Source organism: Streptomyces sp. NBC_00212, from assembly GCF_045206365.1.
Taxonomy (GTDB): domain Bacteria; phylum Actinomycetota; class Actinomycetes; order Streptomycetales; family Streptomycetaceae; genus Streptomyces.
On the sequence record NZ_CP108115.1, the window covers coordinates 2212006 to 2673378 of the forward strand.

Below are 461373 nucleotides of genomic sequence, written 5' to 3' on the forward strand. Positions count from 1 at the left end.
ACCTCGGCCCGGAGGTCCCCGCCGAGGAGCTGCTGTGGCAGGACCCGCTGCCGGCGCGTTCGTACGAGCTCGTCGACGCGGCGGACATCGCCTCCCTCAAGGAGCAGATCCTCGCCTCGGGCCTCAGCGTGTCGCAGCTCGTGTCGACGGCGTGGGCGTCGGCCTCGTCGTTCCGCGGCAGTGACAAGCGCGGCGGCGCCAACGGCGCGCGCATCCGCCTGCAGCCGCAGAGCGGCTGGGAGGTCAATGAGCCCGACGAGCTGGCGACGGTTCTGCGCACCCTGGAAGGCGTCCGCACGTCCTTCAACTCCGCGCAGTCCGGCGGCAAGCAGATCTCGCTCGCCGACCTGATCGTCCTGGCCGGCGCGGCCGGTGTGGAGAAGGCCGCCAAGGACGGCGGGGCCGCCGTCGAGGTCCCGTTCGCGCCCGGCCGCGTGGACGCCTCGCAGGAGCAGACGGACGTGGAGTCGTTCTCCGCCCTTGAGCCGACGGCCGACGGGTTCCGCAACTACCTGGGCAAGGGCAACCGCCTCCCGGCCGAGTATCTGCTGCTCGACCGGGCGAACCTGCTGACCCTGAGCGCCCCCGAGCTCACCGTTCTGGTGGGTGGCCTGCGCGTCCTGGGCGCGAACCACAAGGAGTCGTCGCTCGGCGTCTTCACCGACCGGCCCGGGACGCTCACCAACGACTTCTTCGTCAACCTGCTCGACCTGGGTACGACGTGGAAGGCGACGTCCGCGGACGAGAACACCTTCGAGGGCCGCGACGGCGCCACCGCCCACGTCAAGTGGACCGGCACCCGCGCCGACCTGGTCTTCGGCTCGAACGCCGAGCTGCGCGCGGTCGCGGAGGTCTACGCGAGCGACGACGCGAAGGAGAAGTTCGTGAAGGACTTCGTCGCGGCGTGGACCAAGGTCATGAACCTGGACCGGTTCGACCTCGTCTGAGCCACCCCGCCCAGGCCGGCTCGTTCGGGCCGGCCTGGGCCGTGGGTCCGAAAGTGATCGCCACAGGCCGGGGGCCGACGCGGGCGCGTCGGCCCCCGGCCGACCGGCCTCAGCCCTTGGCTGCGACGGTGGTCTGGTAGGGCGCCGCCGCATGCTGGGCGGCGTACAGCAGGGCGGGCTTCATCTTGGGCCAGAAATAGCTGTCCTGGCAGGAGTAGGGCGGGGCGAATCCGTCGCAGCCGCGGCCGTCGCTGTCGCCGACCTCGATGGTGAAGCTGGCGAGGCCGAGCTTGTCGAAGGTCCAGTCGTCGGTGCCGCCGGACGCGTCGTACAGGAGCTCGCCGGCCTGCCCGGACTTGTAACCCGTGAGCGAGCCCATCTCACTGGCCAGGGCGCGCAGCGCGGAGTCGCTCCCGGTGTGCGCGGTGTGGTCGAACCCCCAGGGCAACAGCACCAGGTTCGCGTCGCCGTGGAGGGTGATCATCATGCCCCGGGCGTCGGCCGGCGCGGGGTCGCCGTTCTCGGTGCCGGTGCGCACGGCCGGGTACAGCTGCCGGAACAGGCCTTCCAGGGCGGTGGTCTCCGGCTCGGAGTCGGCGGCCGGGCCGAGGTACTCCTGGCCGCACGGCTGCCGCGAAGTGCCCAGACCGCCCCAGTGGGTACCCGAGTTGCGGTTGAGGTCGATGCCGATCTGGCCTCTTCGGCCGCAGGTCGCGCCGTGGGAGTCGTTGGCGTTCTTGCGGTGCAGTACGGGGTTGTCGCCGCCGGAGGCGACGATGTCGACGCCGTCCGGGTTGGCGATGGGCACGACCCACATCTCGGTGGTGTCCATCAGCTTGGTGATGTCGGCGTCCTTGCCGTACTGGGTCGTCAGCTCGTCGATCCACCGCAGGGCGACCTCGCCGGTGGTGATCTCGCGGGCGTGGATCTGCCCCATGAGGAAGAAGCGGGGCTTGCCGGCGTTCGGGACGAGCGCGCAGTCCCCCGGCCGCATCTTGGTGACGCAGACGGCCTTGAGGTCCCGCCCGCCGGCGCTGTCCTGCTTCTTCCGCCAGGACTGCCCGTACGTCACGACGGTGGCCAGGTCCGGGTGCTGGGAGGCCACTTGGTCGAGGTGGGCGTAGTTCCCGTCGACGGTGCGGTAGCCGCCGTGGTAGGTGTCGCCGACGGCGGGCCGGGCGGTGTTGGGGGTCGGCCGCGGCTGAGTCCTGACGGCGGTCGGGCTGAATCCGATGTGCCGCAAGGAGTCGGCGGTCGTCGGATCTCCCAGGACGAACAGGTCGTTGCCCTCCCGGCGCTCCAGGACGTCGTACCCGGCGGCGACGAGGGTCTGCGCGTCCTGGGCATGGCGGATCGGCACGCGGTAGGTGACGAGGATGTCGGCGTGCGGGGCGGGGGTGTCGGCCGTGGCCGCCGGGGGAAGCACGGCGGCAGCCAGGACGAGGCCTGCGGCGGCCATGAGCGCGAGTTGTCTGCGGGACATGAGCGGGCCTTCCGTGGGGAGTACGGGGGCGCGCGGGTCCGACGAAGAAGCCCGGCGGGCCTCGCGGGCACCCCGAGCCGTCGCCTTGTGCCTTGTGCCGTGAGGCTAAGGGCTGTCCGCGGGCTCGCGCCTGGGCTGCGGGGGATGTGGGTGACGTCGGGGGCATTCAGGTGAGAGCTTGCGTGGGGCTCGACAGCGGGCGCCCCTTGCGATCACGGCATACCGTGCTGCCCATGACGCAAAATGACGGCGATCTGGACAGCCTCGTACGCAAGCGGATTCGTGCCCTGCGGCTGGCGCAGGGCTGGTCGCTTGAGGAGTTGGCCGGGCGCGCCAAGCTCAGTCAGTCCACGCTCAGCCGTATGGAGAACGGGCAGCGCAGGCTCGCCCTTGACAGTCTCGTCACGCTCGCCCGCGCGCTGGACACGACGCTCGATCAGCTCGTCGAGAGCGCCGCCGACGACGTCGTCTCCAGCCCGGTGATCGATTCCGCCCGCGGCCAGATGCGGTGGCCCATCAAGGCGGACCCCGGCATGACCGTCATCCGCCAGCGCATGACCGGGCCGCCCCCGGACAGTCCCTCGCGCATGCGCGCCCACCCGGGCCGCGAGTGGCTCGTCGTCCTCTCCGGGACCGCGGTGCTCCTGCTGGGCAACCGCCGCTTGCGTATCGAGACCCATCAGGCGGCCGAGTTCCCCACGATGCTGCCGCACGCCATCGGCGCCGAGGGCGGGCCGTGCGAGGTCCTGGGCATCTTCGACCGCGACGCCCGCCGCAGCCACCAGCGACCCGACGGCGGCGGCGGCAAGGGCCGGTCCTGAGGCTCCCGGCGACCGGCCCTCGGTGTCCTTTGCGCGTTCGGCAACCCGGCCGGGCATCGTCTTGCGTATCTGGAAAGCTGTCGTGCCGTACGCGCATGAGCGGCCTAGCGTCGACGCCATGACCCACGCATCCCCGCACACAGCACATGACCACCAGCACGAGACCGACAGCGCCGGCCAGGCGGAGATTCTCGACCTGGACGCGGAGGTCCTCGCCGAGCACACCGCGTCCATCACCGCATCGCTGCCCCTGGAGTCCGGCCCGCGTCACATCGTGGACCTGGGCTGCGGCACCGGGGCCGGCACCTTCGCCCTCCTCGCCCGCTTTCCCGAAGCCGCCGTGACCGCCGTCGACTCCTCGGCCCACCACCTGCGGCGCCTGCGCGAGAAGGCCGAGGCGCATGGTGTGGGCGACAGAGTGCGTACGGTGCACGCGGATCTCGACGCCGCGTGGCCCGACCTCGGCGCGCCCGAACTCGTCTGGGCGTCGGCCTCGATGCACCACATGACCGACCCCGCCCGCGCCCTGCGCAAGGTCCACGAACTGCTCGCGCCCGGCGGTCTTTTCGCCGTCGTCGAGCTGGCCGGCTTTCCTCGCTTCCTGCCCGAAGGCGCGCCCGAGGAGCGGCCCGGCTTGGAGGAGCGCGTCCACGCCGCGAGCGACCGTCATCACGCCGAGCACGTGCCGCACCGCGGCGCGGACTGGGGCCCCATGCTGACCGGCGCCGGGTTCACCGTCGAAGAGGCACGCACGATCGACGTGAACCTCGACGGCTCCCGAAGCGAGGCGATCGGCCGCTACGCCCTCCACAGCCTTCGGCGCATGCGCGGCACCGTCGTGGGAACCCTGCCGGCCGAGGACCTCGCGGCGCTCGACCGGCTGCTCGACCCCGACGGCCCGCACAGCATCGCGCGCCGCGCCGACCTCGCGGTACGCACGGAACGGACCGTCTGGGCTGCGCGCCGCAGCTGATGCCGGTCCGAATGCGCGGCGCAATCACAGGAGTTGGGGGGTTCGTGTGCCGAATCGCTTCCGGCGGCCCCTCACGCGTTCATGGAACGCGCGGCGTCAACAGCCGTTCGTTCTGGCGGAGTTGGGGGCGCCGTGCGGCTTTTCCGATGCACTCTGCGGCCGCGAGTAACCGCGGGCCTGCCGTAACAAAGAATTCATCCTCGGCGGTGTGACTGGCATCTCAGGGCCGCCGCTCACCGCGATGACCTGCGGCCATGCAGAGGTTGCATCAGAGATGCAGGCGACCGGTTTGCGGGCAGGGTGCCCGCTGTATGTAATTCCCTCGTTTACAGATTGCGTGCGACCAACGGCGCATGCTGGTTACAGGGGGATGAAATGTACGAGCTTTTTCTGTCGGAAAAGATTGACAAGCTCAGAAACGATGGCCAGTACCGGTCGTTCGTGGAAATCAATCGTCACGCGAACGCGTACCCGAAAGCGACGCACCGCACGCCGGACGGGCGCGATCAGCAGGTGACCGTGTGGTGCAGCAACGACTATCTGGGGATGTCCCAGCACCCCAAGGTGGTCGCGGCCATGCACCGGGCGGTCGCCGAGTACGGGGCCGGCTCCGGCGGTTCGCGGAACATCGGCGGAACGCACGCCCACTACGCCGCGCTTGAGTCCTCGCTCGCCGAGTGGCACGGAAAGGAAGCCGCCCTGGTATTTCCCACGGGATACGGCTCCAACGATGCGACTCTGCAGTGCCTGTTGCGCCTGCTGCCCGACCCGATCGTGCTGTCGGACGAGCTGAACCACGCTTCGATCATCAATGGCATCTGCAGCACGAAGGCGGAGCGCCGGGTATTCCGCCACAACGACGTGGACCACCTGGAAGAGATACTCGCCGGCCAGCCTCTGGACCGCCCGAAGATCGTCGTCTTCGAGTCCGTCTACTCGATGGACGGCGACGTCGCCCCGATCGAACGGATCGTCAAGGTCGCGCACGAGTACAACGCGCTCACCTTCCTCGACGAAGTACACGCGATCGGAATGTACGGGCCGCGCGGCGCGGGCATCGCCGCGGAGCTGAATGTCGACCATTTCGTCGACATCATCCAGGGCACGATGGCCAAGGGCATCGGTGTCATCGGCGGATACATCGCCGGTTCGACCACCCTGGTCGACACGATTCGCAGCTTCGCCTCGGGCTTCATCTTCACCACCTCGCTGCCGCCCGCGATCGTGGCGGCCTGCCATGCCAGCGTGGAACACCTGAAGACCTCCTCCGCCGAACGGGATGCGCTGCAGCGCAAGACCGCCCAGCTGCGCACGGCCCTGGAGGCGGCCGGCATCGAGGTGATGCCGCAGAGCACGACGCACGTCCTGCCCGTCCTGATCGGCGACTCCGAGCTGTGCAAGCAGTCGGCCGCGCGGCTTCTTGAGGTACACGGCATCTACCTCCAGCCGATCAACTCTCCGACGGTACCGGTCGGCACCGAGCGGTTCCGCGTCAACGTCACGCCGAACCACTCCGACGACGACATCGCCCATCTGGTCCGCGCGCTGGACGAGGTCTTCACCCACTTCGGTCTGCACGGGAGGACCGCGTGACGACAGCGGCCACCCCGGTGATCCGTCAGGCAGAGCCGGCGGACATCGACGAACTCGTCCGCCTGCGCGCCTACTTGCTGGACGGCGAGGAGGACGACGACTCGGCGGCGCTCCCCTACACCGCGGCGACCCCCGAGGCTCGTGCGGCCTGGCGGGCCGGCTACCGGGCCTGGCTGGCCAGGGCGCTGTCCGACGACGCCGACGTGTGCGTCGCGGTGGCTCCCGGCCCCGGCCGGCTGAGTGCCTGCGCCATCGCCGTCATCGACCAGCGTCCCCCTTCGCCCGCGTACCCCAGCGGCCGGGTGGTCTGGATGCAGTCCCTCGTCACCGATCCGCGTGACCGGGGCAAGGGCCTGGGCACCGCGGTGATCGACGGGCTCTTCGACTGGGCGCTCGCGCGCGGCGCGGACGTCGCCGTGATGCAGAGCGCCGAGGGGGCCGTGGAGTACCACCGCCGGGCCGGCTGGCTGCCCACCGGCGAGGGCCTCTACCACCAACCTGTCACCACGCAGCGGAAGGGCTGATCCCCATGGACAACGTGAAAGTACTCATCGCCGGCATGGGCTACGCCGGTACGCGATTCCTGACCGCACTGCGCAGCCTCTCCGGCCCGCGGGAACTCGGTCTCGACATCGAGATCGCCTACCACGCCCGGCACCGCACCATCGAAGACGTCCCGTACTTCGCCACGATCGAGGGCGCCCTCGATGCGTTCTCGCCCGATCTCGTCATCGTCGCGGTGACCGACTCGGCGCACGCCGAGATCCTGACGCGCCTGGCGGGCTACCGCGGCTTCGTCCTGGCCGAGAAGCCCCTCACCTCCGTCCACGACGACCTGGATGCCGTGGCCTCGGCGCTGCGCGATGTCTCCGGGTTCGCCATGGACCTGGTGGGGCGGTACTCACAAGCCAGCATGGCCCTCCAGGAGTACGTGCACCGCAACGGGCTGAAACTGGTGCGGGCACACGCCACTTGGGGCAAGAACCGCATCAACGACCACCGGCCCACGGTCGGGGTCACGAGCGAAGTGATCCACTCCCTGGACCTGGTCCAGCGGCTCTCCCTCGACGGCTCGCAGCTCCGGCTCCGCGACGCCGTCGGCGTCTGCTCCGACTACTCGGTCTCCGGACCCGACGTCCTGGACAGCGTGGCCCTGACGGCGCAGTTGGGCGACGCCGTGGTGAGCGTCTACAGCAGCTTCGTCAACATCACCCGGCAGCGCACCATCGACTGCACCTTCCGGGACCCCGAGGGAGGCCTGGTCTACGCGGCCGCGGAGTACTCCAACCCCACCTGGGACGCGGACCAGTTGCGGATCTGGCGGGACGCCGGCGGCCGGGAGGAGACGCTCTGCGAGGTGGACACGCGCAACGACCCCGTTCCCGAAGGGTTCGACACCATCGTCGGGCTGCGCCGCATCGTCACGGACGCCGTACGTTTCGCGCACGACCGGCAGCGGCCCGTCGTGCCGTTCGCCGGGATCGAGGAGTCCGTACGGCTCCAGCGTCTGCTCAACGAGATCGAACAGAAAGCCCAGTTGACCGGGCCCGTCGGCTACTTCCCCGACGGCCGCGTGGTCAGCGCCGAAACGGACTTGGAGCGCCTCGGATGAGTGCCACACAGACAACAGCCCCGCCCAGGACGGCCGACGGCCGGGGCAGGTTCATCCCGCTCCTCGCGCTGGGCACGTTCGCGCTGGGCGTGGACGCCTACGTGATGGCCGGACTGCTGCCCCACGTGTCGGAGGACCTGAGCATCTCGGCGTCGTCGGCCGGACAGATGGTCACCGTCTTCACGCTCTGCTACGCGCTGGGCGGGCCGGTCTTCGCCACCCTCCTTGCGAAGCGGTCGGCGAAGGTGGTGCTCGGCGTGGCGCTGGTCGTCTTCACGATCGGCAACGCCTTGACCGCCCTCGCGCCCACGCTGCCGGTCCTCCTGATCGCGCGCGCGGTGGCGGGCATCGGTGCGGGCGTGTACTCGCCGATAGCCGCCGCCACGGCCGCGGGGCTCACCACCCCGGAACGGCGTGGCCGCGCTCTGGCCACCGTCATGGGCGGCTTGAGCATCGGCACCGTCATCGGCGTCCCGGTCGGCATGCTCCTCGCCTCGCACATCGGGTGGCGCGGCACGCTGTGGCTGATCACCGCGCTGGGCGTGGTCGCGCTCATCGGCATCGTGCGGCTGCCGAAGATCGAGGTGAGTCCTCCGCCGCCGCTGGGCCGGCGGGTGCGCGCCCTCGCCAGCGGCCGGGTGGCCGGCATCGTGTCCGTCTCGCTGCTCGGCGGCATCGCCAGCCTCGGCCTGTACACCTACCTCGCCGAGTTCCTGCTCGACGCCGCGCACACCCACGAGACGGTCTGGGCCATGTGGGCCTGGGGCGCGGGCGGCATCATCGGCAGCCTCCTCATCGGCCGCATCGTGGACCGGACCAAGCGTCCCTTCGCCGCGGTCACCTGGATCCTGGCCCTCATCGTGGCCTCCCAGTTCGCCCTGCCCGCCGCCGCTCACGCCGCCGCGGCCCTGGCGGTCGTCCCGCTCGTGATCTGGGGTGCGGCCGGCTGGGCCGTACAGGTTCCCCAGCAGCACCAGCTCATCGCGGCCCAGCCCGAACAGGCCACGGTCGCCGTCTCGCTGAACAGTTCCGCCGTCTATCTCGGCAGCGGCATCGGGTCCGCGCTCGGCGGCCTGGTGCTGGGCCTCGGCGCCGCCCCGGGCGCGCTGCCGTACTACACGGGCGCGCTCACCGTGGTCGCCCTCGTGCTGCACCTGACCGTGGTACGGGGCGCGACCCGGCGCGCCGAGAACGCCGTCGCAACACCCTGACCTGGGGAAATGGCCAGGGTTGGCTAGCATTGCGCCTATGGATATCGGGCTGCGCCACTTGCAATGCTTTCTGACCCTGGCCGAGGAACAGCACTTCACCTGGGCCGCCGACCGTCTCGGTATCTCCCAGCCCACCCTCAGCCGGCACATCCAGCGCCTGGAGGGGGTGCTGGGGCGGACTCTGGTGGACCGCAGCACCCGCCACCCCCGTCTCACCGCGGAGGGGCACCGTCTGCAGGCCGACCTCCAAGTCCTGCTGCCCCAGCTGGAAACGGCGCTCCAGCCGCCCGAGCCGCAGTCCTCGCTGCGGCTCGGCTATGCGTGGGGCTACCCCCTCCAGCGTGGCCGCCAAGCCCAGGCCACGCTGGAGGAGCGGCACCTCGTCCTCGTGCAGACCGTACGCCGCGACGACCGCACGGCCGGACTGCGCGAGGGCTCCGTGGACGCGGCCCTGCTGTGGGGCACCGTCCGCGATCCGCGCCTGGTCACCACCGAGATCCTGCGGGAGCCGCACATCGCGGCGGTCGCCCGGACCTCCACCCTGGCCGTGCGCGACCGGGTTACCTGGCGCGACCTCGGGCGCCGCTGCCTCATCGTCAACACCGTCAGCGGCACGCTCACCGCGCAGGACTGGCCGGCCGACGCCACCCCCGAGATCGGCGCGGAGACCTCCAACATCGAGGAGTACCTGCACGCCGTGGCCGCCCGGCGCGGGGTCGGTGTGCTCCCGGTGTCGGTGGCCGCGCAGTACCCGGACCCGGACATCCTGTACCTGCCCCTCACGGGCGCCCCGCCCGCGATCCTCACCTACGCCTACCCGCGCACCAACCCGCACCCCTACGCCGCGACCTTCGGCCGCGCCCTGCGGCAGGGTCAGACGGGCGAGCGGTCCTCCTTCGTACCGGATTCCCAGCCGAAGGCTTCGGCGGACACGTAGGACACGGCCCGGCGCGGCACGCTGAAGATCAGCGGTCAGTGCCGCCCACACGTCGGCAGGCGTCGAAGAGCGCGGCCAGGCGTCCTGGCAGGCTCGGACGACGGTGTCGTACAGGTGCGGGTTGTCCTGCCGTGCGGCGACCCTGGTGCGGGCCGTCGGGGGGGCCGGCCGGCAGCACCACGACGAGGCCGTCGCTCCACCGCGGCAGAAATTCAAGTCCTCCGGGGCTCCGGTCGGCACCACGGATCAACGCGGCGTCCCACTCGCCGTCGCGTACGCGTTGCAAGCGCTGAGCGGCGGGTGCGGCGTCCAACTCCACCGAGAGGTCCGGGGCTTGCTCGCTCAGGACGGCCAGCAGCGCGTCAGGCGGGAGCCGAGCCCGATGTTGATGCCCACCTGCAGCGTGGTCTCGCGTTCGCCGTGCAGCGCGCGCATCGCCTCAATGGCGGCGCGTTCGGCCCGTACCAGCGCCCGGGCACGAGGAAGGAACGCGCGCCCTGCCGCCGCCAGGGTGGCCGACGGCCAGGGTGATGTGTTCCTCGACACCGGCACGTGTATGGGCGATACGGATGGTGACAATGGCCGGTCTGTCGTGAGCACCGATCGCCACGATCCAGGTGGGCCTTGAGTTCTGCGACCTGTCCCGGGGCAGGGGCGTCAACGGGCGACCCTGCATCGCCCCGCCGTTCAAGCGATCCCGAGCAGAGGACGAGAGTGAACGGCAGTTGGTGCTATCACTGCGCACGACCCAGTGGCCGGGCATGCGGTCCAGGAGGGTCCGCAGCGGGAGGGTGAGCCGGGTGCCCGGCGGGGCGATGAGGTGGAGTTCGCGGCCGATTCCGTTGGTGAAGCGGATGACGTCTGTCAGCCAGGTGGTGGCGGCCGCGATGGGGCGGTCGTGGATGACGACTGCGGCTTTGTCGGTGAGTATGTCGATGCCCGTGGGCTTGGGCACTGCCCGACTTGCTGCCCTCGCACCGGTGCCAGCCGACGGGGGCTTGCCCAGTACGGGTAAGCAGCTCCGCTGCCGACTCTCCGTCCGCGCACCCGCCCGGTGTTGCGGGGCAGGTGCCGACCGCCTCCCGTTGTCGCCCTGCTGGTAGTCCCACAGGTACCGCGCGTCGGGTTGTTGGGACGGGCCGCCACCTCAGCAACCCAGAGGATCATGCGCCCAGGCCGCTCGGATGTACGCGACTTGCCCGCCGCATTCCCGACGAGATCCACTTGGGCAGCCCACTGGACAACCTCACACGGCTCCTCCCTCACCGCGACGTGACACCAGCAAGACCGCCTGCGCCTGGAACCTCGTCACATATGTCCCAGTCGAAGGCCTGCTCGCCCCAATCGCGCCGGCCGTCAAGGCAGTCGACGCATCTGCCAAGACCGGCATCGGCTTCACCGACGCCTGGAAGGGGCTCCGCTCCCTCGGCCTCACCGACGCGGCGATCGCTGGTATCGGGACCAAGGTACTCAGGGAAATCGGCGAGACCTGCGCCATAGGCTCCGCTCGAACGGCTGGCTTTATCACACGAGCCGCTGGTGCCGCGAAGAACTGTTGGGCCGTGAAGGGTGGACCTGGAGTTTGGGCGATCACCTTTGAGAAGGGCAAGAGCACGAGGGCTCTTTCTTACGAGCTCCAGATAACTGGGGTTCCCGAGGGATTCGGCTACAAGATCCTGAACACTCCGAACGCTGCGAAGGAGTTGAAATTTGACGGGTTCAACGGTGCGGAGCTACTGGAAGCCAAAGGACCGGGCTACTCGCAGCTCTTGAAGTTCAGGCCCGACATAGTAACGAAGGACTTCGTGGACCACGCGCTAAAGCAGGTCGCAGCAGCCCCCAACACGCCCATCACATGGCATATCGCCGAAGCCGATGTCTTCGAAGAAGCCAAGAGCCTGTTCGCCGCGAACGATAAGCTCTCAAGAATCAATGTCGTCTACACACCGCCCGCTTCGTAGGTGACAGGGGCTCAGAGAGACAACAACTACGTGTTGATCCCTGTGGACCCTCCAGCTCGGTCGTAGCAACACGTGAGAGATGTCAGGCATGGCGACACGAGAACGACACAAGTCATTCCTGCTGATCGCCTCTCTGGCGTCGCCAACAAGTCCCCAACGACCATGTGACGCCCGGCATCCCAGATCCACACGCACACAGTCGCTGAGGAACACCGCGGTAGGCACAGCCACCGACGGGACAGCCAAAGGATCACCTCCACTCGCCCCCGCCCTGGAGAGCCACGTGAGTTACGACATATTCGTGTGCCGTTTCGTAAACGCCGAACAAGTTCGGCTGGAAAAGAGTGCCGTCTACGAAATCCTCGACGCCTACGTGACGGAACGTGACCCCGAGCACCACTTCCTCCAGCTGAAGACAGGGGACGCCGACACGGCAGACATCTACCTCAGCTCTGAGGACAGCATCATGATCAGAAATTTCGGCGGGGATCGAATGATGAACGTCATCTCCAAATTGTTCCGACGCCTGGAGGCCGTTCTTATTCTCCCCGGCGGAACAGTGATCTTGAGCCGTGAGGCAGACCGGGACACCTGCCTCAGGAAATCAAGAGCGAGTGGGTCATCGTCGTAGCATCAACCGGCCCAGAGATCACGCAGGCAATCCAGGCGTCCTGACTCGGGCAGTCAGGTGCAGGGCCGTACGGTGAGTGCAAGCCGCTATCCGCCCGGGCTCGCGGTAGCCGTCTGAACGAGTCACGCGTGTGCCGGATTCCTACACATTTGGCGCCCCCGGAAGCCAAGGAGTGTGGTCGATATTTTTGATGGCCTGACGCCCGAGGAACTCGGGATCAAGCACGTCAGTGCGGAGGTGGTCGAGGCCCGGTCCAGGCTGGCTGACCAGGTGTGCGATGAGCTGCGCAAGGCTGGCCTGCGGGCCTGCCTGGGCACGATCGACGACCCGTCACCAGGAGCGAAGATCGAGGTCGAGTCTTTTGAGGACGGTCCGGCAGCCTCCGTCTACTGGAAGTGCGCCCCGTCCGTACATGGCGCGTTCGACACGAGCCGTCCGGACGGGGGGCCCGTCTTCCAGTACTTCGTGCAGGCGGCAGGTCATGTGCAGACAGCCGTGCTTGCGATTCTCCGCGCTGCTGGGTTCACCGTGGAACGAGACGACCAGGATCCGCTCGCCCTGTTGATCTTGGCGGGTCCTTCTACGTGACTCGAACGCACGGGGGCCCTGCCGAGGCTTTGGCTTCGGCAGGGCCGCGCGTCGAGCAGCGTCTCCACCCAGGACATCCGGAGCCTGAAGGACATGGGATACGCGATTTCCCTGCACCGGTTCGTGGACGGCGAGGCCGAAACGCTGAACGAGCGGGTGATCAGGGAGGTGTTGGCGCCTCATGCTGTGAACGCGGGCCAGGACGCCAATGAGTTGCTGGTCCGGGCAGCCGACGGCGGAGAGGCGGAGGTGGACGTGAGTGCCGACGGCATCAGTGTGCACCGCTTCCCGCCCGGTGGAATCCTGGACATCGTCGCTGAACTGGCCGACCGTATCGGCGCCGCCATCGCCCTTCCGGACAGCGTCCTGCTGGGTGCCGAAGAGCAGCGTGCGAACCTGCCTGACGGGCTGAGGGACATGGCCGTCGTCGTGGAGATGACGGGCCCGGGCCTGCAGAGGGTACTCAACGAGTGAAGGCTTTCTCCACGACTACTGAAGCGGGTTACGTGGCTGCCTCCACTTGTCCAGCACCTCCAACTGGCCGCCATGCCATTGAGGGGGACCGCGGGCCGGAGTCCGACCTGAGGACCACGTTCGATCCCCGGGAACCTAGCCCCGATCGTTTGGGGGCCGTCAGCCAGCTGACGGCCCTCTTCGTTGTGTTGCGCAAGCCATCCCCGGACCGTGTCGGCTACCCGTCGGCCACGCCACTTAGTACTCCAGTGAGAATTTGTGTCCTGGGCTGGTTCTTCTTTGGTAGTGGCAGCGGCGGGCGGTGGCTTGGTGGTGTCTGCGCCAGTGGGACCAGTTCAGTGCGTGAAGTCGTCTGTCCTGGTGGGGTCTTGGGTGGGGAAGCAGAGTGTCCAGAAGGCGCCGGATCTCCGCCACGGTGAGAGGGACGAGGCTGGCGGTGTCGTTTCTGCAGCCCCCTTTGCGGCCTCCTGGGCCTGGGCCGCGAGGGCGGTCAGGAGTGCGTGGGCGAGCATGGCCAGGGTGATGTGCCGGTACCAGCCCACGTAGCGGCGGACCTCGTATTCGTCCAGGCCGCACTCGTTCTTCGCAGCCTGGAAGCATTCTTCGACGGCCCAGCGCGAGCCGGCGATCCGGGCCAGGTCGCCCAGGTCCGCATCGACGGGTGCGTAAGCGAGGTAGTAGGCGAGTTCGCTGGGGTCGGAGAGGCTGCGGCGGGCCATCACCCAGCGGTGGTGGGTTGGTGGGTCCGGATCGAAGACGATGTTGACGGGGAGCTTCGCCGCCGCCCAGTCGAAGACGCGTGGTCCCTTGGCACCGTTGCCACAGGACAGGGTCTGCCAGGCGTCGGCCGGGGCGTCGTCGATGAGCTCATCAATGCGCCAGACGCCGGCCAGGGACTTGATCTGCTGGGACTTGGGGACGGCCACCACGTAGCCGAGGTTGTGTTGTTCGAGCAGGCGGCGGAAGGACCAGTCCTGTCCGTATGCCTCGTCTGCGGTCACCCAGGCTGCCGGAAGGCCGGCTGCCAGGCAGCGGCGGACCATGGCTTTGGCCAGCTCGCCTTTGGTGGCGAAACCCCGGGCGTCGGGGATTTTGGCCGCCCGGCACCGCTCACGGTCTGTCGTCCAGGACTTGGGAAGATAGAGTTCGCGGTCCACCAGGGCCCGGCCGCGTGCGGTGGCATAGGCGGCGAACACCCCGATCTGGCAGTTGTCGATCTTTCCGGAGGTTCCGGTGTACTGCCGCGACACACCTGCCGATGTGGTGCCCTTCTTGATGAATCCCGTGTCATCGACGATCAGCACGCCGTCCGGGCCGAGGTGTTCGGCGACGTATCCACGCACGTCGTCCCGCACCGCATCAGCATCCCACCGGGCACCGTTCAGCAGATGCTGCAGCCCCGCGGGATCACGATGGCCTGCGTACTCCGCCAGCCGTTCTTCCGGCTCACCGGCGCCAGCAGCCCCCGCACGTAATCCCGCATCCGCCACCGCAGATCAGCCCGCCCGAACCGGCCCGCCACCCGAGCGAACACCGACTCCAACTCCGCTGCCCAGCAATCGACTTCACCCATCCCCACCATGACTGGACAACGAGAAGAACCAGCTCAGGACACGAATTCTCACTGGAGTACTAAGTGACGCTTCCCTTGCGCAGTTGAGTAGACCCGCTTGCCTCAAGAAGGCCACAGCATCGTCCTAGCGGTGCCGCTGCAGTGGTCATCAGCGGCAAGCCCCAAACGGAAAGGGCCCTGGCCGGGCGAGGCGCGCCAGGGCAGGGTCCTTTCCGTTACTGAATTTCGCCACTGCTGTCGCCGACGACAGGGCACCTGAGCTGCGACGACCGCCAGCACCAGCGCGACACCAGAAGGGAGGGTTCGCTCGGTCTGCTGAACGGGAGCAGTCTGAACAAGGATTGACGGGGATTCAGGTTCGTTCGTTCGGCCGTTGCCTGGTCGGCATAGTGCTGCTCCTCGAACTCGATCGGGCTGAGCCAGCCGAGCCGCTCCCGGATGTGCCGCGAGTTATAGAAGCAACGATCGCACCCGGCCAGGAGAAGACAGACCTCGAAGCGTGACTCACGTTCGCGCAGGCGCACCTCCAACGCCTTACCGAGACCCGCTCGCCCCGAAACTCCCCACGCCGCCCAAGCCCAGACCCGCCGACCTGGAGCCGTTCCTCCACGGCTGGAGCCCACACGGGCCCCGCTCCTGCTGAGCCGCTTCCTCACCAAGAGGCGGTAAGGACGGGCTTCCCACAGGGAGTACCTGACCGCCCGCCACCTGCAAGAACAGTCACCTGACGCCCCATCAAAAAGAGCGACAGATGAGCGTCAAGACACCTCGGAGAGCGTCGTTTCAGCGTCAAGATATCGCCCGTAACGCCCACACCGCACACAACGCACACCACTCGAACCCGCAGGTCAGGCTTCCTTCGCGACCAGCTCCAGAATCGCCACACACTCCGCATGATGAGCCACAGGAAACATGTGAATCAAAAACACGCGAAAGGAAACCGCAGGTCAGCGGCGCGTCAGGAGCAAGTCGACCTCGTGGCCAATGTGCCTTGCGTGCGCTATGGGCACTATGTGCGATCTCTTGACACACGCTCCGGCCCAGGAAGTCACTATATGGCATTAGAAATGCTATACTCGCATCATGGCTGACGACGACACCGACTTCGTCCCCGGCGATGGCCCCAGCAGCGGGATCTCCGTCTCCCTCACCGCCGGCACCCTGCAGGCCATTCGCGACCGGGTCGGCAAACGCGGCGTATCCGCGTACCTGGAGAAGGCGGCACAACGCCAAATCGAGCGCGACAACCTGGACGAGTTGATCGCCGACTTCGACCAGGCCAATGGCCCGGCCGATCCGGAAGCCGTGGCCGCCAAGCGAGCCAAGCTAACCGGAACCACCCCCTCTTCCGGTGCCGAGGCTGCCGCGTGAGCGGCGCCCTCGTCCTCGACAGTGAGGGCCTGACCAAGGCCGTTCAACGAGACCGAGAGGTCCACGAGTGGCTCACCGCCGCCCGTGACGCCGACCTGCCGGTAGTCACCTCCGCCGCAGTACTGGTCGAGGTGATCCACCCCAGGATCAATGACGCGGCGCTCAGATGGACGCTGTCCCGACTGCGCGTAGAGCCGGTCACCCAGGCCATCGCCCAGTCCGCCGCCACCCTGCTGCGCACGGCTGGGCTGCACGGCCACAAGTACGCCATCGACGCCATGCTCTGCGCCACGGCACTCACCCACCACGGACGTGTCACGATCCTGACCTCGGACATCAAGGACATTGCCATGCTCACCGCCGGCCACGCCCGGGTGGCGACCGAGCAGGTCTGACAAGTCAGAGCCATCCGGGGACCTGGCAGGCGCGCTCGGCGGCCACTACGCACCCGACGCCCCGGCTGTCGGTATCGTCGCCTCCCCTGACGAACTGGTCGGGCCCGACTTCAAGCTGGCCCAAGTCGACCCCCTGGTAAGGGAGTTCCACGAGCGCACGGCACGCTTCACCCTCGACATCGAACCACGCTGGCGACTGCGGGTACGACCCGGCTATCTGCTCTACCGCACCATCGTGGCCCGCCCGCTCGGCCAATGTGCCGATGAACCAGCGCGAGGCACAGCGCGGCATACGCAGCCGTATCGACACGATCTCCCCCGGCCCTGACGGGCATCACGGTACGCGGCTGGATCTACTCCTTCGCCGACACCGACGAACCCACCTACGTGGGCGTCTATACCACCTACCGGCACGGTGACCGCGCCTACGTCAGCACCGACTCCCCATCCCCCAGGGCAGCTTCACCGCCACCCTGCTCCCGCGGCCCCACCCGGCGACGACCTCGTCCTCACCAGCTGCAGCCGCCTCGACCAGCCCGGCCACCACCTGACCCTGCACGGCTTCACCGAGCAGCTCGACGTGTACGTCGCCGACGACAAGCTCCGCGCCGAACACGCCTTCGCGGTCTTTGGCATCCCGTTCCCGATGCTGCACTACCAGGTAACACGCAAGAGCTCCGCCCAATGAGGGCTGAGCAGGTCCGAGGTATTCATGAGGGGTAGGCAGGCAAGTCTCGCCAGCGTGACCTTGACACAGAGCTCGCCGTTCAGGCATGGCCGAAGTATCCCCCGGTGGCTGGACACTTCGGTCACAGCTTCGGAACCCCGAGGTCGGCGAAGAGTTGCCTGGTGCCCGGGTCCACGGAGTACAGCACCGTGCCACGAATCGAGCGAGTCATCAGAACTCCGTAAGCATTGCGAATCCGCTCTAGCAAGTCCTTGTCAGAGGAGACCCGACGAGCCTTGCTGCGCACATGCTCACGATCCACCACCCATGCGTCCCCAGCCCAGGTGAAATCGGCCCCCATGATCACTCCGCCCCACTCGTACTCCAGGCCCTGTGCTGTGTGGACACAGCCGATCTGACCGAAGCCGCCGGGATCCGTAGCCCAGAATCGGCGCTTCGGTACTCCGGGAGTGCTGTGGCTATCGCCGGCATTCCACGGCCGGGCCCAACCCTTCTCCGGCGCAACGTCCGGCGCCGTGCCCGTGTGGTCGGTCCAGTCCCAGCACATTCCTGCGCTCATCCGGGCGCTCAATTCGGCATCCAGCTTGGACTGCAGGAACTTCTCCATGCGGGCGGGGCTGTCCGTGTAGTACAGCTCAAAGGGTTCCGGGTCTTGGTCGTCATCGGCATGCCACGGCAGAGGATCACCATTGAGGAAACGTTTCATCCATGCGTCATAGGTGGAACTTCCTACGGCTCGATAAGCCCTGTCGAGCCTGATCGGTACGATCTCTGCCCTCAACTCATAGATCGCATCAGTGAGTTCCTGCTCAGACCAGATCTCCTCGGCGAACAGACGTTGGTCACCGTCGACAAAGAAGACAGGCACCCTGGCCCGAGTCACGATCACCGAGACAGAGGACTCACCTCGCCGCATGGCGAAGGAACCGGTCTGCGGGCGCTCGGTAAGCCGGTGCGCTTCGTCACACAACAACAGATCGAGCTCGTTGGCTGCCACATCGTCGGCGACCTTGTTCAGCGTCGGAAACGCCTTTCCCTTTCCCCTGGCGCCACGCTTGAAGTTCTCGCGGGACGCGATACCTCCCGAAACAAACTTCGCGTCATACCTCTCCTTGAGCGCCTGCCCCAGCAGGGTCAGTGCAATAAGGGACTTCCCAGTGCCCGCTCGACCGCTGACCACGAACACCTTCTTCGCGCCAGGCGACGGCGAGCGAAGGGCATCCATCACGCTATTCACGGCTTCAAGCTGGTTCTCAACCAGGCTGAACTGCGTGTGGCCGTCGACGATCGCCCCAACTTCCGATGTCAGGAGGGCTACGGGGCGGCGCCGATCGAGCAACGCCTGGGCCGCCGACGCATCCGCGACCGGCATGAAGTGGGTCTGCAGGAATTCTCGGAGATCCGCGGGCTGGCGAGCTGTAAAAGTCGGGATGTCTGGCGTCGGCTTGATCCTGCTGATCCACTGCGACTTGGGGTCCTTCAGGTTGTGCAGATACGCGGCGCCGACGAGGTGTATGTAGCGGTCGTCGAACATGCTGTGGTGACGTCGCAGCGAGTTCAGGTTTTCCTTCACTTGCATCGCAGGATGCTTCTTGTGACGACCGTAGTCAGGCATATAGACACGATCGAGAGCGCACTCATCACAGAGAGTACCGGCGGCGCTCCGGCACGAGACGCAGAGGCCGTCCGTCGCCTTGGACGGATCGGGACGCAAGACCGTGCGCCACTGCTTCAGCTCGATCGCGGCGTAGCTGTGCCCACCTTGGGGGTGGGTACCGGCGAGGACTACGTCAATGGGGTTCATCTTCTCGTGGACTCGGTACTCCACGAAGACGTAGACCTGCCCAAGCCCACGGTTCGTCAGGGCCGTAGCAACCGCGTAGACGCTTTCCCGCCACGCTGCAACATCCCCAGCCGACGGTTGCTTCCCCTTGGGATGAGCAAGTTCGTAGCACTTGGTGATCTCAGGAACCACGCGATCCGGGTCCCGCACCATCTCCTCGGCCGGCCAAAACGCCTCCAAGTCCGACCACTTGCCCCCGCCAGCCATGATCGCCTAACCATCCCCGCTCTCGACTGCTCGATCCAGCAGTCACGGTACCTTGACATGCGCCTGACGGTATCGAAGAGGCGTGCGAGTATTTCGATAATCAGCAGCACCAAAAAGCGATGGCCGAGCGGCATGCTTCGGAAGCCGACGAAGAGCAACATGACGGAGCGCACGGCGAACCGGACCAGTAGCGGGCACCCACAGCACCGGGTCCGCTCGCACCTGCAGTCACCATGCACTCAGACTCGAAGCACATGGCGAATCCAGTGGCTCCGCACTGCTTCACTCCGCTAAAGTGCGGCTGCGCTGCGGGCCTTCCCGGAGGGCACGCACAGGTTCTTGCAACCACACATCAGCCATGAGCCGTGGTGGTCGCTGTCACCCATCGGGTGCGGCGAGCCAGCGGATGTCCGGTAGGACGTCCCTACCATTCCGACTCACAGCTGTGGAGTGGTTTCGCATGAACCCTGTCGAGTGCAAGTCCACGCGTCGCATCTGGTTCCGCAAGGTTCTGATCGACATCTCCGCCGGGGTCATCTCCAGTCTCGTGCTGGCGACGCTGGCGGCGGTAGCGCACCTGCTGTTCTGAAGCAGGCAGGTGGCGGGCCCGGAGAGCCCGCCACCTAATGCCACTTCGCCCCAGTTCGACGCCGGCACTGCCAACGCCCCCAAGCCCAGCCCCCGCCGACCTGGCGTGGTCTCTCCGCAGCCGGAGCTCGCACGGGCCACGCCCCTTCGGAGCCGACCCTGCTCCCTCGCAGCAAGAGGCCGGTAGCCCCCCCCCGGTACCAGGTCGCCGGCCGAACTCCGAGCGCCACTCATGCCCCCGGCTGCCGCACTGGCACCGGGGGTGGGGATGCCGGATCCCGGGTGTCGCCGAGGTCAAGATCGTTACCGATGATGACCTTGCCGAACAGCCAGATCAACCGCACCGCGCGCGCCACCCCCAGGGCCGCTGCGCCCTCGGCCAGCCAGTGGGCTCCGCCCGTATCGTGCTCCGTGGTGTCGAGGACTACAGCGAGCAGGCACAGCCCGGAGACCACCAGTGTCGCGCTGAGAATGCTCATCCAATTCCGCCGGAACTCCGGCCCCTGTTGAGGGTGGGTACGCAACATCCGCATGCGGGGCCCTGTGGCCGCGGCGTACAGGGTCACGGCCGCAGTGATAAAGCTGCCGATGACCGCGACGACGGTCGCCGTCGTCGTATAGACCGCGATCCTCTGCTCCCTGCCGGGCCACGCCAGCACATCGCCTGCGCCTGTGGTCCGTACGGCCACCATGTGCAGGCCGACCACTGCACCTGCGATCACCAGGTCCACCGCCGGTCGGCCCACCCAGCGCCGCCACAGCCAATCCAGCACGCTGCCCCCCAACCTCAACCCTGACCTGCTGCTCAGGCTATCGGCCGATACTGACATGCCTCCTGTAGCGCCTGCTCATGCGTACGGGCCGCCGCAAAGATCTCGTGGACGGCGTACTGCAGATCGACCGACCGACCGTCGGTGAAGGCGAGCGGGACGTCGCACTGGGCCGTGATGCGGTGAGCGAGGAAGTCGAGCGGCTCGTACTCAAGGGACTGACGGTGCGGGTCACGGACCGCAACCCTGCCGGTAACGGACCGGATCACTCCGGACTCGTCCATCCACTCGTCCAGATCCGGCATGAACTGGAGCACGTCAGTGCGCAGTTCGGTCGCAGCTCGATTCCTTCGCATCGCTGAGATCCTGCTGCCGCGCTGGGGAACCTTCAGCGAGAGGGTGATCGAGGTGTCGGGATGCCGTTGCCCGAAGCTCCGCAGTGAATCAGCCAGGCCACCATGAGCACTCAGGGCACTGACGGTGTCCGCCGGAGCCCCCTCCAACTGCACGGTGAACTCGGTGACCGCCTCAATGCGGTTGAGCTTCTCTCGAGCGCGCGCGTGGATGACCGGCTTGAGCACCACCTCACCCCACGGCAAGCCAACGCCGTTCAGCCACTTGGTGATGGCGCTCACTCGCGGGGCCGAAAAGCCTCCGGGTAGGACCCCGATGATGTTGGCGTAAGGAAGGAAGCAGACAGCCGTCACATGGACGACATCCTTGCCTGCCGCGACCTGGAGCGCCTCGATCGTTCCGTTGCTCCGGTCAAGCTGGTGCGGCACCTCTCCGGTGATCTTGGCGAGTTGCAGATGATCAACAGGAACAGCCGAATCGATCACCCCGACCAGTTGATCATCCGCACTGCGGACCACGCGCTCGTACGACTCCGAGGCCACAACCCGGTCCAGGAAGCTCCGCCAGTCCTGATGGTCCATGCGCGGCTGACCGCGCTTGGCTTCCACGACCTCAAAGAAGAAAACCGTTCGCTTACGCACCGTCCGGGCCACGCCCGCCTCCCCCGCTCTCAGGCTCCCGCGTTCCTACATGATCGTAAGTGGATTCGCTGTGGCATACGGCACAGCATCCATGGAATGGCTTGATAGCGACAACCGCATTCCCCTACTTCCCACACCCGTCGCCGGTTTTCTCCCGGCCTCCTGCAATACCGCCTCCCACCTGGCAAGATGTCCGGATCAGCGGTCTGACGATTTCAAAAAGCCGCGATTCGCCCCATACCATCACCACCGGCACGGACCACGTCGGCGACAGGCGAGTCCGGTAGCGGAAAGGTGCGGTGAACGGCGGTGGCGGCAGAAGGAGGTCAGGCGACCCCCAAGCCCGGCCAGCACCAGCCGAAGCGCTGGTACCAGACGCGGCCGTCTCCCTTCCCCTGGGAGCAGGCTGCCCTCGACTACATCAAGCAGCGGATGCCGGCCACGGCTCCGCACTATGCCTGGGCAACGTTCTCCTTCACCGCGATGAGCGGCCGCATCAACGAGTGCGACCTGTTCATCGCCACACCCCGTGGCCTCTATCTGGTCGAGCTGAAGGGGCACCCCGGCCGCGTCGTCAACAGCGGGGACACCTGGAGCTTCCATGCCCCCGACGGCCGGGTCCGTACGATCCGCAATCCTCTACACCTCACCGACCTGAAGTCGAAAGAGCTGAAATCGCGCCTCCAGGAAGCGGCCCGCGAGCTCTATCCGAGTGTGCGCATTCCCCGGATCGACCCCGTCGTGTTCCTGTCCGACCCTCTGCTCCAGAGCGAGTTGGACACGGTGCAGCGCACGCATGTGTACGGGCGTGACGGCGTCCGGAGCGGCCTTTCGGGTATATGGGACGACTTCCTCAGCCTGCCGCCGGAGCGAGAGAGCTGGCGGATCAAGGAAGACGACTTCGCACGGCATCTGCCCGAGCTGATGAAGAAGATCGGGGTGCGTGCATCCACCGCCCACCTCGACTTCGGCGACGGCTGGAGGCTCTCCTCGCGCCCCCTGGACGCCGGGCCCACCTGGGAGGACCGGCTCGCCACGCGCAAAGAGATGATCCACGAGGAGGGCCGGGTCCGGGTCTATCTCGTGGAGCAGCAGGCGAGCGAGGAGAGGCGGCGCTCCGCCACCCGCGCCGCCGAGCGCGAGTACCAGGTACTCCAGGGCATCGCGCACCGCGGTATCTCCCAGGCTGTTGCGTTCCGCCAGCACCAGGGCGGCCCGGCGATCCTCTTCCGCCACCGGGAGAGCGATCTACGGCTGGACAACTACCTTGCTGTTCACGGCCCGAAGCTGTCGGAAGCCGTACGCCGCGACATGGTGCGCCAGCTCGCCGAGGCCGTACGCTACGCCCACCGCCGCTCGCTCTACCACCGTGCGCTCGCAGCCCGTTCGGTCTACGTCAGCGCCCGGGAGAACGGCAGCGACCCCGTCCTTCGGATCATCGACTGGCAAGCGTCGGCCCGCGACTTCGACACCACCTCACTGCGCTCGCTGGGCGAAAGCTCCTTCACCGGGGAGCACATCGAGGACGCCGCCCAGTGCTACCTCGCGCCCGAGACCGACGCCGACTATCCGGACCCGGTAGATCTCGACGTCTTCGGTCTCGGAGCCGTGGCGCACCACATCCTGACCGGGATGCCGCCCGCCGAGACCCGTACTGCCCTCAAGGCGCGACTCGCAGCCGACGGCGGACTCCACCTGTACGCGGTCAGCGACGCCATGGATGCCGGTCTCGACGAGCTGGTGTACGCCGCGACCCGAGCGTCCGTGGACGATCGCCTCGACTCCGCCGACGCCTTCCTCAGGCAGCTCGACGATGCCGAACAGGCCAGCTCCGCACAGGCCGTCGCCGTAGAGGCAGACCCGCTCACCGCCACCCCCGGCCAGGCTGTCGACGGGGACTGGACCGTCGAGCGGGTACTCGGTTCGGGCGCGACAGCTCGGGCGCTGTACGTGACGCGCGTCACCGAGGACGAGCGCGGTCGCCGCGTGGAGGAGGAACGGGTCCTCAAGGTCGCGCTGGACGCGGAGAAGAACGAACGTCTGGCCTCGGAGGCGGTGGCTCTCCAGCAGATCAGCAGCGGCCGCATCGTCAAGCTTCACGAAGGCCCGCGAACGATCGGCGGCCGGACCGTCCTCGCCCTGGAGTACGCCGGTCCTGAGACTCTCGGTCAACGGCTGGCCAGCCTCGGTCAGCTGGGCTACGAGGAACTGGCGTCGTTCGGCGAGGACCTGTTCACCGCCCTGGACGACCTCGCGGCCAAGGGCCTGCGCCACCGCGACCTCAAGCCCGACAACCTCGGGATCAAGGTCCGGGACGACGACGAGCAGCAGTTGATGCTGTTCGACTTCTCCTTGGCCAATGTCTCCGACCGCGACATCAAGGCGGGCACGCGCGGCTATCTGGATCCCTTCCTCGGGGATGCCCGGCGCCCCATCTACGACGACTATGCGGAGCGGTACGCCGCCGCGGTCGTTCTCCACGAGATGGCCGCCGCCGAGCGCCCCATGTGGGGCAATGGCACGGACGACCCGCAGACGGCCCTCAAGGACGACCTCCCCGTCCTCGCGACGGACTCCTTCGTGACCGTCCTGCGGCCAGGACTCGAGAAGTTCTTCGAGCGGGCGCTGCACCGTGAAGCAAACCGCCGGTTCGAGTCACTGCGGCAGATGAGGGACGCCTGGCGATCCATCTTCACGGAGGCCGACCGCACCCAGCCGCCGCCCGTATCAGACCCGGTCTCGCTGCTGGGCGGCGCGGGCCGGCAGGAGGGCCTCTCCGACGATGACATTCGGGACCTGTACGCGGAGAAGGCGAAGCTCGGCACGACGCTGAGGGACGCGGGGCTGACCGAGCGGGCGGCCGCGGTGGCCGAGGAGCTCGGAGCGGTGACGGTCGGCGAGCTGCTGGACGTTCCCTCGGCTCGCTTCCGCGGTAAGCGCGGTATCGGCGCGGTGGTCAAGAAGGAACTCAACAGGCGGCACCGCCAGTGGACGGCTGCGCTCCGTCCCAAGAAGCCCAAGGCGGCAGCGGTTCCGGTACGCCTCGTGGTGCCTGTGCCGGCGGACGACAAGCTCGGGGCCGAGCTTGAAGCCCGTCAGGACGTAGAGCACTTGGCCGAGCTCCTCAACCCGGTGCCACCGGGGCGCAAGGACAACAAGCGCCCACAGGTCGTCGCGGCCTGGCTCGGGCTCGACGGCAAGGCGGAGTTGGGTTCCTGGCCCACCAACCGCCAGGTCGCGGAGACGGTGAAGGTCTCCGAGTTCACCGTCTCGAAGCACCTCAGCGCAGCGATCACGGAGTGGGCCGACGCGGGTTGGATGAACGTCCTGTGTGGCGAGCTGGTGGACGCCGTCCGGGACGCGGGCCGCGTGATGACCGCTCGCGAGCTGGCACGGGTACTGGCTGCGAGCCATGGCTCCGAGAGCGAGTCCACGGAGGGCACGGAGGGGGCCGCGCTCGCAGTTGTACGAGCCGCTGTCGCCGCCGAGACTCTCCTCACCGGGCGCGACGAGGACCATGAGCCCCGGCTCGCGCAGATGCGGCGACGGGGGCGGCTGATCGTGGCCCTGGAGTCGCTGGACGGCTCCGACGACCCGACGTCCGATGAGCTCGCCGCGTACGCCATAGAGCTGGGCGAAGCAGCGGAGAAGATCGCCACCGCAGACCCCCTGCCGGGCCGGGCCGGTGCGCTCCGCGACCTGCGGGCGGTGCGCACGCCGGAGGGCATGGACCCGCTGCCGGACGCCCGGCTCGTAACGCTAGCCGCAGCAACTTCCTTGGGCGCGGCTGCCTCGCCCCGGCTTGAGCTGTATCCGCGCACGTTGGAGTTGTGGCGGGCGCTGCAGATCTCACAGGCGGCGGCGGGAGTACGGCGCGAGGTAGGCATCAGTTTGGAAGGCCTCCTCTCCCGGCTGCGCTCCCGCTTCCCCGAGATGGTGATGGGCAGGCCCACGTACGTCGAGGTCGAGGACGCGCTGAAGAAGGCCGGGTTCCCGCTGACGTACGAGACAGCGGAGGCGCGCTTCAAGCCTCCGGTGCCGGTGTCAGCGGTGGGCGGCAGCAGCTGGCCCACCTCGACTGGCACGGTGACCAGAGCCTCTCGCGTACTTGTGGCGGGAGCTGCCGGGGGGCGCGAGCCCTCGGCGCTGCTCGCCGCGAAGCTCAACTCCGCGATACGGGAGGGCGGTTTCCTCGCGCTGAACGTGCACGTCAAGCGGCTGCGGGGCGAGGTCGGCTCAGTTGCGGACGCGGTCGCGGAGGCGTTCCCGGTGGTTCCGGTCAACCTGGCGCGGGTCTTCCTGGAGGAGTTCCGGGCGCTGGCGGGCGAGCACGGCACGGACTGGTCGAAGGTGCTGGGTGCGGACACTCGGTACACAAGGAACAGTGAACTTCCGGGCGGGCTACGGTCGTTCGTGGTCCGGGTGTGGCCGAGGGTCGCGGCACGGCTGGAGAAGGCAGCCTCTCTAGAGCCCGGGGCGGTGCTGTTCGTTCACACCGCAGGGCTGCTCGCCCACTACTACGAGGCGGGCGGGCACGAACTGCTGGTGGGACTGCAACATGAGGCCCGCAAGCCGGGTGGCCCACCACATGGGCTGTGGCTGCTCACGCCGTCGCACAACCCGCAGGGGGGACCGCAGTTGGACGGGCGCACGGTGGAGGTAACCGGTGGCGACGCGGAACGCGTGGTACTGACCGAGGACTTCCTCAAGAACTTGGCTGCACATCGAGAGGGTTTGGGACTGTGAGCGCGCGCAATGGTGGTCAGGACGGTCTGCTGAAGGACCTCCGCAAGCAGGTCACGCTCCTGGAGGAGGATCTGCGGGCGCGGAGCGAGTCGGTGGAGGAGTACCGGGACCGGCTCACGAACGAGTACACGCGGGCCTATGCGGCGGACCGTACGGCGGCGACGTACGAGTCGTGGCGCGATGAGCGGGTCACGCAGGTCGCGGCGGCGTGGGTGCTCGGTTGCGTGTTCGTGCGGTTCTGCGAGGACAACGGGCTGATTGAGCGCCCGTGGTTGGCGGGTGTTGGTGAGCGTCTGAAGGACGCGGAGGACCACGACGCGGCGTTCTTCGCGGCGAACCCGGAGAAGAACGACCGCGACTGGATCGTCGCGGCGTTCGACCACTTGGCAGGGACCAACCCGACGGTGGCGGGTCTTTTCGACCGCGCGCACAACCCCTTGTGGGAGATCACTCCTTCGTACGAGGCAGCGACGGCGCTGCTGAAGTTCTGGCGGCGGGTCGATTCCGACGGTGAGCTTGTCCATTCGTTCGTGGACGGGGACTTGGATACACGCTTCTTGGGTGACCTGTACCAGGATCTGAGCGAGCACGCCCGGAAGACGTATGCGCTGCTCCAGACTCCGGTGTTCGTGGAGGAGTTCATTCTCGACCTGACGCTGGAGCCGGCGGTGGAGGAGTTCGGCCTGGAGCCGGTCGTCAAGATTCGCGAGCACGGAATCTACCGGGAACTCCCAGCGGGATTGCGGACGATCGACCCGGCGTGTGGTTCGGGTCACTTCCTACTGGGGCTCTTCGAGCGGCTGTTGGCGAAGTGGCGGGATGAGGACAAGAACGCGGATGACTGGACGCTGATCCGGCGGGCGCTGGACGCGGTGCACGGCTGCGACAAGAATCCCTTCGCAGTGTCGATCGCCCGGTTCCGTCTGTTGATCGCTGCGCTCAAGGCTGCAGGTGCCAGACGGCTTGATACAGCTCCCGGGTTTCCGATCAACGTGGCAGTGGGTGATTCCCTGATCCACGGTCGCGGTGCACCCAAGCGGGAGTCGGAGACCATGTTCTCCCTGTCAGGGGAATCCCTGGAGACCTTCTTCTATCGGCCCGAGGACATCGACAAGTACGCGGAGCGTTGCGACCTGATGACGCGCGACACGTACCACGTGGTCGTGGGCAACCCGCCGTACATCACGGTCAAAGACAAGCAGGAGAACCTCAACTACCGGGTGTACGAGTCCTGCTCGGGCAAGTATGCACTGTCAGTGCCATTCGCTGAGCGGCTTTTCCAGCTGGCGGTGCGGACGTCTGGGTCTGCACGGGATGCGGGGTACGTCGGACAGATCACGGCGAACTCCTTCATGAAACGAGAGTTCGGCAAGAATCTGATCGAAGTCTTCTTCCGTCTGAAGGTCCACCTGACGCACATCATTGATACGTCGGGGGCTTATATCCCTGGACATGGAACACCGACGGTTATTTTGGTGGGTCGAAACTACGTACCGAGACCCGACGAGCCCATTCGGGCGGTGCTGGGAGTACGGGGTGAGCCAACGCAGCCTGAGGTTGCCGAAAATGGGCGCGTTTGGTCGGCGATTACCAAGCAAGTTAACAAACCTGGCAGTGAGTCCGAATGGATCAGCGCAGTAGACGCCGATCGCCGAAGTTTCGCCCCTTACCCGTGGAGCCTTTCAGGTGGCGGCGCGAGCAACCTCATGTCGGTTCTGGTTCTTGGCACCCAACCACTGGACTCCCAGGAGGGAATCTCAGTCAAAATTCACGCAATCCTTGGAAACAATGATGCGTTCATGGCGAATCGACCAACCCCTCAATGGGCAACGACATCCGCACCGTTCAAAATGATCGCCGCTGGAGACAACGTTCGCGACTGGTCGACTTCCACTCGATATGCATTGTGGCCGTACACCGATCACATCGAGGCAGACCACTTGCGCGCATCCCCAGCATACTGGCCGTGCAGAACTGAACTGCAGAACGGCCTGGTCTTCGGCAAAACGCGCGAGGAGCGGGACATGGCATGGAATGAGTACGCCATGTTGTCCAGCAGCGCCGAATTCAATGACTCGCTAATCACGTTCTCTTGCGTAGCAACGCACAATCATTTCTCCCTCAGCGATAAATCCCTGCTGCACAATCAACATGCGCCAGTAGTTCAGTTCCGCAAAGGGAAAGAATCTGGTAACCCGATCGCGCTCTTGGGAATCCTAAATTCATCATCCGCGTGTTTTTGGCTCAAGCAAGTCAGCCAGCCAAAGGGCGGAACCGATAATTCGAGTGGCGGCGGTAACCGCTGGAGCCCAGAGCCCTGGATTGAGCGCTACGAATTCACAGGGACCAAACTCAAAGAGTTCCCCCTCCCCGCCCAACTTCCCCTCCGACTCGGCCATAGCCTCGACACCCTCGCCCAGGAACTCGCCACCTACGAGCCCTCTGCCGTCTGCACCGCTGATGCGCCTCCCACCCACGCCCGTCTCGCTACAGCCCACGGCACCTGGACCCATACCCGCCAGCGCATGATCGCGCTACAAGAGGAGTTGGACTGGGAGGTCTACCACTCCTACGGACTGCTCACCGACGTCGAGAAAGCCCGCCTCACCGCCCCCTCCCCCGCACCCACCACCATCCCCCAAGTGAAGCTCGGGGAGCGGGCGTTCGAGATCGTTCTCGCGCGCAAGCAGGCCGCCGGCGAGATCGAGACCGCCTGGTTCGACCGCCACGGGTCCACCCCCGTCACCGAGATCCCCTCCCACTGGCCCGACTGGTACCAGGACATCGTCCAGGCCCGCATCGACACCATCGCCTCCCGCCGCGACCTCGCCCTCATCGAGCGTCCCGAGTGCAAGCGGCGCTGGGCCACCGACCCCTGGGAGAAGCGGGAGAAGGCCGCCCTTCGTACCTGGTTGCTCGACCGGTGCGAGGACAAGTCCCTCTGGTTCCACGTCCTCAACGACTTCGAGCAGCCCCGCACCCTCACCGTCGGCCAGCTCGCCGACGAGCTTGAGAAGCGGGCAGACGCCAAGGCGATCCTCAACACCGCCTCCCTCTACGCCGCCCACCTCGGCAAGCCCAACCTCACCCTCACCCAGGTCCTCCAGGACGTGGTCGACGCCGAGCACGTCCCGTACCTCGCCGCGTACCGCTACAAGGACACCGGCCTGCGCAAGCGCGCGCAGTGGGAAGACGTCTGGGCGCAGCAGCGCGAGGAGGACCGGACCGGCGAACGGCTCAACATCCCCGTACCGCCGAAATACACCTCCGCGGACTTCCTGAAGCAGTCCTTCTGGTCGAACCGCGGGAAGCTGGACGTGCCCAAGGAGCGGTTCGTCTCCTACCCGGACGCGAGTCCTGGCTCCGACCCGACCCTTCTCCTCGGCTGGGCCGGGTGGGATCAGCGCGATCAGGCCACCGCGCTGCTGAACATCGTCAGCGAGCGCCGCAAGCAGCAGGACTGGTCAGGCGAACAGCTCGTACCGCTGCTCGCCGGGATCAACGAGCTGATGCCGTGGCTGAAGCAGTGGTTTGGCGAGGTGGACGACGAGTGGGGCGAGGAGTCCGCCGCAGAGGAGTTCCAGAGCTTCCTGGACGGCGAGTTGGCGCGCGAACAGCTCACCCCGGCAGCCCTCACCGAATGGCGCCCGGCGAAGAAGACCCGTGCACGCAAGGCAATGACAACGGCAAAGACGGCCAAGCAGAAGGCGGCGGAAGACGATGAGTAGCGGCAACGGCGACCTCTACCTCCGGGACGTACTCGACCTGCCCGAGTCCGTGCTCGCCGGCTCCTTCAAGGTCGAACTGTCCGGCGGCTTCGACGCGACCGCCGACCGAGTACGCGAGTACGTGGTCACCCCGCAGCTGGAGCAGTCCCTCCGCAAGGCGCTCAAGATCGTTGAGGCGTCCGTACGAGCGGGGTCGTCCGACGCGGCGTACCTGCACGGATCGTTCGGCTCCGGTAAGAGCCATTTCATGACCGTGCTGCACGCGATCCTCTCCAACGACCCTGCCGCCCGCACCAAGCCAACGCTCCAGCCGATCATCGCGGACCATGACGCGTGGCTGCGGGACCGGAAGTTCCTGATGGTTCCGTTCCACTTGGTCGGTGCGACGGACCTCGACTCGGCGATCCTCGGTGGATACGTCCGCACGGTCCAGCGCTTGCACCCGGGCGAGCCCGTGCCGCCTGTCTACCGGGCAGATGCAATGTTCGAAGATGCACGCCGCCAGCGGGAGTTCTTCTCCGATGACACAGAGTTCGTCCGCTGGCTCGGCAACCCCTCGCTGCCGAAGGAGACGAACACCGCCTCGCAGGATGCCGCCGATGACGAGGGCGACCTGGTGGACCTCGACGTCAAGGAGGCTCCGGAGGTCTGGACCCCGGCGCTCCTCAACGACGCCTTCGACGCCACCCCCGGAGAGAAGGTCCGCAACTGGCTGGCATCCGCGCTGATTTCCGGCCCGTACTCCTCGTACTCCCTCAGTGCGATCGGTGCGAAGAACGCCTTCCTGCCGCTGGAAAACGGTCTCGACATCATCAGCCAGCACGCCAAATCCCTTGGCTACGACGGGCTGATCCTCTTCCTCGACGAGCTGATCCTCTGGCTCCAGGCGCATCTGCGGGAGCGGACCTTCGTCAATGACGAAGTGAACAAGCTCGTCAAGCTGATCGAGTCCGGTACGGGTGGCCGCTCCCTGCCGGTCATCTCGTTCATCTCCCGCCAGCGCGACCTATCCGAGCTGATCGGCTCGGATGCGGTCGGCGCTGATGCCAAGAACCTGGAGCAGCAGGTCAAGTACCTGGCTGGCCGTATCGACCCGATCAGCCTGGAGGACCGCAACCTCCCGGAGATCATCAAGGAGCGGGTCCTCAAGCCGAAGGACGACACCGCCAAGGCCGCGCTCGAAGCCGCCTTCGCCCGGGTCGAGACGTCCAACCAGTCCGTACGGGATGTGCTGCTCGACGCCAACGGCGCCACCCACGCGGACTGGGCCGACTTCAAGGCGCTGTACCCGGTCTCGCCCGTCCTCCTCAATGTTCTGGTCGCACTCTCCGGTGCGCTCCAGCGCGAGCGCACCGGTCTCAAGCTGCTCCAGCAGATGCTCTACAAGCGGCGCGAGGACATGAAGGTCGGCGAGCTGATCCCGCTGGGCGACCTGTGGGACGTACTGGCTGAGGGAATGGGCGAGGCGTTCACCGACCGGCTGCGCAGCGAGGCCGATGCGGCAACTCGCTTCCACGGCAAGGTCAAGGACCATCTCCTCCAGAAGTACGGTTCGGCGGATGATGCCAAGTACAAGGCCGACGACCGCTTCATCAAGACGATGCTGCTCGCCTACCTCGCCCCCGAGGTGCCCGCCCTCACCCGCCTCACCGGGCCGCGCCTCGCCGCGCTGAACCACGGTTCGATCCGCTCCCGCACTGGACAGGAGGACCGGATCGTGGTGAAGCGGATGCAGGAGCTCCAGGCGGAGTTCCCTGGTGAGCTGCGCAGCGACGGCAACGACGCGGACCCGGTCTTCACACTGCATCTGTCCGATCTGGACGTGGAGCCGATCCTGGACAGTGTCGGTGAGAAAGACACGCACGGCGCCCGCAAGCGGTGGGTGCAGGAGTGGCTGTGGCGCGAGCTGGGTGTCGTCGACAATGGTGGCTTCGTCGCCGATCGCGAGATCGTCTGGCACGGTACGCGGCGCATGGCCGAGTTCATCTTCGAAAACGTGAGCGATACCCAGATCCTCCCCGACGCGCAGTTCGAGCCATCCTCGCCGGACCGGATTCGGTTCGTCATCGACTACCCCTTCGATGAAAAAGAAAACGGCCGACCCAGCGCCGACGAGAACCGCGTCCTCCGCCTGCAACGAGAGAAGCCCGACACGGCGACCATTGTCTGGCTGCCGTCCTTCCTCTCCGGCCAGCGAGGCACCCAGCTCGGCCGGCTGCTGAAGATCAACTACCTGCTCGGCAGGGACCGGTTGAAGGACTTCGCGACCCACCTGTCGTCCGACGACCAAGTGCGGGTCAGGCATCAGTTGGAGGCGCAGCGCGAGACGCTCGTTTCGCAGCTGGGCCAGGTGCTGCACCAGGCATACGGAATCGCCAAGGCCAACGAGACCGACCTCGGCGCCCAGGTTACCGAGGGCAAGCACGTCCACTCGTTGTACGCCGGGCACACTCCGCAGCTCCAGGGCGGCGGCGTCTTCGAGTACAACCTGCTGAAGCTCGCCGATGGGTTGCTGGACACGCTGTATCCCAAGCACCCGAACTTCGATCGTCAGGAGAGCCGCAAGCCGGTCACTGCCGCGAAGTTCAAGAAGGCGTACGGCTGGATCGCCAAGGCCATGGATGATGGCTCGCGCCGGGTCGTGGTCGACAGCGGTGACATCACGGACGTGGCGCGGATCGTGCATGCGCTGGAGCTGGGTGAGGTGCACGACGGACCGCTGAACGTCTCCACGGACTGGCGCCGCCACATCGACCAGCAGGCGGGCAAGCGCGGGGCCAAGGGCGACTTCCCGGTCGAGGACATCCGTGTCTGGATCGCCGAGCTCGGCTGGACGGGCCTCGACAAGCTGGTCTCCAACCTGGTGATCGCCACTTACGCACTCCTCTCGGACCGCTCCTGGATCTACAACGGGCAGGCGGAAGAGGCCCCCTCGTTGGACCAGATCGGCCCCGGCTGGGCGCTGCGGGCCCAGGAGCGCCCCAGCGAGGACGAGTTCACGGCGGCACACACCCGGGCCGCGGCGCTGTTCGGCACGAGTGTCCCGCAGATGCTGTTCGCCCGGAACGTCAACGCACTCGCCGCTGACGTTCACGCGAAGGCGGCGGAGCGAGAGCCTGCTGTCAACGGATTGCGACGGGCGCTGACTCGGTTCAGAACCGCCCTCGGTATCAGTGGCGAGGCCCTCAGCACGCGCGAGCAGTCGGTGCGCGACGCGGCCGACCTGCTGGCCCGGATCAAGCAGAATCCGGAGCCGACTCCGCTTACCCGCGACCTTGCGGCGGCAACGTATGCGAGCACCGATGTCGTGCTGGCCAAGACCATGTCTTCGGCGCAGCGCGTGCTGGATGCTCTGGAGAGCACCGACTGGGACCTCATCGAGAGTCTTCGGCAGTACACCGAGCGCGGGGATGATCTCGCCGACCGGTCCAGGCTCTTGCTCGACGAAATCGCGGAGACAGCGGCAGCCGACGAGTTCGACACCGAGCTCGCCCCGGTGCTGCGCAGTGCGCGCGGTCAGGCCGTATCGATGATCAACGAGGCAGCGCGCCGCAGCGTCGTGGCGCCCGTCGCGCCCACGCCGCCTCCGCCTGCGGAGCCGGTGGTGGTATTTCCACCTTCCGAGACGGTCGCCGAGGACGTCGAGCTGTCCGATCAGCCGAAGCCGCCGCCCAGCACCCCGGTCCCTCCGGTTGCCCCTCGCCGTACGCGCCGGGTCTCGGCGGGGTCCACCAGTGCGCTGGAGGCCGCGCTCAGTCAGGCCCTCAATGCGATACAGGACGAGATCCGCGACTACGCGGCCTCGCACCCCGGCGCCGAGATCGAAATCCAGTGGCAGGTACCCCACGCCGACCAGGGCAATGACGTACAGGCGCACGGCGGCGAGGGCTGATGGGAGCCACGGTGCCCGAACTCGACCAGCGGGTCATCACCGGACTTCTGACCACACGGCTGGCCCACACCAAGGGCCGACGGCTGGTGCTGGTCCACGGTAAGTACGTGGTGGGCGGGCCGCAGGAGTTCACCGTGCCGGTCGGCGAAGGTGAGCGTCGCAAGGTCCGGGTCACGCACACCACCTCGGTGCTCGGCATCACCGATGCATGGCAGGCTCATCTGAATACCGAGGGTTCGGATCTGCTGGTGGTCACCACCGACGTGTCCGGTGATCGGATCAGTCTCGACCTGGTGGGCGAGATGGTGCGCTCGCAGATCATCGCCGTCGATGAGGCCGACATCGTCAAGCAGCTCTTCGGCGCCGCAGACCTCGACCCTCGTATGCGGCGCGACCCATGGCTCTGGCTGCCCGGTGCGCTGATCATCGCCGAGCCGGATGGCGGCTGGCCCCAGCGTGGGGCCGTGCTCACCCTGGACGCGGCGATGCGCGCCCTCGTCGGAGTGCGGCTCGGGCCCGAGGGCGTCTTCGAGGGCGAGGCGTCGGTGGATGTCGATGCGCTGCTGGCCTGGTCCCGCACGCCCGGCGGGCCGCAGCGTTTCGCGGCGTTGCCGGAAGCCGAACAGCAGGGCATCGCCGAGTGGCTGGCGCAGAACGCGGGCGAGGCTGCCCCCGTCCTCCTGCGACTCGCGCTCAGCGGCCGTGGCACCGAGGCCACCGCGCTGGGTGTGCTGGCCTCGGTCATGAACGGGGACGCAGCGTCGGCCGATGCGGCCGTGGCTCTGGGCTCCGTCTTCGGCATGGGTTCACGCCCGCCCGAACTGCGCGCCTACGCAAGGGCCGTGGAGGGCACGCTCACCCGATGGATCGGTGAGGCGACAGGGAGGGGGGCGCAGAGCGAGGAGACACGGCAGCGGGTTCTCGACGTACTCCTCCAGGCCGACCAACTGGCTGCGGAAGCCCATCTCTCCGCTGCGCTCGCCGACAATCCCTTTCTCCCCTCAGGATTCCAGGCACGGCTGCGCCGGCTGGCCGAGGCGCTGGCCGGGGAGCCTCAAGCAGCGCAGACGGCCTGGGAACACGTACAAGAGCATCACCTTGCCTCTGTGCTCTATACGAAGCGGATCGAACTGGCGCGCATGGCCGTACGGCTGAAGCACTGGCTGGACTCGCCGGAGCCGGTGGTGTCTTCGGTCGACCAGGCTGTGCACGCGCATGTCGCCGACTGGGGGTGGGTGGACCGGGCACTGGCGCAGTTGTGGGTGGGCGACGCCGACGCCGAGCCCGTTCTTGTTGATGCGTACCGCACTGTGCACGACGCGGCACGGCGGCGACGGGCGACACTCGACGAAGCATTCGCAGCCGAGCTCGGGCCGTGGGCGCAGCACGCCAGTGCAGCGCAGCCCGGTGGGACGCTGCTCATCGAAGATGTGCTGCAGAGAATCGCCGTGAAGCTGGCGGCGAAGCGACCACCGCTTGTGCTCGTACTGGACGGGATGAGCAGCGCGGTCGCAGCGCAGCTCGGCGAAGAGTTGACCGGTACAGGCCGGTGGAGCGAACTGTCCGGCGACGGGCGACGGGCGGCTGCGGTCGCCATGATCCCGTCGGTGACTGTTGTCAGCCGGGCCACCTTGCTGTGCGGACGCCCGGTATCGGGCGGGCAGAGTGTGGAGAAGGAGGGATTCGTCGATTTCTGGAAGCAGCGCCGGCGCGCGGCCGCTCTCTTCCACAAGAGCGAGATCGCCGGTCCTGCGGGGCAGTTGCTCGACCAGCGGCTGGTCGAGGCCGTCGCATCGGATGCCGTGGTCGGTGTCGTGCTGAACACCATCGATGAGAGCCTCGACCACGGACAGCAGAGCTCGCTGGCCGACTGGTCGGTGAACCGAGTGAAGTACCTCACCGAACTGCTCAACTCCGCGCGGGGGCAGGGGCGTCCAGTGGTACTGGTATCCGATCACGGACATGTACTGGACCGGACAAGGTCCGCCGAAGGGCCGGTGACCGCCGCGGGTGTGGAGTCAGCCCGCTGGCGTACGGGGACAGCTGCTGGTGAGGGAGAGATCGCGCTGGCAGGTCCTCGCGTGCTGGAAAACAGTGGTCGGGTCATTGCCCCCTGGTCGGAGGAGATCCACTACACCCCACGCAAGGCCGGCTACCACGGCGGCGCCGCACTCGCCGAAATGACAGTGCCGGTACTGGTCCTGACTCCGTCGATCGACCTCGCACCCGACGGGTGGGCTGAGCTGCCGCGTGAGTCCGTCCAGCCGCTGTGGTGGGAAGCGAAGGCCGCCCCGGGACCGCTGCAGACCCAAGCCGCCGCTAAGCCTGTGCGGAAGGCTCCGCCCTCCAAGCCGAAGGCGCGGCCACAGGAGGGTGAGCTCTTCGCCGACGACGCAGTCGAGGTTCCCCCGGCCAGGCCTGCACCCATCGAGCAGCCGACCCCGGTCACGCTCGGCCGTCAGGTCGTCGACACCAAGCTCTACGAACATCAGGGGAAGTTCGTGCGCAGGGTCCCCGACCGCAAGGTGGTGGCCGCTGTCATCGATGCACTCGACGCATCGGGCGGCACGCTCTCACTCGCAGCAGTCGCTGGGGCCGCCGTCGCTTCGGGGGGCCGCACCAACACCCGCCCGGAAGGCTTCGTCACCGTCCTGACCCGGCTGCTGAACATCGAGGGCTACGAAGTCATCAGCCTGATCGACTCCCGGACCCGGGTCCGGCTCAACCGCGACACACTGCGCGAGCAGTTCGAACTGCCCAGGGAGAACGCATGAGCGGCGCATCCGTCAGCGCGGCCCGCCGCCGCGAGGTCATCGACGCTCTGCGGCGCGGGACCGTGCCGAAGTCGGGTCTCGACCTCTTCGCTGTCGGGCTGGACCGTTTCGCGCCCGCGCTGGACGAGCGGATCGCCACGATCGCGACGGGCAGTGCGGCCTTCCATGCCATTCGCGGCGAGTACGGGTCCGGCAAGACCTTCTTCGCCCGCTGGCTCTCCGAACGGGCGAAGCGTGCGGGGCTCGCCACCGCCGAGATTCAGATCTCGGAGACGGAGACACCGCTACACAAGCTGGAAACCGTCTACCGACGGCTCACCGAACGGCTGACCACGGCAACCGAACCTGCCAGCGCCCTGCGCTCGGTGATCGACGGATGGTTCTACACCCTCGAAGAGGAAGTGACCGAGGCCCAACCCGAACTCGCTGAAGACAGCCAGGCGTTGGAGTCCGCGGTCGAGGCGCTGCTGGAGGAGAGGCTGCGTGGCGTCGCCCAGACCACTCCCGCCTTCTCCGCCGCACTGCGCGGCTACCGCAAAGCCACACTGGACGGCGACGCGGCTACCGCTGAAGCCGTCATCGCCTGGCTCGGCGGTCAGAAGTCGGTCGCTGCCTCCGCACGCCGTACTGCAGGGGTACGCGGAGATCTCGACCACTTCGCGGCGCTGGGCTTCCTGCAGGGACTGCTCACCGTCCTGAAGGACTGCGGGCATCCCGGACTCCTGCTGGTCCTCGATGAGATCGAGACCTTGCAACGGGTGCGGGGAGACGTGCGTGAGAAGGGGCTCAACGCCCTGCGGCAGCTCCTTGACGAAATCGACGCGGGCCGCTTTCCCGGGCTCTTCCTGGTCATCACCGGCACACCTGCCTTCTACGACGGACAGCAGGGGGTTCAACGCCTGCCTCCGCTCGCCCAGCGGCTGGCAACCGACTTCTCCACCGATCCGCGCTTCGACTCACCGCGGGCGGTGCAACTGCGACTTACCGGTTTCGATCTCCAGCGGCTGGGAGAACTCGGCCGTGCTGTACGCGACTTGTATGCAGGATCAGCCCGGAATCCCGAGCGCATCGCTGCCCTTGTCGACAATGCGTACGTGGCGGAATTGGCCACTGCCATGACGGGAAGGCTCGGCGGGCGGGCCGGCATCGCACCGAGGCTCTTCCTACGCAAGCTCGTCGCAGACGTGTTGGACCGGGTGGACGAGTTTGACGATTTCGACCCGCGCAAGCACTATGCACTGACCGTCAGCAGCGACGAGCTGAGCGAAGTCGAGCGCAACGCCGCGGCGGACAGCGCCGATGAGATCGAGCTGGAGCTGCCGTGACAGGCGCGCCCGAACCTCTGGACCGGCTCCACCCCGGAGTCGTACACCACATCGTCAACACCCTGGGGTGGCCTGGTCTTCGCCCGCTCCAAGAAGAGGCCATCGAACCGCTTCTGGACGGTGCGGATGCAGTGCTGCTCGCACCGACAGCGGGCGGCAAGACCGAAGCGGCGTCCTTCCCTCTGCTGTCGAGGATGGCTGCGGAGAACTGGACGGGAACCTCGGTCCTCTACGTGTGCCCCCTCAAGGCGCTGCTCAACAACCTCCTGCCCCGTCTGGAGACTTACGCCTCATGGCTGGGCCGGACCGCGGCGCTGTGGCACGGGGATGTCTCGCAGCCACGACGCAAGCGAATCCTGCGGGATCGGCCGGACATCCTGCTGACTACACCAGAATCACTGGAGGCAATGCTGGTCAGCGCTAATGTTGACCACCGGTCCTTCTTCTCCGGGCTTCGAACCATCGTCGTCGATGAGGTGCACGCCTTCGCCGGTGACGACCGCGGGTGGCATCTGCTGGCCGTGCTCGAGCGGCTCGAACGAGTCGTCGGTCGGTCAGTACAGCGGGTGGGGCTCTCCGCGACGGTGGGAAATCCTGAACAGCTGCTCACCTGGTTGCAGGGCTCGGGGCGTGACAAGCGCGCGGCTCAGGTTGTTGCCCCGCATCTGCGCGAGGGGAATCCGGTCCTGCCGCCCCCCGGCGACATTCAGCTCGACTACGTGGGGTCCCTGGAGAATGCAGCAACGGTGATCGCCGCCCTGCACCGCGGGGAGAAACGGCTCGTGTTCTGCGAATCGCGTCGGCAGGTCGAGATGCTCGGCGAGAGCCTGCGGGCCAAGGGTGTGACCACATTCCTCTCGCATGCGTCTCTCTCCATGGATGAGCGGAGGCGGGCGGAAGAGGCATTTGCCGATGCACGGGACTGTGTGATCGTCTCCACCAGCACACTGGAACTCGGCATCGACGTAGGCGACTTGGATCGCGTCATCCAGATTGACGCACCCAACACCGTGGCCTCCTTCCTCCAGCGGCTCGGCCGTACCGGCCGACGCTCGGGTTCCACTCGCAATTGCCTGTTCCTTGCCACGAACGAGGACGGGCTGCTGAGCGCAGCAGCCCTCCTTCTGCTGTGGTCACGTGGCTGGGTCGAGCCGGTGGTGGCTCCACCGGAACCCCGGCATATCGTCGCGCAGCAGGTGCTAGCTCTCTGCCTGCAGGAACACCGGGTCGGAGACCGGCTCTGGCAGGAGTGGTGGGGCGGGCTCGGCCCCTTCGGTCCCTCCGCCGAACCCATCGTGCGCCATCTGATCGACGAGGGATTCCTGGAGCGGGACGGCGGAATGCTGTTCATCGGCCCTGAGGCCGAACGCCGCTTCGGTTACCGGCACTTCATGGATCTCACCGCGGTCTTCACTGCCGCACCAGAGTTCACCGTGCTGGCGGGCCGCAACGAGATCGGCACCACCAACCCGGCACTGCTGACGGAGGAAGTTGCCGGACCCAGGCGGCTACTCCTTGCCGGGCGGAGCTGGCAGGTGACATACATCGACTGGTCCCGGCGGCGGTGCTTCGTCGAGCCGGTTGAGGGCGGTGGCAAGGCGCGGTGGGACGGAGTCGGTTCCGGCCGTTCCGCCTCGTACGAGCTGACCCGCTCCGCCCGGGAGGTCCTGCTCGGCACCGATCCACCGGTCGTATTGACCCGCCGGGCTGAAGCCGCCCTCGCCCAGGCTCGCGACCGCAGTGCGGAGTCGGTGCACCCTGCCGGGACAGTTGTTATCCGTGGTGGTCGGGACACGAACGTGCGGTGGTGGACCTGGGCCGGCTATCGAGCCAACGTCACCCTGGCTGCCACACTCTCTGGCATTGCCGATCCGCTCCAGCGCCCTACAGACATGTACATCCGGCTTCGCGAAGACTTGACTTTGGAAGAGTGGACTCGGGCAAAGGCCTCGGCAATCGGTCAGCTCTGTCTCCCCTCAGTGGACACTCGCGCTCTCCATGGGCTCAAGTTCAGCGCCGCGCTGCCGCAGCGGCTCGCAGAGGCCACGCTCGCCGCACGTCTCGCGGATCTCGATGGCGCATCGGCTGCGCTCAAAGAACCTTCACGGTTCGTGTCCACGGGCGATTGAGCGCCCCGAAACGCAGCGCTGGCGGTGAGGCCATTCGAGAACATCCGCAGTGGGGAAGATCTGGACGAGGTCGGCGCGGCGCTTGGCTCTCCACCGAGTTCGGCCACCACAAACTCGCCGGACAAGCTCTCGGCAGCACGACGCTGATGGAGGACGGGCCGCCGAACGTGTGCAGCCCGGTTAAGAGTTGAAAAGCGAATTCACGTGCCTCAACAGCTAAATGAACGTCAACTACTGGTCCTGCGTTGGGTTGGCCAGGGGTGCCGGAAGACGAATGGGTAGGGACCGCCCACAAGCTCAGCTGCCAAGTGCTGCAGAGCCGGAGACTGGTCCAAGTATCCAAGAGGAAAGGGCAATGGTCTGCGAGGCTCACGACCTCCAGCCAGCACTTCCTGACCACGGCAGCTATCCCCCCCAATAAACCTCGCGCCAGAGGCAGCGCTCCAGCCCAGAAAGCTGAACCGCCGCCTGCGACCGTCTCCAACGGGCAGAAGGCCAGCGAGTCAGTAGCCTCGCCAGCTCCCCCACCGATCCCCGACTCCGGCCCTCGCAAGAGGAGAAGACTGTCACGGAGCAGCTCTTGGAAGAACTTGCGGAGTCGGGCGGCCGGATCGTCAAACGGGAAGCCAGCGGCCGGGAGAGAGGGATGGCCGATCCGCGTCGCCACTGCCCGGCGGTCGGGGAAGATCCCGACGACCAAAGAACTGCACGGAGGCTGGTGCCGTGACGGCTATGAGATCCGGCTGGTCGACACGCCTGCCTGGCGCTTGGCTACGCTGTCACCCATCCCTGTGCCATCACGGTACAGCGAATGCAGTACCACTTCCGCATCGTCGGCGAAGCAGCCCACCCCACTTCACCAACACAGCACAGGGGCGGAAATGCGAATTCCCTCGTCCTGCAGGAACAGGACCGAGTTGAGCATGTTCCCACGAAAAAGAAACTCGCGGACACCGAGAAGTACTCCTGGCCCAAGCCCCCTCGCTACGACTATTCCCCCGCCGACCGCATGAGGATCTGTCTCAACGGCGGGCAGCCGCACCGAGTCGGCGAGTGGGCTGACACGGCCGCGCGCCCTCTTAAGGACCAGCTCGCCGAGATCGTGCAGGAGGTCGACCTCCGCGGACTGGCAGCCGAACGCAAGCGTCTGGCCGACGTGGAGGAAGCACAGCCGAAGCGCCTGCGATGGGAGGCCGCGAAGCCGCAGGCGACGATCGAATACGCGGAGGCATACCGCATCCGCCACCTCGAAGCACAACACTCGGCACGGAGGCACGCAGCGGGCCCGGTCGAGTACGTCGGCGCACTCCGATTTCACGCAGAGTATCTGCCGACCCGACCGGCCAGGGGCGATGCCGAGGCATGGATCGCGTGGGCCGAAGGACACGCGCAACGCCTGGATCCGCTCAACGGTTCACCGTTGCTACGGAAATCCCCGAGCCTCGCGCAGAGGACCTTAAGCCGTTCATGCGTGGCTTGAGGCCCTCCGGACCCATCTATTGAACGCCCGCTCCACCCGGCGGCCAGCGGGCCCGCCGCCGCGGACGGCGACGGCGAAACCAGCCCAATTCTCGTCAAGTTTCCACAAAGCCAGACCTCGAAAACTGCATGTACCGCCCAGCGTGACCTGCACGATCAGCCACCTGACGCCTCGCCAGAACGAGCGTCATTTGAGCGCCACGAGCGTCATTTCAGCGTCAAGGTATCGCCTGTAACGCCCACACCGCACATAACGCACACCACTCGAACCCGCAGGTCAGACGGCCTTTGCGGCGGGCTCAAGGATCGCGACGCATTCAACATGATGAGTCATAGGAAACAGATCGAACGCCCGCAGCGTCCGCGCCCTGTACCCCGCCTCCGCGAAGTACGCCAGGTCTCGGGCCAGGGCTGCCGGGTCGCAGGCCACGTAGGCGATGCGGCGGGCGCCCAGGGCTGCCAGGTGTTTGACCGTCTGCTTGCCGGCGCCCGCGCGGGGCGGGTCCAGGACGATCAGGTCGGCTTCGGTGATCTTCGTGCGGGGCAGGACCTGCTCGACCTTGCCCTGCTCGATGCGGACCCGGGGCAGGTCGGCCAGGTTGTGGCGGGCGTCCTCGACGGCTCGCTTGGAGGACTCGATGCCGAGGACGGCGCCGGTCTCGCCGACGCGCTCCGCGATCGCACCCGCGAACAGGCCGACGCCGCAGTACAGGTCGAGCGCCATCTCGCCCTTGCGCGGCATCAGGCCCTGCATCACGGCCTTCACCAGCGTGTCCGGCGCCTGCGGGTGGACCTGCCAGAAGCCGCCCATGCCGACGCGGTAGGTGCGGCCGTCCGCGCGCTCGCGGACGAAGGCCCGGCCGTGGACGCGGTGGACTCCGCCGTCCTTCTCCTCGACCCGGAGGACCGAGACCGGCTTGTCCAGTTCGACCAGGGGGAGGCGGCCGCCCGGCCGCGGGGTCAGGACGACCTGGCGGTCGTGCGAGCCCGACGCCGCGATCGCCTCGACCGACGCCAGCTGCGGCCACTCCCGCTTCTCGATGCCCAGTTCCGACACGCCCGTCGAGGCGATCATGCAGTGGTCGACCGGCTCGACGTCGTGCGAGCGGTGCTTGCGCAGGCCCGCGCGGCCCTCGTCGTCGATCGCGTACTGGACGCGGGTGCGCCACGCCGGGACCTGGCCCGCGGGCAGCTTGTCGCCCTCGGCGGGCATGACCGTGCCGTCCCAGCCGGCCTCCTCGGGGGTCAGGCCCGCGAGCCGCTGGAGCTGCTCGGCGATGACCTCGCCCTTGAGGCGGCGCTGGGCGCCGGGCTTGGCGTGCTGCCAGTCGCAGCCGCCGCACTTGCCGGGTCCGGCGAAGGGGCAGGGGGCCTCGACCCGGTCCTTGGACGCCTCGATGATCCGCACCGCGTCGGCACGCAGGAAACGCGAGTCCTCCTCGCCCTCGGTGACACGGGCGACGATCTTCTCGCCGGGCAGGGCGTGGCGTACGAACAGGACGCGGCCCTCGGCGGTGCGGGCGATGCAGTGGCCACCGTGCGCGACGGGGCCGACCTCGACCTCGTACTCCTCCCCGACCAGCGACGACAGCGACGGCTCGGGTGCGTTCTGCTGCATGGGTGGGTGACTCCAGAGTGAGGGGAAAGACGGCGGCGGCCGGGTGAACAGCCCACCAGTCTACGTGGGTGTCGCCCGGCCGCCCACCACAGGCACGGCTCGGCTCCCGCACGGGTGTCCCCCCGACACCCGCCACGGTCACCGCCGGTTCCACGCGGGCGTCTCCCCGACGCCCGCGACCGGCACCGGTCAGCTCTTGTTGCTCGGCTCCTTGGGCCGGGACACGGGACCGCGGCGCACCGAGCCCGGCGCGTTCCAGTCGGCCCGCCTGCGGGCCCGCATCTTGGCGGCCTCGGAGGACTCCAGCTGGTAGGGGACGGAGGTCACCATGACGCCGGGGGTGAAAAGGAGGCGGCCCTTGAGCCGCAGCGCGCTCTGGTTGTGCAGCAGGTGCTCGTACCAGTGGCCCACCACGTACTCGGGGATGTACACGCTGACCGCATCGCGCGGGCTGTCCCGGCGCAGGCCCTTGACGTACTCGATGACCGGCCGGGTCACCTCGCGGTACGGCGAGTCGATGATCTTCAACGGTACGTCGATGCCGCGCCGCTCCCACTCGTCCTTGAGCGCCTTCGTCTCGGCCGCATCCACACTGACGCTGAGCGCCTCCAGCTGATTGGAGTGCAGCAGCTTGGCGTAGGCGAGGGCGCGCAGCGTCGGCTTGTGGAGCTTGGAGACCAGGACGACGGAGTGCACGCGCGAGGGGCGTACGTACTCGTCGGGGCGCTCCTCGGCGGCGGCGATCTCCTCCGCGACCTTGTCGTAGTGCTTGCGGATCGCGGTCATCGTTCCGTAGAAGATCACCATGCCGAGCAGCGCGACCCAGGCGCCGTGGGTGAACTTCGTCGCGAGGACCACGACGAGCACCAGGCCGGTGAAGAACGCGCCGAACGCGTTGATCGCGCGCGAGCGGATCATGCGGCGGCGCTTGGCGGGGTCGTTCTCGGTGGCCAGGTGGCGGTTCCAGTGGCGGACCATGCCGGTCTGGCTGAGCGTGAAGGACACGAAGACGCCGACGATGTACAGCTGGATCAGCCGGGTCGAGTCCGCCCCGTAGATCACGACGAGCAGGACGGCCGCGCCGGCGAGCAGCACGATGCCGTTGGAGAACGCGAGGCGGTCGCCGCGGGTGTGCAGCTGGCGGGGCAGGTAGCGGTCCTGGGCGAGGATCGAGCCGAGCAGCGGGAAGCCGTTGTACGCGGTGTTCGCGGCGAGGAACAGAACCAGGGCGGTGGCCGCGGCGAGCACGATGAACAGGAAGCTGCCGTTGCCGAAGACGGCCTCGGCCACCTGGGAGATCACCGGGTTCTGGACGTATCCGGAGCCGAGCGGGGTGCCGTTGTGGAGCAGGTCCTCGCCGGGCTTCTCGGCCATCCGTACGTGGGTGCTCATGGCCAGCGCGATGATGCCGCAGAACATAGTGACGGCCAGGCCGCCCATCAGGGCCAGCGTGCTCGCGGCGTTCTTCGACTTGGGCTTGCGGAAGGCGGGGACGCCGTTGCTGATGGCCTCGACGCCGGTGAGCGCGGCGCAGCCGGAGGAGAAGGCGCGCAGCAGCAGGAAGACGAGGGCGAAGCCGGCCAGGCCCTGGTGCTCGGCGCGGACCGTGTAGTCGGCGGTGGGCGCCTTCATGGTGTCGCCCATGACCAGGCCCCGGTAGGCGCCCCAGGCGATCATGATGAAGACGCCGGCGACGAAGACGTACGTCGGGATCGCGAAGAGCTTGCCCGACTCCTTGACGCCGCGCAGGTTCATCAGCGTGAGCAGCACGATCACGGCGACGGCGCACAGCACCTTGTGCTCGACGACGAAGGGGATCGCGGAGCCGAGGTTCTCGATGCCGGAGGCGATCGAGACGGCCACGGTCAGCACGTAGTCGACGAGCAGGGCGGAGGCGACGGTGAGTCCGGCCTTGGGACCGAGGTTGGTGGTGGCGACCTCGTAGTCGCCGCCGCCGCTCGGGTAGGCGTGCACGTTCTGCCGGTAGGAGGCGACCACGGTGAACATCAGCACCACGACCGCGACCGCGATCCAGGGGCTGAAGTGGTACGCCGACACACCCGCCACGGAGAGCACCAGGAGCACTTCTCCGGGAGCGTACGCAACGGACGAGAGCGGGTCGGAGGCAAAGACGGGGAGTGCGATGCGCTTGGGGAGGAGCGTTTCTCCCAGCTTGTCGCTTCGCAGCGCCCGGCCGATCAGGATCCGTTTGGGCACGTCGGTCAGTTTGGACACGCAGAGGATCGTAAGCGCTCTGTCTCAATAAGGCCCACCCGGCTCCCGTCGACGGGTTTGCGTGCTGGGGGCACTGAGTGAGTGCATCCCCGGGCGGGCCGCATAAGCTCATCAGGCGGCAACGTGGATTTCTGTTGCCACGCTGTTGCCCGGCTAGCCGAGAAGGAAGTAGTGAGCAGGGTGTTTGCGCAGGTCATCGGGGCGACCAGGAGTGCGGGGTAAGGGGACGTGCACATCGTCATCATGGGCTGCGGGCGAGTGGGAGCCGCTCTCGCGCAGACCCTGGAACAGCAGGGGCACACGGTCGCGGTGATCGACCAGGACCCCACGGCCTTCCGTCGGCTGGGTTCGGGCTTCGGCGGGCGCCGGGTCACCGGCGTCGGCTTCGACCAGGACACCCTGCGCGAGGCGGGCATCGAGGAGGCCGGGGCGTTCGCCGCGGTCTCCAGCGGCGACAACTCCAACATCATCGCGGCCCGGGTGGCGCGCGAGATGTTCGGCATCGAGAACGTGGCGGCGCGGATCTACGACCCGCGCCGTGCCGAGGTCTACCAGCGGCTCGGCATCCCGACGGTGGCCACGGTCAGCTGGACCGCCGACCAGATGCTGCGGCGGCTGCTGCCGTCCGGCGCCGAGCCGCTGTGGCGCGACCCGAGCGGTGGCGTGCAGCTGGCCGAGGTGCACACCTCGACGGCCTGGATCGGCCACAAGATCAGCAAACTGCAGGAGGAGACCGGCGTCCGTGTCGCGTTCCTCACCCGGCTGGGCGAAGCGGTGCTTCCGACGTCCCGGACGGTGCTGCAGGAGGGCGACCTGGTGCACGTCATGATGCGTACCGACGAGGTCGAAAAGGTCGAGGCGGCGTTCGCCCAGGGTCCCGAGGAGGGCGGTCACTGATGCGGGTTGCGATTGCCGGGGCCGGCGCGGTGGGCCGTTCCATCGCGGGCGAGCTCCTGGAGAACGGGCACGAGGTGCTCCTCGTCGACAAGGCGCCCACCGCCATCTCGGTGGAGCGGGTGCCGCTCGCGGAGTGGCTGCTCGCGGACGCCTGCGAGATCACCTCGCTCGACGAGGCGGCGCTGCAGCGCTGCAACGTGGTCATCGCGGCCACCGGTGACGACAAGGTGAACCTGGTCGTCTCGCTGCTCGCGAAGACCGAGTACGGGGTGCCGCGGGTGGTGGCCCGGGTCAACAACCCGAAGAACGAGTGGCTGTTCAACGAGTCGTGGGGCGTGGACGTCGCCGTCTCGACGCCGCGTCTGATGTCGGCGCTGGTCGAGGAGGCGGTGAGCGTCGGCGACCTCGTACGGCTGCTGCGCTTCAGCCACGGCGACGCCAACCTGGTCGAGCTGACGCTGCCGCCGGAGTCGGCGCTGGCGGGCACGCAGGTCGGGGACGTGGCCTGGCCGGAGGACACCTCGCTGGTCACGATCATCCGGGGCACGCGGGTGCTCACGCCGAGCCAGGAGGAGACCCTGGAGGCGGGCGACGAGCTGCTTTTCGTGGCCGCCCAGGCCCGCGAGGAGCAGTTGGAGGACCTGCTCTCGGTCCGCCGGGAAGACTGATCCCTCCTCACGAAACAGCCGAAGGGCCCGCAACCGTGACGGTTGCGGGCCCTTCGTTCGCGCTGGGACCTACGCCTCGCCCGTGGCGGCCTTGCGGGCCTTCTCGGCCGCTTCCTCCGCCTCCATCTCGGCGAAGACGTCGATGGGCGCCGGGGCCTTCGCGAGGAAGACCCAGGTGAGCCAGACCGCGAGCAGGAACGGCGGGATCTTCAGGGCGATCAGTATCCAGCCGAGCTGCGAGGTGTTGGCCCACCAGTACAGCGGGAAGAGGATCGCGCACTTGGCGAGCAGGATGAGCCCCCAGGCCCAACTCGCCTTCGCGTACGCCTTCTTGCGGCCCGGGTTGCGGGTGCGCCAGGACAGGTTCTCCTTGAAGACCGGGCCGAGGATCAGCCCGATCAGCGGCACCCCGCACACGGTGGTGACGATGTACGCCAGCGCCAGGCCGAGCGTGTAGAGCATGCCCGGCAGGTAGAAGTCCTTGGCGTTGCCCGTCATCATCGCGAAGACCACGCCGAAGGCCACGCCGAAGACGCCGCTGAAGGCGTGCTTCATGGTGTCCTTGCGGACCAGGCGGACCACGACGAGCAGCAGCGACACCGCGAGCGCGGCGATCGCCGAGGTGTGCAGGTCCTTGTTGACCGTGAAGATCGTGACGAAGAGCAGTCCCGGCAGGACCGTCTCCACCATGCCGCGCACCCCGCCGAACGCCTCGAAGAGCGCGGCCTCGGTCACGGCTTTCGCGTCGTCGGCGGGCTTGGTGGGCGTGGGGGCGGTGGTCGGCTTGTCGACTGACGTCACCGGCTACTCCTGTCCGAGCGGTCGGAGTTCGTATTTGGGGTTGAACAGGACCCGTCGGCCGTGGCTCATGGAGATCCGGCCCGAAGCGATGAGCTTGCGGCCCGGCTCGATGCCCACGATCGAGCGCCGTCCCAGCCACACCACGTCCAGTGGGGCGGTGCCGTCGAAGAGCTCGGCCTCCAGCGCCGGCACACCCGCCCGCGGGCGCAGGGTGACGGTCCGCAAGGTACCAGTCACTTTGACTATCTGGCGGTCACTGCACTCGGAGATGCGGGTGCACCCCGTGGCCTGCGTGTCCTCCTGCAGTTCCGCGGAGTGCAGGTCCTCCTGCGAGGTGGACAGCCGGTCGAGCATCCGGCGGAAGCGCCCCGCGGGCTTCTCGGTACGAAGGTCAGCACTCATACAGAAAGCGTACCCGGGAGCCCCGCCACCGGATCAAAGCATGTGGTCAGCACGGATATGGCCGCGCTGCAGCACCGGGGCCACCGGGTTCGGCAGGGGCGCGCGGGGTCAGCGTTCGAAGCGGTAGCCCATGCCCGGCTCGGTGATGAAGTGGCGCGGGTGCGAGGGGTCGAGCTCCAGCTTGCGGCGCAGCTGGGCCATGTAGACCCGGAGGTAGTTCGTCTCGGTGCCGTACGAGGGCCCCCAGACCTCCTGGAGCAGCTGCTTCTGGCTGACCAGGCGGCCGGTGTTGCGCACCAGGACTTCGAGCAGGTGCCATTCGGTGGGCGTGAGGCGTACGTCGCGGCCGTCCCGGTTGACCTTCTTGGCGGCCAGGTCGACGGTGAAGCCCTCGGTCTCCACCATCACCACGTCGTCGGCGCCGTCCGCGCCGCCGACGGGCTCGGCGCGGCGGACGGCGGCGCGCAGCCGGGCGAGCAGCTCGTCCATGCCGAACGGCTTGGTGACGTAGTCGTCGGCGCCCGCGTCAAGGGCCTCGACCTTCTCGTCGGAGGTGTGGCGGGCGGAAAGCACCAGGATCGGGACCCGGGTCCAGCCGCGCAGGCCCCGGATGACCTCGACGCCGTCCATGTCGGGCAGGCCGAGGTCGAGCACGACCACGTCGGGGTGGCGGGCGGCGGCGAGCTGGAGGGCGGTCGCGCCGTCGGGGGCCGCGTCCACCTCGTACTTCCGTGCCTTGAGGTTGATCACGAGCGCGCGCACGATCTGCGGCTCGTCCTCGACCACGAGCACCCGGGTCATCTGGGATACCTGCCTTCTGCGTGTGCCGGCTGAGCGGTTCGTTTCATGAGGTGACCTGGGCGGAGAGGTCGGCGGGGGCGCGGTCCGGGCCGGGGGCGGCGCGGACGGTGAGCACCATGGTGAGGCCTCCGCCGGGGGTGTCCTCGGCGGCGAGGGTGCCGCCCATGGCTTCGGCGAAGCCCCGGGCGACGGCGAGGCCGAGGCCCACTCCGGCGCCGCGCGGGGCGTCGCCGTAGCGCTGGAAGGGCGCGAAGATGCGGTCCTTGGCGGCGTCGGGGACGCCGGGGCCGCGGTCGGTGACCCGTATCTCGACGCGCTCGGCCATGCCGCTGGCGGCGACGGTGACGGGGCTGTCGAGCGGGCTGTACTTGACGGCGTTCTCGACGATGTTCGCGACGGCCCGCTCCAGGAGGCCCGGGTCGACCTCGACCATGGGCAGGGTTTCGGGGATGTCGAGGACGACGCTGTCCTCGGGGACGCCGCCGAGCGCCATCGGCACGACCTCGTCGAGGTCTATCTCGCGGATGAGCGGGGTGACGGTGCCGGTCTGGAGCCGGGACATGTCGAGGAGGTTGCCGACGAGGTGGTCGAGCCGGTCGGCGCCGGCCTCGATGCCTTCTAGGAGCTCGGCGCGGTCCTCCTCGGACCATTCGACGTCGTCGGAGCGCAGGGACGTCACTGCTGCCTTGATGGAGGCGAGCGGGGTGCGCAGGTCGTGGCTGACGGCGGCGAGCAGCGCGGTGCGGATGCGGTTGCCCTCGGCGAGCTTGCGGGCCTCCTCGGCCTCACCCACCAGGCGCTGGCGGTCGAGGACCACGGCGGCCTGGGCGGCGAACGCGCCGAGCACGCGGCGGTCCTCGGCGGGCAGCACCCGTCCGGACAGGGCGAGCGCCATGTGGTCGCCGACCGGCATGTCGACGTCGGCGTCCTCGGGGCGGGCGACCGGGTGCGGCCCGACGCTGCCCGCGCGCGTCCAGGGCTCGACGTCGCTCTCGCGCTCCAGGAGGGCGACCGACTCCATGGCGAAGGTCTCGCGGACCCGCTCCAACAGGGCGTCCAGGCTGGTCTCGCCGCGCAGGACGCTGCCCGCGAGGAACGAGAGGATCTCGGACTCGGCGCGCAGCCGGGCGGCCTGGTGGGTGCGGCGGGCCGCGACGTCGACGACCGAGGCAACCGACACGGCCACCAGGACGAAGATGACGATGGCGACGATGTTCTTGGGATCGGCGATCGTGATCTTGTGGATGGGCGGGGTGAAGTAGTAGTTCAGGAGGAACGAGCCGAACGCGGCCGAGGCGAGCGCCGGGATCAGGCCGCCGAGCAGGGCCGCGGCCACCGTCAGCGTCAGGAACATCAGCATGTCGTTGGCGAGCCCGAGGTCCGCGTCGACATTGGTGAGAAGCACGGTCAGCAGGGCGGGGCCGATCACTCCGGCCGCCCAGCCCCACACGATGCGGGCCCGCCCGAGCCGGGCCCCGCGTGCCACGGGCAGACCCCGGCCCTTGGCGACCTCTTCGTGGGTGACGATGTGGACGTCGAGGTCGGGCCCGGAGTCGCGGGCCACGGTCTGCCCGACGCCGGGGCCGAGGATGTACTGCCAGGCCTTGCGGCGGCTGGAGCCGAGGACGATCTGGGTGGCGTTGACGCCGCGCGCGAAGGCGAGCAGCGAGGCCGGGATGTCGTCGCCTATGACGTGGTGGAAGCTGCCGCCGAGGTCCTCGACGAGGGTGCGCTGGACGGCGAGTTCCTTGGGCGAGGCGGAGGTGAGGCCGTCGCTCCTGGCCACGTACACCGCGAGGATCTCGCTGCCGGAGCCCTTGGCGGCCATCCGGGCGGCGCGGCGGATGAGGGTGCGGCCCTCGGGTCCGCCGGTGAGGCCGACGACGATGCGCTCGCGGGCCTGCCAGGTGGACTTGATGTCGTGCTCGCCGCGGTACTGCTGGAGGTATTCGTCGACCCGGTCGGCGACCCACAGCAGCGCGAGTTCGCGCAGTGCGGTGAGGTTGCCGGGCCGGAAGTAGTTGGACAGGGCCGCGTCGACCTTGTCGGACTTGTAGATGTTGCCGTGCGCCATGCGGCGGCGCAGCGCCTGGGGCGACATGTCGACGAGCTCGATCTGGTCGGCCCGGCGCACCACCTCGTCGGGCACGGTCTCGCGCTGGCGTACGCCGGTGATCGACTCGACCACGTCGCCGAGGGATTCCAGGTGCTGGATGTTGACGGTGGACACGACGTCGATCCCGGCCGCGAGCAGCTCTTCGACGTCCTGCCAGCGCTTGGTGTTGCGGGCGCCGGGCACATTGGTGTGCGCCAGTTCGTCCACCAGGGCGACGGCGGGGCTGCGCTCCAGGACGGCGTCGACGTCCATCTCGGTGAAGACGCTGCCGCGGTACTCGATCTCGCGCCGCTGGATCTGCTCCAGGCCGTGCAGCATCACCTCGGTGCGCGGCCGGCCGTGGTGCTCCACGAACGCGACGACGCAGTCCGTGCCGCGCTCCACCCGGCGGTGGGCCTCGGAGAGCATCGCGTACGTCTTGCCGACGCCCGGTGCCGCGCCGAGGTAGATCCGAAGCTTGCCGCGTGCCATGGCCCCATTGTCTTTCAGAATTCAGCTGCGTACGCTGCGTCGACCTTACGGCCAACAATTCCGGCAAATGGGGTGGGGGTGGGGCGGGGGCCGCGTATTGACGCGATTCTGATGCCCCGCCCGCGTGATCACGCGCTGTTCAGCCGAGGGCCGTGGTCGACGAGCTGCCCGTCGCCCAGTTCCAGGACGCGGTCGGCGAGGCCGAGGAGCTGGCTGTCGTGGGTGGCGACCAGGGCCGTGACACCCTCGCTGCGCACCACGGCGCGAATGAGCTCCATCACCGCGAGGCCGGTGTCGGCGTCGAGCTGGCCGGTGGGCTCGTCCGCGATCAGCAGGGCCGGCCGGTTGGCGAGCGCGCGGGCGATGGCGACGCGTTGCTGCTGGCCGCCGGAGAGCTCGCCGGGGCGCTGCTTCGCGTGGTCGCCGAGGCCGACGAGGGAGAGCAGTAGGGCGACGCGTTCCTCGCGCTCGCGCGGGTCGGCCTTCTTGAGCCGCATCGGGACGCCCACGTTCTCGGCGGCGCTGAGGATGGGGATGAGGCCGAAGGACTGGAAGATGAAGCCGATCCGGTCGCGGCGCAGCTCCAGGAGGCCCTGCTCCCCCAGGCCCACGACGTCGGTGCCGTCCACGGTGATGGCGCCTTCGTCGGGCTGGTCGAGCCCGCCGAGGAGGTTGAGCAGGGTGGTCTTGCCGGAGCCCGAGCGCCCCTTGAGGGCGACGAGCTCACCGCGCGGCACCTCGAAGGAGATCCCGCGCAGCGCGTGCACGGCGGCGGCGCCGCTCCCGTACGAGCGGTGCAGGTTGTCGACCCGGACCATCGGCCCGGTCGGCCTGTCCCCGGCGACGGCCGTCCCGCCGCCCTGCCCGCTGGTGCTCTGCGTCATGCCGGTCTCCCCCGTACGTGCGTGTGCGCGGCCGGGCGCCAGTATGTGCAGGTTGCACGCGGCCGGGCAACGGATCGCGGGGGATCTGCCCGGATTGCCCGCGCGAACGGGGGTCTCGCGGGCAACGGGGCGGCGGCCGGGGCCGGCCGGTCCCTCAAGTGCCGCCCGCGGACGCCGCGTTGGCGCTCGGGGTGCCGGTCCCGGACATGCCGATGGGCCGCGCCCCTGTCCGGGAGCGCGGCCCATCGGGCACGTGGCCGGTGGTGGTCAGCGGATCTCGGTGATCTCGGGGCCGCGCTGGAGCTGGCCCATGCCGCCGGAGAAGCGCGAGCCCTCCTGGTCCTCCTGCTGCACGCCCTCGGGCACCATCTGCGCGTCGTCGGGCAGCTTCAGGACGATCGGGTCGCGGGGCGCCATCGGGCCCTCGCCGCGCACCACCACGGTGTCGCGGAAGATCGTCTCCAGGAGCCCGGCGGCCTGCGGCTGCACCGCGCCCTGGCCGGAGATGACACCGCGCAGGAACCAGCGCGGGCCGTCCACGCCCACGAAGCGGACCAGCTGGACACCGTTGGTGCCGTCGGGCAGCTGCACGGGGACCTGCGCGCGCAGCTCCCAGCCCAGCGGGCCCTCGACCTCGTCGATGATGCCGCCCTGCTGGGTGATGCCGGAGGCGATCTCCTCGCGGACCTCGCCCCAGATGCCTTCCTTCTTCGGTGCCGCGAAGCCCTGCAGCTGGACCGCGCTGTCGTTCAGCACGACCGTGGCCGCCACGATCGCGTCGCCCGCGACCTCGACCCGCAGCTCCATGCCCTCGACCCCGGGGACGAAGAGTCCGCCGAGGTCCACCCGGCCCTCGCCGGGCTCGGTGACCTCGGACAGGTCCCAGGGCCCATCCGGACGGGGCGCCGGCGGCAGGTTCACCCTGCGCGCCCCGCTCGCGTCACCAGCTGCGTCGGCGTCGATTCCGTCGGACGCAGTGCCCTCGACAGCCTGCTCGGCCTCGCCCGCCGAGTCCTCGGCGGTACCGCTCTTCTTGCGACGTCCGAACACGTCACTGTCCTTCCCGGTCGGATACGACCGAAGCGTATCGATTCCCACCCGTAGTGCCGCCACCGGCGGCCGAACCGTCCACGGCGGCATGACCGCCGGTGGACCCGAAGCCCCCCTCGGCCCGCGCCGAGCCGGGAAGCTCCGCCACCTCGTGGAAGCGCACCTTCTCGACCTGCTGGACGACCAGTTGGGCAATGCGGTCGAAACGCTCGAACCGAACGCTCTCGCGAGGGTCGAGGTTGACCACGATCACCTTGATCTCCCCACGGTACCCGGCATCCACCGTCCCCGGGGCATTCACCAGGGCGACACCGCAGCGGGCGGCAAGACCCGAACGAGGGTGCACGAAGGCCGCGTACCCGTCGGGCAGCGCGATGGAGACGCCGGTCGCCAGGACCGCCCGCTCGCCGGGAGCGAGCTCGGCCGCCTCGGTGGTCACCAGATCGGCTCCGGCGTCGCCCGGATGCCCGTACGCCGGGATCGGCACCTCCGGGTCGACACGGCGGATGAGGACGTCTACGGGTTCACGGGTCACGGGTTCACCTCGAAGGCGCGGGCGCGCCTGACCTGGTCGGGGTCGGACATCGCGGCCTGGATCTCGGCCGGACGTCCGTTGTCGATGAAGTGGTCCACCTTCACCTCGATGAAGAGGGCCTGGGCACGGACCGCCACGGGTCCCTCGGGGCCGCCGATGCGGCCGGTGGCCCGGGAGTAGATCTTGCGGCCGGCCACCGCGGTGACCTCGGCCTGGAGGTGCAGGACCGTGCCGACCGGCACCGGGCGGGCGAAGTCCGTCTCCAGGCGGCCGGTCACCGCGATCACCCGCAGCAGCCAGTTCAGCGAGCCGAGCGTCTCGTCGAGCGCGGTGGCGAGCACCCCGCCGTGGGCGAGGCCCGGGGCGCCCTGGTGGGCCTCGCGCACGGTGAACTCGGCGGTGACGGTCACGCCCTGGCCGGCCCGCGCGGCCAGGTGCAGTCCGTGGGGCTGTCCGTCGCCGCAGCCGAAGCAGTGCCCGTAGTGCGCACCGAGCAGCTCGCCGGGTGCGGGCGCCTCGGGGTGCCGCACCGGCGCTATGGCGTCGGCCGGGGGTGTCAGGGACGCAGATGTAGCAGTCACAGCCGCAGACCTTACCCGCGGTCAAGGCGCAGGTCGCGCCGTGCCAAGCTAGCTTTCATGCAGCCCAATGCCCCGCAGTACGCAGAACGCCTCACCGCGCCCAGGTCGTGGTGGTTCATCTCCGTCCTCGTCGGCGTCGCGTGCGCGCTGATGCTGCTGCCGCTGGGCACCCTGCCGATGCTGGCCGGCCTGGTGGGCGGCACGGCGGTGTCGTGGGTGGTGGTGAGTTCGTACGGCTCGGTGCGGATCCGGGTGCTCCCGGACACCCTGGTGGCGGGCGAGGCCCGGATCCCGGTGAAGGCGCTGGGCGAGCCCGAGGTCCTGGACGCCGAGGAGGCGCGGGCCTGGCGGCTGCACAAGGCCGATCCGCGCGCGTTCATGCTGCTGCGGGCCTACATCCCGACGGCGGTGAAGGTGGAGATCACGGATCCGGCGGACCCGACTCCGTACGCCTACCTCTCGACCCGGGATCCCGAGGCGCTGAAGGCGGCGCTGAACGCGGTCCGCACCGGCTGAGCCCGGCCCTTCAGCGGTCGAGTTCCCTCGGGTTCTTCCCCTGCGGCAGCGGGTTGTCCGGCTGTTCCAGGGCGGGCAGCTCGGGCAGCGCGTCCCAGGGCACTTGGCGCTCACGCAGGTCCTTGCGGATGTGCCCGGCGAGCTTCTTGGTGTCCCGGCGGTTCATCACGGCGCCGACGGCCGCACCGACCATGAACGGCGTCAGGTTCGGCAGATTGCGGACCATGCGCTTCATGATCTGCTGGCGCAGCTCGCGCTTCATCTGGCCGCCGAGCGCGAAATTGAGCGACGTCGGCTTGGTGACGTCGATGCCGCGCTCCTCGGTCCACGACGTCAGATAGGCCATGGAGCGCTCTTTGAGCGTGCCGGGCGGCCGCATTCCGTAGACCTCGTGCAGCTCGGCGATGAGCTTCAGCTCGATGGCGGCGACGCCGGTGATCTCCGCGGCCAGCTCGGCGGGCATCGCGGGCGGTACGGGCAGCATCGCGGCCGCGCCGATTCCCGCGCCGACCGTGGAGGTGCCGTTGGCAGCGCCGGCGATCAGTTTGTCGGCGATCTCCTCCGGGCCGAGACCCGGGAAATGGGCGCGCAGGGTCGCCAGGTCCCGCACGGGAATGCGGGGGGCGACTTCGATGACGCGGTCGGCAAGGTGGCCGAGCGAGGCCTTTACGCCCTCGCCGCCCTTGCGTACGCCCTTCTTGAGCGCCGGAACGCTCTTCCTCAGGGCGGGAACGCCCTTGTCGAGAGCGCCCTTGCGCAGGGCGTCCAGGCGTCGGGCCCCGGCCGCGGGCCCCGCCTTGTGTTCCGATTCCGGTGCCGTGACGGCTGCTTCGAGCGAGGCCTGGTGGCCCCGCTCGGCGTCACGTGCACCGTCGACAGCGCTGACCGCAGGGAGGCGGTCCGGCTCGGCGGGGTCTTCCACGCCTTCTGCCGGGCCTGTGCCGCCCTGTGGTGCCTCGGTGGAACCCGGGGCACCCTTCCTCCGGAACGGTCGCTTCCGGGGCGGTTTCGCGCCTGCCACAGCCGGCCTGCTCAGTCGCAGTCGCGACAGATCGGCTGGCCGTTCTTCTCCCGGGCCAGCTGGCTGCGGTGGTGCACGAGGAAGCAGCTCATGCAGGTGAACTCGTCGGCCTGCTTGGGCAGGACGCGAACGGCGAGCTCTTCGTTGGACAGGTCCGCGCCGGGCAGTTCCATGCCTTCGGCGGCCTCGTACTCGTCGACGTCGACAGTCGAGGTGGACTTGTCGTTGCGCCGGGCCTTCAGCTCTTCAAGGCTGTCGGAATCGACGTCGTCGTCGGTCTTGCGTGGGGTGTCGTAGTCCGTTGCCATGTCGCTCTCCCCCTCTGGGTGGTTGCGGTGTCTCAGCGCACGTAACGCGTGAGAGGCCGGACTTGTGCCCGACCTGAGGCGGAGATTTTGCCTCACATCAAGGTCTGTTACTCAATCGACACCCAACCGCACTCCTCAAGAGTGATCGTCTTGGATGGCGATCGGGACCGTACACGGTCCTAATGTCGCACTTCACCAGCGCCACCCCGTGTACTTCCCGTGATCTCACCCCCTGGAAACCCGGACTTTTCCCGGGATTCCAGCGGATTCAGTGATCACGGAGAGTAGGTGGCCGGAAGTTTGCCTTTGTGACTGATCACACACGGAACTCACAGGAACAGGTCCCGAAAATTCCGCGCAAAGCGAACGGTCAAAACAGCTTCGAGCAGCGTCTCAGACCGGCAGGGTGACACGCATCACGAGGCCGCCGCCTTCGCGGGGCTCCGCGATGATACGGCCTCCGTGAGCCCTCGCGACCGACCGGGCGATGGACAGGCCGAGGCCGACGCCCTTGTCACTGCCGGTGCGCTCGGTGCGCAGCCGCCGGAACGGCTCGAAGATGTTGTCGATCTCGTACGCCGGAACCACCGGCCCGGTGTTGGTCACGAGCAGCGTCGCGTGGCCGTCCTTGAGCTCGGTGACCACCTCGACCCAGCCGCCTGCGGTGATGTTGTACCGGACGGCGTTCTGCACCAGGTTGAGCGCGATGCGCTCCAGGAGGACGCCGTTGCCCTGGACTACCGCGAGGCCGCGCTCGCCGCGGACCTCCACGCCCTTGGCGTCGGCCTCGCTCCGGGCCTGGTCGATGGCGCGGGACGCCACCTCGGCGAGGTCGACCGGCTTGCGGTCGATGATCTCGTTGTCGCTGCGGGCCAGCAGCAGCAGGCCCTCGACGAGCTGCTCGCTGCGCTCGTTGGTGGCGAGCAGCGTCTTGCCGAGCTGCTGGAGCTCCACCGGGGCGCCGGGGTCGGAGAGGTGCACTTCGAGCAGCGTGCGGTTGATCGCGAGCGGGGTGCGCAGCTCGTGCGAGGCGTTCGCGACGAACCGCTGCTGCGCGGTGAAGGCCCGCTCCAGGCGGTCCAGCATCTCGTCGAAGGTGTCGGAGAGCTCCTTGAGCTCGTCGTCGGGGCCGTCCAGCTCGATCCGCCGGGTCAGGTCCGTGCCGGCCACCCTGCGGGCGGTCCGGGTGATCCGTCCGAGCGGCGACAGGACGCGGCCGGCCATCGCGTACCCGAAGGCGAAGGCGATGACGCTGAGGCCGACGAGGGCGAGCAGGGAGCGGCTCAGGAGGTTGTCGAGGGCGTGCTGGCGCTGCGCGGCCATACAGGCGCTGATGGCGTCGTTGAAGGCCCCGGGGGTACCCCGCTCCGGGAGTTGGCAGCTGCCGCTGGAGACCACGATGTTCTGGCCGTCCACGATCTTGAACGGGGTGCTGCCCGCGTGCAGGGCCTGGGCGGCGAGCAAGTAGATGATCGAGAGGAGCAGTATCCCGGCGATCATGAACATGCCGCCGTAGAGCAGCGTGAGGCGTATGCGGATGGTGGGCCTGAGCCACGGGAAAGGGGGCTCGGCGGACTTCGGGGCCCAGGTGGGCTTCGGGGGCGCCGTCGGCGGCGCGGGGGTCGCGGCCATCGCCGTCAGATCCGGTAGCCCGAGCCCGGCACGGTGACGATCACCGGGGGCTCGCCGAGCTTGCGGCGCAGCGTCATGACGGTCACGCGCACGACGTTCGTGAACGGGTCGGTGTTCTCGTCCCAGGCCTTCTCCAGGAGCTGCTCGGCCGAGACCACGGCGCCCTCGCTGCGCATGAGCACCTCAAGGACCGCGAACTCCTTCGGCGCGAGCTGGATCTCCCGGCCCTCGCGGAAGACCTCGCGGCGATTGGGGTCGAGCTTGATGCCGGCCCGCTCCAGGATGGGCGGCAGCGGCACGGTGGTGCGCCGGCCGAGCGCGCGGACGCGGGCGGTCAGCTCGGTGAAGGCGAACGGCTTGGGCAGGTAGTCGTCCGCGCCGATCTCCAGGCCCTCCACGCGGTCGCTGACGTCACCAGCGGCCGTCAGCATCAGGACACGCGTGGGCATGCCCAGCTCGACGATCTTGCGGCAGACGTCGTCCCCGTGGACGAGCGGGAGGTCCCGGTCGAGCACGACCACGTCGTAGTCGTTCACTCCGATGCGCTCCAGGGCCGCGGCGCCGTCGTACACGACGTCGACGGCCATGGCCTCCCGGCGCAGTCCGGTGGCCACCGCATCGGCGAGCAGTTGCTCGTCCTCGACGACGAGTACGCGCACGGCGCATTTCCTTCCGTAGGGACCCGCGTCGTTCGCGGGCATGTCTGTGCACTGAACCAGTGACTGTGCGCTTCCATCCTGCCCTTTACGCCCATAAACCGGCGGTAAGACGGAGCCGGACCGGAGTCCGCCCGCTACCTGCGGCTTTCGGCCGGACGAGGTGGGCGCCGCGGGAATGAACAGGATTGGCGCGGCAGTTGAGGTTTCTTTGAGAGTGGGCTTGGGGAGGACGACTGCACACCCCGCGATCACGCCCTGTATGTGGCACGCCACACCCTCATGTCGTGGTCGCGACCCACCCGTCGGCACACCCCCGTGCCACCGACCCACGACGAGGGGGCGCACCATGGACGCTTTTACCGCAGGACTTCTGCAGCGCATCAGGACCACGGAAACCGACCTCACACGGGCGCGCGAAACCGGCGACGACTTCCTCGCCGACGTCGAGCAGGCAGAGCTGGACGACCTCCGTCGTCTGGCCGCCGAGCACGGCGTCGAGGTAGCCGCAGCGCTCTGACCCCACCCACCGGGAAACCCCGGCGCCACGGGACGGCGCCGGGGTTTCGTCATGCCTGCGGGCTTCAACCCGGGGCACTCAGTCGTGCCAGGCCCCGTACTCCTCCAGAAGGGACTGGAGCGGGCCGAAGAGTTCCGGCGATGCGGCGATCGTCAGCTCGCGGGACGGGGGCGTGCCGGGGCGGCCGCCGGTGAGCGCGCCCGCCTCGCGGGCGATCAGGTCGCCGGCCGCCAGGTCCCAGGGGTTGAGGCCGCGCTCGTAGTACGCGTCGAGCCGCCCGGCCGCCACGTCGCACAGGTCGATCGCCGCCGAGCCGCCGCGGCGGATGTCGCGGAACTGCGGGATCAGGCGCTGGGCCACCTCGGCCTGGTGGGCGCGGACGCTCTGGACGTAGGCGAAGCCCGTCCCCACCAGGGACTGGGACAGCGGGGCCGGCGGGCGGCAGCGCAGCGGGCGGTCGCCCTCGAAGGCGCCGCCGCCGAGGACGGCGTGGTAGGTCTCGCCGCGCATCGGGGCGGCGACCACGCCCGCGACCCGCTCGCCGTCCTGTTCGGCGGCGATGGAGACGGCCCAAGTGGGCAGCCCGTAAAGGTAGTTGACGGTTCCGTCGAGCGGGTCGATGACCCAGCGGATGCCGCTGGTGCCCTCGCTGGAGGCGCCCTCCTCGCCGAGGAAGCCGTCGTGCGGGCGGTGCTCGGAGAGGTAGCCGGTGATCAGCTTCTCGGCGGCGATGTCCATCTCGGTCACCACGTCGATGGGGCTGGACTTGGTGGCGGCGACGGCGAGGTCGGCCGGGCGGCCGTCGCGCAGCAGCTCGCCGGCCCGCCGGGCGGCCTCCAGGGCGAGGCCGAGCAGTTCGCGGTGCAGAGGGTCGGTCATCGGTGCTCCTTACGCGTACGGGCTGTCGGCGCCCGCGGCCGCGGGCTTGGCGCCACCGCGGGCGGCCGGGCAGCAGCCGACCGCGCAGAGGTCGTGCGAGGGGCCGAGCGCGCCGAGGGCGCAGCGCTCGGCGGGCAGCCCGCGCTCGGCGGCGGCCCGCTCGACGACGAGCTCGCGCACGGCCGCGGCGAAGCGCGGATCGGCGCCGACGGTCGCGGAGCGGGCCACCGGCAGGCCGAGCTCGGCGGCCTTGGCGGTGGCCTCCGTGTCGAGGTCGTACAGGACCTCCATGTGGTCGGAGACGAAGCCGATGGGGACCATGACGACGGCCGGGACGCCCTCGCCGTGCAGCGTCTCCAGGTGGTCGCAGATGTCGGGTTCGAGCCAGGGGATGTGCGGGGCGCCGGAGCGGGACTGGTAGACGAGCTGCCAGGGCCGCTCGACGCCGGTCTCGGCCTGGACCGCGTCGGCGACGATCCCCGCCACGTCGAGGTGTTCGCGGACGTAGGCGCCGCCGTCGCCGTGCTCCTCGACGGGGCCCGAGGTGTCGGCCGCGGCGGTGGGGATGGAGTGCGTCGTGAAGGCGAGGTGGGCGCCCGCGCGGACGTCCTCGGGCAGCTCGGCGAGCGACTCCAGGACGCCGTCGATCATGGGGCGGACGAAGCCGGGGTGGTTGAAGTAGTGCCGCAGCTTGTCGACCTTCGGCACCGCGAGCCCCTCGGCCTCCAGCGTCGCGAGCGCCTCCGCCAGGTTCTCGCGGTACTGCCGGCAGCCCGAGTACGAGGCGTACGCGCTGGTGGTCAGGACGGCGATCCGGCGGCGGCCGTCGGCCACCATCTCGCGCAGGGTGTCGGTGAGATAGGGCGCCCAGTTCCGGTTGCCCCAGTAGACCGGCAGGTCCAGGCTGTTCTCGGCGAAGTCCTTGCGCAGCGCGTCGAGCAGCGCGCGGTTCTGCTCGTTGATGGGGCTGACCCCGCCGAACAGGAAGTAGTGCTGCCCCACCTCCTTGAGCCGCTCCTTGGGGATGCCGCGGCCGCGCGTCACGTTCTCCAGGAACGGGACCACGTCGTCGGGGCCTTCGGGGCCGCCGAAGGAGAGCAGCAGCAGGGCGTCGTACGGGGCGGCGGCCGAGGCCGCTCCGGGAGCTGGATCGCGCAGTTCGGACATGACTCGATCCTGCCATCCGCCTCTGACAGGCGCGGAACCGAGCCGTAGGAACCCGGTCGGAAAAGGCGGTGCGCCGGTCGACTTCAGCATCGTAAGCTTTAGGAATTAATTACACGCGTCACGCCGGATCCCGGAGCCCCCGTTGCCCAGTCCCTACCGCGCGATATTCGCCGCCCCCGGCACCAAGGGGTTCTCCGCCGCCGGCCTCCTCGGGCGGATGCCGCTGTCGATGATGGGCATCGGCGTCGTGACCATGGTGTCCCAGCTGACCGGCCGCTACGGCCTGGCCGGCGCGCTCTCGGCGACGCTCGCCATGTCGGCCGCCGTGGTCGGCCCCCAGATATCCCGCCTTGTCGACCGGCACGGCCAGCGGCGGGTGCTGCGCCCGGCCACCGTGGTCGCGGTCGCCGCCGTCACCGGGCTCCTCCTGTGCGCCCAGCAGAGCGCCCCGGACTGGACCCTGTTCGTCTTCGCGGCGGGCGCCGGCTGCGTGCCGAGCGTCGGCTCCATGGTCCGGGCCCGCTGGGCCGAGATCTACCGCGGCGACGCCCAGAACCTGCACACGGCGTACTCGTGGGAGTCGATCGTCGACGAGCTGTGCTTCATCCTCGGGCCGATCCTGTCGATCGGGCTCTCCACCGCCTGGTTCGCCGAGGCGGGGCCGCTGATCGCCGCGTGCTTCCTGGCGGCCGGCGTCTTCCTGCTGACCGCCCAGCGCGCCACCGAACCCGTACCGCATCCGCACGAGCACCACAGCGGCCGCTCCGCGCTGAGCTCGCGCGGACTCCAGGTCCTGGTCGCCACCTTCGTCGCCACCGGCGCGGTCTTCGGCTCGGTCGACGTGGTCACTGTGGCCTTCGCCGACGAGCGCGGCCACAAGGCGATGGCGAGCCTGGTGCTCGCCGTGTACGCCCTCGGCTCGTGCCTCGCGGGAGCCGTGTTCGGGCTGCTGCGCCTCAAGGGTGCGGCGTCGAGCAGGTGGCTGGTGGGTGTCTGTGCGATGGCGGTGAGTATGATCCCGCTCCAACTGGCCGGGAACCTGCCGTTCCTAGCCGTGGCGCTCTTTGTCGCGGGTCTGTCCATCGCACCGACGATGGTGACGACGATGGCCCTCGTCGAACAGCACGTACCGCGCAGCAAGCTCACCGAGGGCATGACCTGGACGAGTACCGGGCTCGCGGTCGGTGTGGCCCTCGGCTCCTCCGCCGCAGGTTGGGTGGTGGACGCGGCGGGAGCGCAGGCGGGGTACCTGGTGTCCGGCGTGTCGGGAACGCTCGCGGCGGTGGTGGCGTTCCTGGGGTACCGCCGGCTTCGCAGGCCGGTGACGCATCGGGAGGGGCTCGAAGCAGATGAGCGGAGCGAACGGCAGCAGCACCTGGCGTAACTGGGCGGGGAACATCACCGCGCGGCCGGCGAGGGAAGTGTCCCCGGCCTCCGCGGCCGAGCTCGCCGAGGCCGTGCGCCGGGCCGCCGAGGACGGCCTCACGGTGAAGGCGGTCGGCACCGGCCACTCCTTCACCGCGGCCGCCGCCACCGACGGCGTGCTGATACGTCCCGACCTGCTGACCGGCATCCGCGAGATCGACCGCGCCGCGATGACCGTCACGGTGGAGGCCGGCACCCCCCTGAAGCGGCTGAACGCGGCGCTGGCCAGGGAGGGCCTGTCGCTCACGAACATGGGCGACATCATGGAGCAGACGGTGGCGGGTGCGACGAGCACCGGAACGCACGGCACCGGCCGCGACTCGGCCTCGATCGCCGCCCAGATCAAGGGACTTGAGCTGGTCACGGCAGACGGCTCGCTCCTGACCTGCTCCGAGAAGGAGAACCCCGAGGTCTTCGCGGCGGCCCGGATCGGGCTCGGCGCGCTCGGCGTCGTCACCGCGATCACCTTCGCCGTGGAGCCGGTCTTCCTGCTCACGGCCCGCGAGGAGCCGATGGCCTTCGACAAGGTCACCGCCGAGTTCGACGAACTCTTCGCGGAGAACGAGCACTTCGAGTTCTACTGGTTCCCGCACACCGGCAACTGCAACACCAAGCGCAACAACCGCAGCGCGGGCCCCGCCTCCCCGCCCGGAAGGCTCAGCGGCTGGATCGAGGACGAGCTCATGTCCAATGGGCTCTTCCAGGTGGTGTGTTCGCTCGGCCGGGCCGTGCCCGCCACGATCCCGTCGATCGCCAAGGTCTCCAGCCGGGCGCTGTCCGCCCGCACGTACACCGACATTCCGTACAAGGTCTTCACAAGCCCGCGCCGGGTGCGGTTCGTGGAGATGGAGTACGCCCTGCCGCGCGAGGCCGTGGTCGGGGCGCTGCGTGAAGTGAAAGCCCTGGTGGAGCGCTCGCCGCTGCGGGTCAGCTTCCCGGTGGAGGTCCGCACCGCGCCCGCCGACGACATCGCGCTCTCCACCGCCTCGGGGCGCGAGACCGCCTACATAGCCGTGCACATGTACAAGGGCACGCCGTACCAGGCGTACTTCACCGCGGTCGAGCGGATCATGGCCGCGCACGCGGGCCGGCCGCACTGGGGCAAGGTGCACACGCGCGACGCGGCCTACTTCGCCGAGGTCTACCCCCGCTTCGCCGAGTTCACCGCGCTGCGCGACCGGCTCGACCCGGAGCGCCGGTTCGCCAACGCCTATCTGCGGCGCGTGCTCGGCGAGTGAGGCCGCTAGGGGGTGGGGGTGCCGCCGGACTTGCTGTCCGGGGTGGCCGGGTCGCCGGCGTCGCTCCCGGATCCGGAGCCCTTCGAAGTGGACGGAGTGGGCGTCGGAGTCGGCGTCGTACCGCCCGAGCCGGAACCGGATCCGGACCCCGAACCCGAGCCCGAATCCGTGGACTTGGAGGGGGACGGCTTCGGCGACGGACTGTTCGTCGACGCGTCCCCTCCGGTCGTGCCGCCGCCACTGGTTCCCGGCGTCGACGAACCGCCGGTGCCGGGCGAGCGCTTGTGGTCGTCGCCGGTGTCCGAAGGCGCGGACGGCTTCTCCTGCTTCTTGGAGCCGCCGGTGAACACGGACCCCAGCGTGGTCCCGGTGCCGTTGCCGCCGACCTCGCCGCCGGAGAGCAGTTCGTACGTGGTGATGCCGCCCATCGACACGCCGAAGACGACGGCCGCCGCGAGCACCGGCCGCTTCCATCCGCGCAGCCGGGTGCCGTGGACGCTCGCCTCGTTGAACCCCTTCGCGGGGCGGGCCGCGGACGACAACAGCTGGGTCTCGTCCACCGACCTGAGCAGTTGGGTGCGGTCCGCGTCGGTCCGCGGCGCCATCGCCGTCTCGTCGATCGACTTCAGCAGTTGGGTGCGGTCCACGTCGGCCTGCGGCAGGACCGCGGTCTCGTCCCGCGCCCCCTTGTAAGGGGAGACCACCGGTACCTGGCGCGAGCCGACCTTGGCCTGGACGGTGACCTCGCGCAGTTGCTCGCCGGTCCGTTTGAAGAAGTGCTGGAAGACGGTGCCTCCGCAGGTGGCGACCACGCTCACGACACCGGCGCCGAGGAACGTGCCGTACACGCCCAGCTGGGAGGCGAGCACCGCGGCGGTGACCGCGGCGAGCGCGCTGCCCGCGACCTGAGGCACGCTCAAGTCGATGCGCTTCTTCTCTTCGGTCCCGGTGTCCTGCTTGTCACCCATTGCCAGCCTCTGTTCGCCCTTCTGGTCCGTCTTGCACAGAGAAAGGACATTTGAGCGAAAGGAATAGTTCCGTTTCCGTGAATTGTGTGAAGCAGGACACGTACGGATCACTCGCCAAGGCTTTACAACGGGTCCAACTCCCGTACCCCGCGAGAACTTCGGCGGCGCGCCGGTCCACCCCGGTGGCCCGAATGGAGTACTGTGGCGAGCCCTGGGCCCCGGGTCCCACACGGGTATCCGGGACTTACGGGAGGGGGCCGAACGCGGCACTCGAACCGGCGGCGCCGCGGCTCCGCACGGGCGCCTGCTGCACAGAGTGACCATCTCGGTCACTCTGCGTTGCGAAAAGGTAACCGTGCCATAACGGCGTTCCAGGGCCCATGCCCGACACGCCGGGCAACTCGGCAATGTTGTGGCAGGCTGCACCCGGGCAGGCCACACTCGACTAGCGGAAGCAGCGACGCACGTGACGTCGGCAGGCACCACCCGGGAGGTCCCCATGCCCGAACTGCGTGTCGTGGCCGTCTCCAACGACGGCACACGACTGGTGCTCAAGGCTGCGGACAGCACGGAGTACACGCTTCCGATCGACGAGCGGCTCCGGGCCGCTGTGCGCAACGACCGAGCCCGCCTCGGACAGATCGAGATCGAGGTGGAGAGCCACCTCCGCCCGCGCGACATCCAGGCGCGTATACGAGCCGGTGCCTCCGCCGAGGAGGTCGCCCAGCTCGCCGGCATTCCGGTCGACCGCGTACGCCGTTTCGAAGGCCCCGTCCTCGCCGAGCGCGCCTTCATGGCGGAGCGGGCGCGGAAGACTCCCGTGCGGCGTCCGGGCGAGAACACCGGCCCCCAGCTCGGCGAGGCCGTCCAGGAGCGGCTGCTGCTGCGCGGCGCCGACAAGGACAGCGTCCAGTGGGACTCCTGGCGCCGCGACGACGGCACGTGGGAAGTCCTGCTCGTGTACTTGGTCGCGGGTGAGCCGCACTCCGCGAGCTGGACCTACGACCCGCCGCGCCGGCTCGTGCAGGCCGTCGACGACGAGGCCCGCTCGCTCATCGGCGAGTCCGACGACACCATCACCACGGTTCCCGAGCCGAGCTTCCCGTTCGTGCCCCGGATCGCGCGGCTGCCCCGGGACCGGCCTCTGGACCGCGCCCTGGACCGGCAGTTGGAGCGTCCGACGCCGCCGCCCGAGCCGGTGGCAGACGAGAGCGACTCGCTGACCAGCCTGCTCGAAGCCGTGCCGAGCTTCCGCGGCGACATGGTCGTCCCGGAGCGTCCGACGGCGCCGCCCGAGCCGCCCGAGACCGAACCGGCCGCCGAGCCGGAGGTCGAAGAGCCGCCCGCGCCGGCCGCTTCGGCGGGTGCGGGTTCCGCGTACGCGGATGTCCTGATGCCGCGCACGGTGGCCGGTCACCGGGACCGGCTCACCGGGACCACCGATCGGCAGGCCGAGGCGGACGGGGTCCGGCCCGGGCGGCGGGCGGCTGTGCCGAGCTGGGACGAGATCGTGTTCGGGACGCGCAGGAAGAAGCAGGACTAGCTCAAGAAGCACCCTTAAGGAACGCGCGGGCCCGCACCATGTGTGCGGGCCCTTTCCTTACCCCCTACTGCGGGTCCGGCCCCGTGGCCACCGGCCTCGACTCGTCCGAGGACCACTCCGACCACGAACCGGCGTACAGCGCCGCCGGGATGCCCGCCACCGCCAGGGCCAGTACCTCGTGGGCGCCCGAGACTCCGGAGCCGCAGTACACGCCGACCTCGGTGCCCGAGGCGCCAAGGGACTTGAAGCGGGCGGCGAGTTCGTCGGCGGGCAGGAAGCGGCCGTCCGGGCCCACGTTCTCGGTGGTCGGCGCCGAGTGGGCGCCCGGGATGTGGCCGCCGACCCGGTCGATGGGCTCCACGTCTCCTCGGTACCGCTCCCCCGCACGGGCGTCGAGCAGCAGCCCGGAGCGGGCAAGCGCCGCCGCCGCGTCCGCGTCGAGGAGCTTGACGGCGCCCGGCTCGGGCCGGAAGTCGCCCTCGGCGGGGGCGGGGATCTCGGTGGAGAGCTCGCCCGTCCAGGCGGCCAGGCCGCCGTCCAGGACACGGACGCCCTGGTGGCCCGTCCAGCGAAGGAGCCACCAGGCGCGGGCGGCGGCCCAGCCCTGACCGCCGTCGTACACGACGACCGGCGTCCCGGCCGACACGCCCGCGCGGCGCATGACCCGACCGAATTCGGCCACGTCCGGCAGCGGGTGGCGGCCGCCGGATCCGGGCGGACCGGCCAGTTCCGCGTCGAGGTCGACGAACACGGCGCCGGGCAGGTGCCCGGCCTCGTACGCGGCCCGGCCGTCGAACGCGGGCTCGCCGGCCGCCTTCGCCATGCTCAGCTGCCAGCGGATGTCGAGCAGCACCGGCGGGCGCGGCCCGGCCGCCTCGGCCGCGAGTTCGGGTGCGGAGATGATGGCATTCATGGACTCATCCTTGCGCACAGTCCACCGGGAACGTAACGCCCAGGAAAAGGATGAGAATCCCCAAAACGGGCATCCTCCTGCGGGAACGCGCCAAAAGCGGCGCGGCCGGGGCGCGCTGCGGCGCTGGTGGTGGAAGCATCGGCCCGGGTGCGCGGGTTACCGAACCGCACCACCGAGCAGCAGTTTGGCGACGGTCGAGGAGAGAGTGACGATGACCCAGTCGGAGACCCGGCGCACACCTGGCACGCCCTGCTGGGTGAGTCTCATGGTGCACGGTCTGGCCGAGACCCAGGAGTTCTACGGAGCACTGTTCGGCTGGGAGTTCCGGCCAGGACCGAACCAGCTCGGCCCGTACGTCCGCGCGTTCCTCGACGGGAAGGAGGTGGCCGGAATCGGCCAGCTGCCGCCCGACCGGCATCTGCCGATCGCCTGGACCACCTATCTGGCGACCGACGACGCGGACGCGACGGCCGAGACGATCCGGCACTGCGGCGGCACCGTCGGCGTCGGCCCGCTGGATGCGGGCGAGGCGGGCCGGATGGCGATCGCCTCTGACCCGGCGGGCGCGGTGTTCGGCATCTGGCAGGCCGGTGACCACGTCGGCTCCGCCGTCGCGGGCGCGCCCGGCACCCCCGCCTGGAACGAACTGGTCACGCGCGAGACCTCGTCGGTCGGCAAGTTCTACCAGGCGCTGTTCGGCTACGACGTGGAGGCCGTCGTGTCGGCCGACTTCGACTATGTGACGCTCCATCTGGAGGGCCGCCCGGTCGCCTCGCTGCACGGCGTGGGCAACGCCCTGCCGCGCGACAAGGGCGCGCACTGGATGACGTACTTCGAGGCCGCCGACGTCGACGAGGCCTCCGTACGGGTCGCCGACCTGGGCGGGCACATCCTTCAGCAGCCGCACGAGGGCGCGAGTGGACGCCTCGCGACGGTCGCCGACCCCGAGGGGGCCGTGTTCACCCTCGTACGATCGCACGGATGAGCCCAACTCCCTTGTCCCGTACGTGAGTTGCCGCTGACTGAGCCGGGGCACGCGCGGTCCACCGTCGCGTACACAAGACGTACCCATCACCTCCTCGCGCCCGGTTCCGGTCTGCTCGGCCGGCGTGTGCCTGCGGGACACTGGCCGCCAGGGGGAGACGCATGGGGGATGCAGGACACTCGGGGGCCCGCAGCGTGCTGGAAGGCACCTTCGCGCTCCTCGCCGCGATGGAACGGCTCGGCCAGGCCGGTGTGACCCGCCTCGCCGAGGAGAGCGGACTGCCGAAGGCCACCGCCCACCGGCTGCTCCAGCAGCTGGCGGATCTCGGCGCGGTGGAGCGGCAGCAGCAGGGCCAGTACCGCATGGGCCCGCGGATGTTCCGGCTCGGTCAGGCCTGGCAGCCCTACCCCGGACTCGGCGCGGCGGCGCGTGCCCCGCTGCGGCGGCTCGCGTCGGCGACCGGGGCGACGGTGACGGTGGCGGTCCTCTCGGAGGGCAGAACCCTGATCGCGCACGCCTCGCCCGGCGAGCTCGACGAACGGATGCCGGTGCGGGCGGGCGCGGTCTTCCCGTGGGCCACGGCCGCGGGCAAGCTCCTGGTCGCCGAGGCCCGGCCGAACGGACTGTTCGGCCCGCTGCCGTCCGGCTGGCGGTGGGAGGCGGCCTCGATCCAGGAGCGGGGCGTCGCCTTCGACCGGCAGGAGCTCATGGAGGGCGTGAGCTGTGTGGCCGCCCCGGTCCACGGAACCGGCGGGCGTCCGGTGGCGGCGGCGTGCGCCCTGGTCGACCCCGATAGCCCGCTGGAGCGGTTCTCGGACGCGGTGCGGCAGGCGGGGTGCGCCATCAGCGCCGGATTGCGGGCGGCGCGTTCCGCTGAGCGGAACCGCGCGTGACAGCGGCAGGGCCCCGGGGCCAGGCTTCCAATCCGGCGGACCAGCCGCGAGACGAAGAGAGCCGAAGGGGGAAAGTGATGAGCGGGGGAAGCAGGTCACGGCGGTGGAACTTCCATGTTCTGGCGACCGTGGTGGTGTGGGTCGTGGCGCCCGAGGTGTGGGGCGGCCGCGACCGGTCGGGCAGGGGCGGCGCATGACCGGCGCGCCCCGGCCGGGCGGTCCGGCGACGGGCGAACTGGCCCGGCTGCTGCGCCGCAAACGGATCGAGACCGGGCAGTCGATGCGGGTCCTGGCCTGCCGGGTCGGCCTGTCCGCGCACAGCCCGATCTCCGACTACGAACAGGGCAGGCGGCTGCCGCCGCCGGATCTGGACCGGGCGCTCGAAGCGGCCCTCGAAATTCCCGGCGGCACGCTGGCCCGGCTGCGCCGCGAGGCGCTCGCCGAGCGGGCGGCGGCGATGCTCGCGAACGACTCGGCCGAGTCGCCGAAGCCCGGTGAGGCACGCGATTCGGCCGAGCCGGGTGGGGCATCTCCGCGGGCTCACCGGAGGCCACGGGCGCTCCTGCCGGCGGTGCCGGGTGCCGTGCTCGGCGGCGGCGCGGCACCGGGGCTCGGCTTCGCGCTGGGCGTCCCGGCCACGCTCGCCGTGGTCATCCTGTGGGGAGCGGCGCGCCGCGCGGCGCGCTGAGTGCCTCGTGCGCGGCTGCCGGGGCGAGGGACCGGTAGCCGCGCGCGTGGTACAGCAACGGGCCATCGATGGCATCGAGTTGCGCCTCGGGCAGCCTCAACGAGACGTCCACCAAAGGTAGTTGAGCCTCCAGTACTCGGCCGACGACCATGCTGTGGTCGCCCGCCGGAACGACCTGTTCGTACGCGCACGGCAGCCGGGCGAGTGAGCCCTGCACCGCGGGGAGGCCGCCGAAGGCGTCGAGCCCGGGGCCGGCGAACCGGTCCTCGCCCTTGGCGGCGAACCGGCGCGCCACGTCCTCCTGCCCGGCCGCGAGCACGCTCACGCACCACCGGCGGGCCGTGCGGAGCACCGGGTGGCAGGAGGCGGTGGCCGCCACGCAGAACAGCACGAGCGGCGGCCGCAGCGAGAGCGAACAGAGCGAGCTCACCGTCATTCCGTACGGGGCACCGTACGGGTCCCGCACGGTGACGACGGCGACCGGGCCCGCGATCCGTGCCATGGCCGCCCGGAAGGTCTCAGCGTCCATCGCGCCCGCCCCCCACGCCCGCCGCGGAAAGTTCCTCCAGCATCTCCAGCGCCTCGGCCGGTTCCGCGTCCCGCGGGAGCAGACCCTGGGCGTGCAGGTGGAGCAGGTCGTGCAGGTCATCGGCGGCCCGGCGGCTCTCGCCGAGCCCGGCCAGGCACTCCGCGCGGCGGCACAGCAGCGCCGCGAGGTCCGCGCCGGGCAGCGCGAGCGCCCTGGTGAAGTCGGCCAGGGCGGGCTCGGCGTCCCCCGCGGCCAGCAGGGCGAAGCCCCGGTTGTACAGCACGTCCGGGTGCTCGCCGCCCAGTGCGAGGGCCGCCGTCAGATCGGCCACCGCCCCCTGCGCGTCGCCCTGCTCGAAGGCGAGCACCGCGCGGTCGGTCAGCGCCGGGACGCCTCCCGGGTCTGCGGCAAGGGCTCGGTCGTAGGCATCGCGCGCCAACTCCGGCTCCCCCAGCGCCTGTTGGGCGAGTCCGGCCAGGCAGAGCAGCCGGGAGCCGTCGCCGTGCAGGCCGAGGCCCGCGCGCACGTCGGCGAGCGCCTCCCCCGGCCGGTCCGCCTCGATCAGCAGGGCGATGCGCGCGAGCCTGGTTCCCAGCTCGTCCGGCTCCAGTTCGAGGGCGCGGGCGAAATCGGCGAGCGCCCCTTCGGCGTCCCCCGCCTCGGCCCGCACGTCGCCCCGGTTGTGGAACAGCTCGGGCATCGGAGCCGAGACCCGCACGGCCCGGTCGTACCCGGCGAGCGCCCCCGCCAGGTCGCCTCGGCGGCGGCAGAGGTTGGCGCGGTCCACGTGGTACTCGACGTAGTACGGGTCCCAGGCGATCAGCTGCGTGAAGTCCGCGTAGGCCTCCTCAAGCCGGCCGAGCGCGTACCGCACCCGGGCGCGGTTGTGCAGGAGCTGGGAGCGGTGCACGACGTAACGGTCGGGCGGCAGTTCGCGCTCCAGGCGCTCGATGCCGCGCGCGGTGAGTTCGTGCGAGCGCTCCAGATCGCCCCGGTGCATCTCGACGAGGGCGAGGCCGTTGTCCTGGAAGACCTGGTAGTAGGCGCCGAGCACCGGGTCGGGCTCCAGGGCGGCCAACGCCCTCGCGTTGTTCATGTGTTCAAGGGCCAGGTCGTGGTCCCTCGGTTCCAGGAAGCGGGTGTGCAGCACGGCGAGCGCGTAGCTGGTCGACATCTGCACCCGGGGCGTGGCGTACCTGCGGCGCAGCTCCCGGTAGAGGTCGACGCACTCGTCGAGTCGGCCGAGCGGCACCAGGGCGCTCGCGGCCTTGGCGGTGAAGTGGCAGTAGTCCTGGGCGTCGGCGTCCGGGTCGCAGAGGGCGCGGCCCCGCATGCCGAGGTCGGCGGTCGCCTCCGAGTAGCCGATGGCCACGCAGAGTTCGAGGGCGGCGCGCAGGGCCCGGCGGCCCGCGCCGTGCGGATCGGCGCCCCGCTCGCGGTGGTTGGGGATCGCGCCGAGCAGCAGGCCGCGGTCGGGGCGGGCCTCCAGTTCGGCGGCGCGCTCGTCGTGCAGCGCGGCCCGCGTCGCCTCGGGGAGCGCGCGATAGGCCGCGTACGCCGCCGGGTCGTCGCTGGTGCAGTCCGTCCAGACGTAGCCGCGGGCGTCGAGCACAGGGCCGCCGGGGGCTTGCGTCACCGGAACGCTCTCGGCGAACTCCCGCAGGATTGCGGTCAGTTCAGTGGTCAGCGGCCCATCGGCTCCGGCGACCGCGACCCTCAGGAGGCGGGGGTCGGCGCGCCGCACGAGCAGCGCCAGGAACTCCTGCTCGGTGGTGGAAGCGGCGTGCACGTCGTCGAAGGCAAGGGTGAGCGGCGGGCCCTGGCGGTGGCGGGCGTGGGCGAGCAGGAAGTCGATGATCCCGTGGTTGGTGGCCCGGATCATGCGCTCGGCGAAGTACCGGGTGCGCTCCTCGTGCGGGGTGTCGTTCACCAGCGAGGGCGGCGGCGGGCCGATGCGGCCGGCCAGTTCGGGGACGAGGTAGAGGAGGGTGGCCCGGTGCTCCTCGACCAGTTCCGGCCAGGATGCCCAGGCCTCGGGCACGTAGCGGTGCAGCAGCGCGGTGAGCGCCGTGCACGGGCCGCGCAGCCACTGGTGACAGGTGGTGGTGAACTCGAAGGGGCCGGCGGCTTCGAGCGCGGCCCGGCGATCAGCGCTGCGGGCGCCGGTGATCCGGAGGTGGCGAGTGGTCATGACGGGACTCCACGGGAAGTACGGCGACGACGGAGGTGGACCCGCACGGTCAGCCAGGCCCAGAAGGCGATCTGCACGATGTTGAGCGCGGCGAACACCAGGCTGTCCCAGAACGGCAGTCCGCTGCCCGCCGAGGAGATCCCGTCCGCGAGCAGCCGTACGGTCTGCACGAAGAGCGGCACGAACACCAGCGGCGCCATGGCGAGCAGCACGGCCACCCCGACGGTGAAGAACGGGGCGTACCAGCGGGCGACGGCGAGGTCGCGCTCGGTCCACTGGGACAGGTCGACGCGCGCCGGGCGCCCGATGACGCGGCGCAGCCGGTTCAGGACGAGGGCGCGGGTCGCGGCGTGCAGGTCGTGGCAGCCCAGCGCGGTGGCGAAGACGTAGTAGACGTCCGTCTCCAGGAACAGGAAGAGCTGGTAGCCGCAGCGGATCAGAATCGGGAACGCCATCGCGAGCAGCAGCCGCCCCGCCACCGGCTCGGCGCCGTCGGACGCGCGCAGCGCGAAGGCGACGAGGCCGAGGGCGCTGACCACCACCAGGTCGACCAGCATGCCGGCGAGGAACGGCAGATACCGCTTGCGCCGCTCGACGGTGAGCAGGCCGTTCATCCGGGTTTCGAAGACGACGATGTAGAGGCGCGTCCCCATGCCGAGTTCGCTGGGCAGCCCGAGCCGGCGCCCGGCCAGCACGTGGAACGCCTCGTGCAGGCCGACGAACGGCAACTGCCCGAAGACCACGACGAGTTGGACCAGGAGCAGCGAGTCGGTGTAGAAGACCTGGCCGGGGTGGGGCGCGAGATCGGGCGTGGTGGCGATGACGGCGAGCCAGGCGGCGACGAGCAGCCCGTAGCAGCAGAGCGCGGGGCGCGAGAACAGGACCTGGGCCAGGCGCTGGAAGCGGACCTCGGGCGCGACCTCCTGAGCCTCGTCCGCGCCACGTACGAAGCCGAGTTCGCCGAGGGTGTCGAGGAAGTCGGCCATGTCCAGCTGTTCCCCGTAGTGCTCGGCGTACCAGGCGGCGGCCTGGGCGGGGGTGTGGCCCTCGGTCATCCGCCGCAGCGCGGCGGCCCCGTCGGGTGGCAGGACGGCGAAGTCGTCGGTGTCGGGCCGCCCCACCAGGACGTCCTCGCCGTCGGGAACGAAACTCAGCCGGTGGAAGGAGACAGGACTGTCGAGGAGCACGGGACGCCTCCCGGTAGGTGTACGGGATGGGCACGGGGCCCGCGCCCCTTGGTGAAGGCGCGGGCCCCGCTGCGCACACGTCGCTGGAGCGTGCCGGTCAGAAGGCGAAGATGTTGTAGTGCGTCTGGCACGGTGCGGTCAGGCGGATGGAACCGGTCTTGCGCACGACGATCTTCTTCATGGTGTCCTCCTTGAAGGGAGTCGGCCGCAGTGGCGGCGACAGCCCAAGGAGTACACGGGCTCGGGTGGTCGTGGTGTTCGGGCGAACCCCTGCGGAACAGGCCCGTACCGGTTGGGCGCCAGCTGCCGAACACACTTGATTTCAGGGCGAGTTGAGAGGGTTGGCTCGCGCTGGACTCAGACCAGATGCCGTCCGCCGTCGACCATCAGCACGGAGCCGGTGGTGTACTCGGCGTGCGCGAGACTGAAGACCGCCTCGGCGACGTCCTCGGGCGAACCGACCCTGCGCAGCGGGGTGTTGGCGGTGATCCAGTCCCGCGAGCCCTCCCACACCTCGGGGGCCTCGTCGTACCACGGCGTGTCCACGAGCCCCGGCGCGACCGCGTTCACCCGGATCTCGGGGCCGAACGTCGCCCCGCACAGCCGGGTGAGGTGGTCGACGGCCGCCTTGCTGACGGCGTACGGGATCGAGCTGCCCATGGCCCGGCTGCCCGACACGGACGAGATGTTGACGATCGAGCCGGATCCGGTGGCCTTGAGGTGCGGCTCGGCCGCCTTCATCATGTGCCAGGTTCCGATGACGTTGACGTCGAAGATCTCCCGCCAGACCGACTGGTCGACCGCCTCGATGTCGTCGAGCGGGATGAACCGGGTGAGCCCGGCGTTGTTCACCAGGACGTCGAGCCGGCCGAACTCCTCGACGGTCGCCTCGACCAGGCGCCGCGCGTCCGCCGGGTCGGAGACATCGCCCTGTACGTAGATGGCCCGGGGCAACTCGGCGGCCAGCTCCTGGCCGGCCTTGACGGACGCCGTCGAGTTGATGACCACGCACATTCCGGCATCGGCCATACGGCGGGCGACCGCGGCACCGATTCCCGATGACGAGCCGGTGATCAGTGCGACACGAGCGTCGTTCACGCATACCTCCACAGGTCACGAGCGGGGGCAAACGCGATGTCTTCAGGCCACCCGTTCGCATCCGGAATCGCCTGACGCCCCCGCGACATGATCCCGAGGATAGCATCCAGTGGAATTCGGTTTCCGCATTGTGGAATTGAAGAGGAATTCGCCCGCCCAGAGCCGGTCGATCAGGGCGCCGCGACGGGCAGCACGTCCGGCGACAGGGCCGCCGCCCGCGCCGAGGCGCTCGTCATCCGGCGGCGGTGGTGGCGCCGGCACAGGACCTCGTAGCCGATCTCGTCCTGCGACTGATTGACGTCGCCGACGACGACCTGGGCGCCCTCGACGACCATCTGACCGCCGATGGTGCGGGCGTTGTGGGTGGCGCGGGCTCCGCACCAGCACAGCGCCTCGACCTGGAGCACCTCGACCCGGTCGGCAAGTTCGACGAGCCGCTGCGAGCCGGGGAACAGCTTGGAGCGGAAGTCGGTGGTGATGCCGAAGGCGAAGACGTCGAGTTCGAGATCGTCCACGACCCGCGCGAGCTGGTCGATCTGTTCGGGCGCGAGGAACTGGGCCTCGTCCGCGATGACGTAGTCGCAGCGGCCGCCCTTGGAGAGGTGGGAGACGAGGTAGGCGTAGAAGTCGAAGCCGTCGGCGGCCTCCACCGCGTCGGTCACCAGGCCGAGCCGGGACGACAGCTTCCCCTCGCCGGCCCGGTCGTCACGGGTGAAGATCATGCCCTGCAGGCCGCGCGCGGAGCGGTTGTGCTCGATCTGAAGAGCGAGGGTGCTCTTTCCGCAGTCCATCGTTCCGGAGAAGAACACCAGCTCGGGCATGGGAAGGTGACGGCCTTTCAGATGTGGGAGGGGGTGGTTACGAGCGTACTTCGAGGAGCGGTACGAGCTGTTCCACCCGGGTCATCGAGCCGTGGTTGCCGACCATGAGGGACTCGTGGGGCTCGCGCCGCGAGGCGGTGATGACGACGTCGTCACGGGCCGCGGCGACCACGTCGCCGATCCGGCCGTAGACCCGCTCGTCGATGTGCGGGCCGAACCAGCCCGCCGCGATCGCCTCGTCGCGGCTGGCGACCCAGAACTGCTCGCCGAGCACCTCGCGCCAGCAGGTCAGCACGTCCGAGGCGGCGCCCGGCACGGCGTAGACATGGCGGGCCCGGCCCTCGCCGCCGAGCAGGGCGACGCCCGCGCGCAGCTCCCAGTCCTCGTCGAAGTCGATGCGGGACTGCTCGTCGAACGGGATGTCGATCATGCCGTGGTCGGCGGTGATGTACAGGGCCGCGCGCGGCGGGAGCTGTTCGGCCAGGCGCTGGGCGAGCCGGTCGACGTACATCAGCTGGCCCCGCCAGGCGTCCGAGTCGACGCCGAAGCGGTGGCCCTTGCCGTCGACCTCGGAGTAGTACGTGTAGACCAACGACCGGTCCCCGGCGGCGAGTTGGGCCGCCGCGAGGTCCATCCGCTCCTCGCCGGAAAGACGGCCGCGGAAGCTGCCGCCACTGAGCGCGATCTTGGTGAGCGGGGTGTGCTCGAAGTCCGGCGAGGACACCTGGGCGGTGTGCACGCCGTCCTGGTCGGCGAGCTGGAAGACGGTGGGGTACGGCTGCCAGGCGTGCGGGTCGGTCCACGGCTTCCAGCGGAGCTGGTTCATCAGCTCGCCACTGTCGGGGTTGCGCGCGGTGTAGCCGGGCAGGCCGTGCTCGCCGGGGGCCAGGCCCGTGCCGACCGAGGCGAGCGAGGTCGCAGTGGTGGCGGGGAACCCGGCGGTTATGGGCCGCCCGGTGCCGCCGCGCGAGGTGCCGAGCAGGGAGTGCAGATACGGGGCCTCGTCCGGGTGGGCCTTGATCTGCTCCCAGCCGAGGCCGTCGATCAGGAAGACGCAGTTGCGGTCGGCGGGGGCGAGCCCGGCGATGCGCTCCTCGAATCCGGGTACGCCCTGGCCCGCCACGAGGGTGGGCAGCAGATCGGCGAGCGATCCGGTGCCGTATTCGGGGACGGGTGCGGTGTCGAGGGCGAGGGGTTCGGGGTCCTGCCAGGCGGGCTGAGCCATCAGCGGCCGGTCGCCGCGGTCGCCTCGGACAGCGCCTGGGCGAAGGCCAGGGTCTGGCGCACCGTGTCCGGGCCGTCGCCGGCCTCGCTGACCCTCAGGCTCAGGTCGTCGGCGGTGGAGTTGCCGGTGTAGCCGTGGTCGGCGTCGCAGTTGGGGTCGCCGCAGGCGGCGGGCTCCAGGTCGATCCGGGCGACCGCGCCCCAGCCGATGGTCAGGACGACCTCGCGGGGCAGCGTGCCCGGGGTGTACGACTCGGGGTTGGCGACGACGCGGCTCACCACGACCGACGAGATCCGGCCGAGCTTCACGGACTCCGTGGAGGTGGTCGCGTACGGCGTCGGGGAGCTGGTGTCGGCGTTCTGCTCGTCGGTGTGGCTGACGATGAAACGGTTGTCCGTGAGCACGAGGACCGTCACATGGCGGCGTACCTCGTTGGCGTCGAACGTGGTCTCCTGGTGCACCAGGTACGACGCGATCGGCTCCCCGCCGACCGCGGCCTCCACCGCCTCGGCCACAAGGGCCGGGTAGTAGCCGCTGCGCTCGATCGCCGCGCGGAGCCCCTGGGTCGTCGTACCGGTCTTCGCCATGGGGTCCATCTTAAGCTGCCGCAGGGGGCGGACGGCCCTCAGTAGCTGGGCAGGCGTCTGGGGCCCAGGTCTGTGCGGGGCGGGGCGGGGGCGAGGCGGACCGTCGCGCCGAGCACCGAGAGGCCGTGCTGGGCGACGATGACGGGCTCCAGGCCCACCGCGACCACCTCGGGATGGTCGTCGACCAGCCGCGACACCCGCAGCAGCAGCTCTTCGAGCGCCGCGGTGTCGACCGGCGCGGAACCCCGCCAGCCGAACAGGAGCGGCGCCGTCCGGATGGATCGCAGCAGCTCGGCCGCGTCGCGGTCGGTTGCCGGAATCAGCCGGTGCGAGGTGTCGCCGAGCAGCTCGGAGGCGGCGCCCGCGAGTCCGAAGGACAGCACCGCGCCGACCGCCGAGTCGATCGAGGCGCGCACGACGGTGTCCACACCGCGCGGGACCATGGCCTGGACGACGGGCGCCAGCTCCTCGGGCTTGCCGAGGGTGGCCGTCAATTCGGCATATGCGCGGGCGAGTTGGTGCTCGTCCGCGAGATCCAGGCGTACGCCGCCGAGGTCGGGGCGGTGGCGCAGATGCGGGGCGGTGGTCTTCAGGGCGACGGGGTAGCCGAGGCGGCGGGCGGCCGCCACGGCGTGCGCCGCGTCCGGCGCGGGCAGCGTCGGGCGCACCGGGATGCCGTACCGGCCGAGCAGTTCCTGCGCGTCCGACGCGGTCAGGGTCGTGCCGCGGGGGGCGGGCGCGGGGCCGAGGAGGCGCTCGATGAGCGCGGCCGCGCCCGCCTCGTCGATGTCCTCGTACTCCCCCACCTTGCCGGGGTCGGCCGCCTCGCGGCGCCAGCGGGCGTAGCGGACCGCTTCGGCCAGCGCCCGGACCGCTCGCTCCGCGGCGGGGTAGGCGGGGATCCGGGTGGCTTCGCGGGGTGGCCCGCCGAGGGGAGTGCTGAGGCTCTGCCCCAGCCGCCGCTCCTCGGTCTCCCCCGAGGAACGCGTCCAGGAGGGACCCTCAGGGGCTGGATTCGGCGGGGTCTGGGGCGCCCCCTTGTTCACCGTGCGGGCCGCGGCCGACAGCGCCTCCGCCAGGCCGCCGATCTCCACGTGGACCACCGCCACCGGCTTCGCCGGGGCCGAGGCGGCCGCCTCGCGCAGGGCATCCGCGAGGACCTGGCCGTCGCCGGATTCCATCGCTCCGTTCTCGCCGACCCAGGGGATCGCCGTCACCACGACCGCGTCGCAGGCGTCGTCCGCGAGGGCCGCCGCCAGGGCCGCGCGGAAGTCGGCCGGGGTCGCCCCGGTCGTCAGGTCGAGGGGCCTGAGCGGGCGCAGGCCTTCGGTCAGGCAGGCGTCGTACGTCAGGAGGCCGAGCGATTCGGAGTTGCCGAGGATCGCCACGCGCGGGCCCGCGGGCAGCGGCTGGCCGGCGAGCAGCAGGCCCGCGTCGACGAGTTCGGTGACGGTGCCGACCAGGATGACGCCGGCCTGGCGCAGCAGCGCGGAGACCGTGGCGTCCGGCACCCGGGTCACCGGAACAGCGTGGCCGGGCGGCGTCGTGCCGCTGTGCCGGGCGCCCTTGACCACGACGACGGGCTTCGCGGCGGCGGTGCGCCGGGCGAGCCGGGTGAACTTCCGCGGGTTCCCGATGGATTCGAGGTAGAGCAGGACCACATCGGTGGCGGGGTCCTCGTACCAGTACTGGAGGAAGTCGTTGCCGGAGAGGTCCGCGCGGTTGCCGGAGGAGATGAACGTGGACAGGCCCGCGCCGCGCCGGTAGAGACCCGACAGGAGGGCTATGCCGATCGCGCCGGACTGGGTGAACAGGCCGATCCGCCCCGCGGCCGGCGGCTCGGGCGCCAGCGAGGCGTTCAACCGCACCCCGGCCGCGGTGTTGATGATCCCGAACGCGTTGGGGCCGATCAGCCGCATGCCGTACGAACGGGCCTGGCGGACCAGGGCGCGCTGGCGCTCCCTGCCGTCCGGGCCGCTCTCCGCGTAGTCGGCGGCGAGGACGACGAGGCTCTGCACGCCGTGCTCGCCGCAGTCGGCGACCGCTTCCGGCACTCGTGCGGCGGGCACCGCGACGATCGCCAGGTCGACCGGTTCGCCGATCGCGCCGACGGAGGGGAAGGCGGGGACGCCGTCGAGCTCGCGCCGCTCCGGGCCGAGCGCCTTGTTCACGGCGTAGGTGCGTCCGGTGAACCCGGCGTCCAGGAGGTTGCGCAGGACCGTGCGGCCGACGCCGCCGGGGGCGCGGCCGGCGCCGATGACCGCGACCGAGCCGGGCGCGAGGAGGCGCTGCACGGATCTCGCCTCGGCGCGGTGCTCGCGGGCGCGCTGCACGGCGAGCGACTCGGCGGTGGGCTCCAGGTCGAGGGTGAGGTGGACCGAGCCGTCCTCGAAGGACCGCTTCTGCTGGTAGCCGGCGTCCGTGAACACCTTGATCATCTTGCTGTTGGCGGGCAGCACCTCGGCCGCGAACCGTCGGATGCCCCGCTCACGGGCGACCGCCGCGATGTGTTCGAGCAGCGTGGAGGCGACGCCCCGGCCCTGGTGCGCGTCCTGGACGAGGAAGGCGACCTCGGCCTCGTCGGCGGGGGCGGAGGCCGGCCGGCCCAGGGCGTTGATGCGGTCGTAGCGGACGGTCGCGATGAACTCGCCGCCGACGGTGGCGGCCAGGCCGACCCGGTCGACGTAGTCGTGATGGGTGAAGCGGTGGACGTCCTTCGCGGAGAGCCGGGGGTAGGGCGCGAAGAAGCGGTAGTACTTCGACTCGTCCGAGACCAGCTCGTAGAAGGAGACGAGCCGCTCGGCGTCCTCGGTGGTGATGGGCCTGATGCGCGCGGTGCCGCCGTCGCGGAGCACCACGTCGGCCTCCCAGTGAGCCGGGTACGCGGGGTCGGACGCCGTCGTCATACCGAAAGCGTACGGGTCGCGGGGCCGTACGGGGCGGGGCAAGGTGGGCAGGGCCGATCGGCGGCGCACCGGGGCCTAAGGTCGGTACGAGCACCGCGCACCACATGAGAGACTGGTCTAGACAACCGTCAGAGATTTCGAAGGGCAACACCATGGCTGAGCGCCGCGTCAACGTCGGCTGGGCCGAGGGCCTGCACGCCCGCCCCGCGTCCATCTTCGTCCGTGCCGCCACGGCTGCCGGAGTCCCCATGACGATCGCCAAGGCCGACGGCAACCCGGTCAACGCCGCGTCCATGCTCGCGGTGCTCGGTCTGGGTGCGCAGGGCGGCGAGGAGATCGTGCTGGCCTCCGACGCCGAGGGCGCGGACGTCGCTCTCGACCGGCTGGCCAAGCTGGTCGCCGAGGGTCTTGAGGAACTCCCCGAGACCGTCTGATCCGGTCGACGGCACGTCCCGTCACATCGAAGGACCGCGGAACCCGAATTCGGGCTCGGCGGTCCTTTCGTTTCCCAGTAATGCGCGTGCGGGAAACGAATTGCGGGCAGCGCGATGCGGCGCCCCTTATCGCCTTTCTTTGTATACGGCCGTGCTGTTAAGTGCGGGCGCTCGCGGTGTTTACGGCATGTTGCGAAGTCCTCACGGCCGCGGGCCCGCGCAGCCGATGGGCGGAAAAGGATCGCTCCGCGTGCAGGGCGGTGAGCGAACGGGCGCGTTCGGCGTCGCCGCGGGCCACCGCGTCGGTGATCGCGCCGAGTTCGGCCCAGGCCTCGGCCGGGCGGGCCGGCGCCTCGACCGCGTACATCCAGGCGACCTTGTGCCTCAACTGCGTGAGCAGCGCGATGAGTCCGGGGCTCGCGGAGGCCTGGGCGAGCGTCTCGTGGAACCAGCCGCCCAGCGAGCGCAGGTCCTCGCCCTGACCGCGCCGGGCCCGGTCCTGACCCAGCCTCACCAGGCCGCGCAGCACCTTGAGATGGGCCTCGCTGCGGCGGCCCGCGGCCCGGGCGGCGGCCAACGGCTCAAGCACCAGGCGGAGTTCGAGGAGGTCGGCCGCCTCAAGGTCGGTGGGCTCGGCCACGCAGGCGCCGGCGTGTCTGCGGGTGGTGACGAACCCCTCGGACTCCAGGGTGCGCAGGGCCTCGCGGACCGGGACGCGCGAGACTCCGTAACGGCGTGCGAGGACTTCCTCGGTGAGCCGGCTGCCGCGCTCATGGACACCCGAGACGATATCGTCGCGGATTGCCGTGCATACCGAATGCGCCGGAATGCGCATGGCCGAACCTCCGCCTTAATCCCCGCGAAACGCGGTCGGGCAATGCCTGTTCCGTGACTCTATGGCAGGCCTTGTTAATTCCCGGTGACGGGCCGGAACCAATGGATATCTTTTGGCCAATGCCGAAGGCCCCCGGCAGCATGCCGGGGGCCTTCGGTGTGCGCGCGGACGTCTTGGACCTCTTGGACGTCTCGTACGCCTCGGATGTCTCGTACGGCTCGTACGGCTCGTACGTCTCAGACGTTCACGCCGTGCGAGCGCAGGTAGGCGACGGGGTCGATGTCCGAGCCGTAGTCCGGGCCGGTGCGGGCCTCGAAGTGGAGGTGAGGGCCGGTGGTGTTGCCTGTGTTGCCCGACAGGGCGATCTGCTGGCCCGGCTCGACGGACTGGCCGACGGAGACCTGGATGACCGAGAGGTGGCCGTACTGGGTGTACGTGCCGTCGTTCATCTTGATCACGACGTTGTTGCCGTACGCGCCGCCCCAGCCCGCCTCGACGACGGTGCCCAGACCCACGGCGTGCACCGAAGTGCCGCTCGCCGCATGGAAGTCGATGCCGGTGTGGCTGCCGGAGGACCACAGCGATCCGCCGGTCTTGTAGCCGGTGGACACATAACTGTCGGATATGGGGGCCACGAAGGTGTTGAGGCGCTTGCGCTCGGCCTCGCGCGCCGCGCGCTCCTTGGCCTCGCGCGCCTCCTTGGCCCGCTGCTCGGCCTTCGCCTTCGCGGCGGCCTCGGCTTCCGCCTTCGCCTTGGCCTTCGCGGCGGCCTGCTTCTGCGCGTCGGCCTGGGCCCCCACCTGGTCGGCGATGGTGTCGCCGATGACGATGGCCTGAGTCAGGCCCGTGTCGGCGGCGGCGGACGGAGCCGCCATGGCCGGGGAGGCGAGGGTGCCTACGACTCCGGCGGTGGCGAGGGTGGCGATGCCCGCGATGTTCGCGCTGCGGCGCGTCATACGGCTGGGCGCGCGATGCTTCCCGGTGGCACGGGTGAACGCCATGAAGTGGCGGTGTCCTTTCCTTCCATCTCGCCTACCGGGTTAGCTGACGGGTTCGGAGCAGGAAGGTCTCCTACGGGCTCCTCCGCGGGCGGAGGCGTCCGATTCACCCCAGGGACTGAGTGGGTCCCCGGCTCCCCAGGCTCGCGCCTTCGGGGACTCGGCGATCACTGTCCGGTGCCGCGGCTGCGACGGGTGGTGACGGACAGCGGGACCGACGCTAGACGGCTGATCTTTCAATCACCAAACAGACACCGGTTTTTGTAGCGCACGCCACATGACAGACAGGCAACCTCCCCAACAAACCGGACATTGCGCCGAAGATCAGGAGGACCCCGGCAGCGCATCCGCCACCGGGGTCCCGTGACCCTCGGCCGTCCGGGTGCCTCGACGGGCCCGGACGGTTCCTCAATCAGCCTGCTACGACGGTCACTTCACCGATTCCGAGCGCCCTGACGGGCTCCTCGATCTGTGCCGCGTCGCCCACCAGGACCGTGACGAGCCGGTCGGCCGGGAAGGCGTTGACGACGGCCGCCGTCGCCTCCACGGTGCCGGTCTCCGCGAGCAGCGCGTACAACTGCGCCTGGTAGTCGTCGGGCAGGAACTGCTCGACCTGGTCGGCCAGCGTTCCCGCGACGGCCGCCGCGGTCTCGTACTTGAGCGGCGCGACGCCCACCAGGTTCTGCACGGCCGTCTCGCGCTCGGCGTCCGTCAGACCCTCGGCCGCCAGCGTGCGCAGCACCTTCCACAGGTCGTCGAGGGCCGGGCCGGTGTTCGGGGTGTCGACCGAGCCGCTGATGGCGAGCATGGCCGCACCGCCGTCCGGGCCCGAGCGCAGCACCTGGCCGAACGCGCGAACGCCGTAGGTGTAGCCCTTCTCCTCGCGCAGCACCCGGTCCAGGCGCGAGGTGAGGGTGCCGCCCAGGCAGTACGTGCCGAGCACCTGGGCCGCCCAGACCCGGTCGTGCCGGTCGGCACCGATGCGGCCGATGAGCAGCTGGGTCTGGACCGCGCCGGGGCGGTCCACGATGACGACCCGGCCGGTGTCGTCGGCGGTGATCGGCGGCATGGGGCGCGGCTCGGCCGTGTTGCCGGTCCAGTCGCCCAGGGTGTCCGCGAGGATCGCGTCGAGGTCGGTGCCCGCCAGGTCGCCGACGACGACGGTGACCGTCGTCGCCGGGCGCACGTACGCCTCGTAGAAGGCGCGCACCGCGGCCGCGTCGATGGCGGCGACGGTCTCCTCGGTGCCCTGGCGGGGCCGGGACATGCGCGCGGAGGCCGGGAAGAGCTCCTTGGAGAGCTGCTTGGCGGCCCGCCGGGACGGGTTGGCCTGCTCGTGCGGGATCTCGTCGAGCCGGTTGCGTACGAGCCGCTCGACCTCGGAGTCGGCGAACGCGGGGGCCCGCAGCGCCTCGGCGAGCAGCGAGAGCGCCTTGGGCAGTCGCGAGACGGGCACTTCGAGGGAGATCCGGACGCCGGGGTGGTCGGCGTGCGCGTCGATGGTGGCGCCGCACCGCTCCAGCTCGGCGGCGAACTCCTCGGCCGAGTGCTTGTCGGTGCCCTCGGTCAGGGCGCGCGCCATGATCGTGGCGACGCCGTCGAGGCCCTCGGGCTCGGCGTCCAGCGGGGCCGCGAGGAAGATCTCCACGGCGACGACCTGCTGGCCCGGGCGGTGGCAGCGCAGCACGGTGAGGCCGTTGGGAAGCGTGCCGCGCTCGGGGGCCGGGAAGGCCCACGGCGTGGCGGTGCCGGCGGCCGGCTGCGGGTGGAACTCCATGGTCACGACAGCGTCCGTCACTGGCCCGCCTCTTCCTCTTCGTTGCCTGCCTCGGGTGCCTCGGTGGGCTCGTACACCAGGACCGCCCGGTTGTCGGGGCGCAGGGTCGCGGCGGCGACCGCCTTGACCTCCTGTGCGGTGATGTCCAGGACGCGGTCCACGGCGGTCAGGGCGAGCTGCGGGTCGCCGAACAGCACGGCGTACCGGCACAGTTCGTCGGCGCGGCCGGCCACGGTGCCGAGCCGGTCGAGCCACTCGCGCTCCAACTGGGCCTGGGCGCGCTCCATCTCCTCCTCGGTCGGGCCCTCCTCGGCGAACCGGGCGAGCTCCTCGTCGACCGCGGCCTCGATGTCCGGGACGTCGACGCCGGCCGACGTCTTGACGTCCAGCCAGCCGAGCGAGGGGGCGCCGGCGAGCCGCAGCAGGCCGAACCCGGCCGCGACGGCGGTCTGGTCGCGGCGGACCAGGCGGTTGTGCAGCCGGGAGGACTCGCCGCCGCCGAGAACGGTCAGCGCCAGGTCGGCGGCGTCGGCCTCGCGGGTGCCGTCGTGCGGCAGCCGGTAGGCGGCCATCAGGGCGCGCGCCGGGACGTCCTCCTCGACGACCTCGCGCAGCTGCCCGCCCATGGTGTCGGGCAGCGCGCCGTCGCGCGGCGGCTGCTTGCCGTCGTGGGTGGGGATGGAGCCGAAGTACTTCTCCACCCAGGCCAGCGTCTGCTCGGGGTCGATGTCGCCGACCACCGCGATCACCGCGTTGTTGGGCGCGTAGTACGTACGGAAGAAGTTCCGGGCGTCCTCCAGCGTCGCCGCGTCCAGGTCGGCCATCGAGCCGATCGGCGTGTGGTGGTAGGGGTGGCCCTCCGGGTAGGCGAGGGCGGTCAGCTTCTCGAAGGCGGTGCCGTAGGGCACGTTGTCGTAGCGCTGGCGGCGCTCGTTCTTGACGACGTCGCGCTGGTTCTCCATCGACTGCTCGTCGAGGGCTGCGAGCAGCGAGCCCATGCGGTCGGCCTCCAGCCAGAGCGCGAGCTCCACCTGGTGGGCGGGCATGGTCTCGAAGTAGTTGGTGCGCTCGAAGCTGGTGGTGCCGTTCAGCGAGCCGCCGGCCCCCTGCACCAGCTCGAAGTGGCCGTTGCCGTGCACCTGGTGGGAGCCCTGGAACATGAGGTGCTCGAAGAGGTGGGCGAGGCCGGTGCGGCCCTTGACCTCGTGGCGCGAGCCGACGTCGTACCAGAGGCACACCGCGGCGACCGGGGTCAGGTGGTCCTCGGAGAGCACCACGCGCAGGCCGTTGGCCAGTCGGTGCTCAGTGGCTGTCAGACCGCCGGAGCCGGCCTGCGCTGTGGCCGTGTGACCCATGGGCATGTACGTCCCTTCGTTCGCGATGTGCAGTACTGCGAGGTGAAGTACTGGCGGGGTAAGTCCTCAAGTGAAGAAGTCCTGCCACTGTATGCAAGCGCGCGGGCACCTGGCGAAGTTCCCGGGTCGCGGTCGGCGTTGTCAGTGGGACGGTCCACAATGGTCGGCAGCAGAGATCCGATCCGGTACGTGAAGGAGCAGCAGCCGCGATGGCCCGCCGCAGCACGAAGACCCCGCCGCCGCCCGACGACTTCGAGGAGCGGATCCTCGACATCGACGTCGTCGACGAGATGCAGGGCTCCTTCCTCGAGTACGCGTACTCCGTGATCTACTCGCGGGCCCTGCCGGACGCCCGGGACGGCATGAAGCCCGTCCAGCGCCGCATCGTCTACCAGATGAACGAGATGGGCCTGCGCCCCGACCGGGGCTATGTGAAGTGTGCCCGCGTCGTCGGCGAGGTGATGGGCAAGCTGCACCCGCACGGCGACGCCTCGATCTACGACGCCCTGGTGCGCATGGCGCAGCCGTTCTCGATGCGGCTGCCGCTGGTGAACGGCCACGGCAACTTCGGCTCGCTCGGCAACGACGACCCGCCGGCCGCCATGCGGTACACCGAGTGCAAGATGGCGGACGCCACGTCGCTGATGACGGAGTCGATCGACGAGGACACCGTCGACTTCACATCCAACTACGACGGCCAGGAGCAGGAGCCGGTCGCCCTTCCGGCCGCCTATCCGAACCTGCTGGTCAACGGCTCGTCCGGGATCGCGGTCGGCATGGCGACCAACATGCCGCCGCACAACCTGGGCGAGGTCATCGCCGCGGCCCGCCATCTGATCCGGCACCCGGAGGCGGACCTGGAGGCGCTGATGCGCTTCGTGCCGGGTCCCGACCTGCCGACCGGCGGGCGGATCGTGGGCCTGGGCGGCATCAAGGACGCGTACGAGTCGGGCCGCGGCACCTTCAAGATCCGCGCCACGGTGTCGGTGGAGAACGTGACGGCGCGCCGCAAGGGCCTGGTCGTCACCGAGCTGCCGTTCACGGTCGGCCCGGAGAAGGTGATCTCCAAGATCAAGGACCTGGTCGGCTCGAAGAAGCTCCAGGGCATCGCCGACGTCAAGGACCTCACCGACCGTTCACACGGCCTGCGTCTGGTCATCGAGATCAAGAACGGCTTCGTGCCCGAGGCCGTCCTGGAGCAGCTCTACAAACTGACGCCGATGGAGGAGTCCTTCGGCATCAACAACGTGGCCCTGGTGGACGGCCAGCCGCTCACCCTGGGGCTCAAGGAGCTCCTGGAGGTCTACCTCGACCACCGCTTCGACGTGGTGCGCCGCCGCAGCGAGTTCCGCCGCACCAAGCGCCGCGACCGGCTGCACCTGGTCGAGGGCCTGCTCGTGGCCCTGGTCGACATCGACGAGGTCATCAGGATCATCCGGTCGAGTGACAACTCGGCGCAGGCCAAGGAGCGGCTCATCGAGCGCTTCTCGCTGAGCGAGATCCAGACGCAGTACATCCTGGACACGCCGCTGCGCCGGCTCACCAAGTTCGACCGGATCGAGCTGGAGAGCGAGCGCGACCGGCTGACCGGCGAGATCGACGAGCTGACCGGGATCCTGGACTCGGACAACGAGCTGCGCAAGCTGGTCTCGGCCGAACTGGCCGCGGTGGCCAAGAAGTTCAGCACCGACCGGCGCACCGTGCTGCTTGAGTCGGCGGGCGCCCCGGTCGCGGCGGTCGCCCTCGAAGTCGCGGACGACCCGTGCCGGGTGCTGCTCTCCTCGACGGGCCTGCTGGCCCGCACCGCCACCGGCGATCAGTTCGTGGCCGGCGAGGACGACAAGCGCGTCAAGCACGACGTGATCGTCTCGGCGGTGCCCGCCACCCAGCGGGGCGACGTGGGCGTGGTGACGTCCAGCGGGCGGCTGCTTCGCCTCGCGGTGATCGACCTGCCGCAGCTCCCGGACACGGCGTCCGCGCCGAACCTGTCGGGCGGCGCCCCGATCTCGGAGTTCCTGTCCTCCCTTGAGGCGGACGAGACGGTGGTGTGTCTCACCACGCTCGACGAGTCCTCGCCGGGGCTCGCGATCGGCACCGAGCAGGGCGTCGTCAAGCGGGTGGTGCCCGACTACCCGGCCAATAAGGACGAGTTGGAGGTCATCACCCTCAAGGACGGTGACCGGATCGTGGGCGCGGCCGAGCTGCGCACCGGCGAGGAGGACCTGGTCTTCATCACCGACGACGCCCAGCTCCTGCGCTACCAGGCGAGTCAGGTGCGTCCCCAGGGGCGGCCCGCGGGCGGCATGGCCGGCATCAAGCTGGCCGACGGCGCCAAGGTCATCTCGTTCACGGCGGTCGACCCGGCCGGGGACGCGGTGGTGTTCTCGGTGGCCGGCTCCGGGGCCACCCTGCTCGGCGACACGGCGGTGTCCGGGAAGGTGACGCCGTTCGACCAGTACCCGCGCAAGGGCCGGGCGACCGGCGGGGTGCGCTGTCAGCGGTTCCTGAAGGGCGAGGACAAGCTGGTGCTCGCCTGGGCGGGCCCGGCCCCGGCCCGCGCGGCCCAGGCCAACGGCGCCCCGGCGCAGCTTCCGGAGCCGGACCCGCGCCGGGACGGCTCGGGCACGCCGCTGCCCTCACCGGTGGCGGTCCTGGCGGGCCCGGCCTCGTAACGAGGGGCGAGCGGCCGACGGGGCAGCGAGGGCCAGATACGGCCAGAGCCTCAACTAGCCGACGGGGCCGGGGAGTTCGTCGAACTCCCCGGCCTCTTCCGGCTCCCGGGGATCCTGCTCCGGCTCGGGTACGTAGCGCAGGACGCCCCACATCGCGTGCTCGGGCGGGGTCTCGCCCGGGGCCGCCACGCACCCGGCGAGCTGCTTTTCGAGCTCGGGTGCGTCGATGCCGGCGCCGATGAGGACGAGCTCGGTGCGGCGCTCCTGCTCGCGCTCCCACGGCTCGGGGTAGAAGCGCAGGAACCGCCCGACCGCGTGCAGGCTGTACCGGTTGCGGGGGTCGGCCGCGCCGAAGTCGACGAATCCCTTGATGCGGTAGAGGCCCTCGGGCCGGGTGTCGAGGAAGGCCATCAGGCGGCGCGGGTCCATGGGCACGTCCGAGGTGAAGGCGACCGATTCGTACCCGGCGTGCAGATGAGGATGCGCATGCCCCGTGCAGGTGCTGTGGTCATGACCGTCCTCGCCGCAGCTCCCCTCTTCGGGCCCGTCGTCGAGGAGGTCGTCGAAGGCGAGCTGGCCGACGCGTTCCGTCAGGGGCCTGCGGTCGAAGAAGAGCTCCGGGTCGACCCTGCCGTACGCGGACTCGACCACTGCGGCCGTCCCCGCGAGCGCGGTGCGCAGCCGGGCCAGGTCCGCCGCGTCCACCCGGTCCGTCTTGTTGAGCACGACCAGGTCGGCGACGGTCAGATGCCGCTCGATCTCGGGGTGCTTCTCGCGTGTGGCGTCGTACTCCGCCGCGTCCACTACCTCGACCAGGCCCCCGTACACGATCCGCGGGTTCTCGCTGGCGAGCAGCATCTTCACGAGTTCCTGGGGTTCGGCGAGACCGCTCGCCTCGATCACGATGACGTCGAGGCGGGCGGCGGGCCGGGTCAGCCTGTCCAGGTAGAGGTCGAGCTCGCTCGCGTCCACGGCGCAGCACAGGCAGCCGTTGCCGAGCGAGACGGTGGAGTCGCCGAGCTGGCCCGCCACCGTCATGGCGTCGATCTCGATGGAGCCGAAGTCGTTGACGATGGCTCCGATGCGGGTGCCGCGGCAGGCCCTGAGCAGATGGTTGAGCAGGGTGGTCTTGCCCGAGCCGAGGAAGCCCGCGAGGACGATGACGGGGATCTGCTTGCTCGGGCTGCTCACCTGGGACCTCTCAGACTGCGGGTACGGGCTGCGGCGGGGGCGGGCCCACATAGCGGGCCGCCGGACGAATGATCTTCGAGTCCGCCGACTGCTCCAGGATATTGGCGCTCCAGCCGACCACCCGCGCCGCGCAGAAGGTGGGCGTGAACATCTCGCGCGGCAGCCCGCACAGCTCCATGACCACCCCGGCGTAGAACTCCACGTTGGTGTGCAGCTCGCGGCCCGGCTTGAGCTCGGCCAGGATCGCCTCGACCTGGCGCTCGACCTCGACGGCGAATGCGACGAGCTGCCCGCCGAAGCCCTCCGCGATCCCGCGCAGCATGCGCGAGCGGGGGTCCTCGGTGCGGTAGACGGGGTGCCCGAAGCCCATGATCCGGTCGCCGGCCAGGACGCGTTCGCGAATCCAGCCGTCGATGCGGTCGGGGGTGCCGATCGCGTCCAGGGTGTCGAGGGCGCGGCTGGGGGCGCCGCCGTGCAGCGGCCCGGAGAGCGCGCCGACCGCGGCCACCAGGCATGCCGCGACGTCGGCCCCGGTGGAGGCGACGACGCGGGCGGTGAAGGTGGACGCGTTGAAGCCGTGGTCGATGGTGGAGATGAGGTACTGCTCGACGGCCCTCACGCGCTCGGGCTCGGCCTGCGAACCGGTCAGCATGTAGAGGTAGTTGGCGGCGTACGGCAGGTCGTCGCGCGGCTCGACCGGTTCGAGCCCCTGGCCGAGGCGGTGCAGGGCGGTCAGCAGGGTGGGCACGGCGGCGCAGGCGGCGAGCGCGTCCTCGGCACGCTGCCCGGCGTCCAGGTCGTACACCGGCCGGAAGCCCTTGGCCGCGCCGAGCAGGGAGAGCGCGGTGCGCAGCCCGGCGAGCGGTCCCGACAGGGCGCCGGTGCGGGCGATGCCGGGCAGCGCCTCGCGTACGCCGTCGGGCAGGTGGCGCAGTGCGGCGGTGCGGGCGGTGAAGGCTGCGCGGGCCTCGGCGTCGGGCAGCTCGCCGTGGAACATCAGGTGCCAGACGTCCTCGAAGCCACGGCTCTGGGCGAGCTCGACGGCCGAGTACTGGCGGTAGTGGTAGAAGCCCTCGCGGCCCCGGACGTCGCCGAGTTCGGTGTCCGTGACGACGACGCCCGCGAGCCCGCGGGGTACCGCGGCGGGGGCGGTGATGGTGCCGGCCATGTGGCTGCCTCCTTCAGTTCTTCATCTTGACTTGACTGTCTATGATTGACTCCGAGACTGTCAATGTTGATCGAATCAATATGGATACGGTGACCGCATGACTGATCAGGCACGGCTCACCACCCGCGAGGCGGCGGAGCGGCTCGGCGTGAAGCCCGAGACGGTCTACGCGTACGTCAGCCGCGGGCAGCTGAGCAGCGAGCGCGCCCCGGGCGGCCGGGGCTCCACCTTCGACGCGAAGGAGGTCGACGCGCTGGCCCGGCGCAGCGGCCGCCGCGAGCCGGGCACGGGCACTCCGGGCGGGGAGTTCACGTTCCGCACCGGCATCACCCTGATCGACAAGGACCGCTACTACTTCCGCGGCGTCGACGCCGTCGAGCTCGCCACCGTGTACGGCTTCGAGGAGGTCGCCGAGTGGGTGTGGACCGGGGAGCTCACGCACGGCCCCCGGTTCACCGCGCCGCAGCCGTTCCTCGACGCTGCCCGGCTCGCCGTCAACGCGCTGCCCGTGCACAGCAGCACGATGGACCGGCTGCGCGGTGCGGCGGTCGCGGTCTCGGCGGCCGACCCCCTGCGCTTCGACCTCGACCCCTCGGCCGTGCTCGGCTGCGGCCGGATGCTGATCCCGACCCTGGTCGGCGCCCTGCCGGCGGCGGGCAAGCGACACCGCGGCGAGGGCCGGACGGCCTGGCAGCTGTGGCAGCGCCTCACCCCGCAGATTCCTGACGATCAGTCAATTCGCCTGCTCGACACGGCACTTGCCCTGCTCATCGACCACGACCTGGCCGCCTCCACGCTCGCCGCCCGGGTCGCGGCCTCGGCCCGCGCACATCCCTACGCCGTGGTCTCGGCGGGGCTCGGCGCCCTGGAGGGGCCGCTGCACGGCGCCGCGAGCGGGCTCGCGCACCGCACGCTGGCCGAGGTGCTCGAACGCGGCAGCGCGGCCCCGGTCGTCGCAGACCATCTGCGTTCGGGGCGCCGCGTGCCCGGGCTCGGCCACCGGCTCTATCCGGGTGAGGACCCGCGCGCCCGGGCCCTGTTCGCGCTGCTCGAAGCGATCCCGCAGGCCTCGGATGCACTGGCCGCGGCGCGCGACGTGGTCGACACGACGGCCCGGCACACCGCGCTGCACGCCAATGTCGATCTGGCGCTGGCCGTCATGAGCGTGGCGTTCGGCATGCCAGCCGAGGCCGGCGAGACGGTGTTCGCGGTGGCCCGCACGGCCGGCTGGATCGCCCACGCCCTGGAGGAGTACGCGGAACGCCCGCTCCGGCTGCGCCCGAGCGGCCACTACACCGGCCCCCGCCCACCCCGCCCGCTGCCCGCCTGACCGGATCCGGCGCGGCCTGAACTCGGCTGTCTTCAGGGCAACTTGGCCCGGCGGGTACGTACCGCCAGACTGGCGCCATGGAACTCACAGTGCCGGTCAAGGACGGCGAGGTCTGGGCCGAGGACACCGGCGGCGACGGTCCCCCGCTGGTGCTGCTGCACCCCGGGGTCGCGGCCTGTGGCGTCTGGGACCCGGTCATGCCGGGGCTCGCCGGGCGCCGCCGCGTGATCCGGTACGACGCGCGGGGCTTCGGGCGCTCCCCCGCGCCCACCGCTCAGTACTCACTCTCCGGCGATCTGCTCGCGGTGCTCGACCACTTCGAGGTGGACCGGGCCGTGCTCGTCGGGTCCAGCATGGGCGGCGCGACCGCCCTGAGCCTCGCGCTCGACGCCCCCGCGCGGGTCGCCGGGCTCGCCCTGTTCTGCCCCGGCGTCACCGGCGCACCCGACCTCGAATCCCCCGAACTCGTCGCGCGGATCGTTGAGTTGGCGCAGAGGGGCGACATGGAGGGCCTGGTGGCGCTCAGCCTGCGCACCTGGGGAGCGGCCGGAACCGGCGACGACCCCGAGGTCGCCGCGCAGGTGCGTGCGGCGATCCCGGGGTGGTTCAACAATCTGGGCCGCCAGGTCCCGGACGCGGACGCCTTCGACCGGCTCGGCGAGATCGCCGCGCCGTGCCTGCTGGCCCTCGGCGAGCTCGACCAGATCCAGGTGGTCCGGTGCAACGAGGCGATGGCCGCCCGCATCCCGGGCTGCCGCCTGGTCCGACTGCCGGGCAGCGACCACTTCCCGTCACTGCGGGAGCCGGACCGGGTGGCCCGGCTGACGCTGGAGCTGTACGACAGCGTCGCCTGAGCCCCCTGGCGATCAGGAGCCGTACGCCTCGAACTCGCTGAACTGGGCGGCCGGCCAGCCCGTGTTGGCGGTCACCGTCAGCCGCAGATGGCGGGTGCTGGTGTTCGCGGGCAGGGCGATGGTGACCTGGTTGCCGGTGGCCGGATCGAAGGTGTAGCCGCGGCTCGCGACGAGCTGCCCGTACGAGCCGTTGTCGGCGCTGCCCAGCACCGACAGCGTCTCGGTGCGGGCGCCCCAGGCGGTGGCGGGCGGCAGCTTCAGGACGAGGTGGTCCACACTCCGTACGGAGCCGAGGTCGACGGTGATCGACTGCGGGAAGGCGTTGTTGGCACTCTCCCAGTAGGAGTTGGCGTCGCCGTCGACGGCCTTGGCCGCGTCGTAGACCTGGGTGTGCGAGGTCTCGGTGACCGGGCGGCCCTTGGCGAGGTCGGGGTCGGCGGGCGGGCTGCTGGGCGGCGGCGAGGTCGGCCCGGTGGGCGGCGGGCTGCTCGGAGGTGTCGTACCGCCGCCGTGGTCGTAGTTGGGCCTCGGCCACTCCCCGCAGTAGGTGGCGGGCAGTTTGCCGTTCCAGCCGGAGTTGCCCGGGCCCTGGGTGAGGGCGAGGCTGCCGCCGAGGCAGCTGTAGACGGGCTCGCCGAACCCGAGGTTCTTCGCCGTGACGCCGGTCATGCTCAGCTGGGCCGGGTCGTTGAACTGGAGGGCGAAGGTGCCGGTGCCGTCAATGTTGACGTTGTTGAAGGCGACCCCCTTCGTGGTGCCGGACACGAACTGGACGGCCGCGTAGGAGCTGTCCAGGATGTCGGTGTCGGTGACATTGACCGTCGCCTTGTCCATGGTGCTGTTGCGGGAGTCGAACCAGACGGCGCCGATCGGGAAGGGCCAGCCGAGGTCCGCGTTGCCCGCCCGTATGGTCGTGTTGCGGGCCAGCGTGACGGTGCCCTGGACGTCCGTACCGCTGCCAGGGTTGACGCCGTCGAACCGGTTGCCGACGTGCAGACCGCCGCCGTTGGTCACCGTGTCGGCGACCACATTGTCCGTCGCCGCGTTGTCCTTGCCGCCGTACAGGGCGATGTTGTTGGCGAGGACGGGCGCCACCACCGTATTGCCCTTGAACGTGTTGTTCGCGTCGGTCACGGTGTCCGACCACATGGCAAGGCCGTCGTCACCGGTGTTGCGCAGGAAGGTGTTCTCCACCGATGAATGGGTCACTCCCCAGTGGAAGTTGACGCCGTCGGCCGTCTGATCCAGGATCCGGCTGTTCTTTATGTGGAAGTCATCCATGGGCCCGTCCATCCAGGCCCCGACCTTGGTGTGCTGGAGCCACACATCGTCGACGGTGGAGTTGCTGAGCGCGCCACCGATCCCGTTGACCTGGTCCTCGTCCACACGCTCGGTGATCTCGCCGATCAGCGCGAAGTCCTTCAGGATGACGTTGCGGCTGGGCCCGCCCGCCTCGTACGGGCGGATGCCGCCCTTGTAGCCGCCGCCAGTCACGTACTTGCCGTAGATCCCGGCGGCCCGGGTGCGGTCGGTGGAGCTGCGGCCGGTCAGGACCGAGTACCAGGGGCCCGCCCCGGCCAGCGTCACCTGGTCCACCACCACATGGTCGGTGAGCCTGAACGTGCCCGAGGGGATGTAGACCTCCTTGCCCTGGGCCTTTCCGGCGTCGACCGCCTGCTGGAAGGCGGAGGTCGAGTCGGCCGCGCCGCTCGCGTCGGCGCCGTAGTCCGTCACGGACAGCGAGCCCGCGGGCCGGGGCGCCGGATCCGGTACGAGTTCGAAGTCGGCGAGGTCGACGACCGCCCAGGGCGTCGCGGTGGTCGAGTGCAGGGTGACGCGGACCTTCGCCCCGGCGGGCAGAGTCGTGCCGAGCAGTGTGCGGGTCTCGTCGTAGAAGTGGTGCGGCTTGTCGCCCGGCTGGTTCTGGAAGGGGTAACTGCCGTAGAACCAGCCGTACTTGGAGGTGAAGGTGACGTCCTTCAGCTTGGTACCGCCGGAGCTGATCTCCATCGGCGCGCTGATCCCGGTCCCCGCCGCGTTGTCGGGGACGCTGTAGCGGATGCCGACCGCGTTGGCCGGTGCGGTGAGGGTGAACTCGACGTACTGGCCTGCCCCGTCGAGCTTCACCGCACTGCGCCCGGAGGACTCGGAGGGCAGCGAGGTGTAGGTGCGGTCGGGGCCGATCACCGTGCCGTTGGTGGCGGCGGCCTCCGCCTCCAGCTCGGTGAACGGCACGGTGGCGCCCCGGCCCGCCACGGCGAGCGGGGACAGCGGGGCGGATTCGGCGGCCGAAGCCGAGGCGCCGCCGCCGATCCCGACGGCGCCGAGCGCGACGACACAGGCGAGCGCCGCGACCGCGGCGGCGGCCCGGCCGGGGGATGCGGTACGTCCGACGGATGCAGCACGCCTCGGCGTCGGCGGGGGCTGCTGGCGCACGGCTCCGATCGCATCTCTGATCATGCCCATGACAGATCCTTCCTTGTGGGAATGGGGAGCGGGGATGGCGCGGACGGGATCAGGCGCGCAGCCAGACCGCCGTGTCCCTGGGGAGCAGCCCGTCGGCGAGGGGGCCGCTCGCGAGGAGGAGCGTGCGGTGGTCCGGGAGCCGGGCCGGCTCGTCGGCGAAGTTGACCACGCAGCACAGGCCGCCCTCGCGGGCGAAGGCGAGCACGCCGTCGGGTGCGTCGAGCCAGGTCAACTCGCCGTTCCCGAAGCCCTGTTGGGTGCGGCGGATCCGGAGGGCCCGGCGGTGGAGGGCGAGCATCGAGGACGGGTCCTCGCCCTGCCGGTCGGCCGCGTACCGGGCCCAGTCGGCGGGCTGCGGCAGCCAGGGCGTCGCCCACGGCTCGGCCGTCCAGGGCAGCGGGACGCGGCAGCCGTCGCGGCCCGGGTCGACCCCGCCGGAGCGGAGGTGCATCGGGTCCTGGATGCGGTCCACCGGAATGTCGGCTTCGGGAAGGCCCAGCTCCTCGCCCTGGTAGAGGTAGACCGAGCCGGGCAGCGCGAGCGACAGCAGGGCGGCGGCGCGCGCCCGCCGGGTGCCGAGCGCCAGGTCGGTGGGGGTGCCGAAGCGCTTCGTCGCGAAGTCGAACCCGGTGTCCTCGCGGCCGTAGCGGGTGACCGTGCGGGTCACGTCGTGGTTGCACAGGACCCAGGTGGCGGGCGCGCCGACCGGGGCGTGTTCGGCGAGGGTGTCGTCGATGGAGGCGCGCAGCAGGGCGGCGTCCCAAGGGCAGGACAGGAAGCTGAAGTTGAAGGCGGTGTGCAGTTCGTCGGGGCGCAGATAGCGGGCGAAGCGCTCGCTGTCGGGCAGCCACACCTCGCCGACGAAGATCGCCCCGTATTCGTCGGCCACCGCCCGCCAGGAGCGGTAGATGTCGTGGAGTTCGTCGAGGTCGATGTACGGATGCCGGCCTTGGCCCGCGACGAACTCGGGCAGTGCGGGGTCCTTGGCGAGCAGTGCCGCCGAGTCGATGCGGACGCCCGCCACGCCCCGCTCGAACCAGAACCGCAGCACGTCCGCGTGTTCCCGGCGGACCGCCGGGTGGGCCCAGTTGAGGTCGGGCTGCTGGGGGGTGAACAGGTGCAGGTACCACTCGCCGTCCTCGACCCGGGTCCAGGTCTCGCCCGCGAACTGCGACGGCCAGGTGTTGGGCGGCAGTTCGCCGTGCTCGCCGCGGCCGGGCCGGAAGTGGAAGAGCTCGCGCTCGGGGCTGCCGGGCCCGGCCGCCAGCGCCGCCTGGAACCATATGTGCTGGTCCGACATGTGGTTCGGCACTATGTCGACGATGGTGCGGATGCCGAGCCCGCGCGCCTCGGCGATCAGCTTCTCGGCCTCGGCCATGGTGCCGAAGGCCGGGTCGATGACGCGGTAGTCGGCGACGTCGTACCCGCCGTCGGCGAGTGGGGACAGGTACCAGGGGGTGAACCACAGGGCGTCGACGCCCAGTTCGGCGAGGTAGGGCAGCTTGGCCCGGACGCCCGCGAGATCGCCGGTGCCGTCGCCGTCACCGTCGGCGAAGCTGCGTACGTACACCTGGTAGATGGCGGCCGAGCGCCACCAGTCGTCGCTTTCGTGGGCTGCCACGGCAGGTTCCTTTCGGGCAGGTGGGATCCCGCCGCCGGCCCCGTTGCTCAGCGGGGGCATGGTGGAAGGGGCCGGCGGCGGAGTGCGGGGAGGGGCGGGACCGGGACGTCAGCCCTTGAGGCCGCCCGCGGTGAGACCGCTCATGATGTTGCGCTGGAACACGATGAAGATGAGAAGTGTGGGGAGCGACGCCATGGCGAGCGCCGCCGTGAGCCAGTTCTCGGGCACACCCTGGGAGAGCGAGTAGATGCCGACGTTGAGGGTCTGCTTGCCGGGGTCGGGCAGTGTGAGCATCGGCCAGAGGAAGTCCTTCCAGACGCCGACCACCGCGAAGATGGACACGACGCCCAGGATGGGCCGCGAAATCGGCAGCACCACCGAGCGCAGCGTCCGCAGCGGTGAGGCCCCGTCGAGCGACGCGGCGTCCAGGAGCTCGCGCGGAATCGCGTCGAAGAACCGCTTGAGCAGGAAGATGTTGAAGGCGTTGGTGACCGACGGCAGCCAGATCACCCAGGGCGTGTTGAGCAGGTTCCGCCGGAAGATCGGCACGTCGAGCACGGTCAGGTACTGCGGCACGACGAGGACGGCGGCCGGGATCATGAGGGTGGCCAGCATCATCGCGAGGATCGCCCTGCCGAACACGGGCCTCAGTTTGGAGAGCGAGTAGGCGGCGGCTACGTCCAGGACCAGTTGGAAGGCGAGCGCGCCGAACGCGTACCAGAGCGTGTTGAGCAGGAGCTTCGCGAAGTCCATCACCCGCCAGGCGTTGGTGAGGTTCTCGGTGTGCATCCCGTGCGGGACCAGGGTCGGCGGGATCCTGGTGAACTCCTCTGTTGATTTCAACCCGTTGACGGCCATCCAGTACAGCGGACCGATGAAGACGAGTGTGAAGAGGACCATCACGAGGGAGAAGACGGTCCAGTAGACGACCTTGCCCCGGGTGCGGCCGAGGGTGGCCGGTGAGATGAGCGTGCGTGTCGGCATGGGTCCCCCACCGTCCGGTCTAGTCGTCGCTGTCGCGGCTCAGGCGCACGTACGCCGCCGAGAACCCGGCCAGCAGGACCAGCAGGCACAAGCCCAGCGCCGCGGCCCCGCCGTAGTTGTTGAAGTTGAAGGCGTACTGGTAGATGAGGTAGACCACCGTCGTCGTCGAGCCCTCGGGGCCCGCGCCGTTGGTGAGCAGGAACGGCTCGGTGAAGACCTGCATCGTCGCGATGATCTGCATCAGGAACATCAGCGAGAGCACGAGCCGGGTCTGCGGGACCGTGACGTGCCAGATCTTGCGCCACAGCCCGGCCCCGTCGAGCTCGGCCGCCTCGTACAGCTCGCCGGGAATGCCCTGGAGGGCGGCGAGGTAGACCAGGGTCGCGCTGCCCATGTTCATCCAGGTCGCCGCGATCACGACCGAGAGCATGGCGGTGTGTGTGGCCTGCAGCCACTGCTGCTCCGGCAGGCCGAACAGTTCGAAGATCCGGTTGAACAGGCCGTACCCGGGGTCGTAGAAGTATTTGAAGAGCAGCACCGAGGCGACCGGCGGCAGCATCACCGGCAGGTACACGAGGAGCCTCAAGTAGCCCCGGCCGTGCCGGAATTCATTGATCAGGACGGCGACCAGGAACGGCAGCACGAAGCCGAGGAGCAGGGCGAGACCGGTGAAAAGGAGGGTGTTGCGCCAGGCCTGCCAGAACGCCGGGTCGTGGAAGACGTGACGGAGGTTGGACCAGCCGGCCCAGGTGGTGCGGCCGTCCTTCGTCTTCTGGAAGGCGAGCACGAACTCCCTGACCATCGGGTACCAGGAGAAGAACGCGAAGCAGAGCACGGCGCCGATGAGGAAGCCGTGCGCGGTGAGGTTGCGCCGCAGTGCGCGGGCGAATCCGCGCTGCCGGGGCAGCGGACGGCTCCGGTGCGTCCGTGGTGTTTCCCGCGTGGGCAGGGTGGAGGCCGACATCGTCACTCCCGAATCCGGGGCGGGCGGGGCCGGCGGGTGCTCCGGCCCCTGCCGCCGTGCGCGCTACTGGTTCGCCAGGACCTGGTCGACCTGCGTCCGGGCGGTCGAGAGCAGCTTCGTGATGTCGGCGTCCTTGTTGGTGAGCACCGCGGACATCGCGTTGTCGAGGACCTTGTAGACCTCTTGGGCCTTCGGCGGCTCGGCCTTGCCGGGGATCGGGTGGGCGAGGTACGGCGCGAAGTTGGCGACCGGCATGGTGGCGTTGTCGGTACGGGACGTGAGGTCGGCGGCCTTCACGTCACCGGTGAAGAAGTTGGGCTGCGGCACCCCGACCGGCAGCTGGTCGGCCTTGGTGCGGGCCCAGTCGAACTGGCCCTTGCCGGGGCTGAGGGTCTTGAAGTTCAGCCAGGCGATCGCGGCCTTGATCTTGTCGGGCGAGCTGCCCTGCTTGATCATGTAGCCGTTGCCGCCGGTGAGCGTGGCCTTGCCGCCGGGGATCGGGCCCATGCCGAAGTTCTCGTACTTGGCGCCGAGTTGCTGGACCATGTACGCGATGTCGTCGGGTGCGGCGAGGAACATGCCGAGCTTGTCGGCGGTGATCTGCTTCTGCAGGTCGCCCCATTTCAGGAGCTGGGTCTTGCTCATGCTCTGGTCGCTCCAGCGCATGTCGCGCAGCTGTTGGAGGACCTGCTTGCCGGTGTCGTTGTTGAAGGCGGCCTTGACGTCGGCGCCCACCACGTCGCCGCCGAGGCTGTACATCGCGGCGGTGAAGTGCCAGCCGCCGGTGTTCTCGGCGCTGTACTCGCCGTAGCCGTAGGTGCCGTTGCCAAGTTTGGCGATCGCCCGGGAGTCGGCGCGGACCTCGTCCCAAGTGGCCGGCGGCTTGTTCGGATCGAGCCCGGCCTGCTGGAACAGCTTCCGGTTGATCATGATGCCCATCTGGTAATTGCTGGTGGGCAGGCCGTACATCTTGCCGTCCTTCTTGTACACCCCCATCACGGCCGGGTCGATGCTGTTCAGCGCCGGTACGGACGTGGCGGTGACGTAGGGGGAGATGTCGGCGGCGCCGTTGTTGTCCAGGACCTGCTGGAGATCGGTGAAGTACGTGTAGAAGACGTCGGGTTGGGACTTCGCCTTGAGGGCGGCGGTGAAGCGGGTCGGCTCCTCGCACTGCCCGGGCGTGGACTTACCGATGATCTTGACGTTCGGGTAGGTCTTGTTGAACGTCGCGACGTCCTGGTTCCACTCCTTGAGCTCGGCGGCCTTCGCGGCCGGCGGCACGCAGTCGATGGTGAGGTCCACCTTGGTCTTCGGGTCGAGCGGCGCCGCGGGGTCACTCGATCCGCTGCCCGGCTTGTTGTCGCCGCTGCCCGTGTCGCTGCTGGTTCCGCAGGCGGCGAGTGCGGCGAGGGCGACGGCGCCGACGAGCGCGGTGGCGGCGGTGCGGCGTGCTGGTCGTGCGGGACTGAACCAGGTGCGTCTCATCACAGGACCCCTTCGGGAGGAGCGTGGAAGCCCGTCGCTGACGGCAGCGGGGCGCGGCACACTCAACCACCGGCGTCACAGCGGCGCAATATCTCGCGCTGATTTAGTAAAACTTCGACAGAGCGTTGTACGCATGGGGTGCGACGGACGCACGCAACAGCGCGCCGGGCCGCATGACCCGACGCGCCGGATGACAGAGGTACGCAAGCGCCTAGCGCGGCACCTGCGCGGTCGAGCCGCGGACGACCAGCTCGGGCTCGAAGAGCAGCTCGCCGGGGGGCACCACGCCGCCCTGGATCTGCGCGGACAGGAGCTCGACGGCGGCCCGGCCCATGGCTTCGATGGGCTGGCGGACGGTGGTCAGCGGGGGCTCGGTGCAGTTCATGAACGCGGAGTCGTCGTAGCCCACGACGGACACGTCGCGGGGCACGTCGAGTCCCCGTCGGCGGGCGGCCCGCACGGCGCCGAGCGCGAGCGGGTCGCTGGCGCAGATGATGCCGGTGACGCCGCGTTCCAGGAGGCGGGAGGCGGCGGCCTGGCCGCCCTCCAGGGAGAACATGGCGCGCTCGACGCGGTCCTCGCCGAGCTCCGCGCCGGCCGCCTCGGCAAGGGCTCGGGCCGCCTCCAGCTTGCGCCGCGAGGGGACGTGGTCGGGCGGCCCGAGCACCAGGCCGATGCGCCGGTGACCCAGGGAGACCAGGTGCCGCCAGGCCTGTTCCATGGCCACCGCGTCGTCGCAGGCGACGACGGGGAAGTCGAGGTGCTCGATGGCGGCGTTGATCAGGACGACCGGGACCTTGCGGTCGGCGAGCTGCTGGTAGTGCCCGTGCGGGGCCTCCAGCTGCGCGAAGAGCCCGCCCGCGAAGACGACGCCGGAGACCTGCTGCTGGAGGAGCAGGTCGACGTAGTCGGCCTCGGAGACGCCGCCCTTGGTCTGGGTGCACAGGACCGGGGTGAGCCCTTGCTGGGCCAACGAGCCGCCGATGACCTCGGCGAACGCCGGGAAGATGGGGTTCTGCAGCTCGGGCAGGACCAGGCCGACCAGCCGGGCGCGCTCGCCGCGCAGCTGGGTGGGGCGCTCGTAGCCGAGCACGTCGAGCGCCGTGAGCACGGCCTGCCGGGTGGATGCGGAGACTCCCGGTTTGCCGTTGAGCACCCGGCTGACCGTGGCCTCGCTGACTCCAACCTTCTTCGCCACCTGAGCAAGTCGTCGCGTCATGCGCGCAAGACTAGCGCAAGCCATGCAAGCCGCTTGCGTTGATGTCGGGCTCGGTTTCGGGACGTGCGGATGCCGCCCCCGGGCAGTCCCGGGGCGGCGCCGCGCGGCCTCCGTTACGGATTGTTGTTGATCTTGAAGGTGGACGTGGTGTTCCGGATGTCCTGCGCGTTGTCGCTCAGCTTCAGGTGGTTGAACGTCACCTCGCCGACGGCCGGGCCCTGCCCGGGCTCGGACAGCTCATTGGCCCAGATGCCGATGCCGGACTTGGCGTCGAAGGCGTCGCCGCTCTTCTTCGCCCCGCTGATGCTGACGTCGGTGAGCACGCTGTCCTTGATCGGGTACAGCGGCGTACTGCCGTTGTACTTCGTCTGGAACATGATTCCGGAGTACGTCGGATCGGTGATGTCGAGGTCGCTGATCCGGATCCCCTGGAACTCGTACTCGGCGGAGTACATCCACAGCGCCCCGAATGCCTGCGCGCCCCAGAAGTGCCCGCCGGAACGCACCAGGGAGATGCCCTGGAAGTTCGTCGGATCCGCCCCGAAGCCGAGGGCCGGGATCGAGCCGAACTTCAGGGTGGCGATGGTCAGTCCGGGATAGGTGAGCATGTCGGCCGCGTACAGGTTCCGGAACGTGTTGGCGGTGCCTCCGTAGACGGCGAATCCGGCGGCCCGCCAGGTCAGCAGGGCGCTGAGGTTCTCGAAGACGTTGCCGGTCTCGTCCGCGTTGTTGATGTCGGTCGCCGGGAACAGGGCGAAGCTGTCGTCCCCGGTGGAGCGGGCCTCGACGTTGCTGATGGTGTTGTCGCTGCTGCCGTTGGTGAGGTTGATCCCGTCCGCGTACAGGTCGCGGACCCGGGAGTTCTTGATGGTGATGTGGTCGGTGTTGGTGCCCCAGTACAGGCACATCATGTGCTCGACCCACACGTTGTCGATCGTCATGTTGGCGACGTTCGACCAGTTGAAGACCTTGCCGGGGCCGTCGTTGCGCGAGGTGTAGTTGCCGAAGAAGCCGAATCCGGTGAAGGACGAGCCGTTGGCGGAGGACTGGACGTCGAATCCGGCGTCGGTGTTCTCCTGGTCGGGCGGGGTCGCGAACCGGGTGAACCAGGGGCCCGCTCCGACCACCTTCAGGGCCTTGCCGTAAATCTGGAACTTGTTGCTGGTGGCATAGGTGCCGGGTGGCAGGTAGACGCCGACGAGCTTGCCGGTGGTGTCCATCCGCACCTTGTCCAGGGCGTTCTGCACGTCCTGCTGAGCGGTCCCGGCCGGCACGGCATAGGCCGCCGGGTCGGGGTTCGGGGCCTGACCGACCTGCTCCAGGTTGATGAAGTCGATCGCGTACGTGGAGGAGTTCGCGGCGTCCTTCTGGAGCCGGATCGTGCTGCCCGCCTTCACGGTGTCGCCGAGCAGGATGTTGGCCTCGTCGTAGATGTGGCGCGGGCCGCCGGAGCCCGGCGAGTTGTTGGGGCCGGCCTCGGCGCCGTACTGCCACATGTACTTCGAGGTGAGGTCGATGGCCTTGCGGAAGACGCCGTCGACATAGATGTCCAGGTTGGCGCTGGTGCCGCCACCGCCCGCCGAGTCCGGGATGGAGAAGCGCGTCACCAGGCTGTTGGTGTCGGCCCGGGTGGTGAACTGCACATAGTTTCCGGTGGAGTTGAGCACGACGGCCTTGCGCCCCGACGCCTCGCCCGCGAGGTCGCCGACGGTCCGGTTCGGCCCGATCACCTGGGCGCCGCCGCCCGTCACACCGTCCTCCGCCTCATAGGTGTCGTACGGCATGTCGGCGCCGCGTCCGACGAAGAACGCCTGCGAGCTGGTGTTGTTGGCGCGCTTCACCGGCAGTTCGTTGGCGTCGTCCGCGATCACCACCTTCGCCGTGTACTTGCCGTTGGCCGCCGTCCAGCTGCCGAGGCCCACCGGGGACGCGGTGGCTCCGGGTGCGAGCGCGCCGTTGTAGGCGCCGGTCAGCGTCTTCAGCGTGGCGCCCGTGTCGTCGATCAGCGTCAGCGTGATGGCGTGGCTGCCGCCGGCCGAGGCGAGGGTGCCCTGGTTCTTCAGCGTCACCGAGAAGCCAACCGACTGGCCCGCCGAAGGGGCACTCGGCGTCCAGTTGACCCCGGAGGCGACCAGGTCGCTGGAGTCGACCGGCTTGATGACCAGGGGGCTGCCCGTGAAGCTGTTGTTGGTGTCGTTCTGTTCTATGACGGTGTTGTCCGGATCAACGACCGCGCTGAGCGGATAAGTTCCCGCGTCGTGCGTCCCGATGGAGGCGCTCACGGTCCCCGAGGCACCGGCCGCGAGCGCGCCGACGTTCGCGGTGGCCGCCTTGGAGCCGCCGAGCTGGAAGGCGACGGTGGTCGCGGGCGAGGCGCTGGTCCCCTTGTTGTGCACGGTCGCCGACAGCGTCACGGCGTCCGACTCGACCGGCGCGGACGGGCTCGCCGTCAGCGCGGTCACCTCCAGATCCGGGTTGGGCGAAGGCACCCCCACGACCTGGAACTCCGCGATCTGCCCGCCCGTTGCACCGGTGTTGGAGGTGAATTTGAGCTGGACGTCGGCGACACGCGCCGCGACCGGTACGGCCACCGTGTTCCCGCTCGCCGGGTCGAAGGTGTAGTCCTTGGCCGCCACCAGGCTCGTGTACGAGGACGCGCTCTGCTCGCGCCCGAGGACCTCGATGTTCTGCGTCCGCCTGCCCCAGCTGCTGTCCGGGTTGAGCTTCAGGACGACGGTGTTGGTGTCCGCGTTGGCGCCCAGCTTGACGGTGAGGGTGCTCGGGTAGCCGCCCGCCGCGCTCTCCCAGTAGGTCGCCGTGTTGTTGTCGTCGGCGTTCTCGGCGACGAAGGTGAACGTGGAGGACGAGGCCGTGATCGGCTTGCCCACAGCGAGGTTGGACCCGTCCCCGCTCGACGTTCCGTTGCGGGTCACCGAGTTGCTGGCGCCGGACTGGTTGCCCGCCGCGTCCTTGGCCCGCACGTAGTAGGAGACGGTCACCGTGACCGGCTGGCTGTCGGTGTACGTGGTGACGTTGCCCGCCACGCTCTTGAGCAGCTGGTTGTTGGCGTAGATGTCGTATCCGCTGACCCCCACGTTGTCGCTGGAGGCCGTCCAGGTGAGCCTGATCTGCCCGGCGGCCGGCTCGGTGCAGGCGAGAGTGCCGGGCGCGGTCGGAGCCTGGGTGTCGCCCGAACTGCCGTTCCGGGTCACGGTGTTGCTGTTGGCCGACTGGTTGCCGGCCGCGTCCTTCGCTCGCACGTAGTAGGCGACCGTGGCGCTCGCCGGCTGGCTGTCGGTGTACGTGGTGACGTTGCCCGCCACGCTGGTGCGCAGCTCGCCGTTGGCGTAGATGTCGTACCCCGTGACCCCGGTGTTGTCGGTGGCCGCGTCCCAGGCCAGCCGGATCTGACCGGAGGCGGGCTCGGTGTAGGCGAGGTTCTTCGGGGCGCTCGGCGGCTGGGTGTCACCCGTCGCCGGGCCGTAGATCTCCAGCTCGGAGAGCTGGCCGCCGGGCTGCGCGGTGTTGCCGGAGATCAGCACCCGGACGTAGCGCGTCGTGGCCGCGTCGAAGGCGACCGGCACCGTGAGGCCGTTGGCCGCGGTGAAGTCGTAGCCCTGCGAGGCCGTCAGATCGGTGAAGTCGGTGCCGTTGGCGCTGCCCTGGATCTTGAGGGTCTGGGTGCGGGCACCCCAGCCGTCCGGCAGCTTGAGGACCACCTTGTCGACCGGCACGGTCGCGCCCAGGTCGGCCTGGATCCACTGCGGGAAGGCGTTGTTGGCGCTCTCCCAGTAGCTCGCCTTGTCGCCGTCGTTGGCGTTGGCGGCCGCGTAGGTCTGGGTGGTGCTGCTCGCGGTGAGGGTCTTGCCGAGGGCGAGGTTGGTGCTGCTCGGCCCGTCGGCCGCGTGCACTTCGAGCGCGGAGAGCTGGGCCGCCTGCCGGCCGGTGTTCGCCGTGATCTCGATCCGTACGAACCGGGCCCGCGAGGCGGCGAACCCTATCTTCACCGTGTTGCCGGAGCTCTGCGCGAAGCCGTACGCGGCGGAGCCCACCAGCGTGCTGAATGCCGTGCCGTCCGCGCTGCCCTGCACGGACAGCGTCTCCTTGCGGTCGGCCCATGACGCGGGGAGCTTCAGGACGACCTCGGCGATGCTGCTGGTGGCGCCGAGGTCGGCCTGGACCCACTGCGGGAAGGCGCTGCCCGCGCTCTCCCAGTACGTGGCCTGGTCGCCGTCGGTGACGTTCTTGGCGACGTACGGGCCGTTCGCGCCGGATGCCGACGCGGGCTTCTGGGCGGCCAGGTCCGTGGCGCCCGCCGCCGAGGCGGAGAGCGCGGGCCAACCGATCATGAACAGGCTGGTGGCGAGAACCGCGGCGAGCAATCTGACCCGCGTGCGCCATCTCCAACGGTGCGTTCTCATGTGTCCCCGATCTGCGCGACTAGGGGGTGTCCGGTGGGGGTTCGTGCCGCCAGGGCTTCTGGCGACCTGGGTTTCTGCAGCGAAGAGCCACGTAATTTGCGCTGAGCGGTGAGAGAGTTGCAGAGATGTGTCCGAGCGTCCATCCCTACGACCAGCCCGAGAACCCGGCGTCCCGGCCCGCCCGGCGAACCGGAACGATCGCTTTCCTCCCCGTCACTGGCGCGTACTGCGGCTTTCCTGGCAGCACGACAGCAGCCCGCAAGATATCCGCAAACAACGCAAGCGACTTTCGTCGAATCCCGGCGGCATTTACGGAGATCGCACGGTGATCCCGGGGGGATTTCGGGATGCGCTCCGGGCCGTCTAACGTGCCTGTCCATGACCGCCCCACCCACCAGGACCACCCCGCGCCGGCGGCGGCTTGGCTGGCCTCGGCGCGTCTTCTCCCAAGTGCTGCTCATGCAGCTGGCCATCGCCGCCGGAGTCGCCGTGCTCGCGACCGGGCTCTTCCTGGCCCCGCTCAGCGCCCAGCTCGACGACCAGGCCATGCGGCGCGCGCTGGCCATCGCCGCGACCACCGCCGCCCAGCCGCAGGTCGCCGACGACCTGCTCGCCTCGCGGCCGTCCGCCCAGGGGCCGGTGCAGGCGGACGCGGAGCGGATCAGGCAGGCGACGGGCGCCGAATACGTGGTGATCATGGACACCCGCGGGGTGCGCTGGTCGCACACCGACCCCGGCGAGATCGGCCGGGTCGTCTCCACCGACCCGACCGACGCCCTCACGGGCCGCGACGTCATGGAGATCGACAGCGGCACCCTGGGCCGCTCGGCCCGGGGCAAGGTGCCGCTGCGGGACGCCGGCGGCCGGATCGTCGGCGCCGTCTCGGTGGGCATCGAGTACGACAGCGTCCGGGCCCGGCTCCTGAACGCGATCCCGGGCCTGCTCGCCTACGCGGGCGGGGCGCTCGCGGTGGGCGCGCTCGCCGCGTATCTGATCGCGCGGCGCATCCACAAGCAGACCCGTGACCTGGCCTTCTCCGATATTTCGGGGCTGCTCGCCGAGCGCGAGGCCATGCTGCACTCCATCCGCGAAGGCGTGGTCGCGCTCGACCGCGACGGCCGGATCAGGCTGCTCAACGACGAGGCGCAGCGCCTCCTCGGCGTCGGCCCCGAGGCCGGGGGCCGGGCCCTTGACGAGGTGCTCGGCGCGGGGCGTACGACCGATGTGCTCGCCGGCCGGGTCGAGGGCACCGACCTACTGACGGTGCGCGGTCACCGCGTCCTCGTCGCCAACCGGATGCCGACGGACGACGGGGGCGCCGTCGCCACCCTCCGTGACCGCACCGAGCTGGAGCGCCTGGGCCGTGAGCTCGACTCGACGCGGGGCCTGATCGACGCCCTGCGCGCCCAGGACCACGAGCACGCCAACCGCCTGCACACCCTGCTCGGCCTGCTCGAACTGGAGCTGTACGAGGAGGCCGTCGAGTTCATCACCGAGGTCGTCGGGGTGCACCGGGCCACCGCCGAGCAGGTCACCGAGAAGGTCAGGGACCCGCTGCTCGCCGCGGTCCTGGTCGGCAAGGCGACGGTCGCCGCCGAGCGCGCGGTCGCCCTCAGCCTGTCCCCCGCCACCTCGCTGCCGGACCGGCTCGTCGATCCGCGCGGCCTGGTCACGGTCACCGGCAACCTGCTCGACAACGCGCTGGACGCGACGGCCGGGTCGCCCGGCGCCGCGGTCGAGGTGGAGCTGCGCGCCGAGGGACGTACCGTCGTCCTGCGGGTCCGCGACAACGGGCCCGGCATCCCCGCCGAGCAGCGTGAGCTCGTCTTCACCGAGGGCTGGACCACCAAGGAGCCGCCCGCCCACGGCAAGCGGGGGCTCGGTCTCGCGCTGGTCGGCCGGTTCGCGGAGCGGATGGGCGGCAGCGCCCGGGTCGGTACCGGCCCGGACGGCGGAGCGGAGTTCACCGTCGTCCTGCCGGATGCGCTGAGCGAGGCCCTGGAGCAGGAGCTCACTGACGACGGACACTGGAGCAAGGCCGTGGAGGAGGCGCGATGATCGACGTGCTGGTCGTGGACGACGATCCCCGGGTCGCCGACATCAATGCCGCGTACACCGCGAAGGTTCCCGGATTCCGGGTGGTCGCCCAGGCGCATTCGGCCACCGAGGCGCTCGCCCGGATCGTCGAACACCCGGTGGACCTGGTGCTGCTCGACCACCATCTGCCGGACGAGAACGGCCTCGCGTTCGTACGGGAGCTGCGCCGGCTCGGCCACCACACCGACGTGATCATGGTGACCGCGGCCCGCGACGTCGCCACCGTGCAGGCGGCGATGCGCCAGGGCGCACTCCAGTACCTGGTCAAACCGTTCAACTTCGCGGGGCTCCGCACCAAGCTGGAGGCGTACGCCGTGCTGCGCCGCACCCTGGACGGCGGCGGCGAGGCCGAACAGGCGGAGGTGGACCGGATCTTCGGCGCGCTGTCCGTCCCCGCCGAGCCCGACCTCCCCAAGGGCCACTCCCCCACCACCGCCGACCTGCTGCGCAGGGTCCTGAAGGAGGCCGAAGGCCCGCTCTCGGCGCAGGAGATCGCGGAGCGGGCCGGGGTGAGCCGCCAGACAGCCCAGCGCTATCTGAAACTCCTGGAGCGGGCGGGCCGGGTGCGGCTCGGCCTGCGCTACGGCGAGACCGGCCGCCCCGAGCACCGCTACGCGTGGGCGGCCTCGCTGTAGGCACCCCGGGCAGGGGGTTTGAGCTCTGCGGCATTGGCTCTTACGGGTCAGCTCTGCGAGGCCTTCTTCACGAACTCCGTCGTAAAGGTCCCGGACAGATCGACCTTGGCGGACTTGAGGTTGGGATTGAACGCCTTGAGCACCCTCTCGACCGTTTCCGGGCCGTTCTCGGGCATGACGCCATCCTTGGTGAACATCGGCAGCGTGCTCTTGATCGACTGCGCGTACAGAGCCTTGCCGCCCTGCGCGTAGTCCGCGGGCATCTTCGCCGCGATCTCCTCCGCGCTGTGCGCGGACATCCAACGCAACGTCTTCACCAGGGCGTTGACCAGCTTCTGCACCGTCTGCTTGTGGCCGTTCACCCACTCCGTGTTCATGTACAGACTGGACGAGGGGTAGGGACCGCCGAGCGCCTGCTGCGAGCCTTCGGGCGTGCGCATGTCGATCAGGACCTTGCCCAGCTTCTGGTCGACGAGGGTCGCCACCGTCGGGTCGGTGGTCATGCCGCCCTGGATGGAGCCCTGCTTCAGCGCGGCGATGAACGTCTGCCCCGCGCCCACCGCGACGGGCGTGAACTCGCTCGTCTTCACCCCGTCCCGCACGGCGAGGTACTTGGTGAGGAAGTCCGTCGAGGAGCCGAGCCCGGTGACCCCCAGCTTCTTCCCCTTGAAGTCCTTGGGCGAACCGATGCTGCCGGCGGCCTGGTCGGCGACCACCTCCACCTCGCCGGGCGCGTGCGAGAACTGCACCACCGACTCCACCTTCTTGCCCTTGGCCTGGAGGTCGAGCGTGTGGTCGTAGAAGCCGACGGCGCCCTGGACGTCGCCGGAGATCAGCGCGGTCTCGGCCTGCACCCCGGCGGGCTCGGTCAGCAGCTCCACGTCCAGACCCTCGGCCTTGAAGTAGCCGAGCCGCTGGGTCAGCATCGCGGGCAGATAGATGACCTTGTCCAGACCGCCGACCATCACCTTGACCTTGGCCTGTCCGGACGCGCTCTTGGCATCCGAGGCGGAGTCGCCGCCGCATCCGGAGAGCGTCATCAGCAGCGCGACACACAGCCCTCCGGCCAGAACGGCCGAAGGTGCGGGGCGCGGGTTACGGATGGCGGGTCGTCGACAACTGGCGTCAGCTGTACGGAAGTTGGGGTTGCTCGGCATGATCATCACGTCCCTGTGATCATTGTTGCGGTACGGATATGGGGCGCGCGGGAGCCCGTCGGCGCTCGGCGAAGGTCGGCCCTCGGGCCGGTCAGTGTTCGGTGCCCGCCTCGGCCGGGCGCCAGCGGAACAGCCGCCGCTCGGCGAAGGTGAGCAGCCCCTCGGTGAGCAGCGCGACGACCGCGAGGATGGCCATCGCCGCGTACACCCCGGCGGCGTTGAAGGTCCCCTGCGAGGCGGCCACCAGGAGGCCGAGCCCCTTGGTGGCGCCGATGTACTCGCCGACGATCGCGCCGATCAGCGCGAAGCCGAAGCTGACATGGAGGCTGGTGAAGATCCAGGAGGTGGCGGAGGGGATGACCACCTGAAGGGTGACCCGGCGGTTGCTCGCGCCCAGGATGCGGGCGTTGTTCACCAGGTTGCGGTCGACCTCGCGCGCCCCCTGGAAGGCGTTGAAGAAGACCGGGAAGAAGACCAGCACGACGGCGGAGGCGACCTTCGAGGCCGGCCCGAGGCCGAACCAGATCAGGAAGACCGGCGCGAGCACGATGCGCGGAATGGCGTTGAGCACCTTGATGTACGGGCCGAGGACATCGGCGAGGAACCGGATCCGGCCCAGCGTGATGCCGAGCACGACACCCGCCATGACACCCAGGACCCAGCCGAGCAGCGCCTCGTAGAGGGTGTACCAGATCTGTTCCCAGAGCGATCCCTGTGCGGTGCCGTGCACGGCCCACTCGCGGATCTGGTCCCCGATGGCGGACGGCATCGAGAAGTTGAACGGGTCGATGATCTCGGCGCGGGCCAGGATCTCCCAGAGCGCCACGACCAGCGCCAGGAGCAGGACCCGGCTGCCGTGCACCAGGAGTCGGCGGTTGCGGGCGGCACGGGCGCGAGCCTGGCTGCGGGTCCCGGGCTTGGCCCCGAGGGCGGCGACGGTGTCAGGCGACATCGGCGGCACCCCGCTCCCTGGTGATGCGGACCTCTTCGCCGAGCGATTCCCAGATCTCCCGGTAGATCTCGATGAACCGGGGTTCCAGGCGCACCGATTCGACCCTGCGGGGGCGCGGCAGGTCGATGTCGAAGATCCGCTTCACGGTGGCGGGGCCCGCCGTCATCACGACGACCCGGTCGGCGAGCGCGATGGACTCCTCCAGGTCGTGCGTGACGAACACGACGGAGGCTCCGGTGCCGGACCACAGGTCGAGGAGCTCGTCCGACATCAGGGCCCTGGTCTGCACGTCGAGGGCCGAGAACGGCTCGTCCATCAGCAGGATCCGGGGGTCGTTGACGAAGGTCGCGGCCAGCGCGACGCGCTTGCGCTGGCCGCCCGAGAGCTGGTGCGGATAGCGGTCCTCGAACGCCGACAGGCCGACCCTGGCCAGCCAGGCACGAGCCGCCTCCTTCGCCTCGGCCTTGGGTACGCCGCGGAAACGCGGGCCCGCCATGACGTTGGAGAGCACGGTGCGCCAAGGGAAGACGGCGTCCTGCTGGAAGACGAAACCGACCTTGTCGCCGATGCCCTCGACCGGCTCCCCGGCCACCAGGACCTCGCCCTCGGTGGGCTCCTCCAGGCCGCTGACCAGGGTCAGCGTGGTCGATTTGCCGCAGCCGGTGGGGCCGACGACGGCCACGAACTCGCCCTGCCGCACGGTCAGATCGAGCTCCCGCACGGCGGTGTGCAGCGTCCCCGACGGCGTACGGAACGCCTTGCCGGCGCCCCTCAGCTCGATGGCGGGGTTGGTGTCTGTGTTCATGGAGCGGGACCGTAGATGCGGCCCGCGCCATGGCGTCAGCCTTGTGGTCTCAAGACACACTTCTGCTCGCAAACCCCTGTTGTGCTCGTTTTGCGCGCGATACAACTGCGGGGTTCGAAGAGCGGGCACGGAGGAGGAGACTGTCTTGATCGACGTCCTGGTCGTGGACGACGACTTCCGTGTCGCTGAGATCAACGCGGCGTACGTCGGGAAGGTTCCCGGGTTCCGGGTCGCGGCGCGGGCGCACAACGCCGCCCAGGCGCTGGCCACGCTGGAACGCCACCCCATCGACCTCGTCCTGCTCGACCACTTCCTGCCCGACGAGACCGGGCTCAGCCTGGTCCGCCGGATGCGTCAGCAGGGCCACCACACCGACGTGATCATGGTGACGTCGGCGAGCGACGTGGCGACCGTCCAGGCCGCGATGCGCCACGGCGCCCTGCACTACCTGGTCAAGCCGTTCACCTTCGCCGGGCTCCGGGCCAAACTCGACTCGTACGCGACCCTGCGGCGCACGGTGGACCGGGCCGCGGGGACGGTCGGCGGCGGGCCAGCCGCCCAGGACCAGGAGCAGGTCGACCGGATCTTCGCGGCCCTGCGCACCGGGCTGCCCAGCCGCCACTCGGTGCCGACCGCGGAGCTCATCCGCGACGTGCTGCACACCGCGGACCACCCGCTCTCCGCCCACGAGGTCGCCGACCGGACCGGCCTGAGCCGCTCCACCGCCCAGCGCTATCTCCGTCTCCTGGAACAGTCCGGCCGCCTCCGTCTGACCCTGCGGTACGGAGAGACGGGACGCCCGGAACATCGGTACGCATGGATGGTGTGAGGCTCAACTCCCCTTTGCACAAGCAGAGTTGACTCACGCCGCACCCGGAGTCGGCGCGGGGACGGGGGCTACACCGCGCCCGCCCCCGTCAGGGCCCGCACCTCCGCCTCCGCGTTCTTCGCCTCGTCCGGCATTTCGCGTGAGGTCACCGCGCCGAGCCAGCCCGCGACGAATCCCAGCGGGATGGAGACGAGCCCCGGGTTCTGCAGCGGGAAGAACTGGAAGTCCACGTCGGGGAAGAGGGATTCGGGGCTGCCGGAGACCACGGGCGAGACCAGCACCAGGACCAGCGCCGGGACCAAGCCGCCGTAGACCGACCACACGGCGCCCCGCGTCGTGAAGTTCCGCCAGAACAGCGAGTACAGCAGCACCGGAAGGTTCGCGGAGGCGGCCACCGCGAAGGCCAGGCCGACCAGGAAGGCCACATTGAGGTCCCGGGCGAGGAGGCCGAGGGCGATGGCCGCCGCCCCGATCCCCACCGCCGCGACGCGCGCGACCGCCACCTCGCTGCGCTGCTTGGCGTGCCGGCGCCGGAGCGAGGCGTACAGGTCGTGGGCGACGGACGCCGAGGACGCGAGGGTGATGCCCGCGACCACGGCGAGGATCGTGGCGAAGGCGACGGCGGCGACCACGGCGAAGAGAACCGTTCCGCCTGTGGAACCGGCGCCCCCGCCCAGGTGGTGGGCGAGCAGGGCGACGGCCGTGTTCCCAGCCGGATTCGAGGCCTTGACCTCGGCCGAGCCGACCAGCGCGGCCGCGCCGAAGCCGAGCACGATCGTCATCAGGTAGAAGCCCCCGATGAGGCCGATGGACCAGACGACCGAGCGGCGGGCGGCCCGCGCGGTCGGCACGGTGTAGAAGCGCGAGAGGATGTGCGGCAGTCCGGCCGTGCCGAGGACCAGGGCGAGCCCCAGGCTGATGAAGTCGAACCGCGCCGTCCAGTCCCCGCCGTACTTGAGGCCGGGTGAGAGGAACTCCTTTCCGTGGCCGCTGCGTTCGGCCGCCGAGTTCAGCAGCAGGTTGATGTCGCCGTGGAAGCGCAGCAGCACCAGCACGGTGAGGGTGATCGTGCCGGCCAGGAGCAGGACGGCCTTCACGATCTGGATCCAGGTGGTGGCCCGCATCCCGCCGAGCGACACATAGACCACCATCAGGGCGCCGACCCCGACGACCGTCCAGCTCCGCGCGGCGTCGCTGGTGCCGCCGAGCAGCAGGGCGACCAGGCTCCCCGCGCCGACCATCTGCGCCACCAGATAGAGAACGGACACGGTGACCGAAGAAGTTCCCGCCGCGATCCTCACCGGGCGCTCGCTCATCCGGGCCGCGACCACGTCGGCCAGGGTGAACCTGCCGCAGTTGCGGACCAGTTCGGCGACCAGGAGCAGCACCACCAGCCAGGCGACGAGGAAGCCCACGGAGTACAGCATTCCGTCGTAGCCGTAGAGCGCGATCAGTCCGGAGATGCCGAGGAAGGAGGCGGCCGACATGTAGTCGCCCGCGATGGCAAAACCATTCTCCATGGGCGAGAACAGGCGCCCGCCGGTGTAGAACTCCTCGGCCGAGCCGCGCCGGTTCCGGCTCACCCAGGTGGTGATGGCGAGCGTCGCCGCCACGAACGCGCTGAAGAGGAGCAGCGCCAGAGTCTGTTGGTCCCCGCCGACGATCACTTGTTGGTCCCCCGTGTCGTTCCCCGTCCGCCGATCCCCCGGGGCCCGCGCCCCTGTTCGGCCTGCTGGTTCGGTCCGCTGTGCTGCTGATTGTTCTGTTGGTTCTGCTCGAACACGACCCAGCGCAGCTCCAGTGCGGCCCGGTCCCGGCGCAGCCGCGCATGGCGCGCGTACGCCCAGGTCAGCAGGAAGGTGGTGAGGAACTGGGCCAGCCCCGCGACCATCGCCACGTTCACCGCGCCGACCACCGGGCGGGCCATGAGGCCGGGGGCGCTGACCGCGGTGATCACATAGGCCAAGTACCAGGCGAAGAAGGCGAGGGCGGCCGGGACGACGAAGCGGCGGTAGCGACGGCGCACCTCCTGGAAGGCGGCGCTGCGGTGCACTTCGAGATAGATCTCGGCCGGGCTGAGCCGTTCGCCGTCGTCATGCTGTACGGGCACGGTCGCGGGCACCGTCTCGCCGTCCACCTCGCCCCACCCGGAGGCGAGGGCGTCGTACCAGGGGTCGTCGATCCGCGCCTCCGCGGGATCACGCCCTTCCTGTTTCTCCACCGCACAACTCTCCTTGCCCACAGCCCCGTTCGGCCGCGTGGCCCAAGGATGGGCAGAGGGGCGAGCTCTGGACTCTCCTATGCCCCCGCTTCACTCCATTAGGTGATGGCGGGGCCTCAGGAGACCCCTAGCCGCGCGGTAGCTGAGCGAGGCCGTGCAGGTAGGCGTACCGCATGGCCTGCGCCCGGTCGCGCACCCCGGTCTTGCCGAAGATGTTGTTGATGTGCGTCTTCACGGTGGCTGTCGAGATGTGCAGGGCCCGCGAGATCTCGAGGTTGGACATCCCTTCGGCAACCAGCCCCAGCACCTCGCCCTCGCGCACGGTGAGCCCGTCGGGCAGCTCGGCCGACGCGGAAGGGACGGGCGGAGGCGCGGTCACCCGTTCCAGGAGCCGGCGCTGTACGGCGGGGGCGAGCCCGGCCTGCCCGGCCAGCACGTCCTCTATCGACTTGACGATCTCCTCGCCCCCGGCGTCCTTGGTGAGATAGCCCCGCGCTCCGGCTTGCAGGGCCGGGAAGAGCGAGTCGTCGTCCGCGTACGTCGTCAGGATCACCACCTCGGTGCCGGGATGCCCGGCCCGGATGCGGCGGGTCGCCTCGACCCCGTCGCAGCGCGGCATGCGCAGGTCCATCAGGACGATGTCCGGAGCCAGTTCGGCCGTGAGGGCGACCGCCTCCTCGCCGTCCCGTGCCGATCCGACGACCTCGATGCCGGGCAGCAGCCCGAGCAGCATCACGATTCCCTCGCGCACCACGGACTGGTCGTCGGCCACGACCACCCTGATCGTCCCCCGTGCCCCGCGCCCGCTCCCGGTCATGCGGGCACCCTCAGTCTCACCACGAAGCCCTCCTCGTCCGGCCCGGCCTCCAGCGTCCCGCCGAGCAGTTCGGCGCGCTCCCTCATCCCCAGCAAACCGTATCCGGAACCACTGACAGCGAGCTCGCCCGCCCGCTTGCTCCCGCCCGAATCCCGTACCTCCAGGGCCACTTCGTCCGGCAGGTATTCCAGCCGTACGGCGACGACCGCGCCCGGCGCGTGCTTGCGCACATTCGTCAGGGCCTCCTGGGCAACTCTGCGCACGGCCTGCGAGGCCTCCGCGGGCAGCGCCCTGCGCTCCCCCTCCACCTGCACCCGGGCGCCCGGAGCGAGCCCCGTCCCGGCTCCGGATGCCTCGATCAGGGTGTGCAGGAAGTCCTCCACCGGGGTCATCTCGCCGCGCAGCGCGGACAGCGCCTGGCGGGTCTCGGCCAGGCCCTCCCGCGCCATGCCCCGGGCGGCCACCACCCGTTCGAGGATCTTCTCCCGGAACTCTCCGGGCGGCTCCCGCTCGATCAGCAGCCGCGCCGCCTCCAGGTGCACCAGCTGCGCGGAGAGGCTGTGCGCCAGTACGTCGTGGATCTCGCGGGCGATCCTGGCCCGCTCGCCCAGCGCGGCCGACTGCGCCTCGGCGGCCCGCGCGGCCCGCTCCTGGGAGAGCAGCCGCTGGGCGTTGCCCCGGGCCTCGGCATCGAGGCGCAGCACATATCCGGCGAGCCCGAGCCCCGCCGCGGTCACCGCCGTGGTCAGCCAGTTGTCGTTGTTGACCAGGCTGTACGCGGCCAGTGCCACCACCGTGCACGGCACGGCGGCGCCCAGCGGCAGCCGTTCAAGGGCGGTCACCGCGCAGCCGCACCACAGAACCAGCGCGAGCACCGGCCAGCCCGCCGCCCCGGCGCCGGCGGCGGCTCCCATCACCAGCACGAGCGTGGCCAGCGAGGGCCAGAGCCGGTGCTCCAGGGTGAACCGGAAGAACACCCGGGCCAGCAGGACGCAGCCCAGCACGAGCGCCACGCCCGCCGCCCAGGTCCACGCCCGGTTCCCCGGGCCCTGCTTGCTGCTGAACGTGGACCAGAGCAGCCCGCCGAACACCACGGCCCTGATGCCCCGGGCGAGATTGCGTCTGGCACGGGTCAGGCCCTCGCGGGAGAGTGCTTCCCGCGAAGGCCAGCTGAGCCAGGTCTCCAGGGTCACACGCGGTCCTTCCACACCTGCTGGGCGGGGCTTGCGGCAGCAACACCGTACGACGCGAGGGCCGGGCGGGCCCGCCACATCAGGATGGCGCCGCGGACGAGCAGGGAGGCGGCCAGCGCGACCAGGATGGCGCCGGTGCCCATGTGGATCCCGGCCAGCGCGCCGAGGGCCGCGAGCCCCACGCGCAGGGCGATGCCCAGGACCCAGATCCCGGCGGTGGCCTTGGTGCCGCGGGACCACACCGTGCCGTCCGGCTCGGTCCATATCCTCGACGTCCAGGCCCAGCCGACGCCCATGAGCACGCCGGTCACGAGCTCGGCGCCGAGCAGGGCCATCGAGCCGGCCTGGTGGTGCTGGTCGATGAGGCCGCCGTCCTTCACCGCGAAGAACACCAGGACGGCGGGAATGAGCCACCACTTCCTTCCGTCGCCGCCCAGCTGCTGCGGCTTGAACTGGCGGACCAGGATCAGCGCCACCACCTCGACTGCCACCAGCACGTTGAAGAGCGCGGACATCGAAGCCTCCGGACTACGAGAAGACGAGAAGACAGGAACACGGGAATCGGACTGCCTGTACGTCTACGAAGTTACGGAAACGACCTGGTCAGAGGCATCGGACCAGGGGTGGATCGCGGGTGGAGGTTTCCTCTCCACCCATGGGTGGAGACGACGGACGCCGGCCCGGGGAACTCCCGGACCGGCGTTCGTCAGACCCGGCTCACGCGTCGATGCGGGAGCGGTCCAGGGTGGCGGCGGAGCTGGTGATGAACTCCTTGCGCGGCGCGACCTCGTTGCCCATCAGCAGGTCGAAGACCTGCTCGGAGGCCTCCAAGTCGCCGATGTTGATCCGGCGCAGGGTGCGGAACCGCGGGTCCATCGTGGTCTCGGCCAGCTGGTCGGCGTCCATCTCGCCGAGGCCCTTGTAGCGCTGGATGGTGTCCTTGTAGCGGACGCCCTTGCGCTGGAACTCGAGCAGCGTGGTGCGCAGTTCGCTGTCCGAGTACGTGTACACGTACTTGTCCTGGCCCTTCTTGGGCTGGACCAGCTCGATCCGGTGCAGCGGCGGCACCGCGGCGAAGACCCGGCCCGCCTCGACCATCGGGCGCATGTAGCGCTGGAAGAGGGTCAGCAGCAGGATCCGGATGTGCGCGCCGTCGACATCGGCGTCGACGAGCAGCACGATCTTGCCGTACCGCGCCGCGTCGATGTCGAAGGTCCGGCCCGAGCCCGCCCCTATGACCTGGATGATCGCGCCGCACTCCGCGTTCTTCAGCATGTCGGAGACCGACGCCTTCTGAACGTTGAGGATCTTGCCGCGGATCGGCAGCAGCGCCTGGAACTCGGAGTTCCGCGCGAGCTTGGCGGTGCCGAGCGCCGAGTCTCCCTCGACGATGAACAGCTCGCTGCGCTCCACGTCGTCGCTGCGGCAGTCGGCCAGCTTGGCCGGCAGCGAGGAGGACTCCAGCGCCGTCTTGCGGCGCTGCGCCTCCTTGTGCTGGCGGGCCGCGATGCGGGTGCGGGCGGCCGCGACGATCTTGTCGAGGACGGCCCTTGCCTGGGCCTTCGCGTCACGCTTGGTGGAGGTCAGGAACTCCTTGAGCTCCTTGGCGACCACGTTGGCGACGATCCGGTTGGCCGCGGACGTGCCCAGGACCTCCTTGGTCTGGCCCTCGAACTGCGGCTCGGCGAGTCTCACGGTGACGACCGCGGTGAGCCCCTCCAGGGCGTCGTCCTTGACGACGTCGTCCTCGGCGACCCGCAGCATCTTGGCGGAGCGGAGCACCTCGTTGACGGTCTTGGTGACCGAGCGCTCGAAGCCGGTGACGTGGGTGCCGCCCTTGGGGGTGGCGATGATGTTCACGAACGACTTGAGGTTGGTGTCGTACCCGGTGCCCCAGCGCAGCGCGATGTCCACGGCCAGCTCCCGGGTGACCTCGGTGGGCGTCATGTGGCCGCGGTCGTCGAGGACCGGGACGGTCTCCTTGAAGGTGCCCGAGCCGGACAGGCGCAGCACGTCGTTGACGGCCTTGTCCTGGGCCAGGTACTCGCAGAACTCGCTGATCCCGCCGTCGAAGCGGAAGGTCTCCTCGGTCTTGCCCTCGCCGTCGAGGCCGCGCTCGTCGCGCACGACGATGGTCAGGCCCGGCACCAGGAACGCCGTCTGGCGGGCCCGCTGGTAGAGCGTGTCCAGGGAGAGCTTGGCGTCCTTGAGGAAGATCTGGCGGTCGGCCCAGTAGCGGATGCGGGTGCCGGTGCGGCCCTTGGGCACGCGCTTGCCCTTGAGCAGCCCGCTGCCCGGGTCGAAGGGCGCGTCGGGGCCCTGCTCGGTGAAGATGCCGGGCACGCCCCGGCGGAAGCTGATCGAGTGCGTGGTGGTGCGGTCGACCTCGATGTCGAGGCGGGCCGAGAGCGCGTTCACCACGGAGGCGCCGACGCCGTGCAGGCCGCCGGATGCGGCATAGGAGCCGCCGCCGAACTTTCCGCCGGCGTGCAGCTTGGTCATGACGACCTCGACGCCCGAGAGCCCGGTCTTGGGCTCGACGTCGACGGGGATGCCCCGGCCGTTGTCGCGCACCTCCACGGAGGCGTCGTCGTGCAGGATCACTTCGATGTGGTCGCAGTAGCCGCCCAGGGCCTCGTCGACGGAGTTGTCGATGATTTCCCAGAGGCAGTGCATCAGACCGCGGCTGTCCGTCGACCCGATGTACATGCCGGGTCGCTTACGGACCGCTTCGAGGCCTTCGAGTACGAGCAGATGCCGAGCGGTGTAGTTGGAGCCGTCGCGGTCTGCCCCGCTCAGCAGCGCAGTGGACGGAACGGACGTCTCGGCGGTCACGCAGTTCGCTCCTCGCTGAATTTCAATTGCGCCCCTGGTGGGTAAGGGGTCGGCGTCGGTCGCCGGTCTGAGGGTACCGAGGCCTGGTAGAGCCGTTGTAACGCCACCCTCGCGAATCCTCATGCTAGTCCAGCGTCGCAAACATGTTCGATCCCTCGTGGGGGTGATGCGGATATCACGTTCCCATTCAGGCATGAACCATTTAGGCTCCGGGCACGTCCTCATGAACAACCGGCAACCCCGCCGGGAGGGCCAAACGAGACAAGCAACGCGAAACCCGTAAAGCTCCGCAATACGGCTCATTCGCCGCCAACCGGCAGCAGACAGCCACCTTGACCAAGAACTTTCGAGGAAAAGCCACGAGCGGGAACGTTTTCGGCCTGGTTGGATGTTGACCCTGGTACGACAGCTCGTCGAGCTAGAGAAGAGGCGACGTGACTACTGTTCTGACCCCCGCGAGCCCCCTGACGGCCGCCGACCGTTGCGACCGCTGCGGCGCACAGGCCTACCTTCGCGTAGTCCTGACCAGCGGCGGCGAGCTGCTCTTCTGCGCTCATCACGGACGTAAGTTCGAGCCGGAACTGAAGAAGATCGCCGCTGACATACAGGACGAGACGGACCGCCTCACGGCGGTGCCCGAGTCCGCAGGCGACGAGGATCACTGAGACCTCGCATCACGACGAGCCAGGGCCGGTCCAGGACCGGCGACGGGCGGTCGCTCCCCGTGCAGGGGGAGCGACCGCCTGTTCTCATGTCCGGCCGGCTCTCCTGTCGCTCAGTCGGTGGCGGGCCTGGCCACGCCTGACACCCGCGTGTACACCCCGGGGCTGTCGGCCCGTCCGCAGCCGTTGCCCCAGGAGACCAGGCCGATGAGCCGACCCTGGGCCACCAGCGGGCCACCGCTGTCGCCCTGACAGGCGTCGTAGCCGCCCCTGGGGTCGCCCGCGCAGAGCATGGTGGTCGCCTCGTACGTCCCGTCCGAGTTCGGCGGGTAGGCGCGCGCACAGGCCCCGTCGTCCAACACCGTGACGGGGGCGGCACGCAGCGCCGTCGGGTACTTGCCGCCGCCCGTCGTGTCGCCCCAGCCGTAGACCGTGGCCCGGACGCCCGGCTTGTACGCCGCGTCCCCCGCCGGCGCCGTGGGGATCACGTACGAGGCGGGCAACGGGGTTGCCAGGGTCAGCACCGCCATGTCGCCCACGTTGGTCCCCGCGTCGTAGCCCGGGTTGACCCACGTGGCGCTCACCCGGATCTCCTGGCCGGCGTTCGAACGCAGCTCGGTGCGGCCCGCGATCACCTTGAGGTCCCGTACCTGGGACACGTCCACGCCCAGGACGTCGTGGCGCAGGCAGTGCGCGGCCGTCAGGACCGTGGTGGGCGAGACCACCGCGCCCCCGCAGAACTGGCCCGCACGCGTACCTCCGAACCGGTCACGGCTGGACAGCGCCACCACCCAGGGGCTGTCCGAGATCTCGACCCGCTGCCCGCCGATGACGACCTCATCGGCGGCCGCGAGCGGCGGCACCCCCAGTCCGGTGGCCGCAAGGGCGGCCGCCCCTGTGACGGCTCGGGCGAAACAGCGGCGCATAGGGTCTCCTGACTCTCGGTGACACAGGCACACCCAGCGTCATTCAGTGAGCCGCGCCCCGCACCCGCGGATACGCCCGAGGGCCCGGCCTCCCAAAGGAGACCGGGCCCTCGACGACGTACGACCGCGACCTAGTCGAGGTAGTCGCGCAGCACCTGCGAGCGCGACGGGTGGCGCAGCTTCGACATGGTCTTGGACTCGATCTGGCGGATCCGCTCGCGGGTCACGCCGTAGACCTTGCCGATCTCGTCCAGCGTCTTCGGCTGGCCGTCCGTGAGGCCGAAGCGCATGGAGACCACGCCCGCCTCACGCTCGGAGAGGGTGTCGAGCACCGAGTGCAGCTGCTCCTGGAGGAGCGTGAAGCTGACCGCGTCGGCCGGGACGACCGCCTCGGAGTCCTCGATGAGGTCACCGAACTCGCTGTCGCCGTCCTCACCCAGGGGCGTGTGCAGCGAGATGGGCTCACGGCCGTACTTCTGGACCTCGATGACCTTCTCAGGGGTCATGTCGAGCTCCTTGGCCAGCTCCTCCGGGGTGGGCTCGCGGCCCAGGTCCTGGAGCATCTGGCGCTGGACGCGCGCGAGCTTGTTGATGACCTCGACCATGTGCACCGGGATACGGATGGTGCGGGCCTGGTCGGCCATGGCGCGGGTGATCGCCTGACGGATCCACCAGGTGGCGTACGTGGAGAACTTGTAGCCCTTGGTGTAGTCGAACTTCTCGACCGCGCGGATCAGACCGAGGTTGCCCTCCTGGATGAGGTCCAGGAAGAGCATGCCGCGGCCGGTGTAGCGCTTGGCCAGCGAGACCACCAGACGGAGGTTGGCCTCCAGGAGGTGGTTCTTGGCGCGCCGGCCGTCCTCGGCGATGATCTCCAGCTCGCGCTTGAGCTTCGGCGCCAGCTTGTCGGCGTTCGCCAGCTTGTCCTCGGCGAACAGGCCGGCCTCGATGCGCTTGGCGAGCTCGACCTCCTGCTCGGCGTTGAGGAGCGGGACCTTGCCGATCTGCTTCAGGTAGTCCTTGACCGGGTCGGCGGTGGCTCCGGCGACCGCGACCTGCTGGGCCGGAGCGTCGTCCTCGTCCTCGTCGGACAGGACGAAGCCCTTGCTCTCGCCCTCGGGCTCCTCGTCGTCACCCTTGCCGGGCGCGGCGTCCTCAAGGAGCTCGTCGCCCTCGACGACCTCTTCGTCGTCGCCCTTCTTGGCGGCGGTCTTCTTCGCCGCGGTCTTCTTGGCCACCGTCTTCTTGGCGGCGGTCTTCTTGACGGCCGCCTTCTTGGCGACGGCCTTCCTGGGGGCGTCCTCGGCCTCGTCCGCCGATACGTCCACGGTCTCGGCCGGGGCCGCGGAGGCGGCGACGGTCCTGGTGGTGGTCACGGTCGTCTTGGCCGCGACCGTCTTGGTGGCGGTGCGCTTCGCCGGGCTCTTCGCTGCGACGCTCTTGCGTGTGCGCTTCGGTGATTCCGCGGCACTGACCATCAGCGTCACACCCTCTTCCTCGAGGATCTGGTTGAGGCTGCGCAGAACATTCTTCCACTGGGTCGGCGGAATCTGGTCGGCTTCGAAGGCCCGACGCACGTCATCGCCGGCGATCTGTCCATCAGCCTTTCCCCGCTCGATGAGCGCCATCACAGACTCGGACTCGGCGATCTCCGGCGGGAGCGTACGGGATGTGCTGGCCGACACGAACAACCTCTCGAAACGATGGAAAACGGCTTCCGGCCCCGCCCAGGATCGGGCCGGAGCCGACGACCACCGGCTGGGAATGTGCCGGGGGCGCGGGCTGAACCTCGGAGCTGCACAGCGCCACGCATGGCCGCTGTATTCCCTCCTCGGCTGTTACCTCTTAAGTCATCGCATGGTTCCGAGGAGTGTTACGCGCAATCTTCGTGGCCCGAGTCACACTCCAAAGGCGACCTAGGGGTCACAAGGGGCATATACCCCGTAATCGAGTGCGCCGGACCCCCTCCGGGATCCGGCGGCACACTACCTCCGGCGGGACTCCGGTCAGTGCTCGCGCGGCGCGGGGACGACCCGCTCCACCTCCGGGTGGACGGTGAGCAGTTGACGTACGGCCGTCTCGGCCGCCATGGGGTCGCCGTTGGCGAGGGCGTCCACGATCCGCCCGTGGTGCGCGAGGGAGCCGTCCGAGGGGCGGTCACAGCCGGTGACCGGGGAGCCGGAGACCTGGAGCGCGGCCGAGACGATGCCGGAGAGATGCTCCAGCATCCGATTGCCGGCGAGCTGGATCAGTAGGGAGTGGAACTCGGCATCCGCCCGCGAGAAGGTGATCGCGTCCCCCTGGGCGAGGGCGTGGCCCATGATCTCCACCATGTCGCCGAGCCGCTGCTGGATGTCCTCGCGGCCGTGGCCCGCGGCGAGGCGGGCGGCGAGCGGCTCGATGGTCCAGCGCAGCTCGGCGAGCTCGCGGCGCTGGTCGTCGCGCTGGGGGCCGAAGGCGCGCCACTCGATGATGTCGGGGTCCAGCAGGTTCCAGTCACTGACCGGCCGGACCCGGGTGCCGACGTTGGGCCGGGCGCTGACCAGGCCCTTGGCCTCGAGCACGCGCAGGGACTCGCGGACCACCGTGCGGGAGACCTCGAACCGCTGGCCGATCTCCTCGGGGACGAGCGGGCGGTCCGCGCCGAGGTCGCCGGAGACGATCATCTGGCCGAGCTGCTGGACGAGTTGACCGTGCAGGCCGCGGCCTCGGCTGCCTGCCGCGCGGCGGCCCACCCGGCCGAGTTCCGCGTCCCCGCTGTCCCAGGAGGGGGTGCCGATCCGGCCGGAGGGGCGCGCCTCCCCGTAGGGGTAGCGGTCGAGTTCGCCCGGGGCCGAGAGGCCGGCGTCGGCGGTGCGGGCGGTCATCATGGTGTGCGCAAGGGTGCTCATGCACCCTTTGTCGGCGGGACCGCGGTGCCCCTTGAGGTCTTTGGTGAAAAGCACACGAAAGGGTGATCACCGCCCGCCCCGCAATTGACGCTTTATCGGAAAGAAGCGGGCATTCCCAAGGGAGTTCTGGGCAGATGCTCGCTCTCTGGTCGCCGGTGCCTCACCAACGGGCCCTGGCACGCAGGCCGGTGACCAGATATGCGCAGATCAGAACGGTGATCGACAACGCGAGTGCGGCTCCGACGGGTTCGGCGACCAGGTGCAGGACGGCGATGAGCCAGTGGTCGAGGGCGTGCGGCCACCGCACCCACGCCAGGTCGCGCAGCCGGTCGGGAAGCCCGGCGACGGAGCGCACCGAGTGCCCGTCGACGGCCTTCCTCAGGAGCGGTACGACGGCGACGGGCACGGCGAGGACCGCGGCGAGGCCCGCGATGGTGGCCCGGAAGATCCCGGCGGCGAGCAGCCCGGCCCAGGCGCAGCCGACCGTGAGACCGGCCCAACTGGCGCCCCACGCGAGCCATTCGCGCGGTGGCCCCGCCATGTCGCCGCCGTACACCAGGCGCAGGGCCTGGTGGTCGACCGCCGCCGCGAGCGCGGCGAGCAGGAGGGCGGCCCCGGCGGTCACGGCGAGTTTGGCGCCGAGCAGGCCGAGCCGGCGCGGCACGGTGCCCCGGTCGGCGGCGAGCGCCGGGTAGCGGTACTCGTCGCCGAAGGCGAGCGCGCCGAGCAGGCCCGCACCGAGCGCGGCGGGCGGCAGCGGGAGCAGGCCGGGCCAGGCCGCGAGGAGCCGCGGCAGCGGGGCGTGCCCGGCCCTGGCCAGCAGCACGGACAGGACGGCCGACAGCGCCAGAACACCCGCGGCCAGCAAGAACGTTGTCCGTACGCCGAGGAGTCTGCGCAGTTCGTAGCGCAGGGGGCGCAGCGGGGTGCGGGCGGGCCTGCGGGTGATGGGCAGGGGGTGGGAACCACGGGGCGGTCCGGTCCGTTCCTGGGGTGGGACGGTGACGCTCGGGCCGGTGTCGCCGATCTCGTCGGCGAGGCGGTGCAGCAGCACGCCGTTGCGGAAGGCCGTCTCCCCGACCTCCGCGCAGCTGCTGCCGTACACGGACAAGTGGTTGCCGTCCTCGGCGACCACTTCGACGGACCGCTGGGCGGCGCGCGCCTCCCGGCCGACCAGGGCGGCGAGGCGGGCGGCGTGCGGGGTGGCGACGGCGACGCGGGGCCGCAGCCGGGTGCGGGCGAACTGGGTGGCGTCCTGGTCGGCGACGAGCCGGCCGCCGTCGATGGTGACGACGCGGTCGGCGACCCGGGCCGCCTCCTTGGGATCGGCGAAGGTGCACAGGACGGTGCCGCCGTGGCCGGCGTGGCCGCGCAGGAGTCCGTAGAGCCAGGCGTTCTCGCGGGGGGAGAGGCCCTCGGCGGGCTCGTCGAGAAGGAGGGTGTGCGGGTCGCCGAGGAGTGCGGCGGCGAGGCCGAGGCGGCGGTCCATGCCGAGCGAGAGGGTGCCCAGGCGCTGGTCGGCGAGGCCGGAGAGGCCGACGACCTCAAGCATTTCGTCGGCGCGCGACACGGGGACGCCCGCGACGGTGCACATCAGCTTGAGCTGTCCCCGGGTGGTACGTGCGGGGTGACCGGGCACATCGCCGAGGAGGGTGCCCACTTCGCGGGCGGGGTGGGCGAGTTCGTGCAGGGGGCGGCCGCGGAAGTAGGTGACGCCCCGGCCCGGTTCGAGTTCGAGCATCAGACGCAGGGCCGTCGTCCGCCCCGAGCCCGGGGGGCCAAGGAGGGCGGTGAGCTGCCCGGGTCTCGCCTCGAAGGTGAGGTCGTCGACGGCGGACGGAAGGTCTCGGCGGGGGGCACTGGTGAGTCCGATTGCCTGGAGCATCGCTTCTCCCGCGGTAGATGAGACCGCTCGGCGGCAGGCCGGGGTACCGCAGCAAGATAACGCGACATTTTGGACTTTTGGTGCATGGTCGGGGCGATGTGGCCCCGGATGTCAGGCCATTGGGGGCCACGGCGGGACGAGCGGACACCTCCCGGTCCGGTCCGTCCCGGATGCCCGGGCCGGGATCGGGACGCCTCTGCCCCTGGCAGCGGGGTCGGCGCCGGGGCCGGGGCCGACCCCGTCGGATCCTCGGCCCCTCGTTCTCCTTCGGGTCAGACCTCGGGGCGCAGCATCGGCGGGTTGAGCAGCGTGGCGCCGCCGGCCCGGAACAGCTGGGCGGGGCGGCCGCCCTGCCGGGTCGTGGTGCCGCCGGCCGGGACCAGGAAGCCCGGGGTGCCGGTCACCTTGCGGTGGAAGTTGCGCGGGTCCAGGGCGACGCCCCACACCGCCTCGTACACCCGGCGCAGCTCGCCGACGGTGAACTCGGCCGGGCAGAAGGCGGTGGCCAGCGAGGAGTACTCGATCTTCGACCGGGCGCGTTCCACTCCGTCCGCCAGGATCTGGGCGTGGTCGAAGGCGAGCGGCGCGGGCTGCTCGCCTTCGCGGCCGAATCCGCCTTCCTGCCCGAGCAGGTCCTCGACGGGGGCCCAGCGCGCACTGTGCGCGTCGCCGCCCGCGCGCGGTGCGGGCAGGTCGGGAGCGAGGGCGAGGTGGGCCACGCTGACCACCCGCATCCGGGGGTCGCGCCGGGGGTCGCCGTAGGTGGCGAGCTGTTCGAGATGCGCGCCGTTGGCGAGCGCCGGGGCCGACGGGTCCGAGGCGCACAGCCCCGTCTCCTCGCCGAGTTCCCTGGCCGCCGCGGTGGAGAGGTCCTCGTCGTCGCGGACGAATCCGCCGGGCAGCGCCCAGCGCCCCTGGAACGGTGGCTCCCCGCGGCGCACCACGAGCGCGCAGAGCGCGTGGCGGCGCACGGTCAGCACGACCAGGTCGACGGTCACGGCGAAGGGCGGAAAGGCCGACGGGTCGTAGGGCGACATGCGGCGATCATAGTCGTCTGCCTGACGATAAACACTCCCCTCGACACCCTCCGGCACTTCTTCTCCCGTGGCACCTTCCGCTGCGCCCATCCCGCTCAGCCTCCCAACTGGAGCCATTCAGCGGCCTGCTCGACCATGCCGACCCCGAGCCTGCTGATCCGCACCGTGAACGGCTCCCCCGCGACACTGAGGCCGGAGAGCCGGACCGCGCCGAGCGGGGCCGACCTCATCGGGTCCAGCGCGACCGATCCGGCCGGGGCGTCCGGGCGGATCCCGGCCAGGGTGGTGAGCAGTTGGATGCCTGCCGCGGCCGCCACCGCCGCCGGACGGCAGGCGGCCGGATGCGGCACGGGCACGCTGTCGGCGGTGCGCTGCTCCCCCGCGTACATCTCGGGCAGCCGATGGCCGAATGCCTCCGAGGCGGCCAGGACGCCCCGCAGCAGGGAGACGGCCTCCTTCTCGTACCCGGCGGCCGCAAGGCCCGCGACGGCGACGGCGCTCTCGTGGACCCGCACCGCCCCTGCCCGGTGCCCGAACGGGTTGTACCCGGGCTCCTTGACGGCGAGCCCGCGCAGCCCCCAGCCCGAGTCCATCGCGGGGCCGCCGAGCAGCCGGGCCAGTTGTTCGGTCTGCACCTTGTCGAGCAGCCCGGGCGCGAGCCGGCCGCCGCCGAGCAGCCCCGTGTCCAGCAGGTGGGCTGCGCCCGCCCCGAGCAGCGGCACCGGGCGGCCGTCGGCGGTGCGGGCGGCAGCGGGGCGGCCGCCGCCGAGGTGGTCCAGCCAGAACTCGGCCCGGAACCGGTCCCTGAGCGCCCCGGCCCGCGCGAGCCACGCGTCAGCTCCGGGACGGCCGCACTCCCGCAGCAGTTCCGCGCCGAGCAGCGCGGCCCGGTGGACGTGGGCCTGGGTCTCGGCGCGTACGAATCCGGCAGCCCCGGGGCCGGTCTCGGCGAGGTAGCCGTTGTCGTCCAGGGCGGTGGCCAGCCAGTGCAGGCAGCGCTCGGCGGCGGGCAGCAGCTCGGTCACCGCCGGCTCCGGCAGGCCCCAGCGCCGCGCCTCCGCGAGCACGACCGGGAAGGCCAGGGTGGCCTCCACTCCCGAACAGCCGGGCGGAAGGTAGGGGCCCGCATCCCTGAACGGGCCGGGGATACGCCCCAACTCTGCTCCAGGACCCGGGAGTTGAGTCCTCGCGAGGGTGCGGAGGGTGGCCGCCGCGAGCCGGGTGGACAGCGGCAGCGCCATCCGAGCCGCCCAGAGCGCCTCCGCCGGTGCCGAACCGCATCGCCAGGGGACTCCGGCCGCCGCGTACAGGTCGGCCGGGCGGGCCGGGTCGCGGATCAGCAGCGCCCGCAGATCGTCGATGCTGTGCTGGAGCAGCACCGCCACCCGAGGGTCGTCGCCCTCGGCCCTGGCTTCCTGGGGCGAGGGCAGCGGGCTCGCGGCGTGTCCGGGCGGCCGCACCGGTCGGCCGGTCCTGATGGTCAGCTGGATCGTGCACGAGCCGCCCGGAGGCAGTTCCAGGGCCCAGCGCAGCACCCCGGCGGACGCGAGCGCGTCGGTCGGCGGTGGCTGTGCGGTCACCGCCGAGTGGGCGCCGCCCGACGTCCAGCGCATTCCCGAGTCGTGGACACTGGCGGGCAGTTCGGGCCCGGCGCGGCCGGCGGCCACCGCGCCCAGCTCCGCCAAGTCGGTGCCGAGGGCGATCTCCACCGGCAGCCTCAGCGGCCGGACCGCCGAGCTGCTCAGGGTGATCCGCTCGGTGCCGTCCGCCTGCCGGAGGCGCTCGACGGCGATCTCGGGGTCGGGCCCGCCGTCCGCCGCGGTGCGGACCACCGCGAGGAAGCGGGCACGGTCGGCCGATATCGACCTGCCCTGCACGGCGATCGGGTCGCGGCCCGCCACCCTCAACTGGCAGCGGGAGAGCAGCCGTCGGCCATGCTGGTAGAAGCCTTCGAGGCCCTGCCCGGTCAGCTGTCCGTGCTCCGGCGACACCGCGAGGCCGGGCAGGGCCACGCAGATCACGGCCGCGTGCACGGCGGGCAGCTCACCGAGCGGCCCGGCCGTTCTCGGCGGGACCGGCCCCGGTGTGCTCCCGGTGCCGGTGCGGGGAGGGGCGGTGAACACCATGGGTACCCTTCTTCGCTGTCCGTTCCGGGCGACGATGGTGGGCCTGGCGGAGGCTGCCGCCCGTGCGGCGCGGTGCCCGGTGCCGTGCCGCCACTCGGGTGAACGCCACGAGCCTCGACCGGGTCACGGACGGATCGCCCCCGGTCGCGGCCCAGGGGCCGGGTGGCCCGTGTCTCCCCCTCGACCCGGCACTCCAGGACGGAGCGGCCCGCGCCGTCTTCCTCACCCCTCCCGGTTCACCGGCTCCCCGCCTCGGCGGCGCACCCGGTCTCGTACCTTCGCCTGCTTGGGGCGGGTGGGCTCGGGGCGGCCCGAACTCACGTGCCGGTGAGGGCTGTTGGCGCTCTTCCGCGAGCTCGGAGTGGACTTGCGGCGCGGCTCGGGACGGGCCTCGCGGCGCGCGGGCGGGTCTGCGGATTCCTCCGCGCCGACAGCGTCCCCGGCCAGCCTCGCGGCGCGTTCCTCGCGCAGGCAGACGCGCAACTCCTCGGGGTCGAGGCCTCCGTTGCAGGCCCGGTGCAGCAGTTGGGCGAAGCGGTAGTCGGGGTCCGCCCGCAGGGCGAGGCTGAACGCCACCCGGGCGTTCGGGTCGTCACCGGTCGACCAGGAGACCCAGCCCGCCAGGGTGAGCAGCGCCGCCGCATGGTCGCCGTACGGGCCGACACAGCGGCGGGCCAGCGCCCGCCACAGGCGCAGGGCCGGCCCCGCTTCCGGCCCCTCCATCCATTCCGCGGCCCAGTCCCGGGTCGTGCGGTCCTGGAGGCCGAGGATCACGGCCGCCGCCTCGTCGTGGGCGATGAGCCCGTCGTCCAGGTCGTCCGACGCGTTCCTGCCGAGGAGCAGGGTGGCGACCCCCCGGCCGCCCGCCGGGAGGGCGTCCGTGCCGCGGGCAGGTGCGGGCGCCTGCGCGATCCGGCGCATGAGCCGGGCAGCCAGGTCGAGCGTCTCGTCGGCCACGGTGCGCCGGTCGCCCTCGCTCAGGATGCGGGGGAACATCTCGGCGGCCGCGGCGTCCAGCGCCCATTCCTGCTCGTCCGCCGCCCCGGTCCGCCAGGGTGCGAGCCGTTCCTCCATCTCCCGCAGGGAGCCGCGCACTTGGACGCCCGCGTAGGTGGCGGCGGCCGCCATGACGGAGGTTCCCGGCAGGGTGAGCACGTTGCCCTCCGGTGGGCAGCAGCGGGTGTCCGGGCAGCAGTACGACCAGTAGCGGCCGTCGGAAATGCAGAGCGCTTCGAGTACCGGGACGTCGAGGCCGCCGCACGCGACGCGGAGCCGTTGGGCCAATGGCCGCAGCCGGTCCATCACTTCGCGTCCGGTGCCGCCCGACGACGGGTCCTGGCAGAGGAAGACGACGATGCCGTCGGGCCGTGGCCCGCGCCGCTCGCTTCCCGTGACCAGGCAGTCGGCGAGCTGTTCGGCGATGTCGGACCACTCCTGCGGCGAGGCGGGCAGCCCCACCCTGACCCGACCGCCGAACCGGCCGCTCTCGCCGTGCAGCGCGACGAGCACCACCGAGTCGGTCGGATGGAAACCCATCAAGTACGGCAGTGCGTCGGCCAGTTCGGCCGGGCCGCGCAGGGTGATCCGTGGCTCGCCCGACGAGCCGTGGGATTCGGATTCGCGGGAGCCGGACCCGCGGGACTCGGAGCCACAGGATTCACCCTCGCGGGAGCCGGGCTCAGGGGATTCGGATTCGTGGGATTCGCTCGTGTCTCGCATGACTTGAGGGTTTCGCGATCACGGATCTCCCACCACCCCTGTGGATAACCTTGTCCACAGACCGAAGGCGCTGGTCATACAAATGACGCGGACGGAAGGCCGAGGCCCAACGACCGCCCCCACAGGGCGAGTTCAGCCCTGCCAGGAGTGGGGCGCGCGGTGGCCCGGGGTGCGCCATCCCGCCCTGGCGCGAGCGCGCTCCGCGGCCGGGGCGGCGGTCAGGGCGGCGGCCCGCGCCAGGAGCACCGCGGTGATCGCGGCGAGCTCCTCGGGGCCGGCCTCGCCCCGTTCTATCCGGACGACCGCGTTACGCACGCCTTCATCGTCTACGACGGCATCACGTGCGACAGCATTGGCACTCACGGCATGAACTCCCTTGCTATTGGGGTGGGTTGCCGTGTTTGCGGGACGGCAGGTCGGCGTGCTTGGTCTTGAGCATCGCCAGCGAGGCGATGAGGACGGCCCGGGTCTCGGCGGGATCGATGACGTCATCGACCAGACCCCGCTCGGCCGCGTAGTACGGGTGCATCAGCTCGGCCTTGTACTCCTTGACCATCCGCGCCCGCATCGCCTCCGAATCATCGGCCTCCGCGATCTGACGGCGGAAGATGACATTGGCGGCACCCTCGGCACCCATCACCGCGATCTCGTTCGTCGGCCAGGCGTAGGTCAGATCCGCGCCGATCGACTGCGAGTCCATGACGATGTACGCGCCGCCGTAGGCCTTGCGCAGGATCAGTGAGATCCGCGGCACCGTCGCGTTGCAGTACGCGTACAGCAGCTTCGCGCCGTGCCGGATGATCCCACCGTGCTCCTGCGAGACGCCCGGTAGGAACCCGGGTACGTCCAAAAGGGTGAAAATCGGGATGTTGAACGCGTCGCACATCTGTACGAAGCGGGCTGCTTTCTCGCTGGCCTCGATGTCCAGGACCCCGGCCAGGGACTGGGGCTGGTTGGCGACGATGCCCACGACCTGGCCGTCGAACCGGGCCAGCGCGCAGATGATGTTGCGGGCCCACCGCTCGTGGATCTCCAGGAAGTCCCTGTCGTCGACGAGCTCCTCGATCACCTTGTGCATGTCGTACGGACGGTTACCGTCCGCGGGCACCAGGTCGAGGAGAACCTCGGAGCGGCGGTCGGCCGGATCGTCGGACGCGTGGACCGGCGGGTTCTCCCGGTTGTTCGACGGCAGCATCGAGATCAGATACCGGACCTCGGCCAGGCACGTCTCCTCGTCGTCATACGCGAAGTGCGCGACGCCGGAGGACTCGGCGTGGACGTCGGCGCCGCCGAGGCCGTTCTGGGTGATCTCCTCGCCCGTCACCGCCCGCACCACGTCCGGACCCGTGATGAACATCTGCGACGTCTCACGCACCATGAACACGAAGTCCGTCAACGCCGGGCTGTACGCCGCGCCGCCCGCGCACGGGCCCAGCATCACGCTGATCTGCGGAATCACCCCCGACGCGCGCGTGTTCCGCTGGAAGATCCCGCCATACCCCGCGAGGGCAGAAACACCCTCCTGGATACGGGCGCCCGCACCATCATTGAGCGACACCAGCGGGGCACCCGCCGCGATCGCCATGTCCATGATCTTGTGGATCTTCGTGGCGTGGGCCTCGCCCAGGGCGCCGCCGAAGATCCGGAAGTCGTGCGCGTACACGAAGACCGTGCGGCCCTCGACCGTGCCCCAGCCGGTGATCACACCGTCGGTGTACGGCTTCTTCGCCTCCAGGCCGAAACCGACCGCACGGTGCCGACGCAACTGCTCCACCTCGTGAAACGAACCGGGATCGAGCAGCAGGTCGATGCGCTCACGCGCCGTCAGCTTGCCCTTGGCGTGCTGCGCCTCGGTCGCGCGCTTGCTCGGCCCACGACGGGCCTCCTCGCGCAACGCAAGAAGCTCGGTGACCCGGTTGCGGGTCGCCGTCGGCTGCGGTGTGATCATGCCGGATCCCTCTCGTTTCTCGCGGCCCCCAGCCGGGCGGCCCCTGTGCGTGCGGCTTCGTTGCGCGGGTCACGTACGGCGCGCAGGTCACGTACAACGCTCATCAGCCCACCCGCCCGACGACGGCCATGCCGCCCCAGCCGGCGCCCTGTGCGGCCCAGCGCTTCTCGCCGGCGCCGTGCAGGATCTCCCTTTGCAGGTCCTGCAGTTCGGGCATCGGGTCGATGCCGAGCACTTCGCGCAGGGCGGTGCGCAGCCGGGTGAAGGTCTCCAGGGCCTGGCCGCGGCGGCCGGTCCGGTGCAGGACGAGCATCAGCTGGGCGTGGAATCCCTCGTGCAGCGGGTGGTTCTCGGTTAAGTACCGGAGCTCGCCCAGGACTTGGCGGTGGCGGCCGATGCGGATGCCCGCCTCGATGCGGCCCTCAAGGGCGGTGAGCCGGAGCTCTTCGAGGCGGGAGACCTCAAGGGAAAGGCGCGGGCCGAGCGGGACGCCGTCCAGTGGTGCCGCGCCGCGCCACAGGGCGAGACCGCGTTGGAAGGCCTGGGCCGCCTCGGCGTTGTCGCCCTCGCTGAGCGACTGGCAGCCCTCGTCGACGGCCTGCTCGAAGAGGTCGGCGCCACGGTGCCGGTGCCCAGGTCGAGCCGGTAGCCGCCGCGCGAGGTGATCAGGACGTCCTTCGGGTCGAGCCGCCCGTGCGAGGACCGCGAGGTCATCAGCGAACGCAGGTTCATGACGTACGTCTGGACCGCGGTCACCGCGCTGCGCGGGGGCACCACCCCGAACCAGAGCTCGTCGATCAGGCTCGACATGGTCACCACATGACCGACGGCGAGGGCCAGGGTGGCGAGCAACTGCTGCTGCTTCGGCGCCGTCGGTCCCCAGCCCAGTTCGCCGTCCATTATCTGGACGTCACCGAGCACTCCGATATCCAAGACAACTCCCCCTGAGCGTTGATTGCTCTGTCTCGTCAATTTCCGAACGTACCGAACGGTTTAATTCCGGGGACCCCACCCCACGTCCGACCTGCACGGATGGGGTGCAGGCTACCCAGATTTGGCAACGCCTGTCGCGGAAATCAGATGAGTGGAACCAAAATTATTGGAGGCCGCCCCGAGGCCGGGCACGTAAAAGCGCCCGTCCTTCCCCATGAGGTGGCACCCATCGCGGTCCGTCGTCAATCCGAAATCGGCGTAGGGAATCCTCCGTCCGCTCCCCATCGCCTTGGCATAGGAATTCTTCAGGGTCAGGAAGCGGAGCAGCAGCGGGTGGCGCGCGGACGGCCGGGCCGCGTGCAGGCGGTCCAGCTCGTGCCGGGTGAGCAGGTGTTCCACGGACGGCAGCCGCAGCGGCGGCGGTTGCAGCGGTGCCACGTCAACGCCGACCCGGCCGCCGTCCATCAGGCCCACGGCGACCAGTCCTTCACAGTCGCCGACGCTGATGTCCAGCTCGTCACAGCCTCTTAAATAAGGCCGCCCGGTCGCGGTGTAGGCGACCTCGAAGAGTGCGGGGTCGGCGCCGAGCAGGGCGCCGGCGGTGGCTCTGAGCATCAGCCGGGACACGATGAAGCGGATGCGCCGCTCCGGTGTGGGCTGCCGGTCGGCCCGGGCGCGGTCCGCGCCGAGCAGTGCCCGGATGTCCTCCGCGTCGGGCCCGGTCTCGCGCGGCCACCAGTCCTCGGTCCGGCCCGCCACGACGATGCACCGGCTCTCCTCCAACTCCTTCCTGATCCTTGCCACTTCCAGGTCGTCCGGGCCCCGCGCCGCATATAGCGCGGGTGTCGGCCCTTGTGTCAAGCCGTGCTCCCGATCTCCAGGTCGATCCGTTCCCGGGACAGGTCGTAGGCCAGTGCCTCGCGGTCACGGACGATCAATTCCTTGAGGACGAGCCCCACTTGGCCCCTCGGCAGTCTCGGCGTCGAGTGGCCCAGGCGCCGCAGCACCCTGGTGAGGGCCAGCAGCAGCCAGGCACGGTCCGTGTCCTCGCCGGTGAACCGCAGTCTGCCGAGGCCGCAGGCCGCCGCGGTGAGCAGCGCGAGCCGGTCGGCGACCGCGAGGGCCGCCGGGTCGGGCCCGCCGGGCGTGGGGCGGCCGAGGTAGGAGCGGCGCCGTTCCAGGCCGCGCAGTTCCCGGTTGAGCATCCGGATGACCTCCCGGAAGCTTCCGCCGGCCGGGTCGCGCCCGTCCGGCAGACCGGAGAAGTCGCGGAACTCCCGCCCTAGCAGCCGCAGTTCGCGACCCGTTGATCCGGGCTGGAACTCGGCGAGGAGCTGCGGCAGCCGGGCGCCGACGGGGCCGGCCGCCGCCATCAGGGCCTCGCCCTCGCGGGCGGCCGAGAAGTCGTACGCGGACCGGGCGAGGCTGCCGTCCCGGCGCCGCGCGTTCAACGGAATCAGTTCCTCCGCGCCCTCTCGCAGCAGTCGCGGCACCAGGTGTCCGCACACGGCGGTCAGGGCCCGCCTCCCGGTTCCGGCGCGCAGTGCGTCGGTCGCGGCGCCGACCACGCAGTCGGCGAGCAGTACGTCGGCGAAGGACCCGGTGAGCGCCCCGACCGCGGACAGGTCGTCCACGGGCGCGTAGTGCTCCTGGTAGGCCCGCACCGCGGTGCGCAGCCGGGTGTCGGCGGCGGCCACGAGCCAGCCCGGGAGCACGGTGCGTATGAACGCCCCCGCCAGCTCCGGGTCGCAGCGGCAGCCCGTCTCGTGCCCGTCGGCCGCGCAGCTCGGGACGGTGAGCCAGACCCGGGTGTCCGGGTCCGCGCCGGCCGCGTACGGCTGCCGGGCACGGACCGGGGTGTCCAGGTCCGCGTCCACTCCGTGGGACTGCCGTGCGCTGTCCGCTCCGTACGGCTGTCGTGTGCTGTCCGGAGCGGGAACTGCCAGAACCAGGCGTCCGTTCTCCTTGAAGGAGGCAGCCAGTTGGGCGGCCGTCGGCGGGTGCGGCGCCGGGGGTGGCGGCCAGCCGCGCTCCACGGTGGGCACCCCGTGGGAGCGGATGACCGCCCGCAGCTTGTGGATGGTCTCGTCGCCGCGGCGCGCATCGCCCCGCAGGACGGGCGGGGAGCCCGCGCCGGTGCTGCCCCGGGGCAGTCCGGCGCCGGTGAACCGGCTCGCCCGCCGCTCGCTCACTGGGCGGTGCGCCGGCCGATGTACCCGACGGCGAGCAGGGCGCCCACCGCGAGGGCCGCAGCGGCGACCGACAGGGCGACCTTGGTGCCGCTGTCGCCGGGAGAGGCCTGGAGCACGGAGCCGAGGACCGCGACACCGACCACGGCGCCGGTCTGGCGGGCCGAGTTGAGGGCGCCCGACGCGATGCCCGCCTGCTCCTTGGGCACCGACGAGACAAGGGTGGTGACCAGGGACGGGATGGCGAAGGAGACACCGAACCCGAAGATCAGCAGGCCGACCGCGGTCAGCGCGTACTGGCCCGCGCCGTCGCCGCCCACGAAGAGCAGCTGGATGAGCGCGCCCACCGTCATCAGCGAGAAGCCGAGGATCGAGGGGATGCGCGGGCCCTTCCTGGCGACCAGGCGCCCGGTGTAGATCGGGTTGAACGCGGTGGGCAGGGTCAGCGGCAGGAAGGCGAGGCCGGCGGCCATGGCGGTGTAGCCGAGGCCCTGCTGGAAGTGGAGGGACATGACGAACAGGACGCCGGAGAGGCCGAAGTTGACGAGCAGACCGTTGAGCAGGCCGACCGAGAAGGTGGCCTTGCGGAAGAGCTGGAGCGGCAGCATCGGGCCGCGCACACCGGGCTCGCGGCGCTCCACCATGATGAAGCCGATCGCGGCGGCAACACCGACGGCCAGCGCGATGAGCACCGGCGCGGACGTCCAGCCCTCGGGCTCGCTCTGGATGACGCCGAACGTCAGGCCCGCCAGGGCGAGTACGGCGAGCAGCTGGCCGGGCAGGTCGATGGCACGGTTCGGATTGCGGGGCACCTGCGGCGCGAAGGCGCGGGTGATCAGCACGCTGAGCAGGGCGACCGGCACGTTGATGACGAAGATGAAGCGCCAGCCCAGCGTGTCCGTGAGGACACCGCCGACGACCGGGCCCGCCGCGAGCGCGACACCGGTGATGGCAGCCCACGATCCGAGTGCGCGGGCCCGCTGGGCGGGGTCGGTGTAGGCGGTCGCGATGACGGCCATCGAGGCCGGCAGCAGGGCCGCGCCCGCGATGCCGAGGACACCGCGCATGCCGATCAGAACGCCCAGGTTCGGGGACGCGGCGGTGAGTCCGGAGGCGATGAGGAAGGCCCAAGTGCCGGTCAGGAATACCTTGCGGGCGCCGAACCGGTCGGACAGCGCACCCATGGTGAGCAGCAGCGCGGCAAAGGTGAGGGTGTATCCGTTGACCACCCACTGGAGCCCGGAGAGGCCGCCGCCGATATCATCGCGGATGGCGGGCAGTGCCACGTTCACCACGCTGGTGTCGAGCAGCACCATGAAGTAGCCGAGCGAAAGGCCCAGAAGCAGAAGCCCCTTGCGCCGGACCCCGGCCTCGGGCTTGACGCCCGCCGAAGCGCTCCCTCCTTGTGCGGCCGTCACCGTCGATGACTGCGAGGACATAGTTGTTCCCTTCTCCATTACTGATGTGGAATCGCTGATGCGGAAAACTGAATTCGAGGCGGCCGGGGTCGAGAACCTGCGGCTGTTACAGCCTGGCGGGAGCCCGGGCGAAAGAGAAACGGGAAATTCCGATTGCACCATCGGAAGCGCCGATGGACCGGGGGAGGCCGAAAGATGCAGCTCCGTCAGTTGAACACGTTCCGCACCGTTGCCGAAACCCTCAATATCACACGGGCGGCCGAGCGCCTGAATTATGCCCAGTCGAGTGTCACCGAGCAGATCCAGTCGCTCGAAGCGGATCTGGGGGTGGCCCTTTTCGACCGTTCCGGCCGCCGGATACGGCTCACCGATGCGGGAAACCGTCTGGTCGAGTACGCCGAGCGCATGCTCCAGCTCGCCGAGGAGGCGAGGGCCGCGGTGTCCGGAATGGCGGACCCGGCCGGCGAACTCACCATCGGCGCGCCGGAAACGCTCTGCGTCTACCGATTGCCTTCTTTGCTGACCCGGTTCCGGGAAACCCATCCGAAGGTCCGGGTCGTGCTGCGTCCTGGCAACCGGTCGGAGTCCCGCGGCGGGGTGCGCGAGGGAACCCTGGATCTGTGCTTCACGTTCGGACCGCCGCCCACGGAGCCGGAGTTCGAGAGCATGGCGCTGGCTCCCGAGACCGTCGTCGTGGTGGCGCCCCCCGGGCACCCGCTGACCAGGATGAAGGAAGTGACCACGGCCGAACTCGCCGGTGTGGACTTCCTGGTGACCGAGCCCGGTTGCAGCTACCGCCGGATGTACGACGAGACGCTGGGCTCCGTGCGGGGCCCCCGGCCGAACGTGGTGGCCGAACTGACCAGCATCGGGGCGCTGCGCAGCTGCGTCGCCGAGGGGATGGGCTGCGCGCTGCTCCCGGGGATCGCGGTTGCGGCCGACCTGGCGCGGGGCGCCCTGGAGACGGTGCCGTGGACCAACGCCCGCCGGGAGACGGAGGTGCAGGTCTCCTGGCGTGCGCAGGGCGCCGAGTCGCCGGGCCTGCGCCCGTTCCTGGACACCGCGCGCGAACTGCTCGGCAGTCCGGCCCTGTAGCCGCCCGCCCCGGTGCGGCGACGCCTGCCGCACCGGGGCGGTCTCAGCCCTCGTCCAGGCAGAGTTCGTCCTCGTCGAGGTGGACGAGCCAGCCGCTGTAGCCGCCGGTCAGCGCGGCGAACCAGATCGCGGGGCGGGCGCCGACCGCGTCCCGGGCGAGCACCAGGGGCCCGTCCGCGGTCACCTCGACGTAGTCGCCCGCGGAGCGGATGCCGTACCCGGTGTCGCGGGCGACGCGGACCAGGTCGTCGAACTCGGGGATGTCCAGTACGTACAGCGTGGTCATCGGGTGCTCACCTTCTCCTCGGCCGGGGCGGCCTGCTCGGCGTGGTCGCGGGCGAGTTCGCCCTTGCGGCGCCACATGTCCTCGACGGTGGGGCGCTCGCCCTTCGCGATGTCGCTCAGGGCCCGGAGCGTCAACTCGGCGTCGCGTGCGTCGACTTCGGCGAAGGCGCGCAGCGGGCGGGTGATCTCCAGCTGGATTCCGTTGGGGTCGTCGAAGTAGAGGGACTCCAGGAGTTCGTGGGCGAGCGGCGGGGTGACCCGTACGCCGTGCTCCTTGAGGCGGACGCGCCAGGCGGTCAGCTCCTCCTCGGTGTCGACGTGCAGCGCCAGGTGGCGCGAGCGGTGCATGAGGTCGCCCGGGTCCTCCTCCTCGGGCAGCCCGAAGTAGTAGAAGAAGGCCAGGTGGTTGCCCTTGCCGAGGGCGAAGAAGAAGTGCACGAAGTCGGGGAAGTCCTCGGTGACCCAGCCGGTCGCGGTGATGGCGTGGACCAGGGGCAGGCCGAGCACGTCGCGGTAGAAGTGCAGGGTCTCCTCGGGCTTCCAGGTGACGTGCGCGAGGTGGTCGACGCCCTTGAGGCGCAGCGATCCGGTGTCGAGCGGCGCACCGGCCGCCGGGATCTGCGACATGGCTTGTTCCTTTCGCTGTGGAGCGTGGAGCGGGGGGGAGTCGGGGGTTCAACTGGTGTGTCAGGCGGGGGCCGGGGCCTGGCTCGGCTGCGCCTTCGGCTGGGTGGGCACGCTCACCCGGGTGAGCGCCAGGACCCGCTCGCGCAGGGTGCGGCGGTCCACCTTGCCGACCGGAGTCAGGGGGAACTCGTCCACCAGATGGAGGAGTTCGGGGGTTTTGAAGGCCGCTACGCCGTGTGCCGCGAAGAAGGCGTGGATGGTTTCCAGGGTGGGCCGCGGCCCGTCCCCCGGGATCACGCAGACACCGACGCGTTCACCGAGCGCCGGGTCGGGCAGGGCCAGGGCCGCCGCGTCCGCGACGCCGGGCACCGCCCGCACCAGGTCCTCGACCTCGTCGATGGAGACCTTCTCGCCGCCGCGGTTGACCAGGTCCTTGAGCCGTCCTTCGACGACGAGGTTGCCGGTGGGGTGCCACCGTACGAGATCGCCCGTGCGGTACCAGCCGTCGGCGGTGAAGGCCCGCTGGTTGTGCTGCGGGGCGCGGTAGTAGCCGCGGGGCGTGTACGGGCCCCGGGTGAGGAGCTCACCGGTGGCGCCGGTCGGCACCGGGCGGCCCTCGGCGTCGGCCACGAGGATCTCGTCCGCCTCGGAGATCGGCCGGCCCTGGGTCTCGCGCAGGACCTGCGGAGAATCGTCCGGCCGCGTGTAGTTGAGCAGGCCTTCGGCCATTCCGTACACCTGCTGGAGGGTGCAGCCCAGGCCCGGACCGAGCTCGCGGGCGAGCTCGGCGGGCAGGACGGAGCCGCCGACCTGGAGCAGTTCCAGGCTGCCGAGGTCGTACGGGGTGTCGGCGGCGTGTTCCAGCCAGCGGTGGGCGACGGCGGGCACCACCGAGGTGGCGGTGACGCGCTCGCGGGCGATCTCGGCGAACGCGGCCCTGGGGTGCGGCGAGGGCGACAGGACGGCCAGACCGCCCACCGCGAGGGTGCCCAGCACGCCCGGGCAGCCGAGCGGGAAGTTGTGCGCGAGGGGAAGGGCGGCCAGATAGGTGGTTTCGGCGGTGAAGCCGCAGACCTCGCCACTGCGGCGGAAGTTGTACTCGTAGTCGTTGTGCGTCCGCGCGATGATCTTGGGGAGTCCGGTGGTGCCGCCCGAGAGCAGGAACAGCGCCACCTCCCCGGCGTCCGGGGCCCGTTCGTCGAGCCGGCGGCGGCGCTCCTCGGCGTCGCCCTCGACGCGCAGGGCGGCCCGCAGGTCCACATGGCCCGGCTCGACGTGGTCGCCGACGACCAGGACGGGGACAGGGCGCGGCCGGGTCCCGGCGATCTTGGCGGCGAGCGCCTGGTGGTCGAAGTCGCGGCAGGTGTCGGGGACGGCGATGGCCGCGACGTCGGCGAGTTCGGCCAGGTACTCCAGCTCGTGCTCGCGATGCGGCATGAGGGCCAGGACCGGTGCCACGCCGATGCGCTGGCAGGCCAGGAACAGCGCCACGAACTCCCAGCGGTTGGGGAGCTGGACGAGCAGGTTGTCCCCGTCGCCGAGGCCCAGCGATACGAGGCGCTCCGCCAACGCGTCGGCGCGGACGGCCAGTTCGCGGTAGCCGGTCCTGGTCCGACCGTCCACCAGTGCCGTACGGGATCCGTAGCTCTCGCTCCAGCTCCACATCCAGTCGCCCAGCGGGCGGCCGCGCCAGTAGCCGGCCGCGGTGTAGCGCTCGGCCTCGTGCTCGGGCCACGGGACGGTCCCGGCGCGCTTCATCTTCTCCTCCTTCGCTCGATCGGGTGGATCCGTGCAGGGGGGCGGCCCGGCCCCGACCTCTTTCGGACGGGGCCGGGCCGCGGTCTCAGGCGGCGAGCCGCTCGGCGAGGAAGTCGGCGATGGCGGTCACGGTGGGGCGGTCCCACAGGAGCGTGGCCGGCAGCGCGAGCCGGAAGAGCTTCTCCAGGCGGCGCCGGATGACCAGGGTCATCACCGAGTCGAGGCCCATTTCCATGAGCGGGCGCCGCACGTCGAAGGAGTCGGGCGCCCACTTCATCTCGGCCGCGACCAGGCCGCGTACCGCGTCCACCAGGTGGGCGTGCAGCTCCTCGGGCTCCAGCGTGGCCCAGGCGGCCTCGCCCTGGTCGGTGGCGGACTCGGCCATCTCGACGGTGAGTTCGTCGAGCAGGGGCGGGCGGACGGCGGAGGGCTCCAGTTCGATGGTGCGGAGCACGGCGTAGTAGGGGGCGTCGTAGCGGGAGGCGAATTCCCAGCTGCGGAACGCCTCGGCGGCGGAGATGTCGGCGGTGCCGCGGGCGGCGAGTTCGGCGTCGATGAGTTCCGAGGAGGTCGACATGCCCAGGCCCCGCCAGGAGGTCCAGGCGTAGCTGACGGTGCTGGTGTCGCCGAGGGCCGCGCGGTGGGCGGCGAGCGCGTCCAGGAAGGCGTTGCCGGAGGCGTAGCTGGCCTGGCCGGGCAGGCCGAGGAGCTGGCCGCAGGAGGAGAACAGGGTGAAGAAGTCCAGGCTGTCCGGGGCGAACAGCTCGTGCAGGACCATCGCTCCGGCCACCTTGGGGCCCATGACGTGGGCGAGCGAGTCCTCGTCGACGCCCGCGGCCATCCGGTTGTCGAGGACACCGGCGGCGTGCACGATGCCGCGGATCGGCGGCAGGTCGAGGGCCCCCGGGGAGAGGGCCGCGGCGACGGCCTGGGCGTCGGTGATGTCGACGGAGACCACGCGGACGCTGACGCCGAGCCCCTCCAGGGCGCGGACCGCCTCGATCTGGCGGCGGGTCGTCGTGTCGGTCATCTCGTCCCAGGCGGTGCGCGGCGGCAGGCCGCGCCGGCCGGCCAGGACCAGGCGGCGGGCGCCGCGTCCGGCGAGCCAGGTGGCGACCTCCAGGCCGAGCACCCCGAGTCCGCCGGTGATCAGGTAGGTGCCGTCGGGCCGGCATTCCAGGGCGGCCCGCACGGGCTCGCGCTCGATGGCAGTCAGGCGGGCGGTCTCGATCGAGGCGCCGCGCACCGAGACGAGGTCCTCGCCGGGCTGGGCGCGTACGACGTCGACGAGTGCGGCCAGCGCTTCGGGGTCGGTGTCGTCGGCCAGGTCGACGGTGCCGCCCCACAGTTCGGGGTGCTCGCCGCCGATGACCCGGCCAAGTCCCCACAGCGGGGCGTCGCCCAGGGACTCGGCGGTCAGGGACTCGCGCACGCCCCGGGTGACGCACCACAGGCCGGGGTGCGCGTCGGGCCCTGCCGCGGCGAGTTGCTGCGCGGTGCGGGTGACCAGCCAGGCGGCGTCCACGGCGGCGCCGCTGACGCTGTCGGCGGCGCCGGCCCGCTCGGGCACCACGAGGACGGCGGTGGTGGAGGTGAGCGGCTCGGCGAGCGCGGTCAGGTCGTCCGGGGTGTCGATGGCCGTCCAGGGCAGGCCGGTCGCGGACAGTGCCTCGCCGATGCGCAGGCCGGTCTTGCGGTCACCTACGATCACGGCGGCGGTCACCGCGGCACGCTCGCGGGCGGGTTCGGCGGGCAGTTCGAGGGGCCGCCAGGCCAGTTCGCTGACCAGGCGCCGGGGGCTGGCGGTGGCGCCGGGGTCGCCGTCCAGGACGCCGTAGCGCAGGCCGGTGAGGCGGGCCAGGAGGCGGCCGTCGGTGGCGGCGATGGAGACGTCGACGGTGTCCACGGCGGCCGCGCCCTCGACGGTCGCGACGTGCAGGAGCACCTCGGCGGGGCAGTCGCCCGCCACGGCGGCCTCCCGGATGTGCGCGGGCATCCGCAGGATCGGTTCGCCCGGGAAGACGACGGAGGCGATGGACAGCGCCGCGTCCAGCACCGAGCCCCAGGAGCTGGGCAGTTGACCGCCCGGCTGGGCCGCGACGACGGCGAAGATCTCGCCCTCCGCGCGCCGCATCTCCTTGACCTCCCACGGGAAGCCCATCGCGGCGACACCGATGCCGGCGAGCCGGTCGATGTTGAAAGCGGTGTCGAGCACTTCGGCGCAGGTGGTGCGCAACTGCGCGGCATCCAGGGCGCGTTGGCCGACCGCGGTGCCGGGCGAGACGACGGCGGTGGTGTGGGTCAGCCAGGACGCGTCGGTGTCGTCGGCAGTGCCATCGCCGATGATGCGCGAGGCGAGGCGGACCGTGCCCTCGTGGTGGACGACCTGGAGCTCGCGCGGGGTGGACACGGCGACCGGCACCTTGAGGGTGACGTCCGCGAGGCCGGGGCGCTCGCCTTCGTGGGCGGCGGCCGTGAAGAAGGTGTTGAGCAACACCGTGGCCGGGATGATCTCGACGCCCTGGACGGGGTGGTCGCCCGGGTAGGGGCGGCACGACTCGTCGAGGTAGGTCTGCCACAGGCGGGCCGGGGTGTGGCCGTTGACGGCGGTCTGGCCGCCGAGCAGGGTGTGGCTCTCCACGTCGTGCTGGGTGCCGCCGCCGACGTTCCCGGCCGACTCGTACCAGTAGCGCCGGTGCTGCCAGACGGTGTGCGGCAGGTCGGCGAGGCGGCCCGGGGTGACGGCCGCCCAGTCGAGGGACACGCCGTGGCAGTGCAGGGCCGCGACGTTGGCGAGCAGGATGTCCCGCTCGGGCTTGTTGCGGCGCAGGCCGTGCGCGACGACGGCGTCCTCGATGCCGAGCCCGTCCAGGATCTCACCGATGGAGTGGGCGACCACGGGATGCCCGGATATTTCGACGAAGGCGCGGAAGCCGTCCTCGGCGGCGGCGGTGACGGCCTGGGTGAAGCGGACCGGGTTGCGCAGGTTTCCGGCCCAGTAGGCGCCGTCACGCGGGGCGTTGCCGCGCGGGTCGGCGAGCATGGTGCTGTAGACGGGCAGCGCGGGCTCCCCGATCGTCAAGTCGTGGGTGGCGGCGCCCAGTTCGGCGAGCAGCGGGTCCATGTGGGCGCTGTGGAAGGCGACGTCGGAGGCGACGCGGCGCACCACGAGCAACTCGGCCTCCCAGGCCGCGGCGAGCTCCTCGACGGCGTCGGTGTCACCGGCGACGACGGTGGAGCCGGGCGAGGCGGAGATGGCCGCGGTCACATCGGTGCGGCCGTGCAGGCGGTGGGTGACCTCGTCGAAGGGCAGCGCGACCATGATCATGGCGCCCTTGCCCGCGACCCGGCTCAGCAGCGCCGAGCGGCGGCAGATGAGGCGGGCGCCGTCGGCCGGCGAGAGGATGCCGGAGACGACCGCGGCGGCGATCTCGCCCACGGAGTGGCCGATGACGGCGGCGGGCTCCAGGCCGCGCTCGCGCCACACGGCGGCCAGGCCGACCTGCATGGCGAAGATCATCGGCTGGATCTTGTCGACGTCGGTGAGATCGCCGTCGAGCAGCACCCGGCGCGGCGAGAAGCCGATCTCGGCCAGGAAAATGGGGTCGATCTCGTCGAGGACCTTGGCGAACTCGGCCTCCTCGGCCAGGAGTTCGCGGCCCATGCCGGCCCACTGCGAGCCGTGACCGGAGAACACCCACACCGCACCCCGGGCAGCGCCGGACACCACGGTGCCCGTCTCGATGCCGTCCTCGCCCTCTCCGGCCGCGAACGCCCGCAGCCGGGTGACGAGCTGGGCCGCATCGGACGCGGCGGCCACCGCGCGGCTCGCGGCGTGGCCGCGGTGCACGGCCAGGGTGCGGGCGACGTCGTCGAGCGGCGTCCCGCCCGCCTCGGCATCCAGCCAGTCGGCGAGGGCCGCCGCCTGGGCACGCGTGCCGGCCTCGGTCGCACCCGACAGCGGGAACAGGCGTACGCCGTCCTCGGCGGCCGGGGCCCCGGCAAGGGCCGCCCCCTCGCCCTCGGGGGCCTGTTCCAGGACGATGTGGCCGATCGTGCCGCCGTAGCCGTAGCCGGAGACACCGGCGCGGCGCGGACGGCCCGTCACTGGCCAGGGGGTCGGCTCGGCGACGACCTTGAGACGGGACGCCTCCCAGTCGATGGCCGGGTTGGGCGTGTGGAAGTTGGCCTGCGGCGGAATGTGCGCGTGGTGCAGGGCCAGCACGGCCTTGATCAGGCCCGCCACGCCCGCCCCGGCCTCCAGGTGGCCGATGTTGGGCTTCACCGAACCGATCAGGACAGGCTGGTCGGCGGGGCGTCCGGCGCCGAACACCTCGGCCATGGCGGTGGTCTCGATGGGGTCGCCGGCCCGCGTTCCGGTGCCGTGCGCCTCGATGTAGTCGACGGTGAGCGGGTCCACACCGGCACTGCGGTAGGCCTGGCGCAGGAGGTGGGCCTGGGCCTCGGAGCTCGGCGCCATGATGCCGTTGGTGCGGCCGTCCTGATTGACGGCGGTGCCCTTGATGACGGCGAGGACGCGGTCGCCGTCGCGGCGGGCGTCGGCGAGCCGCTTGAGCACCACGACACCGGCGCCCTCACCGCGTCCGTAACCGTCGGCGGCCGCGTCGAACGACTTGCTGCGCCCGTCCGGCGAAACAGCACCCGCCGCGTCCAGGACCATGGTCAGGCCCGGGCCCGCCATGATGTTGACGCCACCGGCCAGCGCCACCGGCACATCGCCGTCGCGCAGCGCCTGGACGGCGAGGTGGAACGCGACCAGGGAGGCCGAGCAGGCCGTGTCGACGGCGAGGCTGGAACCGCGCAGGTCCAGGGTGTAGGAGACACGGTTGGCGACCGCGCAGAACGCGGCGCCGATCCCCGTCCAGGCCTCGATGCGCGGCAGGTCCTCCAGCATGCGCCGGCCGTAGTCGTCCGAGCCGACGCCGATGAACACCCCGGCATCCGTCCCGGCCAGGGACTGCGGGGCGATTCCCGCGTGCTCAAGAGCCTCCCACGACACCTCCAGGACGATCCGCTGCTGCGGGTCCATGAGCTCGGCCTCGCGCGGGGTGATCCCGAAGAACTCCGCGTCGAACCCCTCGATGTCGTCGAGGAATCCGCCGTTGCGGGTGGTGCGGCGCAGGGCCGCGCCGTTCTGCGGCGACGCGGCCTCATAAGCCGCCCAGCGCTCCGGCGGCACCTCGGAGATCGCATCCGTGCCGGCGGTCAGCAGCTTCCAGAACGACTCGGGCGAATCCACGCCGCCGGCGAAACGGCAACCCATGCCGATGACGGCGATGGGCTCGGAACCGGACCGGATGTCGCGGGGACCTTCGATCGGGGTGTTCACGTGCTCCTCCATGGGGGCAGCTTTTTGCGGTTGACGGGGGATGTGCCGTGCGGGTGGAAAGAAGTGCCGTGCGGGTGGAAGAGGGAAAGTCGCGGGGCCGCGGTCAGCGGCCGGGCCCGGTGAGCGGCCAGCCGGAGACGGCGTCGATCCGTCCGGCGACCAGGGCGGTGTGCAGCAGCGCGTGCTGTCCTTCGGCGCGGTCGGCGGGCGTTTCCAGCGCCCAGCCGTCGGTGGACGCGAGCACCACGGGCAGCCCTGTGGCGGTACGGATCCGGTCCGCGTGCTCCAGGGCGTGCGCGAGGCCCGTGCCGTCGGACGCTCGCAGATGCAGGGCGCAGGCGCCCGCTTCGGCTGCCCCGAGGGCCCGCTCGACCAGAGCGTCGTTCTCGTACGCCCCGGTCCCGGGGCAGCCGAGACCGGCGATCAGCGCGGCGCCCGCGGGGAGCGAGCCGAGGAACTTCCGTTCCAGGAGCCCGTGTTCGGCGGCCTCGGCCTCGTCGCAGTGGCCGATGTCGTCGAGGACGACCTCGACGACGGGGAAGCCGACGGCCTCGGCCCGGTCGGCCGCCGCCGTGTCCAGGGCGCGCAGGACCACGCCGAGCACGGTGGCGTCGAAGAAGACGCGCTCCAGGGCGGCGCGCCAGGCGTCGCTCTCGCCGGCGCCGACCGGGCGCCGCCAGTCGGCGAGCACCAGGGAGCTGCCGGCCACCGAGTACGCCTCGCAGGCGCGGATCTGCCGCTCGGCCCGGTCCGCGACGACCGTGACGAGCCGGTTGCGCAGCAGCGTGCCGCCAAGCCGCAGCGGCGCGCCGAGCGCGTGCCCGCCGGGGACGGCTGTCGCGGTGCGCGGCGCGTCGTGGGCGTAGGCCTCCTCGGCGGCGGCGATGCGTTCGGGGTGGCGGCGGCGCAGGCCCGCGAGGCCGATCGCGCTGGTCCTGGTCAGGAAGTGGAATCCGAAGCGGTCGGGCTCCCGGTCCATGCGCGAGCCGAACGTCTCCCACCAGCGCATGCTGGGCAGCGCCCAGCGCTGGGTGCGCTCGGTCTCCGGGCGGCGCCGCGCCTCGTAGCGGCAGAGCGCGCCCTCGACGGGGTCTTCCTCGCCTCTAGCCGCCAGTTCGGCGGCGAGCCCTATCGCGTCCTCCATCGCCATCTTGGTGCCCGAACCCACGGAGAAGTGCGCGGTGTGCGCCGCGTCCCCCAGGAGGACGAGATTGCGGTGCGACCAGGAGCGGTTGCTCACGTGCAGGAAGTTGGCCCACTTGCTGTTGTTCACCAGGAGCGGGTGGCCCTGGAGCTGTTCGGCGAAGACCTGCTCCATGAGCTCCTGGGCGTAGGTGTCGCTCACCCCGGGGGCGGCGGACCGCTCGGTGGAGGTTTCGAGTCCCGCCGCCCGCCAAGTGGTCTCGTCGGTCTCGACGATGAAGGTGTGCAGCCCCTCTCCGTACGGATAGGCGTGCGCGGCGAAGGCGCCGAACGCGGTCCGCACGAACGGGAAGGTCACCACCTCGAAGGGGGCCCGGGTGCCGAACCAGACGTACTTGCCCGCGCCGGGCCGGGCCAGGGTGCCGAAGCGGTCCGAAAGGGCGTTGCGGGTCGCCGAGTTGACGCCGTCGGCCGCCACCACCACGTCGTGTGCGGAGGTGAGCTCCAGGGCGTCGGCCGGGTCCTCGAAGCGCAGATCGGCCCCGGCCCCGGCGGCCTGCTCCTGAAGGATGGCGAGCAGCGTCTTGCGGGCGATGGCGGTGAATCCGTACCCGCCGTAGCGCAACGACCGCCCGCCGTACCGCAGTTCCATGTCGGTCCAGGCGACGCTGGCCTCGACGATCCGGCGGTGGGTGGCGGGGTCGGCCCGCTCGAAGGCGGACATCGTACGGTCCGAGAAGACGACGCCGAATCCGAACGTGGCGTCGGGGGCGTTGCGCTCGTGGACGGTGACCTGCCGGGCGGTTCCCCGCAGCATCAGCAGCCTGGCGAGGAACAGCCCTCCGGGACCTCCCCCGACGACAGCGACATCCAGCACGGCCAGCACCCTCTTTCCCTGCTCGGCGGCATCTGCCCGGGGCGTTCTCCGGGCGACGTGAGGGAGCTTCGCGTGGCGGGCTCAAGCCGTCTTCAAGGCGTCTTCAAGGTGCTTCAAGGTGCCTTCAAGGCGGCCACGCCCGGCCGGGGCCGACTGCCGCGCGCCTCGATGACCAGCGGGAATGGCCGATCAGGAACGGTTCGTTCCGCGATTGTCAGAGGTGTCCTGTTGTATGGGGGCATGGAGCACACGAGCAACGCGGAACTGCGCACCGAGGCCGACACCGTCCTCGCCCGTCTCGTCGGGGACGCCACCGGCACCGCGCGGCTGCGCGAGGACCAGTGGCGGGCGATCGAGGCGCTGGTCGCCGACAAGCGCCGGGCGCTCGTCGTGCAGCGCACCGGCTGGGGCAAGTCCGCGGTGTACTTCGTGGCGACCGCGCTGCTGCGGGCCCAGGGCGCGGGCCCCACCGTGATCGTCTCGCCGCTGCTCGCGCTGATGCGCAACCAGGTGGATGCCGCGGCCCGGGCGGGCATCACCGCCCGGACGATCAACTCGGCGAACCCCGAGGAGTGGGACACCGTCCAGGAGGAGGTCGCGGCGGGCGCGGTGGACGTGCTGTTGGTGTCGCCGGAGCGCCTGAACAACCCGGACTTCCGGGACAACGTGCTGCCGAAGCTGTCCGCGGCCACGGGGCTGCTCGTGGTGGACGAGGCGCACTGCATCTCCGACTGGGGTCACGACTTCCGGCCCGACTACCGCCGGCTGCGCACCATGCTGGCCGAACTGCCGCCGGGCGTCCCGGTGTTGGCCACCACCGCGACCGCGAACGCACGGGTGACGGCGGACGTGGCCGAGCAGCTCGGCACCGGCGGCGGCTCGGACGCGCTGGTGCTGCGCGGCCCCCTGGACCGCGAGAGCCTCAGCCTCAACGTGCTCGCGCTGCCGGACGCGGCGCACCGGCTCGGCTGGCTCGCCGACCACCTCGACGAGCTGCCGGGCTCGGGAATCATCTACACGCTCACCGTCGCGGCGGCCGAGGAGATCACCACCTATCTGCGCCGGCGCGGGCACACGGTCGCCTCGTACACCGGCAAGACGGAGAACGCGGACCGCCAGCAGGCCGAGGACGATCTGCTCGCCAACCGGGTCAAGGCCCTGGTCGCCACCTCGGCGCTCGGCATGGGCTTCGACAAGCCGGACCTGGGCTTCGTGGTCCACCTGGGCTCGCCCTCCTCCCCCATCGCCTACTACCAGCAGGTCGGCCGCGCGGGCCGCGGCGTGGCCCACGCGGAGGTTTTGCTGCTCCCGGGCCGCGAGGACGAGGCGATCTGGAAGTACTTCGCGTCGGTGGCCTTCCCGCCCGAGGAGCAGGTCCGCCGCACCCTGGACGTCCTCGCCGAGGCCGGCCGCCCGCTGTCGCTGCCCGCCCTGGAACCCCTGGTGGAGCTGCGCCGCACACGCCTGGAGACAATGCTCAAGGTGCTCGACGTGGACGGCGCGGTGCACCGGGTCAAGGGCGGCTGGACGAGCACGGGCGAGCCCTGGGTGTACGACACCGAGCGGTACGCGTGGGTCGCCCGGCAGCGCTCCGCCGAGCAGCAGGCGATGCGCGACTACGCGTCGACGACGGGCTGCCGCATGGAGTTCCTGCGCCGTCAGCTCGACGACGAGCAGGCGGAGCCGTGCGGGCGCTGCGACAACTGCGCGGGCGCCCGCTTCACCGCGGACGTCTCGGGCACGGCCCTGGACGAGGCGCGCGGCGAGCTGACCAGGCCGGGCGCGGAGGTGGAGCCCCGCAAGATGTGGCCCACGGGCCTCGCGGCGATCGGCATCGACCTGAAGGGGCGCATCCCCGCGGGCGAACTGGCCTTTTCCGGAAGGGCGTTGGGGCGGCTTTCGGACATCGGCTGGGGCAACCGGCTACGCCCGATGCTCGCGCCGGGCGCCCCGGACGGGCCGGTGCCGGACGACGTGGTGCAGGCCGTGGTGAGCGTGCTCGCCGACTGGGCGAAGGGCCCCGGCGGCTGGGCCTCGGGCCGCCCCGACGCGCCGCAGCGGCCGGCCGGCGTGGTGACGGTGCCCTCGCGCACCCGGCCCGTGCTCGTCTCCTCGCTCGGCGCACGGATCGGTGAGATCGGCCGGATGCCCCTGCTCGGCTCGCTGGAGTACGCCGAGGGCCCGGCGGGCGAGCGGATCGCCCAGTCCAACAGCGCCCAGCGGGTGCGCGCGCTGCACCACGCCTTCGTCGTTCCGGACGCCCTGTCGACCGCGCTCGCCGAGGCCCAGGGCCCGGTGCTGCTGATCGACGACGCGTCCGACACGGGCTGGACGCTGGCGGTGGCGGCCCGGCTGCTGCGCCGCTCCGGAGCCAAGGGGGTGTTCCCGCTGGTCCTCGCGGTCCAGTCGTGACGGCAGGGGTGACCGGGGGTGCCGCTGGGCAGGGATATGAGTGCCATACCCGTCGATTCAGGTCAGCGGCGTCAATTGCTCGTTGCCGCCTGACCTCGCGGCGGCAAGAATTGGATCCGCCCCCGCACGGTCCCCCTGTGGTCCGGAAGGGCTGTGCCGTGGTGCGCCCTCACCCGACCCTGCCCGCACTGTGGGCGCGTATCCGGAAGGGAGGACCGTGACCTTCGGATTCTCTCCGTCCGCGGCGTCCACCCCCATGCCGGCCGACTCCACGAACCGCTTCGGCCGGATCCTGGAGCCCGCCGAGTGGGCCGCGGCCGGCATTCCGCTGCTGCGCAATCCCCGTGAGGTCGTCAGCGGACTGCACGCCCGGCACCGGCCGACGCCCACGACCGCGGTCGTCGCGGTCCTCGACCATGAGGAACGGCTCGCGGCGAGCGCGTCGTTCACCCGCCGCGCGGCTCCGGCCGACGGCTGGGAGTTCCGCAACGCGCTGCTCGCGCACCTGCGCCGGGTGATCCCGCACGATCTGCGCCGCCGGGCTCCGGTGCGCACCGCAGTGCTGCTCTACTGCCGCGACGGCGACGAGCGCTGGACGGAGGAGGACGGCGCCTGGCTGTGGGGTCTGCGCGACGCCTGCACGCTGCACGGGCTGCGCTGCGGCGCGTACATCACGCTGACGCGCGGTGGCTGGCAGGTGCTCGGCGAGGGCCGCGGCGGCCGCCGTCCGAGCTCCATCGCCGGGCCGGATTCGCTGGCCGACGCCGAGAACGAGCTGGCCGAGCCACTGCCGCTGCGCTCGGGAGCCGGCGCGGTGGAGATGCTGCGGCGCACCGCCGCGCGCTGAACCGTTCCGGCACGGCCGGGACACGGGCGTGGCCCGCTGTGAGTGCTCGTCCGGTTGGAGAGCTGGTCCGGTCTGAGAGCTGATCCGGCTTGGGAGCCGGCCCGGTTCCGAGCCCGGCCGCCGCCCCGCCGGACGGATCCGGCCAGGGGCATGGCGGCACGGCCTCTGGGCCTCGGGCTCCGGAGCGCTCGCCCCGGATTCCCGACTCGGGCCCGCGCGTCCGTGACGATGCCGCGCGAGGGCCTGGGCTCCTGGGCCGGAGCTCAGACTCCGGCGCCCAGCGCCGCGTTGATCCGCTGCGGGTCGCCGCACACGATGAGCAGCGCCTCGGCGCGGGCCAGGGCGAGCGGCAGCGTGCGGGCGGCAGTGTCGTCGGCCGCGTCGGCGTTGACGGCGACGACGACCACGGGCCGGGCCGAGGCCCGTTCCACGGTGGCGGCACCGGCGTAGAAGACGTCGTCGCGGGCGTCGTGCTGGGCCCAGTAGGCGTCCTCGCCGAAGGACAGCTCGTGCGCCGCCCACGGGTGCGCCTCACCGGTGGTGAGGACCAGGATGTCGCCCGGCGCGCGGCCGGTGTCGAGCAGCAGGTCCACCGCTTCGCCCGCGGCGTCGAGCGCGCCGTCGGCCGGAGCCGGGATCAGCTGGATCTGCGGGCCAGCAGGGCTCGGTGGCCGATTCGGCGGGGTCTGCGCGGCGGCGCCGTGCGTCCGCTGCGCGGGGGGCGTGGGCCGGGCCGGGCCGGGGCCCGGGCGTCCGGGACGCGGTGCGGCCGCGGGACGCGGACCGGGTACGGGGTGAGGGGTCTGCGCGGTGCGGCCGGCGGCCGGGGTGACGCGGGGACCCTGGGCACTCTCGTGAATCTGAGGCTCCTCGGGGATGAGAGGCATGAGTTGATGTCTATCAAATGCCGGTGAAGGCGTCACCGGCGGGTGGGCACAAAGGTGCGATCGGGGCGGAGTCTCCTCGCAACTGGGCGGGAAAGTCCAGGGATTTCGGGATGCGGCCCGGCACTTTCCCACGTCCGCGAAGCGGACCGGAAGGCTCCGGGAACGGGGTCGCACCATCCGGACAACGGACCGATAACCTCCGGAAATCGTCCGGAATCCGCGGGTGATCCGGGTCAGAAGTCGAAGCCGAGCTGTCCCCCGCTTTCGAGTGCGGCCGCCTCCGCGGACAGCCGCGTCTTCTTGAGATGCCGCCACCGTGGCAGCGCGTCCAGATACGACCAGGACAGCCGGTGGTAGGGCGTCGGCCCCAGTTCCTCCAGCGCCGCCTTGTGCACGGGCGAGGGATAGCCGGCGTTCTCGGCGAAGCCGAATCCGGCGTACTGACCCTGGGCGCCCGCGAGTTGGGCCATCATCGCGTCCCTGCGCACCTTGGCGATCACCGAGGCGGCGGAGACCGCGATGCAGGACTGGTCACCCTTGATCACCGTACGGACCCGCCAGGGAAGGCCGAGGTAGTCGTGCTTCCCGTCCAGGATCACCGCGTCCGGCCGGACCGGCAGCGCCTCCAGGGCGCGCACCGCGGCAAGCCGCAGGGCCGCCGTCATGCCCAGCTCGTCGATCTCCTCGGGTGAGGCGTCGCCGAGCGCGTAGGCGGTGACCCAGCCCTCAAGGACCGCGGCGAGCTCGGTGCGGCGCTTGGGCGTGATCAGCTTGGAGTCGGTGAGTCCGGCGGGCGGGCGGCGCAGTCCGGTGACGGCTGCGCACACCGTGACGGGACCGGCCCACGCCCCGCGTCCGACTTCGTCGACACCGGCGACGATCTTGGCCCCGGTCGTGGCGCGGATCGAGCGCTCGACGGTGTGGGTGGGTGGTTCGTACGGCATGGCGCTTGCAAGGTTACGCCGCCGGGGACCGCCCGCGACACCCAGGTCCGCGCCGATCGCCCACGGGCCGCTCCGAGGCCGCGGTCAGCCCTTGCGGGGACGCAGCAGCGGCACCATGACCTGGTCGATCATCGCGGCGATGTCCTCGTCGCTCCATTCGCTTCCGCACACCTTCTGCCGGTACATCATCAGCCCCGGGATCACATCGAAGACGAGCTCGCCGGTGGCGTCGGGGCGCACATCGCCCCGCTCGATTCCGCGGCGCACCACCTCACGAAAGAGCTTGTTGGCGGGCTCGATCACCCGCTGCAGGATCAGCTCGTGGAACCGGTCGGCCGAGGCGCTGTCGCATTCGTAAAGGACCGACCGCAGTGCGTGGCCGGACCGCGAGTACATGGTCCCGCGGACCCTTCGGCACAGCTGGTAGAGGTCCTCGCGTACGGAACCGTGGTCCGGCGCGTCGTCGAGGCCGGGGAAGCCGGACCGCAGCGCGTCCGCGACCAGCTCCGCCTTGGAGGGCCAGCGGCGGTAGACCGCGGCCTTCCCGGTCTGCGCGCCGGCGGCCACCCCCTCCATGGTGAGACCGCTCCAGCCGACCGTGCTCAGCTGTTCCAGCGCGGCGTCCAGGATCGCCCGCTCCAGGACGGGGCCCCGGCGGCGCAGCGAGACGGGCCGTGCCCCGGTGTCGGTCCAGCGCGAAGTAGCCATCTTCTTCTCTCCGTTGGGGACTCTCCGCGGGGACGGATATCCCCTGTTGGGGACGGTGTTCCACCCTTGGGGACGGGGGTTGAAGCGTACGTGGGCGGCGGTGCCCGGCCTCCCATGGTGACCTCGCGTCACCGGATGTTCCAGACACCACCCGGGCCCATCGACCCCCGGGCCCGGCCCCGGCCCACGGCCGACTCGGGCCCAACTCCCAAGGGAAAGGCTTGTGTTCGCTCCCGGCCAGTCACTATCGTCAGCCATTAGTGAACGGAAGCGTTCACTACGGCTTTCAGGGGGACCTCAGTGACGCCCAATCGGATAGGCACAGCCCAGCCCACAGAAACCCGCCCCGGCCCCAAGGACCGACCGGCCCGGCCCGGCATAGCCCTGACCGTCATCGCCGCGTGCCAGCTGATGGTGGTGCTCGACGCCACCATCGTCAACATCGCTCTGCCCCACATCCAGACCGCGCTCGGCTTCTCCACCAACGACCTCACCTGGGTCATCAACGCCTACGCGCTCACCTTCGGCGGGCTGCTGCTGCTCGGCGGCCGGGCCGGTGACCTGCTGGGCCGGCGCCGGATGTTCATCACCGGCATCCTGGCCTTCACGCTCGCCTCGCTGCTCGGCGGATTCGCCCAGGAGCCCTGGCAGTTGCTCGCGGCGCGCGCCCTCCAGGGCATCGGCGGCGCCATCGCCTCGCCGACCTCGCTCGCGCTGATCGCGACGACGTTCCCCGAAGGCCCGGAGCGCAACCGCGCGTTCGGCGTGTTCGCCGCCGTCTCGGCCGGTGGCGGCGCGATCGGCCTGCTCGCGGGCGGCATGCTCACCGACTGGCTGAACTGGCGCTGGGTGCTGTTCGTCAACGTACCCATCGGCCTCTTCATCGCCTTCCTCGCGCCCCGCTTCATCAAGGAGTCGGAGCGCCATCCGGGCCGCTTCGACCTCACCGGCGCGCTGACGTCCACGCTGGGCATGGCGGCGCTGGTCTACGGGTTCATCCGGGCTTCGTCGGACGGCTGGAGCGACTCGCTCACGCTGGGCTCGTTCGCCGCGGCCGTGCTCCTGCTCCTCCTGTTCGTCGCGGTGGAGCGCCGCTCGGCCCAACCCATCACGCCGCTGCGGATGTTCGCCGACCGCAACCGTTCGGGTACGTACGTGATGATGCTCAGCCTGGCCGCCGCGATGTTCGGCATGTTCTTCTTCATCGTGCTCTTCGTGCAGAACGTGCTGCACTACAGCCCGATCAAGGCGGGCCTGGCCTTCCTTCCGGTGACGGTCGCGATCGTCACGGGCGCCGGAATCTCCTCCAACCTTCTGCCGAAGCTCGGCCCCAAACCCTTCATGGTGACCGGAACCACGCTCACCGGCCTCGGCATGGCCTGGCTGACCCAGATCGACCCGGAGAGCTCGTACGCGGGCGGGATCCTCGGCCCGATGCTGATGTTCGGCACCGGCATGGGCCTCAACTTCGTCACCCTGACCCTGACCGCCGTCTCCGGTGTCGCCGACAAGGAATCGGGCGCCGCCTCGGGCCTGTTGAACACCACCCAGCAGGTCGGCGGCGCGCTCGGCCTGTCCATCCTGACCACGGTGTTCGGCACCGCGAGCCGCCACGAGGCCACCGCCCGGGTCAAGGACTTCCTCGCCAACGGCTCGCCCGAGCAGAAGGCGGCGTTCCTCAAGTCCCATCAGCTGCCCGCCCCTTGGAGCGACGCGGTCCTCGCGCACGGCATCGGCATCGCGTTCATCGCGGCCGTCGCGCTGGTCGCCCTGGCGATCCTGACCGCCGTCTTCGTCATCCAGGTCCGCAAGAGCGACCTGGAGGCCCTGAGCGGCAAGAGCGCCGGCGCCGCGCTCTGACTGACCATGAAGGAGCCGCCACGGCCGCGGCGAGCGGGCGGGGCGGCTCCTGTACGCGATGGGACGCGTCAGCCGACCGGGGCGGCCGGGACCCAGTCCGGCAGCTGCTCGGTGCGCTCCAGCCAGGCGGCGGGCGGCGCCCCGGCCGGTGCGGCCGCGATCACCCCGCCCACGATCGCGCAGGTCGTGTCGACGTCGCCGCCCACCTGCGCGGTCGTCCAGAACGCCGACTCGTAGGCGCCGAGCCCGCGCGCCGCCGACCAGAGGGCGAACGGCACCGTGTCGTGCGCGCTGGTGCGCCGCCCGGAGCCGAGCACCGCGGCCACGGTCGCCGCGTCGTCGTAGTCCAGCATGTCCCGCGCCCGCCGCAGCCCGGCGCCGACCGCGCTGCGCGGCACGAGCGCGATCACCGAGTCGAGCAGCTCGCCCGGCCCGGGAGGCCCCGCGGGGTCGGCGACCAGGGCCGCGGCCGCCGCGACGGCCATGGCGCCGACGACGGCCTCGCGGTGCTGGTGAGTGGTGTACGAGGAGATCTCGGCCTGGTGGGTGGCCTGCTCGGGATCGCCCGCGTACCAGGCACCGAGCGGCGCGATCCGCATCGCGGAGCCGTTGCCCCAGGAGCCCTGGCCCTTGAACAGCGCGGAGGCCAGCTCGCGCCAGTCCCCGCCCTCCCTGACCAGGCGGAGCATCCGGTTGACCGCCGGGCCGTAGCCCCGGTCGAAGTCGTGGTGGTGCGCGAAGGACAGCGCGAGCGCGTCCTGGTCGATCCGGTCGTGCGAGGCGAGCACGGCGAGGACCGAACAGGCCATCTCGGTGTCGTCGGTCCACTGCCAGGGACCTTCGGGCAGTTCCCGGCGCTTGAGGCGGGGGTAGTTGACGGGGACGAAGAACTGGGAGCCCAGTGCGTCGCCGACGGACAGGCCACGCAGGCTGCCCAGCGCGCGTACGAAACGCGGGTCGAGTGATTCGGTGGAGGGGTCAGCGGTCATCTCGGCTCCACTCTATCCGGTGATCCCGTACGGTTCCGGGGCACGCCACCGCTGGAACGGCCGGTCCAGCGAGTACCGCCCGTCGGCGCCGAGCAGCAGCGTCCTGGTCTCGGCGTTCCCCGGATTGGACAGCGACTCGAAGTCCGCCACGCTCCAGTGGAACCAGCGCATGCAGAACAGCCTCATGGTGAGCCCGTGCGTCACGAGCAGCACGTTGGGCGGATGGTCGGGTGCCTCGAAGCTCCGGTAGAGGCTCTCCAGGAACGCCCCCACCCGGTCGTAGACGTCGGCCCCGGACTCGCCCTGGGCGAACCGGTAGAAGAAGTGCCCGTACGCGTCCCGGTACGCCTTCTGCAGCTTGACGTCGTCCCGGTCCTGCCAGTTCCCCCAGTCCTGCTCGCGCAGTCGCGGCTCCTCCCGGATCCGCACCTGCTGCGGGTCGAGGCCGAACGCCCGGAACGTCTCGTGGGTGCGCCGGTAGGGCGAGACGTAGACGCTGACCTTCTCGCTCCCGAACATCGCACGCAGCCGCTCCCCCGTCGCCTCGGCCTGACGCAGGCCGGTCTCGGTGAGCCTCAGCGCGTGATCGGGCTCGCGCTCGTACACGGTGTCGTCGGCGTTGCCCTCCGACTCGCCGTGCCGGACGAGGACGATGCGTCGCGGTCTTGCCATGCCCAAACCCTAGATCGCCCGCGCCACGATCGAGCACTTGTCCGGCCTCCATCCGGCGTAGACGCCCCGGGAGCCGCCTCAGACCGTCCAGTCCGCGTCGAGCCGGACGACGTCGCCGGTCAGCGCGGCGACATCGGTCTCGGTCTGCGCGCGCAGCGAGAGCCGCTCCACCCGGTCGGCCCGGTACTTGCCGTGCTCGGCGGCCGACTGCCACATGGAGAGCACCAGGAACTCATGGCCGGGCGCCTCGGCGAACACCCCGCGCAGCATCCCCGGGGACCCCGCCATCGCCGGGTTCCACACCTTCTCCTGCATCAGCGCGAAGTGCTCGACCCGCTCCTCGTGCACCCGGCAGTGCGCGACGCGGACCACGTCCGCGTCGGTGAAGCGCGGCTCGAAGCCGGTCTTCACGTCGAAGCGGTGGTCGAAGAGCTTCACCTCGATGTCCTTGTACGTGCCGGACTGCGCGGCGGCGAGCCGGTCGTGCGCCCGCGCCATGAAGGAGTCGTAGAACGCGCGGCTCTCCCAGAAGCCGAAGACATGGGCCACTTCGGGCCGCCTCCGGCTCCAGCCGCCGCCCTGCCCCCGGAAACCGGGCTCGCCCAGCAACCCCGCCCATTTCCGCTGCCCCCGCTCGAAACCGCGGCGGTCCACCACGGTGCAGCGAATCCACTTGACCAGCACCGCGCCATCGTACGGCGCACCACCATGCCCCGGTCAGGCTCCGGCGGCGTACTTCCGCGGGAATATGCCGTGCGCCCCGAACCCCAGTTCACCGCCGAACACCCAGACGAAATCACCGGCCATTCAACCCACCCCCCAATGCGCCCAGTTGTGCGAGTTCTTCACGCTCCATCACGATATCGAAGACCTCTGACAACACCCGTCCGAGCTCGTCGGCGGGCACCGTGCTGCGCTCCTCGGTGCCGTCCGTGCGAACGGTGGTGAACTCGTCCCGCACCAGCGCCCGGCGCACTCCGGGCGCCGTCCGCTGCGCCACGACCTGGCCCACGAAACGGGATTGGGGGTGCAAGGAGCTGTAGTGGTTCATGACCGTGAAGTCGGCCGGGTAGAGCGTCTGCGGCGCGAAGGCGTACAGGTCGAGCCATCCCTCGGGCCGCAGCGAGCGCAGTACGTGGGTGCCGTCGTCCTCGATGCCGACGCCGAAGGACCACCCGCCCTGCTCCACGACCGCGCCGTCCCGCAGCGGCACCGGTTCCAGCGGCCCCTGGCTCCCGAACCCCGTGTCGCACAGCCAGAGTTGGCCCTCGACGGTGGCCGCGAGCAGCGCGTGGGTGATCGGCGGAAGTGACGTCCCTCGGGTCCGGTTGCGGGCCCCGCGCCCGCCGAACTCGAAGCCCAGGCGCTCCAACACGGCGGCGAACAGCGAGTTCTGCTCGTAGCAGTAGCCTCCGCGGGCTTGTCCGACGAGCTTGCCGACGAGGCTCTTCACATCCAGCGGGACGGGCCGGCCGAGGGCCACGTCCAGGTTCTCGAAGGGGATCGCCGCCACGTGTGCCCGGTGCAGTTCCCGCAGGGTCTTGAGCGTGGGCGAGGCATCACCGTCGTAGCCGATCCGCGCGAAGTAGGCGTCCAGGTCGACGTCTTGGCCGTTCCACATCATGATCCCCCGGTGAAAACCCGAGGGCCCCCGCGGCCCCCGCCGCACACAATGATCACCGCCCGGGATGCCGCGCGCCAAACCGTTCTTCGAACGACTTCACAAGTACGGGCGTGACAGCATGGGAGGCGTGCGGGGGCGGCAGGTCAGGCACGGGGAGGGGTTTGAATGAGCGGCATCAGCAAAGGGCTCGGCACGGTCGAGGTGGCACTGCGGTGGGACCCCAGCCCGCTCGGCTCCGCCGCCCACGACCTGGATGTGGTGGCGGGGGTCTATCCGGCAGCCGCCCCGTACGGACAGCCCGACTACTGGGTGTACTTCGACAACCGCTCCCCCGACGGCACCATCTACCTGAACCGCGACAGCCGGACCGGCCAGGGCCTCGGGTACGACGAGGTCATGACCCTGGACCTCGGCCGCATGCCCGCGGAGCACGCCCGCGTGGTGGTCGGCGTGATCATCCAGCAGCGGGCGGGGCGCCTCGTCTTCGGCGAGGTGGCGAACCCCGGTGTCCGCATCCGGGACGGCTACACCGAACTGTCGAACCACGGCTTCACGCAGGTCGCGGGCTCCCGGGCCGCGACGGTCGCGGAGTTCACCCGCGCCGAGTCCGGCGCGTGGGCATTTCGCGAGGACATCCGCGGCTTCGCCCTTGACCCGGACGACTTCATCGCCGCCATGGGCGCCGCGACGGCCTGACCCCCTGGGCACGACTGAGGGGACCGGCGATTGCCGGTCCCCTCAGTGCACTTCTGCTCAGCTAAACCCGCGGGTCACGTCGGACGGTCCGTCCCACGTACGGCGCCGGTGTCAGCTGCAACCGCTGGTCGAGCCGCAGCCCTCGCAGATGTAGCAGGAGCCGGCCCGCTGCATCTTCGTACCGCAGGAGAAGCAGAGCGGGGCATCCGCGCTGACGCCGAGCTGCATCTCCACGAGCTCGGCCGAGTTGTGCGCGACCTTGGGGGCCTCGACCGCGGCCGGCTTCGGTGCGGCGACGGCCTTCAGGGTCTCCGTCTGGCGCGGGGCCGACTGGGCCAGGCTCTCGACGTCCAGCTCCTCGTCCTCCAGGGTCGGCTCGTACGAACCGGTGTCCAGGTGACGCTGACGTTCCTCGGCGGAGTGGATGCCGAGGGCCGAGCGGGTCTCGAACGGCAGGAAGTCCAGCGCCAGGCGGCGGAAGATGTAGTCGACGATCGACTGCGCCATCCGCACGTCCGGGTCGTCCGTCATGCCGGCCGGCTCGAAGCGCATGTTGGTGAACTTCGAGACGTAGGTCTCAAGCGGCACACCGTACTGGAGGCCGACCGAGACGGCGATGGAGAAGGCGTCCATCATGCCCGCGAGGGTCGAGCCCTGCTTGGACATCTTCAGGAAGACCTCGCCCAGACCGTCGTCCGGGTAGGAGTTGGCGGTCATGTAGCCCTCGGCGCCACCGACCGTGAACGAGGTGGTGATCCCCGGGCGGCCCTTCGGGAGGCGCTTGCGGACCGGGCGGTACTCGACGACCTTCTCGACCGCGGTGCGGATGGTCTCCTCGGCCTTGGCGGTGACCGCCTCCTTCTCCTTCTCCTTGGTCTTGGCGGAGAGGGGCTGGCCGACCTTGCAGTTGTCGCGGTAGATGGCGAGCGCCTTGACGCCCATCTTCCACGCCTCGAAGTAGACCTCTTCGACGTCCTCGACGGTCGCCGTCTCCGGCAGGTTGACCGTCTTGGACAGCGCGCCCGAGATCCACGGCTGGATGGCCGCCATCATGCGGACGTGACCCATGGCCGAGATGGAACGCTCGCCCATGGCGCAGTCGAAGACCTCGTAGTGCTCGGTCTTCAGGCCCGGGGCGTCGATGACGTTCCCGTTCTCGGCGATGTGGGCGACGACCGCCTCGATCGCCTCCTCCTGGTAGCCGAGGCGGCGCAGGGCCTGCGGCACCGTGCCGTTGACGATCTGCATCGAGCCGCCGCCGACCAGCTTCTTGAACTTGACCAGGGCGAGGTCGGGCTCCAGGCCGGTGGTGTCGCACGACATGGCGAGACCGATGGTGCCGGTGGGCGCGATGACCGAGGCCTGCGCGTTGCGGAAACCGTTCTTCGCGCCGAGCCGGATCACGTCCTGCCACGCCTCCGTGGCGGCGGCCCAGATCGGGTTGTCCAGGTCGTCCACGTGCACGGCCACGGCGTTGGCGTCGGCGTGCTGCTTCATGACGCGCTGGTGCGGCTCGGCGTTGCGGGCGTAACCGTCGTACGCGCCGACGACCGCGGCGAGCTCGGCGGAGCGCTTGTACGAGGTGCCGGTCATCAGGGAGGTGATGGCGCCGGCGAGCGCGCGGCCGCCGTCGGAGTCGTACGCGTGGCCGGTGGCCATCAGCAGGGCGCCGAGGTTGGCGTAGCCAATGCCCAGCTGGCGGTAGGCGCGGGTGTTCTCGCCGATCTTCTGGGTCGGGAAGTCCGCGAAGCAGATGGAGATGTCCATCGCCGTGATGACGAGCTCGACGACCTTGGCGAAGCGCTCGACCTCGAAGGACTGGTTGCCCTTGCCGTCGTCCTTGAGGAACTTCATCAGGTTCAGGGACGCGAGGTTGCAGGACGTGTTGTCCAGGTGCATGTACTCGCTGCACGGGTTCGAGCCGTTGATGCGGCCGGACTCGGGGCAGGTGTGCCAGTGGTTGATGGTGTCGTCGTACTGGATGCCCGGGTCGGCGCAGGCCCAGGCCGCCTCGGCCATCTTGCGGAAGAGCGACTTGGCGTCGACCTCTTCGATGACGTCACCGGTCATGCGGGAGGTCAGGCCGAACTTCCCGCCCTGCTCGACCGCCTTCATGAAGGTGTCGTTCACACGGACCGAGTTGTTCGCGTTCTGGTACTGGACGGACGTGATGTCGTCGCCGCCCAGGTCCATGTCGAAGCCCGCGTCGCGCAGCGCGCGGATCTTCTCCTCTTCCTTCACCTTGGTCTCGATGAAGTTCTCGATGTCGGGGTGGTCGACGTCGAGGATGACCATCTTGGCCGCGCGGCGGGTCGCGCCGCCGGACTTGATGGTTCCGGCCGACGCGTCCGCGCCGCGCATGAAGGAGACCGGGCCGGAGGCGTTGCCGCCGGAGGAAAGCAGCTCCTTGGAGGAGCGGATGCGGGAGAGGTTCAGGCCGGCGCCGGAGCCACCCTTGAAGATCATGCCCTCTTCCTTGTACCAGTCGAGGATCGACTCCATGGAGTCGTCGACGGCCAGGATGAAGCACGCCGAGACCTGCTGCGGCTGGGGCGTGCCGACGTTGAACCACACCGGCGAGTTGAAGCTGAAGATCTGGTGCAGGAGCGCGTACGCCAGCTCGTGCTCGAAGATCTCGGCGTCGGCGGGCGAGGCGAAGTAGCCGTAGTCCTCGCCGGCCTTCGTGTACGTCTTCACGATCCGGTCGATCAGCTGCTTGAGACCGGTCTCGCGCTGCGGGGTGCCGACGGCCCCGCGGAAGTACTTGCTGGTGACGATGTTGACCGCGTTCACCGACCAGAAGTCGGGGAACTCGACGCCACGCTGCTCGAAGTTGACCGAGCCGTCGCGCCAGTTGGTCATGACGACGTCACGGCGCTCCCAGGACACCTCGTCGTACGGATGCACGCCGGGGGTCGTGTGGATGCGCTCGATACGCAGCCCCTTGGTGGCCTTGGATCCCTTGGCTCGGGAGCCTCGTGCCGGGCCGCTCGCCGTCTCTGTCATTGCCGCCTCCCATACGCGGGCAAAAACGCCCAAAAGTGCCTAAATGTTCCCAAGGCACGGTGTTTGTCTGTTGCCACGGGCGCAGCGGAAGCTCACCCCTGGCAGGTCCTGGATGCCGCCGATCGGCGACCGCGGGCCCGTGCGGGCCCCTCGGTCAGTCGGCAGCGGTGGCGGGCGCGGGGACCTCGGGGGTCACTCCGGCCACGCACTCGTCTGATTGGTCTGCAGGAGGCCGCCGCGCGCGGAGTTCCACGATGGCGGCCTCGAAGTCTTCGAGCGTGTCGAAAGCTCGGTAAACGGACGCGAAGCGCAGGTACGCGACGAGGTCGAGCTCCTGCAAGGGGCCGAGTATGGCAAGCCCCACGTCGTGCGTGGTCAGCTCGGCGCTGCCGGTGGCGCGCACCGCCTCTTCGACCCGCTGGCCGAGCTTGGCGAGGGCGTCCTCGGTGACGGGCCGTCCCTGGCATGCCTTGCGGACGCCCGAGATGACTTTGGTGCGGCTGAAGGGCTCGGTCACGCCGGAACGCTTGATGACCATCAGCGAGGCCGTCTCCACCGTCGTGAAGCGACGGGAGCAGTCGGGGCACTGGCGGCGCCGGCGGATCGACGTGCCGTCGTCGGTCGTACGACTGTCGACGACACGGCTGTCGGGGTGCCTGCAGAAGGGGCAGTGCATGGTTCCCAACCCTCCTTCACAGCACGACTGAATAGCCTCAGCGGGCTCAGAAACCTCCCGCGAAGCGACCACAAGCATAGGCGATGGCCAGGGTCTTGAAGGACCACGGAACACAACTTCTGGGTGGCTGCACCAATCCAACCACTAGATCTAGGGTTTGGTCGGTTACCCGGCCCTGCCGCGTGTCGTGGAACCCCGGCTGTGGCCCGGCGTTTTCCGGCCGCCCAAGAGGCTACGGGAAGCGCGTCGCAGCGCTGGATCGCGGGGTGCTGGATGACAGACTGTGCGCCGGTACGCCGTCGTCGCGAGCGACACGCGGCGGCCGCCAAAACGGTCCCCCCAGGGGGTGGTCGCCAAGCGTCCACCTCAGCGGTGAAGGGTACCGTAATGGACCGAATTGACGTTCGACGGGCCCCCAATCGGGACTCGCACATACACCCACCCGTAGGACCACGTAGCGCGTTCTGCGATTTTTCACTCGAACGTGTGTTTGGCGCAACCTTTCGAAAGCAACTACCGTTGTCCAGCTAGGGAGACCATTTCGAGAGGGGCCGACGTGACCACCACCGCAGACAGTGCCACCATCACTGCCCAGGACCGCTCCCAGACCCGACTTGAGCCGGTGCATGCCATGAATGACGCAGTCACGAACCAGGGGGCGGACGCCGGGCGCGCCCGTTCGCTGCCCGGCCGACCTCCAGGGATCAGGGCGGACAGCTCCGGGCTCACCGACCGGCAGCGGCGGGTCATCGAAGTCATCAGGGACTCCGTGCAGCGGCGTGGCTACCCGCCGTCGATGCGGGAGATCGGCCAGGCCGTCGGCCTCTCCAGCACCTCGTCCGTCGCCCACCAGCTGATGGCCCTGGAGCGCAAGGGCTTCCTGCGCCGCGACCCGCACCGGCCCCGCGCGTACGAGGTCCGCGGCTCCGACCAGCCGAGCAGCCAGCCCACCGACACCGCGGGCAAGCCCGCCGCCTCGTACGTGCCGCTGGTGGGCCGGATCGCCGCCGGCGGCCCGATCCTCGCCGAGGAGTCGGTCGAGGACGTCTTCCCCCTCCCCCGCCAGCTGGTCGGCGACGGCGAACTCTTCGTCCTGAAGGTCGTCGGCGACTCGATGATCGAAGCCGCGATCTGTGACGGCGACTGGGTCACGGTGCGCCGCCAGCCCGTCGCCGAGAACGGCGACATCGTCGCCGCGATGCTGGACGGCGAGGCCACCGTCAAGCGCTTCAAGCGCGAGGACAACCACATCTGGCTGCTCCCGCACAACGCCGCCTACCAGCCGATTCCCGGCGACGACGCGACCATTCTCGGCAAGGTCGTGGCGGTGCTCCGGCGGGTCTGACCCCTCCGCCGGCTCTGACCGGGCCCCGGGACCCCCTGCGCCGGTCCCGGGGCCCTGCTGTATCCGCAGCGCCCCACCCGCGTGCTGAGGGCGGGGCAGCCCTCGCCCTACTTGTCGTCGGCCTTGGCCGCCGCGTCGATGGCCGCGAGCGAGCGACGCGCCTGGTTACGGTCCGTGGTGTACCAGAAGTCGGGCAGCGAGGCCCGCAGATAGCTGCCGTAGCGAGCGTTGGCCAGCCTCGGATCGAGCACCGCGACCACACCCCGGTCGCCCGTCGCCCGGACGAGGCGGCCCGCGCCCTGGGCCATCAGAAGCGCGGCATGCGTCGCCGCCACGGCCATGAAACCGTTGCCGCCGCCCTCCTCGACCGCCTTCTGGCGGGCGCTCATCAGCGGGTCGTCGGGACGCGGGAACGGGATCCGGTCCATCACCACCAGCTGGCAGCTCGGGCCGGGCACGTCGACGCCCTGCCACAGGGACAACGTGCCGAACAGACAGGTCTTCGGGTCGGCCGCGAACGCCTTGATCAGCTCGCCCAGCGTCTCCTCGCCCTGGAGCAGGATCGGATTCTCCAGGCGGCCGCGCAGCTCCTCGGCGGCGGCCTGGGCGGCCCGCATCGAGGAGAACAGGCCGAGCGTGCGGCCGCCGGCCGCCTCCACCAGCTCGGCCAGCTCATCCATCATGTCGCCGCGCGAACCCTCCCGGCCCGGGGTGGCCAGGTGCTTCGCGACGTAGAGGATGCCCTGCTTGGGATAGTCGAAGGGCGAGCCGACGTCGAGGCCCTTCCACTGCGGCACGTCCTCGCCGCCGGTGCCCTCCGGGGAGAGGCCGAGCGAGGCGCCCACCCCGTTGAAGTCCCCGCCCAGCTTGAGCGTCGCGGAGGTCAGGACCACCGAGCGGTCCGTGAAGAGCTTCTCCCTGAGCAGGCCGGACACCGAGAGCGGGGCCACCCGCAGCGAGGCGCCGAAGCGGTCGTGGCGCTCGTACCAGACGACGTCCCACTCGGAGCCGTTGGTGATGCGCTCGGCCACGCCGTGCACCGTCTCCAGCATGGCGAGGGCCTGCTTGCGCACCGCGTCCTCGTCCTGGACGGACTTGTCGCGGGTGGAGCCGAGCGCCGAGATCACCTCGCGGGCGGCGTCGCGCAGCGCCATCAGCGCATAGCCGAGGTCTTCCGGGACCTCCTCCAAGCGGCCCGGCAGGGCCAGCTCCATCACCCGCTCGAAGCCCTCCGCGGCGGTCTGGAGGCTGTCGGCCACCTTCTCGTTGACCAGCTTGGCACTGCGCCGCACGGCCCGGTTGACCTGGCCGGGGGTGAGCTCGCCGGTCGCGACGCCGGTGACCCGGGAGACCAGCTCATGGGCCTCGTCGACGATCAGCACCTCGTGCTGCGGGAGCACCGGGGCGCCCTCGATCGCGTCGATGGCGAGCAGCGCGTGGTTGGTGACGACGACATCGGAGAGCTTGGCGCGCTCGCGGGCCGTCTCCGCGAAGCACTCCGCCCCATAGGCGCACTTCGTGGCGCCCAAACACTCGCGGGAGGACACGGAGACCTGCCCCCACGCCCTGTCCGAGACGCCCGGCGTCAGGTCGTCGCGGTCGCCGGTCTCGGTCTCGTCCGCCCAGTCCCGCATCCTGAGCAGGTCCTGGCCCAGCTTGCTGGTGGGCGCGGCCGACTCGAACTGGTCGAAGAGCCCCTCGTCCTCGTCCTGCGGCGCGCCCTCGTGGAGGCGGTGCAGGCACAGGTAATTGGAGCGGCCCTTCAGCATCGCGAACTGCGGGCGGCGCCGCAGCAGCGGGTTCAGCGCGTCCACGGTGCGCGGCAGGTCGCGCTCCACGAGCTGGCGCTGGAGCGCCAGCGTGGCCGTGGCGATCACGACGCGCTCCCCGTGCGCGAGGGCCGGCACCAGGTAGCCGAGGGACTTTCCGGTGCCCGTCCCGGCCTGGACCAGCAGGTGGGAGCTGTCGTCGACGGCATCGGCGACAGCCGTGGCCATGGTGACCTGGCCAGGCCGCTCCACGCCGCCGACGGCGGTGACGGCGGCGTGCAGGAGCTCGGGGAGTGAAGGCTTTGTCATAGCCAGACCACCCTAAGGCTCGCCACTGACAATCGGATCACTCAGCCGCTGCGAGAGGGTTCGCCACGGTGCCGTGCACGGTGGCGTGCGGCCGCTCGGGGCGGTCCCGGTAGCCGTCCGTGTGCAGCCGGTTCCGGTTGAGGCAGAGCCGGTCGATCCGGGGCGTGAGCAGGTCGAACGTTTCGTGACGGTCCTTCTCGTGGGGGAAGCGGGCCTGGTGGCGCAGGATCTCGTCGCGCACCAGAGCCCAGAAGTCGGCTTCGGGGACGCCCAGTTGGTCCTCGCAGAGCGGGGCGAGAAAGCGGAAGACGCCCACGAAGAGCCCCGAATGAATGAATTGCGTGAGGAAGGAGGGCGCCTCCGTAAGGAGGATGTTCCGTACGTCCTCGGGCATCGAGTCGTGTTCGGGAAGGTGCTCGGCGCTCACATTGATGTCGTCGACGAAGTCCTTGATCGCCAGGCGTACCGGCACGTCCTGGTCGTCGAAGACGACGATGGCGTTCTCTCCGTGCGGCGAGAAGACGGTGCCGTAGCGGTAGAGGAAGTGCAGCAGCGGCGGCAGCAGGGCGCTGAAAAGGCGGCGCAGCCACACCTGGGGCGCGAGCCCCGAGCGGGCGACCAGCTCGGCCGTGAAGGCACGCCCCTCGGGGTCGGTGTGGAGCAGCGCGGCAAGGGTGCGGGCCCGTTCGCCCGCCGCGAGCCGCTGCGGCAGGGGCTCGCGCCAGATCGCCCCCAGCAACTCCTTGTACTGATAAGGGACTTCGCCGATGCGGTCGTACACCGGGTGTTCCACGGCGACCGAGGCGACCTCGCCGAGCAGGAGCACCCGGCACTCGTCCCGCAGGAAGGCGTCCCGCTCGCACAGGCCCTGCACCCAGGCCGTGACGGCGGGCGCGGCCACGGTGCGCTCGGTCGGCAGGCCCCGCCAGACCAGGGTGTTGAGGATGGACAGCGGCAGTTTCACCGTGTGGCGCTCGGGCCGTGAAAGGTTCAGGAAGGTGCGGATGGACTGCTGCGGCAGCCGTACGTCGCCGTCGGTGGGCAGCGGCACGATGGCGTGGTCGGCGACGGCCGGGGCGAACAGCGGAAGGATCATCTCCGTCCACTGCCAGGGGTGGACGGGCAGGTACAGGTACGCCGCCGGATCCAGGCCCCGGGCCCGTAGCGCGGCGGCGAACGCCTCGCGGACCGGGGCGTCGAGCTCGCGGTCGTAGAGCCGGTCCGGCGTGGCCAGCGTCTCGACACCTCGGTAGCTCGCGAGGTCGGTACGGACCGCGATCCAGGGCAGCTTGGCCGGAGTGCGGGCCTCCGGGCTCCAGCGCGCGGCGTCGTCGGCGGAGAACCCGAGCCGGCCCTTGTTGAGCACGAGCCAGGGGTGACCGGTCTGGTGGCCCTCCAGCTCCGCGTAGCCGAGGTCGGCGAGCTGGGCGGCGGGCAGTGCGGTGGCGTGCAGGCGGGTGTCGGCGGCCAGGGTGGCGGTGAGTTCCCGCACGAGGTGTCCGAAGGTGGCGCCGTCGACGCCGAGGGTCCGGCGGGCGAGCGCGAGGAAGCGAATGGGGTCGCCGAAGGCCTCGGGGGACGGGAGCGAGTGGTCTGGGGCGCTCTGTTCGCGGGGCTCCCCCGCGCTCCGGGCGCGCTGCGCGGTGCGCCGGACGGAGTCGGGGTCCACCTGCCAGCCGCCGTACGCGCCGCGCCGCGCCAGGAAGGTCAAAGTGCTGCCGTCGTCCAGCGTGAACCCATACTGACCTGCGCTTTTTCCGTCCGGACCGGCATTGTCAGTGGTGGGCCCTACGGTTGGTTGCACGATTTCCTCGTAGGCGAAGGCACCGATCATCTTCGCGAGGAGGAGGCGTCCCGCACGGTCCCAGGCCTCGCGGTTCAGCTCGGGTGGGGCCAGCAGCCCGGGCGGGGCTTCGAGGTCGAGGAGGCCGCGGGATTCATCGGGGGAAGGAGGGTTCGGCATGGGGACTCCTCGGGGTCGAACCGATTCGGGGCTAGAGGTGTATGCGGAGCGGCGGGGCGTTCACAGCAGATTCCTGAGCGCGCGGTCGCGGACCATCAGGGCGGCCCGCTTGTCGGGCAGGTCGACCTCCGCGTGGAAGCGGAAGCCGGCGCTGAGGAACGCGGAGACGGAGGGGGTGTTGCGCAGATCGGGTTCGGCGATCACACGGGGGCAGTTGGGACGGTTGTCCATGACCAGGTCGGCGACGGCCCTGAGCAGGGTGGTCCCGACGCCCCGGCCGCGGTCGGCTACGCCGCCGATGAGCAGATGGAGACCGGTGTCGTGCGGGCGGGCCGGATAGTGGCGGGCCAGCGGGTCCAGGTCCGCGCGGTAGATCTCCCAGTAGCTCATGGGAGTTCCGTCGAGGACGCCCACACAGGGCACGCTGCGGCCGTCGCCGTCGAGCTGGTTGCGCAGATGGGCCGCGGTGACCGACGCGGGTCCCGCCAGGTCCCAGAAGGCGGCCACGGCAGGGTCGTTCATCCACTGGGTGAGGAGAGCTAGGTCGCGTTCGAGACGTACGGGGACGAGCTGGAACACGCCGAGCGGGGTGGTGACCGGCGCCCAGTCGCCGGGGGAATCGAGCAGGTCGTCCACGACCGGGCGAGCCCGTCGGGCAGCGCTGCCGGACTGCGGCAGCGGGTCGGTACCGGCCCACTGCTGGGCCACGTCGTCCGGGAGAGGTTCCGGGGCTGCGAGTCCTGAGCCCGAGGGAGCGGAATCGGCGCCCGGCCCGCAGAGCCCGGACCCGACGGGCCCACCGGACCCGAGCCTGTCCGGGCCCGAACCGCCCGGCCCGGCAGGGCTGTCGCCGAACAGGGCGACCAGTTCGGCGGGCAGCTCCAGGTCCAGGGTGTCGTCGGCCGCCTCCCCCTGGTGGGGGGCCGGGTCGGCTTCGGCGTCGGTGCTCGCATCGGTGGGAGGCACGGCGACGCTCCTAATTCTCTCGTAGTGGTTCCGACGGACGGCTGGTCGTCTGCCGGACTGTTCGATTCGCAGGTCCGCAATGCCTTTCAGATTCCAGGCAGTTGGATGCCTTCTGAGAGAGCGGCATGCGGACTTGCGGGGGTGATGGCTGTGTGGACGTCGAGCAGATACCTGCGACACTCCTGGCTCGGTGAGGCCTCCTGAGAGAGAGGTGCTGCTCGGCGACTACACGGCCACCACCCTGCCTTCCGGGTGGTGCCAGCCCGTGGGCATCGAGCGCAGGCCTAGGTGGCTCCAGACCGTAGAGGCCTTCTGACAGAGCGGCCGTGCTCGGTGTTCTCAGGCCGTCATCACTCGTCACGGTGATCGCCAGGAGGGAGTACTGCTGCGAGCGTTGTTGGTGGTGCGAGCCCGCCTCACGGTGACCTCTTGCAACTCCCGAGCCGTCGAGCTCTGGGCAAGACCGAGGCCCGTGGGGTGCGCTGGTGCCGCGAACGGCTTGTGCGACGTCGGCCCGAACATGAGGCCTGGAATTAGGGAGCCGCGTGGCCCGCATGCGCTCGTGACCAGCGCAAAGACCCGCACCTTGGGGAGGAACAGCGTGATCTTCTGCGGAATTGACTGGGCCGAACGCCACCATGACGTCGCCCTGGTCAACGACACCGGCCAGTTGCTGGCCAAGCGCCGCATCGGCGACGACGCGGCCGGCTACCGGTTTCTGCTCGACCTGCTCGCCGAGTACGGCGACACCGAAGACGACCCGATCCCGGTGGCGATCGAGACCAGCCGCGGCCTGCTCGTCGCCGTGCTGCGCACCGGCCGGCGCAAGGTGTTCGCGGTCAACCCGATGGCCGCCGCCCGCTACCGCGACCGGCACGGCGTCAGCCGCAAAAAGTCCGACCCCGGCGACGCCTTCGTACTGGCGAACATCCTGCGCACCGACATGCCCATGCACCGGCCACCGCCCGCCGACACCGAACTGGCCCGCGCCATCGCCGTCCTGGCCCGGGCCCAGCAGGACTCGACCTGGAACCGCCAGCAGATGTCCAACCAGCTCCGGTCCCTGCTGCGCGAGTACTACCCGGCCGCCCTGGAAGCCTTCGCCCCCTGGCAGAACGGCCTGTGCCGTCCCGAGGCCCGTGAACTCCTCAAGCTCGCCCCCACCCCCACGCAAGCCGCCCGACTGACCCGCACCCAGCTGCGCTCGGCCTTCAAGCGCGCCGGCCGCCAACGCGGCATCGAAGCCGAGGCAGAGCGCCTGCGAGAGGCCTTCCGCGGCGACTACGCCCACCAGCCACCACTGGTCGAGGACGCACTCGGCCGACAGATGCTCGCCCTGCTGGGCCAGTTGGAGGCCGCGTGCCATTCCGCTGACGATCTCGCCAAGGCGGTGGAGGAGGTTTTCCCCCAGCACCCGGACGCCGAGACCATCCTTAGCTTCCCTGGCCTCGGTATTCAGCTCGGTGCCCGGGTGCTCGCCGAGATCGGAGACGACCGCAACCGCTTCGCCGACGCCCGCGGCCTGAAGGCCTACGCGGGCTCGGCCCCCGTCACCCGCGCGTCGGGCAAGAAACACCACGTCGGCCGCCGCATGATCAAGAACGACCGCCTCAACCATGCGGGCTACCTGTGGGCCTTCGCCTCCATCAGAGCCTCCGAGGGAGCCGATGCCCACTACCGGCGCCGACGCGAGCACGGCGACTGGCACGCACAGGCCCAACGACACCTGTTCAACCGCATGCTCGGCCAGCTCCATCACTGCCTCAAGGCAGGCGAGTTGTTCGATGAACATCAGGCATTTCCCTCCCTTCTGGAGGCCGCAGCTTGACGACTTAGCACCGTGCGATGTCTCTCAGCAGTTCGTACGGGTCAAGTTCCGTTGGTGTGAAGGGGGTTGGTGATGGTGACGTAGACGGACTGGGTGTCGACCGGGCCGACGAGTTCGTCGAGGCCGTGCAGCCGGGTCAGCAGATTGGCCTTGCAGCGCAGCGTCGCGCTGTCCAGCAACTGGGCGGGCAGGGGCGAGCCGAGGTCGGTGGCCTTGGCGAGGAACTGGCGCAGGGCGGCGAGCAGGACGCGTTCGTCGGCGAGGTGCTGGGCGCCGAAGGCCCCGATGAGACCGAGGACGTTGTTGATGCCGAGGTAGTAGGCGAAGCGCTCGTCGGTCACGGCGTCGGGGACGAAGGTGTCGCTGGTGGCGCCGATGCCGGGCAGTCGCCGCTCCAGGGCGGCGCGGTGCGACTCGCGGAAGTAGTAGCCCTGGTTGTCGCGGTAGCGGCCGCCCACGGGCCAGCCGTCGGGGTCGAGCAGGACCAGAGTGTTCTGCTGGTGGGCCTCCAGGGCGATGCCTGCCGTGCCGTCCAGCCAGAGCAGCGGGCGTACGACCTGGTCGAGGTAGCGCAGGAACCACTCGGCACAGACGGCCGTGGTGGGCCGGCCGGTGCGGGCGGCGAGCCGGCCCACGACGTCGGCGAGGCGCGACAGCATCCCGGGACGGCCCGGCATGGGGCGCGGGGCGGTGAGTGAGGCGATGCAGACGGCGTCGTCGCCGGGCGCGAAGGGGTTGTGGCGGACCATGACGTCAAGGCCCGGCAGGGGTTCGCCGTCCGGGGTGTCGACGGCGAGCCAGGCGGGGTCGCGGACGATGTCGAAGCAGGGGTGCGCGGACTGCCACTCCTCGCCGAGGCCGGCCCGTAGCAGGCGGTGGACCTCCACGCCGCGGTGGAGTTCCTTGCGGAGGTTCTCACGACGGGAGTTGGTGATGCGTACGCCGAGCGACAGCTTGAGCATGACATCGGCGCCAGGGCGGTGCACGGTGCGGACGGAGGACGTGGGGTGCCAGTCCTCGCCGTGCGGGCCGAGGTCGTACAGGAGCCCGGCGTCGAGCAGCGCGGCGACGGCGGGGCGCTGGGCGATGTCGCGGGCCTGCCAGGGGTGCAGGGGCAACGGGACGGCGCCGGGCGGAAGTTGGAGGCCCTCCGCGAGCCGGTGCGCCAGCTGTGCGGCGTCGATGGCGCGGCCGCCTTCGGTCCATGCCGAGTCGGTGGCGAGGACGCGGGGGTCGACGGCCATCCAGTGCAGCGGGAAGGAGCCGTACAACTCGGGTGAGTAGCGGCGCGCTTCCGTCTCGGAGAGGCCCTCGCGGCTCTTGGGGGTGGGGTGCAGCGGGTGGCCGAGGAGGAGGGACTGTTCGGCGGTGAGGAAGAGATCGGCGGTGTCGCGGGGGCCGGGGCGGGTGCGCCGGTCGGCGATGAAGTCCGTGGTGCGGCGCACGGAGTCGGCGACCCGGCCCACCAGGTCGGCGCCCTCGCCCTGGCCGGCCTCGCGGCCGAGCAGGGCGGCGACCGTGACGGCGTCGGCGGGCGGGGCGCCGGCGGAGCCGCCTTCCAGGGTGGGCCTGGCGAACCGGTGCCAGCCGGTGGCCGACCAGTACAGGACGGGCACGGCCAGCGCGGTTCCGCTGGCCGGGAGAGGGATGCGCAGGACCGGACCGTCCGGCGCGGTCAGGTCGTTCTCCCGAACCCAGCAGCGCAGCAGGTTCTCGACGGCGGCCGCTTCGGCGGCGGCCCCGGGGTCGGGGGCGTCGAGCGGGTCCGGATCGGTTGGGGTGGTCAGTCGTTCGCCGTGGATCCCGGCCTTCTGGCGCGGCACCGTCGTCGGCTCGGCCACCAGCGGGCCGCGGTGGGCGGTGACAGGGCCGTCGGCCTCGTGCGCATCGGGTGCGGGAGTGGGATTCACGGCGGTCTTCCTTGCGAGCTCGTGGGGTGGTCCGGGATCAGTGGGACGGTCCGGTCTCGGCCCGGTGGTGCGCGACGCCGGCCCCCGAGTCGGCGCGCTGGTGCGAGGCGCGTGCGGCGGCCGACAGGGCGTCGGCGAGCCGGTCGAGGACGGCCACGGCCTGCTCGTCGGTGAGGGTGAGCGGAGGCAGCAGGCGTACCACGCTGGAGTGGCGGCCGCCGAGCTCGACGATGAGCCCACGCCGCAGGCACTCCTGCTGCACGGCGCCGGCCAGGGCGGGCGCGGGCGGCGGCGGGTTGCCGGAGCTGAGGTCCTCGCGCTCCGGGTCGACGAGTTCGACGCCGATCATCAGGCCCCGGCCGCGCACGTCGCCGATGCAGGGGTGGTCGGCGGCGAGGCCCTGCAACTGGCCGAGCATGCGGGCCCCGAGGACGGCCACCCGCTCGGCGAGCCGGTTCTCCCGGACGTACGCGAGGGTGGCCGCGCCGGCCGCCATGGCGAGCTGGTTGCCGCGGAACGTACCGGCGTGCGCGCCGGGCTCCCACGCGTCGAGGCCGTCCCGGTACACGATCACGGCCAGCGGCAGCGAGCCGCCGATGGCCTTGGAGAGCACCATCACGTCGGGCACCACCCCGCTGTGCTCGACGGCCCAGAACGTGCCGGTGCGGCCGACGCCCGTCTGCACCTCGTCGGCGATCAGCGGGATGGAGCGGCTCGCGGTGATCTCGCGCATCCGGCGCATCCAGGCGTCGGGCGCCGGGATCACGCCGCCCTCTCCCTGCACCGGTTCGAGGATCATCCCGGCCGGTGCGGGGACGCCGCCCTTGGGGTCGTCGAGGAGGTTCTCGGTCCAGCGGGCGGCGGTCTCGGCCCCGCGTTCGCCGCCGAGTCCGTACGGGCAGCGGTAGTTCTGCGGGTAGGGCAGCCGGGTCACCCCGGCGTCCCGGGCGCCGCCGGAGACGGCGAGGGCGCCCGCGGTCATGCCGTGGTAGGCACCGGTGAAGGCGAGCATTCCGGTGCGCCCGGTGGCGGTGCGGACCAGCTTCAGCGCGGCCTCGACCGCGTCCGTGCCGGCCGGTCCACAGAACTGGATCCTTCCGTGCTCGGCGAGTTGACGCGGCAGGGTGGCGAACAGCTCCGTGGTGAAGGCGTCCTTGACCGGCGTCGCGAGGTCCAGGATGTGCAGCGGCGCCCCCGATTCGAGGACCTTGCGGATCGCTTCGAGCACGACGGGATGGTTGTGCCCGAGCGCCAGTGTCCCCGCCCCCGAGAGGCAGTCCAGATAACGCCGCCCGTCCGCACCCTCGATCGTCAGTCCGCGCGCCCGCACGGGCACGATGGGCAGCGAACGGGCATAGGTGCGAGCCGCCGACTCCCTCAGGGACTGCCTTCGCAGGATCCCCTCATGAGTGCTGAGCAGCGCCGTCGGAGCTGGTTCGGTCACGGCCACGACTGCTGGTCCTCCCGCTGTGACGGTTCCGTATCGCGTCCGTTGCGCGGCGCGTACCCCCACGCTGAACGCTGTCCTGATGTCCCCCGTACGTACCAACGACGCCGGCACCGCGGGAGCACGGCCTGACCGGAACTTCCTTGCCCCCAGGCAAGGTTCGCCTAACCACCGCGGCGGGACGGTCCGGCGGGTGGAACCGCGGCCCTGCCGCGCACCGTCCCCACCGGCACCGGCATAGTGGGGCCCGCACTCGGGCACCGGCTCGCGGTGCCGCTGTTCACGAGTTTGTTCACGAGTTCAGAAGACGAAGAAGACGAAGACGCTTTGATGACGAAGTTCCAGGGGGAATTCGACATGCGACCGATACGCCCGTCCAGCGCCGAGCGCACGGGAGACAGAGCCCGTCGCGGGGTCTCCCCCGTGCTGGCCGCCCTCGGCCTCACGGCCGCGCTGGCGCTGACCGCGACCGCCTGCGGACCCGGCGGTTCCAACGCCGACAGCAAGCCGACGGCCTCGGCGACGGCCACGGGCGACGCCGACAAGCTCCAGATCCCGGACGACGTCAAGAACCAGCTCAAGAAGCACGGCATCGACCTGGACAAGTGGAAGAACGGCGAGTGGAAGAACTGGGACAAGGCCACTTGGCTGCGTGAGGCCAAGGACTACGTCAACCCGATCATCCAGGACCTGTGGGACCCGGACCGGATGCGCAAGGCGGACAAGCCCCCGGAGAAGGCCGTCCCCAATGACATCTCCGGCGACAAGGGCGTGACGGACCCGACGCCGGCGCCCGTCAAGGCCGCCGCGGTGAAGGCTCCGTACCACCAGAACCTGCCGGAGCTGGGCAAGCTGTTCTTCGACAGCCCCGAGGGTTCGATGGTGTGCTCGGCGACCGTCGTGAAGGACCCGGCGCACCCCGGCAAGTCCAACATGGTGTGGACCGCGGGCCACTGCGTGCACGCGGGCGCCAAGGGCGGCTGGTACCGCAACATCGCCTTCGTCCCCTCGTACAACAACGCCAACCTGCCGACGGCCCAGCTGCAGAAGGCCACCAAGGCGCAGATCGCTCCCTACGGCGTCTACTGGGCCGACTGGGCGCAGACCTCGCAGCAGTGGATCGAGGGCGGCGGCCCGACCGGCGGCACCGGCGCGCCGTACGACTTCGCGGTGCTGCACGTGACGCCGGAGAAGGGCTCGAACGGCAAGTCCCTGGAGGAGACCGTCGGCGGGGCGCTTCCGGTGGACTTCGACGCGCCGGCCGTGCCGAAGATCAGCGCCATGACGGCCAACGGCTACCCGGCCGCGCCTCCTTACGACGGCCAGAAGCTGTACCAGTGCAAGGACAAGCCGGGCCGGCTCTCCCTTGAGGCGAACCTGCCGACGATGTACCGCATCGGCTGCACCATGACCGGCGGTTCCTCCGGCGGCGGCTGGATCGCCACGGGTTCGGACGGCAAGCCGTCGCTCGTGTCCAACACCTCGATAGGCCCGGTCACCGCGGGCTGGCTGGCCGGCCCGCGCCTGGGCAAGGAGGCCAAGGGCGTGTACGACTCGGTGAGCACCAAGTACGCGGGCCGGTAAGCGCTTTGCGGGGGTCCTGTGAACGCCGGGACCCCCGTTCGTACCCCCCGTGCCGAGCAGGCATAGTAGGGGGCTGCACGGTGGGCGACCAGGCACACGCCCGCCCACCGGACTGACAAGTACATGGCAAGACCTGCTCTCGACGGGCAGGCTCATCAGGGGGAATCGTTTTCATGCGATCCATACGTCCGTTGCTGGCCGCTTCCGGCCTCGCTGCGGCTCTCGCACTGACCGCCACCGCGTGCGGCCCGGGCGGCAGCGACGCGGACAGCAAGCCGTCCGCCTCCGGCTCCGCCCAGTCCAAGGGCGACTCCGCCGGTCCCGCCGACCTGGCCGACACCCTCAAGAAGCACGGGGTCGACCTGGACAAGTGGAAGAACGGCGGCTGGAAGAACTGGGACAAGGACAAGTGGCTGCGTGACGCCAAGGACTTCGTCAACCCGGTGATCGACGGCTTGTGGAAGCCGGACCGGATGAAGTCCGCCAAGGACCCGCAGAAGACCATGGCGGCCGGTGACGTCAACGGCGGTACGGGCATCTCGGACCCCGAGCCCGCGCCCGTCAAGGCCGTCCAGGAGAAGCTGCCTTACCACGACTTCGCGGCCCCGGTCGGCAAGGTGTTCTTCGACTCCCCCGAGGGCCCCATGGTCTGCTCGGGCACCGTCGTGAAGGACCCGGCCCACCCCGGCAAGTCCAACATGGTGTGGACCGCGGGCCACTGCGTCCACCAGGGCGGCTCCGGCGGCTGGTACCGCAACATCGCCTTCGTCCCGTCGTACAACGACAAGGGCAAGTCGGCCGCGGCCCTGAACAACGCGCAGCCGCAGGAGATCGCGCCCTACGGCGTGTACTGGGCCGACTGGGCCTCGACCTCCGGCGAGTGGATCAAGGACGGCGGCCCGACCGGCGGCACCGGCGCCCCGTACGACTACGCGGTCCTTCACGTGAAGCCGGAGAACGGAAGCAAGTCCCTCGAAGAGACCGTCGGCAACGCGCTGACGGTCAACTTCTCCGCCCCGCAGGCCAAGTCCGTCGCCACGATGGGCGCTTGGGGCTACCCGGCGGCGCCGCCGTACGACGGTCTGCAGATGTTCAAGTGCCTCGACCGGCCCGGCCAGCTCTCCATCAGCCCCGGCACGCCGCCGATGTACCGCATCGGCTGCACCATGACGGGCGGCTCCTCGGGCGGCGGCTGGTTCATGAACGGCCCCGACGGCAAGGCCCAGCTGGTCTCCAACACCTCGATCGGCCCGGTCACTTCGGGCTGGCTGGCCGGCCCGCAGCTCGGCGCCGGCGCGAAGGCCCTCTTCGACTCGATGAGCGCGAAGTACGGCGGCCAGTAACCCCGGAACACCGGAACGCCTGAGCACCGGATACGACGCAGGGCCCGCCCCCTCCTGCGAGGGGACGGGCCCTGCGTCTTTCAGCCTCGCGAACTACCGCCTGCTCAGCGGCAGTTCACCATCCGTACGCTCAGTGCGCGGCCGGCACGTACGGAGCCAGCTCGGCGGCGAGCACCTCGTGCACCCGGGCCTTGAGCACGGTGCCCTCCGCGACGTGCTCCTCGGAGATCACCTCGCCCTCGGCATGCGCCCGGGCGACCAGCTGCCCGTGCGTGTAGGGCACCAGCGCCTCGATCTCGATCGAGGGGCGCGGCAGCTCGGCGTCGATGAGCGCGAGCAGCTCCTCGATGCCTTCGCCGGTGCGGGCCGAGACCGCGATGGAGTGCCGCTCGATCCGCAGCAGCCGCTGCAGCACGAGCGGGTCCGCCGCGTCCGCCTTGTTGATCACCACGATCTCGGGCACGTCGACGGCGCCCACATCGCGGATGACCTCGCGCACGGCGGCGAGCTGCTCCTCCGGCGCGGGGTGCGACCCGTCCACCACGTGCAGGATGAGATCGGAGTCGCCGACCTCCTCCATGGTGGAGCGGAACGCCTCGACGAGGTGGTGCGGCAGATGCCGTACGAATCCGACGGTGTCGGCCAGCGTGTACAGCCGCCCGGTGGGCGTCTCGGCCCGGCGCACCGTCGGGTCGAGGGTGGCGAACAGCGAGTTCTCCACCAGCACGCCCGCGCCCGTGAGGCGGTTGAGCAGCGAGGACTTTCCGGCGTTGGTGTAACCCGCGATGGCGACCGAAGGCACCTTGTTGCGGCGCCGCTCCTGGCGCTTGATCTCGCGGCCGGTCTTCATCTCCGCGATCTCACGGCGCATCTTCGCCATCTTCTCGCGGATCCGCCGCCGGTCCGTCTCGATCTTGGTCTCACCGGGACCACGGGTAGCCATGCCGCCGCCACCGCTGGACCCGCCGCCGCCCATCTGACGCGACAGCGACTGACCCCATCCGCGCAGCCGCGGCAGCATGTACTGCATCTGCGCCAGCGAGACCTGCGCCTTGCCCTCACGGGACTTGGCGTGCTGGGCGAAGATGTCGAGGATCAGGGCCGTCCGGTCGACCACCTTGACCTTGACGACGTCTTCGAGATGGATCAGCTGGCCCGGGCTGAGCTCACCGTCGCAGACCACCGTGTCCGCGCCGGTCTCCAGCACGATGTCCCGCAGCTCCTGGGCCTTGCCGGAGCCGATGTAGGTGGCCGGGTCGGGCTTGTCGCGGCGCTGGTAGACGCCGTCGAGCACCAGGGCGCCCGCCGTCTCGGCGAGGGCCGCGAGCTCCGCGAGCGAGTTCTCCGCGTCCAGAAGCGTCCCCGTGGTCCATACGCCGACCAGCACCACGCGCTCCAGGCGCAGCTGCCGGTACTCGACCTCGGTGACGTCCTCCAGCTCGGTGGAGAGGCCCGCCACGCGCCGCAGCGCGGCACGCTCGGAGCGGTCCAGCTGGTCGCCGTCCCGCGCTCCGTCGATCTCGTGGCTCCAGGCGACGTCCTCTTCCATCAGGGCATCGGCCCGAAGGCTCTCGGTGCGGTGCGTGTCCGCGAAGCTCTGCTCGTCCTGGGAAGGGGATGAAGAGGAGGTCATTGGATCCTTTACGTCGTTGGAATTCCGGACCGGAGTCCCCGAGGGAATTCCGGCTGTGTCGGTCACAACGCGTAATGGGTCCGAATGATTCCCGGACGGAATCCGGCCCCGGCAGCGCCGCCGACGTGAACGATGGTCGCACGGTGCCTCCAGGGCCGTCACCCCGGTTTTCCGGCCCTGGTCCCGGCCCGGTGACCGGTCAGGCGTGCTTCGGCTTCTGGGTGTGCCAGTCCGCGTGGCCCGGCATCGGCGGCGTCTTCTCCCCGTACAGCCACGCCTTGAAGAAGCCGGACAGGTCACGGCCCGCGATCCGCGAGGCGAGCGCGGAGAAGTCGGCGGTCGTGGCGGTGGAGTCCCGGTGGTCCCGCACCCAGCGTCGCTCCAGGCGGCCGAAGGCCTTCGGGCCGATCTCCTCGCGGAGCGCGTACAGGACGAGGGCGCTGCCGTCGTAGACGATCGGCCGGAAGATCCCGATCTTCTGTCCGGGGGCGGACGCCCTGGGCGCGGCGGGCGGCCCGCCGGCGGCGCGCCAGCCGTCGGACAGGCCATAGGCGGCCTTCATCCGCTGGTCCATGGACCGCTTGCCGAACTCCTCGGCGTACTTCGCCTCGTACCAGGTGGCGTGCCCCTCGTTCAGCCAGACGTCCGCCCAGCCGCGGGGCGAGACGCTGTCGCCGAACCAGTGGTGGGCCAGCTCGTGCACCATGACCGCGTCCACGTACCACTCGGGGAACTCCGGCCGCACGAACAGGGACCGCTCGAACAGGGTCAGGGTCTGCGTCTCCAGCTCGAAGCCGGTGTCGGCGCCCGCGATCAGCGCCCCGTACGTCTCGAACGGGTACCGCCCGACCTGCCGCTCCATCCACGCGATGTGCCCGGGCGTCTTCTTCAGCCAGGGCTCAAGCACGGCCTGGTCGGCGGCGGGGACCACGTCGCGGATGGGCAGCCCGTGCGGCCCCTCCCGGTGCAGCACCACGGAGTGCCCGATCGACACCTGGGCCAGCTCGGTCGCCATGGGGTGACTGGTGCGGTACGTGGAGACGACGCGGCCTCCCTGGCGCTCCCGCGCGACCGGCAGCCCGTTGGCGACGACCGTCACATCCGCCGGGGCGGCCACGTGGAAGGTGAAGAACGCCTTGTCGGAGGGGTGGTCGTTGCAGGGGAACACCCGGTGGGCGGCGTCGGCCTGGTTGGCCATCACCAGACCGTCGGTGGTACGCACCCAGCCGCCGTCACGTGCCGCGTTCGGGTCGCTGGTGTGCCGCACGGTGATCCGCACCCGCTCACCGGCGTGGACCGGGCTCTGCGGGGTGAGCACCAGGTCCTCGTCGGCGCTGGCGAACTCCGCCGGCCGCCCGTTGACCTCGACCCCGTGCACCGTGCCCCGGGCGAAGTCGAGGTTGATCCGCTCCAGACCGTCGGTGGCGACGGCATCGATGGTGGTGACGGCCTCCATCGGCTTGCTGTTGTCACCCAGATAGGTGAGCCCGATGTCGTACGAGAGCACGTCGTACCCGGGGTTGCCCAGATGCGGGAACAGCGGATCCCCGATCCCGAGCGGCACCGGGGCGGGCAGGGCCGCGGCGACTACGGACGCCGCGGCCGCGCCAAGCAGCACGGCACGCAGTCGGCGGGAACGGGGGCGGCGCGGGGTCAGCGACATGCCCTACCGCTACCAGCGCGATGGTCATCAGCTCAGCCGACTCGCATGGGGGCCACTCGAACGAGGGGCGTGCTGCTCACCCCGCGGCCGCCGGATGCTGCGCCCGGCTCACGTCGTACACCCCCGCCACGTCGCGCATGGCCCGCATGAGGGCGGGCAGCCCGGCGGCGTCCGGGAGTTGGAGGGTGTAGGTGTGGCGCACCCGTTGTTCGCTGGGGGGTTCCACCGTGGCCGAGACGATGGCCGCGTCGGCGCCGGCGATGGCCTCCGTGAGGTCGGCGAGGAGGCGGGGGCGGCCGAAGGCCTCGGCGACCAGGGTGACCCTGCACTCCGCGGCGTCCCCCCAGCGCACCTCCACGGGCGCGCGTCCCACGGCCTTCATGCGGGCGACGGCCGGGCACTCCTGGCGGTGGACGGTCACCGCCGCGCCGCGTACCGAGAACCCGGTGACCACATCGGGCGGCACGGGGGTGCAGCAGCCGGCGAGACGGACCGTCACATCGGGCAGGTCGGTCACCGCGTTGGCGGCCGCGCGCCGGTCGGCCGGGACGTTGACCTGCGGCCGGGGCGCCGCGGCCGGCACCTTGACGCCCTCCGGGTTGACCGCGAGCCAGCCGCTGATCGCGATCCGCGCGCCCGGGGTCCTGGCGTGGTCGAGCCAGTCGGCGGAGGGGCCGGAGGTGGCGTCCTGGGCGAGCAGGGGCTGCACGGTGTCGCCGTCGTTCAGGACCGTACTGAGCGTCGCCAGGCGGCCGTTGACGCGGGCGCCGATGCAGCTGTGGGCGTCCTCGCCGTACTGCGCGTACGCGGCGTCCACACAGCTCGCGCCGGCCGGCAGGACCAGGGTGTGGCCGTCGGCGCAGAAGACCGTGATCTCGCTGTCCCCCGCCAGTTCCTCGCGCAGGGAGGACCAGAACGTGTCCGGGTCGGGGGCGTTCTGCTGCCAGTCGAGGAGGCGGGAGAGCCAGCCGGGCCTCGTGGGGTCCTCGCGTTCGTCGCCCGCCTGCTGCGCCCCGTCGCCGGGGCCGCCCGCATAGGGGTTGCCGAGCGCGACGACGCCGGCCTCGGCGACCTTGTGCATCTGGTGCGTACGGATGAGGACTTCGGCGACCTCGCCGCCCGGGCCGACGACCGCCGTGTGGAGCGACTGGTACAGGTTGAACTTGGGCGAGGCGATGAAGTCCTTGAACTCGGAGACGACCGGCGTGAAACAGGTGTGCAGTTCCCCCAGGACCGCGTAGCAGTCGGCGTCCTCGGCGACCAGGACGAGCAGCCGGCCGAAGTCGCTTCCGCGTAGTTCGCCGCGTTTGAGCTGCACCCGGTGCACGGAGACGAAGTGGCGTGGCCGGATGAGGACTTCGGCGTTGATCCCGGCCTCGCGCAGCACCCCGCGCACGCCGTCGGCGATGCCGGTGAGCGGGTCGACGGTGCCGGAGTTGGCCGCGATGAGGATCCGGGTGCGCTCGTACTCCTCGGGGTGCAGGATCGCGAAGACCAGGTCCTCCAGTTCGGACTTGAGGGCCTGCACGCCGAGGCGTTCGGCGAGGGGGATCAGAACGTCCCTGGTGACCTTGGCGATCCGGGCCTGTTTCTCGGGCCGCATCACACCGAGGGTGCGCATGTTGTGCAGCCGGTCGGCCAGTTTGATCGACATCACGCGTACGTCGTCGCCGGTGGCGACCAGCATCTTGCGGAAGGTCTCCGGTTCGGCCGCGGCTCCGTAGTCGACCTTTTCCAGTTTGGTGACGCCGTCCACCAGATAGGTGACTTCCTCGCCGAATTCGGCCCGTACCTGATCGAGCGTCACTTCGGTGTCCTCGACGGTGTCGTGGAGGAGCGACGCGGTCAAGGTGGTGGTCTCGGCGCCCAGTTCGGCGAGGATCAGCGTCACGGCCAGCGGATGCGTGATGTAGGGCTCGCCGCTCTTGCGGAACTGGCCGCGGTGGGACGTTTCGGCGAGGACGTACGCCCGGTGCAGCACGGCCAGATCGGCGTCGGGGTGGTGGGCCCGGTGCGCGTCGGCCACATGGCCGATGGCGTCGGGCAGCCGGTCCCGGGAGACCGGGCCGAGCAGTGCCGCGCGACCCAGCCGGCGGAGGTCGATCCTGGGGCGGCCGCGTCGGCGGCTCTGAGCACCAGGATTTGTGGCCTCTGCACTCATGGGGCACCTCCGGCAGCATCGACCGGTGGTGGAGGGACCGGCGTGCCCCTCCGGACCGGTGCTTGATGCTACCGACCCCACCACGTGGCGCAGTCCCGCTCTCGCTCAGCGTGAACCGGATCACCCATTCGAGCGAAGGTTCAGGACACGGCCGTTTCGATCCCGGCGGGGCCGATCATGGTGCGGCAAACGCCTTCGGAGGCCGGGTCAGGCGGTCAGCAGCGACGGGTCGATGACGCCTTCGGCGACGATCACCGCGGGTCCGGTCATCTCGATCTCACCGTCCGGGTACTCGGTGATGACCAGGGTGCCGCCGGGAAGGTCGACCGTGTACGTCGCCGGGGTGCCGGTGACCGCCGGGTCCGCCCCGTCCCTGCGTGCGGCGGCGACGGCGACCGCGCAGGCGCCGGTGCCGCAGGAGCGGGTCTCGCCCGCGCCCCGCTCGTGGACCCGCATCGCGACGTGTGCGGGGCCCCGGTCCACGACGAACTCGATGTTCACGCCGTCCGGGTAGACCTCCGCCGGGCTGAACGGAGGCACCGAGCGCAGCTCTCCCGCGTGCTCCAGGTCGGCCACGAAGGCGACCGCGTGCGGGTTGCCCATGTTCACGTTGCGCGCGGGCCAGCTGCGGCCGTCCACGCTGACCGTGACCCCGGCCTCGGGGAGCAGGGCGCGCCCCATGGAGACGGTGATCTCACCGCCCTTGGCGATGTGTACCTTCTTGACCCCGCCACGGGTGGCGACGGCCAGGTCGCCCTCCTCGACGAGCCCGGCGCGCTCCAGGTAGCCGGCGAAGACGCGCACCCCGTTGCCGCACATCTCGGCGATCGAGCCGTCGCCGTTGCGGTAGTCCATGAACCATTCGGCCTCGCCGGCCATGGCCTTCGCCTCCGGGTGGGCCGCGCTGCGCACCACGTGGAGCAGGCCGTCGCCGCCGATTCCGGCCCGGCGGTCGCAGAGCCTGGCCACGACGGGCGCGGGCAGATCGAGGGCGTTGTCCGGGTCGGGGACGATCACGAAGTCGTTCTCGGTCCCGTGGCCCTTGAGGAAGGCGATCGGCGAAGTGTTCACGCGTCAATCGTACGGGGACGCACTGACAGCGGGCCGGGACGGCGGTCGTGAACTGCGGTTACCGACCTGAGGCGGGCTCAGCGGAGCCGGGCCACGCGCCAGACCGCGAGCGCGACGACGACGCCGGCGACACCCACGTACAGGGCGAGGACCCGCCAGTCCGGCCGCTCCTTGGAGCCCCGGGTGGGCAGCCCCGGCCAGGTGTGGCCGACGCGGCGCGCGGCCATCATGCCCCAGCCCGCGGCGCAGCAGCTGATGAGGAGTCCGAGCATGGCCACGACCGGTCCGCCGTCGCCGAACTCGAAGGCCAGGGGGAACGCGAACATGAGCGAGCCGAGCGCCGCGAGCATCACGATGGGGGCGAGCTGCCAGATCCTCAACCGGCGCTGGGGGCGCAGTTCGACCTCGACCTCACCACCGTCGGAGACCGCTCCGACGGAGCCGTCCTCCGGCCCGTCCGGGCTCAGTCCCGAGGCGCCGAGCACCGCGGAACCCAGCGCGGACGAGGTCGCTTCCGGGGCGCGCGCGGTGTCGTCCGCGCCTTCGGCAGATTCCGCTTGCGCGGTGTTCGGGGTCGCTGAACGGTGATCCGTCGAGCTCTGGCGCGCGGTGTCGTCCCGCGATCCTTGCTCTCTGTCCCGAGGGCCGGCCTCCATCGCCACGCGCCCTCCCAACTCGGACTCCACTGGTCGATCGACGATTGATGATGGCACGCGCGAGAGTGCCGCAATGACCGGCGGAGCGTCCCGATGCCATCACGTGATCAGGCTGTAACCGCTCGTTCGACCAACGCCAGCGCCTGGTGCGGGAGTTCCGCGCGGTGCTCTACGGCGCCGCTCAACCAGTGGACGCGTGGATCGCGTCGAAACCAGGAGTCCTGGCGGCGCGCGAAGCGCTTGGTGGCGCGCACCGTTTCGGCGCGCGCCTCGTCCTCGGTGCACTCGCCGGCGAACGCCACGAGGATCTGCTGGTAGCCGAGCGCCCGTGACGCGGTACGCCCCTCGCGCAGTCCGCTTTCCTCCAGCGCCCGCACTTCTTCGATCAGTCCCGCTTCCCACATCCGGTCGACGCGCAGCGCGATCCGCTCGTCGAGCTCGGGGCGGCCGACGTCGACGCCGATCTGGACGGTGTCGTACACCGATTCATGCGTGGGGAGATTGGCCGTGAACGGCCGGCCGGTGATCTCGATCACTTCGAGGGCGCGGACGATCCGGCGGCCGTTGCTGGGCAGGATCACGCGGGCCGCCTCGGGGTCGGCGGCCGCCAGCCGGACGTGCAGGGCGCCGGGGCCCCGCACCTCCAGCTCGCTCTCCAGGCGGGCGCGCACTTCGGGGTCGGTCCCCGGGAAGTCGAGCACGTCGATCGCTCCGCGCACATAGAGTCCGGATCCGCCGACGAGGACGGGGGTGCGCCCTTCGGCGAGCAGCCGGTCGATCTCGGCGCGGGCGAGCTTCTGGTAGCTGGCGACATTGGCCGGTTCCGTCACGTCCCAGATGTCGAGGAGGTGGTGCGGGATGCCGCCGCGCTCGTCGAGCGTCAGCTTGGCGGTACCGATGTCCATCCCCCGGTAGAGCTGCATGGAGTCGGCGTTGACGACCTCGCCGCCCAACTGCTGGGCGAGGAAGACGCCCAGATCGGACTTTCCGGCCGCTGTCGGGCCGACGACGGCGATGACCCGCGGTGCGGGAGCTGCACTTCTCACGGTCACAGTCTCGCAAACCTCCCCGGCCCTCCTCGAACGAGCTACGTGACGGGGCGCCGCTGGCTTCGTTGCCTGTTGCGAGGTTCCGAGCGCCGGTTTGTTGACCGGTGCCGCCGGGCGACGCAATGAGGCGCTCCGGTTGGCGCGGGATTTCGCCCACACGAGTACGCTATGGAGTAGATATGGGCGTTTTTTCAAGGTTTCGCCGTAAGGCCGATGCGGCTGTCGCGGAGTCGACCGAGGAAGTGAAGGCCGCCACGCCGACGGCGGAGCCGGAGACCGAGGGCGGCACCGACACCGCGGCGGACTGCCCGGCCGCCGAGGCTTCCGAGGTGTCCGAGGCATCCCAGGCCGCCGAGGAGACCGAAGCGGCGGAGCCCGCCGAGCCCGCTGCCGCCGAGGGGGTCGAGATCCCCAAGCAGCAGTCGGCCGAGGAGGCGGCGGACAGCGAGGCCGGCGAAGGCGCCCGCAAGTAGTCCCACGAGGGAAGGTGCCCCATGGGTTTCCTGGACACTTTGAAAGCCAAGCTGGCCCCGGCCAAGGACAAGGTCTCGGACCTCGCGCAGCAGCACGGGGACAAGATCGACCACGGCCTGGACAAGGCCGCCAAGCTGGTCGACGAAAAGACCAAGGGCAAGTACAGCGACAAGATCGAGTCGGGTACGGGAAAGGCCAAGGAAGCCCTGGACCGCATCTCCCACAGGGACGGTGGCGGCACGCCGCCGACGTCCGCCTCCTGAACCGCGCGCGCCGGAGGGCCGTGGAGCTGCCTGCTCCACGGCCCTCCGCCGTGTCCTCTTGAAAATTCTGGGTTTCAGGACCAGACGCCGACGAAGTAGCCGACTCCGTAAGGCGCGTCCTCGTAGAGCAGCCGTCCGGCGAGACCGGCGTCGCCGCCCGCGCCGGCGAGCACCTGCCAGGGTGCGCGTCCCGCCACCTTCAGCTCGTACGCCAGCCGGTCGTCGAGGCTCATCAGGGTGTCGGTGTCGGCCGCGCCGAGGGCGGCGGACGCGACCTCGTCGAAGCTCGCGGCCCGCTCGTCCAGGTAGCCGGGCGCCTTGAGGGTGCGGCAGGCGCTGCCGTCGCCCATGACGAGCAGGGCGACGCGGGCGGCCCTGGCCGCGAGGTCCCTTCCAATGCCGATGCAGGGCTCCGGTTCCAGTCGCTCGGCGACGGCGAGCCCCTCGACGGGGGCGTCCGCCCAGCCGGCCCGCTCCAGGAGCCAGGCGCCGACCGTCAGCGACAACGGAAGCCGCTGTCCGCCGGCTTCGCCCGGCCCGAGGCGTACGGAGACGTCGACGCCGATCCCGGCGAAGGAGCCGACCGCCCCTTGCCGGAAGGTGCCTCCTTGCTCCGCCGGGCCGACCACGACCAGGAGGTCGGGCCGGGACGCGGCGAGGACGCCGACCGCGTCGGCACAGGCGTCGCGTGCCGCGTCGAGTTCCGGCGCGGCGCCCGCGGCGACCTCGGGTACCAGGAGGGGCGGGCAGGGGCAGACGGCTGCGGCTACGAGCATGATCCGCAGCCTAGTCCCGTTACGGCGGCCCGGCCCTGCCGTCCGGACTCGGCGGCGGGGACGGGGACCGTGCGGGCTCAGAGGACCGAGCAACCGCCCGTGGGCTCCGGGAGCGGTGCCGGGGCGCCGATCGACGGCAGGCCGAGCATCACGCCGGCCGGCTTCTCGGCGGGGGCCGCGTTGCGCTTCTCCCAGGCGTCGCCCGACCGGGTACGGCGCACCGAGGTCGTCGGACCCTCGGCGAGCAGGTGGTGCGGGGCCGCGTAGGTGATCTCGACGGTCACCACGTCGCCCGGGCGCACGTCCTGATCCGGCTTGGTGAAGTGGACCAGACGGTTGTCGGGGGCGCGGCCGGAGAGGCGCTGGGTGGAGCCGTCCTTGCGGCCCTCGCCCTCGGCGACCATGACGTCCAGAACGCGGCCGACCTGCTTCTTGTTCTCCTCCCAGGAGATCTCTTCCTGAAGGGCGGACAGCCGCATGTAGCGATCCTGAACGACATCCTTGGAAATCTGTCCGTCCATGGTCGCCGCGGGAGTTCCGGGGCGCTTGGAGTACTGGAAGGTGAAGGCGTTCGCGAAGCGGGCCTCACGGACCGTGTGCATGGTCTGCTCGAAGTCCTCCTCGGTCTCGCCGGGGAAGCCCACGATGATGTCGGTCGAGATGGCGGCGTGCGGAATGGCGGCGCGCACCTTCTCGATGATCCCGAGGAAACGCTCCTGCCGGTACGAGCGGCGCATCGCCTTGAGGACCGTGTCCGAGCCCGACTGAAGCGGCATGTGGAGCTGCGGCATCACGTTCGGCGTCTCGGCCATGGCGGCGATCACGTCGTCCGTGAAGTCACGCGGGTGCGGCGAGGTGAACCGGACCCGCTCCAGGCCCTCGATGTTGCCGCAGGCGCGCAGCAGCTTGCTGAAGGCCTCGCGGTCGCCGATGTCCGAACCGTAGGCGTTGACGTTCTGCCCGAGCAGCGTGATCTCGGAGACGCCCTCGCCGACGAGCGCCTCGATCTCGGCCAGGATGTCGCCGGGACGGCGGTCCTTCTCCTTGCCGCGCAGCGCCGGGACGATGCAGAAGGTGCACGTGTTGTTGCAGCCCACCGAGATGGACACCCAGGCCGCGTACGCGGACTCGCGGCGGGTCGGCAGCGTGGACGGGAACGCCTCCAGGGATTCGGCGATCTCGACCTGCGCCTCCTCCTGGATGCGGGCGCGCTCAAGCAGCACCGGCAGCTTGCCGATGTTGTGCGTGCCGAAGACGACATCGACCCAGGGGGCCCGCTGCACGATGGTGTCGCGGTCCTTCTGGGCGAGGCAGCCGCCCACGGCGATCTGCATGCCGGGCCGCTTCGTCTTCATCGGGGCGAGCCTGCCGAGATTGCCGTACAGCTTGTTGTCGGCGTTCTCCCGCACCGCGCAGGTGTTGAAGACGACGACATCGGCATCACCGTCGGCGCCCTCGGGCGCGCGGACATATCCGGCCCCCTCAAGGAGGCCGGACAGCCGCTCGGAGTCGTGGACGTTCATCTGGCACCCGTAGGTGCGCACCTCGTAGGTCTTCGCACTCATCTCGTACACCAGGGTACGGGGCCCGCCGCCCCCTGGTCCTCGCGGGCGATGAACTGGCAGGATCCAGCCATGCTCCCCGCTCTGTCCCGGCTCGGCCGCCGTCGCGTCCTGCAAGGGTCCGCGGCCGCCGTGGTGGCCGTCGGGCTGCTCCTGTGGTGGCTGGTGCCGTTCGGCAGCCGGTCGCCCGCGGGAAACATCGACTTCAGTACGGGCGTCCGCACCGGGGTCTACCAGCGGTACGGCGAGCTGCTCCAGCAGGCGCTGGCCAGTGATCTGCCGGACGTGCACGTCAATCTCCGCACGAGCCAGGGTTCGCAGCAGAACCTCCAGCGCCTGGCCGACGGCATCTCCGACTTCACCATCGCCACGGCCGACTCCGTCGACAAGTTCCGCAAGGACAACAAGCCGGGCGCGGACCGGCTGCGCGGCTGCGCCCGGCTGTACGACGACTACGTGCAGCTGGTGGTGCCCCAGGACTCGCCCGTGCGCTCGGTGGCGGATCTGCGCGGCAAGCGGGTCGCCGTCGGGCAGGAGGGCTCCGGGGTCCGGCTGCTCGCCGACCGGCTCCTGCCGGCCGCAGGGCTGAACCCGCAGAAGGACATCACTCCCGTCCCCGCGGGCATCGACACCATGCCCGACCTGCTGCGGAACAAGCAGATCGACGCCTTCTTCTGGTCCGGTGGGCTGCCGACCACGGCCGTCCTCAGACTGTCCGAGGCGTACCCCATCCGGCTTGTCCCGCTCGCCGACCTGGTGTCGGCCCTGCACAAGGCGGACGGCAGCACCGGCTACTACCGGGCGGCGACGATGCCCGCCGACGCCTACCCCAAGGCGCAGCGGGGCGTCCCGGTGCCGACGATCGCCGTGGCCAACCTGCTGGTCACCACGGACCGCACGGACGCGGCGCTGACCGAGGGCTTCACGCGCACGGTGATAAACAGCCGCGACCGCATCGGGCGTGAGGTGCACGCGGCACAGCTGGTGGATCTGCGGACGGCGATCTATACGGATCCGCTGCCCTTGCATGACGGGGCGCGGAACTACTACCGGTCGGTCAAGCCCTGACGACCGGCGGCGGTCAGAATCTGACTACTGACCGCTGAACCCTGAAATCCGAAGGCCAAGAGCTGAAATCTGAAAGCTGAAATCTGTCAGCCGTCAGGTGTCGGTCACCCCGTGGCCAATGACCGCCGTCAGCCGCCCGCCCCTGGCCCTCACGCCCTCCCTCCCTCACGCCCCCGGTCGCGTACGCGGCACGGTGACCGTCACGCGCAGGCCGTGCGGGTCGTGGTGGGCGTAGGCGATGGTGCCGCCGCCTGCCGCGAGCAGGGCGCGGGAGATGGAGAGGCCGAGGCCGGAGCCCTTGATGTTCTGGTGGCGGCCGGCGCGCCAGAAGCGGTCGCCGATGCGGCCCAGTTCCTCGTCGGAGAGGCCCGGGCCCCGGTCGGTCACCGTCACGGTGGCCCGGGGGCCGTCGACGGCGACGGTGACCCGGACTTCCTCGCCTTCGGGGGTGAACTTCAGCGCGTTGTCGATCACGGCGTCCAGCGCGCTGGAGAGCGCCACCGGGTCCGCCCAGCCGGTGGCGGCGGCCGAGCCGTCCGCGATCAGCCGTACCCCCTTGTCCTCGGCGAGCGGCCGCCACGCGGCGACCCGCTCCGTCACGAGCGCCCCCACGTCGGTGAGCTGGAGGTCGGCCGCGGCGTGCTCGGCCAGCGCCAGGCCCAGGAGGTCGTCGAGTACTTGGGCCAGGCGCTTGCCCTCGGTGCGGACCGAGGCGATCTCCTCGTTCCCTTCGGGGAGTTCGAGCGCGAGGAGCTCGATGCGCAGCAGCAGGGCGGACAGCGGGTTGCGCAGTTGGTGCGAGGCGTCGGCGACGAAGGCGCGCTGCTGTTCGAGCACCTCTTCGACGTTGTCGGCCATCTCGTTGAACGAGTGGGCCAGCCTCCTGAGTTCCGGGGGCCCGCCGGCGGCCGCCACGCGCGATTTCATGCGGCCGGTCGCGATGTCGTGGGTGACGGCGTCCAGGACGCGTACGGGCCTGAGCACCCAGCCGGTGAGCCGGAACGCGGCGCCGACCGCGAGCAGCATGGCCGCCAGTTCGCCGGCCGCGATGAGGAGCCAGCCGTGCAGGGTGCCCGAACGCATGCTGCCGGTGGGCGAGTCGGTGACCACTACCGCGATCACGTCGCCCTCGCGCACGACGGGCGAGGCCACCACCAGGCGGCCGCGCTGCCACGGCCACACCTGGGCCGGGTCGTGGCTGCGGCGCCCGGCGAGGGCCTCCTGGAAGGCCATGTGTCCCTCGCCCTTGGCGGGCACGCTCCAGCCCGTGGGGGCGCTCGCCATGGCGGTGCCGTTGCGGAAGAAGACGCCTGCTTTGATCCCGTACAGGGTCGAATAGCGGGTGAGTTCCTCCTCCAGGGTGGTCAGCCGTTCCGCGCTGTTGGTGTCGTTGCCGTCGGGGGCCGTGACGAACTGGGCCAGCGCCGCGAAGCGCGCGGTGTCGTCGATGCGGTCGACGACCACCCGCTGCTGCTGGGCGTGGGCCACGCTCAGGGCGAGCGGGAAGCCGAACGCGACCAGGACGAGCGCGAGCAGGAAGATGAGCAGCGGCAGGAGTCGGGTGCGCACCGGGCTTCTCGGGCCTCAGATGGCGGCCGGCGCGACGAGGCGGTAGCCGACGCCGCGCACGGTCTCGATCAGTGCCGGCATGCGCAGTTTGGAGCGCAGTGAGGCGACGTGCACTTCGAGGGTGCGGCCGGTGCCTTCCCAACTGGTGCGCCACACCTCGCTGATGATCTGTTCCCGGCGGAAGACGACCCCGGGGCGCTGGGCGAGGAGTGCGAGCAGGTCGAACTCCTTGCGGGTCAGTTGGACGCTCTCGCCGTCGACGCTGACCCGGCGGGTGGGGAGTTCGATCTGCACGCGGCCCAGGCGCAGTTCGGCCTCGGCCGACTCGGGGCGCGCGCCCGGCGGCGGGCGCCGGATGACCGCGTGGATACGGGCGATGAGCTCACCGGTGTCGTACGGCTTGACCACGTAGTCGTCGGCGCCCAGGTTCAGCCCGTGGATGCGCGAACGGACGTCGGCGCGGGCGGTCACCATGATCACGGGGATGGAGGTGCGCTTGCGGATCTTGCCGCAGACCTCGTAGCCGTCCTGGTCGGGCAGCCCGAGGTCGAGCAGGACCACCCCGAAGGGTGGTTTGGCGCAGCGCTCGTCAGGAAGGAGGGCCTGCAGCGCCTCTTCCCCGTTGCGGGCGTGCTTCACCTCGAACCCGTGCTTGGACAGCACGGCGGACAGGGCGGCGGCGACGTGGTCGTCGTCCTCGACGAGCAGCAGTCTCATGGCCCCCCCCTGGATGTTCCCGGGCCTTTCGGGCCCTTGTGGCCTTTCGGCCCGAACGTTCATCGGCCGCTTCACGGCATGTACCCCCGAATCCACGCCCATGGTCGCCACTCCGGTCAAGGGGGCGCCCGCCCCTGCGCATCATCCGTTACGGAGCCGGTATTCCGCCGGGGTGTGCGCTCACCCAGAGTGCTTCCACGCAACCGGATCGTTATGCTCAAGTTCCGCTCAGATGTAATGACGCTGGTCACAACTCACCACTACGTTCCTCCCCAACCGAGGAGGACGGAGCAAGAAGCCGATGAGCGGAGTATCAGTGGCCAAGGGGACCGAGGACGCCGTACCAGCGTCGGGTGACCTGGTCGTGCTGAACAACGTCAACAAGCACTTCGGCGCGCTGCATGTGCTCCAGGACATCGACCTGACCATCGCCCGTGGCGAGGTAGTCGTCGTCATCGGGCCCTCGGGGTCCGGGAAGTCCACGCTGTGCCGCACCATCAACCGCCTGGAGACGATCGATTCCGGGGCGATCTCGATCGACGGCAGGCCGCTGCCCCAGGAGGGCAAGGAGCTGGCGCGGCTGCGTGCCGATGTCGGCATGGTCTTCCAGTCGTTCAACCTCTTCGCGCACAAGACGGTCCTTGAGAACGTCATGCTGGGCCAGGTGAAGGTCCGCAAGGCCGACAAGCGGGCCGCCGAGCAGAAGGCCCGCGCCCTGCTCGACCGGGTCGGCGTGGGCACCCAGGCCGACAAGTACCCGGCGCAGCTCTCGGGCGGTCAGCAGCAACGCGTCGCGATCGCACGGGCGTTGGCGATGGACCCGAAGGTGATGCTCTTCGACGAGCCCACGTCGGCGCTCGACCCGGAGATGATCAACGAGGTTCTTGAGGTCATGCAGCAGCTGGCGCGGGACGGGATGACGATGGTCGTCGTCACCCACGAGATGGGCTTCGCCCGCTCCGCCGCGAACCGGGTCGTCTTCATGGCCGACGGCAAGATCGTCGAAGAGGCCACGCCGGACCAGTTCTTCAGCAACCCGCGCAGCGACCGGGCCAAGGACTTCCTGTCGAAGATCCTGCACCACTGACGAGAGCCGGCCGGCAGTCGACTGGCGTGTGCCGCCCGATGGTCGGCATCGCCCGGTGACGCCTGTCGGCCGACCGATGACGACCAACGACCAACGACGCAAGGAATGTTCGCCATGATGCTCCGCAAGTCCGCCGCCGTCGCGGCGATCGCCGTGCTCGCCCTGACCGCGACCGCCTGTGGCGGCAAGTCCGGCTCCGCCGGTGACAAGCAGTCCGCCCAGCCGGGCTCCAGCGGCGCACCGCAGCTGCCGACGTACACCGTCGCCTCTAACGTCACCCTTGACTCGCCGACCTTCAAGGCGGCCAAGGCGCGCGGCAAGCTGGTCATCGGCTCCAAGGCCGACCAGCCCTACCTCGGCTTCGAGGACCAGTCGACCAAGGAACGCTCCGGCTTCGACGTCGAGATCGCCAAGATGGTCGCCGCCGACCTGGGCTTCAAGCCCGACCAGATCGAGTGGAAGACGGTCGACTCCGGCGTCCGCGAGACCGCGATCTCCAAGGGCCAGGTCGACTACTACGTCGGCACCTACACGATCAACGACAAGCGCAAGAAGCAGGTCGGCTTCGCGGGCCCGTACTACAAGGCCGGTGCCGACCTGCTCGTCCGCAAGGACGACACCTCGATCACCGGCAAGGACTCCGTCAAGGGCAAGAAGGTCTGCTCGATCGTCGGCTCCACGCCGCTCCAGGAGATCAAGAAGCCCGAGTACGGCGCGTCCGTCGTCGAGCTGTCCAAGTACTCGGACTGCGTGCAGCAGCTCCTGTCCAAGCAGGTCGACGCGGTCACCACCGACGACGCGATCCTCAAGGGCTATGCCGCCAAGAACTCCGGCAAGCTCCGCGTGGTCGGCAAGCCGTTCACCGAGGAGCCGTACGGCATCGGCATGAACAAGGACGACAAGGCGCTGCGCGACTTCATCAACACCTCGATCGAGAAGCACGAGCAGGACGGCACCTACAAGAAGATCTACGACGCCACGCTCGGCCTTTCCGGCTCCAACTACCAGGCCCCGCCGACCGTCGTCCGCTACTGATCGATCCCGCTCGACGCGCCCCGTACGCAGTACGGGGCGCCACAGCCCCGCCCCGCCCGATCCCCCAGCCGCTGCCCGCCGACGCGGAGACCCCATGAACGTACTGCTCGACCATTTCGCGGAGTTCCGCGACGGCTTCATAGGCACTGTGGAGATCACCGCCGTCAGTTCGGTCATCGCCCTGGTCCTCGGACTGCTGCTCGCCGGTTTCCGGGTCTCTCCCGTGCCGCCGCTGCGCTTCTTCGGCACCGCCTGGGTGACGCTGCTGCGCAACACCCCGTTGACCCTGCTCTTCCTGGTCTTCTTCTTCGTCGTGCCGGAGATCTTCTTCCCCGGCATGAGCCCGTTCCTGCTCGGTTCGCTCGCGCTCGGCTTCTACACCGCGTCGTTCGTCTGCGAGGCCGTGCGGTCCGGCATCAGCACGGTGCCGCTGGGGCAGGCCGAGGCCGCCCGTTCGATCGGCATGAGTTTCACGCAGACGCTGCGCCTGATCGTGCTGCCGCAGGCCACCCGGACGGTCATCCCGCCGCTGAGCTCGATCTTCATCGCGCTCACCAAGAACTCCGCGATCGCGGGCGCCTTCAGCGTCACCGAACTGTTCGGCTGGCAGAAGCTGCTGAGCGAGGACGGGTACGACATCGTTCCCGTGTTCATCTGGGTCGCCCTGGGCTATCTGATCGTCACCTTCGCGATGAGCGGTCTCTTCCGTCTTCTTGAGCGCCGCATGGAGGTCGCCCGATGAGTGCCAGCGTTCTCTACGACGCCCCCGGCCCGAAGGCTGTCGTACGCAACCGGATCTACGCCGTCGTCGGTTCCCTCGCGCTGATCGCGCTGATCGCCGTCGCGATCGTCCGCCTCGCGGACAAGGGCAACCTCGACTACGAGATGTGGGACATCTTCAACTACTCGGGCATCCGGCAGAACATCGCCGACGCGGTGCTCGCCACCCTCAAGGCGTTCGGCCTCGCCGCCATCGGCTCGCTGGTGCTCGGGCTGGTGCTGGCCGTGGCCCGGCTCTCCGACCACAAGCCGGTCCGCTGGGCGGCCACCGCCTTCGTCGAGCTGTTCCGTTCCATCCCGCTGCTCATCACGATCTACGCGGTCTGGGTCGGCTTCCTGACCGACTACTCGATGTGGGCGCTGGCTCTCGGCCTGTCGATCTACAACGGCTGTGTGCAGGCGGAGGTGCTCCGCGCGGGCGTCAACTCCGTGCCCAAGGGGCAGCGCGAGGCGGCGTACGCGCTCGGCATGAGCAAGTCGCAGGTCATGATGAGCGTGCTCATGCCGCAGGCCGTCCGGGCGATGCTGCCGACGATCATCAGCCAGCTCGTCGTCACCCTCAAGGACACGTCGCTCGGCTTCATCATCCTGTACCCGGAGCTGCTCCAGACGGCGCGTCTGATCGCGAGCAACACCCAGGTCAACGGCCAGTATCCGTACGTCTCGACCATTGTCGTCATCGGCTCCATCTACGTGGCGATGTGTCTGGTGCTCTCCGCGCTCGCGACCTGGATCGAGAAGAGGGGGCGCCGGGCGAAGACCGGCATCGCGATGGGGGCGGCCGCCGCTCCGATCACGGCCGCCGGCCCGGGCTCCGTTCTCGTTGCCGAGGGGACCGATGGTCCCGACGTGGCGCCTGCTACGACGAACTGACGGCATATGAGGCAGCGACGACTCCGTCGCTGCCTCCGTCACTTGACGCAAGCACGCGCAGTGGGTTGCATACGTTCTGTGATCGTGCACCGGGTTCCCCGCGCCACCTGCAAGCCGTCCCGACCCGCCTCGGGAGCCACGCCGTGGACCCGGTGATCGTCGTCGGCGCCGGTCCGGTGGGACTGGCGCTGGCCCTCTCGCTCGCGGCCCAGGGCGTGCCGTCGGTGGTCCTCGACGAGGGTCCGGGCAAGGACGAGGCCCGCCAGGTCCGCACGGTCGTCCTGCGCCCGGACATCGCCTCGTTCGTGGCGGGCCTCGGCTGTACGACGGTGCGCGACGAGGGTGCGCGCTGGGTCGCCTGGCGGTCCATGAGGCGCGGTCGGCTGGTGCGCCACGTCAGGTTCGGCGAGTCCCTGGACGACGGGCCCTCACCGGTGCACATCCCGCAGCACGCCCTGACCCGCGGGCTGCGCGACGCCCTTGCCGCGTCCGGTCTCGTACGGGTGGTCACGGACAGCCGCCTGGACACGCTGGAACAGGACGCGCAGGGCGTCTCCGTCCACACCTCGGGGCCCGGCGGAACCTGGTGGCGCGGCAGCTATGTGGTGGGCTGCGACGGTGCCCGGTCCACCGTTCGCAAGCTCCTCGACGTCCGTTTCGCCGGCCGTACGGCGGTGGAGCGTCAGGCAGTCGTGGCCCTGCGCACCGAACTCCCCTGGCCGGGCGAGGCGTTGCTGCACCGGCTGCCGCCCTGGCGGGCCAGTGGCGACGAGGTGACCGCCCGCCCCCTCCAGGACGGCATCTGGCGGCTGGACTGGCTGCTTCCGCCGCGCGCCGAACTGGTCACGCCCGACGCTCTGATGGGCCGGATCCGGGACACGCTCGCGGGCTGGTGCGGGCCGACACCGCCGTACGAACTCCTCGACACCGGCGTCCACACCGTGCACCACCGCCTGGCCCGGCGCTGGCGGGTGCGCCGCGCGTTCCTCGCGGGGGACGCCGCGCACCTGCTGGGCGCGCTCGGCACACAGGCCCTGGACGAGGGCCTGCGGGACGCCCAGAACCTCGCCTGGAAGCTGGCCCAGGCCTGGCACCACGGGGCTTCAGAGGTGTTCCTGGACAGCTATCAGACGGAACGGCGGTCGGCGGTCGCAGCGCGGCTGCGCGCGGCCGACCAGTCGTTGCCGATCCTGCGCGGTGGTGCGGGGCCACGCGGCTGGATCCCGGGGACCACCCGCGGCCACGACGCCCTGGTGACCGACGGACACTTGGGGCGGGGCCCGCTCGGCGCGCCCCCCGCGTACCCGCACTCCCCCCTCACACCCCCGTACACCGAGTCGCACATCCCGGTCGGCACGGGGCTGGGCGCACCGGCCGCCGACATCTGCGTCACGGCCCCCGACGGCTCGGCCGTGTCCCTGCGGGACCGGCTCGGCAAGGGCAGGCTCCTGGTCGTCCTGGTCGCCCCGGGCACCGGCGTCTGGGACCGCCGCCACTGGCTCACGGCCGGGGTCATGCCCCGCCTGGCCGCCGCGGTGTCGGCGCTGCCGCTGGACGCGGAACTGCTGGTCGCCGAGGACTATCCCGGCGCCCCCGCCCACGCCGTCCTTCTCGTACGCCCCGACGGGCACCTGGCCGCCGCGTTCAACGGGGTGCAGCCCACGCAGTTGTACGCCGCGGCTGAGGCCGTGCAGGGAGAGGCCGGCCGGGGCGAGCCGGGTGCGGGGGCGGGTGCCGGAGGTGCGGGGGTCGCGGGGGCTGGTGCTGGTGCTGGGGTGGGGGTTGAGGAGACGGAGGGGCGGACGGCTGACATCAAGTGATGTCTGTCGGCTGATGCCTGGAGTTGGCCGCCTGGAATCTGTCAGCTGAAATCTGTCAGCCGCGATCCGTCGGCTGACGGCTGGCGGCTGACAGCTGACGTTGGGGGAGCCCTGCGTCGTCGACTGCCTGCCGACTGCCGCCCGCTATCCGTCATCCGAACACTGATTGACCGACGCAGGCGCACATGGTCTACTCCGGAACGTGACCGACACCGATGTGCGCCTGTGGCGGAGGGTCCATATGGACCTCGTCCGCTATGCGGGCTGCGTGTGTCGTCCGTCCTGCTGATTCGCCTTTCCCTTCGCGCTGTGCCGCCGCGCCCTTGAGGCGCTGTTGCCGTACGCGCGCATTCGCGAACTTCCTCAGGACGGTCCTCCGTGTCGCTCTCCGTAAGCACATCTGTCACTACATCCGTGCCCGCTCCCGCCGCCACACCCGGCTCCGGCTCCGCGCCGACCGAGGCGGACCTGCTCGACTTCGCCCTCCGTACCGCCGCCGACGCCGCACTGGTCGCCTCACTGCCCCTCGACGAAGAGGGGCGCACCTGGATTCGTCTCGACGGGCCGGGCGGCAGTGAGGCCTGGCTGATCGGCTGGCCGCCCGGCACCGGTACGGGCTGGCACGATCACGGCGGTTCTCACGGTGCCTTCGCCACCGCGGCCGGCGCGCTGCGTGAGGACTCGCTGGCGGCCCGGCTGCCCACGGAGGGCTGGAAGACCCTGGAACTCGCCGAAGGGATCGACCGTTCACGGCAGTTGGGGACCGGAAGCGGGCGGGCCTTCGGGCCGCACCATGTGCACGAGGTGAGGAACGAGTCGGGGGCCGAGCACGCGATCTCGGTGCACGCCTACTATCCGCCGCTGCCTCTGATCCGGCGTTACAGCCGGACGGGCGCGGTGCTCCGCATCGAGCAGGTCGAGCGTCCGGAGGACTGGCAGTGAGTGCGGAACGTACGCGACCGGTGGGGATCGACGACCTCCTCGACCGGGTCAGGGCCGGCCTGGACCGGGTGACCGCCGAGGAGGCCTTCGCCGAGGCCGCCGACGGGGCGCTCCTGGTGGACATCCGGTATGCGGCGCTGCGCGACAGGGACGGGCTGATTCCTGGCGCCCTGGTCGTCGAGCGCAACGAACTGGAATGGCGGCTCGATCCGCAGGGCAGCCATCGCGCCGCCGAGGCGACCGGCCACGACCTGCGGGTGGTGGTGATCTGCAATGAGGGGTACGCGTCGTCCCTCGCGGCGGGGTCGCTGCGGCAGTTGGGGCTGCACCGGGCGACCGACCTGATCGGCGGTTTCCAGGCGTGGCGCACAGCGGGGCTGCCGGTCACGGCCGCCACCGCCTGACCGGCGACTCACATCTCGTACAGGTCGTCCGCGTTTTCGCCCTCCTGCTCCAGTGCCTGGCGGACCACTCTGAGGGCCATGCCCTCCGGGTAGCCCTTGCGGGCGAGCATGCCGGCGAGGCGGCGGAGCCGGCGGTCGCGGTCGAGGCCGCGCGTGGAGCGGAGTTTGCGCGCCACCAGTTCGCGCGCGGTCTCCTCCTCCTGGTCGGAGTCGAGCTGGCCGACGGCCTCGTCGATGACCGACGAGTCGACGCCCTTGGTGCGCAGTTCGCGGGCCAGCGCGCGGCGGGCGAGCCCGCGCCCGTGGTGGCGGGACTCCACCCAGGCGTCGGCGAATGCCGCGTCGTTGATCAGCCCGACTTCTTCGAAGCGGGAGAGGACCTCTTCGGAGACCTCGTCGGGGATCTCCCGCTTCTTGAGGGCGTCGGCGAGCTGTTTACGGGTCCGGGGGGTCCCGGTGAGCAGGCGCAGGCAGATTGCCCGCGCCCGCTCAGCCGGGTCCTGCGGCGGCGGCTCCTTCTCGGCCCTCGACGAGTCGGTGCCGTCGCCCGCTCCATCCGGGCCGCCCCGTCGGGAGCGGGCCCGCCCGGGGCCCGGCTCCTCGGGGTCGGCCCATTCGGTCCTGCGGGTCACCGCTAGCTCTTGGCAGCGGCGGCCTTGGCCGTCTTGGCCTTGGTGGCCGGGGCCGGAACCGCGGCCGCGTCAGCCGCCGGGGCGGTCTCGGCGGCGTCCTTGCCGGGCTCGGCCGTCGGCTCCTCCGGCCGGACACCGACGCCCAGCTTCTCGAGGATCTTCTTCTCGATCTCGTTGGCGAGGTCGGGGTTGTCCTTCAGGAAGTTGCGGGCGTTCTCCTTGCCCTGGCCGAGCTGGTCGCCCTCGTACGTGTACCAGGCGCCCGCCTTGCGGACGAAGCCGTGCTCGACGCCCATGTCGATCAGGCCGCCCTCGCGGCTGATGCCCTGGCCGTAGAGGATGTCGAACTCGGCCTGCTTGAAGGGCGGCGCGACCTTGTTCTTGACGACCTTGACGCGGGTGCGGTTGCCGACCGCGTCCGTGCCGTCCTTGAGCGTCTCGATCCGGCGGATGTCGAGACGTACCGAGGCGTAGAACTTCAGCGCCCGGCCACCGGTCGTGGTCTCGGGGGAGCCGAACATCACGCCGATCTTCTCGCGGAGCTGGTTGATGAAGATCGCGGTCGTCTTCGACTGGTTGAGCGCGCTGGTGATCTTCCGGAGCGCCTGGCTCATCAGGCGGGCCTGCAGACCCACGTGCGAGTCGCCCATCTCGCCCTCGATTTCCGCGCGCGGCACCAGGGCTGCCACGGAGTCGATGACGATCAGGTCGAGCGCGCCGGAGCGGACCAGCATGTCGACGATCTCCAGCGCCTGCTCGCCGTTGTCCGGCTGCGACAGGATCAGGTTGTCGATGTCGACGCCGAGCTTCTTCGCGTACTCGGGGTCGAGGGCGTGCTCGGCGTCGATGAAGGCCACCGAACCGCCGAGCTTCTGCGCGTTCGCCACCGCGTGCAGCGTCAGGGTCGTCTTGCCGGAGGACTCCGGGCCGTACACCTCCACCACACGGCCGCGCGGCAGGCCGCCGACGCCGAGCGCCACGTCGAGCGCGGTCGACCCGGTGGGGATGACCTCGATGGGCTCATTCGGCCGCTCGCCCAGGCGCATCACCGCGCCCTTTCCGAATTGCCGTTCAATCTGTGCGAGCGCGGCGTCGAGCGCCTTCTCGCGGTCAGTTCCTGCCATGGGTTCCACCCGATTTGCTTGAGTCGATCGCTTCACGTCAAAGACGCTAACCCCTGCCACTGACAATGGGCCCCGACGTCCTTCCAGCCTGTGGATAACTCCACCGGAAACGCGGTGGAACCCGTGCAAACACAGGGCCGGACTCCCATGAGAATGGATGTTCGATTTTACTGTCAAGCGCACCACGCGAAGCGGAGCACTTCACTCCCACTCGCCCGACAATCGCGACAAATAGGAAATTCCAGCCTACGGCCTCGCCTCGGGCACCACCGTGGGGCCCTGGCCGCGCGACTGGTGCCTGCCGTGCACCCGCGGGTCGTCCGTCACGTCGTACCGCTTCACGTAGGCGCCGAGAAACGCCTGCAGCGTCGCGACCGCCGGGATCGCGATGAGGGCGCCGACCGCGCCCATGAGGGCCGTGCCCGCGATCACCGAGCCGAAGGCGACGGCGGGGTGGATGTCCACGGTCCTCGCGGTGAGCTTGGGCTGCAGCATGTAGTTCTCGAACTGCTGGTAGATCACCACGAATCCGAGCACCCACACCGCGTACCAGGGGTCCACGGTGAAAGCGATCAGCATGGGCAGCGCGCCGGCCAGATACGTACCGATGGTGGGGATGAACTGGGAGACCAGGCCCACCCAGACCGCCAGCGCCGGGGCGTAGGGAACGCCGAGGATCTGCAGCAGGACGTAGTGCGCGATGCCGGAGATGAGCGCCATGAGGCCGCGCGAGTAGAGGTAGCCGCCGGTCTTGTCGACCGCGATCTCCCAGGCCCGCAGCACCTCCGCCTGCCGGGCCGGCGGCAGCACGGAGCAGACCGCCCGCCGCAGCCGGGGCCCGTCGGCGGCGAAGTAGAACGAGAACAGGAAGATCGTCAACAGCCGGAAGAGGCCGCCGAGGACGGTCGCGGAGACATCGAGCACGCCGGTCGCGCTGTTCTGGACGTACTTCTGCAGCCAGTCGGAGTGCAGCAGGCTGTCGCGCACCTCGACCCGCGAGAGCTCCGTGTGGAAGGTGTGGTTGACCCAGTTGATCACCGAGTCGAGGTACTTGGGGAACTGCTCGACCATGTCGACGATCTGCCCCGCCAGCATCGAGCCGAGCAGCACGACGAAGCCGATCGTCGCGATCGTCAGGGCGAGGAAGACCAGGAACGTGGCCACGCCCCGGCGCATTCCGCGGGCCGCCATCCGGCCGACGGCGGGTTCCATGGCGAGCGCGACGAAGAACGCGATCAGGATGTTGATCAGCAGACCGATGAGCTGGTGGAAGGCCCAACTGCCCAGCTGGAAACAGGCGTACAGGGCGAGCACGAGCACTGCGGCGCGCGGCAGCCAGCGGGGCATGCGTGCGCTGGCGGCGAGCCTGAGGGGGCTCGTCGGAGGTTCGCCGGAGGCGGGCGAGTCGTCGCGCGGGCCGCTCGCCGGGCGGGTCTCGCGGTCGTCCGCCCGGTCGGCTTCGCGGTCGTCAGTGTTGATCTCATCAGTCGGTGCCACGGAGCAAGTCTCGCCCATGTGTCCGACAGCGGGCCGCCACACCGGTTCCTGCCACCTGACGGTGACCGCCCCGTCACCCGGAACCGCGCCCTTCACCCGAAAGGCGGCCACCCGCACGCCCCCGGAGGGGCCGCCGTCACCGCCTGTCGGCGGGTACGTCCATGACGGCGCAGACCGCCCGCCAGACGTCCTTCGCCTCCCAGCCCGCGTCGAGGGCCTCGTGCACGGTGCGCCCGCCCAGTTCCGTCATCACATGGTCACGCGCGAAGGAGTCCGCGTACCCGGCGCCGAAGTGGTCGGCCATCCGCTCCCAGAAAATCGTCAACCGCATGACTCAAGTATCCCGCCCCTGAGAGTGCAGCCCCGGCGGTCGGGCCTGCTCGCGGCTCTGTGGGCCCTACCGTCTGAAACATGGCTGGTTCCGGGGCATCCCCCCACTCCCCCGACTCACCGCTGGCGCGCGCCGAACACTTCATCTGGCTGACAGCCAGGGTGCTCGAACAGCGCCGGTTCGCCTACCACTTCCTCGGCAAGGACGCCGACGCCGTCGAGGCGGCGCTCTCCGCCTATCAGGGTGACGACGGCGGCTACGGCCACGCCCTCGAACCCGATCTGCGCGGGCCCGTCAGCCAGCCCCTGCACACCGCGCACGCGCTGCGGGTCCTGGACTCGGTCGGCCGGCTCGGCGGTCAGCGCGTGGAGCGGATGTGCCGCTACCTGACGGACATCTCCACGAAGGACGGCGCGCTGCCGGCGCTGCACCCCTCGCAGCGCGGCTATCCGGCGGCGCCGTTCGTCCCGATCGTCGACGACCCGCCCAGCGCCCTGCTGACCACCGGCCCGGTGGTCGGGCTGCTGCACCGCAACCAGGTGTGGCACGCGTGGCTCTTCCGGGCGACCGACTTCTGCTGGGCCATGGTCGACTCGCTGGAGACGTCGCATCCTTATGAGGTCGAGGCGGCGGTCGCCTTCCTGGACGGCGCCCCCGACCGCTCCCGGGCCGAGGCGGCCGCGGACCGGCTCGGCCGGCTCGTCAGGGAGCAGGGCCTCGCGGTGCTCGATCCGGCCCGGATCGCCGACTATCCGGTCGCCAAGGGGTACGCCCCCGGCGAGCGCCACTTTCCGCACCACTACGCGGCCGTGCCCGAGTCGCTGGCCCGCCGCTGGTTCACCGACCAGGAGATGCAGCGCTCGCTCGATCATCTGGAGGCGGAGCAGCAGGAGGACGGCGGCTGGCCGATCCACTGGCGTGCGTGGGCGCCCGGCACGGCCCTGGAGTGCCGCCCCATGGTGACGATCGAGGCGCTGCGCACGCTGCGTGCCCACGGCCGCGCCATCGGGTGACCCCGGCGGCGCCTCACGGACGGCCCGAGGGACGGACGGGGCGGTCGCGCGGACGCGTCCGTCCGCGTACAGGTCGCCCCGCCCCGGCGCCTGCTGCTCAGCCGCCCAGGGCCCGTACGCCCGCCGTGACGAGTACGGCTGCGCCGACGATCACCAGGAAGGGGGCGCGCAGCACCAGCGCGACGGCCGCCGCCGCGAGCCCGGCCGCCCGGGCGTCGAGCAGCACCTGGTGGCCGGTGCTGAAGGTCTGCTGCGCGGTGAGCGCGGCCAGCAGTGCCACCGGCAGCAGCGCGGCAAGCCGCTTGACCAGCGGTCGCTCCAGGGCGCCTGCCGGGACCAGCAGACCGATGAGCTTGACGAGGTAGCAGCCGACGACGGTGGCTGCGATGGCGATCCAGACGTTCAACGCGCTTCTCCCTTGGTGAAGTTCCCGATCCCTTCGGACTGCCCCGGGCCGGCGCCGTCCTGGGGCCGGGCCCCCTCAGACCCGGCGCCCGGCCCCGTCCCGCCCCGCCCCTTCAGGAAGAGCACGACGGGCGCGGCGAGTGCGGCGACCAGGACGGGCGCACCGGCCGGCAGCACCGGCAGCAGACCCAGGACGAGGACGACGGCGAAGGCGGCCGTGATGCGCTCGGTGGAGGTCTTGAGCATCGGCGCGAGGAGCGCGAGGAAGACGGCGGGGCTCGCGGCGTCGAGTCCCCAGGCGTCGGTGTCGCCCAGGGCCTGAGCGCCCAGAGCTCCGGCGAGCGTGGTCAGGTTCCACAGCACGTAGAGGGTGAGGCCGGTGACGGTGAAGCCGATCCGAGCGGCTCGCCGGGTGGGCTGGGCGAGGGTGACCGCCGTGGTCTCGTCGATCACCCATTGGGCGGCCAGTGGCCGCAACGCCTTTGGTAGCGCGAGCAGTTGGGACAGGCGCAGCCCATAGAAGGCGTTTCGGGTACCGAGGAAGAAGGCGCCGGCCGCCGCGGTGAACGGATTTCCGCCGGCCGCGAGCGCGCCGACGAGCGCGAACTGCGAGGCTCCGGTGAAGACGAGCAGGCTGAGCGCGCACGTCTGCAGGAGGGTGAGTCCCGATCCGGCCGAGGCCACTCCGAAGGCGAAGCCGGAGAGCCCGACGGCGACGCCGACGCCCAGCGCGTCGCGGACGACGGCCGCGTCGGGCTTTGTCTCGGCGTCGGGGCGTATCTCTGGGGGTGCTGTCTGTTCTGCTGCCACGCCATGGACGTTAGGAGAAGACGGCTCCCCGGTTCTTGTACGTTCTTGCACGCCGTTGCTCTCGCCCGCCTCGGCTCTTCCACGCCGCCGTCCTCGCAGGGCTGCCTTCGCGCGCCCACGCCTACGTTCTGGCGCGCTCGCGGCGATATGCGCCGGGCGTGACGCCGACGATCCGGGTGAAGTGGCGGTTGAGGTGCGGCTGGTCGGTGAAGCCCACGGCGACGGCGGCCTCGGCGGGCGGGGTTCCGCCGTCCAGGAGGCGGGCGGCCCGGCGTACGCGCTCGCCCGTCAGCCAGGCGTGCGGAGGCAGCCCGTACTCCGCCTTGAAGGCGCGCAGCAGCGCGAACGGGCTCGTGTCGAGCTCTTTGGCCAGCTGCTCCAGGGACGGCGGGGCGGCGAGCCGCTCCACCAGGAGGTATCGCGCCGCGGTCGCGGCGCGCGCACCCGCCGACCGGGGTGTCCGCTCGGGCAGGGCGCAGCCGTGGCGGCGCAGCAGCCGGGCGACGGCGATGCGGAACACGCTGTCGGCGGCCAGCGCGTTGCCCTGCTCGGCCGCCCGGTGCACTTCCTGGATGAGCAGTGCGGTGTCCGGGTCCTCGACGATGGTCTCGGCGAATCCGGCGGTGCCGCGCAGCGTGGTGGTTTCCGCCGCTATGTCGGTGACCAGCTGCGCCGAGGGGTAGAGCGTGGCGTACGTCCAGCCCTCGGGGACCCCGGCGTGGGCCGCGTGCGGAACCTCGGGGTTGATCATGACAACGGTGCCGGGGTGTGCCGGGATCGTCCCGCCGGGCATGATCACGTTCTCGATGCCGCTGCGCACCGCTCCGAAGACGAACCCTTCGTGGGCGTGCCGGGGGAAGGAGTGGCTCACATAGCGGGCCCGGAGCAGATCGAGGCCGGGCAGTTCGGAGTACTGCCAGTGCCGCGCCCATTCCTCGACCCCGTTCATACCCTCATTCTCGCAGGTCCGGGCCATTGTCAGTGGGTGGGTGCACGATGGGGACCATGGCAAGGACAGCGCTGGACTCCTTCTCTCCCGCGACGCGCGGCTGGTTCACGGGAGCCTTCACCGCGCCCACCGCGGCGCAGGAGGGCGCCTGGCGGGCGATCGCGGAGGGCTCGGACGTCCTGGTCGTCGCCCCGACCGGGTCCGGCAAGACGCTCGCCGCGTTTCTCGCCGCGCTCGACCGGCTGGCGGCCACGCCGGTGCCCGCCGAGCCGAAGAAGCGCTGCCGGGTCCTGTACGTGTCTCCCCTGAAGGCCCTCGCGGTCGATGTGGAGCGCAATCTGCGCTCCCCGCTGACCGGGATCCGCCAGGAGTCGGTGCGCCTTGGGCTGCCCGAGCCGGAGGTGCGGGTCGGCATCCGGTCCGGAGACACCCCGCCCGCCGAGCGGCGGTCTCTGATCAGCCGGCCGCCGGACATTCTGATCACCACGCCCGAGTCGCTGTTCCTGATGCTCACCTCCGCCGCGCGCGAGGCGCTCGCGGGCATCGAGACGGTGATCCTGGACGAGGTGCACGCGGTCGCGGGCACCAAGCGGGGCGCCCATCTGGCGCTCTCCCTGGAGCGGTTGGACGAGCTGCTCCCCAAGCCGGCCCGCCGGATCGGCCTGTCGGCGACGGTGCGCCCGGTCGACGAGGTGGCGCGCTATCTGTCCCCGCAGCGCAAGGTCGAGATCGTCCAGCCGCCCTCCGCCAAGGAGTTCGACCTGTCGGTGGTGGTGCCGGTGGAGGACCTGGGCGAGCTGGCCGGCTCACCTGCGGCCGATGCCCAGGAGGGGGCCGAGAAGCCGTCGATCTGGCCCCATGTCGAGGAGCGCATCGTCGACCTGGTGCAGGCGCACCGCTCGACCATCGTGTTCGCCAACTCCCGCCGCCTTGCGGAGCGGTTGTGCAACCGGCTCAACGAGATCGCGTACGAGCGCGCCATGGGCGCGCCACTGCCCGAGGCGCACTCCCCGGCGGATCTGATGGGCGGTTCGGGCGCCGCCGCCGGCGCCCCCGCTCTGCTCGCCAAGGCGCACCACGGCTCGGTCTCCAAGGAGCAGCGGGCGCTCGTGGAGGAGGACCTGAAGGCGGGCCGCCTTCCGGCGGTGGTGGCCACGTCCAGTCTCGAACTGGGCATCGACATGGGCGCGGTGGACCTGGTCGTCCAGGTCGAGTCGCCGCCGTCGGTGGCCTCCGGGCTGCAGCGCGTGGGCCGGGCGGGTCACCAGGTGGGTGCCGTCTCCACCGGGGTGGTCTTCCCCAAGTACCGCGGCGATCTGGTCCAGTCGGCGGTGGTCACCGAGCGGATGCGCTCGGGGGCGATCGAGTCGCTGCGCATTCCGTCCAACCCGCTGGACGTGCTGGCCCAGCAGCTGGTCGCGATGACCGCGCTCGACACGTGGCAGGTGGACGACCTGATGGCGCTGGTGCGCCGGGCCGCGCCCTTTGCCGCGCTCCCCGAGTCGGCGTTCACGGCGGTCCTGGACATGCTGGCGGGCCGCTATCCGTCCGACGCCTTCGCGGAGCTGCGGCCGCGCGTGGTGTGGGACCGGGTGGCGGGCACGGTCACCGGCCGCCCCGGTGCCCAGCGGCTGGCCGTCACCTCGGGCGGCACGATCCCCGACCGCGGCCTGTTCGGCGTCTTCCTGGCCGGGGCCGACCCGAAGAAGGGCGGCGGCCGGGTCGGTGAGCTCGACGAGGAGATGGTGTACGAGTCACGGGTGGGCGACGTGTTCACCCTGGGCACCACCTCTTGGCGGATCGAGGACATCACCCGCGACCGGGTCCTGGTCTCGCCCGCTCCCGGGGTGCCCGGCCGGCTGCCGTTCTGGAAGGGCGACCAGCTGGGCCGTCCGCTCGAACTGGGCCGCGCGCTGGGCGCGTTCCTGCGCGAGGTCGGCTCGCTCACCCCCGACGACGCCCGGCTGCGCCTGCTGAGCGCGGGCCTCGACGCCTGGGCCGCGGACAATGTGATCGGCTATCTCGACGAGCAGCGCCGCGCCTGCGGCCACATCCCGGACGACCGGACGATCCTGGTCGAGCGCTTCCGGGACGAGCTCGGCGACTGGCGCGTGGTCATCCACTCCCCCTTCGGCGCCCAGGTGCACGCCCCCTGGGCACTCGCGCTCGGCGCCCGCCTCGCCGAGCGGTACGGCATGGACGCCCAGGTCATGCACGCCGACGACGGCATCGTGCTGCGGCTGCCCGACGCCGACCTGATGGGCCTCGACCTCCTCGACCAGGACCCGGCGCACCTCGACTCGACGTACGACAGCGAGCAAGCCCCCGTGGGGGCCGCGGACACGGTGTTCGACAAGGGCGAGATCGAGCAGATCGTCACCGACCAGGTCGGCAGTTCCGCGCTGTTCGCCTCCCGCTTCCGCGAGTGCGCCGCCCGCGCCCTGCTGCTGCCCCGGCGCAACCCGGGCAAGCGCACCCCGCTGTGGCAGCAGCGCCAGCGGGCGGCTCAACTGCTCCAGGTGGCAAGCGAGTTCGGGTCGTTCCCGATCGTCCTCGAAGCGGTCCGCGAGTGCCTTCAGGACGTCTTCGACGTCCCCGGCCTGACCGAGCTGATGGGAGACCTCGAAGCCCGCAGGGTGCGTCTGGTCGAGGTCACCACACCCGAGCCGTCCCCGTTCGCCCGCTCCCTCCTGTTCGGCTATGTCGCGCAGTTCCTGTACGAGGGCGACTCGCCGCTCGCCGAGCGGCGGGCCGCCGCGCTCTCCCTCGACTCCCGCCTCCTGGCCGAGCTGTTGGGCCAGGCCGAGCTGCGCGAGCTGTTGGACGCCGATGTCCTGACCGAGCTGGAGCGGGAGCTCCAGTGGCTCACCGAGGACCGCCGCATCAAGGACGCCGAGGGCGTCGCCGACCTGTTGCGGGTCCTCGGGCCGCTCACCGACGCCGAGTTGGCGGCCCGCGGCGCCGAGCCCGGCTGGGCGCCGGAGCTGGGCGCCGCGCGCCGCGCCATCCGGGTCCGCGTCTCCGGCACCGACCACTGGGCGGCGATCGAGGACGCGGGACGGCTGCGCGACGCGCTGGGCACGGCGCTGCCGGTCGGCGTCCCCGAAGCCTTCACCGAGCCGGTGAAGGACCCCCTCGGCGACCTGCTGTCCCGCTACGCGCGCACCCACGGCCCGTTCACCTCGGCCACCGCCGCGGCCCGGTTCGGCCTGGGCAGCGCGGTCACGGACGGCGCGCTGCACCGCCTCGCGGCGTCGGGCCGGGTCGTCCAGGGCGAGTTCCATCCGGCGGGCATCGGCCAGGAGTGGTGCGACGCGACGATCCTGCGCAGGCTGCGCCGCCGCTCCCTGGCCGCGCTGCGCCAGGAGCTGGAGCCGGTGCCGCCCGCCGCGCTCGCCACCTTCCTCCCCCAGTGGCAGCACCTGGGCAGCAACGGGCTGCGCGGCATCGACGGGCTGGCCCGCGCCGTGGAGCAGTTGCAGGGCGCCGCAGTCCCGGCCTCCGCCCTGGAGAAGCTGATCCTGCCGTCCCGGGTCGCCGACTACAGCACGGGCCTGCTTGACGAGCTCACCACGACCGGCGAGGTCGTCTGGGCCGGGGCGGGCGCACTGCCCGGCAAGGACGGCTGGATCTCCCTGTACGTGGCCGACGCGGCCCCGCTGCTCCTGCCGCCCCCGCACCCGCTCGAACTGACCGCGCTCCACGAGTCGGTGCTCACCGCGCTGGCCCCCGGCTACGGCCTGTTCTTCCGCCAGCTCGCCGACCAGGTCCGCGCCACCACCCACCCGGAGGCCACCGACCCCCAACTGGCCGACGCGGTATGGGACTTGGCGTGGTCCGGGCGGCTCACCAACGACACTCTGGCGCCGCTGCGTTCCCTGCTCGGCTCCGGGCGCACCGCGGGTTCCACCGCCCACCGCGCCAAGCGGCCCGTCCCGCGCGGCCGTTACGGCACCCTGACCGCCGCGGCCCGCCCGGTCTCGCGCACCGGACCGCCGACGGTCTCGGGCCGCTGGTCCCTGCTCCCGCCCCGCGAGCCCGACCCGACCCACCGCGCCCACGCCCTGGCCCGCACCCTCCTGGACCGGCACGGTGTGGTCACCCGGGGTGCGGTGCAGGCCGAGGGCGTCGAGGGCGGCTTCTCCGCGACGTACCGGATCCTGGCCGCGTTCGAGGACAGCGGGCAGGCCCGGCGCGGCTATGTGGTCGAGGGGCTCGGCGCGGCCCAGTTCGCTATGGACGGCGCGGTGGACCGGCTGCGGGCGGCCGCCACCGCCCGGGACCGGGGCGCCGACGCGCACACCGCCCCACAGGCGGTCGTCCTGGCGGCCGCCGACCCGGCCAATGCCTACGGTGCGGCGCTGCCCTGGCCCGAGCCGCCGGGCGGGGCCGGTCACAAGCCGGGCCGCAAGGCGGGTTCCATGGTCGTTCTGGTCGACGGCGAGCTCGTGCTGTATCTGGAGCGCGGCGGCAAGTCCCTGCTCGCCTGGCCGGCCGAGCCGGACGATCCGGCACTGACCGCGGCCTGCGGGGCCCTCGCGGGGGCGGCGCGGGCGGGCCGGCTCGGCACGATCACCGTGGAGCGGGCCAACGGCGACCCCGCCCTGGCGTCCCCGCTGGCCCGCCCCCTGGAAACGGCGGGCTTCGTCCCGACCCCGAGGGGGTTGCGCCTGAGACCCTGACGCAGCCCCGGGCCGAGGCACGGCTGCCGTCCCGCCGGCGCTGCCCGAACCAGGCCGAACACACCGGGGGCACCCCACTCCCACCCCCGGCAGAATGGACTCATGCCCGAAGGTGACACCGTCTACCAGGCCGCGCGGCGGCTGCACGCGGCGCTGGCCGGGCAGGTCCTGACCCGGTCCGATCTGCGGGTGCCGCGGTTCGCCACGGCGGATCTCACCGGGCGGGCCGTCCTTGATGTGACCCCGCGCGGCAAACATCTGCTGGCCAGGATCGAGGGTGGGCTCACCCTGCACTCCCACCTCCGGATGGACGGGTCCTGGCGGATCTACGCGCCCGGCGAGCGCTGGGGCGGCGGGCCCGCCCACCAGATCCGGGCCATCCTCGGGAACGCCGGGCACACGGCTGTCGGCTATCGGCTGCCCGTGCTCGAACTGCTCCGCACCCAGGACGAGTCCAAGGCGGTCGGCCACCTGGGCCCCGATCTCCTCGGCCCCGACTGGGACGCCGATTCCGCCCTGCGCAACCTCCTCCAGGACCCTGCCCGCACCATCGGTGACGCCCTGCTCGACCAGCGCAACCTCGCCGGGGTCGGCAACGTGTACAAGTCGGAGATCTGCTTCGCGATCCGGGCCGTCCCCTGGCTGCCGATCGGCGAACTCCCCTCCCCCGAGCGCCTCGTGGCCACCGCGAAGCGGCTCCTGGAGGCCAACAAGGACCGCCCGGTCCGCCAGGCATACGTCTACGGCCGAGCTGGCCGGCCGTGCCCGCGCTGCCGGACCCCCATCCGTACCACCACCCAGCACGACCCCTCGGGCCGCGAGCGCCCCACCTACTGGTGCCCCAAGTGCCAGCCGGCGCCCGCCCTTTGAGGCTCCGCGGAGAGACGCCGGCGACAGGCCTCGCACGGTCATTGACGACTCGTCAGATCCAGTCGTACCGTCCCGGCATGCCCCTCACGGCGTACGACCTCAGCGACCGTACGGCTTTCGTCACCGGCGCAGCCAGTGGGATCGGCCGCGCCAGTGCCCTGCTCCTCGCGGAGGCGGGTGCCACGGTGCACTGCGCGGACCGCGACGAGGCGGGCCTGGCGGAGACCCTGGCACTGATCACCAAGGCGGGCGGCACCGCCCATGCCCACCCGCTCGACGTCTCGGACCGCGCGCAGGTCAAGGCGGCCCTGGAAGCCGCCGGACCGGTCCACATCGTGGCGGCGATCGCGGGCATCATGCACACCAGCTCGGTCCTGGACACCGAGGACGCGGACCTCGACCGGGTGTTGTCCGTCAACTTCCGGGGCGTGCTCCACGCCTGCCAGGAGGCGGCCCGCACGATGATCGCCCACGGCATCCGGGGCTCCATCGTCACCATGGCCTCGGGCGCTGTGGACTCCTCGCGGCCGGGCCTGTTCTGCTACAGCGTCTCGAAGGTCGCGGTCGTCCAGCTCACCCGGACGCTCGCCTGCGAACTGGGCCCGCACGGGATCCGCGTGAACGCCATCGCCCCCGGCTGGGTCCGCACCCCCATGACCGACCAGCACGCCGCCGAGCAGCAGGAGCAGATCGAGTCGACGATGCTGCGGCTCTCCCCGCTCGCGCGGCTCGGCGAACCCGAGGACATCGCGCACGCCGTACTGCATCTCGCCGCGGACGCCTCGTCGTTCACGACGGGCCAGATCATCCGTCCGAACGGCGGCGTCTCGATGCCCTGGTAGAGCCGGACCGCGCACGCGGCTCGGATGCCACGTGGACCGGCAGCAGGCTCAGCCCCCAGCCGCCCGCGACCATCGCCCCCTCGACGAATCCCGTCTGGCCGGGCACCAGCACCACGCGCAGCACGGCCCACCACCACAGCGCCGCAACGACCAGCGCGGGCACCCAACGCACCGCCACCGCCATGGGCCGCCTCCTCGGGCCGACGCTAGACCGCCGGGAAACCCGCCGGGAGGGCGCACCGGGGGCAGGCCCGGAGCGCTCCAGGTCGCCCGCGCTTCACCGCGTACGACCCGGCCCGTGCACGGTGTATCCGTGCGCGGCGGCGTGTGGTCGCGTACAGCGGTTCAGACGGTTTCCGCCTGGAACATCCACGCATGCTTTTCGAGGTCGGCCGTGAGCCCGATGAGGATGTCCTGGCTGATCGGGTCCGGGTCGGCGGTCGCCTCGATGCGCTCGCGCATCCGGCCGATCACCACGCCGAGCGCGGCGACCAGGACCTTCACAGCCTCGGCGTCCTTGATCCAGCCGTCCGGCACGGTGTCGATCGCACTCGACTTCGCCACCGTGGCGGAGCGCCCGTCCGGGCTGACGCCGACGGCGGAGGCCCGCTCAGCCACCGTGTCCGAGTGCAGCCGCGCGGTGTCGACGACCTCGTCGAGCTGGAGGTGTACGGACCGGAACCGCGGGCCGACGACGTTCCAGTGCACCTGCTTGGACACCAGCGAGAGGTCCACGAGATCCACCAGCGCACCCTGCAGAGCGTCACCGACCACCTTGAGGTCGGCGTCGGACAGCGGGCTCTTGATGTAGGACATGCATTCCCTCCACTCCGGACGGAACGCCCGCGGAAGCAGAACGAGGGGAACTCCCGTACGGACCATGCGGACGTTTGCGCGATCTCCTACCACCCTGCCACAGAAGCCCTAAAACGGGCGCGGCGGAAAAGGGCTGAGCCCCGGTTGGCCACCAAGTGGCCAACCGGGGCTCAGTACAAGCCTGGGCGCGAGCCTGAAGATCAGGCCGCGACGACGTCCACCGCTTCCGCGGGCGCCTTGATCGTCACCCGCTCCGTCGGCACACCAGTCACCGACGTCACGGAGATCGAATTGAGCATCGGACGTACCGGCGCACGCACCGGCACCGGGTCACTCGCTGCCGCAGAGGCAGCGAGCTCGGCGAGTGCCAGCTCGTCGCTGACTTCCCGCATGAGCTCGGACATCCGTACGTCAAGCGCGTCGCAGATCGCGGAGAGCAGCTCGGAGGATGCCTCCTTCTGCCCCCGCTCCACCTCGGAGAGATAGCCGAGTGAGACTCGGGCGGACGAGGAGACTTCGCGCAGAGTACGGCCCTGGCGCTGGCGCTGCCGACGCAGCACGTCACCCAGCAGGCGACGGAGCAGAATCATCGGTGGCTCCCTCCTCGGACCGCGTAGCCGCATCCTTCACGCCCCACCGTACCGCCTCGCGCCGCGGCCGTGCGGGGAGCGATGTCGTGTTCACTCAGGGCTGCAAACATCAAATCCCCCCGTTCTGTTCCGTATCCTGTGCCCGCCCATCCTTGCGGAGTTCACTGGAGAGCAGTTCGAGCACGCTGCGTACACTCTCCATACGAATTTCCGCCCGGTCGCCGTTCAACCGCAATGCGACGGTTTTCTTGGCTCCCGCCGGACCAACGGCCGAAACGTATACCGTCCCGACCGGTTGGCCGTCCTGTGGTTCGGGTCCCGCGACGCCCGTGGTCGCGATCCCCCAGCTCGACCCGAGCACCTCGCGCACCCCCGCCGCCATCTGCAGCGCGACATCGGGATCGACCGCCCCGCGCTCGGCCAGAAGGGTCCCGTCCACACCCAGGACGTCCCGCTTCAGGTCGGTCGCGTACGCCGTCACCGAACCGCGGAAAACACGCGAGGCGCCGGGCACCGAGGTCAGCTCGGCGGCCACCAGGCCGCCCGTCAGCGACTCCGCCACCGCGAGCGTCTGGTCACGCTCCGTGAGCAGGCGCAGAACCCTGGCCGCCTCGCTCACAACGCGGATCCCCCGGCGGCGCGCTGCGCGGCAATTCCCTTGCGCCTCAGCACAATCGCCTGGCGCACGTAGTCGAGCCCCGTGACGACCGTGAGCACCACCGCGACGGCCATCACCCAGAAGCGCAGGGTGGCCAGCGGGCCCGTCAGCGCCAGGACGTACATGCCGGTCGCGGTGCCCTGGGCCAGGGTCTTGAGCTTGCCGCCGCGACTGGCCGGAATCACTCCGTGCCGGATGACCCAGAAACGCATGAGCGTGATCCCGAGTTCCCGGAACAGGATGACTCCGGTGACCCACCACGGCAGATCGCCGAGCAGCGACAGGCAGATCAGCGCGGCGCCCATGATCGCCTTGTCGGCGATCGGGTCGGCGATCTTCCCGAAGTCGGTGACCAGGTTGTACGTGCGCGCCAGGTGTCCGTCGAAGATGTCGGTGATCATGGCGACGGCGAAGGCCGCCCAGGCCCAGGCCCGCATCGCCGGGTCGTACCCGCCGTCCGCGAGCAGCAGCATGACGAAGCCCGGCACGAGCACGAGCCGGATCATCGTGAGGATGTTGGCGATGTTCCAGAGGCTGGCCTGGTTGACGGCCGCAGCGCCCAGCTTGCCGCCGGGCGCCGGCGTCCGGCCGGTTCCGCCCGCCGCCGATGCCGGGACTCCGGTCATCTGCCCGCCTCCTCAACCCCGTCAAGCAGCTCGACCACGAGGTCGACACCTTCGGTTCCGACCACCTTGGCCTCGACGATACGGCCGGGCGCAAGACCGGCGCTCTCAGTAAAGATCACCTGGCCGTCGGTCTCGGGCGCCTGGTGCTCGGCCCGGCCGACCGCACCGTCCTCCTCGTCGACGGTCTCGACCAGGACGCGCACGGTGTCGCCGATGCGCTCCTCGGCGCGCTGCGCGGTGAGCTCCTCGGCGAGCCTCGACAGGTGCGCGAGCCGCTCGGCGATGGTGTCCGCGTCCAACTTGCCCTCGTAGCCGACCGCTTCGGTGCCCTCCTCGTCGGAGTAGCCGAAGACGCCGATGGCATCAAGGCGGGCGGCCGTGAGGAAGCGTTCCAGCTCCTTGAAGTCCTCCTCGGTCTCACCGGGGAAGCCGACGATGAAGTTGGACCGCACACCGGCCGTCGGCGCCTTGGCGCGGATCGTGTCGAGCAGTTCGAGGAACCGCTCGGTGTCGCCGAAGCGCCGCATCGCGCGCAGCACGCCGGGCGCCGAGTGCTGGAAGGAGAGGTCGAAGTACGGCACGACGTTCTCGGTCGACGTCAGTACGTCGATGAGGCCCGGCCGCATCTCGGCCGGCTGGAGGTAGCTGACCCGTACCCGCTCGATGCCGTCGACCGCGGCGAGCTCCGGGAGCAGCGTTTCGAGCAGCCGGATGTCGCCGAGGTCCTTGCCGTACGAGGTGTTGTTCTCGGAGACCAGCATGACCTCCTTGACGCCCTGCTCGGCCAGCCAGCGGGTCTCGCCGAGCACGTCGCTGGGGCGGCGCGAGATGAACGAGCCGCGGAAGGACGGGATGGCGCAGAACGAGCAGCGCCGGTCGCAGCCGGAGGCCAGCTTCACGGAGGCGACCGGGCTGGTGTCGAGCCGGCGGCGCAGCGGGGCGCGCGGCCCGGAGGCGGGCGCGAGACCGTCGGGGAGGTCCTCGGGGGCGCTGTCCTGGGCGTGCCCGGGCAGCGCCACGTCGGGGGCGTCCTGGCGCTCGGCCGGGCTGATCGGCAGCAGCTTGCGCCGGTCGCGCGGGGTGTGCGAGGCGTGGATGCCGCCGTTGAGGATGGTCTGGAGGCGGTCGGAGATGTCGGCGTAGTCGTCGAAGCCGAGCACTCCGTCGGCTTCGGGCAGCGCCTCAGCGAGGTCCTTGCCGTACCGCTCGGCCATGCAGCCGACCGCGACGACGGCCTGGGTCTTGCCGTGATCCTTGAGATCGTTGGCTTCGAGGAGGGCGTCGACGGAGTCCTTCTTGGCGGCTTCGACGAATCCGCAGGTGTTGACGACGGCGACGTCCGCGTCCGATGCGTCCTCGACGAGCTCCCAGCCGTCCGCTGCCAAGCGGCCTGCGAGCTCCTCCGAGTCCACCTCGTTACGGGCGCAGCCAAGAGTGACAAGGGCGACGGTGCGGCGTTCGGGCATGGACTCAAGACTACTTTGTCCTGGCCCACGCCCCCGCCGCGAGGGTCGTGGGCCCGGGGCGTCAGCCGGCCTGGGGGTCGCCCTTGGTGTAGCTCAGGCGCTCGACCTGGCCGTCCTCGAACTTGCTGTCGATCTTCTTGCCGTTGACGTAGAGCTCGATCGCCCCGGCGTTGCCCAGGATCAGGTCGACCTGCTGGCCGTCCTGGAACGTCTGGGCCTCGCCCTTCTGGAGCAGGCCGTCGAAGAGCATCTTGCCGTTGTGGTCCTTGGCCGAGATCCAGCTCTTGTCGTTGATCGCGGTGACCTTGACGGTGACCTTGTCGGCCGGGACCGCGGCGATGGCGCTGTCGGACGGCGTCGGCTTGGGGGCCGGGGGTTTGGCGGGGGCGGGGCTGGCCGACGACGTGGGCAGCTTCTGCTGGGCGGGGCCCTCGGCGACGGAGGTGCCGCCCTTGCTCTTGTCGCCGCCGCTGAACATCGTGAATCCGACGAAGCCGACGACCACGACGATCGCGGCGACCATGGCGGCGGTCCAGTTGGGCCGGCGCGGATCGGGCCGGATCCGCTCCGCCTCGAACAGGGGGGCCGCGGGGGTGGGCGCGGGACGGCCGCCGTGAGCGGCGTCGTACCGCGCGACCAGCGGGTCGGGGTCGAGGTGGACGGCCTGGGCGAACGTACGGATGTGTCCGCGCGCGTACACGTCACCGCCGCAGCGCGAGAAGTCGTCCTGCTCGATCGCGTGCACGATGGGGATGCGCACCCGCGTGGTGGAACTGACCTCGTCGACCGTCAGTCCGGCGGCGATTCGGGCCTGCTGAAGTGCGCGGCCGATCGATGGCCCGTCGTCTTCGATCGGAGGCCGGTCGTCTTCGGGAGAGTTGCCGATGGACACGGGGGCGCCTTTCGAGCGTGAGCCACCTGCTGGGTGTTCAGTCTAGGGGGGGTACGAAAGAGTGGGGCAACCGGGAGAGCGGAGTTTGTACGCCATCGGTATGGCCGCGCCCCTGACGGCGGAACACTGACCACACTTGCTTTCACGTCCCCCTCAACTTGACGTACGGCCAAGGGAAACGGTTGCTCGGGGATCCCGTACGAGTGCTGTTTGGGCCGGTCGGCTGTCAGCCGACAGATTCTGCCCGCTGATAGCCCACCTATCTACCCCAATTCACCCCCCGCCAAACTCAGGGAGCCTCTCCTCGGATCACCGCCAGCACTCCGTCGAGTTCGTCCGGCTTGACCAGAACGTCCCGCGCCTTGGAGCCCTCGCTGGGGCCGACGATGCTCCGCGACTCCATCAGGTCCATCAGCCGGCCCGCCTTGGCGAAGCCGACGCGCAGTTTGCGCTGGAGCATCGAGGTGGAGCCGAACTGCGTCGACACGACCAGCTCGGCCGCCTGGCAGAGCAGGTCCAGGTCGTCGCCGATCTCCTCGTCGATCTCCTTCTTCTGCTTGGTGCCGACGGTGACGTCGTCCCGGAAGACCGGGGCCATCTGGTCCTTGCAGTGCTGGACGACGGCCGCGATCTCGTCCTCGGTGACGAAGGCGCCCTGGAGCCGGGTCGGCTTGTTCGCGCCCATCGGCAGGAACAGGCCGTCGCCCTTGCCGATCAGCTTCTCGGCGCCCGGCTGGTCGAGGATGACCCGGCTGTCGGCGAGCGAGGAGGTCGCGAACGCGAGCCGCGAGGGCACGTTCGCCTTGATCAGGCCGGTGACGACGTCGACCGAGGGCCGCTGGGTGGCGAGCACCAGGTGGATGCCGGCGGCGCGCGCCAGCTGGGTGATGCGGACGATCGCGTCCTCCACGTCGCGCGGCGCGACCATCATCAGGTCGGCGAGCTCGTCGACGATCACCAGGAGGTACGGATACGGCGTCAGCTCGCGCTCACTGCCCTCGGGCAGCTTCACCTTGCCGTTGCGGATCGCCTCGTTGAAGTCGTCGATGTGGCGGAAACCGAACGCGGCGAGGTCGTCGTAGCGCAGGTCCATCTCGCGCACGACCCACTGGAGCGCCTCGGCGGCCCGCTTCGGGTTGGTGATGATCGGCGTGATGAGGTGCGGAATGCCCTCGTACGCCGTCAGCTCCACGCGCTTGGGGTCGACGAGCACCATGCGCACGTCCTCGGGCGTGGCCCGCACCATCACGGAGGTGATGAGGCAGTTGATGCAGGAGGACTTTCCGGAACCGGTGGCTCCGGCGACCAGGACGTGCGGCATCTTCGCGAGGTTGGCCATGACGTAGCCGCCCTCGACGTCCTTGCCGAGCGCCACCAGCATCGGATGGTCGTCCTCGGCCGCGTCCGCGAGGCGCAGCACGTCGCCGAGGTTGACCATCTCGCGGTCGGTGTTGGGAATCTCGATGCCGACCGCCGATTTCCCCGGGATCGGCGAGATGATCCGCACGTCGGGGCTGGCGACGGCGTACGCGATGTTCTTGGCGAGGGCGGTGATCCGCTCGACCTTCACGGCCGGCCCGAGCTCGACCTCGTACCGGGTGACCGTCGGGCCGCGCGTGAACCCGGTGACGTTGGCGTCGACCTTGAACTCCATGAAGACGTTCTGCAGCGAGGCGACGACGGCGTCGTTGGCGGCGCTGCGGGTCTTGCCGGGCCCGCCCTTCTCCAGGAGGTCGAGGGTGGGGAGCGCGTAGGTGATGTCGCCGGCGAGCTGGAGCTGCTCGGCGCGCGGGGGCAGCGGCTCGGCGGCCGAGGGCGCGGACTTCGTCAGATCCGGCACGACGGGCAGGGCGCCCGGCGTGGCCTTCGGCGCCGTGGCCTTCGGGGCCGTGGGCTCGGCCGGTGCTTCGGGCTCGGCGGCCCGGGCGATCGGCAGCGGGGTGGCCTGCTCGCGGTCCCGCTCGACGGAGACGCCCTGCGTGAGGTCGGCGACGACGGGCGAGGGGGGCAGGCCGTTCAGTACGGCGCCGTCCAGCGCCGCGGCCGCGGCGGCGGCCACGTCGACCGGGTCGAGGCCGTTCTCGAACGCCGGTTGCACCGAGGCCCGCCGGGGCTTGCGGCGCCGCGAGAGCGCCTCCTCCTCGGCCCGCTCCGGGGCCTGCTCGACGGGGGTGGCGGAGCGGCGGCGGGTGCGCGGCGCGGGCTCGCGCCACTCGTCGTCGTACGGCTCCTCGTCGCCGGCCTCGTCCGGGAGCGGTTCGAGGACGCCGAGCTTGACGCCGAGGAGCCGCAGCCGCTGCGGGATGGCGTTGACCGGCGTCGCGGTGACCACGAGCAGTCCGAAGACCGTGAGCAGCACGAGCATCGGCACGGCGAGCACGTCGCCCAGCGTGAATTCGAGCGGCTTGGACGAGGCCCAGCCGATCAGGCCGCCCGCGTCCTGCATGGCGTCGGTGCCGTCGTTCCGGCCGGGTGAGCCGCACGCGATGTGGACCTGGCCGAGGACGCCGAGGACGAGCGCGGACAGGCCGATGACGATCCGCCCGTTGGCCTCGGGCTTCTCGGGGTAGAGGATGAGCCGGATCGCGATGGCGCCGAGCAGCAGCGGCACGACGACGTCGAGCCGGCCGAACGCGCCGGTCACCAGCATCTGTACGAGGTCGCCGACCGGGCCGCGCAGATTGGACCAGGTGCCGGCGGCGACGATCAGCGCGAGAGCGAGCAGCAGCAGGGCCACGCCGTCCTTGCGGTGGGCCGGGTCGAGTCCCTTGGCGCCGCGGCCTATTCCGCGGAACATCGCGCCCACCCCGTGGGCCGCGCCGAGCCAGACGGCGCGCACGAGCTTGTACACGCCCCCGGTCGGGGAGGGCGCCGCTTTGGGTGCGGGCTTGGGCGCCGCCTTCTTCGCGGCGGTCTTCTTCGCGGGTGCCTTGGGGGCCGCGGCTTTCTTCGCGGGCGCAGCCTTCTTCGCCGGGGTACGGCCGGTGCGCTTCGCGGTGCCCGCCGTGCCCTGGGAACCCTTGCCGGACGTACGTGAGGCCATGGTGCTGAGGTTACCTGGGTCGGCGGCGGTGGACACGTGTGCCTACGGCTTCACCCGTCCGTGTCGTACGCCGCAAGAGATCTGACGCCACGTCAGCCGAACGCGACGTCAGATCCCGGTCGTCAGTTCTGCGAAGGGAGCGTGGGCGCGCCGCCGGTGCCGGGCTCCAGCGCGTCCAACGCCCGCCGCAGACCGGTGAGCTTGCGCTCCAGGTGGGCGGCGGTGGCGACCGCCGCGGCGTCGGCGGATTCGTCGTCGAGCTGCTTGGAGAGCGCCTCGGCCTGCTCCTCAACTGCCGCGAGCCGCGCGGACAGTTCGGCGAGCAGACCCGCCGACTCCTTGGCCGCGCCGCCCTGGGCGCCGCCTTCCAACTGGAGCCGCAGCAGGGCCGCCTGCTCGCGCAGCTGGCAGTTCTTCATGTACAGCTCGACGAAGACCGACACCTTGGCGCGCAGCACCCAGGGGTCGAACGGCTTCGAGATGTAGTCCACGGCGCCCGCCGCGTAACCGCGGAACGTGTGATGGGGGCCGTGGTTGATGGCCGTGAGGAAGATGATCGGGATGTCCCGCGTCCGCTCACGCCTCTTGATGTGCGCGGCGGTTTCGAACCCGTCCATTCCGGGCATTTGGACGTCCAGCAGAATGACCGCGAAATCGTCCGTAAGCAGCGCTTTGAGCGCTTCCTCCCCTGACGATGCCCGCACCAGTGTCTGATCGAGCGCAGAGAGGATGGCCTCCAGCGCCAGCAGATTCTCCGGCCGGTCATCGACCAGGAGGATCTTGGCCTTCTGCACCATGGCCCGTCCTCCTCGCCCCGGCAGTGCACCGGGCGCCGCCCCAGGGGACGACTCCCTTGCGTCGCCCGTCCTTGTGCCGGTCATGGTAGCCGCACCCCGCCTGTCGCCACACCCTGTCACCGCGATGTCACTGTGCACGTAGCAGAAACGCAGTGGGAGACCAGAAGGTTCCCCGAATACCGCCGCCTCACACGCCTTCGGCCACAGTCAGTCAGCAACGCCCGGTCATTCGCACAGCCGACGATCACTTCCCTCGCATCCACTGCTCCATGACGGAGAGCAGATGGTCCGGGTCGACCGGCTTCGTCACATAGTCGGAAGCGCCGGACTCGATGGCCTTCTCGCGGTCCCCCTTCATCGCCTTCGCGGTGAGCGCGACGATCGGCAGCCCGGCGAACTGCGGCATCCGGCGAATCGCTGAGGTCGTCGCATAGCCGTCCATCTCGGGCATCATGATGTCCATCAGGACGACCGCGGTGTCCTCGTGCTGTTCGAGGACCTCGATGCCCTCCCGCCCGTTCTCCGCGTACAGCACCGAAAGCCCGTGCTGCTCAAGGACGCTGGTGAGCGCGAAGACGTTGCGTACGTCGTCGTCGACGATCAGGACCTTCTCGCCGGCGAACTGGAACGTCCGCGCGGCGGCCCGCTCCGGCTCGGCCGCCTCCCAGCTCTCGCCGGTGGCGACGGACTGCCCGGGCCTCGCGGCCTCCTTCTGCCCGTCCGAGCCGAGCGCCTTGCGGCGCCGCCGGAAAAGACCGGCCGTGCCCGGCTGGGAGACTTCCGCCGCGTGCGGCCCCCCGTTGTGCTGTGCGAACTCGGGCCGTGCGGCCTCGATGGCGAGCCCGGCCGCGCCCTCCATGCTGCCGGGGGCGAGCTGCGGATAGCCCTGCGGGGGCAACTCGCTCAGGTGCATCGGGAGATACAGCGTGAAGGTGGAGCCGCGGCCCGGTTCGCTCGCAGCGTGGATCTCGCCGCCGAGCAGCCGCGCGATCTCGCGGCTGATGGAGAGGCCGAGGCCGGTGCCGCCGTACTTGCGGCTGGTCGTGCCGTCCGCCTGCTTGAACGCCTCGAAGATGACCCGCATCTTGCTGGCCGCGATCCCGATGCCGGTGTCGGTGACCGAGAACGCGATCAGGTCGGCGTCGGCGTCGCGCAGCGAGCCCGCCTCCAGGAGCTGCTCCCGGATGGCGTGCGGGACATCGGAGCCGGCCGGGCGGATGACGAGCTCGACGGCCCCGCTGTCGGTGAACTTCACCGCGTTGGACAGCAGGTTACGCAGCACCTGCAACAGCCGCTGCTCATCGGTGTGCAGCGTCGCGGGCAACTCGGGCGAGACCCGTACCGAGAAGTCGAGGCCCTTCTCCGCGGTGAGCGGACGGAAGGTGGCCTCCACGTAGTCGACCAGCTGGACCAGGGCGATCCGGGTCGGCGAGACGTCCATCTTGCCCGCCTCGACCTTGGAGAGGTCGAGGATGTCGTTGATCAGCTGGAGCAGGTCGGAACCGGCCCCGTGGATCGTCTCGGCGAACTCGACCTGCTTCGGCGAGAGGTTGCCCTCCGCGTTGTCGGCGAGCAACTTGGCGAGGATGAGCAGGGAGTTGAGCGGCGTACGCAGCTCGTGCGACATGTTCGCGAGGAACTCGGACTTGTAGCGCATGGAGACGGCGAGCTGTTCGGCGCGCTCCTCCAGGACCTGCCGGGCCTCCTCGATCTCGGTGTTCTTCACCTCGATGTCGCGGTTCTGCTGGGCGAGCAGCTCGGCCTTCTCCTCCAGCTCGGCGTTGGAGGCCTGAAGGGCCCGCTGCCGGTTCTCCAACTCGGCCGACCGCTCGCGCAGTTGCTCGGTGAGCTCCTGCGACTGCTTGAGCAGCACCTCGGTCTTGGAGTTGACCGAGATGGTGTTGACGCTGGTCGCGATCATCTCGGCGATCTGGTTGAGGAAGTCCTTCTGGATGTGCGTGAACGGCTGGAACGAGGCCAGCTCGATCACCCCGAGGACCTTCCCCTCGAAGAGCACCGGCAGCACGATCACATGCGCGGGCGGCGCCTCGCCGAGCCCGGAGGAGATCTTGAGGTAGCCCGGCGGCACGTTCTCCACCAGGATGGTCCGCTTCTCCTCGGCGGCCGTGCCGATCAGCGTCTCGCCGGGCCGGAAGGAGGTCGGCATGGACCCGGCCGAGTACCCGTAACTCCCGCGCATCCGCAGCTCGTACGAGCCGTCGCCCTCCGCGCTGACCTCCGGGGCGCCGCCCGTGGGCATGGCCAGGAAGAACGCGCCGTGCTGCGCGGAGACGACCGGCGTCAGCTCGGTCATGATCAGCGAGGCCACGTCGTCGAGGTCCCGGCGGCCCTGCATCAGGCCGGAGATGCGGGCCAGGTTGCCCTTGAGCCAGTCCTGCTCCTTGTTGGCGACGGTGGTGTCGCGCAGGTTGGCGATCATGGTGTTGATGTTGTCCTGGAGGGCCTGGATCTCGCCCGCCGCGTCCACGTCGATCTTCAGGTTGAGGTCGCCTCGGGTCACCGCGGTCGCGACGGCCGCGATGGCACGGACCTGCCGGGTCAGGTTCCCGGCCATCTCGTTCACCGATTCGGTCAGATCGCGCCAGGTCCCGTCGACGTCGCGCACCCGGGCGTGGCCGCCCAACTGGCCCTCGGTGCCGACCTCGCGGGCGACCCGGGTGACCTCCTGGCCGAACGAGGAGAGCTGGTCGACCATCGTGTTGATGGTGTTCTTCAGCTCCTGGATCTCGCCGCGCGCATCGATGTCGATCTTCTTGGTGAGGTCGCCCTGGGCGATGGCGGTGGTGACGGTGGCGATCTGGCGCACCTGTCCGGTGAGGTTGTCGGCCATGGAGTTCACCGACTCGGTGAGGTCCTTCCACGTCCCCGAGACGCCGGGCACCCGGGCCTGACCGCCCAGGATGCCGTCCGTGCCCACCTCGCGGGCCACCTTGGTGACCTGCTCGGCGAACGAGGAAAGGGTCGTCACCATCGTGTTGACGGTGTCGGCGAGTTCGGCGACCTCGCCGCGCGCCTCGACCGTCACCTTCTTGGTGAGGTCTCCGTTGGCGACCGCCGCCGAGACCCGGGAAATGTTGCGCACCTGGGTCGTCAGGTTCGCGGCCATCAGGTTGACGTTGTCGCTGAGGTCCTTCCAGATGCCGGTGACCCCCCGCACCCGCGCCTGGCCGCCCAGGATGCCCTCGGTGCCCACCTCGCGGGCCACCCGCGTGACCTCGTCGGCGAAGTTGGACAGCTGGTCGACCATGGTGTTGACGGTCGTCACCAGCTCCAGGATCTCGCCCTTGGAGTCGACGGTGATCTTCTTGGAGAGGTCGCCCTCGGCGACCGCCGTCGTCACCTCGGCGATGTTGCGCACCTGTGAAGTCAGGTTGTTGGCCATGAAGTTGACGGACTGGGTGAGGTCCTTCCAGGTGCCGGACACGCCCTGCACCTCGGCCTGGCCGCCCAGGATGCCCTCCGTGCCCACCTCGCGGGCCACCCTGGTGACCTGCTCGGCGAAGTTGGAGAGCTGGTCGACCATCGTGTTGAGCGTGTTCTTCAACTCCAGGATCTCGCCGCGCGCGTCCACGTCGATCTTCTGGGAGAGGTCACCCCGGGCCACCGCCGTGGCGACCTGGGCGATGTTGCGCACCTGGGCCGTGAGGTTGCCGGCCATGCCGTTCACGGAGTCGGTCAGATCGCGCCACACCCCGGCGACGCCGGGCACCTGCGCCTGGCCGCCGAGACGGCCGTCGGTGCCGACCTCGCGGGCGACGCGGGTGACCTGCTCGGCGAACGCGGAGAGCTGGTCGACCATCGTGTTGATGGTGTTCTTCAGCTCCAGCATCTCGCCACGGGCGTCCACGTCGATCTTCTGCGACAGGTCACCCCGGGCCACCGCCGTCGTCACCTGGGCGATCTGACGCACCTGTGAAGTCAGGTTTCCCGCCATGAAGTTGACGGAGTCGGTGAGTTCCTTCCAGGTGCCCGAGACGCCGTCGACGCGCGCCTGGCCACCGAGGCGGCCCTCGGTGCCCACGTCCCGCGCCATGCGCGTGACCTGGTCGGCGAACGACGACAGCTGCGCCACCATCGTGTTGACGGTGTTCTTCAACTCCAGCATCTCGCCCGCGACATCGACGGTGACCTTCTGCGACAGGTCGCCGTTGGCGACCGCCGTCGTCACCTGCGCGATGTCCCGCACCTGCCCAGTGAGGTTGCGGAACGCGGTGTTGACGGAATCCGTCAGGTCCTTCCACGTCCCGGCGGCCCCCGGCACCTCCGCCTGCCCGCCGAGCCGGCCCTCGATGCCGACCTCGCGGGCGACCCGGGTCACCTCGGAACCGAACGACTGGAGCTGGTCCACCATCGTGTTGACGGTGTTCTTCAGCTCCAGCATCTCGCCGGCCACGTCGACGGTGACCTTCTGGGTCATGTCACCACTGGCGACCGCCGTCGTCACCTGCGCGATGTCCCGCACCTGGGTCGTCAGGTTGCGGAACACGGTGTTGACGGAATCCGTGAGGTCCTTCCACGTCCCGGCGGCACCGGGCACCTGCGCCTGTCCACCGAGGAGCCCCTCGGCGCCGACCTCGTTGGCGACGCGGGTGACCTCGTCCGCGAACGTACGCAGCGTCTCGGTCATCTGGTTGATGGTCTCCGCGAGCTGCGCGACCTCGCCGCGCGCGTTGACCGTGACCTTCTGCGACAGGTCGCCGCTCGCCACGGCCGTCGTCACCTGGGCGATGCCGCGCACCTGGGCGGTCAGGTTCGTCGCCATCACGTTGACGGAGTCGGTGAGGTCCTTCCACACCCCGGCCACGCCCGGCACCTGCGCCTGCCCGCCGAGCTCGCCCTCGGTGCCCACCTCGCGCGCGACGCGGGTCACCTCCGAGGAGAAGGAGGACAGCTGGTCGACCATCGTGTTGACGGTGTTCTTCAGCTGGAGCATCTCGCCGGCCACGTGCACGGTGACCTTGCGCGACAGATCGCCCTTGGCGACAGCGGTGGTGACGAGAGCAATGTCACGTACCTGTGCCGTCAATCGGTACGCCATCGTGTTGACGGAATCCGTCAGATCCTTCCAGGAACCGGACATACCGCGCACCTGGGCCTGACCGCCGAGCTTGCCCTCCGTGCCGACCTCAAGGGCGACCCGCGTCACCTCATCGGTGAAGGCGGACAGCTGGTCGACCAGGTTGTTGACGGTCCGCCCGACCTTGAGGAACTCCCCGCGCAACGGCCGCTCCGCGCCGTCACTGCCGTGCGACCGCAGGTCCATCCGCTGTTCCAGATCGCCCTCGGCCACCGCCGAGAGCACCCGACCGACCTCCGAGACCGGCCGCGCGAGATCGTCCACCAGCGCGTTGGAAGCGTCGATCGCAGCCGCCCAGGAGCCCTCGCAAGCGCCGTTCTCAAGCCGCTCGGTCAGCTTTCCCTCGCGCCCGACCATCCTGCGCACCCGGGCGATCTCGCCGGTCAGATGCAGATTGCGGTCCGCGACCTCATTGAAGACGGCCGCGATCTCCGTCATCAGCCCGTCGCCGGACACCGTCAGGCGTTTGCGGAAATTCCCGTCCCGCATCGACGCGAGGGCCGCGAGCAACCGCTGCAGCGCCGCCGTGTCCACCTCGGTCGTACCGTTACTTCCACGCTTGTGACTCCGGGCCTGTTGAGTCCGGGACTGATCGTCTTTCGCGCGCGTGCTTACGCCCCGCGCTGCTGCGCCAGACTCCACCGTGTCCCTCCCGCAAGGGTTGACCGCACTGCCCGGGCTGTCTCCGGAAGCATGCCCAGTGTTTCACCATGGCCGAACCAGGCCATAACAGTTCGGCAGCTTCGCATATCCGTCCCCGCCCACGGAGGGCGGAAACACTGGTGACCGGCATCCGCTCGGACAGCGAAGGTAAGTAACCTGGCTTCCGGCTGTCCAACCGCCCCGGTCCGCCCGGCATGGGGGCGGTTCGTACCCTTCTGCTCGGTAAAGCTTGGGGGAGGGCGGCACAAAGGACGACCACGGGACACCGGAGGGGGCGGGCCGACATGGGACTGTTGATTCCCGGAGAGCACGTTCCGGAGCCCCGGCAAGGAAATCCGGGCGACCAGACGCGTACGAGGAGTTCTGTGATCACCGCGCGGGCGGCAGCCAGCTTCGACCCTGTCGGGCGGTCGGTCGCGACCGCCCGCGCCTTCGTCCGGGACACCCTCCAGGGGTGGGGCTATGCGGACGTCGTGGACGACGCCGTGGTCCTGACCAGCGAGCTCGTCACCAACGCGGTGGTCCACGCCGGCACCAAGGCGGACGTCCTGTGCCTGCGCTCCGACGACGGCGTACGCGTCGAAGTGGCCGACCGCTACCCCGAACGTGAGGTTCCGCTGCTCGGCTCCCCCGCCGACATCGCCGGACCCGACCGCGAGAACGGCCGTGGCCTGCTGCTCTGCGCCGCCCTCGCCTCCCGCTGGGGCGTCGAGTACACGCCAACCAGAAAAAATGTCTGGTTCCAACTCGACCTCCCCAACCGCCCCGTGGGCACCCGCTCCGCCGGCCCGGCCCTGCCGACCGCGCTGCTCCCCGTCACCGACGGCAGAGTCCGCGTCGCGGTCGTCCAGATCGACCGCGCCGGTGCCGTCCGCGCCTGGAACGAGGACGCCGAGGAGCTCTTCGGATACCCCGCCGAGCAGGTCACCGGCAAGGCGCTCACCGACTTCGCGGCCTGGCCGCACACCCCCGGCACCTCCACCGGCATCGTCGAGGCCCTCCAACTCTCGCGCTGGGAAGGCACGTACGGGATAAGAGGAGCCGACGGCCGTGTCGTCCCCGTGTACGCCTCGCACCTGCGGGTCCGCGACACCGAGGGCGAGCCGTCCACGGTCTGCCTGCTCGTACGCGACGACGAGCGGGCGGTCCTGCAGAGCCCCGCACGCCAGCCCGCGACCGACCCGGTCGCCCTGGGCGAGAGCCGCAACGTCGACCCGTTCGAGGTCTTCATCGGCTCCCCCGCCCCCGACGACCTCGACGGCCTGCTCCAGCGCACCGTGGAGCGCGCCCGCGACATGCTGGACGGCGACTCCGCCTTCCTGCTGCTCGCCACGGACGACGAGACCGAGCTGGAGGTGCGGGCCACCACCGGCCTCCCCTCGGCCCGCCAGCGCTTCGCCCGGGTCCCCGTCGAGGCCGGCACCGGACGGTACGGCTCGGCCCGGATGCCCGCCGTCCACGAGGACCTCGCGGCCGTGCCCGGCGCCGTACCGCTGCTCGAAAGCACCGGGATGCGCTCGGTCGTCACCGTCCCGCTCAAGGTCGAGGGCCGCCTCACCGGCTCGCTCGGCGTCGCCGCCGAATCCCCCGGCCGCTACTCCAACGAGGAGGCCCTGCGCCTCCAGTTCGCCGCCGACCGCATCGCGCTCGCCGTCGAATCGGCCCGCCTGGGCGAGCTGGAACGCCTGCGCAGAGGCTCGTTGAGCTTCCTCGTCGAGGCCTCCGACCTGCTCGCCGGCACCCTGGACCGCGACCAGACGCTGGCCCTCATGGCCCAGATGACCGTCCCGACCCTGGCCACCTGGTGCGCCGTCTACACGATCGCCGACCAGGCCTCGGACCCGTACCTCTCGTACGTGCTCCACGAGGACGAGGAGCGCATCGACGGCCTCAAGGCCCTCCTCTCCAAGATCAACCCGCCGGAGCCGGTGCCCACCCCCGGCGCTCGCGTCTGGACCGCCCCCGGCGAAGCCGCCCACCAAGCCGCGCTCCGCGTCTCCATGCGCGACCTCAGCCGCTCCGGCAGCCCCCACACGGGCGGCGGCCTCGGCACCACCCTGTCGACGGCGGCCGCAGTGGGCGGCGAGACCGTCGTACTGCCGCTGGTGGCCCGCAACCGCGTCATCGGCATGCTGACACTCGGCAAACCGTCGGACGACCACTTCCGTCAGGAGATTCTCGAACTCGCCGAGGACCTGTCCCGCCGGGCCGCCCTCGCCCTCGACAACGCCCGTCTGTACTCCGAGCGCATGGCCATCAGCCGCTCCCTCCAGCGCTCCCTGCTGCCGCCCGGCCTGCCGCAGATCCCGGGCGTCGAGGTCGAGGTGATCTACCGCGCGGCCGGCGAGGGCAACGAGGTCGGCGGCGACTTCTACGACCTCTTCCCCATCCGCGACGGCGCGTACGGCTTCGCCATCGGCGACGTCTGCGGTACGGGCCCGGAGGCCGCCGCGGTCACCGGCCTCGCCCGGCACGCCCTGCGTCTGCTCGCCCGCGAGGGCTTCGGCGGCCCGGCGGTCCTGGAGCGCCTGAACGCGGCGATCCTCGACGAGGGCGCCCGCAGCCGCTTCCTTACGCTCCTCTACGGGGAGTTGTGGCCCCAGGAGGACGGCAGCGCCATCCTGAAGATCGTCTGCGCCGGCCACCCGCTCCCGCTGCGCCTGCGCCAGGACGGCTCGGTCGAACCGGCCGCGGACCCGCAGCCCCTGCTCGGCGTGATGGAGGACCTGGAGCTGTACGAGCAGACGATCACCCTCGACCCGGGCGACGTCCTGCTCTGCGTGACCGACGGCATCACCGAGCGCCGCGAGGGCACGCGCATGCTCGGCGACGACGGCCTCACCGACGTGCTCGCCTCGTGCACCGGCCTGACGGCCGGCGCGGTCGCGGCCCGTGTGCTGCGCGCGGTCGAGCGCTTCGCCGCCGAACCGGCCTCCGACGACATGGCGATCCTGTCCATGCGCATCCCGGAGCAGGCCAAGCGATAACCGCCAGAGGGTATGCGAAAGGCCCCGCCCATTGGGCGGGGCCTTTCGGATTACTGAGCCCCCATGCGGAATCGAACCGCAGACCTTCTCCTTACCATGGAGACGCTCTACCGACTGAGCTATAGGGGCCGGTTGGTGTTTCGGGGTTTCCCCCTCACCAACGAGATAAAGCATACCCCGAATCAGACGGTGTTCCGAACCACGGTCGCAGGTTCCGGCTATGCGGGTTGCAGCAGCCCGCCGAGCGCGTTGCAGACGGACACCAACCGCCGCAATTCCGCCTCGGAAAGCCCGTCGAGCGAAGGCAGCGCGAGCGTCTCGTCAACAGCCCGCTCGGTCTCGCCAAGCACCCACCCGTCCCGCCGGAACTCCCTCATCCGATGTACGGGAATGGGCACGGGCACCTCGCACTGAACTCCGCGCCGCCGCAAGAGCCGCGCGAACGCGTCCCGGTCGGGCCGCCCATTGCCGGGCACCCGCACGACGTACCGCTGATAGCGATGCCCCTCGGCGGGTGCGGGCGTCTCCACGCCGACGAGCCGCCGGTCCAAGTACCGGGCCCGCTCCCGCCGTTGAGCCACCTCCCCGTCGAGACCGGCACGGTCCTGTTCCTCAAGGATCAACATCCCACGCCTGGCGGCCAGTTCAGAGAACCGCGCGGATTCGGCCGGATGCCCGAAGCGGTGTACGAGTATGACAGCGGCGGTCCTGGTCGTGACGACCTGGCCGACGGCGTCCGGGGCCAGGCAGTAGGTCAGCGGATCGATGTCGGCGAACACCGGCACCGCCCCGGCGGCGGCGACGGCCCGGGCCAACTCGCCAGTGTCGTAGGCCGGCACGATCACCTCGTCACCGGTCGCGACACCGGCAGACTTGAGCGCTCCTGTCATCCTCATGACAGCGGATCGTCCTCTTGCCACATGAACGCCAGGTGAGCGGGCACAAAAAAACGCTGGCCCCCGAACCGAAGTTCAGGGACCAGCGTTGAAGATTTGTTCGGCGGCGTCCTACTCTCCCACAGGGTCCCCCCTGCAGTACCATCGGCGCTGAAAGGCTTAGCTTCCGGGTTCGGAATGTAACCGGGCGTTTCCCTAACGCTATGACCACCGAAACACTATGAAGTTGAACACCGGAACCGGAAACCGGTTCTGACGGCTGTTCATTGCTTCAGAACAAACACAGTGGACGCGAGCAACTGAGGACAAGCCCTCGGCCTATTAGTACCAGTCAGCTCCACCCGTTACCGGGCTTCCACATCTGGCCTATCAACCCAGTCGTCTACTGGGAGCCTTACCCTCTCAAGGAGGTGGGAACACTCATCTCGAAGCAGGCTTCCCGCTTAGATGCTTTCAGCGGTTATCCTTTCCGAACGTAGCCAACCAGCCATGCCCTTGGCAGGACAACTGGCACACCAGAGGTTCGTCCGTCCCGGTCCTCTCGTACTAGGGACAGCCCTTCTCAATGTTCCTGCGCGCGCAGCGGATAGGGACCGAACTGTCTCACGACGTTCTAAACCCAGCTCGCGTACCGCTTTAATGGGCGAACAGCCCAACCCTTGGGACCGACTCCAGCCCCAGGATGCGACGAGCCGACATCGAGGTGCCAAACCATCCCGTCGATATGGACTCTTGGGGAAGATCAGCCTGTTATCCCCGGGGTACCTTTTATCCGTTGAGCGACGGCGCTTCCACAAGCCACCGCCGGATCACTAGTCCCGACTTTCGTCCCTGCTCGACCCGTCGGTCTCACAGTCAAGCTCCCTTGTGCACTTACACTCAACACCTGATTGCCAACCAGGCTGAGGGAACCTTTGGGCGCCTCCGTTACTCTTTAGGAGGCAACCGCCCCAGTTAAACTACCCATCAGACACTGTCCCTGATCCGGATCACGGACCGAGGTTAGACATCCAGCACGACCAGAGTGGTATTTCAACGACGACTCCACAACCACTGGCGTGGCCGCTTCAAAGTCTCCCACCTATCCTACACAAGCCGAACCGAACACCAATATCAAACTGTAGTAAAGGTCCCGGGGTCTTTCCGTCCTGCTGCGCGAAACGAGCATCTTTACTCGTAGTGCAATTTCACCGGGCCTATGGTTGAGACAGTCGAGAAGTCGTTACGCCATTCGTGCAGGTCGGAACTTACCCGACAAGGAATTTCGCTACCTTAGGATGGTTATAGTTACCACCGCCGTTTACTGGCGCTTAAGTTCTCAGCTTCGCCACACCGAAATGTGACTAACCGGTCCCCTTAACGTTCCAGCACCGGGCAGGCGTCAGTCCGTATACATCGCCTTACGGCTTCGCACGGACCTGTGTTTTTAGTAAACAGTCGCTTCTCGCTGGTCTCTGCGGCCACCCCCAGCTCAGAGTGCAAGACTCATCACCGGACGTGGCCCCCCTTCTCCCGAAGTTACGGGGGCATTTTGCCGAGTTCCTTAACCATAGTTCACCCGAACGCCTCGGTATTCTCTACCTGACCACCTGAGTCGGTTTAGGGTACGGGCCGCCATGAAACTCGCTAGAGGCTTTTCTCGACAGCATAGGATCATCCACTTCACCACAATCGGCTCGGCATCAGGTCTCACCCTTATATGTCATCCGGATTTGCCTAGATGACGGGCTACACCCTTACCCCGGGACAACCACCGCCCGGGCTGGACTACCTTCCTGCGTCACCCCATCGCTTACCTACTACCACCTTGGGCCGGCGGCTCCACCACTTTCCATTCCCCGAAGGGTCCGGAACGGCTTCACGGCCTTAGCATTAATGGGCTCGATACTGGGCGTTTCAAAGCGGGTACCGGAATATCAACCGGTTGTCCATCGACTACGCCTGTCGGCCTCGCCTTAGGTCCCGACTTACCCTGGGCAGATCAGCTTGACCCAGGAACCCTTAGTCAATCGGCGCACACGTTTCTCACGTGTGTATCGCTACTCATGCCTGCATTCTCACTCGTGAACCGTCCACCACTAGCTTCCGCTGCAGCTTCACCCGGCACACGACGCTCCCCTACCCATCCCAGCAGGCGTTGGCCCTATATGCTGGAATGACACGACTTCGGCGGTACGCTTGAGCCCCGCTACATTGTCGGCGCGGAATCACTTGACCAGTGAGCTATTACGCACTCTTTCAAGGGTGGCTGCTTCTAAGCCAACCTCCTGGTTGTCTCTGCGACTCCACATCCTTTCCCACTTAGCGTACGCTTAGGGGCCTTAGTCGATGCTCTGGGCTGTTTCCCTCTCGACCATGGAGCTTATCCCCCACAGTCTCACTGCCGCGCTCTCACTTACCGGCATTCGGAGTTTGGCTAAGGTCAGTAACCCGGTAGGGCCCATCGCCTATCCAGTGCTCTACCTCCGGCAAGAAACACACGACGCTGCACCTAAATGCATTTCGGGGAGAACCAGCTATCACGGAGTTTGATTGGCCTTTCACCCCTAACCACAGGTCATCCCCCAGGTTTTCAACCCTGGTGGGTTCGGTCCTCCACGACCTCTTACAGCCGCTTCAACCTGCCCATGGCTAGATCACTCCGCTTCGGGTCTAGAGCGTGCAACTCAATCGCCCTGTTCGGACTCGCTTTCGCTACGGCTTCCCCACACGGGTTAACCTCGCTACACACCGCTAACTCGCAGGCTCATTCTTCAAAAGGCACGCAGTCACGACTGACAGCACAAGTGCTGCCAGCGACGCTCCCACGGCTTGTAGGCACACGGTTTCAGGTACTATTTCACTCCGCTCCCGCGGTACTTTTCACCATTCCCTCACGGTACTATCCGCTATCGGTCACCAGGGAATATTTAGGCTTAGCGGGTGGTCCCGCCAGATTCACACGGGATTTCTCGGGCCCCGTGCTACTTGGGTGTCTCTCAAACGAGCCGTTGATGTTTCAGCTACGGGGGTCTTACCCTCTACGCCGGACCTTTCGCATGTCCTTCGCCTACACCAACGGTTTCTGACTCGTCCTGTCGCCGGCAGACGACAGAAGAGAGATCCCACAACCCCGCATGCGCAACCCCTGCCGGGTATCACACGCATACGGTTTGGCCTCATCCGGTTTCGCTCGCCACTACTCCCGGAATCACGGTTGTTTTCTCTTCCTGAGGGTACTGAGATGTTTCACTTCCCCTCGTTCCCTCCACATACCCTATGTGTTCAGGTATGGGTGACAGCCCATGACGACTGCCGGGTTTCCCCATTCGGAAACCCCCGGATCAAAGCCTGGTTGACGGCTCCCCGGGGACTATCGTGGCCTCCCACGTCCTTCATCGGTTCCTGGTGCCAAGGCATCCACCGTGCGCCCTTAAAAACTTGGCCACAGATGCTCGCGTCCACTGTGCAGTTCTCAAACAACGACCAGCCACCCATCACCCCACCAACATCGTGGTGAGTTCACTGGGGCCGGCATCAGAAGGACAGACCTCACGGTCCGTACCCTCAGACACCCAACAGCGTGCCCGACCCGATCCTCCCTGGTTCACGTTCCACGCCGAAGCAGTACTGGTGACCCTGAAGCATCGTGCCGAATAGTCAACGTTCCACCCATGAGCTGACCACCGTCGGACGTTTGCCGACGAAATGGCCTCTGACCAGGCGAACCTGGTGAGAAGTGCTCCTTAGAAAGGAGGTGATCCAGCCGCACCTTCCGGTACGGCTACCTTGTTACGACTTCGTCCCAATCGCCAGTCCCACCTTCGACAGCTCCCTCCCACAAGGGGTTGGGCCACCGGCTTCGGGTGTTACCGACTTTCGTGACGTGACGGGCGGTGTGTACAAGGCCCGGGAACGTATTCACCGCAGCAATGCTGATCTGCGATTACTAGCAACTCCGACTTCATGGGGTCGAGTTGCAGACCCCAATCCGAACTGAGACCGGCTTTTTGAGATTCGCTCCGCCTCGCGGCATCGCAGCTCTTTGTACCGGCCATTGTAGCACGTGTGCAGCCCAAGACATAAGGGGCATGATGACTTGACGTCGTCCCCACCTTCCTCCGAGTTGACCCCGGCAGTCTCCTGTGAGTCCCCATCACCCCGAAGGGCATGCTGGCAACACAGAACAAGGGTTGCGCTCGTTGCGGGACTTAACCCAACATCTCACGACACGAGCTGACGACAGCCATGCACCACCTGTATACCGACCACAAGGGGGCGACCATCTCTGGCCGTTTCCGGTATATGTCAAGCCTTGGTAAGGTTCTTCGCGTTGCGTCGAATTAAGCCACATGCTCCGCTGCTTGTGCGGGCCCCCGTCAATTCCTTTGAGTTTTAGCCTTGCGGCCGTACTCCCCAGGCGGGGAACTTAATGCGTTAGCTGCGGCACCGACGACGTGGAATGTCGCCAACACCTAGTTCCCAACGTTTACGGCGTGGACTACCAGGGTATCTAATCCTGTTCGCTCCCCACGCTTTCGCTCCTCAGCGTCAGTAATGGCCCAGAGATCCGCCTTCGCCACCGGTGTTCCTCCTGATATCTGCGCATTTCACCGCTACACCAGGAATTCCGATCTCCCCTACCACACTCTAGCTAGCCCGTATCGAATGCAGACCCGGGGTTAAGCCCCGGGCTTTCACATCCGACGTGACAAGCCGCCTACGAGCTCTTTACGCCCAATAATTCCGGACAACGCTTGCGCCCTACGTATTACCGCGGCTGCTGGCACGTAGTTAGCCGGCGCTTCTTCTGCAGGTACCGTCACTTTCGCTTCTTCCCTGCTGAAAGAGGTTTACAACCCGAAGGCCGTCATCCCTCACGCGGCGTCGCTGCATCAGGCTTTCGCCCATTGTGCAATATTCCCCACTGCTGCCTCCCGTAGGAGTCTGGGCCGTGTCTCAGTCCCAGTGTGGCCGGTCGCCCTCTCAGGCCGGCTACCCGTCGTCGCCTTGGTAGGCCATCACCCCACCAACAAGCTGATAGGCCGCGGGCTCATCCTTCACCGCCGGAGCTTTTAACCCCCCACCATGCGGCAGGAAGTGTTATCCGGTATTAGACCCCGTTTCCAGGGCTTGTCCCAGAGTGAAGGGCAGATTGCCCACGTGTTACTCACCCGTTCGCCACTAATCCACCCCGAAGGGCTTCATCGTTCGACTTGCATGTGTTAAGCACGCCGCCAGCGTTCGTCCTGAGCCAGGATCAAACTCTCCATGAATGTTTACCCGTAATCGGGTGCACACATCACGTAAGAGCGGGACGACCAAGCCGGAATGAGGCCGGTCGTCCACAGCGTCCTCGCTGTGTAATCGCCACCCACACCCCAAAGGGGCGAGTGGACTTTTCAAAGGAACCTCGATCCGCCGAAGCGGATACGGGGTTGTCAATCTGGCGTTGACTTTTGGCACGCTGTTGAGTTCTCAAGGAACGGACGCTTCCTTCGTACTCACCCTCTCGGGCTTTCCTCCGGGCGCTTCCCTTCGATATTTCGTGTTCCGACTCTATCAGACTCTTTCGTGTCCGATTCCCCGTCGAATTGGGGTTCGCTTTCAGGTATTCGCTTTCGCGTTTCCCTTTCGGCGTGGCCCGACTTTATCAGAGATTCTGAAGCCGGATTCCCGCCCCGATCGGGTCTCCCGTGCGGCACACGAGTGTGCCGGGTTCCCGTTCAGGCGGAGACATAAACCTACTGGAGCGGGGCGCCTCGATGCAAATCGAGGCGCCCCGCTCCGGGTGTACGACCTGTGGGCGTCAGACCTCGACGACCACGGGCAGGATCATCGGACGCCTGCGGTAGGTGTCCGAGACCCACTTGCCGACCGAGCGGCGGATCAACTGCTGGAGCTGGTGAGGCTCGACGACGCCGTCCTGGGCGGACCGGTTCAGCGCTTCCTCGATCTTCGAGACCACCGGGGTGAACGCCGAGTCGTCGATGCCGGAACCGCGCGCCTGGATGTGCGGACCGCTGGTGATCTTGCCGCTGCTGGAGTCCACCACCACGTACACCGAGATGATGCCCTCGTCACCGAGGATGCGGCGGTCCTTCAGGGAGGACTCCGTCACGTCGCCGACCGAGAGGCCGTCGACGTAGACGTAACCCGCCTGGACCTTGCCGACGATGCGCGCGGTGCCGTCGACCAAGTCGACGACCACGCCGTCCTCGGCGATGACGATGTGGTTCTTCGGGACGCCGGTGAGCGCTCCGAGCTCCGCGTTCGCCCGCAGGTGGCGCCATTCGCCGTGGACCGGCATCAGGTTCTTCGGCTTGCAGATGTTGTAGAAGTACAACAGCTCGCCGGCCGAGGCGTGGCCCGAGACGTGGACCTTGGCGTTGCCCTTGTGGACGACGTTGGCGCCCCAGCGGGTCAGGCCGTTGATGACGCGGTACACCGCGTTCTCGTTGCCCGGGATGAGCGACGACGCCAGGATCACGGTGTCGCCCTGGACGATCCGGATCTGGTGGTCGCGGTTGGCCATGCGGGACAGCGCGGCCATCGGCTCGCCCTGCGAACCCGTGCAGACCAGTACGACCTCGTCGTCCGGCAGGTCGTCCAGCGTCTTGACGTCGACGACGAGGCCGGCCGGGACCTTCAGGTAGCCGAGGTCGCGCGCGATGCCCATGTTGCGGACCATGGAGCGGCCGACGAAGGCGACCCGGCGGCCGTACTCGTGGGCCGCGTCCAGGATCTGCTGGATGCGGTGCACGTGACTGGCGAAGCTGGCCACGATGATGCGCTTGTCGGCGTTCGCGAAGACGGTGCGCAGGACGTTGGAGATGTCCCGCTCCGGCGGCACGAACCCGGGGACCTCGGCGTTCGTCGAGTCGGAGAGGAGGAGGTCGATGCCCTCCTCGCTCAGCCGGGCGAAGGCGTGCAGGTCGGTGAGGCGGCCGTCCAGCGGGAGCTGGTCCATCTTGAAGTCGCCGGTGGCGACGGCCATGCCCGCGGGGGTGCGGATGGCGACCGCGAGGGCGTCCGGGATGGAGTGGTTGACCGCGACGAACTCGCAGTCGAAGGGGCCCAGGCGCTCGCGGTCGCCCTCGGCGACCTCCAGCGTGTACGGGCGGATGCGGTGCTCCTGGAGCTTGGCCTCGATCAGGGCGAGGGTCAGCTTGGAGCCGATCAGCGGGATGTCCGGCTTCTCGCGAAGCAGGTACGGCACGCCGCCGATGTGGTCCTCGTGGCCGTGCGTCAGGACGATGCCCTCGATGTCGTCGAGGCGGTCCCGGATCGAGCTGAAGTCCGGCAGGATCAGGTCGATGCCGGGCTGCTCCTCCTCGGGGAAGAGGACGCCGCAGTCGACGATGAGCAGGCGGCCGCCGAACTCGAAGACGGTCATGTTCCGGCCGATTTCGCCGAGACCGCCGAGCGGTGTGACGCGCAGGCCGTTCTTGGGAAGCTTCGGCGGGGTGCCGAGTTCAGGATGCGGATGACTCAAAAGACTCTCCTCACCACACGCGCCACGTACCTGTAGGGCACGTGGCGCGTATGTCATTCGTGCACTTGCTGTTGTGTATGGGTTTTCGCGCGTTTGTCTGGCGCGTATTCAGTTGTGAAGTCTGTGGTTAGAGCTGTACCCCGCCGGCTGCCAGATCGAGCGCCAGCTGGCTGGATTCTTCCGCCGTGAGCTCGACCAGGGGCAGGCGCAGCGGCCCGGCGGGGAGGCCCTTGAGGGCCAGGGCCGCCTTGGTCGTGATGACTCCCTGGGTGCGGAACATGCCCGTGTAGACGGGGAGCAGCTGCTGGTGGATCTCGGTGGCCTTGCGTACCTCACCCGCGAGGTAGGCGTCCAGGAGGGCGCGCAGCTCGGGGGTGACGAGGTGGCCGACCACGGAGACGAAGCCGCAGGCGCCGACCGAGAGCAGTGGCAGGTTGAGCATGTCGTCGCCGGAGTACCAGGCGAGGCCGGAGCGGGCGATGGCCCAGCTGGCGCGGCCGAGGTCGCCCTTGGCGTCCTTGTTGGCGACGATCCGGGGGTGCTCGGCGAGCCGGACGAGGGTCTCGGTGTCGATCGGGACGCCGCTGCGGCCGGGGATGTCGTACAGCATCACGGGGAGCTCGGTGGCATCGGCGATGGCCGAGAAGTGCCGGAACAGGCCCTCTTGTGGGGGCTTGTTGTAGTACGGCGTCACGGCGAGCAGGCCGTGTGCGCCGGAGCGTTCGGCCGTACGGGCGAGTTCGAGGGTGTGGTGCGTGTCGTTGGTACCGATTCCGGCCACGACGTGGGCCCGGTCTCCGACGGCCTCCAGTACGGCCCGTACGAGCTGGTCTTTCTCCGCGTCGCTGGTGGTCGGGGACTCGCCGGTGGTGCCGTTGACGATCAGTCCGTCGTTGCCTGCGTCGACCAGATGAGCCGCCAGTCGCTGGGCGCCGTCGAGGTCGAGTGCGCCGTCCGCCGTGAAGGGCGTGATCATGGCGGTGAGGACCCGCCCGAAGGGGGTCTGCGGAGTGGAGATCGGAGCCATGGGTAACACGCTACTCGCTGCTCAGCGCCGGGTGCCCCCTCGGGGGCCGGTGGCTGAGGGAGCCCGGCACTGCCTGCTCGGGGGTTCAAGCAGTGCCGGGTCCGTTTGATCAGCCTAGATGAACTTCACGAAACGCCGCAATACGGACACTTTGCGCGGCCTATCCGCACATCTGTGCCGGTATGGGCGCGGCGCTCGGTCGGCCGGTGCGGTTACGGGGCCACCCTGCCGTTGGTGTTGAAGGCCGCGTAGGTGAGCGGCATCAGGCGGGCCCACTCCTGTTCCATCTTCTCGCCGACCATCTCGATCTCCCGCTGCGGGAAGGACGGAACCTTCGCCAGCTCGTGCTGGGTGCGCAGACCGAGGAAGTGCATCAGCGAACGCGCGTTGCACGTCGCGTACATCGAGGAGAACAGGCCGACCGGGAGCGTGGCGCGGGCGACTTCGCGGGCGACGCCGGCCGCCAGCATCTCCTGGTACGCCTCGTAGGAGCGGCGGTAGGAGTCCTCCATGACGCGGGAGGTCAGCTCCTGCTGCTCCGCCGAGCCGTCGACGAACTCGTACTTGCCGGGGCGGCCCTGCTGGACCAGCTTGCGGTCGGCGCCCGGGACGTAGAAGACCGGCTGGAGCTCCCTGTACCGGCCCGACTCCTCGTTGTACGACCAGCCGACCCGGTGCCGCATGAACTCGCGGAAGACGAAGATCGGGGCGCTGATGAAGAAGGTCATCGAGTTGTGCTCGAAGGGGCTGCCGTGCCGGTCCCGCATGAGGTAGTTGATGAGGCCCTTGGAGCGCTCGGGGTCCTTCTGGAGCTCCTCCAGGGACTGCTCGCCCGCCGTGGAGACACGGGCTGCCCACAGCACGTCCGAGTCGGACGCCGAGTGCTTCACGAGCTCGACGGTGACGTCGCTGCGGAAGCTGGGCTTGAGGTCTGGGGCGGGGGTGTCGGTCACCGGCGGGTCCTTCCAAATTGCGTCGCTCGGGCGGCGCCCACTCTACGGCCCGGCACTGACAACTCTGTCTCTGACGGGTCGTCACCACATTCTTCGGCCAATTCGGGGAATTCGGGCACCAATCGGCACTGCTGTGCGTCTGTATCAGTAAGCAGCAGCCAGTTCGACAGCCACTTGAGTTTCCGAGGAGATGTGCCCCCATGTTCCGCCGGCGTGAGCCCGTTCCGTTCGCATTCGTCGCCGAGGCCGACCGCTACCGCAGCAATGTCGAGCCGCCGCCTCGCGAGCGTGCGAGCGCAGGTCAGCTCGTCGGGCGGACGCTGGTCGGGCTCACCGTCATAGCCGGGCTCACCGGTGCGCTGCTCTTCGGGCTGCCCGCGATGGAGAGCCCCCAGTCCCCCGCGCACAGCCAGCAGTCCGAGGCCTCCAACGGCCGCTGACCGGGTCCGAACGCGCCGACGCGCGCCCGGACCCCCGGATGTGGCCGCGCGGTGACCTCCTGGGTAGCCTCACCCCGCACAGCCCAATCGAGCGTGCTTGTGAGTGAGGATCAGTCGTGCCCCTGCCCTTCCTGACGGCCGACCGCGCCATCGACGCATCCGGTGAGTACTCCGACGAGGTCGCGCTGCCCTTCGACGACCACGATCGCTGGCGGCGGCCCTACCGGCCGGGCCCCTGGCGGGTCGGGGCCGCGGCCGTGCTGCTGCTCCTCGCCTCGTTCGTGCTGCTCGCCGCCGTGATCATCGCCGCCGCCGGGGAACCGACGGGCGCGGTCGTCGTCCTGTTCATCGCCGTGCTCGTGATCGCCTCGTCGCTGCGGCTGCTGCGGATCGGCGTCTGGGTCAGCCGGGCGGGGCTGCGGCGGGTCGCGTTCTTCACCACCACCACGGTCGCGTGGCCGCGGATCCGCGGCGTACGGACGGTGCAGCAGCCGGTGCGCTGGCTCGGGCTGCCGCGGACCGTGCAGGGGCAGGCCCTGATCGCCGAACCGCAGGGCGGCGAGGCGCTGCCGGCGCTGCTCACCGACCACAGCGCGGACTTCCTGGGGCGCGGCGATGCCTTCGGCCGGGCCGCGGACCTGGTGGAGGCCTGGGGCGACGAGTACCGCCGCGGCTGATCTCCTGCCGCGTCAGACCCCGGCGGGCTTGTTCTCGTGCAGGGCGATCGCGCGCTGCATCGCCTTGCGGGCCCGCGGGGTGTCGCGGGCGTCCTGGTAGGCGATGGCGAGGCGGAACCAGCAGCGCCAGTCGTTCGGCGCGTCCTCCGTCTCCTCCTTGCGGCGGGCGAAGACGGCGTCGGCCGAGTCGCGGTCGATGCGGCCGCCCGCGGTGCGGACCAACTCGTCGACGGGCAGGCCGCCTTCGGCGTCCAGCTCCGCCGCCAGCTTGTTGGCCTTGGTCACGAAGCGGGTGTTCGCCCACAGGAACCAGATGCCGATCAACGGCAGGATCAGCACGGCCACGCCCATGGTGACGGTGATCCAGGTGCCCTGTTCGAGGAGGAGCACGCCGCGGCTGCCGGCCAGGACGAAGTAGAAGACCAGGACGGCGGCCGTGACGAGATAGGTGATTTTTGCGCGCATGAGGCCGACGGTGCCGCTCAGTTGAGGTCGAGGAAGTGTTCCAGGCCGAAGGTGAGGCCCGGAGTGGTCACCACGCGGCGGGCGCCGAGCAGGATGCCCGGCATGAAGCTGCTGTGGTGCAGGGAGTCGTGGCGCACGGTCAGGGTCTCGCCCTCCGCGCCGAGCAGCACTTCCTGGTGGGCCAGGAGTCCGCGCAGCCGGATGGCGTGCACCGGGATGCCGTCCACGTCGGCGCCGCGGGCGCCGTCGAGCGCCGTGGCCGTGGCGTCCGGCGCGGGGCCGACCCCCGCCTCGGCGCGGGCCGCCGCGATCAGCTGGGCGGTGCGCGTCGCGGTGCCGGAGGGGGCGTCGACCTTGTTGGGGTGGTGCAGCTCGACGACCTCGACCGACTCGAAGTACGGGGCCGCGAGCTGCGCGAACTTCATGGTCAGGACGGCGCCGATGGAGAAGTTCGGGGCGATGAGCACGCCGGTCTCCGGGGAGGCGGAGAGCCAGCCGTTCAGCTGTGCGAGGCGGTCCTCGGTCCAGCCCGTGGTACCGACGACGGCGTGGATTTTGTGGCGTACACAGAATTCCAGGTTGTCCATCACCGAGGCGGGGGTGGTCAGTTCCACCGCGACCTGAGCGCCCGTGTCGGTGAGCGTCTCCAGCTTGTCGCCGCGGCCCAGGGCCGCGACCAGCTCCATGTCCTCGGCGGCCTCCACGGCTCGTACCGCTTCGGAGCCGATCCGGCCCTTGGCACCGAGGACCGCCACGCGCAGCTTGCTCATTCGCTTGATTCCTTAGGGGTTACGAGACCGCTTCGTGGAGGCGGTCGGCCTGCTTGTCCTTCAGCGGGCCGATGACGGACAGCGAGGGACGCTGCCCCAGGACATCACGTGCCACCTCGCGGACGTCGTCCGGGGTGACCTCGGCTATCCGGGTCAGCATGTCGTCGACGGACATCTGCTCGCCCCAGCACAGCTCGCTCTTGCCGATGCGGTTCATCAGCGCGCCGGTGTCCTCAAGACCCAGGACCGTGGAGCCGGAGAGCTGGCCCACCGCGCGGCCGATCTCGTCGTCCGAGAGGCCCTCGTTCGCGACCCGGTCCAGTTCGTCCCGGCAGATCTTCAGGACGTCGTGGACCTGGCTCGGGCGGCAGCCCGCGTACACGCCGAACAGGCCGCAGTCGGCGAAGCCCGAGGTGTACGAGTACACGCTGTAGGCCAGGCCGCGCTTCTCGCGGACCTCTTGGAACAGCCGGGACGACATGCCGCCGCCCAGTGCCGTGTTCAGGACGCCCAGCGCCCAGCGGCGCTCGTCGGTGCGGGCCAGGCCCGGCATGCCGAGGACCACATGGGCCTGTTCCGTGCGGCGGTTCAGCAGTTCCATCCGGCCGGCGGCCTTCAGGGTGCGGGCTCCGCTGCGCGGGGTGAGGGGGACGGCGTCCGTGCGGGACAGCGCGCCGGCCTTCTCGAAAGCCTTGCGGACCTGGCGTACGACGGTGGCGTGATCCACGTTTCCGGCGGCCGCGACGACCAGGTGGCGCGGGTCGTAGTGCTTCTTGTAGAAGCGCGAGATCTGCGCCTGGGTCAGGGAGTTGATCGTGTCCACAGTGCCCAGGACCGGGCGGCCGAGGGGGGTGTCGCCGAGCATGGTGTGCGCGAACAGGTCGTGCACGCAGTCGCCCGGGTCGTCCTCGGTCATCGCGATCTCTTCGAGGATCACGCCGCGCTCGGCGTCGACGTCCTCGGCGAGGATCAGCGAGTCCGTCAGCATGTCGCACACGACATCGATCGCCAGCGGCAGATCGGTGTCGAGAACCCGCGCGTAGTAGCAGGTGTACTCCTTCGCCGTGAAGGCGTTCATCTCCCCGCCGACCGCGTCGAGCGCGGAGGAGATGTCGAGGGCACTGCGCTTCTTGGTGCCCTTGAAGAGGAGGTGCTCCAGGTAGTGCGTCGCGCCGTTCAGCGTCGGCGTCTCGTCGCGCGAACCCACTTGGACCCAGATGCCGAAGGTCGCGGAACGTACGGAGGGAAGGGTTTCGGTGACGACCCTGAGGCCGCCGGGGAGGGTCGTACGGCGGACGGTACCGATGCCGTTCTGACCCTTCAGAAGCGTTTGGGTACGGGCGACGGCCCGCCCCTCCGAAGAAGGGCGGGCCGTCGTCGCGGAACTACGGGACGTCACTTGGCAGCGTCGTCCTTCTCAGCCTCGTCGGCCGTCTCGCCCTCGACAACCGGGACAAGCGAGAGCTTGCCACGGGAGTCGATCTCGGCGATCTCGACCTGGACCTTGGCGCCCACGCCGAGCACGTCCTCGACGTTCTCGACGCGCTTGCCACCGGCGAGCTTGCGGATCTGCGAGATGTGCAGCAGACCGTCCTTGCCGGGCATCAGGGACACGAACGCACCGAAGGTGGTGGTCTTGACGACCGTGCCCAGGTAGCGCTCGCCGACCTCCGGCATGGTCGGGTTGGCGATGCCGTTGATCGTGGCGCGGGCGGCCTCGGCCTGCGAGCCGACCTGGGCACCGATGTAGATGGTGCCGTCGTCCTCGATCGTGATCTCGGCGCCGGTGTCCTCCTGGATCTGGTTGATCATCTTGCCCTTGGGACCGATGACCTCGCCGATCTTGTCCACGGGGATCTTGACGGTGATGATCCGCGGGGCGTTGGGGGACATCTCGTCCGGCGTGTCGATCGCTTCCATCATCACGTCGAGGATGTGGAGGCGGGCGTCGCGGGCCTGCTTGAGGGCGGCGGCCAGGACGGAGGCCGGGATGCCGTCGAGCTTGGTGTCGAGCTGGAGCGCGGTGACGAACTCCTTCGTACCGGCGACCTTGAAGTCCATGTCGCCGAACGCGTCCTCGGCACCGAGGATGTCGGTGAGGGCGACGTAGTGCGTCTTGCCCTCGATCTCCTGGGAGATCAGACCCATGGCGATACCGGCGACGGGGGCCTTGAGCGGCACACCGGCGTTCAGGAGCGACATGGTCGAGGCGCAGACCGAGCCCATGGACGTCGAGCCGTTGGAGCCGAGGGCCTCGGACACCTGACGGATCGCGTAGGGGAACTCCTCGCGCGTCGGAAGGACCGGCACGATGGCGCGCTCGGCGAGCGCGCCGTGGCCGATCTCGCGGCGCTTGGGCGAGCCCACGCGGCCGGTCTCGCCGACCGAGTACGGCGGGAAGTTGTAGTTGTGCATGTAGCGCTTGCGGGTCACCGGGGAAAGGGTGTCCAGCTGCTGCTCCATGCGGAGCATGTTGAGGGTGGTGACGCCCAGGATCTGGGTCTCGCCACGCTCGAACAGCGCCGAGCCGTGCACGCGCGGGATCGCCTCGACCTCGGCGGCCAGCGTGCGGATGTCCGTGATGCCACGGCCGTCGATGCGGACCTTGTCCGTGATGACGCGCTCGCGGACCAGCTTCTTGGTCAGCGCGCGGTACGCGGCGGAGATCTCCTTCTCGCGGCCCTCGAACTGCGGGAGCAGCTTCTCGGCGGCCAGACCCTTGACGCGGTCCAGCTCGGCCTCGCGGTCCTGCTTGCCGGCGATCGTCAGCGCCTGGGCGAGCTCGCCCTTGACGGCGGCGGTGAGCGCCTCCAGGACGTCGTCCTGGTAGTCGAGGAAGATCGGGAACTCGCCGGTCGGCTTGGCAGCCTTGGCGGCCAGGTCGGACTGGGCCTTGCAGAGCACCTTGATGAAGGGCTTCGCGGCGTCCAGACCGGAGGCGACGACCTCCTCGGTCGGCGCCTCGGCGCCGCCCTTGACCAGCTGGATGGTCTTCTCGGTGGCCTCGGCCTCGACCATCATGATCGCGACGTCGCCGTCCTCCAGGACGCGGCCGGCGACCACCATGTCGAAGACGGCGTCCTCAAGCTCGGTGTGCGTCGGGAACGCGACCCACTGGCCGTTGATCAGCGCGACGCGGACGCCGCCGATCGGGCCGGAGAAGGGCAGGCCGGCCAGCTGGGTGGACGCGGACGCGGCGTTGATCGCGACGACGTCGTACAGGTGGTCGGGGTTGAGCGCCATGATCGTCGCGACGACCTGGATCTCGTTGCGCAGGCCCTTCTTGAAGGACGGGCGCAGCGGGCGGTCGATGAGGCGGCAGGTGAGGATCGCGTCCTCGGAGGGCCGGCCCTCGCGGCGGAAGAAGGAGCCGGGGATCTTGCCGGCCGCGTACATCCGCTCCTCGACGTCCACCGTGAGGGGGAAGAAGTCGAGCTGGTCCTTGGGGTTCTTCGACGCGGACGTGGCCGACAGGACCATCGTGTCGTCGTCCAGGTACGCCACGGCGGAGCCGGCGGCCTGCTTGGCCAGGCGGCCCGTCTCGAAGCGGATGGTGCGGGTGCCGAAGGAGCCGTTGTCGATGACGGCCTCGGCGTAGTGGGTCTCGTTCTCCACTAGCGTTTTCTCCATTTGCTTGTCGTCTTTTCGCCCCCGGGCCCGTGTGGCGCGGGGACGGTGGGGTGACGGCGGAGAAGCGCTCCTGAGGGCGGGCCGGTCTTCGATCGAAGCACCCGGTCTTCCTTGCGTTCCGGGGGCCACTACCGAGGACCGGCGGCGGGGAGGAGGGCTTCTGCTCGCTCATCGCGGTGAAGCGTCTTGGGTGAAGCTTGTTCGGTGAAGCTTGTTCTGTTGTGCGTACCAGACTACTGAGCGTTCGGTACGTCTCGCATGTACAGCAAAGGGAGCGGCCCCCTAATAGGTGGGAACCGCTCCCTCGACAGCATGCTTACTTGGCGCCGCCGGCCGCACCGCGGCGGATGCCCAGGCGGTCGACCAGCGTACGGAAGCGCTGGATGTCCTTCTTGGCCAGGTACTGCAGAAGGCGGCGGCGCTGGCCGACGAGGATCAGCAGACCACGGCGGGAGTGGTGGTCGTGCTTGTGGGTCTTGAGGTGCTCCGTCAGGTCCGAGATGCGGCGGGAGAGCATGGCGACCTGAACCTCGGGGGAGCCGGTGTCGCCCTCCTTCTGGCCGAACTCGGACATGATCTGCTTCTTCGTAGCGGCGTCGAGCGGCACGCTTACTCCTCAGTGTTGTTCGATGCGCCCACGAGTGCCCCAGGTCTTGATCTCTGGGGAGCTTCCGTGACTCGGAGGCGAAGGTCCGATGAGCGCAGCTTCCAGATGATCCGGAAACGCGTACACAAACGGCCGTCACACAGCGTACCAGTACCCCGGGTGGCGGTTGACCCGCGGTGAGGGCGCGCAGGTCAGCTGGTCAGGGCCCGGGCGCGGGCGTACACGTCGAAGACGGCCAGGGTCAGCGGCAGCAGCGTGAGCAGGACGAATCCCTCGGCGATCTCCAGGAAGCGACCCCAGAACGGGGTGACGCCCCGGTTCGGCACGATCAGCGCGATCGCGGTGACCAGGGCGCCGGCGGCGGCGATCGCGGCGACCAGCCACAGGGTGCGGATGTCCAGGGCCGCGGTGTCGCCCTTGAGGGCGTCCGCCATCAGACCGCGCGGCGCGTTGATGCACAGGCCGAGGCCGAGCAGGACGAGCGCGCCGAGGCCCGCGGTCAGGGTGGCGGCCACCTGGGCCGTGTAGCGGAAGAGGTGGGCGCGCATCAGCATGGCGACGCCGGTGGCCAGGGCGAGCAGGCGGCCCCAGTGGTTGTCGCTGAAGCCGAGTACCGCCGAGCCCGCGACGGCGAGCAGGGCGCAGCCGCCGACGAGGCCGACGAGCAGTTCGTGGCCGCGCCGGGCCTGGGCGGCGATGCGCTCGGCGTCGACGGGCTGCGGGGCCACGTCCTCGCCGAGGTCGCGCTGGGCGGAGTGCGGCGCGTCGAAGCCGATGGGCAGCCGGGCGAAGCGCATGGAGAGCCCGGGCAGGAAGGCGAGCGCGCCGACGGCGAGCTGGGTGCAGACCGCGGCGGTCTCGGTGGGCTTCATGCCGGTCAGGATCGAGACGAACACGACGAGCGCGCCCACCGCGGAGGCGAGCACGAAGGCGACGAAGGGCCCGTCGCCGCGCGGCGAGAGCAGGGTGAGCACCAGCGAGGCGATCAGGACCGCGGCGCAGGCGAGCAGCATCTGGAGCCGGCCGATGCCGTGGTGGGCGGCGAGCGGGAGCAGCCCGGAGCCGGCCACCGCGATGTTGGGCAGCGAGCCGAGGCCGAGGGCGACGGCGGAGAGCTGGTCGTCGTAGATCCGGGCGCGTACGGCCGCGAGGGTGAGCAGGAGCACACCGGCGACGGCGGCGAGGATGCCGGGCAGGCCGTGCATGTCGTGCCGCGGGTCGCCGGTCCAGGCCGCGAAGGCGAGCAGCGCGGGCAGCACTCCGCCGCCGATGAGGCCGGCGGCGCGGGTCAGCTCGGTGTTCCACAGGGTGCGGTCCTGGGTGACCGCGGAGGCGACGGCCTCGGACACGTCGTCGAAGACGGCCGGGGGCAGCGACTCGGAGAACGGGCGCAGGCTGAGCAGCTCGCCGTCGAGGATCGACTGGGCGGCGAACGAGCGGGCGCTGTCGAGGACGGTGCCGTCGCGGCGCACCAGCGAGTAGCCGACGGGGGCGCCCTCCTGCGGGCTCTGCTGCGCGAGCCGAAGGATCTCGGGGTAGATGTCGGCGACCGGGATGTCGTCGGGCAGCGCCACGTCGATGCGGCCGTCCGGCGCGACGATCGTCACCCGACAGAAGCCGAGGCCCGCCCCGGTTGTCTGGCCGGGCCGGTTCGGCTCGGCGGCCGTCGTCGCGGTGGTCGTCGTGCTCACCCTCGGCTCCCCCTTCGCTGGCTTCACCGGTCGCGCTCGCGGTTCCCGGTGCCGGGCCGTCCGCCGTCGCGTCAATTGCCCGGTTTTCTTCGCTCTGTTCGCGGGTGCTTACGCGAACAGACGGCACCCTATCGCCAGCCGATCACATCGGATGTCAGTAGGATCCCACCGCGGTCGGCGTTCGCCGGACACGGGGCGGCGGGCTGAACTTCTTCGACCGCCAAGAGAATTGGTGCGTTGTGAGCCACATCATCGTCAAGCGCCCACCGCGGGCCCTGCCGTCCGAGGTGCCCACGGAGGAGGTCGTTCTCCAGCCTCCGCCGGAGCTGCCACGCGGACAGCAGGAGGGTGCGCTGATGCAACTCCTGCCCATGCTGGGCATGGGCGGCTCCGTGGTGTTCTTCTTCATGCCGAATTCGCAGCCGTTCATGAAGGTCATGGGGATGGTGATGGTCGCCTCGACCGTGGCCATGTCGGTGGCGATGATCGTGCGCTACCGCAAGGGCTCCCAGGGTCAGTTGGCGGACCTGCGCCGCGACTACCTGCGCTATCTCGGCCAGACCCGGCGCTCGGCCGCCGAGACCGCGCACAAGCAGCGCGACGCGCAGTACTACCTGCACCCCTCCCCCGAGCAGTTGTGGGCGCTGGTCGCCGAGGGCAGCCGGGTCTGGGAACGCCGGTCGGGCGACGAGGACTTCGGGCAGGTGCGCATCGGGCTCGGCCCGCAGGCGCTCGCCACCGCGCTGGTGCCTCCGCAGACCGCGCCGGTCGACCAGCTGGAGCCGCTGACGGCGGGCGCCATGCAGCGTTTTCTGGCCACCCACCAGACGGTGGAGGACCTGCCGATGGCGGTCTCGCTGCGCGCCTTCTACCACCTGACGGTCAGCGGGGAGCCGCAGACGGTACGCGCCTCGGCGCGCGCCCTGACCGCCTCGCTGGCCTCCCTGCACTCCCCGGAGGACCTGGTGATCGCGGTCGCCGCGTCCCCGTCCGCATCGGCGCACTGGGAGTGGACGAAGTGGCTGCCGCACACCCAGGCTCCCGGCTTCAGCGACGGCGCGGGCAGCCGACGCCTGATCAGCCGCAGCGCGGCCGAACTCGAAGAGCTGCTCGCCGCCCGCCTCACCGGCCGCCCGCGCTTCCACCCGGAGGGCGCGCCGCTGCCGGAGGAGCCGCACATCGTCGTCGTGCTCGACGGGGTGTCGCCGCCCCCGATGTCGGTCCTCGCCTCCGCCGAGGGCCTGCAGGGCGTCACGGTCGTCGAGGTCGTACCGGGTGAACTCACCGGCGCCCGGGGCGACTTGGCGGTTGTCGTGCACCCGCGCACGCTGCGCCTGGAGTCGGGTCACGGCCTCGTGTACGAGGGCACGCCCGACCTCATGTCCTACGAGTCCGCCGACGCGCTGGCGCGTCAGCTGGCCCCGCTGCGCATGGCTTCCGGTGGCGACGACGACGAACCATTGCTCGCCAACCTGGAGTTCACCGATCTGCTGAGCCTGGGCGACGCGGACTCGGTGGACACCGCCCGCACCTGGCGGCCGCGCTCCGCCTCCGAGCGGCTGCGGGTGCCGATCGGGGTCGGCGAGGACGGCCGGCCCGTCATGCTCGACCTGAAGGAAGCCGCGCAGGACGGCATGGGCCCGCACGGCCTGTGCGTCGGCGCGACCGGCTCGGGCAAGTCGGAGCTCCTTCGCACCCTGGTGCTCGGCCTCGCCGTCACCCACTCCTCCGAGACCCTGAACTTCGTCCTCGCCGACTTCAAGGGCGGCGCGACCTTCGCGGGCATGGCGCAGATGCCGCACGTCGCGGCCGTCATCACCAACCTGGCCGACGACCTCACCCTGGTCGACCGCATGGGCGACTCGATCCGCGGCGAGCTCAACCGCCGCCAGGAGATGCTGCGCGACGCGGGCAACTACGCCAACATCCACGACTACGAGCGGGCCCGGCTCGCCGGCGCCCCGCTCCAGCCCGTTCCCTCGCTCGTCCTGGTCATCGACGAGTTCAGCGAGCTGCTCACCGCCAAGCCCGATTTCATCGAAATGTTCGTGCAGATCGGCCGCATCGGCCGGTCCCTCGGCGTGCACCTGCTGCTCGCCTCGCAGCGCCTGGAAGAGGGCCGACTGCGCGGTCTGGAGACCTACCTCTCCTACCGGATCGGTCTGCGCACCTTCTCCGCCGCCGAATCACGCGCGGCCCTCGGCGTCCCCGACGCCTACCACCTGCCGAGCGTCCCGGGCTCCGGCTACCTCAAGTTCGGCACCGACGAGATGACCCGCTTCAAGGCGGCGTACGTCTCCGGCGTGTACCGCACGGGCGCCGACCGGTCCGCCGCGCTCGGCGGGCCCGTGCCCGTCGACCGGCGCCCCGTCCTGTTCACCGCGGCCGAAGTGCCGGTGACGTACGCCCCGCAGACCGTGCCGGGGCCCCGCGCTGAGACCGGGCCGCGCACCGACGACGCGCTCGCCGACACGGTGCTCGACGTGATCGTGCGCCGCCTCGAAGCGCGCGGCCCGGCCGCCCACCAGGTGTGGCTGCCGCCCCTCGACAGCCCGCCGGCGCTGGACTCGCTGCTGCCCGGCCTCGCGCCGGTGCAGGGCCGCGGACTCACCCAGCCCGACTACGAGGGCGCGGGGCGCCTGGTCGTGCCGCTCGGCCTCGTCGACAAGCCGTACGAGCAGCGCCGCGATCCCCTGTGGTGCGACTTCTCGGGCGCGGCCGGCCATCTGCAGATCCTGGGCGGCCCGCAGTCCGGCAAGTCGACGCTGGTGCGCACGCTGCTCGCGTCGTTCGCGCTCACCCACACCCCGCAGGAAGTCCAGTTCTACGGGCTCGACTTCGGTGGTGGCGGCATGGCCGCGGTCGCCGGCCTCCCGCACGTCGGCGGCGTCGCCTCGCGCCTGGACCCCGAGCGGGTGCGCCGTACGGTCGCCGAGGTGTACGGCGTGCTGACCCGCCGCGAGGAGTACTTCCGCTCGGCGGGCATCGCCTCGATCGCCGACTTCCGGGCCCGCCGGGCGCGCGGCACCATCTCGGTCGCCGACCAGCCGTGGGGCGACGTGTTCCTCGTCATCGACGGCTGGGGCAACTTCCGTACCGAGTACGAGGGTCTTGAGCAGGTCGTCCTGGACATCGCGGCGCGCGGCCTCGGCTACGGCATCCACCTGGTGCTGACCGCGTCGCGCTCCATGGAGGTCCGGGCCAACCTCAAGGACCACCTCATGAACCGCCTGGAGCTCCGGCTCGGCGACACCATGGACTCCGAGTTCGACCGCAAGGTCGCCGCCAACGTCCCCGTCGGCGTGCCCGGCCGCGGCCAGTCGCCGCAGAAGATGCACTTCATGGCGGCCGTGCCGCGCATCGACGGCCTCCAGTCCGACACCGACCTCGCCGAGGCGACGGCCGCCCTGGCCACCGAGGTCTCCCGGCACTGGACGGCGCCGGGCGCGCCCGCGGTCCGCCTCCTCCCCCGCGAACTCCCGGCGGCCCAGCTCCCGCCCGGCTACGCCTCGCCCAACCGCGGCATCGCCTTCGCGCTCGACGAGAACAACCTGGAGCCGGTGTTCGTCGACTTCGAGCAGGACCCGTTCTTCCTCATCTTCGGCGAGGGCGAGTCCGGCAAGTCGAACCTGCTGCGCCTCCTTATCACCCAGCTCACGCAGCGGTACGAGGGTGACGCCTGCAAGCTGTTCGTGGTGGACAACCGGCGCGCCCTGCTGGATGTGACCCCGGCCTCGCACCTGGCCGAGTACATCCCGATGTCGAACGCCATGGACCACCACATGGACGCCCTGGCCGACCTGATGCAGCGCCGCGCACCCAGCGCGGACGTGACCGCGCAGCAGCTGCGGGACCGCAGCTGGTGGCGCGGCCCCACGGTGTACGTGGTGGTCGACGACTACGACCTGGTGTCGACGTCGAGCGGCAACCCGCTGGGCAAGCTCACGGAGCTCCTGCCGTTCGCCCGCGACGTAGGCGTCCGCTTCATCATCGCCCGCTCCACGGCGGGCGCGGGCCGCGCCTCGTACGAGCCGTTCATCCAGCGCATGAAGGAACTGGGCGCCCAGGGCGTGGTCCTGGCCGGCGACCCGGGCGAGGGCGACATCCTGGCGGGCGTCCGCCCCCGCCCGATGCCGACGGGCCGCGGCACGTTCGTCTCGCGCAAGCGGGGGAAGCCGCTGGTGCAGACGGGGTTGATGGAGTAGGAGCCGCGTGGAGAGGGGGCGCCCGTGCCTGACTGGGCGCCCCCTCCTTCGTACCCGTGAATCCTCCCCGGCCCGCCGTGCGCGTCGGGTGGCGGCAAGTAGGCTGAGCGGACAGCTGGTTGGTGTACGTATGGCTGCGCTTGGCACGTCCGGGTCGGCACGTCTGGAAGGAATCGCTCCGTCATGGCTGAGGAACAGGACAGGGAACTCCAGGAGCGCAAGGAGCGCGAGAAGAACGAGCTGTACGCCCTCGACATCTCGGGGGCCGAGTGGCACAGCGCGCCGGGCACGTCCGAGGACGAGGAGCGCGTCGAGATCGCCTATCTGCCGGCCGGCGCGGTGGCCATGCGGTCCTCCGTGGACCCCGACACCGTGCTGCGGTACACCGAGGCGGAGTGGCAGGCGTTCGTACTGGGCGCGCGGGACGGGGAGTTCGACCTGGAGCCGTCGGTGCGCAACGGCGGCATCGAGGCGCCGTAGTCACCGCTCGCGGACACAGAACGCAGAACGGGGTGGGCGCCTCCCGCACGCGCCCACCCCGTTCGCCGTCGCCCGGCACTCCCTAATGGAAGTAGCCGGCCGCCTTGTGGTCCCCGGCCCGGTAGGTCGGGCCGGCCTCGGCTACGGCCTGGGCGATCTGCATCAGGGCGGTGTGGACATTGTGGCCCGTGTTGTCCCAGTCGCGCTGCTTGGTGGCGTACGCCTCGTGGGCCTCGCCCTCCCAGCTGTTGGCGGCCCGGGCAACCAGCATCTTGATCTCATCGAGGTCGGCCTGAAGCTTGTCGGCCTGATTCTTGATGTCCCCGGCCGCGAGTTCGAGGCTGCCGTACTTTACTCCGAGGACATCGCCGCTGTTGTCGGGCATCGCTTCCCCAATCTCTGTGGTGAATAAGGTTCTTGTGGACTGACGCCGCGCACTGTGGGTCGAACCCGGCGCGACTAGTAGGTGCTGAGGTTCGAGGTGATCGAGGCCGTGGCCCCCGCGTCGCCGCTGTAGCCGTCCACGACGTCGATGCCCATGAGGGCCTTGCGGACCTCTTCCTCGGTGTCGCCCTTGAGCGTGCGGGTCGCCTTCATCGCCTCCAGGAAGTCCAGGAGCAGCCGCCCCATGTGGACCATCTGGTTGTTGATGCTGGTCTGCTTCTTGTCGAAGGCATGGGCACCGATGCCCTCCCATGCCCCTTCGAGACTGTTGATCACGTTCTGCAGGTGATTGAGCTGGCTCTTGACCGAGTCGAACTTGTGGAGGATCTTCCCCTCAAGCGCGGCCATTTCGCTGTCTGATACCCGCTGGCCCTGAGTCATGCCAGGCCTTCCCTTCGTGGTGGTGATGGTGGTGGTGCGGATGGTTGTGGCTGGATGCGGGCCGGGCTAGGTCGCGCGGCGCCGCGTTCTGATCAAGGCGAACACGCCGCCTCCGATCACGACGAGCCCGGCGACGACTCCGCCGACGGCCCACAACTGGGTATTCCCGCCGTTGCCGTTGCCGTTGCCCTCATCCTCGCCCTTGGCGACGGCCTCGCCCTTCGGGGCCGGCGAGGAACTGGGCGGGGCCGGGGTGGCCGGCGGCGCGCTGCTCCCCCCGTTTTCCTGCGCAAGGGGGTCGACGTTGGCCGGGCCCGGGTTGATGTTGCCCTGCTCCAGGACGAGCCGGGGCCGGATGAGGCCGTAGCCGAGGTATTTGCTGGGCGTGTTCTTGTCCCAGGACCGCCCAGCGGTGTCGATCATCGTGCGCAGCACCTGGTCGGCGGTCCAGGCGGGGTGGGCGGACCAGATCAGGGCGGCCGAGGCGGAGGCGATTGCGGAGGCGGCGCTGGTGCCCGATGCGTTGCAGTACTTCTGGAAGGTCGTGTCACACCATGCCGGGGTGTTGAGGCCGGGAGATGCCAGATCGACATAGTTGCCCGATTGCGAGAACTTCCCGACGGTACCGCTGGCGTCAGCTGCACTGACCCCGACAACTCCAGGGAAAGCAGCGGGAAACTCAAGAAGCCCCCCACCCGCCTCCTCATCGTTTCCGGTTGCCGCGAACACCAACTTCCCCTTGGACAAGGCGTACTTAATCGCTTCGCCTTCACCCGGTTCCTGGGTGGCTCCGCCGAAGGACAGGTTAATGATCTTGGCATCCGAATCAGCCGCAGCTCGGATTCCGACTGCCGCCAAGGGCGTCAGCTTGCGCTCAGCTGAATCCTTCATCGTTTTCATCGCAACTCGGAAAGGGATGATCTTGGCGTCCGGGGCCAGCCCCTTGATCCCCCCTCCATTTCCCGTACCGGCGATCAGCTCGGCCATCGTCGTCCCGTGGCCCAGATAGTCCTTCGTGGCACCATAGGCAGCCGCCTGCGGAACCTCCTGGCTGAGCACCTGCCCCCGCAGGGAAGGCGTGTCAGGGTTGACGCCGGTGTCCACAACAGCAACCTTGATGCCTTTGCCGGTACTGGTCTTCCACATTTCCGACGCATGCATGGAGTCCAGGTACCACTCTTGAGGAGCGGCGTCGTCAGCAAAGGCTTGGGAGGCCAGCTCTCCGGACGCAATGACCCAAACGCCAAGCGCTGCGAAGAGAGACACCGCTCGTCTCCGGCTACGCATCCCGGTCATCGGGCTGGGCTCGCCTCGGCTCATTCCTGCCTTCATACCTTCGTACGTCCTCGCCTGCGCCTAGTTGATCACCGGTGGTACATGGCCCTTGCCTGGTCGACAAAGAAGGCTCTTCGTCCTCGGTCAGACAACCTTGGGGCTGATCAGACTCCTCTTGACCGGGTGGCTGACTCCCGCCGTTTCCTGATCCCCTCACAAGTCCAGTGCCACCACGGCTGAACCCATTACGGCTCGCGCGGGCACCTGCCGTTTTCCCTTGTGGCTTACCGGTCACGCCATCGGCATTACTCAGAGAACATGCCCCGTTTGCAGAGGGTGGGCTGGCAGCCCCCACAACGCCACGCTGAGACGAACGCCCGGCAGGCTTGGAGGAACCCTGCGTTCCTTCGCCCCCGACGACAGTTCCCTTCGCGACTCGCGAAGTGGGGGCAGCCGAAGGTGATGCATTGGGGCGTCCCCCAACGATGCCGCCGCCGCGTCCCGCTGCCATGGGGCCAGCCGATCCGACGCGTGGAGAACCCGCACCACCGATCCGAGGGCTTCCACCTGAAATTCCACGTCCCATCGGCACCTGGCCCGTCGAGGAAGCACCGCCCCTGGCGACCCCCTGCTCTGCGGCCCCAGTACGGCCCATCGGTCCCGATACTTCTCGTGCTGTGGTGCCAGCCGGGCCACTGCCGGATTGCGCGGGCGACCGGAAACCACCACTCATCGGCTCAGCAGCCCTCATCGAACCACCAGCGATTCGGGGCGCAAACTGTCCGATGGGCGGCAGGAAACCGTTACCACCAGCGGGAGTTGGGCTGACAGGCGTCGTCTGGGTCGCCACCACTGGGCTTGTCGTCGGCGGGGGCGGCGTGATGACACTGCTGAGTTCAGTGCCCACGGGCTGCTCGGTCGGAAGATTTGCCGAGGGAACTGTCGCGTCTGCCGAATGCGCCGACTGACCAGTGATGTCGGAACGGGCCTGCACCGTAGTGCTCTCGTCCGAGTGACGGACTGTTACCGGTGCATTTACCGAACGGCGGGCGTTCGTACCCGTCTGGATCGGTTCCCGCGGCTCGATCCCGTAGCCAGGCAGCGGCTGAGGCACCCCCACCTTAGGCATGGCCTCAAATACAGGCGGCTGCTGTGCGGCCAGGGTTTGTTCCGAGACCGAGTAGAAGGACGACAGGCGGTTCATCTGGTTGATCGCCTCTTGGCGGTCCTTCTCCACCGCCACCGCAGCTTCGTACTCCGCGTTCCCCGCGATCCTCTTCGTCGGCGGAATGTCGGCGACCTTCACCGGCTCGGCGCGGTGGTCACGCTTGGGCATGGCCTTGCTCACCGAGGCCAGGCCCGAACCGGCCGCGCTGATCTGGACGGCCGCTACGTCGGCAAAGTCCGCCAACTTGTGTGTGTTGCCCACAAGTTTGTCGCCCCACGTCCGGAAGGCGTCACCCGACTCGCCCTCCCAGTGGACCACGTGGATGTTTGCCTTCAGCTCCGTCGCCGCATCTCTGATCGCGTCCCGGGCGTTGAAAAGAGCATGTCCGGAAGTGGTGAGGTGCTCCGGGTTCGCGTTCTCGACCAGGTCGATCATGTCGTTGAGCTGGTGGCCCTCGAAATCGGTCTTCCCGAAGAGGCGGACCGGCCCCCCGAAGGGGAACATGCCCGACAGCACTTCCCCCGCGGTGGTGGTCATGTCGGTGAAGCCCACCTGCTGGCCCACCCGCTGCGTGTCCGTCAGCGGCGCGGGAGGCGGGGACGGCTGAGGCTTCTTGTCGGTCATCGCTACCACCCCGTCCCGGAGGACTTGTCGTCGGTGCGCTGCGGCTTCGGCTTGCCGTCCTTCTCGCGCTGCGCCTGCTCGGCGTCGTAGTCGGTGGCGGACTGGATCGCCCAGAACCGCTGCCGCATCTCCTCATCGAGGTTGTCGAACCCGACATCCGCCCCGTGCGCGGCGATCCCCATCGCCTCGATCTGGTGGGCGAGCGACTTCGACAGCGACGTCAGGCGTTCGTGTACGCGGTGGTACTGGGTGAAGAGGCCGTCCGCCTCGGGGAACGCGGCGGTTCCGGCGCTGAAGGACGCGCGGGCGATCTGCTGGTCACCGATCTTCGTGGGGCTGCCGTGCGAGCCCTCGAACTGGGTGAGCACCGCGTCCACCTTCTTCTTGAAGGTCGTCAGCGCCTCCAGGCCCTTCTCGAGGTCACCGCTCATCGCCGCCGCCTTTACCCATGCAGGCAGGACGCCCCATGACGCCCCTCCCCGTAAACCAATTGCCGTTCACCCGCGTTGCGATCCGGCGTGCCGAATTGTTCGCTTGCCGCCCTCTTGACACCGCTTATCGCACCGCAGTCACTCTAGCCAACACCAGTCGCCTGCCCAACGGACTATCGGCGGGGCCGAGTTGTCCCGGCCACCTCGACACTACGAGGGCTCACCTCAGGCCACATGAGTACGTCTACTCAGTTCTGCTCAACCCTCATCAGCATCTGTCACCTTCTGGCACAGAGAGAACAGATCTAGAACGCTCTTGACGCGTTCTGCACGAAGCCCTCGCATTCATTCCGCTCCGGACACCCGCCGGCGTCGCCGCCGTGCGTCCCGGATCGCCACCGCCGTCCCGCTCAGGACCGCCGCCACAACCGCCACCCCCACCGCCACGTAGGTGGCCAGGCGTTGTGTGCGCTGTTCGTCCGTTTCGCCGAGGTGGAGGGCCGCGGGGGTAGGAGCCTTGGCCGGGGTGACGCCCTCGTGGGCCACCGGGGTCTCGATCGGGTGGTCGTCCTCCGTGAGGGCGCGGACCGGGTCGATCACGCCCCAGCCGACCAGGCGGTCATGGCCGGACACCGAGCGTTCCGCGGTCTGTTCGATCTGGGCGACGACCTCGCGCTGGGTCCACTTGGGGTGCTTGGCCTTGATGAGGGCGGCCACGCCCGCGACGTACGGGGCCGAGAAGCTCGTGCCGTTGTCGGCACAGTGGCCGCCGCCGGGCACCGTGGAGACCATGTCGACGCCGGGCGCGGCCACGCCCACGAACTCGCCGGACTGCGAGAACGCCGCGCGCTCGTTGTTGCGGTCCGAGGCCGCGACCGCGAGGACGCCGGGGTACGAAGCCGGGTACGTCTGTTTGACGTTGCCGCCCAGGCCGTCGTTGCCGGCCGAGGCGACCACCACGATCCCGTGGTCGAGGGCCGTGTCCACCGCCTGCTTCAGGGTGGGCGCCGGTTCGACCGCGTTCGCCGTGTCCTGGGAGATGTTGATGACATCGGCGCCCGCGCTGATCGCATAGCGGATGGCGTCCGCCAGGGTCTGCGCGGTGCCGTGCCCGTCCGCGTCGTTCTGCTCGATGGGAATGATCGTGGCGTCGGGGGCGAGGCCCACGAAGCCCGTTCCCTTGGCGGGGCGGGCCGCGATGATCCCGGCGACCTTCGTGCCGTGGCCGACGGTGTCCGTCGTGCCGTTCTCCGCGCCGCGCGGCAGCGGCTGGCCGTTGGGGTCCTTGAGATCCTTCTGGAGCAGGTTCTTGCCCTTGGACGCGTCCACCGCACCCTTGAGCTGGGCGTTCTTGATGTCGACGCCCGTGTCGATCACGGCGACCTTCACGCCCCTGCCGGTCGACTGGCGCCACAGCTCGTCCAGGAGCACGCGCTGGAGCGCCCAGGGGCGGCCCGCGTACGGCTTGGACGGGAAGGTGCACTGGTCGCTGCCCCCGTCGTCGGCCGGGACCGCGGCCGCCGGAGTCGCGAGCACCGTGAGGGTCGCCGCGGCCGACAGGGCCAGCGCCTTGAGTGCGTACGCCATGGTGGTGCCGCCTCTCAGGAGCCCTGGGGCTGGCGGGCCGCCCCCGTGGACAGGCGGGGTCCGGTCGGCAGGAACGAGGACCAGCTGATCGGGATCGGGGCGGGCTCGGACTTGGCGTAGCCGAGCCGGGTCTGGGCCTGCTGGGCCTCCTGGTCCGCCTGCTTGCGCTGATCGGCGGTCAGGCCCGTGGCCGAATCCCCGTCGGCACTGTCGCTGTTGGACTGCATGGCGTAGCGCAGCCCCGTGTCGGTGACCAGGAAGACGCCGCCCGCCTTGGTTTCGGAGCCCTGGATCTGGCGGAAGAGCTGGCCCGAGCCGGGCGTCACGTACGCGCTGCTCGAACCGGTGGGCAGCGGCGCCGGGAAGTCGGTGCCGGCCCACGTGCTCATGGTGGTCTCGCCGTTGTCCTTGTTGACGTCGCGCAGCACATTGCACACGGTGTTGCGGCTGCCGCTGCTGGTGCCCGCGTCGTTGACGGCCACCGGCATCTGACGCGGCCAGTTCTTCTTGGCCTCGAACTCGGTGGCCTCGGGCGTGAACGCGGCCGCGTTGGTCTCCGTCGCCTGACCGGTCTTCATGAGCCCCCGCAGATCGCGGCTGTTGAGGAGTAGCTTCGCGGTGAAGTCGGAGACCGGCGAGACCTTGCCCTGCTGGACCAGGTAGTACTGGGTGCCCGCGCCGTTGGGTGCCTTGAGGACCATGCCGATCCGGTTCGCCTCGGGAGCCAGGCCGCCGGCCACCCCCGCCGCGTTGCCGATCTTCCCTTCGATCTTGGGGAACGCGACCGGATCACCCGAACGAAGGGTCTCCAGCCACTCCTTGGACACCCGCTCGGGCTCACGGCCGGCGCCGACCAGGGCACGCAGCAGCAGTTCGTCGGTGCCGACCTGGTACTTGGTGCCCTGCGCGTCCACGACGTAACGGGTCTTGTTGTCGGGCCCCACGACGTACATCAGCTCGCCGCCGGTCAGCCGCGCGGAGCCGTCCGTGCGGCTCTTGTCGCGGTCGGCGAAGACGAACGCGGCCTTCTGGATGGCGCGGCCGCCGTCGCCCGGACGCTCGCACACCGCCCAGCGCTTGGCGGACCCGGCCTCCTCGGGGGAGGGCAGCCGGTCGGGCGCGTACGGGATGCCGAGGGTCGCGCCGTGCGGCAGCGAGCCCTTGTCCAGGACGGACTCGTCCACGTTGACGACCTGGCCCTTGTCCGGGTCGAGCAGGAGCTTCGCGGACGCCATGTTGAGGACCGGGTGCAGCTCCTTCTTGCCGTCGGTCGTCAGCACGACGTAGCGGGTCGTGGACTTGCTGGCGATGATCACCTTCTCGCCCGGGGTGTCCCAGCCGGGCGGCGCGGTGGGTTTGAACATCCCCCACGCCCCGAACGCGGCGAGCAGCACCACCGCCACGATGCCGCCCGGAAGCACGGCGCGCAGCGGCCTGGGCGCCCCCTCTTCCGAGCCCGTCGGCGAGGGCTGGATGAACGACGCGAGCGTGCGACGCTTCGCGAAGGTGTACGCGTTGAGCTCGTCCCGCCGTGATGCCATGAGTGTCCGTGTTTCTCCGTTGTCCCCGTGCGGAGCCCCAGGGAGCCCGTCCCCCGCCCGTCGTTGTCAGACCGGCCCCCTACTATGCCTGTTACGTGATCGTACGCCCGGGCCGGGTAGGGTGGACGGGTCCTCAAGGGCCCTACTGGCCAGGGGTTTTCGAGGAGTTCGGGGGGTTCGGGGATGGTTTCGTCGACTGGGACGCGGTCGCGCTCCCGTGACCGGTCCGGCGCGCCGAGCGGCGCGGGCTCCCGTCCCGGAGTGCGTGCGGAGCCGCCCACTCCGGTCCGCCGGGCGGCGGCACCCGTGGCCGTCGGGCCGGTGACGCCCCACCTCAAGTCCCGTTCTGGACGCTTTGGTTCGTTTCGTCTGCAACAGCTAATCCTGATCGAGTCGGCCGCCGCGCTGCTGCTCGCCGCGTGGGTCGTCGACACGATGGCGCTGGTGCCGGCGGGCGTCGTCGCGGTGGCCCTCGTGCTGCTCGCGGTGGTACGCCGCCGGGGGCGCTCGCTGCCCGAATGGCTGGGCACCGCCTGGGCGCTGCGGGCGCGGCTGAAGCGTGCGAGCGACGCCGTTGTGCCGCCGGGCACACTGCCGGGCCTGGCCCCGGCCGTGGAGTGCGATCCCACGCTGCGCACGTACAGCCACGGCGACCGGGACCAGCGGCCGATCGGGATGATCGGCGACGGCGGCTTCCTCACCGTCGTCCTCCAGGTGGAGTCGGACGCGACGGCGCTGCGGGCCGAGCGGGGCCAACGCCCGCTCCCCATAGGGCTGGTGCGGGACGCCCTTGAGGTCGACGACATCCGTCTCGAATCCGCGCAGATCCTGCTGCACACCCAGCCCGCGCCCGCGCTGCGGCTGCCCCAGCAGTCGGTGGCCGTCGCCAACTACGCGCCGCTGCACGCCCGGACCTCCTCGCCCGCGGTCCGCATCACCTGGATCGCGCTGAAGCTGAACCCGGAGCTGTGCCCGGAGGCGGTGGCCGCGCGCGGCGGCGGCATGGAGGGCGCCCGGAAGTGCGCGGCGCGCACCGCGCTGCACCTGGCGAGCCGGCTGACCGGGGCGGGCCTGAACACCACGGTCCTGACCGAGGAGGAGCTCGCGGACGCCGTGGCCACCTCGGCCTGCGCCAACCCGCTGGTGACGGCTCAGGCCGGCCGCACGGAGACGCCGCAGCGGCGCACCGAGGAGTCGAGCCGCTCCTGGCGCTGCGACAACCGCCGCCACACCACGTACTGGGTGCGGCGCTGGCCGAGGATCGACGCGGGTTCCGGGACCGGCGGGCTGCCGCAGCTCGTGGCGCTCCTCACGGCGATTCCGGCGCTCGCGACGACCTTCAGCCTCACCATCGCCCGGGCCGGCGCCCAGGAGAGCAGCATCAGCGGCCACCTCCGGGTGACGGGCCGCAGTGAGGCCGAACTGGCCACGTCCCGCCAGGCGTTGGAGCGCTCCGCGCGCGAGGCGAAGGCCCAGATCGTGCCGCTGGACCACGAGCAGCTGCCCGGCATGCTCGCCACTCTGCCGTTCGGAGGCGCCCGCTGATGGCCACGACGACTTCGGGACCGCGCCGCGAGCCGCGCACCGGCTTCGGCCTCGTCGGCCCCCGCCACCGCCGTCACACGCTGCCCGCCGAGCAGTTGGACACGCTGGCACTGCCCATCGGGGACGACGGGGTGGTCGTCGGGGTGGACGCCGGGGGCGGGCCCGCGGTGCTCGGAGTGAGCAGGCCGACCGCGTACGACATCGTGCTCATCGGCGGGCTGTGGACGGCGCAGGTGCTCGCGCTGCGGGCGGCCGCGACGGGCATACGGGTCGCGGTGGAGACCGGGCGGCCGCAGGCCTGGGCGCAGCTGGTGCACGCGATCGCCAGCCAGAGCGGCATGACCGTGCACGACGTGGGCCGGGTGCCGCCGCTCGGCGCCTCGGCCGGTGAACCGGTGCTCGTGGTGCGGGACTGCGGGATGCGTCCGCCACGCGGCCGGGTGGTGTCGGCGCCCTGGCAGGCGGTGCTCACCCTGCTCCCCTATGTCAGCCCGGTCGCACCGCGGCTGATCCGGCAGGCGCGGCTGGTGGGCGTGCAGCGGGTCTCGCCGGACGAGGCCGCGCAGATAGGCCGCATCATGAGCCTGCCGCGGACGGAACAGGACGGGCTCTCGACGCTCGCCGACGGAGTCACGCTCTGGTGCAACGAGCGCGACCGCTCCTTCGCCATGACTCAGGCGACCGACACCGAGACCGGATTGTTGGGGAACGCCCGACGCGTCGACTGAACAACGGGGCAGCGGCGAAAGTTGACCTGATCTGACCGTTTCGCCCCGCACACTCCGCCCCCGGCCGGTCACTTCGACGTCACTCGCGAGGCGAGGGTGACGAAAGGGACAGGCGATCGGGGCGACCGGGCCTGCCCCGGCGGTATTGACGACGATTAGGGTGGGACGGACCGGGGGCAGGGACTCCACGGCGAGGTTGCGTCGTCCGTACGTTGCGGATGCCGCGGCGCTCGCGGCGGACAGGGGCGGGCGACCGCGCACGACTGCGCGCCCACCGCACAGGGGCCGCCCCACCCCGGCCCGTACATGCCAATGAACCCCACGGCCTACACCCGGTCACAGGCGAACGAAAGGAAACCGGTGAACAGCGACCAGGACCAGTTCCGCACCGGCGGGAACGCGCGCGACGAGAATCGGTCCGACGCCGATCCCGAGACCACGGGTGAGTTCACCATCGACTACACCCCGCCCGCCTGGTACACCCAGGGCGCGCAGGACACCCCGGCCGCCCCCGCTCCGACCTCGCCCCCGGCTCCGGCCCCTGAGCAGAGCGGCGGCACGGGGGTTCCGCTGCCGCCGCCCCCGCCGCCGCACAGCCAGCCCCTCAACGTGCCCGGGCTGCCGCAAGCCGGGGGGTTCCAGCCGAACTGGAGCCCCACGCCGCCGCCCCCGGGCCCGGCCCCGACGCCGGCACCCAGCGCGTCACCCACTCCCCCGCCCGCCTTCCCGGCGCCCGCACCCCCGACGCCCGCGCCCGAGGCCCATCGCCCCATCGACGAGGGCCAGGCCTTCGGAGGCGGTGACATCGAGAGCGGCGCGACGATGCGCTTCTCTCCCTCCGCGCTGAAGCGGGAGTTCGAGCAGCTCGAAGCGGCGGCGGCCGCCACGCGCGGCGAACCCGCGGCGGCGCCGACGGCTTCGGTGCCGGACGCGGAGCCGACTTCCGTGCCGGATACGGCTTCTGACGAACAGTCAGCCTCACTCCCGGACAGCGGCACCATCACGTCGCCCTCGGCCACGTCCTCCTCCGCCGAGGGCTCCGGGGCCGAGGCGGCCGACGCCGCGGCCGGTCCGCGCGCCGACGCGGAAGCCCCTGAGGCCCCCGATGCCCCTGACAACTCGGAGGCCTCCGACTCCGGGGACTGGGCGGCCTCGACCGACTCCGGCGAGCCCGGCGAATCCGTTGACGACTCCGCCGACGCCTCCAGCAAGCCCTTCGGCGATACGTCCATGGCGTCGGCCGGCACGGAAGAAGCGCCCGGGGCTCCCGAGGCCTCCTCCGGCGAGGCGGACAGCTCCCCGTCCGAGGATGACGCCTCGACCGGCGCACCCGCGCCGTTCGATGCCGCGCCCACCGACGCCGTCCCTGCGGACACCACCCCTTCCGACGCCGCCCCCGTCACGGACTCGGCTTCCGGCAGCGCGACCCCCGAGCCCGCCCAGCCCGGACCCGCACCGGTCGCGAACCCCGCGCCCGTCGCGGACGCCGCGCCGATGGCGGACGCCGTACCCGTCGCCGACGCCGTACCGTCGGACGCCTTCACGCCCGAGCCCCAGGACGCACCCCCCGCCGACCAGCCCTGGGCCGCGTCCGCCGGTGCGCAGCCCGGGTTGCCTCCGCTGCCGCCCGCGTTCCAGCCCGCCGCGCCCACTGCCGCACCCCAGTGGCCGGTTCAAGCGCAGCCGATGCCGGGCCCGTTCCCGGATCCGGCCGCCCAGGCCGGCCCGGCACCCGCGTGGCCTCAGCAGCCACAGCCGCCCCAGCCGCAGAACGGCTACGGCTTCCCCCAGCAGGGTCAGCAGCCCCCGCAGGTCCCCAACTCCTCCGCGCCGCAAGGCAGTTACGGCTTCCCGCAGCAGGGAGCCGCCCCGAGCGCCCCCGCCCAACAGGGCGGTTACGGCTTCCCCCACCCGGCAGCCAACGCCCCGGCCGCGCCGAACCCGCCCGCCCCGCAGGCTCAGCCCGCACCCTTCGGCACCCCCAACTCCCCTGCACGGCAAGGCAGTTACGGCTTCCCGCACCCCGCCGCCAACCCCCCGGCCGCGCCGCAGGCCCAGCCGCAGCCCCTGCCGAACGCTGCCCAAGGCGGCTTCCCCCAGCAGGTGCAGCAGGGTCAGCCCGGCCCGCAGGGCCAGCCCGTACCCCCCGCCGACCCCCGGGCCGGCGCCGCCTGGCCCTCGCCCGTGACGCACGACCAGCGGGAGCGGTCGAACCCGGGCGCTCCGCTCGGGTACACGGCCGCCGTCGAGCTCTCCTCCGACCGGCTCCTTCGCAACAACAAGCCGAAGGCGAAGAGCAGCCGGGGCCCGGCCGTCGGGGCCTCGCGCTTCAAGCCCGGGGCCAAGAAGGAAGAGGCCGCGCGGCAGCACAAGCTCAACCTCATCCGCACCCCGGTCCTGTCCTGCTACCGGATCGCGGTCATCTCCCTCAAGGGCGGCGTCGGCAAGACGACCACGACGACCGCGCTCGGCGCGACCCTGGCCACCGAGCGGCAGGACAAGATCCTGGCGATCGACGCCAACCCGGACGCCGGCACGCTCGGCCGCCGGGTGCGCCGCGAGACCGGGGCCACCATCCGCGACCTGGTCCAGGCGATCCCGTACCTCAACTCGTACATGGACATCCGCCGCTTCACCTCGCAGGCGCCGTCCGGTCTCGAAATCATCGCGAACGACGTCGACCCGGCCGTGTCCACGGCGTTCAACGACGAGGACTACCGGCGCGCGATCGACGTCCTGGGCAAGCAGTACCCGATCATCCTCACCGACTCGGGTACGGGTCTGCTGTACTCCGCGATGCGCGGCGTGCTCGACCTCGCCGACCAGTTGATCATCATCTCGACGCCGTCCGTGGACGGTGCGTCCAGCGCCTCGACCACGCTCGACTGGCTCTCGGCGCACGGCTACGCCGACCTGGTGCAGCGCTCCATCACCGTCATCTCCGGTGTTCGCGAGACCGGCAAGATGATCAAGGTGGACGACATCGTGCAGCACTTCCAGACCCGCTGCCGCGGGGTGGTCGTGGTGCCGTTCGACGAGCACCTGGCGGCGGGTGCCGAGGTGGACCTCGACATGATGCGGCCCAAGACCCGGGAGGCGTACTTCAACCTCTCGGCGATGGTGGCCGAGGACTTCGTACGCGCCCAGCAGCAGCAAGGGCTGTGGACGGGGGACGGTCTCAACCCGCCGCCCGTCCAGGCCCCGCCGATGCCGGGTCAGCAGGGCGCCCCCGGCCAGCCGTTCCCCGGCCAGGCCCAGCCCGGTCAGCCCTACCCCGGCCAGCCGCAACCGGGAGCGCAGCCGTACCCGGGCCAGCCCTACCCGGCCCAGGGCCAGCCCGCCCCGGGGCAGCCCTTCCCGAACCAGGCGCAGCCGCAACCCGGCCAGCCGTTCCCGAACCAGGCGCAGCCCAACCCCGGTCAGCCGCAACCCGGTCAGCCCTATCCGGGTCAGCCGTACGGAGCCCAGCCGGGCCAGCTCCCTCCGGCCCAGCCCGGTCAGCCGTACCCCGGCGGTGCCCCGCAGCCGTCCACCTCGTGGCAGCTCCAGCCGCCGCAGCCGTTGCCCCCGGCAGGTGAGGGCGCCCCGGGGCAGCCGGAGTCGCAGGGGCCCGTGCCCCCGGCCGGATGGCCCGGGCAGGACGGTGGCGGACACGCTCCGCAGCCGCCGTCAGCCCCTCAGCAGTAAGGCGTCAGAGGACTGGACCAATGAGGGCCCGCACCGTTCGAACGGTGCGGGCCCTCTGGCGTTTTCGCAGACCAAATGGCCTGCGATGCGCCGTTGACACGTCTAGACCACCGCTGGTAAACCTGCGCCCACACCGGCCGCCACCTCCTGTTCGAACGACGCCCAACCTGCGATCAACCCTGCTTTTCCGTGCGAGTGATGACGCGAGGTCACCGTCCCATGGCAAGAACAGTTCCATCGCGCAAGACCCTGCGACCGTGGCGGCCCGGCCGCCCGCCGGCCATAGGGGCCGCCGCCCTGGCGCTGACGGTCTCGGCCGTACTCCCCGCCCAGGGCGCGGCGGCCGACGACGCCAAGGGCGGCGAGAAGGTCCTCACCGTCGCCGTCTCCCAGAGCGTCGACTCGCTGAGCCCCTTCCTCGCCCAGCGGCTGATCAGCACCAGCGTGCACCGCCTGATGTACGAGTACCTGACGGACTACGACGCCAAGGACGGCCACGCGATCGCGGGCCTGGCGACCGCCTGGAAGACCTCGCCGGACAAGCTGACGTGGACGTACACGATCCGCAAGGATTCGAAGTGGTCGGACGGACAGCAGGTCACCGCGGCCGACGCGGCCTGGACGTTCAACAAGATGATGACCGACAAGGGCGCGGCGACCGCCAACGGCAGCTTCGTCTCGAACTTCAAGAAGGTCACCGCCCCCGACCCGGCGACGCTCGTCGTCGAACTCAAGCAGCCCCAGGCGACGATGACGGCTCTGGACGTCCCGATCGTGCCCCAGCACGTGTGGGCGAAGGTCGGCGACTTCACCAAGTTCAACAACGATCAGCAGTTCCCCGTCGTCGGCGACGGGCCGTTCGTCCTGACCGACTACAAGGTCGACCAGTACATCAAGCTGAAGCCGAACAAGAGCTTCTGGCGGGGTGCGCCCAAGTTCGACGAGCTGGTCTTCAAGTACTACAAGGACAATGACGCGGCGGTCGCGGCGCTACGCAAGGGCGAGGTGTCCTTCGTCTCCAACTTGACGCCCGCGCAAGCAAGTTCACTGAATTCCGCGCCCGGCATCAAGGTCAACGACGCCCCCGGGCGGCGCTTCTTCGCGCTCGCCACCAACCCCGGCGCGCAGTCCAAGGACGGCCAGAAGTTCGGCGACGGCAATCCGGCGGTGCTCGACCCGAAGGTGCGCCGGGCGCTGTTCGCGGCCGTCGACCGCAAGACGCTCGTCGACAAGGTCTTCCAGGGCCACGCCGTCGAGGGCGAGGGCTACATCCCGCCCCGGTTCGCCGACTACTTCTGGAAGCCGGCCCCGGACCAGAAGGTCGCGTACGACCCGGCGAAGGCGGCCTCGCTGCTCGACGAGGCGGGCTACCGGACGGGGGCCGACGGGAAACGGCTCGGCAAGGACGGCAAGCCGCTCGACCTGCGGCTGCTGTGCCACGCCATCGACCCCAACGACAAGGCGGTCAGCAAGTACCTCCAGGAGTGGTGGGGCAAGCTCGGCATCGGCCTGAAGGTGGACTGCGTCGACAACGTCACCGACCCGTGGACGGCCGGCGAGTACGACCTGGCCCTGGACGGCTACTCGGTCAGCCCCGACCCGAACTACGTCCTGTCCATCCACACCTGCGCCGCACTGCCCGCGACCCCCAAGGCGACCGGACCGACGGACAACTTCGTCTGCGACAAGCAGTTCGACGAGCTGTACGCGAAGCAGTTGGCCGAGTACGACACCGCCAAGCGGGCGGACCTGGTCAAGCAGATGGAGTCGCGGCTGTACGACACCGGGTACATCAACGTCATGGCGTACCCCAACGCGGTCGAGGCGTACCGCACCGACCAGATCGAGTCGATCATGACGATGCCCGAGGCCGCGGGCAACATCTACGGCCAGGACGGCTACTGGAGCTGGTGGTCGGCCGTCCCCGCGGCCGGGTCGGCCGCCAAGTCGGACGGCGGCTCCTCGGCGGTCGTCGTCCTCGGCATCGTCGCGGGCGTGATCGTGCTCGCCGGGATCGGTGCCTTCCTCGTGCTGCGCCGCCGCGCCGGCGCCGACGACCGCGAGTAGGCCGTGACGACAGCGAGTCCGGCCGACACCCCCGCGGTGGTCGCCGAGGCGCGCGCCGAACCCCGCGGCCGCCGTTTCGCGGCCGCGGGCCCGGTGCTCACCTATCTGCGCTACGTGGGCGGCAAGCTGGCGGGGGCGGTGGTCTCCCTGTTCGCCGTCCTCGTCACCAGCTTCTTCCTGTTCCGGATCATCCCCGGCGACCCGGTCCGCACCATGACCCACGGCCGCCAGGTCTCCGCCGATCAACTCGCCGCGCTGCGCAGCCAGTTCGGGCTCGACCTGCCGATGTGGCAGCAGTTCACGGACTACTGCGGCAAGGCGCTGACCGGGGACCTGGGCACCTCGTACCAGTTCCACGCGCCGGTCGGCTCGCTCATCGCCGAGAAGCTCCCGGCGACGCTGCTCCTGACCGGGACGGCCGTCGTCATCTACTCGGCGCTCGGCATCTGGCTCGGCACCCGCTCGGCCTGGCGCCGCGGCGGGCTCGGCGACCGGTTCAACACGGGTCTCGCCCTCACCCTGTGGTCGGTGCCCTCGTTCTGGCTGGGGCTGCTGCTCATCATCACGTTCTCGGTGGGCGCGGGCCCGATCCCGGGCCTGTTCCCGACCGGCGGCATGGAGTCGGGCGACACGACGGGCCTCGGGTACGTCCTGGACGTGGCGCACCACATGGTGCTGCCGGTGCTCACCCTCGTCGCGGTGCAGTACGCGCAGACCCTGCTCGTCATGCGGTCCTCGCTGATCGACGAGATGGGCGGCGACTATCTGACGACGGCCCGCGCGAAGGGCCTGCGCGACGACGCGGTGCGCCGCCACCACGCGGTGCCTAACGCGCTGCTGCCCACGGTCACGATGCTGTTCATCAACCTGGGCCATGTGGCCGCCGGTTCGATCCTGGTCGAGACGGTGTTCTCGTGGCCGGGCCTGGGCGGACTCTTCTACCAGGCGCTGAGCGTGCCCGACCTCCCGCTGGTGCAGGGCCTGTTCGTGGTCTTCGCCGGCGCGATGATCCTGATGAACCTGCTTGCCGACCTGCTCTATCCGCTGCTCGATCCCAGGGTGGGCCGATGACGACGACCGCGTACGAGAACGGGGCGGCCCGATGACCACGACCACCGCCCCCGACAAGGCGGGCTCGCTCGCCTGGGCCCGCCGGCGCGACTCCCTTGCCCGCTTCTGGCGCTCCTACCGCACGCACCGGGCCGGCCTGTACGGGCTCGCGGGCCTGGCCGTCATCGCGCTGATCGCGCTCACCGCGCCGCTCACCGTCGGCGAGGACGTCCAGAGCGTGACCAGCGCGCCGGGCACGGCCCTGGAGTCGCCGAGCGGCCAATTCCCGCTCGGCACCGACCAGTTCGGGCGCTCGCTGCTCGGCCTGCTGATCTGGGGCGCCCGGATCTCGCTCGCCGTCGGGCTGCTCGCGGCCGCGCTGAGCGTGGCGATCGGCACCCTGGTCGGGATCCTGGCCGGGCACTACGGCGGCTGGCTTTCGACCGTCCTGATGCGGATCACCGACTGGTTCCTGGTGATGCCGACGCTGGTGCTCGCGATCGTCCTCGCCACCGTCATGTCGCACAGCCTCTGGACGGTGATCCTGGCGATCGGCGTAACGTCCTGGCCGACGACGGCGCGGCTTGTGCGGGCGCAGACCATCGCGGTCGAGTCGCGCCCGTACATCGAGCGGGCCCGCGCGCTCGGCGGCGGCCACGGCCACATCATGTCCCGGCACGTGCTGCCGAACGTGATGCCGCTGGTCCTCGCGCAGACCACCCTGGGCATCTCCAACGCCATCCTGACCGAGGCCACGCTCGCGTTCCTGGGCCTCGGCGATCCGACGGTGGTGTCCTGGGGAGGCATGCTGCAGGACGCCCGCGAGGCGGGCGCGGTCTCCTCCGGGCACTGGTGGTACCTGGCCCCGCCCGGCGTCGCGATCGCCCTCGTCGCGCTCTCCTTCACGCTCTGCGGCCGCGCCGTCGAGGCGGTACTGAACCCGAAGCTGGGGGCCCGATGAGCCTGCTGGAGATCAGGGACCTGTACGTCACGTACGGGACCGGGGCGGCGGCCGTGCGCGGGGTCGACCTGACCGTCGCACCCGGCCAGAAGCTCGGCATCGCGGGCGAGTCGGGCTGCGGGAAGTCGACCCTGGCCATGGCCCTGCTGAGGCTGCTGCCCGCCTCGGCCGAGCTGACGGGATCGGTGCTGCTCGACGGCGAGGACGTCCTCACCATGAAGTGGGGGCGGCTGCGGGCGGTGCGCTGGGCGGGCGCGTCCATCGTGTTCCAGGGCGCGATGCACTCGCTGAACGCCGTGCACCGCATCGGCGACCAGATCGCCGAGCCGATCCTGCTGCACGGCCTCGCCACCCCGGCCGGGGCCCGCACCCGCGTCGGCGAACTCCTCGAACAGGTCGGCCTGCCCGCCTCCCGCGCGGACGACCACCCGCACGAACTGTCCGGCGGCCAGCGCCAGCGCGTCATGATCGCGATGGCCCTGGCCTGCGCCCCCGACCTGATCGTCGCGGACGAGCCGACGACCGCCCTCGACGTGATGATCCAGGCCCAGATCCTGCGCCTGATCGAGCGGCTCGTCGCCGACCAGGGCATCAGCCTGCTGATGATCAGCCACGATCTGGCGGTCCTCGCCGACACCTGCGACCGGCTCGCGGTGATGTACGCGGGCCGCATCGTCGAGGAGGGTCCGGCCCGCGAGGTCTACGCGGCGGCCCGGCACCCGTACGGCCAGGCGCTGTCCGCCGCCTTCCCCCGCATCGGCGACCCCTCCTCGCGCCGGGCGCCCCGGGGCCTGCCGGGCGATCCGCCCGACCCGTCCGCGCTGCCGGCGGGCTGCACCTTCCATCCGCGCTGCCCGGTCGCGATCGGCGTCTGCGCGTCGGACGACCAGCCGCTGCGCGACGCGGGCCCGGACCACCGGGCTGCCTGTGTGCACGCCGGGACCCTGTCGAGGAGCACCGCATGACCACCACCACGGCCCCCCTCCTCAGCGCCACCGGCCTGCGCGTCACCTTTCCCGGGCGGCGCGGCGCCCCGCCCGCCCACGCGGTCGACGGCGTCGAACTCACCGTCGGCGCGGGCGAGATCGTCGCCCTGGTCGGCGAGTCGGGCTGCGGCAAGACGACACTCGCCCGCACCCTGCTCGGCCTGGTCGCCCCGACCGGGGGCACGGTCGCCTTCGACGGCAGCCCGCTCGACCACCACGCGCGCGCCCTCAAGGCGTACCGCAAGCGCGTCCAGCTGGTCCTCCAGGACCCGAGCGGCTCGCTCAACCCCCGGCACACGGTGTACGACGCGGTCGCCGAGGGCCTGCGCATCCACGGATCCCCGGACGACGAGCGGGAGTTGGTGGCCCGGGCGCTGTCCCGGGCGGGTCTGCGCCCGCCCGAGCGGTTCTTCCTGCGCTACCCGCACGAGCTGTCGGGCGGCCAGCGCCAGCGCGTGGTGATCGCGGGCGCGCTCGTCCTGGACCCCGAACTGATCGTCGCCGACGAGCCGGTGGCCTCCCTGGACGCCTCGGTGCGCGGCGAGATCCTGGCGCTGCTGCTGCGCCTGCGGGACGAGCTGGGCCTGTCCGCCCTCGTCGTGACCCACGACCTCGGGCTCGCCTGGAACATCGCGGACCGGGTGGCGGTGATGTACCTGGGCCGCATCGTGGAGACGGGCCCCGTCGAGGACGTCCTGACGAACCCTCAACATCCGTACACCCAGGCCCTGTTGTCGGTCCTTCCGGAGTCCCCCGGCGACCCGGTGGTCCTCACGGGCGAGCCCCCGGACCCGTCCCGCATCCCGCCCGGCTGCCGCTTCCACGCCCGCTGCCAGGTGCTCGCCTCCGGCGAGGCGGACCGGGCGGGCGTGGCCGACCGCTGCCGCACCGAGGACCTCCCGGTCCTGGCAGGCGGCACGGCGGCGCAGGTGGCCTGCCACTGGGCCGCGGCGGTCAGGTCCGGTTGAGGGCTTTGCGGGCGCCTGCTTCGGAGGGGAGCTCGCGTACGAGGAGGGTTCCGAAGGTCGAGCCGATCCACCACGCGACGCACGGCGGGAAGAACGGGGCGAAGAACAGCAGCGCCCCGCCCCGCTTGCCGAAGTCCGGGTTCGCGCTGCCTCGCCCGCGCCGCGCCTGGCGGTGCCGGATCCAGGCCTGCTCGGGCGTGGGCGGATCGGCGAGCTTGGCCCGGATGGTCCGCCGCCCCCAGATCCAGCCGCGGACGAACCCGACGAGGCTCAGCACTCCCATGGTCACGTCGGCGGCCCGGTGCCAGCCGGTCGGCAGGCCGGACTCGATGCCCTGCCAGATCGCCACCGAGAGCCACCCGAACAGGGCGCCGAAGCCCAGCAGGACCACTCCTTGCCGGATACGCCGGAGCCAGTAGCCCACGCCACGCCGGTACCAGGAGGTACCCAGGAGAGGGAGCTTCGCGGGGCCCGCGCTGTCAGAAGAGGCTCGTGAAGCCATGCCACGCTTTCTTTGCTCCGTCGCTGACATCGCCGCCCAGTCGCGTGAGATCGCCCCAGGTGTTGACGCCGACGTTCTTCGTGCCCTGCCAGACCCCGCCGACCACCCCATGGTCATGGATGTCCTCGCTCCAGTGCTCGTGGAAGCTCTCGTCGAGCAGGTCGGTCGCCCCGATGACGACGAAGCCGCCGACCCCGGCGACCACGGCCACCGGCACGGTGACCTCCGAGGACGCGACGAGCGCGACGCCGACCGCCGTCGCCCCCGCGCCCGCCGCGAGCCCGCCGAGAGCCGCCCCTCCGTCGACCACCACGGAGTGCGTCCACGACCACCCCTTGTCGTGGTCGTCCTTGGCTTCGAGGAGCCCGCAGACACTGGCTGCGGCCACGTCCACTACAGGGATCTCCTTCAGGAACTCCGGAAGGCTCTCCAGGCCCTTGCCCACCCGCAGCGTGTCCGCCACGTCCGCGATCTTGGTGTTGAGGACGTGGTCATAGGGGAGCTTGGAACTGCCCGCCTCGCCACGGGCGATGTCCGTCTCCAGGCTGTCGAGCTTGCTCAGCGCGTCCTTGTACGCGACGCGGGCCTCCGCGTCCTTGGGAAGCGTCTTGCCATCCCTCTGCCACGCCTTGCGCTCGGCGCGCAGATCCTTCTTCGCATCGTCGGCCTGCTTCTTCGCGTCGTCGAGCGCGTCGGCGGCGTCGTGCCCCTTGACCCGGGTCCGCTCGGAGTCGTAGGCGTACAGGCCGCGCAGATAGTCCGCCACGGTGATCTTGTCACCGGGCGAGACCGCCGCGCTGGTGTCGTCCGCGTACAGCTTCTGCAGGGCCTCCGCCGCGTCCAGGCGGGCCTGCTGGGCGGTGTGCAGGATCTCGTTGCGTACGGTGCAGTAGTCGCCGAGGGCGTTGAGGGCCTTCTTCTCGGCGTCGCTCTGGTTGTCGGTGCTGGTCATCAACTCGCCCGGTACGCCCATGGGTTTCATCGGCACCCCGGCCCGCACGGCGACGTCCTCGGCGTTCTGCAGCGCGGCCTCCGCCTTGCCCAGGTGGTCGGCGAGGTCGGTGAGGATCTGGCCCGCCGCGAAGACCAGCTCGGCGAATCCGCCCGCCGTCATCGCGTCCTCGGTCCACTTCGCCCGGAACGACTCCGCCGACTCGCCCTGCCAGCCGGTGTCCTTCGCGAGCGCGTCGACGCTGGTGCTCAGTGGCTTGACGATGGATTCGAGGTCGGTCTTGGCCTTCTTGTAGGCCTCCCCCATGGTGCGAAGGCCGCCGATGTCGCCGCCGACCCAGCTGTCCGTCATGTGCGGTCCTTCATCAGGTCGTCGAACAGGCCGTGTACGTCGATGTCGTGGCGTGCCATCGAGTCGTGCGCGTACTTCAGCTTGTCGCTGCGGTCGTCCAGGCGGTCCGACAGCTTGTCGTGCAGGCCCGCGATGAGGTCGGCCACCGCCTTGATCGCCGCGTCGCACCCGGCGTCCCCGGAGCCGACGATCGCCGGCTTCACGTTCTGGTGCATCTTGCGGTAGTCGTCGGCCTCCTTGTGGAAGGTGCCCGCCATCGCGTTCAGGTCCGCCAGGACCAGCTTCAGGTCCACGCTCATCGAGTGCCCTCCTCGCCGCCGTACGCCCGCTCCAGGTCCTCGGCCCGCCATCTGCGGCCGCCGGGGTCGACGACCGGGTCGAGCCGCACCTTGGGCAGCTTGGCCTGCCGCATCGCCTCGGCGAACGGGCCGAGCGAGACCGCGACCCAGGGCTGGGCCGGGCCGAGCGCCTCGACGAGTCCGCGCAGGCTGGTGAAGGCGACCGGGACGGGTGGTCCCGAGGGGCCCTTGAAGAGTTCGTAGTCGACGTGCGGCGCGGCCGCGCCGCCGGGATAGCGCGGATGGGCCGGGATGAACACCGGGGTGTGGTACGGCGGTACGCCTTGCTGCGCGCCCTGCGCCGGCACGTCGCCGACCAGGCCGAGGAGGCGGGACACGGGCTGCTCGCCCACGCGTTTCCCCCTTGCGGGATATGGCTGAATCGCGGTTCAACCTACGCGCAGCGCAGTGGCCCCTGTACGCCAAAAACCGCCCATAACCCGTCCTCGATACGCAGTCGATGCAAGGACTTGGACGGTTTCAGGCCGCTGCTTGACCAGTACTTGACCGGATCAAGTGACGCCGGACGAAAGGGGGTTAGTCCCGCCCGGCCTCGTACGCCTCGATCAGCTCGGTGGACCGCTTCACGTCGTTGCCGATCGCTTCGAGCAGGTCCTCGATGGAGTCGAACTTGGCCATGCCCCGCACATAGGCGAGGAAGTCGACGGCGACGTGCAGCCCGTACAGGTCGAGCCCGACCCGGTCGATGGCGTACGCCTCGACCGTCCGCTCAGTACCGTCGAACTGCGGGTTGGTGCCGACCGAGATCGCCGCGGGCATCCGCTCGCCGTCGGCCGTCAGCCACCCCGCGTACACGCCGTCGGCGGGGATCGCGGTGTGCGGCAGCGTCTCGACGTTCGCGGTCGGGTAGCCGAGCTCGCGGCCGCGCTGGGCGCCGCGCACGACGACGCCCTCGACGCGGTGCGGGCGGCCGAGGATCTCGGCGGCGCCCTCGATGTCGCCCTCGGTGACCAGGCGGCGGGTCAGCGTGGAGGAGAACGGCTCGCCGCCGCCCGCCTCGCCGCGCACCCGCAGGTCGATGACCTCGACCTCGTAGTCGTAGGTGCGGCCGAGCTCGGCCAGGACCTCGACGTTGCCCGCGGCCTTGTGGCCGAAGCGGAAGTTCGGGCCTTCGACGACGAGCTTGGCGTGCAGCTTGTCGACCAGGACCTTCACCACGAAGTCGGCGGCCGAGAGCTTCGAGAACTCGCTGGTGAAGGGGAGGATGAGGACCGCGTCCACGCCGAGGTGCGCCATCAGTTCGGCGCGCCGGTGGTGCGGGGCGAGCAACGGCGGGTGGCTGCCGGGGCGCACGACCTCGCTGGGGTGCGGGTCGAAGGTGACGACGACGGACGGCACGCCGAGCTCACGGGCGCGCTCCACGGCCCGGCCGATGATCAGCTGGTGTCCGCGGTGCACCCCGTCGTAGGAGCCGATGGTGACGACGCCGCGTCCCCAGTCCTGGGGAATGTCCTCCAAGCCACGCCAGCGCTGCACTGTGACCGCTCCTCGAACCCGTGTACGTCGTTGACCCTTACGCGTTATGCAGGTCTAAGACTGCCATGCCCGGCCGCCCGGGATCGCATCGGCATGGGAGAGCCCAGCGTCTCCACCGCCCGGCGGGCGCTCGGGCCGACCAGCGCGGCCCACTCCTGCGGCGCCTGCACCAGCCATCCGGCGACCTGCGCGGCGAAGCCGGGGACCTCCTGGCACAGCTCGACGAGCCGCCGGTCGAAACAGGCCGCGCCCTCGGGCGTACGGACGAAGAGGAGCCCGGTGCGGTGCACGAGGTCGCGGGTGCGCGCCTCGGCCCGCTCGGCCGAACCGGTCGCCGCGGCGCCGAGCAGCGCATCGACGACGGCCAGGTCACGGGATTCGTACCGCTCGAATTCGAGGAGCACGTCGAGCAGCTCGGAGCGCAGCGGGCGCGAGGACCGGGTGCCGGGGGCGGCGAGCACGGGGGCGAGCGCGCGGCGGACGGGGTGGTCGCTGCCGCGCAGCAGGCTGGTGACCATGGGGAAGAGCACCGCGCGGGCGGCGGGGCCGTATTCGAGGCGCCGGTCCACGAAGTCCGCCGCGTGCTCGGCCGCCTCGGGGTGGCGCTCGACGTGGTCCTGGACGAGGGCGGCGGCGCGGCGGGCGAGGGCCGGGGTATTGATCTCCGCGAGCGCGTCGAGGACGTCGGCGGCCCCGGCGCCGCTCCGGTGCAGCCGCGCCTGGAAGGCGGCGAGGACGGGCTCGGGGTGGGTGGTGAGCGCGGCGGCGAGCGCGGACGCGGGGAACCTGGCGTCCCCGGCGGTGTACACGGCGAGGGCCTCGTCGAGGTAGCGCCCGCGGGTGCGCGGGTCGCGGACCAGGAGGGCGAGGGCGGCGCCGTGCAACGCGGTGTCCGCCGGGCGCGCGAGCAGGGCGAGGGCCGCGTAGCGCAGCAGCTCGCGGTCGGCGGCGGTACGGATGCCGAGGGCGACGCGCGGCCCGTAGGTGGCGGCCGCGGCGCGCCGCTCCGGCCGGTCGTCGTGGGCCCAGCGGTCCACGGCCCGGCAGAGCGCGGACGGCTCGTCCTCGGCGAGCTGGGTGAGGAGTTCGTCGGCGCGGACGTGGACGGTCGCCACGAGCGCCTCGGTGAGGTCGTCCACGGCCAGCGCCCGCCGCGCGTAGAGCAGGGCCTGCGCCGCCCGCGCGACGGTGGGCCGCACCTCGGTCCCGGGCGCCACGGGCAGCGGCCGCTCGTCGGTGAACCAGCGGCAGAGCAGCGGCTGCACGGTGCGCGGTTCGACGGCGAGCCGCCCGTCGACCGCGTCGAGGTAGCGCTCCCAGCCGGGCGAGGCCCCCGGCACCCCGTCGGCGGGCACCAGACGGCGCAGCAGTTCGAGCCTGCGGTCGTCGCTGAGCCGCAGCCGCATCCAGAACCAGGGCCCGAACTCCCCGAGCGCGCCCAGGTTCGCGGGTCCCCCTTCCCGGACGGACCGGCGGCTGATCCGGTCCGCGAGCAGGCGCAGTACTTCTTGGTAGGGGCGTACGTCCGGAACGCGCAGCAGCGTCTCGGTGAGGAGGCGGACCGCCCACCACTGGGCGTCCGCGAACCGGGCGTGTCCTGCACCGGCTGCCGGGGTGCGGTCCAGGGCGTCCACCAACCCCTTGAGTTTCAGGGCGAGTTGGGTGGAACCCTGCTGGCTGCCGAGCAGCAGCATGGCCTCCAGGACGGGCCCGATGCGGTGCCGGGGCACCGGCAGGGAGCGCCCGGCGGTGGCGGGTCCCGAGCCCGGCGGTGGCGGTACGTGGCCGCCCGGCACGACGCTGAGGGAGGGGCGCGAGGGGAGCCGTACGACGGTCTGCGGGTCGCTCTCGTCGTACCAGCGGTGCACGAGCGCGTACAGCGCCGCGTCCAGGTCGAGGTGGGCGGCCTGCACCCAGTCGGCGAGTTCCTCGTGCGCGAAGCGGTAGCCGGACCCGGCCGGCACGAGCAGCCCCTCGGTGAGCACCGCGGAGGCCGACCCCGTACGCCACGGGAAGATCTCCTCGAACGACTCCCGGTCCAGCTCGCCCTGGCCGGGCCCGAGACAGCGCCGGGCCGCCTCGTGCACCTGACCGGCGACGCGCGCCGCGAGTCTGCGCACCGCGCTGCCGCGCACCGGCGGGCGGGCCGAGGCGGCGACGCGTACCGCGATCCGCAGGCACATCAGGTCCAGGTGCGCGGAGAAGACCTCCTCGCGGTCCGGCCTTCCCTCGACCTCGCCGGGCAGGGCCGCCCGCACCTCGGCGAGCAGCCGCAGCGTGAGCGGATGGCGGGCGTCGCGCTCGGCGAGCGCACCCTCGGGGATGCCGTAGCGCTCGCGGGCCCGCGCGGCCTCCTCGCGCCCGAGGTCGCCGATGCGCACGGCGTCCGGAAGCCGGGGCAGCGGGGCCGGGTGGAGGGCGCCGTCGGGGTAGTGCGCCCCGGCCTGCTCCCAGTGTTCGGGCCGGCAGGCGACGACCATGCGCACCCCGGCCGCCCCGAGCCAGTCCACGGTCCCGGCGGTCCATTCGGCCAGCCGGTGGGCGAGCACGGGCGGCATCTCCTCCGGCCCGTCGAGCAGGACGAGCAGCGGGCGCCCGGCCTCGCGGGCCAGCCGTGCCACCCGGTCGGGGGTGGCCGGGTCCTGGCAGCCGGGCGGGGAGGCGGCCACGATCCGGGCCGCCTGGGCCAGCGCGCGGGCGACCGCGTCGGCCACCGAGGCGTCGTCGGGCCGCAGGTCGGCGCCGCGCAGCCACAGCGTGGGCGCGGGCTCGGCGCCGTGCGCCCGGCGGCCGGCGAACGCGGCGAGTTCGGTGGTGCGCCCGGTCCCGGGGTCTCCGACGAGCCCCAGCACGAGGGCCTCGCCCGTGGCGAAGGCCCCGAACTCCTTGCGGGTGCACGGCCGTTCAACAGGGTCCTGCCAGGCGCTGGGCCCGCCGACGGAGCCGACGGAGATCGCGGTGAGCTGGAGCGCCCCGGCCAGGTTCAGGTCGCGGCCGTAGGCGGGCACGGTGGCGGCGTTGCGCCGCAGCAGCTCGGCGAGCGGCCCGTGCCCGGCGCGCAGCGGCACCGCGAACCCGGAGGCCTGGTGGGCGGCGTGCAGCGCGGTCCCGACCACGCCGAGGACGGCCCCGGTCACGGTGTCGACGACGGGTCCGCCGCTGGCCTCACCGCCGAGCCGCATGGCCTCGCTGCCGGCCGTCCCGATCGCCAACTCCAGTACGCCGCCCAGGAGATGGAAGCGGTCGGTGGCGGTGTACGTGACGGGAGAGGTGCCGAGGACCCGCGCCTCGCGCCAACCGTGGGCGGCGACCCGCACATAGGTGCCCGTACGGATGTCGGCCCGCGCGGAGATGGGCAGCGGGCGTACCCCGAGCCCGTCGGTGCGCACCAGGGCGAGGTCGGCCTCGGGCAGAAAAGTGAGGTCGTCGGCCTCGGCCAGCCAGGTGCGCTCGCCGGGTGCGTGCAGCACCACTCTGGTCAGCCCGTCGACGGCTTCGTGACTGGTGACGACGGTCCCCCGGTCGTCCGCGACGAACCCCGTCCCCCGGGTCCGCCCGGCCAGATCACAGATCCGTACGAGCGTCTCCCCGCCCTCTCCCCCAGCCCCGCGTCCCATGTCCGAAACGGTAGTTCTGGGGTGATCCGCCCGAGAAGAATGTCGGGGGAAAGCGCCCCCCTGCGCTCCCGTGGTTCACTCCGAGCGCCTGCTCGTAGGGGTGAATCCCCCAGGCGCGACGGATAGACCCCTTGCGAGGGGGATCGTGGAGCGGGCCGCCCCGCCCGCTCCACGGTGGGCGTCAGAGCCCGTGTCTCAGCCGAACACGGCGAGGCTCTTGGCCTTGCCCTTCTGGCTCTCGACCAGCGCGAGGAACTTCCCGTCGGGCCCGAACACCCCGACCGCCTTCCCGGCCTCGTACTCGTCCGGCATGTCCAGGCGTACGCCGTTGAGCAGCAGCGAGCCGCGCCGCGCGTCGACGTCCCAGCGGGCGAACGCGGCGGCCGCCGCCTCGGCCACCGGCATCACGGTGAGCGACTCCTGGAGCTGGTCCAGGGTGCGGGCCGCGTCCAGGCCGTACGGGCCGACGCGGGTGCGGCGCAGCGCGGTGAGGTGGCCGCCGACGCCGAGCCCGGCCCCGAGGTCACGGGCGAGCGCCCGGATGTAGGTGCCGGAGGAGCAGACGACGGAGACGACCAGGTCGATGACGGGGGTGCCGTCCTCGGCGACGGCCTCGCGGACGTCGTAGACCCGGAACGAGGAGACGGTCACCGGGCGGGCCGGGATGTCGAACTCCTCGCCGCCGCGCACCCGCGCGTACGACCGCTTGCCGTCGATCTTGATCGCGGAGACCTTGGACGGCACCTGCATGATGGCGCCGGTCAGCTCCGCGACCCCCGCGTCGATGCCCTCGCGGGTCACCTTGGACGCGTCGGTCGAGGAGATGATCTCGCCCTCGGCGTCGTCCGTGACGGTGTCCTGGCCGAGCCGGATCGTACCGAGGTACTCCTTCTCGGTCAGGGCGAGGTGCCCGAGCAGCTTGGTGGCCCGCTCCACGCCCAGGACGAGCACACCGGTCGCCATCGGGTCGAGGGTGCCGGCGTGGCCCACGCGGCGGGTCTTGGCGATGCCGCGCATCTTGGCCACGACGTCGTGCGAAGTGAAGCCCGACGGCTTGTCGACAATGACCAGGCCGTCGGGCGTCTTTGCTGCGGTGCTCATTCGGAGGCGTCGTCCTCGTCGCCGGGCTTCTTGTACGGGTCGGCGTCACCGGCGAACTTGGCGCCCGAGGACACCTCGCGCACCGCGGCGTCCGAGGCCCGTGCCTTGTCGAGGAGGTCCTCGATGGTCTTGGCGTTCTCGGGGAGCGCGTCCGCGATGAACGTCAGGGTGGGCGTGAACTTGGTGCCGGCGGCGGAGCCGACCGCGGAGCGCAGGATGCCCTTGGCGCTCTCCAGGCCGGCCGCGGCGGCGGCCCGCTCCTCGTCGTCCCCGTACACCGTGTAGAAGACCGTGGCCTCCCGCAGGTCGCCGGTGACCCGGGTGTCCGTGATGGTGACGTGCGTTCCGAGGCGCGGGTCCTTGACGCCACGCAGCAGCTTCTCGGCCACCACCTCCCGGATGAGGTCCGCCAGCTTCTTCGCCCGCGCGTTGTCGGCCACTGGTCCTTCTCCTTCTCAAGCCTTGCTCAGTGTTCAGTCTTCGTCGCTGTGGAGCCTGCGTCTCACCGAGAGCAGCTCCACCTCGGGCCGGGCGGCGACGAGCCGCTCGCACCGGTCGAGTACGTCTGTGAGGTGCCCCGTGTCCCCGGACACCACCGCGAGGCCGATCTCGGCCCTACGGTGCAGATCCTGGTCGCCGACTTCGGCCGCACTCACCGCGTACTTGCGCTGGAGTTCGGCGACTATCGGCCGGACGACGGAGCGTTTCTCCTTCAGCGACCGTACGTCGCCGAGGAGCAGGTCGAAGGACAGCGTCCCCACATACATGTATGTCCGGATGTCCCGCCGGTACGGGTTAGAGGACCCCGCCAAAAGCTTGGCAGGGACATCAAGAACCGTACCGGAACGGCCGGGGCCGATCGACGGAAATATCTTCCCGCCGATCGGCCCCGACACTGCGTTCCTCAGGAGGCCTCGGCCCCCAGGGGTACGGATCGGCTGCGCGGACTAGCCGCGCGGCTTCTCGCGCATCTCGTACGTCGCGATGACGTCGTCGATCTTGATGTCGTTGAAGTTTCCGAGGTTGATACCGCCCTCGAAGCCTTCGCGAATCTCGGTGACGTCGTCCTTGAAGCGGCGCAGCCCGGAGATGTTGAGGTTCTCCGCGATGACCTTGCCATCGCGCAGCAGGCGCGCCTTGGTGTTGCGCTTGACCTCGCCCGACCGGACCAGCACACCGGCGATGTTGCCCAGCTTGGACGAGCGGAAGATCTCGCGGATCTCCGCCGTGCCGAGCTCGACCTCTTCGTACTCCGGCTTGAGCATGCCCTTGAGGGCCGCTTCGATCTCCTCGATGGCCTGGTAGATCACCGAGTAGTACCGGACGTCGACACCCTCGCGCTCCGCCATCTGCGCCGCGCGGCCCGCGGCGCGGACGTTGAAGCCGATGACGATGGCGTCGGAGCCGGTCGCCAGGTTGATGTCGGACTCGGTGACCGCACCCACACCGCGGTGCAGGACGCGGATGTCGACCTCGTCGCCGACGTCGAGCTGGAGCAGCGAGGCCTCAAGGGCCTCCACCGAACCGGACGCGTCGCCCTTGATGATGAGGTTGAGCTCCTGCACCAGACCGGCCTTGAGGGCCTCGTCCAGGTTCTCCAGGGAGAACCGCACACCCTTGCGGGCGAAGCGGACGTTGCGCTCACGGGCGGCACGCTTCTCGGCGATCTGACGGGCCGTACGGTCCTCGTCGACGACCAGGAAGTTGTCGCCGGCACCCGGGACGTTGGTGAGACCGAGGACGAGGACCGGAGTCGAGGGACCCGCCTCTTCCACGTTCTCGCCCTTGTCGTCGAGCATCGCGCGGACTCGGCCGTACGCGTCGCCGACCACCATCGTGTCGCCGACCCGCAGGGTGCCTCGCTGGACCAGGACGGTCGCGACGGCGCCGCGGCCGCGGTCGAGGTGGGACTCGATCGCGATGCCCTGCGCGTCCTGCTCCGGGTTGGCCCGCAGGTCGAGCGAGGCGTCGGCGGTGAGGACGACGGCCTCCAGGAGGGACTCGATGTTGAGGCCCTGCTTGGCGGAGATGTCGACGAACATCGTGTCGCCGCCGTACTCCTCGGCCACGAGACCGAACTCGGTGAGCTGACCGCGCACCTTGGTCGGGTCCGCACCCTCGACGTCGATCTTGTTGACCGCGACCACGATCGGCACGTCGGCCGCCTTGGCGTGGTTCAGCGCCTCGATCGTCTGGGGCATCACACCGTCGTTCGCCGCCACCACGAGGATCGCGATGTCGGTCGACTTCGCACCACGGGCACGCATGGCGGTGAACGCCTCGTGACCCGGGGTGTCGATGAAGGTGATCTTGCGGTCTTCACCGTTGACCTCGGTGGCGACCTGGTACGCACCGATGTGCTGCGTGATGCCACCGGCCTCGCCCGCAACGACGTTCGTCTTGCGGATCGCGTCCAGAAGGCGGGTCTTACCGTGGTCGACGTGACCCATGACGGTCACGACCGGCGGACGCGCGACGAGAGACTCCTCGCCGCCCTCGTCCTCGCCGAACTCGATGTCGAAGGACTCCAGCAGCTCGCGGTCCTCCTCCTCGGGGCTGACGATCTCGAGGATGAAGTTCATCTCGTCCGCGAGGAGCTTCAGCGTCTCGTCGGAGACGGACTGCGTGGCGGTGACCATCTCGCCGAGGTTCATCATCACGCCGACGAGCGACGCCGGGTTGGCGCCGATCTTCTCGGCGAAATCGGTCAGCGAAGCACCGCGCGACAGGCGGACGGACTGTCCGTTGCCGCGGGGCAGCATGACGCCGCCCACCGACGGGGCCTGCATGGCCTCGTACTCCTGGCGCCTCTGACGCTTCGACTTGCGACCACGACGGGCGGGCCCGCCGGGACGGCCGAAGGCACCCTGCGTGCCACCGCGGCCACCCGGGCCACCGGGACGGCCCTGGAAGCCGGGACGACCGCCGAAGCCGCCGCCGCCACCGGGAGCGCCGCCACCCGGACGGGGGCCGCCGAAGCCGCCGCCGCCACCGGGACGACCGCCGCCACCGGGACCGGCCGGACGGCCGGCGAAGCCGCCGCCGCCACCGGGACGACCGGCACCGCCGCCGCCACCCGGACGGCCACCGGGGCCACCGGGACCACGGCCACCGGGGCCGCCGCCGGGACGCGGGCTCGCGGCCGGACGCTGCGGCATCATGCCGGGGTTCGGACGGTTACCGCCCGGAGCACCACCCGGACGCGGGGCGCCGCCCTGCGGACGGGGCATGCCGCCCGGGCTCGGACGGGCGCCGCCCTGACCCTGCGGACGCGGAGCGCCGCCGGGGCCGCCCTGCGGACGCGGGGCACCACCGGGGGCACCGGCGCCGCCGGGACGCGGAGCGCCGCCACCGGGACGGGGCGACTGCGGCCGCGCCATGCCGGTGGAGCCACCCGAGGTGAAGGGGTTGTTGCCGGGGCGCGGACCGGCCGGACGGGCACCGCCCGGACGGGGGGCACCCTGACCCGCGGGGCGGGCCGGACGGTCGCCACGCTGGCCGCCGTCGCGCTGGCCACCGTCACGCTGACCGCCGGCCGGGGCCGGACGGGACGCGGGGCGGGGACCCGGGGTGGCGCCGGCGGGACGCGGGGCCTGGGGCGCCGCGGGCTGGGCCGGAGCCGGAGCCGAGAACTCGGCGGCGGGCACCGGGGTGACCGGGGCCGGCTTGGCCGGGGCGGGCTTCGGACCCGGGCGCGGGCCCGAGGCGGCCGGAGCCTGAGAAGGGGTGCTGCTCACCGGGGCGGCCGGGGTGACCGGGGCCGCAGGCGCGGCGGGCGCCGGCTTGGGGGCCGGGGCGCCGGGCTTCGGGGCAGCGGGACGTGCCGCAGCGGCCGGGGAGGGCGCTGCGGGCTTGGCGGGCGCGGCCTTGCGGGGCGCGCCGGGCTTCGCAGCGGACTTGCCGGCGTTGCCGCCGGGCCCCTGCAGTGCGTCAGTCAACTTGCGTACAACCGGCGCCTCGATCGTCGAGGACGCCGAACGGACGAATTCACCGAGTTCTTGGAGCTTGGCCATGACGACCTTGCTCTCAACCCCGAACTCCTTGGCGAGTTCGTATACCCGGACCTTAGCCACTTCGCTCCTTTTAGGTCCGGGTTACCGCCGGACCGTCGCTACTTCATGGGCGTACTCATCGCGTACTCATCGAGTGCTCATCGCAATCTCGACCTACTTCCAACTCGCGAGGTACCTGACCGCACGGGATTCCGTGCCGTACTTCTTCTTACGTTGCTGCCTGCTCGACGTAATCCCGCAGTGCCGCGGTGTCGAGCGCTTCCTTGACCTTGAAGGCCCTGGAGAACGCCCGGCGGCGGACCGCCTGGTCGAGACAGACCGAGGCGGGGTGTACATATGCACCCCGGCCGGGCAGCGTACCGCGAGGATCAGGGGCGCAAGCACCCTCGACCGCCACGATGCGCAGCAGATCGCTCTTGGCCGCTCGCTCCCGGCATCCCACGCAGGTTCGCTCAGGGCAGGCGCGGGCGTGCGTCCGGCCAGACACGTTTAAGTCTACCTCCCCGCACCGACCTCACCCCTTTGGGGCAAAAATCGAACGGTTGTTGTCCAGAAAGCTAACCCTGCCGCCCTGAACAGGGGCAGGGCCACTTCTTATTCCCGTCGGCCCGGTCAGCCCGGTCAGTCCTCGGCCGGCTGCTCGGTGTCCGGGCGGATGTCGATGCGCCAGCCGGTGAGGCGGGCCGCGAGCCGGGCGTTCTGCCCTTCCTTGCCGATGGCGAGGGAGAGCTGGTAGTCCGGCACGGTCACCCGGGCGGAGCGGGCCGCGAGGTCCACGACCTCGACCTTGGAGACCCGGGCCGGGGACAGCGCGTTGGCCACCATCTCGGCCGGGTCGTCCGACCAGTCGACGATGTCGATCTTCTCGCCGTGCAGCTCGGCCATGACGTTGCGGACCCGGCCGCCCATCGGGCCGATGCAGGCGCCCTTGGCGTTCAGGCCGCTGCGCGTCGAGCGCACCGCGATCTTCGTACGGTGACCGGCCTCGCGGGCGATCGCCGAGATCTCCACCGAACCGTCGGCGATCTCCGGCACCTCAAGCGCGAACAGCTTCTTGACCAGGTTGGGGTGGGTGCGCGACAGGGTCACCGACGGCCCGCGCACGCCCTTCGCCACCCGTACGACGTACGTACGAAGGCGCAGCCCGTGCGTGTACTCCTCGCCCGGCACCTGCTCCTGCACCGGCAGCATGGCCTCCATCTTGCCGATGTCGACCAGCACGTTCTTCGGGTCCTTGCCCTGCTGGACGACGCCGGTGATGACGTCTCCCTCACGGCCGGCGAACTCACCGAAGGTGATGTCGTCCTCGGCGTCGCGCAGCCGCTGCAGGATGACCTGCTTGGCGGTGCTCGCCGCGATGCGGCCGAAGTCCGACGGGGTGTCGTCGAACTCCTTGGCCTCCTGGCCCTCTTCGAGGTCGGCCGGGTCTTCCTTCGCCCACACCGTGACATGACCGTTCTCACGGTCGAGCTTCACGCGCGCACGCCGGAAGCTGCCCTCGGTGCGGTGGTAGGCGATGAGGAGCGCCGACTCGATCGCCTCGACCAGCAGGTCGAAGGAGATCTCCTTCTCCCGGACCAGACCCCGCAGGGCACTCATGTCGATGTCCACGGCTACGCCTCCTCTTCGTTCTGAATGTCGTTCAGGATGTCGTTCTTGCTGTCTTCGGCGATCTCGTTCTTCCCGTCCTTGCGGCTGAACTCGATCTCGACCCGCGCCTTGGCGATCTCGGCGAAGGCGATCCGGCGGGCGGTGGGCTTGCGCCCCTTCACGCCCGGGATCTCGGCGTCGATGCCTTCCTCGTCGGCCTTGAGGATCCGCGCGACCAGCTCGCCGCCGTCGTGCAACTGGAGCCGGGCGAGCCGGCCGGTGGCGCGCAGGTAGTGGCGGAGTTCGGTGAGCGGACGCTCGGCGCCCGGAGACGTCACTTCGAGGACGTACTCCTCCTCGCCCATCGCGTCGCTCTCGTCGAGCAGCTCGGAGACGGCCCGGCTGAGCTCGGCACAGGTGTCCAGCTCCACGCCCTCGTCGGAGTCGACCACGATCCGCAGCACGCGCCGGCGGCCCGCCCGGGACACCTCGATCTCCTCGAGGTCCAGATCCTTCGCGCTGACGAGCGGTTCAAGGAGACCGCGCAGCCTGTCGCTCTGGGTCGTGCTCATCCGGGTGACTCCTCGGCCGCGTCTGCTGTTGTGGGGATCGTCGTCGCGTACGGCGGCCGTCATCGGACCGCCGCCGTCAGCTCAAAGGGTATCCGGTCCCGGAGGGTGTTGCCGTCCACGGCCCGGGGCCCGCGGGTACGCTCGCCTGCGGTGATCACTCGGTCACCGGCGGACCGGCACGCAGGGGAGAGACACGTGGGGCACCCGGGGACCACGCGAAGGCGTGTGCTGGCCGTGACGGGAGTGGCGGCCGCAGGGCTGCTGACCGGCTGCTCGGGCGAACGCTCCGACGGCGGTACGCGTGCTTCCGTGACCGGGGCGCGCGACAAGGCGGCCCGCGCGGAGGCCGCGCTGCGGCTCCGGACCTCGGCCGCGAGCCAGGCGCTCGTCACCCAGTACGACGCGGTCCTCGCGATGCATCCGACGCTGCGGACCCGGCTCGCGCCGCTGCGCGACCAGGCCACCCAGCACGCCACGGCCCTCGCACCGGCCCCGACCACGTCCCCCGCCCCCAGCGCCTCGGCCACGGCCACCCCCGCCGCCCCGGCCGCGGTCTCGACGGTGGCATCCGACGCGGACGAGGCCCTGAAGTCGCTCGCGGCGGCCGAACAACGCACCTCCGACGCCCAGTTGGCGGCCCTGGCCACCGCGCCGCCGGAGCTCGCCCGGCTGCTCGCCTCGGTCGCGGCGTCCAACGCGGGCCACGCCTTCCTCCTCGGCGGGGGTGCCTGATGGCCGGGACCCTGGACGCGGTGCAGGCCGCGCTGGCCGCCGAGCACGCGGCGGTGTACGGGTACGGGGTGCTCGGCGGCCGGCTCTCCGATGCCCGTGCCGCCGAGGCCCGCGAGGCCTACGCCGCGCACCGCTCCCGCCGCGACTCCCTGGCTCGTACGGTGCGTGACCTGGGCGGATCGCCGGTCGCGGCGGCTGCGGCGTACGCCCTGCCGTTCGCCGTGCCGGACGCCGCCTCGGCGCTGCGGCTCGCCGCCGATCTTGAGGACCGGGTCGCCGACGTCTACTCGGACCTCGTCCGGGCCGCCGGGGGTCCGCTGCGCCGGGAGGCGGCCGGCGCCCTGCGGGAGGCGGCGGTGCGGGCCGTTCGCTGGCGGGGCGGGAGCGTAGCCTTTCCTGGGCTCGCGGAACGCCCGAGCGCACCGGTTCCACCGGCCAGTACCTGAGTTCCACCGGCTAGTACCTGAGCAAGGGGCAATACACGCATGGCTTTCGAACCGCCTGAGCGGCTGGTACGCGCGCTCGGCGAGACGTACGGGGACACGCTGGCCGGGCCCTGGCTCGACCGGTTGCCGGAGCTGGCCGAGGAGTCGGCGGCCCGGCGCGGGCTCGCCGTCGACCGGGTGCAGGCGCCGGGGGGCCGCTCCAGTCTGGTCGCCCTCGTACACCGCCCGGACGGCACTCCGGCCGCCCTCAAGGTCGCCCCTTCCTTCGCCCGCCCGGACCTGGAGCGGGCGGCGCTCGCGCACTGGAACGGCTGGGGCGCCGCCCAGTTGCTGGAGGACGAGGCCCGCGACGACGCCCTGCTCCTGGAGCGGCTGCACCCCGAGGTGTCGCTGCGCTCGCTGCCCGAGGCGAAGGCGCTGCTCGAAGCGGCCGGGACGATGCGGCGCCTGTGGGTCGAGCCGCCGGGCGGCCACGCCTTCGAGACGGTGGCCGAACGCACCGAGCGCCAGAGCGAGCCGATGCGGGCGCAGCGGGACGCCGAACTCGCCCCGCTCGTGGCGTCCGCACTCGCCGCCCGCGACGAACTGACCACCTCCGCACCGGAGTTGATGCTCCTGCACGGCAACTTCCGGCAGAGCAAGGTGCTTTCGGGCGAGCGGGCGACGTGGCTGACGGTGGGGCCCGAGCCGCTGGTGGGCGAACGGGCCTATGACCTGGCCCGGTTGGTGCGCGACCGGGTCGAGGACCTGATCGCGGCGCCGAGCGGGGCGTCCGCGGCCCGCCGCCGCGTCAACAAGCTCGCCGACTCCCTCGACGTGGACCCGGCGCGGCTGCACGGCTGGACGCTGTTCCGCGCGGTCGAGTCGGGCCTGCGCGCCCGTGCGGCGGGCCGCGACCGCGACGCGGAGCTACTGCTGGAATTCGCGGACTGGCTGTAACTCCCCCACCCGCCCCTCCCCGAGACCCTCCGGGGGTTGAAGGACCCTGGGGCTCCGCCCCAGACCCCGTTCGCGCCTTGAGGGCGCTCGTCCTCAAACGCCGGACGGGCTGGGTATGCCCGGTGCGGGCCAGCACCGACCCTGCCAGGGGCGCGGGGAACTGCGCGAGCACCACGCACGACCCGCAGTCGACCAGCGACATATTCAGCCCCTCCGGCGTTTGAGGAGCGGGGGTCCGGGGGCAGCGCCCCCGGGAACCGACCTCAGCCCACCCCCGCCCCCGGAGGCCACGCGGCGGAGCCGCAGAGTGTCACAGCGAGGAAGGGGCGGGGTGGGGAAAGGCCCGGCCGTCAGGCCGTGAGGCGGGTGATCGCCTCGGCCAGCGGGAGCTCCTCGCGCTCGCCGCTGCGCCGGTCCTTCAGCTCGAAGACGCCCTCGGCGACCCGGCGCCCGGCCACCAGGATCTTCGGCACGCCGATCAGCTCCGCGTCGGTGAACTTCACGCCGGGCGAGACACCGGCCCGGTCGTCGACCAGGACCCGCAGCCCGGCGGCGCGCAGCTGCTCGGCGGCGTCGAGGGCCGCCTCGGTCTGGACCGCCTTGCCCGCGGCGACGACGTGCACGTCCGCCGGGGCGATCTCGGCCGGCCAGCACAGGCCCTTGTCGTCCGCGGTCTGCTCGGCGAGGGCGGCGACGGCGCGCGAGACGCCGATGCCGTACGAGCCCATGGTGACCCGGACCGGCTTGCCCTCCTTGCCGAGGACGTCCAGCTGGAAGGTGTCGGCGTACTTGCGGCCGAGCTGGAAGATGTGGCCGATCTCGATCGCGCGGTCGAGCTTCAGGCCGGCGCCGCAGGACGGGCAGGGGTCGCCCTCCTCGACCACGACGACGTCGAGGTAGTCGTCGACCTCGAAGTCACGGCCGCAGACCACGTTGCGGGCGTGGGTGTCGGGCTTGTTGGCGCCGGTGACCCAGGCGGTGCCGGGGGCGACGCGCGGGTCGGCGATGTAGCGGACCTTCTCCAGGCCCTGCGGGCCGACGTAGCCGCGTACCAGGTCGGGGCGGTCCGCGAAGTCCTCGGCGGTCACGAGCTCCACGACGGCGGGCGCCAAGTGCTCGCCGAGCTTGCCGAGGTCCACCTCGCGGTCGCCGGGCACGCCGACGGCGACGATCTCGCCGTCGACCTTGACCAGGAGGTTCTTCAGGGTGGCCGAGGCCGGGACGCCGAGGTGGGCGGCCAGGGTCTCGATGGTGGGGGTGTCGGGGGTGTCGAGCTCCTCGACGGGCCCGTGCGCGGAGCCGTCGACGGGGGCGGCCACGAAGGTCACGGCCTCGGTGTTGGCCGCGTAGTCGCAGGCCGGGCAGTCCACGAAGGTGTCCTCGCCGGCCGCGGCCGGGGCCAGGAACTCCTCGGACGCGGAGCCGCCCATGGCGCCGGAGACGGCGGACACGATGCGGTAGTCGAGGCCCAGGCGCGCGAAGATCTTCTGGTACGCGGCGCGGTGCAGCGCGTACGACTCGGCGAGGCCCTCGTCGGTGGTGTCGAAGGAGTACGAGTCCTTCATCTGGAACTCGCGGCCGCGCAGCACGCCGGAGCGCGGGCGGGCCTCGTCGCGGTACTTGGTCTGGATCTGGTAGAGCATCACCGGCAGGTCCTTGTAGGACGTGCACTGGTCCTTGACCGTCTGCGTGAAGATCTCTTCATGGGTCGGGCCGAGCAGGTACTCGCCGCCCTTGCGGTCCTTGAGGCGGAACAGCAGGTCGCCGTACTCCTCCCAGCGGCCGCTCGCCTCGTACGCGTCCTTGGGCAGCAGTGCGGGCAGCAGGACCTCCTGCGCGCCGATGGCGTCCATCTCCTCGCGTACGACGGTGGAGATGTTGTCCAGGACCTTCTTGCCGAGCGGCAGCCAGGTCCAGATGCCGGCGGCGTTGCGGCGCACGTATCCGGCGCGGACCAGGAGCTTGTGGCTGAGCGTCTCGGCGTCCGCCGGGTCGTCGCGCAATGTCTTGGCCATCAGACGGGACATGCGCTGAACCTGGGCGGCTGCCATGGATTTCTCTCCTGTACGTGCACGGGGTGATGCCTGGAGGTTAGCCGGGCGGCCCGAGTGCGCGGAAATCCGTTTAGCGGAATTCCGTTTGGCCGTGCCGGAGCAGGGGGAGGGGCGCGCCCATCACGGCGTACGGTCGTGCGGCGCTCGGGAAGTGCACCTGGCCGGCCAGATCGACGTAACCCAGGCCCCGGTACAGGACGCGGGCGGGGCTCTCCGTGTCGATCGCCGAGAGGATCGAGCGGGGCTCGGCGGCGCTGTCGGTGATGGTGGTGATGAGCGTCCGGCCCAGGCCCCGGCCCTGGAATGCGGGGTGGACGTGCAGCTCGGTGATCACGAAGGAGTCGTCGAGCCACCAGTCGGCGCCGTTGTTGCGCAGATACGGCTCGACGACGGTGGACCACCAGTGGGCCCGGTCGTTGGGCATCCCGTACACGAAGCCCGCCAGACGCCCGTCGGAGGTGGTGGCACCGAGCGCCCTGGCTCCGGGGTAGGACAGGTGCCGCAGCACGATGTGGCGGCGCACCCCGACCTCTTCGGCGCTGAGTCCGAAGGCGACCGCCTGTACGGCGAGGGCCTCGTCCACGCGGGCCGCGAGGTCGAGCGGTCCGACCAGTACGTCAGAGTCAGCAGGCATGGGCGCACCCTAACCTCACAGCCGGGCTCTCAGAACAGCACGCTCATGAACGCCCCGGTCTCACAGAAACCGACCCGTCGGTAGCAGGCCCGGGCGGGGGCGTTGAAGTCGTTCACGTACAGGCTCACGATGGGCGCGACGTCCGCGAGCGCGTAGCGCAGGACGGCCGCCATGCCGGTGGCCGAAAGGCCCTTGCCCCGGTGTTCGGGGGCGACCCAGACGCCCTGGATCTGGCAGGCCTGGTTGGTGGCGGCGCCGATCTCGGCCTTGAAGACGACCTTGGCGTCCTCGATACGGGCGAACGAGCGCCCGGAGCCTACGAGTTCGGCCACGCGGGCCTGATAGAGCAGGCCGCCGTCGCCCGCGAGCGGGGAGACGCCGACCTCCTCGGTGAACATGGCGACGCAGGCCGGCATGATCACGTCCATCTCGTCCTTGCGGATCCGGCGGACGTACGGGTCCGGGGCGATGTCCTCGGGCATCTTCTCGGCGACCATCAGCGGCTGGTGCGGGCGTACGTCGCGGGCCGGGCCCCAGTGCGGTTCCAGGAGGCGCCACAGCCGGGCGGTGGATTCGGCGGGGCCGACGATCGAGGAGCAGCGGCGGCCGGTGCGGCGGGCCCGGTCGGCGAAGGAACGCACCGCCTCGGGCGTCGCGCAGATCGGTACGAGGTTGGCGCCGGAGTAGCACAGGGAACGGAGGTGGCCGTCCGCGTACCAGCCCCACATCTCGCCGCCGAGGCGCCAGGGGTCGAGGCCGGCGATCTGCACGCGCGAGGTCACGAACGCGTTGGCGACCGGGTCGCTCTCCAGGATGGCGAGCGCCGCGCCGAGGTCGCCGGGTTCGAGGACCCGGGTGGTGGTCTGCATCAACACGAGGGGGCCTCACGGTACGGTCTGCTGATCTCCGCACTGTACCTGGCACTCTGCGCCCCGCGCCCGTACACCCTGGCTCCGCCGGGGAGCGGGGGTTGGGGGCCGAGCTCCTGGGGCTCCGCCCCAGACCCGGGCGTTCTCCCACCATTGAACCGGCAGAGCCCTGGGACTGCGCCCCAGACCCCCCGAGGAGCTCCGCCCCTCGACCCCCAGCGGGGGCTCCGCCCCCTGCACCCCCGTTCGGCCTGAAGGGCGCTCGGCCTCAATCTCCCCAAGGCCTTAGCGGCCGGGGGACCCCCATGACAGGCTGAGGATGCCCGCATGGGCCAGAACCATGGGCACTGCCGGGCCCCGGTGCCGTCAGGGGCGCGGGGAACTGCGCGAGGAGCGACCACGACCCGCAGACGAAACCAGGTTGAAAGGCGCGCGAGGAACTGCGCAAGCAGCCATGCACGGCCCGCGAACGAAAACGGGTTTAGGGGCGCGGGGAACTGCGCGAGCAACCACGCACGCCCCGCAGACGAAAACAGGCTCAAGGCCGCGAGGAACTACGCGAAAAACGACCACAACCCGCGCTGAACAGCAAAACCGCCCCTCCCCGTATCCCCCGGAGGGTCTCGGGAAGGGGCGGGGTGGGGAAGACTCAGCCCGCCACCGACACCTGCGGCTCGCCCGAGGCGATGCCGTCCTTCTCCATCTGCTCGGCGATCTTCATCGCCTCGTCGATCAGCGTCTCCACGATCTTCGACTCCGGGACCGTCTTGATGACCTCGCCCTTCACGAAGATCTGCCCCTTGCCATTGCCCGAAGCCACACCCAGGTCCGCCTCACGCGCCTCACCCGGACCGTTCACCACACAGCCCATCACCGCGACGCGCAGCGGGACCTCCATGCCCTCCAGGCCCGCCGTGACCTCCTCGGCCAGCTTGTACACATCCACCTGCGCCCGCCCGCACGACGGACACGACACGATCTCCAGACGGCGCTGACGCAGGTTCAACGACTCCAGGATCTGGATGCCGACCTTGATCTCCTCGGCCGGCGGCGCCGACAGCGAGACCCGGATGGTGTCGCCGATGCCCTCGGCCAGCAGCGCGCCGAAGGCGACCGCCGACTTGATCGTGCCCTGGAAGGCGGGACCGGCCTCGGTCACGCCCAGGTGCAGCGGGTAGTCGGACTGCGCCGCCAGCTGCCGGTAGGCGTTCACCATCACGACCGGGTCGTTGTGCTTCACCGAGATCTTGATGTCCCGGAAACCGTGCTCCTCGAACAGCGACGCCTCCCACAGCGCCGACTCGACCAGCGCCTCCGGCGTCGCCTTTCCATACTTCTTCAACAGCCGCGCGTCCAACGAGCCCGCGTTCACACCGATCCGGATCGGCGTACCCGCATCCTTCGCCGCCTGCGCGATCTCCTTGACCTTGTCGTCGAACTGCTTGATGTTGCCCGGATTCACCCGCACCGCGGCACACCCGGCATCGATCGCCGCGAACACGTACTTCGGCTGGAAGTGAATGTCCGCGATCACCGGGATCTGCGACTTCCGCGCGATCGTCGCCAACGCATCCGCATCGTCCTGCGTCGGACACGCCACCCGCACGATCTGGCAGCCCGACGCCGTCAACTCGGCGATCTGCTGCAACGTCGCGCCGATGTCCGACGTCCTCGTCGTGGTCATGGACTGCACCGAGACGGGTGCGTCCCCGCCGACCGCCACGGAACCGACCTGGATCTGACGGCTCTTGCGACGCTCGGCCAGCCTGGTCGGTACGGACGGCATTCCCAGTGAAATCGCAGTCATCTGCTGTGCAACCCCAAGGTGTGGATCAAGGTCCCGAGATCGGCGGGCTCCAGCCTTCGAGGTTACGTCACCCTGAGGGCCCCGAGCACACGGTGCCCCCAGAGTTCACGCGAAGGGGCGGCCCGGGCACGCTGTGCACCCGGGCCGCCCCCGTCCGCGTAGACCGACGACGTGCATCGGCCACGTACGGCAGACCTCTCCGCCGCGACCGGCTAGGTGATCTTCACCGGGTTCACCACGTCCGCCACGAGCACGAGCAGCGTGAAGCAGATGAAGATTCCGGCCACCACGTACGCGACCGGCATCAGCTTCGCCACGTCGAACGGGCCCGGGTCGGGGCGCTTGAGGACGCGGGCCAGGTTGCGGCGCAGCGACTCCCACAGGGCGCCCGCGATGTGGCCGCCGTCCAGCGGCAGCAGCGGCAGCATGTTGAACAGGAACAGCGAGAGGTTGAAGCCCGCGAGCAGGAACAGGAACGTCGCGATGATGTTCTGTGTCGGGGCGTCCAGGTTGAGCACCTCGCCGCTGAGGCGGGCCGCGCCGACCACCCCGACCGGGGAGTCGGCCTTGCGCTCGCCGCCGTCGAACGCCGCGTTCCACAGGTCCGGGATCTTGCCGGGCAGGGCGATGATCGAGTGGACGCCGTTCTCGACCATGTCGCCCATGCGGTTCACGGAAGCGCCGAAGCTGAGCGGCTGGATCTCGGTCTTGGCGGCGAAGCCGAGGTAGCCGGCCGGGACGTACTGGTCGGGGACGACCTGGCCGTCCGAGTCCTTCTTGGCCACCATGTTCTTGGCGAGCGTGGCGTGCAGGACGAGCTGCTGGCCGGCGCGCTCCACGGTGATCGTGGCCGGGCCGATGGTCTCGCGGATGCGGTCCGAGAGGTCGGACCAGTCCTTCACGGGCGTCCCGTTGAAGGCGACGATCTTGTCGCCGGTCTTCATACCGGCGGCCTCGGCGGGCGAGACCGCGTCGCTCGCCTTGCACGTCTCGCGCTTCTCGCTCTGCGCGATCACGCACTTCTGGACGCCCGCGACCTGGGTGGTCTGGGTGGCCATGCCGAAGCCCATGAGCACGGTGAGGAAGATCGCCACCGCGAGGATCAGGTTCATGAACGGGCCCGCGAACATGACGATGACGCGCTTCCAGGGCTTGCGCGTGTAGAAGAGCCGGTCCTCGTCGCCGGGCTGGAGCTCCTCGAAGGCCGCGGCCCTGGCGTCCTCGATCATGCCGCGGAACGGCGAGGTCGACCGTGCCTCGATGCGGCCGTCCGCGCCGGGCGGGAACATGCCGATCATGCGGATGTAGCCGCCGGCCGGCACCGCCTTGATGCCGTACTCCGTGTCGCCCTTCTTGCGCGACCAGATGGTGGGGCCGAAGCCGACCATGTACTGGGGCACGCGGATGCCGAAGAGCTTGGCCGTGGAGAGGTGGCCGAGCTCGTGCCACGCGATGGAGATGAGCAGCCCCACGGCGAAGAGCGCTATGCCGAGGACCGTCAACAGGATCGTCATGCGCGTGCCTCCGCTGTTGCCTTCACCGCGAGTTCCCGGGCCCGGGCTCGTGCCCAGGTCTCCGCTTCCAGGACGTCCGAGACCGTGAGGGAAGTTCCCGCCCGCGGCGTTCCGTGTTCGGCGACGACCTCCGTCACCGTCTCCATGATCCCGCTGAAGGGGAGCCGCCCGGCCAGGAACGCGTCCACGCATTCCTCGTTCGCGGCATTGAACACCGCCGGAGCCGTCCCGCCCAGCTCCCCGACGTGCCGGGCGAGTCCCACCGACGGGAACGCGTCGTTGTCGAGCGGGAAGAACTCCCAGGTCGAGGCCTTGGACCAGTCGAAGGCGGGCGCCGCGTCCGGGATCCGCTCGGGCCAGCCGAGCCCGATCGCGATCGGCCCGCGCATGTCCGGCGGGGTCGCCTGCGCAAGCGTGGAGCCGTCGGTGAACTCGACCATGGAGTGAACGTAGGACTGGGGGTGGACGACGACCTCGATGCGCTCGAAGGGGATGTCGTAGAGCAGGTGGGCCTCGATCACCTCCAGGCCCTTGTTGACCAGGGTCGCCGAGTTGACCGTGATGACGGGGCCCATCGCCCAGGTGGGGTGGGCCAGCGCGTCGGCCGGGGTGACGTCGGCGAGTTCACTCTTGGTACGTCCCCGGAACGGCCCGCCGGACGCGGTCACGACGAGCTTGCGCACATCGGCGCGCTTGCCGGCGGCCAGCGCCTGGAACAGTGCGGCGTGCTCGGAGTCGACGGGGATGATCTGGCCGGGCTCGGCGATCGCCTTGACGAGCGGGCCGCCGACGATCAGCGACTCCTTGTTGGCGAGCGCGAGCGTGCGGCCGGCCCGGAGCGCGGCCAGCGTGGGGGCGAGCCCGATCGAGCCGGTGATCCCGTTCAGGACGGTGTGGCAGGGGGAGGCCGCGAGCTCGGTGGCCGCGTCGGGGCCCGCCAGGATCTCGGGGAGCGGCTCGCCGCCGTACTGCGCCGCCAGCGCCTCGCGCAGCGCGGGCACGGCGTCCTCGCGCGCCACCGCGACGGCGGCTACCCGCAGTCGGCGGGCCTGCTCGGCGAGCAGCTCGACCCGGCCGCCGGCCGCGGAGAGCGCGGTCACGCGGAAGCGGTCGGGGTTGCGCAGGACCAGGTCGATGGCCTGGGTACCGATGGACCCGGTGGATCCGAGGACCACCACATCGCGTCGGCCTTCGGCTGGATCGAAGGCGATGTGGGGGTCGGCGAGGGGGGCTGGGCTGTCGCTCATGCCCCCCATTGTTGCCGCATCGGCTGTGCGCCCGAACAGCGCTCCTGCCAATAAGACCGGGATGAGTACGCGGGCGCCGTCCCGTACCCCGCTGTCGGGGCGGCGCCCGCGGGCCGGGGACCGGAGCGGAGCCGGCCGCTCCGGTCTTCACATCCCGTACGGGACCGGTCCGTAGGAGCTCAGCGGATGGGGCGGTGGACGTTGTCGCGCTTGGCCGGGCCCGGGGTCGCGTCCGCGATCCAGGGGCCGTCGTCGGACGGGTCGAGGACGCCCTCCTCCAGCCAGGTGTAGGAACCGGCGAGGACCTCGTCGACGATCTTGCGGTCGAGGTCGTCGGTGTTGCTCCACAGCCGGGTGAAGAGCTCCTCCACGCGGATGCGGGACTGCCGGCAGAACGTGTCGGCCAGCTGGACCGCCTCGCGGCCGTTCTCGCCGGTGGCCCGCAGGTGCTCGGCCCGTACGCAGGCCGCGCTGATGGCGAACAGTTCGGCCCCGATGTCGACGATGCGGCCGAGGAAGCCCTGCTTGGTCTCCATCCGGCCCTGCCAGCGCGACATCGCGTAGAACGTCGAGCGGGCGAGCTTGCGCGCGGAGCGCTCGGCGTAGCGCAGATGCTGGGCGAGGGGCCCGAACTCGCCGTACGAGCGCGGGAGTTGACCCGGACCCGCGACCAGCTTGGGCAGCCACTTGGCGTAGAACCCGGCCGCGTTCGCACCCGCCTTGGCCTTGTCCTGGAGGGACTTGTCGGGGTCGATCAGGTCGCCCGCGACGGACAGGTGGGCGTCGACCGCCTCGCGGGCGATCAGCAGGTGCATGATCTCCGTCGAGCCCTCGAAGATCCGGTTGATCCGCATGTCGCGGAGCATCTGCTCGGCGGGGACGGCGCGCTCCCCGCGGGCGGCGAGCGAGTCCGCGGTCTCGAAGCCGCGGCCGCCGCGGATCTGGACCAGCTCGTCCGTCATCAGCCAGCCCATCTCGGACCCGTACAGCTTGGCGAGGGCGGCCTCGATGCGGATGTCGTTGCGGTCCTCGTCGGCCATCTGCGCCGAGAGGTCCGTCATGGCTTCGAGGGCGAACGTGGTCGCGGCGATGAAGGAGATCTTCGCGCCGACCGCCTCGTGCCGGGCGACCGGGCGGCCCCACTGCTCGCGTACGCCCGCCCATTCGCGGGCGATCTTCAGGCACCACTTGCCGCCGCCCACGCACATCGCGGGCAGCGAGAGGCGGCCGGTGTTGAGGGTGGTCAGGGCGATCTTGAGGCCGGAGCCCTCGGGGCCGATCCGGTTGGCGGCCGGGACGCGGACCTGGTGGAAGCGGGTGACGCCATTCTCGATGCCGCGCAGGCCCATGAACGCGTTGCGGTTCTCGACGGTGACGCCCGGCGAGTCCGCCTCGACGACGAACGCCGTGATGCCGCCCTTGTGCCCCTCGGACCTGGGCACCCGGGCCATCACGACGAGGAGGTCCGCGACGACGCCGTTGGTGGTCCACAGCTTCACGCCGTCCAGGACGTACTCGTCGCCCTCCGGCACCGCCGAGGTCGCGAGCCGGGCCGGGTCGGAGCCCACGTCGGGCTCGGTGAGCAGGAAGGCCGAGATGTCGGTACGGGCGCAGCGCGGCAGGAAGGTGTCCTTCTGCTCCTGGGTGCCGAACAGCTTCAGCGGCTGGGGCACCCCGATCGACTGGTGCGCGGAGAGCAGCGCGCCGATCGCGGGGCTCGCCGAACCGGCCAGCGTGAGCGCCTTGTTGTAGTAGACCTGGGTCAGCCCCTGGCCGCCGTACTTCGTGTCGATCTTCATCCCGAAGGCGCCGAGCTCCTTGAGCCCGTTCACGACCTCGTCGGGGATCCGCGACTCGCGCTCGATGAGGCGGCCGTCCACACGGGTCTCGCAGAAGTCGCGCATCTTGGCGAGGAAGGCCTCGCCGCGCTCCACGTCGTCGGGGGCGGGCAGCGGATGGGGGTGGATCAGATCGAGGCGCAGCCGGCCGAGGAAGAGTTCCTTCGCGAAGCTGGGCTTGCGCCAGTCCTGCTCGCGGGCGGCCTCGGCGACCTGGCGCGCCTCGCGCTCGGAGACCTTGGGCGTGTGCTGTGGTGCGGTCATGAGGGGTTCTCCTCGCCGCGGGCTGACGGGTGCGGGCGGCTGCCCGTTACCGGGTGGTGCTACTCGTCCGTATGTACCCGATTCCCGGCGCTTGGACCACCCCTCGCGCCCGCCCGGACGTACGACGGCGGCCGGAACCCCCGCACAGTGGGTTCCGGCCGCCGGTCTCGTGGCGCGGTGTCCTAGAGGGCGAGGCCCGTCAGGACGAGGACGCGCTCGTAGGTGTAGTCGTCCATCGCGTAGCGGACGCCCTCGCGGCCGACGCCGGAGGCCTTGGCGCCGCCGTACGGCATCTGGTCGGCGCGGTAGGAGGGCACGTCGCCGATGATCACGCCGCCGACCTCCAGGGCCCGGTGGGCGCGGAAGGCGGTCTGCAGGTCGTGCGTGAACACCCCTGCCTGGAGGCCGTACTTGGAGGAGTTGACCGCGGCGAACGCCTCGGCCTCGCCGTCCACCTTCTGTACGGTCAGGACGGGTCCGAAGACCTCCTCGCAGGCGAGGGTGGTGTCGACGGGCAGCTCGGTGAGCACGGTGGGCGCGTAGCTCGCGCCGTCGCGCTTGCCGCCGGTGAGCAGCTTGGCGCCGGCCGAGACGGCCTCCTCGACCCAGGACTCGACGCGCTTGGCGGCGTCCTCGCTGACCAGCGGGCCGACGTCGGTGGCCGAGTCGGACGGGTCGCCGGTGACCTGTGCCTCGACGGCGGCGACGACCTTGGGCAGCAGCCGGTCGTAGACGGCGGCGTCCGCGATGACCCGCTGCACCGAGATGCAGGACTGGCCGCCCTGGTAGTTGGAGAAGGTGGCGATGCGGGTGGCCGCCCAGTCCAGGTCCTCCTCCGAGGCCCAGTCGGCGAGGACCACGGCCGCGCCGTTGCCACCGAGCTCCAGGGTGCAGTGCTTGCGCGGCACCGAGTCCATGATCGCGTAGCCGACCTTGTCGGAGCCGGTGAAGGAGATGACCGGGAGGCGGTCGTCCTGCACCAGGGCCGGCATCTTGTCGTTGGCGACCGGCAGGATGCTCCACGAGCCGGCGGGCAGCTCGGTCTCGGCGAGCAGCTCGCCGAGGACGAGGCCCGAGAGCGGGGTCGCGGGGGCGGGCTTCAGGATGATCGGGGCGCCGACGGCGATGGCCGGGGCGACCTTGTGGGCGCACAGGTTCAGCGGGAAGTTGAACGGCGCGATGCCGAGGACGACGCCCTTGGGGAAGCGGCGGGTCAGGGCGAGGCGGCCCACGCCGCCGCCGTCGGTGTCCAGGCGCTGGGCCTCGCCGCCGTTGAAGCGGCGGGCCTCCTCGGCCGCGAAGCGGAACACGGACACCGCGCGGCCGACCTCGCCGCGGGCCCACTTGATCGGCTTGCCGTTCTCGGCGGAGATCAGCTGGGCGATCTCCTCGGTGCGCTCGGCGAGCCGCTTCGATACGTGGTCGAGGGCTGCGGCGCGGACGTGCGCCGGGGTCGCCGCGAACTCCTCCACGACGGCGTGCGCCGCTGCCACGGCCTCCTCGACCTGGGCGTCGGTGGGCACGCTGACCGAGGCGACGTGACGGCCGTCCCAGGGCGAAGTGACATCGAAGCGGTCGTCGCCGGTGGCCTCGCGGCCGGCGAGCCAGAAGGCGTGGGTAGAAGTCATGCCCTCACGGTAGGCCGGGGGGCGGGGGTGCGCGTTTGTCCGGGGTGGAGTGATCGGAGCGCGGGTTGCGCCGCTTTGTCATCCCGCCCGGGCAGAGCGCGCTGGGGCTCCGCCCCAGACCCCGGGAGACCCCACCCCACCCCTTCCCGCTGCAACACTCTGCGGCTCCGCCGCGTGGCCGCCGGGGGTGGGTGGGTCAACTGCGGACCGTGCGTGGCTGGTCGCGCAGTTCCCCGCGCCCCTAGCGGCATCGCCCCTGGCCAGCACCGGTATCTCCAGCCCGTCCGGCCTCTTGCACGCCGCCCGTGCAGGCACTCCCAGCCCGTCCGGCGTTTGAGGACGAGCGCCCTTAAGGCGCGAACGGGGTCTGGGGCGGAGCCCCAGGAGACCAGTTCAGCCCATCCATACCCCCGGAGGGTCTCGGGAAGGGGCGGGGTGGGGAAACCCTCAGGCGTCCGGTGCCGACGTCGCCTTCAGCGCCAGCCACAGCTCCATGCGGACATCGGGGTCGTCCAGGGAGCGGCCCAGGATTTCCTCCACGCGGCGCATCCGGTAGCGCAGGGTGTGCCGGTGGACACCGAGGTCCGCCGCCGCCGCGTCCCACTGGCCGTGCCGCGACAGCCACGCCCGCAGCGAGGCCACCAGATCGCCACGCCCCGTCGCATCGTGCTCGTACAGCGCACGGAGCATGCCGTCCGCGAAGGCCCGCACCGCGTCGTCCGCGAGCAGCGGCAGCACGGACCCAGCCACCAACTGCTCGTGTTCCACGAGCAGTTGGCCCCGCCGCCGGGCCACCGACAGCGCCTGCTCGGCCTGCTTGTACGCGGAGGCCGCCGCGATCGGCCCGGCCGGCGCGGAGAGGCCGATGACGAGTTCCTCGCCCTCGGCGGCCTCGTAGGACTGGCAGGCCGCGACGGCCTCGCCGCCGTCCGCCGCCAGCACGACCAGCCGCGCCCCCTCGGGCACCACGAGCACCGCCTCGCCGCAGCGCGCGGCGGCCGACTCCATCGCCTCGGCGAGCGCGCCGAGCCCCGCGGGGTCGCCCTCCCCCGCGGGTTCGGCGATGACCAGCCGGAACGGGGCGTCCAGGAGGCCGCCGTAGAGATCGCCAGCCACCGCGCGCGCGTGGTCCTGCTGCCCGGAGAGCAGCATCCGGAGCACGGCCGCGCCCAGGCGCTGCTCGGCGGACTGGAGCGAGCGGGAGCGTTCCGTCGTCAAGGTCAGCAGAGCGACCGCCGAGTGCACCGCGTACCGCTCCGCCGTGCCGAGCGGCGCCCCCGTACCCACGGCCAGGGCGCCCCGCACCCGGCGTCCCGTGCCGAGCGACTGGAGCTCGACGCGGTCGCCGGACGAGTCGTCGGCGCCGACTACCGCGCTGGCCGGGGCCGCGCGTTCGCGCAGCCGGGCGACGTCCGGGGCGAGCCGGGCGGCGCGCCGCGCGGCCCACTCGGGGGCTGCCGCCACGACCGCGCCGGAGGTGTCGTACAGCGCGGCCCAGCCGTCGACGTGCGCGGCGAGCTTGGCGATCAGGACGGCCGGGCCGTCGGACAGCGCCGCCTTCGTCAGCTCGCGCTGCGCCTCGAACCCGGCGGTGACCGCGCGGTACTGGTCGGCGGAGATGGCCGCCGAGACCGCCTTGGCGATGGCCAGGAACGGGGTGCGCCGGGGCACCTCAAGGAGCGGGAGGTCCTCCTCGCGGGCCGCGGTGAGCAGCGCCTCCGGCACGGTGTCGTAGTTGACGCCGATCGCGAAGCCGATCCCGACCACCCCGGCCCTGGCCAGCCTGCGCACGTACCGGCGCATGGCCTGGGGGTCCTCGGCGTCCAGCGTCATCGCGGTGATGAGCAGCAGCTCGCCGCCCTCCATGTACGGGACGGGGTCGGCGAGTTCGCTGACGTGGGCCCAGCGCACCGGGCGGTCCAGGTGGTCCTCCCCCGCGCGCACGGTGAGCTTGAGCGCCGAGTGCTGGACGAGCGAGGCGAGCGTGGGCGGCATGGGACCGGGTTACCTTCGCGGCAGGAAATCAGGAGTACGGGACGCGGCAGACGCAGCAATGGCAAGCAAAAGCAATTGCTACGTCCCGTATGAACGGAGCAACTCCATTTTGCCAGCTCGGCCAGGTTCCGCCGAGCCGGTCGACCGCTCAGTACCGGCCTCAGGCCCGCAGGTCCACCAGGAGCGGCGGCGCGTGCTCTCCCTTCACGGTGGTCAGCGAGAGCACCGCGTGCCCGGCGGGCACCTGGTGGGCGAGCTCGGAGGCCGACCAGCGCTCCCGCTCGACCTTGCGCACGGTGACGGCGTCGGTGGTGACGGCCTTGCCGGTGACGAGTTTGCGCAGCGCGTGGACCGCCCGGGTGAGCGGCTGGTCGGCGAAGACGGTGTGCTTGGCGACCTCGGTGGTCTCCACCCACTCGGTGCCCCACGCCTGCGCGAAGAGCCGCCCGTCCCAGGTGGTGACCCCGGAGAACGTCATGTGGCAGCCGACCGAGCCGAGCAGCGAGGTGTGCAGCTGTTCCGGTACGTCGCCGAGCGCCCGCAGGGTGAGCAGCACCCCGGCGTTGCAGTTCCGCAGCCGTTGCAGGGCCCGTACGGACTCGGCGGTGACGGCGTGCGTGGCGTCGTCGACGGCGAGGAAGGCGAAGAGCGAGCGGTCCCGGCGGGCGGCCGCCCCGGCGGTGAACTGGGCAAGGATCAGCCGGGTCAGCAGGTGCGCCGCCTCCGGGTGGCCGCGTTCGGGCACGTCGACGCGGACCCGCAGCGGGTGCTCCAGCGAGCGCAGCGAGAACGGCCGGGTCTCGCCGGTGGTGTCGAAGAAGCCCTCGAAGGCGGGGCGGTCGAGCACCGCGACGCGCGCGGCGAGCGCGAGCCCCGGGTCGCCCGGGGTGCCCAACTGCCGTTCCCTGGCGTCGAGTTCGCGATGATAGGAACGGTGCTCTTCGGCGTCGAGGCTCGCCCGGAGTTCTTCCATGGCGCCGGGTGATCCGTCGAGCAGCTCGCGCAGGACGGGGACGGCGGGGAAGCGTCCGTGGGCCGCGCGGTAGGGGCCGAGCAGTTGCGCGAGAGCGGTCGCGGCCCGTCGCGAGTCGACCTCGGGGATGTCCCCGGCGAAGGCCTCGGCGAGCAGGGCGGCGGCCTCGTCGGGGTCGGCGGTGCCGCCGTACAGGTCGAGGTCGTACGCCGAGGAGGCGTCGCCGGGCTTGATCACCACGTCGTAGCCGTCGTCGGCGCCGAGCGGGGTGCCCGCCGCGCACACCGCGACGACGGCGGCCTTCCCGGCCAGCGCCTGGAGCGCGAGCGACTCCACCACGGGCCGCACCAGGTGCCGGGTCTTGCCCGAGCCGAACGGTCCGACCGCGAGCAGCGAGGATCCGAGCGCGGCCGGGTCGACGGCCGCGCCCGCGCCCCTGCGGGCAACCGGGGTGCGCTCGGCGTCCGGGTAGCGGCCGAGCCGGACCTGCGAGGTGAGGAGGTCGTGGGTGGCCGCGCGGGCGGGCAGCTCGCGATCGCCCGAGGGGTGCAGACAGGCCCGCGCGCCCTGCCCGGCGACCGCCTCGGTGAACGCGCCGAGCCGGGCCGGGTCGGCCTTCACCGATGCCCAGGCCCGCCGGATCCGTACGCAGTCGACGTCGTTCATCCGCCCGGACCGCTCCTCGGCCACCAGCCGGTCGGCGGCCCCGCCAAGACCCGCGGCCCGCAGCTGGGGCCAGTCGGCCGGCGAGGAGACAGAGGTGGGGGGTGTGGGCGCCTGCGCCGCGGGGTCGGCCTTGCGCTTGCGGAAGTGGCCGAGCCAGTCGCCGGCCTTGGCGAAGGGCCAGAGCACGGCGCCTCCGACCAGCACGTACAGCGCGTAGTTGACGAAAGTGGCCACCGCCCGGTCGCCGTTGCCGGTGGTCCAGGACAGCGGGAACAGGCTCCAGACGGTGAAGAAGAACGGGAACAGGCTGGTCCCTATCACGAGCCATACCGCCACGCCGCCGGCCAGCGCGGTGCGCAGGGTCCGCTCGGGCTGGGGGCAGTCGACCGCGTACCGCCGGAACACCTCCAGCCAGTTGCCCATCCGGCCGAACACGTAGATCAGCAGCGCCGCGAAGAGGCTGTTGTAGACCTCGATGGCGGTGATCGCCTCGGGCGGCCGCGGATACCTCCACCACTGTGTCGGCGTGAACAGCTCAAGCAGCACCCGGCTGTGCGGGACGTACCCGTTGGTCCACAGCGACCAGACGAGGGTGGCCGCGAGGAGGGCCACGAGCGCGCCGACGAGGAGGGCCCGGTCGGGCACCCGGTCCGGGTCGGCGTCGGGGCGCGGCTTGTGGCCGAAGCGCCACAGGCCGGGTTCGGCCGGGGCGCGCGGGGTGCGCAGCCAGTCGCCGAGGGCGGGCCCGGCCGCGGGCGCCTCGACGGGCCGGGGCGGGAGCGCCGGGCGCGGGGGCGGCACCACGGGGCGCGGGACCGCCCCCGAACGGGTGCCGCGTGCGTCGTGCGTGCCTTCGGTGTCCATCGACCCCTTGCCCCCTGACCAGCCAGGTCCGTTCCGAGCGCTGCGAACGCTCAATCTAGCGGCAGGGCACGAGCGTTCACCGCCGCAGCGCACCACGCGCCCGCCCGGGGGAACTGTCCGCCGAGGACAAGGGACACACCCCCACCACTACCGAACGGCGCATGCCACGGCTTGTTCGTGCGCCTTAGCCTGCCAAGAAAGCCAAGGAAGCGTCCGAATCCCCACGAAAATCTCCAGGAGCCCCTCATGAGCGCGATCCCGCAGGAGCGCCGCGTCGTCACCGCCATCCCCGGCCCGAAGTCGCAGGAGCTTCAGGCCCGCCGTCTCGCGGCCGTCGCCGCCGGTGTGGGCTCTACGCTGCCCGTCTTCACCGCGCGCGCGGGCGGCGGCATCATCGAGGACGTCGACGGCAACCGCCTGATCGACTTCGGTTCCGGCATCGCGGTGACGTCGGTGGGCGCCTCCGCCGAGGCCGTGGTGCGCCGCGCCAGCGCCCAGCTGCAGGACTTCACGCACACCTGCTTCATGGTCACGCCGTACGAGGGCTACGTCGCCGTCGCCGAGCAGCTCGCCGAGCTGACCCCGGGCGACCACGCCAAGAAGTCCGCCCTGTTCAACTCGGGCGCCGAGGCCGTCGAGAACGCCGTCAAGATCGCCCGTGCGTACACCAAGCGCCAGGCCGTCGTCGTCTTCGACCACGGCTACCACGGCCGCACCAACCTGACGATGGCGCTGACCTCCAAGAACATGCCGTACAAGAACGGCTTCGGACCGTTCGCGCCCGAGGTCTACCGCGTGCCGGTGGCCTACGGCTACCGCTGGCTGACCGGCCCGGAGAACGCCGGCGCCGAGGCGTCCGCGCAGGCCATCGACATGATCAACAAGCAGATCGGCGCGGACAACGTCGCCGCGATCATCATCGAGCCGGTGCTCGGCGAGGGCGGCTTCATCGAGCCGGCCAAGGGCTTCCTGCCCGCGATCAGCCAGTTCGCCAAGGACAACGGCATCGTGTTCGTCGCGGACGAGATCCAGTCCGGCTTCTGCCGCACCGGCCAGTGGTTCGCCTGCGAGGACGAGGGCATCGTCCCGGACCTCATCACCACTGCCAAGGGCATCGCGGGCGGCATGCCGCTCGCCGCCGTGACGGGCCGCGCCGAGATCATGGACTCCGCGCACGCGGGCGGCCTCGGCGGCACCTACGGCGGCAACCCGGTGGCCTGTGCCGCCGCCCTCGGCGCGATCGAGACGATGAAGGAGCTCGACCTCAACGGCAAGGCCAAGCGCATCGAGGAGGTCATGAAGGCGCGCCTGGCGACCATGGCCGAGAAGTACGACATCATCGGCGACATCCGCGGCCGCGGCGCCATGATCGCCATCGAGCTGGTCAAGGACCGCGCCTCGAAGACGCCGAACCCGGAGGCCGCGGGCGCGCTCGCCAAGGCCTGCCACGCGGAGGGACTGCTCGTCCTGACCTGCGGCACGTACGGCAACGTGCTGCGCTTCCTGCCCCCGCTGGTCATCGGCGAGGACCTCCTGAACGAGGGCCTCGACATCATCGAGCAGGCCTTCACCGGCGTGTGACGCTGAGTAGTCGCCACCGCCTGTGAAGAACGTGTGGGGGGCCAATGGCGGGATGGAGTTCCCGCTGTCGGTCCCCCGCGGTCTGCCGTACGGTTTCTGCAGATGAGAGAAACACCCCGCCCGCAGGGGACTGCGGGCGATTCCAGGGCGGAGCATCCCCAGCCTTGCCCTGGTCGTGCCCTCGCGCACACCACTGGAGCCTCCGGCTCCGGAACTCCTCACCGATCGGATGGCCGTCCGCCCCACACCCCCCGGGGCGAGCGGTACGCCGGTCAAGGCGGCAGGCCCGGAACCTCCCCCCCTGTTCCGGGCTTGCCGGCTTTCCTCTTCGCCACGCTGCTCTGCGTGTTCGCGGTCATCACCTGGCAGGTCGCATCCGGCGGCCCGCTGCGCCGTCTTGACGAGCGCCTGGACCGGGCGGTGACCGGCCACGGCCCGGCCGCCCTCACGGAAGCCCTCGCCGACCTCGGCAGCATGCCGGTCGCGCTCCCCGTCCTCGCCCTGGCCATCGCGTACGCCCTGTGGCGCGGCCTGCGCCGACAGGCATTGATCGCCGCCGTGACGATGGCTCTCGTGCCGCTCCTTGTCGTGCCGCTGAAGGACTGGATCGCCCGGCCGGGTCCACTGGAGGCCGCCACCGGCTACTACCCCTCGGGCCATACGGCGACCGCGATGGTGGCGTACGGCGGAGCCGCGCTCCTGCTGTCTCCGCACGTACGCCGCAGGTGGCTGATGCCCGCCGCCGCGGGGGCACTCACCGCGGCGACGGGCATCGGTCTGGTCCTGCACGGCTACCACTGGCCCCTGGACGTGCTGGCCAGCTGCTGCCTGTGCGGGGCGCTCCTGGTGGTCAGCTCCACGGGTATGCGTCGAAGTTCTTGGAGAACTCGCCGCCGTTGAACCGGTCCCAGTTGATGGACCACGTCATCAGGCCGCGCAGGCCCGGCCAGGTTCCGTGGGTCTGGTACGCGCCGCAGTTCGCCTTCTTCGTCAGGCAGTCCAGGGTCTTGGTGACCTCGGCGGGGCTGGTCCAGCCGTTGCCCGCCTGAGTGGAGGCGGGCAGGCCGATGGCGACCTGGTCGGGGCGCAGCGCGGGGAACGTCTTCGAGGTGTCGCCCGCGACCGGGAAGCCGGTGAGCAGCATGTCGGTCATGGCGATGTGGAAGTCCGAGCCGCCCATCGAGTGGTACTGGTTGTCCAGGCCCATGATCGAGCCCGAGTTGTAGTCCTGGACGTGCAGCAGCGTGAGCGAGTCGCGCAGCGCGTAGATGACCGGAAGGTAGGCGCCGCACCGCGGATCCTGCCCGCCCCAGGGGCCCGAGCCGTAGTACTGGTACCCCAGCTGCACGAAGAACGTCTCCGGGGCCATCGTCAGGACGAACTTCGAGCCGTACTTGGCCTTGAGGGTCTTCAGGGCGTCAATGAGGTTGACGATGACGGGAGTTGTGGGGTTCCTGAAGTCCGTGTCGCCGGTGTTCAGGGACAGGGAGTGGCCCTCGAAGTCGACGTCGAGGCCGTCCAGGCCGTAGTCGTCGATGATCTTCGAGACGGAGGAGACGAAGGTGTCGCGGGCGGCGGTGGTGGTGAGCTGGACCTGGCCGTTCTGGCCGCCGATCGAGATGAGCACCTTCTTGCCCGCGGCCTGCTTGGCCTTGATGGCGGCCTTGAAGTCGGCGAGCGACTCGACGGTCGGGCACTCGCCGACCGGACACGGATTGAACCGGATGTCGCCCGAGGTCGCCGAGGTCGGTTCACCGAAGGCCAGGTCGATGATGTTCCAGTCGTCGGGGACGTCCGCCATGCGCGTGTAGCCCGCGCCGTTGGCGAAGGACGCGTGCAGATAGCCGACCAGCGCGTGGCCACTGCCCGGGTTCCCTCCGCCGCCCGTGGTGGCCGCGGTGACGGTCGCCGACTTCGGGGACTCCCCCGCGGAGTTGGTCGCGGTGACCTGGAAGGCGTACGAGGTGGTGGGGGCCAGACCCGTGACGGTGGCCGAAGTCCCGCTCACCGAGGCCACCTTGGTGCCGTCGCGGTAGACGTTGTAGCCGGTGGCGCCGGTGGCCGGGGACCAGCTCAGACCGATGCTGGAGGAGGTGGCGCCGGAGGCGGTGAGCCCGGCGGGGGCGGCCGGTATCCGGACGGGGGCGCCGCCGGGGCCGATCAGGCTCACGTCGTCGGTCTCGTAGGCGGCGGTGCCGTACCAGCCGTGCGTGTAGACGGTCACCGAGGTGGTGCTCGCGCCGGCCTTGAAGGTGGTCGTCAGCTGCTGCCAGGAGGGCGCGGACTGGGTCCAGGTCGACACGTCGGTGGTGCCGGTGCCGGAGGCGCCGAGGTAGACGTAGCTTCCCTGCACCCAACTGCTCAGTATGTACGTGGAGTTGGGCTGCACGGCCACGGTCTGGGCGCACTGCGCGTTGTCGCTCCCGGCCGGTGTGGCCTTCAGGGCACCGGTGCCGCTGTGCACGGGCGAGGAGACGGCGGCGCCGCTGCCCGCGGTGCAGTTCCAGCCGTCGAGTCCGGATTCGAAGCCGCCATTGCGCATGAGGTCGGTGTCGGCGGCGTGCGCGGACGGCGCCACGGCGACGAGTCCGGCCGCGGCGAGGGTGGCCGCCGTGAGGGCGGCGAAAAGGGATGACCGTAGGGCCGGATGTCTGGTGCGGTCCACAACTGCCTCCTGGCAAGGGCGTATTGAGACACGAAGCCCGCACAACATGGTCCAGACCAATCGGGTTGTCAAGACCTCTGGCACTGAGCCGTCCCGGTCAGTCCCGCCTGCCCCCGTCCCGTGCGATGTGAGCCGCCGCCTCATGCATCGCCAGCTCCAGGAGGGTCGGGTCGGTGAGGGTGCCCGAACCGTCCGGCGGCACCAGCCAGCGCACCCCGCCGGTCGCCCGGCCCGGGTACGGCACCACGATCCAGGTGCCGGCGCCCGCACCGCGCACCCCCGTGCCGAGCCACCGCGCGACGGTGCCCGGCGGCACGAAGAAGCCGATGCGCGCGTCACCGAAGTCGGCGAGCACGGGGCCCGGCCGGTCCACGAGCCGGGTCAGCACATCGAGGGCGTGGCTTCCCAGCTCGCCCGGCAGGATCAGTACGTCCCAGCGCCTGCCGGCCGGAAGGAGTGCGACCCCCAGGGGGTTCCGCTCCCATTCCCACCGGCAGGCGTCGGGATCCGGCGCCACCGACGCCAGCCATTCCACCGCGGTCTTCGACCCCGAGGCAGTCATTGCCGTCCTCCGTCCGGTCCCACTCCACTGGGCACAGCCAGTGCGTCCACGAAGGAGAGGGGCGACAGGACGGGCTATGACGCGACTTCGGGCACCTCGAAGGAGTGAACCGGGTCACACCGCGGTCGAACGACGTGCGCCCCCGGCGTGACCAGGGGCGTGTGACCGGGGACGTATGACCGGGGGCGCACGAAATGATCAAGCAGCGAACGTGTCAGGAGTCGAAACCGAGGCCGACGCGGTCCATCGCCTTGAGCCACAGGTTGCGCCGGCCGCCGTTCTCGTCGGCGCGGGCCAGCGACCACTTGGTGATGCCGATGCCCGCCCAGGCCACCGGCTCCGGCGGGAACGGCAGCGGCTTGGTGCGCACCATCTCCAGTTCGGTGCGCTCGGTCTGCTCCCCCGCCAGGAGGTCGAGCATCACATCGGCGCCGAAGCGGGTCGCCCCGACCCCGAGCCCGGTGTACCCGGCGGCGTACGCGACCCGGCCGGCGTGGGCGGTGCCGAAGAACGCCGAGAAGCGCGAGCAGGTGTCGATCGCGCCGCCCCAGGCGTGGCTGAAGCGCAGCCCCTCCAGCTGCGGGAAGCAGTGGAAGAACTGCTCGGCGAGCTTGGCGTAGGTCTCGGGCCGGTCGTCGTACTCGGTGCGCACCTTCCCGCCGTACTGGTAGATCGCGTCGTAGCCGCCCCACAGAATGCGGTTGTCGGCGGACAGGCGGAAGTAGTGGAACTGGTTGGCCGAGTCCCCGAGCCCCTGGCGCCGGTGCCAGCCGATGGAGGCGAGCTGGGCGGCGTTCAGCGGCTCGGTCATCAGCGCGTAGTCGTACACCGGGACCGTGTACGGCCGCAGCCGCTTGACCAGCGAGGGGAACACATTGGTGCCGAGCGCCACGTGCTCCGCGCGGACCTTGCCGTACGGGGTGCGTACGCCCATGCCGGTGCCGACCCGGGCCAGCGAGAGGCCCGGGGTGTGCTCGTAGATCCGGACGCCCAGATCGAGGCAGGCCCGCTTCAGGCCCCAGGCGAGCTTGGCCGGGTGGAGCATGGCGACGCCTTCGCGGTCCCAGAGCCCGCCGAGGAAGGTGGGCGAGTCGACCTCGGCCCGCAGGGCTTCCTCGTCGAGGAGTTCGAGCCCGCCGAAGCCGAGGTTCGTCGCCTCCTCGTACATCTCGTGCAGCTCTTCGAGCTGGTGGGGCTCGGTGGCGATGTCGATCTCGCCGGTCCGCTCGAAGTCGCAGTCGATGTCGTAGCGGGCGACGGCGGCCTGGATGGCGTCGAGGTTCGCCGCGCCCAGCTTTTCGAGCCGGGCCAACTCGCCCGGCCAGCGGGCGAGTCCGTTGCCGAGGCCGTGGGTGAGGGAGGCGGCGCAGAAGCCGCCGTTGCGGCCGGAGGCGGCCCAGCCGATCTCCTTGCCCTCGATGAGGACGACGTCGCGGCCGGGCTCGCGCTCCTTGGCGATGAGCGCGGTCCACAGCCCGCTGTAGCCGCCGCCGACGACGAGAAGGTCGCACTTCTCGTCGCCGGTGAGGGCGGGCAGCGCCTCGGGGCGGCCGGGGTCCTCCAGCCAGAAGGGGACGGGCTTCGCGCCCGCCAGGGACTGTCGTGCTGCACTGTTCATGGCTCGGGTCACGGCCATGATTTCCAACTCCCTCAGGAACTGCGTACGGTTACGCTTTCGCGCTGTTCTTGCGCCGGTTCGCAATGAATTGTCCGGCGGTGACCACCACGACGGCAATGATGAACATGGCCGTCCCGATGACGTTGATCTGCACGGGCGTGCCGCGCTGCGCCGAGCCCCAGACGAACATGGGGAAGGTCACGGTGGAGCCCGCGTTGAAGTTGGTGATGATGAAGTCGTCGAAGGACAGGGCGAAGGCGAGCAGGGCGCCCGCCGCGATGCCGGGCGACGCGATCGGCAGCGTCACGCGCAGGAACGTCTGGACGGGACCTGCGTAGAGATCCCGCGCGGCCTCTTCGAGCCTCGGATCCATGGACATGACACGCGCCTTGACGGCGGTGACGACGAAGCTGAGGCAGAACATGATGTGGGCGATGAGGATCGTCCAGAAGCCCAGCCGCGCGCCCATGTTGAGGAAGAGCGTGAGCAGGGACGCGGCCATCACGACCTCGGGCATCGCCATCGGCAGGAAGATCAGCGAGTTGATCGCGCCGCGCGCCCGGAACCGGTAGCGCACCAGGGCGAACGCGATCATCGTGCCGAGCACGGTCGAGCCGATCGTGGCCCAGAGGGCGATCTGGAGCGACAGCGAGAGCGAGCCGCACATGTCGGCGACCCCGCACGGGTCCTTCCAGGCGTCGGTCGAGAACCGCGTCCAGGAGTAGTTGAAGCGCCCGTTCGGCTTGTTGAACGAGAAGACCATCACGACGACGTTCGGCAGGATCAGATACGCGAGCGTCGCGAGCCCCGCGATGACCACGAGGTTGCGGCGCAGCCACTTGAGAACGGGCATCAGACCAGGTCCTCCGTCCCGGCTCGGCGGATGTAGACGGTGACCATGACCAGGACGATCGCCATCAGGATGAAGGAGAGGGCGGCGGCCGTCGGATAGTCCAGGACCCGCAGGAACTGCGACTGGATGACGTTGCCGACCATCTTCTGGTCGGTGGAGCCGAGCAGTTCGGCGTTCACGTAGTCGCCGCTGGCCGGGATGAAGGTGAGCAGGGTGCCGGAGACGACGCCGGGCATCGACAGGGGGAAGGTCACCTTGCGGAAGGTGGTGGCGGGCGTCGCGTACAGGTCGCCGGCCGCCTCGTGCAGCCGGGAGTCGATGCGTTCGAGGGACGTGTACAGCGGCAGGATCATGAACGGCAGGAAGTTGTACGTGAGTCCGCACACCACCGCCATCGGCGTGGCCAGGACCCGGTTGCCCTCGGTCCAGCCCAGCCAGTTGGTGACGTCCAGGACGTGCAGCGAGCTCAGCGCGTGCACCACGGGACCGCCGTCGGCCAGGATCGTCTTCCAGGCAAGGGTGCGGATCAGGAAGCTGGTGAAGAACGGCGCGATGACCAGGACCAGCACGATGTTGCGCCAGCGGCCCGCCTTGAAGGCGATCAGATAGGCCAGCGGATAGCCGAGCAGCAGACACAGCAGGGTCGCCGTTCCCGCGTACAGCAGGGAGCGGATGAACTGCGGGTAGTACTCCTTGAAGGCGTCCCAGTACGTCTGGAAGTGCCAGGTGACCTGGAAGCCCTTCTCAAGTGAGCCTGTCTGTACGGAAGTTGAGGCCTGGTACACCATCGGCAGCGCGAAGAACACGATCAGCCAGAGGATGCCGGGCAGCAGCAGCCAGTACGGGACGAGCCGCTTGCGGGTGGACGCCTTGCGCACGACGGGCTCGGCGGGCGCCTCGGCCAGGGCGGTCACGCGGCGTCCTCGACCTTCTCGACGCCCGCGTCGATGGCCTGCGCCGCGTCGAGGCCGAAGGTGTGCGCCGGGTTCCAGTGCAGGACGACCTCGGCGCCGGGGGTGAGCCGGGTGTCGCGCTCGATGTTCTGCTCGTACACGGAAAGGCCGCTGCCCGCCGGGGAGTCCACCAGGTACTGGGTGGAGACGCCGATGAAGGACGAGTCGACGATGCGGCCGGTGACGCGGTTGCGGCCCTCCGCGATGGCGCCCTCGTCGTCGCGGTGGGCGAGCGAGATCTTCTCGGGGCGTACGCCGACGAGGAGCTTGCCGCCGCTGGTCGTGGGGGCCGAACATCGCCCGCCGGGCAGCCTCAGCTTGGCGCCGCCCGCGGTGACGACGAGGTCGTCGCCGCTCTTCTCCGCCACCTCGGCCTCGATGAGGTTGGAGGTGCCGAGGAAGTTCGCGACGAACGTGGTCTTCGGGTTCTCGTACAGGTCGGCCGGGGCGCCGAGCTGTTCGACCCGGCCGCCGTTCATCACCGCGACCGTGTCGGCCATCGTCATGGCCTCCTCCTGGTCGTGGGTGACGTGCACGAAGGTGATGCCCACCTCGGTCTGGATGCGCTTGAGCTCCAGCTGCATCTGGCGGCGCAGCTTGAGGTCGAGGGCGCCGAGCGGCTCGTCGAGGAGCAGCACCTGGGGGTGGTTGATGAGCGCGCGGGCGACCGCGACGCGCTGCTGCTGGCCGCCGGAGAGCTGGTGCGGCTTGCGGTGGGCGAAGTCGCCGAGCTGCACGAGCTCCAGCATGTCGTCGACCTGCTTCTTCACCGACTTGATGCCCCGCCGGCGCAGCCCGAAGGCGATGTTCTCGGTGACGTTCAGGTGCGGGAAGAGCGCGTACGACTGGAAGACGGTGTTCACCGGCCGCTTGTACGGCGGCAGGTCGGTGACGTCCTTGTCGCCGAGGAAGACCGTGCCGGTGGTCGGCTCCTCAAGCCCGGCGATCATGCGGAGCGTGGTGGTCTTGCCACAGCCGGACGCGCCGAGCAGGGCGAAGAACGAGCCCTGCGGGACGGTCAGTTCGAGCGGGTGGACGGCGGTGAAGGAGCCGTACGTCTTGCTGATCCCGGTGAGGCGGACGTCGCCGCCGGCGGTGCTGTCAGTCATGGGTGGGGTCCCAGGGTGTTGAGGGGGAAGGGGGGACTCTGATCAGGGGGCGGGCGGCTCAGGATCCGATGAGCTTGGAGAACTTCTGCTCGTACGCCGTCTCCTCGGCCTCGCTGAGCGAGCGGAAGGAGTGGGACTTCGCGGTCATCTCCCGGTCCGGCAGGATGAGTTCGTTCTGTGCGAGCGCCGGGTCGATCTTGGCGAGTTCGTCGCGGACCCCGTCGACCGGGCACTGGTAGTTGATGAACGCGGCGAGCTTGGCGGCCACCGGCAGCTCGTAGTAGTAGTCGATCAGCTTCTCCGCGTTGCTCTGGTGCCGCGCCTTCGCCGGGACCAGCAGGTTGTCGCTGGAGGTCATGTAACCGGCCGCCGGGATCGCGTACTTGATGTCCGGGTTGTCGGAGCGCAGCTGGGTGACGTCGCCGCCCCAGGCGACACACGCCGCGAGGTCGCCCTTCACCAGGTCGCCGGTGTAGTCGTTGCCGGTGAAGCGGCGGATCTGCTTGGAGTCGACGCCCTTCTGGAGCCGCCCGATCGCGGCGTCGAAGTCGGCGTCGGTGAACTTCGCCGGGTCCTTGCCGAGGTCGAGCAGGGTCATCCCGATGGTGTCGCGCATCTCGGAGAGGAAGCCGACCCGGCCCTTGAGGCTCGGGTCGTCGAGCAGCTGGGTGACGGAGTCGACCTTCTTGCCGCCGGTCGCCTTGGCGTTGTAGGCGATGACGGTCGGGATGCCGGTCCAGGGGTAGGAGTAGGCGCGGCCCGGGTCCCAGTCGGGCATCCGGAACTGGGGCGCCAGGTTGGCGTAGGCATGGGGCAGATGGGCGGGGTCGAGCTGCTGCGCCCAGCCGAGGCGGATGAGCCGGGCGGCGAGCCAGTCGGTGAGGACGACGAGGTCCCGGCCGGTGTCCTGGCCGGCCGCGAGCTGCGGCTTGATCTTGCCGAAGAACTCGACGTTGTCGTTGATGTCCTCGGTGTACTTGACCTGGATCCCGGTGCGGCGGGTGAACTCGTCCAGCGTCGGATGGTGCTTCTTGTCGTCGCTGATGTCCATGTACTGCGTCCAGTTGGAGAAGTTGATCTCCTTCTCCTGGGCGGAGTGGTCCGCGTTGGACGGTCCGGTGCCGTTCTCCTTCTTGGCCGCCGGGATGCCACACGCGCTCAGGCCGGCGAGGCCGCCGACGGTGAGCGCGCCGACGCCCGAGGCGCGCAGCAGGGAACGGCGGGTCAGGGCGCCCCGGCCGTTGGTCATGCTGCGCCGGATGGCGGTCAGTTGGGCCGCGGACAGGCCCTCGGGCTCGTGCTGCTCCATGTGCTGTATGCCCTTTCGGGTGGGTTCGGTGGCCTGGTCGGGCCGCCTCTGCTATCGGTCCCCGAAGATCGTGCGGTGCCAGTCCTTCCTGGCGACCGCTGTGTTGTCGTACATCACATGCTTGACCTGCGTGTACTCCTCGAAGGAATACGCCGACATGTCCTTTCCGTAACCACTCGCCCTGTAGCCGCCGTGCGGCATCTCGCTGATGATCGGAATGTGGTCGTTGATCCACACGCAGCCCGCCTTGATCTCGCGGGTGGCACGTCCCGTGCGGTACACGTCCCGGCTCCAGGCGGAGGCGGCGAGGCCGTAGGGGGTGTCGTTGGCGAGCGCGATGCCCTCGTCGTCGCTGTCGAAGGGCAGCACCACCAGGACCGGGCCGAAGATCTCGGCCTGGACGGCCTCGCTGTCCTGGGGGGCGTCCGCGATGAGGGTGGGCCGGTAGTAGGCGCCGTCGCTCTTGGGGGCTTCGCCGCCGGTGACGATCCGGGCGTAGCCCTTGGCCCGCTCGACGAAGGCGGCGACGCGGTCGCGGTGGGTGTGCGAGATCAGCGGGCCGAGGTCGGTGTCCGCGCTGAACGGGTCGCCGATCCGGACGGTCTCCATGAGCGCCGCGGTCTGCTCGACGAAGGCCTCGTACAGCGGGCGCTGGACGTAGGCGCGGGTGGCGGCGGTGCAGTCCTGGCCCGAGTTGATGAGGGACGCGGCGACCGCGCCGTGCACGGCGGCCTCCAGGTCGGCGTCGTCGAAGACCACGAAGGGGGCCTTGCCGCCGAGTTCGAGGTGGAGGCGCTTGACGGTCCTGGTGGCGATCTCGGCGACCCGCTTGCCCACTCCGGTCGAGCCGGTGAAGGAGGTCATCACGACGTCCGGGTGGCCGACGAGGTGCTCGCCGGCGTCCTTCCCGGCCCCGGTGACGATGTTGACGACCCCGTCCGGGATCCCGGCCTCCTTGGCGGCCTCGGCGAACAGGAGCGAGGTCAGCGGGGTGGTCTCGGCGGGCTTGAGGACGATGGTGTTGCCCGCCGCGATCGCCGGGAGGATCTTCCAGGCGGCCATCTGGAGCGGGTAGTTCCAGGGCGCGATGGACCCGACGACGCCGATCGGCTCGCGGCGTACGTAGGAGGTGTGGTCGCCCGAGTACTCGCCGGCCGACCTGCCTTCCAGGTGCCGGGCCGCGCCCGCGAAGAACGCGGTGTTGTCGATGGTGCCGGGCACGTCGAACTCGCGGCTCAGCTTGATGGGCTTGCCGCACTGGAGGGACTCGGCCTGCGCGAACTCCTCGGCGCGCTCGGCGAGGACCTCCGCGAGGCGGTGCAAGGCGGCCGAGCGCTCGCCGGGGGTCGCGCCGGACCAGCAGGGGAAGGCCGCCTTGGCCGCGGCGACCGCCGCGTCGACATCGGCGGGACCCGCGAGCTCGTAGTCGTACACCGTCTCCCCCGTCGCCGGGTCGACGACCGCGTGGCGGCGCCCGGAGGTGCCGGGGCGCAGCCGCCCGCCGATGTACTGGGCACCGGCCGCGAAGCGGTCCTGCGCCGGGAAGCGGGGTTCTGCCGGGGTGCGATTGCCGTTGCCGCTGTCGGTGTCCATGTCGCCCACGTTCTTCGTAGCTCCAGCTGGATTTGAGTGACGATCCTGGCAGAGGCACATCTGGCCAACAAGTGATTCCGTTGTTGCCTTTTGGTTACGCGACGGAATCTGTCGACCATGTGTCGCGTCGGGGCCGTAATGGCCCGACGTAGTGTCAGTGGCGCCTGTCAGACTCGCGTGCATGGAAGAAATCACGGGGGACCGCGCACCGCTCGACGAGCTGATCGCGCAGGTCAAGAACGGTGACCGGATCAAGTTCCTGCACTTCTGGGGACACCGTCCGACGCGGGACGGGTCGCTCGGGCCGAGCTGTTTCAGTCAGTGGTGGCCGTCACGCTTCGTGGTCGACGGTGTCGAGTACGCGACGGCCGAGCACTGGATGATGGCGTCGAAGGCGCGCCTTTTCGGGGACCCGGAGGCGGAGCGCGCGGCGCTCACGGCGGCGAACCCGGCGCTCGCGAAGAAGGCCGGGCGCCTGGTGCGCGGCTTCGACGACGCGGTGTGGCAGCGGGAGCGGTACGGGATAGTCCTGGCCGGCAGCCTGCACAAGTTCGGCCAGGACGAGGCGCTGCGGAAGTACCTGCTCGGCACCGGCGACCGGGTGCTGGTCGAGGCGAGCCCGTTGGACCGGATCTGGGGCATAGGCCTGGCGGCGGACGCCCCGGAGGCGGACGATCCCGCGCGCTGGCGTGGCCTGAATCTGCTGGGCTTCGCGCTGACGGAGGCGCGGGAGCGGCTGCGCTGACGTCCTGCGGCTTGGCCCCGGCACAGCGAAGGGGGCCCCGCCACGGGCCCCCTTCACCGAGCTGAGGTCGCTCAGCCGTCCTCAGGCGTTCCTCAGCGGCCGGATACGGCCAGCGACAGGAAGTTCGAGTAGTCGTCGTAGCCGCTGTAGTCGCTGTGGTGCGAGGGCGCGTTGGCCACCAGCACGATCAGCAGCACGAGGATCACGATGCCGAGCACGATGCCGACGATGCCCATGATGATGCCCGCGAGCGCCTGGCCGCGGTTGTTGGCCTCGCCGCGGGCGACCCGGCCCTTGCCGAGCAGGCCGAAGATCAGCGCAAGGGCGCCGAGCACGATGCCGGCGATCCCCCAGGAGCAGATCATGAGCACACACGCGGCGATGCCGAGCACCATCGCGGCGACGCCGAACCCGTTCTGCGGGGCGGGCATCCCGGTCCAGCCGGGGTAGCCGTAGGCGGCCTGCTGCTGGCCCGGGTATCCGGGGTAGCCCTGGGCGGGCTGCTGCGGGTAGCTGGGGTAGCCGTAGCTGCCGGGGACCGCCTGGCCGGGCGGCGCGGGCGGCGGCGTCGGGCCACCGAAGCCGGGGCCGGGAGCCTGCTGCCCGGGCGCTCCCGGGAAGGGGCCCTGGGCCGGGGCGCCGCCGGGGGCTCCCTGCGCCGGGGCGCCGTTCTGACCGTCGGCACCGGGCATCGAGATGACCGTGTGCTGGTCGTGCACCGGCGGCTTGTCCAGCGGAACCTTGTGCTCCGGCGGCGCCCAGGGGTCGCGGGGCTCCTGGCCTCCCGACGGCTGCTGGGTGTTGTCTGACATGGGCCTCCCCCATCGTGGTTCCGTCATGCTACGGCCCCGGGTTTCAGCCGGGACCGCCCGGCCTACCATGATCCCCGACGGGCGAAGGCCGTACGCCGCCGACCGCGCGAGGACCCTCGCGGCAGACCCATGGAGGACCCCATGACCGACCTGCACCCCTTCATCGCGGGGCTGCCCAAGGCCGAGCTCCACGTGCACCACGTGGGCTCCGCCTCGCCGCGCATCGTGGCCGAACTGGCCGCCCGCCACGCGGACTCGAAGGTGCCCACCGACCCCGAGGCGCTCGCCGACTACTTCACGTTCACGGACTTCGCCCACTTCATCGAGGTCTACCTCTCGGTCGTCGACCTGATCCGCACCCCGGAGGATGTGCGCCTTCTCACCTACGAGGTGGCCCGGGACATGGCCCGGCAGAACATCCGCTACGCCGAGCTGACCATCACGCCGTTCTCCTCCACCCGCCGCGGCATCGACGAGCACGCGTTCATGGACGCGATCGAGGACGCCCGCAAGGCCGCCGAGACCGAGTTCGGCACGGTCCTGCGCTGGTGCTTCGACATTCCGGGCGAGGCCGGCCTTGAGGCCGCCGCCGAGACGGCCCGGCTCGCCACCGAGGACGGGGTGCGCCCGGAGGGCCTGGTCTCCTTCGGCCTGGGCGGCCCCGAGATCGGGGTGCCACGGCCGCAGTTCAAGCCGTACTTCGACCGCGCCATCGCCGCGGGGCTCCACTCCGTACCGCACTCGGGCGAATCCACCGGGCCGCAGTCCATCTGGGACGCCCTGATCGAGCTGCGCGCCGAGCGCATCGGCCACGGCACCAGCGCCACCCAGGACCCGGCGCTCCTCCAGCACTTGGCCGACCGGCGGATCGCCCTGGAGGTCTGCCCGACGTCCAACCTGGCGACCCGGGTGGTGCCCGACCTGGACCAGCACCCCATCAAGGAGATGGTGGCCGCGGGCGTGCTCGTCACGATCAACAGCGACGACCCGCCGATGTTCGGCAGCGACCTCAACAACGAGTACGCGGTCGCCGCCCGCCTTCTCGACCTGGACGAGCGGGGCCTGGCGGACCTCGCCAAGAACGCCGTCGAGGCGTCCTTCCTGGACCCGGCGGGCAAGACCCGGCTCGCGGGCGAGATCGACGACTACACCGCGAAGTGGCTCGCGCGCTGAGAGCCGTGTCCGACTCCCGGGTCCCGGCGCCGGCTGGCTGACCCCGGCGCCGCTCAGCACAATGGCCCCATGCGCACCGTGACAGCCGTGGCCCACCGCGGCGACCCGTACCGCGTCCGCGAGAACACGCTTCCCTCCATCGCCTCGGCCCTGGAGCGGGGCGCGGACGCGGTGGAGATCGACGTCCGCACCACCCGGGACGGCGTGCCCGTGCTGCTGCACGACGAGACGCTGAAACGGCTGTGGGACTTCGACCGCCCGATGGCCGAGCTGCCGTACGAGGAGGTGCGGGAGGTGACCGGCGGCGGGGTCCCCACCCTGCGCCAGGCGCTGATCGCGGCCGGCGCGCACCGGGTGATGCTCGATCTGCCGGGCGCCACCGAGGAGTCGGTGCGCAAAGCGGTGAACACGGTGCGCGAGTGCGGCGCGGGCGAGCGCGTCTACTACTGCGCGGGGCCGGTCACCATGCTGCGGGTGCGTGCCGCCGACCCGAACGCCGAAATCGCCCTGACCTGGACGAAGCCCGCCCCGCCGCGGCCCGCCCTGGTCGACGCCATCAAGCCGCGCTGGCTCAACTACCGCTTCGGGATGGTGAGTTCGGAGCTGGTGGAGCGGGTCCACCGGGACGGGATGCTCGTCTCGGCGTGGACGGCGGACACCACGCGCACGCAGCGCCGGCTCATCGAGCACGGGGTGGATTCGATCACCACCAACCGGGTGGACGCGCTGCGCGGGATCCTGTCCCGGCGGTGAACAGCCGCGCTTCAAGGGGGACAAAGGGGGACACAGGGTGGGTGCGCAACGCCTGACGGCACGGCTGCGGGCGGCGAACGGGTGGGCCGTCGACATCGGGCTCGCCCTGCTGGTGCAGGTAGCGATGTCGATCCCGTTCGTCGTGGAGCGGCCCGACGGGCTGCGCCCGGCCACCTGGGCGGACTACGCCCTGACCTCGCTGGCCGTGCTGCCGCTGGTGTGGCGGCGGCGCGCCCCGGTCGCGGTGACGCTCGCGGTCCTGGCGGCCGGAGCGGCGTACAAGCTGACTCTGGACGGGCCCGGTCAGCCGCTGCCCTACCCGGGGCTCGTCGCTCTCTATTCGGTGGCCGCGCTGTCCCCGGTGCGCAGGCGGGTCTCCGTCGCCGCGTTGGTCGCGGTCCTGATCGCGCCCTCGGTGGCGCTCAACACCGAGGACGCCAAGGAGTTGCTGTTCTCCTTCTTCGTCTTCGGTGCCGCGTACGCGCTCGGGCGGCTGACCCACACCCGGGGGGCCTACACCGCGGCCGTCGAGGACCGCGCGGCGCAGCTGGAGCGGGCCAACCGGATCGAGGCCGAGCAGGCCACGGCGCGCGAACGGGCCCGGATCGCGCGGGAGATGCACGACATCCTCTCGCACGCCGTCAGCATCATGATCGTGCAGGCCGAGGCGGGCCCGGTCGCGGTGCGGGCGGCGCCCGCGCGGGCGGAGGCGGCGTTCGAGGCGATCTCCGAGACGGGCCGGGACGCGATGGTGCAGCTGCGCCGGATGCTGGGGGTGCTGCGGGAGGAGACCGCCCCGGACGCCCCGCGTGAACCGCAGCCGGGCACGGCGGCGCTGCCCGCGCTGGTCGAGCGGGTCTCCCTGGACGGCGGCCCCTCGATCGCGTACGAGACGAAGGGCGCGGCCCGCCCGCTCCCCCAGGCCACCGGGACGACCGTGTACCGGATCGTGCAGGAGGCCCTGACGAACGCGGTGAAGCACGCGGCGGCGACGACCGTGTCCGTACAACTGGCGTATTCTGCAAGGGAGTTGACGATCACGGTCCGGGACGACGGAGGCGGCCTCGGCACCGCACCCGCAGCCGGCACCGCGCCGGGCCCCGGCACCGGCCACGGCCTGATCGGCATCCGCGAACGCGCGGCGGCGCACGGCGGCACCGCATCGGCGGGCCCGGGCCCGGACGGCCGGGGCTTCGAGGTCAGGGCCGTCATCCCGCTGACCGCCACGTCCTCGATAGCCTCCTGTCCGGAGGTGGGGAGATGACGATCCGCGTGGTGGTGGCCGACGACCAGGAGCTGGTGCGCAGCGGTTTCGCCCTGATCCTGGACGTGCAGCCGGACATCGAGGTGGTCGCCGAGGTGGGGGACGGCGCCCAAGCCGTCGACGCCGTACGCCGGTTGGCGCCCGATGTGGCGCTGCTCGACATCCGGATGCCGCACCTGGACGGCATCGAGGCGTGCCGGGCGATCAGCGCGGCGAGCGCCTGCCGCATCGTGATGCTGACCACCTTCGACTCGGACGAGTACGTGTACGAGGCGCTGCACGCCGGGGCGAGCGGCTTCCTCCTCAAGGACGTCCGGCGAGACGATCTGGTGCACGCGGTACGGGTGGTGGCGGCGGGGGACGCGCTGCTCGCGCCGTCGGTGGCGCGGCGATTGATCGCCGAGTACACGTCGAGGCCCGCCGCGCCGGCCCCCTCCGGCCGCCTCGACGCACTGACCGCCCGCGAACGCGAAACGCTGCTGCTGCTCGGCCGGGGCCTGTCCAACGCCGAGATCGCGGCCGAACTGACGGTGTCCGAGCACACGGTGAAGACGCACGTGGGCAACGTGCTGGCGAAGCTGGGCCTGCGCGACCGCGTCCAGGCGGTGATCTGCGCGTACGAGACGGGGCTGATCTCGGCGGGTTCCTCCGCGTGAAGGGCGCCCTCGCCTGAGGGGCAGGCCTCCCGAGATGCCGTCCCTCGCGAGGGGAAACTCCCTCCCCGGAGGGAGGCGGCACGGCCCAGCTCCCCCGCACAGGCGAGGAGTCACGGCGGGCAGAACCCCCCGTCACGGCGATCCGCGCGAGCCCCGTGATCAGCAGGATGGAACCCCTCAGCACAGCAACCCCATCCGATCACGGAGACCCCGCCATGAACGCCCGCACCCGTACGCGCACCACGCTCATAGCCACCACCCTCGTCCTCGGGCTCTCGGTGGGCCCGGCCCTCGCCGCCGCCCCGGCGCCCGCCGCGAGCCGGACCGCCGCCCAGCACACCGCCGACGCCCTCGACACCGCCGCCCTGCGTGCGGCCATCGCGGGCGCCGGGAAGCCCGGCGCGGACGCGACCGCCGCGCTGGTGAGAGTCGGCGGCACCGAGGGCGGCTGGCACGGCAGCGCCGGGGCGCACGATCTGGCGGGCAACGCCCCGGCGGACCCGAACGCGCGGTTCCGGGTGGGGTCGGTCACCAAGGTCTTCACCGCGGCCATGGTGCTGCAACTCGCGAGCGAGGGCCGGGTCGACCTGAACCGGCCGGCGCGCGCCTACCTGCCCGACCTGATCCCGGCGGGGTACCGCGATGTGACAGTGCGTCAGCTCCTCAACCACACGAGCGGCATCCCGTCCGTCGGCTCGCCCGACGACTCCCTGGACTACCTCTACGCGCACCGCTTCGAGAGCCGCGCCCCGGCCGACGTGGTGCGTGCGGCGACCGCGCAGAAGCGGGACTTCGCGCCCGGCACCATGCAGCACTACGACAACATCGGCTACACCGTGGCCGGCCTCCTGATCGAGCGGGTCACCGGCGACTCGTACGCCCACCAACTCTCCACCCGCATCCTGCGGCCCCTGCACCTGAACGACACCTACGCCCCCGGCCTCGCCGACCCCACCATCCGCGGCCCGCACAACCACGGCTACCAGGTGTTCACCGAGCCGGGCGGCTCGACCGAGCTGCGGGACGTGACGGTGTGGGGCGCCGGGGACACCTTCGCGGCGGGCGATCTGATCTCCACCACGGCCGACCTGGAGCGCTTCACTCGGGCCCTGTTCACCGGCCGGGTGGTGCGCGGCGCGCAGCTGAAGGAGATGTTCACGCTGCCCGGCCCGTCGGTGCGCGACATGAGGACGGGCAAACCGGCCGCGTACAGCGTGGGCCTGTCGACGATGCGGCTCGGCGGCCACGACGTGTGGGGCAAGACGGGCGGCCGCTGGGGCTACAACTCGGTGATCGCGGCGACGATGTCGCCCACCGGGACGCTCACGCGCACCCTGGTCTACAGCGTCAACTCCACGGACGCGAAGGGCTCGGACATGAATCCCACTGCCCTGCGCCTCATGATCGCCACCTTCGGCGCGCCGGACCCGGCCTGACCACCCGCCCCCCTCATGCGGGGACGGGCACCCGCTCCCCCATCGCCTCCAGCACCTTGATCTTGCGCCGCACCACGTGGAGCGGGATCACCCCGAACACCCCGAAGGACATGTCGATCACCGACCACCAGAAGGGGATTCCCCTGACGGTCCCGCAGATCAGGGCGAGCGGGACGATCCCCGCACAGGCGATCATCCCGAACTCGACGACCCAGATGTTGCGAACGGGGTCGCGCAGCACCCCGTAGAAGGCGACGGCGATGACGAGGTGGGCGAAGGCCAGCCAGTCCGTCCCGTACAGCAGGAACGGGTACTCGGCATCCGCCGAATCAAGCCCGTCCCGCACCCGGTCGATCCAGGCGCTGAGCCCCGGCAGCCAGTCACCGAGCGGTGTGTTCCGCAACAGGGACTGCGTCCAGTGCAGTTCGTGGACCAGGGGGAAGGCGGTCAGTCCGCTCAGCACGAGACAGACGATGAACACGACCAACCACACGCGGGTACGCCGCAACAGGGCGTTTCGCTCGCTCATGATCGCAAGCGTACGCCCCTGTTGAACGCGTTCAAAACGCAGGCCGGCCCGCTACAACCCCACAATCGCGTTCCACCGCTTGGCGAACTCCACCCGTTCCTCCGACGTGATGTCCCGCGCGATCGCGAGCCGCTTGCGCATCGCGTCGTCCGGGAAGATCAGCGGGTCCTCGGCGAGTTCGGCCTCGTCCTTGTCCTTGGAGGAGGCGAGGACCTCGCGGGCGGCCGGGACCGGGCAGACGTAGTTGACCGAGGCGGCCAGCTCGGCGGCGACCTGGGGGTCGTAGTAGTAGTCGACCAGCGCCTCCGCGTTCGCCTTGTGGCGGGCCAGGTTGGGGATCATCATCGATTCCGCCCAGAGTTCCGCGCCCTCCTCCGGCACCACGAACTCGATGTCGGGGTTGTCCGCCTTCAGCTGGAACACGTCGCCGCTGTAGGCCTGACAGGCCAGCACGTCGCCCTTGTTGAGGTCGCTGGTGTAGTCGTTGCCGGTGAAGCGGCGGATCTGCTTCTTCGCGACCAGCTTCTCGACCTGGTCGCACATCCGGTGGAAGTCGGCCGCGCTCCACTTGGTGATGTCGACGCCGTCGCCCTGCATCAGGAGCGCGAACGACTCGTCGAGTCCGGAGAACAGCGTCACCTTGCCCGCGAGCCGCGGGTCCCACAGGTCGCTGACGTGCTTGAGCTCGCGCCCGAGCTTCTTCTTGTTGTACGCGATGCCGGTGATCCCGGACTGCCACGGGACGCTGTGCAGGCGCCCGTCGTCGAAGGCGGGGGTGCGCAGCTGGGGGTCGAGGTAGCGGGTGACGTTGGGCTGCTTGGCGCGGTCCATCTCCTGCACCCAGCCGAGCCGCACGAACCGGGCCGCCATCCAGTCGCTGATCACCATCAGGTCCCGGCCGGTCTCCTGGTGGTTCATCAGCGCCGGGCTGATCTTCCCGAAGAACTCGTCGTTGTCGTTGATCTCCTCGGTGTACGTGACGGAGATCCCGGTGCTCTTGGTGAACGCGTCCAGGGTGGGGCGCCTGGAGGCGTCGTTGTCGTCGACGTCTATGTAGAGCGGCCAGTTGGCGAAGGTGAGGGACTTGTCGGCCGCCGAGCGGTCGCGCCCGGCCCGGTCGCCCGGTTCGACGTACGCCGCGGGGACCCCGCAGCCGGCCAGCCCGGCAAGGGCGGCACCGCCGCCGAGGGCGCGCAGCAGGCCGCGGCGGGAGAAGGGGCTGGTGGCGGGGAACGCGGTCGGTCGCATTCCGGCAGGATGCCCGCGCGGGGCACCGGGTTCAATGGACGCTGCGTACAGCCGTACGCTCCAGGCCAGACACCCTGTCGGGGGCGCGGGGCAGCGAAAAAGGGGCGGGGGATCAACTCCCCCGCCCCTTCCTCGCGTTCAGGCCGTGGTTCAGCCTTCGATGGACGTCATCACGTGCTTGATGCGGGTGTAGTCCTCGAAGCCGTACGCCGAGAGGTCCTTGCCGTAGCCGGACTTCTTGAAGCCGCCGTGCGGCATCTCGGCGACCAGCGGGATGTGGGTGTTGATCCACACGCAGCCGAAGTCGAGGTTCTTGGACATCCGCATGGCGCGGGCGTGGTCCTTGGTCCACACCGAGGAGGCGAGCGCGTACTCGACGCCGTTCGCGTACTCCAGGGCCTGGGCCTCGTCGGTGAAGGACTGGACGGTGATGACCGGCCCGAACACCTCGTTCTGGATGATCTCGTCGTCCTGCTTGAGGCCCGAGACGACGGTCGGGGCGTAGAAATAGCCCTGCTCGCCGACCCGGTGGCCGCCCGCCTCGACCTTGGCGTGCGCGGGGAGGCGGTCGATGAAGCCGGAGACCTGCTTGAGCTGGTTGGCGTTGTTGAGCGGGCCGTACAGGACGTCCGCGTCGTCCGGCTGCCCGGTCTTGGTGTCGGAGGCGGCCTTGGCGAGCGCGGTCACGAAGTCGTCGTGGATCGACTCGTGCACGAGGACGCGGGTCGCGGCCGTGCAGTCCTGGCCCGCGTTGAAGTAGCCGGCGACCGCGATGTCCTCGACGGCCTTGGCGATATCGGCGTCCTCGAAGACGACGACCGGGGCCTTGCCGCCGAGCTCCAGGTGGACGCGCTTGACGTCCTTGGCGGCGGACTCGGCGACCTGCATGCCGGCCCGTACGGAACCGGTGATGGAGGCCATCGCCGGGGTCCTGTGCTCCACCATCGCGCGGCCGGTGTCGCGGTCGCCGCAGATGACATTGAAGACGCCCTTGGGGACGATCGCGCCGATGATCTCGGCGATGAGGACGGTCGAGGCGGGGGTGGTGTCCGACGGCTTGAGGACGACGGTGTTGCCCGCGGCGAGCGCCGGGGCGAACTTCCACACGGCCATCATCATCGGGTAGTTCCACGGCGCGACCTGCGCGCAGACGCCGACCGGCTCGCGGCGGACGATCGAGGTCATCCCCTCCATGTACTCGCCGGCGCTGCGGCCTTCGAGCAGCCGGGCCGCGCCCGCGAAGAAGCGGATCTGGTCCACCATCGGCGGCACTTCTTCGGTGCGGGTGAGCTCGATCGGCTTGCCGGTGTTCTCCGACTCGGCGGCGATCAGCTCCTCGGCGCGCTCCTCGAAGGCGTCGGCGATCTTGAGCAGGACGCGCTGGCGCTCGGCGGGCGTGCTGTCGCGCCAGGCCGGGAACGCGGCGGCGGCGGCCGCCATGGCCGCGTCCACGTCCTCCTGGCCGGAGAGCGGCGAGGTCGCGTACGCCTCGCCCGTGGCCGGGTTGACCACCTCGATGGTCCGCCCGTCGGCAGCATCGCGGAACTCTCCGTCGATGTAGTTGCGCAAACGACGCAGTTCGGTGGTCACTTCGCTGGCCTCCCGGTCCGATGTCCGATGGGTGAGACAGCCCACCCTAGCCGGTGAGGCGACGCTTTCGACAGACCCAACGCCCTTGAACTTCGGATTCAGTTCTCTAGAGGTCACGGAACAACGAATTTCATCGCTTTGGGGTTGCGGGACGGACGAGTCGGGTGCACAGTGGCTCCGTGGCCAGCCGAAGCACAGAACCCAGGATCGGGAACGGACAGTCCCCGTCGATCGATGCCGTCTCCCTGGCGATCATCGAGCAGCTCCAGGAGGACGGGCGCCGCCCGTACGCAGCGATCGGAAAGGCCGTCGGCCTGTCCGAGGCGGCCGTGCGCCAGCGCGTCCAGAAGCTCCTGGACCAGGGCGTGATGCAGATCGTCGCCGTCACGGACCCGCTCACCGTGGGATTCCGGCGCCAGGCGATGGTCGGCATCCGCGTCGAGGGCGACCTCGACCCCGTGGCGGAGGCACTGACGGCCATGGCCGAGTGCGAGTACGTGGTGATGACCGCGGGCTCCTTCGACCTGATGGTGGAGGTCGTCTGCGAGGACGACGACCACCTTCTCGAAGTGATCAACAAGAGGATCCGCGCGCTCCCCGGCGTGCGTTCCACCGAGAGCTTCGTCTATCTCAAGCTGAAGAAGCAGACCTATATGTGGGGAACCCGATAGCCGTGAGCAAGGACCTCAGCCAGACCGCCTACGACCACCTGTGGATGCACTTCACCCGCATGTCGTCGTACGAGAACGCGCCCGTTCCCACCATCGTCCGTGGCGAGGGCACCTACATCTACGACGACAAGGGCAAGAAGTACCTGGACGGCCTGTCGGGCCTGTTCGTCGTCAACGCCGGCCACGGCCGTCACGAGCTCGCCGAGACCGCCTACAAGCAGGCGCAGGAACTGGCCTTCTTCCCGGTCTGGTCCTACGCCCACCCCAAGGCCGTCGAGCTCGCCGAGCGCCTCGCGAACTACGCGCCGGGCGACCTCAACAAGGTCTTCTTCACCACCGGTGGCGGCGAGGCCGTCGAGACCGCGTGGAAGCTGGCGAAGCAGTACCACAAGCTCACCGGCAACCACACGAAGTACAAGGTCATCTCGCGTGCGGTCGCCTACCACGGCACCCCGCAGGGCGCCCTGTCCATCACCGGTCTGCCCGCCCTCAAGGCGCCCTTCGAGCCGCTGGTCCCCGGCGCGCACAAGGTGCCCAACACCAACATCTACCGCGCCCCGATCCACGGCGACGACCCGGTGGCCTTCGGCCGCTGGGCCGCCGACCAGATCGAGCAGGAGATCCTCTTCGAGGGCCCCGAGACCGTCGCCGCCGTCTTCCTGGAGCCGGTGCAGAACGCGGGCGGCTGCTTCCCGCCGCCGCCCGGCTACTTCCAGCGCGTGCGCGAGATCTGCGACAAGTACGACGTGCTGCTCGTCTCCGACGAGGTCATCTGCGCCTTCGGCCGCCTGGGCACGATGTTCGCCTGCGACAAGTTCGACTACGTGCCGGACATGATCACCTGCGCCAAGGGCATGACCTCGGGCTACTCCCCGATCGGCGCCTGCATCATCTCCGACAGGCTCGCCGAGCCGTTCTACAAGGGCGACAACACCTTCCTGCACGGCTACACCTTCGGCGGCCACCCGGTCTCGGCCGCGGTGGGCCTCGCCAACCTCGACATCTTCGAGAAGGAGGGTCTCAACCAGCACGTGCTCGACAACGAGGGCGCCTTCTTCGACACCCTCAAGAAGTTGCACGACCTGCCGATCGTCGGCGACGTCCGCGGCAACGGCTTCTTCTACGGCATCGAGCTCGTGAAGGACAAGGCCACCAAGGAGACCTTCAACGACGAGGAGACCGAGCGCGTCCTGTACGGCTTCCTGTCGAAGGCGCTCTACGACAACGGCCTGTACTGCCGGGCAGACGACCGCGGCGACCCGGTCGTCCAGCTCGCCCCGCCGCTGATCTCCGACCAGGGCACCTTCGACGAGATCGAGGGCGTCCTGCGCGAGGTCCTGACGGAGGCCTGGACGAAGCTCTAGGCCAGTACGCCGTCCGCACCGGCCCGGTTGCGCCCATCGAGTGAGATGGGCGGGACCGGGCCGCGTGCTGTCCGGACAGCCACGCCCCACTCCCTAGCGTGCCCAGTGACCGATCGGCCCTGCCTTCGTTCCCCCGTACGGGGAGCAGGAATTCTGATCTGAACCGAGGTATGCACCATGGTGGCTCCGCCGGACAGCGACGTGTTGTGGGCGCGTTCCCTGCACCATTCCCACAGCGGCTCGCCCGCCCTGACCGGCGTCAGCGTCGGGGTCCGCGAGGGTGAGATCCTCGCCGTCGGCGGCCCGCGCGGCAGCGGCAAGACGACCCTGCTGCGCTGCCTGTCCGGGTCCCTCGTGCCGGACGAGGGCGAGGTGTGGTTCAACAGCGGGCCCGTGCACACCCTGGGCGCCGTCGCCCGTGAGCGGCTGCGGCGCGACCGGTTCGGCTGGATCGACCCCGAGCCCGCCCTGGTCCCCGAGCTGAACGCGTGGGAGAACGCGGCCCTGCCCCTGTTGTTGCGCGGCATCGGGCACCGCGCCGCGAAGAAGGCCGCCCTGGAGTGGCTGGAGCGGCTCGACATCGACATGTGCGCCAAGAAGCGCCCGCACGCCCTGCTCCAGGCGCAGCGTCAGCGCGTGGCGCTCGCCCGCGCCCTGGTCACCGGGCCCGCCGTACTGTTCGCCGACGAGCCGACCGCGACCCTGCACCGCGCCGACCGCGCGCAGGTGTTGCGGACCCTGCTCACCGCGGCCCGCTCGCACCGGATCACCACGGTCATGGCCACCCACGACACCGATGTCGCGGCGCTCGCCGACCGCACGGTGGTCCTCATCGACGGCTGCCGCGTCAACTCCCGTGGAAACACCGGCACTTCGGATGCGGAGGGTATCTCGGCGTGCTCGCTCTCCGTCTAGCCCGCGGTTCCCGTCCCCTGGTCCTGCTGCGCCGCCTGCTGGTGTCCGCCGCGTCCGCCGGGGTCGGGTTCCTCCTGCTGTGCACGCTCGGTTACGCGGTCGGCCATCCCGGCGCGTCGGGGCTGCGGCTGCTGTGGTGCGTGGTTCCGCTGGCCGCCACGGCGCAGTTCGCGGTCGCCGTGGCCCGCACCGACCCGAGCACCCGGCCCCGCGAAGGGCTCTCCGCGGTGGGTCTGGGCCCGGCCCGGCTCGCCGCGGTCGCGGCCGTGTCCACGGCGGTGTCGTGCACGCTGGGCTCGGCGGTCGCGCTCCTGGTCTATCTCCACCTGCGCGGTGACATCACCGGGCTCCCCTTCGACGGGGAGGCCGCCGGGCTGCTCGCCGCCGACCAGCCGATGCCGCTGGCGGGCGCCCTGACCCTGCTCGCCGCCCTGCCGGTCACGGCGTCGGTGGCAGCCGGACTCGCCCTGCGCCCGCGCACCCTGCGCCCCGGCGACGTGTGCGACCCGGTGCACCCCGAGGAGCCCGCGCCGACGCCGAGCGGCCTGCCGTGGGGCTTCGCGCTCGTCGCGGCGGGCCTCGCGGTCCAGACGTACGTGAGCCGGGGCGACCGGGGTTCCTCCTTCCCGATGCCGGGCCACCCGGGGGCCAGCCCGGCCGGGGTGCTCGGCGGCTGGGCGCTGACCGCGGTCGGCCTGGCCCTCGCGGGTCCTGCGGTGGCCCACTTCAGCGGGCGGCTGCTGCAGCTGGTCCGCCCGGGCGCGGCCCGCCTGCTCGCGGGCCGGATCCTGATGGCGGAGGCCCGCCGCATCGGGCGCCCGCTGGGGGTGGTGTGTGCGGTGGCCTCCGGAGGGATCGCGGCGGCCACGCTGTACGGCGACCGGGCCGGGCCGCACCCCTTCGGCCCGCTGACCGGGCTCGGCGCGGCCCTGGTGATCAGCTGCCCGCTCGCCACGCTGCTGACCGCGGCCCTGGAATCCCGCCACGCCCGCGCCGACACGACCCAGGCCCTGGTGGCCCTGGGCACCCCGGCGGCCCTGCTCCGAACCGCCGCGTCCCTGCGAGCCCTGGCCCTGCTGCTCGTCTTCACCCCGCTGACGGTGACGATCGCGGCACTGGCGGCACTGCCGTTGCGGTAGGGGGGCGGTGTCGCTGGGGCTGCGGCCCGGTGGTCGTTCCCTGGGGCTCCGCCCCAGACCCCGTTCGCGCCTGAAGGGCGCTCGTCCTCAAACGCCTGACGGGCTGGGTATGCCTGTACCCGGTGCTGTCAGGGGCGCGGGGAACTGCGCGAGCAACCACGCACGGTCCGCAGTCGAAGGCCGGATCCGCGCAATCCGCGCAGCGCCTAGCATGGTCGCCGTGCCGGACGAAGATGCGAAGTTTCCCGCGGGCAGCGACACCGAGATCGAATCGCTGGCCGAGTTCGACGCGGCGGCGGCGCACGCGACGCTGGCCGGATTCAGGGTGCAGTCGGTGGACCTGACGGCCCGTACGCCCGTACTGCTGCGCACCGACACGGCCGGCGCCGTGTTCCTCGGCTGCGCCATGGAGCCGGACGCCGCCGCGAAGGTCAGGGCCGACGGCGCGCTGGTCTTCCCGCCCGTCCCGCACCTGCCCTTCGACCCGTACCGGGGCACGCTCTACTCCCCCGCCGAGCTCTTCGAGGGGCTCGCCGCGGGCTACGAGCGGACCCCGGACGCGCTCTCGTACGCCTGGTTCCGGCGGACCAAGGCGGACGGCGACATCTTCTCCTCGATGCTGCGTTCCATCCACGACGAGGCGATCTCGGACGCCCTGGACGAACTGCTCGTCGGGGCGAGGGTGGTGGGCGTGATGGGCGGCCACGCGATGGGCCGCGGCACGGCCGAGTACGAGGGCGCTGCGGTGCTCGGGCGGACGCTGGCCCGCGCCGGGTTCACCGTGGCGACGGGCGGCGGCCCGGGTGCGATGGAGGCCGCGAACCTGGGTGCGTACGCGGCGCCCTTCGACGACGCGATGCTTGGCTCGGCCCTCGAACTCCTCGCCGAGGAGCCCTCGTTCAGGCCCTCCGTGTCGGCGTGGGCACGCGCCGCCTTCGAGGTGCGTACGAAGTGGCCGCGCGGCGGCACCTCCGTGGGCATCCCGACCTGGTTCTACGGGCACGAGCCGCCGAACGCCTTCGCGGGCGCGATCGCCAAGTACTTCGCCAACGCCACCCGCGAGGACGGCCTGCTCGCCCGCTCGAACGCGGGGGTCGTCTTCCTGCCGGGCGCGGCCGGCACCGTACAGGAGATCTTCGACAACGCGACGCCGAACTACTACGAGTCGCGGGGCACCCCGACGCCGATGGTCCTGGTCGACCGCGCGCACTGGACCGAGCGCCTGCCCGCCTGGCCGCTGCTCGAAGCGCTGGCCGAGGACCGGCCGATGGCGGGCCGGATCGCCCTGGTCGACTCGGTGTCCGAGGCGCCCGGGGCGCTGGCCCGCATGTCGCGCTAGCGCTGGGCGAGGTGGCCGGCGAGGGTGTCGAAGAAGTGCGCCCAGCCGCCCTTGGCCTGCTCGTACTGCACGGCCGTGAGGTTGCCGCCGCGCTGGGTGAAGACCATTTCGGTCTTGTCGCCGTGGTCGGCGAAGGTGACGGTGACGATCTCGCCCTCGATGTCGGCGGGCGCGGACGCGTCCTTGAGCGTGAAGACGAGCCGCTCCGGCTCGACGACCTCCTTGTAGACGCCGCCGAACGGCATCTCGCCGTGGCCGGGGACGAGCATGACGAGGCTCCAGGCGCCGCCGGGGCGCACGTCCAGAGAGATCCGGTCGAGCGGGACCTCGGCCGCGCCGCCGTACCAGGCGGCGAAGTGCTCGGGGGTGGTCCAGGCCCGGAAGACCAGGTCGCGGGGTGCGTCGAAGACGCGGGTGATCTCGATGCCGTCGTTCACGTTCTCACTCATCGTTGTTCTTTCCTTTCTGGAGCCCTCGCAAGTGTTCCGCGAGAGCGTCGAAGCTGCCTTCCCAGAACCGCCGGTACCGCTCCAGCCAGTCGGTGGCGTCCGCGAGGGGCGCCGCCTCAAGCCGGCAGGGCCGCCACTGGGCCGAGCGGCCGCGGGTGATCAGTCCGGCCTTTTCCAGCACCTTCAGGTGCCGGGAGACGGCCGGGAGGCTCATCTCGAACGGCTCGGCGAGCTCACCGACCGTGGCCTCCCCCTCGGCGAGCCGGGCGAGGATCGCGCGGCGCGTGGGGTCGGCCAGGGCGGCGAAGACGACGCTGAGCCGGTCGGTCGCGTCCGCCATGCTACTTAACCACCTCGTTAATTAACTAGTACGTTAAATGTAGCGGGGAGGGCCGGACGGCGCAAGGGAACGGCGAGCGGGCAAGAGGTCGCCCCACTCAGGCAACTCCCAAGGGGCGGTAAACGTCTGGTAAAGCGGAGTGGGGCGAACGGGTTGCCCCCGCCAGGAACGGAGTCACTTGTGCTGCTCGGTCTGCTGACCGCCATCGCCGCCTCGGTCTGCTACGGCACGGGTTCGGTCCTGCAAGCCGTCGGGTCCCGCAAGTCCGCCCGCCGCGACGCGGCCGCGAGCGACCGGACCCAGCACGGCGGGCCCAGCCTCTCCTCCACCGCGAAGGCGGCCACGACCTGGGAGTTCATAGTCGGGACCATCCTCGACTTCGTCGGGTTCGGCCTCGGCGCGCTGGCGGCCCGCCTGCTCCCCCTCTTCCTGTCCCAGACGGTGATCAGCGCGAACCTGGTCATCACGGCGGTCCTCAGCGTGAAGCTCCTCGGCATCCGATTGAGCCGCGCGGAGTGGACGTCGATCGGCGTGGTCTGCTCGGCGCTGGTCCTGCTCGCGACGGCGGCGGGCCACGAGGGCAGCGGCCACACGGCGATGTCAACGCACTGGTGGCTCCTGGCGGTTGCGCTGGTGCTGATGGCCGGAGGCACGGTGGTGGTACGCCTCATGGGCGCCCGCGCCGCGATCCTGGCGGGCCTCCTGTCCGGTCTGGGCTTCGGCGCGCTCGGCGTCGGCGTCCGCGTCCTGAACGGCATCGACCCCTTCGACGCCGGCGCCCTGCTCACCGACCCTGCGCTGTACGCGATCCTGGTGGCCGGCATCGGCGGCATGTACCTGCACACGGTGGCCCTGCAGATCGGCTCGGTGAACGGCGCGACGGCGGCGCTCGTGGTGGGCGAGACGGTGCTGCCGGGCGCGATCGGGGTGCTGTGGCTGGGGGACGCGTCCCGGGCGGGCCTGGCGTGGATGGCGGTCCTGGGCTTCGTCCTGGCGGTGGCCGGGGCGGTGGCGGTGGCGTGGTTCGGCTCGCCGGAGGGCCACGGGGCGGCCGAGCCGACCCGGGCGAAGGAGCTGACCCCGGCGGGCTGAGCGCGGGCCCTCCGCCCTTACGGCTGGGGCTCCGCCCCAGACCCTGATCCCCCACCCCGCCCCTTCCCGAAACTCGCCGAGGGTGGTGACGGGGGCCGCCCGGCGGGTGGTACTGGGGGCTGCGCCCCCAACGGCGGGATGAGCGGACGGTTTTCGACTGCGGGCCGTGCGTGGCTGGTCGCGCCCACGCGACGGAGCCGCACAGTGTCACAGCCCCGCGCCCCTAACAGCGTCAATTGCTGGCCGGCACCGGCATCTTCAGCCCGTCATGGGGGTCCCCCCTGGCCCTTAAGGCCTTGGGGGAGTTTGAGGACGAGCGCCCTTCAGGCGCGAACGGGGTCTGAGGCGGAGCCCCAGGTAACGACCACCGGGCCGCACCCGAACGACATCCCCCGGAGGGTCTCGGGAAGGGGCGGGGTGGGGAAAGTTCCCCCTACCCCTCCCTCAGCACCACCACTCCCCCCGCCCCAAAGGCAACGCCAACCGCCGCCCCCACCTCCGGCGCCCCCTCCAACCCGCACTCCGCCTCCAGCAACGGCCCCCCGCCGGGCCGCAGCCGGAGCGCCACGTGGTTGCCCCGGAACGTCCGCCCCACCACCTCGCAGGGCAACCCCTCCCGCTCCCCCACGAGCCGGACGCCCGCCGGGCGGACCAGGACCCGCGCCGGGCCCTGCGGCGAGCCGGCCGGGACCGGGACCTTTCCCCAGGTCGTGTCCGCGGCTTCCCCCGAGACCGTCGCCGGGACCACGTTCTCGAAGCCCAGGAAGCGGGCCACGAATTCGGAGGCCGGGTGCTGCCAGACCCCCAGCGGCGTGCCGGTCTGCGCGATGCGGCCGTCCCGCATCACCACGACCCGGTCGGCCAGCGCGAACGCCTCGCCCTGGTCGTGCGTGACGGCCAGGACGGTGGTGCCCAACTGGCCGAACAATGAACGGAGTTCGACGACCAGGCGCTCGCGCAGCGTGCGGTCCAGCTGGCCCAGCGGCTCGTCCAGCATCAGGAGGCGGGGGGAAGGTGCCAGCGCCCTCGCGAGCGCGACGCGCTGCTGTTCGCCGCCGGACAGGGCCGCGACGGCCCGCCCGCCCGCGCCCGGCAGCCCGACCAGGTCGAGCAACTCGCCCACCCTGCGCGCCTGTTCGCCCCGCGAGGCCCCCCGCATGCGCAGCCCGAACGCCACGTTCCCGGCGACGTCGCGCTGCGGGAAGAGCTGGTGGTCCTGGAACATCAGGCCGAGACCGCGTTTGTGTACGGGCACTCCCGACTGGTCGGCGCCGCCCAACAACACCCGCCCACCGGTGAGGGGTTGAAGGCCCGCGACGACCCGCAGCAGCGTCGACTTGCCGCTGCCGCTGGGGCCGAGCACGCACACCGTCTCGTGGTCGGCGACCTCCAGATCGACCGCGTCGAGCGCGGCCCGCTGTCCGAACCGTACGGTCACACCGTCGAGCTTCAGCATCAGAACTCCCCGCTCCGGTCGGTCCGGATGCGTTCCAGGACGAGCAGCGACACCGCGCACACCACCATCAGAATCGTGCTGAGGGCCATCGCCTGGCCGTAGTTGAGGTCGCCGGCCCGGCCGAGGAGGCGGGCCACGGCGACGGGCAGCGTCGGGTGGTCGGGCCGGGCGATGAACACGGTCGCCCCGAACTCGCCGAGCGACACCGCGAACGCGAAGCCCGCCGCGACGAGCAGCGCCCGCCGCACCAGCGGCAGATCCACCTCGCGCCAGGCTCGCAGCGGGGACGCCCCGAGCACGGCCGCCGCCTCGCGCAGCCGCCCGTCCACCGCGCGCAGCACCGGCAGCATGATCCGTACGACGAAGGGGGTGCCCACCAGCGCCTGGGCGAGCGGCACCAGGATCCAGGAGGTCCTCAGGTCGAGCGGCGGCTCGTCGAGGGTGATCAGGAAGCCGAAGCCGACGGTCACGGCGGAGACGCCGAGCGGCAGCATCAGGAGGGCGTCGAAGCCCCGGATCAGACGGCCGCTGCCGCGCCGGGTCAGGGCGGCCGCCGCGAGCCCGCCGATGAGGAGCGCGATGGCGGTGGCGGCGAGGGCGTACTGGAGCGAGTTCCAGATCGCCTCGATGGGCGGCACGAGGAAGCTGCCGTTGTCCCCGGCGGCCTGGAGCGCCCGGTAGTAGCCGAGGCCGTAGCCGTCGGGGGTGTCCAGGGAGCGTTCGATCAGTACGCCGACGGGGAGGAGGATCAGCAGTGCCACGACTCCGAGGACCGAGGCGAGCAGCGTCCACTGGCCGGCGCCGCGCGGGCGTCGCGCGGTCTGGGCGGGGTCGACGAGTTTCAGCGCGGTCTCGCGGCGGCGCACCGTCCGGGCGTGCACGGCGAGGATCGCGCCGACCGCCACGAACTGCACGAGCGTCAGGACGGCCGCGGTCGGCAGGTCGAGGAGTTCGGCGGTCTGGCGGTAGATCTCCACTTCGAGGGTGGAGAAGGTGGGGCCGCCGAGGATCTGCACGACGCCGAACGAGGTGAAGGTGAAGAGGAAGACCATGAGGGCCGCGGCGGCGACCGCGGGGCCGAGCGCGGGCAGCGTCACCTTGCGCCAGGCAGCGAACCGGGAGGCGCCGAGGACGCGGGCGGCCTCTTCCTGGCGGGGGTCGAGCTGCGACCACAGGCCGCCGACGGTGCGGACGACCACCGCGTAGTTGAAGAAGACGTGGGCGAGCAGGATCGCCCACACGGTGGTGTCCAGGCGCACCCCCCACAGCTGGTCGAGCAGCCCGCCGCGGCCGAGCAGCGCGAGGAACGCGGTGCCCACGACGACGGTCGGCAGCACGAACGGCACGGTCACGACGGCCCGCAGGAGTTGCTTGCCGGGGAAGTCGAGGCGCGCGAAGACGTACGCGCCGGGCAGCGCGATCAGCAGGGTGAGCGCGGTGGAGGCGAGCGCCTGCCAGGTCGTGAACCACAGGACGTGCCCGATGTCGGGGTCGCTCAGGACCTCGCCGATCCGGCCGAGCTGCCAGGCGCCGTCCGCCTTGAGCCCGCGGCCGACGATGGCGGCCACGGGCCAGGCGAAGAACACGGCGAAGAACACGACGGGCAGGGCCATCAGGCCGAGCCGCACCGCGTTCCGCCGCAGTTTCGGGCCTACTTCAGGACGAGCGAGGACCACGTCTTGACCCACTGGTCACGGTTCTTGGCGATCTTGTCGGGGGCGACGGTCGCCGAGTTCGTGATCTTCGCGCCGAACTTGGTGAACTCCGGCGGGACGGTGGCGTCCTTGGCGACCGGGTCCACGAACATCTGGAGCGGCATGTCCTCCTGGAACTTCTTGGAGATCAGGAAGTCCAGGAGCGCCTTGCCGCCGGCCTCGTTCTTGGCGCCCTTGAGCAGGCCCGCGAACTCGGTCTGGCGGAAGCAGGTGCCGGTGGCCACGCCGGTGGGGGCCTCGGTGGGCCTGGGGTCGGCGTAGATCACCTCGGCGGGCGGGCTGGAGGCGTAGGAGACGACGAGCGGCCGGTCGCCCTTGGCCTTCTTGCCGCCGGCCGAGCCGGAGAAGTCCGTGTTGTAGGCCTGCTCCCAGCCGTCGACGACCTTGACCCCGTTGGCCTTCAGCTTCTTCCAGTAGTCCTGCCACCCGTCGTCGCCGTACTTGGCGACGGACCCGAGCATGAAGCCGAGCCCGGGCGAGGACGTCGCCACGTTCTCGGTGACGAGCAGGTCCTTGTACTCGGGCTTGATCAGGTCGTCGAAGGTCTGCGGGGGGCTGAGCTTCTTGTCCGCGAAGTACTTCTTGTCGTAGTTGACGCAGATGTCGCCGGTGTCGACGGGCGTGACCCGGTGCTTGTCCTTGTCGAGCTGGACGTCGGCGGGAATCCGGTCCAGGCCCTTGGCCTCGTACGGCGTGAAGATTCCGTTGTCGAGGGCGCGCGAGAGCAGCGTGTTGTCGACGCCGAAGAACACGTCGCCGCGCGGGGAGCCCTTGGTGAGGATCTCCTGGTTGAGCGCGGCCCCGGCGTCCCCGCTCTTGAGGACCTTGACGGTGTAGCCGGTCTGCGCGGTGAACGCCTTGAGCACCGGATCCGAGGCGTTGAACGAGTCGTGGCTGACCAGCGTCACCGTCTTGCTGCCGGATCCGCTTGCCTCGCCGGACGTCTTCTTGCCGTCCGAGCCGCCGCAGGCCGCCAGCGTGGTGACCCCGAGGGCGGCGGCGATCGCGCCGGCCGCGAGCCTCTTGGTACTGCGCATTTCTTCATTCCTCCTGGAGATGACCAGGAAGAGACGCGGCCCTGCCCGCACGACGGCAGGTCGTGCGGGCAGGGCGCAACAGCTTGAGTAATCGCCGAACTTCCTACCCCGAATGACCGGGGCAAGGTTCAGAGGGTCTGCGGTCCGTGTCCCTTGCGGGCACCGCACTCTCAGCGCTGTGGCGCTCCCCTGTCGGAATATGCAGATGTTGCCAGCCAGGTTACACGGGGCCCCTGACAGGCCCCCGGCCGTTCTGCCCCTCGGACTCCTGCGGACTCCGGCCTCTGCGGACTACCGCTCGGAGGCGGCGAGCTGCCCGCAGGCTCCGTCGATCTCCTGGCCCCGGGTGTCGCGGACGGTCACGGGCACGCCGTGAGCCGCGATGGCCTCGACGAACGCCTTCTCGTCCTCGGGCCGCGAGGCCGTCCACTTGGAGCCCGGCGTCGGGTTCAGCGGAATGAGGTTGACGTGCACCCGCTTGCCCTTGAGGAGCCTGCCGAGCAGATCGCCGCGCCACGCCTGGTCGTTGATGTCGCGGATCAGGGCGTACTCGATGGAGATGCGGCGCCCGGACTTCTCGGCGTACTCCCACGCGGCGTCGAGGACCTCGCGGACCTTCCACCGGGTGTTGACCGGTACGAGGGTGTCGCGCAGCTCGTCGTCGGGGGCGTGCAGGCTCACCGCGAGGCGGCACTTGAAGCCCTCGTCGGCGAAGCGGTGCATGGCGGGCACCAGGCCCACGGTGGAGACGGTGATGCCGCGCTGCGACAGGCCCAGGCCGTCCGGCTCGGGGTCGGTGAGCCGGCGGACGGCGCCGACGACGCGCTTGTAGTTGGCGAGCGGCTCGCCCATGCCCATGAAGACGATGTTGGACAGGCGGGCAGGTCCCCCGGGGACCTCGCCGTCGCGCAGCGCCCGCATGCCGTCGACGATCTGGTGCACGATCTCGGCGGTCGACAGGTTGCGGTCGAGGCCCGCCTGGCCGGTGGCGCAGAACGGGCAGTTCATGCCGCAGCCGGCCTGCGAGGAGATGCACATCGTCACCCGGTCCGGGTAGCGCATCAGGACGGACTCGACGAGCGTCCCGTCGTGCAGCTTCCACAGCGTCTTGCGGGTGGTGTCGTCGTCGCAGGAGATGTGGCGGACGACCGACATCAGGTCGGGAAGGAGCTCCTCCTGGAGCCGGCCGCGCGCGGCGAGCGGAATGTCCGTCCACTCCGCCGGGTCGTGGGCGTACCGCGCGAAGTAGTGCTGCGAGAGCTGCTTGGCGCGGAACGGCTTCTCGCCGATCGCGGCGACGGCTTCCTTGCGCTCGGCGGGCGAGAGGTCGGCGAGGTGCCGCGGCGGCTTCTTGGCTCCGCGGGGGGCGACGAAAGTGAGTTCTCCGGGCTTGGGCATGGTTCCTCAAGTGTCTCAGACGTACGGAAAAGGGCTCGCCGTCCTGTGGACGACGAGCCCTCACCGTTCAAAGCGATACAAAAACGCAGGTCAGCCGTTTCCGACGAACACCACGAGCAGCAGCCACACCACCGGAGCCGTCGGCAGCAAGGAGTCGAGCCGGTCCATGATGCCGCCGTGGCCCGGAAGCAGCGTGCCCATGTCCTTGATGCCGAGGTCCCGCTTGATCATCGACTCGCCGAGGTCGCCGAGCGTGGCGCTGCACGCGACCGCGAGGCCGAGCAGCAGGCCCTGCCACCACGTGCCGTCGTCGATCAGGAACTGCATGCACAGCGCGCCCGCCACCATCGCGAACGACACCGCGCCGAACAGGCCCTCGCGGGTCTTTCCGGGGCTGATGCGCGGCGCCAGCTTGTGCCTGCCGAAGCGCCAGCCGATCGCGTACGCACCCGTGTCGCTGACCACGGTCAGGAGCAGGAAGGTGAGCACCCGCCAGGGTCCGTCGTCCGCGGTGAGCAGCATCGCGACGAACGTGGCGAGGAACGGCACGTAGAACGCCGCGAAGACGCCCGCCGTGACGTCCCGCAGATAGCCCTCGGGCGGTTCGGTCATCCGCCACACGAGGACCGCGAGCGAGGTGAGGGCCATCGCGACCCAGGCCCCCTCGGCGCCGCTGACGTAGCCGGCGACGACCATCGCCGCGCCGCCGACCGCGAGCGGTACCAGCGGCGCCTTGATCTGCTTGCGTTCTTCGAGGCGGCTGGTCAGCTCCCACAGCCCGACGACCACGGCGACCGCGATGACGCCCACGAAGACGGCCTTCACGATGAAGAGCGACGCGAGGATGACCGCGCCGAGCCCCACGCCGACCCCTATCGCGGCCCGCAGGTCGCGGCCCGCCTTCTTCTTCTCCGGCTGGGCGGGCACGGGGGGCACGGGCGGAGGGCTTGCCATGGGCTCCTGCGGCGTCTCGTCGCGGAAGTCAGGGCCGCCCGGCAGAGCGGCCCCCAAGTCGTGTACGCGGTCTTCGGCGTCTCTGCCCGCATCGGGCAGGACGGGCATCTGCTGCGTCCTCGACACGGGCGGGGCGTCATACGCATCGTATGCAGGCCCCGCCGGGAACGCCCCCTGGGAAGGCCCCTCGGGGGTTCCCCAGTATTCGGGTCTCGGCGGAGCCCCCCAGGAAGAGTCGTTCATCAGACCTCGAGCAGCTCGGCTTCCTTGTGCTTGAGCAGCTCGTCGACCTGCGCCACGTACTTGGCGGTGGTGTCGTCGAGCTCCTTCTCCGCACGGCGGACCTCGTCCTCGCCGGACTCCTTGTCCTTGACGAGCTTGTCGAGGGCGTCCTTGGCCTTGCGGCGCACGGCGCGGATCGACACCTTGGAGTCCTCGGCCTTGGTGCGCGCGACCTTGATGTAGTCCTTGCGGCGCTCTTCGGTCAGCTCCGGGAAGTTCACGCGGATGATGCTGCCGTCGTTGCTCGGGTTGACGCCGAGGTCCGAGTCGCGGATGGCCTGCTCGATGTTGCGCAGCGCGCTCTTGTCGAACGGGGTCACGACCGCCATGCGCGGCTCCGGGACGGAGAACGAGGCGAGCTGGTTGATCGGCGTCAGCGCACCGTAGTAGTCCGCCACGATCTTGTTGAACATCGCCGGGTGCGCACGCCCGGTGCGAATCGCGGCGAAGTCCTCCTTGGCGACCACGACGGCCTTCTCCATCTTCTCCTCGGCCTCGAGGAGGATTTCTTCGATCACCACTTGCTCCTGCATGTCTTGGGTGGGCCGGGAGTTCTCAGTGCGACCTGATCCCTTGGGCCCTGGATAACCAGCGTCTTTCCCTGCACGGTGTCCGACCGGCAGGGGATTGTCCATCCCCCGGTCAGGCCCGGGTGCCCTGGTCGCTCACGAGAGTGCCGATCTTCTCACCCTTGACGGCGCGCGCGATGTTGCCCGCCGTCAGGAGCTCGAAGACGAGGATCGGGAGGTTGTTGTCGCGGCACAGGGTGATCGCGGTCATGTCGGCGACCTTCAGGTCCCGGGTGATGACCTCGCCGTACTCAAGCGCGTCGAACTTCACCGCGTCGGGGTTGACGCGGGGGTCGGAGTCGTAGACGCCGTCCACCCCGTTCTTGCCCATCAGCATGGCCTCGGCGTCGATCTCCAGGGCACGCTGGGCGGCGGTGGTGTCGGTGGAGAAGTACGGCATGCCCATGCCGGCGCCGAAGATGACGACGCGGCCCTTCTCCAGGTGGCGTACGGCCCGCAGCGGGATGTACGGCTCGGCGACCTGGCCCATCGTGATGGCGGTCTGGACGCGCGAGTCGATGCCCTCCTTCTCCAGGAAGTCCTGGAGGGCGAGGCAGTTCATGACCGTACCGAGCATGCCCATGTAGTCGGAGCGGGCCCGGTCCATGCCGCGCTGCTGGAGCTCGGCGCCCCGGAAGAAGTTGCCTCCGCCGATGACGACGGCGATCTGTGCGCCGTCCCGGACGACTGCGGCGATCTCGCGGGCGATGTTGTGCACGACGTCGGGATCGACACCGAGCCCCCCACCGCCGGCGAACGCCTCACCGGAAAGCTTCAGCATGAAGCGCCCGGCCACCTTGCCGTCATCGCGCTTGTGGTCGGCCGAGTGATCGGCCTTGGCGGCGTCCGCGCCCTGATTCATGGGGATCTCCTCGTGCACATACGAAGAAGGCCATTGCCGGTGGGTACTCGTGGTCCCTAGCGGCAATGGCCTCCTCGTCAGATCTGCGGTCGTCCGTCGCGTGCGCGGCCGACGACTGCCTCAGACCCTAGCGGGGTCTAGTGTCGAACGCTGAACAGACTCAGATGCCGACCTTGATGCGCGAGAAGCGCTTCAGGGTGACACCGGCCTCCTTCAGAACCTGCTCGACGGACTTCTTGTTGTCCAGCGCGTACGGCTGGCCAAGCAGCGTGGCGTCCTTGAAGAAGCCGTTGACGCGACCCTCGACGATCTTCGGGAGCGCGGCCTCGGGCTTGCCCTCGGCGCGGGTGGTCTCCTCGGCGACACGACGCTCGGTCTCGACGACCTCGGCCGGAACGTCCTCACGGGTGAGGTACTTCGGCGCGAAAGCGGCGATGTGCTGCGCGACGCCCTTGGCGATCTCGGCGTTCTCCTGGTCGAGCTCGACGAGGACACCGATCTGCGGCGGCAGGTCAGGCATGGTGCGGTGCATGTACGCGGCCACGTAACCGCCCGTGAACTGCGCGAAGCGGTCCAGGACGATCTTCTCGCCGAGGTTGGCGTTGGCCTCGTCGACGAACGCCTGGACGGTCTTGCCGGCCTCGATCTCGGAGGCGAGCAGCGCGGCGATGTCGGCCGGGGAGGTGGCGGCGACGTGCTCGGCCAGCTTGGCGGCGACGGCCTGGAACTTGTCACCCTTGGCGACGAAGTCCGTCTCGCACTTCAGCTCGACGAGGACGCCGGACGTCTTGTCCTCGGAGATGACGGAGACGACGGCGCCGTTCTCGGCAGAACGGCCCTCGCGCTTGGCGACGCCCTTCTGACCCTTGATGCGCAGGGCCTCGACGGCCTTGTCGACGTTGCCGTCGGCCTCGTCCAGGGCCTTCTTGCAGTCCATCATGCCGGCGCCGGTGAGCTCACGGAGCTTCTTGACGTCAGCGGCGGTGTAGTTCGCCATGAGTCTGTGTTTCTCTCTCGGAGTCTAGAAAGATCTACGAAGATCTGCGGGGCTACGGGTCGACGGCGGGGGCTTGTGGCCCCCGCCGTCAACTACCGAACCTGTGGGTCCCTGTAAAGGGTCAGGCCTGCTCGGCGTCCGCGGCCGGAGCCTCGGTGGCCGGGGCCTCAGCGGTCTCGGCAGCAGCCTCGGCCGGCTTCTCGGCCTCGGCGGCCGGAGCAGCCTCGGCCGCGGGGGCCTCGGCGTCGTCGGCCTTCTTCTCACCCTCGAGCAGGTCGCGCTCCCACTCGGCGAGCGGCTCGCCGGCCGCCTTCTCGCCCGGCTTCGAGTCGCCGGTCGCAGCGCCGGAACGGGCGATGAGGCCCTCGGCGACGGCGTCGGCGATCACGCGGGTGAGCAGGGTGACGGAGCGGATCGCGTCGTCGTTGCCCGGGATCTTGTAGTCGACCTCGTCGGGGTCACAGTTCGTGTCGAGGATCGCGACGACCGGGATGTGGAGCTTGCGCGCCTCACCGACGGCGATGTGCTCCTTCTTGGTGTCGACGATCCAGACGGCGCTGGGAACCTTCGACATCTCGCGGATACCACCGAGGGTCTTCTCCAGCTTGGCCTTCTCACGCGAGAGGACCAGGAGCTCCTTCTTGGTGAGACCCGAGGCCGCGACGTCCTCGAAGTCGATCTGCTCAAGCTCCTTGAGGCGCTGCAGACGCTTGTAGACGGTGGAGAAGTTGGTCAGCATGCCGCCGAGCCAGCGCTGGTTGACGTAGGGCATGCCCACGCGCGTCGCCTGCTCGGCGATCGCTTCCTGCGCCTGCTTCTTGGTGCCGACGAACATGATGGAGCCGCCGTGCGCGACGGTCTCCTTGACGAACTCGTAGGCGCGGTCGATGTACGACAGCGACTGGAGCAGGTCGATGATGTAGATGCCGTTGCGCTCCGTGAAGATGAAGCGCTTCATCTTCGGGTTCCAACGACGGGTCTGGTGACCGAAGTGGACGCCGCTCTCCAGCAGCTCCCGCATCGTGACGACGGCCATGGCCGTACTCCTTGAGGTACTCGGTTACCGCGGCCGCCGGTCGGCTGCCGCGCCTGACGCCCCGGTGCGCCGTGCCCTGAACCCTGCGCGGGTAAGGACCGAGAGGCGCGGCCGGCGATGGTGGTGAGACCGCCGGCGGGGCGTGCGAAGTCGATCCGGTCACCCGGATCGCCACAAGAAGTGTACGGGACCCGCACAGTGCCGGGTGACGGCGCTGTCCACAACCCCTCAGTACTCCACAGCCCAAGACCAAGATCCCCACGGATCGGCTCACGCCGGGACCCTGTTCCCCATGTACCGAGCACTCCTGCTGGCCCTGACCGCCGCCGCCACCTGGCCCGTCCTCCCGCCGACCGTCATCCACCCATGGGCCCCGCCGGCCACGCCCTACGGCCCCGGCCACCGGGGCATCGACCTGGCCGCGCCCCCGGGCACCCCGGTACACGCGGCCGCCGCGGGCCGGGTCACCTTCGCCGGCCAGGTAGCGGGCCAGGGAGTCCTGACGATCACCCTGCCGGGCACGGCATCCCCACCCTTGAGAACGACGTACGAGCCGGTACGAGCCCTGGTGAAGGAAGGCGCGGACGTCACCGCCGGCCAGATCGTCGCCACCGCCGCCGACACCCCGTCCCACTGCCCGGACGGCTGCCTGCACTGGGGGCTGCTGAGAGGTGACATCTATCTGAACCCGCTGCTGCTCCTGCACCGACGGGCACCCTCGCGGCTGCTGCCTGTGGTGGGGGTGGTCGAGCCGGGGTGAGGGGGGCGTTGGGAGGGGGCGTTGGGAGGGGGCGGGGGGAGGGGGGAGGGGGCGGGGGAGGCCCCCAGGAGGTTCAGCCCTTGACGCCCCGCAGGGCCATGGCCACCGCCGCGTCCGCGATTGCGGAGGGGGGTTCCGCCGTGCCCTGTTCGATGCGGCGGACCGCTGCGTCCACGATGCCCTGGAGGAGGAGCGCGGCCAGGCGGGGCTGGTCGTGGTTCAGGTCGGCGAGGGCTTCGACGATCATGGCGATGAGGCCGCCGTGCGCGGCTCGGATCTTTTCGCGGGCGCCGGCGTCGAGTTCGCTGGCCGAGATGGCGACGACCGCCCGGTGGCGCTGGTCGCCGACGAGGCCGAGCTGGTGGCGTACGTACGCCTCGACCTTGCCCTCGGGGGTTTCGGCCCGCTGCATCGCGCCTTCGATCTCGGCGGCCCAGAGCGGGAAGTCGACGGCGCAGAGTTCCTCGACGACCGCGGCGCGGGAGCGGAAGTACTCGTACACGGACGAGCGGGCGAGGCCGGTGCGTTCGGCCAGGGCGGGGAAGGTCAGCGCTTCCGTGCCGCCTTCGGACAGCAGGGAGCGTGCGGCGTCCAGCAGGGCGTCGCGCTGCATGGTGCGGTGCTCGGCCACGGAGGCCGCTCGGATCCTGGGCACTGTTCCACTTTACGGCCGGGCGGCCGGAGAGATCGGCGGGGACGATGTACCGGGGCCCCTCAACGCCCGACGTCGGCCAGCTTGGCCCTCAGCTGGAGCACCGACTTGGTGTGGATCTGGCTCACCCGGCTCTCGGTCACGCCGAGCACGTTGCCGATCTCGGCGAGGGTGAGGCCTTCGTAGTAGTAGAGCGTGACGACGGTCTTCTCGCGCTCGGGAAGCGTGTTGATGGCGCGGGCGAGGAGGCGGCGCAGTTCGCGGTCCTCGGCGACTTCGACGGGGTCGTCGGCGGAGGTGTCCTCCAGGGTGTCCATGAGGCTGAGCCGGTCACCGCTCTCGCCGCCGACGTGCAGCAGTTCTTCGAGGGCCACCACGTTGGCGAGCGACAACTGGCTGAAGACGGCGTGCAGTTCCTCGACGGCGATGCCCATCTCGGCGGCCACCTCGGCCTCCGAGGGGGTGCGTCTGAGCTGGGCTTCGAGGGTCGCGTAGGCGCGCTCGACGGCGCGCGCCTTCTGCCGTACGGAGCGCGGGATCCAGTCCAGTGCGCGGAGTTCGTCGATCATCGCGCCGCGGATCCGGGTGATCGCGTACGTCTCGAACTTGATGGCCCGCTCGATGTCGAACTTCTCGATGGCGTCGATGAGCCCGAAGACTCCGGAGGAGACGAAGTCGGCCTGCTCGACGTTGGGCGGCAGGCCCACGCTCACGCGTCCCGCGACGTACTTCACCAGGGGCGAGTAGTGGAGGATCAACTGCTCGCGCAGCCGCTCGTCGCCGGTGGCCTTGTACGACCGCCACAGCTCGTCGACGGACGAGGGCGCCGGTGGCCGCACGGTGCCGCTGCCGCGGGCAGCCGGGGGCGCTGCCGTGCGATCAGACCCGGAGGTGTGCTGGGGCATGCGTTGCCTTGAGCCGTTCTGCTGTGACGTGAGCGGGGGGCTGTTTCCGGTCGGGGATCCTCGTGAGCGTAGCGTGACTGAGCTGTCGCGGTGCGCGAAGAGCGGGTGATCGGACGCTGTCGCTCCGGTCTGTCGCGGCGCAGGCGCAGGTGGGGGCCGTCGCGCCGCGCGTCGGCCCCGAAAGCGCTGCTGTGCGGCCCGCGGTGGACATAGCCCCTCACCTTGTCACCCGAATGCCCCAGGTCAAGCACCGCCTCGCCGCGCACTCGCGGGGTGGAGTGCGTCGGCCGTCAACTTCCAGGCGTCGCCGACGCGTTCGACGAAGCCGAGGGAGTGCAGTTCGTAGAGCCGGCCGAGTGCTTCGTCGGTGCTGGTTCCGGCTTCGCGGGCCAGGTCGCGGGCTGCCGCTGTACCGCGGGACGGCAGTGCTTCCAGTACGCGGGCGGCGTCGGGGGCCAGGAGGTCGCGGGGCAGTACGGGCCCGCGCCGGGCGGGTGCGAGTTCGCCCATGTCTCCGACGAGTTCGACGATTTCCGCGGCGTCGGTGACCAGGATGCCCTCGCCGCGCAGGAGTTCATGGACGCCGGCCGACAGCCCGCTGGTGGCGGGGCCGGGGACGCCCATCGTGAAGCGGCCGAGCTTCTGCGCGGCGCGTGCGGTGACGAGCGAACCGCTGCGGTACTCGGCCTCGACGACGACGGTTCCTCGGGTGAGGGCGGCGATGACGCGGTTGCGCAGGATGAACCTGCTGGGGGTCGGATGGTCGCCGGGTGGCAATTCGCCCACGAGGAGGCCTTGTTCGGCGATGCGTCCGATCAACTCGGCGTGCCCGCGCGGGTAGACGACGTCGACCCCGCACGCGAGGACGGCGATGGTGGCGCCGCCGGCGGCCAGGGTGCCGCGATGGACGGCCCCGTCGATGCCCGCGGCCGCGCCGGACACGACGACCCACCCCTTCTCGGCGAGGCCCGAGCCGAGGACCGCGCCCATGTGGGCCCCGTACGGTGTGCAGGCCCGGGCGCCGACGACCGCGACGGAGCGCAGTGCCCATATCCGCAGGTCGCTGTGGCCCCGCACCCACAGGCCGACGGGCCGGGCGTCGCCGAGGTCGTCGAGTTGGCGCGGCCACTCCTCGTCGCCGGGGACGAGGAATCTGGCGCCCGCGGCCGCGGCGGTCGCCAAGTCCCGTACGGGGTCGGCCAGGGCGGCCCGGCGGCGGTGGCTGTCGAGCCGGGCCAGGGTCGCGCCGGGCAGGTCGCCCTCGGGGCCCTGGGGGTCGGTGAGGCGCCGCACGAGATCGACGGCGCCGTAGGTGCGCAGCCAGCGGCCGCCGCGTTCGTCGCCGGGTTCGATGACGCGGGTGAGGGCGGCTCTGGCGAGGCGTTCGGCGCCCGCTCCCGCGGCGTTCACGGGGTGCTCCCGCTCGGCATGGGGGCGCCTCGGGAGATGCCGGTGCGCAGTTCCAGGGCGAGGGCGACGTGGCCCGCGTCGGGCCGGTCGTCTCCGGCGAGGTCGGCGATGGTCCAGGCGACGCGCAGGACGCGGTCGAGTCCGCGTGCGGTGAGCAGGCCTCGTTCCATGTCGCGTTCGGCGCCGGTGAGGGCGCCGGGGGCGGTGAGCCAGCGGGTGCGCAGTTCGTGTCCGGGGACTTCGCTGTTGCTGTTCCAGGGGGTGCCGTCGAGGCGGGCCGCGGTGCGTTCGCGGGCGGCGAGGACGCGCCCGGCGACGGCGGTGCTGGGTTCGCCGCGGCCGCCTCCGCCGAGGAGGTCTTCGCGGCGTACGGGTTCGACTTCGACGCGTAGGTCGACGCGGTCGAGGAGGGGGCCGGAGAGTCTCGCCTGGTAGCGGCGGATCATGGATGCGGGGCATTCGCAGCCCGCTCCGTGCAGGGTGTGCCGGCCGCAGGGGCAGGGGTTGGCGGCGAGAATCATCTGGAAGCGGGCGGGGAGCCGGATGACTCCGGCGCTGCGGGCGATGACGACGTACCCCGATTCGAGTGGCTGCCGCAGCGCGTCGAGGGCTTTGCCGGCGAACTCGGGGGCTTCGTCGAGGAAGAGGACTCCTCGGTGGGCGACGGAGACGGCGCCGGGGCGTGGGAGGCCGTTGCCGCCGCCGACGAGGGATTGCATGGTGGCGGAGTGGTGGGGGGCGCAGTAGGGGGCTCGTCGGACGAGGGGTTCGCCGGGCGGGAGGATTCCGGCGACGGAGTGGACGGCGGTCACTTCGAGGGATTCCTGGCGGGTGAGGGGCGGCAGGATGCCGGGCAGCCGTTCGGCGAGCATCGTTTTCCCGGCTCCGGGTGGGCCGGAGAGGAGGAGGTGGTGGCCGCCCGCCGCGGCGATTTCGAGGGCGGCGCGGGCGGCGTGCTGGCCGGCGACGTCGATGAGGTCGAGGTCGCCGTCGCGCGGGCCCGCGGTCAGTCCGGTGCCGACTCCGGCGCCGGGCACGACGAGCCCGGCGAGCATGGCGTCGGGGCGGCCCTTCTCGGCGGGTTCTTCTTCGGGGACGGGTTCGTCGGTGAGGACGGCGACGAGTTGGCGCAGGCTGCGCACGCCGAGGATGGAGATGCCGGGCACCAGGGCGGCTTCCGCGGCGGTCTGTTCGGGGACGACGACTTGTTCGTAGCCCGCTTCGGCCGCGGCCAGTACGGCGGGCAGGATGCCGCGTACGGGCCGTACGCGGCCGTCGAGGCCGAGCTCGCCGATCATGATGAGGTCGGTGAGTTCGCGGGGGTCGATGCGTTCGGCGGCGCCCAGGATCGCGCAGGCGATGGCCAAGTCGAAGCCGCTGCCGCTCTTGGGGACGGATGCCGGGCTGAGTCCGACGGTGAGTTTCTTCTGCGGCCAGGTGTCGCCGGAATTGACGACGGCGGCCCGGACCCGGTCGCGGCTCTCGGCGAGGCTCTTGTCGGGGAGGCCTACGAGGGTGAAGGCGGCGACGCCGGGTTCGAGGTCGGCCTGGACTTCGACGACGACTCCTTCGACGCCGACGAGGGCGACCGAGCAGGTGCGTGCGAATCCCATGTCAGGCCACCCCCCGCACGTGTTCGGCTCGCGGGGCGCCCTTGCGGGGCAGTACGACGCCGACGAGGTCGATGCGTACGCCGCCGGGCGGTGGTCCTCCGTGGTCGGCGAGCCATTGGCCGGCCAGGCGCTTGAGCCGGTCGGCCTTGGCCGGGGTGACGGCGGCCATGGGGTGTTCGTAGGCGCCGCTCCTGCGGGTCTTGACCTCGCAGATGACGAGGACGTTTCCGCTGGGGGACGTGTCGCTGGCGACGATGTCGATCTCGCCGGTCCTGCCGCAGCGCCAGTTGCGTTCCAGGACTGTCATTCCGGCCGCTTCGAGCAGCCGTACCGCCAGGTCTTCGCCGTATTTTCCGAGTGCTCCGCGAGCGTTCATCCGGCACCACCTCCGGCACCGACTGTCACGCATCCGACGCCAGCGAGTGGATCTTGGTGGACAGCCCTTCGGTTGTGGAAAACTCCGTCACCCGAAGGGGCCCGTCCGCCCCCGTCAGAAGTCCAGCGGATGCCCCGGCGGCAGGCGGCTCAGCCGCCCGGCAGCTCCAGGTCGCTCTTGTTCAGCTCCTCGATGTTCACGTCCTTGAATGTGAGGACCCGGACCTGCTTGACGAATCTGGCCGGCCGGTACATGTCCCACACCCAGGCGTCCGCCATCGACACCTCGAAGAACACCTCGCCCTGGACCGAGTGCACCTGCATCTCGTAGTCGTTGGTGAGGTAGAAACGCCGCTCGGTCTCGATCACGTATTTGAACAGACCGACGACGTCGCGGTACTCCCGGTAGAGCTTCAGCTCCATCTCGGTCTCGTACTTTTCGAGGTCCTCGGCGCTCATGGCATGTTCCCCTTCAGCCGTGCGTCCCCCTATTGTGCGTCAGCCCCCTGGGCCCCTAAACGATTTCCGGGGCCAGGACCACCGGCGCGTGCGGAGGACCCTCGTCGAGCAGCGTGCGCAGCAGCTCGGCGAGCCTGGTCGGGTACACCGTCTCACGCGCCGCTGACAGTTCGGCGGAGGTCCACCACCTCAGCCCCGCGGTACTGCGCCGCTCCAGCTCCGTCAGGCCTGTGGGGGCCGCCTCGGTCTGGGTGGTGCGGGCCAGGTAGTACCACTCGTCCTGGTCCCAGCGGCGCCCGTCGAAGGGGAACGAGCACATCCGGTGCCACAGGACGGGGCCGAGCTCGACGTCTGTGATTCCGGTCTCCTCCGCGAGCTCGCGCAGGGCCGCCTCGGCCCGGGTCTCGTCGCCCTCCAGGCCGCCGCCGGGGGTGAACCACCAGGTGTCGGCGGGGTCTTCGGGCTCGTACCCGCGCATGAGCAGGATGCGGTCGTCCGGGTCGAGCAGGACGACCCTGGCGACCTTGCGGGGTTCGGTCACGGGTTCACCTCCCGGCGGGCGAGGCGGCGCGGGTCCTGCGGCGCCGGGCGAGACCGGCGATCGGGCCGTAGGCGGCTCCGGCCAGGATCAGCACCACGCCGACCACGACGGCGCCCAGGACCAGTTTCAGCGGGCCGGGCTGCGAGATGCCACCCGGCATCGCCTCGAAGCCCGAGGGGCGCCCCAGCATGCCGTCCATGGGCCAGGCGATGGCGTCCACGCGGGCGGACACCGCGGACAGCGGGACCGAGCCGTTGGTGGCGTCGTCCAGGTGGACGCGGGAGTCCATCGAGACGTAGCGGTCGTCGCCGAGCAGGAAGACCTGTCCCTGCGGGACCTTGGCGTCGAAGGACGAGGCGGAGGCGGGGGTCTTGCCGTGCAGATACGGTTCGTCAACCGGTTGGCCGTTGACGGTGAGCCTCCCGTCGGTGCCGCAGCACTTCACGGTGTCGCCGCCGATGCCGACGACGCGCTTGACCATGGGCATGTCGCCCCAGGTCTTGTCGCTGAACACCACGACGTCGCCGCGCCGGACGTCACCGCCGGATATGCGCTGCGCCAGCACCCGGTCGCCGGCCTTGACGGTCGGCGACATGGACTGGGTGGGCACGGTGTACGGCTTGTACTGGACGGCGCCCCAGGCGAACCCGCCGAGGAAGAGGACACAGCCGACGGCCACGGCGAGCCCCGACAGAACACTGCCGAGACTGCGGCCGTGGCCGTCGTGGTCCAGTCCGTTACCGCTCATCGCAGCGCTCCCTTTCCGGCAGCGCCCCGGGGTGCGCGAGGCATCCCGGGACCCCGGAGATCGACATTCCGGGACCGCACCCTACCCGGCGGTACGCCGCCGGGTCAGCCCTTGGCGACCGGGCTTTCCGCCTTGACCTGCGCTTGAAGGAGCTTGCGGCGCCGCCACAGCACCATCGGTACCGCGCCGGCGAGGCCGACGGCGGCGGGCGCTGCCGTGCCCATCGCGCTCAGGCCGGGCTGGTCGAAGGTGTCCGGGACACCGAGCCAGTCGATGCGGTTGAGCGGCCAGGCGATGGTGAAGGCGCGGCCGACGACCTCGTCGGTGGACACCGTGCCGCCACCGGTCAGTTCCTGGTGGTAGCGGGAGTCCAGCGAGTTCTGGCGGTGGTCGCCCATCACCCAGATCCGCCCCTTGGGCACCGTGATCGGCCCGAACGGCATGTCGTCGCAGGCGCTGTCGCCCGGGTAGATGTACGGCTCCTTCAGGGCCTTGCCGTTGACCGTGACGGGCCCGCCCTTCTTGCACTCGACCTTGTCGCCGCCGACCGCGATGACCCGCTTGATCAGGTCCTTCTCCTCGGCGGACGGCATCAGGCCGATGAAGCTGAGGAACTTCTGGGCGGCGTTCGGGTTCGGCGTGGGCTCGCCGTCGAGCCAGCCGCCCGGGTCGTGGAAGACGACGACCTCGCCGCGCTGCGGCTCGGCGCCGAACCACGGGGTCAACTTGTCGACGAGCACCCGGTCCCCGCGCTGCAGGGTGTCCTGCATCGAGTCCGAGGGGATGGAGAAGGCCTGCACCAGGAACGTCTTGATCAGCAGGGCAAGGACCAGTGCGATGCCGATGAGGAGCGGCAGTTCCTTCCAGAAGGAACGCGGCTTCCTGGGCGCGCGGCCCTGGCCTTCACCGGGTACTTCGTCGCCGGATCCGCCGCCCTGCCCGCTGTCCTGCGCCGGCACCGTGTGCTCGGTCGCGGGGCTGTCCGCGGGTCCCGCGGAGGCGTGCCCCGCGGCGGGTCCCGGGGAGGAATCGGCGAGCTCGCTCTCCGGCCGCTCCTCCGGCTCTTCGCGTCCGGATCGTGCGCCGACCGCCAAATCCCCCACATCCACTCCTCACTCTGTGCCACCGCCTGGCCCGTACGAGGCTCAGGCCCACCACTCCCATAACGAGCGGGAGTTCCGCAGGGGTCGGGGGCTGGGTCGCTTGGTCGGGATCCGCCGCCGGATCCCGGGACGACACCCTATGCGACGTACCCAGGGCCGAGCCGCCGGGCGCGGCGGGTACGGAGCCGAACGTGGGAGGTGCTTCCAGCCTGCTCCAGTGCGAGAAAGGCCAGGCCACGACCACCGCACGGCCCACCACTCCGCTCACCGGGACGGTTCCCTGGTGGCCGTCGTCGAGGTGGTAGCGGGAGTCCGCCGAGTTGGACCGGTGGTCCCCCATGACGAAGATCCGGCCCTGCGGAACCTTTACCTCGAATTGGATGAGTGAGGGCGGATTTCCGGGGTGGACGTACGGCTCGTCGAGGGGTTGGCCGTTGACGGTGACCTTGCCGTCCTTGTCGCAGCACTTCACGGTGTCGCCGCCGACCGCGATGACGCGCTTGATCAGGTCCTGCTCGTTGTCGGACGGCAGGAGGCCGATGAAGGTCAGTCCCTGCTTGACCTGTTTGACGACGACGGGGTCCTCGCCGGGTGCCGTCTTCTGCTCGCCCTTGAGCCAGCCGCCGGGGTCCTTGAACACCACGACGTCGCCCCGCTCCGGCTTCGAGCCGAACCAGGGGGTGAGTTTGTCGACCAGGACGCGGTCGCCGATGGTGATGGTCTGCTGCATCGAGCCGGACGGGATCACGAAGGCCTGCACGAGGAAGGTCTTCAGTACGAGGGCGATGAGCAGCGCCACGACGATCAGGAGGGGTATCTCGCGCACCGCCGACCTGCGTCTGCGCCGCTTGACCTTGCGGGCGAGTCTGCGCCGCTCGGCCCGGCCGCTCTGGCCGCGCCGGCCGGGGGCGGGTGCGGTGGACGTGGGCCGGGTGCCGGTGGGCAGCGGCTGGTCGTGGGCGGGGGCACTGGAGCGCGGCCGCCCGCGGCTACCCATGTCCCCCGCCCGGGGCCCGTACGCCTGCGAAGGCGCCGGAACCGCCCACCGAGGTCCACCGTCCGAAGGGCCAGCCGATCCAGTCGGCCCGCCCGATGACCCGGTCCACGGGCACCATGCCGCCGCCGGGGTCGCCGAGGTGGTCGCGGGAGTCGCTGGAGTGGGAGCGGTGGTCGCCGAGGACCCACAGGGTGCCGTCGGGCACGACGATGTCGAAGGGCACCTGGGAGGGGCTGTCGCCGGGGTGCAGGTAGGGCTCGTCGACGGCCGTGCCGTTCACCTGGATCCTCCCCCGCTGGTCGCAGCAGACCACGTGGTCCCCGCCGACGCCCACGACGCGCTTGACGTAGTCGGTCTCGGCGGGCTCGGTCAGGCCGAGGGCTGCACCTGCTGAACGCACGGCACGCCCCAGCGGGTTCCCCTCGTCCCCTTCTCGTACGAAGGAGCCCCGCCCGTCGAAGACGACGACGTCGCCGCGCGCGGGCGTGCCGCCGAAGCGGTAGGCGAGCTTGTTGACCAGGACGCGGTCGCCGACCTGGAGCGTGGGTTCCATCGATCCGCTGGGGATGAGGAAGGGCTGCACCACGAAGTGGCTGAGCAGCAGCAGGAAGACGACACAGAGCGCGAGCAGGGCTCCGGCCTTGCGCCAGGGCCCTTCGAGGTGGCCGGACAGCGCGGTGAAACGCGCGGAGCGCGACGCTTCCGCGGGCCCCGGATCGGGGGTGGCGGAAGGGTCGCGCTCCGTGTGCTGTGCTTCGGTGTCCATCGGGGCCAGAGCTTATCCGGCCGCCGTCAGACCCGTACGCGCGCGTGAGCCGGGGCTCAGCGGTCGCGCTTCTCCTTGATCTTCGCGGCCTTGCCGCGCAGCTCACGGAGGTAGTAGAGCTTGGCGCGACGGACGTCACCGCGGGTCACGACCTCGATCTTCTCGAAGATCGGGGAGTTCACCGGGAAGGTGCGCTCGACGCCGACGGAGAAGGAGACCTTGCGGACCGTGAAGGTCTCGGAGACACCGGCGCCCTGGCGGCGGATGACTACGCCCTTGAACTGCTGGATACGGGAGCGGTTGCCCTCGATGACGCGGACGTGGACGTTGACGGTGTCACCCGGGCGGAAGGCCGGGACGTCGCTGCGCAGCGCGGCGGCGTTGACGGAGTCGAGCAGGCTTGCCATGACTGACTACTTCCTCACTGATGCCACAGGTCATCAGCGGAATTCGAGATGAATGGGGGTGCTGTGCGCGGTTGGCGGGCGTCGTTCCCCCTGTGGCAGGGGCGCCGACTGGGCGTACGGCAGCGGCCTATTCTTCCATGCCCTGGGGCCTGCGCCAAAATCGGCCACCGGGCTCGGGGGCCCAGCCGAGGATGGAGAGGGTTTCGCGGTCCTTCTTGTCGAAGGCGGAGGCCTCGCAGCGCTCGATCAGGTCGGGCCGGTTCTGCGCGGTGCGCTTGAACGCCTCGTCGCGGCGCCAGCGGGCGATCTTGCCGTGGTGGCCGCTGAGCAGGACGTCCGGGATGCCGTGGCCGCGCCACTCGGGGGGCTTGGTGTAGACGGGGCCTTCGAGGAGGTTGGCCATGGCGCCGGGCGCGAAGGAGTCGTCGCGGTGCGATTCGGCGTTGCCGAGGACGCCGGGCAGCAGCCGGGCCACCGCCTCGGTGATCACCAGGACCGCGGCTTCGCCGCCGGCGAGCACGTAGTCGCCGATGGACACCTCGTACACCGGGAGCCGGGTCGCGTACTCGTCCATGACGCGGCGGTCGATGCCCTCGTAGCGGGCCGGCGTGAAGATCAGCCAGGGCCGCTCGGAGAGCTCGACGGCGAGTTCCTGGGTGAAGGGGCGGCCGCTGGGCGTGGGTACGACGAGGACCGGGCTGTGCGCCCCGGACTCGTACCCGCTCGCCAGCGCGTCGTCCAGGCAGTCGCCCCAGGGCTCGGTCTTCATGACCATGCCGGGGCCGCCGCCGTAGGGCGTGTCGTCGACCGTGTTGTGCCGGTCGTACGTCCAGTCGCGCAGGTCGTGGACGTGGACGTCGAGCCGGCCGCGGGCGCGGGCCTTGCCGACCAGGGAGACGTTCAGCGGTTCGAGGTACTCGGGGAAGATCGTGACGACGTCGAGCCGCATCAGTTGGCGTCCCCGGCGTTCTCGGTGTCGTCGCCGGGCTCGTCGTCCCTGGCCGAGGCGATCTCGGCGCGGTCGTCGATCAGGCCGGGCGGCGGGTCGATGACCGCGCGCTGCGCTTCGAGGTCGATCTCGGTGACGATCTGCTCGACGAACGGGATCATGACCTCGGTGCCGTCGGGCCGCTCCACGATGAAGAGGTCCTGCGAGGGCAGGTGGGTGATCTCGGTGATGCGGCCGATCTCGGTGCCGTCGGTGAGCACCACGTCCAGGTCCATGAGCTGGTGGTCGTAGTACTCGTCGGGCTCTTCCGGCAGCTCGGCCGGGTCGACGTCGGCGATGAGGAGGGTGTTGCGCAGGGCCTCGGCGCCGTTGCGGTCGCGTACGCCCTCGAAGCGCAGCAGCAGCCGGCCGCTGTGCACCCGGCCGGTCTCGATGGTCAGCGGGCCTGCCGACGCCGGGTCGGTGGTGAGGACGGCGCCGGGGCCGAGCCTCAGCTCCGGCTCGTCGGTGCGCACCTCGACGGTGACCTCGCCCTTGATGCCGTGGGCGCGGCCGATCCGCGCGACTACCAACTGCACGCTTGCTTCTCCTTCGGACAACTGCGGCCTCGGTGCGGCCGCGGCCTTCGTACCACTATGGCCAGGGAGTACCACTATGGCCCGGAATACGACTGCGGGCCGGGGAGGGCCAGAAGCCCTCCCCGGCCCGAGCCGGCGTATCTAGGTAAAGCGACCCAACTGGTCAGCGGACCTGGTCCACGTCGACGAGGTCGACCCGGATGCCACGTCCGCCGATTGCGCCCACGACGGTGCGCAGGGCGCGGGCGGTACGGCCGTTGCGGCCGATCACCTTGCCGAGGTCGTCGGGGTGGACCCGGACCTCCAGCACGCGCCCCCGGCGCAGGTTGCGCGAGGCGACCTGCACGTCGTCGGGGTTGTCGACGATGCCCTTCACGAGGTGCTCGAGAGCCTCCTCGAGCATGCTCAGGCCTCGGTCGACTCGGCGGCGGCCTCGGCCTCGTCCGCCTTCTTCTCGGTCTTCTTCGCCTTCTGGGTGATGGCCTCACCCTTGGCGTCGTCGCCCTCAAGGGTCTTGGCGAAGGCCTCGAAGGAAGCGCGCTTGTCTTCCTTCGCCTCCGGCTGGAGCAGCGGCGCGGGGGCCGGGAGGCCCTTGTGCGCCTGCCAGTCGCCGGTGAGCTTCAGGATGGCGAGGACGGCCTCGGTCGGCTGGGCGCCGACGGACAGCCAGTACTGCGCACGCTCGGCGTTGACCTCGATGCGCGACGGGTTGTAAGTCGGGTGGTACAGACCGATTTCCTCGATCGCGCGACCGTCACGGCGAGTGCGGGCGTCGGCGACGACGATGCGGTAGTGCGGCTGGCGAATCTTGCCGAGGCGCTTGAGCTTGATCTTGACTGCCACTGGAGTGGTGTCTCCTGGTCTTGACGTGGTTGGGCACATGAGATGCCACGTGGGGTTGCGGTACTCGGGTGCCCGATGGACGCGTCAGCCGGAGGCGAGAGGGTTCCTGTGCGGCTGTCGAGTACAGCTAGCCATTGTGCCACACGCCTGGAGTGCGCACGCCGGGGGTCCGTGGGGCACCCCCGGTGGCCCGCTCCCCCGGACCTGCCGCCCCTGCCGGCGGCCGGGCCCGGGGTCAGCCGACCGTGGCGACCACTTCGGCCCCTTCCGGGATGCGGAACGGCTTGCCGCAGCCGCCGCAGACGATGGGCGCCTGGGCGAGCACGGAGGGGACGACGCGCACGTTGCGCCCGCAGTCGCAGACGGCCTTGACCCGCACGCCTCCTCCGGAGGAGCCGTGCCGGGCGGCCGGTCCGCGGAAGGAGCGCTTGGTGTCGGCGGCCGTGGCGACGGTGTGCGCCTTGAGTGCGCGCTGCAGCCGTTCGATGGTGGGCCGGTAGCGGCGCCTGGCCTCGGCGTTCAGCGCGACCAGGGAGAAGCCGCTGCTGGGGTGCGGTTCCTCCGTGTGGTCGAGGCCGAGCTCCTCGGCGATCGCCAGGAATCTCCGGTTGTGGTAGCGGCCGGCGCGGGAGGTGTCGCGGACACCGCGGGCGGCGGCAATGCCGTGGACTGCCTCATGGAGCAGTCGCTCGAAGGAGAGCTCGGCGCCGCAGGCGGACGACGACTCTCCGATCAGGGACTCGGGCGCGGCTAGGTCCGGCAGCTCGGGGTGGTACCGCTGAATGTCGGCCCACGCCTGTGCCAGCTCTGCGGCGAGAACAGGTGGTGTCGTGCTCACGTCGTGACAACGAGCCGCAGGGCCGCTGTGTTCCTATTCCGGGGCATCCCAAATAATTTGCTCGTACCCGTCAGTTGGCATTGATGCGTGCGGACGAGGGCGGGTGCGCTGATCTGCGGAGAAGGCTCACAGCTCACACCAAGGTGTGACGTAGCGGCGCGTACGCCCCAGCGCGTAGAGGAAGTCCGCACGCCGGGGCGGCCGTTGTCGGCTGGTGCGCAAGGGGTGTTTCGGCCGACTCTCCGCGGCTTGTGCGCCACGTGCGCCGGGCCGGGTTCCCCTCAGTAGGCGCGGGCCACGATCGCGACCGTACCGGGTGCGTCGTCGGCCTCGGGGACCGACCCGTCCTCGGCGACCAGGCACCGTACGGACACGGCCTGTTCGGCGAGCTTGGCCTCGCCCTCGGGGCCGAGGTCCGCCCACGGGATGCGCGCCCAGCCGCCGGCGACCGCGGCCTCGGCCGCCTCGTCGAGGGTGGCAACGTCGCTCGTGCGGGACTCGCGGCGCTCGCGGGACTGCTTCAGGAGCAGCGCCTGGTCCTCTTCGAGGACGGTGGGCAGCAGCTCGGCGAGCGCGTCGATCGAGACGGGCTCCTTGCCGCCGGGGATGCGGCGGGCCAGCATCGCGGTCCCGTTCTCCAGGTCGCGCGGGCCGATCTCGATGCGTACGGGGACGCCCTTGAGCTCCCAGTCCACGGCGCGGCGGCCGAACGGGGTGTCGACGCGGTCGTCGACCTGGACGCGCAGGCCGGCGGCCTTGAGGCGGTCGCCGAGTTCGCGGACCTTGGTGACGGCCTCGTCGCCCTTGATCGCCATGACGACGACCTGGACGGCGGCGAGCCGCGGCGGCACCCGAAGGCCGTTGTCGTCGCCGTGCGACATGATCAGCCCGCCGACCATGCGGGTGGAGACGCCCCAGGAGGTCTGCCAGACGAGTTCCTGCTTGCCGTCCCTTGACAGGTACTGGGTGTTGAAGGCCTTGGCGAAGTTGGTGCCGAGCTCGTGGCTGGTGCCCATCTGCAGCGCCTTGCCGTCGCCCATCATCCCTTCGAGGGTGAGGGTGTTGATGGCTCCGGCGAAGCGCTCCTTGGCGGTCTTGCGGCCGAGAACCACGTCGATGCCGAGTACGTTGATCATGAAGTCGGCGTAGACGTCGCGGTGGATGCGCGCGGCGTAGTCGCGGGCGTCCTCGTAGGTGGCGTGGGCGGTGTGCCCCTCCTGCCACAGGAATTCGCTCGTACGGAGGAAGACGCGCGGGCGCATCTCCCAACGGACCACGTTCGCCCACTGGTTGATGAGCAGCGGCAGGTCGCGGTAGCTCTGGACCCACTTCGAGAAGTACTCGTTGACGATCGTCTCGGAGGTGGGGCGCACCACGACGGGCTCTTCGAGCTCCTTGCCGCCACCGTGCGTGACCACCGCGAGCTCGGGCGCGAAGCCCTCGACGTGCTCAGCCTCGCGAGTCAGGTAAGACTGGGGGATGAAGAGCGGGAAGTAGGCGTTCTGGGCGCCCGCGTCCTTGATGCGCGCGTCCATCTCCTGCTGCATCCGCTCCCACAGGCCGTAGCCGTACGGTCGGATCACCATGGTGCCGCGCACGGGGCCGTTGTCCGCGAGCTCGGCCTTGTTGATCAGATCCTGGTACCAGCGGGGAAAGTCTTCCGCCTGGGGCGTGAGAACGGGTGCCTTTGCCATGGCGCGAATGGTACGGCGCAAGGGTCGCGGAGCGTGAATCGTCTCCCGGCCGCACCTGGTCCTCGTTTCCTGCCTCCGCCCTCTGGACGCGGGGCGGGATGCGGAGTTCCCTGGCATACGGGGGAAGTGCGTACGGACATTCACGGGGGGCTGTCAATCAGGGCACAGCTGACCTCTCGGCGATTGGGGCGCTTTCCATGACACCAACGCTCGTCCGGCATCAGTCCCGCACGGCCTCCGCCCCCTCGGCGGGCACGACCGGGCGCGCGCGGGACTGGGCGGAGATCCAGGAACGGATGCTCGTCCCCCTCGTCGAGGCGGCGTACGAACGGCTCGACGTGGGCCCGGCCACGCGGCTGCTCGGGCTCGGCTGCGGCTCGGGGCTCGCGCTGCTGATGGCGGCCTCGCGCGGGGCGTCGGTGACCGGCGTCGACCGCCCCGAGCGCGCGGCGCGGCTCGCGCTGGCGCGCGAGCGCCTGGTGCCCGGGTCCGGGCGGGCGGGCGGCCCCGGGATGGGCGCGAGCCGCCTGGTGACGGGCTCCCCCGCCGACACCGCGGAGCCGGGCCGTCCCCCGTACGACTTGATCACCGCTTTCGAGCCCATCGGCTGTGCGGCCGGCGATACGGAGGGCCTGGTGTCCACGCTGGAGGCCGCCGTCGCGCTCGCGGAGCACGGCAGCGCGGTGGTCCTGGCCGGCTGGGGGCCGCCGGAGCGGTGTGCGACCTCGGCTGTGCTGCGGGTGGCGACGCGGCTGACCACCGGCCTGGACGACGCCCCGCGCTGGCGGCCGAGCGCACGCGACGACCTGGAGGACGTGGCCGCGCGCGCCGGGCTCAAGCCGGACGGCTCGGGCCGGGTGGCGTGCCCGTTCGGCTATGCGGATCTGGACAGTGCGGTACGGGGCCTGATGTCGACGGGCGCCTTCGACGCGGCGGCCCTGGCCACCGACCAGGCCCAGGTCGAGAAGGAGCTCATCGAGGCGCTGCACGGGCACGTCCGGCGCGACGGCACGGTGTGGATGCCCAATGTCTTCCGTTATCTGATCGCCCGCATACCGTAGAAGTCCGTAACCGCGGCCTCTTATAAGGCAGTTGAGAGGGGCTACGCCCCCGCCTTGGACAGGCGGGGGATGCCGGCCGCGCGGTAGGCGGCCTCCTCCTCCAGTGTCTCGTTGGCGAGCAGGGCCTCGGCGAGGGCGTCCAGCTTGTCGCGGTTCTCGCGAAGGAGCCGGGCCGCGGTGTCGTAGCACTCGTCCACGATGCGGCGCATCTCGACGGCGATGGTGTCCAGGGTGCCGGGCGCCGCGGAGAGCCCGTAGGCCTGCTGGGCGTCGCTCGGCAGCGCGGACAGCGGGCCGATCTTCTCGCTCATGCCCCAGCGGCCGACCATGCCGCGCACGATGTTGGTGACCTGTTCCAGGTCGTTCTCGGCGCCGGTGGTGATCACGTCGAAGACGAGCTGCTCGGCCGCCATGCCGCCGAGCGCCCCGATGATCCGGCCGCGCAGGTACTCCTCGGTGTACGCGTACTTGTCGGAGTCCGGGGTGGACAGGGTGACGCCGAGGGCCCGGCCGCGCGGCACGATGGTGACCTTGCGGACCGGGTCGGCGCCGGGCTGGAGCATGCCGAGCAGCGCGTGTCCGCTCTCGTGGTAGGCGGTGCGGCGGCGCTCCTCGTAGGGCATCACCAGGGGCCGCTCGGCGCCGAGTTGGACCTTTTCCAGGGCGTCGGAGAGGTCGGACTGGGTGACTTCGCGCTGCTGGCGTTTGACGGCGAGCAGGGCCGCTTCGTTGGCGAGGTTGGCGAGTTCGGCGCCGGTCATGCCCGGGGTGGTGCGGGCGACCTGCTCCAGGTCGACGGCGGGGTCCAGCGGGATCTCGCGGGTGTGGATCTTGAGGATGGCCTCGCGGCCGCCCCGGTCGGGCGGGCTGACGTGGACGATGCGGTCGAAGCGGCCGGGGCGGGTGAGCGCCGGGTCCAGGACGTCGGACCGGTTGGTGGCGGCGAGCACGATGACGCCCTCGGAGCCGGAGAAGCCGTCCATCTCGGTGAGGATCTGGTTCAGGGTCTGTTCGCGCTCGTCGTGGCCGCCCATGCCGGAGCCGCCGCCGCGGGCCCGGCCGATGGTGTCGATCTCGTCGATGAAGACGATCGCGGGGGCCACCTTGCGGGCCTCGGCGAAGAGTTCGCGTACGCGCGAGGCGCCGACGCCCACGATCATCTCGATGAACTCGGAGGCGGACGCCGAGAAGAACGGCACGCCGGCCTCTCCCGCGACCGCCCGCGCGAGCAGCGTCTTGCCGGTTCCGGGCGGCCCGGCGAGCAGGACGCCGCCGGGCATCTTCGCGCCCATCGCGCGGTAGGCGTCCGGGTTCTTGAGGAAGTCGACGACGTCGTTGAGCTCGCCCTCGACCTCGTCGATGCCGGCCACGTCCTCGAAGGTGGTGCGCTTGCCGTCGGGCCCCATCTCGACCGGTTTGGGCGGCGTCTTGCGGCCGAGCATGCCGCCGGCGCCGCCGCCGAGGCCCGCGCTCATGCGGCGGGCGATGAACAGCCACAGGACGACGAGCAGCAGCATCGGGGCGAGCGAGATCAGCAGGTTGGCGAGGAAGCTGCGGTGCTCGACGACGGGCTCGGCGGTGACGGTGACCTTCTGCTTGGTCAGCTGCGTCCACAGGTCGTCGTCGGCGAAGGTCGGCCGCTGGGTGGTGAATTTGGTGTAGTCGCCGCTGCCCTCGCCGGAGGGGACCGGCGCCTTGTTCTTGAGCTGGCCCTGGATGGCGTCGCCCTTGGCGTAGATCTTCGAGACGTTGCCGGCCGTGACCTGCTTGCTGAATTCGGTGTACGAGACGGTCGGCTCGTCGCCGTCGTTGAAGAACGACAGGATCAGGTTGGTGATCAGGTACACGATCAGCGCGGTGAGGATGAGCCGGCCCCAGCCGCCGGGCATCTTCTTCTTCGGCGCGGGCGGCGGTGGCGCTCCTTCCGAGCGCCACGGCTGGTCGGGGCGGTCGCGCTGGGGTACGGAAGTGGGCACGTGCTCTCCTCATGGCCGGTACGCGCCATTATTGGAGACCCATATAAATAAGGCATTCCGGACGGGTCCGAAGGGCTCCGGGCAGCCCGCATGCGAAAGGGGCGCCCCCGGCCCGGCCGGGAAGCGCCCCACGCGTACGACTGCGGGCGGTCAGCCCATGAACTTCTTGAACTCGTCGGGCAGCTCGAAGTTCTTCTGCTCCTCGGCGGCCGGCAGGCCGAGCGCGCCGCCCTGTGCCTTGCGCTCGGCGGCCGCGGTCTCCTCCGCCTTGCGCTTCATCGGGTTGCCGCTCTTGCGCTTGCCCTTGGCCTGCTTGATCTGCTTCTTCTGCCGACCGGGGCCGCCGCCCATGCCCGGCATCCCCGGCATGCCCGGCATGCCGCCGCCCTGGGCCATGCGGGACATCATCTTGCGGGCGTCGAAGAACCGCTCGACCAGGTTCTTGACCGCGCTGACCTCGACGCCGGAGCCCTTGGCGATACGGGCCCGGCGCGAGCCGTTGATGATGGTCGGCTCGTGGCGCTCGCCGGGGGTCATCGACTTGATGATGGCCGCGGTGCGGTCCACGTCGCGCTCGTCGATGTTGTTGATCTGGTCCTTGATCTGCCCCATGCCGGGCAGCATGCCGAGCAGCTTGGAGATGGAGCCCATCTTGCGGACCTGCTCCATCTGGGCCAGGAAGTCGTCGAGCGTGAAGTCCTTGCCCTTGCTGGACGCCAGCTTGGAGGCCATCTTCTCGGCCTCTTCCTGGCTGAACGTCTTCTCCGCCTGCTCGATCAGGGTGAGCAGGTCACCCATGTCGAGGATGCGGGACGCCATCCGGTCCGGATGGAAGGCGTCGAAGTCCTCCAGCTTCTCGCCGTTGGAGGCGAACATGACCTGCTTGCCCGTGACGTGGGCGATCGAGAGCGCCGCGCCACCGCGGGCGTCGCCGTCGAGCTTGGAGAGGACCACGCCGTCGAAGCCGACGCCGTCGCGGAAGGCCTCGGCGGTGTTGACCGCGTCCTGGCCGATCATCGCGTCGACGACGAAGAGGACCTCGTCGGGGCTGACGGCGTCGCGGATGTCCGCGGCCTGCTGCATCAGCTCCTGGTCGATGCCGAGGCGGCCGGCGGTGTCGACCACGACCACGTCGTACTGCTTGGACCGGGCGAACTCGATGGAGTCCTGGGCGACCTTGACCGGGTCCCCGACGCCGTTGCCCGGCTCCGGCGCGTAGACCGCGACACCGGCGCGCTCGGCGACGACGCTCAGCTGGTTGACGGCGTTGGGGCGCTGGAGGTCACAGGCCACCAGGAGCGGGGAGTGACCCTGCCCCTTGAGCCACTTGCCGAGCTTTCCGGCGAGGGTGGTCTTACCGGCACCCTGGAGGCCCGCGAGCATGATCACGGTCGGCGCGGTCTTGGCGAACCGCAGGCGCCGGGTCTCGCCGCCGAGGATGCCGATGAGCTCCTCGTTGACGATCTTGACGACCTGCTGGGCGGGGTTGAGGGCCTGGGAGACCTCGATGCCGGACGCGCGCTCCTTGACCTGCTTGATGAAGGCGCGGACCACGGGCAGCGCGACATCGGCTTCCAGGAGCGCGATGCGGATCTCGCGCGCCGTGGCGTCGATGTCCGCCTCGCTCAAGCGGCCTTTGCCCCGGAGGTTCTTGAACGTCGCACTCAGGCGGTCGGAAAGGGTATCGAACACGGTGGTTGCGGGTCCTCGGCTCGTGGGGCGGTCGGGTGAACGTCCCCCAGGGTATCCCGCGGATGGAGGGTGCGCGGGGGTGCCTGCGGCGGGCCTTCCTGTACGGGGTGGCCCTCACCCGGGGCCGGAAGCGGCTCCCAGCGCCGACTCCAGCTGCCTCGCCACCTCGGCCGCCTCCTGCGGGGCCAGCGCCGCGCCCTCCACGTCCGTCACGTAGAAGGCGTCCACGGCGTTCGACCCCAGCGTCGAGACGTGCGCGGAGCGCACGCGTACGCCCGCCGTCTCCAGGGCGTGGCCGATGCGGTGCAGCAGGCCGGGTACGTCCTGGGCGCGCACCTCGATGACGGTGGCGTGCCGCGAGGCCGAGGGGGCCACCCTCACCCGGGGCGGCGGGGCCTGCGCGCCGCGGCGGCGCGGGTAGGCGGCCTCGCGTTCGGCGAGGCGGCCTTCGATGTCGAGCGAGCCCTCAAGGGCCCGCACCAGGTCGGCCCGCAGCCGGGCCGCCTGCGGCAGCGAGCCGTACTCGGCGGCGACCCGCCAGTCCAGGAGCAGCACGGAGCCGCCGACCGGGTCGGGGAGTTCGATCGCCCGCAGTTCGGCGGCGCGCACGGTGAGGCGGTGCAGGGCGAGGACGCCGGCCGTCACGGGCAGCACGGCCGGCTGGTCGGGCACGGCGACGAGGAGCTCCACGCCGAGGGGTTCCTGCTCGTCCGACACGTCCGCCCGGGCCCGCAGGGCGAGGACGGGCCCACCGGTGCGGTGGGCTTCGACGGCGAGGCGTTCCTGTTCGGCGGTGATCGCGGCGGGTTCGGGGTCGACGGGCTTTCCGGCGAGGACCGCCGAGGCCCGCTTGACCAGGTCGGTGACGAGCGAGCCGCGCCAGGAGGACCAGGCGGCGGGCCCGGTGGCCAGCGCGTCCGCCTCGGTGAGGGCGTGCAGCAGCTCCAGCGTTCCGGTCGAGCCGACCGCCTCGGCGACCGAGCGGACGGTCGCCGGGTCGTCCAGGTCGCGCCGGGTCGCGGTCTCGATGAGGAGGAGGTGATGGCGTACGAGGGTGGCGATGACGGCCACGTCGGTGGCGCCGAAGCCGATCCGCGCGGCGACGTCGCGGGCGATGGTCTCGCCGGCCACCGAGTGGTCGCCGGGCCAGCCCTTGCCGATGTCGTGCAGGAGGGCCGCGACCAGGAGCAGGTCGGGGCGGTGCACCCGGCGGGTGAGGTGCGAGGCCCGGACGGCGGTCTCGACGAGGTGACGGTCGACCGTCCAGGTGTGCACGGCGTTGCGCTGGGGCCGGCAGCGCACGCGCTCCCAGTCGGGCAGCAGCCGCGTAATGAGGCCTTCCGCTTCGAGGGCCTCCCACACGGCGACGGTGGACTCTCCCGCGCCGAGCAGCGTGACGAGCTGGTCGCGGGCCTCGGCGGGCCAGGGCGTGGGCAGCGGCCGGGCGGCGGCCGCCAGGCGGCGCACCGCGTGCAGGGAGATGGGCAGGCCCGCCTGGGCGGCCGCGGCGGCGGCGCGCAGCGCCAGGACCGGGTCCTTCTCGGGGCGGGCGGTCAGTGCGAGCACGACCTCGCCGTCCTGTTCTACGACTCCTTCGGCGAGCGGGGTCCGCTCGGGGGCGCCGGTGCGGCCACCGCCGAACAGCCGACTCAGCCGCGGCCGGGCGGAGCGGGCCCGCAGCACCCGGCCGACCTCGCGCCAGGTGACGTCGCCGGCGTAGGAGATGACGCGGGCCGACTCCGATACCTGACGGAGCATCACATCGGCGTCGAGGAGCTCCAGTTCGGCCGCCACGGCGTCCTGTTCCTGGAGGGCGAGGCGGTCGGTGGCGCGGCCCGTGCACAGGTGCAGCGCGTCGCGCACGTCCAGGAGGCGGCGCCTGGCCTCGGCGAGGCCTTCCCGCGGGGCGTCCGCGAGCCACGACGCGGCGACCGCGCGCAGGGCGGTCGCGTCCCGCAGGCCGCCCCTGGCCTCCTTGAGGTCGCCTTCGAGGAGGTACTGCAACTCGCCCTGGCGCTGGGCCCGTTCGCGGCACAGCTCGTCGAGTTCGGGCAGCCGCTTGGGGGCGAAGTTGCGCCAGTCGGCGAGGACGGCGGTGCGCAGCGCGGACGTCATGGCGAGGTCGCCCGCGAGATGGCGGGCGTCCAGGAGGCCGAGCTGCACCTTGAGGTCCTCGCCCGCTGTTCTGCGGGCCTGGGCGGGGGTGCGTACGGAGTGGTCGAGGGCGAGGCCGAGGTCCCACACCGGGTACCAGATCCGGTCGGCGAGCAGGGCCAGGGCCCCGGCGTCGGCCCGGCCGTCGTGCAGGAGCAGCAGGTCCAGGTCGCTGCGCGGGGAGAGTTCGCCGCGCCCGTAGCCGCCGACCGCGACCAGGGACGCGCCCGCCACCCCGGTCTCCTCGGCGGCGCCGGCGAACAGCGTGGCCAGCCAGTCGTCGGTCAGCTCCGCGAGCGCCGCACGGCGCGGCGGCCCGGACCGCCCCTTCTCGGTGAGAAGGCGCAGCCGGGCCGCCGCGTAACCGCCGGGCTCCGAGTCGTCGTCACGGGATTCGGTACTCACTTCAACGCTCGTCACCCAGCAGCTCCTTGCCGTGCCTAGGGGGTGTCCGGTGGGTCAGGGTCGGATAGGTCGTGGCGCCTGGTGCGGTGCATCGCAAGGCGCCGGAGCCTCGTGATAGCGGAGCTATCGGGAGGTTTCGGCAACGCGGCGAGGTGCCGTGCCAGGCGCCACGACCTATCCGACCCTGACCCACCGGACACCCCCTAAAGTGCGTCAGGTCCGCGTTCGCCCGTGCGGACCCTGACCGCGGTCTCGACCGGCACGCTCCACACCTTGCCGTCGCCGATCTTTCCGGTGCGGGCCGCCTTGACCACGACGTCGATCAGTTCTTCGGCGTCGTCGTCCTCGACCAGGACCTCTATGCGGATCTTGGGTACGAGGTCGACGGTGTACTCGGCGCCACGGTAGACCTCGGTGTGGCCGCGCTGGCGCCCGTATCCGCTGGCCTCGGTGACGGTCAGGCCGTGGACGCCGAAGGCCTGGAGGGCCTGCTTGATCTCGTCGAGCCGGTGCGGCTTGACGACCGCGGTGATGAGCTTCATGCGTCCACCTTCTTGTTCGCTGCCACGTCGCCCGGGACCGGCACGGCCTTGCGGGGGGCGGTGCCGCCGCCCGCGCCGCTGAAGTCGTACGCCGTCTCGGCGTGCTCGACCTGGTCGATGCCGGAGATCTCGTCGTCCTCGGGGACCCGCATCCCGATCGTCTTGTCGAGCAGGAGGGCGAGGACCGCCGAGACCACCAGCGAGTAGCCGAGGACCGCGCCGACGCCGATGGCCTGCTTGCCGAGCTGGTCCAGGCCGCCTCCGTAGAAGAGGCCCTTGGCGGTGGACTGTACGCCGCCGGTGGCGAAGAGGCCGACGAGCAGCGAGCCGGTGATGCCGCCGACCATGTGGACGCCGACGACGTCGAGCGAGTCGTCGAATCCGAAGCGGTACTTGAGGCCGACGGCCATGGCGCACAGGACGCCCGAGATGGCGCCGATCGCGATCGCGCCGAGGGGGCTGACGCAGCCGCCGGAGGGGGTGATGGCGACGAGGCCCGCGACCGCGCCGGAGGCGGCGCCGAGCGTGGTGAAGGAGCCGTGGCGGAGCTTCTCGTACAGCAGCCAGGCGAGCATGGCGGCGGCCGTGGCGACCTGGGTGTTCACGAACATCACGGCGCCCACGCCGTCGTCGTTGCCGAGCCAGGAGCCCGCGTTGAAGCCGAACCAGCCGAACCACAGCAGGGCCGCGCCGAGCATGACGAGCGGCAGGCTGTGCGGTCGCATCGGGTCCTTCTTGAAGCCGACGCGCTTGCCGATGACCAGGATCACGCCGAGGGCGGCCGCACCCGCGTTGATGTGCACCGCCGTGCCGCCGGCGAAGTCGATGACGCCCTTCTTGAAGAGCCAGCCGTCCGAGGCCCACACCCAGTGCGCGACGGGGAAGTAGACGACGGTGACCCACAGAGCGGTGAACAGCGACCAGGCGGTGAACTTGACACGGTCGGCGAGTGCGCCGCTTATGAGCGCGGGCGTGATGACCGCGAACATCAGCTGGAAGACGGCGAAGACGTAGATCGGGATGGAGTATCCGGGCCAGAGCTGGACCAGGCCGATGCCGCTGAGCCCGAAGTAGTCCTTGGACCAGCCGATGAAGCCGTTGCTCTCGCCGAAGGTCAGGCTGAATCCGTAGAGCACCCACAGGATCGTGACGATGCCGAGGCTGATGAAGCTCATCATCAGCATGTTGAGGGTGCTCTTGACGCGGACCATGCCTCCGTAGAAGAAGGCGAGGCCGGGCGTCATGATCATCACCAGCGCTGAGCAGATCAGCATGAATCCGGTGTTGGCGCTGGACAGCTGCGGAGCGTCAGCTGCGAGCGTGATGCCTGGAGGCATCGGCGTCTCCTCGTCGTCGGTACGGCCCGTGCGGGGGCGTTACTCGGGCGGGAACTGGCTGGAGGCCGGTTATGCGCCATGAGGTTGTCCCAGCGCCGTTTCCGGCGGTGCCGCTCGATGTTTCGCCGCAGTGACGAAGGGGGCGGGCGTGTTACACGCCAGTGAACTGCCGGATCAGAAGGGGGCCGGCGACTACCATCCGCGTACGTCCGCGTACGGCGGACCGGCCGCGACGTCACCCGCTTGACCTGGCGTGGGGGAGCCGAGTCGGGCTGAACGGGGTGAGTGTCGCGGCCGGGGTCTTGTATGCCGTCGCCGTACAGCCGGGCCCAGGGCCCTTCGGCTAAGCGGGCTCAGACGGCTTCGGCCGTCTCGGGCAGTTCCCTGCTGAGCAGGTCCGTCATCTGGACCACCTCGGCGACGTCCGAGAAGTCGCGTGCCGCGGTGTCGACGGTCTTGCGCAGCCGGGTGTTGACCCGCTCGGAGCGGACCCGCTTGGCGACCCGCAGGGCCTGCTCGGCCAGGACGGTCGACTGCTCGGGCTCCCGCTTGAGCAGGTGCACGGTGGCCATGCCGATCAGGTTCAGGGCGTAGCTGCGCTGGTGCTCCTCGTCCTTGCCGAACAGAGCCACGGCCTGCTCCATCACGGGCTCGGCGAGCGAGGCGTAGGTGGGGCTGCGGCCGGCCACGTAGGCGAGGTCGCGGTAGGAGTGGGCGTTCTCCCCGTTGAGCTCCGCCTCGGAGAAGAAGCGGATCCAGTCGGGCTCCGGCTCGCCGTCGAGCCCGGCGTCGCCGAAGGTGTCCTCGGCCATCCGCACGGCCCGCTTGGTCTTGCTGGGCTGGCCCATGTTGGCGTACGCGCGAGCCTCCATCGCATACAGCATGGCCTGGGTGCGGGCGGTGGCGCAGTCGCGGCTGCCGTACTGGGCGAGGTGGATGAGCTCCAGGGCGTCGTCGGGCCGGCCGAGGTGGATCATCTGGCGGCTCATCGAGGACAGGATGTACGAGCCGAGCGGCTTGTCGCCCGCCTCCTTGGAGGCGTGCAGCGCGAGCACGAAGTACTTCTGGGCGGTGGGCTGGAGCCCGACGTCGTAGCTCATCCAGCCGGCCAGCTCCGCGAGTTCGGCCGCGCACTGGAAGAGGCGTTTGGAGGTGGCCGCGGGCTGGGGCTCCTGGAGCAGGTCGGTGACCTCGTGGAGCTGGCCGACCACGGCCTTGCGGCGCAGCCCGCCGCCGCACTGGGCGTCCCACTGGCGGAACATCGCGGTGGTGGATTCGAGCAGTTCCAGCTCGGGCTTCGAAAGCCGGGAGGGGCGCCGGGCGCTGGCGGCGGTCTCCTTGGGGCCGGACTCGCCGGGGAGCGAGGGCACGAGCCAGCGCTGCATGGGCTCGATCAGGGAGGGGCCCGCGGCCAGCATCAGCGACGTGCCGAGAAAGCCGCGCCGGGCGAGCATGAGGTCGCTGCGGGAGAACTCGCTGAGCAGCGACACCGTTTGGGGCCCGGCCCAGGGCAGGTCGACGCCGGACACCGACGGCGACTGGTGGGCCTGGCGCAGGCCCAGGTCCTCGATGGCGACGACGCTGCCGAAGCGCTCGGAGAACAGCTCCGAGAGGATGCGGGGAATGGGCTCGCGAGGCATTTCGCCGTCGAGCCAGCGCCGCACCCGGGAGGTGTCGGTGCTGATGTGGTGCGCGCCCATCTGACGCGCCCGGCGGTTCACTTGGCGCGCCAGTTCGCCCTTCGACCAGCCGCTGCGGACGAACCACGAACTCAGCTGCTCGTTGGGGCGCTTGCCGGCGCTCGTACCGCTAGCCCCACTGCCGCCCACTGGAACGCCCCCAATCCGCTGAAGCCTCGGTTGTGCATCGATTGCGCGAACCCCTATCAGAATGCCGCTAGTTGGGCCTCCTGTCCTACGGTTGCACCCGCTCGGACAGGAAACCGGCTTGCCTCCGGCATACCCGCGGGTGCGTATACCCCCAAGGTCCGTGTACCGACGGTAATCCTACGATCACGCGTCCGGCCATGGCGATTCCAGAAACGCCACCATTCGCCACCCCTTCGAATGAACTCCCCTGCCGCCAGGCGCGATTCACTTGACACATGACGATCAGCATCGGATGGAGCGGAGCGAGCCGGGGCGCACGGCGCGTTTCGCACCACCCCTTTCACGACCGTGTCCTACCTGGCGGAGACGGAACGTGACGGGAAAACTCCGGATCGTCACAACTATGTCATTGGCGTCGTAACCACCGACGCGGCAGACCCGTTGGAGGGGGCATGGGCTTCACGATCGGCGGCAGCCGGGGCATCAAGGAGACCCGGCCCGGCTCTTGGCGCCGCGGCCGCTCCGCGCGCATCACTCGTACGAGCGAGGTCACGGCGGTCGCCGAGTACACCGGCCTGTGGGGCTGGGACGTCGCGCCGGGCGCCCGCGCCCTGAACGGCGAGTGCTCCTGCGGCAGTTCGTCCTGTACGGCACCGGGCGCGCACCCGCTCGCGTTCGCGCCCGAGGTCCCGGCGGGCGCCACGCTCGACGAGGTGACCAAGGCGTGGTCGCAGTGCCCGGGCGCGGCGGTGCTGCTGCCGGTCGGGCGGGCCTTCGACGTCCTGGACGTGGCGGCCCCGGCCGGGCGGCGGGCCCTGGTGCGGCTCGAACGGATGGGGCTTCCGCTGGGCCCGGTCTCGACGACGCCGACCGGCCGCACCCACTTCTACGTCGCCCCGGGCGCCTCGGCCGAACTCCCGCGGCTGCTCTACCGGATGGGCTGGGACGACGCCGTCCTGGACCTGCGCTGCCCGCCGCGCGGCAGCCACGTACCGGCGCCGCCGTCGGGCGAGGTGCGCTGGCTGCGCCCGCCGTCCCCGGACACGGCGACCCGCCCGCCCGAGGCCCGGCTGCTCCTCGGCACGCTCGCGTACATCTGCCACCGCTCGGCCGCGTAGGCGCCCCGAATACGGGAACGCCCCGCCGCATCCTTTCGATGCGGCGGGGCGCCCGTGCGCAACCGGTGGGGCTAGTCGCCGATGAGGGCGTCCACGAACGCCTCCGGCTCGAACGGGGCCAGGTCGTCCGCGCCCTCGCCGAGACCGACGAGCTTGACGGGGACGCCCAGTTCGCGCTGGACGGCGATGACGATGCCGCCCTTGGCGGTGCCGTCGAGCTTGGTCAGGACGATGCCGGTGATGTCGACGACCTCGGCGAACACCCGGGCCTGGACCAGGCCGTTCTGGCCGGTCGTGGCGTCGAGGACGAGCAGGATCTCGTCCAGCGGGCCGTGCTTCTCGACGACGCGCTTGACCTTGCCGAGCTCGTCCATGAGCCCGGTCTTGGTGTGCAGGCGGCCGGCCGTGTCGATCAGTACGACGTCGGCGCCCTCGGCGATGCCTTCCTTGACGGCGTCGAAGGCGATCGAGGCGGGGTCGCCGCCTTCGGGGCCGCGCACGGTGCGGGCACCGACGCGCTGGCCCCAGGTCTGCAGCTGGTCGGCGGCGGCGGCGCGGAAGGTGTCGGCCGCGCCGAGGACGACGGACTTGCCGTCCGCGACCAGGACGCGGGCGAGCTTGCCGGTGGTGGTGGTCTTGCCGGTGCCGTTGACGCCGACGACCATCACGACGCCGGGGACGGTCTCGCCGCCCTCGGTCTTGACCTCGCGGTCGAAGTCGGTGCCGAGCAGGGTGAGGAGTTCCTCGCGCAGCAGGGTGCGCAGGTCCTCGGGGGTGCGGGTGCCGAGCACCTTGACGCGCTCGCGGAGCCGGTCGACCAGCTCCTGGGTGGGCGCGACGCCGACGTCGGCGGTCAGCAGGGTGTCCTCGATCTCCTCCCAGGTGTCCTCGTCGAGGTGCTCGCGGGAGAGCAGGGTGAGCAGCCCCTTGCCGAGCGAGTTCTGCGAGCGGGCGAGGCGGGCCCGCAGCCGGACGAGGCGGCCCGCTGTCGGCTCGGGGACCTCGATGGCCGGAGCCTCGGGGGCCACCGGCTCCTCGACGGCGACCGGCGCGGCGGGCGCCTGGGGAAGGCCGACCTCCTCGATGGTGCGGCGCGGTTCCTGCGCCGTCTCCGCGGCGTCCTCACCGACCTGAGGTTCGGCGGGCGGGGCTGTGATGGTCGGCGTGCTCGGCGGTGCGGTGGGCGGCAGCTGCTTCTTCTTGCGGCTGCTGACCACGAGCCCGCTGATCGCGCCGACCGCGACCAGGGCGATGACTACAGCAAGGATGACGAATTCCATAACTCTCCCAGTATCGGGTACGGGCCCACGAGGACCCAGTTTGTGGCTTCGTCCGAGAACGGAAGGGAATTATGGGACGGGTGTCAGATTAAAGTACGATAGAAGTGGGCGCATCAACGCGCGTAGAGTCCCCTTCGACTACCCCCACCGGCTCAGCGTCGAGCCGAGCGAGAGGCATGGAACTCCACCCCCATGAACACTGGCACCACCGACGAACCGCAGAGCGCCCTGGAAACACGCGGCCTTGAGCCCGTGCCGGACGAGGAGCGCACCGCGAGAACCCGCGAGCTCTTCCCCACCTGGGTCGCCGCGAACATCAGCGTGCTGCTGCTCACGATGGGCGCCAGCCTCGTCGTCGCGTACAAGCTCAACTTCTGGCAGGCGATCGTGGTCGCCGTGGCCGCGCCCATCCTCTCGTACGGCCTGGTCGGGCTCATCGGGATCGCGGGCAAGCGCGGCGGTGCCCCCGGCATGGCGCTCTCGCGCGCGGTGTTCGGCCAGCGCGGCAATCTGCTGCCCGGTTCACTGATCTGGGTGGCGCGCTGGGGCTGGGAGACCATCAACGCCGTGACCGGCGCCTATGCGGTGCTCACCGTGCTCGACATCCTCTTCGGGATCAAGAGCAACACGTTCCTGATCATCGTGACGCTCGCCGTCTTCGTGGTCATCACGTTCGCGATCTCCGGCCTCGGCATCCACGTCGTGCAGAAGTGCAACAAGTACGCGACGTTCCTGTTCGGCGCCTTCTCGATCCTGGTGCTCGTCTACCTCGCCCTGAACACCCACTGGTCCGCGGTCGTCCACCAGCCGGCCGGCAAGACGTCGCTGATGGTCGCGGGCATCGGCATGATCGCCGCGGGCGGCGTGAGCTGGATCCCCTCCGCCCCCGACTTCGCCCGCTACCTGCCCCGCACCGCCTCCTCCAAGGCGATCGTCGGCAACTCGATCGGCGGCGCCGGCATCGTGGTGCTGCCGATGGTCCTGATGGGCGCGGTCATGGCCGTCTCCACGCCGGACCTCGCCTCGGCCGCCGACCCGGTGTCCTTCCTCGGCGAGATCCTGCCGATGTGGATCGCGGTGCCGTACCTGCTGATCGCGCTCGTCGGCATGCTGCTGATCAACTCGATGTCGATGTACTCGGCGGGCTTCACCGCGCAGACCCTCGGCTTCAAGATCCCGCGGCACTGGGCGGTCTCCGTCAACGCGGTGATCTCGCTGGTCTTCGGCGGCATCCTGATGCTGGTCGCCACCAGCTTCATGGGCTCGTTCATCGCCTTCCTCTCGCTGCTCGCCGTCGCGTTCTCGGCCTGGGTCGGCGTGTTCGGCGCGGACATGCTGCGCCGCACGGAGTACGACGCGAAGGCGCTGCTCGACACGACCCGCACCAGCGCCTACTGGTACAAGGGCGGCTTCTCCCCCGCCGCCGTCATCGCCTGGGCGGTCGGCCTGGTCGGCGGCCTCATGTTCACCAAGTCCGACTGGTTCACCGGCCCGCTGTCCGGGAACAACCCGGTCGGCGAGTACGGCCTGGGCTGGGTCGCCACCATCGTGATCTCCGGCCTGCTGTACGTCGCGCTGCCCAAGCCGCCCGTGGTGGCCGCGGAGCCGGCCGAGGCGGACGAGGCCTCCGAGGAAGCCAAGTCCCCCGAGACTCTGGCTGTCTGACGCATCGTCAGCTACCGTCCCCCTTCGCCCGGGGTTCTTCGGAACCCACCCGGTGGAGGGGGACTTTTCCATGCCGTTCACGGTCGTACGCATGAATCTGGTGGACCCGGACGCCACCGCGCAGTCGCTCTCCGCGCGCTACCGGGCGGCCCTGGAGATGGCGGCGTACGCCGACGACCGGGGCGTCGACACCGTCCAGACCGAGGAGCACCACGGCACGGACAACAACTGGCTGCCCTCTCCCTTCGCCTTCGCCGGGGCGGTCTTCGGCGCCACACAAGGAAATTCAGCGGCGCGCAGCGCCTCCGTGAGGGGTGGCGGTCGGGCGACGGGCGGGCGCATCGCGGTGACGGTCTCGGCGATCATCGGCCCGCTGTACGACCCGCTGCGCCTTGCCGAGGACATCGCGGTGCTCGACCTGGTGAGCGGCGGCCGTCTTGTGACGGTCTCGGGGATCGGCTACCGGCCCGCCGAGTACGAGCAGCAGGGCGTCGAGTGGGGCCGGCGCGGCAAGCTGCAGGACGAGCTGCTCGAAACGCTCCTGAAGGCCTGGACGGGCGAGGAGTTCACGTTCCGGGGCCGGCGCGTACGGGTCACCCCGCGCCCGTTCACCGAGCCGCACCCGATGCTCCTCGTCGGCGGCTCCTCACGGGCGGCCGCCAACCGCGCGGCCCGGCTCGGCCTGCCGTTCTTCCCGAGCGCGCACCTGCCCGAACTTGAGGCCCACTACAACGAGAAGCTCGCCGAGTACGGCACCGAGGGCTTCTGCATGATGCCCGCGGCGCAGACGCCGCTGCTGCACGTCAGCGAGGACCCGGACCGCACGTGGGCCGAGTACGGCGAGCACTTCCTGCACGAGGCACGGATGTACGCGTCCTGGCAGTCCAAGGACATCCGCTCGGCGGTGAAGTCCGCGGCCACGACGGTGGCGGAACTGCGCGCCGAGGGCGTCTACCGCGTCGTGACCCCGCAGGAGTGCGCGGCGCTTGGCGGCGACAGCCTGGTCCTGCACCCGCTGTGCGGTGGAATGCCGGTGGACGAGGGGTGGCGCAGCCTGCACTTGTTCTGCGAGCGGGTGCTGCCTGCGCTGGGATAGCGAACCGCCCCGGCTCGATGGCGAGCCGGGGCGGTTCGGTGAGAGGAGAGGGGCAGCGGGGATTAGCCCATCTCCTCCAACGCCTTGCCCTTGGTCTCCTTGACGTACTTGAGCACGAAGGGGATCGAGAGCACGGCGAAGACCGCGTAGATGACGTAGGTGCCCGACAGGTTCCAGTCCGACAGGCTCGGGAAGCTCGCGGTGATGGCCCAGTTGGCGATCCACTGGGCGGCCGCGGCGACACCGAGGGCCGCGGCACGGATCCGGTTCGGGAACATCTCGCCGAGGAAGACCCACACCACCACGCCCCAGGACAGGGCGAAGAAGAGCACGAAGACGTGGGCGGCGATCAGGGCCACGACGCCCTCGGTGTTGGGGAGCTTGCCGTCGACGAGGTTGGCCGAGAAGGCCCAGGCCTCGACGGCGAGCGCGACCGCCATGCCGATGGAGCCGACGAGCGCGAGCGGCTTGCGGCCGACCCGGTCGACCAGGACCATCGCGATCACGGTGCCGATGATGTTGATGATCGACGTGGTGAACGAGTAGAAGAACGAGCTCGACGGGTCGATGCCGACGGACTGCCACAGCGTCGAGGAGTAGTAGAACGCGACGTTGATGCCGACGAGCTGCTGGAAGACCGAGAGGCCGATGCCGACCCAGACGATGGGCAGGAAGCCCCACTTGGAGCCGAGCAGGTCCTTGAAGGTCGACTTGTGCTCGGACTTCATGGCGTGCTCGATCTCGGCGACGCGGGCGTCGAGGTCGACGTTCTTGCCCTCGACGTCGGCGAGCACCTTCTTGGCGTCGGCGTCGCGGCCGACCGAGATGAGGAAGCGCGGCGACTCGGGGATGGCGAAGGAGAGCAGTCCGTACAGGATGGCCGGGATCACCATCACGCCGAGCATGACCTGCCAGGCCTCAAGGCCGACGATCTTGCCGCGCTGCTCGCCGCCGGCGGCGTTGAGGATGCCCCAGTTGACGAGCTGCGAGATCGCGATGCCGATGACGATCGCGGCCTGCTGGAAGGAGCCGAGCCGGCCGCGGTAGGCGGGCGGGGCGACCTCGGCGATGTAGGCCGGGCCGATGACCGAGGCCATGCCGATGGCGAAGCCGCCGATGATCCGCCAGAACGCGAGGTCCCACAGCGCGAACGGCAGCGCGGACCCGATGGCGCTGATGGTGAACAGGGTCGCCGCGATCTGCATGCAGCGGATGCGGCCGATGCGGTCGGCGATCCGGCCCGCGGTGGCGGCGCCGATCGCGCAGCCGATCAGGGCGATGGCGATCACCTGGGCGAGCGTCCCGGACCCGATGGAGTACCGCTCACGGATCGCCTCTACGGCGCCGTTGATCACGGAACTGTCGTAGCCGAAGAGGAAGCCGCCCATCGCGGCCGCCGCCGTGATGAAGATGACATGGCCGAGGTGGTCCGGCGCGGTCTGGCCGCCTCCGGACGCCTGCGCCTGCGCGGTACTGGTCACGTTGTACTCCTGGGGCCGCCGGGCAGCGTCGCCGGGCGTGGGGGGACTCCTCCAAGTGGCGCACAACTTCCCGTCACCCACCACTTGAAGGTAAAAGCAACGTTGCAGAGACTATGCCTTCAAGTTTCGAAGTCAATACCTGTTCGGTTGTGAATTTGACGGCATGACCCGCCGCCGAATGTTCAAGACTTGAAGAAGTGGAGGTCAGCCCAGGGATCGGCCGAATCATCGGGGGGCGACGCGATGCCTGCCTCAGCGCAGCCGCTGGCTGATCACCTTGGACACGCCGTCGCCCTGCATCGAGACGCCGTACAGCGCGTCGGCGACCTCCATGGTCCGTTTCTGGTGCGTGATCACGATCAGCTGCGAGGACTCCTGGAGCTCCTGCATGATCCGGATCAGCCGCTGGAGGTTGGTGTCGTCCAGGGCCGCCTCCACCTCGTCCATCACGTAGAACGGGCTGGGCCTGGCCTTGAAGATGGACACGAGCAGCGCGACGGCGGTCAGCGAGCGCTCGCCGCCGGAGAGCAGCGAGAGCCGCTTGACCTTCTTGCCCGGCGGCCGGGCCTCCACGTCGACCCCGGTGGCGAGCATGTTGCCGGGGTCGGTCAGGATCAGCCGGCCCTCGCCGCCCGGGAAGAGCCGCGAGAAGACGCCCTCGAACTCCCTGGCCGTGTCGCGGTAGGCCTCCGTGAAGACCTGCTCCACCCGCTCGTCCACCTCCTTCACGACTTGAAGGAGGTCGGTCCGGGTCTTCTTGAGGTCCTCCAGCTGCTCGGAGAGGAACTTGTGGCGCTCCTCAAGGGCGGCGAATTCCTCCAGGGCGAGCGGGTTGACCTTTCCGAGCTGCTGATACGCCCGTTCGGCCGCCCGGAGCCGCTTCTCCTGCTCGGCGCGCACGTAGGGGACCATCTGGTTGCGCGGGTGCTCGCCCGCGGCGGAGCCGCTGATTGATGCAGTGTCCGGCAGCTCCTCTCCCTCGGCGGGCGGCGAGGGGGCCACCACCAGCTGGTCGGGGCCGTACTCCGCCACGAGCCCGGCCGGCTCGACCCCCAGCTCCTCCAGCGCCTTGGTCTCCAGCTGCTCGATCCGCAGCCGCTTCTCGGCACCGAGTACCTCGCCGCGGTGAACCGAATCCGTGAGTTTGTCGAGTTCCGCCTTGAGGTCCCGGCCGGCCCCGCGGGCCCCGGTCAGCTCCTGCTCGCGCTCGGCCTTGGCGGCCTCGGCCCCGGCCCGCTCCCGCTCGGCCCGCACCAGCGACACCTCGACGTGGGCGAGCAGGGTGCGGGCCCCAAGGGCCACGGCCCCGGCGACGGCCGCCTCGTGGCGCAGCCGGGCGCGGCGCTGCTCGGCGCGGGCCCGCGCCTCGCGTTCGGCCCGGGCCGCGCGGTCGAGCCCCTCGGCCCGCCCGGCGAGCGCCTTGACCCGCTCCTCGTGGGTACGGGCCTGAAGGCGGGCCTCCATCTCGGTCTGGCGGGCGTTGGCGCCGTCGGCCGCGAGCCGGTCCCGTACCGAGGTGTCGGGCTCCTCCTCGACCGGCATCTCCTGGGCGACCAGGAGCCGTTCGGCCAGTTCCTCGGCTTCCTCGGTGGCCTTCTCCAGGGCTTCCTGGGCGCGGGCGGCAGCGGCGGCGGTCCGCTCGGCCTCGCCGGCCGCGCCGCGCGCCTGCCCGGCGAGCCGGCCGAGCTGCTGAGCCACAGAGGACCGTTCCTTCTCCGCGGCCCGCCGCCGCTCCCCCAAGTCCTCGACGTGCAGGGCGAGTTCACCGCGCCGCTCGTCGGCCCGCTGTTGCACGCGGGCCAGCTCCTCGCACCGTACGGCCAGGTCGGCGAGCTCGGATGCGGCCTCGTCGACGGAGGCCCGGACCTCCAGGAGGCTGGGCGCGCCGGCCGATCCGCCGTGGGCGAAGTGGGCGCCCAGTACGTCTCCCTCGGCGGTGACGGCGGTCAGCGCGGGCCGCGCGTAGACGAGGTCCTCGGCGTCCTCCAGGGTGCCGACCACGACGACGTCGCGCAGCAGGCGCCGCACGGCGGGCATCAGTTCGGCGGGCCCGCGGACCAGGTCGGCGGCGTAGGTCGGGCCTTCGCGGCGGGCCGACCGCTCCTCCTCGTCCTCCGGGGCGCCGTTCAGGAGCAGGGCGGCGCGGCCGGCGTCCTGCTTGCGCAGCATGCGAATGGCTTCGGCGGCCGCCGAGGGCCCGCTCACCGCGAGCGCGTCGGCGGCGGTGCCCAGGGCGGCCGCGACCGGCACCTCGTACCCGGGTGCCACGGTGAGCAGTTCGGCGGCGGGGCCGAGCAGTCCGGTCAGCGCGTCACGGGCGCCGAGCAGCGCGCCCGTGCCGTCCTTGCGGCGCAGCCCCAGCGCGAGCGCGTCGTGCCGGGCGGAGACGGCGGCACGTTTCCGCTCGGCGGCGGTGGCCTCCTCGCGGGCGGCGCCGAGCGCCGCCTCGGCCCCGGCGAGCTCGCGCTTGGCCGCGTCGTGGGCCTCGGCGAGCTCGGTGTCGTCCGCTTCGAGGCCGTCCACCTCGGCCTTGAGCTGCTCGTACTCCTCCTGCGCGAGCGCGGCCCGCTCCCCCGCCTCGTCGCGCGCGGCGGCGAGCCGGTCGATCTCGGCCTGCGCGGAACCCGCCCTGCTCCGCGCCGCGTTGACCTGCCCGTGCAGCCGCGCGAGGCCCTCGCGCCGGTCGGCGATGGCCCGGGCCACATCCTTCAAACGACGTTCCTCGACGGCGAGTTCCCGCTCCAGGTCGGCGCGGTGGGCGGAGGTGTCCTCCAGGGCGTGTTCGGCCGCTTCGAGCGCGGCCTCCAGCTCGGCCTCCTGTTCGCGGATCCGGGCTGCCTCACGCTCCATGTCCTCCGGGTCACGCCCGCGCCGCTCCTCGGGCGGCTGGGCGCTCGCGCTCTGGACCCGGGCGTCGGCCAGCGAGATGGTGCCGCGCACCCGCTCGGCCAGCTGGGACAGCTCGTACCAGGTCTGCTGGGCGCGCTGGAGCCGGGGCGACAGCTGCCGCACCTGGTCCTCCAGTTGGGTCTCGCGAGCCAGCGCCGCCTTGAGGTCGGCCTCCGCGCTCTCCTTGCGGCGCAGCAGCTCGGCCTCGTCGGCGATCTCGGCGCTGAGCGCCTGCCGCATCCGTACGAGGTCGTCGGCGAGCAGGCGAAGGCGGGCGTCGCGCAGGTCGGCCTGGATGACGGCGGCACGGCGCGCGACGGCGGCCTGGCGGCCGAGCGGCTTGAGCTGGCGCCGCAGTTCATCGGTGAGGTCCTGGACGCGGGCGAGGTTGGCCTTCATCGCGTCCAGCTTCCGCAGCGCCTTCTCCTTGCGCTTGCGGTGCTTGAGGACGCCCGCCGCCTCTTCGATGAAGGCGCGCCGCCCCATCGGGTCGGCGTGCAGGACGGAGTCGAGCTGGCCCTGCCCGACGATGACGTGCATCTCGCGGCCGATGCCGGAGTCGGAGAGCAGTTCCTGGATGTCGAGCAGCCGGCAGGTGTCGCCATTGATCTGGTATTCGCTGCCGCCGTTGCGGAACATGATCCGCGTGATGGTGACTTCGGCGTATTCGATGGGCAGCGCGCCGTCGGAATTGTCGATGGTGAGGGAGACTTCCGCGCGGCCGAGCGGCGGGCGGCCGGTCGTCCCGGCGAAGATGACGTCCTCCATCTTCCCGCCGCGCAGCGACTTGGCGCCCTGCTCGCCCATGACCCAGCTCAGCGCGTCCACGACATTGGACTTGCCGGATCCGTTGGGGCCCACCACACAGGTGATGCCCGGCTCGAACTTCAGCGTGGTCGCGGACGCGAAGGATTTGAATCCGCGCAGGGTGAGGGCCTTGAGGTGCACGCCGCCGGACTCTACCTTTCACTCTCGGTTTCGCCCAGGAAGGTGCAGGGCACATCAGACCGTAAGGGAAAGGCGGACCGGGCACGCGTGCGCCGGAAGAAAGAAAGAAGGGACGCCGGAGCGTCCCTTGCAATACATTGCAGGTCTTGCGGATCTCTCGATCTCGACGAGAGGGACGGAACCTCTTCTCACCCCGGGGTCAGGTGAGTGCGGGCTCCGCCTGCGGGACGTCGATGTCGATGCCTTCGAGCAGCGAATCTCCGCGGTGCGAAGCGGCGGCAGCGGACAGCACGTCGTTCTCGGACTGAATCCGGTTGAGCTCGGACTCAAGGTCCTGGACGCGCTGCTGGAGCCGTCGCATCTCGGCGAGGAGTCGCGGGTCGGAACCGCCGACGTAACCGAGAAGCGCCTTTGCCATGATGGATGGTCCTCCACACTGAGTGACCGACCGAAGCGGTGTGGGTCGTGAGGGAATCGCACCCGCGGTGCTTGGACTTGACTGCGGTTCTTCATGCCAAACAGCTAAGGTGCGCGGGGCTTCCAGAGTCTCACCAAAAAGTTTGACGGTCAACACGATCACGCCCCGTATCCACCGGCAATCCGGGGGCCCGCAACCGCTGAACGAGCGGTGCTGCCTCTTCTCGGAGCCCTGGGGGCGTGGAGATCATCCGTACTGTTCGCAGCCTTGCACGCCGGGCGCGAGATGGCAACAGGCAGATCGTTCGAGGTCAGCGCGTGGTTGCGAGCCGGACGCGGGGTGTCACCGCGACCGGCTGCCGCCCGGTCGCGTGACGATGCTCAGCGGATGGCGAAGGTGTCGTAGCCGCCCCGCGCTGTGTCCCAGATCTCCGTAACTCCGTCGACCCGGCCCGGCGTGTCGTCGGAGCGAAGCCACTCCAGCAAACGGTGGCAATTCTCACGCGGCCCCTCGGCGACGACTTGGACGCGTCCGTCGTCCAGATTCAGGGCGAACCCGCTGAGGCCGCCGATCTCCAGAGCATTTGCCCTGGTGAACCAGCGGAAGCCGACTTGCTGCACTCGCCCGCGCACCCAGGCCGTGAGTCGAACATCTCCGTGCGCATCTTCGTTCATACCTGCACGCTAACCGGCCAATTGCTCACGCAGCACTTCGCCCCCATGCGTCATGGCGTACAGTCGCGACGAAATGAGCCTCACCCGTATGGGTTAGTTCCCATTTGATCATTTACGGCCGATCGCGGCCACCGCGGCAATGCGACCAGGCATTGCCCACGGCATCGAGGAAGGCACAGCAGATGGGACGCCATCGTCGCTCCGCCGCCGAACCCGCGCCCGCAGATCCCGCGGTGGGCCAGGACGGCCGGCCCAAGGGCGGGTCACGCCGGAAGAAGCGGGCGATCGTGCCCGTGCGCACCGGGCTGCTCGGCGTCTCCGCCGCGGTGGCCGTGGGCGCCGTGGCCGTCGCCTCGGGCCTCCTGCCGGGCGGCGGTACGTACAAGGTGAGCGGCGACACCATGGCCGGCGGCCGGCTTCACGCGAGCCAGACGCCGGACGTCCAGGCGCAGGGCGGCGAGTCGGAGAAGCCGAGCAGCGCGGCGCCCACGCCCTCCGAGTCGGCCAAGGCCGCGCACGCGCCGTCGACCGCCCCCTCCCCGAGCGCCTCGGCCACGCCGTCGGCGCCCGCGTCCGCGCCCGAGAAGTCGGAGAAGCCGGAGAAGAAGTCCGCGGCCCCTGCCCCGGCCCCGTCGAAGCCGGCGTCCCCGTCGAGCGCCCCGGCCAAGCTCGTTCCCTCGCAGCGCGGCCAGGTGCCGACCGCCGAGGCCTCGGCCGCCGCCACTGTGATGTCGCTGGTCAACCTGGAGCGTGCTCAGGCCGGCTGCAGCCCCGTGTCGGCGAGCCCGGCGCTGGCCTCGCTCGCCACCGCCTTCAGCGACGACATGGCCGCCCGTGGCTTCTTCGACCACACCGACCCGGACGGCAGGACTCCGTGGGACCGGGCCGCGAAGGCGGGCGTCCAGGGCCTCGGCGGCGAGAACATCGCCCGCGGCCAGGCGGATGCCAAGGCCGTGATGGACGCCTGGATGAACAGCCCGGGCCACCGCGCGAACATCCTGAACTGCGAGTACAAGTCCCTGGGCGTCGGCGTGCACTTCGGCCCGGGCGGCCCTTGGTGGACCCAGGACTTCGGCTTTTGATCATGAGTGTTTGATCATTGGCGTTTGGCCATTCACCCGAACGCGCATCACGTACGGACAATCGCTCATACGTAATCCGATGTGCGCCAATTACTCATACGCGCAGGCAAGGGCCCCCTCCGTTGCGAACGGCGGGGGCCCTTTCCTATGCGCACATTCGGATCCCGAAGTGAGGAATTGGATCGCGCGCCGATCCACCGGGAGCAAGTGATCAGGCGCTGACGGCCGCCTTGCCCGCGATGAAGACGCGGGTGGTCTCGGTGATGCGGCGGCCCAGGTGTTCGGCGGTGGCTATGTCGGCCTTGTGGACGGCCTCGGGGCCCTCGTCGGAGTTGGTCTGGGCGCCCGCGCCGGAGAAGAAGCCGAGCCGGTTGAGGTCGTGCTCGGAGCCCGCGGTGGAATTCCAGCCGGGCTTCAGGCCGAGGTTCACCCAGTGCATGCCGTGCTGGGCGGCCAGCGTCTGGAGGTACTGCAGGGTATGGCCCTTGTCGCCGCTCTTGGAGCCGGAGTTGGTGAAGCCGGCGGCGAGCTTGTCCAGCCAGGCGTCGGTGAACCAGCGCTTCGAGGTGGCCTCGGCGAACTGGTGGAAGGTGCCCGACGCGGTGCCCATGTAGGTGGGCGAGCCGAAGACGATGGCGTCGGAGGCGTCGAGGAGCTCCCAGTCGGCCTCGGTGATGGCGTCGACCTTGATGAAGTGGACGGTGGCCCCGGCCCCGGCGGCGCCGTCGCGGACGGCCTCGGCGAGGACGGCGGTGTGGCCGTAGCCGGAGTGGTAGGCGATCGAGACAACAGGAGTGGTCACGGCGGGAATCTCCTCAGGAACGGGAAAGGGCGGCGGGGCAGGCGCGACGGCCGGCGTGCGGCGTCGCGGCGGCTGTCCGCTGCGGCGCTGCACATAGGTAAGCACTAACTTTTTGTTAGCGCAACCCATCGGTCTGCGCTGCATGGCACTATGGTGGTGCTATGGACGAGACCTCCTGTACCGCCGAGCTCACCGCCGACGCCGACCTGCCGTTCAACGTGTTCTCCAAGGCCTGCCCGTCCCGGCGCACGCTGGAGGACGTCACGGGGCGCTGGGGCAGCCTGACGCTGGGCGCGCTGTACGAGGGGACCCTGCGCTTCAACGAGCTGCGGCGCCGGGTCGACGGCGTGAGCGAGAAGATGCTCTCCCAGACGCTGCACTCACTGGAGCGCGACGGCCTCGTACACCGCGAGGCGCAGCCGACGAACCCGCCGCGGGTCGACTACGAACTGACCCCGCTGGGCCGCGATGTGACCGAACGGCTGCTCTCGCTCATCCACTTCGTGGAGGACCGGATGCCGACGGTTCTTGAGGCGCAGCAGAGCTACGACGTGGCGCGCGGGGCCCTTTGACACTTCGGGCAGAAGTAGCTGGACCGGTTCATCCAGGCGCGCCTGCGCATCGCCGTGCCGCAGCGCCTGCACGGCTCGCCCTCGCGGCCGTACGCGTCGAGCGAGCGCTCGAAGTACCCGGACTCGCCGTTCACGTTGACGTAGAGGCTGTCGAAGCTGGTGCCGCCGACGGCGAGTGCCTCGTTCATCACTTCCCGTGCGTGGCCCAGGAGTTCGGCCGCCTGGGGGCGGTTCAGGGTCGCGGTCGGGCGGTCGTAGTGCAGCCGGGCGCGCCAGAGCGCCTCGTCGGCGTAGATGTTGCCGACGCCGCTGATGAGCGATTGATCGAGCAGTGCTCGTTTGACCGTGGTGCGCCGCAGTCGCAGCGCCGCGAAGAAGGCCTCGTCGTCGAACGCGGGGTCCAGCGGGTCCCGGGCGATGTGCGCGATGACGTCGGGCAGCCCGTCGGGAGTGTTGTCGTGCAGCGAGAGCCCGCCGAAGGTCCGCTGGTCGACGAAGCGCAGCTCGGTGCCGGCCTCGTCCTGGAACCTGACCCGGATCCGCAGATGCTTCTCGTCCGGGGTGTCCTGCGGCTGCACGAGCAGCTGTCCGCTCATGCCGAGGTGCCCGAGCACCGAGGCGTCCGCGTCCGCGAGCGGCAGCCAGAGGTACTTGCCGCGCCGCCGGGCGACGCCGATCCGGTGTCCCTTGAGCCGCGCCGCGAAGTCGTCGCCCCCGGCGAGGTGGCGGCGTACGGCGCGCGGATGCAGCACCTCCACGTCCGCGACGGTGCGCCCGGCCACCCAGCGCTCAAGTCCGCGCCGGACCACTTCGACTTCAGGCAGCTCAGGCATGCGCGCAGATTACCGCGTGCCCGAGGGGCCCTCGCAGCGGGCCCGGAAATAGGGACGGGGCCTTTACCGGGACAAGCGGAAACCCCCGCCCCGCACCGGAGTGCGCTGGGCGGGGGCTCGAAGGAAGAAGGCTGGTCAGGCCGATGCGCCGGCGGCGGGGGTCGGCGACCCGCCATCGGCCGGGGCGGCGACGGGAGCTTCCGCCGCTGCCTTGGCCCGCTCGTCGGCGGCGGCGCGAATGGCCCGCCATGCCGACTCCGCGGCCTGCTGCTCCGCTTCCTTCTTGCTGCGGCCGGTGCCGGTGCCGTACGAGACACCACCGACGCGGGCGGCAGCAGTAAAGGTCTTCTCGTGGTCGGGTCCGGTTTCGGAGACCAGGTACTCGGGAACGCCGAGCCCTTCGGCCGCCGTCAGCTCCTGGAGGCTGGTCTTCCAGTCCAGGCCGGCCCCGAGGTTCGAGGACTTCTCGATCAGGGGGTCGAACAGCTTGTGGACGAGCGCGGACGCCGCCTCAAGACCCTGGTCGAGATAGACAGCGCCGATCACCGCTTCAAGGGTGTCGGCGAGGATGGATGCCTTGTCCCGGCCGCCCGTGCCCTCTTCACCCCGGCCGAGCCGGATGAAGGAGCCCAGTTCGAGCCCTCGGCCCACCTCCGCGAGCGCACGAGAGTTGACCACCGCGGCCCGGAGCTTGGCCAGTTGGCCTTCCGGGAGGTCGGGGTGGGTGCGGTACAGCGTGTCGGTGACGACCAGACCGAGCACCGAGTCCCCGAGGAACTCGAGCCGCTCATTGGTCGGCAGACCGCCGTTCTCGTACGCGTACGAACGGTGGGTGAGCGCACGCACCAGAAGGGCGGACTCGAGCTGATACCCGAGCCGCCCTTCCAGAAGCGTGTGGGACGAGGCCGTGTTGTTGTCCGCCTTTTTGGCGTTGGACTCAGACATCGGGCCTCTCACCAGCCGCTCAGACCTCGAGGACCTGGCGCTTGTTGTAGGTGCCGCAGCTCGGGCACGCGATGTGCTGGAGCTTCGGCTCATGGCAGCGCTCGCACGCAACCAGGGTGGGGACCGCAGCCTTCCACTGCGACCGGCGGTGGCGCGTGTTGCTGCGCGACATCTTCCGCTTCGGAACAGCCACGGCTACTTCTCCTGCTTCTCGGCGGCATCCTGCACGTCAGACGCAGTGCCGCTCATGTTGTCCTTCTCGCCGTCCTGGATGGTCCCGGCGAGTCCCTGCAATGCCGCCCAACGAATGTCGACGGCGTCATGGTGGTGGTCCGGGTCGTCCGCCAGGCTCGCTCCGCATTCGGAACAGAGCCCGGGGCAGTCCTCCCGGCACACCGGCTGCATCGGCAGTGCGAGCACTACCGCATCACGCAGCAAAGGCTCGAGGTCGAACATGCCGTCCTCAAGCGGAATCATGTCCTCGTCGTCCTCGGCATCGTCGTCCGCGGCTGCCTTACGGCGGCCCCGGTCGTCGGTGTCGGGGTACGAGAACATTTCCTGGAAGTCCACTTCAACGTCCTGCTGAAGCGGCTCCAGACACCTTACGCACTCACCCTCGGCCGATGCACGGGCGGTGCCTGTGACAAGCACCCCTTCCATGACCGACTCCAGGCGGAGCTCGATTTCCACGGGCCTGCCCTCGGGCACGTGGATGACCTCGGGGATCCCGAGTTCCTTCGGGGCCTCCACGGTGCGGGAGAGCCGCTGGAGCGCACCGGGACGCCGTCCCAGCTCGTGTGTGTCGAACACGAGGGGATCGCGGTGGTCGAGGCGCGTGCTCAGGGCTCTTCCTGCTTTCGAGGTCGTGGAGTGGCTGCCACCGGCTTCGCAGAGCGAATCGGGCAGCGTGGATCGCGGACGTACGCGCGACCGAAGAGCCAGGATACTGGACCGGCCGCGATAGGCCCAATCCGGCCCGGTCCCCCCACGTTCGGGCGGCGTACGGCAGCGCCGGGCTACTGGCGGTTCTGCCCGTGGCCCTGCTCGTAGGCGCGCAGCTGATCCAAGTTGATCATGCTGGTGTCGAAGAGGCTGGTCTCGTCGAGCCCGGCCTGCTGCGGCTGGTGCTGGGGCTGCGGCGGCACCCCGTACTGCCCGGCGTCGGGAGCGGCGTACTGCTGCTGGTTCGGGTCGTAGGCGTAGGGGTCCTGCTGGGCGTACCCGTACTGTCCGTACTGATCCTGCTGCTGGGGCTGGTGCTGCTGCTGATAGGCGTACGGATCCTGCTGCGGCTGCTGGTAGCCGTACGGGTCGTACGCCTGGGGCTGCTGCTGGGCCGGGATGTGCGGCTCGGCGGCGGCGTGGGCGGCGGCCGGCTCGGGCTCGGCGAGCTCCGCGAGGCCGGCCAGGTAGTCGGCGTCGCTGGTGTGCTGGTGCAGGTCGGCCGCCGCGTCCTGGGCGGCCATGTGGTCGGCGAGGTCGTCGGAGGCGGTCCGGCCGTGCAGCTTCTGGCGGCCGCGGCCGACCGCTTCGAGGGTCTTGGCGAGCACCGCCTCGAAGGCGCCCAGCTTGGCGTCGACGTACTCGTCGGCCCGGTGGATCAGGGTGCCCGGGTCCGAGCTGTACTCGGGGGCGTCCTCGTCCGTGCGGCCCTGGTCGTCGAGGCCCGGGCCGCGGCCGAGCAGCTTTTCGCGGCCCCGGTCGACCGAGCCGATGGTCTTGGTGAGGACGACCTCGAAGTTGGCGAGCTTGGAGTCGACGTAGTCGTCGGCCTCGGCGCGGATCTCCTCGGCGTCCCGGCGGGCCTCGCCGAGGATGCGGTCCGCCTCGTCCTGGGACTGGCGGGCGACGGCGGTGTCGGAGATCAGCGTGCCGCGCTGGGCGTGCGCGGACTCGATGATCCGCTCGGCCTCCTGGCGGGCCTGCTCGACCATCTGCTCCCGGCCGCCGATCAGCTCCTGGGCCTGGGCGAGCGAACCGGGCAGGGCCTGGCGCACCTCTTCCAGCATCGCCAGGAGGTCGGCGCGGTTGACCACGCACGAGGCCGACATGGGCATGGACCGGGCGCTGCCGACCACCTCGACGATCTCGTCGAGCTTCTTCTGCACGTCCACCGGTGATCGCCACTCTTCTAACGGATTGGAGACGGACGGGACGACTGTAAGGCCAGTCGGCGCCCGCCCGACACCGGGTGACGGACCGTCAGTGGCCGGCCCTGTGGCTCACTTCTCGGCGAGCCGGGCGACCAGGGCCTCGTGGACGGTGGCCGGCAGCAGGTGGGAGACGTCTCCGCCCCAGGTCGCGACCTCCTTGACCAACGAGGACGACAGGAAGCTGTACGTCGGATTGGTGGGCACGAACAGGGTCTCGACGCCCGAGAGCCCGTTGTTCATCTGGGCCATCTGCAGCTCGTAGTCGAAGTCGCTGACGGCACGGAGGCCCTTGACGATCGCGGGGATGTCCCGCTGCTTGCAGAAGTCGACGAGCAGGCCGTGGAAGGACTCGACCTCCACGTTGCCGAAGTCGGCCGTCACCTCGCGGATCATCTCGATCCGCTCCTCGATGGTGAACAGGCCCTGCTTCGACTGATTGATCATCACCGCTACGTGTACGACGTCGTACAGGCGGGAGGCACGGGCGATGATGTCGAGGTGTCCGTTGGTGATGGGGTCAAAGGACCCCGGACAGACGGCGCGGCGCAACTGATGTCCCTCGCTCTCCGGTCCGGTCATGGGGTGTCTCGCGGTGCGTTTTCGCACGTGGAGGCGGCGCGACCGTACCAAAGCGTGCCCTCGCCGTAGCGACGGGCCCGCAGTGCTTCGAATCCTTCGGGCCAGCCGAATTCCCCGCCTCTGGTGCTGCGCTCCACGGTGACGAGACAGTCCTCCGTGAGCCAGCCCCCGCGGCCGAGTGTGAGCAGGATCTCCCGAAGATCGTCATCGGTGACGGCGTACGGCGGGTCCAGGAAAATCACGTCGTACGGGTCGGCGGGCGCCGGGCCCGTCACGATCTGCTCCGCTTTGCCGGTGCGCACTTCGGCGCCGGGCAGCTTGAGCGCGGCCACGTTGTCGCGGACGGTGCGGGCGGCCCGGACGTCCGCCTCGACCAGCAGGGCGTGGACCGCGCCGCGCGAGAGCGCCTCCAGGCCCACGGCTCCGGAGCCCGCGTACAGATCGGCGATCCGGATGCCGTCGAGCGTGCCGAGCAGCGCCTCCCAGGTGGAGAAGAGGCCCTCGCGCGCCCGGTCGGAGGTGGGGCGGGTGCCGGTGCCCGGCGGTACGGCGAGGCGGCGTCCACCGGCCCGGCCGGCGATCACGCGGGTCATCTCAGTCCTTGTCCGTGTACATGCGTCGGATGTGCTCCCCCAGTCTCTCAGCCCTTGTCGAGGTACTGCTCGCGGTCCTTGTCCAGGAGGGCGTCCAGGGCCGTGCGCAGCCCCGGGAGGTGTTCGAGGTCCGGGTCCTCGGCGACCACCGTGGCGGCTTCCTCGCGGGCGGCGGCGATGACCTCCTCGTCGTCGATGACGGTGAGCATCCGCAGCGAGGAGCGCACCCCGGACTGGGCCTGGCCGAGCACATCGCCCTCGCGGCGCTGTTCGAGGTCGATGCGGGAGAGCTCGAAGCCGTCGAGGGTGGAGGCGACGGCGTTCAGGCGCGCCCGGGCCGGGCTCGCCTCCGGCATGTCGGTGACCAGGAGGCACAGGCCCGGCGCGGAGCCTCGGCCGACGCGGCCGCGCAGCTGGTGGAGCTGGGAGACGCCGAACCGGTCGGCGTCCATGATCACCATCGCGGTGGCGTTCGGCACGTTCACGCCGACCTCGATGACGGTGGTGGCGACCAGGACGTCCACCTCGCCGGCGCCGAACCGGCGCATCACGTCGTCCTTGTCGTCCGGCTGCATCCGGCCGTGCAGGATCTCGGTGCGCAGCCCCTGGAGGGGGCCCTTGGACAGCTGGTCCGCGATCTCGATCACGGCGAGCGGGGGCCGCTTGTCGGCGGTCTCGGCCTCCTCGGCCTTCTTCTTCCCCTTGGCGGTCTTCGCCTCGTCTGCCTCGTCTGCGGAGTCCCCGATGCGCGGGCACACCACGTACGCCTGGTGCCCCTTGTCGACCTCTTCGCGGACCCGCTCCCAGGCCCGGGCCAGGAAGTGCGGCTTGTCCTGGGCGGGGACGACGTGGCTGGCGATGGGCGAGCGCCCGGCGGGCAGCTGGTCCAGGACCGAGGTCTCCAGGTCGCCGAAGACCGTCATGGCGACCGTGCGCGGGATGGGCGTGGCCGTCATGACGAGCAGGTGCGGGGGCTGCTTGCCCTTGCCGCGCAGGGCGTCGCGCTGCTCGACGCCGAAGCGGTGCTGCTCGTCGACGACGACCAGGCCGAGGTCGTGGAACTGCACCTTGTCCTCGATCAGGGCGTGCGTGCCGATGACGACTCCGGCCTCGCCGGTGACCAGGTCGAGCAGGGCCTGGCGCCGGGCGGGCATCCCCATGGAGCCGGTGAGCAGGACGACCTTGGTCCCGAGGTCGGAGCCGCCCAGCATGCCGCCCTCGGCGAGCTCGCCCATCATCTCGGTGATGGAGCGGTGGTGCTGCTGGGCGAGGACCTCGGTGGGCGCGAGCATCGCGGCCTGCCCGCCGGAGTCGACGACGGCGAGCATGGCGCGCAGCGCGACCATCGTCTTCCCGCTTCCGACCTCGCCCTGAAGCAGCCGGTGCATCGGGTGCTCCGTGGCGAGGTCGTCGAAGATCTCCCTGGAGACCTTCTGCTGGCCCTCGGTGAGGGTGAAGGGCAGCTTGGCGTCGAACGCGTCGAGGAGGCCGCCGGGAGCCGGTCGCCTTGCTACGGCGGGGAGTTGGCCGTCCGCGTGGCGGCGACGGGCGAGGGCCACCTGGAGGACGAACGCCTCGTCCCACTTCAGGCGCTGGCGGGCGTCCTCGATGTCGGCCTTGGTGCGCGGCCGGTGGACCTTGAGGAGGGCTTCGGGCAGGGACACGAATCCGCGGCCTTCGCGCAGAGCCTCCGGGAGCGGGTCGACGGCCTCCTGGGCGCTGGGCAGCACCGCGTCGACCGCCTTGGCGATCTTCCAGGACTCCAGGCCCTTGCAGGCCGGGTAGATCGGGATCAGGGCGCCCGCCCACGAGTCGATGTCCACCGTGTCGCCGCCCTCGGCCGGATCCGCGCCCAGCTTCGCGTAGGTGGGGTGGGCGAGCTGCATGCGCCGGTTGAACATCGACACCTTGCCGGCGAACATCGCCCGGCTGCCGGGCAGCAGTTCCTTGTGCGGCTTGTGGATGCCGCGCCCGAAGAACACCAGCTGGAGCCGGCCGCTGCCGTCGGTGATGGTGATCTCCAGGCGCTGGCCGCGCCCTCCGTTGAAGGTGTGCACCCGGGCGTCGGCGACCTGGGCGACGACCGTGACGTCCTCGTCCAGGGGCAGCTCGGCCAGCTTGGTGAGCTGGCCGCGCTCCTCGTACCGCCGCGGGTAGTGGTGCAGGAGGTCGCCGACCGTGTGCAGGTCGAGGTGCTCGGCCATCACCTTCGCGGTGGGTCCGCCGAGCAGCTTCTTCAGTGGTTCTTCGAGCGCAGGCACGCGATCCATTGCACACCACCGGACTGACAGCCCGCGAAAGCCTGTGGACAACCGCTGGTCAGACCCGCGCCGCGGGCCCCTTGGGGCGACACCCCGCCCCACCCCTGCGAAAGCCTGCACGGCCGCGTGGCCGAGGCGGAGCGGAAGCATCCGCACGACCCCAACTGCCAAGCGTGCCAAGGGAGTTGCTACTCCACGCCGATCAGCAGCGGCACCCCTTGGCGGCCGCCTTCGTACACCACGGTGTCGACCGCCAAGTGGGCCTTGCCGACGTGGGATTCGAGCAGGGCCGCCAGCTCCGGCGGCGCGTCGGCGGCCAGGACCAGGGTGACCAGCTCGCCGCCCGCGGCCAGCATCCGGTCCAGGACGGTGCGAGCGGTGTCGGCCAGGTCGTGGCCGATGACCACCACGTCGCCGTCGATGAGGCCGAGGACGTCCCCGGCCTGGCAGACCCCGGCCATCGTCCACGACTGCCGTTCGGCGACGGCGAGTTCGGCGTGCCGGGTGGCGCCGGCCGCGGCGGTCATCGCGACGACATCCTCGTCGAAGCGCCGCTCGGGTGCGTGCACGGCGAGCGCCGCGATGCCCTGGACGGCGGCCCGGGTCGGGATGAGCGCGACCCGGATGCCTTCGGCCCGCGCCTGTTCGACGGCGGCCGCGGCGGTGTGGCGCAGCTCGGCGTCGTTCGGCAGCAGCACGACCTCGCGGGCGTGCGCGCGCCGGATCGCCTCGACGAGCTCCCCGCTGGCCGGGGCCTCGCCGGGCCGGGCAAGGACGGTCGTCGCCCCCGCCTCGGCGCAGAGCCCGGCCAGGCCCTCGCCGGGCACGACGGCGACCACGGCCCGCTGGACCTGCTCCCGGGGCGGCTGGACGACCGCGGGCGGCTCGAAGTGCGTGATCCGGATCCGGTAGGGCCGGCCCGCCTCGACGCCGGCCTCGACGGCGGCGCCCGCGTCGTCGACGTGCACGTGGACGTTCCAGAGCCCGTCGCCGCCGACGACCACCAAGGAGTCGCCGAGCCCGTCGAGCCTGCCCCGCAGCCGGTCCACGGCCGCGTCGTCGGCCTCCAGGAGGTAGATCACCTCGAAGGCGGGCCCCGCTCCTGCGGCCTCGGCCGGGCAGTCCTTCACGGGCACGGGCACCCGCGCCTCGTGGCGTACGACGGGGGCCTCGCCGGACAGTGCCTGGACCAGGGCGCCGAGCACCGTCACCAGGCCCCGGCCACCCGCGTCGACGACGCCCGCGCGCCCGAGGGCGGCGAGCTGGGAGGGCGTCCGGTCCAGGGCATCCCGGGCGCCCGCGTAGGCGGCCTGGGCCACCGCGGCCGGGGTGCCGCTCGCGTTCTCGGCGGACTCGGCGGCGGCGGTGGCCACCGAAAGGACGGTGCCCTCGACGGGGTGCGCGACCGCGAGGTAGGCGGCGGAGGACGCCCTGCGCAGCGCCGCGGCCAGGTCGCCCCCGCCGTCCGCGACGACCTCCGCCATGCCCCGCAGGAGCTGGGCGAGGATCGTGCCGGAGTTTCCGCGGGCGCCGATCAGCGCGCCGTGCGCCATGGCCCGTACGACATCGGCGACGGGCGGGACGCCGTCGTACACGGGGGGCTCGGGGTAGGCGGCGAAGACGGCCTCGACGGCCTGGGCCGCGGACTCCATCGTCAGGTAGAGGTTGGTGCCGGTGTCCCCGTCCGCGACGGGATACACGTTGATGGCGTCGATCGCCTCGCGGTCCCGGCCCAGCGCGTCCAGCGCCAGCGCGCACCAGCCGCGTACCGCGACGGCATCGAGGGTCTGCGGCACCTGGTGGTCCTCCTTGCGGGCGGGAAGCGGATGGCCGCGGGCCCTGGCGGGGCGCAGACACAGGCTCTGAGCGCAGGGTAGACCCGGTGCGGGCCCGGGTCCGGGGCGGGGGCGGCCGGGGCCGTGGTAGTTTCGTATCTCGGGAGCAGCCGTTGTATGCTGCTTCGGTTGCCCGGCGAGAGTCGGGCCAATTCCCCCGGCAAGCCACTTCAGATCTCTGATTCCGGTGCGCCGGATTTCACTGTAAGTGCATTTAATGCATCTGAAGTCTTTGGAGTGACCCGTGGCTGCCAACTGCGACGTCTGCGGCAAGGGGCCGGGCTTCGGCAACAACATTTCGCACTCGCACCGCCGTACGTCTCGTCGCTGGAACCCGAACATCCAGCGTGTGCGTGCCGTGGTCGGTCGGACGCCGAAGCGGCTCAACGTCTGCACCTCGTGCATCAAGGCCGGCAAGGTCTCGCGCTAATTGCGACGTCTGTCGTAGCGCAGCCCCTGCGGTTGCCTTGAAAAGCCGGTCCACCTCGGTGGACCGGCTTTTTGCCGTACCCGCGAGACGTGGCCGCGAGCCGTACTCGCACGCCGTGGGCTATCTGAAGCGCCAGCCGTGGTCGACCGGGCCGATGCCCGCGCCCAGCGCGAACCCCGCGGCGATGGCGCCCGTCACGTACTCCTTGGCCGCCCGCACCGCCTCGGGCACGGTCAGGCCTTTGGCGAGGCCCGAGGCGATGGCGGAGGCGAGCGTGCAGCCCGTGCCGTGGGTGTGCCGGTTGTCCAGGCGCGGGGCCCGCAGCCAGTGCTCCTCGGCGCCGTCGGTGAGCAGGTCCATGGCGTCGCCGGGGTAGTGCCCGCCCTTGATGAGCGCCCACCGGGGCCCGAACTCCAAGATCGCGTCGGCCGCCCGGCGCATCCCGTCCTCGTCCTCGACGTGGACGCCGGTGAGCTGGGCCACCTCGTCCAGGTTGGGGGTGGCGACGGTCGCGGTCGGCAGCAGCCGGGTGCGTACGGAGTCGAGGGCCTCGGCTGCGAGCAGCGGGTCGCCGTGTTTGGACACACCCACCGGGTCCACGACGACCGGGGCGTCGGTGCCGGCGAGCAGCTCGGCGACCGCCTCCACCAAGGGCGCCGAGGACAGCATGCCGGTCTTCACGGCCTGGACGCCGATGTCGTCGACGACGGCCCGGTACTGGGCCCGCACCGCCTCCACCGGCAGTTCCCAGGCACCGTGCACGCCCAGCGAGTTCTGCGCGGTGACGGCGGTGATCACGCTCATGCCGTGCACGCCGAGCGCCAGCATCGTCTTGAGGTCGGCCTGGATGCCCGCGCCGCCGCCGGAGTCCGATCCGGCGACGGTCAGCACGTTGGGGATCACGCGGGATCGTCCCCGAAGTGGTCCCAGCCGCCCTTGCTGGTCCAGGGCGCGCCGTCCACGGTGACGGTGGGCAGCGCGGACGGGTTGAGGACCTCGCCGATGACCTTCCAGCGGGCGGGCAGCTTCACGTCCGGCGGGAACGTCGCCACGATCGCGTGGTCCTCGCCGCCGGTGAGCACCCACTGGAGCGGGTCGACGCCGACGGCCTGGCCGATGTCGCTCATCTGCGTCGGGATGTCGATGAGGCCCGAGCGCAGGTCGATGCGGACCTTGCTGGCCTCGGCGATGTGGCCGAGGTCGGCGACCAGGCCGTCGCTGACGTCGGTCATGGCGGTGGCGCCGAGGCCGGCCGCGGCGGGGCCTGCGTGGTACGGGGGCTCGGGGCGGCGGTGCGCCTCGACGAAGGCACGCGGCGAGCGGAAGCCGCGCGAGAGCACCGCGTAGCCCGCCGCCGACCAGCCGAGCCAGCCCGTCACCGCGACGACGTCGCCGGGCTGCGCGCCGGCCCGGGTCACCGGCTCGTGGTTGCGCAGATCGCCGAGCGCGGTGATCGCGACGGTGATGGTGTCCCCGCGTACGACGTCGCCGCCGACCACGGCCGCGCCCGCGACCTGGCACTCGTCGCGGATGCCGTCCATCAGCTCGGTGGGCCAGGTGACCGGCAGTTCGGCCGGTACGACGAGGCCGAGCAGGACCGCCGTCGGCACCGCGCCCATGGCGGCGATGTCGGCCAAGTTCTGCGCGGCGGCCTTGCGGCCCACGTCGTACGCCGTCGACCAGTCGCGCCGGAAGTGCCGTCCCTCAAGGAGGATGTCCGTGCTGGCGACCACCCTGCGGTCGGGTGCGGTCACGACCGCCGCGTCGTCGCCCGGGCCCAGCCGGACCGCGGGGGTGGAGGTGAGCCGGGAGGTCAGCTCCCTGATGAGCCCGAACTCCCCCAACTCGCCCACAGTGCCTTTCACCGTGTCCCACCTCTCATCTTCGTACCCCATCTGCCCCCGTGCGCCTGCGGTCGCGAGCGGTCACGGGCGTGGGTACCGTCAACACATACGTCAACTTCATGGCCGCTCTCGCCCCTCGGCGCGAGCGGCCGGTCGCGCGGGTCTCCCCGTCGCGCGTGGCGACGCGGTACCGTGGCGTCTCTTTCTCTCCCCCACATGATCCTCGTGGCCGCCCTGGAGGTTCCGTGGTACAGGCGTACATCCTCATTCAGACCGAGGTGGGCAAGGCGTCGACAGTCGCCGAGGCCATCGGAAAGCTCGCCGGCGTGATCCAGGCCGAAGACGTGACCGGACCCTACGACGTGATCGTCCGTGCCCAGGCCGAGACGGTCGACGAACTCGGTCGCATGGTGGTCGCCAAGGTCCAGCAGGTGGACGGCATCACAAGAACGCTGACCTGCCCGGTCGTCCATCTGTAGCCCCCGCATACCCTGGGCCGGTGACTCTCTCTCGCCGCCGGCCGCTTCTCGTCCTGTCCGCGGTCGCCGTCCTGGCGGCCGCGGGCTGTTCTTCGTCCGACGCCACCGCGCAGGTGGCGGTTCCCTCGCCACCTGCGAAGGAGGCGGCCGCGTGCGCGGCCCTGGACAAGCTCCTGCCCGACACCGTGGCCGGGCAGAAGCGGCACGACCCCACCCCGGACTCGCCGCTGACGGCCCGGTGGGGGGACGGGGACGCGGAGATCGTACTGCGCTGCGGGATCGCGCGGGGCGACGAGATGAACGACCCCAAGTCCAACGGGGTTCAGGTGAACGGGGTCTGGTGGGTCGTGTTCCCGCGCTCCGAGGGCCCCCGGTTCGTCAGCGCCTACCGGGACCCCTACATCGAGCTCCTGACGGGGACCCGGTACGCGCACGACGCGTCCGTGCTCCAGGCGTTCGGCGCCCCCGTCCTCAAGGCCACCAAGAACTCCCTCTAGCGCAGGCCCGTGGACCGGCGAAGGGCCGCCTGGATCAGCTTGTCGACCAGGTCCGCGTACTCGACGCCGCTCTCCTGCCACATCCGCGGGTACATCGAGATCGGCGTGAAGCCCGGCATCGTGTTGATCTCGTTGATCACGAACTCACCGTTGTCCTGAAGGAAGAAGTCCGCGCGGACCAGGCCCTCGCAGGAGGCGGCCTCGAAGGCTTCCACGGCCAGGCGCCGCACCTCGGCGGTGGCCTCCTCGCCGATCGGCGCGGGCACGATGCCGGCCGCCGAGTCGATGTACTTGGCCTCGAAGTCGTAGAACTCGTGGGCCGTCACCGGCGGGATCTCGGCGGGCACGCTCGCCCGCGGTCCGTCCTCGAATTCGAGCACCCCGCATTCGATCTCGCGGCCGCGCAGCAGCGACTCGACGAGGAACTTGGGGTCGTGGCGGCGGGCCTCGGCGATGGCCTCGTCCAGGCCCTCGAAGGAGTCCACCTTGGTGATGCCGAACGAGGAGCCGGCCCGGGCCGGCTTGATGAACAGCGGCCAGCCGTGCTCACCGGCGAAGTCCGCGATGCGCTGGCGGGCGGCCTTCTCGTCCTGCTCCCACTCGCGCGGGCGCACCACGAGGTAGGGCCCGACGGGCAGCCCGAAGGAGGTGAAGACGCGCTTCATGTACTCCTTGTCCTGGCCGACGGCCGAGGCGAGGACGCCCGCGCCGACGTACGGGATGCCGGAGAGCTCCAGGAGGCCCTGGAGGGTGCCGTCCTCGCCGTACGGGCCGTGCAGCATCGGGAAGACGACGTCGACCTCGCCGAGGACCTTGGGCACCATTCCGGGCTCGCTGTAGACGACTTCGCGGCTGCCCGGGTCCACGGGCAGGACCACGCCGCCGTCGGGGGACTCGGCGAGCTCGTCGACGCTCGGGGTGCGCCGGTCGCTGATCGCCATGCGCTCCGGTTCGTCGGCGGTGAGCGCCCAGCGGCCGTCCGTCGTGATGCCGATGGGCAGCACGTCGTACTTCGTACGGTCGATGGCGCGCAGCACCGCGCCGGCGGTCACGACCGAGATGCCGTGTTCCGAACTGCGGCCGCCGAACACTACGGCCACCCGCGGCTTGCGGAGCTGCTTCTCAGGGCTCTGGGGGAGGTTCTCGCTGCTCATATCGCGTTGAGGGTACCCGTTCGAGGCGCCGCATCCATGGCCGCCCGGGCCCGGCGGTGTCAGCGCCGCTCGGCCTTGGCGCTGCGGGACATCAGCTCCTTGAGGGCGACGACCGGCGGCTTGCCCTCGTGGACGATGCCGACGACGGTCTCCGTGATGGGCATGTCGACGCCGTGCCGGCGGGCCAGATCCAGCACGGATTCACAGGACTTGACGCCCTCCGCGGTCTGCTTGGTGACCGCGATGGTCTCCTGCAGGGTCATGCCCTTGCCGAGGTTGGTGCCGAAGGTGTGGTTGCGCGAGAGCGGCGAGGAGCAGGTGGCGACGAGGTCGCCGAGGCCCGCGAGGCCGGAGAACGTCAGCGGGTCGGCGCCCATCGCGAGGCCGAGCCGGGTCGTCTCGGCGAGGCCGCGGGTGATGAGCGAGCCCTTGGCGTTGTCGCCGAGCCCCATGCCGTCGGCGATGCCGACGGCGAGCCCGATGACGTTCTTGACGGCGCCGCCGAGTTCGCAGCCCACCACGTCGGTGTTGGTGTACGGGCGGAAGTAGGGGGTGTGGCAGGCGGCCTGCAGGCGCTGGGCGACGGCCTCGTCGCGGCAGGCGACGACGGCCGCGGCAGGCATCCGCTTGGCGATCTCCTTCGCCAGGTTGGGCCCGGTGACCACGGCGACGCGGTCCTCGGAGACCTTGGCGACCTCGGAGATGACCTCGCTCATCCGCTTGGCGGTGCCGAGTTCGACGCCCTTCATCAGGGAGACGAGCACGGTGTCGGGGGCCAGCAGCGGCGCCCAGGCGGCGAGGTTGTCGCGGAGCGTCTGCGACGGGACGGCGAGGACGGTGAAGTCGGCGCCGGCCGCGGCTTGTGCGGGGTCGGTGGTGGCCCGTACGGACGCGGGGAGTTCGATGCCCGGCAGGTAGTCCGGGTTCGTACGCGTGGAGTTGACCGCTTCGGCGAGTTCGGGGCGGCGGGCCCACAGGGTGACTTCGCAGCCCGCGTCGGCGAGGACCATGGCGAACGCCGTGCCCCACGAACCGGTCCCGAATACCGCTGCCTTGGTGGTGCCGTGTGTCACTTGGTGCCCTCCCCGGCGGCCTCGCGGCGCTGCCGTGCGCGGACTTCGCGCAGATCGTACGGCTTCTCGGGGGCCTTCTCGCCCCTCAACTCCTCAAGCAGCGTGGTGATCGCGGCCATGATGACCTCGGTCACCTCCTTGAGGACCTCGGGCGTCGGCTCCTTGTCGTAGAACCGGTCGAGGTCGACCGGCGGACCGGCCTTCACCTGGAGCGTCTTGCGCGGGAAGAAGTTGACCTTCTTCTCCTTGGCGTAGGGCGGCATCGCCAAGTTGGCGCCCCACTGGGCGATCGGGACGACCGGCGCCCGCGTCATCAGGGCGGCCCGCGCGACCCCGGTCTTCGCGGTCATCGGCCACTGGCCGGGGTCGCGGGTGAGGGTGCCTTCGGGGTAGAAGGCGACGCATTCACCGCGCTCCACGGCGTCCACCGCGGCTCGGAAGGCGCCCACCGCGTTGGTGGACTCGCGGTAGACGGGAATCTGGCCCGTGCCGCGCAGCAGGATCCCGACGCCGGGGGCCTTGAAAAGCGCGGCCTTCGCCAGGAATCGGGGTACCCGGCCCGTGTTGTATTGGAAATGCCCGTACGAGAACATGTCCAGATACGAGTTGTGATTGATGGCGGTGATGAATCCGCCGTCGGCCGGAATGTTCTCCATTCCCCGCCAGTCCCGCTTGAACAGAACGACCAGCGGCGGTTTTGCGATGACCGCCGCCAGGCGGTACCAGAAGCCGATTCTGCGGCGGGACACTCGGACACCTTCCTCTGCGGACCCCGGCCGGGCCTCTGCGAGACCGGGGAACTGACGCTGCGTGGCTGCTGGGGGCAAGTGTCGCCCCAGGCCCCTGGTCTGTCGAGAACACCGTACGCCCCGGCCCGGACACCGGCCCTCCGGGCGGGTGACAATGAAGCCCGCCGCCGCCCGGCCCACTCGGGGCGGCGCCCGGACGGAGGGGACGCCACGAACACCGCCACAGCTGCCCGCTGGTCCCTCGTCATCCCGCTGAAGCCCTTGGTGCTGGCCAAGAGCAGGCTGGCGGCCGCCGTCGGCGACGAGCTCCGGCCGCGGCTCGCCCTCGCGTTCGCGCTGGACACCGTGGCCGCCGCGCTGGAGTGCCCCGCCGTGCGCAATGTGGCGGTCGTCACGGACGATCCGCTGGCGGGCGCCGAGCTGGCCGCGCTGGGTGCGCGCATCGTGCCCGACTCCCCCGGCGCTGGCCTCAACGCCGCGCTGGCGCACGGGGCGTACCGGATGCGCTCGCGGCATCCGGCGCTCCCGGTGGCCGCCCTCAACGCGGACCTGCCCGCGCTGCGCCCCGCGGAACTGGGCCGGGTGCTCGCCGCGGCCGCCGCATTTCCGCGGGCTTTTCTCGCGGATGCGGCGGGAATCGGGACGACTTTCCTTTCGGCGGTTCCCGGCAGGGATTTGAGCCCGGTATTCGGCGGGCCTTCACGGGCCGCGCATTCGGCTTCGGGGGCCGCCGAAATCCTGCTCGACGGCGTGGATTCGGTGCGCCGGGACGTCGACACGGGCGCGGATCTGCGGGCCGCGCTGTCCCTCGGCGTGGGCCCGGCCACCACCGCGCTGCGGGACGCCCTGGACCCCGTACGGGGGCACTAGGCTGGCCGGTATGCAGGCGACCGCGTACACATACGACTCCGAGACCCGCAGCGGCAGTGTGCTGCTCGACGACGGCACCCCGGTGGACTTCGGGGCCCCGGCCTTCGACGCGGGCGGGCTGCGGCTGCTGAGGCCCGGGCAGCGGGTCCGCATCGAGACCGAGGGGTCGGGGGCGGACCTGCGCATCACGCTGGTGACGCTGCAGACGTTCTGAGCCCCGGAGCGCGCGGGGCGACTTGGCCGAAAACGGCCGCGGGCCGGGTCTCCCCGAGGGGAGCCCGGCCCGGCGCTTGAGCCTTGCCGCTGGTGGCTACTTCTTGCGAGCGGTCGCCTTCTTGGCGGTGGTCTTGCGCGCCGTGGCCTTCTTCGCGGGGGCCTTCTTGGCGACGGCCTTCTTGGCCGGCGCGGTCTTCTTCGCGGCGGCCTTCTTGGCGGTCGCGGCCTTCTTCGCCGGCGCGGCCTTCTTGGCGGTGGCCGTCGTCTTCTTGGCGGTCGCCTTCTTCGTGGTGGTCTTCTTGGCCGCCGTGGTCTTCGCCGCGGCGGTCTTCTTCACCGCGGTGGCCTTCTTGGCGACCGTCTTCTTGGCGGTGGCCTTCTTGGCCGCGGCCTTCTTGACGGTGCTGCGGCTGGAAGTACCGCCGGAGAGGCTGCCCTTGGGGGCCTTCTTGACGGCCACGTCGTTCTTCGGGAGCTTCTTCGAGCCCGCGACGAGGTCCTTGAAGCCCTGACCCGCGCGGAAGCGCGGAACCGAGGTCTTCTTGACCCGTACGCGCTCACCCGTCTGCGGGTTGCGGGCGTACCGGGCCGGGCGGTCGACCTTCTCGAACGAGCCGAAACCGGTGACCGAGACGCGGTCGCCGGCGACGACCGCACGGACGATCGCGTCCAGCACCGCGTCCACCGCGTCCGCGGCCTGCTGACGGCCGCCGACCTTGTCGGCAATCGCTTCTACGAGCTGCGCCTTGTTCACGTCTTCCCCTTCGGAGACATTGCCTGAGCGAAAGTGTCCAGGCCTTTTCGCACGTTAGGCAGATATATACCGCAAATCAAACACGAAACGGGCTAATCACCCTAGTGCCGCAACGAAGTCGGCTCTCGCCGAGTTCCTTACGGCTCAGTCGCCTTCGGGGAATCGGCCCTCGTCGAGGTCCTTCATCAACCGCTCCAGACGCGTTGCCGCATCGGCGAGATCGTGTTTGGCCGCCGCTGTTATGACCAGCAGCTTCCGGGACAGCGCCATCCGTACGCCCTCCGGGACTTGCAGTTCGCGCACCCTTGTGTGCGCTTCTTTCAGTTGGTCCGCCACCAGCCCGTAGAGCTTGAGTTGGCTGTCGCGTTCCATGCGTCGATTGTGCCATCTGAGGCGAGTTGTCACCTCCGGCGGGGGCAACTGAGCGAATCCAGCGACTCCTGGACGTCCGTACGGTACCTCGATCGCGCAAGCGACTATCCGGCCATCTGCCCTGCGTGCAAGGCTAGTTGACGTCACCCCCGGAGCCCAAAACGCGACGCGCCCCCCGCCCGGAAATCAATCCGGAAAACGGGGGGCGCGATGCAGCCGAAGGGGGGTCAATACGCGGTTCAGGCCTGGATCGTGCTCGGCTTGAAGGCGGGTCGGCGGGCCTCGTAGGAGGCGATCTCGGGCTCGTTCTGGAGCGTGATCGAGATGTCGTCCAGGCCGTTCAGGAGCCGCCAGCGGGCGTTCTCGTCGAGTTCGAAGTCGGCAGTGACGCCTTCCGCGCGAACCTGGCGATCCTGCAGGTCAACAGCGATTTCGGCCTGAGGGTCGCGCTCGGTCAGCTCCCACAGCGCGTCCACGACTTTCTGGTCGAGAACGACGGTGAGCAGCCCGTTCTTCAGCGAGTTGCCGCGGAAGATGTCGGCGAAGCGGGACGAGATCACCGTTTTGAAGCCGTAGTTCTGCAGCGCCCACACCGCGTGCTCGCGGGAGGAGCCGGTACCGAAGTCGGGGCCCGCCACCAAAACCGTGGCGCCCTTGCGCTCGGGCTTGTTCAGGATGAACTCGGAGTCCTTGCGCCAGGCCTCGAAGAGCCCGTCCTCGAAGCCGTCGCGGGTGACCTTCTTCAGCCAGTGGGCCGGGATGATCTGGTCGGTGTCGACGTTGGAGCGGCGCAGCGGTACGGCCCGGCCGGTGTGCGTGGTGAAAGCTTCCATGGTTCTCAGGCCTCCACGGGGGTACGGGCGTCGGACAGGTCGGCGGGCGAGGCCAGATGGCCGAGAACCGCGGTGGCGGCGGCGACCTGCGGCGAGACCAGGTGGGTGCGGCCGCCCTTGCCCTGCCTGCCCTCGAAGTTGCGGTTGGAGGTGGACGCGGAGCGCTCGCCGGGGGCCAGCTGGTCCGGGTTCATGCCCAGGCACATCGAGCAGCCCGCGTGCCGCCATTCGGCGCCGGCGGCCGTGAACACCTTGTCCAGGCCCTCGTCCATGGCCTGCAGGGCGACCCGGACCGAGCCCGGGACGACCAGCATCCGTACGCCGTCGGCGACTTTGCGGCCCTCGATGACGGCCGCCGCGTTGCGCAGGTCCTCGATGCGGCCGTTGGTGCACGAACCTACGAAGACGGTGTCGACGTTGATGTCGCGCAGCTCCTGCCCGGCGGTCAACCCCATGTATTCCAGGGCCTTTTCGGCGGCCAGGCGCTCCGAAGCGTCCTCGTACGAAGCCGGGTCGGGGACCTTCGCCGACAGCGGCGCGCCCTGGCCCGGGTTGGTGCCCCAGGTGACGAACGGCGAGAGCTCGTCGGCCTTGATGACGACCTCGGCGTCGAAGACCGCGTCCTCGTCCGTCTTCAGCGTCTTCCAGTACGCGACCGCCGCGTCCCAGTCCTCGCCCTGCGGGGCGTGGGCGCGCCCTTCCAGGTAGTCGAACGTGGTCCTGTCGGGGGCGATCATGCCCGCGCGGGCGCCGGCCTCGATCGACATGTTGCAGATGGTCATGCGGGCTTCCATCGACAGCTTCTCGATGGCGGAGCCGCGGTACTCCAGGACGTAGCCCTGGCCGCCGCCGGTGCCGATCCTCGCGATGATGGCGAGGATCAGGTCCTTGGCGGTGACGCCGTCGGGCAGCTCGCCCTCGACGGTGATGGCCATCGTCCTGAACGGGGCCAGCGGCAGCGTCTGGGTGGCCAGGACGTGCTCGACCTGGCTGGTGCCGATGCCGAACGCGAGCGCGCCGAAGGCGCCGTGGGTGGAGGTGTGCGAGTCGCCGCAGACCACGGTGGTGCCGGGCTGGGTCAGTCCCAGCTGCGGTCCCACCACGTGGACAACACCCTGCTCGACGTCGCCCAGCGGGTGCAGGCGCACACCGAACTCGGCGCAGTTCTTGCGCAGCGTCTCCAGCTGGACCCGGGAGACCGGGTCCGCGATCGGCTTGTCGATGTCGATGGTGGGGGTGTTGTGGTCCTCGGTGGCGATGGTGAGGTCGAGGCGCCGCACCTGGCGACCGTTCTTGCGCAGTCCGTCGAAGGCCTGCGGGCTGGTCACCTCGTGCAACAGGTGCAGATCGATGAAGAGCAGGTCCGGCTCGCCCTCGGCTCGCCTGACGACATGGTCGTCCCAGACCTTCTCCGCGAGTGTCCTACCCATCGCCTTCCCTCCGGCCGGCGTCTTCGCCGGCACTACTAGAGATCGATTGCCCCTGCCCGTACCGCACGCCCCGGACGAAGGCCGGATCCGTTGTACGGATCGCCAGTACAGCTTGACGACTTCCGGAGAAAATTGAACTTGCGTTTCACAGAGTGAGACGCGAATATCGTTGCATGGACAACTCTAGCGGCGTCGGCGTTCTGGACAAGGCTGCCCTTGTCTTGAGCGCTCTGGAGTCCGGTCCGGCCACCCTCGCAGGTCTGGTCGCGGCCACTGGGCTCGCACGACCCACGGCACATCGCCTAGCCGTGGCACTGGAACACCACCGGATGGTGGCTCGGGACATGCAGGGCCGTTTCATTCTCGGCCCGCGCCTGGCCGAGCTCGCGGCGGCAGCCGGCGAGGACCGCCTGCTGGCCACGGCCGGCCCGGTCCTGACGCATCTGCGTGACGTCACGGGCGAGAGCGCGCAGCTCTACCGCCGGCAGGGCGACATGCGGATCTGCGTGGCGGCCGCCGAGCGCCTCTCCGGCCTGCGCGACACCGTCCCGGTCGGCTCCACGCTGACCATGAAGGCCGGCTCGTCCGCCCAGATCCTGATGGCCTGGGAGGAGCCGGAGCGCCTGCACCGCGGCCTCCAGGGCGCCCGCTTCACGGCGACGGCCCTTTCCGGGGTACGTCGCAGGGGCTGGGCCCAGTCGATCGGCGAGCGCGAGCCGGGCGTGGCCTCGGTGTCGGCGCCGGTGCGCGGCCCGTCGAACCGGGTGGTGGCCGCCGTCTCGGTCTCCGGTCCGATCGAGCGGCTGACCCGGCACCCGGGCCGGATGCACGCCCAGGCGGTCATCGACGCCGCCGCCCGGCTGTCCGAGGCCCTGCGCCGCAACTGACGTCTTTCCCTTCTGCCACATTCCGGCCCACCGCTTCAACGCCGCAGCGGTGGGCCGGAGGTGTGTCCGGGGCCGCTCAACCGGCGGTGCGGGGAGGGCGGTTCGGGTCGGGTGCGCCGAACGCCCCTGCGCGATCGGGGAGTTGAGCCCTCCGGAATGCGTCCGGGGTGTGCGTTCGGGCAAACGAAAAGGCCCTCCGCAAGATGCGAAGGGCCCATTCTCTGTGCGTACCCCCGACCGGATTCGAACCGGCGCTACCGCCTTGAGAGGGCGGCGTGCTAGGCCGCTACACAACGGGGGCCTACCTGCGTTTTCGGACCTTCGAAGAAGATCCAGGATCTTGAAATGACCCGCTGGGCTACCAGGACTCGAACCTAGAATGACGGTACCAGAAACCGTAGTGTTGCCAATTACACCATAGCCCATGGTGGTTTAGACCAGTACCCCCGACCGGATTCGAACCGGCGCTACCGCCTTGAGAGGGCGGCGTGCTAGGCCGCTACACAACGGGGGCCCTAGCGATCCTGCATCGAGTTCGCCGGGTGCGACCCTGGCGATCCCGCGGGAAGGATCTGTACCCCCGACCGGATTCGAACCGGCGCTACCGCCTTGAGAGGGCGGCGTGCTAGGCCGCTACACAACGGGGGCCTTGCAGATAAAGCTCTGCGAGCTGGGCTACCAGGACTCGAACCTAGACTAACGGAACCAGAAACCGTCGTGCTGCCAATTACACCATAGCCCACCAAAACGCAACTCCTGTGGGGAGTTTTGTTTGGCTTGCGCTTTCGGTTCGGGGCTTTTCTTCCCGCTCCCCTCGGCGCAGGAAGAACATTACCCGAAGGTGTCCGGCGCTCCAAAACGGGTATCGAGGCGCAGGAGGTCGGGGAGCTGGTCGAGTCCCGTGATGCGGATGAGCTCGGGTCGTCCGCCGGTCCCCGAGCGATCCAGCCAGACTCCCTTGAGCCCCGCCTCGTCCGCCCCGCGTGCGTCGATGTCCGGCTGGTCACCCACGTAGACGACTTCCTCGGGCGGCAGTCCGAGCGCCTCGCAGCCGGCGTGGAAGGCGGCCGCCTCCGGCTTGGCGATGCCGAGTTCGGCGGCGCACAGCAGCGCCTCGAAACGGTCCCGCACGCCGAGGATCTGGAGCTTCCGCTCCTGGTTGAGGAGGGAGGAGTTGGAGAGGATGGCGTGCCGGTAGCCCTCGGCGAGTACGTCGAGAACGGGCAGGGCGTCCGGGAAGAGGCTCCAGGCGGCTTCGTAGTGCGCGATGTGCCGGTCGAACCAGGCGTCGGCGTCGTCGTCGCTCATGTCCTCGTTCACGAAGGCCCGCGCCCGATCGCGGCGCTGCCCGTGCCAGTCGGTCTCCCCCGACGCGAACCGCGCCCAGTGGTAGGCGGTGAGCTCTTCCCAGCGGTCGAGCGCCCGCTCCAAGGATTCGTACGCGCCGGGCAGCCCCTCCAGGCCGAGGTGCGTGCGCATGCCGGAGCGGGAGGCCGCGGAGTAGTCGAAGATCGTGTCGTCGATGTCCCACAGGACCGCGCGGATGGCCATGCTTCGAGCGTAGGCCTTGCGTCCGGACCACGGACGGCGTTCTGGCATATGCGGGTGGGGGCAGGACCTCAGGGAACGAGCGCCTCGGCCGGGACGACGAAGAAATCGGTGACGAAGCAGGTGATCGCGCCCGCTTCGTCGCGGCCTATCCACGTCGGGTACGCACCATCGCCCCAGCCCGAGGTGAAGGCGATCAGGTTGTGGCCGGTCGCGGGGGCGGTCACGGTGTGCGGACCCGGTGCGGGCGGGACGGTGTCGAAGGCGTCCCAGAGCGGGCCCTCGTCGCCCTCGCAGTCGGGGAACGAGCCGTCGGACCCGGCGTCGTAGAAGCAGCCGGTGCCCGCGTCGACCCCGTACCCGAAGAACTCCTCGTCATCGAGCTCGGCGAGGTCCTGGCCGGGCTGGAGCGCGAGCTCCCACGAGACGGTCGGAGCCTCCTTTATTACGAGGCGCGCGGCGGCCACCCGCAGATGCGGGGTGTCCGCCTCCGGCTCCCCCTCGCGCACCAGCGTCGCCACGGCCGCGTCCACCCGGTACCGCCCCGGCTCCACCTGCGCCGTGAACGGCTCGGCCTCCCCGGCCCCGAGCGAGACGAACGGGTCACAGGCGATGACCCGCCCGGTGTGCAGCCACAACTCCCCACCCCGCACCACGCTCATCGTGCCGGTGCTGCCCGACTCCTCCGCGAACACGTTGCCCGGAGTGAAGTGCCAGGAGAAGTCGGGGGCGGGCATGGGCATGAGGGTCTCCCGGGGTGACAGGCATAAAGGCGGCGGCAGTTCGCTGTCTCTGAAACATAACTCCCCGCACTGACAGTGCGCTCCGGGGCGGCGCTGTCGCGGGCCTGGCTCCGCCGCAGTGGCAACGTCCTTGCCACTGGGACGTGTTGTCAACGTGCCCGCGCAAGATCTAGGGCCATTGGACGACAAGCCACCCAGAGGGCGGCATGCAAAGCAACCCGGATCTCAAGACTCCCGAGGACGACGGTCTGAAGAAGTTGGCCGGTGACATCGAGGACATGCAGCGCCACCTGGACAACCAGGTCCGCCGCATGGACGCGATCGTCGATCGAATCCAGGCTGGCTGGCAGGGTCCGGCCGGCTCCGCCTACCGCGACCTGCAAACGGTCGCCGCCATGGAGGACGGCCTGAAGGGGATGGCCGTCGCCTAGCGGGGGGGGGACTGCCGGTGCCGCGGCGACAGCCGGGAACGAATTCATGGCGGTCATAGCAAGACCCGAGCCTCAATCCGCCCTTCGTCGTGGTCACTTCCATGCCCAAATGGGGTGGGTGAGCTGGTCGATGGCTGCGACAACGAGGAGGCGCCGTGTCGGCGCGAGAAGCAGCCGCCTGGGCACACGCACTGGCGATGTACGAGCAGGGGTACACCTACGTCGCCGTGGGCCCGTGCTCGCAGGTGGACTGGGTGCGCGATGTGGCCGCCGTCATGCGGAGGGAGACCTCAGACCCCCGGTGCTGGAAGTCGGTCGATGTCGCCAGGTCATGCGGGCCTACCTCGGGCAGGTCGCCGACGACACCGCCGAAAGGCGCAGCACCGCTCTCGACGCGTACGTACGGCACACCTGGCACACCCGGCCCTGGGCGCTGGCCGTCGCCGAGCGTCAGTTGCGGGAGTACGCCCAGGAGCCGCCCGGGCGGCTGCGGCAGCGGCTCGGGGAGTTCTACCCGGTTCCGGACGTGGGGCTCGGCGACGCCGAGATCCAGGGCTGGCTCACTGTCCTCGCCGATCACCTCAGGCGCAGCATCGAGGAAGAGGAAGGGGAGGCGCCTCGTCCTTCCGCTCCCGTGACCCACTGGGAGTGGCATGCCCGCTTCCCCGAGCTCGGCCAGTTGCTCGGCGGCTGGTTCTCGCAGGACATGCCGGACGAGTTCGACGATCACGATGCCGCGATCGAGGACTACCGCGGGACGACGGACCTCTCGCTCATCGCCAAGGTCGTCGGGGAACTGCACGAGCTGGTCGCCCTTGGCCTGGACGAGTCCGAATGTGCCCTTGCCGTCGCCGAGTTGGGCATGGAGGTCGACCCGCCGGCTCCGTACTCCCCCGGCGCCTGGCTCGCGCTGCTCGCCCAGCGGTTGGGGTAGAAACGCCCGAGGGGCGGCAGCCCGCCGGCTGCCGCCCCTCGTTCACGTATCGCTTACGGCTACGCCGCCAGCTTGGCCAGCGCCGCGTCGATCCTTGCCAGCGTCTTCTCCTTGCCCAGGATTTCCAGGGACTCGAAGAGGGGGAGGCCCACCGTGCGGCCGGTTACCGCCACGCGGACCGGGGCCTGGGCCTTGCCCAGTTTCAGGCCGTGCTCCTCGCCCGCCGCCAGGACCGCGTTCTTGAGGGACTCGGGGGACGCCCAGTCCGCCGACTCCAGCTTCTCGCGGGCCGTGCGCAGCAGCGCGTCCGAGCCCTCCTTCATCGCCTTCGCCCAGGACGCCTCGTCCTCGACGGGAGAGTCGAGGAAGAGGAAGTCCACGTTTGCCGTGATGTCCGAGAGGACTGTTACGCGGGTCTGCGCGTGGGGGGCGATGGCCTCCCAGGCCGCGCGGTCGAAGTCCTCGGGGGCCCAGTTCGCGTGCGGGGCGCGCAGCCACGGCTCGCAAGCCGCGGCGAACGCCTTCTCGTCCAGCATGCGGATGTGGTCCGCGTTGATGGACTCGGCCTTCTTCAGGTCGAAGCGGGCCGGGTTCGCGTTCACGTCCGCGATGTCGAACTTCGCGACCATGTCCTGGATCGAGAAGACGTCCTGGTCCGCCGAGAACGACCAGCCCAGGAGGGAGAGGTAGTTCAGGAGGCCCTCGGGGAGGAAGCCCCGCTCCCGGTAGATGTTCAGGGAGGCCTGCGGGTCTCGCTTCGAGAGCTTCTTGTTGCCCTCGCCCATCACGTACGGCAGGTGCCCGAAGGACGGGATCTCCTTCGCCACGCCCAGCTCGATCAGCGCCTTGTACAGGGCGATCTGGCGCGGGGTCGAGGACAGCAGGTCCTCGCCGCGCAGGACGTGGGTGATCTCCATCAGGGCGTCGTCGACCGGGTTCACCAGCGTATAGAGCGGCGCCCCGTTCGCGCGGACGATGCCGTAGTCCGGCACGTTGTCCGGGGTGAAGGTCAGCTCGCCGCGGACCAGGTCGGTGAAGGTGATCGGCTCGTCGGGCATGCGGAAGCGGACGATCGCGGCGCGGCCCTCCGCCTTGTACGCCTCGACCTGCTCGGCGCTCAGCTCGCGGCAGTGGCCGTCGTAGCCGGACGGCTTGCCGGCGGCGCGGGCCGCGTCGCGGCGGGCGTCGAGCTCCTCGGTGGTGCAGTAGCAGTGGTAGGCCTTGCCGGCGGCGAGCAGCTTCTCGGCGACGTCCTTGTAGAGGTCCATCCGCTGCGACTGGCGGTACGGCTCGTGCGGGCCGCCGACCTCCGGGCCCTCGTCCCAGTCGAAGCCCAGCCAGCGCAGGGAGTCCAGGAGCTGGTTGTAGGAGTCCTCGCTGTCCCGGGCCGCGTCGGTGTCCTCGATGCGGAAGACGAACGTGCCGCCGTGGTGCCGGGCGAACGCCCAGTTGAACAGGGCGGTGCGGACCAGGCCCACGTGGGGGTTGCCGGTCGGGGAGGGACAGAAACGGACGCGCGCAGAAGCGTCCGGAGTCGCGTTAGCCACGCTTGATCACCTTGTTGGTGAGAGTGCCGATGCCTTCGATGGTGACGGCGACTTCGTCGCCGACGTTGAGGGGGCCGACCCCGGCCGGAGTGCCCGTGAGGATGACGTCGCCCGGGAGCAGCGTCATGGCCTCGGTGATGTGGACGACCAGGTCCTCGATGGAGCGGATCATGTCGGCCGTGCGGCCGAGCTGGCGCTGTTCGCCGTTGACCGTCGCCTGGATGGCCAGGTCCGTGGGGTCGAGGTCGGTCTCCACCCAGGGGCCGAGCGGGCACGAGGTGTCGAAGCCCTTGGCGCGGGCCCACTGCTTCTCGCGCTGCTGGGCGTCGCGGGCGGTGACGTCGTTGGCGCAGGTGTAGCCGAAGATGACGTCCTTGACGCGCTCGCGCGGGACCTCGCGGCACATGCGGCCGATGACGACGGCGAGCTCGGCCTCGTGGTGCAGCTCGTTGGAGAAGGAGGGGTACTCGATGTTGTCGCCGGGGCCGATCACCGAGGTGGTCGGCTTGAAGAAGGCGACCGGCACCTCCGGGACCTCGTTGCCGAGCTCCTTCGCGTGCTCCGCGTAGTTGCGGCCGATGGCCACGACCTTGTTGGGGAGCACGGGCGGCAGGAGGCGGACCTTGCTCAGCGGCACCTTGGTGCCGCTGAGTTCGAAGTCGCCGTACGGAATGCCCTTGATGATGTCGAGTACGAGACCGTCGGGGCCTTCGCCCTCGACCGCTCCGAAGGCGACATTGCCGTCGATGGAGAACCTGGCGATGCGCACGAGTGCTGTCGCCCCTCACTTCGCTTAGCTGGTACTGGCTGGAGTCTGACGCTCCAGGCTAACCGGGCGGGGACACCGGCCGTGCGCATTACTCCGTGGCGCGACCGGCGGCGGAGCCTCTCGCCGGGGGCCTGGCCGGGGCGGCGAGGAGGGGCGCCGGGGCTCTCGGGTCAGACGGCGGCGTCGGCCTGGGCCGGGGCCTTCATCAAAATGGTGCGGCGCGGGTTGGCCGTCTGGGTGGGCAGCTCGACGGTGTGCTCCGGCTGGGCCGGCCGCTGGAGCTCCTCGGCGTCCGCGAGGTGCGCGAGGGTGGTGCGGCGCGGGTTGGCTATGTTCCGGATGATCATCGTCGTCTTCATCTCTGCTACGAACCCTGTCGGTACGGGCGCCGCGGGGGCGCCGGTTGTCGGATTGGCCATCCCTGTAAAGCGTCAGGCTAAACATTCGAATTCCCGGCAAAGGGTCGTAGAGACGACGATCGACATGTGAGTTTGCTCACGAATCAAGCCGCAAAAGGGATATAAAGGTCCATCAACTGGCCATCCAGGAACGGACATTCCGGTATTGAACCCTTCATTCCGCTCCTGATCATCGCGACTCAGACACCCCCCACCCCTAAGCGACTCGTAACCATTAGTCCGTTTCCTCCGCGATCACTTTCTACATTTTGTGACGCGATACTCACAATGTGTCACTCAGGTCACGGCCCGGTACGCGGGCCTTGTTGGAGATCCGGCACTGTGCTGGAATTCCACGCACCGCCGCGGGTCACTGACCGGCGCGCAGGGGCGCAACGCAGCGCCGGGTGAGCGGCGGGAGGGGGAGCAGGACAAGCGCCGGTCACTCAGACCACACAGGGGGCGCGCAGTGCCCCCCATGACGCCGACACCGTCCTATCCGTTCTTACGGAGGGACGCCTGGTCCAGAGGTTGCGACGCTAGTGCAGGGACGTTTCAAGAGGGATGGCAGCGCTGCGGCGGAGCAGGAGCCGCAGGGCGGGACTGGCCCCAAGACGGCCAGTTCCTCGCCCCAGCACGCCCAGAACCCCCGGGGCCCCGAAAACCCCTCCGCCTCGCCGGCCGGCGAGGCGAGTGGCCAGACGGCGCGCACCAGCGGGCCCTCCGGTCCCTCCGGCGGCGACCAGAACGGCGCCGAACGGAAGCCGACGGGACCCGTGGACACGGGCTCCCGAATAGCCCTGCGCAACTGGCGCATCTCGACCCGACTGGTCGCCCTGCTCGCCCTCCCCGTGGTCACCGCGACCGCCCTCGGCGGGCTGCGCATCAACCAGTCGATGAACGACATGCAGCAGCTCGACCACATGCAGCTGCTCACCGACATGACCAAGCAGGCGACCGAGCTCGCCGCCGCGCTCCAGACCGAGCGCGACGACTCGGCGGGCCCGATCTCCACGGGGACCTCCGACGCCCGCGTCCAGACCGACCGCTCGGCCACCGACCTGGTCAAGAAGTCGTTCATCAACGCGACGCAGGACGTCAGCGGCACGGACAACGACGACGCGCTCCAGTCGATCCGACGGAACGTCACCAACATCGCGATCCAGCTCACGGAGCTGGAGAACATCCGCAAGACCGCGTACAAGGACGGCTCCACCCACTCCCAGACGGTCGAGTCCTACAGCCGTCTCATCCGCGGTCTGCTCAGCCTCTCCCAGGACATGGCACAGGCCACCTCCAACCCGGAGATGATCAAGCGGACCCGTGCGCTCGCGGCCTTCTCCTCCGCCAAGGAGTACGCCTCGGTCCAGCGCGCGATCATCGCTGCGGCGCTGCCGGCCTCGAAGGACAAGGCCGGCAACCTCCTGGAGCCCGACCGCCTCTACGCCAAGGCCGCGCAGGACGGCGAGCGCCAGGAGCTCTCCTCGTTCCAGGCCGTGTACGAGGCCAACGGCGGCAACTCCACCGAGCTGATGGCCCCGCTCGACAAGGGCAACTCGGAGATCACCGCCGCCAACGCGTACTCGCAGCGCGTGCTCAAGAACCCCGGCGGGATCAACCAGGAGCAGAAGCGCTCGTACCTCGACTGGTACGACCAGGACTCCAACAAGATCAACCAGATGAAGACCATCGAGCAGACCCTGCTCGGTGAGATGGAGCAGAAGGCCCGCGAGCTGCGCGACACCTCGCAGCGCGACGCGATCCTCAACGGTGTGCTGATCCTCGTCGTCCTCGGCGTCTCGCTGGTCGGCGCGTTCGTCGTGGCCCGCTCCATGATCCGCTCGCTGCGGCGGCTGCAGGACACCGCGACCCGGGTCGCCCAGGACCGCCTGCCCGAGCTCGTCAAGCAGCTCTCGGAGTCGGACCCGCAGGACGTCGACACCTCCGTGGAGTCGGTCGGCGTGCACTCCCGGGACGAGATCGGCCAGGTGGCCGCGGCCTTCGACGACGTGCACCGCGAGGCCGTACGACTCGCCGCCGAGCAGGCCCTGCTGCGAGGCAACGTCAACGCGATGTTCACCAACCTCTCGCGCCGCTCCCAGGGTCTGATTCAGCGTCAGCTCTCGCTCATCTCCGAGCTGGAGTCCCGCGAGGCCGACCCGGACCAGCTGTCCTCACTCTTCAAGCTGGACCACCTCGCGACCCGTATGCGCCGTAACGGCGAAAACCTCCTCGTCCTCGCCGGTGAAGAGCCCGGCCGCCGCTGGACCCGCCCGGTCCCGCTGGTCGACGTGCTCCGCGCCGCCGCCTCCGAGGTGGAGCAGTACGAGCGCATCGAACTGGCCGCCGTGCCCGCGACCGAGGTCGCCGGACGCGTGGTCAACGACCTCGTGCACCTCCTCGCCGAGCTCCTTGAGAACGCCACCTCCTTCTCCTCGCCGCAGACCAAGGTCCGCGTCACCGGTCACGCGCTGCCCGACGGCCGCGTCCTGGTCGAGATCCACGACACCGGCATCGGCCTCTCCCCCGAGGACCTCGCCGCGATCAACGAGCGGCTGGCGTCGCCGCCCACCGTGGACGTCTCGGTCTCGCGCCGCATGGGTCTGTTCGTGGTCGGCCGCCTGTCCCTGCGACACGGCATCCGCATCCAGCTGCGCCCGTCCGACTCCGGTGGTACGACCGCGCTCGTCATGCTGCCCGTCGATGTCGCCCAGGGCGGCAAGAAGGTGCCCGGCAAGCCGGGTGCCGGTCAGCCGCAGGTTCCGGCCGGCCAGGGTGGCCGTCCCGGCCTCGCGGGCGGTCCGCCCTCGCGCGCCGGGCTCGCGGCCGGCCCGCTCAGCGGCGGCCCGGGTGCTCCCGGCGGCCGACTGGCGGCGGGCGCCCCGCGCGGCCAGGTCACCGGTGGTCAGGGCCCGCGCGCCGCGCTGCCGCCCCGGGGCGGCGGCCCGCAGCAGGGTCAGCCCCAGCAGCAGGGCCAGCAGTCCGCGTTCGGCAGCGGCCCGGCCGCTGCCCCGGCGCCGCGCCGCGGCGACCGTCCGATCACCCCGCCGCCCGGCGCCCCGCGCGCCGAGCTGCCCGGCGGCAACCCGCTGACGCAGCAGCCGGCCCGGCCGCAGGCCGCGAGCTGGGGCACCGACCAGTCCTCGGCCCTGGACGCGCCGCGCGGCCACGAGGAGCCGGAGCAGCACACCGGCCAGTACCCGCGTCCCGCCGTCGACGACCGCCAGGGTCCGGGCGCGACCGCCGAGTTCGCCCGCCCCGACTTCGACGGCCCCCCGCCGGGCGCCCAGCAGGACCAGAACTCGGGCACCGGCCAGTTCGTACGCCCCGACGTGTTCGGCGCGCCGGCCGCGCAGGACCCCTCGGCGACCGGGCAGTTCGAGCGCCCGGGCTCCTACAACGGGTACGGCGACCAGTCCTCCAGCACGGGCTCGTTCGCGCGTCCGGACCAGGACCCGTCCGCCACCGGCCAGTTCGCCCGGCCCGGCCAGGACACCGGCTCGTACCCGCGCCCCGCGGCCGACGACCGGCAGAACCCGGCGGCGACCTCCGAGTTCGCCCGCCCGGACTTCAACGCGCCGCGTCCCCCCGCGCCGCAGCCGGTCCAGCCGCAGCAGTACCAGCAGCAGGCGCCCCAGCAGGGCCAGGACTTCGGTCAGGGCGCCCCGCGTCAGCGCCGGGACGGCAACGAGTTCGGCGGCCCGCGCCAGCCGGCCGGCAGCCTGCCCGCGCAGCCGCAGCACGAGGCCCTGCCGCCGGCCGGTGCCGGTGACGGGCGGACGCCGCTGTTCGACACCCTTGAGACCAACTGGTTCCAGCAGCAGGGCCAGCAGGGCGGCCAGCCGCAGCAGCCCGCGCCGCAGGCGCCCCAGGCCCCGCAGCCGCAGGCCCCGCAGGGCCGGAGCGCCGCTCCGCAGCGGCCGGCCCCCGAGCGCCGCCCGGTCCGTGAGAGCGGCAACACGAACGGCAACGCGAACAGCGGCGCCAACGGCTCGGACGCCTCCAACGGCTCCGGCGCCTGGCGCAGTTCGCCCAACGACGATCTGGTCCGCCAGGCCGAGCGGGCCCGCAAGCCCGCCGCCGGCGGCGTGACCACGTCCGGTCTTCCCAAGCGGGTCCCGCGTGCCAACCTGGTGCCGGGCACCGCACAGCAGCAGAACCACCAGGCAGGACCCCAGGTCTCCCGGGCGCCCGACGACGTGCGCGGCCGACTGACCAATCTCCGCCGGGGCATCCAGCAGGGCCGGCAAGCCGGCAACGGCTCCACCGGCAGCTTCCACGTGGACCCCACTCACCAGCAGGAGCGTTAGTTGAGTCCGATGAGCCAGGCGGCACAGAACCTGAACTGGTTGATCACCAACTTTGTGGACAACACCCCCGGGGTGTCCCACACGGTGGTGGTCTCCGCCGACGGCCTGCTCCTCGCCATGTCCGAAGGCTTCCCGCGCGACCGCGCCGACCAGCTGGCCGCCGTGGCGTCCGGGCTGACCTCGCTGACCGCCGGAGCCTCCCGGATCTTCGAGGGGGGCAGCGTCGCCCAGACCGTGGTGGAGATGGAGCGCGGCTTCCTCTTCCTGATGTCCGTGTCCGACGGCTCCTCCCTGGCCGTTCTCGCGCACCCGGAGTGCGACATCGGCCTGGTGGGCTACGAGATGGCCCTCCTGGTCGACCGCGCGGGCACCGTCCTGACGCCGGACCTGCGCGCCGAACTCCAGGGCAGCCTGCTCCACTGACCGCAAACCCCCCGGCCGAGCCGCTCGCGAGGCCGGGGGTCGGGAGCCACCGGCGCCGCCCCCCTCCGGCCCGGACCGGCTCCCGCACGATGCAGATATCCGTCCCGGCCGCACCTCGCCCCCCACCGGCCCTGTCAGACGGCTCGCAGATGCCTTGCTGTCGCTCCGCCCGGAGGAACCAATGACCCCGCCACCCGCCTCACACGACTCGTACGGCGCGCTGCACGACGCGGCGTACGACGGTGAAGGCGACCAGCCGCTGGTCCGTCCGTACGCCATGACCGGCGGCCGGACCAGGCCGCGCTACCAGCTCGCCATCGAGGCACTGGTCAGCACCACAGCAGACCCGGCGCACCTTGCCACGCTTCTTCCCGAGCACCAGCGGATCTGCCACCTCTGCCGTGAGGTCAAGTCGGTGGCCGAGGTCTCCGCGCTGCTCCAGATGCCGCTCGGTGTCGCCCGGATCCTCGTCGCCGACCTGGCGGAGGCCGGCATGGTGGCGATCCACCAGCCGGGCAATGGAGAGACCGGCGGCACGCCGGACGTGACACTGCTCGAAAGGGTGCTCAGTGGACTTCGCAAGCTCTAGCGGCGGTGCTGCCCGCTCCACTACTTCCGCGAAGATCGTGGTGGCGGGCGGTTTCGGCGTGGGCAAGACCACGTTCGTCGGCGCGGTCTCGGAGATCAACCCGCTGCGCACCGAAGCCGTCATGACCTCGGCGTCGGCGGGCATCGACGACCTCACCCACACCGGAGACAAGACGACCACCACGGTCGCCATGGACTTCGGCCGCATCACCCTGGACCAGGACCTCATCCTGTACCTCTTCGGCACCCCCGGACAGGACCGCTTCTGGTTCATGTGGGACGACCTCGTACGCGGCGCCATCGGCGCCGTCGTCCTCGTCGACACCCGCCGCCTCGCCGACTGCTTCCCCGCCGTCGACTACTTCGAAAACTCGGGCCTCCCCTTCGTCATCGCCCTCAACGGCTTCGACGGACACCAGCCCTACACCCCCGACGAAGTACGCGAAGCCCTCCAGATCGGCCCCGACACCCCCATCATCGTCACCGACGCCCGCCACCGAGCAGACGCCAAAAGCGCCCTCATCACCCTCGTCGAACACGCCCTCATGGCACGACTCAAGTAGGCGGTCGCCTACGGCAGTTGTCGTAGGCGAAACGGGGGCGGACTGTGTCCTTTGACACGATCCGCCCCTGTGTTCATAACGTTTCGACAGAGAATTCTCGTGTCACCGCAACCCGCCGCGTTCATCCGGTGTCACTGCGCGCACAACAGCCCCGTCATTTGGCGGGGCTCGCTCTTTATGCCCGTTTTATCTGAGGCTTTGGCCACTCGGAACCGGAGATTCCAGACGTTTGGATGGCAGCCGTCCCACGTGCTGGAATTCGGCGAACTCCCGAGTAGTACGGCCCCGAGAAGTACGGCTCTGAAACACACTGCGGCACGCCCCACGGGTGCCGGCTCCGAGAGGTTGTTGGTCGAGTGAAGCGAAGCAGGACGAGCTCCGCGACGCAGCAGGCGCGGGGCAACTTCACCCCGCCGCAGCGCACGGCGGCGGCACCGCCCGCACCCGAGACCTCTGCCCCGGACGGCAAGAAGGACGCCCCGGGCAGCAGCAGCCGCTTCTCGCCGCGCAACTGGCGCGTGGCCACCAGGCTGAACGCGATCCTCCTCATCCCCGTACTGGTCGGCCTCGTCATGGGCGGCTTCGAGGTGAACGGGTCCATAGCCACCTGGCGCGACGCCCGCAACGCCGAGAAGGTCGCCAACATCGTGCGGGCCGCCTCCGACTACGGACAGGCGCTGCTCAACGAGCGTGACCTCACCGCTCAGCCCCTGCTTGAGAACAAGCGCGACAGCGACATCGTCAGCAAGGCGTACGCGACCTCCGACGCCGCCCGCGCCAAGTTCGACGACGCCGTCAAGGGCATGCCGGACACTCCGAGCCTCAAGCGCCGCCTGGCCAAGGTCCGCGACGCCGAGAAGACCCTCGAAGACCTCCGCAAGACCGCGTACGCCAAGGGCGTCGAGGCCAAGAACCCGGTCCTCACCGAAGAGGGCTACACCGCGATCCCGCACTACCTGAGCACGTTCTCCAACGAGCTCGGCCTGGGCACCGGCAACATCACCAGCTACGGCCGCATGGTGTACGCGGTCGACCTCGCCAAGTCGGCGGAGTCGCTGCAGCGCTCCATCGGCCTGCACCTGATTCTGCGGCCGAACGACGACCCCAAGACCTTCCAGATGCAGGTCAAGGCGTTCAACTCGTACAACTACCTGGAGTTCATCGCCCTCGGCGAGTTCGACGCCGGTGGTACGGACGCCGACAGCCAGCACCTCAAGGACGTCATGACGGCCAAGGCCGCCAAGGTCGCCCAGGAGTTCCCGGGAGGGAAGCTTCAGGCCGACAACGGGCCGCGCATCGGCGCCGCTCCGGCGGCCGACGGCTCGATCTACAACGGGATGGCCGCCGCGATCGGCGGGGGCGAGAGCGCCAAGCAGCTCAAGGCCCAGGGCATCACGCCCGAGTCCTGGATGGCCGCGTCCACCTCGAAGTTCGACGGCTACAGCGAGGTCGAGGACGACCTGGTCACCCGGGCCGTGACCGAGGCCGGCCAGATCGCCGACGACGCCAAGACCACCGCGTACATCAACGGCGCGATCGTCGTGGTCTCGCTGCTCGCCGCGTTCATCCTGGCCGGCATGGTGGCCCGCCAGATGAGCCGCTCGATGCGCCGGCTGCGCAACGCCGCCTTCGACGTGGCCGAGCAGCGCCTGCCGATGCTCGTCGACCAGCTCTCGCGCACCGAACCCGGCCGGGTCGACACCCGCGTCGAGGCGATCCCGATCGACTCCACGGACGAGATCGGCGAGGTCGCCCGCGCCTTCGACCAGGTGCACCGCGAGGCCGTCCGGCTCGCCGCCGAGCAGGCACTCCTGCGGGGCAACGTCAACGCGATCTTCACCAACCTCTCGCGCCGCAACCAGTCCCTGATCGAGGGCCAGCTGACCCTCATCACCGACCTGGAGAACAACGAGGCCGACCCGGACCAGCTGGAGAGCCTGTTCAAGCTGGACCACCTGGCGACCCGTATGCGCCGCAACGGCGAGAACCTCCTGGTCCTCGCCGGCGAGGAGCCGGGCCGCCGCTGGGACCAGCCGGTCCCGCTGGTCGACGTGCTGCGCGCCGCCTCCTCCGAGGTGGAGTCGTACGAGCGCATCGAGCTGTCCGGCGTGCCGGAGGCCGAGATCCACGGCCGGGCCGTGACCGACCTCGTGCACCTGCTCGCCGAGCTCCTGGAGAACGCCACCACGTTCTCCTCGCCGCAGACCAAGGTCCGCGTCACCGCGACCCGTCTTCCCGACGGCCGGGTGATGGTCGAGATCCACGACAAGGGCATCGGCCTGACCGCCGAGGACTTCGCGGACATCAACCACCGCCTGGCCAACCCGCCGACCGTGGACGCCGCGGTCTCCCAGCGCATGGGCCTGTTCGTGGTCGGCCGGCTTTCCGACCGGCACGGCATCCGCGTCCAGCTGCGCCCCTCGGGCGAGCAGGCCGGGACCACGTCCCTGGTCATGCTCCCGGACCCGATCACCCATGGTGGCGGCGGCGAGAGCAACCCGCTGGGCGACGACTTCACGGTGTCCTCGATCATGCCCGAGCAGCACCAGCAGCAGCAGTCGTACGAGGCGGCCCCCGCGCCGATGCGTACGGCGGCCGAGCTCGGTTTCGACGACTCGCGGTACGAGAGTGCCGAGCAGTCCGACCCCCGCGAACTCGACCCGGTCAACCGGTCGCTGATGCGCGAGGAGCGCCGCGCGGCCCTGGAGGCCCAGGCGCAGGGCGGCGAACGCCCGCTGTTCCGGGACGAGTTGGAGGAGCAGCAGTCCCCGGCGTACGACGGCTCGTACGAGGGCCGGCAGCAGTACGCGACGCAGGACCAGTCCTACGAGGGCTCCTACGAGCCTCAGCAGGCCGGTGGCTACGACAGCTCGTACCAGGGCCAGCAGTACGCCCCCGAGCACACCGGCGCCTACGCGCAGGACTCCTACGCGCCCCAGAACGGCTACCCGGAGTCCGGCTATGCGGAAGGCTCCTACGGGGACTCCACGGCCGACCAGGGCCCCTACGAGGCTCCGTACGCCACCCAGGCGCCGCAAGGCGATTGGCGGCAGGAGAATGCCTACCAGGAGCCGTACGCGGGCCCCTTCCAGTCGGAAGCGGAATCCGCCGAGGAGTCCCGGGGCGTTCCCGAGGGCCCCGCGGACCGCGTAGGCTTCGACCGTCCGGGCCCCACCCCGACCACCGCCCACGCGATGACCGACGCCGGTCTGCCGCGGCGCGGCAGCCAGCAGAGCTGGCCGGCCGAGCCCGAGCAGGAGCAGGCCGAGCCGTCGGAACCGGCAGGCGACTGGCGCTCGACCAACGACGAGCGCTGGACGCGGGCCGAGAAGCTCCGTGAGCCCAAGGCCGGCGGGGTCACCCCTTCCGGTCTCCCCCGGCGGGTGCCCAAGGCCAATCTGGTCGAGGGCGCGGCCGAGCAGACCCCGCAGGGCGGCCCTCAGGTCTCCCGCGCTCCGGAGGACGTGCGCGGCAGGTTGAGCAACCTGCGCCGCGGCGTCCAGCAGGGCCGTAACGCGGGGTCGGACACAAGTAACACCTACAACCAGGAGCGTTAGTGTGAGCCCGATGAGCCAGGCGGCGCAGAATCTGAACTGGTTGATCACCAACTTCGTGGACAACACCCCTGGGGTGTCCCACACGGTGGTGGTCTCCGCCGACGGACTCCTGCTGGCGATGTCCGAAGGCTTCCCCCGGGACCGGGCCGATCAGCTGGCGGCCGTGGCCTCCGGTCTGACGTCCCTCACCGCGGGCGCCTCCCGGATCTTCGAAGGCGGTGCCGTCAACCAGACCGTGGTGGAGATGGAGCGCGGCTTCCTCTTCCTGATGTCCGTGTCCGACGGTTCCTCCCTCGCCGTTCTCGCGCACCCGGAGGCCGACATCGGCCTGGTGGGTTACGAGATGGCCCTGCTCGTGGACCGTGCCGGGAGTGTGCTGACTCCCGACCTGCGCGCGGAACTCCAGGGAAGCCTTCTTAACTAGTTACCGATCAGTTCTCAATCAGCAGACAGGCCGTGCGTTTCTCGCCACCGCCCCATAAAGTGCGGTGGCGCGGCCCCAATGGGACGGGCACCGGTAGTCGGAGGAGGAAACGTGACAACACCCCCAGGCGGGCACCCCTACAGCGGTGGACAGCAGTCTCCGGGTGAGCACGGCCAGAACCGCTTCAACTTCCCCTCCACGCCCAGCAGACAAGGTCAGGGACAGGGCGGCCAGTACCAGGGGCCCTACCAGCAGCCGAACCGTCAGCCGAGCCCGTACGACCAGCCGCCGCAGCACCGGATCGAACCGGTGCAGCCGAGGCAGACCCCCCAGTCTTCACCTGCGGGCGGCGCGCACAATCCCCTTGTGCGCCCGTACGCCATGACCGGCGGCCGCACCCGGCCGCGCTACCAGCTCGCCATCGAGGCACTGGTGCACACCACGGCGGAACCGGCAAGGCTGCAAGGGCAGTTGCCCGAGCACCAGCGGATCTGCCACCTGTGCCGCGAGATCAAGTCGGTCGCCGAGATCTCGGCACTCCTCACCATCCCCCTCGGCGTTGCCCGAATCCTCGTCGCCGACCTGGCCGAGGCCGGACTTGTCGCCATCCACCAGCCCGGCGGCGACGAGTCCGCCGGCGGACAGCCAGACGTGACACTGCTCGAAAGGGTGCTCAGTGGACTTCGCAAGCTCTAGCGGCGGTGCTGCCCGCTCCACTACTTCCGCGAAGATCGTGGTGGCGGGCGGTTTCGGCGTGGGCAAGACCACGTTCGTCGGCGCGGTCTCGGAGATCAACCCGCTGCGCACCGAAGCCGTCATGACCTCGGCGTCGGCGGGCATCGACGACCTCACCCACACCGGAGACAAGACGACCACCACGGTCGCCATGGACTTCGGCCGCATCACCCTGGACCAGGACCTCATCCTGTACCTCTTCGGCACCCCCGGACAGGACCGCTTCTGGTTCATGTGGGACGACCTCGTACGCGGCGCCATCGGCGCCGTCGTCCTCGTCGACACCCGCCGCCTCGCCGACTGCTTCCCCGCCGTCGACTACTTCGAAAACTCGGGCCTCCCCTTCGTCATCGCCCTCAACGGCTTCGACGGACACCAGCCCTACACCCCCGACGAAGTACGCGAAGCCCTCCAGATCGGCCCCGACACCCCCATCATCGTCACCGACGCCCGCCACCGAGCAGACGCCAAAAGCGCCCTCATCACCCTCGTCGAACACGCCCTCATGGCACGACTTCGGTAGCAGGAAGCACATACGGCGAAGGCCCCGCACTCCGAGCAACGGAGTGCGGGGCCTTCGCCTTACATCCTTCGCCGTAGCGACCTGGCGGGCCTATGGCCCTGCTAGGCGCGGGGAACTGCGCGACCAGCCACAGGCGGCCCGCACCCAGCCGCACAGCTGCGGAGGAGCTCGCGCTCAGCGCAGCAACTCGCCCAGTTTCAGGGCAAATTGAGCAGGGTGCGTCACAACGCCAACGTGCCCGCCGGGGAACTCCGCGAGCTCAACCCCGTACCGCCCCGCGAGGGCCGCGGCGGGCCGGTACAGCCGCAGCCCGTACGACCCCCACCCCGCGGCGGGCACCAACTTCCCGGCATGCGCGTCGAGTTGGGCCAGATCGGGCGCATGCCCACTGAACGGCCCCAGGATCCGCCCCAGGAAGAACCCCGAGTTCCCTTGAGCCCGCTGAAGCGCGGAGCGCACCCGCGGCGAGAGCCCGGAGAAGTCCGGCGCCTCCCCGCGCTCCTCGCCACACCCCGCGCTCATTTCGGCCATGGCCGCAGCCACCCCTTCGCGGTGGAAGGTCGCCACGACATGGCCGAAAAAGGCGTGCTGTTCAGCGGCATCGGGCAGCAGCGAGACCAGCACGGGCTCGTGCGCGACCACCCGGGCAAGCCGCTCAGGGTGCCGCGTCAGCAGCTCCACCGCGACGATCGCCCCCGAACTGGTCCCGAAGACGTACGCGGGCGCCCCGTCCGGCGCCACCCGGTCGAGCAGCCGGTACGCGTCCTCGGCCTGCTCCTCTACGCGCTGGTCCACGTCCGGCCCGTCGAGCGGGCTGCGGGAGTGGCCGCGCGGATCGTAGGTCACCACCGTGAAACGGTCGGCGAGCGCGTCGGCGACCGGCTCGAAGATCCCGGCGTCCCCGCCGCCGCCCGCGATGAGCAGCAGCACGGGCCCGGCGCCGCGCACTTCGTAGCGCAAGGTCGCACCGGGCACCTCCAAGGTGCCTGTTGCCGGTTCAGCCATCGTGTTTCCCCTCGTTCACGGGCCAGTGCTCAAGCAGGACGTGCAGCGCCTCGACCCCCCGCTCCCACGACTTCTGCACCTCGCGCGGGTGGCCGAATCCGCCCTCCGCTTCGAGCGTGATGTAGCCGTGGAAGGTGCTGCGCAGCAGGCGTACGGCATCGGTGAGGTCGGGCTCGGTGAGGCCGTAGGCGCGGAGCATCCCGTACGTCGTGTCCGCCGTGCGCGCCATCACGGTCGAGCCCGCGAGCAGCTCCGGATCGACCCGGTGCTGGGTGGCGGCATAGCGCCCGGGGTGGGCCAGCGCGTACGCCCGGTAGGCGTCGGCGAAGGCGACCAGCGCGTCCTTTCCGGCCCGGCCGGCGACGGCCGCCGCGATGGAGTCGATGAACTCGCCCGCCGCGTACAGCGCGACCCGCTGGCGCAGCTCACGGAGGTTCTTGACGTGCGAGTACAGGCTCGCGTCCTTGACGCCGAAGCGCCGCGCGAGCGCGGACACCGTGATGCCGTCGAACCCGGCCTCGTCGGCCAGCTCGGCGCCCGCCACGGTGAGCCGCTCGGCCGTCAGCCCCGCTCGGGCCATCCGTACACCTCCACATCCCAGAACCTAGAGGCTCTAGGTTCTGGCCTAATATACATAGCCCCTGCGTCCCTGAACAGCGAAAAAGCCCCCGCCGACGAGGGCGGGGGCTTTTTGCGAGGTGGTCCTGGGCGGGGTCAGCCCTGCCAGGAGTGCGGGGCACGGAAGCCGGGGGTGCGCTCCAGGCGGCGCCAGCCCGCGGTGGAGCGGCCGCGCTTGGGGGCGGCGGCGGGCTGGGCGGCGGCCCGCGCCAAGAGCACCGCGGTGATCGCGGCGAGCTCCTCGGGAGCGGCGTCGCCCTTCTCCACACGGAGCAGGGACTCGGACTCGGACGAGTTGGACTTCGAGGTGTTCAAGTTCATCTCCTCTTACTGAGGCGGGTTGCCGTGCTTGCGGGACGGCAGGTCGGCGTGCTTGGTCTTGAGCATCGCCAGCGAGGCGATGAGGACGGCCCGGGTCTCGGCCGGATCGATGACGTCATCGACCAGACCCCGCTCGGCCGCGTAGTACGGGTGCATCAGCTCGGCCTTGTACTCCTTGACCATCCGCGCCCGCATCGCCTCCGAATCGTCGGCCTCCGCGATCTGACGGCGGAAGATGACATTGGCGGCACCCTCGGCACCCATCACCGCGATCTCGTTCGTCGGCCAGGCATACGTCAGGTCCGCGCCGATCGACTGCGAGTCCATGACGATGTACGCGCCGCCGTACGCCTTGCGCAGGATCAGCGAGATCCGCGGCACCGTCGCGTTGCAGTACGCGTACAGCAGCTTCGCGCCGTGCCGGATGATTCCGCCGTGCTCCTGCGAGACACCGGGGAGGAACCCGGGAACGTCCAGCAGCGTCACGATGGGGATGTTGAACGCGTCGCACATCTGCACAAACCGGGCCGCCTTCTCGCTGGCCTCGATGTCCAGCACCCCCGCCAGGGACTGGGGCTGGTTGGCGACGATGCCCACGACCTGGCCGTCGAACCGGGCCAGTGCGCAGATGATGTTGCGGGCCCACCGCTCATGGATCTCCAGGAAGTCCCCGTCGTCGACGAGTTCCTCGATCACCTTGTGCATGTCGTACGGACGGTTACCGTCGGCGGGCACCAGGTCGAGGAGGACCTCGGAGCGGCGGTCGGCCGGGTCGTCGGACGCGTGGACCGGCGGGTTCTCCCGGTTGTTCGACGGCAGCATCGAGATCAGATACCGGACCTCGGCCAGGCACGTCTCCTCGTCGTCATACGCGAAATGCGCCACGCCCGACGTCTCGGCATGCACGTCCGCGCCGCCGAGCCCGTTCTGGGTGATCTCCTCGCCCGTCACCGCCCGCACCACGTCCGGACCCGTGATGAACATCTGCGACGTCTCACGCACCATGAACACAAAGTCCGTCAACGCCGGACTGTAGGCCGCGCCACCGGCACACGGGCCCAGCATCACGCTGATCTGCGGAATCACCCCGGACGCGCGCGTGTTCCGCTGGAAGATCCCGCCATACCCCGCGAGGGCAGAAACACCCTCCTGGATACGGGCGCCCGCGCCGTCGTTCAGGGACACCAGCGGAGCACCCGCCGCGATCGCCATGTCCATGATCTTGTGGATCTTCGTGGCGTGGGCCTCGCCCAGGGCGCCGCCGAAGATCCGGAAGTCGTGCGCGTACACGAAGACCGTGCGGCCCTCGACCGTGCCCCAGCCGGTGATCACACCGTCGGTGTACGGCTTCTTCGCCTCCAGGCCGAAACCGACCGCACGGTGCCGACGCAGCTGCTCGACCTCGTGAAACGAGTCGGGGTCGAGCAGCAGGTCGATGCGCTCGCGGGCGGTCAGCTTGCCCTTGGCGTGCTGCGCCTCGGTCGCGCGCTTGCTCGGTCCGCGACGGGCCTCCTCGCGCAGGGCGTGAAGTTCTGCCACGCGTCCACGCGTGTCGCTCGGCTCACCCGGGGTCTCGTCCACAACGGTCATGTATCGACCCTACGAAAGCGACCAAGGATTTCCTCCGTCGACTCCGCACAGTCTCCGGACCGCTTTCCTAGTGGAGGCTGACAGTAGACCTGCACCAAACGCCCGACTCGACAGCTCAGAGGCCCTGTCCTCTGTAGGGTCCCGACAACGACCGCCGGCACGGGCGCGGGCGTCGTGTCAGCGCGCTGTCAGTTCCGTGTCAGCGGTGTCAGGGCTTTGTCAGCCTAGGACGACGTCTGTACGCACCGTGCCGCAGGCGGTGTCCGGGGTGATGCGGAGCCGCAGTGAGCGACCGGTGGCGAGGACTTCCACCCTCGGGTCCCGCGAGGCCACCGAGCGTACCGGCCGGTCCCAGGTCAGCTCCACCGGAGCTCCGGTGCGCTCGGGTGCGGCCAGCGACAGGGTCGCCGTACGGCGGGCGGTGCGGACCAGGACGCTCGCCGGGCCGTCCACGGTCAGGCCGCCGGCCGCGCCCGCCGTCCAGAAGTTCGCGGCGAGCAGGCCGGCCCGGTGGGCCGAAATCGCGTGCGTGGAGGGCGAGTTGGCGAGGATGCGCACCTTGTCGCGGTCGGCGGCGCGGACCGCGGTCTCCAGCTGGCGGGCGCCGGGCAGCAGGACGTAGGCGTACGAGGCGTCGGCGGGGTCGGTGCCGTGGGCGAACCAGAGGGTGAGGTAGCGGCGGGTGACCGGGTCGGCGGTGCCGCCGGTGTTGATGGCCTTCCAGGTGCCGGTGCGCTCCTCGCGCAGCGCCTGGACGGCGGCCCCGGCGGGGAAGACGTAGCCGCCGTGGCCGGCGAGGTGCGCCCAGCGGGCCCGGGGGAAGGTGTCGTGCCGGCCGAGGGTGCTGGGCAGGCGGCGGCCGTCGACCGTGAGGGCGTTGGCGCCGGTGGCGCCGAGGTTGCGGTGGTCGACGACCGACTCGACGGGTGTGCCGTCGCTCGCGGTGATCCCGGCGCCGAGGCACACGATCTCGTCGCCCAGGAAGAACCACGACTTGCGGGCGCTCAGGGTGGAGGAGAGCCCCTTGAGGTGCTGGCCGACGGCCGCGTACGTACCGTCGCTCGCGCCGCCGACCCAGGTCACCGCGGGTCTGGCCGCGCCCCACGCGCCGCCCTCGCCATCGGCGAGCGGCTTGCGCGAGACGGTGGTGCCGGGCATGCGGTACGGGTCGGCGGTGGGCCAGAAACCGTCGCTGTACTGGTCGCCCGCGAAGCCGTCGCCCCACCAGGCGAGCATGCCGGAGCCGGTGTGCCAGCCGCGCAGGTTCTCGCCGTTGCCGTTCTCGTAGTACGCGATCCGGTTGGAGGACATGCTCAGCGAGGCGGCGAAGCGGGTCCCGCGGTGGACGGCGCGGTCCATGGCGGGGAACAGGTGCGGGCCGGCCGGTGCGGGGGCCGCGGTGGGCGCGGCGTCGACGGCGGCCCGCAGCAGGGCGAGGTTGGCGACGGAGAGCCGCTGGTCGGCGAGGACGGGGGTGGTCTGGGCCCGGTCGACCCAGCCCTTGATCAACGCACGCCAGCGGTCGCGTTCGGCGGTTGACGCGCCGAGGGCCAGCATGGCGATGTGGGCCATGATCGTGCGGCCCATGAGCTGGTCGTCGGTGGTCTGGCGGGAGATCGCGCGGCCGTTGACGCAGTCCATCATCAGGCCGTCGTGGATGAGGGGTGCGTAGCTGCGCTCGACGGAGTCGAGGATGATCTGCCGGTTCGGGTCGGTGACCGCCCAGGTGGAGCCGGCGAGCAGCGCGAAGAGCCGGGACAGGCCGTCGATCTGGACCTCGCCGTACGAGCCGGTGTAGGCGATCCAGGTGTGTTGGATGAACGATCCATCCGCGTACAGGCCGTCTCCGGTGGTGACGTACGGGAAGACGGGTGAGAGGGCGTCGCGGGCCAGCGCGATCTTGGCGGCGTTCCGGCCGAGCACCCCGCGGGTGGCGAGCACCCGGCACAGGTCGGTGCGGTTGGCGCCGGTGGAGGTGCCGGTGTAGACGGCGACCGCGCTGTCCGGCACGAAGTGGTCGATGGCGGCGGTGTAGTGGCCGAGCTGGTCGGCGGTGAGGGTGTCGTACGCGATGACGGCGGTGTCCATCAGCAGCCGGGAGCTGCCGATCTGCCAGTCCCACCAGTTGCCGAACGGCTTGGTGTTCTCGTTGTAGATCTGGGTGTAGAGGTGGTCGAGGCCCTTGCCGACGGCGGCGATCAGCGTGGCGTCTCCGGTGGATCCGGTGCCGGGCTGCGCCCAGGCCTGCGCCATGGTGTTGAGCCGGCCGTAGCTCGTGCTCATGTTGGCGGAGCCGGTGGCCGGGTCGGTCAGCGGCTGGTCGGGCCAGAGCGAGCCGGTCGCGGGCGCCATGGTGGCGAGTGCGGTACGGGCCGAAGTGCCCAGCGCCGCGAGCTTGGTGGCGTAGGGCTCGGCGGTCGCGTCGAAGCCGGTGCCGAGGGTGAGGTCGCGCCACCGCAGGCGCAGGGTGTTGAACTCGTCGTCGGCCAGGGCCAGTTGGGCTGCGGCGGCCGGCGCGGCGGGCAGTGTCAGGCCGAGCGCGACGGCGGCGGCGCCGGTGCCGGATGCGGCGAGGAAGGTGCGGCGTGAACTGCCCTGGGCGGATGGCATGGCGGCGGGACCTCCGGAGCGTGAGCGAACGAGGAGGGGCACGGGGTGGGCGCGGGGGCCCGGGACGAGCGAGGCGCGATTGAGCGGTTTCTCTCATGACATCGAAAGAACGCGCAATACTTCGCACATTCATCAAGGAAATTGATCGTTCGCACAGAATCGTGCACGAACGATCTAACGGGGGTTACGCTCCTGGTCAGCGGTTGACGACGGTCGGCGCGAGCCGGCGGGGAGGGGCGAAACCACGTGCACGCCGAGGACAGGCACCAGGCGATACTGCGGCGGCTGCGCGAGCGCGGCTCGCTCCGAGTGACCGACTTCGCCGAGGAGTTGAAGGTCTCCGCGGTCACCGTGCGGCGGGACGTGGAGGCGCTCGCCGAGCGCGGTCTGGTGGCCCGGGTGCACGGCGGGGCGCTGCTTCCCGAGACGGCGGCGCCGGCGGCGGCCCCCGCGTTTGCGCCACCCGGCGCGCCCGGACCCGGTCTGGTCTTCGGCCTCGTCGTGCCCGCGGCCGACTACTACTACCCCGAGATCATCAAGGGGGCCCGGGAGGCGGCCGCCGCGCGGGGCATCCGGCTCGTGCTCGGCATCTCGCAGTACCGGCCCGACGAAGAGCGGGCGCAGGTACGGCAGTTGCTCGGCCACGGCATCGACGGGCTGCTCATCGCCCCGTGCGGCCCGGTCGGCGACCAGGACTGGCTGGCGGCGCTCGGCGTGCCGTTCGCCCTGATCGAGCGGCGCTCCGGGGACGACGTGCCGGGCGCGGAGCGCGTGGTGACCGACCACGCCTACGGGGCCCGCCTCGCCGTACGCCATCTCGCGGCGTCCGGCCGCGAGCGCATCGGGCTGCTCCTGCGCGCGGACAGCCCGCACAGCGCGCTGGTCGAAGCGGGCTACCTCGCCGGCCTGGCCTCGCTGGGCCTCCCGGCGCCGGAGTCGTTGCGCTTCACGATCACCGCTCCCGAGACCGACCCGGTGCGCCGCGACGTCCAACTGGACGGGTTCGTGGCGGCGGTTGGGGCCGGGCTGCTCGACTCGGTCCTGGTCCACAACGACCACGACGCGATCGTGCTGCTCCCCCGGCTGCGGGCCCGGGGCCTGTCCGTGCCGGGCGAGCTGGCGATCGTGGCGTACGACGACGAGGTCGCCGCGCTGGCCGACATCCCGCTCACGGCTGTGGCGCCGCCGAAGCGGGCGGTGGGGGTGGCGGCGGTCGACATGCTGGCCCACCGCGTGGGTGACCCCGGGCGGCCCAGGCACCACCTTTCAATCCTGCCGGAGCTGAAGGTACGCGCGTCGAGCGCGTGACCAGAACCCCGGGGGCGCCGCCCCCGCACCCCGGCTCCTCAAACGCCGGAGGGGCTGGAGGGTTGTCGACCGGCTGCGTCCCGTCGGTGGCTGCTCGCGCAGTTCCTCGCGCCCCCAAACCCCCTGTCCACCGCGGACCATACGTGGTTGCTCGCGCAGTTCCTCGCGCCCCTAAACCCGATGTCGACCGCGGGCCGCGCGTGGCTGGGCGCGCAGTTCCCCGCGCCCCTGTAGGGCGCCCGGTGCCTCTGGCGGAGGCGCACGAAGCAGCACCGACCCTCGCAGGGGCATCCCCAGCCCGGCCGGGCGATCACGCACCTGAGCCATTCCCAGCCCGTCAGGTGAACACGGGCATCAGCCCACTTCAGCCTGTCCGGCGATTGAGGACGAGCGCCCTTCAGGCGCGAACGGGGTCTGGGGCGGAGCCCCAGGATCGACCACCGGACCGCAGTCGACCCCACTCACCCCCGGCGGGTTTCGGGAAGGGGTGGGGTGGGGCATTCAACGGGGTCTGGGGCGGAGCCCCAGGGGGCCCGGGCCCGCCGACCCCGGGTTTCGGGCGGGCGGGCGGGTGGGCAGACCCCCCGAGGGTCAGCGGCGCACCGTCCACGTCACCGCGCCCCGCAACCCCGCCGCGATCCCGGGGTCCCGGACCGAGGGGGTCCGGTCGGTCACCCGTACCGTCAGGGCGTGGGTGCCCCGGCCGAGGTCGAAGTCCCGTACCGGCACCGCGGTGCGGCCCTCGTACCGCCGGAGCTCCCGCCCGTCCAGGTACCACCGCACCGTCAACTGCCGGGCGCCCGCGAGGCGCGGCACGACCACCCGAGCCGTGTCGTACGGCCGCAACGTGCGCGCCGTGGAAGTGGCGGGCGTCGCGATCGACGCGTGCCGGTAGAAGCCCGCGATCATCGCCTCCACCCCCGGCAGGTTGAACGGCTTGCCCAGGATGCGCATGATCGAGCCGTCGGTGGGCCGGTTCAGGCCGGTGACGTAGTAGCCGCCGCCCTCGTACGCGCCCACCGTGCCCCCGTCCGGAGACGTCTCGCCGAGCCAGCGGTACCACTTGGTGCGGTCACTGGCCATCTGATCGGCCGTCAGGATCGAGATGTTGGACTGGTCGGCCTCGGGGCCCGAGTAGTGCTCGTAGCCCGGGGTGTCCGGGTAGAAGTATTCGTCGGCCAGCTTGCCGAGCGAGTGCCCGGTCTCGTGGATGGCGACCTGGCCGGACTTGGCATTCCCGGCGGACGCGGTGGATATGCCCTCGTAGCCGAGCGTCTTGGACGGCTCGTTGTAACCGGCGCCGCCGTACTTGGCGCTGTTGGCGAGGACGATGACCAGGTCGGCCTGCGGCGCCTTCGCCACGTACGAGTCGACCTTGTTCTGGTCGATGCAGAGCAGCCGCTCGACGCCGTCGCACCAGAAGTACGAGCCGAGCGCGGTGTCCTTCACGTCCCCCTGCGCCGGGTCGCCGGAGACGCCGCTCTGGGCGGAGACCGCGTCCACCGTCCAGACGTTGAAGAGGTTCTGGTACGTCGTGTACGGCTCTACGCCGGTGATCTCACCCCACTTCTCCTTGGCGTCGGCGTGGAACTGGTCCAGCTGGTCGGCCGTGTAGCCGTCGCCCACCATGACGATGTCGAGGCGGTCCGCGGTCGAGCCGTTGTCGATCATCTTGCTGACCTCGCCGTCGGCGGCGGCCGAGGGCGCCGAGAGGCGTGGCGCGGGTCTGCCCTGCCCGTCGGCCGGTACGAGGGTGTGGCCGGAGCCCGCGAGGGTCTGTCCCGAGGCGGCCTCCGGGCCGGGTATCTCGACCTCGACCTTCGGGTGCGGCGGCGGTGGGTCGGCGGCGGCCGCGGTGCCGGGTCCGGCGGCGAGCGCGGCCACGACGGCGGTGGCGGCGAGCGCGGCCGTCACGATGCCTCTGCGCTTGGCTGGGCGCACGAAGTCCTCCCTCTGTAACGGAAGTTAAGCAGTCGGGTAAATGCATTGAACGGCCTGCTTAAATTAGGGGGCGCACGGGGCGTGCGCAATGCCCTGGGGCCAAGGGGACGCCATGGATGAACCTGCCGTGATCGGCCGCCGAGTTCAGCAACTGCGCGCTCAACTGGGCCTGACCCAGCGCCAGTTGGCTGAGCCCGCTTACACGCCCGCCTATGTCTCGACCCTGGAGTCCGGCAAGGTCCGCCCCTCCGAGGCGGCCCTGCGCCATCTCGCCGGGCGGCTCGGCACGACGTACGAGGAGCTCACCACGGGCCGCCCGGCCCGCCTCGTCACCGAGCTGCGGCTCGGCCTCACCGACGCCCAGCGGGCGCTCGCGACCGGCGAGGCCGACGAGGCGGCCGTGCGCTACCGCCGGCTGCTCACCGAGGCCGAGCTGCACGGCCTCGACGAGGAACGCGCCGAGGCGCTGCTCGGGCTCGGCGACTGCGCGCTCGAAACCGGTGAACTCGAAGACGCCGTACGCCACTTCGAGGCGTGCGAGCAGATCCTGGCCGCCGAGCCGCTGCCGCGCCGGGCCCGGGCGGTCCGGGGCCGGGCGGTCGCCCACATCCTGGCGGGTGAGCTGCGCTACGCCTGCTACCTCCTGGAGTCGGCCATCGACGAGCTCGGCACCAGCGGGCTCGCCGACCCCGAGGCGCTGGTACTCCTGTACGCGGCGGTCATCGGCCCGTATCTGGACATGGGCGCCCAGGCCCGTGCCGCGCGCGCGGCCGAGCTGGCGCTCGCGCTCGCCCCGCAGGTCTCGGACCCGGCACTGGTCGCCGGCATGCACCGCCAGGTCGCCCGGACCTTCCTGGCGGAGGGACGCCTGGCCGACGCGGACGCCTCGCTCGCCAAGGCCCAGTCGATCTACCGCCAGCTGCGGCTGCGTACGGATCTGGCGCACTGCCACTGGATGCGCGGCTATGTGTACGCGCAGGAAGGTGAACTCGCTTCCGCGGAGCGGGAGTTGCGTACCGCGCGGGACATGCTCGCGGCCAAGCGGGCCGCGCTGTTCACCGCCCAGGTCGAGGTGGAGCTGGCGGACGTGCTGCGCCGCCTCGGGCAGCACGCGGAGGCGATGGCGCTGCTCACTCCGCTCACCGAGCTCGGCGACCAGCACGGCGCGGTGCACGCGGGCGGGGCACACCGGCTGCTCGGTCTGATCTGCGAGGAGCGGGGCGAGACGGAGTCGGCGGAGGAGCACTACGTCACCGCGCTCGGGCTGCTTGAGCGGAGCGGGGCGAGCGGCGACATGGCGGACCTGTGCCGGCTGCTCGGCGACCTGCTGCGCCGCACGGGACGGGTCGAAGCGGCCTTGGACGCCTACCGCACGGGCCTCGGCCACCGCGCCGCCCCGGGCACGACCACCCTGGGCCCGGCCCCGCTGCCGCCCCGCACCTGAGCCCCCCCCCGGGCGCGCCCACCAAAGAGTGAAGTAGTTGAAAACCGAACGGAATAGTTCTACAGTGAATCTCGTTGAAACTTAAACCGCTTCGGTGCAAGGCCGCGGCGCGTCCCCAAGGAGCAGGTCATGGGTCTCTTCGGCCGTAAGAACAGCAGCACCGCCACCCTCGACACCGCCGCGCCCGTCGAGGTCGACCCGGCGCCGGCCGCGCTGAGCGGCACGTACACGATCGACCCGGCGCACAGCAGCATCGGCTTCACCGTGCGGCACGCCATGGTCACCAACGTCCGCGGCTCCTTCACCGAGCACGAGGGCACCCTCACCCTCGACGGCGCGAACCCGGGCGCCTCCGCCGCCTCCATCGACGTCAAGATCGCCAGCATCGACACCGGCATCGCCGACCGCGACGCCCACCTGCGCAGCGGCGACTTCTTCGACGCCGAACGGTTCCCGGTGATGAGCTTCCGCTCGACCGAGGCCGAGGCGCTCGGCGGCGACAAGTACCGGATCATCGGCGACCTGACGATCAAGGACGTCACCCGGCCGCTCGCCATCGACCTGGAGTTCAACGGCTCGGCCACCGACCCCTACGGCAACCAGCGCATCGGCTTCGAGGGCGGCGCCGAGATCCTGCGCTCCGACTGGGGCCTGACCTGGAACGCGGCCCTGGAGACCGGCGGCGTCATGGTCAGCGACAAGGTGAAGCTGACCTTCGACATCTCCGCGATCAAGGCGGCCTGACCCGCGCCAGGGTCTTCGCCGCTAAATGCGTTGCCGTGAAAGCCCTGGTGAGCGAAGCTGCCCGGCATGTCCGAGAACGCGGCCACCGGCCCCCGAGCAGTCACCGCCCTCTTCCCGAGGGGCCGTCTGACCGCCATCCCCCGTAAGACCGCACGCCGTGAGCAGGTGCTCGTCCACCTCTCGGAGACGCTGTTCGAGCGCGACCGGGACTACAGCGAGCGCGAGGTGAACGAGGCGCTGCTCACCGTGCACGACGACTTCTCGGCACTGCGGCGCTACCTGGTGATCGGCGGCCACCTCAGCCGCACCCGGGACGGCGGCAGCTACCGACGCGGGAAGTAGGCCGCGAAGGACGCGAGCGCGACGGCGACCAGGCCGAGGACCACGGCCGCGGTCGCCTTCTCGCGTGTCGTGTACGGAGGGACCTGCGGCAGTGCGGGAAACCCGTCGTAGGGGGACGGCACCGCGAGCGCGGCCGGAGCGCGGCCAAGGGCCCGGCGGCGGGCCGCCCGCAGCGCCCCGTACAGCAGCGGGAACAGCACGGGGCCGAGCAGTGCGGCCGCCGCCGCCCCCACGGGCAGGTGCTGGGCGGCCACGGCGAGCAGACAGCCCGCGAACCACACCCAGCACGCGGACCCGGCCGTCAGCGGCGCCCGCACCAGGAGCCGCAGCGGGGCGCGGCCGGGCCGGGCGAGCGCGGCGAGGGTCTCGGCGAGGACGGCGGCCCGGTCGTCGGCGGGGTGCGCCTGGGCCTGGGCCCGCGCCTGCTGGGCGGCGCCGGCCGGGTGCCCCACGACGGCGAGCACGAGACGCGCGTCGTGCCACTGCACCCTCGCGGACGGCGCCAACCCGCTTGGATTCGCGGCGAGTCGGGGGCCGAACACGGCCGCATGGGCCGCGAGCAGGACGGGGTCGCCGGGGAAGGTGTCGAGGCCCTCGCGGAAGACGGCCTCGGCTCGGCCGACGTGTTCGGCACCGCCCTCGGCGGCGTGGGCGCGGCCGAGCACGGCGTACAGGCAGGGGTCGGGCCCGTCCGCGTACAGCGCGGCCCGCGCGGCCTTGCGGGCCTCGCTGGTGCGGCCCGCGAGCAGCAGTGCCTCCGCATCGGCGCAGGCCGCCATGACGTCTTCGTGCCCGGCTTGCAATGTGTCCCCAACCCTGGATGTGCGGCTCGCAACTATCACCCGTTGGAACGGGGCGGGTCAACATTCCAGCGGCAGGTCAGGCGGGGTTACCAGTCCCCGCTGCCGAAGCCGCCGCCGTCGCCGCCGCCCCCGTCGCCCCAGCCGCCGCTGAAGTCCGAGGAGCTGAAGTCGGCGCCCGACACGTCGCCGCCGTCGTAGCCGGAGCCCGCGTCGTAGGACCCGGCCCCGTAGTCGGAGGCGTAGGCCGGGCTCGACAGCATCGAGCCGAGCATCGTGCCCATCAGGAGGCCGGGCAGCATGCCGCCGCCGAAGTAGCCGCCCGCCCAGGGGCCGTAGGCCGGGCCCGCGTCGTAGTACGGGCGGCGGCCCTGGTCGGTGTCGACCTCGCGGACCATCGGGTCCTGGCCGTCGCGCAGCCGGGTCGCGTCCGCCTGGCACACCGGGACCTGGCGCGGGGCGCCGCCGGCCGGGGTCCAGGTGGCGTCCTCGACGGAGGGGCCGTGGCGCGGGTCGAAGAAGCAGGGGGCGCGGCGCTCGGGCAGCGGCTTGTGCTCGCGGCGGGCGGCGAGGGTGGCGAGCGAGAACCGGCCGTCCTCCAGGGCCTGCGTCACGCCCGTCACGTCGGCGGGCCGCTCGGCCTTCGCCATCAGCGTCTTGGAGGTCTCGTACGAGTCGAGGGCGCGCTCGTAGTCGGCGCGCATCGCGTCGTCGGCGCCGGCCTCGGCCGGGTGGAAGTCGAGCCGGTCGAGCTCCTCGCCGAACGCGGTGATGTCCTCGTCCACGACGACCTGGAGGCGCTGGAGCGCGGCCCGCTCCTCCTCGGCCTTCTTCCTGCGGTTGCGGCGGACCAGCGCGTACGCGCCCGCGCCGCCCGCGACGATCACCGCGCCCACGCCGACGAGCGCGCCGGTGTCGACCCCGCCGCCGGAGCCCGAGCCGCCGCCCCACGAGGCGGGGGCGTGGCCCTTCAGCTGCGGGAGCGCCTTGTCGACGAAGGCGTTGAGCTGGGTGGCGGCGTCGGTGTCGGTGCCGGGGGCGCGCACGGCGCTGTTCAGGTTCTGGACGGCCTGCTTCGGCATGACCTTGCTGTCGGCGCCGGAGGTGAAGGCGTCGCCGAGCCGGATCGCGTACAGGCCGGTGACACCGGTGTCCGTACGGAGGTTCTGCAGGATCGTGGCCTTGGGGAACGCGGCGCTGTTCGGCAGGACCGCCACGAACAGCGGCTTGTTCGCGTCCTTGATCTTCTTGGCCAGCGCGTCGGCCTGGGCCGGACTGAGCTGGTTCGCGGCGCCGGGATCCACGTAGACCGGGCTCTTCTTGAGCTGGTCGGCCACGTCGGACGCGCCGGTGGCGGCCATGGCGGGGCCCGCCGTGGCCAGTGCGGCGAGCGCTACGGCGGAGAGTGCGGTGAAAACCCTGGGCCTCATGGCCCCGACGCTACCCGAGGCCGCGCGGAAACGGACATACGGGGTGGAGGGGTCGGCGTGGGCGTTGCTCCATCGTGGACACATCCCCGGGAGCGGGGGGTCCTGGACCCCCCGCTCCCCCGGTTCGCGCGGCTACTGCTGGGGCCGGGTCCCGGCCCGCAGCAGGCCGTAGGTGTACGCGTCCTGGAGGGCCTCCCAGGACGCCTCGATGACGTTGGGGCCGGCGCCGACCGTCGTCCACTCGCCCGTGCCGTCCGTTGTGGTGATCAGGACGCGGGTGGTGGAGGCGGTGCCGTGCTTGCCCTCCAGGGTGCGGACCTTGTAGTCGACCAGCTCGAACTTGGCGACCTGCGGGTAGAACCGCTCAAGGCCCTGGAGCAGCGCGGAGTCCATCGCGTTGACCGGGCCGTTGCCCTCGGCGGTGACGATGATGCGCTCGTCGCCGACCCAGAACGTCACGGTGGCGCTGTTGGCGTGGGTGCCGCCCTGGAGGGTCTCGATGATCGCCCGGTAGGACTCGATGCGGAAGTAGTCGCGCGGGCCGCCCTCGACCTCGTCGCGAAGGAGCAGTTCGAAGGAGGCGTCGGCGGCCTCGTAGGTGTAGCCCTGGAGCTCGCGCGCCTTGACCCGCTCCACGACCCGGGCGACGACCGCGCGGTCCTCGCCGAGGTCGACGCCGAGCTCCTTGCCCTTGAGCTCGATGGAGGCGCGGCCCGCCATGTCGGAGACCAGCATCCGGATGTGGTTGCCGACCAGGGAGGGGTCGATGTGCTGGTACAGGTCGGGGTCGACCTTGATCGCGGAGGCGTGCAGGCCCGCCTTGTGGGCGAAGGCGGAGACACCGACGTACGGCTGGTGCGTGGAGGGGGCGAGGTTGACCACCTCGGCGATGGCGTGCGAGATGCGGGTCATCTCGGCGAGCGCGCCCTTGGGCAGCACGGTCTTGCCGTACTTGAGCTCCAGGGCGGCGACGACGGGGAACAGGTTGGCGTTGCCGACGCGCTCGCCGTAGCCGTTGGCGGTGCACTGCACGTGGGTGGCGCCCGCGTCCACGGCGGCCAGGGTGTTCGCGACCGCGCAGCCGGTGTCGTCCTGGGCGTGGATGCCGAGCCGGGCGCCGGTGTCGGCGAGCACGGTGGCGACGACCGCGTGGATCTGGGCGGGGAGCATGCCGCCGTTGGTGTCGCACAGGATGACGACGTCGGCGCCGGACTCACTGGCGGCCCGTACGACGGCCTTGGCGTACTCGGGGTTCGCCTTGTAGCCGTCGAAGAAGTGCTCGCAGTCCACGAAGACCCGGCGGCCCTGCTCGCGCAGGTGGGCGACCGTGTCGCGGACCATCTCCAGGTTCTCGTCCAGGGTGGTGCGAAGGGCCAGCTCGACGTGCCGGTCGTGCGCCTTGGCCACCAGCGTGATCACCGGGGCGCCGGATTCGAGGAGGGCCCGCACCTGCGGGTCCTCGGCGGCCCTGCCGCCCGCGCGGCGGGTCGCGCCGAAGGCCACGAGCTGCGCGTTCTGGAAGCTGATCTCCTGCTGCGCGCGGGCGAAGAACTCCGTGTCGCGGGGGTTGGCGCCGGGCCAGCCGCCCTCGATGAAGCCCACACCGAACTCGTCCAGGTGCCGGGCGATCGTCAGCTTGTCCGCGACGGTGAGGTTGATGCCCTCGCGCTGGGCGCCGTCGCGCAGCGTCGTGTCGAAGACATGGAAGCTGTCGTCGACCCGAAGGCCGGCGAGCAGACTCTCCTCGGCGGCTTCGTTCGCCTCGTTGGTCGTCATGCTGATCTGACTCCTGTCGGGTGAGTGGCTCCGAACTCATGGCTCCACTTGCCCCCGTCGCCGCGCTCCTCGCCCCGGCCGTGGTGGGGCCGGTAAACGAAAAGACCCCTCGCGGGTGCGAGAGGTCTGCGCGCGGGTCTGGGGCACGATGGCCGCTGCCGCGGGTTCTGCCACGGTTCAGCGATCACTGCGGACCGGCGCGCTGCTGTCCATAATCATGCGGGAAGCGAGCACGCTCGCAGTCTGCCATACGGGTCCGGGGCCCGGAGATGGGGTCTCACCATCCGGGCGCCCCCCGACCTGCACTAATTCGAAGGAACCGGTTCCGCTTGGGTTCGCCGGGGTTCGTCCTTGATCCGGTTGAGATCGATGTCGCGCGTCTCCCGCATGCTGAGGTAGACGACCAGCGACACCGCCGCACATCCCGCCACGTACCAGTAGAAGCCGGACTCGATGCCCGCCTGCTTGAACCAGAGCGCCACGTACTCGGCGGTCCCGCCGAACAGCGCGTTCGCGATGGCGTACGGGAGGGCGACGCCGAGCGCGCGGATGCCGGTCGGGAACAGCTCGGCCTTCACGCAGGCGTTGATCGAGGTGTAGCCGGTGACCACGACCAGGGCGAGCAGGGCGAGGCCGAAGGCCAGCCAGAAGGTGCCCGCGTGCTTGAGCATCGTCATGATCGGCACGGTCAGGAAGGTCGAGCCGACCGCGAAGGTGATCAGGAGCGGGCGGCGCCCGATCCGGTCGGAGAGCGCGCCCGCCAGCGGCTGGACGCACATGAAGACGAACAGCGCGCAGAAGCTGACGAGCGAGGCGGTCGACTTGTCCATGCCCGCGCTCTTGGACAGGAACTTCGTCAGATACGTCGTGTACGTGTAGTACGCGACCGTGCCGCCCATGGTGAGCGCCATGACGAGGAGCGCCTCGCGCTTGTGCGCCCACAGCGCCTTGAGGGTGCCCCGGTCCGCGTCGTGGGCCGCGCCCGAGTCCTCGTACACCTCGGTCTCCAGCATGGAGCGGCGCAGGTAGAAGACGACGGCCGCGCCGAGCGCGCCCACGATGAAGGGGACGCGCCAGCCCCAGCTGTGCAGGGCCGCGTCCGAGAGGTTGCGCTGCATGACGATCTGGAGGCCGAGGCCGAGGAGCTGGCCGGCGGTCATCGACACGTACTGGAAGCTGGAGGCGAAGCCGCGCTTCTTCGGGTCGGAGGCCTCGGTGAGGTAGGTCGCGCTGGCCGCGTACTCGCCGCCGACCGAGAGGCCCTGGAGGAGGCGGGCGACCAGGAGGACGGCCACTCCCCCGTATCCGGCAACCGCGTACGTCGGGGCGATCGCGATCAGGATCGCGGAGGCCGACATGAGGGTGACGGTCAGGGTGAGCGCGGCCTTGCGGCCCTTGCGGTCGCCGATCCGGCCGAGCAGCCAGCCGCCGACCGGCCGCATGAAGAAGCCGACCGCGAAGATCCCCATGGTGTTCATGAGGTTGGCGGTCTCGTTGCCCTTCGGGAAGAACGCGTCCGCGAAGTACACCGCGAACGTGGCGTACACGAACCAGTCGAACCACTCGACCATGTTGCCGGCCGAACCGACCCAGATCTTCTTCCAGTGCTCTCGTCCCATGGACGCTCACGTTGACGCAGGCCCGCGCGGCCGACAAGGCGTGCGGGCGCAACGATCGGGCCTACTTACGTGCGTTGCGTTCCCCGCATCAGCGACTCGTCCACGAACTCCCTTACGTGGTCGAGGACTTGGGGCCGGCCGGTGCCGGGCAGGCCGACCGCGACGTGCACGCTGAACCCGTCGAGCAGGGCGCGAAGGCGGGCCGCGAAGCGGTCGGCGTCCACCGGGCGGAACTCGCCGCGCGAGACGCCCTCGGCGACTATCGCGACCAGGTCGCGGTGCCAGGCCCCCTCGATGGCGGCCTGTCGGGCGCGGGCGGCGTGGTCGGCGTTCTGCGAGCGGTTCCAGACCTCCAGCCACAGGATCCAGTGCGGATCGCGCGGCCCGTCGGGGACGTACAGGTCGATATAGGCGTCGAGGCGCTCGCGGGCCGTGCCGGGGCGGGCGAGCAGGCCGCGGCGCTCCTCGCCGAGCCGGCCCTCGCTCCACTCCAGGGTCTGGAGCAGCAGCTCGTCCTTGGAGCGGAAGTAGTAGAGGAGGTGCCCGCTGGACATGCCGACCTCGCGGCCGAGCCCGGCCATGGTGAGCCCGTCGAGTCCGCGTTCGGCGATCGTGGCCATGGCGGCGACGAGCACCTCCTCGCGGGGCGGAGCGGTGTTGCGGCGGCGGGCGGCGGGACTCATCACCCGACCAGTTCTACCCGATGACCGCGCCGGGCCCTCGTGCGGTCACACCTTGGGCTGCTGCTGGGTGATGCAGTGGATGCCGCCGCCGCCCGCGAAGATCGTCCGGGCGTCCACGAGGGTCACCGTGCGCTCGGGGAACAGACGGCGGAAGATGCCGGCCGCGTTCTCGTCGCGCGGGTCGTCGAAGGCGCACAGGACCACGCCGCCGTTGCAGAGGTAGTGGTTGATGTACGAGTAGTCGACCCAGCCGTGGTCGTCCTTGAGGACGGTCGGCGCGGGGATCTCGACGACTTCCAGGGAACGGCCGCGGGCGTCGGTCTGGGAGCGCAGCAGCGCCACGTTCTCCTTGCAGAGCTCGTGGTCGGGGTGGGCCGGGTCGGGCTGGGTGTGGGCGACCACGACGCCGGGCCGGGCGAACGCTGCGACGATGTCGACGTGGCCGAGGGTGCCGTAGCCGTGCGGGGGGTAGTCGGCGGTGAGGCCGCGGCGCAGCCAGATGGCCTTGCGGGTGCCGAGCATGGCGTGGATCTCGGTCTCGACCTCCTCGCGGGACCAGTGCGGGTTGCGCTCGGGGCCGAGCTGGACGGTCTCGGTGAGCAGCACCGTGCCCTCGCCGTCGACGTGGATCGCGCCGCCCTCGTTGACCAGGCGCGAGGCGTACGTGCGCGCGCCGGCCAGGTCGGATACGTGGGCGCCGATCTTCGCGTCGTGCTCCCAGGTCGCCCAGTCCTGGGCGCCCCAGCCGTTGAACGTCCAGTCCACGGCGGCCAGTCGGCCCTTGCCGTCGGTGAGGAAGGTGGGGCCGATGTCCCGCATCCAGGCGTCGTCGAGTTCGCGCTCGACGAGCTCGATGTCGGGGCCGAGCAGGGCGCGGGCGCTGTCGGCCTGGCCGGGGCCGACGACCATGGTGACCGGCTCGAAGCGGCGTACCGCGCGGGCGACCGAGGCCCAGGCGGCGCGGGACTCGGCGAGCTCGGCGTCGTTCGGGAAGGTGACGTTGGGGCCCGGCCATGCCATCCAGGTCCGCTCGTGCGGGGTCCACTCGGCGGGCATGCGGAAGCCGTCGGCGGCAGCAGACATCAGGGTGGTCCTTACAGGAAGTAGAGGCGGTTGAGGGAGACGGAGTCGGCCGGTTCGGAGCGCAGCGGGTCGCCGTCGAGGGTGACGAGCCCGGTGCGGCCGTCCACGCCGACGGCTCCGGTACGGGAGTTGAGCAGCAGGTCGGCGGGGCCGATGCCGCGGGTGCCGCGCACCGCGACCCGGCGGCGGCGGGTGGGCAGCTGGTCGCCCCCCTGGTCGAGGGCGGCTTTGGCGACGAAGGCGACGGACAGCTCGGCCGCGGTCCCGCCGTGCGCCCCGAACAGCGGGCCGAGGACGAGCGGTTCGCAGGTGTCGGTGGCCGCGTTGGGGTCGCCGGTGACGCCCCAGGCGGGGAAGCCGGACTTGAGGACCATCTGCGGCTTGGCGCCGAAGTAGGCCGGGCGCCACAGCACGATGTCGGCCATCTTGCCGGTCTCGATGGACCCGATCTCGTGCGAGAGGCCGTGTGCGATGGCCGGGTTGATGGTCAGCTTCGCCATGTAGCGCAGGACGCGGGCGTTGTCGTCGCCCGGCCCGTCGCCCTCCAGGGGGCCGAGCTCGGCCTTCATCTTCCCGGCCATGGCGAAGGTGCGGCGCACGGTCTCGCCCGCGCGGCCCATGCCCTGCGCGTCGGAGGAGGTGATGCCGATCGCGCCGAGGTCGTGGAGCACGTCCTCGCCGCCCATCGTCCCGGCGCGGATGCGGTCGCGGGCCATCGCCGCGTCGCCCGGCAGGTCGGTCTTGAGGTCGTGGACCGAGACGATCATGCCGTAGTGCTCGGCGACCGCGTCCCGGCCGAAGGGGAGGGTCGGGTTGGTCGAGGACCCGATGACATTGGGCACGCCCGCCATCTTCAGGACGTTGGGTACGTGTCCGCCGCCGCAGCCCTCGATGTGGAAGGCGTGGATGGTGCGGCCTTCGAGCACCTTCAGGGTGTCCTCGACGGTGAGGCACTCGTTCAACCCGTCGCTGTGCAGGGCGACTTGGACGTCGTGCTCCTCGGCCACGCGCAGCGCGGTGTCGAGCGCGCGGGTGTGCGCGCCCATGTCCTCGTGGACCTTGAACCCGCAGGCCCCGCCCTCGGCGAGCGCCTCCACTAGGGGGGCACCGTCGGAGGACGAACCCCGGCCGAGGAAGCCGATGTTGACGGGCCAGGCGTCGAAGGCGGCGAAGGCGCCCCGCAGCGCCCAGGGCGAGTTGACGCCGACGCCCCAGACCGGGCCGAACTCCTGGCCGATGATCGTGGTGACGCCGGAGGCGAGCGAGGCCTCCATGATGCGCGGGGACAGCAGGTGTACGTGGGTGTCGACGGCTCCGGCGGTGGCGATGAGCCCCTCGCCGGAGACGATCGAGGTGCCGGTGCCGACGACCACGTCGACGCCGTCGAGGGTGTCGGGGTTCCCGGCCCGCCCGATCGAGCAGATCCGCCCCTCGCGGATGCCGATGGACACCTTGCGGATGCCCTGCACCGCGTCGATCACGACGACGTTGCTGATGACGACGTCGCAGGTGTCGCGGACGGCGGCGGCCTTCAGGTGCAGCCCGTCGCGGGCCGTCTTGCCGAAGCCGGCCAGGAACTCGTCCCCCGGGGCCTGCGAGTCGGACTCGACCCGCACGGTCAGGCCCGAGTCCCCGAGCCGGATCCGGTCGCCGGTGCGGGGGCCGTGCACGGAGGCGTACTCGTACGGGTCCATCACTTCTCTCCCTCGCGCGGTCCGGTTCCCAGGTATCCGCAGGCCGAGGCCCTGCGCAGGGCCTCCTGCCTGGCGCCGGGCGCGTCGAGGGGCCCGTCGACCAGGCCCGCGAACCCGATGGCGACGCGGTCGCCGCCGATCGGGACCAGGCCGACCTCCTCGCTCTCGCCGGGCCCGAACCTGACCGAGGACCCGGCGGGCACGCAGAGCCGCATGCCGTAGGCCGCCGTGCGGTCGAAGTCGAGCCGCGGGTTGGCCTCGAAGAAGTGGAAGTGCGAGGTCACCGACACGGGCACGGTGGCGGTGTTGGTCACGGTGAGCCGCACCTCGGGGGCCGCCTCCGGGTAGCCGTCGCCGGGCAGCAGCGCACCGGGGGCGTCCTCGCCCGCGGTGCCGCTGATGGGGTCGGGCACCACCGCGAGCCGGGAGCCGTCGTCGAAGACGGCCTCGACATGGACCTCGGTGACCACGTCGGACACGCCGGGCAGCACGTCGTCCGGGCCGAGCACGGCGCGGGCCGCCTCGATGGCCTCGGCGAGCCGCCGGCCGTCGCGGGCCGCCTCGCAGACGGTGTCCGCGATCAGCGCGGTCGCCTCGGGCACGTTCAAGCGGAGCCCGCGGGCCCTGCGGGCCCGGGCCAGTTCCGCGGCGCCGAACAGCAGCAGCCGGTCACGCTCCGTCGGGGTCAGTCGCACGCCACCACACCTCCTGTTTGAACGCCACTCTAACCAGAGATTTCACAGAGCGGAAGCATTGACGACACCGCTTGGCATGAGTCACATTGAGCGCCACTCAAACCCCCCGAGAGTGAGAGGCCCCGGCATGCCCATAGAACAGCGCGGAGTCGATACGGTCCCGGAAGCGGAACGCACCAGCGGGCCGCGCGACCTCGTGTCGATCCTGCTCGGCTCGAACCTGTGCCTCGGGGTGATCGTCTTCGGCTGGCTGCCGGTCTCCTTCGGCCTCGGCTGGTGGGCCTCGGTCGGCGCGGTGATCGCCGGCACGGTGGTCGGCACCCTCCTGACGGCCCCGCTCGCGCTCGTCTCACTGCGTACGGCCACGAACCTCTCCACATCCTCCGGCGCCCAATTCGGCGTACGGGGACGGCTGGTGGGCTCAGTGGTGGGCCTGCTGCTCTCGCTCGGCTACACCGCGCTGACCGTGTGGATCGGCGGCGACGCGATGACGGGCGTCCTGCACCGCCTGTTCGGCCTGCCGACCGGCGGGATCTCGTACGGCGTCGTGTACGCGCTGCTCGCCGCGGCCACCGTCATCGGCGCGGTGTACGGCTACCGGGTGCTGCTTCGCCTGTCGCGCATCCTGGCGGTGGGCATGACGGCGCTGCTGATCCTCGGAGTCGTCGCCTACGCACCGCACTTCACCACCTCGGCGCTGCCGGACGCGGGCGGCTATCTGCTGGGCTCGTTCTGGCCGACCTGGCTGCTCGCGCTCGTCGCGGCGGGGCTCAGCGGCCCGATCGCGTTCATCACGCTGCTCGGCGACTACACGCGTTACATCTCGCCGACCCGGCACCGCCCGCGCCGCGTCCTGCACGCGACCTGGCTCGGCCTGACGGCCGGCCTCCTGGTCCCCCAGCTCTTCGGCACGTTCACCGCGTACGCGGCCCGCGCGGCCACCGACTACGCGGGCCCGCTCGTCTCGGCCGCCCCCGGCTGGTACCTGGTGCCGCTGCTGCTCGCGGCCTCGGCGGGCTCGGTGGGCAACGCGGGTCTGATGCTCTACTCGATGGGCCTCGACCTGGACGCGATCCTGCCGCGCGCCTCGCGGACCCAGGCAACGTTCGCGGTGGCGGGCGTCGCAACGGTGTGCGTCTTCGCGGGCCACTTCGCCTGGGACGCGCAGGCCGCGATGACCTCGTTCGTCCTGCTGCTCACGGCGATCGGCACACCCTGGGCGGTGATCACCCTGATCGGCTTCGTGCGCTGCCGGGGCGTGTACGACGCGGACGCCCTCCAGGTCTTCAACCGCCGTTCGCGGGGCGGCGTCTACTGGTACCGCGCCGGCTGGAACCTCCGCGCGGTGGCCTCCTGGGCGCTCGGCGCGGGCACCGGCCTGCTGGCCGTCTCCCTGCCCAACTACCAGGGCCCGCTGCTGAGTTGGACGGGCGGAGTGGACTGCAGCTTCCTGCTGTCGGGGATGGTGGGCGGGGCGGCATACCTGATACTGACGGTCCGTCAGGCGAACGCGCCGGAGGGGCTGGACACCCCGGCCGACATCGGCCGGGAGTCCAGCCCCTCCAGCGTTTAGCGGGGCGGCGCTCAGCCCAGCGGGTGCATCCACCCGTGCGGGTCCGGGGACACCCCGGTCTGCAGATCGAGCAGCGCCTCACGGAGCTTCATCGTGACCTCACCGGGCTCACCGTCACCCTGGGTCCAGTTGGCGCGGGCCGACTTCACCGAGCCGACCGGGGTGATGACCGCGGCCGTGCCACAGGCGAAGACCTCGGTCAGGGTGCCGTTCTCGTTGTCCCGCTTCCAGTCCTCCGTGGAGATCCGCCCCTCGACGGCCTCGTAGCCGAGGTCGCGGGCGATCTTCAGGAGGGAGTCGCGGGTGATGCCGGGAAGCAGCGAGCCCGTCAGCTCGGGGGTGACGATCTTGGGCTTCTGGCCAGCCTCGCCCCCGTACACGAAGTACAGGTTCATGCCGCCCATTTCCTCGATCCAGCGGTGCTCGACGGCGTCGAGCCAGACCACCTGGTCGCAGCCGTGCTGGGCGGCCTCGGCCTGGGCGACCAGGGAGGCCGCGTAGTTGCCGCCGGTCTTGGCCGCGCCGGTGCCGCCCTTGACGGCACGGACGTACTCCTCGGACAGCCACACCGAGACGGGCTTGACGCCGCCCGGGAAGTAGGCGCCGGCCGGGGAGGCGATCACGATGAACAGGTACTCGTTGGCGGGCCGCACACCGAGGCCGACCTCGGTCGCGATCATGAAGGGCCGCAGGTAGAGGGAGGCCTCACCGGTGGCCGGGACCCACGCCTTGTCCTGCTGGACCAGCGCGTCGCAGGCCGCGATGAAGAGGTCGACGGGCACCTCGGGCATCGCGATGCGGCGGGCCGAGGACTGAAAGCGCTCGGCATTGGCCTCGGGCCGGAAGGTGGCGACCGTACCGTCGGCCTGGCGGTACGCCTTGAGGCCCTCGAAGATCGTCTGCGCGTAGTGCAGCGTCATGTTCGCCGGGTCCATGGACAGCGGGGCGTACGGCACGAGCTGGGCGTCGTGCCAGCCGCGGCCCTCGGTCCAGCGGACCGTCACCATGTTGTCGGTGAAGTGGCGGCCGAAACCGGGGCTGGCCAGAATCGCCTCGCGCTCCGCGTCGGACAGCGGATGCGAGGTGGGCTTGAGCTCGATCGTGGGCGTCGTCATGAGTGCTGTGTCCTTCACCGGTGGATAGTGACGGACCGCGCTCACGCCGCTGCTGCTGCCTGGACGTCCGAGCTGCTCCGCATGCCGCGGCCCACGTCCGATTATCGCTCTTGGCGGGGCCTTGGACACAACGGTGTGATGTGCGGTCCGGGGTTGATGGTGTCACCCGGTGGCAGCATGCGAAAAGCCGCCGGGTGCAAAAGCGAACCCGGCGACTTTTTCGTGTGGGAAAGCCGCGGGGTCAGCCGGCTACCCGTACGGCGAGCGCGTCGCCGATCTCGTCCGTCGTACGGACCGAGTCGCCGCGGGCCGCGAGGTCCGCCGAGACGGCGGCCTCGATGCGGGCGGCTTCGGCCTCGTGGCCGAGGTGGCGGAGCAGCAGGGCGACCGAGAGGATCGTGGCCGAGGGGTCGGCCTTGCCCTGGCCCGCGATGTCCGGCGCGGAGCCGTGCACCGGCTCGAACATCGACGGGAACTCGCCGCTCGGGTTGATGTTGCCGGAGGCCGCGACGCCGATGCCGCCGGAGACGGCCGCGGCGAGGTCGGTGATGATGTCGCCGAAGAGGTTGTCGGTGACGATCACGTCGAACCGCGCCGGGTCGGTGACGAGGAAGATCGTCGCCGCGTCCACGTGCAGGTAGTCGGTGGTGACGTCGGGGAACTCCTTCGCCACCGCGTTGAAGATGTTGGTCCACAGGTGACCGGCGTAGGCCAGGACGTTGTTCTTGTGGACCAGCGTCAGCTTCTTGCGCGGGCGGGCCTGGGCGCGGGCGAAGGCGTCACGGACCACGCGCTCGACACCGAAGGCGGTGTTGACCGAGACCTCGGTGGCGACCTCGTGCGGCGTTCCGGTACGGATCGAGCCGCCGTTGCCGGTGTACGGACCCTCGGTGCCCTCGCGCACGACGATGAAGTCGATCTCGGGCTGGCCGGCGAGCGGGGTGGCGACGCCGGGGAGCAGCCTGCTGGGGCGGAGGTTGACGTAGTGGTCGAAGAGGAAGCGGAGCTTCAGCAGGAAGCCGCGCTCCAGGACGCCGGACGGGACCGTGGGGTCGCCGATCGCGCCGAGCAGGATCGCGTCGTGCTGCTTGAGGGCGGCGACGTCGGCGTCGGTGAGGGTCTCACCGGTGGCGTGGTAACGCCGGGCGCCGAAGTCGAACTCCCTGGTCTCCAGCTTCACATCCTGCGGAAGGACGGCACTGAGAACCTTCAGGCCCTGGGCCACGACCTCCTGGCCGATGCCGTCACCGGGGATCACTGCGAGATTGATGCTGCGAGAACTTGCCGACATGGGGGAACCCTACTCGCCGTCCCAGCCATTGACACCCGATGTCCACAGTGTGGACAGGTCTAAGTCTCCCGCGAAACGCGTAGGCAGGTGTACGCCCGCCGTTCACCTCTCGGTGAGAATCGCGTCGACTCGAAGGAGGACGTTTCCGGCCATGGACATCCCGAGATTCGGCATCCCCGACCGGCTCGCCGAGCGCATGAGCATGGCCGAGCAGCACGAGTACCTGCGCAGCAGGCTGACCCGGCGCGGGGTGCTGCGCACCAGCGTGGCCACCGCCGCGGTCGCCGGGGCCGGCGTCGCGACGGCCGGGGCGGCCTCGCCCGCGTTCGCGGCTCCCACCGTGCTCACCTCCAACTCCCGTACGGGCGTGGATGGTTCGCTGGCCGCGCCGTTCGGCCGCCACCTCGCGTACGGAGCCGACCCCAGGACGCAGATGCGGGTCTCCTGGCAGGTCCCGTTCGCGGTGAAGAAGCCGTACATCCGCATCGGTACGAGCCCCTGGTCGCTGAGCCGGAAGATCGACGCCGAGGTGCGCCACCTGACGACGCCCGCCCTGAACGGCGGGAAGATCGCGGCCGCCGAGCAGTTCTACGTGCACGCGGGCCTGGACCGGCTGCGTCCGGGCCAGACGTACTACTACGGCGTCGGCCACGACGGCTTCGACCCGGCGGACCGGCGCAACCTGGGCACGCTCGGCACCTTCACCACGGCTCCGGCGCACGCCGAGAACTTCACGTTCACGGCCTTCGGCGACCAGGGCGTCAGCTATCACGCGCTGGGCAACGACCAGGTGATCCTGGGCCAGAACCCGGCCTTCCACCTGCACGCGGGCGACATCTGCTACGCCGACCCGTCGGGCTCGGGCCAGCCCTCGGACCAGTACGACGCGCGCACCTGGGACCAGTTCCTGGCGCAGACCGAGTCGGTCGCCAAGACGGTGCCGTGGATGGTGACCACCGGCAACCACGACATGGAGGCCTGGTACTCGCCGCAGGGCTACGGCGGCCAGAACGCCCGCTGGTCGCTGCCGGCCAACGGCCCGGACCCGGTGAACCAGCCCGGCGTCTACTCGTTCGTGCACGGCAACGTGGGCGTGGTGGCCCTGGACGCGAACGACGTCTCGTACGAGATCCCCGCCAACTTCGGCATCAGCGGCGGCAAGCAGACGCAGTGGCTGGACAAGCGGCTCGGCGAGCTGCGCGCCAACCACGCGGTCGAGTTCATCGTCGTCTTCTTCCACCACTGCGCGTTCTCGACGACCAGCTCGCACGCCTCGGAGGGGGGCGTGCGCGACGCGTGGGTCCCGCTGTTCGAGAAGCACCAGGTGGACCTGGTGATCAACGGGCACAACCACGTGTACGAGCGCACCGACGCCATCAAGGGCAACAAGGTGGGCCGCAAGGTCGCGATCGGCGAGCGCACCGACCCGACCCGCGACGGCATCGTGTACGTCACGGCCGGTGCGGCGGGCCGTTCGCTGTACAGCTTCCCGGTGCCGGACTCGTACGAGGGCCATGTCGCGGACCGCGACAGCGTGGACACCTTCCACTGGGCCAAGGGCGGCGCGAAGGTCACCGAGACCGTGGAGTGGTCGCGGGTCCGCTACACCAACTACTCGTTCCTCGCGGTGGAGGTCGAGGCCGGCCGCCGCCCGAGGATGAAGGTCAGCGCGCTCGCCGAGACGGGCGAGCGCATCGACCACTTCGAGATCCAGCGCGGACGTTAGCCGGGCAGCCGGGCTCAGTGCCCGGTGGCGCCGCCGTTGTCCCTGCGGTCCAGCGCACGCTGGAGGGCGGCGGCGGCGTTCTTGCGGTCGGACTCGCTGCTGCGCGAAGAGTGACGGACTCGGCGGGTGGGCTGCTTGACCATGGGGATTCGACTCCTCTGCTGGGAGGTCCGGGGGCAGGCCCCGGCGGATGCAGTGAGGTGCCGGAAGGGGCGGGGAGCGCTGCCGCAGGGGTTGCCTGCCAAGGGGCACTGCGCTCGCGACCGCCATTCGCTGGATCTGCGAGACGTTCGGCTTCTACAAAGCTAAGCCTTGCGGTCGAGTCTGTCTCCACAATTACTCGGACTTCCTACTATCTGAGACGGGCGCCTCTCTACGAGGTGCGGGCAGACGGCTTCGCGAGCTTCGTACGCACCGCGTCGCCCGTGCCCCGGTGCAGCCGCAGCGCACCCACCATGGGGGCCAGGCCGACCACGCCGAGCAGGCAGAACGCCACCGCGTAGGCGGCGGAGGGGGCGCCGGTGACGGCGCCGCCCAGGCGCAGCGCGACGGTCGCGACGGCCACCCCGAGCCCGGCCGCGAGCTGGTTGGCGGTCGCGGACAGCGCGTTGGCGTCGCGCAGCCGCTCGGGTGCCATCTCGCTGAACGCGATCGTGGAGTAGCAGGTCAGGCCGAGCGAGCGGGTGGCCCCGCTGAGCATGACGAGGGCGGCGGTCACGGCGACGGGCGTCGCGCCGGTGAGCAGCGCGCAGCCCGCGACGGTCGCGGCGAGCCCGGCGGTGGAGACGAGCAGCAGCGGACGGAAGCCGAAGCGGTTGAGGAGGTACGTGGTCGCGGGCTTGATCCCGATGTTGCCGACGAACACGAAAAGCACCACGGCGCCGGACTTCACCGCGCTCCACCCGAAGACCTCCTGGAAGAGGAGGGGCAGCAGGAACGGCATGGCGCCGACGACGAGCCAGAAGAGCGACCCGCCGGTCACGGAGGCCCGGAACGACGCCACGTCCAGGGTGCGCAGATTGACCAACGGGTGGGCGGTGCGCAGCAGATGGCGCCCGGCCGCGCCGAGCGCGAGGACCGCGAGCGCGGCCACGGCGGCGACCACCGGCCAGCCGCTGTGGGTGTCGGCGACCAGGTGGGCGGCCCAGGTGAGGGCGGCGAGCCCGGTGCAACTGAGCAGCACGCCGGGCAGGTCGAGCGGCGGCGGGGTCGCGGTGGGTCCGGCCGCCACCAGGCGCCGGGCCACGACGAACGCGGCGGCGCCCAGCGGCAGGTTGACCAGGAACATCCAGTGCCAGCTGGCGTACGTGGCGAGCAGTCCGCCGAGCAGCGGGGCGACCACGGGTGCCATCAGGCCCGGCCACACGATGTACGCCATGATCTTCGGGATGTCGGTCTTCGGGGCCCCGTTGAGCACCAGGAGCCGGCCGACCGGCACCATCATGGCGCCGCCCGCGCCCTGGAGGACGCGCATGGCTATGAGGAGGCCGAGGCTCCCGCTGGCCGCGCAGCCCGCCGAGGCGAGGGTGAACACCACGATCGCGGTGAGGAAGATCCGCCGGGCGCCGTAGCGGGCGGTGAGCCAGCCGCTGAGCGGTATGAGCACGGCGAGGGTCAGCAGATACGCGGTGATCACCAGGCCGACGGAGGCAGGCGTGGTGTCGAGGGAGGCCGCCATCTGCGGGGCGGCGGTGGCCACGATGGTGCCGTCGAGCATCTCCATGAAGAAACAGCCGGCGACGAGCAGGGCGGTAGCGCGCTGTCTGGGTTCGAGCATGAGGTCAAGACTGACCCCGCCCATTGCTGCACACAAGGTCCGATTGGTTAACCGAGCTGTGTATATGGTGCAGCATTCGGCCATACTCGGGGCATGCAACAGCTGCCGGACATGAATCTGCTGCCCTCGCTCGACGCCCTGCTGCGGGCCGGGAGCGTGGCGGGAGCCGCCGCCGAGATGCGGATCTCGCCGTCCGCGATGAGCCGGACCCTGGGGCGGCTGCGCAGGGTGGTGGGCGACGAACTGCTCGTGCCGTCGGGGCGCGGCCTGACGCTGACGCCGCGCGCCCGGGAGCTCCAGCCGCGCGTGGAGGCCGCGCTGGCGGCCGCGCTGGCCGCGCTTCGCCCACCGCCGGAGCTCGAACTGGCCACCCTGCGAAGAGAGTTCACCATCCGGTCCAACGACGGCGTGGCCGTCATCTTCGGCTCGGCGCTGACCGAGCGGGTGATGCGCGAGGCGCCCGGGGTGCGGCTTCGGATGCTCCCCGAGGGCGAGGAGGACCCGGCCGATCTGCGGGACCGGATCGACCTGGAGGTGGGGCAGATGCACGATCTGCCGCACGACATCCGCAGCAGCCCGCTCGGCGAGTACAGCTATGCGGCGGTGGTGCGCGCCGACGGGCCTTACGCCGCCGAGCGGTTGACCCCCGAGCGGTTCGCCGCGCTCCCCCACATCACGGTCACCCGGCGCGGCCGGGTGCGCAGCGTGGTCGACGAGCGGCTCGCCGAACTCGGCCTGGTCCGCGACGTGCTGGCCACCGCGCCGACGTACTCGGCGGCCTGCTTCTTCGCGCTCCGCTCGGACGCGCTCGCGCTGGTGCCGCGTCAGTTCGCCGTCGAGGCGGCGCGGGCGATGCCGCTCACGACCCTCGACATTCCGCTCGACCTGCCGACCATCCCGTTCGTGCAGGCCTGGCACATCAGGGTGGACGCGGATCCGGCGCACCGGTGGTTGCGAGGGGCGCTGGCCGAAATAGTGGGGGAGGTCAGCGGGGCGGGCCGACCGGCTGGGGGCGGGCCGGCTGGGCCGGAGGCCGCTGCGGGCGGGTCGACCGCGGCGCGACCGACCGAGCCGCGACCGACTGAGGGACTGGCGAAGGGGCTGATTGAGGCGCGGCCGGCTGAGCGACTGGCCTAGGGCGCAGTGCCCGCAGCTCCCTGATCAGGCCGCGTACGGCGACCGATCCGGCGAGTTCGGGCGTGGTCACATAGCCGACGGAGCGTGTCGGGCGCTCCGGACCGAGATCGGTGATCTCGATGGTGGGCGGTGCTCCGACCAGTGACAGCTCCGGCATGATCGCCATTCCGAAACCACTGCTCACCATCGAGAGCACTGCTCCGTCGTCCTCGGCGCGGACCGAGGCTGCCGGGATCCACTCCTGCTCGGCCCACCAACTCCGGGTGTACGACGTGCAGTTCTCGGTCCAGTCGACCAGCGGAAGCGAGCGCGGCGCGGCGTGCCCGGCCGGGTGCACCAGCGCGTACCCCTCCTCCAGGAGTACGTCGCCGACGAGCCCGGGCGGGATCGGCGAGGTGGTGCCGATCGTCGCGATGCCGAGGTCCGCGCGCCCCGCCGCCACCTCCCCGGCCGTCCCCGCGCCGACCTCCCGCACCAGGCTGACTTCCGGCACGATCCCGGGGTACCGGGCGGTGAGCCGTTCCAGTGCGGCGGGCAGCAACTGGAGTGCTGCGCTGCGGAACGCGGCGATCCGCAGCGGCCCCGCCACCGTGTCGTCCGCCGGATCGGGCGCGGCCCCGCGCGCCTCGGCCGCCAGGGTGTCGAGGAGCCGGAGCACCCGCCGGGCGTGAGCGACGGCCCGGCTCCCGGCGGGCGTCGGGGTCGCGCCGCGCCGGCCCCGCTCGAAGAGGACGGCGCCTATCTTGGCCTCGCTGGAGCGCACCGAGTGCGAGACGGCGGACTGGGTCATGCCGAGCTTCTCGGCGGCGGCGGAGAAGCCGCGCTCGCGCTCCACGGCCACCAGGACGCGCAGTTCGTGCGGGGCGAGGTCGCTGGGCATGGGGGCTCCTACCTGTACGTATGAGCAGAGTTGATGGATCGCTCGGTTCCATCGACGCAACCCCCTGCCGGGCCCGCGCATTCCTTTCTAACGTCCTGGGCCATGACGACTTCGATCACCGTTCAGCAGTCCGCCCGCCCCGACGGGCTCCCCACCCCGGCCGACTTCGAGCTGGTCCGGGCCCAGGTCCCGGACCCCGTTCCCGGCACCGCGCTCGTCGAGAACCTCTACCTCTCCGTGGACCCGTACCACCGCGAGGTGATGGACGAGGGCCCGCTCGGTACCCCGCTGGAGGGCCGCGCGCTCGGCCGGGTGCTCGCCTCGCGCGATCCCGGGCTCGCGGTGGGCGACCTCGTCTTCCACCGGCAGGGCTGGCGCACCCACGCGCTGGTCACCCTGGGCGTCGACGGGGTGCGCAGGATCAAGGCGTACGACGGCGTCCCGCTCTCCGCCCACCTCGGCATCCTCGGCGGCACCGGGCTCACGGCGTACGTGGCGCTCACCCGGACCCTGCGTCTCAAGCCCGGCGAGGACCTGTTCGTCACGGCGGCCGCCGGGGGCGTCGGCACGGCAGCCGGACGCATCGCGCGGCTGCTCGGCGCGGGCCGGATCATCGGCAGTGCGGGGTCGCCGGAGAAGGTCAACTACCTTACGGGGACGGTCGGTTACGACGCCGCCTTCGACTATCACGAGGGTCCGGTCGGCGAGCTGCTCGCCAAGGCCGCTCCGGACGGGGTCGACGCGGTCGTCGAGAACGTGGGCGGCACCCACCTGGAAGGTGCGATCGCGGGGCTTCGCGACCACGGCCGGATCGCCTGGGTGGGCGCGGTGGCCCAGTACAACAGCCCCGCCGAACCGCCGGCCGCGCCCCGCAACCTCTACGACGTGGTCCACAAGAGCCTCCGCCTGGAGGGCGTACTCGTCCGCAACTACCGCGACGCACAAGGCGAGTTGGAGGATTTCCTCGTCCCGCACCTGAGGTCCGGGCGGGTGGCGTCGGACGAGACCGTGGTGGCCGGATTCGAGGGAATCCTGGACGGGTTCATCGGAATGCTGCGCGGGGCCAACACCGGGAAGCTCCTCATCCACGTGGCCGACTGAGCACGCACTCCGTGTGCACGGCACTCCCCGCGCGCGGCATCCCCAACGCTCGGCACCCCGATCTAGATTGCATTCCTACCTAGGTGGTGGTGGAATACACGCATGGCCGCAGACCGCAGATCCAGCTGGCTCAAGGGCGTCCTTGACCTCCTCGTCCTGTCCTGTCTCACCGGGGGTGAGAGCTACGGGTACGAGATCTCCAAGGCGCTCACCGCCGCCGGGCTCGGCGAGATCAAGGGCGGGACGCTCTATCCCGTACTCAACCGCCTTGAGGAAGCCGGCCTGGCCGTCGGCGAGTTCCGGGCCGCCGAGCGCGGGCCGGGCCGCCGCTACTACCGGCTGACCGACGACGGCCGCAGGGCGCTCGCCGAACAGGGCGCTTCCTGGCGTGAGTTCCACTCGGCCGTCACCGCCATGCTCACCAGCACACTTCCAGGGGGACCAGCGTGAACACCGAATACTTCGCCGAGCTCGGCCGGCTGCTCGCGGCTCGCGGCCTGCCGCAGCAGGAGGTGTCGGCGACCGTCGCCGACCTGACCGGCTACCTCGCGGAGTCCGGATCGGCCGACGCCCACGAGGAGTTCGGGGCGCCGGACGTCTTCGCGGACCGGCTCACCCAGGGGCGCACCGACGAGCGGCCCGAGCCCGGGGCCGAGACCTGGAAGTGGACCGCCGACATCTACACCGACCGCCTGCTCCTCAACCAGTACGGGGCCGAGGGCTGGGAGGTCGAGGGGATCGACTTCGTCGGCCGCTTCGTGTGCCGCCGGCCGGACGCCGCGATGCGCTGGGAGTACCGCCGCGAGACCGCGCACGGCGCGAAGGGGCGCGAGGCGCTGCTCGCCGATCTTGAGCCGGACGGCTGGGAGCCGTGCGGCCGCTGGCTGCACATGACGTACTTCAAGCGCCCGGCCGCCGCCAGCGCGGGCCCGGCCGCCGAACTGGCCGCGCCCCCGGCGCCGCCGGCCCGGCACGTGTTCTTCAGCGCCAAGTTCTGGGGGCTGGTGGCGGTGTTCGTCGTCTCGATGACGCTGCTGGTGCTCGGCAACGGCTTCGGCCTGTTCGACTTCAACCGGCCCGCCGTCTACATCGGCATGCTGGGCGCGGCTCCCGTGGGCGTGCTGGTCGGGTGGTTCGGGGTGAAGCGGGACATCGCCAGGGGTATCGAGAGCCGATGACGGCGGGGGCCGATGACGGGGAGCGCCCCCTATTTGTCGGCCATGTGATCTCTCATCACCTCTCACCGGACCTTAAGAAACCCCGCCGTTGACCCAGTGTTCATAAATCTCTCCCTGTAGAGGTCTAGCTTCAGACCATTGGCTGGCGCCACTCTTGCGCTCGATGTGCCGCTGGGGCACAGGCGACCGAAGAGGCGGGCGGATGACACCGATCAGTCGTAGAGGATTCGTGGCTCTCGGCGCGGGCGTGGCGGCCGGCGCCGTGCTGCCCTCGGGGGCGGCCGAGGCCGTCGGTTCGGCGGTCACGAGCACGGCGGCCGCTTCGGCGACCGGCACCATCAAGGACGTCAAGCACGTGGTGATCCTGATGCAGGAGAACCGCAGCTTCGACCACTACTTCGGCCGCCTCAAGGGCGTCCGGGGCTTCGGCGACAAGAGCGGCATCCTGCTCTCGGGCGGGCAGCCCGTCTTCAACCAGCCCAACGGCCTCGGACGCCAGTACCCGTGGAAGCTCAGCTCGACCCCGGGCGCGGGCGGCGCCGACGGCGAGACCCTCGCCCAGTGCAACGGCGACCTGCCGCACAGCTGGACCTCGCAGCACGCGGCGTGGAACAAGGGCCGGATGGACAGCTGGGTCTCCGGCGTCGGCAACGTGCGCTCGCTCGGCTACCTCGACCGGGGCGACATCCCGTTCCACTACGTGCTCGCCGACAACTACACGATCTGCGACGCCTACTTCAGCGCGACGCTCAGCGCCACCGGGCCCAACCGCACCTACCTGTGGAGCGGCAAGGTCGACGGCTCCAGCTACGACGGCGGCGACGAGTCGGGCCTGACCTGGGAGACGTACGCCGAGGCGCTCCAGCGCGCCGGGGTCAGCTGGAAGGTGTACCAGAACGCCAACGACAACTACGGCGACAACGGCCTCGCCTACTTCTCGAAGTTCACCTCCGCGCCCGCCGGTGACCCGCTGCACGACCGCGGCATGGGCTCCGTCCCGGCGGCCACCGGCTCCACCCCCGACGACATCGCCGCCGCGATCAAGGCGGACGCGCTCGCCGGGACGCTCCCCCAGGTGTCCTGGGTGGTCGCCAACCAGGCATTCTCCGAGCACCCGTACGCCCCGCCCGGCGACGGCGCGCACTTCGTCGACCTCGTCTACCGCGCGCTCGCCGCGGCCCCCGACGTCTTCGACTCGACCGTCCTGTTCCTCAACTACGACGAGAACGACGGCTTCTTCGACCACGTGCCCCCGCCGTCGCCGCCCGCCGGGACCGCGGGCGAGTTCCTGAACGGCATCCCGTACGGCCTCGGCTTTCGTGTGCCGATGCTCGTCATGTCGCCCTGGACGCGCGGTGGCTGGGTCTCCTCGGAGGTCTTCGACCACACCTCCGTACTGCGCTTCATGGAGAAGTGGACGGCCGCCCTCGGCACCCCGGCCGGCTGCCCGAACATCAGCGCCTGGCGCCGCAAGGTCACCGGCGATCTGACCGGCCTCTTCGACTTCTCCTCGCCGGTGTACGGCATGCCGTCCGGGCTCCCGGCCACCAAGGTGATCGGCATCGGCACGTGCGGCCCGCTGCCCAACCCCGCGCCGCAGAACAACGCGCTGCCCGCCCAGGAGTCCGGCACCCGCCCGGCCCGCGCGCTGCCGTACCAGCCGAACGGCAACCTCGACCGGTTCGAGTTCAAGGCCGCCGGGCAGATCGTGGCCTGGTTCTCCATGGCCAACCAGGGCTCCCCCGCCACCAGCGCCGCGCACTTCTCCCTGCACCCCAACGCCTACCGGGACACCACGCCGTGGCAGTACACGGTCGACCCGGGCGGCACGGCCACCGACTTCTTCCAGATCGGTACGGGCGCGGGCGCGGGCAAGTACGACTTCACCATGGTCGGCCCGAACCGCTTCCTGCGCCGTTTCGTCGGCGACGCGACGCAGGCGGGCAAGTCCGTCGAGGTGGCGGCGCGCTACGCGGTGGAGACCGGCACGGGCAAGATGGCGGTGTGGTTCAAGATGACCAACTCCTCTGCCACGACAGTGAAGTTCACGATCACCTCGAACCAGTACCGCACCGG

Annotated in this window: 376 protein-coding genes, 6 tRNA genes, 3 rRNA genes, 4 pseudogenes and 2 riboswitches (2 of these 391 cut by a window edge); of the genes and pseudogenes, 131 read left to right on the top strand and 258 right to left on the bottom strand. The window is 70.6% G+C overall.

The features are described 5' to 3' along the window. On the top strand, positions 1-947 hold the final stretch of the coding sequence (gene katG, locus OHA17_RS10100; protein ID WP_406505973.1) for a catalase/peroxidase HPI. The gene continues 1285 nt to the left of window position 1, outside the view; 947 of the gene's 2232 nt are visible here — the last part of the coding sequence; its start codon lies off the left edge, out of view; its stop codon occupies positions 945-947. Positions 948-1056: 109 nt separating this feature from the next. Here katG and OHA17_RS10105 read toward each other — a convergent pair whose 3' ends face one another. Continuing rightward, the gene (locus OHA17_RS10105; RefSeq protein ID WP_406505975.1) at positions 1057-2430 is read right to left on the bottom strand and encodes a M14 family zinc carboxypeptidase; all 1374 of its coding nucleotides are present in this window, start codon (positions 2428-2430) and stop codon (positions 1057-1059) included. A 233-nt stretch (positions 2431-2663) separates the two neighbouring features. Between OHA17_RS10105 and OHA17_RS10110 the strand changes: the two genes are divergently transcribed. The 7 genes from OHA17_RS10110 (at position 2664) to OHA17_RS10140 (ending at position 9577) form a co-directional block, all read left to right on the top strand. Continuing rightward, on the top strand, positions 2664-3251 hold the full coding sequence (locus OHA17_RS10110) for a helix-turn-helix domain-containing protein (protein WP_406505977.1): 588 nt from the start codon (positions 2664-2666) through the stop codon (positions 3249-3251). 118 nt (positions 3252-3369) lie between these two features. Beyond that, positions 3370-4224 (top strand): methyltransferase domain-containing protein, encoded by an 855-nt coding sequence (locus OHA17_RS10115; protein ID WP_406505979.1) that lies wholly within the window; start codon positions 3370-3372, stop codon positions 4222-4224. Between the two features lie 375 nt (positions 4225-4599). Continuing rightward, positions 4600-5817 carry a 5-aminolevulinate synthase gene (gene hemA / locus OHA17_RS10120; RefSeq protein WP_398881264.1) on the top strand — a complete coding sequence of 406 codons (1218 nt, stop codon included), beginning with the start codon at positions 4600-4602 and terminating at the stop codon, positions 5815-5817. After that, positions 5814-6341 (top strand): GNAT family N-acetyltransferase, encoded by a 528-nt coding sequence (locus tag OHA17_RS10125; protein ID WP_406505981.1) that lies wholly within the window; start codon positions 5814-5816, stop codon positions 6339-6341. The genes hemA and OHA17_RS10125 overlap by 4 nt, the downstream gene beginning before the upstream one ends. Before the next feature lie 5 nt (positions 6342-6346). Then, positions 6347-7429 carry a Gfo/Idh/MocA family oxidoreductase gene (locus OHA17_RS10130; protein ID WP_406505983.1) on the top strand — a complete coding sequence of 361 codons (1083 nt, stop codon included), beginning with the start codon at positions 6347-6349 and terminating at the stop codon, positions 7427-7429. After that, entirely contained in the window at positions 7426-8640 is a 1215-nt protein-coding gene (locus tag OHA17_RS10135) for an MFS transporter (protein WP_406505985.1), read from the top strand. Before OHA17_RS10130 ends, OHA17_RS10135 begins: the two co-directional genes overlap by 4 nt. A 37-nt stretch (positions 8641-8677) precedes the next feature. Continuing rightward, positions 8678-9577, top strand: coding sequence for a LysR family transcriptional regulator (locus tag OHA17_RS10140; RefSeq protein WP_406505987.1), 900 nt, complete (start codon positions 8678-8680; stop codon positions 9575-9577). A gap of 28 nt (positions 9578-9605) precedes the next feature. Here OHA17_RS10140 and OHA17_RS10145 read toward each other — a convergent pair whose 3' ends face one another. Then, positions 9606-9896 carry a hypothetical protein gene (locus tag OHA17_RS10145; protein WP_406505989.1) on the bottom strand — a complete coding sequence of 97 codons (291 nt, stop codon included), beginning with the start codon at positions 9894-9896 and terminating at the stop codon, positions 9606-9608. Between the two features lie 120 nt (positions 9897-10016). After that, a complete protein-coding gene (locus OHA17_RS10150) occupies positions 10017-10532 on the bottom strand; it encodes a DUF6177 family protein (RefSeq protein WP_406505991.1) in 516 nt (171 codons plus the stop codon). 229 nt (positions 10533-10761) lie between these two features. Between OHA17_RS10150 and OHA17_RS10155 the strand changes: the two genes are divergently transcribed. The 4 genes from OHA17_RS10155 (at position 10762) to OHA17_RS10170 (ending at position 13231) form a co-directional block, all read left to right on the top strand. Beyond that, on the top strand, positions 10762-11538 hold the full coding sequence (locus tag OHA17_RS10155) for a Tox-REase-5 domain-containing protein (protein WP_406505993.1): 777 nt from the start codon (positions 10762-10764) through the stop codon (positions 11536-11538). Between the two features lie 283 nt (positions 11539-11821). Next, complete coding sequence (locus OHA17_RS10160) at positions 11822-12169, top strand: hypothetical protein (RefSeq protein WP_406505995.1); 348 nt, start codon at positions 11822-11824, stop codon at positions 12167-12169. A gap of 174 nt (positions 12170-12343) precedes the next feature. Then, positions 12344-12757, top strand: a complete 414-nt coding sequence (locus tag OHA17_RS10165; RefSeq protein WP_406505997.1) for a hypothetical protein — start codon at positions 12344-12346, stop codon at positions 12755-12757. A 93-nt stretch (positions 12758-12850) separates the two neighbouring features. Next, a complete protein-coding gene (locus OHA17_RS10170; protein WP_406505999.1) occupies positions 12851-13231 on the top strand; it encodes a hypothetical protein in 381 nt (126 codons plus the stop codon). Between the two features lie 335 nt (positions 13232-13566). Here OHA17_RS10170 and OHA17_RS10175 read toward each other — a convergent pair. After that, positions 13567-14804: pseudogene (locus OHA17_RS10175) on the bottom strand (IS701 family transposase). A 1083-nt stretch (positions 14805-15887) separates the two neighbouring features. On the opposite strand from OHA17_RS10175, the gene OHA17_RS10180 reads away from it, so the two are divergent. From OHA17_RS10180 to OHA17_RS10190, 3 genes are all read left to right on the top strand, one after another. After that, on the top strand, positions 15888-16175 hold the full coding sequence (locus OHA17_RS10180; protein WP_406506001.1) for a hypothetical protein: 288 nt from the start codon (positions 15888-15890) through the stop codon (positions 16173-16175). Next, positions 16172-16570, top strand: coding sequence for a type II toxin-antitoxin system VapC family toxin (locus tag OHA17_RS10185; RefSeq protein ID WP_406506003.1), 399 nt, complete (start codon positions 16172-16174; stop codon positions 16568-16570). Before OHA17_RS10180 ends, OHA17_RS10185 begins: the two co-directional genes overlap by 4 nt. Positions 16571-16985: 415 nt before the next feature. Then, positions 16986-17258 carry a hypothetical protein gene (locus OHA17_RS10190; RefSeq protein ID WP_406506005.1) on the top strand — a complete coding sequence of 91 codons (273 nt, stop codon included), beginning with the start codon at positions 16986-16988 and terminating at the stop codon, positions 17256-17258. Positions 17259-17379: 121 nt separating this feature from the next. Here OHA17_RS10190 and OHA17_RS10195 read toward each other — a convergent pair whose 3' ends face one another. Beyond that, the gene (locus tag OHA17_RS10195; protein WP_406506007.1) at positions 17380-19308 is read right to left on the bottom strand and encodes a DNA/RNA helicase domain-containing protein; all 1929 of its coding nucleotides are present in this window, start codon (positions 19306-19308) and stop codon (positions 17380-17382) included. Between the two features lie 460 nt (positions 19309-19768). Here OHA17_RS10195 and OHA17_RS10200 point away from each other — a divergent pair, with 460 nt between their 5' ends. Then, positions 19769-19897 carry a DUF6408 family protein gene (locus OHA17_RS10200; RefSeq protein ID WP_226599771.1) on the top strand — a complete coding sequence of 43 codons (129 nt, stop codon included), beginning with the start codon at positions 19769-19771 and terminating at the stop codon, positions 19895-19897. Between the two features lie 229 nt (positions 19898-20126). On the opposite strand, the gene OHA17_RS10205 is transcribed toward OHA17_RS10200, so the two are convergent. Both OHA17_RS10205 and OHA17_RS10210 read right to left on the bottom strand, forming a co-directional pair. Beyond that, positions 20127-20669 (bottom strand): hypothetical protein, encoded by a 543-nt coding sequence (locus tag OHA17_RS10205; protein WP_406506009.1) that lies wholly within the window; start codon positions 20667-20669, stop codon positions 20127-20129. Positions 20670-20701: 32 nt separating this feature from the next. Next, positions 20702-21673, bottom strand: a complete 972-nt coding sequence (locus tag OHA17_RS10210; RefSeq protein ID WP_406506011.1) for a hypothetical protein — start codon at positions 21671-21673, stop codon at positions 20702-20704. A gap of 297 nt (positions 21674-21970) precedes the next feature. Here OHA17_RS10210 and pglW point away from each other — a divergent pair, with 297 nt between their 5' ends. From pglW to OHA17_RS10245, 7 genes are all read left to right on the top strand, one after another. Beyond that, on the top strand, positions 21971-26407 hold the full coding sequence (gene pglW / locus OHA17_RS10215) for a BREX system serine/threonine kinase PglW (protein WP_406506013.1): 4437 nt from the start codon (positions 21971-21973) through the stop codon (positions 26405-26407). Further along, positions 26404-30135, top strand: coding sequence for a BREX-2 system adenine-specific DNA-methyltransferase PglX (gene pglX / locus OHA17_RS10220; RefSeq protein ID WP_406506015.1), 3732 nt, complete (start codon positions 26404-26406; stop codon positions 30133-30135). The genes pglW and pglX overlap by 4 nt, the downstream gene beginning before the upstream one ends. Then, entirely contained in the window at positions 30128-34027 is a 3900-nt protein-coding gene (locus OHA17_RS10225; protein ID WP_406506017.1) for a PglY protein, read from the top strand. The genes pglX and OHA17_RS10225 overlap by 8 nt, the downstream gene beginning before the upstream one ends. An 11-nt stretch (positions 34028-34038) precedes the next feature. After that, the gene (gene pglZ / locus OHA17_RS10230) at positions 34039-36801 is read left to right on the top strand and encodes a BREX-2 system phosphatase PglZ (protein WP_406506019.1); all 2763 of its coding nucleotides are present in this window, start codon (positions 34039-34041) and stop codon (positions 36799-36801) included. Beyond that, complete coding sequence (gene brxD, locus OHA17_RS10235; protein WP_406506021.1) at positions 36798-38126, top strand: BREX system ATP-binding protein BrxD; 1329 nt, start codon at positions 36798-36800, stop codon at positions 38124-38126. The genes pglZ and brxD overlap by 4 nt, the downstream gene beginning before the upstream one ends. Beyond that, entirely contained in the window at positions 38123-40255 is a 2133-nt protein-coding gene (locus OHA17_RS10240) for a DEAD/DEAH box helicase (protein WP_406506023.1), read from the top strand. Before brxD ends, OHA17_RS10240 begins: the two co-directional genes overlap by 4 nt. Positions 40256-41066: 811 nt before the next feature. After that, positions 41067-41735, top strand: a complete 669-nt coding sequence (locus OHA17_RS10245) for a hypothetical protein (protein WP_406506025.1) — start codon at positions 41067-41069, stop codon at positions 41733-41735. 276 nt (positions 41736-42011) lie between these two features. On the opposite strand, the gene OHA17_RS10250 is transcribed toward OHA17_RS10245, so the two are convergent. After that, positions 42012-43352, bottom strand: a complete 1341-nt coding sequence (locus tag OHA17_RS10250; protein ID WP_406506027.1) for a class I SAM-dependent RNA methyltransferase — start codon at positions 43350-43352, stop codon at positions 42012-42014. Positions 43353-43541: 189 nt separating this feature from the next. Continuing rightward, positions 43542-45587, bottom strand: a complete 2046-nt coding sequence (locus OHA17_RS10255) for an APC family permease (RefSeq protein WP_398879996.1) — start codon at positions 45585-45587, stop codon at positions 43542-43544. A 228-nt stretch (positions 45588-45815) separates the two neighbouring features. On the opposite strand from OHA17_RS10255, the gene OHA17_RS10260 reads away from it, so the two are divergent. Together OHA17_RS10260 and OHA17_RS10265 are read left to right on the top strand one after the other, a co-directional pair. Next, complete coding sequence (locus tag OHA17_RS10260; protein WP_053725470.1) at positions 45816-46484, top strand: TrkA family potassium uptake protein; 669 nt, start codon at positions 45816-45818, stop codon at positions 46482-46484. After that, a complete protein-coding gene (locus OHA17_RS10265; protein ID WP_114039927.1) occupies positions 46484-47152 on the top strand; it encodes a TrkA family potassium uptake protein in 669 nt (222 codons plus the stop codon). The genes OHA17_RS10260 and OHA17_RS10265 overlap by 1 nt, the downstream gene beginning before the upstream one ends. 69 nt (positions 47153-47221) lie before the next feature. Here OHA17_RS10265 and OHA17_RS10270 read toward each other — a convergent pair whose 3' ends face one another. From OHA17_RS10270 to OHA17_RS10305, 8 genes are all read right to left on the bottom strand, one after another. Beyond that, entirely contained in the window at positions 47222-47953 is a 732-nt protein-coding gene (locus OHA17_RS10270; protein ID WP_406506029.1) for a DUF3159 domain-containing protein, read from the bottom strand. Positions 47954-47956: 3 nt separating this feature from the next. Beyond that, on the bottom strand, positions 47957-48355 hold the full coding sequence (locus OHA17_RS10275) for an OB-fold nucleic acid binding domain-containing protein (protein ID WP_078966308.1): 399 nt from the start codon (positions 48353-48355) through the stop codon (positions 47957-47959). A gap of 108 nt (positions 48356-48463) precedes the next feature. Continuing rightward, positions 48464-49156 (bottom strand): response regulator, encoded by a 693-nt coding sequence (locus OHA17_RS10280; protein WP_053725474.1) that lies wholly within the window; start codon positions 49154-49156, stop codon positions 48464-48466. A 43-nt stretch (positions 49157-49199) separates the two neighbouring features. Further along, a complete protein-coding gene (locus tag OHA17_RS10285; RefSeq protein WP_053725475.1) occupies positions 49200-51743 on the bottom strand; it encodes a sensor histidine kinase KdpD in 2544 nt (847 codons plus the stop codon). A 128-nt stretch (positions 51744-51871) separates the two neighbouring features. Continuing rightward, complete coding sequence (locus OHA17_RS10290) at positions 51872-52627, bottom strand: ABC transporter ATP-binding protein (RefSeq protein WP_406506032.1); 756 nt, start codon at positions 52625-52627, stop codon at positions 51872-51874. 267 nt (positions 52628-52894) lie between these two features. Next, the gene (locus OHA17_RS10295; RefSeq protein ID WP_053725477.1) at positions 52895-53677 is read right to left on the bottom strand and encodes a DUF3710 domain-containing protein; all 783 of its coding nucleotides are present in this window, start codon (positions 53675-53677) and stop codon (positions 52895-52897) included. Between the two features lies 1 nt (position 53678). After that, positions 53679-54212 (bottom strand): dUTP diphosphatase, encoded by a 534-nt coding sequence (dut, locus tag OHA17_RS10300; protein ID WP_053725478.1) that lies wholly within the window; start codon positions 54210-54212, stop codon positions 53679-53681. Further along, complete coding sequence (locus tag OHA17_RS10305; RefSeq protein WP_406506035.1) at positions 54209-54793, bottom strand: PaaI family thioesterase; 585 nt, start codon at positions 54791-54793, stop codon at positions 54209-54211. Before OHA17_RS10305 ends, dut begins: the two co-directional genes overlap by 4 nt. Before the next feature lie 57 nt (positions 54794-54850). On the opposite strand from OHA17_RS10305, the gene OHA17_RS10310 reads away from it, so the two are divergent. Beyond that, complete coding sequence (locus OHA17_RS10310) at positions 54851-55309, top strand: DUF3093 domain-containing protein (RefSeq protein ID WP_053725480.1); 459 nt, start codon at positions 54851-54853, stop codon at positions 55307-55309. Between the two features lie 10 nt (positions 55310-55319). Here the strand turns inward: OHA17_RS10310 and OHA17_RS10315 are convergent, their stop codons facing one another. The 4 genes from OHA17_RS10315 to OHA17_RS10330 form a co-directional block, all read right to left on the bottom strand. Then, the gene (locus tag OHA17_RS10315) at positions 55320-56330 is read right to left on the bottom strand and encodes a hypothetical protein (RefSeq protein ID WP_406506037.1); all 1011 of its coding nucleotides are present in this window, start codon (positions 56328-56330) and stop codon (positions 55320-55322) included. Positions 56331-56341: 11 nt separating this feature from the next. Further along, positions 56342-56638 carry a DUF4193 domain-containing protein gene (locus OHA17_RS10320; protein ID WP_053725482.1) on the bottom strand — a complete coding sequence of 99 codons (297 nt, stop codon included), beginning with the start codon at positions 56636-56638 and terminating at the stop codon, positions 56342-56344. A 393-nt stretch (positions 56639-57031) separates the two neighbouring features. Further along, complete coding sequence (locus OHA17_RS10325; RefSeq protein ID WP_406506040.1) at positions 57032-58270, bottom strand: sensor histidine kinase; 1239 nt, start codon at positions 58268-58270, stop codon at positions 57032-57034. Between the two features lie 5 nt (positions 58271-58275). Beyond that, positions 58276-58929, bottom strand: a complete 654-nt coding sequence (locus OHA17_RS10330) for a response regulator transcription factor (RefSeq protein WP_053725484.1) — start codon at positions 58927-58929, stop codon at positions 58276-58278. Positions 58930-59275: 346 nt separating this feature from the next. On the opposite strand from OHA17_RS10330, the gene OHA17_RS10335 reads away from it, so the two are divergent. Beyond that, positions 59276-59446, top strand: a complete 171-nt coding sequence (locus tag OHA17_RS10335; protein ID WP_189965484.1) for a hypothetical protein — start codon at positions 59276-59278, stop codon at positions 59444-59446. A gap of 78 nt (positions 59447-59524) precedes the next feature. On the opposite strand, the gene OHA17_RS10340 is transcribed toward OHA17_RS10335, so the two are convergent. Then, positions 59525-60325, bottom strand: a complete 801-nt coding sequence (locus OHA17_RS10340) for an inositol monophosphatase family protein (protein WP_406506043.1) — start codon at positions 60323-60325, stop codon at positions 59525-59527. Between the two features lie 9 nt (positions 60326-60334). Beyond that, positions 60335-61492, bottom strand: a complete 1158-nt coding sequence (locus tag OHA17_RS10345) for a ferrochelatase (protein ID WP_406506045.1) — start codon at positions 61490-61492, stop codon at positions 60335-60337. A 142-nt stretch (positions 61493-61634) separates the two neighbouring features. On the opposite strand from OHA17_RS10345, the gene OHA17_RS10350 reads away from it, so the two are divergent. Both OHA17_RS10350 and OHA17_RS10355 read left to right on the top strand, forming a co-directional pair. Beyond that, positions 61635-62876, top strand: coding sequence for an MFS transporter (locus OHA17_RS10350; RefSeq protein WP_406506047.1), 1242 nt, complete (start codon positions 61635-61637; stop codon positions 62874-62876). After that, positions 62842-64155 (top strand): D-arabinono-1,4-lactone oxidase, encoded by a 1314-nt coding sequence (locus OHA17_RS10355; RefSeq protein WP_406506049.1) that lies wholly within the window; start codon positions 62842-62844, stop codon positions 64153-64155. The genes OHA17_RS10350 and OHA17_RS10355 overlap by 35 nt, the downstream gene beginning before the upstream one ends. A gap of 5 nt (positions 64156-64160) precedes the next feature. Here OHA17_RS10355 and OHA17_RS10360 read toward each other — a convergent pair whose 3' ends face one another. After that, positions 64161-65123 (bottom strand): hypothetical protein, encoded by a 963-nt coding sequence (locus OHA17_RS10360; RefSeq protein WP_406506051.1) that lies wholly within the window; start codon positions 65121-65123, stop codon positions 64161-64163. A 499-nt stretch (positions 65124-65622) separates the two neighbouring features. Here OHA17_RS10360 and sepH point away from each other — a divergent pair, with 499 nt between their 5' ends. Continuing rightward, complete coding sequence (sepH, locus tag OHA17_RS10365) at positions 65623-66666, top strand: septation protein SepH (protein ID WP_398879972.1); 1044 nt, start codon at positions 65623-65625, stop codon at positions 66664-66666. A gap of 64 nt (positions 66667-66730) precedes the next feature. On the opposite strand, the gene OHA17_RS10370 is transcribed toward sepH, so the two are convergent. Beyond that, positions 66731-67579, bottom strand: a complete 849-nt coding sequence (locus OHA17_RS10370; protein ID WP_406506053.1) for a sulfurtransferase — start codon at positions 67577-67579, stop codon at positions 66731-66733. 265 nt (positions 67580-67844) lie between these two features. On the opposite strand from OHA17_RS10370, the gene OHA17_RS10375 reads away from it, so the two are divergent. From OHA17_RS10375 to OHA17_RS10385, 3 genes are all read left to right on the top strand, one after another. Then, complete coding sequence (locus OHA17_RS10375) at positions 67845-68564, top strand: VOC family protein (protein ID WP_406506055.1); 720 nt, start codon at positions 67845-67847, stop codon at positions 68562-68564. Between the two features lie 161 nt (positions 68565-68725). Next, positions 68726-69457, top strand: a complete 732-nt coding sequence (locus tag OHA17_RS10380; RefSeq protein WP_406506057.1) for an IclR family transcriptional regulator — start codon at positions 68726-68728, stop codon at positions 69455-69457. A 193-nt stretch (positions 69458-69650) separates the two neighbouring features. Next, entirely contained in the window at positions 69651-70145 is a 495-nt protein-coding gene (locus tag OHA17_RS10385) for a helix-turn-helix domain-containing protein (RefSeq protein ID WP_406506059.1), read from the top strand. On the opposite strand, the gene OHA17_RS10390 is transcribed toward OHA17_RS10385, so the two are convergent. From OHA17_RS10390 to OHA17_RS10425, 8 genes are all read right to left on the bottom strand, one after another. Continuing rightward, positions 70108-70674, bottom strand: a complete 567-nt coding sequence (locus OHA17_RS10390; protein WP_406506061.1) for a flavin reductase family protein — start codon at positions 70672-70674, stop codon at positions 70108-70110. The two genes, OHA17_RS10385 and OHA17_RS10390, sit on opposite strands and share 38 nt — an antisense overlap. Next, on the bottom strand, positions 70664-72865 hold the full coding sequence (locus tag OHA17_RS10395) for a hypothetical protein (protein ID WP_406506063.1): 2202 nt from the start codon (positions 72863-72865) through the stop codon (positions 70664-70666). The genes OHA17_RS10390 and OHA17_RS10395 overlap by 11 nt, the downstream gene beginning before the upstream one ends. Next, a complete protein-coding gene (locus OHA17_RS10400; RefSeq protein WP_406506065.1) occupies positions 72862-74052 on the bottom strand; it encodes a hypothetical protein in 1191 nt (396 codons plus the stop codon). Before OHA17_RS10400 ends, OHA17_RS10395 begins: the two co-directional genes overlap by 4 nt. Positions 74053-74409: 357 nt before the next feature. Continuing rightward, on the bottom strand, positions 74410-75150 hold the full coding sequence (locus tag OHA17_RS10405; RefSeq protein ID WP_406506067.1) for an SDR family NAD(P)-dependent oxidoreductase: 741 nt from the start codon (positions 75148-75150) through the stop codon (positions 74410-74412). A gap of 170 nt (positions 75151-75320) precedes the next feature. Next, a complete protein-coding gene (locus OHA17_RS10410; RefSeq protein WP_406506069.1) occupies positions 75321-75971 on the bottom strand; it encodes a thymidine kinase in 651 nt (216 codons plus the stop codon). Between the two features lie 37 nt (positions 75972-76008). Then, positions 76009-77196 (bottom strand): alkaline phosphatase family protein, encoded by a 1188-nt coding sequence (locus tag OHA17_RS10415; protein ID WP_406506071.1) that lies wholly within the window; start codon positions 77194-77196, stop codon positions 76009-76011. After that, positions 77196-77783 (bottom strand): DUF5998 family protein, encoded by a 588-nt coding sequence (locus tag OHA17_RS10420; RefSeq protein ID WP_053725537.1) that lies wholly within the window; start codon positions 77781-77783, stop codon positions 77196-77198. Before OHA17_RS10420 ends, OHA17_RS10415 begins: the two co-directional genes overlap by 1 nt. 38 nt (positions 77784-77821) lie before the next feature. Next, positions 77822-80689, bottom strand: a complete 2868-nt coding sequence (locus tag OHA17_RS10425) for a GNAT family N-acetyltransferase (RefSeq protein ID WP_406506074.1) — start codon at positions 80687-80689, stop codon at positions 77822-77824. Positions 80690-80841: 152 nt separating this feature from the next. On the opposite strand from OHA17_RS10425, the gene OHA17_RS10430 reads away from it, so the two are divergent. Beyond that, positions 80842-81123, top strand: coding sequence for an HPr family phosphocarrier protein (locus OHA17_RS10430; RefSeq protein WP_053725500.1), 282 nt, complete (start codon positions 80842-80844; stop codon positions 81121-81123). Between the two features lie 157 nt (positions 81124-81280). Here OHA17_RS10430 and OHA17_RS10435 read toward each other — a convergent pair whose 3' ends face one another. The 4 genes from OHA17_RS10435 to OHA17_RS10450 all read right to left on the bottom strand — a co-directional run bounded on the left by OHA17_RS10435 (position 81281) and on the right by OHA17_RS10450 (position 86088). After that, positions 81281-81958: a GntR family transcriptional regulator gene (locus OHA17_RS10435; RefSeq protein WP_053725501.1), complete on the bottom strand. Its 678-nt coding sequence runs from the start codon at positions 81956-81958 to the stop codon at positions 81281-81283. A gap of 236 nt (positions 81959-82194) precedes the next feature. Continuing rightward, positions 82195-82959, bottom strand: a complete 765-nt coding sequence (locus tag OHA17_RS10440) for a M23 family metallopeptidase (RefSeq protein WP_406506076.1) — start codon at positions 82957-82959, stop codon at positions 82195-82197. Positions 82960-82972: 13 nt separating this feature from the next. Then, positions 82973-83132: riboswitch (cyclic di-AMP (ydaO/yuaA leader) on the bottom strand. A 236-nt stretch (positions 83133-83368) separates the two neighbouring features. Beyond that, positions 83369-84733 (bottom strand): M16 family metallopeptidase, encoded by a 1365-nt coding sequence (locus OHA17_RS10445; RefSeq protein ID WP_398880014.1) that lies wholly within the window; start codon positions 84731-84733, stop codon positions 83369-83371. Positions 84734-84750: 17 nt separating this feature from the next. Beyond that, positions 84751-86088, bottom strand: a complete 1338-nt coding sequence (locus OHA17_RS10450; protein ID WP_406510681.1) for a M16 family metallopeptidase — start codon at positions 86086-86088, stop codon at positions 84751-84753. Positions 86089-86297: 209 nt separating this feature from the next. On the opposite strand from OHA17_RS10450, the gene OHA17_RS10455 reads away from it, so the two are divergent. Next, positions 86298-88760, top strand: a complete 2463-nt coding sequence (locus OHA17_RS10455; protein ID WP_406506078.1) for a DNA topoisomerase (ATP-hydrolyzing) subunit A — start codon at positions 86298-86300, stop codon at positions 88758-88760. Between the two features lie 54 nt (positions 88761-88814). Here OHA17_RS10455 and OHA17_RS10460 read toward each other — a convergent pair whose 3' ends face one another. After that, complete coding sequence (locus OHA17_RS10460) at positions 88815-90002, bottom strand: CobW family GTP-binding protein (RefSeq protein WP_406506080.1); 1188 nt, start codon at positions 90000-90002, stop codon at positions 88815-88817. Beyond that, positions 89962-91119, bottom strand: a complete 1158-nt coding sequence (locus tag OHA17_RS10465; protein ID WP_406506082.1) for a citrate synthase/methylcitrate synthase — start codon at positions 91117-91119, stop codon at positions 89962-89964. The genes OHA17_RS10460 and OHA17_RS10465 overlap by 41 nt, the downstream gene beginning before the upstream one ends. Positions 91120-91216: 97 nt before the next feature. On the opposite strand from OHA17_RS10465, the gene OHA17_RS10470 reads away from it, so the two are divergent. Both OHA17_RS10470 and OHA17_RS10475 read left to right on the top strand, forming a co-directional pair. Continuing rightward, positions 91217-92449 carry a citrate/2-methylcitrate synthase gene (locus OHA17_RS10470; RefSeq protein ID WP_406506084.1) on the top strand — a complete coding sequence of 411 codons (1233 nt, stop codon included), beginning with the start codon at positions 91217-91219 and terminating at the stop codon, positions 92447-92449. 77 nt (positions 92450-92526) lie between these two features. Continuing rightward, positions 92527-93303, top strand: coding sequence for an alpha/beta fold hydrolase (locus OHA17_RS10475; protein ID WP_406506086.1), 777 nt, complete (start codon positions 92527-92529; stop codon positions 93301-93303). A gap of 12 nt (positions 93304-93315) precedes the next feature. Here the strand turns inward: OHA17_RS10475 and OHA17_RS10480 are convergent, their stop codons facing one another. The 7 genes from OHA17_RS10480 to OHA17_RS10510 all read right to left on the bottom strand — a co-directional run bounded on the left by OHA17_RS10480 (position 93316) and on the right by OHA17_RS10510 (position 106463). Beyond that, a complete protein-coding gene (locus tag OHA17_RS10480) occupies positions 93316-95769 on the bottom strand; it encodes a discoidin domain-containing protein (RefSeq protein WP_406506088.1) in 2454 nt (817 codons plus the stop codon). 49 nt (positions 95770-95818) lie between these two features. Further along, positions 95819-97450, bottom strand: a complete 1632-nt coding sequence (locus OHA17_RS10485; RefSeq protein WP_406506090.1) for a glycoside hydrolase family 13 protein — start codon at positions 97448-97450, stop codon at positions 95819-95821. Between the two features lie 48 nt (positions 97451-97498). Next, entirely contained in the window at positions 97499-98374 is an 876-nt protein-coding gene (locus OHA17_RS10490; protein ID WP_406506092.1) for a carbohydrate ABC transporter permease, read from the bottom strand. 19 nt (positions 98375-98393) lie between these two features. Then, positions 98394-99338: a carbohydrate ABC transporter permease gene (locus OHA17_RS10495; RefSeq protein ID WP_406506094.1), complete on the bottom strand. Its 945-nt coding sequence runs from the start codon at positions 99336-99338 to the stop codon at positions 98394-98396. Between the two features lie 63 nt (positions 99339-99401). Continuing rightward, a complete protein-coding gene (locus OHA17_RS10500; protein WP_406506096.1) occupies positions 99402-100823 on the bottom strand; it encodes an ABC transporter substrate-binding protein in 1422 nt (473 codons plus the stop codon). 211 nt (positions 100824-101034) lie between these two features. Continuing rightward, positions 101035-102042, bottom strand: a complete 1008-nt coding sequence (locus tag OHA17_RS10505; protein ID WP_406506098.1) for a LacI family DNA-binding transcriptional regulator — start codon at positions 102040-102042, stop codon at positions 101035-101037. A gap of 113 nt (positions 102043-102155) precedes the next feature. Continuing rightward, a complete protein-coding gene (locus OHA17_RS10510) occupies positions 102156-106463 on the bottom strand; it encodes a discoidin domain-containing protein (protein ID WP_406506100.1) in 4308 nt (1435 codons plus the stop codon). Positions 106464-106841: 378 nt separating this feature from the next. On the opposite strand from OHA17_RS10510, the gene OHA17_RS10515 reads away from it, so the two are divergent. Continuing rightward, the gene (locus OHA17_RS10515) at positions 106842-108521 is read left to right on the top strand and encodes an ATP-binding protein (protein ID WP_406506102.1); all 1680 of its coding nucleotides are present in this window, start codon (positions 106842-106844) and stop codon (positions 108519-108521) included. Next, positions 108518-109195: a response regulator gene (locus tag OHA17_RS10520; protein ID WP_398879922.1), complete on the top strand. Its 678-nt coding sequence runs from the start codon at positions 108518-108520 to the stop codon at positions 109193-109195. Before OHA17_RS10515 ends, OHA17_RS10520 begins: the two co-directional genes overlap by 4 nt. Positions 109196-109242: 47 nt before the next feature. Here OHA17_RS10520 and OHA17_RS10525 read toward each other — a convergent pair whose 3' ends face one another. From OHA17_RS10525 to OHA17_RS10535, 3 genes are all read right to left on the bottom strand, one after another. Next, positions 109243-110235, bottom strand: coding sequence for an ABC transporter substrate-binding protein (locus OHA17_RS10525; RefSeq protein WP_406506104.1), 993 nt, complete (start codon positions 110233-110235; stop codon positions 109243-109245). Positions 110236-110443: 208 nt separating this feature from the next. Beyond that, positions 110444-111304: an ABC transporter permease gene (locus tag OHA17_RS10530; protein ID WP_406506106.1), complete on the bottom strand. Its 861-nt coding sequence runs from the start codon at positions 111302-111304 to the stop codon at positions 110444-110446. Continuing rightward, positions 111294-112109 carry an ABC transporter ATP-binding protein gene (locus tag OHA17_RS10535; protein ID WP_406506108.1) on the bottom strand — a complete coding sequence of 272 codons (816 nt, stop codon included), beginning with the start codon at positions 112107-112109 and terminating at the stop codon, positions 111294-111296. Before OHA17_RS10535 ends, OHA17_RS10530 begins: the two co-directional genes overlap by 11 nt. Before the next feature lie 145 nt (positions 112110-112254). On the opposite strand from OHA17_RS10535, the gene OHA17_RS10540 reads away from it, so the two are divergent. After that, positions 112255-112938: a response regulator gene (locus OHA17_RS10540; protein ID WP_406506109.1), complete on the top strand. Its 684-nt coding sequence runs from the start codon at positions 112255-112257 to the stop codon at positions 112936-112938. 68 nt (positions 112939-113006) lie between these two features. Here OHA17_RS10540 and OHA17_RS10545 read toward each other — a convergent pair whose 3' ends face one another. From OHA17_RS10545 to OHA17_RS10570, 6 genes are all read right to left on the bottom strand, one after another. Then, positions 113007-114605: a cation acetate symporter gene (locus OHA17_RS10545; protein ID WP_406506111.1), complete on the bottom strand. Its 1599-nt coding sequence runs from the start codon at positions 114603-114605 to the stop codon at positions 113007-113009. Continuing rightward, complete coding sequence (locus OHA17_RS10550) at positions 114602-115159, bottom strand: DUF485 domain-containing protein (RefSeq protein WP_406506113.1); 558 nt, start codon at positions 115157-115159, stop codon at positions 114602-114604. The genes OHA17_RS10545 and OHA17_RS10550 overlap by 4 nt, the downstream gene beginning before the upstream one ends. 127 nt (positions 115160-115286) lie before the next feature. Further along, complete coding sequence (locus tag OHA17_RS10555; RefSeq protein ID WP_406506115.1) at positions 115287-115976, bottom strand: response regulator; 690 nt, start codon at positions 115974-115976, stop codon at positions 115287-115289. After that, positions 115973-117169 carry a sensor histidine kinase gene (locus tag OHA17_RS10560; RefSeq protein ID WP_406506117.1) on the bottom strand — a complete coding sequence of 399 codons (1197 nt, stop codon included), beginning with the start codon at positions 117167-117169 and terminating at the stop codon, positions 115973-115975. The genes OHA17_RS10555 and OHA17_RS10560 overlap by 4 nt, the downstream gene beginning before the upstream one ends. Beyond that, positions 117166-117684, bottom strand: coding sequence for a DUF1453 domain-containing protein (locus OHA17_RS10565; RefSeq protein WP_406506119.1), 519 nt, complete (start codon positions 117682-117684; stop codon positions 117166-117168). The genes OHA17_RS10560 and OHA17_RS10565 overlap by 4 nt, the downstream gene beginning before the upstream one ends. Before the next feature lie 202 nt (positions 117685-117886). Further along, positions 117887-120004, bottom strand: coding sequence for a type IIA DNA topoisomerase subunit B (locus tag OHA17_RS10570; RefSeq protein ID WP_406506121.1), 2118 nt, complete (start codon positions 120002-120004; stop codon positions 117887-117889). Positions 120005-120438: 434 nt separating this feature from the next. Here OHA17_RS10570 and OHA17_RS10575 point away from each other — a divergent pair, with 434 nt between their 5' ends. After that, the gene (locus tag OHA17_RS10575) at positions 120439-120669 is read left to right on the top strand and encodes a hypothetical protein (RefSeq protein WP_120720925.1); all 231 of its coding nucleotides are present in this window, start codon (positions 120439-120441) and stop codon (positions 120667-120669) included. A gap of 110 nt (positions 120670-120779) precedes the next feature. On the opposite strand, the gene OHA17_RS10580 is transcribed toward OHA17_RS10575, so the two are convergent. The 10 genes and pseudogenes from OHA17_RS10580 to OHA17_RS10625 form a co-directional block, all read right to left on the bottom strand. Further along, the gene (locus tag OHA17_RS10580; protein ID WP_406506123.1) at positions 120780-121592 is read right to left on the bottom strand and encodes a S1 family peptidase; all 813 of its coding nucleotides are present in this window, start codon (positions 121590-121592) and stop codon (positions 120780-120782) included. A 131-nt stretch (positions 121593-121723) separates the two neighbouring features. Next, positions 121724-123277: an RNA polymerase sigma factor gene (locus tag OHA17_RS10585; protein ID WP_053725543.1), complete on the bottom strand. Its 1554-nt coding sequence runs from the start codon at positions 123275-123277 to the stop codon at positions 121724-121726. A gap of 321 nt (positions 123278-123598) precedes the next feature. Next, positions 123599-124483, bottom strand: coding sequence for a FadR/GntR family transcriptional regulator (locus OHA17_RS10590; RefSeq protein ID WP_406506125.1), 885 nt, complete (start codon positions 124481-124483; stop codon positions 123599-123601). A 160-nt stretch (positions 124484-124643) separates the two neighbouring features. Further along, complete coding sequence (locus OHA17_RS10595) at positions 124644-126368, bottom strand: ATP-binding cassette domain-containing protein (RefSeq protein WP_406506127.1); 1725 nt, start codon at positions 126366-126368, stop codon at positions 124644-124646. A gap of 272 nt (positions 126369-126640) precedes the next feature. Beyond that, a complete protein-coding gene (locus OHA17_RS10600; protein WP_053725527.1) occupies positions 126641-127405 on the bottom strand; it encodes an NUDIX domain-containing protein in 765 nt (254 codons plus the stop codon). Between the two features lie 95 nt (positions 127406-127500). Then, a complete protein-coding gene (locus tag OHA17_RS10605) occupies positions 127501-129531 on the bottom strand; it encodes a glycogen debranching N-terminal domain-containing protein (protein WP_406506129.1) in 2031 nt (676 codons plus the stop codon). A 222-nt stretch (positions 129532-129753) separates the two neighbouring features. Then, positions 129754-131250: a DUF4192 domain-containing protein gene (locus OHA17_RS10610; protein WP_406506131.1), complete on the bottom strand. Its 1497-nt coding sequence runs from the start codon at positions 131248-131250 to the stop codon at positions 129754-129756. Positions 131251-131382: 132 nt separating this feature from the next. After that, positions 131383-131565, bottom strand: a complete 183-nt coding sequence (locus OHA17_RS10615) for an acyl-CoA carboxylase epsilon subunit (protein WP_406506133.1) — start codon at positions 131563-131565, stop codon at positions 131383-131385. Between the two features lie 64 nt (positions 131566-131629). After that, a complete protein-coding gene (locus tag OHA17_RS10620; protein ID WP_406506135.1) occupies positions 131630-133198 on the bottom strand; it encodes an acyl-CoA carboxylase subunit beta in 1569 nt (522 codons plus the stop codon). 103 nt (positions 133199-133301) lie between these two features. Beyond that, positions 133302-133751, bottom strand: a pseudogene (locus OHA17_RS10625) (AfsR/SARP family transcriptional regulator); the annotation flags it as partial. A 108-nt stretch (positions 133752-133859) separates the two neighbouring features. Between OHA17_RS10625 and OHA17_RS10630 the strand changes: the two are divergent. Then, the gene (locus OHA17_RS10630; RefSeq protein WP_406506137.1) at positions 133860-134021 is read left to right on the top strand and encodes a hypothetical protein; all 162 of its coding nucleotides are present in this window, start codon (positions 133860-133862) and stop codon (positions 134019-134021) included. Further along, positions 134018-134146, top strand: coding sequence for a hypothetical protein (locus OHA17_RS10635; protein WP_406506139.1), 129 nt, complete (start codon positions 134018-134020; stop codon positions 134144-134146). Before OHA17_RS10630 ends, OHA17_RS10635 begins: the two co-directional genes overlap by 4 nt. A 96-nt stretch (positions 134147-134242) precedes the next feature. Here OHA17_RS10635 and OHA17_RS10640 read toward each other — a convergent pair whose 3' ends face one another. From OHA17_RS10640 to OHA17_RS10650, 3 genes are read right to left on the bottom strand one after another with little or no spacing between them, the layout of a single operon-like run. Next, entirely contained in the window at positions 134243-134935 is a 693-nt protein-coding gene (locus tag OHA17_RS10640) for a 4'-phosphopantetheinyl transferase family protein (protein WP_406506141.1), read from the bottom strand. Positions 134936-134988: 53 nt separating this feature from the next. Next, positions 134989-136323 (bottom strand): hypothetical protein, encoded by a 1335-nt coding sequence (locus tag OHA17_RS10645; RefSeq protein WP_406506143.1) that lies wholly within the window; start codon positions 136321-136323, stop codon positions 134989-134991. Next, positions 136320-137759 carry an MFS transporter gene (locus tag OHA17_RS10650; RefSeq protein ID WP_406506145.1) on the bottom strand — a complete coding sequence of 480 codons (1440 nt, stop codon included), beginning with the start codon at positions 137757-137759 and terminating at the stop codon, positions 136320-136322. The genes OHA17_RS10645 and OHA17_RS10650 overlap by 4 nt, the downstream gene beginning before the upstream one ends. A 174-nt stretch (positions 137760-137933) precedes the next feature. On the opposite strand from OHA17_RS10650, the gene OHA17_RS10655 reads away from it, so the two are divergent. After that, complete coding sequence (locus tag OHA17_RS10655) at positions 137934-138833, top strand: LysR family transcriptional regulator (protein ID WP_053726359.1); 900 nt, start codon at positions 137934-137936, stop codon at positions 138831-138833. Between the two features lie 43 nt (positions 138834-138876). Here OHA17_RS10655 and OHA17_RS10660 read toward each other — a convergent pair whose 3' ends face one another. The 5 genes from OHA17_RS10660 to OHA17_RS10680 form a co-directional block, all read right to left on the bottom strand. Beyond that, positions 138877-139119, bottom strand: coding sequence for a hypothetical protein (locus OHA17_RS10660; protein ID WP_406506147.1), 243 nt, complete (start codon positions 139117-139119; stop codon positions 138877-138879). Continuing rightward, a complete protein-coding gene (locus OHA17_RS10665; protein ID WP_053726361.1) occupies positions 139116-139745 on the bottom strand; it encodes a VOC family protein in 630 nt (209 codons plus the stop codon). Before OHA17_RS10665 ends, OHA17_RS10660 begins: the two co-directional genes overlap by 4 nt. 60 nt (positions 139746-139805) lie before the next feature. Beyond that, positions 139806-141503: a (2,3-dihydroxybenzoyl)adenylate synthase gene (locus tag OHA17_RS10670; RefSeq protein WP_406506149.1), complete on the bottom strand. Its 1698-nt coding sequence runs from the start codon at positions 141501-141503 to the stop codon at positions 139806-139808. A gap of 85 nt (positions 141504-141588) precedes the next feature. Further along, complete coding sequence (locus OHA17_RS10675; protein WP_406506151.1) at positions 141589-146853, bottom strand: type I polyketide synthase; 5265 nt, start codon at positions 146851-146853, stop codon at positions 141589-141591. A gap of 103 nt (positions 146854-146956) precedes the next feature. Continuing rightward, a complete protein-coding gene (locus tag OHA17_RS10680; RefSeq protein WP_406506153.1) occupies positions 146957-148873 on the bottom strand; it encodes an FAD-dependent monooxygenase in 1917 nt (638 codons plus the stop codon). 240 nt (positions 148874-149113) lie between these two features. Here OHA17_RS10680 and OHA17_RS10685 point away from each other — a divergent pair, with 240 nt between their 5' ends. Both OHA17_RS10685 and OHA17_RS10690 read left to right on the top strand, forming a co-directional pair. Next, positions 149114-151285: a RecQ family ATP-dependent DNA helicase gene (locus OHA17_RS10685; RefSeq protein WP_406506155.1), complete on the top strand. Its 2172-nt coding sequence runs from the start codon at positions 149114-149116 to the stop codon at positions 151283-151285. 217 nt (positions 151286-151502) lie between these two features. After that, positions 151503-152132, top strand: coding sequence for a hypothetical protein (locus OHA17_RS10690; RefSeq protein ID WP_053726366.1), 630 nt, complete (start codon positions 151503-151505; stop codon positions 152130-152132). 263 nt (positions 152133-152395) lie between these two features. Here OHA17_RS10690 and OHA17_RS10695 read toward each other — a convergent pair whose 3' ends face one another. From OHA17_RS10695 to OHA17_RS10705, 3 genes are all read right to left on the bottom strand, one after another. Next, the gene (locus OHA17_RS10695; RefSeq protein ID WP_406506157.1) at positions 152396-153019 is read right to left on the bottom strand and encodes a hypothetical protein; all 624 of its coding nucleotides are present in this window, start codon (positions 153017-153019) and stop codon (positions 152396-152398) included. 233 nt (positions 153020-153252) lie between these two features. Continuing rightward, positions 153253-153963 carry a ribonuclease HII gene (locus OHA17_RS10700; protein WP_406506159.1) on the bottom strand — a complete coding sequence of 237 codons (711 nt, stop codon included), beginning with the start codon at positions 153961-153963 and terminating at the stop codon, positions 153253-153255. An 84-nt stretch (positions 153964-154047) separates the two neighbouring features. Beyond that, a complete protein-coding gene (locus OHA17_RS10705) occupies positions 154048-154671 on the bottom strand; it encodes a TetR/AcrR family transcriptional regulator (RefSeq protein ID WP_406506161.1) in 624 nt (207 codons plus the stop codon). A gap of 315 nt (positions 154672-154986) precedes the next feature. Here OHA17_RS10705 and OHA17_RS10710 point away from each other — a divergent pair, with 315 nt between their 5' ends. Next, positions 154987-156531: an MFS transporter gene (locus OHA17_RS10710; protein ID WP_406510682.1), complete on the top strand. Its 1545-nt coding sequence runs from the start codon at positions 154987-154989 to the stop codon at positions 156529-156531. Between the two features lie 68 nt (positions 156532-156599). On the opposite strand, the gene OHA17_RS10715 is transcribed toward OHA17_RS10710, so the two are convergent. The 4 genes from OHA17_RS10715 to OHA17_RS10730 form a co-directional block, all read right to left on the bottom strand. Further along, positions 156600-157520 (bottom strand): ADP-ribosylglycohydrolase family protein, encoded by a 921-nt coding sequence (locus OHA17_RS10715; RefSeq protein WP_406506163.1) that lies wholly within the window; start codon positions 157518-157520, stop codon positions 156600-156602. A 12-nt stretch (positions 157521-157532) separates the two neighbouring features. Beyond that, a complete protein-coding gene (locus OHA17_RS10720) occupies positions 157533-158192 on the bottom strand; it encodes a histidine phosphatase family protein (RefSeq protein WP_406506165.1) in 660 nt (219 codons plus the stop codon). A gap of 78 nt (positions 158193-158270) precedes the next feature. Beyond that, positions 158271-158876, bottom strand: coding sequence for a YdbC family protein (locus OHA17_RS10725; protein WP_053726373.1), 606 nt, complete (start codon positions 158874-158876; stop codon positions 158271-158273). A 112-nt stretch (positions 158877-158988) separates the two neighbouring features. After that, positions 158989-159816: an arylamine N-acetyltransferase gene (locus OHA17_RS10730; protein ID WP_406506166.1), complete on the bottom strand. Its 828-nt coding sequence runs from the start codon at positions 159814-159816 to the stop codon at positions 158989-158991. Between the two features lie 165 nt (positions 159817-159981). Here OHA17_RS10730 and OHA17_RS10735 point away from each other — a divergent pair, with 165 nt between their 5' ends. Beyond that, positions 159982-160512, top strand: a complete 531-nt coding sequence (locus OHA17_RS10735) for a TerD family protein (RefSeq protein ID WP_406506168.1) — start codon at positions 159982-159984, stop codon at positions 160510-160512. Between the two features lie 111 nt (positions 160513-160623). Here OHA17_RS10735 and OHA17_RS10740 read toward each other — a convergent pair whose 3' ends face one another. Together OHA17_RS10740 and nrdR are read right to left on the bottom strand one after the other, a co-directional pair. Beyond that, the gene (locus OHA17_RS10740) at positions 160624-163518 is read right to left on the bottom strand and encodes a vitamin B12-dependent ribonucleotide reductase (protein ID WP_406506170.1); all 2895 of its coding nucleotides are present in this window, start codon (positions 163516-163518) and stop codon (positions 160624-160626) included. 154 nt (positions 163519-163672) lie between these two features. Continuing rightward, positions 163673-164194, bottom strand: a complete 522-nt coding sequence (nrdR, locus tag OHA17_RS10745) for a transcriptional regulator NrdR (RefSeq protein ID WP_398879863.1) — start codon at positions 164192-164194, stop codon at positions 163673-163675. 556 nt (positions 164195-164750) lie between these two features. Here nrdR and lexA point away from each other — a divergent pair. After that, positions 164751-165539: a transcriptional repressor LexA gene (lexA, locus tag OHA17_RS10750; RefSeq protein WP_053726378.1), complete on the top strand. Its 789-nt coding sequence runs from the start codon at positions 164751-164753 to the stop codon at positions 165537-165539. 107 nt (positions 165540-165646) lie between these two features. Here lexA and OHA17_RS10755 read toward each other — a convergent pair whose 3' ends face one another. From OHA17_RS10755 to OHA17_RS10765, 3 genes are read right to left on the bottom strand one after another with little or no spacing between them, the layout of a single operon-like run. Beyond that, the gene (locus OHA17_RS10755) at positions 165647-167617 is read right to left on the bottom strand and encodes an ATP-dependent DNA helicase (protein WP_406506173.1); all 1971 of its coding nucleotides are present in this window, start codon (positions 167615-167617) and stop codon (positions 165647-165649) included. Positions 167618-167654: 37 nt separating this feature from the next. Then, the gene (locus OHA17_RS10760; RefSeq protein ID WP_406506175.1) at positions 167655-169580 is read right to left on the bottom strand and encodes an IucA/IucC family protein; all 1926 of its coding nucleotides are present in this window, start codon (positions 169578-169580) and stop codon (positions 167655-167657) included. 60 nt (positions 169581-169640) lie between these two features. Next, a complete protein-coding gene (locus OHA17_RS10765) occupies positions 169641-170546 on the bottom strand; it encodes a GNAT family N-acetyltransferase (protein WP_406506177.1) in 906 nt (301 codons plus the stop codon). Between the two features lie 601 nt (positions 170547-171147). Here OHA17_RS10765 and OHA17_RS10770 point away from each other — a divergent pair. Continuing rightward, on the top strand, positions 171148-172374 hold the full coding sequence (locus tag OHA17_RS10770; protein ID WP_406510683.1) for an IS110 family transposase: 1227 nt from the start codon (positions 171148-171150) through the stop codon (positions 172372-172374). Between the two features lie 41 nt (positions 172375-172415). Here OHA17_RS10770 and OHA17_RS10775 read toward each other — a convergent pair whose 3' ends face one another. Then, positions 172416-174284 carry an IucA/IucC family protein gene (locus tag OHA17_RS10775; RefSeq protein ID WP_406506179.1) on the bottom strand — a complete coding sequence of 623 codons (1869 nt, stop codon included), beginning with the start codon at positions 174282-174284 and terminating at the stop codon, positions 172416-172418. Positions 174285-174321: 37 nt separating this feature from the next. After that, positions 174322-175734, bottom strand: a complete 1413-nt coding sequence (locus OHA17_RS10780) for a diaminobutyrate--2-oxoglutarate transaminase family protein (RefSeq protein WP_406506181.1) — start codon at positions 175732-175734, stop codon at positions 174322-174324. A gap of 354 nt (positions 175735-176088) precedes the next feature. Here OHA17_RS10780 and OHA17_RS10785 point away from each other — a divergent pair, with 354 nt between their 5' ends. Together OHA17_RS10785 and OHA17_RS10790 are read left to right on the top strand one after the other, a co-directional pair. Further along, positions 176089-177315 carry a trypsin-like serine peptidase gene (locus tag OHA17_RS10785; protein WP_406506183.1) on the top strand — a complete coding sequence of 409 codons (1227 nt, stop codon included), beginning with the start codon at positions 176089-176091 and terminating at the stop codon, positions 177313-177315. 173 nt (positions 177316-177488) lie between these two features. Continuing rightward, positions 177489-178658: a trypsin-like serine peptidase gene (locus OHA17_RS10790; RefSeq protein ID WP_406506185.1), complete on the top strand. Its 1170-nt coding sequence runs from the start codon at positions 177489-177491 to the stop codon at positions 178656-178658. A 130-nt stretch (positions 178659-178788) separates the two neighbouring features. Here OHA17_RS10790 and hflX read toward each other — a convergent pair whose 3' ends face one another. The 6 genes from hflX to miaA all read right to left on the bottom strand — a co-directional run bounded on the left by hflX (position 178789) and on the right by miaA (position 186888). Continuing rightward, positions 178789-180291, bottom strand: coding sequence for a GTPase HflX (hflX, locus tag OHA17_RS10795; RefSeq protein WP_053726385.1), 1503 nt, complete (start codon positions 180289-180291; stop codon positions 178789-178791). Between the two features lie 199 nt (positions 180292-180490). After that, positions 180491-181954: a M1 family metallopeptidase gene (locus tag OHA17_RS10800; protein WP_406506187.1), complete on the bottom strand. Its 1464-nt coding sequence runs from the start codon at positions 181952-181954 to the stop codon at positions 180491-180493. 76 nt (positions 181955-182030) lie between these two features. Continuing rightward, on the bottom strand, positions 182031-184115 hold the full coding sequence (locus OHA17_RS10805; protein WP_398879846.1) for a RelA/SpoT family protein: 2085 nt from the start codon (positions 184113-184115) through the stop codon (positions 182031-182033). A 207-nt stretch (positions 184116-184322) separates the two neighbouring features. After that, complete coding sequence (dapF, locus tag OHA17_RS10810) at positions 184323-185186, bottom strand: diaminopimelate epimerase (protein ID WP_406506189.1); 864 nt, start codon at positions 185184-185186, stop codon at positions 184323-184325. 77 nt (positions 185187-185263) lie between these two features. Then, a complete protein-coding gene (locus OHA17_RS10815; protein ID WP_406510684.1) occupies positions 185264-185842 on the bottom strand; it encodes a hypothetical protein in 579 nt (192 codons plus the stop codon). 107 nt (positions 185843-185949) lie between these two features. After that, the gene (miaA, locus tag OHA17_RS10820) at positions 185950-186888 is read right to left on the bottom strand and encodes a tRNA (adenosine(37)-N6)-dimethylallyltransferase MiaA (RefSeq protein ID WP_406506191.1); all 939 of its coding nucleotides are present in this window, start codon (positions 186886-186888) and stop codon (positions 185950-185952) included. Between the two features lie 182 nt (positions 186889-187070). On the opposite strand from miaA, the gene OHA17_RS10825 reads away from it, so the two are divergent. Both OHA17_RS10825 and OHA17_RS10830 read left to right on the top strand, forming a co-directional pair. Beyond that, positions 187071-187364: a hypothetical protein gene (locus tag OHA17_RS10825; RefSeq protein WP_406506193.1), complete on the top strand. Its 294-nt coding sequence runs from the start codon at positions 187071-187073 to the stop codon at positions 187362-187364. A gap of 21 nt (positions 187365-187385) precedes the next feature. After that, positions 187386-187628, top strand: coding sequence for an antitoxin (locus OHA17_RS10830; protein WP_053726390.1), 243 nt, complete (start codon positions 187386-187388; stop codon positions 187626-187628). Between the two features lie 74 nt (positions 187629-187702). Here the strand turns inward: OHA17_RS10830 and OHA17_RS10835 are convergent, their stop codons facing one another. Together OHA17_RS10835 and miaB are read right to left on the bottom strand one after the other, a co-directional pair. Beyond that, complete coding sequence (locus OHA17_RS10835; protein WP_406506195.1) at positions 187703-188404, bottom strand: class III extradiol dioxygenase subunit B-like domain-containing protein; 702 nt, start codon at positions 188402-188404, stop codon at positions 187703-187705. A 77-nt stretch (positions 188405-188481) separates the two neighbouring features. Then, positions 188482-189969, bottom strand: a complete 1488-nt coding sequence (gene miaB / locus OHA17_RS10840) for a tRNA (N6-isopentenyl adenosine(37)-C2)-methylthiotransferase MiaB (RefSeq protein ID WP_398879837.1) — start codon at positions 189967-189969, stop codon at positions 188482-188484. Between the two features lie 69 nt (positions 189970-190038). Here miaB and OHA17_RS10845 point away from each other — a divergent pair, with 69 nt between their 5' ends. Next, on the top strand, positions 190039-191034 hold the full coding sequence (locus OHA17_RS10845; RefSeq protein WP_406506197.1) for a TAXI family TRAP transporter solute-binding subunit: 996 nt from the start codon (positions 190039-190041) through the stop codon (positions 191032-191034). A gap of 165 nt (positions 191035-191199) precedes the next feature. Here OHA17_RS10845 and OHA17_RS10850 read toward each other — a convergent pair whose 3' ends face one another. Both OHA17_RS10850 and OHA17_RS10855 read right to left on the bottom strand, forming a co-directional pair. Further along, the gene (locus OHA17_RS10850; RefSeq protein WP_406506199.1) at positions 191200-192603 is read right to left on the bottom strand and encodes an ATP-binding protein; all 1404 of its coding nucleotides are present in this window, start codon (positions 192601-192603) and stop codon (positions 191200-191202) included. 15 nt (positions 192604-192618) lie between these two features. After that, complete coding sequence (locus OHA17_RS10855) at positions 192619-193320, bottom strand: response regulator transcription factor (protein ID WP_053726394.1); 702 nt, start codon at positions 193318-193320, stop codon at positions 192619-192621. A gap of 301 nt (positions 193321-193621) precedes the next feature. Here OHA17_RS10855 and OHA17_RS10860 point away from each other — a divergent pair, with 301 nt between their 5' ends. The 8 genes from OHA17_RS10860 to OHA17_RS10895 all read left to right on the top strand — a co-directional run bounded on the left by OHA17_RS10860 (position 193622) and on the right by OHA17_RS10895 (position 200261). Continuing rightward, positions 193622-194407 (top strand): amino acid ABC transporter ATP-binding protein, encoded by a 786-nt coding sequence (locus OHA17_RS10860; RefSeq protein WP_406506202.1) that lies wholly within the window; start codon positions 193622-193624, stop codon positions 194405-194407. 114 nt (positions 194408-194521) lie between these two features. Further along, entirely contained in the window at positions 194522-195442 is a 921-nt protein-coding gene (locus tag OHA17_RS10865) for a glutamate ABC transporter substrate-binding protein (RefSeq protein ID WP_406506204.1), read from the top strand. Positions 195443-195536: 94 nt separating this feature from the next. After that, the gene (locus tag OHA17_RS10870) at positions 195537-196184 is read left to right on the top strand and encodes an amino acid ABC transporter permease (RefSeq protein ID WP_053726397.1); all 648 of its coding nucleotides are present in this window, start codon (positions 195537-195539) and stop codon (positions 196182-196184) included. Continuing rightward, on the top strand, positions 196181-197095 hold the full coding sequence (locus OHA17_RS10875) for an amino acid ABC transporter permease (protein ID WP_406506206.1): 915 nt from the start codon (positions 196181-196183) through the stop codon (positions 197093-197095). The genes OHA17_RS10870 and OHA17_RS10875 overlap by 4 nt, the downstream gene beginning before the upstream one ends. 143 nt (positions 197096-197238) lie before the next feature. Then, positions 197239-198915: an FAD-dependent monooxygenase gene (locus OHA17_RS10880; RefSeq protein ID WP_406506208.1), complete on the top strand. Its 1677-nt coding sequence runs from the start codon at positions 197239-197241 to the stop codon at positions 198913-198915. Between the two features lie 217 nt (positions 198916-199132). Next, positions 199133-199204 (top strand): putative leader peptide, encoded by a 72-nt coding sequence (locus tag OHA17_RS10885; protein WP_309544753.1) that lies wholly within the window; start codon positions 199133-199135, stop codon positions 199202-199204. A 125-nt stretch (positions 199205-199329) separates the two neighbouring features. Next, positions 199330-199857, top strand: coding sequence for a cysteine dioxygenase (locus tag OHA17_RS10890; RefSeq protein WP_406506210.1), 528 nt, complete (start codon positions 199330-199332; stop codon positions 199855-199857). Beyond that, entirely contained in the window at positions 199854-200261 is a 408-nt protein-coding gene (locus tag OHA17_RS10895) for a rhodanese-like domain-containing protein (protein ID WP_398879819.1), read from the top strand. Before OHA17_RS10890 ends, OHA17_RS10895 begins: the two co-directional genes overlap by 4 nt. 8 nt (positions 200262-200269) lie before the next feature. On the opposite strand, the gene recX is transcribed toward OHA17_RS10895, so the two are convergent. The 4 genes from recX to OHA17_RS10915 form a co-directional block, all read right to left on the bottom strand. Continuing rightward, positions 200270-200893, bottom strand: coding sequence for a recombination regulator RecX (gene recX / locus OHA17_RS10900; protein WP_078966428.1), 624 nt, complete (start codon positions 200891-200893; stop codon positions 200270-200272). A 2-nt stretch (positions 200894-200895) separates the two neighbouring features. After that, complete coding sequence (gene recA / locus OHA17_RS10905; RefSeq protein ID WP_053726401.1) at positions 200896-202017, bottom strand: recombinase RecA; 1122 nt, start codon at positions 202015-202017, stop codon at positions 200896-200898. A gap of 246 nt (positions 202018-202263) precedes the next feature. Beyond that, entirely contained in the window at positions 202264-203514 is a 1251-nt protein-coding gene (locus tag OHA17_RS10910) for an AI-2E family transporter (protein WP_406506213.1), read from the bottom strand. 136 nt (positions 203515-203650) lie between these two features. Continuing rightward, positions 203651-203845, bottom strand: coding sequence for a DUF3046 domain-containing protein (locus OHA17_RS10915; protein WP_406506215.1), 195 nt, complete (start codon positions 203843-203845; stop codon positions 203651-203653). Positions 203846-203925: 80 nt separating this feature from the next. On the opposite strand from OHA17_RS10915, the gene OHA17_RS10920 reads away from it, so the two are divergent. After that, positions 203926-204858 (top strand): hypothetical protein, encoded by a 933-nt coding sequence (locus tag OHA17_RS10920; protein WP_398879813.1) that lies wholly within the window; start codon positions 203926-203928, stop codon positions 204856-204858. Positions 204859-204955: 97 nt separating this feature from the next. On the opposite strand, the gene OHA17_RS10925 is transcribed toward OHA17_RS10920, so the two are convergent. The 3 genes from OHA17_RS10925 to OHA17_RS10935 form a co-directional block, all read right to left on the bottom strand. Then, positions 204956-205264 (bottom strand): AzlD domain-containing protein, encoded by a 309-nt coding sequence (locus OHA17_RS10925; protein ID WP_406506217.1) that lies wholly within the window; start codon positions 205262-205264, stop codon positions 204956-204958. Then, complete coding sequence (locus OHA17_RS10930; protein ID WP_406506219.1) at positions 205261-206073, bottom strand: AzlC family ABC transporter permease; 813 nt, start codon at positions 206071-206073, stop codon at positions 205261-205263. The genes OHA17_RS10925 and OHA17_RS10930 overlap by 4 nt, the downstream gene beginning before the upstream one ends. A gap of 121 nt (positions 206074-206194) precedes the next feature. Beyond that, complete coding sequence (locus OHA17_RS10935; protein ID WP_398879807.1) at positions 206195-207022, bottom strand: AraC family transcriptional regulator; 828 nt, start codon at positions 207020-207022, stop codon at positions 206195-206197. A gap of 56 nt (positions 207023-207078) precedes the next feature. Here OHA17_RS10935 and OHA17_RS10940 point away from each other — a divergent pair, with 56 nt between their 5' ends. The 3 genes from OHA17_RS10940 (at position 207079) to OHA17_RS10950 (ending at position 213416) form a co-directional block, all read left to right on the top strand. Next, positions 207079-211704, top strand: coding sequence for an ATP-dependent helicase (locus OHA17_RS10940; RefSeq protein WP_406506221.1), 4626 nt, complete (start codon positions 207079-207081; stop codon positions 211702-211704). 102 nt (positions 211705-211806) lie between these two features. Next, positions 211807-212574 carry an Fpg/Nei family DNA glycosylase gene (locus OHA17_RS10945; protein WP_406506223.1) on the top strand — a complete coding sequence of 256 codons (768 nt, stop codon included), beginning with the start codon at positions 211807-211809 and terminating at the stop codon, positions 212572-212574. Positions 212575-212651: 77 nt separating this feature from the next. After that, a complete protein-coding gene (locus OHA17_RS10950) occupies positions 212652-213416 on the top strand; it encodes an SDR family NAD(P)-dependent oxidoreductase (protein ID WP_406506225.1) in 765 nt (254 codons plus the stop codon). Here the strand turns inward: OHA17_RS10950 and OHA17_RS10955 are convergent. From OHA17_RS10955 to OHA17_RS11000, 10 genes are all read right to left on the bottom strand, one after another. Continuing rightward, positions 213379-213594, bottom strand: a complete 216-nt coding sequence (locus tag OHA17_RS10955) for a hypothetical protein (protein ID WP_107090549.1) — start codon at positions 213592-213594, stop codon at positions 213379-213381. The two genes, OHA17_RS10950 and OHA17_RS10955, sit on opposite strands and share 38 nt — an antisense overlap. Before the next feature lie 167 nt (positions 213595-213761). Next, entirely contained in the window at positions 213762-214232 is a 471-nt protein-coding gene (locus OHA17_RS10960; RefSeq protein WP_406506227.1) for a Dps family protein, read from the bottom strand. A gap of 200 nt (positions 214233-214432) precedes the next feature. Continuing rightward, positions 214433-214822, bottom strand: coding sequence for a helix-turn-helix domain-containing protein (locus tag OHA17_RS10965; RefSeq protein WP_053726410.1), 390 nt, complete (start codon positions 214820-214822; stop codon positions 214433-214435). 109 nt (positions 214823-214931) lie between these two features. Then, positions 214932-215441 (bottom strand): CinA family protein, encoded by a 510-nt coding sequence (locus tag OHA17_RS10970; protein WP_398879797.1) that lies wholly within the window; start codon positions 215439-215441, stop codon positions 214932-214934. Next, a complete protein-coding gene (gene pgsA / locus OHA17_RS10975; RefSeq protein WP_406506229.1) occupies positions 215438-216106 on the bottom strand; it encodes a CDP-diacylglycerol--glycerol-3-phosphate 3-phosphatidyltransferase in 669 nt (222 codons plus the stop codon). Before pgsA ends, OHA17_RS10970 begins: the two co-directional genes overlap by 4 nt. Continuing rightward, a complete protein-coding gene (gene rimO, locus OHA17_RS10980; RefSeq protein WP_406506231.1) occupies positions 216103-217572 on the bottom strand; it encodes a 30S ribosomal protein S12 methylthiotransferase RimO in 1470 nt (489 codons plus the stop codon). The genes pgsA and rimO overlap by 4 nt, the downstream gene beginning before the upstream one ends. Before the next feature lie 61 nt (positions 217573-217633). Beyond that, the gene (locus OHA17_RS10985; protein ID WP_406506233.1) at positions 217634-218464 is read right to left on the bottom strand and encodes a helix-turn-helix domain-containing protein; all 831 of its coding nucleotides are present in this window, start codon (positions 218462-218464) and stop codon (positions 217634-217636) included. A gap of 289 nt (positions 218465-218753) precedes the next feature. Beyond that, positions 218754-221507: a DNA translocase FtsK gene (locus OHA17_RS10990; protein WP_406506234.1), complete on the bottom strand. Its 2754-nt coding sequence runs from the start codon at positions 221505-221507 to the stop codon at positions 218754-218756. Positions 221508-221629: 122 nt separating this feature from the next. Next, on the bottom strand, positions 221630-222304 hold the full coding sequence (locus OHA17_RS10995) for a two-component system response regulator (protein ID WP_398879790.1): 675 nt from the start codon (positions 222302-222304) through the stop codon (positions 221630-221632). Positions 222305-222548: 244 nt separating this feature from the next. Further along, a complete protein-coding gene (locus tag OHA17_RS11000; RefSeq protein ID WP_406506237.1) occupies positions 222549-228044 on the bottom strand; it encodes a HAMP domain-containing protein in 5496 nt (1831 codons plus the stop codon). Between the two features lie 305 nt (positions 228045-228349). Between OHA17_RS11000 and OHA17_RS11005 the strand changes: the two genes are divergently transcribed. Beyond that, positions 228350-231052: a SpoIIE family protein phosphatase gene (locus OHA17_RS11005; RefSeq protein ID WP_398879786.1), complete on the top strand. Its 2703-nt coding sequence runs from the start codon at positions 228350-228352 to the stop codon at positions 231050-231052. A 56-nt stretch (positions 231053-231108) separates the two neighbouring features. Here the strand turns inward: OHA17_RS11005 and OHA17_RS11010 are convergent. From OHA17_RS11010 to thyX, 8 genes are all read right to left on the bottom strand, one after another. Next, positions 231109-231181: transfer RNA gene (locus OHA17_RS11010), tRNA-Thr, on the bottom strand. Between the two features lie 89 nt (positions 231182-231270). After that, positions 231271-231948 (bottom strand): DegT/DnrJ/EryC1/StrS family aminotransferase, encoded by a 678-nt coding sequence (locus OHA17_RS11015; RefSeq protein WP_406506239.1) that lies wholly within the window; start codon positions 231946-231948, stop codon positions 231271-231273. Between the two features lie 98 nt (positions 231949-232046). Beyond that, positions 232047-232163 (bottom strand): 5S ribosomal RNA (rrf, locus tag OHA17_RS11020). Positions 232164-232249: 86 nt separating this feature from the next. Next, positions 232250-235374: ribosomal RNA gene (locus tag OHA17_RS11025) — 23S ribosomal RNA — on the bottom strand. A gap of 303 nt (positions 235375-235677) precedes the next feature. After that, positions 235678-237203: ribosomal RNA gene (locus OHA17_RS11030) — 16S ribosomal RNA — on the bottom strand. The 16S, 23S and 5S rRNA genes sit together here, the layout of an rRNA operon. A gap of 533 nt (positions 237204-237736) precedes the next feature. Continuing rightward, positions 237737-239422 (bottom strand): ribonuclease J, encoded by a 1686-nt coding sequence (locus OHA17_RS11035; protein ID WP_053728982.1) that lies wholly within the window; start codon positions 239420-239422, stop codon positions 237737-237739. A gap of 127 nt (positions 239423-239549) precedes the next feature. Further along, entirely contained in the window at positions 239550-240449 is a 900-nt protein-coding gene (gene dapA / locus OHA17_RS11040) for a 4-hydroxy-tetrahydrodipicolinate synthase (protein WP_053728981.1), read from the bottom strand. Positions 240450-240661: 212 nt separating this feature from the next. Continuing rightward, on the bottom strand, positions 240662-241402 hold the full coding sequence (gene thyX, locus OHA17_RS11045) for an FAD-dependent thymidylate synthase (protein ID WP_406506242.1): 741 nt from the start codon (positions 241400-241402) through the stop codon (positions 240662-240664). A 200-nt stretch (positions 241403-241602) separates the two neighbouring features. Here thyX and OHA17_RS11050 point away from each other — a divergent pair, with 200 nt between their 5' ends. Further along, positions 241603-241842, top strand: coding sequence for a hypothetical protein (locus OHA17_RS11050; protein ID WP_053728979.1), 240 nt, complete (start codon positions 241603-241605; stop codon positions 241840-241842). 116 nt (positions 241843-241958) lie between these two features. Further along, complete coding sequence (locus tag OHA17_RS11055) at positions 241959-242519, top strand: hypothetical protein (protein WP_053728978.1); 561 nt, start codon at positions 241959-241961, stop codon at positions 242517-242519. Positions 242520-242531: 12 nt separating this feature from the next. On the opposite strand, the gene OHA17_RS11060 is transcribed toward OHA17_RS11055, so the two are convergent. From OHA17_RS11060 to eccD, 6 genes are all read right to left on the bottom strand, one after another. Then, positions 242532-242984 carry a tetratricopeptide repeat protein gene (locus OHA17_RS11060; RefSeq protein ID WP_406506245.1) on the bottom strand — a complete coding sequence of 151 codons (453 nt, stop codon included), beginning with the start codon at positions 242982-242984 and terminating at the stop codon, positions 242532-242534. A gap of 17 nt (positions 242985-243001) precedes the next feature. Then, a complete protein-coding gene (gene dapB, locus OHA17_RS11065) occupies positions 243002-243754 on the bottom strand; it encodes a 4-hydroxy-tetrahydrodipicolinate reductase (RefSeq protein ID WP_406506247.1) in 753 nt (250 codons plus the stop codon). A gap of 19 nt (positions 243755-243773) precedes the next feature. Further along, positions 243774-245153, bottom strand: a complete 1380-nt coding sequence (locus OHA17_RS11070) for a pitrilysin family protein (protein WP_053728975.1) — start codon at positions 245151-245153, stop codon at positions 243774-243776. Next, positions 245150-247369 carry a polyribonucleotide nucleotidyltransferase gene (locus OHA17_RS11075; RefSeq protein WP_406506249.1) on the bottom strand — a complete coding sequence of 740 codons (2220 nt, stop codon included), beginning with the start codon at positions 247367-247369 and terminating at the stop codon, positions 245150-245152. Before OHA17_RS11075 ends, OHA17_RS11070 begins: the two co-directional genes overlap by 4 nt. Before the next feature lie 331 nt (positions 247370-247700). After that, a complete protein-coding gene (gene rpsO, locus OHA17_RS11080; protein WP_053728973.1) occupies positions 247701-247991 on the bottom strand; it encodes a 30S ribosomal protein S15 in 291 nt (96 codons plus the stop codon). 191 nt (positions 247992-248182) lie between these two features. Continuing rightward, positions 248183-249682 carry a type VII secretion integral membrane protein EccD gene (eccD, locus tag OHA17_RS11085; RefSeq protein ID WP_406506252.1) on the bottom strand — a complete coding sequence of 500 codons (1500 nt, stop codon included), beginning with the start codon at positions 249680-249682 and terminating at the stop codon, positions 248183-248185. Between the two features lie 239 nt (positions 249683-249921). Between eccD and eccCa the strand changes: the two genes are divergently transcribed. Next, on the top strand, positions 249922-253887 hold the full coding sequence (eccCa, locus tag OHA17_RS11090; RefSeq protein WP_406506254.1) for a type VII secretion protein EccCa: 3966 nt from the start codon (positions 249922-249924) through the stop codon (positions 253885-253887). Positions 253888-254070: 183 nt separating this feature from the next. Beyond that, positions 254071-254367 (top strand): DUF397 domain-containing protein, encoded by a 297-nt coding sequence (locus tag OHA17_RS11095; protein ID WP_053728970.1) that lies wholly within the window; start codon positions 254071-254073, stop codon positions 254365-254367. Positions 254368-254449: 82 nt separating this feature from the next. On the opposite strand, the gene OHA17_RS11100 is transcribed toward OHA17_RS11095, so the two are convergent. The 7 genes from OHA17_RS11100 to eccB all read right to left on the bottom strand — a co-directional run bounded on the left by OHA17_RS11100 (position 254450) and on the right by eccB (position 261818). Continuing rightward, on the bottom strand, positions 254450-254752 hold the full coding sequence (locus OHA17_RS11100) for a WXG100 family type VII secretion target (protein WP_406506256.1): 303 nt from the start codon (positions 254750-254752) through the stop codon (positions 254450-254452). Positions 254753-254826: 74 nt separating this feature from the next. Continuing rightward, the gene (locus OHA17_RS11105) at positions 254827-255192 is read right to left on the bottom strand and encodes a WXG100 family type VII secretion target (RefSeq protein WP_053728968.1); all 366 of its coding nucleotides are present in this window, start codon (positions 255190-255192) and stop codon (positions 254827-254829) included. 66 nt (positions 255193-255258) lie between these two features. Next, positions 255259-256458, bottom strand: a complete 1200-nt coding sequence (locus OHA17_RS11110) for a S8 family serine peptidase (protein ID WP_406506258.1) — start codon at positions 256456-256458, stop codon at positions 255259-255261. A gap of 13 nt (positions 256459-256471) precedes the next feature. Then, positions 256472-258259: a hypothetical protein gene (locus OHA17_RS11115; protein WP_406506260.1), complete on the bottom strand. Its 1788-nt coding sequence runs from the start codon at positions 258257-258259 to the stop codon at positions 256472-256474. Positions 258260-258261: 2 nt separating this feature from the next. After that, positions 258262-258690, bottom strand: a complete 429-nt coding sequence (locus OHA17_RS11120) for a hypothetical protein (protein WP_406506262.1) — start codon at positions 258688-258690, stop codon at positions 258262-258264. Positions 258691-259035: 345 nt separating this feature from the next. Further along, positions 259036-260277 carry a type VII secretion-associated serine protease mycosin gene (mycP, locus tag OHA17_RS11125; RefSeq protein ID WP_406506264.1) on the bottom strand — a complete coding sequence of 414 codons (1242 nt, stop codon included), beginning with the start codon at positions 260275-260277 and terminating at the stop codon, positions 259036-259038. A gap of 14 nt (positions 260278-260291) precedes the next feature. Beyond that, positions 260292-261818 (bottom strand): type VII secretion protein EccB, encoded by a 1527-nt coding sequence (gene eccB / locus OHA17_RS11130; protein ID WP_406506266.1) that lies wholly within the window; start codon positions 261816-261818, stop codon positions 260292-260294. A 183-nt stretch (positions 261819-262001) separates the two neighbouring features. On the opposite strand from eccB, the gene eccE reads away from it, so the two are divergent. From eccE to OHA17_RS11170, 8 genes are all read left to right on the top strand, one after another. After that, the gene (gene eccE / locus OHA17_RS11135; RefSeq protein WP_406506268.1) at positions 262002-263363 is read left to right on the top strand and encodes a type VII secretion protein EccE; all 1362 of its coding nucleotides are present in this window, start codon (positions 262002-262004) and stop codon (positions 263361-263363) included. Next, entirely contained in the window at positions 263363-264091 is a 729-nt protein-coding gene (locus OHA17_RS11140) for a hypothetical protein (RefSeq protein WP_406506269.1), read from the top strand. Before eccE ends, OHA17_RS11140 begins: the two co-directional genes overlap by 1 nt. A gap of 360 nt (positions 264092-264451) precedes the next feature. Continuing rightward, the gene (locus tag OHA17_RS11145; RefSeq protein WP_406506271.1) at positions 264452-267778 is read left to right on the top strand and encodes an SCO5717 family growth-regulating ATPase; all 3327 of its coding nucleotides are present in this window, start codon (positions 264452-264454) and stop codon (positions 267776-267778) included. A gap of 219 nt (positions 267779-267997) precedes the next feature. Continuing rightward, positions 267998-269845: an ABC transporter substrate-binding protein gene (locus tag OHA17_RS11150; protein ID WP_406506273.1), complete on the top strand. Its 1848-nt coding sequence runs from the start codon at positions 267998-268000 to the stop codon at positions 269843-269845. Between the two features lie 3 nt (positions 269846-269848). Then, a complete protein-coding gene (locus OHA17_RS11155) occupies positions 269849-270916 on the top strand; it encodes an ABC transporter permease (protein WP_406506275.1) in 1068 nt (355 codons plus the stop codon). 31 nt (positions 270917-270947) lie between these two features. Next, entirely contained in the window at positions 270948-271856 is a 909-nt protein-coding gene (locus tag OHA17_RS11160) for an ABC transporter permease (protein WP_053728958.1), read from the top strand. Beyond that, positions 271853-272821, top strand: a complete 969-nt coding sequence (locus OHA17_RS11165; protein ID WP_406506277.1) for an ABC transporter ATP-binding protein — start codon at positions 271853-271855, stop codon at positions 272819-272821. Before OHA17_RS11160 ends, OHA17_RS11165 begins: the two co-directional genes overlap by 4 nt. Continuing rightward, positions 272818-273810, top strand: a complete 993-nt coding sequence (locus tag OHA17_RS11170) for an oligopeptide/dipeptide ABC transporter ATP-binding protein (protein ID WP_406506279.1) — start codon at positions 272818-272820, stop codon at positions 273808-273810. Before OHA17_RS11165 ends, OHA17_RS11170 begins: the two co-directional genes overlap by 4 nt. On the opposite strand, the gene OHA17_RS11175 is transcribed toward OHA17_RS11170, so the two are convergent. From OHA17_RS11175 to rimP, 13 genes are all read right to left on the bottom strand, one after another. Continuing rightward, entirely contained in the window at positions 273797-274234 is a 438-nt protein-coding gene (locus OHA17_RS11175) for a hypothetical protein (RefSeq protein WP_406506282.1), read from the bottom strand. The two genes, OHA17_RS11170 and OHA17_RS11175, sit on opposite strands and share 14 nt — an antisense overlap. A gap of 55 nt (positions 274235-274289) precedes the next feature. After that, positions 274290-275615, bottom strand: a complete 1326-nt coding sequence (locus tag OHA17_RS11180) for a WXG100 family type VII secretion target (RefSeq protein ID WP_406506284.1) — start codon at positions 275613-275615, stop codon at positions 274290-274292. Continuing rightward, positions 275612-275914: a DUF6317 family protein gene (locus OHA17_RS11185; protein ID WP_386159670.1), complete on the bottom strand. Its 303-nt coding sequence runs from the start codon at positions 275912-275914 to the stop codon at positions 275612-275614. The genes OHA17_RS11180 and OHA17_RS11185 overlap by 4 nt, the downstream gene beginning before the upstream one ends. Then, positions 275911-276306: an SAV_915 family protein gene (locus OHA17_RS11190; RefSeq protein WP_398878199.1), complete on the bottom strand. Its 396-nt coding sequence runs from the start codon at positions 276304-276306 to the stop codon at positions 275911-275913. Before OHA17_RS11190 ends, OHA17_RS11185 begins: the two co-directional genes overlap by 4 nt. A 184-nt stretch (positions 276307-276490) precedes the next feature. Next, positions 276491-277450: a bifunctional riboflavin kinase/FAD synthetase gene (locus OHA17_RS11195; RefSeq protein ID WP_406506286.1), complete on the bottom strand. Its 960-nt coding sequence runs from the start codon at positions 277448-277450 to the stop codon at positions 276491-276493. 44 nt (positions 277451-277494) lie between these two features. Continuing rightward, positions 277495-281067: a trypsin-like peptidase domain-containing protein gene (locus tag OHA17_RS11200; RefSeq protein WP_406506288.1), complete on the bottom strand. Its 3573-nt coding sequence runs from the start codon at positions 281065-281067 to the stop codon at positions 277495-277497. A gap of 195 nt (positions 281068-281262) precedes the next feature. Then, positions 281263-282168: a tRNA pseudouridine(55) synthase TruB gene (gene truB, locus OHA17_RS11205; protein ID WP_053728950.1), complete on the bottom strand. Its 906-nt coding sequence runs from the start codon at positions 282166-282168 to the stop codon at positions 281263-281265. Further along, positions 282165-282608, bottom strand: coding sequence for a 30S ribosome-binding factor RbfA (gene rbfA / locus OHA17_RS11210; protein ID WP_053728949.1), 444 nt, complete (start codon positions 282606-282608; stop codon positions 282165-282167). Before rbfA ends, truB begins: the two co-directional genes overlap by 4 nt. A gap of 33 nt (positions 282609-282641) precedes the next feature. Then, a complete protein-coding gene (locus OHA17_RS11215; RefSeq protein WP_053728948.1) occupies positions 282642-282935 on the bottom strand; it encodes a DUF503 domain-containing protein in 294 nt (97 codons plus the stop codon). A gap of 180 nt (positions 282936-283115) precedes the next feature. Continuing rightward, positions 283116-286241, bottom strand: coding sequence for a translation initiation factor IF-2 (infB, locus tag OHA17_RS11220; protein ID WP_406506291.1), 3126 nt, complete (start codon positions 286239-286241; stop codon positions 283116-283118). Positions 286242-286389: 148 nt separating this feature from the next. Beyond that, complete coding sequence (locus OHA17_RS11225) at positions 286390-286668, bottom strand: YlxR family protein (RefSeq protein WP_406506293.1); 279 nt, start codon at positions 286666-286668, stop codon at positions 286390-286392. A gap of 134 nt (positions 286669-286802) precedes the next feature. Continuing rightward, positions 286803-287792, bottom strand: a complete 990-nt coding sequence (gene nusA, locus OHA17_RS11230) for a transcription termination factor NusA (protein WP_114041267.1) — start codon at positions 287790-287792, stop codon at positions 286803-286805. Between the two features lie 2 nt (positions 287793-287794). Next, entirely contained in the window at positions 287795-288343 is a 549-nt protein-coding gene (gene rimP / locus OHA17_RS11235; protein WP_406506296.1) for a ribosome maturation factor RimP, read from the bottom strand. 234 nt (positions 288344-288577) lie between these two features. Here rimP and OHA17_RS11240 point away from each other — a divergent pair, with 234 nt between their 5' ends. The 3 genes from OHA17_RS11240 to OHA17_RS11250 are packed head-to-tail and all read left to right on the top strand — an operon-like array spanning position 288578 to position 290460. Continuing rightward, positions 288578-289075, top strand: coding sequence for a hypothetical protein (locus OHA17_RS11240; protein ID WP_406506298.1), 498 nt, complete (start codon positions 288578-288580; stop codon positions 289073-289075). Further along, positions 289075-289521 carry a ferritin-like domain-containing protein gene (locus tag OHA17_RS11245; protein WP_053728943.1) on the top strand — a complete coding sequence of 149 codons (447 nt, stop codon included), beginning with the start codon at positions 289075-289077 and terminating at the stop codon, positions 289519-289521. Before OHA17_RS11240 ends, OHA17_RS11245 begins: the two co-directional genes overlap by 1 nt. 39 nt (positions 289522-289560) lie before the next feature. Continuing rightward, on the top strand, positions 289561-290460 hold the full coding sequence (locus OHA17_RS11250; protein ID WP_406506300.1) for an aminoglycoside phosphotransferase family protein: 900 nt from the start codon (positions 289561-289563) through the stop codon (positions 290458-290460). Positions 290461-290810: 350 nt separating this feature from the next. On the opposite strand, the gene OHA17_RS11255 is transcribed toward OHA17_RS11250, so the two are convergent. The 10 genes from OHA17_RS11255 to OHA17_RS11300 all read right to left on the bottom strand — a co-directional run bounded on the left by OHA17_RS11255 (position 290811) and on the right by OHA17_RS11300 (position 306813). Continuing rightward, complete coding sequence (locus OHA17_RS11255) at positions 290811-292511, bottom strand: proline--tRNA ligase (protein WP_406506302.1); 1701 nt, start codon at positions 292509-292511, stop codon at positions 290811-290813. Between the two features lie 73 nt (positions 292512-292584). Beyond that, complete coding sequence (locus OHA17_RS11260) at positions 292585-293148, bottom strand: GNAT family N-acetyltransferase (RefSeq protein WP_406506304.1); 564 nt, start codon at positions 293146-293148, stop codon at positions 292585-292587. A 29-nt stretch (positions 293149-293177) separates the two neighbouring features. After that, complete coding sequence (locus tag OHA17_RS11265; protein ID WP_406506306.1) at positions 293178-294023, bottom strand: GNAT family N-acetyltransferase; 846 nt, start codon at positions 294021-294023, stop codon at positions 293178-293180. 643 nt (positions 294024-294666) lie between these two features. Next, entirely contained in the window at positions 294667-295824 is a 1158-nt protein-coding gene (ispG, locus tag OHA17_RS11270; protein ID WP_398878217.1) for a flavodoxin-dependent (E)-4-hydroxy-3-methylbut-2-enyl-diphosphate synthase, read from the bottom strand. A 212-nt stretch (positions 295825-296036) separates the two neighbouring features. Then, on the bottom strand, positions 296037-297338 hold the full coding sequence (locus OHA17_RS11275; protein ID WP_406506308.1) for a M50 family metallopeptidase: 1302 nt from the start codon (positions 297336-297338) through the stop codon (positions 296037-296039). Further along, complete coding sequence (gene dxr, locus OHA17_RS11280; protein WP_406506310.1) at positions 297335-298585, bottom strand: 1-deoxy-D-xylulose-5-phosphate reductoisomerase; 1251 nt, start codon at positions 298583-298585, stop codon at positions 297335-297337. The genes OHA17_RS11275 and dxr overlap by 4 nt, the downstream gene beginning before the upstream one ends. A gap of 179 nt (positions 298586-298764) precedes the next feature. After that, a complete protein-coding gene (locus tag OHA17_RS11285; RefSeq protein WP_406506312.1) occupies positions 298765-300687 on the bottom strand; it encodes an acyl-CoA dehydrogenase family protein in 1923 nt (640 codons plus the stop codon). 182 nt (positions 300688-300869) lie between these two features. Next, on the bottom strand, positions 300870-302315 hold the full coding sequence (locus OHA17_RS11290; protein ID WP_406506314.1) for an aldehyde dehydrogenase family protein: 1446 nt from the start codon (positions 302313-302315) through the stop codon (positions 300870-300872). Positions 302316-302762: 447 nt separating this feature from the next. After that, positions 302763-304310 (bottom strand): PucR family transcriptional regulator, encoded by a 1548-nt coding sequence (locus OHA17_RS11295; RefSeq protein WP_406506316.1) that lies wholly within the window; start codon positions 304308-304310, stop codon positions 302763-302765. Positions 304311-304470: 160 nt separating this feature from the next. Beyond that, positions 304471-306813, bottom strand: coding sequence for an ATP/GTP-binding protein (locus tag OHA17_RS11300; RefSeq protein ID WP_406506317.1), 2343 nt, complete (start codon positions 306811-306813; stop codon positions 304471-304473). A gap of 246 nt (positions 306814-307059) precedes the next feature. Between OHA17_RS11300 and gabT the strand changes: the two genes are divergently transcribed. Both gabT and OHA17_RS11310 read left to right on the top strand, forming a co-directional pair. Next, positions 307060-308394 (top strand): 4-aminobutyrate--2-oxoglutarate transaminase, encoded by a 1335-nt coding sequence (gene gabT, locus OHA17_RS11305; protein ID WP_189968255.1) that lies wholly within the window; start codon positions 307060-307062, stop codon positions 308392-308394. Between the two features lie 102 nt (positions 308395-308496). Beyond that, the gene (locus OHA17_RS11310; protein WP_406506320.1) at positions 308497-309294 is read left to right on the top strand and encodes a phosphatase PAP2 family protein; all 798 of its coding nucleotides are present in this window, start codon (positions 308497-308499) and stop codon (positions 309292-309294) included. On the opposite strand, the gene OHA17_RS11315 is transcribed toward OHA17_RS11310, so the two are convergent. The 8 genes from OHA17_RS11315 to OHA17_RS11350 form a co-directional block, all read right to left on the bottom strand. Continuing rightward, on the bottom strand, positions 309245-311059 hold the full coding sequence (locus tag OHA17_RS11315; protein ID WP_406506322.1) for a chitinase: 1815 nt from the start codon (positions 311057-311059) through the stop codon (positions 309245-309247). The genes OHA17_RS11310 and OHA17_RS11315 overlap by 50 nt on opposite strands. Positions 311060-311156: 97 nt before the next feature. Continuing rightward, on the bottom strand, positions 311157-311621 hold the full coding sequence (locus tag OHA17_RS11320) for a hypothetical protein (protein ID WP_398878236.1): 465 nt from the start codon (positions 311619-311621) through the stop codon (positions 311157-311159). A gap of 214 nt (positions 311622-311835) precedes the next feature. Then, entirely contained in the window at positions 311836-313257 is a 1422-nt protein-coding gene (locus tag OHA17_RS11325; protein WP_406506324.1) for an NAD(P)/FAD-dependent oxidoreductase, read from the bottom strand. Positions 313258-313288: 31 nt separating this feature from the next. After that, positions 313289-314092, bottom strand: a complete 804-nt coding sequence (locus OHA17_RS11330; RefSeq protein WP_053729243.1) for an ABC transporter permease — start codon at positions 314090-314092, stop codon at positions 313289-313291. Then, the gene (locus OHA17_RS11335) at positions 314092-315006 is read right to left on the bottom strand and encodes an ABC transporter permease (RefSeq protein WP_398878240.1); all 915 of its coding nucleotides are present in this window, start codon (positions 315004-315006) and stop codon (positions 314092-314094) included. The genes OHA17_RS11330 and OHA17_RS11335 overlap by 1 nt, the downstream gene beginning before the upstream one ends. Continuing rightward, positions 315003-316154 carry an ABC transporter ATP-binding protein gene (locus OHA17_RS11340; protein ID WP_406506327.1) on the bottom strand — a complete coding sequence of 384 codons (1152 nt, stop codon included), beginning with the start codon at positions 316152-316154 and terminating at the stop codon, positions 315003-315005. The genes OHA17_RS11335 and OHA17_RS11340 overlap by 4 nt, the downstream gene beginning before the upstream one ends. Positions 316155-316212: 58 nt before the next feature. Beyond that, positions 316213-317463, bottom strand: a complete 1251-nt coding sequence (locus OHA17_RS11345) for a spermidine/putrescine ABC transporter substrate-binding protein (protein WP_406506329.1) — start codon at positions 317461-317463, stop codon at positions 316213-316215. Between the two features lie 51 nt (positions 317464-317514). Further along, a complete protein-coding gene (locus OHA17_RS11350; RefSeq protein WP_406506331.1) occupies positions 317515-319056 on the bottom strand; it encodes a gamma-aminobutyraldehyde dehydrogenase in 1542 nt (513 codons plus the stop codon). Positions 319057-319207: 151 nt separating this feature from the next. On the opposite strand from OHA17_RS11350, the gene OHA17_RS11355 reads away from it, so the two are divergent. Beyond that, the gene (locus OHA17_RS11355; RefSeq protein WP_406506333.1) at positions 319208-319801 is read left to right on the top strand and encodes an NADAR family protein; all 594 of its coding nucleotides are present in this window, start codon (positions 319208-319210) and stop codon (positions 319799-319801) included. A 92-nt stretch (positions 319802-319893) separates the two neighbouring features. Here the strand turns inward: OHA17_RS11355 and OHA17_RS11360 are convergent, their stop codons facing one another. Next, positions 319894-320613: a DUF4190 domain-containing protein gene (locus OHA17_RS11360; protein WP_406506335.1), complete on the bottom strand. Its 720-nt coding sequence runs from the start codon at positions 320611-320613 to the stop codon at positions 319894-319896. A 141-nt stretch (positions 320614-320754) separates the two neighbouring features. Between OHA17_RS11360 and OHA17_RS11365 the strand changes: the two genes are divergently transcribed. The 5 genes from OHA17_RS11365 (at position 320755) to OHA17_RS11385 (ending at position 325895) form a co-directional block, all read left to right on the top strand. Then, positions 320755-321786, top strand: a complete 1032-nt coding sequence (locus OHA17_RS11365; protein ID WP_406506337.1) for an adenosine deaminase — start codon at positions 320755-320757, stop codon at positions 321784-321786. Between the two features lie 69 nt (positions 321787-321855). Beyond that, the gene (locus OHA17_RS11370; protein WP_406506339.1) at positions 321856-322539 is read left to right on the top strand and encodes a glycerophosphodiester phosphodiesterase; all 684 of its coding nucleotides are present in this window, start codon (positions 321856-321858) and stop codon (positions 322537-322539) included. Positions 322540-322663: 124 nt separating this feature from the next. Next, the gene (locus OHA17_RS11375) at positions 322664-323803 is read left to right on the top strand and encodes a sensor histidine kinase (protein WP_406510685.1); all 1140 of its coding nucleotides are present in this window, start codon (positions 322664-322666) and stop codon (positions 323801-323803) included. Further along, positions 323800-324459, top strand: a complete 660-nt coding sequence (locus tag OHA17_RS11380; protein ID WP_406506341.1) for a response regulator — start codon at positions 323800-323802, stop codon at positions 324457-324459. The genes OHA17_RS11375 and OHA17_RS11380 overlap by 4 nt, the downstream gene beginning before the upstream one ends. Before the next feature lie 215 nt (positions 324460-324674). Then, positions 324675-325895, top strand: coding sequence for a serine hydrolase domain-containing protein (locus OHA17_RS11385; RefSeq protein WP_406506343.1), 1221 nt, complete (start codon positions 324675-324677; stop codon positions 325893-325895). A 13-nt stretch (positions 325896-325908) separates the two neighbouring features. Here the strand turns inward: OHA17_RS11385 and OHA17_RS11390 are convergent, their stop codons facing one another. From OHA17_RS11390 to OHA17_RS11400, 3 genes are all read right to left on the bottom strand, one after another. After that, positions 325909-326424, bottom strand: coding sequence for a hypothetical protein (locus OHA17_RS11390; protein WP_406506345.1), 516 nt, complete (start codon positions 326422-326424; stop codon positions 325909-325911). 51 nt (positions 326425-326475) lie between these two features. Next, positions 326476-327672, bottom strand: a complete 1197-nt coding sequence (locus OHA17_RS11395) for a spermidine/putrescine ABC transporter substrate-binding protein (protein ID WP_406506347.1) — start codon at positions 327670-327672, stop codon at positions 326476-326478. Positions 327673-327822: 150 nt separating this feature from the next. Further along, entirely contained in the window at positions 327823-329262 is a 1440-nt protein-coding gene (locus OHA17_RS11400) for a gamma-aminobutyraldehyde dehydrogenase (protein WP_406506349.1), read from the bottom strand. A gap of 179 nt (positions 329263-329441) precedes the next feature. Here OHA17_RS11400 and OHA17_RS11405 point away from each other — a divergent pair, with 179 nt between their 5' ends. From OHA17_RS11405 to OHA17_RS11425, 5 genes are all read left to right on the top strand, one after another. After that, positions 329442-329933, top strand: coding sequence for an Lrp/AsnC family transcriptional regulator (locus OHA17_RS11405; RefSeq protein ID WP_199827074.1), 492 nt, complete (start codon positions 329442-329444; stop codon positions 329931-329933). Further along, positions 329918-331297, top strand: a complete 1380-nt coding sequence (locus OHA17_RS11410) for an aspartate aminotransferase family protein (protein ID WP_053729257.1) — start codon at positions 329918-329920, stop codon at positions 331295-331297. The genes OHA17_RS11405 and OHA17_RS11410 overlap by 16 nt, the downstream gene beginning before the upstream one ends. A 177-nt stretch (positions 331298-331474) precedes the next feature. After that, complete coding sequence (locus OHA17_RS11415) at positions 331475-332212, top strand: ABC transporter ATP-binding protein (protein ID WP_053729258.1); 738 nt, start codon at positions 331475-331477, stop codon at positions 332210-332212. Further along, positions 332194-333351, top strand: a complete 1158-nt coding sequence (locus tag OHA17_RS11420; protein WP_406506352.1) for a hypothetical protein — start codon at positions 332194-332196, stop codon at positions 333349-333351. Before OHA17_RS11415 ends, OHA17_RS11420 begins: the two co-directional genes overlap by 19 nt. Positions 333352-333562: 211 nt before the next feature. Further along, positions 333563-334690: an LOG family protein gene (locus OHA17_RS11425; RefSeq protein ID WP_406506354.1), complete on the top strand. Its 1128-nt coding sequence runs from the start codon at positions 333563-333565 to the stop codon at positions 334688-334690. Here OHA17_RS11425 and OHA17_RS11430 read toward each other — a convergent pair. Together OHA17_RS11430 and OHA17_RS11435 are read right to left on the bottom strand one after the other, a co-directional pair. Further along, positions 334687-335139 (bottom strand): SRPBCC domain-containing protein, encoded by a 453-nt coding sequence (locus tag OHA17_RS11430; RefSeq protein WP_406506356.1) that lies wholly within the window; start codon positions 335137-335139, stop codon positions 334687-334689. The two genes, OHA17_RS11425 and OHA17_RS11430, sit on opposite strands and share 4 nt — an antisense overlap. Further along, complete coding sequence (locus OHA17_RS11435; protein WP_398878276.1) at positions 335132-335479, bottom strand: ArsR/SmtB family transcription factor; 348 nt, start codon at positions 335477-335479, stop codon at positions 335132-335134. The genes OHA17_RS11430 and OHA17_RS11435 overlap by 8 nt, the downstream gene beginning before the upstream one ends. 180 nt (positions 335480-335659) lie before the next feature. On the opposite strand from OHA17_RS11435, the gene OHA17_RS11440 reads away from it, so the two are divergent. After that, entirely contained in the window at positions 335660-336571 is a 912-nt protein-coding gene (locus OHA17_RS11440) for a hypothetical protein (protein ID WP_406506358.1), read from the top strand. Between the two features lie 433 nt (positions 336572-337004). Here the strand turns inward: OHA17_RS11440 and OHA17_RS11445 are convergent, their stop codons facing one another. The 9 genes from OHA17_RS11445 to rpsB form a co-directional block, all read right to left on the bottom strand. Continuing rightward, positions 337005-338027 (bottom strand): ABC transporter ATP-binding protein, encoded by a 1023-nt coding sequence (locus tag OHA17_RS11445; protein ID WP_406506360.1) that lies wholly within the window; start codon positions 338025-338027, stop codon positions 337005-337007. Then, positions 338027-339640 carry an ABC transporter permease gene (locus OHA17_RS11450; protein WP_406510687.1) on the bottom strand — a complete coding sequence of 538 codons (1614 nt, stop codon included), beginning with the start codon at positions 339638-339640 and terminating at the stop codon, positions 338027-338029. Before OHA17_RS11450 ends, OHA17_RS11445 begins: the two co-directional genes overlap by 1 nt. 38 nt (positions 339641-339678) lie before the next feature. Then, a complete protein-coding gene (locus tag OHA17_RS11455; RefSeq protein WP_406506362.1) occupies positions 339679-340779 on the bottom strand; it encodes a thiamine ABC transporter substrate binding subunit in 1101 nt (366 codons plus the stop codon). An 82-nt stretch (positions 340780-340861) separates the two neighbouring features. Beyond that, positions 340862-340980, bottom strand: a riboswitch (TPP riboswitch). Positions 340981-341070: 90 nt separating this feature from the next. After that, complete coding sequence (gene rlmN / locus OHA17_RS11460) at positions 341071-342177, bottom strand: 23S rRNA (adenine(2503)-C(2))-methyltransferase RlmN (RefSeq protein WP_406506364.1); 1107 nt, start codon at positions 342175-342177, stop codon at positions 341071-341073. A gap of 90 nt (positions 342178-342267) precedes the next feature. Next, the gene (locus OHA17_RS11465) at positions 342268-343374 is read right to left on the bottom strand and encodes a phosphatidate cytidylyltransferase (RefSeq protein WP_398878285.1); all 1107 of its coding nucleotides are present in this window, start codon (positions 343372-343374) and stop codon (positions 342268-342270) included. Beyond that, positions 343374-343931 (bottom strand): ribosome recycling factor, encoded by a 558-nt coding sequence (gene frr / locus OHA17_RS11470; RefSeq protein WP_053729268.1) that lies wholly within the window; start codon positions 343929-343931, stop codon positions 343374-343376. Before frr ends, OHA17_RS11465 begins: the two co-directional genes overlap by 1 nt. 124 nt (positions 343932-344055) lie before the next feature. Beyond that, positions 344056-344844: a UMP kinase gene (pyrH, locus tag OHA17_RS11475; RefSeq protein WP_053729269.1), complete on the bottom strand. Its 789-nt coding sequence runs from the start codon at positions 344842-344844 to the stop codon at positions 344056-344058. Positions 344845-345004: 160 nt separating this feature from the next. Beyond that, a complete protein-coding gene (gene tsf / locus OHA17_RS11480) occupies positions 345005-345841 on the bottom strand; it encodes a translation elongation factor Ts (RefSeq protein ID WP_406506367.1) in 837 nt (278 codons plus the stop codon). A 121-nt stretch (positions 345842-345962) separates the two neighbouring features. Next, the gene (gene rpsB / locus OHA17_RS11485) at positions 345963-346877 is read right to left on the bottom strand and encodes a 30S ribosomal protein S2 (RefSeq protein ID WP_406506369.1); all 915 of its coding nucleotides are present in this window, start codon (positions 346875-346877) and stop codon (positions 345963-345965) included. A 292-nt stretch (positions 346878-347169) separates the two neighbouring features. Here rpsB and OHA17_RS11490 point away from each other — a divergent pair, with 292 nt between their 5' ends. Next, positions 347170-347637 carry a M23 family metallopeptidase gene (locus tag OHA17_RS11490; protein WP_406506371.1) on the top strand — a complete coding sequence of 156 codons (468 nt, stop codon included), beginning with the start codon at positions 347170-347172 and terminating at the stop codon, positions 347635-347637. Positions 347638-347710: 73 nt separating this feature from the next. Here OHA17_RS11490 and OHA17_RS11495 read toward each other — a convergent pair whose 3' ends face one another. The 18 genes and pseudogenes from OHA17_RS11495 to proS all read right to left on the bottom strand — a co-directional run bounded on the left by OHA17_RS11495 (position 347711) and on the right by proS (position 362515). Next, entirely contained in the window at positions 347711-348268 is a 558-nt protein-coding gene (locus OHA17_RS11495; protein WP_406510688.1) for a TetR/AcrR family transcriptional regulator, read from the bottom strand. Between the two features lie 83 nt (positions 348269-348351). After that, a complete protein-coding gene (gene whiG, locus OHA17_RS11500; RefSeq protein WP_053727942.1) occupies positions 348352-349194 on the bottom strand; it encodes an RNA polymerase sigma factor WhiG in 843 nt (280 codons plus the stop codon). 243 nt (positions 349195-349437) lie between these two features. Next, positions 349438-350604: a DNA-processing protein DprA gene (dprA, locus tag OHA17_RS11505; RefSeq protein ID WP_406506373.1), complete on the bottom strand. Its 1167-nt coding sequence runs from the start codon at positions 350602-350604 to the stop codon at positions 349438-349440. After that, a complete protein-coding gene (locus OHA17_RS11510) occupies positions 350601-352217 on the bottom strand; it encodes a YifB family Mg chelatase-like AAA ATPase (protein WP_406506375.1) in 1617 nt (538 codons plus the stop codon). The genes dprA and OHA17_RS11510 overlap by 4 nt, the downstream gene beginning before the upstream one ends. Before the next feature lies 1 nt (position 352218). Next, positions 352219-352593: a YraN family protein gene (locus OHA17_RS11515; protein ID WP_406506377.1), complete on the bottom strand. Its 375-nt coding sequence runs from the start codon at positions 352591-352593 to the stop codon at positions 352219-352221. Positions 352594-352742: 149 nt separating this feature from the next. Further along, positions 352743-353051 carry a DUF2469 domain-containing protein gene (locus OHA17_RS11520; RefSeq protein ID WP_003965949.1) on the bottom strand — a complete coding sequence of 103 codons (309 nt, stop codon included), beginning with the start codon at positions 353049-353051 and terminating at the stop codon, positions 352743-352745. A gap of 55 nt (positions 353052-353106) precedes the next feature. Continuing rightward, complete coding sequence (locus OHA17_RS11525; protein WP_406506379.1) at positions 353107-353592, bottom strand: NUDIX hydrolase; 486 nt, start codon at positions 353590-353592, stop codon at positions 353107-353109. Between the two features lie 4 nt (positions 353593-353596). After that, positions 353597-354340 (bottom strand): signal peptidase I, encoded by a 744-nt coding sequence (lepB, locus tag OHA17_RS11530; protein WP_406506381.1) that lies wholly within the window; start codon positions 354338-354340, stop codon positions 353597-353599. Between the two features lie 104 nt (positions 354341-354444). Then, positions 354445-355434 (bottom strand): signal peptidase I, encoded by a 990-nt coding sequence (lepB, locus tag OHA17_RS11535; RefSeq protein WP_406510689.1) that lies wholly within the window; start codon positions 355432-355434, stop codon positions 354445-354447. A gap of 292 nt (positions 355435-355726) precedes the next feature. Continuing rightward, positions 355727-356440, bottom strand: a pseudogene (gene lepB, locus OHA17_RS11540) (signal peptidase I); the annotation flags it as partial. Next, positions 356433-357206, bottom strand: a complete 774-nt coding sequence (lepB, locus tag OHA17_RS11545; protein WP_406506383.1) for a signal peptidase I — start codon at positions 357204-357206, stop codon at positions 356433-356435. The gene lepB (OHA17_RS11545) and the pseudogene lepB (OHA17_RS11540), both read right to left, overlap by 8 nt. Positions 357207-357262: 56 nt before the next feature. Continuing rightward, complete coding sequence (gene rplS, locus OHA17_RS11550; RefSeq protein WP_053727934.1) at positions 357263-357613, bottom strand: 50S ribosomal protein L19; 351 nt, start codon at positions 357611-357613, stop codon at positions 357263-357265. A 127-nt stretch (positions 357614-357740) separates the two neighbouring features. Further along, positions 357741-358562 (bottom strand): tRNA (guanosine(37)-N1)-methyltransferase TrmD, encoded by an 822-nt coding sequence (trmD, locus tag OHA17_RS11555; RefSeq protein ID WP_053727933.1) that lies wholly within the window; start codon positions 358560-358562, stop codon positions 357741-357743. Then, entirely contained in the window at positions 358562-359140 is a 579-nt protein-coding gene (gene rimM / locus OHA17_RS11560; protein ID WP_406506386.1) for a ribosome maturation factor RimM, read from the bottom strand. Before rimM ends, trmD begins: the two co-directional genes overlap by 1 nt. A gap of 163 nt (positions 359141-359303) precedes the next feature. Continuing rightward, positions 359304-359543 carry an RNA-binding protein gene (locus tag OHA17_RS11565; protein WP_005311361.1) on the bottom strand — a complete coding sequence of 80 codons (240 nt, stop codon included), beginning with the start codon at positions 359541-359543 and terminating at the stop codon, positions 359304-359306. A 2-nt stretch (positions 359544-359545) separates the two neighbouring features. Then, the gene (gene rpsP, locus OHA17_RS11570) at positions 359546-359983 is read right to left on the bottom strand and encodes a 30S ribosomal protein S16 (protein ID WP_388726104.1); all 438 of its coding nucleotides are present in this window, start codon (positions 359981-359983) and stop codon (positions 359546-359548) included. A gap of 235 nt (positions 359984-360218) precedes the next feature. Then, positions 360219-360821 (bottom strand): hypothetical protein, encoded by a 603-nt coding sequence (locus OHA17_RS11575; RefSeq protein WP_053727930.1) that lies wholly within the window; start codon positions 360819-360821, stop codon positions 360219-360221. Positions 360822-361102: 281 nt separating this feature from the next. Then, positions 361103-362515: a proline--tRNA ligase gene (gene proS, locus OHA17_RS11580; RefSeq protein ID WP_053727929.1), complete on the bottom strand. Its 1413-nt coding sequence runs from the start codon at positions 362513-362515 to the stop codon at positions 361103-361105. Between the two features lie 197 nt (positions 362516-362712). On the opposite strand from proS, the gene OHA17_RS11585 reads away from it, so the two are divergent. After that, complete coding sequence (locus OHA17_RS11585; RefSeq protein WP_406506389.1) at positions 362713-363576, top strand: SAM-dependent methyltransferase; 864 nt, start codon at positions 362713-362715, stop codon at positions 363574-363576. A gap of 41 nt (positions 363577-363617) precedes the next feature. On the opposite strand, the gene ftsH is transcribed toward OHA17_RS11585, so the two are convergent. The 6 genes from ftsH to OHA17_RS11615 all read right to left on the bottom strand — a co-directional run bounded on the left by ftsH (position 363618) and on the right by OHA17_RS11615 (position 373511). Continuing rightward, on the bottom strand, positions 363618-365465 hold the full coding sequence (gene ftsH / locus OHA17_RS11590; protein ID WP_406510690.1) for an ATP-dependent zinc metalloprotease FtsH: 1848 nt from the start codon (positions 365463-365465) through the stop codon (positions 363618-363620). A 237-nt stretch (positions 365466-365702) separates the two neighbouring features. After that, positions 365703-367244 (bottom strand): signal recognition particle protein, encoded by a 1542-nt coding sequence (gene ffh, locus OHA17_RS11595; protein WP_406506391.1) that lies wholly within the window; start codon positions 367242-367244, stop codon positions 365703-365705. 114 nt (positions 367245-367358) lie between these two features. Further along, complete coding sequence (locus tag OHA17_RS11600; RefSeq protein WP_406506392.1) at positions 367359-369818, bottom strand: [protein-PII] uridylyltransferase; 2460 nt, start codon at positions 369816-369818, stop codon at positions 367359-367361. Between the two features lie 188 nt (positions 369819-370006). Continuing rightward, positions 370007-370345 carry a P-II family nitrogen regulator gene (locus OHA17_RS11605; protein WP_053727924.1) on the bottom strand — a complete coding sequence of 113 codons (339 nt, stop codon included), beginning with the start codon at positions 370343-370345 and terminating at the stop codon, positions 370007-370009. Continuing rightward, the gene (locus OHA17_RS11610) at positions 370342-371682 is read right to left on the bottom strand and encodes an ammonium transporter (protein ID WP_406506395.1); all 1341 of its coding nucleotides are present in this window, start codon (positions 371680-371682) and stop codon (positions 370342-370344) included. Before OHA17_RS11610 ends, OHA17_RS11605 begins: the two co-directional genes overlap by 4 nt. Before the next feature lie 353 nt (positions 371683-372035). Beyond that, positions 372036-373511, bottom strand: coding sequence for a hypothetical protein (locus OHA17_RS11615; protein ID WP_053727922.1), 1476 nt, complete (start codon positions 373509-373511; stop codon positions 372036-372038). Between the two features lie 452 nt (positions 373512-373963). Here OHA17_RS11615 and OHA17_RS11620 point away from each other — a divergent pair, with 452 nt between their 5' ends. Next, on the top strand, positions 373964-374629 hold the full coding sequence (locus OHA17_RS11620; RefSeq protein ID WP_406506397.1) for a bifunctional DNA primase/polymerase: 666 nt from the start codon (positions 373964-373966) through the stop codon (positions 374627-374629). Positions 374630-374700: 71 nt separating this feature from the next. Here OHA17_RS11620 and ftsY read toward each other — a convergent pair whose 3' ends face one another. Beyond that, positions 374701-375909: a signal recognition particle-docking protein FtsY gene (gene ftsY / locus OHA17_RS11625; RefSeq protein WP_053727920.1), complete on the bottom strand. Its 1209-nt coding sequence runs from the start codon at positions 375907-375909 to the stop codon at positions 374701-374703. 192 nt (positions 375910-376101) lie between these two features. On the opposite strand from ftsY, the gene OHA17_RS11630 reads away from it, so the two are divergent. Beyond that, positions 376102-377574, top strand: coding sequence for a cytosine permease (locus tag OHA17_RS11630; RefSeq protein WP_406506399.1), 1473 nt, complete (start codon positions 376102-376104; stop codon positions 377572-377574). A gap of 70 nt (positions 377575-377644) precedes the next feature. Next, positions 377645-378670, top strand: coding sequence for an LLM class flavin-dependent oxidoreductase (locus OHA17_RS11635; RefSeq protein ID WP_398878323.1), 1026 nt, complete (start codon positions 377645-377647; stop codon positions 378668-378670). 62 nt (positions 378671-378732) lie between these two features. Here the strand turns inward: OHA17_RS11635 and OHA17_RS11640 are convergent, their stop codons facing one another. The 4 genes from OHA17_RS11640 to OHA17_RS11655 form a co-directional block, all read right to left on the bottom strand. Beyond that, the gene (locus OHA17_RS11640; RefSeq protein ID WP_406506401.1) at positions 378733-380151 is read right to left on the bottom strand and encodes a sugar porter family MFS transporter; all 1419 of its coding nucleotides are present in this window, start codon (positions 380149-380151) and stop codon (positions 378733-378735) included. Positions 380152-380403: 252 nt separating this feature from the next. Beyond that, a complete protein-coding gene (gene smc, locus OHA17_RS11645) occupies positions 380404-383988 on the bottom strand; it encodes a chromosome segregation protein SMC (protein WP_406506403.1) in 3585 nt (1194 codons plus the stop codon). A 199-nt stretch (positions 383989-384187) separates the two neighbouring features. Then, positions 384188-384406, bottom strand: a complete 219-nt coding sequence (locus tag OHA17_RS11650) for a hypothetical protein (RefSeq protein WP_053727915.1) — start codon at positions 384404-384406, stop codon at positions 384188-384190. A gap of 380 nt (positions 384407-384786) precedes the next feature. Continuing rightward, positions 384787-385080, bottom strand: a complete 294-nt coding sequence (locus OHA17_RS11655) for an acylphosphatase (RefSeq protein ID WP_078966592.1) — start codon at positions 385078-385080, stop codon at positions 384787-384789. Between the two features lie 182 nt (positions 385081-385262). Between OHA17_RS11655 and OHA17_RS11660 the strand changes: the two genes are divergently transcribed. Next, entirely contained in the window at positions 385263-386162 is a 900-nt protein-coding gene (locus tag OHA17_RS11660) for a CAP domain-containing protein (protein WP_406506406.1), read from the top strand. A 211-nt stretch (positions 386163-386373) separates the two neighbouring features. Here the strand turns inward: OHA17_RS11660 and OHA17_RS11665 are convergent, their stop codons facing one another. Then, complete coding sequence (locus OHA17_RS11665) at positions 386374-386964, bottom strand: flavodoxin family protein (protein WP_406506408.1); 591 nt, start codon at positions 386962-386964, stop codon at positions 386374-386376. Positions 386965-387125: 161 nt separating this feature from the next. Between OHA17_RS11665 and OHA17_RS11670 the strand changes: the two genes are divergently transcribed. Next, on the top strand, positions 387126-387536 hold the full coding sequence (locus OHA17_RS11670; RefSeq protein WP_406506410.1) for a winged helix-turn-helix transcriptional regulator: 411 nt from the start codon (positions 387126-387128) through the stop codon (positions 387534-387536). Here the strand turns inward: OHA17_RS11670 and mutM are convergent. From mutM to OHA17_RS11715, 9 genes are all read right to left on the bottom strand, one after another. Then, the gene (mutM, locus tag OHA17_RS11675; protein ID WP_406506412.1) at positions 387509-388369 is read right to left on the bottom strand and encodes a bifunctional DNA-formamidopyrimidine glycosylase/DNA-(apurinic or apyrimidinic site) lyase; all 861 of its coding nucleotides are present in this window, start codon (positions 388367-388369) and stop codon (positions 387509-387511) included. The genes OHA17_RS11670 and mutM overlap by 28 nt on opposite strands. A gap of 135 nt (positions 388370-388504) precedes the next feature. Continuing rightward, positions 388505-389314, bottom strand: a complete 810-nt coding sequence (gene rnc / locus OHA17_RS11680) for a ribonuclease III (protein ID WP_053727909.1) — start codon at positions 389312-389314, stop codon at positions 388505-388507. A gap of 19 nt (positions 389315-389333) precedes the next feature. Next, positions 389334-389507, bottom strand: coding sequence for a 50S ribosomal protein L32 (gene rpmF / locus OHA17_RS11685; RefSeq protein WP_007493396.1), 174 nt, complete (start codon positions 389505-389507; stop codon positions 389334-389336). Between the two features lie 2 nt (positions 389508-389509). Then, entirely contained in the window at positions 389510-390157 is a 648-nt protein-coding gene (locus OHA17_RS11690) for a DUF177 domain-containing protein (protein ID WP_053727947.1), read from the bottom strand. Between the two features lie 173 nt (positions 390158-390330). Continuing rightward, positions 390331-391428, bottom strand: coding sequence for an ATP synthase F0 subunit B (locus OHA17_RS11695; RefSeq protein ID WP_406506414.1), 1098 nt, complete (start codon positions 391426-391428; stop codon positions 390331-390333). A 108-nt stretch (positions 391429-391536) separates the two neighbouring features. After that, positions 391537-392016 carry a pantetheine-phosphate adenylyltransferase gene (gene coaD, locus OHA17_RS11700; RefSeq protein WP_053727907.1) on the bottom strand — a complete coding sequence of 160 codons (480 nt, stop codon included), beginning with the start codon at positions 392014-392016 and terminating at the stop codon, positions 391537-391539. A gap of 26 nt (positions 392017-392042) precedes the next feature. Beyond that, the gene (gene rsmD, locus OHA17_RS11705; RefSeq protein WP_406506416.1) at positions 392043-392639 is read right to left on the bottom strand and encodes a 16S rRNA (guanine(966)-N(2))-methyltransferase RsmD; all 597 of its coding nucleotides are present in this window, start codon (positions 392637-392639) and stop codon (positions 392043-392045) included. A 47-nt stretch (positions 392640-392686) separates the two neighbouring features. Continuing rightward, the gene (gene recG / locus OHA17_RS11710; protein WP_406506418.1) at positions 392687-394909 is read right to left on the bottom strand and encodes an ATP-dependent DNA helicase RecG; all 2223 of its coding nucleotides are present in this window, start codon (positions 394907-394909) and stop codon (positions 392687-392689) included. 179 nt (positions 394910-395088) lie between these two features. After that, positions 395089-396696, bottom strand: a complete 1608-nt coding sequence (locus tag OHA17_RS11715) for a DAK2 domain-containing protein (RefSeq protein ID WP_406506420.1) — start codon at positions 396694-396696, stop codon at positions 395089-395091. Between the two features lie 283 nt (positions 396697-396979). Here OHA17_RS11715 and rpmB point away from each other — a divergent pair, with 283 nt between their 5' ends. Further along, positions 396980-397165 carry a 50S ribosomal protein L28 gene (gene rpmB / locus OHA17_RS11720; RefSeq protein ID WP_003957616.1) on the top strand — a complete coding sequence of 62 codons (186 nt, stop codon included), beginning with the start codon at positions 396980-396982 and terminating at the stop codon, positions 397163-397165. A gap of 120 nt (positions 397166-397285) precedes the next feature. Here the strand turns inward: rpmB and thiD are convergent, their stop codons facing one another. Both thiD and OHA17_RS11730 read right to left on the bottom strand, forming a co-directional pair. Next, complete coding sequence (thiD, locus tag OHA17_RS11725; protein ID WP_406506422.1) at positions 397286-398068, bottom strand: bifunctional hydroxymethylpyrimidine kinase/phosphomethylpyrimidine kinase; 783 nt, start codon at positions 398066-398068, stop codon at positions 397286-397288. Further along, positions 398065-399030 carry a thiamine-phosphate kinase gene (locus OHA17_RS11730; RefSeq protein WP_053727946.1) on the bottom strand — a complete coding sequence of 322 codons (966 nt, stop codon included), beginning with the start codon at positions 399028-399030 and terminating at the stop codon, positions 398065-398067. The genes thiD and OHA17_RS11730 overlap by 4 nt, the downstream gene beginning before the upstream one ends. A gap of 224 nt (positions 399031-399254) precedes the next feature. Here OHA17_RS11730 and OHA17_RS11735 point away from each other — a divergent pair, with 224 nt between their 5' ends. Then, positions 399255-399488 (top strand): Lrp/AsnC family transcriptional regulator, encoded by a 234-nt coding sequence (locus OHA17_RS11735; protein ID WP_053727902.1) that lies wholly within the window; start codon positions 399255-399257, stop codon positions 399486-399488. A gap of 20 nt (positions 399489-399508) precedes the next feature. Beyond that, on the top strand, positions 399509-399985 hold the full coding sequence (locus OHA17_RS11740; RefSeq protein WP_406506425.1) for a DUF3515 family protein: 477 nt from the start codon (positions 399509-399511) through the stop codon (positions 399983-399985). Here OHA17_RS11740 and OHA17_RS11745 read toward each other — a convergent pair. Genes OHA17_RS11745 through OHA17_RS11755 form a run of 3 tightly spaced genes read right to left on the bottom strand, consistent with a single transcriptional unit; the run spans position 399982 to position 402961 of the window. Continuing rightward, on the bottom strand, positions 399982-401139 hold the full coding sequence (locus tag OHA17_RS11745) for a D-alanine--D-alanine ligase family protein (RefSeq protein WP_053727900.1): 1158 nt from the start codon (positions 401137-401139) through the stop codon (positions 399982-399984). The genes OHA17_RS11740 and OHA17_RS11745 overlap by 4 nt on opposite strands. A gap of 59 nt (positions 401140-401198) precedes the next feature. Next, positions 401199-402212: an NAD(P)H-dependent glycerol-3-phosphate dehydrogenase gene (locus OHA17_RS11750; protein WP_398878348.1), complete on the bottom strand. Its 1014-nt coding sequence runs from the start codon at positions 402210-402212 to the stop codon at positions 401199-401201. Next, positions 402209-402961: a 1-acyl-sn-glycerol-3-phosphate acyltransferase gene (locus OHA17_RS11755; RefSeq protein WP_053727899.1), complete on the bottom strand. Its 753-nt coding sequence runs from the start codon at positions 402959-402961 to the stop codon at positions 402209-402211. Before OHA17_RS11755 ends, OHA17_RS11750 begins: the two co-directional genes overlap by 4 nt. Positions 402962-403207: 246 nt before the next feature. Between OHA17_RS11755 and cofC the strand changes: the two genes are divergently transcribed. After that, positions 403208-403831, top strand: a complete 624-nt coding sequence (gene cofC / locus OHA17_RS11760; RefSeq protein ID WP_406510691.1) for a 2-phospho-L-lactate guanylyltransferase — start codon at positions 403208-403210, stop codon at positions 403829-403831. Between the two features lie 10 nt (positions 403832-403841). After that, positions 403842-404045 carry a hypothetical protein gene (locus tag OHA17_RS11765; RefSeq protein ID WP_053727898.1) on the top strand — a complete coding sequence of 68 codons (204 nt, stop codon included), beginning with the start codon at positions 403842-403844 and terminating at the stop codon, positions 404043-404045. A 96-nt stretch (positions 404046-404141) separates the two neighbouring features. Here the strand turns inward: OHA17_RS11765 and OHA17_RS11770 are convergent, their stop codons facing one another. The 4 genes from OHA17_RS11770 to leuC form a co-directional block, all read right to left on the bottom strand. Next, the gene (locus OHA17_RS11770) at positions 404142-404801 is read right to left on the bottom strand and encodes an HU family DNA-binding protein (RefSeq protein ID WP_053727897.1); all 660 of its coding nucleotides are present in this window, start codon (positions 404799-404801) and stop codon (positions 404142-404144) included. Positions 404802-404945: 144 nt separating this feature from the next. Next, positions 404946-405173, bottom strand: a complete 228-nt coding sequence (locus OHA17_RS11775; protein ID WP_053727896.1) for a hypothetical protein — start codon at positions 405171-405173, stop codon at positions 404946-404948. A 239-nt stretch (positions 405174-405412) separates the two neighbouring features. Further along, the gene (gene leuD, locus OHA17_RS11780; RefSeq protein ID WP_406506429.1) at positions 405413-406006 is read right to left on the bottom strand and encodes a 3-isopropylmalate dehydratase small subunit; all 594 of its coding nucleotides are present in this window, start codon (positions 406004-406006) and stop codon (positions 405413-405415) included. A gap of 5 nt (positions 406007-406011) precedes the next feature. Then, the gene (gene leuC, locus OHA17_RS11785) at positions 406012-407436 is read right to left on the bottom strand and encodes a 3-isopropylmalate dehydratase large subunit (protein WP_406506431.1); all 1425 of its coding nucleotides are present in this window, start codon (positions 407434-407436) and stop codon (positions 406012-406014) included. 173 nt (positions 407437-407609) lie between these two features. On the opposite strand from leuC, the gene ndgR reads away from it, so the two are divergent. After that, positions 407610-408323, top strand: coding sequence for an IclR family transcriptional regulator NdgR (gene ndgR / locus OHA17_RS11790; RefSeq protein WP_053727893.1), 714 nt, complete (start codon positions 407610-407612; stop codon positions 408321-408323). A gap of 228 nt (positions 408324-408551) precedes the next feature. On the opposite strand, the gene OHA17_RS11795 is transcribed toward ndgR, so the two are convergent. The 7 genes from OHA17_RS11795 to OHA17_RS11825 form a co-directional block, all read right to left on the bottom strand. Continuing rightward, positions 408552-408624 (bottom strand) — tRNA-Glu (locus OHA17_RS11795). 52 nt (positions 408625-408676) lie between these two features. After that, positions 408677-408748, bottom strand: a tRNA-Gln gene (locus OHA17_RS11800). A gap of 16 nt (positions 408749-408764) precedes the next feature. Then, positions 408765-408837 (bottom strand) — tRNA-Glu (locus tag OHA17_RS11805). 61 nt (positions 408838-408898) lie between these two features. Next, positions 408899-408971: transfer RNA gene (locus OHA17_RS11810), tRNA-Glu, on the bottom strand. 22 nt (positions 408972-408993) lie between these two features. Then, positions 408994-409065: transfer RNA gene (locus OHA17_RS11815), tRNA-Gln, on the bottom strand. Positions 409066-409154: 89 nt separating this feature from the next. Continuing rightward, a complete protein-coding gene (locus OHA17_RS11820; protein ID WP_406506432.1) occupies positions 409155-409874 on the bottom strand; it encodes an HAD family hydrolase in 720 nt (239 codons plus the stop codon). 68 nt (positions 409875-409942) lie between these two features. Then, positions 409943-410614, bottom strand: coding sequence for a DUF4241 domain-containing protein (locus OHA17_RS11825; RefSeq protein ID WP_406506434.1), 672 nt, complete (start codon positions 410612-410614; stop codon positions 409943-409945). A gap of 206 nt (positions 410615-410820) precedes the next feature. On the opposite strand from OHA17_RS11825, the gene OHA17_RS11830 reads away from it, so the two are divergent. Together OHA17_RS11830 and OHA17_RS11835 are read left to right on the top strand one after the other, a co-directional pair. Further along, a complete protein-coding gene (locus OHA17_RS11830) occupies positions 410821-411045 on the top strand; it encodes a WXG100 family type VII secretion target (protein WP_406506436.1) in 225 nt (74 codons plus the stop codon). Between the two features lie 331 nt (positions 411046-411376). Beyond that, the gene (locus OHA17_RS11835; protein ID WP_406506438.1) at positions 411377-411979 is read left to right on the top strand and encodes a contact-dependent growth inhibition system immunity protein; all 603 of its coding nucleotides are present in this window, start codon (positions 411377-411379) and stop codon (positions 411977-411979) included. A gap of 59 nt (positions 411980-412038) precedes the next feature. Here the strand turns inward: OHA17_RS11835 and gltX are convergent, their stop codons facing one another. From gltX to OHA17_RS11850, 3 genes are all read right to left on the bottom strand, one after another. Further along, positions 412039-413526, bottom strand: a complete 1488-nt coding sequence (gene gltX, locus OHA17_RS11840) for a glutamate--tRNA ligase (protein WP_406506440.1) — start codon at positions 413524-413526, stop codon at positions 412039-412041. Beyond that, positions 413519-414295: a fumarylacetoacetate hydrolase family protein gene (locus tag OHA17_RS11845; RefSeq protein WP_398878362.1), complete on the bottom strand. Its 777-nt coding sequence runs from the start codon at positions 414293-414295 to the stop codon at positions 413519-413521. The genes gltX and OHA17_RS11845 overlap by 8 nt, the downstream gene beginning before the upstream one ends. 170 nt (positions 414296-414465) lie before the next feature. Beyond that, on the bottom strand, positions 414466-414654 hold the full coding sequence (locus OHA17_RS11850; protein ID WP_053727888.1) for a hypothetical protein: 189 nt from the start codon (positions 414652-414654) through the stop codon (positions 414466-414468). A gap of 581 nt (positions 414655-415235) precedes the next feature. Between OHA17_RS11850 and OHA17_RS11855 the strand changes: the two genes are divergently transcribed. From OHA17_RS11855 to OHA17_RS11890, 8 genes are all read left to right on the top strand, one after another. Further along, a complete protein-coding gene (locus OHA17_RS11855) occupies positions 415236-419003 on the top strand; it encodes a nitrate- and nitrite sensing domain-containing protein (protein ID WP_406506442.1) in 3768 nt (1255 codons plus the stop codon). Positions 419004-419012: 9 nt separating this feature from the next. After that, positions 419013-419426, top strand: coding sequence for a roadblock/LC7 domain-containing protein (locus tag OHA17_RS11860; RefSeq protein ID WP_053727886.1), 414 nt, complete (start codon positions 419013-419015; stop codon positions 419424-419426). Between the two features lie 181 nt (positions 419427-419607). After that, positions 419608-420015 carry a DUF742 domain-containing protein gene (locus OHA17_RS11865; protein ID WP_053727885.1) on the top strand — a complete coding sequence of 136 codons (408 nt, stop codon included), beginning with the start codon at positions 419608-419610 and terminating at the stop codon, positions 420013-420015. Beyond that, positions 419996-420577, top strand: coding sequence for an ATP/GTP-binding protein (locus tag OHA17_RS11870; RefSeq protein ID WP_100577621.1), 582 nt, complete (start codon positions 419996-419998; stop codon positions 420575-420577). The genes OHA17_RS11865 and OHA17_RS11870 overlap by 20 nt, the downstream gene beginning before the upstream one ends. A 356-nt stretch (positions 420578-420933) precedes the next feature. Continuing rightward, positions 420934-424134: a nitrate- and nitrite sensing domain-containing protein gene (locus OHA17_RS11875; RefSeq protein ID WP_406506445.1), complete on the top strand. Its 3201-nt coding sequence runs from the start codon at positions 420934-420936 to the stop codon at positions 424132-424134. A 10-nt stretch (positions 424135-424144) separates the two neighbouring features. Next, the gene (locus OHA17_RS11880) at positions 424145-424558 is read left to right on the top strand and encodes a roadblock/LC7 domain-containing protein (protein ID WP_189972015.1); all 414 of its coding nucleotides are present in this window, start codon (positions 424145-424147) and stop codon (positions 424556-424558) included. Positions 424559-424669: 111 nt separating this feature from the next. Then, the gene (locus OHA17_RS11885; protein WP_406506447.1) at positions 424670-425254 is read left to right on the top strand and encodes a DUF742 domain-containing protein; all 585 of its coding nucleotides are present in this window, start codon (positions 424670-424672) and stop codon (positions 425252-425254) included. Next, positions 425235-425816: an ATP/GTP-binding protein gene (locus OHA17_RS11890; RefSeq protein WP_100577617.1), complete on the top strand. Its 582-nt coding sequence runs from the start codon at positions 425235-425237 to the stop codon at positions 425814-425816. Before OHA17_RS11885 ends, OHA17_RS11890 begins: the two co-directional genes overlap by 20 nt. Before the next feature lie 174 nt (positions 425817-425990). On the opposite strand, the gene OHA17_RS11895 is transcribed toward OHA17_RS11890, so the two are convergent. From OHA17_RS11895 to OHA17_RS11915, 5 genes are all read right to left on the bottom strand, one after another. Continuing rightward, on the bottom strand, positions 425991-426821 hold the full coding sequence (locus tag OHA17_RS11895; RefSeq protein WP_406506449.1) for an alpha/beta fold hydrolase: 831 nt from the start codon (positions 426819-426821) through the stop codon (positions 425991-425993). Further along, the gene (locus tag OHA17_RS11900) at positions 426814-427401 is read right to left on the bottom strand and encodes a TetR/AcrR family transcriptional regulator (RefSeq protein WP_406506451.1); all 588 of its coding nucleotides are present in this window, start codon (positions 427399-427401) and stop codon (positions 426814-426816) included. The genes OHA17_RS11895 and OHA17_RS11900 overlap by 8 nt, the downstream gene beginning before the upstream one ends. 134 nt (positions 427402-427535) lie before the next feature. Further along, on the bottom strand, positions 427536-427754 hold the full coding sequence (locus tag OHA17_RS11905) for an acyl-CoA carboxylase subunit epsilon (RefSeq protein ID WP_234392007.1): 219 nt from the start codon (positions 427752-427754) through the stop codon (positions 427536-427538). Positions 427755-427766: 12 nt separating this feature from the next. Beyond that, positions 427767-429350 (bottom strand): acyl-CoA carboxylase subunit beta, encoded by a 1584-nt coding sequence (locus tag OHA17_RS11910; RefSeq protein ID WP_406506453.1) that lies wholly within the window; start codon positions 429348-429350, stop codon positions 427767-427769. A gap of 219 nt (positions 429351-429569) precedes the next feature. Further along, on the bottom strand, positions 429570-431960 hold the full coding sequence (locus OHA17_RS11915; RefSeq protein WP_406506455.1) for a polysaccharide lyase 8 family protein: 2391 nt from the start codon (positions 431958-431960) through the stop codon (positions 429570-429572). Positions 431961-432206: 246 nt separating this feature from the next. On the opposite strand from OHA17_RS11915, the gene OHA17_RS11920 reads away from it, so the two are divergent. After that, positions 432207-433268, top strand: a complete 1062-nt coding sequence (locus OHA17_RS11920; RefSeq protein WP_406506457.1) for a substrate-binding domain-containing protein — start codon at positions 432207-432209, stop codon at positions 433266-433268. A 591-nt stretch (positions 433269-433859) separates the two neighbouring features. Here the strand turns inward: OHA17_RS11920 and OHA17_RS11925 are convergent. Continuing rightward, positions 433860-435209 (bottom strand): M64 family metallopeptidase, encoded by a 1350-nt coding sequence (locus tag OHA17_RS11925; RefSeq protein ID WP_406506459.1) that lies wholly within the window; start codon positions 435207-435209, stop codon positions 433860-433862. A gap of 112 nt (positions 435210-435321) precedes the next feature. On the opposite strand from OHA17_RS11925, the gene OHA17_RS11930 reads away from it, so the two are divergent. From OHA17_RS11930 to OHA17_RS11940, 3 genes are all read left to right on the top strand, one after another. After that, complete coding sequence (locus tag OHA17_RS11930) at positions 435322-436653, top strand: tetratricopeptide repeat protein (RefSeq protein ID WP_406506461.1); 1332 nt, start codon at positions 435322-435324, stop codon at positions 436651-436653. Positions 436654-436782: 129 nt separating this feature from the next. After that, on the top strand, positions 436783-437397 hold the full coding sequence (locus OHA17_RS11935) for a YceI family protein (RefSeq protein ID WP_406506463.1): 615 nt from the start codon (positions 436783-436785) through the stop codon (positions 437395-437397). 66 nt (positions 437398-437463) lie between these two features. Next, positions 437464-437739, top strand: a complete 276-nt coding sequence (locus tag OHA17_RS11940; RefSeq protein ID WP_406506465.1) for a DUF2087 domain-containing protein — start codon at positions 437464-437466, stop codon at positions 437737-437739. Here the strand turns inward: OHA17_RS11940 and OHA17_RS11945 are convergent. The 8 genes from OHA17_RS11945 to ureA all read right to left on the bottom strand — a co-directional run bounded on the left by OHA17_RS11945 (position 437721) and on the right by ureA (position 447519). Continuing rightward, positions 437721-438518, bottom strand: a complete 798-nt coding sequence (locus OHA17_RS11945; RefSeq protein WP_406506466.1) for a hypothetical protein — start codon at positions 438516-438518, stop codon at positions 437721-437723. The two genes, OHA17_RS11940 and OHA17_RS11945, sit on opposite strands and share 19 nt — an antisense overlap. 110 nt (positions 438519-438628) lie before the next feature. Continuing rightward, positions 438629-439969, bottom strand: a complete 1341-nt coding sequence (locus OHA17_RS11950) for a hypothetical protein (protein ID WP_406506468.1) — start codon at positions 439967-439969, stop codon at positions 438629-438631. A gap of 132 nt (positions 439970-440101) precedes the next feature. Further along, positions 440102-441745: a citramalate synthase gene (gene cimA / locus OHA17_RS11955; protein ID WP_406506470.1), complete on the bottom strand. Its 1644-nt coding sequence runs from the start codon at positions 441743-441745 to the stop codon at positions 440102-440104. Between the two features lie 305 nt (positions 441746-442050). Then, positions 442051-443364, bottom strand: coding sequence for an MFS transporter (locus OHA17_RS11960; protein WP_406506472.1), 1314 nt, complete (start codon positions 443362-443364; stop codon positions 442051-442053). 65 nt (positions 443365-443429) lie between these two features. Further along, on the bottom strand, positions 443430-444047 hold the full coding sequence (locus OHA17_RS11965; RefSeq protein ID WP_406510692.1) for a TetR/AcrR family transcriptional regulator: 618 nt from the start codon (positions 444045-444047) through the stop codon (positions 443430-443432). 45 nt (positions 444048-444092) lie between these two features. Continuing rightward, positions 444093-445130 (bottom strand): agmatine deiminase family protein, encoded by a 1038-nt coding sequence (locus OHA17_RS11970; RefSeq protein WP_344376472.1) that lies wholly within the window; start codon positions 445128-445130, stop codon positions 444093-444095. 11 nt (positions 445131-445141) lie between these two features. After that, a complete protein-coding gene (locus tag OHA17_RS11975; protein WP_398878400.1) occupies positions 445142-446824 on the bottom strand; it encodes an urease subunit alpha in 1683 nt (560 codons plus the stop codon). Next, entirely contained in the window at positions 446824-447519 is a 696-nt protein-coding gene (ureA, locus tag OHA17_RS11980; protein WP_406506475.1) for an urease subunit gamma, read from the bottom strand. The genes OHA17_RS11975 and ureA overlap by 1 nt, the downstream gene beginning before the upstream one ends. Before the next feature lie 127 nt (positions 447520-447646). Here ureA and OHA17_RS11985 point away from each other — a divergent pair, with 127 nt between their 5' ends. After that, entirely contained in the window at positions 447647-449092 is a 1446-nt protein-coding gene (locus tag OHA17_RS11985) for a cytosine permease (protein WP_406506477.1), read from the top strand. 11 nt (positions 449093-449103) lie between these two features. On the opposite strand, the gene OHA17_RS11990 is transcribed toward OHA17_RS11985, so the two are convergent. Continuing rightward, the gene (locus OHA17_RS11990; RefSeq protein ID WP_398878406.1) at positions 449104-450207 is read right to left on the bottom strand and encodes a branched-chain amino acid aminotransferase; all 1104 of its coding nucleotides are present in this window, start codon (positions 450205-450207) and stop codon (positions 449104-449106) included. A 241-nt stretch (positions 450208-450448) separates the two neighbouring features. After that, positions 450449-451498, bottom strand: a complete 1050-nt coding sequence (locus OHA17_RS11995) for a 3-isopropylmalate dehydrogenase (RefSeq protein ID WP_053723805.1) — start codon at positions 451496-451498, stop codon at positions 450449-450451. Between the two features lie 151 nt (positions 451499-451649). On the opposite strand from OHA17_RS11995, the gene OHA17_RS12000 reads away from it, so the two are divergent. Then, complete coding sequence (locus OHA17_RS12000) at positions 451650-453224, top strand: purple acid phosphatase family protein (RefSeq protein WP_406506480.1); 1575 nt, start codon at positions 451650-451652, stop codon at positions 453222-453224. Positions 453225-453238: 14 nt separating this feature from the next. Here OHA17_RS12000 and OHA17_RS12005 read toward each other — a convergent pair whose 3' ends face one another. Beyond that, positions 453239-453367 carry a hypothetical protein gene (locus OHA17_RS12005; protein WP_107090443.1) on the bottom strand — a complete coding sequence of 43 codons (129 nt, stop codon included), beginning with the start codon at positions 453365-453367 and terminating at the stop codon, positions 453239-453241. A gap of 230 nt (positions 453368-453597) precedes the next feature. After that, a complete protein-coding gene (locus tag OHA17_RS12010) occupies positions 453598-455001 on the bottom strand; it encodes an MFS transporter (RefSeq protein ID WP_406506482.1) in 1404 nt (467 codons plus the stop codon). A 111-nt stretch (positions 455002-455112) separates the two neighbouring features. Here OHA17_RS12010 and OHA17_RS12015 point away from each other — a divergent pair. Continuing rightward, positions 455113-455961 (top strand): annotated as a pseudogene (locus tag OHA17_RS12015) (LysR family transcriptional regulator); the annotation flags it as partial. A 25-nt stretch (positions 455962-455986) separates the two neighbouring features. Here OHA17_RS12015 and OHA17_RS12020 read toward each other — a convergent pair. Further along, positions 455987-457018 carry a LysR family transcriptional regulator gene (locus OHA17_RS12020; protein WP_406506484.1) on the bottom strand — a complete coding sequence of 344 codons (1032 nt, stop codon included), beginning with the start codon at positions 457016-457018 and terminating at the stop codon, positions 455987-455989. Between the two features lie 102 nt (positions 457019-457120). Here OHA17_RS12020 and OHA17_RS12025 point away from each other — a divergent pair, with 102 nt between their 5' ends. The 4 genes from OHA17_RS12025 to OHA17_RS12040 all read left to right on the top strand — a co-directional run. After that, complete coding sequence (locus tag OHA17_RS12025; RefSeq protein WP_406506486.1) at positions 457121-458119, top strand: zinc-binding dehydrogenase; 999 nt, start codon at positions 457121-457123, stop codon at positions 458117-458119. A 102-nt stretch (positions 458120-458221) separates the two neighbouring features. Continuing rightward, entirely contained in the window at positions 458222-458569 is a 348-nt protein-coding gene (locus tag OHA17_RS12030; RefSeq protein WP_406506488.1) for a PadR family transcriptional regulator, read from the top strand. Continuing rightward, entirely contained in the window at positions 458566-459297 is a 732-nt protein-coding gene (locus OHA17_RS12035) for a hypothetical protein (protein WP_406506490.1), read from the top strand. Before OHA17_RS12030 ends, OHA17_RS12035 begins: the two co-directional genes overlap by 4 nt. 202 nt (positions 459298-459499) lie before the next feature. Continuing rightward, positions 459500-461373, top strand: the 5' portion of a protein-coding gene (locus tag OHA17_RS12040; protein WP_406506492.1) for a phosphocholine-specific phospholipase C. The gene runs 169 nt beyond the window's last position; only the first 1874 of its 2043 coding nucleotides appear in the window; its start codon is at positions 459500-459502; the stop codon falls past the right edge of the window.

Coding starts and splice junctions, on each gene's coding strand:
- OHA17_RS10105 (WP_406505975.1), bottom strand. CDS start 2,430: ATGTCCCGCAGACAACTCGCGCTCATGGCCGCCGCAGGCCTCGTCCTG.
- OHA17_RS10110 (WP_406505977.1), top strand. CDS start 2,664: ATGACGCAAAATGACGGCGATCTGGACAGCCTCGTACGCAAGCGGATT.
- OHA17_RS10115 (WP_406505979.1), top strand. CDS start 3,370: ATGACCCACGCATCCCCGCACACAGCACATGACCACCAGCACGAGACC.
- hemA (WP_398881264.1), top strand. CDS start 4,600: ATGTACGAGCTTTTTCTGTCGGAAAAGATTGACAAGCTCAGAAACGAT.
- OHA17_RS10130 (WP_406505983.1), top strand. CDS start 6,347: ATGGACAACGTGAAAGTACTCATCGCCGGCATGGGCTACGCCGGTACG.
- OHA17_RS10135 (WP_406505985.1), top strand. CDS start 7,426: ATGAGTGCCACACAGACAACAGCCCCGCCCAGGACGGCCGACGGCCGG.
- OHA17_RS10140 (WP_406505987.1), top strand. CDS start 8,678: ATGGATATCGGGCTGCGCCACTTGCAATGCTTTCTGACCCTGGCCGAG.
- OHA17_RS10155 (WP_406505993.1), top strand. CDS start 10,762: ATGTACGCGACTTGCCCGCCGCATTCCCGACGAGATCCACTTGGGCAG.
- OHA17_RS10170 (WP_406505999.1), top strand. CDS start 12,851: ATGGGATACGCGATTTCCCTGCACCGGTTCGTGGACGGCGAGGCCGAA.
- OHA17_RS10180 (WP_406506001.1), top strand. CDS start 15,888: ATGGCTGACGACGACACCGACTTCGTCCCCGGCGATGGCCCCAGCAGC.
- OHA17_RS10195 (WP_406506007.1), bottom strand. CDS start 19,308: ATGGCTGGCGGGGGCAAGTGGTCGGACTTGGAGGCGTTTTGGCCGGCC.
- OHA17_RS10200 (WP_226599771.1), top strand. CDS start 19,769: ATGAACCCTGTCGAGTGCAAGTCCACGCGTCGCATCTGGTTCCGCAAG.
- OHA17_RS10225 (WP_406506017.1), top strand. CDS start 30,128: ATGAGTAGCGGCAACGGCGACCTCTACCTCCGGGACGTACTCGACCTG.
- brxD (WP_406506021.1), top strand. CDS start 36,798: ATGAGCGGCGCATCCGTCAGCGCGGCCCGCCGCCGCGAGGTCATCGAC.
- OHA17_RS10245 (WP_406506025.1), top strand. CDS start 41,067: ATGCAGTACCACTTCCGCATCGTCGGCGAAGCAGCCCACCCCACTTCA.
- OHA17_RS10250 (WP_406506027.1), bottom strand. CDS start 43,352: ATGCAGCAGAACGCACCCGAGCCGTCGCTGTCGTCGCTGGTCGGGGAG.
- OHA17_RS10265 (WP_114039927.1), top strand. CDS start 46,484: ATGCGGGTTGCGATTGCCGGGGCCGGCGCGGTGGGCCGTTCCATCGCG.
- OHA17_RS10275 (WP_078966308.1), bottom strand. CDS start 48,355: ATGAGTGCTGACCTTCGTACCGAGAAGCCCGCGGGGCGCTTCCGCCGG.
- OHA17_RS10280 (WP_053725474.1), bottom strand. CDS start 49,156: ATGACCCGGGTGCTCGTGGTCGAGGACGAGCCGCAGATCGTGCGCGCG.
- OHA17_RS10285 (WP_053725475.1), bottom strand. CDS start 51,743: ATGGCACGCGGCAAGCTTCGGATCTACCTCGGCGCGGCACCGGGCGTC.
- OHA17_RS10290 (WP_406506032.1), bottom strand. CDS start 52,627: ATGACGCAGAGCACCAGCGGGCAGGGCGGCGGGACGGCCGTCGCCGGG.
- OHA17_RS10310 (WP_053725480.1), top strand. CDS start 54,851: ATGCAGCCCAATGCCCCGCAGTACGCAGAACGCCTCACCGCGCCCAGG.
- OHA17_RS10320 (WP_053725482.1), bottom strand. CDS start 56,638: ATGGCAACGGACTACGACACCCCACGCAAGACCGACGACGACGTCGAT.
- OHA17_RS10325 (WP_406506040.1), bottom strand. CDS start 58,270: ATGGCCGCGACCCCCGCGCCGCCGACGGCGCCCCCGAAGCCCACCTGG.
- OHA17_RS10335 (WP_189965484.1), top strand. CDS start 59,276: ATGGACGCTTTTACCGCAGGACTTCTGCAGCGCATCAGGACCACGGAA.
- OHA17_RS10340 (WP_406506043.1), bottom strand. CDS start 60,325: ATGACCGACCCTCTGCACCGCGAACTGCTCGGCCTCGCCCTGGAGGCC.
- OHA17_RS10345 (WP_406506045.1), bottom strand. CDS start 61,492: ATGTCCGAACTGCGCGATCCAGCTCCCGGAGCGGCCTCGGCCGCCGCC.
- OHA17_RS10355 (WP_406506049.1), top strand. CDS start 62,842: ATGAGCGGAGCGAACGGCAGCAGCACCTGGCGTAACTGGGCGGGGAAC.
- OHA17_RS10360 (WP_406506051.1), bottom strand. CDS start 65,123: ATGGGTGACAAGCAGGACACCGGGACCGAAGAGAAGAAGCGCATCGAC.
- sepH (WP_398879972.1), top strand. CDS start 65,623: ATGCCCGAACTGCGTGTCGTGGCCGTCTCCAACGACGGCACACGACTG.
- OHA17_RS10370 (WP_406506053.1), bottom strand. CDS start 67,579: ATGAATGCCATCATCTCCGCACCCGAACTCGCGGCCGAGGCGGCCGGG.
- OHA17_RS10375 (WP_406506055.1), top strand. CDS start 67,845: ATGGTGCACGGTCTGGCCGAGACCCAGGAGTTCTACGGAGCACTGTTC.
- OHA17_RS10380 (WP_406506057.1), top strand. CDS start 68,726: ATGGGGGATGCAGGACACTCGGGGGCCCGCAGCGTGCTGGAAGGCACC.
- OHA17_RS10385 (WP_406506059.1), top strand. CDS start 69,651: ATGACCGGCGCGCCCCGGCCGGGCGGTCCGGCGACGGGCGAACTGGCC.
- OHA17_RS10390 (WP_406506061.1), bottom strand. CDS start 70,674: ATGGACGCTGAGACCTTCCGGGCGGCCATGGCACGGATCGCGGGCCCG.
- OHA17_RS10395 (WP_406506063.1), bottom strand. CDS start 72,865: ATGACCACTCGCCACCTCCGGATCACCGGCGCCCGCAGCGCTGATCGC.
- OHA17_RS10410 (WP_406506069.1), bottom strand. CDS start 75,971: ATGCCCGAGCTGGTGTTCTTCTCCGGAACGATGGACTGCGGAAAGAGC.
- OHA17_RS10415 (WP_406506071.1), bottom strand. CDS start 77,196: ATGGCTCAGCCCGCCTGGCAGGACCCCGAACCCCTCGCCCTCGACACC.
- OHA17_RS10420 (WP_053725537.1), bottom strand. CDS start 77,783: ATGGCGAAGACCGGTACGACGACCCAGGGGCTCCGCGCGGCGATCGAG.
- OHA17_RS10425 (WP_406506074.1), bottom strand. CDS start 80,689: ATGACGACGGCGTCCGACCCCGCGTACCCGGCTCACTGGGAGGCCGAC.
- OHA17_RS10430 (WP_053725500.1), top strand. CDS start 80,842: ATGGCTGAGCGCCGCGTCAACGTCGGCTGGGCCGAGGGCCTGCACGCC.
- OHA17_RS10435 (WP_053725501.1), bottom strand. CDS start 81,958: ATGCGCATTCCGGCGCATTCGGTATGCACGGCAATCCGCGACGATATC.
- OHA17_RS10440 (WP_406506076.1), bottom strand. CDS start 82,959: ATGGCGTTCACCCGTGCCACCGGGAAGCATCGCGCGCCCAGCCGTATG.
- OHA17_RS10445 (WP_398880014.1), bottom strand. CDS start 84,733: ATGGAGTTCCACCCGCAGCCGGCCGCCGGCACCGCCACGCCGTGGGCC.
- OHA17_RS10450 (WP_406510681.1), bottom strand. CDS start 86,088: ATGGGTCACACGGCCACAGCGCAGGCCGGCTCCGGCGGTCTGACAGCC.
- OHA17_RS10455 (WP_406506078.1), top strand. CDS start 86,298: ATGGCCCGCCGCAGCACGAAGACCCCGCCGCCGCCCGACGACTTCGAG.
- OHA17_RS10460 (WP_406506080.1), bottom strand. CDS start 90,002: ATGTGGGCCCGCCCCCGCCGCAGCCCGTACCCGCAGTCTGAGAGGTCC.
- OHA17_RS10465 (WP_406506082.1), bottom strand. CDS start 91,119: ATGGCCGGCACCATCACCGCCCCCGCCGCGGTACCCCGCGGGCTCGCG.
- OHA17_RS10470 (WP_406506084.1), top strand. CDS start 91,217: ATGACTGATCAGGCACGGCTCACCACCCGCGAGGCGGCGGAGCGGCTC.
- OHA17_RS10475 (WP_406506086.1), top strand. CDS start 92,527: ATGGAACTCACAGTGCCGGTCAAGGACGGCGAGGTCTGGGCCGAGGAC.
- OHA17_RS10480 (WP_406506088.1), bottom strand. CDS start 95,769: ATGGGCATGATCAGAGATGCGATCGGAGCCGTGCGCCAGCAGCCCCCG.
- OHA17_RS10485 (WP_406506090.1), bottom strand. CDS start 97,450: ATGCCCCCGCTGAGCAACGGGGCCGGCGGCGGGATCCCACCTGCCCGA.
- OHA17_RS10490 (WP_406506092.1), bottom strand. CDS start 98,374: ATGCCGACACGCACGCTCATCTCACCGGCCACCCTCGGCCGCACCCGG.
- OHA17_RS10495 (WP_406506094.1), bottom strand. CDS start 99,338: ATGTCGGCCTCCACCCTGCCCACGCGGGAAACACCACGGACGCACCGG.
- OHA17_RS10500 (WP_406506096.1), bottom strand. CDS start 100,823: ATGAGACGCACCTGGTTCAGTCCCGCACGACCAGCACGCCGCACCGCC.
- OHA17_RS10505 (WP_406506098.1), bottom strand. CDS start 102,042: ATGACGCGACGACTTGCTCAGGTGGCGAAGAAGGTTGGAGTCAGCGAG.
- OHA17_RS10510 (WP_406506100.1), bottom strand. CDS start 106,463: ATGAGAACGCACCGTTGGAGATGGCGCACGCGGGTCAGATTGCTCGCC.
- OHA17_RS10515 (WP_406506102.1), top strand. CDS start 106,842: ATGACCGCCCCACCCACCAGGACCACCCCGCGCCGGCGGCGGCTTGGC.
- OHA17_RS10520 (WP_398879922.1), top strand. CDS start 108,518: ATGATCGACGTGCTGGTCGTGGACGACGATCCCCGGGTCGCCGACATC.
- OHA17_RS10525 (WP_406506104.1), bottom strand. CDS start 110,235: ATGACGCTCTCCGGATGCGGCGGCGACTCCGCCTCGGATGCCAAGAGC.
- OHA17_RS10530 (WP_406506106.1), bottom strand. CDS start 111,304: ATGTCGCCTGACACCGTCGCCGCCCTCGGGGCCAAGCCCGGGACCCGC.
- OHA17_RS10535 (WP_406506108.1), bottom strand. CDS start 112,109: ATGAACACAGACACCAACCCCGCCATCGAGCTGAGGGGCGCCGGCAAG.
- OHA17_RS10555 (WP_406506115.1), bottom strand. CDS start 115,976: ATGACCGGGAGCGGGCGCGGGGCACGGGGGACGATCAGGGTGGTCGTG.
- OHA17_RS10565 (WP_406506119.1), bottom strand. CDS start 117,684: ATGTCCGCGCTCTTCAACGTGCTGGTGGCAGTCGAGGTGGTGGCGCTG.
- OHA17_RS10580 (WP_406506123.1), bottom strand. CDS start 121,592: ATGCGCCGCTGTTTCGCCCGAGCCGTCACAGGGGCGGCCGCCCTTGCG.
- OHA17_RS10590 (WP_406506125.1), bottom strand. CDS start 124,483: ATGAGCACCCTTGCGCACACCATGATGACCGCCCGCACCGCCGACGCC.
- OHA17_RS10595 (WP_406506127.1), bottom strand. CDS start 126,368: ATGCTCCAGGCAATCGGACTCACCAGTGCCCCCCGCCGAGACCTTCCG.
- OHA17_RS10600 (WP_053725527.1), bottom strand. CDS start 127,405: ATGTCGCCCTACGACCCGTCGGCCTTTCCGCCCTTCGCCGTGACCGTC.
- OHA17_RS10605 (WP_406506129.1), bottom strand. CDS start 129,531: ATGGTGTTCACCGCCCCTCCCCGCACCGGCACCGGGAGCACACCGGGG.
- OHA17_RS10610 (WP_406506131.1), bottom strand. CDS start 131,250: ATGCGAGACACGAGCGAATCCCACGAATCCGAATCCCCTGAGCCCGGC.
- OHA17_RS10620 (WP_406506135.1), bottom strand. CDS start 133,198: ATGATCACACCGCAGCCGACGGCGACCCGCAACCGGGTCACCGAGCTT.
- OHA17_RS10635 (WP_406506139.1), top strand. CDS start 134,018: ATGACCGACGGCGAGGGCCAGGGTGGCGAGCAACTGCTGCTGCTTCGG.
- OHA17_RS10650 (WP_406506145.1), bottom strand. CDS start 137,759: ATGTCCTCGCAGTCATCGACGGTGACGGCCGCACAAGGAGGGAGCGCT.
- OHA17_RS10655 (WP_053726359.1), top strand. CDS start 137,934: ATGCAGCTCCGTCAGTTGAACACGTTCCGCACCGTTGCCGAAACCCTC.
- OHA17_RS10660 (WP_406506147.1), bottom strand. CDS start 139,119: ATGACCACGCTGTACGTACTGGACATCCCCGAGTTCGACGACCTGGTC.
- OHA17_RS10665 (WP_053726361.1), bottom strand. CDS start 139,745: ATGTCGCAGATCCCGGCGGCCGGTGCGCCGCTCGACACCGGATCGCTG.
- OHA17_RS10670 (WP_406506149.1), bottom strand. CDS start 141,503: ATGAAGCGCGCCGGGACCGTCCCGTGGCCCGAGCACGAGGCCGAGCGC.
- OHA17_RS10685 (WP_406506155.1), top strand. CDS start 149,114: ATGGAGCACACGAGCAACGCGGAACTGCGCACCGAGGCCGACACCGTC.
- OHA17_RS10695 (WP_406506157.1), bottom strand. CDS start 153,019: ATGCCTCTCATCCCCGAGGAGCCTCAGATTCACGAGAGTGCCCAGGGT.
- OHA17_RS10700 (WP_406506159.1), bottom strand. CDS start 153,963: ATGCCGTACGAACCACCCACCCACACCGTCGAGCGCTCGATCCGCGCC.
- OHA17_RS10705 (WP_406506161.1), bottom strand. CDS start 154,671: ATGGCTACTTCGCGCTGGACCGACACCGGGGCACGGCCCGTCTCGCTG.
- OHA17_RS10715 (WP_406506163.1), bottom strand. CDS start 157,520: ATGACCGCTGACCCCTCCACCGAATCACTCGACCCGCGTTTCGTACGC.
- OHA17_RS10720 (WP_406506165.1), bottom strand. CDS start 158,192: ATGGCAAGACCGCGACGCATCGTCCTCGTCCGGCACGGCGAGTCGGAG.
- OHA17_RS10730 (WP_406506166.1), bottom strand. CDS start 159,816: ATGATGTGGAACGGCCAAGACGTCGACCTGGACGCCTACTTCGCGCGG.
- OHA17_RS10735 (WP_406506168.1), top strand. CDS start 159,982: ATGAGCGGCATCAGCAAAGGGCTCGGCACGGTCGAGGTGGCACTGCGG.
- OHA17_RS10740 (WP_406506170.1), bottom strand. CDS start 163,518: ATGACAGAGACGGCGAGCGGCCCGGCACGAGGCTCCCGAGCCAAGGGA.
- nrdR (WP_398879863.1), bottom strand. CDS start 164,194: ATGCACTGCCCCTTCTGCAGGCACCCCGACAGCCGTGTCGTCGACAGT.
- OHA17_RS10755 (WP_406506173.1), bottom strand. CDS start 167,617: ATGACAAAGCCTTCACTCCCCGAGCTCCTGCACGCCGCCGTCACCGCC.
- OHA17_RS10760 (WP_406506175.1), bottom strand. CDS start 169,580: ATGCCGAACCCTCCTTCCCCCGATGAATCCCGCGGCCTCCTCGACCTC.
- OHA17_RS10785 (WP_406506183.1), top strand. CDS start 176,089: ATGCGACCGATACGCCCGTCCAGCGCCGAGCGCACGGGAGACAGAGCC.
- OHA17_RS10790 (WP_406506185.1), top strand. CDS start 177,489: ATGCGATCCATACGTCCGTTGCTGGCCGCTTCCGGCCTCGCTGCGGCT.
- hflX (WP_053726385.1), bottom strand. CDS start 180,291: ATGACCTCCTCTTCATCCCCTTCCCAGGACGAGCAGAGCTTCGCGGAC.
- OHA17_RS10800 (WP_406506187.1), bottom strand. CDS start 181,954: ATGTCGCTGACCCCGCGCCGCCCCCGTTCCCGCCGACTGCGTGCCGTG.
- OHA17_RS10805 (WP_398879846.1), bottom strand. CDS start 184,115: ATGAGTGCAGAGGCCACAAATCCTGGTGCTCAGAGCCGCCGACGCGGC.
- OHA17_RS10815 (WP_406510684.1), bottom strand. CDS start 185,842: ATGGAGGCCGGCCCTCGGGACAGAGAGCAAGGATCGCGGGACGACACC.
- OHA17_RS10825 (WP_406506193.1), top strand. CDS start 187,071: ATGGGCGTTTTTTCAAGGTTTCGCCGTAAGGCCGATGCGGCTGTCGCG.
- OHA17_RS10830 (WP_053726390.1), top strand. CDS start 187,386: ATGGGTTTCCTGGACACTTTGAAAGCCAAGCTGGCCCCGGCCAAGGAC.
- OHA17_RS10835 (WP_406506195.1), bottom strand. CDS start 188,404: ATGCTCGTAGCCGCAGCCGTCTGCCCCTGCCCGCCCCTCCTGGTACCC.
- miaB (WP_398879837.1), bottom strand. CDS start 189,969: ATGAGTGCGAAGACCTACGAGGTGCGCACCTACGGGTGCCAGATGAAC.
- OHA17_RS10845 (WP_406506197.1), top strand. CDS start 190,039: ATGCTCCCCGCTCTGTCCCGGCTCGGCCGCCGTCGCGTCCTGCAAGGG.
- OHA17_RS10855 (WP_053726394.1), bottom strand. CDS start 193,320: ATGAGACTGCTGCTCGTCGAGGACGACGACCACGTCGCCGCCGCCCTG.
- OHA17_RS10860 (WP_406506202.1), top strand. CDS start 193,622: ATGAGCGGAGTATCAGTGGCCAAGGGGACCGAGGACGCCGTACCAGCG.
- OHA17_RS10865 (WP_406506204.1), top strand. CDS start 194,522: ATGATGCTCCGCAAGTCCGCCGCCGTCGCGGCGATCGCCGTGCTCGCC.
- OHA17_RS10870 (WP_053726397.1), top strand. CDS start 195,537: ATGAACGTACTGCTCGACCATTTCGCGGAGTTCCGCGACGGCTTCATA.
- OHA17_RS10875 (WP_406506206.1), top strand. CDS start 196,181: ATGAGTGCCAGCGTTCTCTACGACGCCCCCGGCCCGAAGGCTGTCGTA.
- recA (WP_053726401.1), bottom strand. CDS start 202,017: ATGGCAGGAACTGACCGCGAGAAGGCGCTCGACGCCGCGCTCGCACAG.
- OHA17_RS10915 (WP_406506215.1), bottom strand. CDS start 203,845: ATGCGGTTGACGATTTTCTGGGAGCGGATGGCCGACCACTTCGGCGCC.
- OHA17_RS10920 (WP_398879813.1), top strand. CDS start 203,926: ATGGCTGGTTCCGGGGCATCCCCCCACTCCCCCGACTCACCGCTGGCG.
- OHA17_RS10935 (WP_398879807.1), bottom strand. CDS start 207,022: ATGAACGGGGTCGAGGAATGGGCGCGGCACTGGCAGTACTCCGAACTG.
- OHA17_RS10940 (WP_406506221.1), top strand. CDS start 207,079: ATGGCAAGGACAGCGCTGGACTCCTTCTCTCCCGCGACGCGCGGCTGG.
- OHA17_RS10945 (WP_406506223.1), top strand. CDS start 211,807: ATGCCCGAAGGTGACACCGTCTACCAGGCCGCGCGGCGGCTGCACGCG.
- OHA17_RS10950 (WP_406506225.1), top strand. CDS start 212,652: ATGCCCCTCACGGCGTACGACCTCAGCGACCGTACGGCTTTCGTCACC.
- OHA17_RS10960 (WP_406506227.1), bottom strand. CDS start 214,232: ATGTCCTACATCAAGAGCCCGCTGTCCGACGCCGACCTCAAGGTGGTC.
- OHA17_RS10965 (WP_053726410.1), bottom strand. CDS start 214,822: ATGATTCTGCTCCGTCGCCTGCTGGGTGACGTGCTGCGTCGGCAGCGC.
- pgsA (WP_406506229.1), bottom strand. CDS start 216,106: ATGACCGGAGTCCCGGCATCGGCGGCGGGCGGAACCGGCCGGACGCCG.
- rimO (WP_406506231.1), bottom strand. CDS start 217,572: ATGCCCGAACGCCGCACCGTCGCCCTTGTCACTCTTGGCTGCGCCCGT.
- OHA17_RS10990 (WP_406506234.1), bottom strand. CDS start 221,507: ATGGCCTCACGTACGTCCGGCAAGGGTTCCCAGGGCACGGCGGGCACC.
- OHA17_RS10995 (WP_398879790.1), bottom strand. CDS start 222,304: ATGGTGCAGAAGGCCAAGATCCTCCTGGTCGATGACCGGCCGGAGAAT.
- OHA17_RS11005 (WP_398879786.1), top strand. CDS start 228,350: ATGGGACTGTTGATTCCCGGAGAGCACGTTCCGGAGCCCCGGCAAGGA.
- OHA17_RS11015 (WP_406506239.1), bottom strand. CDS start 231,948: ATGAGGATGACAGGAGCGCTCAAGTCTGCCGGTGTCGCGACCGGTGAC.
- dapA (WP_053728981.1), bottom strand. CDS start 240,449: ATGGCTCCGATCTCCACTCCGCAGACCCCCTTCGGGCGGGTCCTCACC.
- OHA17_RS11050 (WP_053728979.1), top strand. CDS start 241,603: ATGTTCCGCCGGCGTGAGCCCGTTCCGTTCGCATTCGTCGCCGAGGCC.
- OHA17_RS11060 (WP_406506245.1), bottom strand. CDS start 242,984: ATGCGCGCAAAAATCACCTATCTCGTCACGGCCGCCGTCCTGGTCTTC.
- dapB (WP_406506247.1), bottom strand. CDS start 243,754: ATGAGCAAGCTGCGCGTGGCGGTCCTCGGTGCCAAGGGCCGGATCGGC.
- OHA17_RS11095 (WP_053728970.1), top strand. CDS start 254,071: ATGGCTGAGGAACAGGACAGGGAACTCCAGGAGCGCAAGGAGCGCGAG.
- OHA17_RS11100 (WP_406506256.1), bottom strand. CDS start 254,752: ATGCCCGACAACAGCGGCGATGTCCTCGGAGTAAAGTACGGCAGCCTC.
- OHA17_RS11105 (WP_053728968.1), bottom strand. CDS start 255,192: ATGACTCAGGGCCAGCGGGTATCAGACAGCGAAATGGCCGCGCTTGAG.
- OHA17_RS11115 (WP_406506260.1), bottom strand. CDS start 258,259: ATGACCGACAAGAAGCCTCAGCCGTCCCCGCCTCCCGCGCCGCTGACG.
- OHA17_RS11120 (WP_406506262.1), bottom strand. CDS start 258,690: ATGAGCGGTGACCTCGAGAAGGGCCTGGAGGCGCTGACGACCTTCAAG.
- mycP (WP_406506264.1), bottom strand. CDS start 260,277: ATGGCGTACGCACTCAAGGCGCTGGCCCTGTCGGCCGCGGCGACCCTC.
- eccB (WP_406506266.1), bottom strand. CDS start 261,818: ATGGCATCACGGCGGGACGAGCTCAACGCGTACACCTTCGCGAAGCGT.
- eccE (WP_406506268.1), top strand. CDS start 262,002: ATGGTTTCGTCGACTGGGACGCGGTCGCGCTCCCGTGACCGGTCCGGC.
- OHA17_RS11140 (WP_406506269.1), top strand. CDS start 263,363: ATGGCCACGACGACTTCGGGACCGCGCCGCGAGCCGCGCACCGGCTTC.
- OHA17_RS11150 (WP_406506273.1), top strand. CDS start 267,998: ATGGCAAGAACAGTTCCATCGCGCAAGACCCTGCGACCGTGGCGGCCC.
- OHA17_RS11160 (WP_053728958.1), top strand. CDS start 270,948: ATGACCACGACCACCGCCCCCGACAAGGCGGGCTCGCTCGCCTGGGCC.
- OHA17_RS11165 (WP_406506277.1), top strand. CDS start 271,853: ATGAGCCTGCTGGAGATCAGGGACCTGTACGTCACGTACGGGACCGGG.
- OHA17_RS11170 (WP_406506279.1), top strand. CDS start 272,818: ATGACCACCACCACGGCCCCCCTCCTCAGCGCCACCGGCCTGCGCGTC.
- OHA17_RS11180 (WP_406506284.1), bottom strand. CDS start 275,615: ATGACGGACAGCTGGGTCGGCGGCGACATCGGCGGCCTTCGCACCATG.
- OHA17_RS11185 (WP_386159670.1), bottom strand. CDS start 275,914: ATGAGCGTGGACCTGAAGCTGGTCCTGGCGGACCTGAACGCGATGGCG.
- OHA17_RS11200 (WP_406506288.1), bottom strand. CDS start 281,067: ATGGGACGCGGGGCTGGGGGAGAGGGCGGGGAGACGCTCGTACGGATC.
- truB (WP_053728950.1), bottom strand. CDS start 282,168: ATGAGCACCGCAGCAAAGACGCCCGACGGCCTGGTCATTGTCGACAAG.
- OHA17_RS11215 (WP_053728948.1), bottom strand. CDS start 282,935: ATGTATGTGGGGACGCTGTCCTTCGACCTGCTCCTCGGCGACGTACGG.
- rimP (WP_406506296.1), bottom strand. CDS start 288,343: ATGAGCACGACCCAGAGCGACAGGCTGCGCGGTCTCCTTGAACCGCTC.
- OHA17_RS11245 (WP_053728943.1), top strand. CDS start 289,075: ATGGCCGGGACCCTGGACGCGGTGCAGGCCGCGCTGGCCGCCGAGCAC.
- OHA17_RS11250 (WP_406506300.1), top strand. CDS start 289,561: ATGGCTTTCGAACCGCCTGAGCGGCTGGTACGCGCGCTCGGCGAGACG.
- OHA17_RS11255 (WP_406506302.1), bottom strand. CDS start 292,511: ATGGCAGCCGCCCAGGTTCAGCGCATGTCCCGTCTGATGGCCAAGACA.
- OHA17_RS11260 (WP_406506304.1), bottom strand. CDS start 293,148: ATGCCTGCTGACTCTGACGTACTGGTCGGACCGCTCGACCTCGCGGCC.
- ispG (WP_398878217.1), bottom strand. CDS start 295,824: ATGACTGCGATTTCACTGGGAATGCCGTCCGTACCGACCAGGCTGGCC.
- OHA17_RS11275 (WP_406506308.1), bottom strand. CDS start 297,338: ATGACGATCCTGTTGACGGTCCTCGGCATAGCGCTCTTCGCCGTGGGG.
- dxr (WP_406506310.1), bottom strand. CDS start 298,585: ATGAGCGACAGCCCAGCCCCCCTCGCCGACCCCCACATCGCCTTCGAT.
- OHA17_RS11285 (WP_406506312.1), bottom strand. CDS start 300,687: ATGACCGCACCACAGCACACGCCCAAGGTCTCCGAGCGCGAGGCGCGC.
- OHA17_RS11290 (WP_406506314.1), bottom strand. CDS start 302,315: ATGACTTCTACCCACGCCTTCTGGCTCGCCGGCCGCGAGGCCACCGGC.
- OHA17_RS11295 (WP_406506316.1), bottom strand. CDS start 304,310: ATGCCGCCCACGCTCGCCTCGCTCGTCCAGCACTCGGCGCTCAAGCTC.
- OHA17_RS11300 (WP_406506317.1), bottom strand. CDS start 306,813: ATGGACACCGAAGGCACGCACGACGCACGCGGCACCCGTTCGGGGGCG.
- gabT (WP_189968255.1), top strand. CDS start 307,060: ATGAGCGCGATCCCGCAGGAGCGCCGCGTCGTCACCGCCATCCCCGGC.
- OHA17_RS11310 (WP_406506320.1), top strand. CDS start 308,497: ATGAGAGAAACACCCCGCCCGCAGGGGACTGCGGGCGATTCCAGGGCG.
- OHA17_RS11320 (WP_398878236.1), bottom strand. CDS start 311,621: ATGACTGCCTCGGGGTCGAAGACCGCGGTGGAATGGCTGGCGTCGGTG.
- OHA17_RS11325 (WP_406506324.1), bottom strand. CDS start 313,257: ATGGCCGTGACCCGAGCCATGAACAGTGCAGCACGACAGTCCCTGGCG.
- OHA17_RS11330 (WP_053729243.1), bottom strand. CDS start 314,092: ATGCCCGTTCTCAAGTGGCTGCGCCGCAACCTCGTGGTCATCGCGGGG.
- OHA17_RS11340 (WP_406506327.1), bottom strand. CDS start 316,154: ATGACTGACAGCACCGCCGGCGGCGACGTCCGCCTCACCGGGATCAGC.
- OHA17_RS11345 (WP_406506329.1), bottom strand. CDS start 317,463: ATGGAGCAGCACGAGCCCGAGGGCCTGTCCGCGGCCCAACTGACCGCC.
- OHA17_RS11350 (WP_406506331.1), bottom strand. CDS start 319,056: ATGGACACCGACAGCGGCAACGGCAATCGCACCCCGGCAGAACCCCGC.
- OHA17_RS11360 (WP_406506335.1), bottom strand. CDS start 320,613: ATGTCAGACAACACCCAGCAGCCGTCGGGAGGCCAGGAGCCCCGCGAC.
- OHA17_RS11365 (WP_406506337.1), top strand. CDS start 320,755: ATGACCGACCTGCACCCCTTCATCGCGGGGCTGCCCAAGGCCGAGCTC.
- OHA17_RS11370 (WP_406506339.1), top strand. CDS start 321,856: ATGCGCACCGTGACAGCCGTGGCCCACCGCGGCGACCCGTACCGCGTC.
- OHA17_RS11375 (WP_406510685.1), top strand. CDS start 322,664: ATGTCGATCCCGTTCGTCGTGGAGCGGCCCGACGGGCTGCGCCCGGCC.
- OHA17_RS11380 (WP_406506341.1), top strand. CDS start 323,800: ATGACGATCCGCGTGGTGGTGGCCGACGACCAGGAGCTGGTGCGCAGC.
- OHA17_RS11385 (WP_406506343.1), top strand. CDS start 324,675: ATGAACGCCCGCACCCGTACGCGCACCACGCTCATAGCCACCACCCTC.
- OHA17_RS11390 (WP_406506345.1), bottom strand. CDS start 326,424: ATGAGCGAGCGAAACGCCCTGTTGCGGCGTACCCGCGTGTGGTTGGTC.
- OHA17_RS11395 (WP_406506347.1), bottom strand. CDS start 327,672: ATGCGACCGACCGCGTTCCCCGCCACCAGCCCCTTCTCCCGCCGCGGC.
- OHA17_RS11415 (WP_053729258.1), top strand. CDS start 331,475: ATGGTGGCTCCGCCGGACAGCGACGTGTTGTGGGCGCGTTCCCTGCAC.
- OHA17_RS11425 (WP_406506354.1), top strand. CDS start 333,563: ATGGTCGCCGTGCCGGACGAAGATGCGAAGTTTCCCGCGGGCAGCGAC.
- OHA17_RS11430 (WP_406506356.1), bottom strand. CDS start 335,139: ATGAGTGAGAACGTGAACGACGGCATCGAGATCACCCGCGTCTTCGAC.
- OHA17_RS11435 (WP_398878276.1), bottom strand. CDS start 335,479: ATGGCGGACGCGACCGACCGGCTCAGCGTCGTCTTCGCCGCCCTGGCC.
- OHA17_RS11445 (WP_406506360.1), bottom strand. CDS start 338,027: ATGCTGAAGCTCGACGGTGTGACCGTACGGTTCGGACAGCGGGCCGCG.
- OHA17_RS11450 (WP_406510687.1), bottom strand. CDS start 339,640: ATGGCCCTGCCCGTCGTGTTCTTCGCCGTGTTCTTCGCCTGGCCCGTG.
- OHA17_RS11455 (WP_406506362.1), bottom strand. CDS start 340,779: ATGCGCAGTACCAAGAGGCTCGCGGCCGGCGCGATCGCCGCCGCCCTC.
- rlmN (WP_406506364.1), bottom strand. CDS start 342,177: ATGCCCAAGCCCGGAGAACTCACTTTCGTCGCCCCCCGCGGAGCCAAG.
- OHA17_RS11465 (WP_398878285.1), bottom strand. CDS start 343,374: ATGAACGACTCTTCCTGGGGGGCTCCGCCGAGACCCGAATACTGGGGA.
- pyrH (WP_053729269.1), bottom strand. CDS start 344,844: ATGAATCAGGGCGCGGACGCCGCCAAGGCCGATCACTCGGCCGACCAC.
- tsf (WP_406506367.1), bottom strand. CDS start 345,841: ATGGCGAACTACACCGCCGCTGACGTCAAGAAGCTCCGTGAGCTCACC.
- rpsB (WP_406506369.1), bottom strand. CDS start 346,877: ATGGCCGTCGTCACGATGCGGGAGCTGCTGGAGAGCGGCGTCCACTTC.
- OHA17_RS11490 (WP_406506371.1), top strand. CDS start 347,170: ATGTACCGAGCACTCCTGCTGGCCCTGACCGCCGCCGCCACCTGGCCC.
- whiG (WP_053727942.1), bottom strand. CDS start 349,194: ATGCCCCAGCACACCTCCGGGTCTGATCGCACGGCAGCGCCCCCGGCT.
- OHA17_RS11510 (WP_406506375.1), bottom strand. CDS start 352,217: ATGGGATTCGCACGCACCTGCTCGGTCGCCCTCGTCGGCGTCGAAGGA.
- OHA17_RS11515 (WP_406506377.1), bottom strand. CDS start 352,593: ATGAACGCTCGCGGAGCACTCGGAAAATACGGCGAAGACCTGGCGGTA.
- OHA17_RS11520 (WP_003965949.1), bottom strand. CDS start 353,051: ATGAGCGCCGAGGACCTCGAAAAGTACGAGACCGAGATGGAGCTGAAG.
- lepB (WP_406506381.1), bottom strand. CDS start 354,340: ATGAGCGGTAACGGACTGGACCACGACGGCCACGGCCGCAGTCTCGGC.
- lepB (WP_406506383.1), bottom strand. CDS start 357,206: ATGGACACCGAAGCACAGCACACGGAGCGCGACCCTTCCGCCACCCCC.
- rplS (WP_053727934.1), bottom strand. CDS start 357,613: ATGGCAAGCCTGCTCGACTCCGTCAACGCCGCCGCGCTGCGCAGCGAC.
- trmD (WP_053727933.1), bottom strand. CDS start 358,562: ATGCGGCTCGACGTCGTCACGATCTTCCCCGAGTACCTCGAACCGCTG.
- OHA17_RS11565 (WP_005311361.1), bottom strand. CDS start 359,543: ATGCTCGAGGAGGCTCTCGAGCACCTCGTGAAGGGCATCGTCGACAAC.
- proS (WP_053727929.1), bottom strand. CDS start 362,515: ATGGCAAAGGCACCCGTTCTCACGCCCCAGGCGGAAGACTTTCCCCGC.
- OHA17_RS11585 (WP_406506389.1), top strand. CDS start 362,713: ATGACACCAACGCTCGTCCGGCATCAGTCCCGCACGGCCTCCGCCCCC.
- ftsH (WP_406510690.1), bottom strand. CDS start 365,465: ATGCCCGGCGGCTGGGGCCGGCTCATCCTCACCGCGCTGATCGTGTAC.
- OHA17_RS11605 (WP_053727924.1), bottom strand. CDS start 370,345: ATGAAGCTCATCACCGCGGTCGTCAAGCCGCACCGGCTCGACGAGATC.
- OHA17_RS11610 (WP_406506395.1), bottom strand. CDS start 371,682: ATGCCTCCAGGCATCACGCTCGCAGCTGACGCTCCGCAGCTGTCCAGC.
- OHA17_RS11620 (WP_406506397.1), top strand. CDS start 373,964: ATGGGCTTCACGATCGGCGGCAGCCGGGGCATCAAGGAGACCCGGCCC.
- ftsY (WP_053727920.1), bottom strand. CDS start 375,909: ATGGAATTCGTCATCCTTGCTGTAGTCATCGCCCTGGTCGCGGTCGGC.
- OHA17_RS11630 (WP_406506399.1), top strand. CDS start 376,102: ATGAACACTGGCACCACCGACGAACCGCAGAGCGCCCTGGAAACACGC.
- OHA17_RS11635 (WP_398878323.1), top strand. CDS start 377,645: ATGCCGTTCACGGTCGTACGCATGAATCTGGTGGACCCGGACGCCACC.
- OHA17_RS11650 (WP_053727915.1), bottom strand. CDS start 384,406: ATGGCAAAGGCGCTTCTCGGTTACGTCGGCGGTTCCGACCCGCGACTC.
- OHA17_RS11655 (WP_078966592.1), bottom strand. CDS start 385,080: ATGAACGAAGATGCGCACGGAGATGTTCGACTCACGGCCTGGGTGCGC.
- OHA17_RS11660 (WP_406506406.1), top strand. CDS start 385,263: ATGGGACGCCATCGTCGCTCCGCCGCCGAACCCGCGCCCGCAGATCCC.
- OHA17_RS11670 (WP_406506410.1), top strand. CDS start 387,126: ATGGACGAGACCTCCTGTACCGCCGAGCTCACCGCCGACGCCGACCTG.
- mutM (WP_406506412.1), bottom strand. CDS start 388,369: ATGCCTGAGCTGCCTGAAGTCGAAGTGGTCCGGCGCGGACTTGAGCGC.
- rnc (WP_053727909.1), bottom strand. CDS start 389,314: ATGTCTGAGTCCAACGCCAAAAAGGCGGACAACAACACGGCCTCGTCC.
- rsmD (WP_406506416.1), bottom strand. CDS start 392,639: ATGACCCGCGTGATCGCCGGCCGGGCCGGTGGACGCCGCCTCGCCGTA.
- recG (WP_406506418.1), bottom strand. CDS start 394,909: ATGGATCGCGTGCCTGCGCTCGAAGAACCACTGAAGAAGCTGCTCGGC.
- OHA17_RS11745 (WP_053727900.1), bottom strand. CDS start 401,139: ATGAGCAGCGAGAACCTCCCCCAGAGCCCTGAGAAGCAGCTCCGCAAG.
- OHA17_RS11765 (WP_053727898.1), top strand. CDS start 403,842: ATGCAGGCGACCGCGTACACATACGACTCCGAGACCCGCAGCGGCAGT.
- OHA17_RS11775 (WP_053727896.1), bottom strand. CDS start 405,173: ATGGAACGCGACAGCCAACTCAAGCTCTACGGGCTGGTGGCGGACCAA.
- leuD (WP_406506429.1), bottom strand. CDS start 406,006: ATGGAAGCTTTCACCACGCACACCGGCCGGGCCGTACCGCTGCGCCGC.
- leuC (WP_406506431.1), bottom strand. CDS start 407,436: ATGGGTAGGACACTCGCGGAGAAGGTCTGGGACGACCATGTCGTCAGG.
- ndgR (WP_053727893.1), top strand. CDS start 407,610: ATGGACAACTCTAGCGGCGTCGGCGTTCTGGACAAGGCTGCCCTTGTC.
- OHA17_RS11820 (WP_406506432.1), bottom strand. CDS start 409,874: ATGGCCATCCGCGCGGTCCTGTGGGACATCGACGACACGATCTTCGAC.
- OHA17_RS11825 (WP_406506434.1), bottom strand. CDS start 410,614: ATGCCCATGCCCGCCCCCGACTTCTCCTGGCACTTCACTCCGGGCAAC.
- OHA17_RS11830 (WP_406506436.1), top strand. CDS start 410,821: ATGCAAAGCAACCCGGATCTCAAGACTCCCGAGGACGACGGTCTGAAG.
- OHA17_RS11835 (WP_406506438.1), top strand. CDS start 411,377: ATGCGGGCCTACCTCGGGCAGGTCGCCGACGACACCGCCGAAAGGCGC.
- OHA17_RS11850 (WP_053727888.1), bottom strand. CDS start 414,654: ATGAAGACGACGATGATCATCCGGAACATAGCCAACCCGCGCCGCACC.
- OHA17_RS11860 (WP_053727886.1), top strand. CDS start 419,013: ATGAGCCAGGCGGCACAGAACCTGAACTGGTTGATCACCAACTTTGTG.
- OHA17_RS11865 (WP_053727885.1), top strand. CDS start 419,608: ATGACCCCGCCACCCGCCTCACACGACTCGTACGGCGCGCTGCACGAC.
- OHA17_RS11880 (WP_189972015.1), top strand. CDS start 424,145: ATGAGCCAGGCGGCGCAGAATCTGAACTGGTTGATCACCAACTTCGTG.
- OHA17_RS11895 (WP_406506449.1), bottom strand. CDS start 426,821: ATGGCTGAACCGGCAACAGGCACCTTGGAGGTGCCCGGTGCGACCTTG.
- OHA17_RS11900 (WP_406506451.1), bottom strand. CDS start 427,401: ATGGCCCGAGCGGGGCTGACGGCCGAGCGGCTCACCGTGGCGGGCGCC.
- OHA17_RS11910 (WP_406506453.1), bottom strand. CDS start 429,350: ATGACCGTTGTGGACGAGACCCCGGGTGAGCCGAGCGACACGCGTGGA.
- OHA17_RS11915 (WP_406506455.1), bottom strand. CDS start 431,960: ATGCCATCCGCCCAGGGCAGTTCACGCCGCACCTTCCTCGCCGCATCC.
- OHA17_RS11930 (WP_406506461.1), top strand. CDS start 435,322: ATGGATGAACCTGCCGTGATCGGCCGCCGAGTTCAGCAACTGCGCGCT.
- OHA17_RS11935 (WP_406506463.1), top strand. CDS start 436,783: ATGGGTCTCTTCGGCCGTAAGAACAGCAGCACCGCCACCCTCGACACC.
- OHA17_RS11940 (WP_406506465.1), top strand. CDS start 437,464: ATGTCCGAGAACGCGGCCACCGGCCCCCGAGCAGTCACCGCCCTCTTC.
- OHA17_RS11945 (WP_406506466.1), bottom strand. CDS start 438,518: ATGGCGGCCTGCGCCGATGCGGAGGCACTGCTGCTCGCGGGCCGCACC.
- OHA17_RS11950 (WP_406506468.1), bottom strand. CDS start 439,969: ATGAGGCCCAGGGTTTTCACCGCACTCTCCGCCGTAGCGCTCGCCGCA.
- cimA (WP_406506470.1), bottom strand. CDS start 441,745: ATGACGACCAACGAGGCGAACGAAGCCGCCGAGGAGAGTCTGCTCGCC.
- OHA17_RS11960 (WP_406506472.1), bottom strand. CDS start 443,364: ATGGGACGAGAGCACTGGAAGAAGATCTGGGTCGGTTCGGCCGGCAAC.
- OHA17_RS11965 (WP_406510692.1), bottom strand. CDS start 444,047: ATGAGTCCCGCCGCCCGCCGCCGCAACACCGCTCCGCCCCGCGAGGAG.
- OHA17_RS11970 (WP_344376472.1), bottom strand. CDS start 445,130: ATGTCTGCTGCCGCCGACGGCTTCCGCATGCCCGCCGAGTGGACCCCG.
- OHA17_RS11975 (WP_398878400.1), bottom strand. CDS start 446,824: ATGGACCCGTACGAGTACGCCTCCGTGCACGGCCCCCGCACCGGCGAC.
- OHA17_RS11985 (WP_406506477.1), top strand. CDS start 447,647: ATGCCCATAGAACAGCGCGGAGTCGATACGGTCCCGGAAGCGGAACGC.
- OHA17_RS11990 (WP_398878406.1), bottom strand. CDS start 450,207: ATGACGACGCCCACGATCGAGCTCAAGCCCACCTCGCATCCGCTGTCC.
- OHA17_RS11995 (WP_053723805.1), bottom strand. CDS start 451,498: ATGTCGGCAAGTTCTCGCAGCATCAATCTCGCAGTGATCCCCGGTGAC.
- OHA17_RS12000 (WP_406506480.1), top strand. CDS start 451,650: ATGGACATCCCGAGATTCGGCATCCCCGACCGGCTCGCCGAGCGCATG.
- OHA17_RS12005 (WP_107090443.1), bottom strand. CDS start 453,367: ATGGTCAAGCAGCCCACCCGCCGAGTCCGTCACTCTTCGCGCAGCAGC.
- OHA17_RS12010 (WP_406506482.1), bottom strand. CDS start 455,001: ATGCTCGAACCCAGACAGCGCGCTACCGCCCTGCTCGTCGCCGGCTGT.
- OHA17_RS12020 (WP_406506484.1), bottom strand. CDS start 457,018: ATGCCCAGCGACCTCGCCCCGCACGAACTGCGCGTCCTGGTGGCCGTG.
- OHA17_RS12025 (WP_406506486.1), top strand. CDS start 457,121: ATGACGACTTCGATCACCGTTCAGCAGTCCGCCCGCCCCGACGGGCTC.
- OHA17_RS12030 (WP_406506488.1), top strand. CDS start 458,222: ATGGCCGCAGACCGCAGATCCAGCTGGCTCAAGGGCGTCCTTGACCTC.